The organism is Saccharothrix sp. AJ9571 (assembly GCF_021725495.1).
Classification (GTDB): Bacteria; Actinomycetota; Actinomycetes; order Mycobacteriales; family Pseudonocardiaceae; genus Amycolatopsis; species Amycolatopsis magusensis.
The window spans coordinates 5,002,781-5,448,914 of record NZ_CP091382.1; the positions used below are offsets into that span (position 1 = coordinate 5,002,781).

The window sequence follows — 446,134 nt, forward strand, 5'->3', positions numbered from 1 at the left end:
AGCGCCGGAAGCTGGCCGAGACCGGGCTGCTCACTCCACATTGGCCGGAGCCGTACGGCCTCGGTGCGTCCGCGGCCCGTCAACTGGTCATCGACGCCGAACTGGATCGCGCCGGGGTCACCCGGCCGGAGCTGATCGTCGGCGCGTGGGCGGCGCCGACCATCCTGGAACACGGCACGGACGCGCAGCGGGAAAAGTACGTCGGGCCGACCCTGCGCGGTGAGATCACGTGGTGCCAGTTGTTCAGCGAACCCGGCGCCGGATCGGACCTGGCTTCCTTGCGCACCAAGGCGATTCGGGTCGACGGCGGCTGGCGGATCTCCGGGCAGAAGGTGTGGACCTCGCTGGCCGACCGGGCGGACTGGGGAATCTGCCTGGCGCGCACCGATCCGGAAGCACCGCAGCACCGCGGCATCACCTATTTCCTGGTCGACATGCACGCGGAAGGCATCGAAATCCGGCCGTTGCGGGAGATCACCGGTGAGGCACGGTTCAACGAGGTGTTCCTCGAAGACGTCTTCGTGCCGGACGAACAGGTCGTCGGCGAGGTCAACGGCGGCTGGAGGCTCGCGCGCACCACGTTGGCCAACGAACGGGTCGCGATGGGCTCGGGCACGTTGGTGGGGGAGGGCGTCGAACGGCTCGTCCGGCAACTGCGCGGCAGGACCGCGGATCCGCTGTTGCTGGACCGCCTCGGCGCGTTGATCGCGGACGGTTCGGCCGGGTCGTTGCTGGGGCTGCGCGGTACGTTGCGGACGCTGGCGGGACAGGATCCCGGTCCGGAATCCAGCGTGCGCAAGCTGATCGGCGTGCGGCACCGGCAGGAGGTCGCCGAGACCGCGCTCGAAGTCGTTGGCCCGCAAGGGGAATCGGTGAAGGAAGCGCAGTACGAGTTCCTGGTCTCGCGCTGCCTGAGCATCGCCGGCGGCACCACCCAGGTGCTCCGGAACGTGGCCGCCGAGCGACTGCTGGGCCTCCCTCGCGCGTAATTGTCGGGGGCGCGTCCTACGGTGACCGCCATGGAGCTCGCTCCCGGAACCCAAGCCCTGTTCGTGCCGTCCGACCCACCTCGTGACGGTGTGCTCGCCCTGTGGGGCCACGGCGGCGGTGATACGCCGATCGACCTGGTCCTGCCCAGGGAACAGGCCTTCCGCCGCACCCAGGTGGACGCTTCGGTGCTGCCCGTCGCCGACGCGGTCCGTGTGCTGCTCGCCGCCGGGGAGCACGCCAGCGCCACCATCACGGCTTGGGCGGAGGTGGTGGCGGCCGGGCTGAGCCTGGTCGCCCGCGGCCGGGTCGAGCCGGACGGCGCGAGCTGGCGGGCCGGGCCGCTCGAAGTGGACGACGCGCTGCGCCTGACCGAACTGGCCGAGGCGCTGCCGCCGGAGGCGCTCGCGCTGCCGTTGTCCGGGTTGAAACGGGTGCGACTGCACTCGCCGGAGTCGCTGGTGCGGGCGTTGTGGGACGCGATCGCGGACCTGCTCGCCGAGGGCACCGCCGTCCGGCTGGTGCTTCGCGTGGACCTCGCCGAGGAGCGCTTCGCCGGGGTGCTCGCGGTCCGCAGCGCGGCCGATTCGGGATTGGTGCTGGACGTCGCCGAGTTCGGTGACGCGCCGGAGGTGGTGCGTTCGCTGTTCGGCGAGCACGTCCAGGTACGGCTGGCGCTGGCACTGCGACGCGGGGCGGAAGTGTGGCCGCCGCTCGCGCGGGTGGTCGGCGGCGTGGTCGAGCTGACCGACGACGAGGTCGCCGAGTTGCTGCGCGGCGGTTCGTCCCGGCTGGGTGCCGCGGGCATCGAGGTGCTGTGGCCGAAGGACCTGTTCGAGGGGCTGCCGCGCGTCAGGGCTTCGGTGCGCGTGCCTTCGGAGTCGCCGCCGCAGCTCACGCTGACCCGGTTGCTCGACTTCCGGTGGCAGGTCAGCGTGGGGGAGGAGGAACTCACCGACGCCGAGGTGACGGCGCTCGCCGAGGCGAAACGCCCGCTCGTGCGGTTGCGCGGGCGCTGGGTGCGGGCCGATTCGCTGCTGCTGGCGAAGCTGCGCGCGAGACGTGCCCCGGTGACCGAGGCGGCCGCGCTGGCCGCCGCGCTCACCGGGGAGCTCGAGGTGGACGGCGAATGCGAGGAGTTCATGACGCCGTCCGTGATCACCGGGCTGCTCGCCCGGCTCCGCTACACACCCGACGAGGTGGTGGTGCCGCCGGACGGGCTGCACGCCACGCTCCGCCCGTACCAGCTCAGCGGGCTCGCCTGGCTGTCGAAGATGGCCGCGCTCGGCGTGGGCGGGTGTCTGGCCGACGACATGGGCCTGGGCAAGACGATCCAGCTGATCGCGCTGCACCTGCACCGCCGGGCCTGGCGGGAGGGGCCCACGCTGGTGCTGTGCCCGGCCTCGCTGCTCGGCAACTGGGAACGCGAGTTCGCCCGGTTCGCGCCGTCGGTCCCGGTGCGGCGGTTCCACGGTGGCAGGCGCAGCCTCGACGAGCTCGCCGGGGACGAGGTGGTGCTGGCCACGTACGGGGTGCTGCTGCGTGACCGGGAGACGCTGGCCACAGTGGAATGGGGGCTGATCGCCGCCGACGAGGCGCAGCAGGTGAAGAACGCCTCGTCGAAGACCGCGCGGGAGCTGCGCAAGCTCTACGGGGTGGCGAGGATCGCGCTGACCGGCACGCCGATGGAGAACCGGCTGAGCGAACTGTGGTCCATCCTGAACTGGACCACGCCCGGCCTGCTGGGTACTCCCGAGGAGTTCCGGCGCCGGTTCGCCCGGCCGATCGAACGCCACGCCGACGAGGCCGTGACCGACCAGCTGGCCGCGGTCGTGCGCCCGTTCTTGTTGCGGCGCAAGAAAACCGACCCGGACATCGCACCGGAGCTGCCCGCGAAGACCGAGACCGACCGGTTCGTGCCGCTGACGCGCGAGCAGGTGACGCTGTACGAGGCGGTGGTGCGGGAGAACCTGGCCGCGATCAGGGGTACCGAGGGCATCCGGCGCAAGGCGCAGGTGCTCAAGCTGCTGACCGAGCTGAAGCAGATCTGCAACCACCCGGCGCAGTACCTGAAGGAGCCCGGTCCGCTGGACGGGCGTTCGGGCAAGCTCGCGGCCTTCGAGGAACTGCTGGAGGTGATGCTGGACGCCGGGGAGAGCGTGCTGGTGTTCAGCCAGTACGTGGGCATGTGCCGGTTGCTGGAGAGCTGGCTGGCCGAGCGGGGGCTGCCCGCGCAACTGCTGTCCGGCTCGGTGCCGCTGGGGGAGCGGGACCGCATGGTGCAGCGGTTCCAGGCCGGGGAAAGCCCGGTGTTCCTGCTTTCCTTGAAGGCCGGCGGGGTGGGCCTGAACCTCACGCGCGCCACCCAGGTCATCCACTACGACCGCTGGTGGAACCCGGCGGTCGAAGACCAGGCCACCGACCGCGCCTACCGCATCGGCCAGGACCGGCCCGTGCAGGTGCACCGGCTCATCACCGAAGGCACCGTCGAAGAACGCATCGGCACCCTGTTGGCCCGCAAACGCTCCCTCGCCGACACCATCGTCGGCACCGGCGAACACTGGCTGACCAACCTAACCGACGAGGACCTAACCACCCTAATAACCCTAAACCTCTAACCCCCACATTCCCACCCCACCACCAACCCCCACATTCCCGCCCCCGAACCCCACGCCCAGACACCCGAGTTCCACATTCGTGCACCCGAACCCCACGCCTGCGCAGCCCAGCCCGACGCCTCGCCGCCGAACCCCACGTTCAGACAGCCGAGTTCCAAGTTGGCGTAGCTGAGTTCCACCTTCAGGTAGCCGAACTCCACGTTCAGATACCGAGTCCCACACTCGCGCAACCGAACCCGCGTTCAGGCAGGCGAGTTCCACACTCGGGTACCCGAGTCCACACTCGTGCGCCCGAGTCCTACGCCCGCGCGGCCGAACCCCACGTTCAAGCACTCGAGTTCCACGCCCGCGCAGCCGAGTTCCACGTTCAGGCGGCCGAACCCCACACTCGGGAACTTGAGTTCCACGTTCGGGCACGCGAGTCCCGCGTTGGTGCGGCCGAGTTCCACGTTCGGGCACGCGAGTTCCACGTTGGTGCGGCCGAGTTCCACGTTCGGGCACTCGATTCCTGCGTTGGGAACAGGTGAGTTCCACGTCGGTGTAGCCGAGTTCCGCACTCGGGCGGTCGAGTCCTGCATTAGGGCAGGCGAGTTCCACATTCAAGCGTCCGCGCACCCGAATCCACAGTCAGGCAAGCAAAGGCCCAGTCCGGCAGCCGAGAGGTGAGTAGTCGAAGCCCGCAGGAAGGAACCACCCACATGCCTCCTCACCCCGGTCCAAAGCCCAAAACACGGCGGGGATGGTCTTGTTAAGGCAAGCGTTCCCGCCTTGACAAGACCATCCCCGACGTAGTCACAATCAGGCGCCGGGGTGGTAGTGCACGCCCAGTCCACTCGAACCCGGGGCCAAAGTACGCCGCAGCACCAAGTCCTCATCGTAGTCACCGCCGTTCTGAGAACGGTAAGGCAAAGGGGCATCGTGCTCAGCGGACAGCACCTTCGAACGCACCAAAGAAACAGCAGCGGCATGGTCCTGCGCGCTCACCCGGCCCGCACCATAAACGGCGACCGGCGGTAGTACCGACATGCCCGTGTACCAGAGCGTCCCGTGTAGCAGCGGGAAGAGCACCAGGTCCAGTTGTCCGTTGATCCCCCGCGGGCCGAGGGCCGGTTCCCGGCTGCCCGCGGTCAACACCACCAGCGCCCGCTTCCCGGCGAGCATTCCTTCTCCGTAGCGCAGGGTCCGGCCGTCCGACGGATCGGTGACCCCGTAAGCGAAGCCCTGCACGAAGACGCGGTCCACCCAGCCCTTGAGGATGGCCGGCATGCTGTACCACCACAGCGGGAACTGCAGCACCACCAAGTCCGCCCACGCCAGTTTTTCCTGCTCCCCACGGATGTCCGCGCTCAGCGTGCCCGTCTCGTAGGCCCGCCGCGAGGCCGAGGCGACCTGCAACCGAGGCGAGGTCTCCTCAGGAAAATCATCCCGGTCGACCACGGCCTTCCACTTCATCGCGTACAAGTCCGACATCCGCACCTCGTGCCCGGCCTCGGCGAGTGCCTGCACGCCCTCGTCCCGCAGTGAACCGCTGAGCGAGGCCTGTTCCGGATGCGCGAAAACCCACAGCACGTTCATGCCTCGACCCTGCACCGCGACCAGCACGCGGACCAGTGGCCCAAAGGACAACATGTGCCAGAATTGGGCCATGTCGCTCATCGCCGCGTTCGTGCGTCACGGGGTGATGCCGCTGGAGCTGGGCATCGTCCACCAGTTGTTCGGCAGCGCGGCCACCCCGGACGGCGAGCCCTTCTACGAGGTCGTCACCTGCGCGCTCACCCCCGGGGAGGTGCGCACCGATGCCGACTTCTCCCTCCACGTCGCCGCCGGGCCCGAGGTGCTGGGCCGGGCGGACACGGTGGTCGTGCTCGCCTCCCACGAGCTGGACGAAACCGAGACCGAGGGCCGCCTGCCCGCCGAGCTGGCTGAAGCGTTCGGGCGCATCCGGCCGGGTACGCGCATCGCGTCGATCTGCACCGGGGCCTTCGCGCTCGCGGCCGCCGGGCTGCTCGACGGCAGGCGGGCGACCACGCACTGGAAGTCCGCCGATCACTTCCGCCGCCTCTACCCGCGGGTCGACCTCGATCCGGACGTGCTCTACACCGACAACGGCGACGTGCTCACCTCGGCGGGCGAGGCCGCCGGTCTCGACCTCTGCCTGCACATGATCCGCTGCGACCACGGCGTCGCGGTGGCCAACGAGGTGGCCAGGACCACGGTCGTGCCACCCCACCGCGAGGGCGGCCAGGCCCAGTACATCCCGCGCCCGGTCCCGCCGCGGCGCGCCTCGTCCACCGGCGACGCCCGCGCCTGGGCGCTGGCCCACCTCGACCGCCCGCTCACCCGCCACGACCTGGCCGAGAAGGCCGCGATGAGCGTGCGCACCTTCACCCGGCGCTTCCGCGAGGAGGTCGGCATGTCCCCGGCGCGCTGGCTCACCCAGCAACGCGTGGAGCGGGCGCGCCAGCTGCTCGAGGAAACCGACCTCCCGGTGGACCGCGTCGCCGAGAAATCCGGGTTCGGCACGGCCTCCTCCCTGCGCCAGCACCTGCAGGCCGCGCTGGGTGTCTCGCCGAGCAGTTACCGGGTGACCTTCCGCGGGGGCTTGCCGTGATCGCCGATCCGGGCTAAAACTAGAACAGGTTTCAGTTTGGTCCGGCGTCAGGAGGCCTGAGTGGACTTCACCCCCGGGGCGCACGAGGCCGCGGTCACCGAGCTGGCAGCGCAGATCCTGCGTGGTGAAGCCGACTCGTGGCCCGCGCTGGCCAAAGCGGGGCTGCTCGCCCTGTCGCTGCCCGCCGACCTGGGCGGGGACGGGCTCGGCGTCGCCGAAGTCTGTGCCCTGTTGACCGAAGTCGGCCGGACCGCCGCCGACGTCCCCGCGTTGCCCGCGCTCGCTCTGGGCGCCTTGCCGGTCGACGCTTTCGGCAGTCCGGAGCAGCGCGCGGCTTTCCTGCCCGGCGTCGGCGACGGCACCGAGGTGCTCACGGCCGCGCTGCACGAACCGTCGGCGCCCTTCCCGCGGAAACCGGCCACCACCGCGCGGCAGGCGGACGGCGGCTGGCTGCTCAGCGGCGTGAAGACCGCGGTGCCGCGGGCCGCCGAAGCCACCCGCGTCCTGGTCCCGGCGTCCTTGCCGGTCGGCACCGGCGTCTTCCTGGTCGACCCGAACGCGCCCGGCGTCACCGTCGAGGATTCGTACTACTCCGGCACCACGCCCGAGCACCGGCTGACCTTGGCGGAAACGCCGGTGACCGAACGGGAGCTGCTCAGCGGCACGATCGACGGCGTGCACCGGTTCGCCCTCGCCGGCACGCTCGCGGTGCTCGACGGACTGCTCGCCGGGGCGCTGGAGCTGACCACCCGGCACGTGCGCGAGCGCATCCAGTTCGGCAGGCCGCTGGCCACCTTCCAGGCCGTCGCGCAGCAGATCGCCGACGTCTACACCGCCTCGCGGACCGTGCACCTCAGCACCACCTCGGCGATCTGGCAGCTGGCGACCGGCCGGGACGCCGACGAGGAACTCGACATCGCCGCGTACTGGGCGGCCGAGCAGGTGCCGCTCGCCATGGGCGTCTGCCACCACCTGCACGGCGGGCTCGGGGTGGACACCAGCTACCCGATGCACCGGTATTCGGCCGCCGCCAAGGACCTCGTGCGCTTCCTCGGCGGGCACGCGCACCGGCTCGGCGAGCTGGCGGGGAGGCCCTGATGCACCTCGAACTCACCGCGGACCAGCAGCGGCTCCGCGACGAACTGCGCGCGTACTTCGCCGAACTGGTCTCCCCGGAGGAACGCCGGGCCATGGTGCGCGAGCGCCACGGCGCGGTCTACCGGGAGATCGTGCGGCGCATGGGCCGCGACCGCTGGCTCGGCGTCGGCTGGCCGAAGGAGTACGGCGGACGTGGTTTCGGCGAACTGGAGCAGCACATCTTCGCCGACGAGGCGGCACGGGCCGAGGTGCAGCTGCCGTCGGTGACCCTGCAGACCGTCGGCCCCACGTTGCAGGCGTTCGGCACCGACGAGCAGAAAGCCTTTTTCCTCCCCAAGATCCTCGACGGCGAGCTGCACTTCGCGATCGGCTACACCGAACCCGAAGCGGGCACCGACCTCGCCTCGCTGCGCACGACCGCGGTGCGTGACGGTGAGGAGTACATCGTCAACGGCCAGAAGATCTTCACCACCGGCGGCCACGACGCCGACTACGTCTGGCTGGCGGTGCGCACCGATCCCGAGGCGCCCAAGCACAAGGGCATCTCGATCCTGATCGTCGACACCACCGATTTCGGTTACAGCTGGACGCCGATCATCACTTGCGACGGCGCCCACCACACCAACGCCACCTACTACTCCGACGTGCGCGTACCGGTGAACCGGTTGGTGGGTGAGGAAAACGCGGGCTGGCGGCTGATCACCACGCAGCTCAACCACGAGCGCGTGATGCTCGGCCCGGCCGGGCGCATCGGCGGCCTCCACGACCGCGTCCTGGCGTGGGCGGCGGCGAGGTCCACACCGGACGGTATCCCGTTGCTCGACCTGCCCGACGTGCGTGCGGTTCTGGCCGAGACCCGCGCGGTGACCAGGGTGAACGAACTGCTCAACTGGCAGGTGGCGAGCGTGGCCAAACCGTCCGGAGTGGACATAGCCGACGCCTCCGCGACCAAGGTGCTCGGTTCGGAGCGCGTGCAGCGGATCGGCAGGCTGGCCGAGGAGATCGTCGGACGGCACGGTGACTTCGCCGATCCGGAGACCGCCGAACTCGCCGAGCTGCTCGACCGCCTGGCCAAGCGCAATCTGGTGTTGACCTTCGGTGGTGGCGTGAACGAGATCCAGCGCGAGCTGATCGCCACCGCCGGGTTGAAACTGCCGAGGGTGCCGCGGTGACCGACGTGGAGATCAAGGCCGCGGCCGAGCGCATCGCGGCCGGCGGCGAGTCCGGCAGGCGGTTCGCCCGTGACCCGGTGAACCAGGCGGCGGTGCACAGCTGGGTCGACGCGATCGGGGACACCAACCCGGTCTACGTCGATCCGGAGTTCGCGGCGAAGTCGGTGCACGGCGAACTGGTGGCGCCACCGGCGATGGTGCAGGCGTGGACGATGAACGGCCTGCGCGGCACCCGGCCCGCCGACGACCCGCTGGGCGCGATGATGTCCGTCCTGGACGACGCGGGGTTCACCTCGGTGGTGGCGACCAACTCCGACCAGAACTACCACCGCTACCTGCGCCCCGGTGAGCAGGTCGCGGCCACGACGCTGCTCGAGGACGTCACCGGGCCGAAGAAGACCGCGCTGGGCGAAGGCTGGTTCGTCACCACCAGGACGAACTGGTACGTGGGCGAGGAACTGGTGGCGGACATGGTGTTCCGCGTGCTCAAGTTCCGCCCTCGTCCGGCGCCGGACATCGTCGAAGCCCCGGGTGCCGCCGTGCTGCGGCCGGTGATCAGCCCGGACACGGCGTTCTTCTGGGACGGGACCAAGGTCGGCGAACTGCGGATCCAGCGCTGGGGTGACGTGCTCCGGCACCCGCCGGGGCCGATGCCGCCGGATGGCGCGCTGGACGCCGTGCCCGATCACGTGGTCGCGTCCGGCCGCGGCACGGTGTACAGCTACGTGGTGCACCACCACCCGCCGGTGCCCGGCAAGGAGCTGCCGTTCGTGGTCGCGCTCGTCGAACTGGAGGAAGGCGTGCGGGTGCTCGGTGAACTGCTGGATGCCAAGCCCGAGGAGGTCCACATCGGACTGGAAGTCCGGGCGGCGTTCCTCCGGATCGACGACGAACTGACCCTGCCCGCCTGGCGGGTGGCCCGGTGACCGCGGCGGTGGGCACCGAGCTGCCCGGACTGAAGATCGAGATCACGCCGACGTTCGTGATCAGCTCCGCGATCGCCACCCGCGACTACCAGGACGTGCACCACGACCGGGACGCCGCGATCGCCCGCGGTTCGAAAGACATCTTTGTCAACATCCTCACCGACACCGGTCTGGTGCAGCGGTTCGTCTCCGAATGGGCCGGGCCCGAGGCGCTGATCCGCTCGATCAAGATCCGCCTCGGGGTGCCGTGCTACGCCTACGACACGCTCGTCTTCTCCGGACGGGTGTCCGAACAGGACGGTCCGGAGATCGAGGTCGAAGTGACCGCCCGTGGTGCGCTGGGTGAGCACCTCACCGGCACCGTGCGGGTCGTGCTGCCGGGAGGCGTGTCGTGAAGTTCACGGGTACCACCGCGATCGCCGGGATCGGCGCCACCGAGTTCTCCAAGGATTCCGGGCGCAGCGAACTGCGCTTGGCCGCCGAATGCGTGCGCGCCGCCGTGCTGGACGCCGGGCTGAAACTGTCCGATGTGGACGGCCTGGTCAGCTTCACCATGGACGCCAACAGCGAGATCTCGGTGGCCAGGGAGCTGGGTATCGGCGAGCTGACCTTCTTCAGCCGGATCCACTACGGCGGGGGAGCGGCGGCGGCGACCGTGCAGCAGGCCGCGATGGCGGTGGCCACCGGGATGGCCGACGTGGTGGTCGCCTACCGCGCGTTCAACGAGCGTTCGGGGCACCGCTTCGGCCGGGTGTCCGCGGCCGCCGCGCAGCAGGTGAACTCTTCGGGCGTGGACAACAGCTTCCACTACCCGATGGGCATCGCCACCCCCGCCGCGACGGTGGCCATGCTGGCCAGGCGCTACCAGCACGAGTACGGCGCCACCAGCGAGGACTTCGGCCGGGTGGCGGTGGTGGACCGCAAGCACGCGGCGCGCAACCCGCACGCCTGGTTCCACGGCAAGCCGATCACCCTGGAGCAGCACCAGGCGTCACGCTGGATCGCCGAACCGCTGCGGTTGCTCGACTGCTGCCAGGAGAGCGACGGCGGGGTGGCGCTGGTGATCACCAGCCTCGAGCGGGCGCGCGACCTGCCGCACCCGCCCGCGGTGATCGCCGCGGCAGCGCAGGGCAGCGGCACCGACCAGTACGTGATGACCAGCTACTACCGCGACGACCTGGCGGCCCTGCCGGAGATGGGCGTGGTGGCGCGCCAGTTGTGGGCGCAGTCCGGGCTGTTACCGTCCGATGTGGACGTCGGCGTGCTGTACGACCACTTCACCCCGTACGTGCTCATGCAGTTGGAGCAGCTGGGTTTCTGCGGCCGTGGCGAAGCGAAGGACTTCATCGCCGACGGGCACCTGGAACTCGACGGCTCGCTGCCGCTGAACCCGCACGGCGGCCAGCTGGGTGAGGCCTACATCCACGGCATGAACGGCATCGCGGAGGGCGTGCGCCAGCTCCGCGGCACCGCGGTCAACCAGGTCCCCGGTGCCGGCCGGGTCCTGGTGACAGCGGGCACTGGTGTGCCCACCAGTGCCCTCCTGCTCACCTCGTGATCAGGCGACGGTGATCCGCACCGACGAGATCCGGTTGTCCCAGCCGATCAGGCCCAGGTCGGGCACGCTGCCGGCGAGCGTGAGCCCCGCGCCGAAGCACCCGGGGCTGTCGAACACCTCGACCCGCACGTCCGACAGCCGGATCGACGACGCCCGGTTGTCCAGCGGGCCCAGTAGCAAGCAGAACGTGCCGGAGCCGTTGATCAGCTGCGTGTGGCTTTCGCCGCCGTAGCCGGGCAGGTCGTGCAGGGAAACCAGCCCCGGCGCCTCCGGTGCGGCCAGCGCGGGCGCTGCTCCGCCGACGGCCACCGCCGCCGCACCGGCCCCGATCGCGAGGGTCCTGGCGATCTTTCCGTTCATGTCCACCCCAGTTCGTCGTGCTTCCCGGTGGGTTCCGGAAAGCACTCCTGAAGTTACCGAGTGCGTGCGGACCGCGGTGGGAATTCACCATGACCTGAACTACCGGCCGGTCAGCAGCCCTTCGGACAGGACCACGGCGTTGTCCCGCTCGGGCACGGTGGCGACCACGACGAACCGGCCGTCTTCGCGCCAGATCGAGGTCCGCAGGGTTTCACCGGGGAAGACCACGCCCGCGAACTTGGCCGACCACGAGCCGACGGCCGCCGCGTCGCCGTCGAGGACGGTGTCGGTCACCGCCTTGGCCACGATGCCGTAGGTGCACAGGCCGTGCAGGATCGGCCGGTCGTACCCGGCCCGCGCGGCGAATTCCGGATCGGCGTGCAGCGGGTTCCGGTCGCCGCAGAGGCGGTACAGCAGCGCCTGCTGCGGCAGGGTCGGCGTGTCGGCGACGAGGTCGGGCTCCCGGTCCGGCGTCTCGACCTTCGCCGAACTGCCGCGGTGGCCGCCGAAGCCGCCCTCGCCCTTGGCGAAGATGCTCGACCGCGCTGTCCACAAGGGACTGCCGTGCTCGTCGAGGGTGACCGTCTCGCGGATGATCACCGCGGCCTTGCCCTTGTCCAGTACGTCGACCACCTTCGTCCGCGAAGTGGCCTTGCCCGCCACCGGCAGCGGCCGGTGCGCGACCACCTCCTGGGTGCCGTGCACCACCCTGGACAGGTCGATGGACACGCCGGGGAAGGACACCGTCGGCGGCTCGGTCCAGTGGAAGGACGCCGCGACCGTGGCGAAGGTGGGCAGCACCCGCAGGTCGTCCTCCAGCACGTACCGCAGCTCGCGCGGGTCACCCGGATCGGCGCCTGCCCCGAGCGCGAGGTGGTAGAGCTGCACGTCCGCCGCGGTCCAGGAGAACCGCTCCTCGCCGAGTTCCGCGCCGATCGCGACCGCTGGGTCGATGGGCATGTCCACCACTCTCCGTCGTCTGCACGGGGGAGGGCCCCCGGGCCCCCGACCTGCACTCTGTCGTTTGCACGGGGGAGGGCCCCCGGGCCCCCGACCTGCACTCTGTCGTTTGCACGGGGGACGACCCCCGGGCCCCCGACCTGCTCATTGGTAGGTGACCGAGACCTCGTCGGTGAGCGGCACCGACTGGCACGCCAGCACGATGCCTTCCTCGAGGTCGTCGGAATCGAGTACTTCGTTGTTCAGCATCTTCACCCGGCCCGACACCAGACGGCAAGCGCAGGCGCTGCACTGCCCGGCGCGGCACGAGTAGGGCGCCGAGAACCCGGCGTCGAGCAGCAGGTCGAGCAGCTTGCGCTCCCGCGGCCACGGCAGGGACCGCTGCTCGCCGTCGAGGTCGACGTGCACCGTCGCGGGTGGCTCGGCCGACTCCTCGGCGACCACTTCGGCCACTTCCTCGAACGGGTTCCCGTCCAGAGAGAGGAACTTCTCGATGTGGACCAGTTTCCGGTCCCAGTCGAGCGCCTTGAGCGCGGCCTGCGCGGCGGCCATGAACGGCTTGGGCCCGCACAGGAACGCGGGCCTGCCGGGGAAGGGGGCGGCGAGCGACTGGAGCTGCTCGACCGACGGCAACCCCTGCACGCTTTCCAGCCAGTGCACCACGGTCAGCCGGTCGGGCATCGAGGCGGACAGCTCACGCAGCTCCCGCGCGAAGATCACCGACTGCTCGTCGCGGTTGGCGTATACCAGCAGCAGTCGGCCGGTTCCCTTGGCCAGAACCGATTTCACGATGGACATCACCGGCGTGATACCGCTGCCCGCGGCGAACAGCAGCAGGTCCGCGTCGAGATCCGGCGGGCAGAACACCCCCGACGGCGGCAGCACCTCGATCTCCGTGCCCGCCCGGATGTTGTCGCAGATCCAGTTGGACGCGTACCCGGTGCGCTTCACCGTGACCGTCAGCGGATCGCCGGTGTGCGGGGAACTGGACAGCGAGTAGCAGCGCGCCACCGAGCCGCAGCGATCGCTCGGCACGCGCAGGGTGAGGAACTGGCCGGGCCGGTAGTCCATGCCGGGGGCCGGTTCGAACACCAGCGAATGCGCGTCGGCGGTCTCGGCGATCACGTCCGCCACCCGCAGGCGCCGGACCTCACTCACCGGCGACCCCCAGCGCACCGGCCCGCACGTCCTCGTCGATGCTGCGCTGCAGTTCGGGGCAGGTGTCCTGCAACGCGGGCGGACGATCCGAAGCGGCGTACACCGGGCACGCCGAGCTGTCCGCGGTCCACTGGATGCTGGTGTGCTTGGGGCTGTTCTTCTTCACCAGCACGCGCACCGAGCAGGTGCGGCAGCCCACCGGTGCCAGCCCGCCGCTGAGGAACTCGCGGGTTTCCTCGGCCGAGGGCAACGGCCTGCCGAAAGCGGTGTGAGCCACCTCAGACCTCCGCCTCGGCCGCCTGCCGGGCCAGGTTCTCCTGGACCTCCACCGCCCACACCTCGTTCGCCCGTGTGGTGTCCACTTCGAACTCGAAGCGTTGGGTCATTTCCGGGGTGACGTCGGCGGCGTCCACGTAGAACTGTTCGTACCAGCGCCGGAGCTGGTAGACGGGTCCGTCCTCTTCGCACAGCAGCGGGTTGTCGATCCGCGACTTGTTCCGCCAGATCTCCACGTCCTGCAGGAAACCCACGCCGATGCTCTTGGCGAACTTCCCGGCGATGCCGTCCGCCTGCTCGTCGCTCACCCCGGGCAGCTTCTTCACGCTGACGCCCCACTGCAGCATGAACGAGTTCTCCGTGACCGGGTAGTGGCAGTTGATCAGCACGTTCTCGATCTCGAAGCCCTTGTAGGTGTTGAGCAGGGTGTTGATCATGTAGGACGGGCCGTAGTAGGAGGCCTCCGAGCGGAGCAGGTTCTCCTCACCGCCGTAGTTCGAGGCCATGCCCATGTCCGGGCGGCCCTTGGTGTTCAGGTACTGGGTGGCGATGTGGCCCTCGAACACGTTCTTGAAGTAGGTCGGGAACGCGTAGTGGATGTAGAAGAAGTGGGCCATGTCGACCATGTTGTCGATGATCTCGCGGCAGTGCGAGTTCTCGATCAGCACCGAGTCCCAGGTCCAGTTGCTCCACTCACCGCTGAAGATGCCGTCGATGCGGGGGATCGCCAGCTCCGGCGGCGGCGGGTTGCCCTCGGGGTCGTGCCAGACGAACAGCTGCTTGTTCTCCTCCACCGTGGTCCACGCGCGGGTACGGGCCCGCAGCGGAACCCTTTTGGCGTAGGGGATCGCCTTGCACTTGCCGTCGCCGCCCCAGCGCCAGTCGTGGAACGGGCAGGCGATCTCCTCGCCCTTGACCGTGCCCTGGGTGAGGTCGCCGCCCATGTGCCTGCAGTACCCGTCGAGCACGTTCAGCTCGCCGTTCCCGGACTGGAAGACCACCAGCTTGGTGCCGAAGGCGTTGATGGCGTGCGGTTTCCCGTCGCGGAACGAGTCGGCGAGGCCGAGGCAGTGCCAGCCGCGGGCGAAGCGGGCCGGTGGTGCGCCGGCGTCGATCTCCCGGTAGTTCGGGGGTCCGGGGGCCGCCCCCCGAGCGGGCGCGGAGTGGGTCTCGGTCATCGCGTACCTCCGGTTCGATTCTTGGCCGCGAGGTCCTCGGCCGCAAGGTAGCCGAAGACCATCGCCGGTCCGATGGTCGCGCCCGGCCCCGCGTAGGTGTGGCCCATCACCGCGGCGCTGGTGTTGCCCGCCGCGTACAGCCCGTCGATCACCGAGCCGTCCGCGCGCAGCACCCTGGCGCGGGTGTCGGTCAGCAGGCCGCCCTTGGTGCCCAGGTCACCGGGCACCACGCGGACCGCGTAGAACGGCGCGCGGTCCACCGGGCCGAGGCTGGGGTTGGGCTTGTTGCGCGGGTCGCCGTAGTAGTGGTCGTAGGCGCTCTTGCCCCGGCCGAAGTCCTGGTCGACGCCGTCGCTGGCGAAGCCGTTGAAGCGGGACACCGTGGCTTCGAGGCGGTCGGGGGGCAGTCCGGTGGCCTCGGCCAGTCCGCGCAGGGTGGCGGCCTTGGCCGCGATGCCCGCCTTGAACCACCGGCCGGGCAGCGGCTGACGCGGGCCGAGCCCGGTGAACATGTACCGGTTGCGGTTGCGCTGGTCGAAGATCAGCCAGGCGGGCACGTTCTCGCCGGGACCGTCGCCCTGGCCGTACTTCCCGCCGTACATCGCGTGCACGGCTTCGACGTAGGGCGCGGATTCGTTGACGAACCGCTCGCCGCGTTCGTTGACCAGCAGGCAGCCGGGCCGGGAGCGCTCGGCGAGGGCGAACCACGGTCCGCCGGTCAGCGGGATGGACGGACCCCACCAGGCGTCGTCCATCAGTTCGGTGGTGGCGCCCAGTTTGAGCCCGGCGAGGATGCCGTCGCCGGTGTTCGCCTCGGCGCCGACCGTCCACTCGGTACTGATCGGCGCGCGCTGGTACTTGGCGCGCATTTCCGCGTTGCGCTCGAATCCACCGCACGCCAGCACCACGCCGAGCCGGGCGCGGATCTCGGTGCCGTCGGCCACCAGTACGCCGGTGACGCGGTTGCCCTCGGTGCACAGGTCGGTCAGCGGGGTGCTGAGGCGGACCGGGACGTCGGCGCGCAGCAGGCCCGCCCGCAGTCCGGCGGACAGCGCTTGGCCCATGGCGAGCAGGTGCTTGCCGGTGAACCGCCCGGCCAGCCAGCGCACACCGAGCCGGAGCACGCGTGTGAGACCGCGCGGGTGCCGGGCGAGCAGGCTCAACCAGCGGTAGTCGGCCTGCATCAGCGGCACTCCGGCGGGCGGGGCGCTGTAGGGCGGTTCGAGGTTCGCCAACTCGTCGCCGAGCACCTTGGCGTCCAGGGGCAGGGGTTCCGCCGAGCGCCCGCCGGCGCGGCCGCCGGGCGCTTCGGGGTGGTAGTCCGAATAGCCGGGCACCCAGCACAGTCGCAGCGGCGTCTCACGATGGAGGAACTCGACCACTTCGGGGCCGCGGTCGAGGTAGGCGTTCCGGCGTTCCGCGGGTACCACGTCACCGACGATGGCTTCGAGGTATTCGCGTGCTCGCTCGGGTGGCTCGTCGATACCGGCCGCGCGAAGTGCCTCGTTGCCGGGGATCCACACGCCGCCACCGGATCGGGCGGTCGAGCCGCCGTACTTGGCGGCCTTCTCCAGCACCACGACGCTGAGCCCGTGCCGGGCCGCGGCGAGTGCGGCGGTCATGCCCGCGGCACCGCTGCCGACCACGACGACGTCGAACTCGTCGGGCATCAAAGCCTCCCGTGCTACTGGAACGCGTTATAGAAACGCGAACAGCTGGTCGTTGCGCTATGGGTCACCATAGACGAGAACGTGTTTCAGTTCTAGGCTGCCGGAGGTGAGCGGAACCGTGCAAACCGGGGTCTTGGTCGTCGGGTTCGGGGCGGCAGGAGCGTGCGCCGCGCTGGAGGCCGCCGAGGCCGGAGCCGACGTGCTGGTGCTCGACCGCTTCGAGGGCGGCGGTGCCACCACGCTCAGCGGCGGCATCGTGTACGCGGGTGGCGGTACCGCGCAACAGCGGGACGCCGGCGTCACCGATTCGGTCGACGCCATGCACGCCTACCTCCGGCTCGAGGTCGGAGATGTGGTGAGCGAGCAGACGTTGCGCTCATTCTGCGAAGGCAGCGTCGAGATGATCCGCTGGCTGGAACGGCACGGCGTGCCGTTCGAAGGCAGCCTGTGCCCGGAGAAGACCTCGTACCCGGGCAACCGCCACTACCTGTACTACTCCGGCAGTGAGTCGTCCGGCGGCTTCCGCGACGCCGCCGAGCCCGCGCCGCGCGGGCATCGCGCGAAAGGACGCGGGACCTCGGGAAAGGCGCTGTTCAAGCCGCTCGCGGCGCAGGTTCGACGCCGGGCCACGGTGTTGCCGCAGACCCGGGTTCGCCGCCTGGTCCAGTCGGCCGATGGAACGGTGACCGGCGTGATCGCGTCGACGCTGCGTGACGCTCCGGCGTGGGCGCGAGCCCTGCACCGGCGACTCGGCCAGTGGTCCGCGAAGCCCGGTATCTACGTGCCCGCCCTGCGGAAGAAGCTGCATCGGCGCGTGGTGGCACTCGAGGAACGCTTCGCCCGCGAGCTCGAAATCTCGGCACACAGCGTGATCCTCACGGCCGGTGGCTTCATCGCCAACCGCGAGTGGATCCGGGAGCACGCGCCCGCCTACCGCCGTGGCCTGCAACTGGGCACGGTCGGTGACGACGGCTCGGGCATCGAGCTGGGCAGGTCGGCCGGTGGGGCGACCGCTGGGCTGGGCCGCGTCTCCGCGTGGCGCTTCCTGACCCCGCCGAGCGCGTTCCTCGGCGGATTGCTGGTCAACGAGCGGGGGCAGCGGGTCATCGACGAGTCCCGGTATGGCGCCGCGGTCGGGGAGGAGCTGATCGAGCGGCACGGCGGCAAGGGCTGGCTGCTGCTCGACGAAGAGCTGGTCCGGCGCGCCCGTGCGCAGGGCGATGTGCAGTGGTTCCAGCGGTTGCAGACGCTCTACCTGCTCAAACGCGGTCGCGTGCTCGGCGGCACGATCGCCGGAGTGGCCCGGCGAGCCGGGGTCGACCCGGACGGGCTGGCCGAGACCGTGGTGGCCGCGGACGCCGTGCCCGACCCGATGGGCAAGCCCGCCGCCTTCGTGCACCGCTTCGGCTCGCCGCCGTACTCGCTGGTGGACGTGTCGATCCGGCCGAGCCTGGCGTTCCCGTGCCCGATGCTCACCCTCGGCGGGCTGGTGGTGGACGAGGGCAGCGGCCGGGTGCTCGGCGGTGACGGCAGGCCGATCCCGGGACTGTATGCCGCCGGGCGGACCGCGGTAGGAATCTGTTCTCGTTCCTACGTGAGCGGGCTGTCGCTGGCCGATTGCGTGTTTTCCGGCCGTCGTGCCGGGAACCACAGTGGGCGGACGCTGCGGGAACTCGACAAAAACGAGAACGTGTTCTAGTCTTGGCGGTATGACAGAGCCGAGTGTCGGCGGTGTGCTCGCCGGGGTCTCCGAGCTGCTCCCCGTGTTGCGGGAACGGGCGCAGGAGACCGAGGACGCCCGCCGCATTCCCGAAGAGTCGATCAAGGCGTTGCAGGAGACCGGCTTCTTCAAGCTGCTGCAGCCCAAGCCGTACGGCGGCTACGAAGCCGACCCGGTTTCCTTCTACACCGCGGTGAAGCACATCGCGAGCGCCTGCGGGTCCACCGGCTGGGTGGCCTCCATCCTCGGCGTGCACCCCTGGCACCTGGCGTTGTTCGACGCGCAGGCCCAGGAGGACGTCTGGGGCGAAGACCACGAGGTCCGGCTGTCCTCTTCGTACGCGCCGATGGGCAAGGCGAAGGTGGTCGACGGCGGTTACCGGCTCAGCGGGCGCTGGAGCTTCTCCTCCGGCTGCGACCACGCGACCTGGGTGCTGCTGGGTGCGCCCGCCTTCGACGCGGACGGCAAGCCGGTCGACTTCTGCACCTACCTGCTGCCGATCGCCGACTACGCCATCGAAGACGTCTGGGACACCGTGGGGCTGCGGGGAACCGGCAGCAACGACGTCATCGTGGACGACGTTTTCGTGCCGTCGCACCGGGCGCTGAGCTTCATCGCCACCTCGAAGCTCAAAACTCCCGGTCAGGCGGTCAATCCGGGCCCGCTGTACCGGTTGCCCTACGGCTCGGTGCACCCGTCCACCATCACCGCGCCGATCATCGGCATGGCACAGGGCGCCTACGACGCGCACGTGGACTTCCAGCGCGGGCGCGTCCGGGCCGCCTACGCCGGTGAGCAGTCCAAAGAGGACCCGTTCGCCAAGGTGCGGATCGCCGAGGCGGCCAGCGAGATCGACGCGGCCTGGCTCCAGCTGACGCACAACATCGACGAGCTGTACCAGTTGGCGTGCGCGGGGGAGAAGCTGCCGTTCGCCACCCGGCTGCGCGTCCGCCGCGACCAGGTGCGCGGCACCGAGCGGGCGATCTCCGCGATCGACCGGCTCTTCGAGAACTCCGGCGGCCGCGCGCTGCGGACCGGCACGCCGATCCAGCGCTTCTGGCGGGACGCGCACGCCGGCCGGGTGCACGCGGCCAACGACCCGGAACGCGCCTACGTCATGTACGGCACCGGCGAGTTCGGGCTGCCGGTGGAGAACGGGATGGTGTGACGGTGACCGAAGGCCAGTACGCCCAGGTGACGCCGGAACTCCGGCTGCACTACCACGAAACCGGGGCCGAGCACGAGGAAACGGTGATCCTGCTGCACGGCGGCGGGCCGGGCGCCTCGGCCTGGAGCAACTTCGGCCGCAACCTGCCGGTGTTCGGCAAGTCCTTCCGCACCATCGCGGTGGACCAGCCGGGGTTCGGGCGGTCGGACAAGCCGGTCGAGCACCCGCAGTACTTCAAGCACAGCGCCACCGCGGTGATCGCGCTGATGGACAAGCTCGGCATCGAGCGGGCGCACCTGGTCGGCAATTCACTCGGCGGCGGCGCCGCTGTCCGGCTGGCTTTGGACCACAGTGGACGCGCCGGGCGGCTGGTGCTGATGGGCCCTGGTGGGGTCAGCGTGAACGTGTTCGCGCCGGACCCGACCGAGGGCGTCGGCAAGCTGGCGGCGTTCGGGGCGAAACCCACCCGGGAGAACATGGAAGCCTTCCTCCGGGTGATGGTGTTCGACCAGTCGCTGATCACCGACGAACTGGTCGACGAGCGGTTCGCGCTGGCGAACACCCCGGAGTCGCTGGCCGCGATGCGTGCGATGGGTGCGTCGTTCATGCGGCCGGACAGTTTCGAGCAGGGCATGCTCTGGCGTGAGGTGCACCGGCTGCGCCAGCGCGTGTTGTTGATCTGGGGCCGGGAGGACCGGGTGAACCCGCTCGACGGCGCGCTGGTGGCGTTGAAGAACATCCCGCGCGCGCAACTGCACGTGTTCGGACGCTGCGGGCACTGGGCACAACTGGAGAAGTTCGACGAATTCAACCGGCTCGCCATCGAATTCCTCGGCGGCCGCGGCGGAGGTGTGGGGTAAATGGGCATCCGATCGCTGGGGTATCTGCGCATCGAGGCCACGGACCTGGCTGCCTGGCGCGAATACGGGCTCAAGGTGCTCGGCATGGTCGAGGGCAAGGGCACCGACCCGGACGCGTTGTACCTGCGCATGGACGACTTCCCGGCTCGGCTGGTGATCGTGCCCGGTACCTCGGACCGGCTCGCGCAGGTGGGCTGGGAGGTGTCGAACGCCGCGGAACTGGAGGAAGTGCGCCAGAGCCTGGCCGCGCACGAGGTGCCGTTCAAGGAGGGCACCGCGGAGCAGCTGGCCGACCGGCACGTGGTCGAGATGATCACCTTCGAAGACCCGTCGGGCAACACGCTCGAGGTGTTCCACGGCATCGCGTTGCAGCACCGGCGGGTGGTCAGCCCGTACGGGCACCGGTTCGTCACCGAGGAGCAGGGGCTCGGGCACGTCGTACTGTCCACTCACGATGATGCCGCGGCCTTGCAGTTCTACCGTGACGTACTGGGTTTCCGGCTGCGTGACTCGATGCGGTTGCCCCCGCAGTTCGTCGGCAGGCCGGCCGACGGCGAACCGGCGTGGCTGCGGTTCTTCGGCTGCAACCCGCGGCACCACAGCCTGGCGTTCCTGCCGATGCCGGTGCCGAGCGGGATCGTGCACCTGATGGTCGAGGTGGAGAACACCGACGACGTCGGCCTGTGCCTGGACCGCGCGCTGCGGCGGAAGGTACCGATGTCGGCGACGCTGGGCAGGCACGTCAACGACCTGATGCTGTCGTTCTACATGAAGACGCCCGGCGGGTTCGACATCGAGTTCGGCTGCGAGGGCAGGCAGGTCGACGACGACAACTGGATGGCGCGCGAGAGCACCGCGGTTTCGTTGTGGGGGCACGACTTCTCGATCGGGGCGCAGCAGCCGTGACCGCGGCGGCGGCGATCGACGCGGCTCGCTTCCGCGCGGTGCTGGGGCACTTCTGCACCGGTGTCGCGGTGGTGACGGGTCACGACGGAACCGCTCCGGTGGGTTTCGCGTGCCAGTCCTTCGCCGCCCTTTCGCTCGACCCGCCTTTGGTCCTTTTTTGTCCTTCTCGCAATTCCGGTTCGTGGCCGGTGATCGAGCGGAGCGGTTCTTTCGCGGTGAATGTGCTTTCGGAGGGCCAGCAGGAACTCAGTGCTGTTTTCGGGGCGCGGGGCGTGGACAAATTCGCTTCGGTCCCCTGGCAACCGGGTCCTTCGGGTGCGCCTTTGCTGGAGGGTGCCCTCACCTGGCTCGACTGCTCGGTGGAAACCGTGCACCCGGCCGGTGACCATCACGTGGTGATCGGCCGAGTCCGCGCCCTGGGCGCCGAAGCCGCCGACCACGGCGCGCCCCTGTTGTTCTACCGAGGCCAATACGCGGCGACACGAGCCCGAACAGAACTCGACACCCTCTACGACTGGCCCCGCCCCGACGACTGGCTATAACCCACCCCACACTCACACACCCGACCCCCACGTTGGCGCACCCGAGTTCCACATTCGTGCAGCCGAACTCCACACTCAGGCAGCCGAACCCCGCGTTCGGGAAGCCGAAATCCACATTGGCGCGAGGCGATGTCATGAAAGCCACATTCGAGACATCCAACGTCCCGAAAGCCACATTCGTGACACGCGCTCCCGCCTATGCCGTGAAAGCCACATTCACGGCATCCACCCGGGCTCTACCGGCAACGTGAACGCGGCACTCGGCTACCCGAACGTAGAACTCGGGTCTATCCCGTGATCGGTGTTTCCGGCGTTGTTGATCAGTAGGTTTCGGCGGCCGGCCAGCGGTCACCGAAGGTGATGGCGAAGGCGTTGAGCACGGGTGTCCAGCGCATCGTCCATCGGGTGCGGCCTGTCCCGGTCGGGTCCAGGCTGCGGGTCACAAGGTACAGGCACTTCATCGCCGCTTGCTCGGTCGGGAAATGCCCGCGTGCGCGGATCGCCCGCCGATAGCGGGCATTGAGCGACTCGATCGCGTTCGTGGAACAGATCATGCGCCGGATCTCGACGTCGTAGTCGAGGAACGGAATGAACTCGTCCCAGGCGTTGCGCCAGAGCCGGATCATCGCCGCGTATTTTCTTCCCCAGGTTTCGTCGAGATCGTTCAGCGCGGCGAGCGCGGCGGCGGGATTAGGCGCGGTGTAGATGGGTTTGATCTCTCGTTTGACCGCGTCCCAGTCTTTGCGGGACACCAGCCGGAATGTGTTCCGGATCAGGTGAACAATGCAGGTTTGCACGACAGCCTGCGGCCACACATTCGCCACCACTTCGGGCAGGCCTTTCAGTCCGTCGCAGACGAGGAAGAACACGTCACCGATGCCACGGTTCTTCAGGTCGATCAGCACGCTCATCCAGAACTTCGCGCCCTCACCACCAGTGCCCATCCACAGACCCAGGACGTCCTTGCGCCCGTCCACCGTGACCCCGATAGCCGCGTAGACCGGACGGTTGGCGACCTGGCCGTCGCGGACCTTGACATGGATCGCGTCGATGAACACCGCCGCATACACCGCATCGAGGGGCCGGTTGGCCCACTCGTTCATCTCCGCCACGACCTTGTCGGTAATCCGCGACACCGTCTCCTTCGACACCGAGGCACCATAGATCTCGGCGAAATGCGCTGAGATCTCACCCGTGGTCATGCCTTTCGCATACAGCGACAACACGATCTCGTCCACATCCGTGAGCCGTCGCTGCCGCTTCTTCACGATCTGTGGCTCGAACGTGCCTTCCCGATCTCGGGGAACCTCGATGCCGACCTCGCCGGCGGCATCGGAGATCACCGTCTTCGGCCGTGCCCCATTCCGCACGTTCGTCGAGGCCCGGTCCGCCTCGGCACGATTCTTCTCGTGCCCGAGATGCTCGGTCATCTCCTCGTTGAGCGCGGTCTCCAGCACATTCTTGGTGAACAGCTTCAGCAAGCCGTCCGGGCCGGTCAGCGCCAGCCCCCGGGCCTTGGCCTCGGCCACCATCGCCGCCGCAGCGGCCTGCTCCGGCGACAGCTCCCGCGCCGGCTTGCCCTCACGCTTACGTGGACTCACAACCTCAGATGTCATCACTCACAGTGCCCATCCCGCCGGACCTCAGCCCGGCGTGTCGGGCCGGAAACACCGATCTTGGAACAGTCCCTAGAACTCGGGTTCCTGAACGTGGGACTCGGATGCTTGAGTGTGGGGTTCGGGTTCTTGGACGTGGGGATCGGGTGTGAGTGTGGGGTTCGGGTGTGTGAGTGTGGAAGTCGGGTGGGTGGACGTGGGTTAGGGGCGTAGGGGGGTGCCGGCGTCGTGGAGGTGACGTAGGGCTTGGGCGTAGGAGTCGATGAGGCCGGTTTCGTGGTACGAGACGCCCAGTTCGGCGCAGTACTCCCGCACGATGGGTTGTGCGCGTCGCAGGTGCGGGGTGGGCATGCTCGGGAACAGGTGGTGCTCGATCTGGTAGTTCAGCCCGCCCATGGCGGTGTCGACGAACCACCCGCCCCGCACGTTGCGCGAGGTGAGCACCTGGCGTCGCAGGAAGTCCGGGCGGTCGGCGCCGGTGAGGGTCGGCATGCCCTTGTGGTTCGGTGCGAAGATCGATCCCATGTAGACACCCCACAGCCCCTGGTGCACGGCGATGAACACGAGCGCCTTCAACGGCGACAGCACCAGGAACACCGCACCCAGGTACAGGGCGAAGTGCGCGAACAGCAGGCCCGCCTCGAGGCCGCGGCGTTTGAGCGTCGGCTTCAGCACCGCGCGCACGCCGGAGAAGTGCAGGTTCAGCCCTTCCAGCGTCAGCAGCGGGAAGAACAGGAAGGCCTGGTAGCGGCCGATGAACCGCGGGATGCCGCGTGCCGCGCGTGCCTGGTCCTTCGACCACACCAGCACGTCCGGGTCCACGTCGGGGTCGAGTTCTTCGTGGTTCGGATTGGCGTGGTGGCGGGTGTGCTTGTCCATCCACCAGCCGTAGCTCATGCCGATGCTGAGGTTGCCCGCGAGCCGCCCGGCGATCTCGCTCGGCCGCCGCGTGCGGAACACCTGCCGGTGCGCGAGGTCGTGGGACAGCAGCGCGATCTGGCCGAACAACACGGCCAGCAGCACGGCGACGAACAGCGTCGCCCAGGAGTCGCCGAGCCAGGCGAACAGCGTCCAGGCGGCGGCGAACAACGCGGTCACCACGCCGAAGCGCAGCGTGTAGTAGCCGGGGCGCCGGTCCAGCAGGCCGGCCTGGTTGATTCGTCGCGAGAGCCGGGCGAAATCGCTGCCGGTCTCCGTGGCGGTGATGGGCTGTGTGGTCACGTGTCGAGTCTGGTGACTCTGCGTCAGCACCGGTAGCCGGTGGACCACCCGGATCGCGGTAGGGCAGACCCCACCATCGTGCGCAGGTGCTCCCGCGGTGAGCCGAGGAGGAAGCTGCTGCCGTGCGCGCGCTTGAAGTACCGGTGCGCCGGGTGTTCCCAGGTGATGCCGATGCCGCCGTGCAGCTGGATCATCTCCGCGGCGATCGTGCTGAACGCCTCCGAGCAGTGCACCTTCGCCACCGCGGCCAGCGAAGGGTCGTCGGCGGCTGCCGCCACGCATGAGCCCGAGGTCTCCACCAGCACGTACAGGTCGGCGAGCCGGTGCTTGATCGCCTGGAAGCTGCCGATCGCCCGCCCGAACTGCCGCCGCTGCTTCGTGTACTCCAGCGTGATCTCGAAGGCCCGCGCCATCGCCCCGGTCTGTTCCGCGGCCACCAGCACGCACGCCTGGTCGTACACCGACGGATCGAGGTCGCCGACGAGCTCGGCCCTGGCGCCGCGGAGTTCCACGGTCGCCAGCCGCCGGGTCTCGTCCATGGTGGGGGAGTGGTCGCGCCGGACGCCCGGCTGATCGACCGGAACGGCGTACAAGCCGGAGCCCGCGGCCACGAGCAGCAGCTCCGCCGAATCACCGTCGAGCACGTACCGGTCCAGCCCGTCCACAGTGGATCCGGAGACCGCGAAGTCCGACCAGGCCACGGTGCCGGTGGTCAGTTTCCCCGACAGCGGCGAGTCCGCCAGTGCCAACGCGGCGATGGAGGTCGACAGGAACGGCAGCGGCGAGAGCACACGCCCGAACTCGGCGGCGACCACGGCCAGTTCGGGCAAGCCCGCGCCCAAGCCGCCGTGCTGCTCGGGCACGGCCAGTGCGGCGACACCGATCTGCTCGCACAGCACGTCCCAGGACGCACCACGCGACAGCGCGGTGCGCACCGAGGAACGCAGCGCGTCCAGTTCCTCCGCCGTGCTCACGCCAGCACCCGGCCGCGGTGGAAGGCCGGTGTACCCCAAACGCCCACGAGCGCGCGGACCTTCGTCAACCGCAAGCCCAATCCGTGTTCGGCGGTGTAGCCGATCGCGCCGTGCACCTGGAGGCCGGTGCGTGCCGCCAGCGAGGCGGCCTGCCCCGCCGCGACCTTCGCCGCTGAGACGTCCCGTGCCGACGCGGTCAACGCGGCGGCGTAGAGCAGCGGCCGCGCGAGTTCCAGTGCGGTCACGGTGTCCGCGAGCAGGTGCTTGATCGCCTGGTAGCTCCCGATCTCACGGCCGTACTGCTTGCGCTGCTTCGCATACGCCACCGAAGTCGCCAGCAGCCATTCCCCCGCGCCGAGCAACTGCGCGGCGGTGGCCAGCGCGCCGTGCTCGAAGGCGAGCGGCACGCCGTCGCCGATGCGGGCGCCGGGCTCCGGCCGGAACAACCGGCGTGCCCGGTCGACCGACTTCAGCCGCTCGCCCGGCTCGAACTCGTGCACACCGTCGTCCACGAGCAGCAGGCGGAGGTCGGCGACGTCGGCGTCCAGTCCGTACGGCACGTGTGGCGGCAGCGCCACCGACGCCAGCCGTCCGCCGGAGTCGATCGAAAGCGCGGGCAGCACCGCGGCCGTCTCGACCCACGGCCCCGGCACGGCGTGGTACCCGAGGCGTTCGAAGGCGACCACCAGGTCGACCAGCGAGCCACCGGAGTCGAGCAGATCGAGCAGGCCCAGCGCGCTGAGACCGTGCCACAGCTTCATGCCCGGGCCCAGATCGTCGTCCGCCCAGGCGCGAGCGGCGGCATCGCAGTCCGCTGTGGACAGGTAGTCGTCCAGCGCGGCCGAGAAGTCGGTTTGCTCGGCGGAAAGCGCGAACCTCATCGATCACCTCGCGGTAGTCCGAGCAGCCGCTCGGCGACGATGTTGCGCTGGATCTGGTCGGTACCGCCGTAAATGGGACCGGCCAGGGAGAACAGCCAGCCGTCCGGCCAGTCCCCGGATACCTCCGCCGACGGACCGAGCAGTTCCAGCGCGGTTTCGTGCATCGAAACGTCCAGCTGCGACCAGAAGAGCTTGTTCACACTGGACTCCGGACCCAGCGCGGCACCCTCGGCGAGCCGGGTGGCCGTGCCGAAGGTGTACAGCTGGTAGGCGCGGGCGCCGATCCACGCGTCGGCGACACGATCGGCCAGCGCGGGATCGCGCGTTTCGGACCACAGGCGGACCAGCCGGTCGGCCGTGGCCAGGAACCGGCCGGGGCTGCGCAACGACAGCCCGCGTTCGTTGTTCGCCGTGGTCATCGCGACACGCCAGCCGGCGCCGGGTTCGCCGATCACGTCCTCGTCCGGTACGAAGACCTCGTCGAAGAACAGCTCGGCGAAGCCCGACTCGCCGTCGAGCTGGGCGATCGGCCGCACCTGCACGCCATCGGCCCGCAGGTCGATCATGAAGTAGGTGAGCCCGCGATGTCGGACCCCGGCCGGATCACTGCGGAACAAGCCGAACGCCTTGTCCGCGAACGCGGCCCGTGAACTCCACGTCTTCTGCCCGGAGAGCAGCCAGCCGCCCGAGGTGCGGGTGGCCGTGCTGCGCAACGCGGCGATGTCGCTGCCCGCTTCGGGTTCGGACCACGCCTGTGCCCAGACCTCCTCCGAACGCGCCATCTTCGGCAAGATCCGGGCCTGCTGCTCGGGTGTGCCGTGGGAGAACAGGGTCGGCGCGAGCATGAACAGGCCGTTCTGGTTGACCCGCCCGGGTGCGCCCGCCGCGTAGTATTCTTCCTCGAACACCAGCCAGTCCACCAGGGACGCGTCCCGGCCACCGAACTCCTCCGGCCAGGAGACCACCGAAAGCCGGGCGTCGGCCAGTTTGGCCTCCCATTCCCGGTGCAGCGCGAAGCCTTCGGCGGTGTCGAACGACGGCAGCTCGACCACGTGTTCGGCGAGCCAGTCCCGTACTTCGGCCCGGAACGCCAGCGTGGATCCGGGCAGGTCCAGGTCCATCAGGGCTTCCCGGCGTCTCGCATCGAGCGGGCGTCCTGCCCGCCGAGTGAGTCCCCGCCGGCGACCTCGGCGTTGTGCGCGTGCGCGAAGTGGTGCAGGCCGAACACCGAGTCCATGCCCGCGCGCAGGCCCATCAGGTCCTCCGCCTGGTTGACCGCCTTCTTCGCCAGCGCGAGCCCGAACGACGGCATGGCGGCGATCTTCCCGGCGAGTTCGAGCGTCGCGGACTCGAGGTCTTCGCGCGGCACCACCCGGTTCAGCATGCCCCATTCCTTCGCCTGCGCGGCGGTGAAGCGTTCGCCGGTGAACAGCACTTCCTTGGCCGCGCGCGGCCCGAGCACCCACGGGTGCGCGAAGTACTCCACCCCGGGAATTCCCATGCGCACCACCGGATCGGCGAAGAAGGCGTCGTCGGAGGCGACGATCAGGTCGCACGACCATGCCAGCATCAGCCCGCCCGCGATGCACGCGCCCTGCACGCTGGCGATCATCGGCTTCGGTAGCTCACGCCAGCGGCGGCACATGCCCAGGTACACCTCGGATTCGCGGGCGAACCGCCGGTCACCGCCTTCGCGGGTGGTGTGGTCCCACCACAGCACCGACCGGCGGTCGAACGAGGTGTCCGCGTCCCGGCCGGGCGAGCCGATGTCGTGCCCGGCGGAGAAGTGCTTGCCCGCCCCGGCGAGCACGATCACCTTCACCGAGTCGTCGTCCACCGCCCGCGAGAACGCGTCGTCCAGCGCGTAGGTCATCGCCGAGTTCTGCGCGTTCCGGTAGTCGGGGCGATCCATCGTCACCACGGCGACCGCGTCCCGCTGCTCGTACCGCACGGTCATGGAGCCTCCTTGCCTTCGACGCGGAGCATTCGCTTGAGCACCTTCCCGGAAGCGTTGCGTGGCAGTGAATCGACGAAGAACACCCGGCGCGGCCGCTTGTAGTTGGCCAGGTTCGCCTCGCAGTGCGCCAGTACGTCCTCTTCGGACACTGCGGACACCGGGCCGGAGCGCACGACGTAGGCGGCGCCGACCTCGCCCAGCCGCTCGTCCGGCACCCCGACCACCGCCGATTCGGTCACCCCGGCCAGCCGGGCGAGCACCTGCTCCACCTCGGCGGGGTAGACGTTGAAGCCGCCGCAGATGTACATGTCCTTGATGCGGTCGGTGATCCGCAGGTAACCGCGTTCGTCGAGGGCGCCGGCGTCGCCGGTGTGCAGCCAGCCGTCGGCGTCGATGGCCTCGGCGGTGGCCTCCGGATCGTCGAGGTAGCCGAGCATGGTGTTCGGCCCGCGCAGCAGCACCTCGCCGGAGCCGTCGATCCGCACCTCGAAGCCCGCGGCCGCGGTGCCGCAGGTGGTGGCCACGGTGACCGGGTCGTCGCCCGCGCGGCACATCGTCGCCACCACGGCTTCGGTCAGCCCGTACGCGGTCAGCACCGTGTCGAAGCCCAGGTCGGTGCGCATGCGCTCGATCAGCGGGACCGGCACGGTGGCCGCGCCGGTGACGGCGATCCGCAGCGACGAGAGGTCGTGCGACGCGCGGTCCGGGTGGTTCAGCAGCACTTGGAAGATCGTCGGCGCCCCGGGCAGCACGGTGATCCGCTCGGCCTCGATCAGCTCCATCGTGCGCACGGGGTCGAAGGTGGCCTGCGGCACGATCGTGCTGCCGCGCCGGACCGCGGCGAGGATGCCCGCCTTGTACCCGAAGCTGTGGAAGAACGGGTTGACCACCAGGTACCGGTCGGCCGGGGTCAGCCCGGCGCGGTCGGCCCAGGCTTCGGCGACGCCGAGGGTGCGGCGGTGGCTGGTCATCGCGCCCTTGCTGCGGCCGGTGGTGCCCGAGGTGAACAGGATGTCGGCGAGATCGTCGGGCGCGACCGCGTCGGCGAACTTCGACGCCGTGACCTCGGTCCAGTCCGTCGGCACGCGGAGGACCACTCCTGGCCGGGCGTCACCGATCTCGGTGAGCCGGTCGACACCGAGGAAATCGTCGGCGACCACCAGTGCCTTGGCCGCGCTGCGGGTGAGCACGTCCCGCATTTCCGGGCCGGTGAACCGGGTGTTGATCGGTACCAGAGCCGCGCCTGCGGTCAGCGCGCCCAAGGCCGCGATGACCCAGTGGTGCGTGTTGGGCGCGCACATCGCCACCCGGTCCCCGGGACGGATCCCGCGCTCGGCGAACCACTCGGCCCGGCCGAGCACCTGCTCGCGCAGCTGGGTCCAGTCGAGCCGCACCGGGCCGTCCACGAGCGCTTCGCCGCGGGGCAGCCGGGCGGCGGTCGCGGCCAGTGCGGCGGGAATCGTGTCCGAGTCGTCCACAGTCTTCGCTCCCTAGCAAGTGCTTGGTAGGGTAGCAGCGTGACCGAGTTCCGGGAACGGGTGCGCGACTGGCTGGCCGAGAATCTGACCGGCGAGTTCGCCGCGCTGCGCGGCCTCGGCGGGCCGGGGCGTGAGCACGAGGCGTTCGAGGAACGGCTGGCCTGGGAACGGCACCTCGCCGCGGGCGGCTGGACCTGCCTCGGCTGGCCGGAGGAACACGGCGGCCGCGGGGCCACCCTCGATGAGCAGGTGATCTTCCACGAGGAGTACGCCAAGGCGAACGCGCCCGCCAAGGTCGGGCACCTCGGCGAGCAACTGCTCGGGCCGACGCTGATCGCCTTCGGCACGCCGGAGCAGCAGCGGCGCTTCCTGCCGAAGATCGCCGCCGTCGAGGAACTCTGGTGCCAGGGCTACTCCGAGCCGGGCGCCGGATCGGACCTGGCCGCGGTGTCGACCACCGCCACGCTCGACGGTGACGAATGGGTGCTGCACGGGCAGAAGGTGTGGACTTCGCTGGCGCAGCAGGCCGGCTGGTGCTTCGTGGTGGCACGCACCGAGCCCGGCTCGAAACGCCACAAAGGACTGTCCTACCTGCTGGTGCCGATGCGGCAACCCGGCGTCGAGATCCGGCCGATCGTGCAGCTGACCGGCACCTCGGAGTTCAACGAAGTGTTCTTCGACGGCGCCCGGACCGCCCGCGAGCTGGTGGTCGGCGAACCGGGCGACGGCTGGCGGGTCGCGATGGCCACGCTCGGTTTCGAACGCGGTGTCGCCACCCTCGGGCAGCAGGTCGGCTTCCGCCGTGAACTGCGATCGCTGACCGAACTCGCCCGGCGCAACGGCACCGCGGAAGACCCGTACGTCGCCGAACGACTGGCGCGCGCATGGGTCGGCCTCGAGGTGATGAACGCGCACGCGCGCCGCACGCTCGGTGACGGCTCGTCCGGCGTGGCCGAAGTGTCCAAACTGGTCTGGGCGAACTGGCACCGCTCGCTCGGTGAACTGGCGATGCTGGTGCGCGGCCAGGAATCCGTGCTCGCCGACGAGCTGGACGAATGGCAGCGCCTGTACCTGTTCACCCGCGCCGACACCATCTACGGCGGCTCCAACGAGATCCAGCGCAACGTGATCGCCGAGCGCGTGCTCGGCCTGCCGAGAGAGGCTCGCCCGTGATTCCTGTGCCGAAGTACCCGGCCGGTCGTGACCTGCTGCGGGACAAGGTCGTGGTGATCACCGCCGCGGCGGGCACCGGGATCGGTTCCGCGGTGGCCAAGCGCTGCCAGGAGGAGGGCGCGCGGGTGGTGCTCAGCGACCGGCACGAGCGCAGGCTGGCCGAGAAGGCGGCCGAACTCGGCGGGGTGACCGCGATCCCGTGCGACGTCACCGACGGTGCGCAGGTCCAGGCGCTGATCGACGGGGCCGTCGCGCACCACGGCCGGATCGACGTGCTGATCAACAACGCCGGGCTCGGCGGCAGCAAGTCCATTGTGGACATGACGGACGACGAGTGGTCCTCGGTGCTCGACGTGACGCTGAACAGCACGTTCCGGGTCACCAGGGCGGCGTTGCGGCGGTTCATCGAGCAGGGCGACGGGGGCGCGGTGGTGAACAATGCCTCCGTGCTCGGCTGGCGGGCGCAGGAGGGGCAGGCGCACTACGCCGCGGCGAAGGCCGGGGTGATGGCGCTGACCAGGTGCGCCGCGGTCGACGTGGCGCCGCACGGGATCCGGGTCAACGCGGTCGCGCCGAGCCTGGCCATGCACCCGTTCCTGGCCAAGGTGACCAGCGAAGAGGTGCTGGCCGAGCTGACCGCGCGCGAGGTTTCGGGCAGGGCGGCGGAGCCGTGGGAGGTGGCGAATGTGATGGTGTTCCTCGCCAGTGACTACGCCTCGTACCTGACCGGCGAGGTGGTCTCCGTCTCCAGTCAGCACGCGTGAGGGAAAGACGAATGAGCAAGCCAGGAACGAACTCGGGCCGCCGCGCGGAACTGCTGGGCATCGCCGCGGGCCTGTTCGCCGAGCGCGGGTTCGTCTCCACCACCGTGCGGGACATCGCCGACGCGGCGGGCATCCTCTCCGGCAGCCTGTACCACCACTTCGACTCCAAGGAGCAGATCGCCGACGAGATCCTCACCGGGTTCCTCGACGAGCTGTTCGGCACCTACGCCGAGATCGTCGAGTCACGACTCGGTCCGCGCAAGACGCTGGAAGCGGTGGTGGCGGCCTCGTTCGACTCCATCCACCGGCGGCCCGCCGAGGTCGAGATCTACCAGAACGAGGCCAAGCACCTGGCGAAGTTCGGCCGGTTCGCCTACATCGGCACGCGCAACGCCGAGTTCCGCAAGCTCTGGCACGACCTGCTCGCCGAAGGCATCGCCACCGGCGAGTTCCGCGCCGACCTGGACATCGAACTGGTCTACCGGTTCATCCGCGACACCGTCTGGGTGGCGGTGCGCTGGTACAACCCCGAGGGCACGCTGTCCGCGGCCGACGTGGCCGCCCAGTACCTCGGCATCCTGCTCGACGGCATCGCCAGCCGGCGGCGCCGGGCCAAGAAGGAGACCTGATGGCCGAGGCCTACGTGCTCGACGCCGTGCGCACCCCGGTGGGCAGGCGCGGTGGTGCGCTCAGCGGGACGCATTCCGCCGATCTCGGCGCCCACGTGATCGAGGCGGTGGTCGAGCGCGCCGGTGTGGATCCCGCCCTGGTCGACGACGTGATCCTGGGCTGCACGGACACGCTCGGACCGCAGGCGGGCAACATCGCCAGGACGGCGTGGCTGGCCGCCGGGTTCCCGCACCACGTGCCGGGTGTGACGGTGGACCGGCAGTGCGGGTCGAGCCAGCAGGCGGTGCACTTCGCCGCGCAGGCGGTGCTCAGCGGCACGATGGACCTGGTGCTGGCGGGCGGGGTGCAGAACATGAGCCAGATCCCGATCAGCGCGGCCATGCTGGCCGGCCGGGAGCACGGCTTCGAAGATCCGTACTCGGGATCGAAGGGCTGGCAGGAGCGTTACGGCGCCGCCGAGATCTCGCAGTTCCACGCCGCCGAGATGATCGCTTCGCATTGGGGCTTCCCGCGGGCGCAGCTGGAGGAGTACGCGTACTCGAGCCACCAGCGCGCCATCGCGGCGATCGACGAGGGCCGGTTCGACGCGGAGATCGCGCCGGTCGGCGAGTTCCGCCACGACGAAGGGCCGCGGCGGGACACCACGCTGGAGCGCATGGCCTCGTTGAAGCCCTTGAGCCCGGGTTCGGCGCTGACCGCGGCGATGGCCAGCCAGATCTCGGACGGTGCTTCGGCGACGCTGATCGCTTCGGCCGCTTTCGTCGAGGAACACGGTCTGCGCCCGCGCGCCCGCATCCACCACCTGTCGGTGCGTGCCGCCGACCCGGTGTGGATGCTGACGGGCCCGATCCCGGCGACCGCGCACGCGTTGCGCCGCACCGGGTTGTCGATCAGCGACATCGACCTGTTCGAGGTGAACGAGGCCTTCGCCAGCGTGGTGCTGGCGTGGCTCGACGAAACCGGCGCGGACCCGGCGCGGGTCAACGTCAACGGCGGTGGCATCGCACTCGGTCACCCCATCGGCGCGACCGGCACCAAGCTCTTCGCCACCCTGCTGCACGAACTGGAACGGCGGGAGGGGCGGTACGGCCTGCAGACCATGTGCGAAGGCGGCGGTACCGCGAACGTGACCATCATCGAACGCCTCTGAAACGGGCGTAGTCCCTCAACGCCTCCGGCGAGGGCCGCCACGCCCGCTCCTCCGCGGTACACCCGCAGCGCCCGGCTTCGTGTTCACCGAGGTCGCAGACCCGCACACGCCTCGGCGTCGTCGGCTTCGTCCCGGTGGTCGTGGTGCTCATCGCCCGTGCTCCATCCCAGTGGCCCACTCGCGGTCGAGGGGTGAGGCTAGGACCGCGCGGACGGAGGTTGTGCGCTCGGAGTGCACAACCCCGCCAATTCACCCCATAGGGCCAACGCCCCTGATGCCGTGAATGTGGCTTTCACGGCGGAATCGGCCGTGAAAGCCACATTCACGGCAGTTGATCTAGCCTCGGGGGCCATGGGTGAGCATAAGGGGCGCATGTTGCGCGGTGAGTTGTACCAGGACAACGATCCCGAGCTGGTCGCCGAGCGGTATCGGGCGCAGCGGTTGTGCGCCGAGTTCAACGCGACCGAGCCGGACGCGGGGGAGCACCGGGAGCGGCTGTTGCGCGATCTGCTCGGCGGCCTCGGTGAGGGCTCGTGGATCATGCCCCGCTTCCAGTGCGACTACGGCTACCTCATCGAGATCGGCAGCAACTCCTTCCTCAACTACGACGCGATCCTCCTGGACTGCGCCCCGATCCGGATCGGGGACGACGTGTCGATCGGGCCGCGGGCGCAGTTGCTCACCGCGCTGCACCCGATGGAGGACCACGAGGCGCGGCGCCGGCGGTGGGAGAGCGCGGCGCCGATCACCATCGGGAACAACGTGTGGTTCGGCGGCGGGGTGACGGTGTGCGCGGGGGTGACCGTCGGGGACGACACCGTGGTCGGCGCGGGGAGCGTGGTCACCAGGGACCTGCCGTCGAAGGTGTTCGCGGCGGGCAACCCGGCGAGGGTCATCCGCACGTTGTGACCCAGGCCGCCTGGTGCTCGGGAGGACGCCCGAGCACCAGGTCCGCCTCAGCGCTGCGCGTCCAGCCACTCCCGGAAGGTGGGACCGGCGAGCCGGGCGTGCGGGCCGGGCAGGAAGGCCCCGGCGGCGGCGAGTTCGGCGTCGGGTGCCTCGTCGACGCCGACGACCTTGACGTTCCGGCGGGCACCGAGGAGTTCGGCCGCTTCGGACATGATCTCCTTGCGCGGCCCGGCGATCTCCGGGATCGGTGCTCCGGGGCCCGGCGCGCCGGGCTCGACGGCCAGGTCGACCACCGCCTCGGCCACGGTACGGGCCGCCACGAGCTGGGTGGGCAAGCGCGGCACGTGGGCCAGACCGCCCTGCTGCCAGTCCAGGAGCTGACCGACGAACTCGTGGAACTGCGCGGCCCGCAGGATCCGAGCGGGCAGAGGACCGGTCAGGACGGCTTCTTCGTGCGCCTGCTGGGAAACGAGGAATCCGGCGGTGGCCTTGTCCGCGCCGATGATCGACACGGCGACGAGCAGTCCGGCTCCGGCCTCCCGGCCTGCCTCATGCAGGTTCCTGGCCGCCGTGCGGAAGAACTCCGTGGCCGCCTGCTGGTCGGAGGCGTGCCACGACGCGACGTCGATGATGACGTCCACCCCGGTGAGCGCCTCGGCGAGGCCCGAACCGGTGATGATGTCGACGCCGGTCGCCCGCGACATCGGCACGACCTCGTGCCCGCGCTCGACCAGGACGTCGACGACGTGGCTGCCCAACCGGCCGGTCGCCCCGGCCACGGCGAACCTGCGGGCGCTCATTCGCCGTGCCCTTCGCTGTAGTTCTGGCCCGGTGGCCTGCCCGGGATCGGCTTGGCGATGAGCGCGGCCGGGGTGAAGAAGCCGATGTGGCCGAGCACCATGACGAGCGTCCAGAGTGCCTTGTCGTCGTAGTGCGCGGACGCCCTCGCGTGCAGTTCGTCGGAGACGCGTTCCCCGGCCGGGTTCGGGGTGAGGACGGCTTCGGCGAGTTCCAGCGCGACCCGTTCGGCGTCGGTGAAGCAGGAGGCGGTCCGCCAGGTCGCCACGGCGGTGATGCGCTCCTCCGGCTCCCCGGCCGCGCGCAGGTTCGCGGTGTCCCGGATGGTGAAGTACGTGCTGCCGAGCAACTGCCCGGCCCGCAGTTGCACCAGGTTGGTGGTGGTCTCGGGGATCGAGCCGTTGTGGATGGCCTTGTGCACGACCTGGGCGATCTCGGCCAGGTCGGGGACGAAGGGCAGGGGATTGGGCATCCGCGACCGGGGGTTTCCCGGCTCGGTCGTCGTGGGTGCGGACATGAGGTGGGTCCTTTCCTCGAAGTGGCGTCTTGGCGACCACGAGACGGACCGGTGCCGATCCCCGTGACAACGCGACCTTGTGAGCTGGATCACCGGCCGAGGCGGTCACAGAATGGTGCGGACCGCCGTCTTGTGCGCGTGACAAGAACGAACGGGCCTGCCGACGTCTTCGTCGCCCACCGTGGACTGCTGTTCACCGTCGCCTACGAGCTGCTGGGTTCGGCGGTCGACGCCGAAGACGTGCTGCAGGAGGCCTGGCTGCGATGGGCGGGCGTGGACCACGACACCGTCCGGCAGCAGCGCGCCTACCTGGTGCGGATCGTCACCCGGCAGGCGCTGGACCGGCTGCGGGTGCTCGGCAGGCGCAAGGAGTCCTACGTCGGGCCGTGGCTGCCCGAGCCGTTGCTGACCGCGCCCGACGTGGCCGAGGACGTCGAACTCGCCGAGAGCGTCTCGATGGCGATGCTGCTGGTGCTCGAAACGCTCGCGCCGACCGAGCGGGCGGTGTTCGTGCTGCGCGAGGTCTTCGACCTGGACTACGGCGAGATCGCCGAAGCCGTCGGCAAGAACCCCGCCGCTGTGCGGCAGATCGCCCACCGGGCACGGGCGCACGTCGCCGCGCGCCGGCCACGTGGCACGGCTTCCCCGGCCGAGAACCGGGCCGCGCTCCAGGCGTTTCAGCGGGCCGTGGAAACCGGCGACCTTCAGGGCCTGCTCGACATCCTCGCGCCGGACGTCGTCGCGCTGAGTGACGGTGGCGGGGTCAAGCACGCGCTGCCGCGGCCCATCGTGGGAGCGAGCAAGGTGGCGCACCTGCTGGCCGCGGGCTGGTACCCGCGCGGCGTGGCGTGGTCGGCCGAACCGGCCGAGGTCAACGGCGGCCCGGGACTGCTCATCCGGATCGACGGGGAGATCGACGGCGTGCTGTCGGTGCAGGTGGAAAACGGCCTCATCGCCGGGCTCTTCCACGTGCGCAATCCCGAGAAGCTGTCGCAGGTGGGCCGGGAAGCCGTCGTGAGCCGCTGATCGTTTACGTCAGGTCGGCGAGCAGGTCCCGCAGCGCGGCTTCGAAGGCCTTCGGGTTGCGTTGCGGGGCCAGGTGCGCGCCAGGGACCTCGGCGAACGGCTGTCCCAGTTCCAGCGCGAGCGCCTTCGCCGGGCGGTAGTGGTAGTAGCCGCGGCTGTCCCGCCCGGCGGTCGGCGTGATCTCCACCCGCGAGCGCCGCAGCGCCACCAGGTCGGCCTCGTAGCTGTAGAACTGCCGGATCTCCCTGGTGAACAGGTAGACCCACTCCTGTTCGTTCGGCAGGCGGACCATTTTCAGCTCCGGCAGGCCCGCCCCGGCGAGCGAGCCGACGAACTGGGTGAACGCGCCGATCAGGTCGCCCTTCTCACACGCGTTGACCTGCGCTTCGGCGAACTCCAGCCACTCGTAGGCGTCCGGCAGCAGGGTGATCAGCGGTGGTTCGTGCGCGATCAGCCCGGTCAGCACGTCGGGGTGCCGCGCGGCCAGGTCCAGCCCGATCAGCGCGCCCGCGCTGGTGCCGAACACGGTCGCCTTGCCGAGCCCGGCGTGTTCGATGACCGCGCGCGCGTCGTCGGCCTGGGTGCTGACCGAGATCGGCCCGGTGGTGCGGTCGGTGCTGCGGAAGTGCCCGCGCCGGTCGTAGGTGAGCACGGTGTAGTCGCTGCCCAGCCGCTTGGCCAGCGCCCGGTAGCTGCCCGCGGACCCCAGCCCGCCCGCGATCATCAGCAGCGGGGGACCGTCACCGGTGGCTTCGACCTGTAGCTCACCGTCGACGACCGGGCACCGCTGAGCAATCATGACCCGAAGTCAAGCACATCAGCGCTCGCCGAGACGCCGAAGGATCCGCTCCGCGTCGGCCACGATCCGCTCGATCAACCCGGCCACCGCGGGCAGGTCGTCGAGCAGGCCGACCACCTGCCCGGACGCCAGCACACCCGCGTCCGGGTCGCCCCCGACGAGCCCGGCGCGCAGCAGCATCGGGGTGTTCGCGGCCATCAGCACCTGCGCCCAGTCGCGATCACCGCCGCGCTTCATCGCGACGCCATCGCGCACCATGGATCGCCAGGTCAGACCGGTGATCCGGCGGAAACGCGCGGCGTTGCCGACGGCCCTGGCGAGGCCGGTGAGCCGCCCGGAACGCTCCAGCGAATCGACCAGCCCGGTGCGCAGCACGCGGTGCGGCAGGCCGTCGACCTTGCGGGTCACCACGGTGTCGCCGAGGCCGCGGGCCAGGTAGGCGCGCTTGACCGCGTCCGGCACGGTGCTCTCGCGGGTCAGCAGGAAGCGGGTGCCCATCGCCACCCCGGCCGCGCCGTAGGCCAGCGCGGCGGCGAGCCCGCGCCCGTCGTAGAAGCCGCCCGCGGCCACCACCGGGATGTCCACCACGTCCAGCACGGACGGCAGGAGCAGCGTGGTGGCCACGCCGCCGGTGTGCCCGCCGCCCTCGCCGCCCTGCACGATCACCGCGTCGGCGCCCCAGCCCGCCACCTTCTCGGCGTGCCGCGCGGCCCCGACCGAGGGGATGACCACCACCCCGTGGTCCTTGAGCTTGGCGATCATGTCCGGTTTCGGGGCCAGCGCGAAGGAAGCGACCTTGACGCCTTCCGCGATGAGCAGGTCGACCCGGCGGCCCGCGTCCCCGGCGTCGGCCCGCAGGTTGACGCCGAACGGTTTCGCCGTGCGCAGCTTGGTTTCCTTGATCGCGGTGGCGAGTTCCTCGTAGGCCATCGTCGCCGACGCGAGGATGCCGAGCCCGCCGCCCTCGGCGGTGGCGGAGACCAGCCGCGGCCCGGCGACCCAGCCCATTCCGGTCTGCACCACCGGGTGCCGGATCCCGGTCAGTTCGGTCAGCGCGGTCTTCACGACGGCACCTCCCGTTCTCGATGGCCCTTCGGGTCCACGACCTCGCGCAGCAGCCGCAGCTCTTCGCCGGTGGGTTCCCGGGTTTCGGTGACACCCTCGGTGTGCAGTTCGAAGGAGGTGTTCGCGCACACCTCGTCCACCGAGACCCCGGGGTGCGTGGACACCAGCCGCATGGCGTGGCCCGGTCCGCCGAAGTCGAGCACGGCGAGGTTGGTCACCACGCGGTGGACGTCGTGGAACGGGAAGCCCTTGGCCTGCCGGTAACCCACGCCGGACACTATGTCCACTTCGGACACGAAAACGCGTTTGCCGTGCCGGGGCACCCAGTAGCTGGTGCGGTGGTTGACCGTGTTGCCGGGGCCGCCGCGCACGCCGAGCAGCTGCTTGACCGGCCGGTCGTGGTCGCCGATCGCCGAGATGTTCTGGTCGCCGTAGCGGCTGACCTGGTTCGCGCCCATCACCACGTGCCGTTTCCCGTGCGGCACCACGGTGTCGAGCACCTTGCGGAACGGCTGCCAGCCTTCGATCGTGCCGTCGACGTCGACGAGGTACGCCTCGCCGTTGGTGAGCAGCAGGTCGGGTTCGAAGGTGAGCCGGGCCAGCCGCGCGCCGATCGACGGCAGCAGGCCCATCGGGCTGACCAGGATCTCTCCGTCGCCGCGGAACAACTCCGCGCAGGCGACCGCGGCGACCTCGGCGCGGGTGATGCTCTGCGTTGTCTGCACGGGGGACGACCCCCGGACCCCCGAACTGCTCACGCGGCCTCCTTGAACTTGGCGACCTCGTCCTGGTACCGCTGTTCGTCGCCGCTGAGGAAGCGGTCGGCGAAGGCGGGCCACTTGTCGAGGTCCTTGGCGGATTCGGCGTAGTGCCGCTGGAACCGTTCGTCGCGGCCGTAGTCCGGCGCGGCCGTGGTGAAGTGCGCGCCGTTCGGCGTTTCCGCCACGCCGTCGACCGAACTCCGGTTCAGCAGCAGGCTTTGCACCGGTCCGCCCGCGGTGAGTTCGGCCGTGTCGACGATCTTCTCGACGCTGACGAAGGTGCGTGCGGCGGCCAGCGCGAACAGTTCGTCGAAGTACGGATCCGGGCCGAGGTACTGCGCGTTGCCACGGGCGTCGGCGCGGTTGAGGTGGATGAGCGCGGCGTCCAGTTTCAGCGCCGGCACGGCGAGCAGTTCCTCACCGTCGTCATACGGCGAGCGCACGCTGCGCAGGTGCGGGTTGAGGTCCATCACGGCCGAGCCGAGGCCCGCGCGAGTGGGGAGGAACGGAAGTCGTTGCGCGGCAGCGGAAAGCGCGGTGCCGAAGACGCCTTCGTCGTACTCGGTCACCTCGATCGCGCCCTGCTCGCGCACCCGGCTGAACCAGGGGTCGAACGGGATCGAGTCGAGCGTGACGAAGCCGAACACCAGCCGCCGGATCTTGCCCGCGGAGGCCAGCAGGCCCACGTCCGGGCCGCCGTAGGACACCACGGTCAGGTCCTTGACCGGCGACCGCAGCAACGCGCGGACCAGCGCCATCGGCTTGCGCCGCGACCCCCAGCCGCCGATGCCGATCGTCATGCCGTCGTGCAGTTCGGCGACGATCTCGTCCGGTGTCGTGCGCTTATCCGGCATTCTTCCCCCTGTCCAGGAACTGCTGCCGGGCCTCGTCCGAGACGCCCGCGAGGTTCAGCTCGAAGGTGAAGCCCTGTTCGAAGCGGTAGCTGCGGTGCACGTTCTGCGGGTCGATCCCGTTGATGGCCTGCTTCGCCGCGCGGATCACGCGGGTGTCCTTCGTCGCGATCGTGCGAGCCAGCTCCAGCGCGGTCTCGTCGAGCTTTTCGCGCGGCACCACGGAATGCACCGAACCGTGGTGGTGGAGCTGTTGCGCGTCGATGGTGCTCGCGGTGAAGTACAACGCGCGCATCAGGTGCTGCGGCACCAGACGCGCGAGGTGCGTGGCCGCGCCGAGTGCCCCACGGTCCACTTCGGGCAGTCCGAAACTGGCGTCCTCGCCGGCGACCACCACGTCCGCGTTGCCGACCAGGCCGATGCCACCGCCGAGGCAGAAACCCTGCACGGCGGCGATCACCGGGACCGCGCAGTCGTAGACCGCGGCGAACGCGGCCGCGCAGCCCTGGTTGGCGCCGATGAGTGCGGTGTAACCGGAGTCCGCCTGGATCTCCTTGATGTCGACCCCGGCGTTGAAGCCGCGGCCTTCGGCACGCAGCACCACGACGTGGCACTCGGGGTCCTCCCCGGCGGCGCGGACCGCGTCCGCCAGGTCGAACCAGCCCCGCACGGTGAGGGCGTTGACCGGGGGCGCGTTCACCGTGACCACGGTGATGCCCGGCTCGGGTCGTTCGGTGGTGATGGGCATGTCGGCCTCTCGCCAAACCTAGCACTTGCTTGGTACGTTAGCAGGGCAGCCGTCGGAAGGGCAGGCCATGACGAACTGGGATCTCGGCCTCGGCGGTGCCGTCGTGCTGGTCACCGGTGGCGCGCGAGGCGTGGGCGCGGGTATCAGCGCGGCCTTCGCCGAGGTCGGCGCGCGGGTGGTCGTCTGCGGGCGGTCCGAGCCGGATTCCCCGTCCGGCGCGGAATTCCTGCCGTGTGACGTGCGCGAGCCGGAGCAGGTCGAGCAGCTCGTCGACCGGATCACCGAGCGGCACGGACGGCTCGACGTGGTGGTCAACAACGCCGGTGGCGCGCCCTTCGCCGAGGCCGCGCGGGCGTCCGCGCGGTTCCACGAGAAGGTGGTCGCACTGAACCTGCTGGCGCCGCTGACCGTGGCGCGCTGCGCCAATTCCGTTATGCAGCAACAGGAATCCGGTGGGGTGATCGTGAACGTCGGCAGCGTGAGCGGCGGGCGCGCGTCCCCGGGCACGGCTTCCTACGGCGCGGCGAAGGCCGGGCTGGTCAACCTCACCGCCAGCCTCGCCGTGGAATGGGCGCCGAAGGTCCGGGTGGTCGCGATCGCGGCGGGCATGGTCCGCACCGAACAGGCCCACCTGCACTACGGCGACGAGGCGGGGATCGCGGCGGCCGGCCGCACGGTCCCGCTGGGGCGGCTCGCGGAACCAGCGGAAATCGGTGCCTGCGCGGTGTTCCTGGCGTCATCGAAGGCCGCCTACGTCAGCGGGAGCACGCTGACCGCGCACGGCGGCGGCGAGGTGCCCGCCTTCCTGGCGGCGAGCAACGCACAACACGAGGAGCGGGCATGATCGTGGACGGCCGGGTGGTCGTGGTGACCGGGGCCGGGCGGGGGATCGGGCGCGCGCACGCGCTGGCCTTCGCGCGGGAAGGCGCCTCGGTCGTGGTGAACGACGCCGGGGTGGCCGCCGACGGCAGTGGCACCTCGGCCGGGCCCGCCGGTGACGTCGTCGCCGAGATCGAGGCGCTGGGCGGCAAGGCGGTGGCGAACACCGACGACGTGGCCGACTGGGCGGGCGCCGAGCGGCTCATCGGCACCGCGCTCGACCGGTTCGGCCGGCTGGATGTGCTGGTGAACAACGCCGGATTTCTCCGCGACCGGATGCTGGTCACGCTCGGCGAGCAGGAGTGGGACGCGGTCATCCGGGTCCACCTCAAGGGCCACTTCGCGCCGCTGCACCACGCCGCGGCGCACTGGCGGGCCGAGGCGAAGGCGGGCCGGACGCCGTCGGCGCGGGTGATCAACACCAGTTCGGGGGCCGGGCTGCTCGGCAGCGTCGGGCAGGGCAACTACTCCGCGGCCAAGGCGGGCATCGCCGGGCTGACCGTGGTGGCGGCGGCCGAACTCGCCCGGTACGGCGTCACGGTGAACGCGATCGCCCCGGCGGCGCGGACCCGGATGACCGAGGAGGTGTTCGCCGAGATGATGGCGGCGGCCGACGGTTTCGACGCCATGGCGCCGGAGAACGTCTCACCGCTGGTGGTCTGGCTGGGCAGCGCGGAGTCGGCCGGGGTGACCGGGCGGGTGTTCGAAGTGGACGGTGGCAGGGTGTCGCTGGCCACCGGCTGGCGGCACGGCCCGGAGCGCGACAAGGGCGCCCGCTGGGAGCCGGGCGAGCTGGGGCCGGTGGTGGCCGAACTGCTGGCCGAGGCGCCCGAACCGGAGCCGGTCTACGGCACGTGAAAGACCCGCGTGGAAACCATGACAGGTTCTGTCGGTGTTCCGCGTGATGCTGGGTGCATGACAGGTTCCTGGAAGCAGTTCGAAACCGAGGCACCCGAGCTGGCGAAGCGGGTGCACGCGCGGTTCACCGCGGAGAAGACGCACGTGCTGGCCACGCTCCGGCGTGACGGTTCACCCCGGGTGAACGGCTCCGAGGTCGAATTCCGCGACGGTGAACTCCTGCTCGGCTCGATGCTGAACGCGGTCAAGGCCCGCGACCTGCGCCGCGACGGCCGGTGCGCCATCCACGCCTTCCCCGGCGACCCGGAAAACGGCTGCGACGCGAAGGTCTCGGGCGTGGCGGAGGAACTGCCCGGCGGGAAGGACTCGCACCTGTTCCGCCTGGCACTGACCGACGTCGTGGTCACCTGGGTGGAAGGCAGCTCGCTGTGGGTCGAAACCTGGTGGCCGGACCGCCCGCGAGCCCGCTACGAACGCCCCGAAAACGGCCCCGCCCTCCTCCACCCCCTCTAACCCAACCGCCCCCACACCCGAACCCCACGCCCCCACACCCGAACCCCACGCTCGGGCACCCGAGTCCCACGCTCGGGCAGCCGAAACCCGCACTCAGGCACCTGAATCCCACACTCAGGCACCCGAATCCCACACTCGGGCGCCCGAGTCCCACGCTCGGGCAGCCGAATCCCGCACTCAGGCGGCCGAGTCCCACACTCGGGCAGCCGAACCCCACACTCAGGCGGGCGAGTTCCACGTTCGGGCAGCCGAATCCCGCACTCAGGCGGCCGAGTCCCACGTTCGGGCGCCCGAGTCCCGCACTCGGGCGCCCGAGTCCCGCACTCGCCGCACCCGATCCCGGAGCTACCGGGACACGAATGTGGCTTTGGGGGCCGAATCCGCCCCCAAAGCCACATTCGTGTCCGATGGGGCTCCGCCGGGGAGGCACGCCGCGGAGGGTTACAGGCGTTCGATGATGGTGGCGGTGGACATGGCGCCGCCGGCGCACATGGTGATCAGGGCGGTGCCGGCGTCCCGGCGTTCCAGTTCGTGCAGGGCGCTGGTCAGCAGGCGGGCGCCGGTGCTGCCGACCGGGTGCCCGAGGGCGATCGCGCCGCCGTTGACGTTGACCCGGTCCGGATCGGGCTGGTGCACCTGCTGCCACGACAGCACCACCGACGCGAACGCCTCGTTGACCTCGAAGATGTCCGGGTCCCGGATGGTCATGCCCGCCTTCGAAAGCACACGTGAGGTGGCCTGGATCGGCCCATCGAGGTGGTAGTACGGTTCCGCGCCGACCAGTGCCTGCGCCCGGATCCGCGCCCGCGGGCGTAGGCCCAGCGCCCGCGCCCGGTCGGCGTCCATGATCAGCAACGCGGCCGCGCCGTCGGAGATCTGGGACGAGTTGCCCGCGGTGTGCACGCCGCCTTCGAGAACAGGTTTCAGTCCGGCGAGCGCTTCGGCGCTGGTCGCGCGCAGTCCTTCGTCCCTGGTGACCAGTTCCTCGGCCTTGACCGGCACCACTTCGCGCTCGAAGCGCCCTTCCGCCCACGCGGCGGCGGCCTTGCGCTGGGAGTCCGCGCCGAACCGGTCGACGTCCTCGCGCGTGACGCCCCGGCGCACGGCGATCCGCTCGGCCGCGCCGAACTGGTTCGGCATGTCGATCGACCACGACTCCGGTTTCGGCGTGCCGACGTCGGTGCCGCGGTTCGCGCCGAGTGGCACCCGCGACATCGACTCCACCCCGCACGCCACCCCGGCCTCGATCGCGCCCGCCGCCACCAGCCCGGCGATCAGGTGCGCCGCCTGCTGCGCCGACCCGCACTGCGCGTCGATCGTGGTGGCGCCACAACCCTGTGGCAGCCCGGCGTGCAGCCACGCCGTGCGCGTGACGTTGCCGGCCTGCTCGCCCGCCTGCGTCACCGCGCCGCCGATCACCTGCTCGACCAGGTCCGGGTCGAGCCCGGCGCGGTCGAGCACGGCCTGCTGGGCCACGCCGAGCAGTTCGGCCGCGTGCAGTCCGGACAGCAGGCCGCGGCGCCTGCCGATCGGGGTGCGCGCGGCCGCCACGATCACCGGTTCGGGCATGGACGGCTCCTTCGATCGGTTACCCCGAAACTAGAACACGTTCTCATTCAAGGCAAGCTGAAGCCGGGTCAACCGCCGTTCGGTGCTTCTTCGCCGGCGAGGCGGACGCCGGTGGTCCGTGGGTTTCCCTCCGCGAGTTAACAGGTTTCACTAGAAGCACTTCACCTGGCGGGAGAGCTGTGCTTCAATCGCGAAATAGAACGCGTTTCACCGCCGAGTTCGCGCTGGAGGCAACCGTGGCCGCTCCCGGGATCCCCGCTGGTTTCGACTTCACGGATCCGGATCTGTACGCCGAGAGAGTGCCGATGGAGGAGTTCGCCGCGCTCCGCCGGACCGCGCCGGTCTGGTGGAACGCGCAGCCGCACAACCTGGCAGGCTTCTCCGACGACGGCTACTGGGTGGTCAGCAGGCTGGAGGACGTGAAGGCGGTCTCGCGCAACGACAAGGTCTTCTCGTCACGGGAGAAGACCGCGATCATCCGCTTCGACGAGTCCATGACCCAGGAGACCATCGAGGCGAACCGCCTGGTGCTGCTGAACATGGACGCCCCGCAGCACACCAAGCTGCGGCGCATCGTGCAGAAGGGCTTCACCCCGCGGTCGATCTCGAAGCTGGAGGACGCGCTGCGCGAACGCGCCCAGCGGATCGTGGCCGAGGCCAAGAAGAAGGGCTCCGGCGACTTCGTCACCGACGTGGCCTGCGAGCTGCCGCTGCAGGCGATCGCCGAGCTGATCGGCATCCCGCAGCAGGACCGGCGCAAGATCTTCGACTGGTCCAACCAGATGGTCGCCTACGACGACCCCGAGTACGAGATCGAGCCGATCGCCGCCTCCGCCGAGCTGATCGGCTACGCGTGGCACATGGCCGAAGAGCGCCGCAAGTGCCCGATGGACGACATCGTCACCAAGCTCATCGACGCCGATGTCGACGGTGAGGCGCTGGCCTCGGACGAGTTCGGCTTCTTCGTGCTGCTGCTGGCAGTGGCGGGCAACGAAACCACGCGCAACGCCATCACCCACGGCATGAAGGCCTTCCTCGACCACCCCGACCAGTGGGAGATCTTCCGCGAGCGGCGGCCGAACACCGCGCCGGACGAGATCGTGCGCTGGGCGACACCGGTCACGGCCTTCCAGCGGACCGCGATGGAGGACACCGAACTCGGCGGCCAGCAGATCCGCAAGGGCGACCGGGTGGGCCTGTTCTACGGCTCGGCGAACTTCGACCCCGAGGCGTTCGAAAACCCCGAGAAGTTCGACATCCTGCGCGAGGACAACCCGCACGTCGGCTTCGGCGGCACGGGCGCCCACTACTGCATCGGCGCGAACCTGGCCCGCCTGGAGATCGACCTGATCTTCAAGGCGATCGCCGAGGAGATGCCGGGCATCCGCGAGCTGGCGCCCCCCGTGCGGCTGCGGTCGGGCTGGCTGAACGCCATCAAGCACTACGAGGTCGCGTACGGCTGACCGCGTTTGGTCAGGCGGAACGCGAGGAACGCGGGCGCCTCGTTCAGCTGCGCGTAGTTCTCCGGGTAGTGCCGCGCCATCTGCTCGGCGGGCCGTGGTTCGACCAGTTCGTCGATGACGAAACCGGCCGCGGAGAACTCCGCGCAGACCGCGGACAGGGGCTGGCGCCAGTAGCTCACGCGCCAGCCCTTGGTCCAGGTCTCGGTGATCAGCTCGGTTTCGAAGTAGTCGCCGCCGGTGCGCAGCCAGTCCCAGCTGGGGTGCCCGGTGGAGATCAGCAGCCTGCCCGACGGCTTGAGCACGCGGTGCAGTTCGCGCAGCGCGGGCACGCGGTCGTCCAGGTGGTGGATCGCGAGCGCGAGCAGTGCCACGTCGAAGGTGGCGCCGGGGAGCCAGTCGAACGGGTCGTGCAGATCGTGCACGCGGAACTCCGCCTCCGGAACGCGGGCCTTCGCCAGTTCCACCATGCGCGGGCTTTGGTCCATTCCGGTCACGCGCGCGCCGCGGGCGACCAGTTCCGCCGCGTAGAGCCCCGGACCGCAGGCCGCGTCGAGCACGTGGGCGCCGCGCACTTCACCGAGCAGGCCGAGCATGGCGGGCCGGTCGTAGAGCGCGTTGAACGCACCGTTCTCGGCGTGTTCGGCGAACGCGTCGGCGAACACCTCGTACTGGGGCTCCCGCCCGATCCGGCCGTCCCGGCCGCGCTCCTCGGTCACGCTCGCAGGTTAGTCACCCGGTTTGCGTGATCCCACCACCCACATGGAGAAATATTGCGAGCCGCCACCGTAGGCGTGCCCTAGCGCGATCCGCGCGCCGTCGACCTGGTGGTCCCCGGCGCGGCCCATCACCTGGCGGGCCGCTTCGGCGAAGCGGAGCATGCCGGACGCGCCGATCGGATTGGACGAAAGGACCCCACCGGAGGGGTTCACCGGCAACCGGCCACCGAGCGCGGTTTCCCCGGCCTCAGTCAGCTTCCAGCCCTCGCCCGCTTCGGCGAAGCCGAGGTTCTCCAGCCACATCGGCTCGAACCAGGAGAACGGCACGTAGATCTCCGCGGCGTCCACTTCGGACAGCGGGTCGGTGATGCCGGCGTCGCGCCACAGCGCCGCCGCGGCGTCCCGGCCCGCCTGCGGGCTGACCTGGTCGCGGCCGGCGAAGGTGGTCGGCTCGGTCCGCATCGCGGTGGCGTGGATCCACGCGGCCCCACCGGGCACCGCGTCCCCGGCCGCCTCGTCGCCGAGCACCATGGCGCAGGCGCCGTCGGAGGACGGGCAGGTTTCGTCGTAGCGGATCGGGTCCCAGAGCATCTTCGACGCCCGCACCGATTCCACGGTGATGTCCGGCTGGCGCAGGTGCGCGTGCGGGTTCAGCGCGCCGTTGCGCCGGTCCTTCGCCGCGACCACCGCGCCGATCTCCTCGGGCGCGCCGGAGCGCCGGATGTAGGACCGCACGTGTGGCGCGAAGTACCCGCCTGCCCCGGCACCCACCGGCATCTGGAACGGCGGCAGGATCGACAGGCCCCACATCGCGTTGGACTCGGACTGCTTCTCGAAGGCCACGGTGAGCACCCGCCGGTGCACACCGGCCTGCACCAGGCTGGCCGCCACCAGCGCGGTCGAGCCGCCGACCGAACCGGCGGTGTGCACGCGCAGCAGGGGTTTCCCGTTGGCGCCCAGCGCGTCGGCCAGGAACAGTTCGGGCATCATCACGCCCTCGAACAGGTCGGGGGCCTTGCCCAGCACCACCGCGTCGATGTCGGCCCAGCCGACCTCGGCGTCGGCCATCGCGCGGTCGATCGCTTCGCGCAGCAGGCCCGGCATGGACACGTCGGTGCGCTTGGCGCGGTGGTGCGTCTGCCCGGTGCCGAGCACCGCGGCCGGTCGCTTGGCCTGGGAGGTCATGTCAGTCCCGCCTTTCCAGCACGGCGACCAGGTTCTGTTGCAGGGCGGGGCCACTGGTGGCGTGCGCGAGCGTCCGCCGGGCGGTGCCGGCGAGGATGCGCTTGGCCGCCTCGCCGATCCGGGCCAGTCCGGCGGCGAACATCGGGTTCCCGGTGAGCACCCCGCCGGACGGGTTGATCCGGACGTCGGCACCCAGGCCGAGTTCCCGCCGGAGGATGAGTTCCTGGTGGGTGAACGGGGCGTGCAGTTCCGCGACCTCCACGCCGTCGGCACCCGCCGCTCTGCCCGCGGCCGCGGTGCTGGGGGAGCGGGTCAGGTCGCGGGCGCCGAGCACCGGTGAGTCGACCCGGTGCTCGATCCCGGTGATCACCGCGGGGCGCTCGACCAGGTCGCGGGCGCGGTCCTCGGCGGCCAGCACCACCACCGCGGCACCGTCGGTGACCGGCGCGATGTCGTGCCGCCGCAACGGATCGGCCACCATCGGCGTGTCCAGCAGCTCGGTCACCCCGGCCGAGCCGGAGAACTGGGCGAACGGGTTGCCCGCCGCGTCGGCCCGGCTGCGTGCGGCGACCTCGGCCAGGTCCTTTTCGGACCACAGGCCTGCGTCGATGCCGCACCGGGCCTGGAGCGCGGCGATGCTGATCGAATCCGGCCACAGCGGCGCGGTGAAGTACGGGTCGAGCTGGAGCGCGAGCACCCGGCGCAACTGGCCGGCCGAGGACTTGCCGAACCCGTAGACGAGCGCGGTGTCCACCTCGCCCATCCGGATCTTCAGCCAGGCTTCGTAGAACGCCCACGCGGCGTCCATCTCGACGTGCGATTCGTGGATCGGCGGGAAGGCACCGAGCGCGTCCACCGCGGCGATGAACGAGAAGGCGCGCCCGGCCAGGTAGTCCGACGAGCCGGAGCACCAGAAGCCGATGTCCCGTTTGGACAGCCCGGTCTGCTGGTAGGCCTCGGCGAGCAGCGGCACCAGCATCTCCACCCCGTTGGTGGTGCCCGGGGTCTCCCGCACGTTCGGCGCCTGGGCGAAGCCGATCACGGCGACATCTGGCATGTGTGCGTCCCTACAGGTGATGGGCGAAGGATTCGTACGGCGCGTCCGGTTCCCCGGTCGGCTCGAAGTGCGCGATGTTCTCCAGCGAGGTGGTCCACTCCTCGCGCGGGCGCCACGAGGCGCGCACGCGCATGCCCATCCGCACGTCCGCGGCGTCGCAGCCGAGGATCAGGTGCAGGAAGGCGATGTCGGCGCCGTCGATGAGGATGTAGGCGGTGACGTACGGCGGTTTGATGCGCTGGCCGAGGAACGGCACGTTCACCACGCAGAAGGTGGTGATGGTGCCGGTGTCCGGCAATTCGACCTCGTCGGTGGTCGGCACGCCGTCGGTCGGGCAGGCGCCGCGCGGTGGCAGGTAGACCTTGTGGCACACCGGGCATCGCTGGCCGAGCAGCTTGCCCTGGGCGAGTCCGCGCAGGTACCGGCTTTCCTCGGGAGACGCCGAATGCCGGTACTTCAGGTGCACGGGCGTGATCACCACGCCGACCGGGGCACCTTCCTCGCGCTCGGCGACCGGCGGGGGCGGCGAAGTCGGGCCTTCGTCGGGATCCTCGGTCTCCACGGGCCGGAAGTACGCGATGTCCCGGATGTGCCCGACGGTTTCGTCGGCCCAGCGGACCTTCACCCGCATCCCGGTGCGCATCCGCTCCGGGCCGGGGACGTCCACGGCGTGCAGCATCGCGGTGTCGGCGCCGTCGAGCCGGATCAGGGCCCAGGCGAACGCGCGTGTCAGCGGCTGCCCGTCCAGCGGTTCCGCCATCCAGGTCCACGACTGCACGGTGCCCTCGTCGCCGACTTCGACGAACTCCGTCAGCGCTTCGGCGGTGTGCGGGTCGTATTCGACCGGGGGCACGTGGACCCGGCCGTCGCTGCCGCGGACGCCTTCGATCCGGCGAGCCGCGAGGCCGTTGACGAACCTGCCCAGTACCGGGCCGACCGAACGGGTGTAGTCGAACCCGATGTTCATCGGGGCCGACAGGGGGGCTTCGCTCACGCTCACGAGCAGAAGTGAAACACGTTCTCGAAATCTCGGCAACGGGGCACTTGCCCGCAAGTGGAACACGTTCTAGATTCGGGCTATGAGCCTGGGTCTGTGGAACATCGCCGAAGCCGAGGGAAACCGCACGGCGGTGGTCGAGCCGGACGGCACCGAGGTCACCTACGGGGAGCTGGCGGCGAAGGCGAACGCCTACGCGAACGGCCTGCGCGAGCTGGGCCTGGACACCGGCGACGTGGTGGTGGTGCTGCAGCCCAACGGTGCCGAGCTGGTGGCCGCCTACTTCGCCGCGATCCAGACCGGGCTCTACATCGTCGTGGTCAACTGGCACCTGATCGGGCCCGAGATCGCCTACATCCTCACCGACAGCGGCGCGAAGGCGTTCCTCGCGCACGAGCGGTTCGCCGAGGTGGCCGTCGCGGCCGCCGACGAGGCGGGCATCCCGGCCGGCGCGCGGTTCGCGGTCGGGGCCGTCGACGGCTTCCGGCCGATCGAGGACCTCGCCGCTTCGCCCGACCGGCCCGAAGTGCGCACATCCGGGTCACCGATGCTCTACACCTCCGGCACCACCGGGCGGCCCAAGGGTGTCCGGCGGCCGCTGACCGGCGCCGACCCCGACGAGGTGCCCGCCGCGTCCACCTGGTTCTTCGGCATCTTCGGGCTCCAGCCCGGCGACGGGCACGTGCACCTGTGCGGTTCGCCGCTGTACCACACCGCCGTGCTCAACTTCGTGGCGATTTCCTTGCAGCTGAGCCATTCCGCGGTGCTGATGGACCGCTGGGACCCGGCCGAGATGCTGCGGCTGATCGAGCGGTACCGGGTGACGCACAGCCACATGGTGCCGACGCAGTTCCGGCGGCTGCTCGCCCTGCCGGACCGTGAACGCTACGACGTGTCCTCGCTGCGGTGCATGATCCACGGCGCCGCGCCGTGCCCGCCCGAGGTCAAGCGGCAGATGCTGGACTGGTGGGGCCCGGTGGTCACCGAGTACTACGCGGCCACCGAGGGCGGCGGCACCGCGATCAACGGCGAGGAGTGGCTGCGCAAACCGGGCTCGGTGGGCAAACCGTGGCCGGGCTCGACGATCAAGGTGCTCGACGAGGACGGCAAGGAGCTGCCCACCGGCGAGATCGGCACCGTCTACATGCGCATGGGCGACTCGAAGTTCGAGTACCACAAGGATCGTGAGAAGACCGAGCGCGCGCGGGTCGGTGACCTGTTCACCCTCGGCGACGTCGGTCACCTCGACGAGGACGGGTACCTGTACCTGCACGACCGCCGCAACGACATGATCATCTCGGGTGGGGTGAACATCTACCCGGCCGAAATCGAGGGTGAGCTGGTGATGCACCCGAAGGTGGCGGACGTGGCCGTGTTCGGCGTGCCGCACGACGACTGGGGCGAGGAGATCAAGGCCGTCGTGCAGCCCGCCGAAGGCGTCTCCGGCGACCCGGCGCTGACCGCCGAGCTGCTGGAGTTCGCCGCTTCCCGGCTGGCGAAGTTCAAGCTGCCGAAGAGCGTGGACTACCTGCCGGAGCTGCCGCGTGACCCGAACGGCAAGCTGTACAAGCGAAAGCTGCGTGATCCCTACTGGGCGGGCCGCGAACGCGCCATCTGAAGCCGCCAGAGCGAGGTGGTCTCGTCCTCGCGGGCCCGTCGGTGTCGTGGCCGGGTGTCCAGCCGGTCCACCACTTCGAGCCCGGCTCGGCCGATGCTCCGGAGCAGGCTTTCGCGGGTGCGCAGGCCCAGGAGTTCGGCCAGGTCGGAGAGGATGAGCCAGCCCTCGCCCGCCGGGGTCAGGTGTTGCGGTAACTGGTCCAGGAAGCGGTCGAGCATGTCGCTGTCGAAGACGCCGAGTTCCAGCGCGGAATGCGCTTGGCCGGGGACCCACGGCGGATTGCACACGACCAGATCAGCTCGTCCCTCGGGGAAGAGATCGCACTCCTGCACGTCGACGCGGTAGCCGAGCCTGCTCAGGTTCTCGTGGGCGCAGACGCAGGCGCGCGGGTTCACGTCGGTGGCGACCACGTTCCGGGCGCCGCGGCGGGCGAGGATCGCGGCGAGCACACCGGTCCCGGTGCCGATGTCGAACGCGGTGAACTCCTCCGGCACGGGTGCCTCGGCGACGAGGTCCAGGTACTCCTGGCGGATCGGCGCGAACACCCCGTAGTGCGGGTGGATCTTCGCACCGAGCACCGGCACGTCGACGCCCTTGACGCGCCATTCGTGCGCGCCGATGACGCCGAGCAGGTCACGCAGGGGGAGCACCTTCGGCCCGGTGGAGACGCCGAAGGCCTCGGTGCACGCCGCCCGCACGTCGGGGGCGCGGCGCAGGGGCACGGTGTAGTCGGCGTCCAGCGGGATGAGCAGCATCTTCAGCAGCGGCACGTCACGCGTGCGGCGGCCGATGGCGTGCAGCAGCTGGCGGGCGCCGTGGAAATCGCCCTGCCACAGCACCGGACGGCCACGGCGGAAGTGACGCAGGGCGGTGTCGGCGCGCAGGGCGTCATCCGCGCGGACGACCCGCGCGGGAAGCTCGGAAAGCACTTCGGCTCCTCGTGATCAGCCGGTTCGTCGAACGCGCAGATCACTTCGACGCGAGGAGCGGTGGGGGTTCAGCTGCTCCGGCGCCGAAGTGGGAGCCGGACGTCCCCGAGGACCATACCCAAGTTCATCCGGAGCCCTCGCACGGGGGACACCTGCGCGGCAACCGAGCTACCCGCTGACCGGTGTCACGAATGTGGCTTTGGGGGCCGAATCCGCCCCCAAAGCCACATTCGTGTCCCTGAACCGATCACGTAGGCCACCTTCGTGACATCCGCCACGGCTCACCGGCCCTTGAACTCCGGGCGGCGTTTTTCCGCGAAGGCCCGTGGGCCTTCCTTGGCGTCTTCGCTGGTGAAGACCGCGGCGCCCAGCTGCGACTCGATCTTGAACGCCTCTTCCTCCGGCATGCCCTCGGTGTCGCGGATCGTCCGCAGGATCGCCTGCACCGCCAGCGGGCCGTTCGCGGCGATCGTCGCGGCCGTCTCCAAGGCGGCGTCGAGGGCGGTGCCGTCCGGCACCACTCGCCCGATCAGCCCGATCTCCTTGGCTTCGGCCGCCTTCAGGTGCCGTCCGGTCAGCAGGATCTCGGCCGCCACGGTGTACGGGATCTGCCGCGGCAGCCGGACCGCCGAGCCGCCCATCGGGAACAGGCCCCAGCGTGCCTCGGAGACCCCGAACTTCGCGCTTTCCCCGGCGATCCGGATGTCGGTGGCCTGCAGGATCTCCGTGCCGCCGGCGATCGCGGGTCCCTCCACCGCGGCGATCAGCGGCTTGCGAAGCCGCCGCCCCTTCAGCAGGCCGGGGATGCGGCTGGGGTCCCAGGTGCCGCGTTCGTAGGCGTCGCCCGGCGAGTTCCGCGCCATCGACTTGAGGTCCGCGCCCGCGCAGAACGCGCCGCCCGCGCCGGTGAGCACGCAGCAGCGGATGCCGTCGTCCTCGTCGACCCGGTCCCACGCCTCGGTCATGATCGCCATCATTTCGCCGGTGATGGCGTTGCGCGCGGCCGGCCGGTTCATCGTGACGACCAGCGTGTGGTCCCGCTGCTCGACCAGTGCGTGGGGGGTCTCGGTCATGCGTCGTTCCTCCTCGGTACCATTGCCCAAAACGATAACATGTTCTAGTTTGGCCTGGTGGCACTCAACATCGCAGATCTGCTCGAGCACGCCGTCGACGCCGTGCCGGACCGCACCGCGGTCGTCTGCGGCGATCGGCAGGTCACGTTCGCCGAACTTGAGGAGCGCGCCAACCGGCTGGCGCACCACCTCGCGGGGCGCGGTGTGGGAGCGAATTCCCACGTCGGCGTCTATTCCCGGAACTCCATCGAGGCCCTCGAGGCGATGATCGCCGCGTACAAGCTGCGCGCCATCGCGATCAACGTCAACTACCGCTATGTCCACAGTGAACTGAAATACCTGTTCGGCAACGCCGATCTGGTCGCGCTCGTACACGAACGGCGGTATGCCGACAAGGTCGCGGCCGTACTGCCGGAATGTCCCGAACTGGAACACGTTGTCGTTGTCGAGGACGGTTCGGACGCCGATTTCTCCGCATACGGCGGCGTCCCGTACGAAACCGCGCTGGCGGAGAACTCCCCGGAGCGCGATTTCGGCGAGCGCAGCGACGACGACCTCTACATCCTCTACACCGGCGGCACCACCGGCTACCCCAAGGGCGTGCTGTGGCGCCACGAGGACATCTGGCGCGCGCTCGGCGGCGGCATCAACTTCGTCACCGGCGAGTACGTCAAGGACGAGTGGCAGCTCGCCGAAGAGGGCAAGGCGGGCAGCCTGGTGCGCCTCCCGGCCGCGCCGCTGATCCACGGCGCCGCGCAGTGGGCCGCGCTGGGCGCGTTGTTCACCGGCAGCCCGGTGGTCTTCGTGCCGCGGTTCGACGCGCACGAGATCTGGAAGGCCGTGCAGCGGCACCACGTCCAGGTGCTCACCATCGTCGGTGACGCGATGGCCCGGCCGCTGATCGAGGCGTACCGCGAGGGCGGCTACGACGCCTCCTCGCTGGTGGCGCTGTCCAGTCACGCGGCGTTGTTCTCCCAGAGCGTCAAGCAGGAGTTCCTGGAGACCTTCCCCAACCTGGTGGTCACCGACGCGATCGGCTCGTCGGAGAGCGGGTTCACCGGCATCGGCATGGTGGCCAAGGGCAGCGACCACAGCGCGGGGCCGCGGGTCAACTTCGGCACGCAGGCCGTCCTGCTCGACGAGGACAGCCAGGTGGTCGAACCGCGGCCGGGCGCGGTCGGCCGGATCGCCCGCCGCGCGCACGTGCCGCTCGGGTACTACAACGATCCCGAGAAGAGCCGCGCGATCTTCACCGAGATCGACGGCACGCGCTACGTCATCCCCGGCGACTACGCGCGCTACGAGGACGACGGCACGGTCACGCTGCTCGGCCGCGGGTCGCAGTGCGTCAACACCGGCGGTGAGAAGGTCTACCCGGAGGAGGTCGAGGGCGCGCTGAAATCGCACCCCGACGTCTTCGACGCGCTGGTCATCGGCGTGCCGGACGACCGGCTGGGTCAGCGGGTCGCCGCGGTGGTGCAGGCGCGCGCCGGGCGCACGCTGGACCTGGCCGCGCTGGACGCCCACGTCCGGCAGGAGGTCGCCGGGTACAAGGTGCCGCGCACGGTGTGGCTCGCCGAGGAGATCGGGCGCTCGCCGAGCGGCAAGCCCGACTACCCGTGGGCCCAGAAGTACGCGGCGGAACACGAACCCGAGAAGGCCACCGGCCCGGAAAGCACCACCGGCCCGGAAAGCACTCCCGGCCCGGAAAGCACAGTGGCAGGACAGGCGGGCTGATGCGCACGGATCTCTGCGATACCTTCGGCATCGAGTACCCGATCTTCGCGTTCACCCCGTCGGAGCACGTGGCCGCCGCGGTGACCAACGCGGGCGGGCTCGGGGTGCTGGGCTGCGTCCGGTTCAACGACGCCGACGAGCTCGACCGCGTGCTGGACTGGATGGACGAGAACACCGGCGGCCGCCCGTACGGGGTGGACATCGTGATGCCGGCGAAGATCCCGGACGAGGGCACTTCGATCGACCTCGGCAAGCTCATCCCGCCGGAGCACCGCGAGTTCGTCGACCGCACGCTGGCGCAGCTCGGGGTGCCCGAGCTGCCCGGTGGCGCGGACGAGCGCGAAGGCGTGCTCGGCTGGCTGCACTCGGTCGCGCGGTCGCACGTCGAGGTCTCGCTGCGGCACCCGATCAAGCTGATCGCCAACGCGCTCGGCTCGCCGCCGGTGGACGTGATCGAGCAGGTGCACCGGCACGGGGTGCCGGTGGCGGCGCTGGCTGGCAAGGCCGAACACGCCGTGCGGCACGTCGACAACGGCGTGGACCTGGTGGTGGCGCAGGGCTACGAGGCCGGTGGGCACACCGGGGAGATCGCCTCGATGGTGTTGCTGCCGGAGATCGCCGACGCGGTCGGTGACCGCGTGCCGGTGCTGGCCGCCGGCGGCATCGGCTCGGGCAGGCAGGTCGCCGCCGCGCTGGCGCTGGGCGCTTCCGGGGTGTGGATGGGCTCGATGTGGCTCACCACCGAGGAATACCTGCGGACCATGGCGGAATCCGAGGCCATGCAACGGGCGCTGGTGGCGGCGAAGTCCTCGGACACCGTGCGCACCCGCATCTACACCGGCAAACCGGCGCGCCTGCTGAAGACGCGCTGGACCGAGGCGTGGACGGCGCCGGACGCGCCCGACCCGCTGCCGATGCCGTTGCAGAACCTGCTGGTTTCCCACGCCCACAACCGGATCCACGCGGCGGGGGACCCGAGTGTGGTGTCCATGCCGGTCGGCCAGATCGTCGGCCGGATGAACCAGGTGCGCCCGGTGGCCGAGATCATCGAGGAACTGGTGCGCGACTACGCGGCCGCACTGTCCCGTTTGGACAAGACGAGGTAGGCGAGCGCGCCGAGGGCCAGCACGCCGGTCCCGGCGAGCACGGAGGTGAGCGGGAGGCTGAACGCGAGCACCACGCAACCGGCGAAGCCGAGGCCGGCGATCACGCGGCCGAGAGTGAACGCGCTCGCGTTCGCGATGGCGTAGTAGACGAGCACGGCGAACGACGAAAACCCGATCGCCGAGCGCAGGTCGGCGACCGCGGCGAGCGCGGCGACCACCACGCCGACGGCGATCTCGGCGCGGTGCGGAACGCCGAACTTCGGGTGCACGGCGGCGAGCCCGCGCGGCAGGTGGCCGTCGCGGGCCATCGCCAGCGTGGTCCGCGAGACGCCGAGTACCAGCGCGAGCAAGGCGCCGAGCGCGGCGATCGACGCGCTGACCCGCACCACCGGGGACAACCAGCCCGGCGAGGCTTGCGCGACGGGATCGGTGGACGCGGCGAGCGTGGCCGGTCCGAGCTGCAGGAGCAGCGCGACGGCCAGCACCGCGTAGACGACCAGCGTGATGCCCAGCGCCAGCGGGATGGCGCGCGGGAGCGTGCGCGCGGGGTCGCGGACCTCCTCGCCGAGCGTCGCGACCCGGGCGTACCCGGCGAAGGCGAAGAACAGCAGCCCGGCTGCTTCGAGCACCCCGCTGGTGCCCGGCCGCAGGTTCGCCGGTTGGGGGTCGCCCACCGCGAAAATCGTGATGACCACGGCCGCGAGCACGGTCAACGTGATCGACACGATGACCCGCATGGCCACAGTGGATCGTTGCACGCCGCGGTAGTTGAGCGCGGTCACCGCCAGCACGACCGCCGCCGCCAGCGCGCCCCGCCACGGCTGCCCGAGCTCAGGGGCGGCGTAGCTGACCACGGCGATCGCCATCGCCGCGCAGCTCGCCGTCTTGCCGACGATGAAACCCCAGCCGGCGAGGTAGCCCCAGAACTCGCCGAGGCGCTCGCGACCGTAGACGTAGGTGCCGCCGGAGGCGGGGTAACGCGCGGCCAGGCGGGCGGAAGAGGTCGCGTTGCAGTAGGCGACCACGGCGGCCAGTGCGAGCCCGAGCAGCAGGCCCGAGCCCGCGGCACCGGCCGCGGGGGCGAACGCCACGAACACTCCGGCACCGATCATCGAACCGAGCCCGATGACCACGGCGTCGCCGGTACCGAGCCGGCGCGTCAGGCTTTCGCTCACGCGGCACACCCTACGAGACCGGGGGAGCTGTTGTCCGAGGTCGGGGTGGGCGAACGAGGGGGCGTGCAACCCCATCGTGGATCCGTTCCGTCTACTGGGGCATGAGGTACTCAGCGAAGATGGTTGGTGTAGGTGTCCTGCTGTTCGCCGGTACGGCTTGCGCCAGCCCACAGAATGCCAGTCAGCCCGCCGCCGCGCCGCCGCCCGTGGCGAGCGCGCCCGCCGACCAGATCGCTCCGGGTGAGCCGCAGCCGGCGCCGCCGGTGAGCAAGGTGCCCGGCGGGGCCGAACCCGCGGAACCGGGCGACCCGGATGCCGGGACCAAGATCCCGGAGCAGAAGATCGACGCCGCCAAGCTCCCGGAGGGCTTCCCGAAGGAGGTCGCCATGGTGCAGAACGGGAAGGTGCTCTCGATCGGCGCGCAGGAGGGCGGCTGCGGCAAGGCCAGCCTGGAGCTGAAGGAGCAGAGCGCCGACAAGGTCGTGGTCAACGTCGTCGAGACCGAGCCCGGTGGCAATGTCGCGTGCACAATGGACATTCGATACCCGACGCTGACCGTCGAGCTGGAGCAGCCGCTCGGGGAGCGGACCGTGGTGCTGGAGCACGAGCAGCGCAAGAACTAGTTCTCTCGAAGACCACCTGGTGCGAGTGGCCGGGAACATGTCGGGGCGTGTTCCCGGCCACAACCCTGTCCAGGGCCGGGAACGGCCTTAGGCTACCGGCCATGGGACAACGACAGGTCTCGTCCACCCGGACGATCGCCACCACCCCGGAAAAGATCTTCGAACTGCTCGCGGACCCGGCCAAGCACCCGCTCATCGACGGGTCCGGCTCGGTGCTCGCCGCGCAGAACGGTGGCCCCGAACGGCTTTCCCTCGGCGCCGAGTTCGGGATGGACATGAAGATGGGACCCTCGTACAAGATCCTCAACACCGTGGTCGAGTTCGAGGAAGGGCGCCTGATCGCCTGGCGCCACTTCAACGGCCACCGCTGGCGCTGGGCGCTCACCCCGCTCGAGGACGGCCGCACGCAGGTCACCGAGACCTTCGACTGGTCGACCGCGCGCGTGCCGCTGCTCATTTCGCTCAGCCCGTTCCCGAAGCGCAACAAGGTGGGCATCGAAAAGTCGCTGGCCCGGCTCGCGGAGATGTTCCCTGGTTGATTGGTGATCGGGTGGGAGCCCGCCCCGGTTTCTGATGGTGACTACGGCGGGGGCACCGATGTCAAGGCGGGAATGATGCCTTGACATCGGTGCCCCCGCCGTGTTTTTGGCTGTGGACCGGGGTGGGGGGTCTGGGCGGGGCCTCTGGTGGGGTGCCCGGGTTTCGGTTGTGCGTGTGGTCGCTGGAGGTCAGCTCCGGAAGGAGATCTGCAGCACCGGTTCCGAGGTCTCGGCGAAGAAGTCGTTCCCCTTGTCGTCGATCACGATGAACGCGGGGAAGTCCTCCACCTCGATCTTCCACACGGCTTCCATGCCGAGCTCGGCGTATTCGAGTACTTCGACCTTCTTGATGCAGTCCTGCGCGAGCCGGGCCGCCGGGCCGCCGATCGAGCCGAGGTAGAAACCGCCGTGCGCCCGGCACGCGGCGGTCACCTTCGCCGACCGGTTGCCCTTGGCCAGCATCACCAGCGAACCGCCGGCGGCCTGGAACTGCTCGACGTAGGAATCCATCCGCCCGGCCGTGGTCGGGCCGAACGAACCCGAGGCGTAGCCGTCCGGTGTCTTGGCCGGACCGGCGTAGTACACCGGGTGGTCCCGCAGGTACTGGGGCATTTCCTCACCGGCGTCGAGCCGCTCGGCGATCTTGGCGTGGGCGATGTCCCGCGCCACCACCAGCGGCCCGGTCAGCGAGAGCCGCGTCTTCACCGGCAACGCGGACAGCTGCTCGCGGATCTCGGCCATCGGGCGGTTCAGGTCCACCTCGACCAGCTCACCGGACAGTTCGTCCTCGGTGACCTCCGGCAGGAACCGGGCCGGGTCGCGTTCGAGCTGCTCGATGAACACCCCGTCGGCGGTGATCTTCGCCTTGGCCTGGCGGTCGGCCGAGCAGGACACGGCCACGCCGACCGGGCAGGAGGCGCCGTGGCGCGGCAGCCGGATCACCCGCACGTCGTGGCAGAAGTACTTGCCGCCGAACTGCGCGCCGATGCCGAACTGGCGGGTCATCTCCAGCACCTGCTGCTCGAGGTCCACATCGCGGAACCCGTGGCCCAGCGGGGAACCCTCGGTCGGCAGGTGGTCCAGGTACCGCGCGGACGCGAGCTTGGCCACCTTGAGGTTGGACTCGGCGGAGGTGCCGCCGACCACGATCGCCAGGTGGTACGGCGGGCAGGCCGCGGTGCCCAGGCTGCGCAGCTTCTCGTCCAGGAACTTGGCCAGGCGCTTGGGGTTCAGCACCGCCTTCGTCTCCTGGTAGAGGAAGGTCTTGTTGGCGCTGCCGCCGCCCTTGGCCATGAAGAGGAACTCGTACTTCGGGTCGCCGTCGCCATCCTTGTGGTACAGCTCGACCTGCGCGGGCAGGTTCGTCCCGGTGTTGCGCTCTTCCCAGAAGTTCACCGGCGCCATCTGCGAATACCGCAGGTTCAGCTCCTGGTAGGCGTCGAAGATGCCGCGGGAAAGGGCTTCCTCGTCGTTGCCGCCGGTGAGCACGCGCTCGGTGCGCTTGCCGATCACGATGGCGGTGCCGGTGTCCTGGCACATCGGGAGCACCCCGCCGGCCGAGATGGCCGCGTTGCGCAGCAGGTCCATCGCGACGAAGCGGTCGTTGCCGCTGGCCTCGGGGTCGTCCACGATCGCCCGCAGCTGCGCCAGGTGTGAGGAGCGCAACAGGTGCTGGATGTCGGTGATCGCCGTGCGCGCGAGCTGGGTCAGCGCGGCCGGGTCCACCTCGAGGAACCGCTTCCCGGCGGCCTCGACGACCCGGACACCCTCAGCGGTGACCAGGCGGTACTCGGTTTCGGTGTCCTCGCCGAGCGGCAGGACCTCGGTGTGCTGAAAAGTGGTGGTGGCAGGCAGTTCGGGCACTGCGCGGGCTCCCTTGCACGCGGATTTTCGGTGCTGGAACCGTACCCCAGCCGCCAGGGCCGGATATGCGGAAGGCCGGGCCCACCCCGACGGACCCGACCTTCCGGGGAACGCGGTGCGATGCCGGAGCACCCACCACGAAGCTCATGTGTGGCTCGAACCGAGACGATCGGAAAAATCGTGCTCCCGACCGTCTCGTGACGCACGTCATAAGTCAACGCGGCCGAACGGGTGCTTCCCGGGGTGACACTCCGTGTTCTGCCTGGTGGATCAGCTGGCGTAGGCGCGCAGCCGGTCCGCCCGCTCGCCCTGGCGGAGCTTGGACATGACCTCGCGCTCGATCTGGCGCACGCGCTCGCGGGAGAGCCCGAAGTGCTTGCCGATCTGGTCGAGCGTGCGCGGCTGACCGTCGTCGAGGCCGTAGCGCAGGCGGATCACGTGCTGCTCGCGGTCGTCCAGGGTGGCCAGCACCCGGCGCATGTCGTCCTGCAGGAGACCGGAGATCACCGCGCTTTCCGCGTCGGTCGCCTCGGAGTCCTCGATGAAGTCGCCCAGCGGGGCGTCCTCCTCGGTACCCACCGGCATGTCCAGGCTTACCGGGTCACGCGCGTGGTCGAGCAGGTCGGAGATCTTGTGCTCGGCGATGCCGGACTCCGCGGCCAGCTCCTCGTTGGTCGCCTCGCGGCCGAGCTGCTGGTGCAGGTCGCGCTTGATCCTGGCCAGCTTGTTCACCTGCTCCACCAGGTGGACCGGGAGGCGGATGGTGCGGCCCTGATCGGCCATGCCCCTGGTGATGGCCTGGCGGATCCACCAGGTGGCGTAGGTGGAGAACTTGAAGCCCTTGGAGTAGTCGAACTTCTCCACCGCGCGGATCAGGCCCAGGTTGCCCTCCTGGATCAGGTCCAGCAGCGGCATGCCCCGACCGGTGTAGCGCTTGGCCAGCGACACCACCAGCCGCAGGTTCGCCTCCAGCAGGTGGTTCTTGGCCACGCCGCCGTCACGCACCAGCGCGCGCAGCTCGGCGCGCCGCTTGGGGGTGAGGTCCGTGGCGGTGTCCAGCATGTGCTGGGCGAACACGCCCGCTTCGATGCGCTTGGCGATCTCGACCTCGTCGGCCGCGGTGAGCAGCGCCGTCTTGCCGATCCCGTTCAGGTAGACCCGGACCAGGTCGGCGGCGGGGCTCTGGGCGTCGAGGTCGGCACCTTCGGCGGTGAACTGCCCCTGGGCGCCCGATATGCCCGACGAGGTGGCGCTCGAGGAGGAAGTGCCCGTATCGTCGGAAACGGACGTGGGAATCTTGCGCTGGCGAATGCCCCTGGCTTCGCGCTCAAGAGTCTGGACTGACATTTCTGCCTCCCCGGTCACGGGCTGACGTGTGTGTGGCTGGCGTCACACACGCCAACGCTGTGCGTCACGGGACGGGCCTGTGGGTTCCGTCTCGCGAGTCCGGCTGGCTGGCCGGACATTCGGTTCAACGCCTCGGTGTCTCGAAACGTTCCCGAGCCGTCGAAGAGAAGACGGCTCCCTGGCACCCGAAGTTGCTCCAGCAAGCCTGAGCTTTTCCTGAGAACGAACGAGTAGCTTTCGTGTGACAGTGGGGAGTCAGCCGCACCCAGTGGTCTAGACCTCTTGTCAGACCTCCACCAGAACCGTGAACGGACCGTCGTTCACGCTGTGCACGGACATCATCGCGCCGAAGCTGCCGGTGGCCACGGTGGCACCTCGCCCGCGTAGTCCGGACACCACCGAACCCACCAGTTTCTCCGCTATTTCCCCACGTGCGGCGTTGAGCCACGACGGGCGCCGCCCCTTGCGCGTCTCGCCGTAAAGGGTGAACTGGCTGACCACGAGCAGTGGCGCGCCGGTGTCCGCACAGGACCGTTCTTCGCGAAGTATGCGAAGTTCGTGCAGTTTCCTGGCCATCGTCGCGGCCTGTTCTTCGGTGTCGTCGGCGCGGATGCCGAGCAGCACCAGCAGGCCCGGTTCGTCGATGGCGCCGACGACCTCGCCCTCGACTGTGACGCTCGCCTCGGTCACCCTGGCGACGACCGCCCTCATCGCCCGGCTCCCGTTTCGGAGACGGGCTGGAGCATGCCGTGCCGGATCAGTTCACGGACGACCGGCAGCGCGGCCTCGGTCAGCGTCTCCACCGGCTGGTCGTGCGCGAAGGCGAGCAGGTCCAGCAGGTCCGCCAGCGGCAGCGCACCCCGGCAGCCGGCCAGCAGCGCGGTGGCCAGTTCGTCGACCTCGTGCTGCCAGCCGGGCCCGTCGGTGCGGTGCAGGCGGCGGACCGCGGTCTGCCAGCCCTCGTCCGTGGTGGTGTCCACGCGTTCGAGCACCACCGAATCCGGCACGGTGAACTGGGTCTCCAGCAATTCCGCATGGTGGTTTCGCAGCCAGTCCACCCGGTCGAGCCAGCCGGCCGCCTCCGGGCCGAGCGGGTCGTCGAACGCTTGGCGCAGGTCCTCGCAGACGACCGTGGGCGTGCCATCGGTCCGGCGCAGGGTGACGAAGCCGAAGCCGATGCCCTCGACCCGGTTCTCGGCGAACCAATCGAGCCAGGCGCCCGCCTTGGCGCGTCCCTCCGGCGACCTCGGGTCCAGCCCGGCGTCACGGAGCCAGGTGCCGACGTAGAGCTCGGGATCGGCCACATCGCGCTGCGCGAACCACGCGTCGGTGCCCGCGGGCAGCCAGCGGTGCACCCGATCGGCCCAGTCCTCGCCCTCGACGTGCAGCCAGGACGCGAGCAGCTGCCCCACGCCGCCCTCGGTCAGGAACGACGGCAGCTGGCGCACCACGAGCGCGCTGGCATCGTCCCCGCCGAGCCCGGAGTCGCGGTAGACGTAGTCCACCCGGGGCGGGCCGACCACGAACGGCGGATTGCAGACGATCTGGTCGAACCGGCGGCGGGCCACCGGCGCGAACCACTCACCGCGCGCCAGCTCGACCTCCACCTCGTTCAGTTCGAAAGTGGTCTTGGCCAGTGCCAGCGCGCGTTCGGAGACGTCGGTGGCGGTGATCCGGCTCGCGTGACGGCTCGCGTGCAGCGCCTGCACGCCGTTGCCGGTGCCGAGGTCGAGCAGGCTGCCCACCGGGCGGCGGCTGGTCGCGCGGATCAGGCTGAGCGAGGCGTGGCCGACGCCGAGCACGTGGTCTTCGGGAACCGGACCGCCCAGCACGTCGGAGTCGAGGTCGGAGAGCACCCACCAGGAGCTGTCTTCGTCGCCGTGCGGCCGGAGGTCGAGGGCCGCCCGAATGCCGTCCCGCGTCCGCCGGACGAGACCGGCTTCTACCGAACCGTCCAGCGGCAGCACGTCCGCGACGGCCTGCTCGGATTCGGTGGAGCCGAGCAGGAACAGCCGGATCAGCGTCCCGAGCGCACCCGCGTCCCGGCTCGCGCGGTAGGCCGGTTCTGGCTCACCGCGGCCGAGCGCGGCGTGCGCGGCACCGCCGAGCGCGTCCACCACGCCGTCGGCGTCGTACCGGGCTTCGCGCAGCGCGTCCCGCAGACGGGCGCGGAATTCGGGGGAGAACTCGGGAAGATCGCTCACGAGTCGGCATGATCCCACGGGCGGGATGACTATGTTGGGCGCCATGTCTTCGGCACAGGTACCACTTTGGGTGCCGATCCTGGTCGGCCTGCTCGGTGTCGCGGGTGTGGTCACCGCGCAGGTGATCACCACCCTGCGCGAGGAACGGCGCTGGCGTCGTGAACAGCAGCGCGAGGACCTGCGCTGGGAACGGCAACGGGAGGAACGCACCCACGAGGCCAGGTCGGAGGCCTACGCCGAGCTGATCGGCGTGCTCGAAGCCCTGGACATGATCACCTTCCGAGCCCGGCAGGCGGCCAAGTTCAACGATGAAGGGCTGACTTCGGACGAGAAGCTGGCCGAGGAGCTGCGAGCCATCACCTCGGAGGCGCAGCGCGCACTCGGACCGGTGAACCTGCACGCGCCGGAGCGGATCCGCGTGAGACTGCAGGAGGCGGTGCTGCCGCGGATGTCCCTGGCGGCCAGGTTGCTGCGGAACGAGGGCGACGACGCGGACAAGTGGACCAGGGGCCAGCGCGAGTACCGCTTGCTGCGTGCGGAGATGCGCCGCGACCTCGGCCTGGACGCCGAAGACCTGAGCCACCTGGAGGAAAAGGCGGAATGACCGGAGTACTGGACGGCCTGCCGGCGCTGCTGCCGGAACTCGAGGCGCTCTACGTCGATCTGCACCGCCACCCGGAACTGGCCTTCGCCGAGCACCGGACCGCCGGGATCCTGGCCGACCGCCTGGAAGCAGCCGGATTCGAAGTGCACCGCGGGATCGGGCAGACCGGCGTGCTGGGTGTCCTGCGCAACGGCCCGGGGCCGGTGGTCATGCTGCGCGCGGACATCGACGCGCTGCCGGTCGAGGAGAAGACCGGGCTTGACTACGCGAGCACCGTGCGCGTCACCGGGCCGGACGGGCAGGAGGTGCCCGTGATGCACGCCTGCGGGCACGACATGCACGCCACCTGGCTGACCGGCGCGTCCGCGTTGCTGGCCGGTGCCCCGGCGGCGTGGTCGGGCACGCTGCTGGTGGTGTTCCAGCCGGCTGAGGAAGCGGGCGGCGGGGCCAAGGGCATGGTCGAGGACGGGGTGTTCGACCTGGCCGGGCGCCCGGACGTGGTGCTCGGGCAGCACCTGGTCCCCGGGCCCGCCGGCTGGGTGCTCACCCGGCCAGGGGTGATCATGGCCGCCACCGACGCGCTGCGGATCGTGCTGCACGGGCGCGGCGGGCACGGCTCGCGGCCGGAGACCACGGTCGATCCGGCGGTGCTGGCCGCGTCGGTGGTGCTGCGGTTGCAGACGATCGTGTCGCGGGAGATCTCGGCGAACGAGGTCGCCGTGGTCACCGTCGGCTCGATGCACGTCGGGACCACGCACAACGTGATCGCCGACGACGCGGTCATCGAGGTCAACGTGCGGACGTTCGACGACACCGTGCGCACGAAGGTGCTCGCCGCGATCGAGCGGATCGTGCACGGCGAGGCCATGGCCGCCGGGGCGCCGAAGCCGCCGGAGCTCACCCCGATCGGCAGCTTCCCGGTCACCAGGAACGACGACGCCGCCAACGCGGGGCTCACCGAAGCCTTCCGCGCGCACTTCGGCGGTGACCGGGTGCACGAGGCACCGCTGGTGACCGGCAGCGAGGACTTCGGCGAGTTCGGCGTGGCGGCCGGGGTGCCGTCGGTGTACTGGCTGGTCGGCGGCATGGACACCGAGCGGGTGCTGACCGCGATGGCGGCGGGCCGCTTCGAAACCGACATCCCGTCCAACCACTCGCCGCGCTTCGCGCCGGTGCCGCACCCGACCCTGTCGGCCGGGGTGGAGACGCTCGTGGTGGGGGCGCTGCACCGGCTGGCGCCCCCGGCTACCGGCGGAGCGGCCGGAATGGGAGCATGATGGGGGTAGGAGGTGGTGTGGTGAGCGAACCGCGGGGCACTTCCGAGCCGGTCCTGATCACCGAGGCGCAGCTGTCGTACGAAGAGCAGCACGCCGCCCGGAAACGCAAGTACATGCTGATGATGGGGCTGCGCTTTCCCTGCCTGATCCTGGCCGGGATCTTCTACGAAACGTGGTGGCTGGCGCTGGCCTTCATCGCGCTGTCGGTCCCGCTGCCGTGGGTGGCGGTGCTGATCGCGAACGACCGCCCGCCGCGCAAGGCCGAGGAAGTCAGCCGGTACCAGCGGGAGGCCACAGCCATCGAACAACGGGAACACCGCGTCATCGATGGCTGACCCGCCCGCCCCTCTGTTCAGATGCTATGAGTGGGGCATTACTTGCATTGAATGCTAGTAATGCCCCATTCATAGCGTTCAAGGCTGGGCGCCGACCTTGCGCACGGCTCGGGCGCCCAGGCGGACACCGGCACGCAGGGCGTCCACTCGGGACTCCCCGGCCAGCCACGCCGCCAGCACACCGGCGTCGAAGGCGTCCCCGGCACCGGTCGAGTCGACGCACTCGGCGGGTTCGGCGGGCACCGAGACCACGCCGTCCGCGTTGACCCAGCTCGCGCCCTCCATGCCCGAGGTGACCACGACCTCGCCGACCGTGCCCAGCAGCGACTTCGCCGCCGTCGGTTCGCCGGAGCCGGTCAGCGCGGCCAGTTCGGCGGCGTTCGGCATGAGCAGGTCGACCCCGCGCACGTCTTCGAGGAACTGCGCGCCGTCGGACAGCAGCGGCGCCGACTGCGGGTCCACCGAGGTGCTCAGCCCGGCCCGCTTGGCCGCGGCGAGCGCCGCGAGACCGGCGGGCCGCGAGGTCTCGTCGAGCAGCACGTACCCGGACAGGTGCAGGTGCCGGGCACCGGCCAGCGCTTCGTCCGTGACGTCGCCGGGGCAGAACCGGGCGTTCGCGCCGCGGTCCGGCAGCATGCTGCGCTGACCCTCGTTGTCCACGAGCACGACCACGCAGCACGTGGTCGCCTCCGGGTCGACGGCCAGCGCGCACCGCACCCCGGCCGCCTCGAGCTCGGCGCGGATCAGCCGCCCGCCCGCGTCGTCGCCGATCCTGGCGACGAGCGTCGGCTCGGCACCGGCCGCCTTCAGCCACATCGCGGTGTTCGCGCCCGCGCCGCCACCGGCGAACCGCACTTTCGTGCGCACGTCACCACCGTGCAGGATGGGCCCGTCGTGCTGGGCGACCACATCCAGGCCCGCGTCCCCGACCACGACGATCATGCGCTCAGCTCCACGGCGACCTCGGCGGCGAGCCGCACGTTCGACACCACCAGCGCCTCGTTCGCGTCCAGGCTCACCCCGCCGCTGGCGGTGTGGAAGTGCTCCAGCAGCACCGGCGTCACGTCCGACCCGAGCACCTCGCGCTCACGCAGCAGGTCGAGCCCTTCGGCGAGCAGGCGGTCGTGCAGTTCGGCGTCCATTTCGAACTCCGCGGGGATCGGATTCGCCAGCAGTGCCGCGGAACCGGTCAGCTCCCGGTGCGCGGCGAAGGCCGCGGCGGCCCGCGCGGCGTCGTCCACCCGCCAGTTCACCTCGAAGCCGGAGGACCGGCGGTAGAACGCGGGGAAGTCGGTGGTGCGGTAGCCGAGCACCGGCACCGAGTTGGTCTCCAGCACCTCCAGCGTGGCCGCGATGTCCAAAATGGACTTCACCCCGGAGCAGACCACGAGCACCGGCAACCGGGACAGCGCCCCGAGGTCGGCGGAGACGTCCCAGGTGGCGGTGGCGCCGGGCAGTGGCAGGTGGACCCCGCCGAGGCCGCCGGTGCCGAACACGCCGATGCCCGCGGCGTGCGCCAGCGCCGAGGTGCTCGCGACCGTGGTCGCGCCCGAGCCGCCCAGCGCGAGCGCCGGGCCGAGGTCACGCCACGAGAGCTTGTCCAGCCCGGCGTCCTCGGCGCAGACCCGCTCCAGTTCGGCGGGGGAGAGGCCGATCACCGCCCGGCCGCCCAGCACGGCGATCGTGGCGGGCACCGCGCCTGCGTCGCGCACGGCCCGTTCCAGCTCGGCGGCCACCTTGAGGTTCCGGCCCGGCGGCAGGCCGTGCGAAAGGATCGTGCTCTCCAGCGCCACCACGGGCCGGCCGCCGTCGAGGGCGTCGGCCACCTCGGGGGCCACGGTCAGGTAATCGGTCACAGAGGGACATCCTCACCGATCGGGTGACGGCAGGTCAGCCCGGGGCTCCAGCCCGGCCAGTTCCCTGGTCAGGTTGTGCTTCGCCGCTGACTCCCAGCGGAGGCGGGCGGGTGCGGTCCGGTACAGCGGGTCACGGGCGAGCAACCGGGCGAGCACCTTCGCCCGGCCGGACAGCCAGTCCGGTTCGGACACCGCCGCGTACTCCGCGCGCACGTTCCGCGCGTACTCGTCGTAGGAAGCGGCCGAGCCGCCCAGCGTGGCGAGGTCGGCGTCGAGCAGGGCGGAGGCGGCCAGGTCCTCGGCCGGGGCGTCGTGCCCGAGCGTGGTCAGCACCAGCTCCTCCACCCGGAGGACGGCCGCGGCGGCGAGCCCGGCGGCTTCCAGCCAGCTGACCGCCCAGTCCGCGCTGTGCCGCTCGTCGTGCCCGGGACGGGCGTCGTAGACCACGTCGTGCGCGCACGCGGCGAGTGCGACCAGCGCCTTGTCCCGGGCGTTCAGCCCCAGCTCGGCGCCCAGTTCCGCGCTGTCCCGGACGACGGCCTCGAGGTGTGCGGTGGTGTGGTAGCGCCGGTGTGGCTGGGCGTACTGGGCGGCGAGCTCGGCCGCCGCGCGGGCACCGATCTCCAGATCACCCCCGAGGGTGACCAGCGCCTGCAGCCAGGCCTCCCGCGCGTTCAGTCGAAGATCCCGCGTGCCTTGGCCACCTCGTGCAGCCAGCCCTCCAGTTGCTTCTCCCACGGCACCCGCTCGAGGTTCGCGTGGTCGACCTTGAACGAGCCGAGGAACTCCTGGCCGCGCCCGCCGAAGCCACCGGTCTTGCTCACCCGGACGCGCTTGACCACTTCGAGCACCACGGTGGTCTCGGTGGGGTTCGACAGGAAGGTCAGCGCCACCGAGTCGAACACCGGCGCGAACCGCGGCGACGGGCTGAACCGGATCTCCTGGAAGAACGGCAGCTGCTGGGTGACGCCGTTGATCCGGCCCTTCTCCAGCGCCGCGCCCGAAAAGGTGAAGCCGATGCGGCTCATCGCGTCCAGGACGCGCTTCTGCGCGGGCAGCGGTTCGATCGAGGCGGCGTCCACGTCACGCGGGTCGGACACCGCGCCCGCCAGGTCGAGGTCGGTCTGCACGCCGACCGCGATCCCGGTCAGCGGCTTGCCGTACACGCTGCTGATCGGCGTCTCCCAGGGCAGCGCGATCTCGAACGGCAGCCGGACCTGCTGACCGGGGCGGATGACCTCGTTTCCGGCCAGGTGCTGGTCGCCGAACGGGAGGTCGCCGAACTCCGGCTCACCGCGGTCCGAAGGCAGCTCCACCCTGGCGATCAGCCGGATGCCGAGCGCGTTGATCTCCTGGTCGACCTCGCCGCCGAGCAGCAGGACCTCACCGCGGAGCGGGCGGCCAGGCTGGACCGCGCGATCGGTCAGCCGCGCGTCGAGCCGCGCGCCGCCGGAGCCGAAGCTGGCAAGCACCTTCTGGAACATGGCGCCGATACTGCCATTATGGAGGGGTGAGTACGCAGACCTTGCCGGAAGTCGACACCCGCCCAGAGGGCACCGACACCTCCGATGACGACACCCCGAAGATGTTCCACTACGTGAAGAAGAACAAGATCGCCGAGAGCGCGGTCATGGGCAGTCACGTGGTGGCGCTCTGCGGCGAGGTGTTCCCGGTGACGAAGTCGCCGAAGCCGGGTTCGCCGGTGTGCCCCGACTGCAAGAAGATCTACGAGGGCCTCCGCCCGGGGAGCGACTGAGCCCCCGCCGAGTGCCGTGAATGTGGCTTTCAGAAGCAAAATCGTGCTGTGAAAGCCACATTCACGGCAGCATCGCGCCCTAGTGGGCTCCGGCCAGTTCCGGGGTCTCGGTGCGCGGTGCCTTCTTCGCGCGCCGTCGCTCCTTGCGGCCCTCGACCACGGTGTAGAGCGTCGGCACCAGGATCAGCGTCAGCACCGTCGAGCTGACCAGCCCGCCGATCACCACGATCGCCAGCGGCTGCCCGATGAAGCCACCCTGCCCGGTCAGCCCGAGCGCCATCGGGACCAGCGCGAAGATGGTCGCCGCCGCGGTCATCAGGATCGGCCGCAGCCGCCGCCTGCCGCCTTCGACCACCGCGTCGCTCACGCTCATGCCCTCGGCCCGGTACTGGTTGACCAGGTCGATCAGCACGATCGCGTTGGTCACCACGATGCCGATCAGCATCAGCATGCCGATCAGCGCCGGCAGCCCCAGCGCGGTGCCGGTGAACAGCAGCAGGCCGATCGCGCCGGTCGCCGCGAACGGGATGGACACCAGCAGGATCAGCGGCTGCACCAGGCTGCGGAAGGTGGCCACCATGATCAGGAAGACGATCGCGATCGCCGCCAGCATGGCCAGCCCGAGGTCGGCGAAGGCCTCGTTCTGCTCCTGGCTCACCCCGCCGAGGGAGTAGGCCGCGCCCCCGGTCAGCGACAGCCCGTCCAGTTTGGTGGTGAGCTGCTGGGTGAGCGCCGACAGGTCACCGCCGGTGGTCTTCGCCGACACCGTGGTGCTCAGCTCGCCGTCGGTGCGCTTGACCTGCGTCGGCCCGTCCACCGTGCGCACGGTGGCCACCTGGTCCAGCCGGACGATCCCGGTGGCCGAGGGCAGCGGCAGCGCCGCCACGGCCGCGGCGTCGTCCGGGCGGTCCCCGGTGCGCAGCACGATGTCGGTGCGGGTGCCGTCGACCGGCAGCTGCGTGACCGTCTGCCCGGCGATGGCCTGGTTCGCCAGCTGCCCGATGGTGGTCGCGCTCAGCCCGCGCTCGGCCGCCTTGACCTGGTCGACCTCGATCTGCACCCGGGGCATGCCCGTGGCCAGGTCGTTGGTCACCCCGGTCAGCCCGGACACCTCGCCGAACGCCCGCTGCACCGCGTCCGCGGCCGGGCGCAGGGAGGCCTCGTCCGGCGCGGTGACGGTCACCGACACCTCGTCCGAGGCCGGACCGGCCGCCGCGCCACCGAACTCCAGCTCACCGAGACCCGGCTGCCCGCTCAGCGAGTCACGCAGGCGGTTCTCGAAGGCGTCGAGATCGGTGCCCTCCTTGACCGTGATGCTGATGCTCGTGGTGCTCGCCCCGCTCCCGCCGAAGAGCGCGGCGATCGGGTCGTTGCCCACGGTGACCTGGTACTTCTCCACCTCACCGGTGGCCGCCAGCGCCTGCTCGACGCGGATCGCGGCCTGCTCGCGGGTGTCGAGGCCGGTGCCCGGTTCGAAGGTCTGGCGCAGGCTCGTGGTGGTCGTGGCGCCGTCGTCGAGGAAATTGGTCTCCAGCTTCGTCGACAGTCCGATGGTGCCCGCGAAGACCAGCAGCGAGAGCAGCACCACGGTCAGCCGCCGCCGGGTGGCGAACCGGATCACCGGCACGTAGATCCGCTGCAGCAGCCCGCGTCGCTCCTTCTCCAGCGCGCGCTGGAGGTTCGCCTCGGCCTCTTCGGCGGTCGCCGCGGCCTTCGGCGGCTTGAGGAACCAGTAGGCCAGCACCGGCACCACGGTCAGCGAAACCAGCAGCGAAGCCAGCAACGCCACGGTGACGGTCAGGGAGAACGGGGAGAACAGCTCGCCAGCCATGCCGCCGACGAAGGCGATCGGCAGGAACACCGCGACCGTCGTCAGCGTGGACGCGGTGACCGCGCCCGCCACCTCGCGCACGCCGTTGAGCACCGCACGCTGCTTGCCTTCGCCGTAACCGAGGTGCCGCTTGATGTTCTCCAGCACCACGATCGAGTCGTCCACCACGCGGCCGACGGCGATGGTCAGCGCGCCGAGGGTGAGCAGGTTGAGCGAAAGGTCACCGGCCCACAGCGCGAGCAGCGCCACCACCACGGACAACGGGATGGACACCGCGGTGACCAGGGTGGAGCGCACCGAGAGCAGGAAGAGCAGGATCACCACGACGGCGAAAGCCAGGCCCAGCAGGCCTTCGGTGGTCAGGCCGCTGACCGCCTCGGCCACCTGCGGGCCCTGGTCGAAGGTGGGCGTCAGCTCGGCGCCCAGTTTCTGGCTCAGCTCGGGCAGTTTTCCGGCCACCGCGTCGGAAACCGCGACCGCGCTGCCGTCGGCGACCATGGTGACGTTGATGCCCAGGCTCGGTTTGCCGTTGGTACGGGTGATCGAACTCGCCGCCGCCAGCGTGGGCTCCACGCTCGCCACGTCACCGAGTTTGGCTCTGGGGGACAGTTGCAGGTTCCGCAGACTGTCCACTGTGACCGGTCCACCGCCGACCTCGACGGTGAGCGTGCGGTCGCCGTCCTCGACCGTGCCCGCCGGGATCGCCGCACCCGCGGTCTTGAGCGCGGTGGCCAGCGCGGTGGGATCGACCCCGGCCGCGCCGAGCTTGGCGTAGTCGACGTCGATGGTGACCGTCTTCTCCTGCGTGCCGGTCACCGTCGCCTCGCGCACGTCGTCGATCTTGCGCAGCTCCGGCACGACCTCCTTGGTCAGCCGCTCGGCGAACTGCTGCTGGTCGCCGGGGGCCGAGGCGGCCAGGATGACCACCGGGATGTCGTCGGTGCCGCCCGCGGTCACCGTGGACTCGGCGTTCTCCGGCAGTTGCGGGCGCAGCCGGTTGACCGCCTGCTGCAACTGGCTCACCGACGCGTCGATGTCGGTGCCGTAGGCGAACTGGACGACCACGGTCGACGAGCCTTCGCTGGAGGTCGAGGTGACCTCCTCGACCCCGGTGATGCCCTGGATGCCGCCTTCGATCGGCTGCGTGAGCTGCCGGTCCACCGCGTCGGGCGACGCGCCGGGGTACGGCGTCACCACGACCGCGCTCGGCAGTTGCAGTGACGGGTAGAGCTGTTGCTTCAGCTGCGGCAGCGCGAGCGCGCCGAAGCCGAGGACCAGGATGGCCAGCAGGCCGATCAGGCCTCTGTTCCGGAGGCTGAGCTTTGCCAGCGCGGACATGACGGGGGACCCCCTTGAGTACACGGACTCGCCACGCCATCGCGCGGCACGGCCAGAGCTTTTCAGCACCGGGTGTACCAGCGGCTCAACCCGGGAGTGGATTCACGTCCTACTGGGGGATGAGGGCGGGGTTTCGGCCGGTCGCTCCTCGTGGTCGTCCGGCTCTTCCCCGTCATCCTCGGGCTTTTTCGGCCGTCGCAGCGGCGTCGTGGTGCGCTCCCACAGCTTGCGGCCGTCCTCGGAGCGCAACCGCTCGCTGGCCCGCTCCATCTCCAGCCGCCGCCACTTGCGCCGCTGGCGCCGGGTCATCTTGGCGGGCCACAGCTCCTGGATGGCGCTGTTGAAGTAGGCGCCGCCGACCACCGCGAGCCCGATGAAGAAGGTGAACAGCAGGAAGGCGATCGGCGTGGCCAGCGCGCCGTAGGTGTAGCCGGTGGTGGTGATCCACGAGATGTAGATCCGCAGGCCGACACTGGAGAGCAGGAAGATCGCCATCGCCAGCACCGCGCCCGGCAGGCCGCGGTGCCACGGCAGCTTGCGCGGCAGCGCCAGCTTGTACAGCGTGGCCAGCGCGAGCACCAGCACCGCGCCGAGCACCGGGAAGTAGAGCGAGCCGATCCACTCGCGCACGGTCGGCTGCCAGGCGTCGGGGAAGAACTCCGGCAGCAGGTCCGGCCCGATCGCGATCACCGGCAGCCCGACCACCAGGAAGACCAGCATCACCAGGTAGAGCAGCAGCGCGAAGATCCGCTGCCAGACCTCGTTGCGCACGCCGTACTGGCCGTGCGCCACGGTGATCGCGTCGACGAACGAGGACATCGCCGACGAACCCGCCCACAGGGAGATCAGGAAGCCGATCGAGACGATCTCGCCCTTGCCGATGGTCAGGATGTCGTTGACCGTCGGCTCGATGATCCGGGTGACCACGTCGGAGCTGAAGATCTGCGAGCAGAAGGCGATGATCCGGTCGTGCACGGCGGTGACCAGGCCCTGGCCGAACCAGTCGCCCATGAAGCCGAGGCTGCCGAGCAGGCCGAGCAGCAGCGGCGGCAGCGAGAGCGTCTGCCAGAAGGCGGCTTCGGCGGACTCGGAGAAGATGTTCCCGTCCCACGCCTTGTTCAGCGTGCGGCCGACCAGCTGCACCGGTTTGCGGGCAGGTTTCGACCCCGGCGCGCGTTCGGCCGCCGGGGGAGCGCTGGGGTCGGGGTCGGCTGTGTTCATCTTCACCCTCAAGCATGGTGCATTCGGGGGATTTTGGCTCGTGGAGGCGTGAGGTGTCCCGTGGTGTTCGCCGGCCCGCCGCCCTCCGGCCGTGCCACGGCACGAAGATGTCGGGGGCGGCGGGTAAGCTCGTCGGAGCCTCCGCAGCACTGCCCGCGGGGGCGTTCGCATGTCGGACGGCTCGCCAGCCAACAGTGTCACCAGAGCCACCAGAGGGGAGTTGGACCTTCTTGTCGGAGACGGCCCAGCACGATCGGGCGGCTGCCGGTTTCAGCGCTCCACCGCCCGGCCAGGACACCACCGTCCGGCCGCTGCGCGCCTGGCAGCGCCGCGCGCTGACCAAGTACCTGACGACCAAGCCCCAGGACTTCCTCGCCGTGGCGACGCCCGGCGCCGGCAAGACCGTCTTCGGCCTGCGCATCGCCGCGGAGCTGCTGTCCGACCGCACCATCGAGGCGGTCACCATCGTCACGCCCACCGAGCACCTCAAGCACCAGTGGGCGTCCGCGGCCGCGGCGGCGGGCATCGCGATCGACTCGAACTTCCGCAACACCGTCGGCGTGACCTCGTCGGACTACCGCGGGGTCGCGGTCACCTACGCCCAGGTCGCCGCGCACCCGACGATGCACCGGGTGCGCACGGAGAACCGCAAGACGCTGGTGATCCTGGACGAGATCCACCACGGTGGCGACGCCAAGTCCTGGGGTGACGCGGTCCGCGAGGCGTTCACGCCAGCGGTGCGCCGGCTCGCGCTGACCGGGACGCCGTTCCGCAGCGACGACTCGCCCATCCCGTTCATCACCTACGAGCCCGACGGCGAAGGCGCCCTGCGCAGCCGCGCCGACCACGCCTACGGCTACTCCGACGCGCTCGCCGACGGCGTCGTGCGGCCGGTGGTCTTCCTCGCCTACTCGGGGGAGGCGTCGTGGCGCACCAGCGCGGGTGACGAGTTCACCGCGCGCCTGGGCGAGCCGCTGACCGCCGAGCAGAACGCCCGCGCCTGGCGGACCGCGCTGGACCCGAGCGGCGAGTGGGTGCCCGCGGTGCTGCAGGCCGCCGACACCCGGCTGAACCAGGTCCGCGCCACGATGCCCGACGCCGGTGGCCTGGTCATCGCCACGGATCAGGAGTCCGCCCGCGCGTACGCGAAGATCCTGCAGCGGCTCTCCGGGGAAGCGCCCGCGGTGGTGCTCTCGGACGACCCGAAGGCCTCCGCGCGCATCGGTGAGTTCTCCGAGTCCACCGATCGCTGGCTGGTCGCGGTCCGGATGGTGTCCGAAGGCGTCGACGTGCCGCGGCTGGCGGTCGGGGTGTACGCGACCAGTGCGTCGACCCCGCTGTTCTTCGCGCAGGCGATCGGGCGGTTCGTGCGTGCCCGGCGTCCGGGGGAGACGGCGAGCGTGTTCGTGCCGAGCGTGCCGGTGCTGCTGGAGCTGGCGAGCGAGCTGGAGGTCCAGCGGGACCACGTGCTCGGCAAGCCGCACCGGGAGAAGGACGGCTGGGACGACGAGCTGATGGTCGCCGCCAACCGCACCGAGGACGAGCCGGGCGAGGAGGAGAAGGCGTTCACCTCGCTGGGTGCCTCCGCCGAGCTGGACCAGGTGATCTACGACGGCAACTCGTTCGGCACCGCGGTGTTCTCGGGTTCGGACGAGGAGCAGGAGTACCTCGGCCTACCGGGCCTGCTGGAGCCGGACCAGGTGCGCGCGCTGCTGCGCAAGCGCCAGGAGGAACAGCTCGCCGACGACAAGCGCCGCAAGCCGAAGGCCGAAACCGCCCCGCCGGCCCCCAAGCCGCGCACGGTCGCCGAACGCCTGGGCGCGTTGCGCAAAGAACTGAACGCCCTGGTCGGCATGTACCACCACCGCACCGGGAAGTCCCACGGCCAGATCCACAACGAACTCCGCACCACCTGCGGCGGCCCGCCCACCGCCATGGCCACCCTGGAACAACTGGAAGAACGAGTAGCCACCCTCCGCTCCTGGTAACCCACCCCACCCCCACACTCGTACAGCCGCCCCCCACGTTGGCGCAGGCGACTTCCACGTCCAGGGAGCCGAGTTCCACCTTCAGGCACTCGAACCCCACATTCAGGCGCCTGAATCCCACACTCGGGCAGGCGAGTCCCACGTTGGGGCATCCGAGTTCCACACTCAGGCAGGCGAACTCCACGTTCGGAGCCTGAGTCTCGCCTTCGGACAGTCGAGCACCAGGCTGAGGCCGCTGAATCCGAGTCCCGCGTTCGTGCGCCCGAACCCCACGTTCAGACACCCGAGTTCAACGTTCGGGCAAGCGAATCCCGCGCTCGCGCACCTCAACTCCACACTCGGGCAGCTGGTTTCGCGGTCGAGCCGAGCGCGAGGTTCCGGTGGACGGGGCTTGCGTTCGGCGCTTGAGCCTGCGCTCAGGTTGTTGATCACCACGTTCGGACAGCCGAAGTCCACATTCGAGCGCTCCGGTTTTCGCACCCGCGGGTGTCGACACAGGCTCGGTCTCGACCCGAGCGCAGGACTCGCCTGCCTGAATGTGGAACTCGGATGCCTGAACGTGGGACTGGCTTGCCTGAGTGTGGAACTCGGGTGCCTGAACGTGGGACTCGCCTGCCCGGGTGTGGGGTTCGGATGCCTGAACGTGGGGTTCGCCTGCGCCAACGTGGGACTCGGATGCTCGAGTGTGGGGTTCGGCTGCCTGAGTGTGGATGTCGGGTGTCTGAACGTGGGGTCGCGCGGGAGTGTGGGGGGTGGGGGCGGTGACGTTGTGTGGGGGGTGGGTGTGCTTATCGGGTGAAGTTCGGGGGTTCATCTGGTGTGGGAGCGGTGTGCTGCGGATAGTGGGCGGGCACCCACCCAGGGCGATCGCGGACTGTCTCGTCACGCAGCGTCCGGAGTGGACGTCGATGGCCCTGTTGCCAAAACGTATCCGGACATCCTCTACTGGATCGATTCAGAATTCTTCCGTTCGCAACCTGCCGGGACATATGTTGTCGCCCACAACATTTGCGCGACGGGGCGCCGGTCCGGGCTGGATCGCCGCGCCGCTCGGGCGCAGAATCCGGAAGGACAACGGATGCGCAGGACAAAGACTCTTGCCCTCTTCGCTGCGGCGGCGAGCGTCACGGTCGCTCTCGCAGGGTGCGGGGCGAACAGCGAGGCGCCGCCCGCCAGCGGTTCGAGCGACACCGCCACCGCCGGGCAGCAGCCCGCCGCCGGCGGTGCCAAGGTCGGCGTGGTGCTGCCGGAGACGGCCACCTCGGCTCGCTGGGAAGGATTCGACAAGCCCTACATCGAGCAGGCGCTGCGCGCGGCGGGCCTCGACCCCGACGTGCAGAACGCCCAGGGTGACGTGCAGAAGTTCAGCACGCTGGCCGACGGCATGATCGCCCAGGGCGTCAAGGTGCTGATCATCGCCTCGATCAACAGCGAGGTCGGCAACGCGGTGGCGACCAAGGCGCGCAACGCCGGTATCCCCACCATCGACTACGACCGCCTCAACCTCGGCGGCAGCTCCGACTACTACGTCTCGTTCGACAACGAGAAGGTCGGCGAGCTGCAGGGCCAGGCGCTGGCCGACGCGCTCAAGGACAAGCCGGCCGCGCAGGTCATCGAGATCGAGGGCGCGCCGACGGACAACAACGCGACGCTGTTCTACAACGGCCAGCAGCGCGTCCTCGGCCCGCTCTACACCTCCGGCACGCTGAAGCTGGTGCAGAAGCAGGCCATCGACAACTGGGACAACCAGAAGGGTGGCTCGACCTTCGAGCAGATCCTGACCGGCAACGGCGGCAAGGTCGACGGCGTGGTCGCCGCGAACGACGGCCTGGCCGGCGCGATCATCACCGTGCTGAAGAAGAACGGCCTCAACGGCACCGTCCCGGTCACCGGCCAGGACGCCACCGCCGACGGCCTGAAGAACATCCTGCGCGGTGACCAGTACATGACCGTGTTCAAGCCGATCAAGGAAGAGGCCGAAGCCGCCGCCAAGCTGGCCGCCGCGCTGGCCAACGGCGACAAGGCCGCCGCCGACGCGATCGCCACCGCCTCCTCGCGCGACGACAAGGGCGGCCGTGACGTCAAGTCCGTGCTGCTGACCCCGCAGACCGTGCTCAAGGCCGACATCAAGAAGGTCGTCGACCAGGGTTACGTCAAGGCGTCGGAGATCTGCGCCGGCGACCTGCAGCCGGCCTGCGCCGAACTCGGCATCGCGTAGCCGAGCCCCCGCTCCGGGATGGGGGTGCGTGCCCCGAAGGCGTGCCCCCATCCCGGGCCCACCCGTGAAACCAGCAGCCCGGAGAAATTTCAGATGACAGTTCCGATTCTCGAACTCAAAGCGGTGAACAAGAGCTTCGGCCCGGTCCACGTCCTGCACGACGTGGACTTCTCGGTGCGGGCCGGCGAGGTCACCGCGCTGGTCGGCGACAACGGTGCCGGTAAGTCGACGCTGGTCAAGAGCATCGCCGGGATCCACCCGACCGACTCCGGGGAAGTGCTGTTCCAGGGTGAGCCGGTCAGCATCAAGGGCCCGAAGGACGCCGCCGACATCGGCATCGAGGTCGTCTACCAGGACCTGGCGCTGGCCGACAACCTCGACATCGTGCAGAACATGTTCCTCGGCCGGGAACGCGGCAGCGGCTGGCTGCTCGACGAGGCCAGCATGGAGAAGGCCGCCCGCGAGACGCTGGCGTCGCTGTCGGTGCGCACGGTGAAGTCCGTCCGCACCCCGGTCTCCGCGCTCTCCGGTGGGCAGCGCCAGACCGTGGCCATCGCGAAGTCGGTGCTGTGGGACAGCAAGGTGGTGCTGCTCGACGAGCCGACCGCCGCGCTCGGCGTCGCCCAGACCCGCCAGGTGCTCGACCTGGTCCGCCGCCTCGCCGAGCAGGGCCTCGGTGTGGTGCTGATCAGCCACAACATGGCGGACGTCTTCGAGGTCGCCGACCGCATCGCCGTGCTCTACCTCGGCCGCCTCGTCGCCGACGTGCACACCAAGAACGTCACCCACGGGCAGGTGGTCGAGCTGATCACCGCCGGTCGTTCCGGCGACCTCGGCCTGGCCCGTCCCGAAGCCGTAGTGCTGTAGCCGTTACTGGAGAAGTGAAGAACCATGACTGAGACCCCCGCCAAGCCGGCCGAGCCGGAGGCGACCGGCTCCGGCTCGGCGAAGGCCGCGATCTCCGACTTCGGGATCGACACCACCTCGATGTCCACCGCGGAAGCCGTCCGCGACTACCTTTCCCGGTTGCGCGCCGGGCAGCTCGGTTCGCTGCCCGCGCTGCTCGGGCTGATCGTCCTGGTCGTGGTGTTCGCCGGGATGTCGGACGTGTTCCTCTCGCTGAACAACATCGCGAACCTGCTGGCGCAGGGCGCCGGTCAGACGATCATCGCGATGGGCATCGTGTTCGTGCTGCTGATCGGCGAGATCGACCTGGCGGCGGGCACCGCCTCCGGCGTGACCGCCGCGGTGATGGCGATGCACTACGTGGAGAACGGCAATCTGCTCGGCGGCATGGGCTCCACGGTGTTCTACATCTTCGTGCTGGTGCTCGGCGTCGGTGCCGCGCTGGCGATCTTCCTGCGGCTCTGGGTCGGCGCCGTGCTCTCCGTGGTGGCCATCGCCATCGCGATGCTCGGCATCGCCGCCGACCCGTGGGTGGAGATGCTGCTCGCGCTGTGCGTCGGCGCGGCGATCGGCTCGATCACCGGCTTCCTGGTGTCCAAGATCGGCATGCCCTCGTTCGTGGTGACGCTGGCGCTGTTCCTCGCCTGGCAGGGCGTCATCCTGCAGTTCATCGGCGACGGCGGGGTGCTCGGCATCAGCTCGTCGAGCGTGCTGGACAAGGTGGCCAACGGCAACCTGTCCACCTTCGGCAGCTGGCTGCTGTTCGTCGTCGGCGCCGGTGGCTTCGCCGCGGTGACCCTGGGCAGGCACTTCACCCGCCTCAAGCGCGGGCTGGTCACCCAGCCCACCCCGCTGGTGCTGTTCAAGGTCGGCGGCATCGCCGTGCTCGGCGCGGTGGCCACCTACCTGCTCACGATCAACCGCGCGACCAGCGCGACCATCGTCATCTCGGGTGTGCCGTACGTGGTGCCGATCGTGCTGGTGCTGCTGACCATCGGCACCTACGTGCTCAACCGCACCCGCTACGGCCGCCACATCTACGCCGTCGGCGGCAACGCCGAGGCCGCGCGCCGCGCGGGCATCAACGTGACCAAGATCCGGGCCAGCGTGTTCGTGGTGTCCTCGGCGGTGGCCGCGGTCGGCGCGATCGTCTACTCGTCCAAGGTCGGTTCGGTGGACCCGCAGGCCGGTGGCCTGAACACGCTGCTGTTCGCGGTCGGCGCGGCGGTGATCGGCGGTACCTCGCTGTTCGGCGGCAAGGGCCGGGTCTTCGACGCGGTCATCGGTGGCACCGTGCTGGCCGTGGTGGCGAACGGCCTCGGCCTGCTCAAGCAGCCCGCCGCGGTGGTCTCCATCGTGACCGGGCTGGTCCTGCTGCTGGCGGCCACCGTGGACGCGCTTTCGCGGCGCCGCGCGGCGGCTTCCCCGCGCTGACCTCGCACATGGGACGATAACCATCGTGACCAGCACGCCCGTTGCACGACCCGACGAGGTGCGCAGGCACAATCGCACGACCCTGCTGCGTTTGCTGCACGTGGGCGGCCCGGTCACCCGGGCCGCCCTGGCCACTGAATTGGGCCTCAACCGCAGCACCATCAAGACGCTGGTGGACAGCCTCGCCGAGGCGGGAGTGGTCGAAGAGCGGGTGCCGCGACCTGGCCGGGGTGCCGGGCGACCCTCACTGCTCGTGCTGCCGCAGCCGCAGGCCGCGGTGGTGCTCGCGGTGGACATCCAGGTCGAGCACGTGGCGCTCGCGCTGGTCGGCTTCGGCGGGCAGATCCTCGGCCGCAACAGCTGGAACCTGCGCGGCCGTTCGCGGGAACCGGACGAGGTGATCACGCACGTCATCGAGTCGGCAGGCATGCTCGCCGCGGACCTCGGCGTGCAGCCGATCGGCACCGGTGTCTCGGTGCCCGGCGTGGTCCGGCGCTCCGACGGGTACGTGCACCAGGCGCCGAACCTGCGCTGGACCGACGTGGCGCTCGGCGAGCGGCTCGGCTCGGTGCTGCGCATGCCGGTGGTCGTGGGCAACGACGCCGAGCTGGGCGCGGTCGCGGAGCACCTGCGCGGGGTCGCCAAGGGCTCGTCGGACGCGGTGTACGTGTCGGCGGACGTCGGGGTCGGCGGCGGCGTGATCGCCGACGGCTCCTCGCTGCGTGGCGCGGCGGGCTACATCGGTGAACTCGGGCACATGGTCATCCGGCCCAATGGGCGTGACTGCTATTGCGGCAGCAGCGGCTGCTGGGAGACCGAGGTCGGCGAAGCGGCGCTTCGGCGGGCCCTGGACGTCTCCGAGGAGACCCCGCGCGGGGTGCTGCTGGTGGAGCTGCGAGAGCTGGAGAAGGACCCGGCCAAGGCGCTGGAGAAGCTCGCTGAGTTCGCCGAGTGGCTGACGCTGGGCCTGGTCAACGTGGTGAACCTGCTCGGCCCGCAGCTGGTGGTGCTGGGTGAGCTGTTCGGCATGCTGCCGGAAGAGGTCGTGCGCCAGGTCACCGCCGAGGTGCAGCGGCGCAGCATGGTCAGCCGTGCGGTCGGCGGCACCCGGATCGTGCCATCGGCGCTGGGCGTGGACGTCAAACTGCTCGGCGCCGCCGAAGTCGCCTTCGAAGGCGTCCTGGACACGGTGTAGTCGGCCGCGCCTCCGGCGCGGCGGCGAGGTCGCTTTCGAGCCGGTCCACGGGTGGTGACACGCCGTGCCGCCGGGCGGCCCGTCGCGCCACCACCCGTGGACCGGCGCGACCTCGCGGGGGTGCGGGTGAAAAAAGGGGCAGAGACCTCGCGTTGGAGGTCTCTGCCCGAGACGGATGGATGGCTCGCCGGGTTTGTCAGCCCCGCTCGATGTTCGCTTCGAGCTCCTTGAGCTTGTCCTCGTGGGCCCTGGCGTGGTGACCGCAGAAGAGCAACTCGCCACCGTTGCGAAGCACGGCACGAACCTGGGCCGCCGCGCCGCACCGGTCGCAACGGTCCGCAGCGGTCAGTTCGGGGCGGGTGAGCGTGGGTGAAGTCATGGGAGTCTCCCTCCGTCCCGGCATCGGCGGGGCCGATGCCATCGATCCAGCCGCGACCACTCCGGTACTTATCCGGCGACGGGGGTGTCTCCGGCTCCTCGGTGTTCGCTGCTTCTACTCTTGCAGACGTTTCGGAAGCCGCAAGTGTTCCCGAGTCCGTGGGAGGTGTGTCACGCCGATTTACCCCGGATGTCGCAAGAGGGCCCCGGCGATGCGAACAGCCGGTGATGGTGTATGGGGTTTCCGCAGGTCAGGGCCCCTATCGGGGGAGCTGCTCGGCGGCCGGTTCCGGCGCCTGAAACCGGGTTGCGAATCGGTGTTCGTTCAGAGCTGAATTTCGAACCGTTATCCGGCGGAAGGCGGGGCGTGACGAAAACGGGCGTTCCGGGTCCGCTCGAGGTTTACTCGGTTTCTCGTCGATTTCCCTGGTGGGGAACGAGAAAATGCGGTAAGCGACGAACCGGTGCCCGGCCGGGCACCGGGTGGGCCTGCCGCTGACCGGAGGGCTGCCGTGGTCTTCGTCACGCTGCGTGCCCGTCTTGGGAAGCTCGCAAAAAAAGAGAAGGATCGCGCGCTGTCACCGGAGCCGGACGCCGTAGCAGCGTTCGCCGTTGGACCGCCAGAACCCCTCCGCGTCGCCCAGCCCGGCCGCGGAGACGAGCTGCTCGGTGAAGCGGACCACGTCGCCGTATTCGGCACGCAGGCGGCAAACCGGCCAGTCGCTGCCGAACAGCACCCGGTCCTCGCCGAACCGTTCGAAGGCGAAGGCCGCGTACGGGACGAACCGGTCGATCGGCGTCCCGGTGTCCACTTCGGTGAGCAGCCCGGAGAGCTTGCACCAGGTGTTCGGCAGCTCGGCCAGCCTGCCCATCCACGCTCGCCAGCCGTCGTCCGCCTCCCAGGCGTACGACGGCTTGGACAGGTGGTCGAGCACGACGGTCAGCTCGGGCATGTCGTTCAGCACGGCGTACAACGCCGGGAGGTGCCGGGTGAAGGTCAGCGACTCGAAGCGGACCCCGGCCTCGGCCAGCGCCCGCAATCCGGGGCGGACCTCGGGCCTGCCGATCCAGTCGTCGTCCGGCAGGTCCTGGAGCATCGGGCGCACGCCGAGGAAGTACGGGTCGGCCGCCAGCTCGGCCAGTGCGTCCGGCTCCTCGAGCGGGAGCCAGCCGGTCACCCCGAGGACGAACTCGGTGCGCGCGGCCAGGTCGAGCAGGAAGCGGGTCTCGGCGACACTCGGCGCGGCCTGCACGACGATGGTCCCGGTCACGTCCGCGGCGGCCAGCTCGGGCGCCAGGCGGTCCGGCAGGTACTCCTCCGGCAATGGACCGCCGGATGGCATCCACGGGTAGTCACCGCGGTCGATACCGGCCTGGCTCCAGAGGTGGTGGTGCGCGTCGAGGCGGGGCACCTGGCGAACCTAGTGCTCAGCGCTGCTGTCCGGCCAGGCCCGATTCCTGCGCCAGGATCGCCGCCTGCACGCGCGAGCGGAGGTCCAGCTTGGTCAGCACGCGCGACACGTGCGTCTTCACCGTGGTCTCGCCGATGAACAACCTGCTCGCGATCTGCGCGTTCGACAGGCCTTCGCCGAGGCAGCCGAGCACCTCGCGCTCCCGCTCGGTCAGCTCGGCCAGCCCGGGCGGGGTGGCGGGCTTCGGCGGCTCGGCGGTGGCGAAGGCGCTGATCAGCTTGCGGGTGATCTGCGGCGCGAGCACGCCCTCCCCGGCGTGCACCAGGCGGACCGCCTCCACCAGCCGGGGCGCCTCGACCGACTTGAGCAGGAAGCCCGCCGCGCCCGCGCGCAGCGAGGCGTAGACGTACTCGTCGAGGTCGAAGGTGGTCAGCACGAGGACCTGGCCGAGTTGCTCGGCGACCAGTTCGCGGGTGGCCGCGATGCCGTCGACGCCGGGCATGCGGACGTCCATCAGCGTGACGTCCGGCCGCAGCGCCCTGGCCTGGCGGACCGCGGTGGCGCCGTTGGCCGCCTCGCCGACCACCTCGATGCCCTCGGCGTGGTTCAGGATCATCACCAGCCCGGCGCGGATGGCGCCGTGGTCGTCGGCGACGAGGACGCGGATGCTCACGAAGCCTGTCCTCCGATCGGCAGTGCGGCGAAGACCCGCCAGCCCGGTTCGGCCGGGCCCGCGGCGAAGGAGCCGCCGATGGCCTGCGCGCGCTCGCGCATGTTGAGCAGGCCGTGCCCGGTGTCCGAGCACCGCCCGGGGGTGGTCAGCTCGTTGGTCACTTCCACGGTGAGGATCTTGCCGTCGAGCCCCAAGCGAACCGCCGCCGAGGTGCCCGGCGCGTGCTTGACCGCGTTGGTCAGCGCCTCCTGGGCGATCCGGTAGGCGGTCAGGTCCACCGCCGCGGGCAACGCGACCCCGGGCTCGATCTCGTTGACCACGGTCACCGCCACACCGCTCGCGCGCGCCGATTCGATCAGTTTGGACAGTTCGCCGAGGCGGGCGGGCGCGGTGGTCTCGTCTTCGCCGACCCCGCCCGAGCGCAGCAGGCCGATCATCGTGCGCATCTCTTCGAGCGCGTCGACGCTGTTCCCGCGAACCGATTTCAGGACCTTGCGCATGGTGTCCGGGTTGGCGCCGTCCGCGATGGACAGTGCGGCCTCGGACTGGATCGCGATGGCGGACAGGTGCCCGGCGATCACGTCGTGCAGGTCGCGGGCCATCCTGGCGCGTTCACCGGCGACCGCGGCGTCGCGGTCCAGTTCGGCGATCCGGGCGAGTTGCTGGGCGTTGGCGCGTTCCCTGAGCGCGATCTCGCGGTGGGTGCGGATGTTGGACGCCCACCACACCGGCGTGATGATGAACGGCACCGCGGCCACCGCGGCGAGCACCGCGGTGCGCCAGTCGTCGGCGAGGATCAGCGCGATCACCACGGCGCCGGTCGTGGCCGTCGCGGCGAGCCCGATCATGGTGCGGCTCAGGCGCTGCGAGCCGTAGAGCGTGGCAGCGTAGAGGTGGTCGGAGAAGGCGATCAGGATCGGCGCGGACATGCCGAGCCAGATGTCTGCGCCGAACGGGACGGCCGCCAGCGCCAGGGCCAGCGCCGGTTTGCGGCGGCGCAGCAGCTGCAGGGAGCAGACGAGCGCCAGCAGCAGGAAGCGCGTCCAGATCAGGTGCGCCGGCTGGCCGAAGATCGGGTAGATGCCGGAGAAGTACAGCAGCGAGCCGCCGGCGAAGTAGAGCAGGGCGATGCCGATGTCCTGGGTGAACGGCGGCAGCCGGCGGTATTCCAGTCGCACGCGGACCATCACAGCACACCGTCCGCGGGCGGCTCGTCCTCCGAAGTGATGACCGCCCGGTCCTGCCGTTCACCGACGCGCGGGCGCGGGGCGGGCGCGCAGGCTGGGTGCCATGGACAAGGTGATCGGCTTCATCCGGGACAACCCGATGGCGGCGGTGGTCGCGGCGGGGGAGATCGGGTTCTGGGTGTGCATCGCCGCCGGGCTGGGGGCGCGGTACCTGCTGGGGTTGCGGCGGACCAGCGTGGTGCTGCTGGCGATGACGCCGCTGATCGACGTGGTGGTGCTGGTCGCCACGATGATCGATCTGGCCGGGGGCGGGCTGGCGTCGTGGACGCACGGGCTGGCCGCGGTCTACCTGGGCTTCAGCGTGGTGTTCGGGCCCAGCATGATCCGCTGGGCCGACGTGCGGTTCGCGCACCGGTTCGCCGGTGGCCCGGCGCCGGAGAAACGCGAGGGCGCCGAACGGCTGCGCCACGAATGGCGTGAGTGGGGCAAGTGCCTGCTCGCGTGCGCGATCGCCGCGGTGGTGCTGCTGGTGCTGGTCTTCGTGGTCGGCACGCCGTCGCAGACCACCGCGTTGTGGTCCGGCGGCAGCGCCTGGCTGCCGCGGCTGGGGTGGATCGCCGGTATCTGGCTGGTCACCGGACCGGTGTGGCGGCTGTTCTCTTCGGGATCTCGGGAAGGGGTACGACGATGATCGAGGTGCTCGGCATCATCCTGGTGGTGCAGGGAGTCGGGGGATTCATCAACCGGGTGGCGGAAAGTTCGTCGAAGAGCTGGTTCGTGCAGTTGCACCTGCTGCCGGATTGGTTGCACATCCCGGTGAGTGTGGTGATGGTGCTGGTGGGGGGTGGGGTGGTGCTGGGGGATATGGCGCGGAAGCGGCGGTCTCGGTAGGGGGTTGGGTTTTCATCCCGGTTTTTCAGTGTGACGACGGCGATGGCCTCCATGTCAAGGCGGGAAAGATGCCTTGACATGGAGGCCATCGCCGTGTTTTTGGCTTGGGACCGGGATGGGGGAGGTGGGGATGGGAGCGTGGTTGGCTGTCGTTGCCGGGTGGCGGTTTGGGGAGGCTGGTGCTCGGATTTGGTGGCGGTTGGGGGGCGGTGTCACGAATGTGGCTTTCGGGGCGGAATCGGCCCCCGAAGCCACATTCGTGACACCGGCTATACGGTGAAGACGACCTGCAGGATGCCCAGGACGATGGTGACCACGGTGAGGATGACGGTCACGACCGTGAGGCGGGTGACCCGGGCGCTGACGGTGCTTTCGTAGGCGTACCGGGTTTCTTCGTCCATGGCTTCCGCTTGGCGGTCCAGTTGGCGCACGATCCGTTCCACGCCCATGTTCGTGATCAGCCGCCGCTCCAGCGAGTCCACTTCGGGCGGGAGCACGGAGTTCAGCATCTGCAGGATGTCGTCCAGTGAACCGCAGCAGGCGGTTCCGGTTCACCGCGCGTGATTCGTCGGTGGCTTCGGCGAGTTCGCGTTGGGCTTGGTGCAGCCACTGGTGTGCCAGCGCCATCCGGATCAGGACCCGTTCCAGCACCAGTAGACCGCCGTGGTCCAGGCCGCCGATTTCGGAGTCCAGGCCGAAGTACGGCTCGGCCTTGCCGAAGTAACGCTGCGCGAGTTCCGCTTGGTGGGCCGAGTATTCGTCGCCCTTGTTGTTCAGGCAGACGATCCCGGCGGAAACCGGGTACATGGCGACGAAAGTCCGCGTGCCCCACGCCTCGCCGAGTGATTGCCGGGCGACTTCGTGGGGGACGAAGCGCCAGCCTTCGTCGCCGTGGGCCAGGCCGTAGAACGGGCGCGGGTCGGCGGCGACCGTGGCGTCCGGTGGGCGGCCGTCGTAGCCGCGGAGTTCGATGCACCAGCCGTTGCGGTCCAGGGGTTCGACCACGTCGCAGCCGTCGGTCAGTTCGGCGTAGGCCTGTGCGACGGCCGCCCGCAGCGACGGGTACCGGACATCGCGGTACCAGCCGTGGACGGCGGCGGGTGCCTCGCCGAGTTCGGCCGGGCGGCGGTTGAGGCTGTGCAGGACCGCGATCGTACGGTCCACATCGGACGTTTCCAGCACGCCGCCGCGGCCGGAAATGGTGGCGGTGATCAGCAGCGTGGTGGCGTGGTAGGCGGGGTGCCAGGTGGCGGTGAGTCCACAGGGGACTTTCGCGTCACCTTCACCGATGGCGAGTGGGGTGGTGAAGCGGTAGCGGCTCGGTTGTTCGGTGTGCGTGGTGAGGAAGCCTTCCGCGACCGACCAATCCGTGCCGGGCTTGCCGGTGAGCGGTTCGAGCAGCTCCCGGTTCGGCCGGAAGACGACTTCGGCCTCGCGCGTGGCCATCGGGACCGGCCAGGCGAACGAAAGCAGCAGCTTGTTGCGCGTCGCCCCGGCCGGCCATTCGGTCATGCTCTCGCCGTCCGCCGGAAGAGGCTCACCATGTCGCGGCCCGCTTCCCGGACCAGCAGCGGTGACTCGTTGACGAGTTCGTCGCGATCGCCGTGCGCGTCCAACCCAGCCAGGTCGTCGAGCACGTGGTAGGTCCACTCCCAGTCCAGCGTCCAGCCCGCCTCGGCTGCCTCCGCGTGCAGTTCCACCGGGTCGAGCAGGCGGACCGGCAGCGTGTCCGGCAGCCCGGGCCCGCTGACCACCTCGTCGAAGCGGGCGTGGTCGATCGGTTCGGAGTGGATTTCCCCGTCTTCGAGCACGTCGAGTGTGTAAGCACCGCGGCCGAAAGGGGAACGGCTGTAACACAGTACGAGCGCGGCACCCGGTGCCGCGAGGCCCGCGAGGTCACGCAGGATCGTGCCGACCACGCCGGTCGGCACGTGCTGGATCACGTGGCTGGACAGCAGCAGGTCGTACGGGCCGCCGCCGATGCTCGCGCTGTCGGCGTCGGAGAAGGTGATCTCGGTGCCCGGTTCCAGCGCGTCACGCTGCTCGCGCGCGGCGGCGAGCCGGCCGGGGTCGGGGTCCGCCGCGGTGATCGTCGAGGCCTGACGGCTCAGCCACGGCAGCAACCGCCCGAACCCGCAGCCCGCGTCCAGCGCGCGGACACGTTCGCGCGGGCCGGTGCCGAGCCGCTCGGTCAACCGCTCCAGTGCCAGGCGTTCGCTGGCCACCCAGTAGCCGGGATACGGCTCGTGGCGCTCGATGAACGAAGCCGTGACCCGGTCGCCGGCGTCGGGGTACCGGTAGCTGTCGGTGAACACCGCAGCACTATAGCCCGGCCACCGTGCCGAGCCGTCCCGCTCTCCCGGGGGCCGCACCCGATGTCACGAATGTGGCTTTGGGGGCCGATTACGCCCCCAAAGCCACATTCGGGGCACGTCAGAGGGGGTTGAACTCGCCCAGCGGGGCGGTGCAGAAGGGGCCGCCGATGTGGTCGGCGGCGATGCCCGTGGGGCCCGGCTTGCCTGCCAGTTGTTCCGCGTACGACTCGGCGTCGTCCTGGGGGTGGTAGCCGAGTTCGGCGGCTTCGGCCAGCGAGAACAGCCGTCGCTTGTTGTCCGAGACGCCCCAGATCAACCGGTAACCGGGCGAAGGCGCGGTGAGGCAGGCCTCGAACAAGCGTGCGCCATCGTCGGGGGAGAGCCAGGTCGTCAGCCCTCGCGGCCCCAGCACCACGGGGCTCTCGAAGCACGAACCGATCCGCACGCAGATGACGTCCATGCCGAACCGCGACGCGTACAGGCTGCCCAGCGCCTCCATCGCGGCCTTGCCCACGCCGTAGTACGTGTCCGGCCGCGTGCTCGAATCGGCGGGCAGCCCATCGGGGCCCGCCTCGTCGTTGCGGCGGAAGCCGACCGAGTGGTTGCTCGACGCCAGGATCACCCGCTTGATGCCCGCGGCCTGCGCGGCCGCCAGCGCGATCTGGGTGCCGTTGATGTTGACCTCGAGGATCTCTTCCCAGGAGTTCTCGCGGCTGTGCCCGCCGAGGTGGATCAGCGCGTCGGCGCCTTCGCAGGCCTTCGCCATCGCCTCGGGATCGGTCACCGAACCGGTGAGCACCTCGACCGCTTCACCCGGCTCCGCCGGGGCGGGCGGGCGCAGGTCGAGCAACCGCAGGATCCGGCCCGGTTTGGCCAGCCGCGGTCGCATCAGGGTGCCCACCACCCCGGACGCACCCGTGATCAGGACGCGCTCGTCTGCCATGACGCCTCTTTCTTTCCAACCAGGGACTTCAGCGGATACCGGCGCGTCGCAGGGTTTGCCCGAGTTCGGTGGTGATCTCGGCGATCAGCTCGCCCGCCCGCCGCGCCTCGGCCTCGGTGACCTGGTCGACCGGCATCGAGCAGCTGAGCGCGTCGGTGCCGGGGATGCGGTAGGGCACCACCGAGGCCACGCAGCGGATGCCCGGCGTGCCCTCCTCGATCTCGGAGGCGTAGCCGCGTTCCCTGGTCTCGGTGAACTGGCGGTGCAGTTCGTCGAGCGAGGTCACCGTGTTCGGCGTGAGCGCGGTGAGCGGGTTCGGCAGCAGCGCGTCGATCTCGTCGTGGGTGAGTTCGGCGAGCAGCACCTTGCCCAGCGCGGTCGCGTGCGCGGGCAGCGTGCGCCCGACCCGCGACACCAGGTGGATGGACTTCGCGGACTCCCGGGTCTCCAGGTACACCACCTCGGTGCCGTTGCGCCGCGCGTAGTGCGCGGTGAACCCGGTGCGCTCCCGCACCTGCTCCAGCGCCTCGGTGGCGAACGGCACCACCGGGTCCCGGTCGAGGTAGGCGGTGCCGCAGATCAGCGCGCGCACCCCCAGCCGGTACCGCGTGCCGCTGGAATCGGTCTCCAGCCAGCCGGCCTCGTGCAGGGTCCGCAGCAGCCCGTGCAGGCTGGACCGCGGGAACCCGGTACGGGCGTGCAGGTCCGACAACGACATCCAGACGTCGTTCGCGGCGAAGGTCTCCAGCAGGTCGATGGCGCGGCGCGCGGATTTCACGCCCGCCGGCTCCCCACCGTTCTCACCGGCTGAAACAACCGTCGGCTGAGCCATCGACCCCTCCTCCACCTGCGGGTTGACTTGTCCCCTGCGCCCATATTAACGTCCTGCGACAGTGTTCTTGTAGGTGAACGTGCGTCACACTAGCAGACTCAATTCATAAATGTGAACAGAAGGGTTCCGATGGGACAGCTGGAACAGCCCAAGACCGAATTGGACGGCCTGCTCGCGTTCCCGCTCACCCCGTTCACCGAAGACCTTCAAGTAGACCTCGGTGCCTTCGCGGACCACGTGGAGCGGCACCTCGAGGCGGGGGCGGGCGCGCTCTTCATCGCCTGCGGCACGGGGGAGTTCAGTTCGCTGGCGCCGGACGAGGTGCAGGCGCTGCTGAACCGCGCGCGCGAGGTCGTGGCCGACCGGGTGCCGATCTGGGTGGGTGCCGGTGGCGGGGCGGCGACGGCGCGGGCCGGGATCGCGGCGGCGGGGGCCGGGGGCGCGGACGGGGTGCTCCTGCTGCCGCCGTACCTGGTGGCCGGGCCGCCGGAGGGGCTCGTCGACCACGTCCGCCACGCCATCGGCGACAGCGGGGTGCCGGTGATCGTCTACCACCGCTCGCCCGGCGTGTTCACCGCGGGCGCGGCGGTCAAGCTGCTCGGTCTGCCGTCGGTGGCCGGGCTCAAGGACGGGGTCGGCGACGTCGACCTGATGACCCGGATCGTCACCGGTATCCGCGGTGCCGACGACCCGCGTGGCCGGGAGTTCTTGTTCTTCAACGGGTTGCCCACCGCCGAGGTCTCCGCGCGGGCCTACGCCGCCATCGGCGTGACCCGCTACTCCTCCGCGGTGCACTGCTTCGCCCCGGAAATCGCCCACGCCTTCCACCGTGCACTGTCCACTGGGGACGGTGCGACGATGGACGCGCTGCTGGCCGGGTTCTACCTGCCGCTGGTCGCGCTGCGCGACGAGACGCCCGGCTTCGCGGTCTCGCTGGTCAAGGCCGCCGCCCGGCTGCGCGGGGAGAAGGTCGGCTCCGTGCGGCCGCCGCTGCGTGAACCCAGCCCGGAGCAGCTCGAACGACTGGAACGCATCGTCGCCGAAGGCTTCGCGGTGCTCGGCCGGATCGGGGACGGCCGATGAGGGTGACGGGCTACGCCTACCCGTGGGACGTGCTGGACACCCCCGGCTTCACCGAGCGCGCGGCCGAACTCGAGGTGGACGAGGTCGCCGTCGCGGTCTCGTACCACAGCGCGCGAGCGGCGACGCCGTGGTCGGCCACGACCTCCTCCGTGATCGCCCGCCATGCCGCTTTCTACCGGCCCATCAAGGATTCCGCCTGGGGCCGGCTGCGTCCGGCCGCGCCGGACTGGACCACCGCCGAGGACAGCGCCGGTGACGCGGTGCGTGCGCTGGGCGAGGCCGGGATCCCGGCGGCGGCGTGGCTGGTGTTCACGCACAACTCGCTGCTGGGCACCGAACACCCCGAGGTCGCCGTGCGGAACTGCTTCGGCGAGGTGTACCCGTGGGCGTTGTGCCCGGCTCGCGAAGAGGTCCGGGAGTACGCCGCCAAGGTGGCCGCGGAAAGCGTGCGCGACCTGGACTTCCGCTCGGTGGTCCTGGAGGCCTGCGGACCGCTCGGCGCGGTGCACCAGCACCAGCACGAGAAGACCGACGGCGTGTGGTCGCCCGCGGCGGCCCGCGTGCTGTCGATCTGCTGCTGTGACGCCTGCGCGGCTCAGTGGGACGCCGACGCCGACGAGGTCCGGGCCGCGCTCGCCGCCGAAGCCCGCCGGTTGATCACGAGCGGGGACCTCGGCGCGGTCGACGACGAACTGGCCCCCGGGCTCAAGGCCACCGTGCTCGCCGGGCGGCAGCGGTCCACCGACGCGCTGCGCGCCGGTGTCCTTGCCGAGCTCGGCTCCGGTCCTAGACTGGTGTTGCACGGGGCGCTGGACCCCTGGGTGACGGGAGCGTTGCCCGGACTGACCCCGAGCGCGCCAGGGGACGTGCAGTCCGTGGTGCTCCAGTGCTGGGCACCGGGGGAGGCCAGCGTGGCCGCGGTGGCCGCCGCCCGTGCGGCGCTGCCGTCCACTGTGGACGTCGGCGCGTACATCACCGCGGTGGCGGCGAACCCGGTGCCGGGGATCGATCGCTACACCGCCGAACTGGCCGAAGCCGGCGCGGCCGAACTGCACCTGTACCACCTCGGCCTGGCCGGCGCCGGTCGCTGGGCCGACCTGCGGGCCGCCGTGCGCGGCGGCCGCACCGTTTGACGAGGAGCTTGCCGTTTTGTCTGCCGAATTCGCCCACGAGACCGAAGCCGCCGAACTGGACCGGGTGCTCGCCGCCGCCGCGCAGGCCGCGCCCGCGCTGGCCGAGAGCACGCCCGCCGAGCGCGCGGGCTGGCTGAACGCCGCCGCCGACGCGCTGGACGCGGCAGCCGACGAACTCGTCGTGCTCGCCGCCGAGGAGACCAACCTGCCCGAGTCGCCGCGCCTGCGCGGTGAACTGAAGCGCACCACCTTCCAGCTTCGGCTGTTCGGCCAGGTGCTGGCCGACGGCGCGTTCCTGCGCGCGACCGTGGACCACGCCGACCCGGACTGGCCGATGGGCCCGCGCCCGGACATCCGCCGGGTGCTGACACCGATCGGGCCGGTGCTGGTGTTCGCCGCCAGCAACTTCCCGTTCGCCTTCAGCACCGCGGGCGGCGACACCGCCTCCGCGCTGGCCGCGGGCTGCCCGGTGGTGCTCAAGGCGCACCCCGGCCACCCGCGCCTGTCCGACCTCACCGGCCGGATCCTGCTCGCCGCGCTGCTCGAAGCCGGTGCGCCGGAAGGCGTCTTCGCGGTGGTCCACGGTCGTGAGACCGGGGTGACCGCCCTGAAGGACCCGCGTATCTCGGCTGCCTCGTTCACCGGCTCGGTGCCCGGCGGGCGGGCGCTGTTCGACATCGCCAACGCGCGCCCGGTGCCCATCCCGTTCTACGGCGAGCTGGGCAGCGTCAACCCGGTGGTGGTCACCCCGGGCGCGGTGAAGGCACGCGGCGAGGAGATCGCGAAGGGCTACGCCGCTTCGTTCACCCTGGGGGCCGGTCAGTTCTGCACGAAGCCCGGCCTGGTGTTCCTGCCGGACGAGCACGGGCTGGACACCGCGCTGAAGTCCGCGCTGGACGGCGCCGCGACGCAGCAGATGCTCAACGACCGCATCGCCGGTGGGTACAGCGAAGGGGTCGCCGCGCTGCGATCCGCCCAGGGCGTCGAGGTGGTCTCCGAGTCGGAGGCCGCCGGTGCCGGGTTCACCCCGACCCTGCTCAAGACCACCGCCGAGAACTTCGCCCAGGGCACGGAAGTGCTGCGGCACGAGTGCTTCGGCCCCGCCTCGCTGGTGATCACCTACTCCAGCCAGGAGAAGCTGATCGGGCTGCTCGACGGGCTGGAGCCGGGGCTGACCGCCACCCTGCACGCCGAAGAGTCCGAAGTGGACGACGTGCGCCCGCTGCTGGCCCCGCTCGCCAGGATCGCCGGCCGGGTGCTGTTCAACGACTGGCCGACCGGGGTCACGGTCACCTGGGCGCAGCAGCACGGCGGCCCGTACCCGGCCACCACCGCCCCGACCACCACCTCGGTCGGCACCGCCGCGATCGACCGCTTCCTGCGCCCGGTGGCCTGGCAGGGCTTCCCCGACGCGCTGCTGCCGCCCGCCCTGCGCGAGGACAACCCGTGGCAGCTGCCGCGGCGGACGGACGGTTCACCGCAAATCCTCTGACTGGGAGACACGCATGCCCGAACTCACCCGCAGATCAGCGTTGCTCGGCGGGGCGGCGGTGGCCGCGTCCACCACCCTGCCCGGGGTGCTCGCCCCGGGCACGGCGGTGGCGCAGGCGCCGGGGAACGATCCGGCGAAGATCATCGCCGCCTACCGGTACCTGCAGGTGGGCGCCGGGCGCACCTCACCGGAGCGCACGCGGGCGGTCCAGGCGCTCGACGAGGTCGCGGTGGCCTACCACGCGGCGATGGACACCGGGATCGACCAGCTGTGGCCGGATCTGCCGGTGGGTCCGGGCAGCACCTACTTCCAGAAGATGTACTACCGGCTGCGCACGATCGCGGTGAACTGGGCGACCCCGGGCTCGGCGCTGTCGGGGAAGCCCGAGCTGCCGCAACGGATCCACACCGCGCTGGAGACGCTGTACCGGGTGCAGTACAACGAGCACACCGACGAGATCGGGAACTGGTACAGCTACGAGATCGGCACCCCGTTGTGGCTGGTGCAGACGCTTGCGTCCACTATGGACATCATTCCGGCGGCCGATCGCGAGCGGTACCTGCGGCCGGTGCTGCGGTTCATCGCCGACCCGAACCGGCGCACGAACAACCCGAGCGTGGTCGAGACCGGCGCGAACCGGGCCGACAAAGCCACCCTGACCGTGGTCTCCGGCGCGATGACGGCGGACGACGCCCGCATCCGGCTGGGGGTGGAGGCGGTGACCGATGTCGCCGGCGGTGGCGCGGCCAGCCTGATCGCGAAGGTGACCGCGGGCGACGGCTTCCACACCGACGGGTCGTTCCTCCAGCACGAGGTGGTCCCGTACCCCGGGCACTACGCGCTGGTGCTGGTGCAGGCGGTGGCCGGGCTGATGGAGGTCACCCGCGGCACGGCGTGGGAGCTGCCGGAGGACGTCCGCCGCGCGATGTGCGCGACCGTGCCGGATTCGCTGGCGCCCTTCATGTTCGACGGCTCCATGATGGAACCGGTGCGCGGCCGGTTCCTGTCCCGGCAGGGGGAGACCGGGCACGACGCCGGGCACCAGCTCACCTCGGCCACGGCGTTGCTGGCACGCAACGCGCCCGAGCCGGAACGCGCGCAGCTGACCGGCCTGGTCGCGGCGTGGATCCAGCGCGGCAGATGGGCGCCGTACCTGGAGGTGACCGACGTCGGGCGGTTCTCCGGCGGCCTGCAGCCGGTCGGCGTGCCCGAGGTCGAGTACGCGCAGGAGCTGCTGGCCGCGAACCCGGTACCGGCGCCGGTCGTGCCGCAGCACCGCGTTTTCGGGCAGCAGGACCGGATGCTGCACGTGACACCCGCGTGGTCGGCTTCGCTCGGCGTCAGCTCGACGCGGATCTGCCGCTACGAGGCGATCAACTCGATGAACCTGCGTGGCTGGTACACCGGCGACGGCGTGCTGTACGTGTTCCAGCCCGGCGCCGAGGGGCACTACAGCGACGCGTACTGGCCGACGGTCGACGCGACCCTGCTGCCGGGCACCACGGCGAAGGATTCGGCACCACCGAAGCTGGAGCAGATTCCCCTGTCCAGCAAGCCGTTCTCCGGCGGCGTGCGGTTCGACGCCCAGCACGGGGCCTACGGGGTCGACTTCATCTCGCAGGACGGCACGCTCACCGCGAAGAAGTCGTGGTTCTTCACGCCCGAGGGGGTGGTGTGCCTGGGCGCGGGCATCACCGACGCCTCCGGGGCGAAGGTGCGGACCACGGTGGAGAACCGCGGTCTGGGCACGAATCCGCGTAACGCGCTGCGGGCCGACGGCCGCCTGCTGCCGGTCGAACTCGGTAAATCGACATTGCTGCGTGAACCGCGCTGGGTACACCTGGACGGTGTCGGCGGGTACGTGCTCCTGTCCGATATGGACGTTTCGGTCCTGCGTGAGGACCGCACCGGGGCCTGGGCCGACGTCGACAAGGGCGCGAACACCGGCGGCACCACCACGCCGTACACGCGGCGGTACCAGAAGGTGGTGATCGAACACGGCGCCAACCCGTCCGGCGCCACCTACGGGTACGTGGTGCTGCCCGGTGCTTCCGCGGCGGCGACGGCGGCTTCGGCGTTGTCGTGGCGGGTGCGGTCGAACACCGCCGAGGTGCAGGCGATCCGGTTGTGGGAGGGCACGCTGCTGGCGAACTTCTTCACCGGCGGCACGATCGACGACCTGACCGTCTCGGGGCCCGCGTCGATCGCCGTGGAACGGGTGCGCGACGGCTGGCAGGTCGCGGTCGCGGATCCGACGCACCTGCAGCGGTCGATCCGCGTGACGATCCTGCGCAAGTCGGTGGACGTGGACGTGGCCGGCGCGCAGGGCGCGACCAGAACGGTCAAGATCGGCCGCTGACCCGGCGGGCTTCGATCAGGTACCGCCGCGAGTGCGCCACGAACGAGCCTTCCACCACGATCTTGCGGTGCAGCTCGGCCAGTCGCGGCCGGTACTTGGCCACGGTGAAGTCCGGCACCGTCCAGACCACCTTGCGCAGGAAGTAGACCACCGCGCCGATGTCGTGGAACACCACGCGCAGCCGCTCGTGACGCACGTCGAGCACTTCCAGCCCGGCCGCGCGGGCCTGGTCCGCCGCCCGGCCGGCCGCGGCGTCGTCCGAGCGGTCGTCGCCGCGCTGGGGGCCGAGGAAGAACTCGTACAACTCGCGGTTCGTGCCGCTGCCCACGCCCTGGGTGAGGAAGGTGCCGCCGGGCCGCAGCACCCGCGCGATCTCGGCCCACGGCTCCACGATCAGGTGCCTGCCGGTGACCAGGTCGAAGCTGCGGTCGCGGAACGGGAGCAGGCCGTCTTCGGCGGCGAGCACCACCGTGCCGCCGAGGCGGCGCAGGCGCTGGGCGGCGATCGCGGCGTTGGGCGGCCAGCCTTCCGTGGCGACCAGGCGCGTCCCGTTCCCCGCCGCGCCCGCGAGCACTTCACCACCGCCGGTTTGCAGGTCCAACGCGACTTCGACGGCGGAAAGGCGATCGGCGAGCAGGCGCGAATAGCCCCAGGACGGCCGTTCCTCGGTGGCGCGCCCGTCGAACCACGAGAAGTCCCAGCCTTCGACGGGTTCGGCTTCTCCTTCGGCGAGCAGGCGCTCGAACTCATCCAGATCCACGGCGGCCACGTCTTCCGACGCTAGGTGAGTGCCGCCCGGGCCGTCCAGCGGATTCGCTCGGTCAGAGCTTCCAGCGCTCGCCAGGGGGCGGCTCCGGCACCAGGCCGTCGTCGAACGCGGCGGCGATGTCCGCCACCTCCCACCGCGAGCTGGTCAGCACGGGCTCCTTCACCGCGTGCTGCCGCACGATGTGCAGCTTGTCCCCGCGCAGGCGGATCAGCTGCCCGGTGAGGCCCGCGGACAGGTCGCTGAGCAGGTAGGTGACCAGTGGCGCGGCCAGTCCGGGGGTGAGGTCGCGGCTCGTCCTGGCCCGCTCCACCTCGTCCGCTTCGACCATCCGGGTCCACGCCAGCGGGCTGATCGCGTTGACCCGGATCCCGCAGTCGGCGAGGTCCGCCGCCCACGAGTAGGTCAGTGACGCGACCGCGCCCTTGGACGCCGAGTACGCGGCACCGCCGCGCTTTCCCAGCAGCGAGCCGGAAGCCACGTTCACCAGCACACCGCTGCCGCGCTCGCGCATCACCCGCATCGCGGCCAGACCGGTGTACAGCACGCCCAGCACGTTGACCTCGATCAGTTCGCGGATGCGCGCGGGATCGTCGTCCCACGGCGGCACCTGGTAGTTCAGCCCGGCGTTGCCGACCAGGCCGTCGATCGTGCCGAACGCGCGCACGCACTGGCCGACCATCGCGGCGGCCTGCTCGGCGTCGGCCACGGAATGGGTGCTGGCCTCGGCCTTCCCGCCGTTGCCGGTGATCAGCGCGGCGACCTCCGCCGCCGGTTCGTGGTCCACGTCGTTGACCAGTACCGCGGCCCCCGCGGCGGCGGCGTGCAACGCGTACGCGCGACCGAGGCCGCGCCCGGCGCCGGTGATCACCACGGCCTTGCCTTCGAGAACTCCCATGGCGCCCAGTTTGGGCCATGGCCGCAAAGTGCCAACCCGGGACCACTCCCGGCGGCCGTGGCTAGGTTTTCTCGTGAGCGGAAGGGGCGGGGATGTCGAAGCTGGTGTGGGCGGCGCTGGGACTGGTGCTGGTGGCGAGTGGCTGCGCGGGGGAGGAGGCACCGCCACCGGCTGCCGCGCCGCCCCCACCTCCTCCTTCGCCGACGCAACCGACGCAGCCTTCCCCCGAGTTGATCACCTGGATGGGCGGCCTGTGCGAAGCCACGTCGTCCTTGGTGGACAAGCAGGCCGAGTTCGAGGGGCTCGACGTGGACGCTTCGCGGCCGGACACCTTCGCGGAGGTGAGCCTGTCCCAGTTCCTCAGCGGGGCCGACCGGTCGGTGGCGCAACTGGCCGGCCAGTTCACCGGACTGCCGTCCTCGGGGGTGCCCGCCGCCGACGAGCTGGCCAAGAGCCTCGGAGCCGGGCTCGAACGCATCGTGCCGGAGGTCCGGACCCTGGCCGGTGACTTCGGCAGCAACTTCGGCCAGGAGTTCGGGCCGCTCCACGATCGGGCGCGCAAGGTCAACGAACTCGTCGACTCGGTGAAACCGGCCGGACCGGAGCTGCCGGCCTTGCTGGCCGCCGAGCCCCGACTGGCCGCCGCCCACGACCTCGCGCCGAACTGCCGGCCGGACGCGGAGTCGAGCACCCCGGCGCCGGACGGTCCGCTGCCGCCCGCCGCCGACGGCACCGACTTCGGCGCCTGCGCGGACGGCACGTGTCAGATCCTGATCATCGCGGATTCGAGGGTGAAGGTGGGCGACATCCGGTTCACCATCTCCGTGACCGACAAAACGGTGACGCTCAAAGACTCCCGCGCCGGTGGCGGGTCGAGTGAGATGCGCATCGGCGCGGGTGGTGAGGCGAGCTGGGGCAAAGCCGGGGGGCAGCAGCTCATGATGACCGTCAGCGGGCTCAACGCCGAGGGCGCGGTGCTGGACTTCAAGACGCAGTAGTCCACTCGGCCCCGGCGCGACCGGTTCAGGGACACGAATGTGGCTTTCGGGGCGGATTCGGCCCCCAAAGCCACATTTGTGTCCTGAGCAACCCTCGAAGATCGTCAGGGGGACGCTTGGGTGATTTCGGCGATTTTCGCTTCCTGGCCTTCGACGATCTTCTGCGCCAGTGCCTTCGTTTCCGGGTGGGCGCCGGTGAGCTGGACGTTCTTCGCCATCGCGATGCCTTCGCGCAGGTGTTTCGCCAGCGTGGTCAGCCACATCTGGTCGAATTCCGCGCCTTTCGCGTTCTCCAGCGCCGCGATGTCCTGCAGCGTCAGCATTCCCGGCATGGTGTGGCCGGCGTGCGACCCGCCCGCCGGGATTTCGACGTTCCAGCTCCGCAGCCACCCGGCCATCTGCTCGATTTCTGCGGCTTCGGTGGCCGAGATCTCCTGGGCGGTCTCCTTGACCAGCGGCATCGTCCCGCGCTGCTCGGCGAGTGCGGCGATTTCCAGCGTTTGCTGGTGGTGCGGGATCATCTGCTGCGAGAAGCGGATGTCCGACTCGTTCCCGGCGCCCGTGGCCGGGGGGTTCTCCTCACCGGACGCCGAGCACCCGGCGAGGAGAACGGCGGCGAACAGACTGGCGAGCAAGGCAAACGACTTGGTGCGCATCGATCCTCCTGGTGCGGCGGCGTCAGGGGATACGGTCCGCGCACGGCGGTGGTTCACCGTGGACGGTGGATCAGTGGATTCCGGGCACCGCGCCGGGGCCTTCAGCAGGTGATGGTGAGGTCCGCCCAGTCGGCGTGGTCGCCCGCGGTGCCGTTGCCGCCGTCGGTGGCCACCAGGCGGACCGCCTTCGCGCCGGAGATGTCGGCGTTCAGCGGCGCGGCCGGGTCCGCCTGGGTGAGCACCCCGCTGTCGTGGATCCGTTCCCCGTCGGCCCACACTTCGAAGGTGACCGCGCCGGTGCGGCCGTCGTCGACGCCGACCACCGCCCGCACCTGCGAGCACGAGCCGCCGGTGAAGTACTCGACCGACGCGGGCGCGTGCGTGCCGAGGCCCTTGGCGTAGGTGACCCCGCGCAGGGTGAGCGGGCCGCCGTCACCGGCGATGCGCTGGCCGTTCGTGCGGTCCTTTTCGATCGGCCCCCACCCGTTCGACGAGCGCAGCCACAACACGTCGCTGAGGTACCGGGTGCCGAGCGACGGCAACTCGGGGACCACGGCTTCGGCCTGGTAGGTCGTCGTCGCCGGTGTGCCGTGCTGCGGGGTGAGGTAGGTGAAGGTGGCGGTCACCGGATAGCGCCCCGGCGGGGTGCCCGGCGGGGCCGACACCTGCCAGGTGGTGCGGAACTCCTCGGACTCGGGCAACAACGCCGTGCTCGAGTCCGAGGTCGCCCGGATCGACCAGTCCGGCGGTCCGGTCAGGTGCGCCCGCACCCCGTGGACCGGCGCGCCGCCGAGGTTGGCGAGGGTGGTGGTGTAGGCGGCCGGGGTGCCCGGCGCGACCACCGGCAGCGCCTGCGCGTAGGACAGTTCGACCTCCGCGGCGCCGTCGAGCGCGGGCGGCTGCTGGAACCAGTGCCGGTCCGCGCCGATCCGGTACATCGCGGTGCCGTGCCCGGGGACCAGCGCGCTGATCCGGCCCGCGGTGTGGCCGTCCGTGTGCGCCCAGAGGTCTCGCAGCTGGTACCCGCCCGCCTGCGGCAGGCCGATTTCCGCCGCGGTGGTCTCGATCCGCGCGGGCGTCTCGTTCTCGTTGAACAACGCGACCGCCTTGTCCCCGTCGGCCAGCGGTTTCACGAACACGGTCAGCCCGTTCCCGGACCGGATCGGCACGCCCTGCACGCCGAGCGGGTCCTGGTCGATCGCGATGACGTCCCGGTTGCCCAGGATCTCGAAGGTCTCCGGGGACACCTTCCGCAGGTCGGCGCCGATCAGCAGGGGCGCGGCCATCATCGACCACAGCGAGAAGTGCGAGCGGTACTCGGTGGCGGTCATGCCGCCGTTGCCGACCTCCAGCATGTCCGGGTCGTTCCAGTGCCCCGGCCCGGCGTGGGCGGCGTGCGCGGTGTTCTGCTTCATGATGCCGAGGACGCTGGCCCAGCTGTCGTTGATGTCGATCGTGGTGCGCCACAGGTGCCCGACGCCCTTGCCCCACTGCCACGGGTCGTTCGTGCCCCATTCGCAGATCGCGAACACGATGGGCCGCCCGGTGGCGCGCAGCGCGTCGCGCATCTTCGTGTACCGCTCGACCGCGCCGACACCCTGGTTGTTGCAGTTGTCGTACTTCAGGTAGTCGACACCCCATGAGGCGAACAGGTTCGCGTCCTGCTGTTCGTGGCCGAGCGCGCCGGGGAAACCGGCGGGGTTGCAGGTCTTGGTGCCCGCGCTGGAGTAGATGCCGAACTTGAGGCCCTTCGCGTGCACGTAGTCGGCGACCGCCTTGATGCCGTGGGGAAAACGCACGGGATCCGGGACGAGGTCGCCGTTGGGCGCGCGTTCGGGCAGGGCCCAGCAGTCGTCCAGGTTGACGTAGGTGTACCCGGCGTCCTTCAGCCCGCGGGAGACGAAGATGTCGGCGATGCCGCGGATCAGCGCGTCGTCGAAGTCGGCTTCGCAGTGGGTGCTGTTCCAGTTGTTGAAGCCCATCGGCGGGGTGAGGGCGAGGCCGTCGCCCAGGGGAGACGCCGCGGCCGTGACGGGTGGGGCGAGGACGGCGGTGGTGCCGAGCAGCAGCGACGCGGCCAGGACCCGGCCCCAGCGGCGCGCCGGCGTTCTTCGTTTCGCGGACACGGGAAATCCTCCTCGGTTCGGCGGAAAAAACCGGGCCGGACGCGGCGGAAAGCGCGAAAATCGCTTACCATGTAACCGCCCGGGCGCGGTGAGCGCGCCAATCCGAACACCCGCCACGCGGGCGGGCAACCCCCTGCGTTTTTCCTCCGGAATACCCCTCATTATCTGCACCACCCCTAGTCGAACGGATGAAGGAGAAAGCCGTGGGTGATTTCCCGGCCGCCTACCAGGGTCCGGCGCTCGCCGTGGACCGGGAGTTCTACACCGGACTGGCCGAGGGCGGGCGCGAGCTGGTGGAGCGGTTCGAGGTGCCGATCCGGTCGGGTCGCGCGTGGACGGTGCCGCGCGGGCACCTGTGCCGCCTGGTCACCGTGGACGGTCCACAGGTCGGCGACCTGAACCTGTGGAACGCCAACGATCCGCGCGAACGGCTGTGGGCCTCGCGCACCCGGCAGCTGCAGCGCGCGCACGTGAGCACCTTCGACCGGCTGTGGTCGACCCTGCCGTTCCTGCGGCCGCTGGTCACCGTCACCGCCGACACGCTGGCGGGCTACGGGCCCGACGAGCACGGCGGCCGGGTCCACGACCTGCTCGGCACGCGCTGCGATCCCTACGTGAACCGGATGCTCACCGGCGAGGACTTCGATTTCCACTGCCATTCGAACTTGGTGCGCGCGGTACTGCCGCACGGGCTCACCGAATTCGACGTGCACGACGTGCTCAACGTGTTCCAGTGCACCGGGCTCAACGACGAGGATCGCTATTTCATGAAAGCGTGCCCGGCGCGACCGGGCGATTTCTTCGAATTCTTCGCCGAACTGGATCTGCTCTGCGCGTTGTCCACCTGCCCCGGCGGTGATCTGTCGGTGCCGCTGTGGGGGCCGGACGCGCGCGACCCGCTCGACACCTGCCACCCGATCGGGGTGGAGGTGTACCGGCCCGCCGCCGGGCTGCTCGAGGGCTGGCGCCCACCGGAGCGGGCCGCCTACCGTAACCTGCACGGCCTGGGCGCACCCGTGGCAGCAGAAGGGAAAGATCGATGACCGCCCGGCAGTTCGCCGATTTCTGGTTCGACCCGTCCTGTCCGTACACCTGGCTCACCTCGCGCTGGATGACCGAAGTGGAGCGGGTGCGCCCGGTTCGGGTGCGGTGGCACGTGATGAGCCTGGCCGTGCTCAACGAACACGCCGAAGTGGACCCGGAGGGCGATACCGAGGGGTACCTCTGGCTGCCGGTCCGGCTGTTCACCGCGGTCGAGCAGCGATACGGGCAGGAGGTGCTCGCCAAGCTCTACACCGCATTCGGCACGCGTGTGCACCGCGACGGCCAATGGGGTTTCGACGGGGCGCTCGCGGACGCGGGATTACCGGCGGAATTGGCCGCGGTGGCCGAATCCGCCGACTACGACCAGGCCGTGCGGGCTTCGCACGCCGAGGGCATCGCCAAGGTGGGTGACCACGTCGGCACCCCGGTGATTTCCTCGGGTGGGGTGTCCTTCTTCGGGCCGGTGATCTCCCGGGTGCCGCGTGGGGAGGACGCCGGGCGGTTGTGGGACGGCGCGCTGCTGGTGGCCGCCGTGCCCGGCTTCCACGAGCTCAAGGGCCGTCGTCACGAGCAGCCGGAGTTCTGAACCCGGCCAGCTTGACCAGTGCGGCGACGGTGTGGTCGAAGCCGTCGCCGAGCAGGGCGTGCAGTTCGGCGTTGAACCGGTCCATCTCCGGCCGGATGCGCTCCAGCGCCGCGGCACCTTCGCCGGTCAGCGTGAGCACCACGGCCCGGTGCTGCTCGGGGTGGCGGTCCCGGGCGAGCAGGCCCGCGCCGGTCAGCCGCTGCACCATCGCGGTGATCCCCGACTCCCGCTGCCCCAGCGTGCGCGCCAGTTCCCGCTGGGTCAGCCCGGGCGTCTCCCGCACCGCGAACAAGGCGCCGAGCTGAGCGGTGGTGAGCCCGGCCGCGGCGAGGCAGCGGCGATCGGCGTCCACGCGCAGCTCGTGCGCGGCGCGCTGGAGCAGGAAGTACAGGCGCTGCTCGGGCATGGCCCGATCTTGACAGGCCGCCGGGCCACGCGCCATCCTCGCTTCACTAGTGAAGTGAGGTGGTCGCGATGGACCTGGCTTTCGCCCGCGCGGGGCTCGACGCGCAACCGTTCAGCAAGCTGCTCGGTGCCCGGCTCGCCGAGTTCGGCGACGGCGTCGCCGTGCTCGAGCTGGACATCCGCGACGAACTGCGGCAGCAGAACGGGTTCGTGCACGGCGGGGTGCTCAGCTACGCCGCCGACAACGCGCTGACCTTCGCGGCCGGCAGCGTGCTCGGACCGGAGGTGCTGACCAGCGGGTTCACCATCGACTACCTGCGCCCGGCGACCGGCCGCCTGCTGCGCGCGGAAGCGAGCGTGGTGCGCGCGGGCCGGTCCGGGGCGACCTGCCGGTGTGATCTGTACACAGTGGACGATCAGCGCCGGTTGTGCGCCATCGCGCAGGGTTCGATCGCGGTGGCCAGGGGTGCTCAGCCCGCTTTGAGCAGTTCGGTCACATAGGGACGCAGCCGGTCGGTGAGCCAGTCGTGCGCACCGGCTTCACGCTGTTGCGGCGGTTCCGGCAGGCCGGGTCGTCCGGCGAGCACGTTCGCGGCGAACCGGGCCACCTTGGCCGGGCGCGCCAGCAGGTCGTGCCCGAGGTAGGCGACCACCAGCAGGTCTTCGGCGGAGTGGGTCTCCACCGCCATCGCCCAGCCGAACCGCTCGTCCCAGATCAGGGCCACATCGCGGTCGGGGTAGCGGGGCAGCCGCCCGTCCAGTGCGATGTAGGCCGACGCGGGGGTGCCGGCGTCGACGGTGCAGGACTCCGGTCCGGCACCGCACGCCGAACCGACGGCGGCGGTGTACGCGCGCAGCGCGCGGGTCAGTTCGAAGTTGGTTTCCAGCAGGGGCACCACGGTCGTCGCGAGCCTTTCGCAGTCAGGGGGCCGCCGCCCCGGGCGGGGCGGCGGCAGCCGTCCGGGAATCAGGCCTGGATCTCCTTGCGGTCGGAACCGCGGCTGGAGATGGCGATCTTGCGGGGCTTCGCCTGTTCGGCGATCGGGATGCGCAGGGTCAGCACGCCGGCTTCGTAGTCGGCGTGGACGCGCTCGGTGTCCAGGGAGTCGCCGAGGAACAACTGGCGGGAGAACACGCCGAGGGGTCGCTCCGCGACCTGCATCTCGACGTCGCCGTCGGTCTTCGCGGGCCGCCGTTCCGCCTTCACGGTGAGCACGTTGCGCTCGATGCCGAGTTCGATGCCGTCGGGTTCGACCCCGGGCAGGTCGAACATGACCACGAACTCCTCGCCGGCGCGGTAGGCGTCCATCGGCATCGCGGCCGGCTTCGACCAGGTGCCCGCGGCGGTGCCGAGCATCTGCTGGGTCAGGCGGTCGAGGTCGCGGAACGGATCGGTGCGCATCAACATCGGGATCCACCTCCTGGGGTCGAGAACAAGGGGTGTCAACACGCACTGGATGTTCTACCATGTCGTCACAACGATGACAAGACAAATGTCGTCGAGAGGATGACACGTGGACCCAGAACAACGATTGCGGCAGGTCAGCGCCGCTTTGGCGGAGTCCGGCGCCACCCAGGAGACGCTGGTGGAGGCGCTCGTCGCGTTGCGAGAGCTGCGCGAGGAGATCTCGGGCTGGGAGCCCGAACTGATCTCGGCCGCCCGTGCGCAGGGCGTCAGCTGGGCGGCACTGGCGCCCGCTCTCGGCGTCGCGAGCCGCCAGGCGGCCGAACGCCGGTACCTCCGGCTCAAACCGTCGGCCTCGGGCGAAGCCACCGGGGAAGGCCGGGTGCGGGCCCAGCGAGACCGGCGCGCGGGCGAGCGCGCGGTCGCCACCTGGGCGCGGGAGAACTCCGGTTCACTCCGCCGGCTGGCGGGGCAGGTCAGCGCGGTCGGCGGGCTGGACTCGGAGAGCGCCGGCCGGGTGCGCCAGGCACTCGGCGACGACGACGCGGCGGCCCTGCTGTCCCCGCTGGCGGAGGCGAACCAGCAGCTCCAGGCCGGTCACCAGCAACTCGCCGCCGAGGTCGCCGCCGTCACCGAGCACACCGCGCGGCTGCGCCGGGACGCGATCGATTCGCGGCGGCCGGTCAGCGGATGACCACGACCTCCGGGCACCGGCTGAGCGGGCCGTCGAACAGCCGGGTGGGCCGCCGGCGCAGGTGCAGGTCGAAGAACGCCCGCAGGTGGGTCCGCGTCGCGGTGACCATCCTGCCCGGTGCCGTCGGGCCCAGCCTGGCCGGGTCGTGCGGGAGCAGCGGTTCGTGGTCGGTGAACGACAGGGCAGTGGTGCCGAGCACCTTCAGTTCCCGTTTCCAGCCGCGGTGGCGGACCCAGAACGCTTCCGGGGTCCGCGCTCCTTCGCTGCCGAGCAGCAGGATCGGGCGGTCGTGACCGCCCGTCGAAGGCAGTGGCGCGCCGTCGAGCACCACGCCCGCGCGCAGCCGGATGTCGCGGTACATCGCCTCGGCCGTGGTGCCGCCGCCCGCGCCGTGCCCGAACACGCCCAGCCGCCCCAGATCGAGGACCGAACCGAGCCACGGCGGGAGGACCCCGTCGCCGGGCATGCGGCCTTCGGCCAGTGAGGTCAGCTTGGCCAGCACGGTCTGCACGTCTTCGACCCGTGCCTCGATGTGGGCCTGAGCCGTCGCCCGCCGCCCGGTGATCCGGCCGCCGGGGAAGTCCACCGCCGTCTCGTAGGTGTGGTCGATGGTCACCACCACGTACCCGTGGCTGGTCAGGTCCTCGACCAGGCTCGTGTGGAAGTCGCGGGGTGAGCCGAGATCGGGCGAGAACAACAGCACGGGCCGCTTCTGCCCGCGGAGCACGTCCGCGCCCTCGACGCTGTGCAGGTCGACCGCGGTGAGGTCCAGGTCGTCCGTGCTCGCCGTGGCGGCGGCGCCCGGGCCCAGGTACCGCGCGGGCCTGCCACCGCCGGCCGACGGGTACCAGAGGCTCACCATCAGTTCGCGGAACGGCTGGTCCGGCACCCAGGGATCCGGCCGGGACCAGTCGACCAGCCGCAGCGCCACCCGGCTCGGGGTGTGCGGCCCGCTCGGCCGGGGCAGCACACTCTTCGTCACTACGCTCGTCATGACCGTTCCTCCTCGAACCCGCCTTGGGGCAGTTTCGAGGAGGAACGGGTCCACGGCTTCACCCGCAGGACGGAGATGCCTCCGTCTAAGGGAGGAGTTCCTGAGCCTTCGTCTTGAGGCCTTCCTTCGCCATGTGCCAGGCGTTCGGGTCCCCGCGGAGCACGGCCTGCGTGGTCGACTTGATCTGGTCGAAGGTGGCGTGCGGCGGGATCGGCGGCACGTCCGGGTCGCAGCGCACGTCCAGCACGGTCGGGCCGTCCGAGGCGAGTGCCTGCTCCCAGGCCGGGCCGACCTGGTCCGGGCGGTCCACGGTGATGCCGCCGAGGCCGATCCCGCGCGCGAAGTCCGCATAGGACACTTCGGGCAGGTTCTGCGACTCCTCGAACTTCGGCGCGCCACCCATCGCCCGCAGCTCCCAGGTGACCTGGTTCAGGTCGCCGTTGTGCAGCACGCAGACGATCAGCCGCTGGTCCGCCCACAATGACCGGTAACGCGCGATCGTCATCAGCTCGGCCAGCCCGTTCATTTGCATGGCGCCGTCACCGGCCAGCGCGATCACCGGCCGGTCCGGGTGGGCGAACTTCGCGCCGATGGCGTAGGGCACCGCGCAGCCCATGGTGGCCAGCGTGCCGGAGAGCGAGCCGCGCATCTCACCGCGCATGCGCAGGTTGCGCGCGTACCAGTTCGCGGCGGACCCGGAGTCCGCGGCGATGATCGCGTTTTCCGGGACCCGCGGGGAGAGTTCGTGCACCACGCGCATCGGGTTGACCGGATCGGCGTCGACCATGGCTTGCTTGCCGACGGTGTCCCACCACTGTTCGACGTTCTTCTCGATCTTGGCCCGCCAGCCCTCCGCGTTCTTGCGCGTGAGCAAGGGCAGCAGCGCCCGCAGCGTGCTGCGCGAATCGCCGAGCAGGTTGACCTCGGTGGGGTAGCGCAGGCCGAGGAACCGGCCGTCCAGGTCGATCTGCACCGCCCGCGCCTGCCCGAACTCCGGCAGGAACTGCGAGTACGGCAGGCTGGAGCCGACGATCAGCAGGGTGTCGCACCCCTGCATCAGCTCCCAGCTGGGCCGGGTGCCGAGCAGTCCGATCGAACCGGTCACAAAGGACAGTTCGTCGGAGAGCACGTCCTTGCCCAGCAGCGCTTTCGCGATCCCGGCGCCGGTCAGGTCGGCGAACTGCAGGAGTTCCTCGACCGCGGGCCGGGCGCCCTGGCCGGCCAGCACCGCCACCTTCTCCCCGGCGTTGATCACCTCGGCCGCGGCCGCGAGCTGGTCCGGCGGCGGCACCATGGTGGCCTGCGGCAGGTCGGGCGGGCTCGACGGCACGTGCTTGAACTCGTGCTGCGGCGGCGTGTACTTCAGCTCCTGCACGTCGGCCGGGATGATCAGGGCGGTCGGCGCGCGCTGGGTCAGCGCGGTCCGGATCGCGCGGTCGAGCGCGTTCGGCAACTGCTCCGGAACGTTGACCTCGACCAGGTATTCGCTGGCCACATCCTTGTACAGGGCCTGGAGGTCGACCTCCTGCTGGTAGCTGCCGCCCATCGCGCTGCGGGCGGTCTGCCCGACGATGGCGACCACCGGCACGTGGTCCAGCTTCGCGTCGTAGAGACCGTTGAGCAGGTGGATCGCGCCGGGACCCGAGGTCGCCATGCAGACACCGACCCGGCCGCTGAACTTGGCGTAGCCGACCGCGGCGAACGCGGCCATCTCCTCGTGCCGCGCCTGCACGAACTTCGGGTCGTCGTCCGCTCTGCCGAACGCGGCGAGGAGTCCGTTGATGCCGTCACCGGGATAGGCGAAGACCTGCTCCACGCCCCACTGCCGCAACCTGTCCAGCACGAAATCCGCGACCGTCTCAGCCATGCCTGTTCGGGTACCGCGTCCCTTCGGCGGTTAAACGGACGTTTGCCGAACGGGCCTGAGGGCACCCGGACGGGGAAGAAGGCTCACGTGGACGGAGGACGAGATGAAGGCGGTCACCTGGCACGGCAAGCGGGACGTGCGGGTCGACACGGTCGACGATCCGAAGCTGATCGAGCCCACGGACGCGATCATCCGGGTCACCTCGAGCGGGATCTGCGGTTCGGATCTGCACCTGTACGAGGTGCTCGGCCCGTTCATGGGCGAGGGAGATATCCTCGGGCACGAGCCGATGGGCATCGTCGAGGAGGTCGGCGCCCAGGCGGGCGGGCTGAAGCCGGGCGACCGGGTGGTGGTGCCGTTCAACATCTCCTGCGGCCACTGCTACATGTGCGACATGGGCCTGCAGTCGCAGTGCGAAACCACCCAGGTCCGCAGCCAGGGCAAGGGCGCGGCGTTGTTCGGCTACACCAAGCTCTACGGCCAGGTCCCCGGTGGCCAGGCGGAGTACCTGCGGGTCCCGCAGGCGCAGTACGGCCCGATCAAGGTGCCGGACGGCCCGCCGGACGAGCGGTTCGTCTACCTCTCCGACGTGCTGCCGACGTCCTGGCAGGCGGTCGAGTACGCGGCCGTGCCGAAGGGCGGCAGCGTGGTCGTGTTCGGCCTCGGCCCGATCGGGCAGATGTGCTGCCGGATCGCGCGGCACCGCGGGGCAGGCAAGGTGATCGGCGTCGACCTGGTCGACGAGCGGCTGGCGCTGGCCGAGCGGCACGGGGTGACCACCGTGGACCTGCGCAACCAGGCCGAAGTCGGCGGTGTGATCCGCGATCTGACCGGCGGGCGCGGCGCGGACTCGGTGATCGACGCGGTCGGCATGGAGGCCCACGGCGCACCGGCGGGCAAGGTGGCCCAGCAACTGGTGGGCCTGCTGCCGAAGCCGATCGCGGCGAAGGTGACCGAGAAGGCCGGGATCGACCGGCTGAGCGTGCTGTACGCGGCGATCGACGCGGTCCGGCGTGGCGGCACGATCTCGCTGAGCGGCGTCTACGGCGGCATGCTCGACCCGCTGCCGATGATGGAGCTGTTCGACAAGCAGATCCAGCTGCGCATGGGCCAGGCCAACGTCCGGCGCTGGATCGACGACCTGATGCCACTGGTCACCGACGACGCCGACCCGCTCGGCGTGGAGGACCTGGCCACCCACCGCCTGCCGCTGGAAGACGCGCCGCAGGCCTACAAGATGTTCCAGGAGAAGCGCAACGGGGCGATCAAGATCCTGCTCCAGCCTGCGTGACCCGAAGCAACGGCGCGCGCTGTACATGCCGATTTGGCTGTGCGGCGCGCGCCGTTTCCACGTTCTAGGACCGTTTCGGCTGTGCGGCGCGTGCGGTTTCCATGGCCAGCTGGAGTTCTTCGCGGGACTGCACGGTCAGCACCGGCACCCCGCCGCGGCTGATCACGGCGTCCTCGTCGCGGGCGGTGTCGAGCCCGCCCCGGAACCCGAGCACCCCGAGTCCGGCGGCGATGTCCTCGGCGACCTCCGGCTGGTCCCAGCCGATGTCGCCGGTGAGCACCAGCCCGTCGATCCGGTCCAGGCTCGCCGCGACCCCGGCCAGTTCACGCCGGGTGCGGTGGGTGAACACGTCCAGCGCGAGCTGAGCGCGGTCGTTACCGCCCTGAGCGGCGCGCACCAGTTCACGGGTGTCCTCGGACAGCCCACCGGACAACCCGAGCAGCCCGGATTCGTGCTGCAGCCCGTGTTCCAGCTCGTCCAGGGTCAGCTTTTCCTCCCGCAGCAACCACATCAGCATGCCGGGATCGACCGTGCCGGAGCGCTTGGCCATCGCCAGGCCCTCCAGCGGGGTGAAGCCCATGGACGTGTCGACGCTTCGGCCACCGCGGACCGCGCAGACCGACGAGCCACCGCTGAGGTGCGCGATCAGCAGGTTCAGTGACTCCGCGGGCTTGCCGAGCAGCTCACTGGCCCGAAGCAGCGCCCAGGCGAAGGAGATGCCGTGGAAGCCGTACCGGCGCAGGCCCCAGTCGTCCCGCCAGCGCTGCGGCAGTGCGTAGGTGCGCGCGACCTCGGATAGTCCATTGTGGAACGCGGTGTCCGGGCACAGTACGTGCGGGCGTTCCGGGATTTCCGTCCGCAGGAAGTCCAGCAACGCCACCGTGTTCGGCACGTGCAGCGGTGCCAGGGAGGTCAGCCCGCGCACCTTCTCGTAGAGTTCGTTGTCGACGGCCACCGCTTCGGTCAGCTCCGGGCCGCCGTGCACCAGCCGGTGCCCGACCGCGGAGATCGCGTCCGTCGGCATCCGGTCGAGCAGTTCGCGCAGCTCCTTGCGGGCTTCGCCGGAGTCGGCGGGGTGCCCGATCTCGGCGGCGTCCACCACGCGGTGGTCCGTGGTGTCGACCAGATGGGCCCGCAGGCTCGACGAGCCGGGATTGACGGTGAGGATCAACATCACGACCACCTCCACTGGGTGAATTCGGCCGGGTCTTCGCCATCCCGGTAGGCGCGGTGCCGCAGTTCGTCGCGCTCGCGGAGCAGGGCGTCGGCGAGGTCGCCGCCCCGCGAACTCCAGCCGACGGCGTGCGACAGCGCCGCGGCGGCCAGGTCGTACCGGCTCATCCGGTTGACCACCAGCAGGTCGAACGGCGTGGTGGTGGTGCCTTCTTCCAGGTAGCCGTGCACGTGGAAGCGGTTGGGCCCGGCCCGGCCGTGCAGCACCTCGTGCACGGCCGACGGGTAGCCGTGGAAGCCGAACACCACCGGCACGTCCTCGCCGAAGCAGGCGGCGAACTCCTCGTCGCTCATGCCGTGCGAGTGCCGGTCCCGTGGGGCGAGCGCGAGCAGGTCGACGACGTTGACCACGCGCACCCGCAGTTCCGGCGCCGACCGGCGCAGCAGCCACGCGGCTGCCAGCACCTCGGTCGTCGGCGTGGTTCCGGCGCAGGCCAGCACCACGTCCGGGCGCTCGCCGCCGCCGGTGCTCGCCCACGACCACACCCCGGCGCCCGCCTGGCAGTGCGCCCTGGCCTCGTCCAGGCCGAGCCACACCGGGCTCTGCTGCTTGCCCGACACCACCACGTTGATCAGCCCGGTGGTGTCCAGGCAGCGGTGCAGCGTGACCAGCAGGGTGTTCGCGTCCGGCGGCAGGTAGACCCGCGCCACCGAGGACTTCTTGTTCAGCATCGAGTTGATGAAGCCGGGGCCCTGGTGGCTGTAGCCGTTGTGCTCCTGGCGCCAGCCGTCGCTGCTGAGCAGGTAGTTCAGGCTCGGCACCGGGGTGCGCCAGCCGACTTCGGCGGAGATCTTGAGGAACTTGGCGTACTGGTTGGCCATGCCGTCCACCACGGAGGCGAAGGCTTCGTAGGTGGCCAGCAGCCCGTGCCGCCCGGTCAGCAGGTAACCCTGCAACCAGCCCTGGCACAGGTGTTCCGAAAGCACCTCCATGACCCGGCCGCCGCGCCCGAGGTGCTCGGCGTACCCGGGGGCCTCGCGGGCGAACGCGCGGGGTGTCGCGTCCAGCACCGCGCCGAGCTTGTTGGACTCCAGTTCGTCAGGGCACATGATGCGGAAGTCGCGGCGTTGTCCGGTCTCGCGCATCAGTTCGGCGAGCCAGACACCGAGCACGCTCGTCGGTCCGGCTTCGCTGCCGCCCGGTTCGTCCACGGGCTCGGCGAAGCGTTCCAGCTCGGGCAGCGGCAGGGGTTCCCGCAGCTGACCGCCGTTGGCCTGGGGCACCCGGCCGAGGCGCAGGTCGCCCTCCGGTGGCACGGCGAGCAGGTCATCGGCCGGGCGGCCGTGCTCGTCGAACAGTTCCTCCGGCCGGTAGGACCGCAGCCACCGCTCCAGCAGGGCCAGCTCGCGCGGGTCGTCGGCGGCACCGGTCAGCGGGACCTGGTGCGCGCGGAACGTCCCGGCCAGCGGCTTGCCGTCGGCGTCCTCCTCCGGGGCTCCGGCGCCCTTGGCGTTGCGCAGCACGATCATCGGCGGCCGCTCGTCCTCGAGGCCCGCGTACGCGGTGTCCAGCGCGTCGGCCAGCAGCTTGTCCGGGTCCGCCGACGTGGTCACGTCGACGATGAGCGGTGCCCAGCCGCAGCCGCGGAAGTAGTCGGTCAGCTCGTCGTCCGACATCGTGCCGTAGATCGTCGGCGACGCGATCTTGTAGCCGTTGAGGTGCAGGATCGGCAGCACCGCGCCGTCCACACCGGGGGTGCGGAACTTGACGCCGTGCCAGGACCCCGCGGTCGGCCCGGTCTCCGCCTCGCCGTCGCCGATCACGCAGGCGACCAGCAGGCCGGGGTCGTCCAGCGCGGCGCCGAACGCGGTAGCCAGCGCGTAACCCAGCTCGCCGCCCTCGTGGATCACCCCGGGCACGTCGGGGGAGAGGTGGCTGGGGAAGCCGCCCGGCCAGGAGAACCGGCGCACCAGCTCGGTCAGCCCGCGTTCGTCCACGCTCAGCCGCGGGTCGTACTCCGCGTGGGTGCCTTCGAGCCAGAGGTTCGCGTGGATGGCGGGCGCGCCGTGGCCGGGCCCGGTGACGAGCAGGGTGCGCCTGCCGGTCTCGCGCACCAGCCGGTTCAGTCCACTGTAGACAAGGGTGAGGCCGGGGCAGGTGCCCCAGTGGCCCAGCGGGCGGGGTTTGAGGTGCTCGGCCCGCAGCGGTTCGCGCAGCAGCACGTTGTCCCGCAGGTAGATCATCGCGGCGGCCAGGTAGTCGCAGGCCCGGCGGTACCGGGCCGGCGGCGTGGCGTCGGGCAACGGTTCAGCCTTTCCTCGGGTGCCCCCGCCGGTTACCCGCGGTGGAGCTGGGCAAACGCCGGCCGGGGATTGATCGGGCGCCCAGCGGGTAGTCCTGCGGGGTGACCGTGGCGGAGAAGGACCTGCTCGACACCCTCACGCGGGTGGCGAACACGTTGACGCACCAAGGGATCCGGTTCGCGGTGGCCGGCGGCTTCGCGGTCTACGCGCGGGGCGGGCCGCCCTCGGACCACGACGTCGACGTGCTGATCAAGGAGTCGGACGCGGAGAAGGCGAGCCGCGCGCTCACCGAGACCGGCATGGTCCCGGTGGACCCGCCGGAGGACTGGCTGACCAAGGTCTACGACGGCGACATCCTGGTCGACCTGATCTTCCGGCCGAACCACCGCGAGGTCACCGACGAGACGCTGGACCGCGCCGAGTCGATGCGCATCGGCGCGACGATGGCGCCGGTGGTGACCGGGACCGACCTGATGACCGACAAGCTGCTCGTGCTCGGCCCGCACCGGTGCGACTTCACCGGCCTGCTGCCGATCGCCAGGGAGCTGCGGGAACAGGTGGACTGGGCGCGGGTGGCCGAACAGACGCGCGAATCCGCGTACGCGCGCGCCTTTCTCATGCTGCTGCGCGAACTCGATGTGGTGGAGGGCGAGCGATGAGCACAGAACACCCCGAAGACGTGCCCCAGTACTGGGCGGCCCGGTTGCGCCGGGCGATCGCCGAGGACGAGCGCACCACGGAGATGGGCGTGCGGGTGGACATCCGCGCCGATCAGGTGCACCTGTCCGGCGAGGTCGCCTGCGACGCGCGCCGCGCCGAACTGGAGCAGGTCGTCCACGAACTCGCCCCGGACCTGCGGGTGCACAACGACCTGCGTGTCGCGGCGGTGGGCGAGCCGACGGCGAGGGAGGAACTGCGGTGATCCGGATCGCGGCCATCGGGGACGTGCACCTGGGCGAGGACGCCCGCGGGCGGCTCCGGCCGGCCTTGGAACAGGTGGGCGAGCACGCCGACGTGCTGCTGCTGGCGGGGGATCTGACCCGGCACGGCACGGTGGACGAGGCGAAGGTGGTCGCCGAGGAGTTCGCCGACCTGCCGGTGCCGGTGATCTCCGTGCTGGGCAACCACGACTACCACAGCGACGCCGAGCAGGAGATCACCGAACTGCTGGAGCAGCACGGGATCACCGTGCTCGAGGGCAACAGCGTGACCCTGGAGGTCGACGGGCAGACGCTCGGCGTGGCCGGGATCAAGGGTTTCGGCGGCGGGTTCGCCGGCAAGTGCGCGAGCGCGTTCGGCGAGCCGGAGATGAAGAACTTCGTCCGGCATTCGGTGGCGCTGGCCGACCGGCTGCGCGAGTCGCTGGCGGCGCTGCACACCGACGTGAAGGTCGCGCTGACGCACTACGCGCCCATCCCGGGCACACTGCGCGGTGAGCCGCCGGAGATCCACCCGTTCCTCGGTGCCTACCAGCTGGGTGAGGCGATCGACGCGACCGGCGTGGACCTGGCCGTGCACGGGCACGCGCACTTCGGCTGCGAACAGGGCGTGACCCCGGGCGGGGTGCGGGTGCGCAACGTGGCCCAGCCGATCATCCGGTCGGCCTACGCCATCTACTGCGTGGAAGGTGCCGCCCAGAGAGTGCCGAGTGGCTGATCACTGGCGCCGGACGGCGGTGCTCCAGGCGGTCAAGGCCGCCGTCGCGGCGGTGCTGGCGTGGTTGGTCGCCGCGCAGTGGTGGGGGCTTCCCCAGCCGTTCCTCGCTCCCTACGCGGCGGTGTTCCTGGTCGAAGCCACCGTGTACCGCTCGGTGTGGACGGCGTTGCAGCAGGTCGGGGCCGTGGTGCTCGGCGTGGTGCTGGCCGCGTTGGCCGTGCTCGTGGTGCCGTGGCAAGCGGTGGCGCTCGGGCTCGCGGTGGTGATCGGCCTGCTCGTCGGGCGTTGGCGTGGATTCGGCAGCAGTGGTGTCTGGGTCGGCGTGACCGCGTTGCTGCTGATCACCTACGGCAGCACGAACAACTTAGTGCTGAGCCTGGACCGGATCGGCGAAACCGTGCTCGGCGCGGTCATCGGGGTCTCGGTCAACGCGCTGATCTTCCCGCCCGTGTACACCCGGAGCACCGCCGCGGCCACGCGCGCGCTGGCCGAGGAACTGGCGGCCCTGCTGGACGACATCGCCGCGGGACTGCGTACCTCCGGCAAGCCCGATTCTTCGTCCTGGGTGGCCCGCGCACGCAACACCGAACAACTGCTCCGCCGCGCCGAAGAAGCCAGTGGCTGGGGCACGGAAAGCGTGCGCTTCAACCCGCGCTCGCGGTCGGGTGGGCGGGCGGCGCACGCCGCGCGCTGGCACGACTTGATGGTGCTCCTGCGCGCGGCGTGGCCCCACGTCCGCGAACTCACCGAGGCCCTCGACCACGCCGTGCGCGACGACGACGCCTACCGCTACCCGGACGAGGCCAGCCGCGCCCGGCTGGCGGCGCTCATCAAGGCGACCGCCCGCCTGGGCCGGGCCAGATCGGCGGGCGATCGCGAGGAACTCACCACCGCCACGGAAGCGGGCCGGACGGCGATGTCGGACCTCGAGAACGACCTGGTCTCCGGTCAAGCGCTCGACCTGACCATCGGCCTGGCCGGGGTGCTGCTCCCGGCCAAGAAGGCGTTCGACCAGTTCGCGGCTAGCTGATCGCGCGCTCGACCGCGGCCACCACGTCCGGGTGCCCCAGCGGCAGCGGCGGCGGGATGCGGTCGCGGGGACCGCCTTCGCTGCGGGCGATCACGCGGCCCAGGTCCGCGGCGTCCTCCGGCGGATCCACCAGCAGCAGGACTTCGGCGCGGTCCGGGTGCTCGGCCAGCAGCCGCTGGGCGGGGTGGGTCGCCCGCCCGCTGGCCAGCACGTACACCGGCGCGGTGGTGCCGCCGTCGTCGGAGAGCAGTTCGCTCGCTTCGGTCAGCGCGCCTTCGGCCGGGACCCGGCACCAGATGATCCGGTAGCGCTCGGTCAGCGGCCGCCAGGTGGCCGGGAGTTCACCGTGTTTGGCCAGTCCGTCCGGGTCGAACACGAGGATCGTGGACCGCCCGGGATCGCCGCCGGTGACGATCGGCGGGCCTTCCGTTTCGGGAGTTGCCGTCATGGTCCGCGAGTACCCCGCTCACCGGCGTGTCAATCGGCCCGCGCGTGGTGTTGGCGCCGGGCGGGAGGAGAACCACGTCGGCGGAAGGCTGAGGAGGTGTAGCCGGCTTCGCGCCGGGTATGCCGGGGGTGAGGGAACCGATCTGGAGGTGACTGATGACCAAGGCACGAGAGATCATGAGCGGCGGTGCCGAGTGCGTGCAGACCTCGGAGACCGCGCTGGACGCCGCGCGCAAGCTGGCGGATCTCAACGTGGGCGCGATGCCGATCTGCGGTGAGGACAACCGGCTCAAGGGCATGCTGACCGACCGGGACATCGTGGTGAAGGTGCTCGCCGAGGGCAAGGACCCGGGTGCGGTCAAGGTGGGGGAACTGGCGCAGGGTGAAGCCGTCACCATCGGCGCGGACGACGACGCCGAGGAGATCCTGCGGACGATGTCGGAGCACCAGGTGCGCCGCCTGCCGGTGATCGACGGCCACGACCTCATCGGTGTGGTGAGTCAGGCCGACGTGGCCCGCGCCCTGCCGAACCCGGCGACGGGTGAACTCGTGGAAGCCCTTTCGTACTAGAGCGCTGGGGCCCGCCCCGGTTTTCTAGTGTGACTACGGCGAAGACCCCGATGTCAGGCGGGAAAGATGCCTTGACATCGGGGTCTTCGCCGTGTTCTGGGGCGGGGTCTGGTGGGGGTGCCTGGGCGACGGTTGCGCGGGTGGTTTCTTGGGGAGGTGCCGTGAATGTGGCTTTCACGGCGGAATTCGCCGTGAAAGTGGCTTTCACGGCACTGCTTGCGGCCCTCGGGGATGCTCTGAGTCCGTGACTGGTTTTCCAGCCCGTCCGGGCGGGTAATCCCCGTGCCGTGGCTACCACGGCGAAATCCGCGGCCGAATTCGTGCCCGCGTCCCAGGATCTGGCCCGGCTCCGGGAAGCCGCCGCCGGCTGCCGGGGGTGCGACCTCTATCGCGACGCCACCCAGACCGTTTTCGGTGAGGGCACGCGTAAAGCCCGCACGATGATGATCGGCGAGCAGCCCGGTGACCAGGAAGACCGCCACGGGGAGCCGTTCGTCGGCCCCGCCGGGCGTCTCCTCGACCGCGCGCTCGGCGAGAGCGGGATCGACCGCGAAGGCGTGTACGTCACCAACGCCGTCAAGCACTTCAAGTTCCGCCGCGACGAGCGAGGCTCCCGGCGCATCCACAAGAAGCCCGGCCGCACGGAAATCGTCGCCTGCCGCCCGTGGCTGGACGCCGAACTCGCGTCGGTGCGACCCGATCTGGTCATCCTGCTCGGCGCCACGGCGGCCCAGGCGTTGTTCGGCCCCGGCTTCCGCGTCACCGAGCGCCGCGGCGAAGTCCTCGACCTGCCCGGTGACCACGAAGCCAAGGCCGTGGCCACGGTCCACCCGTCGTCGATCCTGCGCTCACGCGAACGGGACGAGGCCTACGCCGCCTTCGTCGCGGACCTCAAGGCCGCGGTCGCCGTGCTGTGACGTCGAATTCCAGGCTGAAGTTGTCGAAAGTGGACGGAAGCTGCCGACCGGGGTCCAGCCGCGGCCGTGAGACCATGGTGAAGTCGGCTCGTTGCAGCAGTGCCGAGAGCAGCGTGCTCGTCACCAGCAGCACCAGGTTCCGCCCCGGGCATTCGGCCGGGCCCGCGCTGAACGGCACGAGCGCCGGGTGCTGCTTCGCCCTGCCGTCGAGCCAGATCTCCGGGGCGAACCGGTTCGCGAACGGCAGTTCTTCCTCGTCGCGGTGGAAGAACGGCGCGAAGATCAACACGGTCGACCCCGCGGGCAGCGTGCCGCCGTCCCATTCTGTGTCCTTTGTGGAGTCGCGCAGGATCATCGGCGTGGTCGGCCACAACCGCACCGATTCCAGCTGGCAGCCACGCAGGTATGGCAGCAGCGGCCCCTGGTCCTGGCGCGCCTTCTCACGCTCGGCGGTATGGGTGGCGAGCAGGGCGAGCGCCCGGTACGAGCTGATGCCCGCCGCGTCGAAGGCGAACAGCCAGTGGGGAATCTGCCCGACCGGATCGGTCTCCGGCTGCGCGGGCGCCTGCGCCACCACGCCGGCGAGGCTGTCCTTCTCGGCGCGGGCCAGGTGCGCGCGCAGGCGCTGGCTGAGTTCCTCTCGCACCGCCTTGTTCTTCTTCATGCCGTAAGCGAGGTTCGCGCGCAGCCGCAGGCGCGCGAGCAGGTCGGTGGTGCGGTGGTCGTCGCGGGCGGCGTCGCCGAGCGTCACCCGGCGCACGATCCGCCACCACGCCAGGGTGAACGCGTCCCAGTCCAGCCGGCCGCCGACTTCCGCCAGCTCCAGCATCCGGCCCGCTTCCTCGTGCACCTTCTCCGCCACCGCGGGCGCGATGTGGTGCAGCGGTTCACCGGTCTCCAGTACGTTCTCGGTGAACTGACGTCGGACGTCCCGCTCGGCGCCCCGCGAGATGAGCACGCCGTGCGGCTGGAAATGCGAGAGCGCCGCGTTCTTCTCGAGGTTCGCCGGGGTGAACGGGGACGGGGATTCGTCGAGCACCCGCCCGGCGTCGGCGGAGGACAGCGGGAGCACGAAGGTCCGGCCGGGCGCCTTGATCACCAGCGGCCCGTCGCCGTGGCGGTCACGCAGGCGCCGGAGCACGCGGTCCGCGTTTTCGTCCACGCGCAGCTTCTCCGCGGCCGCCATCATCGGCGGCAGGCGCTTGATCACGCCACCGGCGATCGTCGGCAACGCGACCCCGCCGAGCACGCGCAGCGCTTCGGCCGTCGACAGGGTGCTGAGGCCGTGGTCTTCCGCGCTGGGGCGTGGCATCGTGTGGTCCTCCCTCGTGGCGTTTCCGCTGCTGGATCGACTACCCAGGTGGAGGCGGCCGAAAACTGTCGGTGGCCACTGGCATGATCCATCCGGGTCTTGAGGGGGAAGGTGGCGAGTGGGGTTGGGAGGCGTGGTGTCGGTGGGGTCTCGGGCGCGCTGGAGCACCGAGCGGGTGATCGGACTGGCGCCGGACGCGGCGTCGGCGCGAGCCGGGCGGGCTCAGGCCGCGCCGGTGCGCTGGTCCGGCGCTGGCTCGTCGCCGGTCGCGGTCTGGGGGTACTGCCAGGGCAGCGGCAAGAAGCCGTACCAGACCTGCGTGGAACTGGAAGGCCCGGCGTTCCGCTGTTCGTGCCCGAGCCGGAAGTTCCCGTGCAAGCACGCGCTGGGCCTGCTGCTGCGCTGGGCCGGTGGCGAGCTGGCCGAAGAAGGCGAGCCCGAATGGGTCACGGCGTGGCTGGCCGAACGCGCCGAGCGGGCGGACCGCGCGGAGCAACGGAAGGAAACCACCGGTCCACGCGATCCGGAGGCCGCGGCGAAACGCGCCGAGCGCCGGGCGGACCGGGTCACCGCCGGTTCGGCCGAGCTGCGCGAATGGTTGCTCGATCAGGTCCGTGCCGGGCTGGCCGGGCTGGAACGCGGCGGTGCCGAAGAATTGCGGCGGGTCGCCGCGCGCATGGTGGACGCCCAGGCGCCGGGCCTGGCCGGTGGGTTGCGCCGGGCCGCCGGGCTGGTCGGCCGTGGCCGGGATTGGCCCAGTCGTGTGCTGGCCGAGTTGTCGTTGCTGTACCTGCTCGCGGAGGCGGGCGCGCGGTTGGACGAGCTGCCGCACGCGCTGGCCGAAACGGTCCGCACCCGGCTGGGGTTCAACACCGAAACCGCCCGGGTGCTGGCTTCCGGTGAGCGCGTCTCGGACGACTGGCTGGTCGGCGGCGTGCTCGACGAGGAACGCGAGCAGTTGATCACCCGCCGGTCGTGGTTGTTCGGCGAGCGGACCGGCCGGGTGGCGCTGGTGCTGGCGTTCGCCCCGCCGGGGCAGCCGCTCAGTTCCGTACTGCCCGCCGGGCACGTGATCCCGGCGGAGCTGGCCTTCCACCCCAGCGCGCTGCCGTTGCGCGCGCTGGTGGCCGAGCACGGCTCCCCGGTGCCCGCGTCGCGGCCGGACGGCGACACGATCCCGGTCGCGCTCGCCGCGCACGCGAAGGCGCTGGCCGCCGATCCGTGGCTGGACCGCTGGCCCGTGCTGCTGTCCGGCCTGCGCCCGGCCCGGCACGGTGGCGAGCTGGTGTTGTCCGATGTAGACGGTCAGGTGCTGCCGCTGGTGACCGGTTTCGATCCGTGGCGGCTGCTCGCGGTGTCCGCGGGCGCGATGGTCACGCTGGCCGGGGAATGGGGCCCGGCCGGGTTGCGGCCGTTGCTGTGCTGGGACGGGGATCGGGCGGTGCGGTTGTGACGGCTTGGGCGGATCTGGTCGGAGTGGCACTGCTCGGCACCCGGCGGCGCGCGCCGGATCTCGGCGCGCTGCCACCGGCGGTGCGTGAGCTGGCCGGTACGCGCACCGAACCGGCGGACGCGCTGCTCACCGCGGGTGCCTTGCTCACCACGTACCGGCGGGCGGGCTGGGTGCCGGAGAGCGAGGCGGAACCGTTGCCGGTGGCCGAAACCGACGAGCGTCCCTCACTACCGGACGCGGCCAGGGAACGACTGGCCCGCCTGCTGACAGCGAGCCGTCCCGAGTTGCTCGCGGAATGGCTCGGTGTGGTGGCCGAAAAGGGCCTGCGAGTCCCGCCGGAACGGTTGCCCGCGCTGGCCGAGGCGGCCCGCGCGAAGCCGGTGTTGCGTGGTCCGGTCGCGTTGATCGCCGGTCCGGCCGGGCGCTGGCTGGCCGGGCTGAACCCGGAATGGCGCTTCCTCACCGCCGCCTCGCCCGAACCCGGCACCGACGCCTGGCGCTTCGGTTCACCGGCACAGCGGCGGTCCTGGCTGGCCGTCGCGCTGGTGGCCGATCCCGACGGCGCCCGCGCGGCGTTCACCGCCAGCTGGGACAGCGAACCCGCCGAGGTCCGGGCCACCGTGCTCGAACTGCTCGGCGAGCACCTGCGGGCCGAGGACGAACCGTTCCTCGAAGCCGCGCTCGGCGATCGGGCCGCCTCGGTCCGCCAGCAGGCGTCCGCCCTGCTCGCCAGGGTGCCCGGGTCCGCGCTCGGCCGCCGGATGGCCGAGCGGCTGCGGCCGCTGATCCGGGTCAGCGGGGATGTGCTCGAGGTCGAGGTGCCCGAGGGCGACACCCGCTGGCTGCGGCAGGTGGTCGCGGCGACCCCGCCGGAGTTCTGGGCCGAGTTCGGCTCACCGGCGGAACTCGTGCGCATGGCCGTCAGCGGCGCGCCGGAGTCGGTCCTTCACGAGGGCTGGACCGTCGTCGCGGTGCGGCACCGGGACACGCGCTGGGCGAAGGCGCTGTTCGACGCCGACCCCGGCCGGGCCGACGCGGGCACGCTGATCCAGGTCCTGTCCCCAGCCGAACGCGCGAAGGTGCTGGCCCGGCTGATCCGCCAGGCCCGGCCGGAGGCGGTCGCGCGGCTGGTGGTCGACCTGCCCGCGCCCTGGCCACCCGAGGTGGGCACGGTGCTGCTCGACTGGCTGGCCGGCCGCGAGGACACCCGCGCCGTGGCGCACGCCGCGGTCACCATCGCCCGCACGGTGCCCCCGCGGTGCCTCGGGCACCCGCTGGCCACCACCGCCCCCGAACCCGGCTCGGCGCCCTGGCGGCGGGCGCTGGCCGAAACCCTGAACTTCCGTCGTGAGATGTACGAGGAGCTGGCATGACTTCCACTGTGCTGCGGCCGCACGCCGAGCAGGACCACGCCGACGAGCTGGCGGCGCTGGCCGCGGCCGACGACCGGCCGCGCCCGCCGTCGTGGCGGCTTTCGCCGTGGGCGGTGGTGAAGTACCTGCTCGGCGGCACGCTGCCGGACGGCACCGAGATCACCCCGAAGTACGTCGGGCAGCGGCGGCTGATCGAGGTGGCCGTCTCCACCCTGGCCACCGATCGCGCGCTGCTGCTGCTCGGCGTGCCGGGCACGGCGAAGACCTGGGTGTCCGAGCACCTGGCGGCCGCCATCAGCGGTGACTCCACGCTGCTCGTGCAGGGCACCGCGGGCACCGCCGAGGAAGCCATCCGTTACGGCTGGAACTACGCGCGGCTGATCGCCGAGGGGCCGAGCGAGCGAGCGGTGGTGGAGAGCCCGGTGCTGCGGGCCATGCGTGAGGGCCGGATCGCGCGGCTGGAGGAACTGACCCGCATCCCGGCCGACGTGCAGGACTCGCTGATCACCCTGCTCTCGGAGAAGACGCTGCCGGTGCCGGAGCTGAACACCGAGGTGCAGGCCCGGCCGGGGTTCAACCTGATCGCCACCGCGAACAACCGCGACAAGGGCGTCAACGAGCTGTCCAGCGCGCTGCGGCGCCGGTTCAACACCGTGGTGCTGCCCTTGCCGGACTCCGCCGACGCGGAGGTCGAAATCGTCAGCAGGCGGGTGGCGCAGCTGGGCGCGTCGCTGGAACTGCCTGCCGAGGTCGCCGATCTGGCCGAGATCCGCCGGGTGGTCACCGTGTTCCGCGAGCTGCGCGAAGGCCGCACGGAGGACGGCCGCACAGCGGTGAAGTCGCCGTCGGGCACGCTGTCCACCGCCGAGGCGATCAGCGTGCTCACCGGGGGCCTGGCGCTGGCCGCGCACTTCGGCGACGGGGTGCTCCGCGCGCACGACGTGGCCGCGGGCATCCTCGGCGCGGTGGTCAAGGACCCGGTCGCCGATCGCGCGATCTGGGTGGAGTACCTGGAGACCGTGGTCCGCGAGCGCGAAGGCTGGGAAGACTTCTACCGCGCCGGGCAGGAGATCGCCGGGTGAGCGTGCATCTGCTCGGCATCCGGCACCACGGCCCCGGTTCGGCCAGGGCCGTGCGCACCGAGCTGGCCGAGCTGGCACCGGACGTGGTGCTGATCGAGGGCCCGCCGGAGGCCGACGCGCTGGTTCCGCTGGTCCACGACCTGCGACCGCCGGTGGCGCTGCTGGCCTACGCGACCGACGACGTCTCCCGCGCGGCGTTCTGGCCGTTCGCCCTGTTCAGCCCGGAATGGCAGGCGCTGCGATACGCGGTGGACCACGAGGTGCCCGTGCGGTTCTGCGACCTGCCCGCCGCCTTCCAGTTCGCCGAGCCGGACGACCGGGGCGGCGCGGGCCGGTCGGCCGATCCGCTGGCGCGCCTGGCCGCCCTCGCCGGATACGACGACCCGGAACGCTGGTGGGACGACAAGATCGAGCACTGGCGCACCGGCGTCTCGCCGTTCGAAGTGATCGCCGAGGCGATGACCGTCCTCCGGGAGCACGAGCCCGAGGCGCCCCTGCGGGAGCAGCGGCGCGAGGCGTACATGCGCACGGTCCTGCGCCGCACGATCAAGCAGGGCTACGAGCGGATCGCGGTGATCTGCGGTGCGTGGCACGTCCCGGCGCTGGCGAGCCCGCTGCCACCGGCGAACCGCGACCAGGCCGTGCTCAAGGGCCTGCCCAAGCGCAAGGTGGCGTGCACCTGGGTGCCGTGGACGCACGGGCGGCTGGCCGGGGCCAGCGGTTACGGCGCGGGCATCCAGTCGCCCGGCTGGTACCACCACCTGTTCACCACCGACGACGACGTCACCGCCCGCTGGATGACCGAGGCCGCCGGGGTGCTGCGTGCCCAGGACCTGCCGGTGTCCACCGCGCACGTGATCGAGGCCGTCCGGCTCGCCGACACGCTGGCCACCCTGCGCGACAGGTCCTCGGCCGGGCTGGCGGAGGTGTCGGAGTCGATCCAGGCGGTGCTCTGCGACGGGGACGAACTGCGCGGCAAGCTGGTCGTCGAAAAGCTGATGGTGGGGGAGCGCCTCGGGGCGGTCTCCGAACAGGTGCCGCAGGCGCCGCTGGCCGCGGACCTGACGGCCACCGCCCGGCGGCTGCGGCTGCGCCGGGATCCGGTGGTGCGCGAGCTGGACCTGGACCTGCGCAACGAGTCCGGGCTCGGCAAATCACGCCTGCTGCACCGCTTGCGGATCCTCGGCATCCATTGGGGCGTCAGGGAAATCTCCGCGGTCCGCAGCAAGGGCACGTTCCGCGAAACCTGGGAACTGGCCTGGGAACCCTCGTTCGAGGTGGACCTCATCGCCGCCGCGGTCTACGGCACCACGGTCCCGGCCGCGGCCACCGAGGTGGTCCGGAAGGTGGTCGCCGCGCGGCCACCGCTGCCGGAGATCACCACGGCGGTGGAGGACTGCCTGCTCGCCGACCTCACCGACGCGCTGCCCGAGGTGCTGGCCGCGCTGGACGAACGCGCCGCCGCGGACGCCGACGTGGCGCACCTGATGGCCGCGTTGCCCGCGCTCGCCAGGGTCACCCGCTACGGCGACGTGCGCGGCACCGACGTCGGCGCCTTGCGCGTGGTGGCCGATCGCATGCTGGCGCGGGTGTGCGCGGGCCTGCCGCCCGCGGCCCACGGTCTCGACGACGACGCGGCCGCGCGCCTCGGCGAACTGGTCGACGACGTGCACGAGGCGACCACCCTGCTCGAAGACAGCGCGAAGGAGCGCTGGATCGACGCGCTCGCCGGACTGGTCGACGCACCGGGCCTGCCCGCGCTGCTCGCCGGGAAGCTGGCGCGCCTGCTGCTCGACGCGGATCGCCTGGACACCGCCGAGGTGGAGGTCCGGCTCGCGCGGGTGCTCACCGCGGGCATCGAGCCGGTCAAGGGCGCGGCCTACGTGGAAGGTTTCTTCGCCGGTGGCGCCCTGCTGCTGGTGCACGACGACCGGCTGCTCCGGGTGATCGACACCTGGCTCGCCGCCATCCCCGCCGAGCAGTTCACCGAGGTGCTTCCGTTGCTGCGCCGCACTTTCGGTGCCTTCGCCGGGCCGGAGAAACGGGCCATCGGGGAACGCGCGGCCGGCCTGGCACGCGGTGGCGGCCTGCGGAAGGCCGTGGTGGCCGAGGAACTCGACGAGCGGCGGGCCGAAGCCGTGCTGCCGGTGCTGGCGACTTTGCTGGGGGTGGGCGCATGACCGAGGAACGGTTGCGGAAGTGGCGGCTGGTGCTCGGCGGGGAGGACGACGGCACCGGTGCCGGACTGTCCGATGAGGACAGTGGGGTGGACGGCGCGCTGGCCGCGTTGTACGACGCGCCACCGGACGAGGCCCGCGGCGGCCGCCGCACCGGCGGGCTGGCCGGTTCGTCGCCGCGGGTCGCGCGCTGGCTCGGCGACATCCGGCGGTACTTCCCCGGCACCGTGGTCCAGGTGATGCAACGCGACGCCGTGGACCGCCTCGGCCTGACGCGCATGCTGCTCGAACCGGAGCTGCTCGCGGCCGTCGAGCCGGACATCCACCTCGTCGGCACACTGCTCTCGCTGAACAGCGTGCTGCCGCAGGAGACCAAGGAGACCGCGCGTGGCGTGGTCCGCGAGGTGGTCGCCGAACTGGAAGACCGGCTGGCCGAACCGACCAGGGCCGCTGTGCGCGGCGCGCTCGACCGTGCCGCCCGCACGCACCGGCCGCGCCTGTCCGACGTCGACTGGTCGCGCACCATCCGGGCCAATCTCCGGCACTACTCACCCGACCTGGGCACGGTGATCCCGGAACGGCTGATCGGGTACGGCCGCCGGGCGCGGCAGGTGCGGCGCGAGGTGATCCTCTGCGTCGACCAGTCCGGTTCGATGGCCGAGTCGGTGGTGTACTCCGGCGTGTTCGGCGCGGTGCTGGCGTCAATGCACTCGCTCAGCACACGGTTCGTCGCCTTCGACACCGCGGTCGCGGATCTGACCGAGCACCTCGCCGATCCGGTCGACGTGCTGTTCGGCACCCAGCTCGGTGGCGGCACCGACATCAACCGCGCGCTGGCGTACTGCCAAAGCCTGATCACCAGCCCGGCGAACACGTTGCTGGTGCTGATCAGCGACCTGTACGAGGGCGGGGTCCGTGAGGACCTGCTGCGCCGGGCGGCCGAGCTGACCGCGTCGGGCGTGCAGATGGTGGCGTTGCTCGCCCTGTCGGATTCGGGTGCGCCCGCCTACGACCGGGAAAACGCCGCCGCACTGGCGGAACTGGGGGTGCCGGCGTTCGCCTGCACCCCGGACCTGTTCCCGGACCTGATGGCCGCCGCGATCCGCCGGGACGATCTGGGCCACTGGGCGGCTCGCATGACCGGATCGGAGCGCTAAGGTCGCGGATGTGAAATCCTCCGCCCGCCGCGTCCTTTCCAGTGTGTTGTCCACGTTGCTGCTGGGGGCACTGGTGACCAGCCCGGTCGCCCAGGCGGGGCCGGTCCCGATCGTCGAGGAGACCGGGTTCGAGCGCGTTCTCGGTCAGCGGATCGCCCGCGCGGAGTTGTACGCGCGCACCCGGCCCGGGTTCGCCGGGCTCGTGGTGCACGACCGGAAGACCGGTGCCGCCTGGCGCAACGCCCACTCGGACACGCTGATCTGGGCCTGCTCCACGCCGAAACTGGCGATGGCCGTCGACCTGCTGCTGCGCGACGACTCCGGCGCGATCGAGCTGACCGACGAGGATCGCGCGCTGATGCACGCGATGCTGAACACCAGCGACAACGACGCCGCCCACACCCTGTGGAACCGCTACGGCGGTGAGGACTTCGCCACCCGCTTCCCGTCGTACGGCATGACCGACATGCGGTTCACCGACGAGCACCCGCACCACTGGGGCTGGATCCTGACCACCGCCAACGACCTCGATCGGCTGATGAACTTCGTGCTGGAGAAGCTGCCCGCGCGGCACCGCGACTACCTCGTCGGCGAAATGCGCGCGGTCGACGCCAACCAGCAGTGGGGCGTGTGGGGCGCCGGCCCGGCGGCGAAGCCCGGCAACAAGAACGGCTGGTCCGACGACAACGACGACGGCTCCTGGCTGGTGAACACCGTCGGCTTCGTCGGCCCCGGCGAGCGCTACACCGTCGCCGTCATGAACAACACCCAGGTCGTCGGCGGCGGTTTCGAGACCGGCGTGGAGACCACCACCCGCATCAACCGGATCCTGTTCGAAGGCTACTTCGGCTAGGGCACGTTCAGCGTCGGGTTGCGGTCGAAGAAGCCGGTCGGCTTGAGGGTGAACTTCGCGTGGTCGACCGGCATGATCGGCCAGTCCTCCAGCCGCGGCACGTGCGTCGGGCCGAAGGTGTGCCACAGCACGATGTCCTGGCCGTCGATGTCCCGGCCGGCGGCGGTGTACGCGGGCAGTCCTTCACCACCCGGGCTCTGGTTCACGAAATCGCCGGCCGCATAACGCTCGCCGGGTGCGTACCGCGTGACCCACAGGTGCTTCGTGGCGAAGGCGGCCCGTGACGCGATCACCGACTCCGGATCGGCGAGCAGCGTCGGCGACTGCTGCACCGAGAGCGTGTAGCCGACGGGCTCGCCCATCCGGTTCAGCTTCTCCGGGTTGACGATGCGCCAGACCCGGTTCGGCGCGGCGTCGCGGGCGGTCTCGCTGGTCAACCGGGTGGTCTTCGTGGTGAACGCGTTGCCGTACGGATTGGCCTCGTCCATCGGCCGCGCCACCACGTCGATTTCGTCGACGGCGTTCGTGTCGCCGTCGATCGTGAGGTCGAGGCGCGCGCAGAACAGGTGCTGGTGGTACGGCGCCCCGAGTCCGGGCGCCACCTGCGTGGCGAATTCGGAACCTTCCTCGGGGTAGGCCGAGGTGAACAGGAAGCCGGTCAGCTTGACCTCGCATTCGATGGTGCCGTCGAGGTAGAGGTACCAGTAGAAGCCGTAGTCGTAATTTCCGACGGTGGTGAAGAAGCTGATCACCAGCCGCCGCTGCCTGCGCGTCTCGGCGATCCCGGTGAACAGGTCGGTGTGCTTCCACAACGTGCCGAAGTCCTCTTCGTGCACGCAGATGGCGTTCTCGATGACCCGCGGAGTGCCCAGTTCGTCGGACACGGTGACGTCGAGGTAGGTGATCTCGCCGAGGCAGTCGCAGCCGAGCTTCAGCGAGTTCGCGTACCGCCCGAACAGGTACTCACCGGTGTCGAAGTAGTTCTGCCAGAACCGCACCGGCGACGGGTCGGCGTACGGCACGACCATTTCGGCGATCGACGCGCGTTGCACGATCGGCCGTCCGCTGAACGCGATCTCCCGCAGGACCAGTCCTTCCCGGGTGTCGAAACCGACGTGCAGCGACCAGTTGGCCCACCGCAGCTCGTCGCCGTCGAACCGGAAGGACGGCCCCTCGGGCTGCCGGATTTCGATCGGCTTGAGTCCTTCGAGCGGCGGCCCGGCTACTTCGGGATCCTGGTAGTTGCCGGATTCCTCGGGAACTTCGTAGACGCGGTGGTCGATCAGCTTGTGCAGCGTGCGCGCGACCAGGTCGACATAGGCACAAAGGCCGTCCACCGGATGCGCCCAGCAGTGGTCCTGCGGGTGGTCCTGCCGGAAGGCGAGCACCCGCAGCAGGCGCTTGCCCTCCTCGTCCGGATAGCCGTAGTTGCCAGCCGACAACGGCGCGAAGATCACCGAGTCCGGCGCGACGCCGCGCTTCTCCAGCGCCGCCAGCCACTCCGGCGACTCGTTGAGGATCGGTCCGATGATGCCGAACTCCTCGTCGAGGATGGGCAACTGGCCGATCGCGCCGTCCACGGGCGTTATTTCGACGGCCTCGGTCGTCAGTGAAACGCGCGCGTCGTTCGCGGCCCCGCTTCCGAGGTCGAGCAGCAGCACGCGTGCCCGTCGTTCCGGTGCACGGTCCCGCTTGTCGGGTTCGTCCAGGCCGACGTAGGCGAACCGGGTCTCGGTGCCGACGTGCCCGGCATCGGTGAGCACGCGCCGGGCGACGGTGATCTCGTCGGCGGTGAGCGCGGAGAGTGGATGCGTCGTCATCGGCGTTCCCTTCGTCGGCTCTACCGTCGAACACGCCTGCCGCCGCTGTCACCACCGGCGCCGGGGATTTGACCCGAATGCCTGGCATGGACCGAACGTCCAAGTCATGGACAGTTTGTCTATAGTGGGCGTCATGGGCACTCCGTATCTCGCGCTCGACCGGGCCAAGCTCGAAGCGAACATCCACCGGCTGCGCGGCCGGCTCGGCGGCACCACGCTCCGCCCGCACCTCAAGACCGCGAAGTCGGTCGAGGTCGCGCGCCTGCTCTTCGACGGCGGTACCGGCCCGATCACCGTCTCCACCCTGGCCGAAGCGGAGGCCTTCGCCGACGCCGGTTTCACCGACATTCTCTACGCCGTCGGTTTCTCGCCCGACAAGCTCGACCGCGTACGCGCGCTGCGTGACCGCGGGGTCGACCTCGTCGTTCTGCTCGACAGCGTGGACCAGGTCGTGCCCGGCATCCCCGCGCTCATCGAGGTCGACTGCGACGGCCACCGCGGCGGCATCGTCCCGGGCGATCCCGTCGCCTTGGACATCGCGCGGGCACTCGGCGCCGATCTGCGCGGCGTGCTGACCCACGCCGGCGAGTCCTACTTCGCGGACAGCCCCGCCGCCCTCGCCGCCGCCGCGGAACAGGAGCGGCAAGCCGCGGTCACCGTGGCCGACGAACTGCGCCGCGCCGGACACGAAGTCCCGGTGGTGAGCGTCGGCTCGACACCGACCGCGCACTTCGCCGGCGACCTCACCGGCGTGACCGAGGTCCGCGCGGGCAACTTCGTCTTCTTCGACCTGGTGATGGCGGGCATCGGCGTCTGCCGGATCGACGACCTCGCGCTGAGCGTGGTCACCACGGTGATCGGCCACCGCCTCGACAAGGGATGGATCCTGACCGACGGCGGCTGGATGGCGACCTCCCGCGACCGCGGCACCGCCCGCCAGCGCGTCGACCAGCGGTACGGACTCGTCGCGAAAATCGACGGCGGGCTCTACCCCGATCTCCTGATGGCCGACGCCAGCCAGGAACACGGCATCCTCGCGCTTCGCGACGGCAGCACCGAAACCCTCCCGGACCTGCCGATCGGCACCCGGGTCCGCATCCTGCCGAACCACGCCTGCGCGACCGCAGCCCAGCACGACGAGTACCGGCTCGGCAACGGGGAACGGTGGCATCGCGTGCGCGGATGGTGAACCATGTCGCGGTGACCAGGTACCGGATCCTGCCCCTGCTGGCCGCCGCACTGCTCACCGCGACCGGCCTCGCCGCGCCGATCGCCCAGGCGGACCCCGCCCCGGCACGCCTCGCCACCCCGCCGATGGGCTGGAACCACTGGAACAAGTTCCGCTGCCAGATCGACGAGGGCATCGTCCGCGAAATCGCCGACGCGATGGTGTCGACCGGTCTGCGCGACGCCGGTTACCAGTACGTCAACGTGGACGACTGCTGGCAGGCCGCCGCCCGCGACGCCGACGGCCGGCTGACCTCGGACCCGATCACCTTCCCCGGAGGCATGGCCGCCCTCGCCGACTACATCCACGCCCGCGGGCTGAAGTTCGGCATCTACACCGCCGTCGGCGAAAAATCGTGCGAAGGACGCCCGGCCAGCGGCGGCCACTACGCCGAAGACGCGGCGACCTTCGCCGACTGGGGCGTCGACTACGTCAAACTCGACTGGTGCGGCGCGACCGGTGACCCGCACGCCCTCACCAGCGAATTCCGCGCGTCGCTGGATTCGACGGGCCGCTCCATGGCACTCGGCGTCTCCCGCCACGGCTCGCCGTGGTTGTGGCCGGACCGCCCGGCCGACCTCTGGCGCACCTCCGCCGACATCGACGACGAGTGGCACAGCATGCTGCGCAACGCCGAAGAGGAAGCCGGGCTGTCCGGCGCCGCCGGCGCGGGCAAGGGCTGGAACGACCCGGACATGCTGCAGATCGGCAACGGCAAGATGAGCCCGGTCGAGTACCGCGCGCACTTCAGCCTGTGGGCCGTGCTCGCCGCGCCCCTGCTGATGGGCAACGACCTGCGGCAGATGGACCCCGAAACGCTGAGCATCCTGGCCAACCGCGAGGTGATCGCCGTCGACCAGGACCCGCTCGGCGTGCCGGGGGAGCGGCTGCGGAGCAACGGCGGCGAGGAGGTCTGGGCGCGTCCGCTCGCGGGCGGCGATGTCGCCGTCGTTTTGTTCAACCGGGGCCCGCACTCCACGGAAATCCGCACGTCAGCCCACGAAATCGGCCTGCGTCCAGCCCATGGCTACCGGCTGCGCGACCTCTGGACCGGCCAAGAGGGCACCACGCCGGGCAGCATTTCGGCCGACGTGCCACCGCATGGCGCCGCGTTGTTCCGGGTGACGCCGAACGCGCACGGTCCCGCCTGGCAGACCCTCTCCGCCGAAGCGGATTACCTCGAGCCCGGCCGTCCCACGACGGTCCGGGTGTCGCGCGGCGCTTCGCTCGACGCGCCGGAAGGCTGGCAGGTGCGCCGGTTGTCACCCAGCCATTTCGAGGTCACGGCCCCGGCCGACGCCGCGGCTGGACCAGCCGCCCTGAAGCTGAGCGCGGGCCGTCGACAAATCGAACACGTCGTCGTGGTGCCGCCCGCGCCTCCGCGGGGCGCCGGCGCTTTGTCGAACCACCCCCGGCTGGAGACCGACAACGGCTGGTACCTGCCGATGAAGATCAACCAGTCCTTCGGCCCCGACGACTTCTGCGGCGACTGCCCCGGCGGCCCGCTGACCATCGGCGACAAAACCTACGAAACCGGCCTCGGCACCTACGCCTCGGCGCAGGTCAGCTACTACCTCGGCGCGTCGTGCCGCAGCGTCGACCTCGCCGCCGGCATCGACCGCGAGGTGCTGGCGATGAAGTGGCCGGGCGCACACAACGTGAAGGGCACCGCGAAGTTCGCCGTCTACGCCGACGGCAGACCGATCTTCGAGACCGGCCTGCTCAAGGCAGGCGAACCGGCGAAGCACGCGAAACTCGACACCCGTGGCGTGCGCGAGCTGAAACTCGTCAACCACAGCGGCGGCGACGGCAATTTCGCCGACCACGCCGACTGGGGCGGTCTCCAGTTCGACTGCCGAGCCTAGCCACACGAGAGTCGTGCCCGATCAACTCTCCGGACCAGCTCAGCGGATGCCCAACTTGCCCGCCAGCCTGCCCAGCCACGCGACGACCTCGCCGGGCTCGCGATCCGGCAGGCCGAAGATCAACTCGGTGACGCCGATCGAGGCGAGGTGCGCGATCCGGTCCGCGTCGGGCTTCCCGCTCAACGCGGCGACCTCCGGTGCGCCGGATCGCCCGGCCTCCCGCCAGATCCGCTGGAGCAGGGCCACCTTGTCGTCGATGTCCACATCGGACGGGGTGGTGAGCCAGCCGTCGGCCGACTTCGCGATCCACCGGAACGTCCGCTCGGTGCCCCCGGCGCCGACCAGCACCGGGATCTGCGACTGGACCGGCTTCGGCCAGGCCCAGCTCGCACCGAACGAGACATACTCACCGGCATAACTCGCTTCGTCGTCGGTCCACAGTGCACGCATCGCTTCGAGGTACTCGCGCAGCACCGTTCGCCGTTTCGACCCGGGCACGCCGTGGTCGGCGAGTTCGTCGACGTTCCAGCCGAACCCGGCGCCGATCGTGACCCGGCCGCCGGACAGGTGGTCCAGGCTGGCGATGGTCTTCGCGAGCGTGATCGGATCGCTCTCGACGGGCAGCGCCACCGCGGTCGCCAGCCGGATGCGTGTGGTCACCGAGGCGGCGGTCGCCAGCGCGACCCATGGATCGAGGGTGCGCAGGTACCGGTCGTCCGGCAACGCCGCGCCGCCGGTGCGCGGGTGCGGTGCTTCCCGTTTGACCGGGATGTGCGTGTGCTCGGGCACGTAGAACGTGTCGAAACCGGCTGCTTCGGCGGCCTGGGCCGCGGCAGCGGGCGTGATGCCCCGGTCGCTGGTGAACAGCACGATCCCGTGTCTCACCAGGCGAACGCTATTAGAACGTGTTTCAGTTTGCAACCTTGCCGCGGGTGCCGGCGACGGCGTGACCGGCGCCGAATCCGTCGGCTCGGGCGATGATCCGCCCACCCTCGACGCGGATCGCGACCTCCGTGTCGTCGCCGACCGCGCGCACCCCTGCCGCCGCGGCGAGCGTCCCCGAGGCGTCGCAAACGATCTTCAGCCGCGGCCAGGCCGACACCGGGAAGGCGGGCCGCAGGCAGTTGGCCAGTTCGGCGATGGTCAACCGAGCCAACGGCATCAGATCGTCGGGCGAACTGGTGACCAGCACGACGGTGACCTCGTCGCCGAAACGAACGGCCTGCTCCACGGCAGCCAGCCGATGCAGTCCGAGAACCGCCACGATCCCGTCGCCGTTGAGGGAGACGTCCTCGCGGTGCACGAGATCGACGGCATCCGGCGGCGCCCACGGCTGTTCCACCTTCTGAGCCGCCTTCGTCTCCGGATCCGCCCACCAATCGTTGAGTTCGAGCCCCGCCAGTCGCTCGCACGCGCTGACCACGTCGAACGGCTCGACGAAACCCGGCGCCGACGCGGCCAGGCGACTCGCGCCCTGCAAGGTCGTCCAAATCGTCTCGGCCACCCGGATCAACCGGGGCGGCGGCGCGCCCGCCGGTCGCTCCGGTGGCTGCAGTCGCTCCATCGCCAAGCCGAGCAGCAACGCGTTGAGCTTCGTCAATTGCGCGAACGGCTTGCGCAGCCGCTCGTCCGAACTCACCTCGGACACCAGGTCCATACCGAGCCGGGCCCCATCAAGGGTCGACCCGTCGTCCGCGAGCGGCAGCCGGGTCACCCAGGTCCGAGCGAACGACCCCACCGCCTCACGTAAATCGCGGCCGGGCTCGGCATGGGGCGGGGAGGTCGCCTGCTCGGCCAGATCCGCCAGCACCGCGAAGTACAGAGCCCGTTTGCCGGGGAAGTTCGAGTAGACCGCGCCCCGGGTCAGCTCGGCGCGCTCGGCGATCGCGTCGACCTTCGCGTCACGGAAGCCTCGCTCGGTGAACTCGTCGCGAGCCGCCGCGAGCACCTTCGCCCGGTTGCGTTCCTGCAATTCCGCCCTGCTGAGCCGGACCATCGTTCCCTCCCGACGACGCACCTCAGATGACGCTAACATCTGAAGCTTCTGGAAGTGCGCTCGCACTCGGCGGCGTGCCCAGGCGACGGCGAATGTGAAACGGGCTTTTCCAGCGGACGCCGAATGGGTATATCGATAGGTGTGGTGAACAAGCGCGCGAAGAAGAACGACCGGCTGGCCAAATACCAGTCGATGCGTGACTTCACGCGAACCGCCGAACCGGCTGGCGACGGCAAGGTCCAGTCCGAGGGCAACCGGTTCGTCGTCCAGCGGCACCGCGCCCGCCGCCGTCACTACGACGTGCGGCTGGAGATCGACGGCGTGCTGGTCAGCTGGGCGGTGCCGAAAGGCCCGACGCTCGACCCCAAGGCCCGCCGGATGGCCGTGCATGTCGAGGACCACCCCATCGAATACGCCGACTTCGAGGGCGTGATCCCGGCGGGCGAGTACGGCGGCGGTGACGTGATCGTCTGGGACCGCGGCACCTGGGAGCCGGTGGACACCGACGACCCGCTGAAGGCCATCGAGAACGGAAATCTGCACTTCAACCTCTACGGCGAAAAATTGCACGGCCTCTTCGTGCTGATCCGCCCCCGCCGCTCGGAATCCGAGAAGGACCAGTGGTTCCTGCTGCACAAGCAGGACGAACACGCGGAGCCGGGCTGGGACGCCGAGGACCACCCGAAGTCGGTGAAGACCGGCCGCACGAACGACGAAGTGGCGGCCAACCCCGACGCGCTGTGGCGCAGCGACCTGCCCGCCGCCGAGGCCGAAGTGCGGATGGGCACCCAGCAGTGGGAGCCGCCGACCGAGGACGAGATGGCCGCGCTCGAGGAACTGGGCGCGAAGGGCACCTGGGAACTGGCCGGTCGCACGCTCAACCTGACCAACCTGGACAAGGTGCTGGTGCCCGGCCGCGACGGCGAGGACCCACTGACCAAACGCGACCTGATCCGGTACTACACGCTGGTCGCGCCGGTGATGCTGCCGTACCTCGCCGGTCGTCCGCTGAACACGCACCGCTTCCCCAACGGCACCGACAAACCCGGCTTCTGGCACAAGGAAGTCCCCGGCCACGCGCCCGAGTGGCTCAAGCGCTGGCACCACGAGCAGGCCGAAGCCGGCGATGTGCAGTGCTACCTGGTCCCGGACAGCCTGCCCGCGATGGCCTGGCTGGCGAACTACGGCGCGATCGAACTGCACGCGTGGACCTCGCGCGTGCCCGACGTCGAAAAACCGACCTGGGCGCTGTTCGACATCGACCCCGGTCCGGAGACCTCGTTCGACGACCTGCTGGTGCTCGCCCGCCTGCACCGGACCGCGCTGCAGCACCTCGGGCTCGAAGGCCGCGCGAAGGTCACCGGCCAGCGCGGCATCCAGATCTGGGTGCCCGTCGAACCGCGTTACACCTTCGCCGAAACGCGGACCTGGACCGAAACCGTGTCGAGGACGATCGGCCGGGCCGTGCCCGACCTGGTCAGCTGGAAGTGGACCAAGGACAAGCGCAAGGGCCTGGCGCGGCTGGACTACACGCAGAACGTGATCAACAAGACGCTGGTCGCGCCCTACAGCGTGCGGCCCCAGCCGGGCGCGCCGGTTTCGGTGCCGATCGAGTGGGACGAGCTGGACGATCCCGAGTTGACCCCGGACCGCTGGACCGTGCGCACCCTGTTCGACCGGCTGAAGTCCGCCGGCGATCCGTTCGCCGCACTGCTCGGCGTCCAGCAGCGCCTGCCCAAGCTGTAGGTCGAACCACACCTCCTTCGCGGTCGCCGGGCGTTGTCCTGCGACCCCGTCGAAAACTCGCCGGCGCGCAGATCGCCCGGGCGCAGTCTCGACGACCCCACCTCACCCGTCACCTGACCCGCACCGACGGCGCCACCAAGGCTTGTAATGGCTCCGCAATGGTGCCATAGTGGCGCCATGGACCTGACGGCGCACGGCGGCTGCGGCCCGACTTCTCATTGACCCGGCGATCACTGCGTCCTTGGGCGGTGGACAGTGCCTCGCCGACTGGATCCGCTAACCGCCATCTCAAGCAGCACGACTATGCCCTGAGACCCGGGTCGACCCGTTCAGCGACGTCATCCACCGCACTTGGCCACAATGGCGCCATCGTGGCGCCACAGAAAGGGGAGCAGGAATGAGCACACTGGCGGACCGATGGGGAATCCACCCCAGCCAGTCCTGGTTGCACGGGCGCCGGCCCGAGCACCCGGTGTCCTTCGATGAGGAACACGGCACCTGGGACGTCTACGGCTACGCGGAAGCGGTCGAGATCCTCGGCGACCACAAGCGCTTCTCGTCGAACTTCTCGACGGTCTTCCCGGAGATGGCCGACGAATCCCAGTCCGCGGGCAACATCCTGCAGATGGACCCGCCCGACCACCGCAAGCTGCGCACCCTGGTCAGCCACGCCTTCACCCCGAAGATGGTGGCCGACCTCGAACCGCGGATCGCCGAACTGACCGGGGAACTGCTCGACAACGTCGCCGGTCGCGACGAGTTCGACCTGGTCACCGAACTCGCCTACCCGCTGCCGGTGATTGTCATCGCCGAACTGCTCGGCGTGCCCAGCAGCGATCGCGAGCTGTTTCGGAAGTGGGCGGACCTGCTCTTCACCGACCCGGATCCGCTGTCGCTCAACGATGAAGACGGCGAGCAGATGCGCAGGTTCGAAAAGCAGCAGGAAGAGCTGCAACCGATGCTCGACTACCTGAACGCCCATGCCGCCGAACGACGGCGGCACCCGCGGGAAGACCTGCTGAGCAAGCTGGTGCAGGCCGAAGTCGACGGCGAACAGCTGACCGACCTCCAGGTCGTCAACTTCGCGAACATCCTCCTGCTCGCCGGCCACATCACCACCACCATGCTGCTCGGCAACTCGGTGCTGTGCCTCGACGGGAACCCGGACCAGGCGGGCCGCGTGCGGGCCGACCGCACGCTGGTGCCGTCCGCGATCGAGGAGTCCCTGCGCCTGCTCAGCCCGTTCGCGCAACTCGCCAGGGTCACCACGACCGAGGTGGAGCTCGGTGGCCGGAAGATCCCGCCGAACCAGGTGCTCCTGGTGTGGCTGTCGGCGGCGAACCACGATGCGCGTCAGTTCGACCGGCCGGACGTGTTCGACCCCGCCCGCGACCCCAATCCGCACCTGGCGTTCGGCCGCGGCGTGCACTTCTGCCTCGGTGCCCCGCTCGCCCGGCTCGAAGGCCGCATCGCGATGAACATCCTGCTGGACCGGTTCCCGACGCTGCGGACCGATCCCGCGAACCCGCCGTCCTTCATGGTGGCGCCGAGCACGCTGGGCGTCCGGAACCTGCACCTGCGAACTCAGGCGTAGTAGGTCTGGATCTCCGTGGCCTTCAGCGCCGCCCACAGCCGGGCACCCGGCACGATCCGCAGTTCGGCGACCACCGCGGGGGTGATGTCGGCGTGCACGGCGGGGTCGCCGTCCAGATGGACGCGGATTGTGTGCGCGTGCTGTTCCAGCCCGAGCACAGTGACCGGCCAGGTGTTGCGGGGGCTCCCGGTCGGCCGGTCGGGGTGCAGGCTGACGGCGGAGGGGGAGAAGGCCACGTGCACGGCACCGGTGGCGGGCTCGGCGACGATCAGCTCGCCACCGGTGTCCAGCGCGACCGTCGTACCGTCGGCCTTGCCGCGGTGCAGGTTCAGTCCGACCAGCTGCGCGATGTAGTCGGTGCGCGGGCGCCGCGCGACCTCGGCAGGCGCGCCCTCCTGCACCACGTCGCCGTTTTCGACGATCACCAGCCGGTCGGCGAGCACCATCGCGTCGAGCGGGTCATGTGTGACCAGCAGCGTGCGGCCCGGATAGTCAGCGAGATGGCGGCCGAGTTCGGCGCGGATGTGCAGCCGGGTGCCGGCATCGAGCGCGGCGAGGGGTTCGTCCAGCAACAGCAGCTCGGGGTCGGTGACCAGCGCCCGGGCGAGCGCCACCCGCTGCGCCTGCCCACCGGACAGCGAACGCGGCCGGGTGTCGTGGTGGGCGTCCAAACCGACCTTGTCGAGCCAGCCCGCGGCGAGATGCCTCGCCGTGGCGCGATCGGTGCCGCGAGCACGTAGGCCGAACGCGACGTTCTCCAACGCGGACAGGTGATTGAAGAGCAGGTAGTCCTGGAAAACGACGCCGATCGGCCGATGCTCGGCGAGCATGAACTCCCGCGGTGGCTCGTCCCAGATGCGGTCGTCCAGACGCAAGGAGCCTTCGCTGATCGGCAGCAGGCCGGCGAGCACACGCAACGCGGTCGTCTTACCCGCGCCGTTCGGCCCCAATAGCGCGACCACCTCGCCAGGTGCGACGGTCAACCGCAGAGCGAGGCGGAACCCGTTGTCCCGGCTGACCCGGAAGTCGGCGTGCAGCGTCACGACACACCTCGGATCCAGCGGTCGCGCAAGCTCGCCAGCACCACGACCGACACGATGAGCAGCACCATGCTCAGCACGATCGCAGCATCCGGATCGGACTCGAGCGCCAGGTAGACCGCGAGCGGCATCGTGGTGGTCTCGCCGGGGAAGTTGCCGGCGAAGGTGATGGTGGCACCGAATTCGCCGAGCGCACGCGCCCAGCACAAGACCGTGCCCGCGACGATCCCCGGGGCGATCGACGGGAGCGTGACCCGCCGGAAAGTCAGCCAACGCGACGCCCCCAAGGTCGCCGCCGCCTCTTCATACCGGGGATCCGCGGCGCGAAGCGCGCCCTCGACCGAGATGACCAGGAACGGCATCGCGACGAAAGCCTCGGCGATCACGACGCCGGCCGTCGTGAAGGGCAAGGAGATGCCGAACCAGGAGTCGAGGTACTGACCGATCGGCCCCCGCCTGCCGAGCACGAGCAGCAGGGCGACGCCGCCGACGACCGGCGGCAGCACGAGCGGCACGGTCACCAGCGCACGCAGCACGCCGCGCCCCGGCAGATCGCCACGGGCCAGCACCCACGCCAGCGGCACGCCGAGCACGAGGCAGATGACCGTCGCCAGGCTGGCGCATACCAACGACAGCCGCAGCGCCTCACCGACTTCCGGGCTGAACAGCTGACTGGGCAGCGTGCTCCACGGCGCCCGGATGATCAACCCGGCCAGCGGCACCACCAGGAACGCCAGCCCGAGCAGTGCTGGGATGAGCAGGATGAGGGGCAGACGCCCGCGGGCCCTGCGGCGTGCCGTCATGGAGTGTCGAAACCTGCCTCACCGAGCACGGCCCGTCCACGCTCCGAGAGCACGAACTGCACGAACGCGCTGGCGGTCGTGGCGTTGGGCGCCTTCGCCAGGGTGGCGATCGGGTAGTCGTTGATCGCCTCGTCGGCCTCCGGGAACGCGATGCCGTCGACGTCGCCGCCCGCGGCTTTCACGTCGGTCCGGTAGACGAGTGCGGCGTCGACCTCGCCGAGCCGGACCTTGGTGAGCGCGGCTTTGACGTCCTGCTCGAGCGTGTCGGGCGCGGCCGTGAGCCCGGCTGCTTCGAAGACCTTCTTGGCAGCCGCACCACAGGGAACCTTCTCGTCGCACAGCGCGATTTTGCGCCCGGCGTTCGTGAAATCGACGAGACCGGTGACCCCGGCTGGATTGCCTTTCGGCACCGCGATCTCGAGCCGGTTGCGGACGAAGGTGACCGGCTCGCCGCTGACGCCGCCGGTGTCGCTGACCTGCTTCATGTTGGTTGGCGCGGCGGAGGCGAATACATCGGCCGGCGCTCCCCGGTCGATCTGCTGCGCGAGTGCGGAGCTGCCGGCGAAGTTGAAGGTGACCTTCGTGCCCGGGTTCGCGGCCTCGAACTCCGAGCCGAGCTTGGTGAACGACTCGGTGAGCGACGCCGCGGCGAACACGGTCACCGTGCCGCCGGCGTTCCCGCCATCACCTGACGGTGCCTCGCTGCCGCAACCGGCCAGCGCGAGTGCCGCGACCACCAGTGAGGCGTGAATCCGCAAGTTCGGCATGACTCGCAGTCTAGCTACGCGATCGCGGAAGAAAACTTGCGATGCGTTATCTATTGCGGATCGGCCGTGAGGCCACGCCCGAGGTCGCGTCGGGGCAACGGGCTCGAGTAGACGACGCTCGTGGTGACCGAGCCGAGCCCGGCGATGCGCCCGGTGACCGTCTCGAGATGCCGCATCGACCGGGCGAGCACCTTCAGCACGAAGCAGTCCTCGCCGGTCACGTGATGGGCTTCCAAGATCTCCGGCGTGGCCGCGAGCAGATCACGGAACGGCTTGTAGTTGCCGGTCGGATACCGCAGCCGCACCAGCGCGGTGATGGACAGGCCGAGCCGCTCCGGATCGACCACGGCGGAGTAGCCGGTGATGACCCCGGCCTCCTCGAGCCGTCGCACGCGCTCGGTCACCGCACTCGGCGACATCGAAACGGTCCTGGCGAGGTCTGCGTAACTGGCGCGGCCATCGGCCTGGAGTGCCTCCAGGATGCGTCAGTCGATGTCGTCCAGTGTTTCCACGGTCATTGCCCATAACTACCAGGGAAACCACGGCCTTCCCAAAAGAACGCCGTGGAACGCTGGTTCACTGACCTCCGTCGTCGACCTAGCGTTCTACCCATGACGATCACTTCCTCGGACGCTGTTTCGTACTTCACCGCCCAACTGGAATTCCGCACCGACGTCGCCGACGTGCACACTGCGCTGGAATCCGGCGCCCCCGGCTTCACCCTGCTGGACTCCCGGGGCGATGCGGCCTGGGCACAAGGACGCATCCCCGGCGCACTGCACCTGCCCACCATCGAAATCGCCCGCCGAGGTGCGGCACTACTGGACCCGGCACTGCCCGTGGTCACCTACTGCTGGGGGCCGGGTTGTGACGGTGCGACCCGGGCAGCGCTGGCCGTGGCGAAGCTCGGCTACCGGGTCAAGGAGATGATCGGCGGCATCGAGTACTGGATCAGGGAAGGTTTCGGCGTCGAAACCGCCGACGGCGTCGTGCGACGACCAGCCGACCCGCTGACCTCGCCCATCGCCGGGATCACCTGCGACTGCTGAGCCCACGGGAAAATGCGTGGACAGTGATCGGGGAGGCTGGCTAACCTGCCGGCATGTCCAGCCCCGAGGCGTCCAGACGGTAGCCATTCGCGATTTGTCCGATTCGGACATCGCTGAACGCTGCCGTTTTCCCGACGTCTTCCATGGGGTTCATTCATGCCTTTTGCTGTCTACCTGCTCGGGCTGGCCGTTTTCGCCCAGGGCACTTCCGAATTCATGTTGTCCGGGCTCATCCCGGAGATCGCCGGTGACCTGCGGGTCTCCGTGCCCACCGCGGGGCTGCTGACCTCGGGGTTCGCGGTGGGAATGATCGTCGGCGCGCCGTTGATGGCGGTGTTGAGCCTGCGCTGGCCGCGTCGCCGCACGCTGGCGATCTTTCTGTCCGCCTTCGTGGTGGTGCACATTCTCGGTGCGCTGACCTCGAGCTACGAAGTACTGCTGGCCACCCGTGTGACCGGCGCGCTCGCCAACGCCGGGTTCTGGGCTACCGCGCTGGCCACCGCCAACGCCATGGTGGCGCCGAACGCGAAAGCCCGCGCGACGTCCGTCGTGGTCGGCGGGGTCACCGTGGCCTGTGTCGCCGGCGTACCCGCCGGTGCCTGGCTGGGCCAGCAGTGGGGCTGGCGCGCGGCCTTCTGGGCGGTGGCGTTGATTTCGTTGCCGCCGCTCATCGCTATCCTGCGAACGATCCCGGCTGGCCGTCCGGAGAACGCCGACGCGGGCGTCCGCGGAGAACTGCGGTCGTTGCGTGATGCTCGTTTGCTGGTGATCCTGCTGGTCGCGGCGCTGGTCAACGGCGCGACGTTCTGCGCCTTCACCTATCTGGCGCCGTTGTTCACCACCGACACCGGGCTCGGCGAAGGCTGGGTGCCGGTGCTGCTCGCCCTGTTCGGCGTGGGTTCGTTCCTCGGCGTGACGATCGGTGGCCGGGTCGGCGACACCTACCCGGTCCAACTGCTGGCGACCGGAATGGTGGCACTGATCGTGGGCTGGTCGTTGTTCGCGATGACGGCGGGCAACGCGTTCGCCACCGTTGTGCTCGTGCTGATCCAGGGCACGCTCGCGTTCGCGACCGGCTCCACGCTGATCTCCCGCGTGTTCTACGTCGCCGATAAGGCGCCGACGCTGGCCGGTGGTCTTGCCACCGCCGCCTTCAACGTCGGCGCCGCCGCGGGACCGTGGCTCGGCGGCATCGCCATCGGCACCGGGACCGGCTTCCGCGCGCCGTTGTGGGTCAGTGCGGCGTTGATGGTCGTGGCGTTGCTGGTCGCCGTGGTCGCGCAGGTAGTCAGGAAGCGGGTTCTCCGCTGACCTGTCCTCGTTCGCTCGGTTCGGGAGTCGCCTTCTGTGTACGTCGTGGTTTCACCGCGGTGGCGGCGAACTCCCGCACCGAGGGACCGCCGAGCAGGCACCAGATCGCGATCACCGGATCGCAGATGGCGCAGCCGAAGGAGGAATGCTCCGCGAACGGCAGGATTGGTGTGCCTTTCCAGTGGTGCAGGGCATCCCAAGCGGTGTGAAGCAGCCAGCCGATGCCGATGAAGGTCCACGAATCGAGCCCTCGGTAAGCGACATAGGTGACCACGGCCGCGAACGCGAGTTCCCACGGGCCGAAGCCACCGCCGCTGAGGTAGGCGGCTCCGGCTCCGGCGATCATCACCGCGTTGAAGCGGCGGCGGTTCGGTTCGCGGATGAGTGAGTTGAGGCAAACGTAGGCGATCCCGATCAGGATCGGGGCGATGATGAGCACCCGTCGGACGTTATTCCGGCGGGTGCTTTCCCGACACCGGCCGGATTGCCAACTTCCTCCGGATTATCGCCAACAGTCCCGATGTGCTGCGGCGAACTCGGCGAAGGACCGCGCAGGTCGCCCGGTCACTTCTTCAACCGTCGTGGTGACACGGTCCTCAGAACCGTGGCGGATGTTCTCGTCGAGCCCGGCGAGGACGGCCGCGTACTCCGGTGGCTGGCCCGCTGCGGACAGCATCGCGGCGAAGTCGTCGACGCCGAGTGACCGATGGTGCACCGGCTTGCCGATGACCTCGGTGAGAATGGCGGCCGCGTCGGCGTAACTGAGTGCTTGCGGGCCGGTGATCACGTGATCCGTGTTGTGCGGGATCGGGTCGAGCAAGGCGCGAGCGGCGACCGCGGCGATGTCATCGGCGTCGACGAAAGCGACGCGACCCGCTCCGGTGGCGGTGACGATCTCGCCCGATGTCCGGATGCCCTGTGCCACAGTGTGTTCGCCGCTGAAGTTCTGCATGAACCAGGACGGCCGCAACACCGTCCATTCGGGGAACCGCTCTCGCACCAGCCGTTGTAGGCCGCCCAGCCCCGGCGTGTCCTCGGTGACCGCGGACGAACTCAACAGCACGACCCGGCGCACGTCGTGCTCGCGTGCCTCGACGAGGAAAGGTTCGACGATCGGCACCGGGTCGGCGACCCCGAGCGGCGCAACCAGATACACCCGGTCAGTGCCCGACAATGCCGGACCGTGAGTCTCCCGCCCTATCCAGTCGAAGCGGACCTGGTCCGCCGCAGCCGGCTTCCGCGTGGCCACTCGCGCATGCGCGCCGAGTAGGGCGGCTACGCGACTGCCAGTCGTGCCGGTACCGCCGATGACCAGCGTCTTCACGCTTTCGCCGCCGAGTTCGCGAACGACGTCAGTGCGTCGGTTCCGCCCATGGCCTCGGCTGCGGCCAAAGGGCTCCAGTAGTCGCGATAGTGGACGATTTCACCGTCCTTCGCGGTGATGACCGCGATGTAGCGCATGCTGTACGGCTTGCCGCTGGCCACGATCGTGCCGGCTACCTCGAACTCCACGATGACCTGCCCGGGGTCGGCGGTCTCGTGCACCTCCTGAGCCACGATTCGCTCCGGCGCTATGTAGTTGTTGTAGTCACGAAGGTAGTCCCGTACGGCGTCGCGACCGTCGAGGCGCGCCGGAGAGCCGGCCGAGGCGAAGGGGAACTCGAGGACTCCGTCGGTTGCCCACAACTCGGAAAAGCCGATCATGTCCTTGGCGAGGAGTCGGCGGAGACCTTCTTCTACCAGGTCAAGGGCGGATCTGGGCACAGTTGCTCCTGTCATCAGCGAGTGGACGATACGGAACCGTCCCGACGTAAACCCTACGCGGGACGGGTCCGTCCCGTCCAGCCGTATGCTGTGCACCATGACTTCACGTCGCACCCCGACCGGCGCCGCCGTCCTCCAGACGCGGATCACCTCCGCCATCACCGAAGCCGTCTGGAGCGAACTCGCCGCTCATGGCTACGGACGCCTGTCCATGGAAGCGGTGGCCAAGCGGGCCGGCGTCGGCAAAAGCGCGCTCTACCGACGCTGGCCGTCCAAGCAGGACATGGTGATCGCCGTGCTGTCGGAGTTCAGCGTGCCGCGTGCGGAAGTGATGGACACCGGCTCACTGCGTGGCGACCTGCTGACCACTGTGCATGCGCTGCGTGACTGGTTCACGCATCCGCGCTTCTCGGCGGTTTTGCCCGACCTTACCGCTGAAGCCGGTCGGAACACGGCTCTTGCGGCGGCCATCCAGGAAACCATCGGTGGGCCGCGGCGGGAACACGGCGCCGCAATGTTGCGGAGAGCGATCGCGCGCGGTGAGTTGCCGGACGACCTCAACATCGAACTCGCCCTTGATTTCGTTCCTGGGCCACTGTATTGGCGGCTGAACGTGCGAAAAATGGCTCTGGATCCAGGATATTCGGAAGATCTGGTGGAGTTTTTGTTGCGGGGACTGGGATACGTGCGCCCGCCTGGAGGGTGATCCAGAAACACCCATTCGTGTTGGGAACACCTGTTCGACTCGGATGTATCGTATCCTGCGTGAGGCAATCCAAGTTCTTTTCACTCAGTCCCGCTGTTGTCGGAAAATTCGATGACAGCTCCGTTGTCGAAGCCCTGTGCACCGCGAGGCGGTTGAGCGCTCAGTTGGAAGCGATCGAGCTGCGCGTGGTGCATCGGCTGACCGAACTGCGCAGTGACCTACGGTCGGTCGTCGACGAGGTGGCTCTCGAGCTGTGCTTGTCCAAACGTGCCGCAGAGGACCTGGTCCGCTTGGCGCGTGATGTGATGAACCGTCTGCCGAACGTGCTCGGGGCGATGGAGGAAGGCACGCTGAGCCGATTGTCTGCCACCAAGATCTCCGATGTGGTGGCGCCGCTGCCGGACGATCTGGTCAGCGAGGTGGACGTCGCACTGGTCGATCGAATCACTGACAAGAACGCCGGTCAGATCCGTCGGATCACCCGCGATCTGGTGCACAAAGTCGACCCGAAGGGCGCCGAGGCGAGAGCGCGAGCACGAAGATCGGAGCGAAGGATCGAAATCCGCCATCGTGAAGATGCGATGGCGCAGTTGCTTGCGGAGTTGCCCGTGGAGGTCGCTTCCTCGATCTATGCCCGCGTCAACCGCATCGCGCGAACGATGCGTTCCCGCAAAGAGAAGCGCACAGCGGACCAGCTCCGTGCTGATGTGTTCGCCGAACTACTGATGGGGGAGCGAACTGGCGCACCTAGGGCTGAGGTGTTCATTCACGTGGCGGCGGACGCGGCGCTGGGCATCACCGACCGCGCCGCCGAGCTGGTGGGGCACGGTCCGATCCCTGCCTCGGTCGCCCGCGACATCATGAAGCAGCCGGACAGCGTGTGGCGCAAGGTGATCACCGACCCGGGCAGTGGCGCGCCGCTGGACGTGGGACGTTCCCGCTACCGCCCACCCGCCCACCTGGCCGACTACGTGCGTGTGCGAGATCGGGTATGCCGAATGCCCGGTTGTCACCACCCTGCCCAGTGCGCTGACCTCGACCACCATCGCGCACGGGCAAAGGGCGGCGACACCAGCTGCCAGAACCTCTGCGTGCTCTGCCGTTCACATCATCGGCTCAAAGACGCTCCTGGCTGGAAGTTCGACCTCGACCGCAAGACCGGCGAGCTGACGATCACGACGCCGGCCGACCGCACCCGCACCACCAAACCGACTCCGCTCTTCCCGCCCGCTGAGCACGCCGACGCAGCCTGATTGGAGATGCTCACCCATGACGCCCCTTCATGAGTGGCTGCTTGGTCAGTGCACCGCCTGCGCTCGCTCACGAAGCTGCACCCGTTGTGGTCGATACGGGAGCCTGCCCCTTACGCGATCAATCGTCCGAACGCTACCTGTGGCGACGACTACCTCACTTCAAGTTCGTGACGCCGACCTGCGCAGTGGCCAGCTGACGGCGACCGTGAGCCGAATGCATCGCGACTACTGCTCGCAGCGTCGGGGAGTGGCCTGAAGCTCAGGCATCTCGACGGCGCACGAAAAGCGATGCGACTCCGAAGGCCACAGCCATGTACAACAGCATGACGACGGCCGCGGCTGGTTGTGACAGCTTCAATGGCGGGCTCATCCCCAGCGATTCGGCGCCGGTCAATTGCGCCGGCAGATGAGTGAGCATCAACGACGTTGCCCAGGAGGCCCATTCTCCCGGCAGCTTCTGTGCGATCAGTGGGGCGACGTACCAGTAAGCGACGAGCGCGGTGATCGCGCCAGCAGCGGAGCGCAAGAGGGCGCCGAGCCCTAGACCGAGTATCGCGTAGACGACCACGACCGTGCCAGAGGCCAGCATTGCGAGGGCTTCTTCCGCGAGAGAGCTCGTGTGTCCGACGATCGTACGGTCGCCCATCATCGCGCGACTGAGGAAGAACGAGCCAAACTCGACGAGTTGCCCTGACACGAAAGCAACGACGGTGAGCACGATGGCCTTTGCCGCGAGGACTTTCGTGCGTAGCGGCACCACAGTGTAGGTCGTGCGTATGAGACTGGTGGAGTGCTCGCTGGTCATCGTCAGCACGCCCAAGACCGCCAGGCCGACGCCGGCAAGCCATGAAGGGAACCCCGTGAATGGCGACAGGATAATCGAGCCCCGCCGCGAAGGCGTGGCGTCCCAGAAGTTCACCGTGGTCATGGTCAGCAATGCCACCAACCCGAAGATTGCCGGCACCAGGGCGAGCACGATGTAGGTGGAACGCACCGATCGCAGTTTGACCCATTCCGAACGAAGGACCCCGATCATCCGACATCCCGCCGCTGGATCAGGAAGAGCGCAACGCCCAGTGACGCCGCGGCGAGACAGAGGGCGCTGAGCGGGTTTGTCAGCAGTACCGACTCGAGTCGCTCCCGCCACGGTTCCGGTAAGAAGCCGCTGATCATCGGGAGGACGAACAGCAGCACGACAAGGAGGGAGATCGCTCCCGCAGTCGAACGCAGCACTGTGCCGGCGCTGAAGCCGATCAAAGCCACCAGCGCGACCGTGGTGCCCGCTCCAAGTAGGCCGGGTGCCTCGCTGGACAGGTCGGTGTAGCCGGGGAAGTCGCGGTTACCGAGCACGGCCCGGCTGGCCAGATGGATGGCGAAGGTCGCGGCGATTCCGGCGACGAGGGCAAGCGCGCCGATCGTGACCGCCTTGGCGATAAGGAGGGCGGGTCGGCGTGGCAACACGGTGAGGCTGGTACGTATCAGGCCGGTCGCGTATTCGGCGGTGATGGCCAGCGCACCGAGAATGCCCAGGCACAGCTGGAGCACCGGCAGCAGGATCTCTTCGATTGATCCGCCCGAGAGTGAGCTGCGGCGTTCGGCCGGCATGGAATCCCACGTTTGACCCCATGCCCACGCGAGTGCCGCACCGATGAGCAGGCTCGACAACACCATGCCCAGCACGTACTGGGTCGATCGGACCGAACGGAGTTTGTGCCATTCAGAAGTCAGTGCGGAGGTCATCGCACCGCCTGGTAGTCGACGCTGTCGGCGGTCAGTTCCAGGTAGGCCTCTTCCAGCGAGGCGCTCCTCGGAATGACCTCGTACACCGGAATGCCACGCGCCGCGGCCAGCTCGCCGATGCCGTCGACACCCATGCTGTGCACCGTCACCGCTTCATCGTTCTCCGCGATAACTTCGGCTCCGGCCTCCCGCAGTGCGTCAGACAGCTCGACGGCTCGCGGCGAGCGAACGAAGACGCCCCGTTGGAAACGTTCTTCGAGCTCGCGCACGGACGTGTCAGCGATCAGCCTTCCACGGCCGATCACGATGAGGCGGTCAGCGGTGAGGGCCATCTCGCTCATCAGATGACTCGACACCAGCACCGTCCGGCCCTCGGCGGCGAGCGACCGCAACAGTTCACGGATCCAGCGCACGCCGTCCGGGTCGAGGCCGTTCACCGGTTCGTCGAGCAGGAGGACGGCGGGATCGCCGAGCAGGGCGCTGGCCAGGCCCAGCCGTTGCTTCATACCCAGAGAGAACTTGCCTGCTCGTTTCCGTGCCACGTCTGCCAGGCCGACCTCTTCCAGCACCTTCCGCACTCGCGACCGGCCGAGGCCGTTCGTCAACGCGAGCGACAGGAGGTGGTCGTAGGCGCTGCGCCCGGGGTGCACCGCGTTGGCGTCGAGCAGGGCACCTACTTCGTGCATCGGCCGCTCGATGGTGGTGTACCGGCGCCCACCGACCAGTGCTTCACCGGCGTCGGGTGCGTCCAGCCCGAGCACGATCCGCATGGTGGTGGACTTCCCGGCACCGTTCGGACCGAGGAAGCCGGTGACTCCGCCCGGCCGCACGGTGAAGGACAGGTTGTCGACGGCCGTCGTCCGGCCGTAGCGTTTGCTCAGTTCGCGCACTTGGATCACGGTCGCAGGCTAGGAAGGCCGGGGCGGTCGGCGCTGTCCTCGAAGGTCGCTCCGCGCTGTTCACCAAAGTCGCTAGCCTCACCGCATGGGCCGAGTCGTGATAGCTGTCCTCGCGGTGCTGGTGGATGTGGTCTGGTTGGCGCCGGACCGGGTAGTCGACGCCGGTTGGTGGGCCGCCCCGGTGTTTGCCGCGGTGATCGCGTTGATCCTGCTGTGGCGGCGGGCGGTGCCGGGCTTCGCTGTGGCGACGGCGCTCGTGTGCGTCACCGGCGGCGGGTACGCGCTCATGCTGTGCACGAGCTACCGCGCCGGTCAGCGGGCCGGTTCGCGACGCGACTATTTGATCGCCGGCCTCGCGGCGGCGACTTACCTTGGTGTGCAGTTCGTGGGTGGGCCGCAGCTGGCGCCGAAGGTACTGCTGCTGGTCGGGTTGCCGTTGGTGGTCGGCCGGTACATGGCTCAGCACCGACAGCTCGTCGCCGCGCTCGACGAGCACAATCGCCGGTTGCGTGCCGAAAGGGACCTGCTGGCGGAGCGCGAGCGGCTCACCGAACGACTCCGGATCGCCAGGGACATGCACGACTCCCTCGGGCATCGTCTCGGGTTGTTATCGGTGCAGGCTGCCGCGCTCGAGGTCGGCGATGCACCGGACCGCGAGGCTGTGCGCCGGCTGGCCGGGATCGCGCGACAGGCTACCGCCGAACTCCACGAACTGGTGGGTACCTTGCGTAGCCCGGGGGAGGCCGAAGCGCGTGAACCGAGCCTCGAGCAGATCGGCGGGCTCGTTGACGAGTTCCGTGTGGCCGGGATGCGTGTCGATCTGTGCGACGAAGGCGAGCAGCGGCAGGTTGAACCGGAGGTTGAGCAGGCCGCGTACCGGGTGGTCGAGGAGGGGCTGACCAACGCGGCCAAGCACGCGCCCGCCGCCGACGTGTGGGTGTCGTTGCGCTGGGAGGAGGACGCGTTGCTGGTGACCGTACGCAATGCGCTGCCGATGTCCACCGGATCGCCCAGCGGGCACGGACTCGCTGGACTGGCTGAGCGAGTGGCGCTGGCCGGTGGGCTGGTGCACCACGACCGGTCGGCGTCGGAGTTCCGGTTGACGGCGATGCTGCCGGTCGTCACGCGGCAAGAGGCGGAACCACGTTCGCTGAGCCGGGTGCGCGTGGCGGCGCTGATGCTCGCTGTGGTGTCGATGGTGGCCGTGGTCGGTCCGGCGAGCGCGTTCGGCGGCGCGGGATGATCCGGGTTCTGATCGCCGACGACGAGCCGTTGATCACCGCCGGCATCCGGACCGTGCTCGAGTCCGATCCCGGCATCGAGGTCGTCGCCGAGGCGGCTGACGGGCGGACGGCGGTCGAACGAGCGCTCGCGCATCGGGTCGACGTCGCCGTGCTCGATCTGAACATGCCCGAGTTGGACGGGTTGTCAGCCGTGCGCGAACTGGCCGGGGTGCCGGTGGTCATCCTGACCGCGTTCGGCGTCGAACCGAACGTTCGCCGGGCGATCAGGCAGCAGGTCGCCGGGTTCGTGTTGAAGAATTGCACGCCTGACGAGCTGATCCGCGCTGTCCGTGCCGCGCACGCCGGTGAGGCCTACCTGTCGCCGCAGGTGACGCGGCTGGTGCTCGACATGGTCAGCCCCGATGACGCCGATCGCCGGGACACCGCCGCTGCGCGGTTGGCTGTGCTGTCCCCGCGCGAGGCGGAGGTGCTCCAGCTGATCGCCGAGGGGTTGTCGAATGCCGAGATCGGCACCCGGGTGCACATGAGCGAGGCCACCATCAAGACCTACGTCAGCCGGATTCTGTCCAAACTGGACTGTACGAACCGGGTGCAGGCGGCGCTACTGGCTCGCGACGGGCTCGGCTGAGCGCTTCAAGCGGCCGGTGCGAGTGGCCCAGCGCTCGAACAGCACGGTGCCGAAGGGCGGGATGCTGGCGATCAGCGCGAGCACGGTGGTGCGGCCGTCCCAGCGCAGCGGCCCGCGGACCAGCAGTGCGGCGATCACGTAGCCGACGAAGACCAGGCCGTGGATCGGGCCGAAGATCTTCACGCCGATCTCGTCGCCGACCACGACGTACTTGAAGAGCATGCCGATCAGCAGACCGGCCCAGGACACCGCCTCGGCCAGGGCGAGCAGGCGGAAACGTCCGGCGGGGCTGGTGAGCACGAGGCTCTCCCTTCGGTGGGGGATATGTCCCCATTGTGGAGATGGTGCTCCGGGCACCGCCGGGTGGGTCACCTCAGTGTCACCAAGATCATGGTGTTCCACCAGGTGTCGAGCTTCTCCAAGGCGTCGGGGCTGGTCGCGCCCGGGGCGATCAGTGCGCCGATGGTCAGCGTGCGGGTGTCGACCCACCACAGTTGGCCGGTGCCCTCCTCGGTGAAGCAGGTGGTGAACTCGCCGGGAATCGGCCCGCTGGTGTCCCGGTAGTACAGCGCGTAGTGCGTGTCCTGGGTTTTCGGGCGGCAGCCGCTGGAGTCGTCGCGGCGCGGGATGCGCCGGTCGGTGACCAGCTTCCGGAAGAAGGCGTCCTGGCTCGTGCGGTCGGTGAACAGGTGGAAGACGGCTTCACCGGGCGTCGGCAGGCGTGAGTCCTCGTCGTTCGGCTTGGTGCAGGTCATGGTCGACCGGGTGCCGTCGGCTGGTTCGGTTGCCCGGCACGAAGGGTTGCCGCGGTAGACGGTGGGCAGCAGTGCGGCGAGGCCGTTGTCCGAGGGTGGCTTGGGATCCACTGTGGAGGGACGATTCGGGTTGGGACTGGGCGGGGAATGGGGAGTGGAGGGGAGAGGAGAGGCGGAAGACGAGGTGGATGCGCCGGTGGAGGGGGAGCCGTACACCAGGCCGCCGCCGGGTTGGACGAGCAGGATGGTGGCTACCACGGCGGCGATCACGAGCAGGGCGAGGACGACCGGCAGCATGGGCAGGCTTGGCCGCCGGTCGGTGGCGGGATGTGCGGGAACCGGTGGGGGTTCGGCCTGGGTGGGTTGGACGGGTGAGGTGCTGGGTGAGAGGAAGGCGGGTGGAGAAGTGGTGGGTGAGGCCGGGGAAGGTGGAGAGGCGGTGGGGTGGGCGAGGGTGGTTCTGGGAGTTGCGGGTTGAGCGAGACCTGCCTTGGGGGCGGCGGATTGGGCACCGGCGTCGTGGGCACTGGCGGCGTAGGCGTCGGCGGGTTGGACGAGGGTTGCTTTGGGGGTGGGATGGACGAGGGTGGCTTTGGGGGCAGCCGGTGTGGTGAGGGCGGCTTTGGCTGCCTCGCCGAGGGCGGTGGCGGTGGGGTAGCGGTGGTCCGGCGCCTTCGCCATGCCGCGCGCGATGACTTCGTCGAGGGCCGCGGGGACTGCGGGGTTCCAGGTCGACGGGCGTGGTGGGGGTTCCTGCAGGTGCGCCCAGATCTGCGCCGCGGTGCCTTCGGCGGTGAAGGGGCGCCGGCCGGTGAGGCTGGTGTAGAGCACGCACGCCAGCGCGTAGACATCGGTGCGGCCATCGACCACCGTGCCGGTGCCGAAGCGTTCGGGGGCCATGTAGTCGAGCGTTCCGACGACGGCGCCCGAGGCGGTGATCGCGGTCGCCGTGGGGGAGGAGCTGCGGGCGATCCCGAAGTCGGCCAGGTAGACGAAGTCGCCGGGCGCGACCAGGATGTTCGACGGTTTGACGTCGCGGTGCACGAGACCGTCGGCGTGTGCGGCGTCCAGGGCGCTCGCCACCTGCTCGACGATCCGCACCGCCCGCTCCGGGGCCAGCGGCCCGGTGTCGGTGAGATCCTTCAGATCGCAGCCCTCGACCAGTCGCATGTCCAGGTACAGGCGCCCATCGATCTCCCCGTAGGCGTGGATCGGGATCACGTGCGGCTCGCGCAGCCGCGCGACGATCTGTGACTCGCGCCGGAAACGGGCCCGGAAACCGGGGTCGCCGGCGGCCGAAATGGACAGCCGCTTCAGCGCGACGATTCGGTCGTGCGTGGTGTCGTAGGCGCGATGCACCTCGCCCATGCCGCCGCGGCCGAGCAGTTCCTCGATGCGGTACGGCCCGAAGGTCTCACCTGCCATGCCCCATCGACGTTGGGTGCGGCCGCCGGGTTCCCAGGTCAGGCGGTGAAGCCGGCGGCGAACTCCGCCGACGGTTCGATCTCGGTGATCACGTCGACGAGCACGCCCGCCGGGTCGGTCAGGATGAAGTGCCGCTGCCCGAACTCCTCGCTGCGCAACGGCAGCGCCGGCGTCAGCCCGGCTTCTTCGACCAGCCGCCGGTGCTCGGCGTCCACGTCGTCGACCTCGAAGTTCAGGATCAGCCCGGCGACCGGTCTGCGGCTGCCCTCCGGCACCGATGGGTGCGTGTGGTCGACGATGCCGAGTTCGTAACCGCCTTCGCGGCGCAGGCTGACGTACCAGCCCGAGTCGAAGGTGACCTCGAAGCCGAAGTGGGTGACGTAGAAGTCGCGCGTGGCGGCCACGGCGTCGGTGCAGAGGACGGGGTAGAAGCTCGACAGTTTCATGAACGCTCCGAAGAAGATGCGTACCGGCGGTCGGTATGTAAGCACGACCATAGATACCGACCGCCGGTACGTCAACTAGACTCCCGGGCATGGCGACGAAGGCGCAGCAGCGTGAGGAGACCACCAGGACACTCGTCGCGGTGGCTCGTGAGCTGTTCGCCGCGAAGGGTTACGGCCAGGTCAGCCTGGCTGAGATCGTCACTGCCGCCGGGGTGTCCAAGGGCGCGCTCTACCACTACTTCACCGGCAAGGACCAGCTCTTCCGCGCGGTGCTGGAGCAGGTCCACGCCGAGGTGGCCGCCAGGGTGGACCGCGCCGCGCCGGACGCCGATGCCTGGACGCAGCTGGTCGCGGGCTGCACCGCGTTCCTGACCGTCACCACCGAGCCGGAGATCCAGCGCATCATGCTGGTCGACGCCCCCGCCGTACTCGGCTGGGAGACCTGGCGCGAGCTCGACGCGACCGCGTCGATGCGCCACCTCGTCGAGGCGCTCACGCAGTTGATCGACGAGGGCGTGCTGATCCGCCAGCCGGTGGCCCCGCTCGCGCACCTGCTTTCCGGTGCGATGAACGAGGCCGCCGCCTGGCTGGCCGGGTCCGCCGACTCGGGCCGCGATCTCGCGGACACCGTGGCCGCGCTGACCCGCATGCTCGAGTCGATGAGGGCCTAACGGCTCGTCGCGGCGCTCAGGCCGGTGCCTTCGTGGTGCGGCCAGCGCGGCGCCTCGCCCTCGGGCTTGTCGCCGAGCACGGTCACCCGCTGCCCGATCCGGCGGCCGGTGTAGTCGTTGACCGCGTAGTGCTGGGTGGCGCGGTTGTCCCACAGCGCGATCGCGCCCGGCACCCAGCGGTAGCGGCAAACCCGGTGGGGGCTCTCGGAAAGTCCGAACAGGTATGCCAGCAGGGCCTCGCTTTCGCCGGGGGCGAGCTGCGGGATGCGCCGGGTGAACATGCGGTTCACGTACAGCGAGCGGCGCCCGGTTTCCGGGTGGGTGCGCACGACCGGGTGTTCGGCTTCGCTGCGGAACGAGCCGTTCGGGTGCTCGAAAACGTGGATCGCGGTGAGGCCGTCGAGCATTTCCCGCAGCGGCGCGGAAAGGGATTCGTAGGCCAGGTACTGGTTACTCCACATCGTGTCACCGCCGGCTGACGGGCATTCCACCAATTGCAGGATCGACGCGATCGGCGGCGACGGGCTGAACGTGACGTCGGTGTGCCACACGTCGGCTTTCGCGCCCTGGTCGGAGTCGAGCACGACGAGTTCGTCGTGGCCTTCGAGCTTCGGCAGGAACGGGTGCACCTCCAGCTCCCCGAACCGGCGCCCGAAAGCCTTGTGTGACTCGGGATCAAGCCCGGCCGCGTCCGGGAAGAACAGCACCAGGTGCTCCAGCAGCAGTTCGCGGACGGCCGCGAAGTCCGCGTCGGACAGGGTGGCCAGCGGCACCCCGGTCACCTCCGCGCCGAGTGCGCCGGAAATGGGGTTAACCGTGAATCGTGCAGCCATTTGTGCCGCCTTTCGGGCAGGTCGGAAACGCGATCGACGAAAAGGGAAAATACTTGACCGGAATTGCCGGTGAATGCGACTCTCGGTGCGGACCGAGCACCGCGACCGGCGGTGCCCTGCCGACTGGAGGACCCGGATGGACCCCGCCCCAGACCCCGCCGCCGAGCTGGCCGGCCTGGTCGACCTCGCCACCCCGTTCGCCGTTCGCGCGGCGGTGACGCTGCGCCTGCCGGAGCTGATCGCGGACGGCACCACCGGGTCGGCCGCGCTCGCGAAGGCGGCCGGGGCGCACGAGGACTCGCTCGCCAGGCTGCTCCGTCACCTGGTCGCCATCGGCCTGTTCACCGAGACCGAGCCGGGAACCTACGGCCTCACCCCGGTTTCGCGGCAGCTGCTCGGCGAGGACCACCGCTGGCAGCGCGGCTGGCTGGACCTCGACGGCCCCGGCGCGAAGATGGACCTGGCCTACAGCGGCATGCTGCATTCGGTGCGCACCGGCGAATCCGCGTACGGCGCCGTGCACGGCGTGCCGTTCTGGGACGACTACCAGCGCGACGAGCGGTTGCGGGTGTTCTTCGGCGCCATCATGGCCGCGCACGCCTGGCAGACCGGACCGGCGGTGGCCGCCGAGTACGACTGGGCACCGGTCCGCCGCGTGCTCGACGTGGGCGGTGGCATCGGCGCACTGCTGTCCGAGGTGCTGCGCCAGCACGACCACCTCGAAGGCGCGGTGCTCGACCTGCCGCCGGTCGAACCGGAGGCCAAGCAGGCGCTGGCCGACGCCGGACTGGCCGAGCGCGCGCAGTTCATCGGCGGCAGCTTCTTCGACCCGCTGCCCGGCGGCTACGACGTGCTCATGGTTTCGCGGGTACTGACCGACTGGGGTGACGACGACGCCGTGCGCATCCTGCGTCGGTGTGCCGAGGCGGCGAGCACGGTGCTCGTCGTGGAGGTGCTCGCGGGCGAGGAGCACGCGAAGAACAACTCCTCGTTCGACCTCCAGTCGCTGACCCTGCTCGGCGGGCGCGAACGGTCCATTGAGGACTTCCGGGCACTGGCCGCGACCGCCGGGCTGGCCGTGCGCACCGAGCGGACCGCACCGGGCGGCCTGGTGCTGATCGAATGCGGGGTGGGCTGACGGGCTCATGCCCAGGCCGGGAGCCGCCGGGCCCTCGGGTCCGGCAGCAACCCGATCTGGTGCAGCCGGTCCAGCGGCGTCAGCGGGTGCGCGCCGAGGCCGGACATGTTGTGCATGACGGTGTAGCGCAGCCGGTCGTTCGCGCCGGTGTGCCGCAGTGCGCGGCGGCCGAGTGTGCGGCCGGTCCACGACAGGTCGGTGATCATGCGGGCCGCGTTGTGGCTGGTGCGGCCGATCTGCCCGAGTTCGGCCGCGCGCCGCCTGCCGTACTCGGCCAGGTCGCCGGAGCCGGTGACCACCTCGGCGAGGCAGTCGGCGTCGGCGATCGCGCTGTTCATGCCCTGCGCGGCCATCGGGTGCACGGCGTGCCCGGCCTCGCCGACCAGCGCCAGGCCGGGGATCCACAGGCGGGGAGCGAGGAACCGCGCGACCGGCAGCACCTGCCGCCGGGGCAGGCTCGCCAGGATGGCGTCTTCCAGCGGCGCGAGCGCGGGCGTTTCCCCGGCCAGCGCCCGTCCCCAGGTCGCCAGGTCCCCGCCGCGCAGCTCGTCGGGCTCGACCTGCGCGTACAACCGGACACGGCCGCCGGGGAGCGGATACCGCAACCGCAGGCCGCGTTCGGTGACATAGGCGGAAAAATCGGCTTCGATCTCGGGTACGTCGTGTAGTTCCAGTGCGACCAACCGGTGCGGGTACTCGGCTCGCTCGATCTCGATGCCCGCTTCCTTGCGCAGCCGGGAGGAAATGCCGTCGGCGGCGACCACCAGCGGTGCCTCGATCGTGCCGTCCGCCAGGCGCACGCCGGTGACCCGGCCGCCTGAGTCCCGCAGCAGCCCCTTCACCAGCACACCTCGCCGGAGTTCGACACCGGACGGCAGCGATTCGGTGAGCGCGGTGAGGATGGCGGGGTAGTCGTGCGCGAGCAGCCAGCGGTTGTCCCCGGGCAGTGTTCCGTAGTCCAGCGCCATTTGCGGCGTACCGGCGGCGTCGCGCGCGACCAGGCGTGCCAGGCGCAGCGCACCCGCCGAGTCCAGTCGTCGCGCTACGCCCCACGACTGCAGGACGCGCAGCGAACCCGGCTGGAACACTTCGCCCTTCGCGACCGGTTTCGGCGCGTCCTGCTTCTCCAGCAGCGTCACGCGCAGTCCGGCCTGACCCAGCGCGCAAGCCGCCGCGAGGCCGCCGACTCCGGCACCGCAGACCACCACGTCCGTCCTCATCGGACTGCCTTCCGGTAGCGAGCCAGTGCTCGCAAAGCCAGGCCGTTCGCCAGCGCCGGATTCGCGTACCGCGAGACGTGGCGGACGTATTCGTTGACGCGCGCGGCGGGCCAGCCGCCACCGGGCTCGCGTTCGGCCAGCAGCCAGCGCACGCCGGGCAGCACGGACTCGGCGGGCGCCCCGGCGGCGAGCAAAGCGCTTACCGCCCAGGCGGTTTCCTCGACGGTTCCGGCGTCGGCGGGCGCGCCGGTGCCCCACGAACCGTCCTCGTGCTGGGTGCGTTCGAGCCATGCACGTGCTCGTACCGCCGCCGGTTCGCCGGACAGTCCGGCCTTGGCGAAGGTCTGCAGGACGGCGGACGTGCCCGCGGTGTGCATCCGATACCACACGGATTCGAAGCTGCCGTCCGGTAGTTGTGCCGACGCCAGCCAGCGCAGGCCGCGGCGCACCCGCCGGTCGTCCACCGGCACGCCGGAATCGAGCAGCCCGTCGAGCGCCTGCGCGGTCATGTGCGGGCACGGTCCGCTGTTCGCCACCTTGGTGTTGCGCACGCACAGCCCCCAAGAGCCACGCGTGTCCTGCTGCAGCGTCAGCCAAGTGACGCCGCGCCGCACGCTTTCCGCCTGGTCCTCGCCAGGCAGGTGGCACAACGCGGAGACGATCTCGCCGGTCTCCAAGGTGGCGGGCCAGCCCTTCGTGCCCGACCAGCCCCAGAACCCGGGCGGGCAGCCGAACGCGACGAACGGCTGGTCCTGTTGCAACCGCAGGAAAAGCTCCTTGGTCAGGCCGAGGCGGGCATCCTCGCGGTAACCGGCTTCGAGCAGCCCGGCCGCCGCGTACATCGACCACGTCAGGTCGAGCGGACCGCTGTTCCACGAACCGTCCTCGTTGACGTTCTCGCGGAACCAGCCGACCGCGCGGGCGACCATGTCGTGCCCGAGGTCGGCGCGCGCGAGCCCGGCGACGATCAGCCCGGTCACCCACGCGTCCTCGCACCAGCCGCCCGTGCTGCCTTCGTGCTCGTAGACCTGCCGGATGACTTCGAGCGCCTTGGGTTCGGCGAGTTTCGAGAGCTTGCGGTGTACGCGGCTGAGCGGTTTGTGCCGGGTCTGCGCGAGCCCGAGCGCGGAGACCATCGGCGCGCGGAGGTCGAACAACTTCCGGTAGAGCCCGGGGAACAACGCCAGTTCCAGCGGGAACCGCCGCATCTCACGCGGGTCGAGCCAGTCCGCGAAGCCGTAGTACTGGCGGCACCAGGCGACCACTTCGGCGTGCGGGATCGCCTCCAGGCCGCCGAAGTCCTCCAACCAGCGTTGTCCCTTGTGGACAGCCGATTCGTGACCGCCGAGCAGGTGCAGCGTGGCCGTGGCCACCGCGGTCGGTCCCGCTTCGGACGCCTCGCCGGGCACCATGCTCCAGCCGCCGTCCTCGGCTTGCGTGCGTTCCAGCCAGGCCGCGCCGCGGGTGATCAGGTCCGCTGACCCGGCCGGATCGGCGAAGTGCAGCGCGCTCACCGCGCCGACCGTGCCGAGCGTCGAGATGAGCGCGTGCTCGCCGTAGTCGAACACGCCGTCCGGTCGCTGCGCCGAGAACAACGCCTCGGCCCCGCCGGCGATGGCTTCGGAGATCTCGTCGGCGCGCAAGGAGGTCATGCGACGGTGTCCTTTCGTCGGAGCAGGGCCGGAGCGGGCGGGATTTCGTGACGGGCGCGCATGACGGCCTGCGCGGCCAGGGAAAGCACGAGCACCGGAACCAGGACCGCGAGTGCGAACGCGAGCCCGGCACCACCGGCGACGACGGCCGCGGCGAGCACGAGCCGTTCGCCGACGAGGACCTCGTGCGCGCGCAACGCGGCCTGACGGCTGACGACCGAACCGGCACGCAGCAACGGCGCGAAGGCCGCCGCGCCCGCGACCGCGGCGATCGCGGTGAGCGCGAGGTGGGCGAACCCGTGGAGCGCAGCGGAAGCGACGAACAGCACGCCCACGAGGTAGAGGCCGAAGGCGAGCCGGACCGCGTGCCGGATGCCGTGACGCACCGGGACCGAGCGGTAGCCGCCCGCCCGATCGCCGTCCACGTCCCGGACCGTGCCGACCAGGTTGGACGCGGTGTCGTGCACCAGGAAACCGAGTGCGACGGGCACCACGGTCCACGGGGGCAAGGGCACGACGAGCATCGCGCCGATCACCACGGCGAGCGCGCTCAATGCACCGCGGACCACGTTGCCCGACGCACCGCGCTTCTTGAACACCTTGCTGTACCCGACGATGCCGAGCATCGCGAGCACGAACACGGGCAGGATGCGCCAATTGACCAGGGCCGCGAGCAACGCCGACGCCAGCGCGCAGGCGATTCCGCTGAACAGGGCGGCTTCGGCGGACAGGCGGCCGGACGGGATGGGCCGGTGCGGCTTGCCGATCGCGTCGAGGCCGCGGTCGAAGTAGTCGCCGAGGTAGTGCCCGGACAGCCAGCCGAGCGCGGGCACCAGCGCCGCCACCGGGGCCGCCGCGTCACCGGCCGCCGCCGCGCCCGCGAGCCCGAGCAGCGCGGGGTAGCAGAGCGTGTACGGGCGCCAGGTCTGCACGTGTGCCACGGCGGCCGGCCGCCACCGCCCGGCCGTGGTCAACCTGGTCACCGGTCCCGCCGCACGGCCGCTTCGGCGATCGCGCCGAGCAGTCCCGTCGCTTCGGTGGGCCGCAGCGTGCCGAGATCGGCCCGCGCCAGCGCGACTTCCTCCTCGGCGCGGGCGCGGGCGAGGTCCAGCGCGCCGGTCGTGGTGACCAGCTCGCGCAACTCGGCCAGTGTCCGTTCCGGGGTGAGCCCGCCGCCGAGGATCCGTTCGAGCCGCTGGGAACCGGCTTCACGCACGGCGAGCAGCACCGGGAAGGTCAGCCGCAGGTTGGCCGCGTCGCTCGTGCCCGGTTTGCCGGTGACCGACGGGTCGCCGAGGAACGGCAGCAGGTCGTCGTACATCTGGAAGGCCAGGCCGGCGTGCTCGGCGAAGCCGGTGATCGCGGCGACCTCGGCGGGTGAGCCCCCGCCGAGCAGCGCGCCCGCCCGGCAGGCACCCCGGAACAACGCGCCGGTCTTCAGCGAGGCCATCTCGAGGTACGCGGTGAGGCAGTGGTCGGGTCCGGCCGCGAGGACTTCCTTGTCCAGCAGGGCTTCCTGAACCTGACCGCGGCACAGGTCCTCGCCCGCCTCCGACAGCACGCGGACCGCGGCCAGCACCGCGGGCTCCGGCACTCCCCGGGTGGCGCATTCGGCGATGGCCGAGAAGAGCCCGAAGATGAGCGCGTCGCCCGTGACGATGGCGTCCGGCGTGCCGAAGCGCGCGTGCACCGCCGGACGGCCGCGCCGCAGGTCGTCGCCGTCGATGATGTCGTCGTGGATCAGCGAGGCCACGTGCAGGTATTCCACCGCGAGCGCGGCGGGCAGCACCTGCTCGCGCGATCCGCCGACGGCTTCGGCCGCGGTCACCAGCAGCAACGGCCGCAGCAGTTTGCCGGGGGCGAGCAGGGCGTAGCCGGAGATTTCCGCGACTCGGTGGCCCGCACCGGACCAGCGCTCGGTGAGGGCCCGCCGCACGTCCTCGACGGCGGGGGAGGAGGTCACCTCGTGGATGGCGGTCATGCGGCGAACTCCTTCGCCAGCGCCAGTACCAGGTCGTTCGCCTCGGGGGTGCCGGTGCTCACCCGCACCCCGGCCCCGGCGATCTCCCGCACCGCGACCCCACCGGCGGCCAGGTGGTCGACAAAGGACTGGTTCTCGCGGCCCAGGCGCAGCCAGAGGAAGTTGCCGCCGCTCGGTGGGACGTCCCAGCCGAGGTCCAGCAGGCCGGCGCGGACGCGGTCCCGTTCCGCCGCCACTTCCGCGCACTGTTCGCGCATTCGCGACTCGGCCTCCAGCGCGGCGAGCGCGGCGGCTTGCGCGAGGGTGCCCACGCGGAAGAACGGCAGCGTGGGGCGCAGGGCGGCGGCCACGGGTTCGTGCGCGACCAGGTAACCGACCCGGAGACCGAGCAGCCCGTGTGACTTCGAAAAGGTCCGGACCACCGCGACCCGGTCGTCGGCGGCGGCCAGCGCGAGGCCGTCGGTCGGCGCGCCCGGCTCGGCGAACTCGCGATAGGCCTCGTCGATCAGCACCAGCACGTCGGGCGGCAGCAGGTCGAGGAACTCGGCCACCGCGTCCTGCCCGAGCACTTCGCCGGTCGGGTTGTTCGGGTTGCACAGCAGCACCACGCGGGTTTCCGGGGTCACCGCGGCGGCCAGCGCCCGCAGGTCCTGCGGCTCGGCGGGCACCGCGATCGGGGTGGCGCCCGCGTTGCGGATGAGCAGCGGGTACAGCTCGAACGACGGCCAGCCGTGCACGACGGCCGTGCCGGGTCCACTGTGGGCGTTGAGGTACTGCTGCAGCAGCGCGCCCGAACCGGCGCCCGCGACGACCCGGGCACCGTCCACTTCGAGCCGTCGCGCCAGCTCCGCGGTCAGGCCCGTGGCCAGCGCGTCCTGGGTCAGGTGGACGCGCTGGGCGCCTTCCCGGACCGCCTCGCGGACGCCGGGCAGCACCGGTGAATGGTTTTCGTTCAATGCCAGCTGGTGAATGATCGGGACCATTTTTCTCCAGGCCCTCCCGGTGCGATTGTTCAACCGAACAGCCGTCGTCAGGCTCCGTGCCGTCCGGCGGGACTGTCAAGCGGGCGGGCGAGTTTGTCCTGCCTTGTCCGGTCGCCCGGCGAAACTAAGGGATCACCCACTCTTGCCGACCTGAACGGGGCAATTCCACCCGGTGGTTGGACCTGGTCGCTCCGGCTCGCTATTGTGCCGCGTTCGCCGGGTAAAAAGCCTGGTGGGCGGGAGGGGAACGACCTTCGGACGGAGTAACCGGGCGGTAGCGTCCGGTAGTGTGCTCCCACCGTGCACGCAGAACTTCGTTACGTCCGGTTGTCCGGCGAATTCGGGTGTTACGTCCCCGTAAACGATTCCGGCGATACCGCCGAGATCGGATTCATGTACCAGGAGATATTCCGCGACAACTGCTATCTCGGCGCCGGTATCCGATTGCCGGAGGCGCCGGTCGTGGTGGACGCCGGGGCGAATGTCGGGCTGTTCACCCTTTTCCTGAAAAGCCGCTACCCGCGTGCCAGGGTGCTCGCCGCCGAACCCGTGCCCAGCACGTTCGGCGCCTTGTGCGCGAACCTGGCCCACCACGGGCACGAAGACGTGCTCACGCGTGAAGTCGCGCTGGGCGCGCGCCGCGAGACCGGCGTGCCGTTCACCTACTACCGCGACCTCCCCGGCAACTCCACGCGCTACCCGGAACTGAAGACGAGCACGCGGGAACTGGTGCCCGCGGCCGGCCGGTTGCTCGCCGACAGCCGTTCGGTGGCCGTCGCGGTGGAGCGGCTTTCCGACCTCCTGCCCGCGCTGGACCCGGCCGAGTCGATCGACCTGGTCAAGATCGACGTCGAAGGCGCCGAACTCGACGTCCTCGCCGGGATCGGCGAAGCGGACTGGCCCCGGATCCGGCAGCTGGTGATCGAGGCCGAGGAGCCCGAACCGGTGCGCGCGCTGCTGGAGCGCCGAGGCTTCGACGTCACCGCGCGCGAGCCGTATGGGCCGCTCGCCGCGCTCGGCACGAGCACGATCACCGGACGGAGGACCTGAGATGCGCGTGGTCCTGACCTGCCTGCCCTTCTATTCGCACCTGGCGCCGGTGGTCCTGCCGGTGGCCCGCGCGCTGCGCCGGGCCGGGCACCGGGTGGCCGTCGCGACCGCTCCCGGCATGGCGGCCGAGCTGGCACGAGCCGGGATCGAACACCTGGCGCTGCCGAACGTGCTGACCTTGGCGCAGCTGCTCGAGCGGCCCGAGGTGCTCACCAGCCCCGGGATGCCCGGCGATCCGGAGGGCGGCGCGCGGGCGGCGTCGGCGCGGGCCGAGGCGGGACCGCTGACCGCCGCCTTCGCCGGGCCGCTGGCGGGGGTGTTCGCCCGTGACCTGATCCAGGCCTGCGAATCATGGCAGCCGGACCTGATCGTGCGGGAGTGCAACGAGTTCGGCGGGCACCTCGCGGCCGAACGGCTCGGCGTGCGGCAGGCCGTGGTGGACATCGCGCCGGGCTCGGCGTCGACCCTGCCTTCGGTGCGGGACGCGCTGAACGGCCAGCGTGCCGAACTGGGACTCGACGAGGTCGACGACCCGTGGTACCCGAATCGGTCGTTCGTCGCCGGTTTCGTGCCGCCCGAGTGGTATGGCGACGACGCGCCCCCGTGTTACCGGCTGGACGAACCGTCCGGTGTGCTGGACGTCTCGCTGCTGGGGCTGCCCGACGACCGCCCGCTCGTGCTCGCCGGGCTCGGCAGCGTCGCCGCGACCGTGGTGCCCGAGAGCCAGGCGCTGCTGGAGCTGATGATCACCGCGCTCGGGCGGCTGCCGTGCTCGGGGGTGGTCGCGCTGGGCAGCGATCCGCGGCGATGGCCGGGATCACGGCCGGAGAACGTGCGGCTGCTCGAGTTCACCCCGCAACGGCTGCTGCTCGAGTCCGCGGAGTTGTTCGTCTCGCACGGCGGTTTCGGCGGGGTCGCCGAGGCGGTGCGCACCGGCACGCCGATGGTGGTGCTGCCGCTGTTCTCGGATCAGCCCGGCAACGCCGACCGGGTCTGCGCGCTCGGCCTCGGCCGCCGTCTCGAACCGGGTGGGCTCGACGCGGACGTGCTCACGGAAACGTGCCGGGAAGTGCTCGGTGACAACGTTTACCGGCACCGTGCGTCAGCGATCTCGCGATCCGCGCTGGCCTGCCCGGGACTCGACGCGCTGGCGGCGGATCTGGCGCTGAGCCGAACGGAGCAGTTGCGGAGATGATATTCCGCTTGGGCAGACTGGACGGTTCGGCCCCGGGCAATTCGGCGTCAGGGTGAATCGTCGATCCTGCCTGAATTCCTCGGTATTCTCCGAGGATGGGTTCACGGAATGTCACGAGGCTCTTCGGCATGCTGGATCGGCCACTTGGCGAGCCCGAAGCCGTGGCGCTGGCCGAGCGGATGTACGGCGTCGACCTGATCGCCGTCGCGGTGCGTGAGCACCGCTTCGGCGTCGCCTCCCGGACCGACGACAACCCCTACCCGGCACTGGAACTGGCCGGGCAGGCGTTCGTCGAGGTGCTGGCCGAAGCCGGGTTCACGGTGAAATCCTGGGAGTCGGTCGAGTGGCTTTCCGCGGCCGAGGCGCGGTTGCGGGAGGACACCGACGATTTCGCCGAGTGGCTGCCCGCCCCGCTCGCCACGCCGTGAATAACACCGGTAATAACGCGAATGGCGGTCGCAATTCCACTGGGGCGTAGTATTCACCCCCATGCCGGGGGAGCGCACCGCACAACTGATCGCCGCCGCGCGGGCCGGGGAAGCGACTGCTTTCGGTGCGCTCGTCGAACCATTCCGTGACGAACTGCAAGCGCATTGTTACCGCATGCTCGGCTCGGTGCACGACGCCGAGGACGCGGTGCAGGAAACCCTGGTGCGGGCCTGGCGCGCGCTGGCGAAGTTCGACCAGGACCGCGGCACGCTGCGGTCCTGGTTGTACAAGATCGCCACGAACCGCTGCCTGACCACGATCGAGCACCGCGGCCGCCGCGAACTGCCTACCGGCTCCGGTGCACCGGAGACCGAAGTGGCCTGGCTGGAGCCCTATCCGGACGATCGCCTCGGGCCCGAGGCGCGGTACGCGGTCAAGGAGAGCGTGGAACTCGCCTTCATCGCCGCGGTGCAGCACCTCGGTGCCCGGCAGCGGGCCGTGCTGCTGCTGCGCGAGGTGCTGCAGTTCTCCGCGAACGAGGTCGCCGACCTGCTGGAGACCACCGTCGCCTCGGTCAACAGCGCGCTCCAGCGCGCCCGCCGGACTCTCGATCCACAACGGACCAGCCAGCAGGCCGAGCTGGCCGCCCTCGGTGACGATCGGGTCCGCGAGCTGGCGGGCCGGTACGCCGGCGCCTGGGAACGCGGTGATCTCCAGGCCATTGTGGACCTGCTGACCGAGGACGCCCGGTACAGCATGCCGCCGCTGCCCGAGTGGTACGCGGGCCGCGACGCCATCCGGGACTTCCTCGTCGCCGGGCCGATGACACGGCGCTGGCGCTTCCTGCCCGCACGCGCCAACGGGCAACTCGCCTTCGGCACGTACCTCTGGGACGAGGAGCGCGGCGGCTACCTGCCCGGCGGGCTGGACCTGCTCAGCCTGCGCGGGGACCGGATCGCCGAGGTGGTCTCGTTCCTCGACGCCGACTTCGGCGGGTTCGGCCTGCCTCAGCGGCTCAGCCGATGAGTTCGGCGGCGACCCACCGGGCGACGCCCTCGGGGTAGGGCGACGGCAGGCCGAGCACGACGTGCCCGAAACCGGCGTCCACCGCTTCGCCGATCGCCTTGCGGGTGTCCTCGGGCCGGTCGTAGGAGACCGGCAGGTGGATCGAGCGGGTGATCGACGCGGGGTCCCGGCCGATTTCGGTGCAGTAGCGGTCCAGCAGGGCGCTGCGGGCGATCACGTCCTCGATGTCGCCGCCGGGGATGTTCCACACGTCGGCGTGCTCGGCGACCACGCGCAGCGTCGCGGCCGACCGGCCGCCGATGACGAACGGCGGGTGCGAGCGCTGCACCGGCTTCGGATTGGCGAAGGCGCCGGTGAGCCGGTGGTGGGTGCCGTCGAAGTCGAACGGTTCGTTTTCTGTCCACAACCGCCGGATCACCGTGCACGCTTCGGCGAAACCGCGCACGGCGTCCGCGGTGTCGTGGAACGGCAGGCCGTGCGCGTCGTACTCGCGCCGGGCCAGTGGGTGGCTGGGACGGGAACCGACGCCGATGCCGAAGTCGAGCCGCCCGCCGGAGACGATGTCGACGGTGGTGGCGATCTTCGCCAGCATCGCCGGTGGCCGGAAGCGGTTGCTGGTCACCAGCAGGCCGAGTCGCACCCGGCTGGTCTGCGCGGCGAGGGCGGAGAGCAGCGTCCAGCCTTCGTGGATCGGGCCGTCCGGGTCGCCGCCGATCGGCATGAGGTGGTCGAACAACCACGCGTGCTCGATCTCCGGGACCGTGTCGGCTTCGCGCCAGACCCGCAGGATGTCGGCGTAGTCGACCTGCTGGGGCGCGGTCATGATCCCGAAGCTGGTTCCGGTGGTGCGTGGCATCAGCGACGCCTCCTCAAGGCGGGGTCGAGCAGGGCGGGTGGGGTGTCGAACTTCTCGTCGGGTGCCAGGTCGGTTCCGGGCGCGACGATGCTGTCGACCGCGTCGAGCACGTCGGCCGCGAGCACGGTGTCCGCGGCGGCGAGCTGGGAATTCAAGTGGTCCAGAGTGCGGGGCCCGATGAGCGCACTGGTGACGGCCGGGTGCGCGGTCACGAACCCCAGCGCGAGCTGGATCAGGGTGAGCCCGGCTTCGTCGGCGACCTTCACCAGCAGCTCGACGGCCTCGAGCCGCGCCTGGTTCGCGGGGATGGCGGGATCGAAGCGCTGCGGCAGCACCTTCGAGCGGTTCGTGGTGATCTCCCGGCCCGCGCGGACCGCGCCCGACAGCCAGCCCGACGCCAGCGGGCTCCACGCCAGCACGCCGAGCCCGTACTCCTCGGTCACCGGCAGCACGTGCGCTTCGATGCCGCGTTGCAGGATCGAGTAGCTGGGCTGCTCGGTGACGTACCGGCCGAGGTGGAGTTCGCGCGCGGCCCACTGGGCCTGCACGATCCGGTGGGCGGGGAAGGTCGACGAGCCGAAGTAGCGGATCTTGCCCGCCTGCCGCAGGTCGGTCAGTGCCGACAGGGTCTCCTCGTCGCTGGTCGTGGGGTCCCAGCGGTGGATCTGGTAGAGGTCGACGTGGTCGACCCCGAGGCGGCGCAGGCTGTGGTCCAGTTCGGCGACCAGCCAGCGGCGCGAGCTGCCCCGGTGGTTGCGCTCGTCGCCCATCGGCATCGTCGCCTTCGTGGCCAGCACGAGGTCGTCGCGGCGACCGGCGATCGCGCGGCCGACCATCTCCTCCGACTCGCCCTGGCCGTACATGTCGGCGGTGTCGACGAGGTTGATCCCGGCATCGAGCGCGGTGCCGACGATCGCGGTGGCCTCGTCCTGGGTGGTGCGCCCGATCGCGCCGAAGTTCATCGCGCCGAGCGCGAGGGTGCTCACCTGCACACCGGTGCGCCCCAAGGTGCGGTACTGCATAGCTGGGTGCCTCCTGGCATCATGGGAAACGGAACGTTGCTCCGTTAACGATACGGAACCTCGTTCCGCTTAGCAAGCGGTCGGCAAGGAGGCGAGCTGGTGAACGACGGCCCGGTGCGGTCCAAGCGGGCGGACGCCCGGCGCAACGAGAAGACGCTGCTCGACGCGGCGGCGGCGATCTTCGTCGAGTCGGGGGTGGACGCGCCGGTGCGCGACATCGCGGCCAGGGCGGGGGTCGGGGTGGGCACGATCTACCGCCACTTCCCGAAGCGGGCGGACCTGATCATCGCGGTGTACCGGCACCAGGTGGAGGCCTGTGCCGAGGCGGGGCCAGAGTTGTTGGCGTCCGGTGAAAGCCCGTATGCCGCGCTCGGGCGGTGGATCGACCTGTTCGTCGATTTCCTGGTCACGAAGCACGGCCTCGCCGGGGTGCTGCAGTCCGACCAGGCCGGCTTCGACACGCTGCACGCGTACTTCCTCGACCGCCTCGTGCCCGTGTGCACCCAGTTGCTCGACGCCGCGGCCGAGGCCGGCGAAATCCGGTCGGACCTGCAGGCGCTCGGGCTCATGCGCGGAGTCGGGAACCTCTGCATCGGCGCGGAAAGCGATCCCCGCTACGACGCGCGGCAGCTGGTCCGGATCCTCATCGCCGGACTCCGCCGCTGACGGCTCAGGTCGCGTCGTGGAAGACCAGGCCGAGCGTGTGGCGACGGCCGCTGCGCACCGGGGACACGCCGTGCCGGACCGGAGCTGCCGACCAGCCGCGTGCCGAGGCCACCGGCCGGTCGCGGGTGGTGAACACCAGGCCGTGGCCCTGCGGGATGAGCGTCGCCATGCCGCGTGACTGCGCGCGCGGGCGTTGTTCGACCAGCAGGAACTCACCGCCGGTGTGGTCGGTGCCCGGCTCGTCGAGGTTGAGCACGACCTGCAGCGGGAAGACCTTGTCGCCGTAGAGGTCGCGGTGCAACGCGTTCCACCCGCCGGTCTCGTAACGCAGCAGGATCGGTGTCGGCCGGGTCTGCCCGGCGTCGTGGCAGACGCGCAGCCATTCGCCCAGGGTGTCCGGCCATTCGGCCTCCCGGCCGAGCTTGGCGTACCAGTCGCGGGCGATCGGCAGCAGTCGCGGGTACAGCGCTTCGCGCAACGCGGCCACCGGTTCGGGGAACGGTTCGGCGAAGTAGCGGTAGTCGCCGTGGTCGCCGAATCGGTGCCGTCGCAGGTTGACCGTCGACCGGAACCGGCCGGTGTCGGACCACAGCCCGGCGATCCGGCGGCACTCGTCCGCGGTGAGCAGGCGCGGCAGCAGGGCGCAGCCGTAGCTGTCCAGCTCGGTGGCCACCGCGGCCCAGTCGGCGGCCGCCACTCGCTTCGCGTACTTGTCCATACCCGGTAGACGCGGGGGAGGCGTGGAACGTGAGATCGGCATTGCCATTGGTAGAACGTGTTATCGTTTTGCCATGATCCTCGACCGTTTCCGGCTGACCGGGCAGGTCGCCGTGGTGACCGGCGCGGGCCGGGGCATCGGCGCCGCGACGGCCGTGGCGCTGGCCGAAGCCGGTGCCGACGTGGTGCTCGCCGCCCGCACCGAAGAGCAACTGCGCGAGGTCGCGGCGAAGATCGAAGCCGTGGGACGCAAGGCGGAGGTCGTAACCGCAGACCTGAGCGACCCGTCGGCCGCCGCCGCGCTGGCCGAAGCGGCGACCGGCACCTTCGGGCGGCTCGACATCGTGGTGAACAACGTCGGCGGCACGATGCCGCGCCCGCTGCTGGACACCTCACCCCGCTACCTCGAAGAGGCGTTCCGGTTCAACGTCTCCACCGCGCACGCGCTGACCCGCGCCGCCGCTCCGGCGATGCTCGCCAACGGCGGTGGCGCGATCGTCAACATCTCGTCGGTGCTGGGCCGGGTCGCCGGTCGCGGTTATCTCGCCTACGGCACCGCGAAGGCCGCGGTCGCGCACTACACCCGGCTCGCCGCGGCGGATCTGGCGCCGAAGATCCGGGTGAACGCGATCTCGGTGGGCTCGGTGCTGACCTCCGCGCTCGACGTGGTCGCGGCCAATCCGGAACTCCGGGAAAAGATGGAGCGGGACACGCCGCTGCGCCGGCTCGGTGAGCCCGAGGACATCGCCGCCTCGGTGGTCTACCTCGCGTCACCGGCCGCCGCCTACGTCACCGGCAAACTGCTGGAGGTCGACGGCGGCATGCAGGCCCCCAACCTCGAGCTCGGCCTGCCGGATCTCTGAGGCTCAGGACTTCCAGTCCAGCGGGGAGCGGCCGGCCAGTGCCGGGTCGTGCTGGGTGACGGTGGCGAGGCTGACGCGCGGGGTGTTGTGGAAGGCATGGATCAGGCCGTCGCGCACGAGCTTGGTCTGGACCGCGTCGACCGTGCCCTCGCGCGGGCCCGCCGGGACCTGGAGCGTCGACTCGGTGTGCAGGAGCAGCAGGCCGTCGCCGACCTGCCGGACGCCGACCTGCCGGATCTCGAGCACGCTGCCCCGGTAGATGGTGTCGAAGATCTTCTGGTGCTCGTCCGCGATCACCGCCCGGCCGCGCTGGATCCGGCCCACCGCGTCGACGAAGTCGGCGTCCTCGGCGAAGTGCGCGCCCCACGCGGCGCCGTCGCCCGCGTTCCACGCCCGCTGCATTCCGGTGATGATCTCTTCGACGGTCATCGGCTATCCTCACTGGATCGATGCTCTAAAACTTGGAACGACGTTCTAATTCGGAGCATACATGGCAGCGGACCTGCCGGGCATCGTCCGGCTGCGGGACCGGCGTGAAGCGCTGACCCTGCGCACGATCCTCACCGCGGCACGCGGCCTGTTCGCCGAACGCGGATACGCGCGGACCCCGATCCGGCTGATCGCCCAGGAGGCGGGGGTCGCGCCGCAGACGATCTACGCGCACTTCGGGTCGAAGGCGGGGGTGCTCGGCGGGCTCGTCGACCTGCTCGACGACGAGGCCGGGCTGCCGGACCTGGTGACCTCGGCCGAGGGCATGACCGACCCGGCCGAACTGCTCGGGCTGCTGGCGAAGGCGAGCCGTCAGGTGCGGGAGCGCTGCGGTGACATCGTGGCGATCCTGAGTTCGGGCGCCGCGGTCGACCCGGACATCGCGGCGACCGAGGCCGAAGGCGCCCGCCGCAACCGGCTGGGCGTGGAGATGGTCATCGAGCGCATCCGGGCCGCCGGGCACCGGATCGACCCGAAGGCCACCGACATCGCCGTCGCCCTGATGACCGCCGGGGTCCACGACAGCCTGGTCGGCGCGGCGGGCTGGTCGCCGGGCGACTACGAGGACTGGCTGAAGCGAACCCTGGTCAGGGTGCTCCTGGACTGAGGTCCACGCGCACGGTCAGCAGGTCCGTGCCCATCGCGCGCACCGCGGCGCTGTTCAGGCGTGGCAACGACTTCAGCCGCGCGCGGGCGTCGTCGTCCGGCAGGAGGTGGGCGACGCCGCGGTACCAGTGCCCGCGCAGCCGGACCCGGACCGCCGGATCGGCCTGGATGTTGCGGATGTAGTGCGATTTCTCGCCGAACTCGGAGACGAACCAGAACTCGTCGCCGACCCGCCGTCCGCCGATCGGGGTGCGCCGCGGCTGCCCGGACGAACGGCCGGTCGTTTCCAGCAGCACCTGGAACGGCAGCCGCCGCAGGATCGGGTTGCCCACGCGCCGCTGGAACGCGGTCACCAGCTCGTGCTTGTTCATCGGTTCGGCACCTTGATCTCGTAGTGCGCCATCTTGCGGTAGATGGTCGCCCGGCTCATGCCCAGCTCGGCCGCCGCGCGCACCACGGTGGCGCCGGGATTCGGTCAGGCGGCGCGCCGGTCCAGCCAGGTTAGTCCTCTTCCGGGGGCGGGTCAGCGCCTTCGCGTGTCTGAAACTGAAGTCCGGGGTGCCGCGCCTGCCGCTCCGGTGAGGATGGCCGAGGATGTCCACTGTCCACAGTGGACATTCTCGCCCGTGAGGCGCCGCCGGGACTACCGCGGTTCCAGCAGCACCAACGGGATCTCGCGCGAGGTCTTGTCCTGGTAGGAGCCGTAGGTCCGGAAGTCGGCGGTGATCCGCGGCCACAGCTCGCTGCGTTCCTCGGCGGTGGCGATCCTGGCCTTCATCGGCTGGGCGGGGGCACCCTTCAGGGCCACTTCGACCTCGGGGTTGTCACGCAGGTTCAAAAACCACGCGGGGTGGTGGTCGTCGCCGCCGCGGGAAGCGACCACCACGAGGGTTTCCTTCTCCTGCACGGGAGCGGTGAGGATCACCGTCCGCTTCTGCCCGGATTTGCGGCCGACCGTGGTCAGTTCCAGCACCGGCATGCCCGCGACCTGCCAGCCCGCTCGCCCGCCGGTGGCCTTCATCAGGCCCCGGTGGACCCCGTTCATCAGCTTCAGCACGACGTCATGTGGCATGCCTGCGACCCTAGCCACATCGCCAGGAGCCTGCCGCGTAAACCGGGCCGTGTTATCGTGGAGGCAGCCGCATTCGCAGAGCGCTTCCCGATTCGCCTGGCAACTGGCCGGCCGGAAGCCCCGCGGCTCATTCAAAGGAGTTTCACCGTCAACACCATCACGGCGGGCAATCCGCTGTTCAGTCATCCCCTCGCCGACCAGGAAACCGACGGCTTCGCGGAGACCCCCGGCGCCGCCTACGAAAATCTCTTCCGCGAGCCCGGGCGCCCCGTCGAGGGCGAACTGCCCCGGCAGCGGCGCACTTCGTGACCGCGACCCTCGAGCGGCCGCGGGCCGAACCCATGCTGGACGGCGAGCAGAGCGGGACCGAGAACTTCCTGGTCAAGCTCTTCGCCGTGGTGCCGCTGCTGGCGCTGGCCGCGGCGGTGCCGCTCGCCTGGGGCTGGGGCCTCGGCTGGACCGATCTCGGCCTGGCGCTGGGCTTCTACCTGCTCACCGGGCTCGGGGTGACCATCGGCTTCCACCGGTACTTCACCCACGGCGCGTTCAAGGCCAACCGCGGCCTGCGGATCGCGCTCGCGGTGGCGGGCAGCATGGCGATGCAGGGCCCGGTCATCGGCTGGGTGGCCGACCACCGCAGGCACCACGCCTACGCCGACCGCGAGGGCGACCCGCATTCACCGTGGCGCTACGGCACCTCGGCCGGTGCGCTGGCCAAGGGTTTCTGGCACGCCCACATGGGCTGGTTGTTCGACCGCGAGAAGACCAACGCGAAGCGGTTCGCGCCGGATCTGCTCGACGACGCCGACCTCGCCAGGATCGACCGCCTGTTCCCGGTGCTGACCGTGCTCACCCTGCTCACCCCCGCCCTGCTCGGCGGCCTGCTCACCTTGTCGTGGACGGGTGCGCTGACCGCGTTCTTCTGGGCCGGGCTGGTCCGGGTCGCGGTGCTGCACCACGTCACCTGGTCGGTCAACTCGCTGTGCCACATGATCGGTGACCGGCCGTTCGCCGCGCGGGACAAGTCGGCGAACTTCTGGCCGCTGGCGCTCGCCTCGATGGGTGAGTCCTGGCACAACTCCCACCACGCCGACCCCACCGGTGCCCGGCACGGCGTCCGGCGCGGTCAGCTGGACATCTCCGCCCGGGTGATCTGGGTGTTCGAGAAGCTGGGCTGGGCCACCGACGTGCGCTGGCCCCGGCCCGAGCGCCTCGCCCGCAAGCTAGCGCGCCAGTAGCTCCCGCAGCTGTTCGACCACGGTCGCGGGATCCTCCTCGGCCATGAAGTGCCCGCTCGTGACCGTCCGGTGCTCGAGGTCCGGCGCCCACGCCCGCCAGCGGGCCTCGGCGTCGAAACCGAGCGCGGCACCCCAGTCCTGCTGGAGCACGGTCACCGGCATCCGCAGCTGCCGCCCCGCCCGCCGATCGGCCTCGTCGTGCTCGACGTCGATGGTGGCCGAGGCCCGGTAGTCGGCGACGATCGACGGCACCGCCTCCCGGCTCGCCTTCAGGTAGACCGCGCGGACCTCCGGCGGGATGGCCGCCGGGTCGTTCGCCCACAGGTCGAGGAAGTGGCCGAAGAAGGCGTCCGCCGAATTGCCGATCAGCTGCTCGGCCAGGCCCGGCGGCTGCGCCATCAAGTACAGGTGGAAGCCGACCGCGGCCGACGTGCCGTGCATGACGTCCCACATGTCCAGCGTGGGCAGCACGTCCAGGGAAGCCAGGTGGGTGATCACCTCGGGGTGATCCAGCCCGGCGCGGATGGCCACCAGCGCGCCCCGGTCGTGCCCGGCCAGCGCGAACCGTTCGTGCCCCAGCTCGCGGGCCAGCGCGACCACGTCGGCGGCCATCGTCCGTTTGGCGTAGACGGCCGGGTTCCCGGTGCCGTCCGGCTTGTCGCTGTCGCCGTAACCCCGCAGGTCGGGGCAGATGACCGTGTGGTCGGCGGCGAGGTCGGCGGCCACGTGCCGCCACATCAGGTGTGTCTGGGGAAAGCCGTGCAGCAGCACGATCGGGCTGCCCGAGCCGCCGATCGCGGCGTTGAGCGCCACGCCGTCGGCGACGGGCACGCGTCGTTCGGTGAAGGAAGGGATCATGCCCCCGATCGTGAGCGCCCCCGATCAGCAGCCGATCAGCGCCCGATCACCACGGGCGGTTAGGTTGAGGTCGTGGTGGGGTTCCGGGTGCTGGGCCCGCTGACGGCCGAGACCGCGGCCGGTCCGGTCAACCTGAAGGGCCCGCGGCACCAGGCCGTGCTGGCGCGGCTGCTGATCGCGAAGGGCCGGGTCGTCCCGGTGACCTGGCTGATCGGCGATCTCTGGGAGGGCGATCCACCGGACGGCGCGCTCGGCGCGGTGCAGACCTTCGTCGGCGCGCTGCGCAAGGCCCTGGAGCCGGACCGCCCGCCACGCACCCCGTCCCAGCTGCTGGTCACCGTGCCACCCGGCTACGCCCTGCGGGCCGAACCCGGCGCCGTGGACGCGTGGCGCTTCGAGGCCGCGGTCGCCGAATCCGCCCGGCTGCTCGCCGGTGGGCAGGCCGAAAAGGCGCGGGTTCTGCTCGACGACGCGCTCGCGCTCTGGCGCGGGCCCGCGTACGCGGAATTCGCCGAACTGGACTGGGCGCGTGCCGAGGCCGACCGGCTCACCGAACTGCGGTTGCTCGCCGTCGAACGCCGTGCCGAAGCGGCGACCGCCTCCGGGCAGGCCGCCGAATCGGTGCCCGGCCTGCGGGCACACGTCGCCGAACACCCGTTGCGCGAGGACGGCTGGCGACTGCTCGCGCTGGCGCTCTACCGGACCGGACGGCAGGGCGACGCGCTGATCACGCTGCGCCGCGCCCGCGAAGTGCTGCGGACCGAACTCGGCGTGGACCCCGGCACGGAACTGCGGCAGCTGGAAGCGGACATCCTCGCCCAGGAACCACGCCTCAGCGAACCGGCGCCACCGCCCGTCGACGAGCCATTCGTCGGCCGGGACAGCGAACTGGCCGAGCTGGTGCGGACCGCGGTGGCCACCGCGTCGGCGGGACGGCCAGGGCTCGTGCTGCTGGCGGGCGCGGCCGGGGCGGGCAAGACCGCGCTGGTCAGGGCACTGACCCGCCGGCTCGCCGCGATGGGCTGGACCACGGCGTGGGGCGCCAGCCCCGACCTGCCGTCCGTGCCCGGTGAGGACCTCGCCGCGGCGCGATTCCGTCGGCAGCGCGCGATGGGGGAGTACCTGGCGAAACTCGGCGGACGCGGCCCGGCCCTGCTGGTCTTCGACGATCTGCACTGGGCTGACGAGGAGACGCTCGCCCTGCTCACCGGGCTGGCCACCGATCCGGGTGCCGGGCCGGTGCTGCTCGTCGGCACCTACCGGTCGACGGAAATCTCCGCGGAGCTGGCCGGTGCGCTGGGCCGCGCGGCCCGTGCCGAACCGGTCCGGCTCTACCTCGGCGGGTTGAGCGAATCGCAGGTCGCGGCTCTGGTGCGGGCGGTCAGCCATCGCGAACCGACGGCCGAAGGCCTGCGGGTGATCCACCGGCGCAGCGCCGGGAACCCCTTCTTCGTCCGGGAACTCGCCCGGCTCTGGGAGGCCGAGGGGAGTCTGCACGCGGTTCCGGCCGGGGTTCGCGATGTCATCCGGCATCGGTTGTCCGGCCTGCCCGGCACGACGCACCTGCGTCAGGCCGCGGTGCTCGGCGAAGAGGTCGACCTCGAAGTGCTGATCGCCTTGGCCGGGGACGAGGACGCCGTGCTGGCGTCGGTCGAGTCGGGCCTGCTCGCCGGGTTCCTGGTCGAACAGGACGCCGACCGGGTGCGTTTCGAGCACGCGCTGGTGCGGGAGACGCTCTACGAGGACATCGCGCGGGCGCGCCGGGCACGCTGGCACGCCGCCGTGGCCGAGATCATCGAACAACGCCGGCCGGACGACGTGGCCGCGATCGCGCACCACTTCCTGCGCGCGGACAGCGCGGCCACGGCTGAACGCGCCGCGCACTACGCCCGTGCCGCGGCCGAACTCGCCGAACGCCGCTCGGCGCCGCACGAAGCGGCTCGGCTGTGGCGGGAGGTCGTCACGCGTTCGCAGGGCCGGGCCCGGCTGGAAGCGACGATGGGCTTGGTGCGGGCGCTGGCGGTGACCGGGGATTTGCCGCAGGCGCGGCGATTGCGCGCGGAAGCGGTCACCGCGGCGACGGGTGACCCGTTGCTGGCCGCCCGGGTGATCGGCTCGTTCGACGTGCCCGCGATCTGGACGGCGAACGACGACGAAGCGCACTCGGCCGGGCTCGTGGCGGCCGCGGAACGCGTGCTGGCGGAACTGCCCGACGGCCAGCCGGTCTGGCGTGCCCGTCTGCTGATCACCATCGCGATGGAGCGGCGGGCGGACACCGGCGGCCGGGGCGGCGAGGCGGCTACGGAAGCCGTGCGAATCGCCCGTACGCAAGGGGATCCGGCCCTTCTTGCCTTGGCGCTCAACGGACTTTTCCTGCAAACCTTCCACCGCGCGGGGCTCGCTCCGGAACGGGCGCGGATCGGCGCGGAACTGGTCGAGCTGAGCGCGCGGCACGGCCTGGTCACCTTCGAGGTGCTGGGTCACCTGATCCAGCTCCAGGCACACGCCGCACTGGCCGGCCTGGCCACCGCCGACGAACACGCCGCCGCGGCCGATGCCCTGGCGGAGCGGTACGAACTGCCCTTGGTCGGCGTGTTCACCGAGTGGTACGCCGCGCTCCGGCTCGCCATCACCGGGCACGTCGCGGAAGCACGCTCCGCCTACCGCGCCGCCGCCTCGAAGCTCACCGGCACCGGGATGTCCGGCCTGGAACGGGGAATCCTGCCGCTCGCTCTGCTCGGCCTGGACCCCGCCACCCCGTTCGACGCGGACTGGGGCCCGTACGAACCCTGGGCGCGGCCTCACGGACCGTCCATTCCGGACTCACCACGGGACCTCCTGTTCGAAGCCCGCACCTGCCTGCACGCCCGCTTCGCCATCCACAACGGACAGACGGCGGTGATGGAACACCTGTACGCCGAACTACTGCCCGCCGCGGGTGAACTCGCCGGCGCGGGGAGCGGACTGCTCACCTTCGGCCCAGTTGCCCGATACCTGGGCGACCTGGCCACGGCACTGGACCGCCCGACCGATGCCGCCCACCACTACGAGCAGGCCGAAGCCCTCCGTCGTTCGTAGCGGTGTCAGGCGTCCTGGAAAGCGGCGATGACGGCGTGGGCGCATTGGCTCGGCAGGTCGTCGTCCGGGGTGAGGATGTTGCCGGTGATGGTGATGGGCGGGTTCAGCGGGAGGGACCGCACGCGCGTGGAGCCGATCGTGGTGATTTCACCGGCGGGCATCAGGGCCCAGCTTCGCGGGTCCGCGCCGACTTCGACGATGGTGTCCTGGGCGGTGCCCGCCGGGCGGCCGAAGCGGGCGCCGCTGGTGCCCAGTGCGGTGGTGACGGCCTCGTGCAGCGGGGGATCGGAAGGCGCCCGCAGTACGTGATCGGCCAGTTCGGCGACGGTGACGCTGTCGCGCCCGGCGGCCGGGTGACGGGTGGAAACCACCGCGTGCAGCGGTTCCGACCACACCGGCAGCACCCGCAACCCCGGCGCCGAGACCGGGCCGCGCACCAGCGCCAGGTCCAGTTCACCCCGGCGCAGGGCGTTGACGCGTTCGGTCACCGGCAGGTCCACGAGCACCAGTTCGAACGTCGGGTTCAGCTCGCGCAGCGCTTCGATGCCGCGTTCGAGGCGGGCGGTGAGGCCCGCCGCCGTGCCGATCCGGACGACGGAAATCGGTTCGTGCACCACGGTTCGCACGCGTTCGGCCGCCGCGAGGGTTTCCTGCGCGGCGGCGAGCACGCGGCGCCCGGACTCGGTCAGCCGGACCGTGCGCGAGGTGCGGTCCAGCAACCGCGTGCCCAATTCGCGCTCGAGCCGGGCGATCTGCTGGCTGACCGCGGGCTGCACGATGTTCAGCCGCTCCGCCGCACGCCCGAAGTGCAGTTCCTCGGCGACGGTGACGAAGTACCGCAGCGCCCGCAGCTCCATCCACCCCTCCGATCGATCACCCCATGTTATCGCTGCACGGGCGAACTGGATCTCGCTCCACCACGCGAACCGCGCTGGACTGGGGGCATGCGGATCGGACAACACATCATCACCGCCGGTGCGGCCACCGTCGCCGAATTCGGCGCGCACGCGGCCGAGGCGAAGGCCCGCGGCTACGACAGCGGCTGGACCAACCAGCAGCCCGGCGGCTGGGACCCCATCGCCGTGCTCGCCGCGATGCCGGACTCCCCACCGGAACTGGGCACCGCGATCGTGCCGACCTACCCGCGCCACCCGGTGGTGATGGCCACCGAGGCGCTGACCGCGCAGGCGCTCACCGGCGGCAAGCTGACCCTCGGCATCGGCCCGAGCCACGAATGGGCGATGACCGGCCAGTTCGGCCTGCCCTACGAGTCGCCGGCGCGCCACACCCGCGAGTACCTCGAAGTGCTGCGCCCGCTGCTGCGCGGGGAGCACGTCAAGTACGCCGGGCGGTTCTTCACCGTCGACACCCGGCTGGCGATCAGCGCGCCGGAACCGCCGGTGCTCATCTCCGCGCTCGGGCCGCGCATGCTCGAAGTCGCCCGTGAGCTGGCCGACGGCACCATCGCGCTGTGGGTCCAGCCCGGTCTCATCGCCGACTACCTGGTGCCGCGGCTCGGGGAGGACGCGCGGGTGGTGGTGATGGTGACCGTCTCGATCACCACGGACCCCGACGGCGTGCGCGAGACCTTCGCCCGCGAACTCGCCATCGTCAATGAGTTGCCCGCCTACCGCGCGATCCTCGACCGCGGCGGGCTGTCCGGCGCGGCCGATACGGTCATCGCCGGCAATGACGAAGAGGTGGCCGCCGAACTGCGGCGGTTCGCCGACGCGGGCGCCACCGATCTGGTCGTCAACGCCATCGGCGACCCGCGTGAACGGGCCCGCGCGCTGGACCTCGTACCCCAGGTGTTCGCGGGGTAGCGGACCGCCACGGGGGTGTCGCGCAGACCACAGTGGACATCGAACAGGTGTGCGAATCACATGGTAGGTTGCCGGGCATGGAACCGCCGACGACCCCCGACCGGCCGTGATCGTCAGCCCGCACACCCGCTGGCGGGGTGACGACCTGCACGGCCGCGTTCCGGTGATCACCCCGGTGTGGGTGCGGCTGGACGCGCTCTACACCCGGGTGCCCGGCGCGCCGGCGCACGTGGTGGAAACCGGGCTGGACCTGAGCGGGGAGGTGCCCGGCAGGCTGCACGGCTGGTTTTCCTCGGTGAAAGGGGAATGGCTGGGCGTGGTCAATTTCGAACTCGCCTACGCCGACGGGCGCCAGGACAAGCTGCAACTGCCCGATCAGCTCGTGCCCGCATACGCGCTTCGCCCCCGCCGCACCTGAGTGCGCGGCGGGGGCGAAAAAGCGGACCCGGTGTCAGAACCAGTGGCTGCGGCCACCGACCTTGGTACCTGCCCGCCCGAGTACTGCGAGGACCACGCCGATGATCACCAGCGCGATACCGATCGAATAAAGCACGGGAATGCTCGCGATGATACCGATGACAATCAGGATAACGCCGAGAACGATCATCTAACTGGCCTCCAGGTGGGGAAATTCTGCGCCGCCCTGTGGTGGCGCGGGCAAATCCTGGGTATCCCGTTCCGCTCGCGGGTAAACCCCTCCTGATCAACTCGGGTTCGGTGAACTAAAAAGGGTGTTGTGGGTTATTCACCGAAATAGGCGGACATCCTGCCGAACGGGCTAATCGAAGCAGCCGAACGTATGATCAGCCGGGCGGATCGCCGACCTCGCCGGGTGGCAGGAAGTGCACGTCGTGCTCGGCGGAGACCCGGACGGCCTCGGTCATGTCCGTGAGGTCGTGCAGCCGGTCGAACAACCGCGCCAGCCGCCCGGCCGGGCTCACCCAGAACAACGCGCGCGTGGGCGCCTCGCCGCGGTTGTAGTAGGCGTGCGGCAGGTTCCGCGGCATCCGGACGGTGTCGCCGGGGCCCGCGGTCAGCCATTCGCCGTCGAGGTAGAGGGTGAACACCCCGTCGAGCACGTAGATGTGCTCGTCCTGCGTGGGGTGCACGTGCGGGGGCACCCCGGTGCCCGGCGGATCGTAGGTCTCGAAGGCGAAACCGCTCTCGGCGGCGGACTTCATCGCGTACCGGTGCCCCAGCACGTTCCAGACCCGGCTGCCCATGCCCTCACCGGCCAGGGTGATCCCCTTCGGCAGCGGGCCCAGCACGATCTCTTCGCTCATGCCCTCATCCAAGCGCACTCACGGCGCCCAGCGCAGGACCGTGACGGTGGTTCCTTCGCCGGGCGCGGTCTCGATGGCGAACTCGTCGACCAGGCGCCGGGCGCCGCCGAGACCGTGGCCGAGCCCGGCTCCGGTGCTGTAGCCGTCGGCCAGCGCGGCGGCCACGTCGGCGATGCCGGGGCCGTGGTCGCGGATGGTCACCCGCAGCCCGGTGCGCGCGCCGGCGACCTGCTCGATCCGGAGCGTGCCGCCACCGCCGTGGACGTAGGCGTTGCGCACCAGTTCGCTCACCGCGGTGACGATCTTCGTCTGGCCGATCAGCCCGAACCCGGCCCGCAGCGCCGCCGCGCGGACGGCGTGCCGGGCCCCAGGCAGGTCGTGGTCGGTGCGGAACTCGTACGGCGCGAGTTCCCGGACCGGGGCGTTCCGGTCATCCGGTGGCATGGGACCTCGCCCTGACCTGGCGAGGCGGGCCGGAACCGGGCTCCAGCAGGCGGATCGCGTCGGCCAGCGCCCCGGCGAGGGTGGCGCGGGTGGTGATCGTGGACAGGTCGATCCCGAGTCTGGTGATGGTCTGCGCGATCGGCGGCCGGATCCCGCTGAGCAGGCATTCGGCGCCCATCAGCCGCACCGCGTCCGCGGTCTGCAGCAGGTGCTGGGCCACCGCGGTGTCCACCGTGGGCACCCCGGTGATGTCGATGATCGCCACCCGCGCCTCCTGCGCCTGGATGGCTTCGAGCAGGCCGTTCATCACGACCTGGGTGCGCGTGGTGTCCAGCGTGCCGATCAGCGGGACGCCGACCACGTGGCGCCACAGCCGCAGCACCGGCGTGGACAGTTCGAGCATCTGGTCGTGCTGGGCGCGGATGATCTCCTCGCGGCCCTGCACGTAGGTGCTTAAGCTGAGCACGCCCGCCGCGTCGAGCAGGCGATTGAGCAGGACGGCGGCGTCATAGTGCACCTGGGATTCGGTGCTCTGGCGCATGACCGCGGAGAGCAGCGCCTCCTTCAGTGCCAGCGTGGACATCGCCGTCGCGGTCGGCGTCGCGCCGCCACGTGCCCGCCGCAGCGACAGCTCGACCAGCGCCTCGCGCAGCGGCGGGTGACCGGAGACCACCTTTTCGGGGGGCAGGTCGGTGCGCAGCCCGTCGGCGAGCGCGGCCAGCACGGTTTCGGCCTCGTCGCGCAGGTCCTCGCCGGTGGTGACGTCGGCGTACCGCCGCTGCAGCGCGAGCCATTCGCCCGCCAGCCGCGGGCCGCCTTCGACCAGGATGGCGAACAGGAAGTTCCGCACGGTCGCGGCGTCTTGAGTCACGGGCACCCTTCCCCGGCCGGCGAGGTGATCGTTATCGAACAGCGACACCCGGGCACCCGCACCACTCGGCCGGCGTGCAACTGTTGTCGCATGACAAACGTTAGCCTACGGGGTGCCGTCCGCTGGTGTTCCGTGCGGCGCGCGGTCGCGGGCGGCCGCCTGGAATTCCGTCAGGCCGTCGACCAGTGCCGACCGCGCGGCGGGGGAGAGTTGGTCCACCACCTCCCGCAGCACCGCCACCCGGCGGCCGCGCAGCTCGTGCAGGTACTCCCGGCCGCGGGCGCTCAGGCGGAGTTCGACCTCCCGGCGGCTGGCCGCGCTGGCACCGCGTTCGACCAGGCCAACGGCCTCCAGGCGGTCGTAGAGGCGGCTGACCGACGGCGGGGTCGAACCCAGCATGGCGACCAGCGTGCGCAGGTTCGCGCCCTCGGCCCGCTCCAGCGCGAACATCGCCCGTAGCTGGGAGGCCGACAGCGGCGCGGTGGTCACCTCGCGGCTGTGCTCCCACAGCACGTCCAGCAACTCGGCGATCTCGGCGGCCAAGCGCGCGGCCTGATCCGGTTCGTCGGACGGGGGCGGCCTGGTCACGCCTGCCACTGTGGCAGCCATAGGGTGAACTGTCAGCGCAAGCCCTACCCCTTGCATCCCCTGCCCGAGGCGGGAACCACCTTGCACAGATCCCTCCCGGTGGAACGGGCGCTTCGCGCTTCGGCTCCCCACGAACTGATCGACACCGTCCGCGGCGCACTGGCCGAGCACTTCGGCGTGCGCACGGTCGACCTGCTGATGGCCGACTACGGCCTGACCATGCTGCAACCGGTCGCCGTGCTGCCGTACACGAGCAGACCCGTGCCGGTGCGCGGTAGCGCGCCCGGCGAAGTGTTCAGCACCCAGCGCATCACCTCCGGGCCCGGCAGCACCGGCGTGCTCGTCCTGCTCCCGGTCACCGTGCGCGGGGACCGGCTCGGCGTGCTGAGCGTCGGGCTGGCCGAGGAACCCGGCGAGGAGCTGCTCGCGGAACTCGCGCAGGTCGCCGAGGCACTGGGCCACGAGATCCTGGTCGCCGAACGCGACACCGACCTGTACCTGCAGGCGCGCCGCGCGCAGCGCCTGACCCTGGCCGCCGAGATGCAGTGGCAGCTGCTGCCCGGCCGGGCCTGCACCCGGCCCGAGTACCAGCTCGGCGCCCAGCTCGAACCCGCCTACGCGATCTTCGGCGACAACTTCGACTGGTCCACCTCGGCCGATCACCTCACGCTGACCGTGTCCAACGGCATGGGCGACGGCATCCAGGCCGCGCTGCTGACCAACCTCGCGGTCAACGCGATGCGCAACGCCCGCCGTGCCGGCATCGGGATCGCCGATCAGGCCATGCTCGCCGACCAGGCCGTCTACGCCCAGCACCGCGGCGACTGCCACGTCGCCACCCTGCTGCTCCGCTTCGACCTGGCCACCGGGGAGGCCGACGTGGTCGACGCCGGTTCACCGCGGCTGTGGCGGCTGCGCGACGAGGTGGCCGAGCCGATCACCTTCGACGAGCAACTGCCGCTGGGCATGTTCGAGGACACCCACTACACCGCCGAGCGGTTCCACGTGCGACCGGGTGACCGGCTGGTCCTGGTCAGCGACGGGGTCTACGACGTGGCTTCCCCAGCGGGTGAACGCTATGGCGAACACGCGCTCGCCCGTGCCATCGTGGACACGCGGAAGTACCCGTCCGCGCACGTCCCACGGGAGATCCTGCGTCAACTCGCCGGCCACCGTGATGGCGGGCAATCGGAAGACGACGCCATGATCCTCTGCCTGGACTGGCGCGGCCGCTGATCGCGGGGTTTGCTCTTCCCCTGAACGGGGTAACAAAGCGTTACCGACGTTGACCCCTAGCGGAGGTGGCGTTCATGTCGATCCCGGACGGGAACGAGCTGCAGTCATCGCACTTGCTGAACGACGTCAACGACCTGTCCGGTATCCGCGCCGCGATCCGGGACCTGGTCCGGCCCTACGGCCGCGAATCGGTGATCGACACCATGCTGGTGGCGGACGAGCTGGCGGTCATCGCACTGGGAAACGGCAGGCTGCCGGGTGAAGTGCACGCGGTGATCAGCCCGTTCGCCGCGGCCGAGCCGCAGTTGCGGGTGGAGGTGCGCACCGGGCGCGAAGCGCTGCCCCCCGGCACGGCGCCGAGCCGGGAGAGCTGGAAGGTGCTCAACAGCTGCACGCTGGCGTGGGGCATCAGCCGCGACGGCGAGCGGACCACCTTCTGGGCGAACGTCCGGCTGCGCTCCGAAGATCCGCACGAGCAGGCCGCCGAGGTGCACGTGTTGCGCCCTCGACGGCCGCAGTCGTGACTCAGATCACAGTCTGATTAACCCGGTTTGGTGAATCGATCACCGGGTATCAACTCCGCGGGCCGGTTGGGGCGGACCCGCGGACTTCATCGCAGGGAGGGAACGCCGGCGGCCACGGGCCGTCGGCGTTTCTGTTCCCGCGACCTTGCCATGATCGGCGTGGACCGCCGAGGGAGAAGGAGCACCGCCCATGCGAGACGCCGTCATCTGCGAGCCGCTGCGCACCCCCGTCGGCGGGTTCGGGGGTTCGCTGCGGGACGTGCCGGCCCACGAGCTGGCCGCCACGGTGATCCGCGGCCTGCTGGAGCGGACCGGACTGCCGCCGGACGCGGTGGACGACGTGCTGCTCGGGCACTGCTACCCGTCGATGGACGCACCGGCGATCGGCCGGGTCGCCGCGCTGGACGCCGGGCTGCCGGTCACCGTCACCGGACTGCAGATCGACCGCCGCTGCGGCTCGGGGTTGCAAGCCGTGCTGTACGCGGCGATGCAGGTCCAGGCCGGAACCTCGGAGGTGGTGCTGGCCGGGGGTGCGGAGTCGATGTCGAACGCGTCGTTCTATTCGACGTCGATGCGCTGGGGCGCCAAGGCCGGTGCCGGGGTGATGCTGCACGACTCGCTGGCGCGCGGCCGGGTGACCGCGGGCGGGCTCAACTTCCCGGTGCCCGGCGGCATGCTGGAAACCGCCGAGAACCTGCGGCGGCAGTACGGCATTCCGCGTGCCGAGCAGGACGAGTTCGCGGTGCGCAGCCACCAGCGCGCCGCCGCCGCGCGTGACGCGGGCCGGTTCGACGAGGAGATCGTGCCGGTCACCATCCGCGGCCGGAAGGGTGACACGGTGGTGGACACCGACGAGCACATCCGCCCGGATTCCTCGGTCGAGAAGCTGGCGGGCCTGCGCCCGATCCTCGGCCGCGACGACCCCGAAGCCACGGTCACCGCGGGCAACGCGAGCGGGCAGAACGACGGTGCGTCGATCTGCGTGGTGACGCACCCCGCGCGAGCCGCCGAACTGGGGCTCCGGCCGCTCGCGCGGCTCGTTTCGTGGGGCATCGGCGGGGTGCCGCCCGCGACCATGGGCATCGGCCCGGTCCCCGCGGTGGCCAAGGCGCTCGACGTCGCTTCGCTGCGCCTCGCCGACATGGACCTGATCGAGCTGAACGAGGCGTTCGCCGCGCAGGTGCTGGCTTGCACGCGCGAGTGGGGGCTGAGCCCGGCGGACTTCGAGCGGGTCAACGTGAACGGCTCGGGCATCTCACTGGGACACCCGGTCGGCGCCACCGGCGGGCGGATCCTGGCCACGCTGACCAGGGAGCTGACCCGCCGGTCGGCCCGCTACGGGCTGGAGACCATGTGCATCGGCGGTGGTCAGGGCTTGGCGGCGGTGTTCGAGCGGGTGGCCTGAAACGGGCAGGAGGCGGTTGCCGGCGCCGGTAGGCTGGTGCGTCGTGGCCTGATCGGCTCCTGGGGAGACTTCGATGCGCAACGCACTGCTCGCCCTTGTCCTCGTCGCCACCGGACTGCTCGTCCCGTCCGCTCATGCTTCGCCGCCCCCGGTTCCGGTGATCTACGACAGCGATCTCGACGTCGACGACGCCTCGACGCTGGCGTACCTGTGCGTCCAGCACCAGGAGAAACGGATCGACCTGCGTGCGGTCACCGTGACGAACAACGGCTTCGGCACGCCCGGTCGCGCCCGGCAGCACGCGATCAGCGTGCTGGAGCAGTGCGGACTGCCCGGTGTCCCGGTGGCCGAAGGCTCGGACACCGGGGCGCACCCGGCGCCCGCATCCACCGTGCGGGACATGGAGGAGGTGCTGACCGGCGCGCTGGGCGACGCCGGACGCACCCCGCCGCCGTCGGACCTGACCGCCGCGCAACTGATCTCGCAAACGCTTGCCCATGCCAGGGGCAAGGTGTCCGTGCTGGTCACCGGCCCGCTGAGCAACCTCGCCAAGGCGGTGCCGCCGGGCAGCCCGCTCGCGCGGAAGGTGGCCGTCGCGCACGTGATGGGCGGGGCGGTGCACGTGCCGGGCAACCTGTTCGGGGAAGCGCTGCCGGGCTTCGACAACAGCCAGGAACTCAACATCTGGCTGGACCCGCCGTCGGCCAGGCGCGTCTTCGGCACCGTGCCGGTCCGCCTGACGCCGCTCGACGCGACGAACCACGTGCTGATCACGCAGGCCTACGTGGACCGCGTCGGCGCCGAGGGCACCACGCCGAGCGCGCGGCTCGTGCACGCGATCATGACCCAGCCGATCATGCGGGACGGGATCGCGCTGCAGTACTTCTACTGGTGGGACGCGCTGGCCGCGGTGTGGGCGTTCGACAACGAGGGTGTGGTGTCGGACGCCCGGCGGACCCCGATCGTCGTGGTGCAGCACGGCGAGCAGTCCGGCCGGACGGCGCCACGGGCCGGGGGCGACCGCCTGACCGTCGCTTTCGACGCCGATCCGGCGCGGTTCGAGCAGGTGTTCCTCGACGGGCTGAACGGGAAGTGAGCGGTAGGGCATCATGGGGCGGTGGAGTCCACCCGAGTGGACCGCTGGCTGTGGGCGGTCCGGCTGACCAAGACCCGACCGGATGCCGCGGCGGCCTGCCGCGGCGGGCACGTGCGGGTGAACGACAAGCCCGCGAAGCCCGCCACCACCGTCTCGCCGGGTGACGAGGTACGCGCCCGCGTCGGCGACCGGACCCGCGTCGTCGAGGTGGTGCGGGTGATCCAGAAACGGGTCGGCGCGGTGGACGCCGCCACGTGCTTCATCGACCGGACACCGGCGCCACCGCCGGAAGCAGCCAACCCGGTGGCGCGGCGGGATCGAGGAGCCGGAAGGCCGACGAAACGGGAACGGCGGGTGCTGGACCGGTTCCGGTCTGGAATGTGAGGGACCGGGGCTTTAGGGGGATACCCCGCTTATCTGGTGAGCCGTTCCGGTTCTCTGGTGGCCACGTCGGTTCTCTGGTGAGTCGCTTCGGTTCTGTGGTGGTCACGTCGGTTCTTTGGTGAGCTGTTTCGGTTCTGTGGTGGCCCACGTCGGTTCTGTGGTGGTCGCTTCGGTTCTGTGGTGAGCGACGGTTCTTCTGGGCGGTCTGGCTGGTTCTTTCGGGTAGGGCCCTTCGGTTCCTGGCGGCTACGTCGGTATCTCGGGGCCACCCCGGTTTTTCATTGTGACTACGGCGGGGATTCCGTTGTCAAGGCGGGAAAGCGTGCCTTGACAACGGAATCCCCGCCGTGTTTTGGGCTGTGGACCGGGATGGGGGAGGTGTAGGCGGCCACTCGGCTGTGCTGTTCGGGTCGCGGTTGCTGGGGCTCGTTTTGCCTGGCCTGGGTGGCCTGGGTGGGCTGGGCGGGGGTTCGCTGGGCTCGGTGGGCTGGGCGGTGTCACGAATGTGGCTTTGGGGGCGAATCCGCCCCCAAAGCCACATTCGTGTCGCGGGGCGCGCTTCCGGGGGCGGCGGGCCGGTGGGACGTTGGAGCGTGGGTGTTCCGGGATGGCGAGAGTGTTTGTCGGGTCACGCTGGGGCATCGGCGGGCGCGAACGTGGGGTTCGGCTGCACGAGTGTGTGGGACTCGGCTGCACGAGTGTGGGACTCGGCGGCCTGAGTGTGGGCCTCGGCTGCGCGAGCGTGGGACTTGGCTGTGTGAGTGTGAGGTTCGGGTGCACGAGTGTGGGGTTCGGCTGCATGAACGTGGGGTTCGGGTTCGGGTGCGTGAGTGTGGGGTTCGGGTGCGTGAGTGTGGGGGTCGGGGGTGAGGGTGCTGGGGGTGTGGCTTTACGGCGTGGGAGTGTCACGAAGGTGGCGTTCGGGGCGTTGGGCGTCTCGAAAGCCACCTTCGTGACAGGGGTGGGGTCAGGCGGCCATGGGGTGCCATTGCAGGTGGTGGTCTCCGGCGCGGCGTAGTTCGGCTTCGGCGCCGGACAGCCATTCGATCGAGCGCCACGAGCGCACGGTGAAGCCCGCATCGGCCAGACCGTCCACAAAGGCCTCGCCCGCCAGCTCCAGTGCGGGGTAGGGGGTGAGGTCGGTGCGGTTGGCGATCCCCAGGATGGCGCCGCGCACGGCGATGGCTATCAGGTCGGGTCCGTGCATCTTCCGAGCGATCACGACGGCCTCCCGGTGGTCGATCTCCCGGTCCAGGCAGGCCGAAAGCATGGTGGTGTTCCGCGATTTCATCAGGCATCCACTCCCGTCGGCAGTCCATTCGCGACACTGCCGGGCGCGCTCAGCGTAGCCCGCGGATCGAGCCACGTCGTGGTGCGAACGGACCCGCCCGTTCGGGTTAACCCGCGAGCCATTCACGAGAAGCGCGTATCGGCGGAAAGTTCTGCACGTGCGGTGATTCGGTGATCGTGCTCACGGCGGGTGATCGCGTTGTTAACGTTCTGACCGCTTTCGGCGACTTACGCAGCCGAGGACCGAGGAGTGCGTGATGTGGGCAGAGACCGTGGTGGACCGGCTGCTGGCGCAGTGGTGCGCGGACATCGACAGCGTGCCGGTGCCGGAACTGGTGTCCCTCGAAGTGGCGCTGGCCATCGTCGACCGCGCCCGGCAGCGGGGGCCGGCCTGAGCCACCGCGGCTGAGGTGCACATCACTCTCGGTGACGGAACACCAGGAGCGGCCGGGCGTTGTACTGGGTGCCGGTCCGCGTGGTGTCCCCGGGCCTCACCCACCGCCTTCGTGGAATACCAGTTCGGCTGGAGCCACGTCGTGCCACTCGCCGAGAGGCGACCCCCGGGCCGGCCCTACAACTTCCGCTTCGCCTCGGAGCTCCCCCGATCCTGGAGGCGAAGCGGGACTACTTTTTTCGCGCACCGTCGATGGTTGAACCCTTCCCTGATGGGTATCCGGGGGCACCCCCACCCGCACTCCGAAGGGAACCTCCGTGGAGTTCGCCGTCGAAATGCGCGTGCACACCGCCGGTCTCGATGATCTCCTGAAGACGATCGTGGTCACCGGACCGGTCCTCGCGCGCACCGCGGCTTCGCTGCGCGAGTCGATCGAGGCGGCGTGGCTGGATCCGGTGCCGCGCCTGGTGTTGCTGGACCTGTCCGGCGTCACCGCGCTCGATCCGGCGGGCATCCGCGAACTGCTCCGCGCCGACAGCCAGGGAGAACTGGTGGTGTGCCGGGTGTCACCGCTGGTGCGGGCCGCGCTCGCGGCGACCACGGCCGCCGAACTGCTGCGCGTGCCGGAAGCCGGTGAAGTGCTCCGCAACGATCCCGCCGACAGTGCCATAACCGTCCACAGAGGATCCTGAAGTAACCAGTACGACATTTCGAGGTCACTGTTCCCCCATTTTTCGGAAGGTGGTCCCATGCTGTCGATCCCCCATTCGGAGCCCGCCAGAGCAGGCGATTGGCCGATGCGGCAACTGCGCGCCGCCAAGGGCGGCACCACGGTCAGCGTGGTGCTGCCCGCGTTCAACGAAGCAGCCACGGTCGGGGCCATCGTTTCGATGGTGCGACAGCACGAACTGGTGGACGAGGTCGTGGTGGTGGACTCGTGCTCGCACGACGCCACCGCCGAGGTCGCCGCGGCCGCCGGTGCGCGGGTGGTCCACCAGACCGACGTGCTGGGGCACCTGCCACCGCTGACCGGCAAGGGCGAAGCGCTGTGGAAAGGGCTCTACGCCACCGAAGGCGAACTGGTCGCGTTCATCGACGCCGATCTCGTCGGCTGCCCGCCGGAGTTCGTCACCGGCCTGCTCGGCCCGCTGCTGACCGACCCGGGAACCGCGTTCGTCAAGGGTTTCTACCGCCGTCCGCTGGTGCGCGGCGGCCACAGCGAACCCGACGGTGGCGGCCGCGTCACCGAACTCGTGGCCCGCCCGCTGCTCAACCTCTGCTGGCCGGAGCTGTCCGGCTTCGTCCAGCCGCTGGCGGGGGAGTACGCCGGACGGCGGTCCGCGCTCGAAGCCGTGCCGTTCGTCTCCCACTACGGCGTGGACATCGCGCTGCTGATCGACCTGCTCGACGTGGTCGGCCTCGACGCGATGACGCAGGTCGACCTCGGGCAGCGCCGCCACCGCCACCAGGACCTCGAAGCGCTGGGCCGGATGTCGGCGCAGATCATGCTGACCGTCTTCGACCGCCTGGAGCGCGCCGGCCGGGGCGTGGCCCCCACGGCGCGGCCCGCCCGGCTCAACCAGTTCCGGCACCGGGCCGGGGCGCACGGCGACGTGCGCGACGTCGTGACCACCGAGATCAACCTGCCGGAGAGACCACCGCTGGCGTCCCTGCGCGCCGGCACCACGGGGAGCCGGGCATGAGCATCCGAGTGCTGATCAACGCCGGGCCGTGGCTGCCGGTACCGCCGGACGGGTACGGCGGCATCGAGAACATCGTCGCCGCGCTGGTCCCCGAACTGCGGCGGCGCGGGGTGCACGTGGTGCTCGCCTCCATCGCCGCGAGCCCGCTGGAGACCGACGAACTCGTCTCCGCCTACGACGAACCCCAGTTCGGCCAGCTGCTCCGGCCGTACAACCGCGCGATGGGCACCGGCATGACGCACATGCGCCGCGTGGTGGAGGAACTCCGCGGCCGTGACGACCTCGACCTGGTGCACGACCACGTCGAAGTGGTCGGGCCCGCGATGCTGGGCTCCCTCGGCGAAGCCGGGCCGCCGGTGCTGCACACGCTGCACTGGGACCTCGCCAAGCACCCGGCCTTCTACGGCGATTTCAACGGCTACGGCCGGATCCACGTCAACGGCGTGTCCGCGGCGCAGCTTTCGGGTGCGCCGCCCGCCTTGCGCGCGCACAGCCTCGGCCACGTCCACTTGTCGACACCGCTGGCCGAAGGCGCCGATCGCCGGGAAACCCCGCCCAAGCAGGACTATGTGGTGGTGCTCGGCCGGATCACCCCGGGCAAGGGGCAGCACGTGGCCGCGCGCCTGGCGAAGCGGATCAGCGACGACGTGGTGCTGGCCGGGCCGATCGGGCCCTTCCACACCGTGGCGGCGCTCGAACAGGCGCTCGCCACCGATCCGGAAGCCGCCCGCAACCCCGATGTCCGCTACTGGTGCGACGAAGTGCGCCCGCACGTGGACGGGCACCGGGTGCGCTGGATCGGTTCGCTGCGCGCGACCGAGCGCGACGTGCTGCTCGCCCGGGCCCGAGCGTGTGTTTTCCCGCTGCACTGGGAAGAACCGGGTGGCACGGCCGTGGTGGAGTCACTGGCGCTGGGCACGCCGGTGATCGGCTACCGCCGCGGCTGCCTGCCCGAGCTGATCGACGAGGGCAGCACCGGCTTCCTGGTCGAACCCGGCGACGAGGACGCGCTGGCCGACGCGCTGGCACGCGCGGGCGAGCTCGATCCCGCGGCCTGCCGTCGCGCCGCCGCCACCCGGTTCACGCCGGGCGTCATGGCCGAGCAGTACCTTTCGCTGTACCGGACGGTGCTCGGCCTGGACTCGGTGGCACACCGCACGAACGGGCTCACGCAGACGCTGAGAACGTGAACACCGCCTGAAGCACGTGCCGCCGCCGGTCGGCCAGATCCGCGAACAGCTCCGGTGCCTTCTCGAACGGCACCAGATCGCTGACGAGGTGTTCGCGGATCGCCGGCCCTTCGGCCCGCAGCAACGCGATCGTCTCGGCGGACAGGCGTTCGCGGTCCCAGAGGTGCGCGAGCCCGCGCGGCATCCGGCCGATCTGGGCGCAGCGCAGGCCGAGTCCGTTGTGGTGGAACTCCTCGCCGAGCCGCAGCGCGTCCGCCCCGCTCTGGTAGAACGCGAGATCGATGACGGTGCCCTGCGGTCGCAGCAAGCGCAGTGCCAGGCCCAAGGTGTCCGCCTGACCCCGGCACTGGAACACCAGATCGGCGCCCCGGTCGCCGGGCCGGTGGCGCCAGCGGGTCTTCATCCGCGTGGGGGTGTCCCCATCGGACGGGTCGAGCGTGGCGAAGCCGAGGTTTTCCGCGGCCTGCCGCCGTTGCGGGGTCGGATCGACGACCACCACTTCGGCGGCGCCGTGGTGCCGGGCGAACAACGCGGTCAGCAGGCCGACCACGCCGGCGCCGGTGACCGCGACGCGCAGGCCGGCCACGCCGTCACCGAGCGAACGGGCGCCGGTGCCGTGCAGTTCGGCCGCCGCGTGGAGCAGTCCGTTGGCGCAGATGGGCCCCATGTGGGCCACGTAGATGCCGAGCAGCGGATCCAGTCCGGCGGGCAAGGGGACCACGCGCTCGGCGAGCGGATCGGCGCGGTGGTGCGACCGGTGGCCGTAGGTCATCGCCACCAAGGTACCTTCCGCGAACGCCGGGACGCGGCTCGCCACGATCCGGCCCACCTGCATGTAACCCCACTGCCGCACCGGGAATCCGGTGTGCGCCGGCCCTTCGCCGAACAGGCCCAGTTCGCCGTCCCAGCCGTTCTTCAGGTGCGGGTGGGTACCCTTGACGAACGACAGCTCGGTCCCCGCGGAAAGTCCACTGTAGACCGCCTCGACGTCGAAAGTGCCTTCCTCCGGCCGATCCGGCTGCTCCATCGGCTGGAGGCTGACCTCGCCCGGCCGCTCGATCACCAGAAGTCGTTCAGACGGCATGGTTTCGCGCTCCCAGCTCCACCGGCACGCCTCTGGCCGCCGAGTCGGCGACAGCGCACGCGAGCCGGTGGGTGCGCAGCGCGTCTTCGTACGGAGTCCGGATGTCGTCGCCGCGGCCCAGCACGGCGTCGACGAAAGCGCGGTCGGCGGCTCGTTTGGCCGCATCGGGGTCGAGCAACCGTGTTTGCGGCTCGTCCCGCCCTTGCCGCAGCCGGAGTTCGCCTTCGGTCACCGAGATCGCCAGATCGCCGGCGTAGACCTCCAGCCCGGCCCGGTGTTTCCAGCCGAGCAGGCAGGTCGCCGCGAGCGTGCCGATCGCGCCACCGGCGAACCGCAGGTTCGCCACCGTGGCGCCGTCGATGTCGGCTCCCGGCACGCCCGGCGGATCGACGTCGGCGATCGCGTGCACTTCGGTCACTTCGCCGACCAGCATCCGGGCGAGGTCGAGCACGTGGATGGCTTGCTCGATGACCTGGCCGCCGGAGTGCGCGCGCTGCGCCCACCACGGCACGGGCGGGACCTTGTCGAGCCAGGCGCCCATGGCCAGCCGCACGGGCCGCTCCCGCAACGCGTGCTGGGCCAGCGCCACACCTTGCGAATACCGCCAGTGGTGGCCGACCGCGGTGATCAGCCCGGCATCGGCGATCAGCCGCCCGATCCGGTCGGCCTCCTCCGCGTCCAGGCCGACCGGTTTTTCCACGAACAGCGGCAATCCCGCGGCCGCCACCGCTTCTTCCGGGGGACCGTGGCACCAGGGCGGCACGCAGACGTACACTGCGTCGAGCCCCGAATCGAGTAGTTCGTTCACCCCGGGCACCGCGCGGGCGCCGAAATCCGTGGCGAATCCGGTCGCCCGATCGTGGTCGACATCGGTCACCGCGGCCACGGTCACATCGCTGAACCCCCCCAGTGTTTCCGCGTGACGCCGGGCGACTCCGCCCGCTCCGACAAACCCGATCCGGCATGCGGTCATGTTGGCTGGATACCCCTCGGACGAGTGGTGGAAACAGCATTCCGGGTGTCACCCGGTTGACCCGATTGGCCCTCGCGCCACCGGGTAGCCATTCTGCTGGCAGGTCCGCCAGTACGAAGGTGAGAACGATGACGAGCATTCAGGAGCGGGAGACGGTCAGCGAGGAGCTGGACGCCGCGGCCGGTGGTGCGACCGAAGTCCCCCGGCAGCGCTCCCGCGGGGAAGAACTGGAATACGACCTCGAGCCGACGATCGTGCTCGGCCGCGAGTGATCACCGGGTGAGCCGCGCCGGGAGGTGTTCGTAGCCGCGCAGGATGCGGGTCGCCCGCCGTTGCGCGCCGGGGGTCAGGCGCAGCGACGGGAAGCGGTCGAACAGCACCCGGAGGCCGACCTCGCCCTCCATCCGCGCCAGCGCGGCGCCGAGGCAGTAGTGCCGCCCGGCGGAGAACGACAGGTGTTCGCGGGCGTTCTCCCTGGTGGTGTCGAACCGAGCCGGGTCGGTGAACACGGCCGGATCCCGGTTCGCCCCGGCGAGGATCGTGGTGACCACGGCGCCTTCCGGCACCCGGACGCCGGACACTTCGGTGTCGCGCAGGCAGGTCCGCCCGGTCAGCAGCACGGGCGGATCGACCCGCAGGATCTCCTCGACCGCGTTCGGCCAGCCGCCGGGATCGGCGCGGAGCGCTTCGAGCTGCTCCGGGTGGTCGTGCAGCAGCGCGATGCCGTTGCCGAGCAGGTTCACCGTGGTTTCGAACCCGGCCGCGAGCACCAGCCCGGCGGTGGCCTTGAGCTCACGGCCGGTGAGACCGACACCGTCCTCACGCGCGGCGATGAGCTTGCTCAGCAGGTTGTCGCCGGGGTTCTCGCGCAGGTGGTCCAGGTGCCGGGTGAGCCAGCCGTCGAAGGCTTCGAGCGCCGCCTCCACCGCGCGGAACTGCCGCCACGGCAAGCCCATGTCCAGGCTGGGCGCGGCCGCGGTCCCCAGTTCGAGCACGCGTTGCCGCTCGTGGGCGGGCACGCCGAGGATTTCCGCGATGACGGTGACCGGGAGCAGTCCGCAGTAGGCGCCGACCAGGTCGACGGGATCGGCGGGGGCGAGCTGGTCGAGCAGTTCCCCGGCGATCTGCTCGGTGCGCTCGCGCAGGTTCTCCACCGCACGCACGGTGAACACTCTGGTCACGAGCTTGCGGTAACGCGTGTGGTCCGGCGGCTCGGTGGCCAGCAGGGACGGCGGCGCCACCGGGTGCAGCAGGTCGGTGGCGGACCACTCGGTCAGCCGCGCGAGCACGCCGTCACCGGCCGCGCCGACCCCGCTGCGGAAGTCGTTGCCGGTGAGAATCTCCTTCACCGTCGCGTGCGAGGTCGTGGCGTAGACGAACCGGGACTTGAGCAGCGGACCGCGGGCGCGGATGCCGTCGAACACCTCGGCCAGCTGGGCTGTCGGCGTCCCGGAGGCCTCGACGAAGAGGCGCGCCTGCAGATCACCTCGCCGGGCGGCGGCGCGCAGGGCGGTGCGGGGGAGCGCGTGGCCGAGGCCCCAGCGCACCATCGGCTTGATCCTGGCTTCTGCGGTCGTCGGCACCTTACTTACGGTAGGAAAGCCGGGAGCCGCTGGTCAAGTAGCGGTCCGCGCTGAACAGACCGGACGGTTTGTCCGGGTGGTTACTTTCCGGCTACCTTCGGTGCCTCCCCGTCGGAAGGTGGACCCCCATGCGTTTCCGAAGCCCGATGGCCGGTGCCGCCGCCGCTCTGCTGGCCGCCGCGTTGCTGGTCCCCGCGGCACAGGCGTTTCCGGCCACTTCGAAGCAGCAGTTGCTCGACCACCTGCGGGCGACCGCGGGCAGCGGCGTGATCTCCGGGCAGCACAACAAGGAACCGGCTTCGCTGCCGTCGCAGTACACCGCGCAGGTGCACGCGATCACCGGCCAGTACCCGGGGCTGTGGGGCGGGGACCTGATGTTCCGCGCGCCGGACGTCGCCGACCGGCAGCGCGTGATCGACCAGGCCAAGACCGAATGGGCCAACGGTTCGCTCGTCGCCCTCACCTGGCACGTGTGCACGCCGACCGGGCCGGGCACCTGCGAGTTCGACGGCGGGGTGAAGACGCGGATCAGCGACGAGCAGTTCGGCCAGATCGTCACCGAGGGCACCGCGCTGAACCAGGCGTGGAAGCGGCGCCTCGACGAGGTCGTGCCGTACCTGCGGCAGTTGAAGGACGCCGGGGTCCCCGCGTTGTTCCGGCCGCTGCACGAGATGAACGAATCCTGGAACTGGTGGGGGAACCGCCCCGGCCCCGACGGCGGGGCCAAGCTCTACCGCATCACGCGCGACCACCTTTCGGGCAAGGGGCTCGACAACCTGATCTGGGTGTGGAACGTCCAGGACAACCCGGCCGGCGGCTGGGCGGACTACTACCCGGGCGACGACTACGCCGACGTGGTCTCCCTGGACGTCTGGTACAAGGACCGCCCGAACGCGGGTGACTACCAGCAGATGCTCGGGATCGCCGGGCAGAAGCCGCTGGCCGTGGCCGAGATGGGCAAGATCCCGGACGCGGGGATGCTGACCGGGCAGCCGCGCTGGAGCTACTTCATGGTCTGGTCGGAACAACTGCGCGGCAACAACTCCAACGCCGAGATCCAAGCGGGCTACTTCCACCCCCGGGTCCTGAACCAGGGCGAGATCCACCTCGGCTGACAACCCTGCGCCCAGACCAATCCGCCGGTCGCCGGGCTCCGAATGACCGGCATGAGCAGCCCGGAGGAACCCCCAGGACCGGCCACCGCGCGACCGCCGGCGCTGGTGTCGGCCTCACTGGGCGTGCTCGCCCTGCTGGCGGCGCTGGCGGCCGGGCACCTGGTCGCCGGGTTCATCAGCGGCAACGCCTCGCCCTACCTCGCCGTCGGCAACGGCGCCATCGACCTCACCCCGGTCGGGCTGAAGGACTTCGCGATCCGGACCTTCGGCACCTACGACAAGCTCGTGCTCCTGCTGAGCATGGCCGTGGTGATGGTGCTCGTGTCGGCGGCGGCGGGTCTCGCGTCGCGGCGTTCCGCGGTGCCGGGGGCGGTGGTGATCGGGCTGTTCGGCGTGGTCGGCATCGTCGCGGTGGCCGCGCGTCCCGACCTGAGCGGCGTCGCGGTGCTCGCGCCGGTGGCCAGCCTGCTCGCCGGAGTCGGGGTTTTCCTGTGGCTACACGGGAAACTACGTGCCTCGCGGGTCGGATCGACGGACGGGCCATCGCGGCGTTCGGTGTTGTTCGCCGGTGCCGGAGTGGTGGTCGGGGCGGGGGTGGCCGGGGCCGCGGGCCAGGCGCTCGCCGGAACGCGCGACGCCGCGTCCTCACGGGCGGACGTCGGCGCTCTGGTGCCTGCACGGACCGCGCCCGCCATCCCCGCCGACGCAGACTTCGCGAAGCTCGGCACCCCGCCGTTCCTCACGCCCAACAAGGACTTCTACCGGGTGGACACCGCGTTGTCGGTGCCGCAGCTGCGGACCGAGGACTGGCGCCTGCGCGTCCACGGCATGGTCGAGGACGAGCGGACCTTCAGCTACGCCGACATCCGCGACCGGCCGCTGGTCGAACGCACCATCACCATGACCTGCGTGTCCAATGAGGTCGGTGGCCCGTATGTCTCCACGGCGAACTTCGTCGGCGTGGACCTGGCGGACCTGCTGACCGAGGCGGGCGTCCGGCCCGGGGCCGAGCAGGTGTTCTCGACCAGTGTGGACGGCTGGACGGCGGGCACCCCGGTGGCCGCCGCGCTGGACCGCGGCCGGGGCGCGATGCTGGCGATCGGGATGAACGGCGAACCGCTGCCGGTCGAACACGGTTTTCCCGCCCGCCTGGTCGTTCCGGGACTCTACGGTTATGTTTCGGCCACCAAATGGGTGGTCGACCTGGAAATCACCACGTGGGCGGCGCGGCGCGCGTATTGGCTCGACCGCGATTGGGCCGAGCAGGCGCCGATCAAAACGCAGTCGCGCATCGATTTCCCGAAGGGTTTCGAAACGGTGCCCGCCGGCAGGGTCCGCCTCGGCGGGGTCGCCTGGGCGCAGCACCGGGATCGAGCGGATCGAGGTCCGGCTGGACCGTGGCCCGTGGCAGGAAGCCCTGCTGTCCCGGGAAGTCAACCTCGACACCTGGCGCATGTGGTGGCACGAGTTCGACGTGCCCCAGGGCAGTCATCAGGTGTTCTGCCGAGCCGTCGACAAAACCGGCTACGTGCAGACCGAGGACCGCATGGGCACCGTTCCGGACGGTGCCACCGGCTGGCACACCATCTCCTTTTCGGCGAAGTGAGCCGTATCACCCGATCGGACGCAATCCGGTTCACCGGGCAGTTCCGAATCACCGTCGAGAAGGAAAACAAGTCGCAGGAAAATGGAGTGATCGCAGTGAAGAACCTTCGCCTCGCCGGAACCGGTCTCGCCGCGGTGGCCATGCTTTCCCTGGCTGCTTGCAGCGGGGGCGAGTCCGCGTCGCCCGGCAACACCGCCGCTCCGGCTCCCGCGCCGTCGAGTGAGATGGCTCCGTCGATGCCCGCCCCCGCCGCAGGGGGTGCCGGGGTGACGACCAACGCGGACGTGTTCGGTCCGGCGTGTTCGCAGCTGCCGCAGGGCAACGAGCCCGGTTCGCTGGACTCGATGGGCCCGCAGCCGGTGGCCAGCGCCGCCTCGACGAACCCGCTGCTGACCAAGCTGGTGGCCGCGGTGAAGGCGACCAATCTGGTGGACACGCTGAACAGCCAGGAGGCGATCACCGTGTTCGCCCCGGCCGACCCGGCGTTCGCCGAGCTGGGCGACGCCAAGTTCACCGAGCTGGCGGGCAAGCCGGATGAGCTGGCGCCGATCCTGCAGTACCACGTCGTGGCCAAGCGCTACGACGCCAAGGGCCTCGAAGCCGCCGGTGGTTCGCTGGACAGCCTGAACACCGCCGGTGGGCCGCTGAAGATCGTGGGCAGCGGCGAGAACATGACGGTGAACGGCGCGAAGGTGCTGTGCGGCAACATCCCCACCAAGAACGCCACCGTCTTCGTGATCGACAAGGTCATGATGCCCGGCACCAACCAGTAGTCACCACCCCGATCGTCGATCGGGCACGGACACGAATGTGGCTTTCGGAGCGGAATCCGCCCCGGAAGCCACATTCGTGTCCGGTGTGTGGAGGGGTCAGGATGGGGGGAGCGCGAACTCCGCCCACACGATCTTCCCGCCGTCGCGCGCGGTCTGGCCCCAGGTGTCCACGTAGGCCTCGATCATGCGCAGGCCGCGCCCGCCATCGGTGCTCGGGGCGCGGTATTCGGCCCGTACCGGCGAACCGTCACTGACCTCGACGCGCAGCGAGCCGTTCGCGTGCCGCAGGAGGACCCGGCGTGGGGCGGCGCCGTGCCGGATGGCGTTCGAGGCCAGTTCGTCCAGCGCGCCGACGATGTCGGCCAGCAGCGCCGGGTCGACGCCGGGGACGCCTTCGAGGGCGGCTCGTGCCCAGCCGCGGACCCGGCCCAGTTCGGTGGGATCACCGGCGAGATCCAGTGCGTGCTGTCCTGGATCTTTGTCCACCACGGTCGCGGCCCTTTCCCCCGATCGGAAGAACGCTGTCCCCTCGGATAGCTGATCGGTGAGTACCCCAGCGTAAACCTCTCCGGCGACGCGGCGAGCTTACGCGAGGGCTCTCGGCGTGGTGTGTAGCCTTCCCCAGACGGCCCGCCCGGCGCGGGCGGCGAACGGTGGATACGGCGGATTCGGAGGGTGGATGGGCTCGGCTCACTCGCCTGAACAGGCAGGTCCACTGCCGCGGCTGTCCGTGGGTTACCGGATGAGCGTGCTGTTGATCGAAGACGACGACGGCGACGCGCTGCTGGTGGAGGAGATGCTCGCCGACGCGCTGGAGCCGACCACCCTGCAACGGGTGGTCACCCTCGCCGAGGCGCTGGCCACCCCGATCCGCGCGGACTGCGTGCTGCTCGACCTCGCCCTGCCCGACGCGATGGGCCTCGACTCGGTGGCCCGGATCCGCCGGGCCGCGCCCGGCACCGCGGTGGTGGTGCTGACCGGCCGCGCCGACGAGCGCACCGGCCAGGCCGCGGTCGCCGCCGGTGCCCAGGACTACCTGGTCAAGAACCAGGTCGACGGGCCCCTGCTGAGCAAGGCGCTGCGGTACGCCTGGGAGCGCAAGCGCGCCGAGCAGGTCGAACAGTCCCTTCGCGAACAGCAGTTGCTGGCCAGCGAGTACACGCGCCTGGAGCGCGGCCTGCTGCCCACCCCGCTGCTGGCCTCCGACGAACTCTCGCTGGTCGCCCGCTACCGGCCCGGCCGGGACGGCGCACTGCTCGGCGGCGACTTCTACGACGCGGTCGAACTGACCGACGGCACCCTGCACGTGCTCATCGGCGACGTCTCCGGCCACGGCCCCGACGAGGCGGCGCTCGGTGTCGCGCTGCGCATCGCCTGGCGTTCACTGGTGCTCGCCGGGCTCCCGCAGGACGAGGTGCTGGCCACCGTCCAGCAGGTGCTGATGCACGAACGGATCCACAACCACTTCGCCACCGTGTGCGCGCTTTCGGTGGCCCCGGACCGCCGGTCGGTGCGGATGCGCCTCGCCGGTCACCCGCCCCCGCTGCTGCTCAGCGGCGCCGGCGCGGACCTGCTGCCGGTCGACCGGCTCGGCGTACCGCTCGGCGTGCTGCCCGACGCCCGCTGGGAAGCCGCCGAGATCGACCTCGAACCCGGCTGGACCCTGTTGCTGTGCACCGACGGCATCTTCGAGGGCCGCAGCGGGAACGGGGTGGAACTGCTCGGGCAGGAGGACATGACCGCGCTGTTCGTCGACCTGCTCCGCGCGCGGCCGGACTGGCGGGACGACCCGGCCGAGGTGCTCGACACGTTGATCGCCGAGGTCGAAAGCCGCAACAGCGGCCCGCTCGACGACGACGTGGCGGTGGTGCTGCTCACCCACCAGGAGGCGGCATGAGCACGGAAACCACGGAACAACTGCGCCGCCGGGCCGCGACCAGCTGGCCGATCCGCCGCTGGCTGACCCTGCTGGCCTCGATCACCACCGCTCTGCTGGTCGGCGTGATCGTCGCCGGGGTCCTGGCGCTGGGCAACCTGGACCAGGCCCGCGTCCGCCTGGTCGACGAGATCGACCCGGGGCTGACCGGGGCGCAGATGCTGACCTCGGCCCTGCTGAACCAGGAGACCGGCGTCCGGGGCTACCTGCTCACCGGCGACCGGCGCTTCTACGCGCCCTACACGCAGGGCCAGGCCGAGCAGGCGCGTGCGGTGACGCAGCTGCGCGACGCCGGTGCCCAGCCCGGCACGGTGGCCGGCGCGGACCTCGACGCCGTGCTGGAGCGGGCGGGGGAGTGGCAGCGGATGGCCGAGTCCTGGACCGCGCCCGGCGCCCCGCAGATCGGCGCGCAGCAGGTGGAGCTGAGCAAGGCCTACTTCGACGGCGTCCGCCAGGTCCTCGACGTGCAGCGCGGCCACTACACCACCGCGCGGGCCGAGGCACGGGCCGATCTGAACACCACGGCCACCTTCCTGCAGTCGGTGCTGGCCGTGGTGGCGGTCCTGCTGATCGCCCTGTTCACCGCGCTCTACCTGGGTTTCCGCCGGGCGATCGCGCGCCCGCTGCAGACGCTGGCCACCGAGGTCAGGGCGGTCACCGAGGACGACCTGCACCGCCAGGTCAGCGTCAGCGGGCCGCGTGAACTGGTCCAGCTGGGCGCCGACGTGGAGGACATGCGCCGGCGGATCGTCGCCGAACTGGCCGAGCTGCAGCGCGCCAGGGACGAGCTGCAGCGGTCCAATTCGGACCTCGAGCAGTTCGCCTACGTCGCCTCGCACGACCTGCAGGAGCCGCTGCGCAAGGTGGCCAGCTTCTGCCAGCTGCTGCAGCGCCGCTACCAGGGGCAGCTCGACGAGCGCGGCGACCAGTACATCGAGTTCGCGGTGGACGGCGCGCGCCGGATGCAGGCGCTGATCAACGACCTGCTGGCGTTCTCCAGGGTCGGCCGCAAAACCGGTGAGAGCGCCGAGATCGACGCCGAGAAGCTGGTCAAGCAGGCGGTGCGCAACCTGGAGACGGTCGTCGAGGAGACCGGCGCGACGATCACCCACGGCGAGCTGCCGGTGGTGCACGGCGAGACCAGCCTGCTCACCGGGGTCTTCCAGAACCTGCTCAGCAACGCGCTGAAGTTCCGCGGCGAGCAGCCGCCGGAGATCCGGATCGAGGCAGAGCGGACCGGGGACGACTGGACGTTCTCGGTCACCGACAACGGGATCGGCATCGAACCGGAGTACGCCGACCGGATCTTCGCGATCTTCCAGCGGCTGCACCCGAAGAGCGCCTACCCGGGCACCGGCATCGGGCTGGCGATGTGCCGCAAGATCGTCGATCACCACGGTGGCCGCATCTGGCTGGACACCGAGGCGCCCGCCGGGCACACCCGCTTCCGCTTCACCCTGCCGGTCGAACCGGTCCCGGCACCCGGGGAAGAGCCCGCGGCGACGACCGCAGAAAGTGAGACACCGTGACCGAATCACTGGCGCCGATCGACATCCTGCTGGTCGAGGACGACCCCGGCGATGTGCTGATGACGCAGGAAGCCTTCGAGCACCACAAGATCCGCAACACGCTGCACGTGGTCAGCGACGGGGTCGAGGCGCTGGACTTCCTGCGCCGCACCGGCACCCACCCCGACGCCCCGCGTCCCGGCCTGATCCTGCTCGACCTCAACCTGCCGAAGAAGGACGGGCGCGAGGTGCTCGCCGAGATCAAGGCCCAGCCGGAACTGCGCAGCATCCCGGTGGTGGTGCTGACCACTTCCGAGGCCGAAGAGGACATCCTGCGCAGCTACGACCTGCACGCCAACGCCTACGTCACCAAGCCGGTCGACTTCGAGCGCTTCGTCGAGGTCGTCCGCCAAATCGACGACTTCTTCGTCACCGTGGTGAAGCTGCCGCGCTAGGTTCCTCCCGCACCCGCTGTCCGTGTCGTCCCTGGGTCGCCGGCCTCATGCAGGGGAATCGCCGAGCGCTTCCAGGAAGGCGCTCGCCGCCGGGCTGAGGCCGGATCGGCTCCACACCAGGTATTCGACACGGCCTGGGGCGTCGCGCACCGGAATGGTCGCGACTCCGGCGAGCTGGGCCGCGTAGGCCGGGGGCAGCATGCACACCGCCAGGCCCTGGCGGATGATCTTGGCCATGAAGTCCGGCGCGGCCGTGACCTCGAAGGCGACTTCGCGGACCAGTCCGGCCGCGGCGAAGGCCTGGTCGGACTGCAGGCGGCCCGCCGTCCCGGCCGGGAAGTCCACGAAGGTCTCCTCGGTCAGGCGGCGCAGGTCCACTTCGGACTCGCCGGCGAGCGGGTGGTCCGGCGAGGTCACGGCGACGAGGCGGTCCCTGGCCAGTTCACGGGCGTGCACACCCTCCGGCCGGGCGGTGGTGGGCAGCCCGAGGAAGGCGATCTCGATGACGCCCTCCTTCACCTGCTCGACGAGTTCTTCGCTGGCACCGGACCGCAGGCCGACGCGCACCTGCGGGTAGCGCTGGTGGAACTCGTGCAGTGCCAGGGGGATGTCCACCGCGGCGACGGTGGGGATGGCGCCGACCGTCAGCCGCCCGCGCACTTCGCCGATGGCCGCGGCGACTTCGGCGACCGCGCGTTCGGCGGCGTCGAGGCACTGCCGCGCGGCGGGCAGGAACGCCGCCCCGGCCGCGGTCAACCGCACGCGGCGGCTCGTGCGGTCGAACAACTTCGCGCCCAGTTCCCGTTCCAGGCGGGCGATCTGGTGGCTGAGCGCGGACTGCGCGACGAAGCAGCGCTCGGCGCCGCGGGTGAAGCTGTTCGTCTCGGCGACGGCGACCACGTACCTCAGGTGCTGGAGTTCCACGGATCTATCTTGGTTCACGATCGATCCGTTGACAAACATGTATTGGACTCATGGTTGCTGGTCAGCCGACACTGATCCGGTGACTACTTGGACATCCACCAGCACGTTCTCCCGCACGGCGGCGACCGCCTTCGCTCCCGCGGTCTGGGGCACCACCTATGTCGTCACCACGGAACTGCTGCCCAGCGGCCACCCGTTGTTCGCGAGCCTGATGCGCGCGCTGCCCGCCGGGCTGATCGCGCTGGCCATCGCCCGGACGCTGCCGCGCGGTGAATGGTGGTGGCGGGCGGCGGTGCTCGGAGTGCTCAACATGGGCTTGTTCTTCCCGTTGCTCTTCCTCGCCGCGGAACGATTACCCGGCGGCGTCGCGGCCACCCTCGGTGCGGCGCAACCACTCGTGGTCGCGGCGCTGGCGGTCGGGGTGCTGCACGAGCGCCCGTCCGCGGTCAGGTTCGCCTGGGGACTGGCCGGGGTGGCCGGGGTCGGCATGGTGGTGCTCGGCCCCGCCGCGGGGTTCGACCTGGTCGGCGTGCTCGCCGGGCTCACCGGGGCGCTCGGCATGGCGCTCGGCGTCACGCTGACCAAGCGCTGGGGCAGGCCCACCGGGGTCGGCCCGGCCACGCTCGCGGGCTGGCAACTGACCGCGGGCGGGGTGTTCCTGGTGCCCGTCACGTTGGTCTTCGAAGGCGCGCCACCGGTGATCGACCTGCCCGCGGTGGCCGGGTACCTCTGGCTCGGACTGGTCGGCGGCCTGCTGGCGTACGTGCTGTGGTTCCGCGGCATCGGCCTGCTGCCGGTCACCTCGGTCGCGGTGCTGGGCCTGCTCTCCCCGATGGTCGCCGCGGTGCTCGGCGTGCTCGTGCTCGGCCAGGACCTCGGTCCGGTGCAACTCGCCGGCTTCGCGCTGGCACTCGCCGCGATGGTGGCGGGGCAACTCCCCGCAGGAAGGATCGTCCGATGAAGATCGCCGTTGTCGGTGCGGCGGGCATGGCCGGTTCGCGGGTCGTCGCGGAGGCGGTGCGGCGCGGGCACGAGGTGACCGCGGTCCACCGCGGAACGGTGCCGCCGTTGCCTTCCGGGGTGCTGCCGGTGCGGGCGGACGCCGTCGACCGCGACCGGATCACCGGGTTGTTCCGTGCGGTGGACGCGGTCGTCGGGGCGACCCGCCCGCGCGAAGGGCACGAGGACACGGTCGGTCCCACCACCATCGCGTTGCTCGACGCCGCCGTGGCCGCGGGCAGGCGCATCCTGTTCGTCGGCGGTGCGGGTCCACTGAGGACAGATACGGACGGGCTCGTGGTCGACGATCCGCGGTACGTCCCGGCGCGGTACCGGACCATCGCCGCCGCGAGCGTCGCGCAACTCCGGGTCTGCGAGGCGCATGCGGCCGACTGGGTCTACCTGAGCCCGCCCGCGTTGCTCGAACCCGGTTCGCGCCTGGGCGTGTATCGCCGTGGTGGCACCGTCCTCGTCACCGCGCCGGACGGCTCGTCCCGCATCTCCGCCGAAGACCTCGCTGTCGCGGTGCTCGACGAACTCGAGGAACCGGGGAACGAACGGCACTTCGGCGTCGGTTACTGAGCTCCCGGCCAGATGCCGTCGAACTGGGCGTGGACCGGTGGTTCGCCACCGGCGGCGGCGAAGGCGGTCAGCGCGTCGACCAGGCCCTGGCGGTGGGTGGCGGGCATCTCGGCGACGATCTCCGCGATCTCCGCCCGGCGGCGGGCGGTGACCCGGCGGACCACCCGGGTGCCGGACGCGGTCAGCGAGAGCACGATTTCGCGGCGCGACTCCGGGCTCGTCCGCCGGTCCACCATGCCGGCCGTGACCAGCCGGTTGACCATGCGGTTGGCGGTCGACGGGTTCACCCCGAGGTGCTCGGCGAGCGTGGCGTGCTTGAGCGGGCCGCGGGTGTCCAGCACCACCAGGAGGCGGAACTGGGGCAGCGTGACGGCTTCGTCGATGGCGGCCAGTGAGCGCACGGAGACCGCGACCAGCAGGCGGGACGCGGTCAGCACGGCATCGGTGACGGCGTCGGCCGCCGGTGGACTCCCCATGGTGTCCAGTTTGTCGGGAAAGCGTTGCACAGTGCAACTGTGTACCGTGGCGGGGTGACCCTGACCGCCCGGCCGCCTCGTGGCCTTCTGCGAGCCCTGCTCCGCGCGCCCCTGCTCGCTTACCGGGCGCACCTGGGTTTCCTCTTCGGGCACCGCCTGGTGCACCTGGTCCACATCGGACGGAAGTCGGGGCGGCTGCGGGAAGTGGTGCTGGAGGTCGTCCGGTACGGGCCGGGGGAGATCGTGGTCGTCGCGGGCTGGGGTGCGCGGGCGGACTGGCTGCGCAACCTGCGCGTCGCCCCGGCCTACCTGATCGAGAGCGGGCGAACCCGCTGGCCTGCCCCGCGGCACCGCTACCTCGACGCGGACGAAACGCTGCGGTTGCTGGTGGACTACCGGGCGCGGCACCCGCGGGCGTGGCGGCGCCTGGCGCCGACGCTCGGCATGCCCGCGGACCCGCGGGATGCCGAAGGTCCGCTGCCGCAAGCGGTCGCCTTCGGTCCTGGGTGAGGATTGTCGGTGGGCGGGGCTAGGGTCGGCGCATGACCACACTCTCGAACCGCCCGAACACCGCGCTCGTGGTGATCGACGTGCAGAACGTCGTCGTGGCGAAGGCGCACGAGCGCGATGCCGTCGTGGCGAACATCGGCGAGCTGGTCGAGCGGGCGCGGGCCGCGCGGGTGCCCGTCGTCTGGGTGCAGCACTCCGATGAGGAGATCGAGCGGGGCAGCGAGGGCTGGCGGATCGTGCCGGAGCTGGTGCCGGGGGAGCGGGAGCCGGTGGTGCAGAAGCACTACCCCGATTCGTTCGAAGAGACCGAGCTGGAGACCGTGCTGGGAGGCCTGCGTGCCGGACACCTCGTGGTCGCGGGCGCTTCGACCGATGTCTGCATCCGGTCCACGCTGCACGGCGCCGTCGTCCGGGGTTATGACGCCACCCTCGTCGCCGATGGTCACACCACGGAAGACCTGACCGCGTACGGCGCCCCGCCGCCGGCGCAGGTCATCGCCCACACGAACCTGTACTGGGGCTACCACGCCGCTCCGGGTCGTAAGGCTGCTGCTGTGGCCGCGAAGGAGATCACCTTCGCCTCCTGACTCCTGCCGCTCGGCTTCCGCTTGCCGGGGTCCATCCCGGTTGTCCCGCTGAGCGCCGGGATGCCTGCCCTTCGGCTACGCGCGGCTTCGGGCTGCCTGCCGCCTCGGCTGCCTCAATGCGGAACTCGGCCGCGCGAACGTGGGTTTCGGCTGCGCGAACGCGGGGTTCGGGTGCGTGAGCGCGGGACTCGCCTGCACGAGTGTGGGTCTCGCTTGCGGGAGTGCGGAACTCGCCTGCGCGAACGTGGGGTTCAGCTGCCTGGGTGCGGGACTCGTCTGCGGGAGTGCGGGTCTCGGCTGCACGAGTGTGGGGTTCGGCTGCGCGAACGTGGGGTTCGGGTGTCTGAGCGTGGGGTTCGGGTGTGGGGGTCGGGGGCTGAACGTGGGGATCTGTTTATGGGGCTTACCGGATGGGGGTGGTGGGGGATTCAAGGGGTCGGGAAACTGCTGGTATCTGCCGATTTGCGCAATGTTCAACGAGGGTTGGTGGTACGGGGACATGGCGGCGAGGCTGGGGAGAAAGTGGTCTGAAACACCTTGACATTCACCCACTCGGCCCAGTCATTTTCGGGGTGGTTGCCATCCGGCGCCGTAACCTCGGGAAATGGGTGTGAGGGCGGCATGGCGCTCGGTGATCATGGGTGGACCTGGGGAAGGTCTCCCGTCGCACGGTGGAGGCGCATGAACACGCCGGGGTGATTCATGGTAAAAAACGGACCCTGTCTGTTCCGCGGTAGTCGACTGTCATTTCAGGAGTTCGTGAATCCCCGTGCAGAGCAAAGAAGAGTCCGACAAACCGTATGACAAGTCGATCCGGAAAAGGCTGACCAGGACCGTTCTCATTCCGAGCGTCACCCTGCTGGTCCTCTGGACCGCGGTGTCCTCGTACTTCTTCATCAACGGTCTTTACGTCCGCCTGGTCGCGGCGTCGGTGCGCGAGGTGTCCATCCCCGCGGCCACCACGCTCGCCGCGGTCCAGAAGGAACGCCAGACCGCGCTGCAGTACCTGGACGACCCGGTGGTGGGCCAGACCCGGCTGCTGGAGCAGCAGAAGGCCACCGACGAGAAGCTCGTGGTGCTGCAGGCCGCGTTCGCGTCGACGATCTCCAGCGCCCCGGACGAGGTCGCGGCCAAGGTCAACGCGCTGAAGGGCCAGTTCGACCAGCTGCCCGTGCTGCGCTCGCAGATCAACTTCCGCAGCATCGACCGCGCGCAGGTCAACGACTACTACAACGGCGTGCTGGACTCCGCGTCGAACCTGTTCGACACCCAGGCCCGGATCGTGCCGGACGCCGAGGCCGCGCACGGCGGTGTCACGGCGACCACGGTCTTCCGCGCCAGCGACCTGATGTCGCGGGAGACCTCGCTCGTCTCCACCGCGTTCGCCGCCGGTTCCTTCGCGCCGGACGACTTCGTCCAGTTCACCCGGCTGTCCGGTTCGTACCGGATGCAGCTCGCCCAGGTCGAGCCCTTCCTCGACCCCGAGGTCCGCGGCAAGTACCAGGCGCTGGTCACGAGCCCGGCGTGGAAGCAGCTCATCGAAGCGGAGGATGCGCTGGTCAAGCGCGGTCCGTGGGCCGGATCCGGGCAGAACACCGTGCCGGTGACCGAAAGCGACTGGCAGAGCGCGACCGAGCAGGTCGCCCAGCGCCTCAACGACCTCGCCATCGAACAGGCCGACAAGGTCTCCGGTGCGGCGATCGACTCCGGTGACGCCCAGCTGCGCAACGCGATCATCGGCAGTGTCCTGGCGCTGTTCGCCTCGCTCGCGGCGATCATCGTCGCGGTGCGGGTGTCCCGCTCGCTCGTCGACCGCGCGCTGATGACGCGCCTCGCGCGGCTGCGCAACGACTCGCTCGACCTCGCCCGCAACCGCCTGCCCCGCATCGTGGAGCGGCTGAAGAACGGCGAACCCGTCGACGTCGAGCAGGAGCTGCCGCAGCTCGACCACGGCCGGGACGAGATCGGCCAGGTGGCCGAGGCGTTCAACGCCGCGCAGCTCACCGCCGTCAACGCCGCGGCCAGCGAGGCGAAGGCACGCAGCGGTGTGCACAACGTGTTCCTCGGCATCGCCCACCGCAACCAGGTCCTGGTCCACCAGCAGCTGCAGATCCTCGACGAGATGGAAAACCGCGAGGAGAACTCGACGCAGCTGGCCTCGCTGTTCCAGCTCGACCACCTCGCCGCCCGCGCCCGCCGCACCACCGAGAACCTGATCATCCTCGGCGGCAAGCAGCCCGGCAGGCGCTGGCGCAAGCCCGTGGCGCTGATGGAGGTGCTGCGCGCGGCGGTCTCGGAAACCGAGCAGTACTCCCGGGTCCAGGTCGAGCAGGTGGCCGACGTGGCCATCATCGGCGCCGCGGTGGCCGACACCATCCACCTGATCGCCGAGCTGGTCGACAACGCGACCTCGTTCTCACCGCCCGGTTCGCCGGTCGAGGTGACCAGCCGCGTGGTCGCCCGCGGCGTCGTGGTCGACGTGTCGGACCAGGGCCTCGGCATGAAGGAAAGCGTTCGCCAGTGGGCCAACGAGATGATGGCGGAGGCACCCGAGTTCGACGCGATGGCGCTGCGCGCGGACTCCAGCCTCGGCCTGTTCGTGGTCGCGCGCCTGGCCGCCAAGCTCGGCATCACCGTCACCTTCGACCCGTCGCGCTACGGCGGCCTGCGCGCCACCGTGCTCATCCCGACCCAGTACCTGGCAGGCAAGCAGGACGCCGACCAGAACGGGGAGGGCGAGGCCGCCGCGCTCCAGCACGCCCCGGTGCTTGCGCAGGTGGGCGCTTCGTCTTCGCACGCAGGGTCCTCACACACGACGGCCTCGCACGCGACGTCTTCGCACGCAGGGTCCTCACACGCGGCGTCCTCACACACGACGGCCTCGCACGCGACGGAAACCCACGTCCCCGCCCCGTCCAAGCCGGCGGTGCCGCCCGCCGACCCGCCCAGCTCGTTCACCGGTCAGATCCCCATGAAGCGAGATGCCAAGCCGCGGCCGTACCCGGCCCGCGCGCTCACCCCACCCGATTCCCTGTTCACCCCGCCACCGGCGGCGGAGGCACCCCGTGCCGCCGCCCCGCCCGAGCCACCACCCGGGCAGCCGGACGACCGGCCGCGGCTGCCGCGGCGTGAACCCCAGCAGAACCTCGTCGCCCAGCTCGAGGACGAGCCCGCCGAGGACGGCCGGAACGACGTTGTTCCGGGGGAAAGCACCGCGCGTTCGCTGGCGGCGTTCCACAAGGGAACCCGCCGCGGCCGCGACGTGGCCGACGACCAGTAGTCCCCGACAGCACACGGCAACGTCCACTTGAGGAAAGTCAAGGTCTATCCGCATGAACGAGTACGGGAACGGCAAACCCGATCTCAACTGGCTGCTCGACGACGTGGTGAACCGCGTCGTCGGCGCGCAGAACGCCATCGTGCTGTCCGCCGACGGGCTGTTGATCGGCAAGTCGGCCGGGATGAGCAAGGACGACTCGGACCAGCTTTCGGCCATCGCGTCCAGCCTCCAGAGCCTGGCCAAGGGGGTGAGCAGGCAGTTCGCCCGCGGCGCGGTGCTGCAGAACATGATCGAGATGGAGCTGGGCTACCTCTTCGTCTCGGCGGCGGGCCAGGGCGCCTGCCTCGCCGTGCTGGCCGGGGAGAACGTGGACGTCGAGATGATCGCCTACGAGATGAACCGGCTGGTCAAGCGCGTCGGTGACTACCTGGCGGCCGCGCCGCGCGAAACCGCGCACGCGTTCCGGGAGGGTACGTGAGCGAGGGCGAAAGCTGGTACGACGAGGCCGCGGGGCCGCTGGTCCGGCCGTACACGATCACCAGCGGCCGGACCCCCGACGAGAACGGCAGGCTCGACCTCTCCACCCAGGTGATGACCCTGCGCACGGAGCAGGAACCGGCCGGGCTGGGCCCGGAGCACCAGGAGATCCTGCGCCTGTGCCGCCATCCGGTGTCACTGGCCGAGATCGCGGTCTACGTCAAGGTCCCGCTCGGGGTCGTGCGCGTGCTCTGCGGCGACCTGATCGAACGCGGCCTGGTGATCATGCGGGCCCCCACCCATAACGCGGCGCAGGCGCCGAACCTCGAAACACTCCAGGCGGTTCTCGATGGCCTCATCAAATACTGACAACGCCGGGGATTCGGTCCCCACCCCGGTCAAGATCATCATCGCCGGCGGGTTCGGGGCGGGGAAGACCACGATGGTCGGCTCGGTCAGCGAAATCCCGCCGCTGACCACCGAGGAGGTGCTGACCGAGGCGAGCGCGGGCGTGGACGACCTGTCCGGTGTGGAGCGCAAGCACACCACCACCGTCGCGCTCGACTTCGGCCGGATCTCCATCTCGCCGCGCCACGTGCTGTACCTGTTCGGCACGCCGGGGCAGTCGCGCTTCTGGTTCATGTGGGACGACCTGGCGCGCGGCGCGATCGGCACCATCGTGCTCGTCGACACCCGGCGGCTGGAGACCAGCTTCGCCGCCATCGACTTCTTCGAGCGGCGGAAGATCCCGTTCATCGTGGCGGTGAACTGCTTCGACAACGCCCCGCGCTACACCGCCGAGGAGATCCGTGAGGCAGTGGTCGTACCGGACCGCGTGCCGATCGTCATGTGTGACGCACGCGACCGCGACTCCAGCAAGCTCGCGCTCATCCGCCTGGTCAAGCACGCGATGACCGCGGCGGTGCCCGCCTCGGTCTGACCTGCGGCGCAACGGTTTCCGCGGCACCGGCAGCCGTCCCCCGGCTGCCGGTGACGGTGGGTGCCCGGCTTCCCCGGGTCGAGTCTTGATCAACCCACATGGCCCAATTGACTAGTCCACCCGGGTTCAGGAATACAGTTGAACTCTCACCTAAGTGCTAGCATCGGCCGCGTGATCACTGGCTCTCCGTGGATGTCCGATCAGGTAAGGGAAAACGGGAGCTATCCCTCGAACGACCAGCTGTTCGGCGAGTTCCTGTGTGGACTGTGGGCCACCGCCTGCACCGCGCTCGGCGTACCGGCGGCGGAGACCGCCCGGAGCGCGGCCGTGCTCCGTGAGTCGCTGCCCGGCTGGGCGGACAAGCGCATCGGTTTCGCCCCTGAACCGCCGTCCTACGTTGCGGGGGACGGGTTTCCGGCCGAGATGTCGGTGAACTGGTCCGGAACGCACCCTGAACTGCGGGTGCTGTTCGACTGCCTCGGCGACGAGGCATGGTTCCGCCGGGAGCTGATTTCCGTTGCGGGGTCGCAGGTGTCACTGTCCGGTTCGTCGGCGGTGAACCGCCGGTGGGGGCGGATCCACGACGTCTTCACCACGCACGCAGGCCGTCCGTCGTCCGCGCCGCTGTGGCATTCGCTCGCCTGGCGTCCGCCCGCGCCGATCGTCCACAAGACATACTTCGGCCTGTACACCTGGCCGCACGAGGAACGCTATGCCGCGGTGGACGCGGCCATGCGCCAGCTGGGTATGGCGGCCGCGTGGGAGCACGCCCGTGCGCGGGTGGAAGGCGCCGAGGGGCAGCGCGAGATCGAGTTCTTCGCCGTGGACCTGGCCGACGGCGCCGACGCCAGGGTGAAGCTGTACTACCGCAACCACAACGCCGACCTCGCCGAGGTGAACCGCGTCGCTTCGGTGGCGCGGCGCCATGATCCGGCGAGCGCGCTGGCCGCCTACCGTACGCTCGCCGGCGTGCGGACCGATGCGGGCGAAGCGGCGTTGAGCTGCCTGGCTTTCCGTGCTGGTCTGGACCAACCGGACGAATGCACCACCTATCTCCGGATGGCCGACCTGGCCGCCGACGACCGCGAAGCCGCGGACCGCACCGCCGCGCTGCTTCGCCGTGAGGGCGTGGATCCGGCCGGGTTCCGGGCGCTGACCAGCGCGTTGGCGGCCGGGCCGCTGGAGGGCAGCCGGGGGCTGCTGGAACTGGTGAGCTACCGGGCCGCCGGCAGGCGGGCCGACGTCACCACCTACTTCCGGTTCCCCGTCTACGACCGGCCCGTTCCCGGCCGTTGATCCTGAGCCGCTTCCACGGAAAGATGATCTCGCGCACCGCCACCAGAAGGAGCCGATCGTGAGCCAGGACGTCGATCGCATCGCCCGTTACAACGAGCAGCGGCAACAGGAATACGCGGCCTCGCCGCTGATCCGCCTGCTGGCCGACGAGAACACCCCCGAGTCGACCAAACGGGCCGTGCTGACCTACCTGCAGCCGTGGTCCAACGCCTTCCAGCGGATGATCAGCGCCCGGGTCACCTTCGAGACCGACCCGGAGCAGCGGGCCCTCGCTTTGGAGCACCAGCAGGAAGAAGTCGGCCACGACGCCATCCTGGCCAGGACCCGCGCCGAGGACACGCGCGTGGTCTGGGACCCGGTCATCGAAGCCGGTGCCTCGTGGTTCGTCGACCAGTTCGCCGTGCTGCCGAGCATCCAGCGCACCGTGCTCGCGCACCTCGCGCTCGAGGCGGGAAGCCTGGTGCTGAGCCAGGCGGGCACCCGCGCGTTCCCCGACGACCCGTACTTCGAACTGCACGACGAAGCCGATGTCGAGCACCTCGAAATGGGGTACCGGGTGCTGCGCCGGCGCAGCGACTGGAACGCCGAAGACCTGATCGCCGTGCTGGACCGCGCGTGGCAGGTCATCGGCGTGGTGTCCGATCGCATCGCCGAATGCGCCCGGCAGGACAGCGGTCTCGTCGCCGTATGACCACCCCGGAACAGGCGGCGAGGGCCGTCGCGCTGGAAAGCGCCCGTGCCTACGCCGAAACCTTCGACGGACGGCTGGCTGCCGCCTACCTGCTCGGCAGCCTGTCGTACGGCGGTTATTCCGCGGCCGTCAGCGACATCGACCTCGCCCTCGTCCTCACCGACAGCCGGGAGGGTGACGCGACGGCCTTCCAGGCCACGAGCGAGTCCCTGCGTGAGCGAGGAGCCTTGCAGCGCAAGGTTTCCGTGTTCTGGGGTTCGCTGCCGGCGTTGCGCGGGGGTCGCGACGACGGCCGGTTCCCCGCCATCGACCGGCTGGAGCTGGCCGTCCACAGTGAACTCCTGTTCGGCGAAGATGTCGCCGCACAGGTGGCACGACCCTCCACAGAGGAGGTACTGCTGGAGGGCGCCGAGTTCGCCGTCGGCGTGCTGGCGACGGACGAGGTGGTCGCGGAGTTCCACGAGCCGCGCCGGTTGCTGAAGGACCTCGTGTGGTTCACCAAAGCCGTGTTGTTCCCGGTGCGTTTCCTTTACACGAACCGGGAAACCACCGGCCGTGCCGCCCGCAACGACGAGGCGATCGCCTGGTACCTCGCCCAGCCGGAGGCGCCCGCGGCGGCGCTGGTCCGGCTGGCCGAGCAGGTCCGGGCGGGACACCCGCTGGACCCCGCCGAGGCGGATCCCTTGCTGGCGGCGGGTTTGCTCCCGCTCTACCGGTACTACATCGACGACCAGGTGCCCCGGCTGCGTGAAGCCGGAGCACCCGCCGAACTCGTCACCGCGTTCGTCCGGTGGCGCGAACGCCTCGCTACTCGTAGTTGAGGTCGTCGGGGGAGTAGAGGCAGTGGGTGCTGTCCGGCCCGCTGCCCACCTCCTCCGGCTCGTCGCCGTCGTCGTTGCCGAGGTACTTCTGGCAGATCACCATGTCCCGCCCGGGATCGCCGACGATGGTGATGTCGTCGAACCGGGCGGTGTCGCCGTAGTTCGTGTTGACCCCGGCGATCCGGTTGCCCGGCCGCGTCAGCGTGAGGTCGCGGAACACCACGTCGCGCTGGTACTGGGTCGAGCAGTTGCCGCAGGACCGGTAGAACGTGCTGAAGCCGCTCGCCTGGAAGCCCTGCACGGTGAGCGTGCCGGAACCGTTGTGCTGGAACACCTTGTCGCTCGCCGACCGGGCGCCGCCGCCGTCGACCAGGAAGGCGGGGTCACCGCTGCCGCGGAAGGTGGCCGCGTCCTCGCCCACGTCCTCCCACCACACGTTGCGCAGCGTGCACGCGCCCGAGCAGTGCACGCCGTCCCCGGCGGGACCGCCGATGATCACGTTCTGCAGCGTCGCGCCCGGCGCGAGCAGGAACATCGGGTCCTGGTCCTCTTCCTGGCCGCCGTCGCCGATGCAGCAGTACCGGCGCATACCGCCGTCGAGGCCACTGGACGGCACCGAGATCGTGCCGTCCACGCTGACCTGCCCGGTGGGGGCCGGCCAGGTGGGCGCGGCTCCCGCCGTGGCCACCGGCCACAGGAGACCGGTGGTCAGAAAGATGCCGGTGAACAGTGCTGTCAGTTTCTTTCCGAATCCTCGCACGGGATCAGACTAGGAAGACCGGCGTGGACGATGGTGGACGGTGTGTGGACTTTCCCGCGCGCTCAGAACAACTTGCCGACCTGTTCGATGATGGTCAGCACGCTCAGCACCCCGAACAACGCCACCGACCAGCCGAGCACCGCGGTGCGCCCGGCGCGGATGCGGATCGGCTCCGGCAGCACCCTGCGGTTGAGCACGATGAGCAGTCCGGAGTAGAGGAACATCATCAGCCCGCCCACGCAGGCGGAGATCACCAGCAGGATCAGCGGCTGCGCGAACCCGGCCAGCACGATCACGCACCCCGCGAGCACCAGCACCCACACCACGGCGAAGTAGAGCGTGCTTTCCTTGGCGTCCTTGACATACGCGGTCTTGAGCACGTCCGCGGTGAGCCGGCTCGAATAGTCCACGATGCCCAGTGCCGCGGCGAACAACGCGAACGCGCCGACCACCCAGAACAGCGTGCCGAACCAGGCGCCGACGGTCTCCTTCAGCACCTCGCCCTCGATCCGCAGGAACCCGATGTTGTTCGGCAGGCCCGGCCTGCCGTAGACGGTCGAGTAGGCCAGCAGCGAGGTGAACATGATCGACAGGAAGGTGATCAGCACGAAGGTGTAGAGCTGCTCGCGGTTGGCGAACCGCCACCACGAGCGCCACCGCGACAGGTTCTCGTCGGTCGGCTCGAAGATGAACCCGGTGCTCGGCGCGGCCTCCGGCTTGCCGGTGACCGGGCTCTTGATGCGCGGCACGTACTTGCCCATGCCGAAGCCCTTGTCGCGGATCCAGTTGCTCTGCACCAGGTTCTGCCCGCCACCGGCGCCGGCGAAGGCGAGCGCGCCCATCAGGAACGCCAGCCCGAGGTCGACCGGCACGCTCGCGTCGGTGATGATCTTGGGCACGTCCGCCCAGGCGCTCGCGGTGATCGCGACCACCGCGCCGACCGCGAGCAGCACGAGCACCGCCGCGACCTTCAGCATCTCCGCGCGCTCCAGCGCCACGTAGACGACCGGGGCCAGGGTGAGGATCAGGCCGATGGCCAGCAGCAGCCCGACCGAGATCCACTGGACGCTCCCGCCCCACAGGTAGGTGATCAGCGTCGCCGAACTGGTCGCCCAGCCGGGCCACAGGTTCGCGAGCATGGTGAGGATGGCGAACACCAGGCCCCAGTGCCGCCAGTAGCGGCTGAAGCCGGTGAGCGCGGTCTCCCCGGTGGCGAGGGTGTACCGCTCGATCTCCATGTTCAGGAAGAACTGCGTGGCCAGGCCGACCAGCGCGGCCCAGACGAACACCAGCCCGACCTGGGAGGCGATGTAGGGGAAGAGGATGAACTCGCCGGAAGCCAGTCCGACGCCCGCGGCGACGATGCCCGGCCCGATGATCCGCCAGGTGGAGGCGGGTGGCGCCGGAAGCGGTCTGATCTCGGGCGGTGCCAGGTGCCTGCTCCGGGGGAACCGGGCGGTCACGTCGTTGTGTTGCCTGGTCATCGGGTGATCCCTTCGCCGGAACAAGGAGATCTTGGAGGGAGATCGTACTAGGGAACCCACCCGGATGGGGGAGGAATTTCCCGGCGTGCACCGGCCCGGCTACCGGCCGCGAGCAGGCCGATTCATAGCGCTGACGTCATGGGTTTATGGCGAATCTGGTCTTGGACGGCATGGAAACCCGGCCCTAACTTCGAGGGGGAAGCGAACGGGAAAGGACTGGGGATGAGTGCGGTGCTGGGGGTGGTGCGCGGGTTCGTCACGGTGCACGCCGTGGCGGTGTTCGGGCAGCCGGTGTTCGCCGGTGGTTATCTCGTCGGCGACTACGACATGCTGGCGCTGCACGCGCTCGGCGCCGATCTGGTGTCCTACCTCGGATTGGCGCAACTGGTGCCGGCCGCGCTGCTGTGGCGGCGTACCGGGACGCGCTGGCCGTTCTGGGCGAGCCTGCTGCTCGTCCTCGGGGAGACCGGGCAGTACTTCGCCGGTCTGGCCGGGGCGCTGGACCTGCACCTCCCGCTGGGCGTCGCGCTGGTCACGCTGGCCTCGATCATGCTGGTCGCCATCTGGCGGACCGGGGCGCGGCAGTGAGCGCGCTGTCCCGGCGCCGGTTCCTCGGCCTGACCGGCGGTGCGGGTGTGCTGCTCGCCGCCGGGCTCACCGGGCCGCGGCTGTTCGGTTCCGCCGCCACGGGTGAACTGCTGACGAGTGAAATCCCGTTGCCTGAGCCGTTCCAGGTGCCGTTGCCGATTCCCGCCGTGCTGGAACCGGTCGCGCGGGACGCGGACGCCGATCGCTACGAGATCGTCCAGCGACCGGCCATCGTGGAGATCCTGCCGGGCGTGCGCACGCCGATCTGGGGCTACCAGGGCACCTTCCCGGGCCCCACCCTCGAATCCCGCAGCGGCCGCACGACGATCGTGCGGCATCGCAACGAACTCCCGGTGCCGACCGTGGTGCACCTGCACGGTGGTCGCACGCCGCCGGAGCACGACGGGTACGCCACGGACCTGGTGCTGCCCGCAGGCGGCCGGTACACCGCCCACGCGGGGATGCACGACCCGGACGCGCGGATCAGCCACGGCGAGCGGGACTACGTGTATCCGTTGCAGCAGAAGGCATCTCTGCTTTGGTACCACGACCACCGGATGGACTTCACCGGTCCGGCGGTCTACCGCGGCCTGGCCGGGTTGCACGTGGTGCGCGACGACGAAGAGGACGCGCTGCCCTTGCCGCGCGGTGACCGGGAACTGCCGCTGGTGCTCACCGATCGGGCGTTCGCGGCGGACGGTTCCCTGCGCTACCCGTCGGTCGACCAGTCGCTGAGTTCGGTGCCCGGGGTCGAAGAGCCCTACATCGAGGGCGTGTTCGGGGACGTGCTCCTGGTGAACGGCGCGCCGTGGCCGGTGGCGGAGGTGTCCGCGACCAGGCACCGGCTGCGGGTGCTCAACGCCTCCAACGCCCGCCGCTACGACCTCGCGCTCGACCCGCCGCCGCCCGGGGGCGGGGCGTTCACGCAGATCGGCTCGGATCAGGGGCTGCTCGCCGCGCCGGTGGTGCACGACCACGTGCCGATCGCCCCGGCCGAGCGGTACGACCTGGTCGTCGACTTCGGCCGCTACCCGGTGGGCACCGAGCTCACCCTGGTCAACCGGCTCGGCACCGGGCCGATGGCGCACGTGATGCGGTTCCGGATCGCCCGCAGCGGTGTCGAGGACAGCCACATCCCGGACCGGCTCGGCGAAATCGAGCCGCTGGACCGCGCGCGGGCGACCGTGGTCCGGGACTTTTCGTTCCGCGGCGGGAAAGTCGGCGGCAGGCACGGCTGGACCATCGGCGGTCAGCCCTACTCGCCGACCCGCATGGACGCGCGGCCCCGGCTCGGCGACGTGGAGATCTGGCGTTTCGTGGCGGATCTGCACCACCCGATCCACCTGCACCTGGTGCACTTCCACGTGCTTTCCCGCGGTGGACGCGAGCCGGGACCCCACGACGCGGGCCGCAAGGACACCGTCGACCTCCGGCCCGGCGAGGCGGTCGAGGTGATCGCGCGGTTCGACGGCTACCGCGGCCGGTACGCGTTCCACTGCCACAACGCCGAACACGAGGACATGGGCATGATGGCCAACTTCGAGACGACGTGACCCCGGTCATGCCCGGCCGTCCGCACCCGTTCCGGCGGGTGCCGGGGCGTACGGTGGTAAGTGGTAGCCGACCACAATGGGCGAATTTCTGCTTTGCCGGACGGGAGTTGTCGGATCAACCGAACCGGCGGTGACGAGCACCTGCGCCTCGACCTCGAAGAGCGCGCCGGTTGCCGCGTGATCCACGTTTCCGGGGACCTCGGGGTCCGCGAGTACCCGAAGCTCCGTGACACGCTCCTGAAGTGCGCGGTCGAGCAGCCTTCGGCGGTGATCGTGGTCGTCGACGAACTCGATGTGACGGACAAGAACCTGCTCAGTGTGTTCTCCCAGGTGGACAATCGGCTTTCCGACTGGCCGGGGGTGCCGCTCTTCCTCGTCGCGCGGCGCGAAGCGGCTCGCCGGATGCTGGTGGACGCCGTGGTGCCCCGGTTCGTCCCGGTCTTCCCGTCGATCGGCGACGCGGTGCGCGGTGTGGCGACCCAGCCCCGGCGGCGGCACGCGAAGATCACCCTGCCGCGGTCGTCGGACACTTCCCGGCACGCCAGGCAGTTCACCACGCAGGTCTGCCACCACTGGCTGCCGGACAGCCCGATCCTGACCGACGCGCTGCTGGTGGTGAACGCACTGGTGGAAAACGCCGTCGTGCACACCGATTCGGAGCCGGTCCTGCGACTGGAACTGCGGTCGCGTCACTTCAGCATCGCGGTCGGCGACCTCTCACCCGTGCCGGCCCGGCTGCGGGAAGGTGCGGCCGGCGAGATCGGCGGGGTCGGCCTGCTGATGGTCGCCCAGGTGACCAAGGCATGGGGCTGCACCCCGGCGATGTCGGGCGGCAAAGTGGTGTGGGGCGTACTGGCCACCGGTTCCCGCGTGAGAACAGCCGAATTCGTCGTCCACTCCGGTCACTGAGGCGTGTTCCGCCCGGATTGACGAGGCGGGTGATCGGCGGTTAGCGTCCGCCGGGACCTTGGACGCCACGGATCACGCGGGTGCGCCCGTGGGGCGGGAGTTTGGTGGGGAAATCCTCGGCGACCGGATTCTTCGGCCATCCGAGTGGGCTCGCCACGCTGTTCTTCACCGAAGCGTGGGAGCGGTTTTCGTACTACGGGATGAAAGCCATCCTGCTGTACTACATGTACGACCGGGTGAGCGAAGGCGGACTGGGCATCCCGGCCGAAACGGCCCGCTCGCTCGTGGCGGTCTACGGGGCGTCGATCTACCTCGCCGCCATCGGGGGCGGCTGGCTCAGCGACCGCGTGCTCGGCGCGCGCCGGAGCACGCTCTACGGCGGCATTCTCATCATGTGCGGGCACATCTGCCTGGCCCTGCCCGCCGGCGCGACCGCGTTGTACCTGTCGATGCTGTTCATCGTGGCGGGTACCGGATTGCTGAAGCCCAGCATCTCCACCTCGGTCGGGCAGTTGTACCCCGATCAGGACGAGCGCCGTGATTCCGGGTTCACCATCTACTACATGGGCATCAGCGTCGGTGCGCTGGTCGCGCCGCTCGCGGTGGGCACGCTGGGCGAAAAGTACGACTACCACCTCGGATTCGGCCTGGCGGCCGCCGGCATGGCTGTCGGACTGGTGGTTTTCGTGCTGGGCCGGCGGCATCTCGGTGACGAGAGCAAGCGGCCGGCGAATCCGATCCGCCTGGCCGAAATCCCGCGGGGATGGGCGGCCGGGGTGCTCGCGGGCATCGGCCTGCTCGTGCTCCTGGTCGTCCTCACCGGCTCCTTCAGCGCCGGGCTGGTGATCGACCTGATCAGCCTGCTGGCGATCGCGCTGCCCGTCGCCTACTTCACCGTGATGCTGCGCAGCCCGCGCGTGACCAGCGCCGAACGTTCCCGGGTGCTGTCCTACATCCCGCTCTTCCTCGCCGCGGTGTGCTTCTGGGTGATCCAGGAGCAGGGCGCGATCGTGCTCGCCCAGTACGCGCAGGAGAGCACGGACCTCGACGCGTTCGGCTTCGGGATCCCGGCTTCGTGGTTCCAGTCGGTCGGCTCGCTGGTGCTCATCCTGATCGCACCGGCGTTCGCGGTGCTGTGGATCCGGCTCGCGCGCCGGGAACGGCAACCGTCCACGCCCGCGAAGTTCAGCTTCGGCCTGGTGGTCGCGGGCTTGTCGTACGCCATGCTGGTGATCCCCACGCTGTCCGGCGGCGAGACGAATCCACTGTGGCTGATCGGCAGTTTCACCCTGGTGACCATCGGGGAGATCTGCCTGTCGCCGATCGGCATGTCGGTGACCACGCAGCTGGCGCCCGCCGCCTTCGCCACCCAGACCATGGGCCTGTGGATCGCCTCCAGCGCGGCGGGGCAGGGCATCTCCGCGCAGATCGTCGGGTTCTACGACCGCGAGTCGGCACCGCTGTACTTCGGGGTCATCGGGCTGTCCGCGGTGGCGCTCGGGGTGCTGCTCGTGGTCTTCGCGCCGGTCATCCGCCGCAAGATGGCCGGCGTGGGCGCTTGAGGGGTCGTGGCAGGGGACGGCCTGGAACCCTGCCACGAGGTGGTTCAGTATGGCCCGCCCCCGCCCGGCCGCTTTGCGCGGGGGCGCTCAACGCGGGGAACGAGGAGTCTTTTCGTAGTGCGGGCGGAGGCCGGCCACGAGGACGCGGTCGAGCACCCGGTCGGGCAGGACCCGCGTCAGGCGGGTGATCAGCGCCGCGTCGCGGCCGACGGTGTAGCGGGTGCGGGGTTTCGCGGCGGTCACCGCTTTCGCGATCACCCGGGCCGCGTCCTCGGGCGGCCTGCCGTTCGGGGCGTGGGCGGCGGAGTGCGCGTTGGTGGCCTGGATCAGCTTTCCGTAGCGGTCCCGCTGTTCCGGTGACATGGCGGCGGCGAGCTCGTTCGCGGTGGCGGCCACCCGGCTCGCCATCTGCGTGCGGACAGCGCCGGGCTCGATGACGACCACGTGCACGCCCAGCGGCGCCAGTTCCCGGCGCAACGAGTCGCTGACCGCTTCGAGGGCGAACTTCGTGCCCGCGTAGGGCCCGTACGCGGGCATGGCGATCCGCCCGCCGACCGAGCTGATGTTGATCACCCGGCCCGAGTGGCGCAGCAGCGCGGGCAGCAGCGCCTGGGTGACGGCGATCTGGCCGAACAGGTTGACCTCGAACTGCCGCCGCCACTGGCTCAACGGCAGGGTCTCGACCGGCGCGTTGAGCTGGATCGCGGCGTTGTTCACCAGCGCCCGCAGCGCACCAGTCCGCGAGCCGTCGTCGAAGCGGGCGGCCAGCCGGGCGATGTGGTCCGGTTCGGTGACATCGAGGATGACCGGTTCGATGCCGTCGGCCCGGAGCGCGTCGGCGTCACGGTCGCGGCGGACTCCGGCTAGGACGTGGAACCCGCGCCGGGCCAGTTCGCGCGCGGTCGCCGCGCCGATGCCGGTCGAGGCTCCGGTGACGACGACGTACTCCGGCATTCTAGCTGACATTGTCATCTGAGCGAGACTAGGCAGTTCAGCTGACAGTGTCAACCGGTAGGGTGCTCGGCATGGTCAGCCGTACCGAATCCGCCGCCGCGACCCGGCGGGCCCTGCTGGACGCCGCCGCCGAGCTGCTGGACAGCGGCGGCCCGGACGCGGTGACGTTGCGCGCGGTCGGGGCGCGCGCGGGCGTCAGCCGCGGGGCGCCGTACGGGCACTTCCCCGACAAGGACAGCCTGCTGACCACCATCGCCGCCGAAGCGCTGGACCGGCTCGCGGACCAGGTGCAGGCCGTGCGCGCCGACGCACGGGTGTCCTCGGCCGACACGCTGCACCGCGGCCTGGCCGCGCTGATGACGATCGGCCGCCGTCAGCCACACCTGTACCGGCTGATGTTCGCCTCCCCGGCCGGCGCCCCGGCCGCGATCCAAGCGGCGGTGCAGGCGGCCGACCGCGCCATGGCCGAGTTCCTCGCCATCGTCGGCGACCTCGTCGGCGGCCCGGACGCGCAGCGGTTCGCCGCGCTGCTGCTGACCAGCGCGCACGGGATCACCGACATGGAGGTCAACGGGCACCTGTCCGCGGACAAGTGGCAGGTCTCGGCCGAGGAACTCGTCTCGATGCTGGTGTCCATGGTCGACGGGCAGGCGCCGGGATAGCTCAGCGGTAGTCGCGGGACGGGGCGGCGCCGCGGGCGTCGAGGGGTTCGAGGTGGTCCGCGATCACGTTCAGGGCGCCGGACTGCGCTTCGAGGAGGCCGCGCACGAGCAGGGCGGTGCTGGTTCGGATGAGGGTGCGGTACCGGCGGTCCAGCCCGCGCGAGACGGTGACGTTGACGATGCCGGTCTCGTCCTCCAGCGACAGGAAGGTGACGCCGCCTGCCGTGGGCGGGCGTTGCCGGTGGGTGACGACGCCGCCGACGAGGATGCGCGTGCCGTTGAGCACCGTGGACAGTCGCGCGACGCTGTGGGCACCGCGATCGTCGAGCCGCGCGCGCAGGAGGTCGACGGGGTGCTGGTCCGCGGACAGGCCGGTGGTGTGGACGTCGGCGGTGAGCAGTTCGAGCGCGGTCATCCCGGGCAGCGCGGGCGGCGGGGTGGGGGTGGTGGTCCCCGGGAGCAGGCCGGCCTTGTCGCGGGCGGCGGCTCCCGCGGTCCACAGGGCACGACGGCGTGACGGCTCCCAAGGACGCAAAGCTCCCGCAGTGGCCAGGTTCTCCAGGTGCGCGGTGGTGAGGCCGGTGCGGCGGGCGAGGTCGTCGATGCCGGTGAACGGGCCGTTCGCGCGTTCGTCGACGATGCGCTGGGCGACTTCCTCCCCGAGGCCGCGGATCTCCCCGAGCCCGAGCCGGACCGCGACGCCACCGCGGCTGGCGGGGTCGGGTTCCGTGGTGGTGTGGGCGAGGCTGCGGACGATGTCGGGGTGGTGGATGAGCACCCCATGCCGCCGGGCGTCGGCGGTCAGCGATTGCGCGGAGTAGAAGCCCATCGGCTGGGCGCGCAGGAGCCCGGCGCAGAACGCGGCCGGGTGGTAGAGCTTCAGGTACGCCGAGGCGTAGACCAGGTGCGCGAAGGACATCGAGTGCGCTTCGGGGAAGCCGTAGCCGGCGAACGCTTCGACCTGCGTGAAGATCTGGTCGGCCAGCGCGCCGGTGATGCCGTTGGCCGCGGCGCCCTCGTAGAAGCGTTGCCGCAGTTGCGCCATCTTGCGGTGGGACCGCTTGGCGCCCATGGCGCGGCGGAGCTGGTCGGCTTCGGCGGCGGTGAACGAAGCGACGTCGACGGCCATCTGCATCACCTGCTCCTGGAACAGCGGCACGCCGAGCGTGCGGTCCAGCGAGTGCGCCAGCAGCGGGTGCGCGTGCTCCCATTCCCCGCCGTTGCGGCGCCGGATGTACGGGTGCACCGAGCCGCCCTGGATCGGGCCGGGCCGGATGAGCGCGACTTCGACGACCAGGTCGTAGAACTCGCGCGGCCGCAGCCGTGGCAGCGTGGCGAGCTGGGCCCGTGACTCCACCTGGAACACGCCGATGGCGTCTGCGGCACACAGCATTTCGTACACCTTGGGGTCAGCCAGATCGAGGTGCGCCAGGTCGACCACGGTGTTCTCGTGCTCGGCGACCAGGTCGATCGTGTAGTGGAGCGCCGAGAGCATGCCCAGGCCGAGCAGGTCGAACTTGACCAGGCCGATCTCGGCGCAGTCGTCCTTGTCCCACTGCAGCACGGTCCGGTCGGCCATGCGCGCGTTCTCCACCGGCACGACCTCCGAGACCGGCTGGTCGGTGATCACCATGCCGCCGGGGTGGATGCCCAGGTGCCGGGGCGTGCCCTGCAGCCCGGACGCCAGGTCGAGCACGTCGGCGGGGATGTCCTGCTCCGGGTCGGCGCGGGCGGAGGCCAGCGTGCCCCAGGCGTCGAGGGTCTTGGCCCAGCGGTCGATCTGGCCGGGGGAGTAGCCCAGCGCTCTGGCTGCGTCGCGGACCGCGGACCGGTTGCGGTAGGTGATCACGTTCGCGACCAGTGCGGCGCGGTGACGGCCGTGCCGTTCGTAGACGTACTGGATGACCTCTTCGCGGCGGTCGGATTCGATGTCGATGTCGATGTCCGGCGGGCCGTCGCGTTCGGGGGCGAGGAAGCGTTCGAACAGCAGGCCCCAGCGCACCGGGTCGGCCTTGGTGATGCCCAGGGCGTAGCAGACCGCGGAGTTCGCAGCCGAGCCCCGGCCCTGGCAGAGGATGTCGTTTTCGCCGCAGAACCGGACGATGTCCCACACCACCAGGAAGTAGCCGGGGAAGCCGAGGCCGGAGATGATCTCCAGCTCGTGTTCCAGCTGGAGGTAGGCCTCTTCGTTGCCCGCGCGGGGGCCGTAGTGGCGGGCCGCGCCCTGCCAGGTCAACTCCCGGAGGTAGCTGTCCTCGGTGTGGCCCTCTTCGACCGGGAACGGCGGCAGCCGGGGAGCGACGAGGCTGAGGTCGAAGGCGCATTCGACGCCGAGCAGCGCGGCGTTCTGCACCACCCCCTCGTAGCGGGTGAAGATCTCAGCCATCTCCGCGCCCGAGCGCAGGAACGCGTCGTCACCGGCACGCAACCAGCCCTCCATCTCGTCCACCGTCCGGCGGGCGCGCAACGCGGCGACCGCCGGAGCGAGCGCCCGGCCGCGTCGCGGGGAGTGGTAGCGGACGCCCTTGGAGGCGATCATTGTGAGGCCGTGGTCCTCGGCGAGCTCGGCCAGGCAACCGTTGTGCACGTCGTCCAGCGGCTCGCCGTACGCGATCAGCTCGACCACCACGTGCTCGCGCCCGAACTGGCCGATCAGCTTCTTCAGCTCCCGGTCGGCGGCGGGCAGCCCGCCGGTGAGGTAGGCGCGGCGGACCGCGCCGTGGTCACCGCCGGTCAGGACCTTGACGTGCCCGGCCAGCTCGCGGACCACCTCCGCGCGGTCGTACTGCGGCAACCCCTTCTCCGCGTCGGCGCGCAGGTGCGCGGCGGAGATGACCCGGCACAGCCGCCGGTACCCCTCCGGGCCGCGCGCCAGCACCAGCAGGTGCTCGCCTTCGGGATAGGCGACGCCGGTCTGCTGACGCGGCAGGTCCAGGCTCAGCTCGGCGCCGTAGACCGTGCGCACCCCGAGTTCACGGGCGGCCTGCGCGAACCGGACCGCGCCGTAGAGGCCGTCGGTGTCGGTCAGCGCGAGCGCGTCCAGCTCCAGGCGAGCGGCTTCCTCGACCAGTTCCTCCGGCGAGGACACGCCGTCGAGGAAGCTGAAGTAGGAATGGCAGTGCAGTTCGGCGAACGGCGTCCGCCGGGGTGCGCCGCTGTGGTCGGGCATCCGCCGGGCCCGCAGGTCGGCCGGCGGCACGTACAGGTCGCGCCGCCGGTTCGAGGTGGGGCTGTCCCGCTCGATGCCCTCGCCGACGGCCCGGCCGTCGAACCGCGCGGCCAGATCGGTCCAGCGCGAGCCCTGACCACCGTTGAACGACACCCGCCGACACCTTCCCCGGATGCTGTCGTGGGGAAGCCGACCGCGTTGGAACAGATGAGCGAATCCTGCGACGGCGGCCGGGCCGGTGTCAAAGTGGCCACGCAGAACCACCCACCTGGGGGATAAGTGTCCTTCGTGGACAGAATGGGCCGGTAACCGGTCACACAGTTCCGGCGAGATTGCCGTAACACCAACGCAAACACACGCGACTATCTGACCATTGGGGACGGACGGGTGAGGGCGTCATGGAACAGGACATCGTGGTCGACTGGTTACTCCTGGCTTGGCGGGCCGAGATCGACAGCGTGCCGCAGCCCGCGGGCGTGCCGGTCGACCAGGCACTGGCGATCGTGGCGGCGGCGAGTGCTGCGTGTGCCCGACGCCGATGTCCGCCAAGCGATGCCGAGTGCACGCGTCGACGGCAAAGTCCTGGCCGGTCGAGAGCCCCCGGCACGGCAGGTCGTGGCGCGCTTGCTGGCTGACCGCCTCGTGCGCGATCTCCCGTCGGTACGGTCGAGTTCGAGAAAGACGACTTGCACGGATTTCACCTGCGGATCGCCGTACTGCTCGTCGTGCGCACCAGTGACGGGCACGAGGTCCTGCCTTGTTTCCCAGCCGGTGTCCACCCCGCACGCCCCGTGAACACGAGCCTGGTCACGGTTCCACCTGGCGTTGCAGGCGGAGGCGGATCTCGTCGGCGGCTTGGACGAGGAGCCGGGCGATGTCCTGGAAGTCGTCGGTATGAAGGTGTTCCGCGGCCGCCGAGACGCTCAGCGCTCCCGCGATGCGCCCGCCCGGCCCGCGCACCGGGACGGCGACGGAGTTCAGGTCGGCCTCCAGTTCGCCGATCGTGGCGGCCCAGCCGCGGTCGCGGACGCGGTTCAGGTCGGCCAGCAGGGCGCCGCCGGCGGTGATGGTCCCCGCGGTGAACCGCTGCCGCGGGCGTTCCAGCGCGGCGCTCAGTTCCTCGAACCCCAGGCCGGCCAGCAGCACCTTGCCGGTCGCGGTCGCGTGCAGTGGCATCCGGACGCCGATCCAGTTCCGTTCCGTGCTCGGCTCCTGCGCCACGGCGGTCGTCCCGCCGCCTTCGAGGACGCTCAGGCTGACCGTGCCACGCAGTTCCGCCGCCAGCCGGGCGCACGTCGGCCGTGCCTCCTTCGCGATGTCCAGTTGCGCGGCCGTCGCCCCCGCCAGCCGGACGATGCCGAAGCCGAGCCGGTACTTGCCGCGGTTGCCCACCTGCTCCACGAACCGGAACTTCTCCAGCGCCGCCAGCAACCGCGTCGTCGTCGACTTGTGGACCCCGAGTTCGCGGGCCAGTTCGGTGACGCCCGACGGCCCGCGCTGGGCCAGCAGGGTGAGGATCGACAACGCGCGATCCACCGTCTGACTGGGCGATCTCGGCTCGCGGGCGGCGGCGGATTCGCTGTTGTTGTGCATGTTGCAACTCCGAGGCGCTCAGTGGTGGGTTCTGGCTCCGGACGATTGACAGACGGCGGGAAGCTGTTTGACGCTGTTGCGCAGAGCACGGCGTGTTCCGCGATACGCAACAGGAGCAATCATGATCTCAGTTGGCGCGGCGTCCGAGATTCCCGTCGGAGAGTCTGTACGCGTGCAGGGCCGGGTGGCAATCGCCGTTTTCCACGTCGACGGCGGGTTCTACGCGATCGACGACACCTGCACCCACCAGGACGCGTCGTTGTCCGACGGCTGGCTGGAGGGGTGCGTGGTCGAGTGCCCCCTGCACGCCGCCTGCTTCGACCTGCGCACCGGGCGCCCGAGCGGCCCGCCCGCCCGGAAACCGGTCCGCACGCACGAAGTGGTCCTCGTCGACGGCCAGGTCTATGTGCACGAAACCATCGAGGCCGAGGTGGGCACGCTCGCGAAAGAAGTGGCCTGATGCGCGCGGTCACCGTCGTCGGGGCTTCCCTCGCCGGCCTGACCGCGGTCCGCGCCCTGCGGGACCAGGGGTACGACGGCCGCGTCACCGTGGTGGGTGAGGAGGCCTACGCCCCGTACGACCGGCCACCGCTGTCCAAGGAATACCTCGCCGGCACGGTCTCCGAGGACGACCTCAAGCTCGAAACCCCCGAGGACGCCATGCTCGATGTCGATTGGCGCCTCGGCCGGACCGCCGCCGCGCTCGACACCGGCGAACGAGCCGTCGTGCTGGACGACGGCGAGCGGATCGTGTCCGACGGCGTGGTCCTGGCGACCGGCGCCCGAGCCCGCTGCCTGCCGGGCCGGACCTTCGAAGGGGTGCACACGCTGCGCACCCTCGACGACGCGATCGCCCTGCGCAAAGCGCTCGTGCCCGGCTCGCGCCTGGTGGTGATCGGCGCCGGGTTCATCGGCTCCGAAATCGCCTCGACGGCCACGGGCCTGGGTGTGGAGGTCGACGTGGTCGAGGCCGAACCCGCGCCCCTGAGCAGGCCGCTCGGGCTGGAGATGGGCCGGGTCTGCGCCCGGCTGCACGCCAACAGGGACGTCCGGATGCACGTCGGTGCCGGACTCGCCGGGCTGGTCGGCAACGGCCGGGTGAAGGCGGTCCGGCTGACGAACGGCCGGGAGCTGCCCGCGGACGTGGTGGTGCTGGGCATCGGCGCGTCGCCGTGCGTGGAGTGGCTGATCGGCTCCGGCGTCGACCTCGCCAACGGGGTGCGGACCGACACGCGCGGTGCCACGAACGTGCCCGGCGTGGTCGCGGCCGGTGACTGCGCCAACGCCGATCAGCCGTACGCCACCGCGCCGCTCCGCCTGGAGCACTGGACCAACGCCGTGCAGCAGCCGGTCGCCGCGGTCTCCGCCCTGCTGGGCCACGACCACACCCCGCCCGCCCACCACGCGCTGCCGTACTTCTGGTCGGACCAGTACGGCCACCGCATCCAGTTCGCCGGGCACCGCACCGAGGACAGCACGGTGGAGGTGCTCGAGGGCGAGGTCGCGGCCTTCGACTTCCTCGCGCTCTACCGCGACCGCGCCGGTGATCCGGTGGCCGTGCTCGCGGTCGACCGCGCCCGCTCGTTCGGGCGCTGGCGCCGCAGGCTGGCCGCGCTCCTGTCCACCTCGAACCGACCGCAGGAAGGACCGCCGTGAGTTCCGTCGAAGTCCGGGGCAGGCAGCCGGAATCCGCCACCAGCCTCATCCCGACCCTGCCCGGTGCCCACTACACCGACCCCGCGATCTTCGAGCGCGAGCAGCAGCGCATCTTCGGGCGCACCTGGTTCGCCGCCGCCCGCGGCAGCGACCTGCCCGAGCCCGGCGGCTTCCGCACGGTCGAGGTCGGCGGGGAAAGCGTGCTGATCGTCCGCGGCCGGGATCGCGCCCTGCGTGCCTTCCTCAACGTCTGCCGCCACCGTGGTGCGCGGTTGTGCACGGACGGCGCCGGTTCGGTGCGGCGATCGCTTCAGTGCCCGTACCACGCCTGGACCTACGGCCTCGACGGCTCACTCATCGCGGCCCCGAACCTGAACTCGATGGCCGACGTCGATCGCCGCGAGTACGGCCTCATCGGCGTCGCCCTGCGGGAATGGCTCGGCACGGTCTGGGTGTGCTTGGCCGACGAGCCGCCGTCCTTCGCCGACACCGTGCAGGCCGTGGTCGCGGCCCGCCTCGGGGACGAGGAGACGATCGAGCGGTGGGGCCTCGACGAGCTGGTCGTCGGCCGCCGGATCACCTACGAGGTCAAGGCGAACTGGAAGCTGATCGTCGAGAACTTCATGGAGTGCTACCACTGCGCGACCATCCACCCGGAGCTCACCGAGGTGCTGCCGGAGTTCGCCGACGGGTACGCCGCCCAGTACTTCGTCGGCCACGGCGCGGAGTTCGGCGAGGAGGTCACCGGGTTCACCGTCGACGGGCAGGGCGGATTCGGCAAGCTCGCCGGGCTCGACGAAAGCCACGACCGGCGCTACTACGCGATCACGGTCAACCCGCAGGTCTTCCTCAATCTGGTGCCCGACCACGTCATCTTCCACCGCTTGTACCCGATGGCGGTGGACCGGACGGTGGTCGAATGCGACTGGCTCTACCCGCGGTCGGTCATCGACAGCGGCGCGGACCTGAGCCGGTCGGTGGAGCTGTTCCACCGGGTGAACCAGCAGGACTTCGACGCCTGCGAGCGCTGCCAGCCCGGGATGTCGTCGAAGGCCTACGCCGCCGGCGGGGTGCTGGTGCCCAGCGAACACCACATCGCCGAGTTCCGGGACTGGGTCGCGGACGCGATTGGCTGATTGCACTCGGTAGCCGCGTTGTCACGCGCGACCACCTGATTGCCTGGTTGACCGTCGTGGACCAGCGGTCTAGCGTGACACTTGACTGATATATCAGACGTCCGACAGAGATATGACGGGAGTGCCGGATGACCACGAACCCGCCGGGCGCGGACCTGCCCGAGCACCCCGATTTCCTCTGGCGCGACCCGGAGCCGAAGAAGACCTACGACGTGGTGATCGTGGGCGGCGGCGGGCACGGCCTGGCCACCGCGCACTACCTGGCGAAGAACCACGGCATCACCAACGTCGCGGTGCTGGAGAAGGGCTGGCTGGCCGGCGGCAACATGGCCCGCAACACCACACTGATCCGGTCGAACTACCTGTGGGACGAGTCCGCGGCGATCTACGAGCACTCGCTGAAGCTGTGGGAGGGCCTGGAAGACGACCTCGGCTACCCGATCCTGTTCTCCCAGCGCGGGGTGCTCAACCTCGCGCACACCGAGCAGGACGTCCGCGACTCCGTCCGCCGCGTCGAGGCCAACAAGCTCAACGGCATCGACGCGGAGTGGCTCGAGCCGGACGAGGTCGAACGGATCTGCCCGATCATCAACATCTCGGAAGACATCCGCTATCCCGTCCAGGGCGCGACCTACCAGCCGCGCGCGGGCATCGCCAAACACGATTACGTCGCCTGGGGGTTCGCGCGCCGGGCCGACGAAGCCGGGGTCGACCTGATCCAGGACTGCGAGGTACTCGGGTTCACCGTGGACGGTGACAGGGTGACCGGCGTGCGCACCAGCCGGGGCGACATCGGCTGCGGCACGGTCGCGCTCTGCGCCGCCGGGCACACCTCGGTGCTGCTGGACCACCTCGGCGTGCGTGCTCCGCTGCAGTCGCATCCGTTGCAGGCACTGGTTTCCGAGCTGCTGGAGCCGGTGCACCCGACCATCGTCATGTCCAACGCCGTGCACGTGTACGTCTCCCAGGCGCACAAGGGTGAGTTGGTGATGGGCGCGGGCGTGGACGCCTACAACGGTTACGGGCAGCGAGGCGCCTTCCACATCATCGAGCGGCAGATGGCCGCGGCGGTGGAACTGTTCCCCGTGTTCGCCCGCGCGCACCTGCTCCGGTCGTGGGCGGGCATCGTCGACGTCACGCCGGACGCGAGCCCGATCATCGGGCACACGCCGTACGAGAACGTCTTCGTCAACGCGGGCTGGGGGACCGGCGGGTTCAAGGCCACGCCGGGCATCGGCTGGTGCTACGCGCACACCATCGCCCACGGCGAGCCGCACCCGTACGTCGCGCCGTTCGGCCTCGGCCGGTTCACCACCGGCGCACTCGTCGACGAGCACGGCGCCGCCGCCGTGGCCCACTGAAAACGCGAGGACTGCCATGCAACTCATCCACTGCCCCTGGTGCGGCCCCCGCGAGGAGGTCGAGTTCCACTACGGCGGCCAGGCCGGGGTCGCCTATCCCGAGCGCCCCGCCGAACTGTCCGATCAGGACTGGGCCGAGTACGTCTTCTACCGGGACAACCCGAAGGGCACCTTCGCCGAGCGGTGGAGCCACAGCGCCGGGTGCCGCCGCTGGTTCGACGCCGTGCGGGACACGCACACCTACCGGTTCCTGAGCACCACCAAGCCGCGGCCGAAGGAGGTGCGGGTGTGAGCCGGGTCCACGGGTACGGCCGCGTCGACCGCGGCCGCACGCTCTCCTTCACCTTCGACGGCCGCGAGTACACCGGTCATCCGGGCGACACACTGGCCTCGGCGTTGCTGGCCAACGGGGTGCACCTGGTCGGCTCCAGCGTCAAACTCGGGCGCCCGCACGGCATCAGCGCGGCGTGGACCGAGGACGCGACCGCGCTGGTGCAGGTCGAACGGCCGTTCCCCGAGCCGATGCTGCAAGCCACCACCGTCGAACTCGTCGACGGGCTGGTCGCGCGCGGCGTCAACGGACAGGGACGGTTGGCCGACACCCCCGATCCGGCCCGGTACGACCGCCGGCACACGCACACCGACACCCTGGTCATCGGCGCCGGTCCGGCAGGGCTGCTCGCCGCGCTTTCGGCGGCTCGCGCGGGCGAGGACGTGGTTCTGCTCGACGACCGGCCCATCGCGGGCGGGAGCCTGACCGGTACCGAGGTGATCGACGGCCGTCCCGCGCTCGGATTCGTCGATGACGTCGTGGCGGAGCTGGCGCGGCTGGGCGTCCGGCACCTGCAGCGCACCACCGCTTTCGGCCAGTACGACGACGGTTTCGTGCTCGCGCTCGAACGGCGAACCGACCACCTCGGCGCCGGCGCGCCCGCGCATCGCAGCCGTCAGCGAGTGCACCGCATCCGGGCGCTGAAGGTCGTGGTCGCCACCGGCGCGCAGGAACGGCCGATCGTGTTCGAGGACAACGACCGGCCCGGGATCATGCTGGCCGCGTCGGCACGCGACTACCTGCACCGCTACGGCGTGCTCGCCGGACGCGAGATCGTGGTGTTCACCGCTGACGACGCCGCTTACGCCGCGGCGGTCGACCTCGCGGCTGCCGGCGCGCGGGTGACCGTGCTCGACGTGCGTGCCAACCCGCCACGCGACTGGGAAAGCCGGGCGAACGACGCCGGTGTCACCGTGCACCCGTCCGCGGTGGTCACCGGGACAGAAGGCAAGGAGCGGGTGTCGGCCGTGCTCGCCCGCACCACCGACGGCGGCGTGCGGTTGCCCGCGGACCTGCTGCTGGTCTCGGGCGGCTGGAACCCGGTCGTGCACCTGTTCAGCCACGTTCGCGGGGCGCTGGCCTACGACCCGTCGCTCGGCTCGTTCCGCCCGTCCGGCTCGCTGCCGGGGGTCACCGTGATCGGTGCGGCCAACGGGACCCTGGACCTGGCCGGGGTGCTGCGCGAAGGCGGCGGCCCGGACGCGCCGGAAGCCGGTCCGGAACCGGCCCGTGGTCCGGCGGCGGTGGTGTGGCGCACGGACGGCGACCCGGAACGTCAGTTCGTCGACCTCCAGCGTGACGCCACGGTGGCCGACCTCGGCCGCGCGGTGGGTGCCGGTCTGCGCTCGGCCGAGCACATCAAGCGGTACACCACCATCGGTACCGCGCACGACCAGGGCAAGACGTCCGGGGTGCTCGCCTCGGGTATCACCGCGGAACTGCTGGGCGTGGGTATCGAGGACCTCGGCACCACCACGTTCCGGCCGCCGTACACGCCGGTCGCCTTCGCGGCGCTGGCCGGGCGGGCGAAGGGCAGGCTGTTCGACCCCGTGCGCACCACGCCGCTGCACGACTGGCACGTCGAAGCGGGCGCGGTGTTCGAGGACGTCGGGCAGTGGAAGCGTGCGCGGTACTACCCGCGGCCCGGCGAGGACATGGACGCCGCGGTCCTGCGGGAGTGCGCGGCGACCCGGTCGAGCGTCGGCATTCTCGACGGCTCCACGCTGGGCAAGATCGACGTGCAAGGGCCCGATGCCGGGGTGCTGCTCGATCGCCTCTACACCAACATGATGAGCACGCTGAAGGTCGGCCGCGTCCGGTACGGGGTGCTGTGCGGCAACGACGGCATGGTGCTCGACGACGGCACCGTGCTGCGCATCGACGAGGACCGCTACCTGCTCACCACGACCACCGGCGGTGCCGCCACCGTCCTGGACTGGATGGAGGAGTGGCTGCAGACCGAGTGGCCGGAGCTGCGGGTGCACCTGACCTCGGTGACCGAGCAGTGGTCGGTGTTCCCGGTCGTCGGCCCCCGTTCGCGCGAGGTGATCGGGGAGGTCTTCGCCGAACTGGACGTCTCCAACGACGCGTTTCCGTTCATGTCCTGGCGCGGCACCACGCTCGACGGCGTCCCGGTGCGCGTCGCCCGCATCTCGTTCTCCGGTGAACTGGCCTACGAAGTCAACGTCAATTCCTGGTACGCGCTCGCGCTGTGGGAACGACTGCTCGCGGCGGGCCGGCGGTCCGGGATCACCCCGTACGGCACGGAAACCATGCACGTCCTGCGCGCGGAGAAGGGTTATCCGATCATCGGGCAGGACACCGATGGCACGGTCACCCCGCAGGACCTCGGCATGAACTGGGTGGTGTCGAAGAAGAAGGAAGACTTCATCGGCAAGCGCTCGTTCGCCCGTCCGGAGAACAACGATCCGCAACGCAAGCAGTTCGTTTCGCTGCTGCCCACCGATGGCCGCACGAAGCTGCCGGAAGGTTCGCAGATCGTCGAGCTGTACGAGGACGGCGAATTGCCGGAACCACCGGTGCCGATGCTCGGGCACGTCACTTCCAGTTACCACAGCGCGGAACTGGCTCGCCCGTTCGCGCTCGCGTTGGTGAAGAACGGCCGCGCGCGGATCGGCGAACTGGTGCACGTGCCGGTGGCCGGCGTGCTGGTGCCCGCCGTGATCGGGGAAACCGTGCTGGTGGACCCGGAAGGAGCCCGTCGCGATGGCTGACACCCTGTACCGCACGCACCCGCTGGAAAACCGGCGGGCGGCGCTGGCCGGGCTGTCCGGCGGGCTGACCGTGTCCGTCGAGGAACCGGTCGCCGCGGTGGACCTGAGGATCGACCCGGACGGACCGGGTGCCGCGGCGCTCGGCCGCACGCTCGGCACGGCGCTGCCGGTCGAACCGAACACCTGGACCCACACCTGCGAGGGCCAGCTCATCTGGCTCGGTCCCGACGAGTGGCTGGTCACCAGTTCGACCGCGCAGCCGCAGGAGTTCGAACAGGAACTGGGGTGGGTGGTCTCGGCGTTCGACGGCGCCGCGATCGACGTCTCCGCGCAGCGAACGAGCATCCGGCTGCGCGGCCCACTGGTCCGTGAGCTGCTTTCACTGGGCTGCTCGCTGGATCTGAGGCCGTCGGCGTTCCCGGCGGGTGCCTGCGCGCAGACCCAGGTCGGCCACACCGGGGTGCTGCTGCTCGCGCTCGGTGCCAAGGACTTCCGCCTGTTCGTCCGCCAGTCCTTCGCGGCCTACCTCGCCGACTGGGTGCTCGACGCCGCCGAGGAATTCCGCGACCAGTGAGGAGTACCGACATGAGCACCACGCCCCGCGTCGTCATCATCGGAGCCGGGATCGTCGGCGCGAACCTGGCCGACGAACTGACCGGGCGCGGCTGGTCCCGGGTCACCGTGCTCGACCAGGGACCGCTACCGCTGACCGGTGGCTCCACCTCGCACGCGCCCGGCCTGGTCTTCCAGACGAACCCGTCGAAGACGATGACCGAGTTCGCCGCCTACACCGTGGAGAAGCTGCAGGGGCTCGACGGTGACTGGTGCTTCAACCAGGTCGGCGGCCTGGAGGTGGCGACCACCCCGGAGCGGCTGGCCGATCTGCACCGCAAGCAGGGCTGGGCCCTGTCGTGGGGAGTGCCCGCCGAAGTGGTCGACCCCGCTCGGTGCGTGGAGCTGCATCCGTTGCTGGATCGGGAAAAGGTGCTCGGCGGGCTGCACACACCCACCGACGGACTGGCCAAGGCTTCGCGCGCGGTGGTCGCGCTGGCCCGGCGTGCCGAGTCGCGTGGCGCGGTGTTCCGCGGCTCGACCCGGGTTACCGAGGTGCTTCAGCAGGGTGGCCGGGTGACGGGCGTGCGCACCGGTGCGGGGGAGGAGATCCCGGCCGACATCGTGGTGTCGTGCGCCGGCTTCTGGGGTCGTGCCGTCGGTGAACTGGTCGGGATGAAGGTGCCATTGCTGCCGCTGGCGCACCAATACGCCCGCACCGGGCAACTCGCCGAACTCGCGGGCCGCAACGATGAGCTGATCGAAGCGCGGCTGCCGATCCTGCGGCACCAGGATCACGACCTGTATTACCGCGAACACAACGACTGCCTCGGCATCGGCACCTACGCCCACCGCCCGATGCCGGCGCGGCTGGCTGATCTGCCCGAGGTCGACCAGGCGACCGAACAGGCGATGCCGTCGATGCTGCCGTTCACCGAGACGGATTTCGCGCCTTCGTGGGAGCACAGCAAGGAACTGCTGCCCGCGCTGCGCGAGGCGAAGGTGGAAACCGGGTTCAACGGGGTGTTCTCGTTCACGCCGGACAACGGGCCGCTGATCGGGGAATCGCCGGACGTGGCGGGGTTCTGGGTGGCGGAGGCGGTGTGGGTCACGCATTCGTCCGGGGTGGCGAAGGCGGTCGCGCAGCTGTTGGTGGACGGGCGGAGCGAGGTCGAACTGCACGGGTGTGACGTCAACCGGTTCGACGAGGTCCAGACAACGGATTCCTATGTGGAGGAGACGGCGCAGCGCAACTTCGCGGAGATCTACGATGTGCTGCACCCGCTGCAGCCCAGGATGTCGCCGCGTGAACTGAAGGTCAGTCCGTTCTACGCACAGCAGAAGGAGCTGGGCGCGTACTTCCTGGAGGCGCACACCTGGGAACGGCCGCACTGGTACGAGTCGAATGCCAGGCTGGTCGAAGAACTGCCGCCGGAGTGGCAGCCGCCACCGCGGGACGCGTGGTCGGCGATGTTCCACTCACCGATCGCCGCGGCTGAGGCCTGGAAAACGCGCACCGGTGTCGCGATGTACGACATGACCCCGTTGAAACGGATCGAGGTCGCCGGACCGGGCGCCACCGCGTTCCTGCAACGACTCACCACCGGCAAAATGGACAAGTCGGTCGGTTCGGTGACCTACACCCTGATGCTCGACGCGGCGGGCGGCATCCGCTCGGACCTGACCGTGGCCCGGCTCGCGGTGGACCGGTACCAGGTGGGAGCCAACGGGAACCTGGACCTGGACTACTTCCGGCGTGAGGCGCCAGGCGACGTGCAGATCCGCGACATCACCGGCGGCACCTGCTGCGTAGGTGTATGGGGCCCGCTGGCACGAGACCTGGTGCAGCCATTGAGCGATGAGGACTTCTCACACGAGGCACTGAAGTACTTCCGCCTGCACCATGCTTCCGTCGCCGGCATCCCGGTCGTCGCCATGCGACTGTCCTATGTAGGCGAACTGGGCTGGGAACTCTACACCAGCGCCGAACACGGCCGACGACTCTGGGCCGCGCTGTGGGAGGCAGGGCAACCGTTGGGCGTGATCGCCGCGGGCCGTGCCGCATTCAACAGCTTGCGCCTGGAAAAAGGCTACCGCGCCTGGGGCACTGACATGACCACCGAGCACACCCCTCACGACGCAGGCCTGAATTTCGCGATCCAGAAAGGAAAGACGAACTACGTCGGCCACCAAGCCCTTGTCGATGCCAAGCCCCCAACACGACGCCTAACCTGCCTCACCATCGACGACGGCCAAAGCGTCGTGCTCGGCCACGAACCAGTCTTCCTGAACGGAAAAGCAGCAGGCTACGTAACCTCGGCGGCCTACGGCCACACCATCCAAAAGCCAATCGCCTACGCCTGGCTCCCCTCATTCGCAACACACGGCACCTCAGTCGACATCCAATACTTCGACCGACGAATACGAGCCACCGTCACCCCCGAACCCCTATACGACCCCACCATGACCAAAATCCGCCGATGACTTCCCCGATACAAACACACCAACCCGCCCACAAACCCCGCCCGCGGAAACTGCCCGCAAAACCCGCCCGCGAAACCCGGCCGCGGAATCCGCCCGCGCGAACGAGGGGTTCGCCCGCCCAAGTCGATGGCGGCTACGCAAGCGCGAACCTAACCTATCCAGGCGTGGCCCCCACTACGCGAACGCGGGATTCCGCACTCAGGCAGCCGAGTTCCACACTCAGGCAGCCGAGCTCCACGTTCGGGCAGCCGAGTTCCGCATTCGGGCAGCCGAGTTCCACGTTCGGGTAGGCGAGTTCCACACTGCGGTAGCCGAGTTCCTCGCTCGGACAGCCGTGTTCTACGTTCGGGCGGCGAACTCGGCTGCCGCAAAGCGGAACTCGCCTACCTGAGTGCGCAGGTCTCGGCTACGTGAATGTGGAGTTCGCTTGCTCAGACGTGGGTCCCGGCTGCGCGAACGTGGGGTTCGCCTGCCCGAGTGTGAGGTTCGGCTACGCGAGTGTGGGGTTGGGCTGCAGCGGTGTGGAACTGGCCTACCTGGGTGGGATTCGGGTACGCCGAGCGCGAACCTCGCTTGCCCAGGCGCGAGCCCCCGCTACGCGAATGCCGGGTTCGCCCGCTCGAAGGTGGGAAGCGGCTGTCCGAGCGAGGAACTCGGCTGCCGCAAAGTGGAACTGGCCTACCTGAGTGTGGGACTCCGGTACGCGAGTGCGGAACTTGCTTGTCTAGGTGGGTGCTCGGCTGCACGAGTGTGGGATCGGGGTCGCGAGCGCGGAACCCGCTTGCCCATACGTGGGCCCCGGTTACGCGAACGCGGGGTTCGCTTGCACGAGTGTGGGATTTGGCTGCGCGAGTGTGGGACTTGCCTGCGTGAGTGTGGGATTCGGGTTCGCGAGCGCGGAACCTGCTTGCCCAGGCGCGGGCCCCCGTTACGCGAACGCGGGGTTCGCTTGCACGAGTGTGGAATTCGCCTGACCGAGTGTGGGACTCGGCTGCGCGAGTGTGGAGTTTGGGGGCGGGAGTGTGGGGTTCGGTGGTCTGGGTGTGGGGTTCGGGTGGGGGAGCGAGGGGAGAGGGGTCAGATTAGGGCTCGGATGGCGGTTTCGAAGTTGGTGACGTGCGTGCGTGCCAGGTGTTCCGCTTCCCCATCGCCGCCGGTGGAGATGGCGCGTAGGAGGCCGACGTGTTCCCCGATGTGGCTGTCGAAGTGGGTGATGCGGTCGAGGAAGAGGCAGAAGATGCGGGTGGCCAGGTTGTGGTAGCGCACCAGCGTGTCTTCGAGGTGCGGGTTGCCCGCCGCGCGGTAGATGGCGCGGTGCACCCGCAGGTCCCAGTGCATCAGGTCGTGGCGTGCCATGGAACGCACGTCCAACTGCTCGATCTCGTTGGCCAGGTCCGCCAGTTTGACGCGGACCGCTTCGCTGGAGGTTTCGGCGGCGCGCCGGGCGGCCAGTGGTTCCAGTTGGACGCGGATTTCGGAGATGTAGGCGAGGTCGGTGATGTCCACTCCCGTGGCGAAGGTGCCCCGCCGCGGGTACGAGATCACCAGCCGGTCGACTTCCAGCCGTTTCAAGGCTTCCCGCACGGGGGTGCGGCCCATGCCGAGCGACTCGGCCACCGCGAGGTCGTCGATCGGGGCCATGGGCGGGATGTCGAGCATGATCAGCCGGTCCTGCAGTGCGACGTAGGCGAGGTCGGCCAGTGAGGCGGGCGGCTGCTCGAGGTCGTCGGCGATGGTCACCTGCTCATTCTAGGGGACCCGGCAGATTGATATATGAGTCCGCTGAGAAGGGTCCTGCCCAGCGATCACAGCACGGTCGTGTTCCCCTGAGCGCCCGTGACCTCATCGGACGGCCGGTCGGCCTTCGCGGCGGCGCGCCGCCGGTCCAGCCGGTCCCACAGGGACAGCATCGGCGTGGCCATCACCGTGGTGACGATCGCGACCAGCACCAGCACGCTGAACAGCTCGCGGGTCACGATCCCGGCCGCCAGCCCGACGTTGATCGCGATCAACTGCATCAGCCCGCGCGCGTTCATCAGCGTGCCGACCCGCAGCGACACGTCCTGCGGCTCACCGGCGAGGCGCGCCGCGCCCCAGCAGGCGCCCAGCTTCCCGGCGACCGCGGCGGCGATCGCGGCGACGGCGAACAGCAGCAGCGCGGGGTCGACCAGCAGCCCGAAATCGGTGTTCAGCCCGGAATAGGTGAAAAACAGCGGCAGGAACACCGCGCCGACCGGCGCGATCTTCGCCACCACCCGGTCCACCGCCGCCGACCGCGGGAACACCACGCCGAGGCTGAACGCGCCGAACACCGCGTAGAGCCCGATCACGTCGGTGTACCAGGCCGCCAGGAACAACACGACCACCAGCGCCAGCAGCAGGTGCTCGGCCGGGAGCCGGGCGGCGAGCGAGCGCGCCCTGTCGTTCGCCCGCACGATGATCACCAGCAACAGCACCAGGATCGCGCTGCCGCCCGCGGTCAGTGCGACCGGTCCCGCGCTGCCGGCGGCGATGCTCAGCACCCCGGCGAGCAGTACCCAGGCCACGGCGTCGTCGACCGCGCCGCAGGCGAGCGCGACCGAGCCGAACCGGGTCTCGGTGAGCCCGCGTTCGGTGATGATCCGCGCCAGCATGGGAAAGGCGGTGATCGCCAGCGCCACGCCGACGAACAGCATGGACACCACCAGCGAGACCCCGTCCGGGAACAGGTTGACCTTGCCGTGCGCGAACCAGGTGAGCGCGGCACCGAGCGCCAGCGGCACCAGCATGCCCGCGGTGGAGATCACCGCGGCGGGCCGCGCGACCCGCCGCAGCCGCTCCACCCGGAACTCGTAGCCGGTCTGGAACATGAACACCACCAGCCCGATCTGCCCCACCACGTAGAGCACCGGCCGGAGCTCCTCGGGGAACAACGCGGCTTCCACGTCGGGCGCGAGCAGGCCGAGCACCGAGGGGCCCAGCACCACCCCGGCGACCATCTCACCGACCACCGGTGGCTGGCCGAGCCCGCGCAGCAGCCACCCGACGGCCCGGCAGACGAGCAGGATGACCACCACCGCCAGGAAGAAGGCAGGGGCCAGCAGCGTGTTGGACATGGTCGGGTCCTCCCGTGCTCAGTGGCTCGCCCGGTGAACCGGGCAGCCCTGGGTGTCGTGGGTGTCGAAGTAGCGCCCGGCCAGCCGCCGGTGCCGGGCGTCGAGCACCATCCAGGTGCCGAGCACCAGCTGGACCACGCTGCGCCACAGGCTTTCGGTGTGGTCGCGCCAGCGCAGGAACACCCCGGCCGCGCGGATCCACCGCATCGGCGGGGAAGCCGTGCGGCGGCTCAGCAGGCAGGGCGCCCGGTGGGGCAGGGGCCGGGTGTGCGAAACGGTGGAGTCCAGCCGGAACCGGCGGAGCACCTCGGTGGTCGCGGCCCGCATCGCCAGCGGCGACACCCGCCATGCCGGGCACGGCCGGTTCGCCGCCACGCCGAACGGGATGTGGTGCGCGTTCCGCGGGGAAAGGCCGTCCCAGCGCGAGGGATCGAAGGTTTCCGGGTCCTGGTAACCGGTCGAGTGGTAGCCGGGGTAGGAGAAGCAGAGCACCGAACCTTCGGGCAGGGTGCTGCCGCCGACCTCGATGTCGGCGGTGGCGATCCGGTGCGCGATTCCGAACAGCGGGAACAGGCGCAGGGTTTCGTCGAGCACCTGGGCGAAGTACCGCTCGTCCGCTGGATCGTCCACGAGCCGCTGTTGCACACCGGGGTGCTGGGCGAGCGCGAGCAGCAGGTGCGCCATCCCCTCGGACATCTGCACCACGGCGGTGTTGAAGAAGGTGCCCTGCAGGTAGTGGACCTGTTCCTCGCGGGACAACGACCCCGGCAGTTCGTGCGGGACGTCGGGCAGGCGCCGGGCGAGGTAGCGCGTCAGCTTCGCCCGGCGGCGCGGGTGCCGCAGGCCGGTGCACTTCAGCGCGGTCACCACGTCGTCCGCGTGCCCGACGATCAGCTTCCGCGCCTCGGGCGGGCACGGCTCGCGGAACACCAGCTCGTAGAAGAAGTCCGCCCACACCGGCATCATGAGGTCACGCAACCGCACCAGTGCCGTGTCACCGGGCACCGCGGCGTCCAGCACGGCGGCCGTGCACCGCGCCGCCGTCTCGACGAGCTTTTCGCTGGGGCCCGCCAGGATGCGCAGGGTGGTCCGCGCGACGTCGTCGTAGCGCGGACCGGCTTCGAGGTGTTCCTGGTGGACCTCGGGTCCCGGCGAAAGCCAGTACCAGAACAGGTCCGACAGTTCGGCGCCGCGGCTGCGGCCGTTCGCCGCCGGGTGCGAGTAGACCTCCAGGAACCGGCCGCCGGAGTCCGGCAGGGTGATCACCTGGTCCCGGTTGACCGCCTCGAACACCTTGACCCGCAGGGAGACCACCAGCTCGGGCAGGCTCAGCACCGGCTCACCACCTGGTCTCCGGCGAGCACACCACCGCACAGGGTCCGCACGTGCTCGTACTCGTCACGCAGGGTTTCGAGGACCTGCCGCACGCCCGCTTCCCCGTCCGCGGCGAGCCCCCACAGCACCGGCCTGCCGACACCGACCGCGGTCGCGCCCAGCGCCAGCGCGATCGCCACGTCGCTGCCCCGCCGGATCCCGCCGTCGACCAGCACCGGGATCCGGCCGCCGACCGCCTCGGCGACGCGGGGGAGCGCGTCGATCGCGGCGGGGGCCACGTCGAGCTGGCGGCCGCCGTGGTTGGAGACCACGAGGCCGGCCATGCCACCGTCCACCGCGATCTTCGCGTCCTCGGGGTGCAGGACCCCCTTGAGCAGCAGCGGCAACCCGGTCATCCGCCGCAGCGCCTCGACGTACCGCCAGGAGATCTCCTGGCACATCTCGATGTCGCGGACGCCGGGGGAGCCGGGGAGGTCGCGCATGTTCTCGGCGGCGAAACCCGGTGGCAGGTCGTGGAAACCGTGGCGGTGGTCGCGGCCGTGCCGTCCGAACACCGGGGAGTCCACGGTGACCACCAGCGCCGAGCAGCCCGCGTCCTCGGCCCGGCGCACCAGGCATTCGGTGATCTTGGCGTCCGGCTGGAGGTAGAGCTGGAACCACACCGCGGCGCCCCGGTCCACCTCCCGCGCGGCCTCGGCCACCTCGCCGATCGCCACCGTGGCGGCCATGCCGGAGACCAGCACGGTGCCCGCCGCCGCGGCGGCCCTGGCCGTGGCCAGCTCGCCGTCCGGGTGCGCGAGCCGGTGGAAGGCCGTCGGCGCCACCAGGATCGGCATCGACGCGCGTCCGCCGGGGAGCTGGACCGGGGCGGCCGGGCGTGGTTGCCCACGCAGGACCCTCGGGAGCAGCGCGAGCCGCTGGAACGCGCGCTCGTTCTCCGCGAGCGCCGTCTCCTCGCCCGCGCCACCGGCGAAGTAGTCGTAGTGCACGGGGTCGAGCAGTTCCCTGGCCCGGTCGTGCAGCTCGGCCAGGGCGCCACCCGTCACAGGCTCACCCGCGGCCGCTCGAACTGCGCACGCAGGAACTCGCGCAGCGGGGCCCGGTGCACCCGCTCACTGTCCCACTCGTTCTCCAGGTTCTCGGTGATGTGGTGCTCGGCGTCGAGGTCCCCGGCGCGGAACAGGCGCACCACCGGGTGCAGGTACCGCCCGTCGAGCCCGCTGGTGTCCTCCTGCGACGTCCGGCCCGCCGAGATGTCGAACGGGTTGATCAGGTCGTGGCCCTCGCCGTATTCGAGGGTGATGGTCAGGTAGGACTCGACCTCGCCGAACTCGCCGGCGGCCACCGCTTCGTGCAGGTAGTCGACCGGCACTTCCTCGAGGTAGCGCGGTGTGTCCCCGAGCAGTACGGCGTCACCGAGGTACCCGAACACCTGCCACAGTGCCGAAGTGCGGTTGACCCGCTCGATCACCGCGTCGGTGATCTCGGTGATCTCGCCAGGGGCCAGTTCGTGGCTGGGCCACGGCACGCCGTGGTGGCGCTGCTCGAGGATCCGGTGCAGCGCCTTCACCCCGTACCGGAAGCCGTGGATGAAGCCGCTGGTGGACCGCTTGAAGTCGCGGGCCTGCGTGATCGTGCCCGCGAAGTGCAGGCCCGGCACGTTCACCGACTCCCAGGCGGCCGTCTGCGCCGGGAAGCGGTCCTTGATGGTCAGCTCCGGCCGGCAGTCCTCGTCGAAGATCGAGGCGTCGAAGCGGAACCCGGTGGCCGCGATGACCCGGTCGTAGCGCAGCTCCTTGACCACCTCGGCCACCCGCGAGAAGCTCACCCGCACCAGGTAGCCGCCGTCCCCGTCGGGCCGGATGTCCAGCACGTGGCCGTCGAGCAGCGCGTTCTGCGATTTCAGCTGGTAGGTGTCGAGGAAGTTGTTGTTCACCGCGCGCAAATGGCCGACGAAGTGCGTTTGCCACGCCAGCCGCAACGATCCGGGGCCCGCCACGTGAATGACCGCCGCGGTTTCGATGAGATTGTCCGCTGTTTCGAAGGCGGAGTTCCCCCGGCCGATGATGAGTACTCTCTTGTCGATGAACTCCGCCGGGTCGACCGGTACCTCGGTATAGAGTTCCGCGTGCTGAATACCGTCGATGTCCGGAATATACGGTTTGCTCACACCGGTCGCCACGATCAGCCGCCGCGCGCGGAACACGGTGCCGTTCTCGTCGACCGCTTCGAATTCGTCCGGACGGCTGATCCGGATGATCCGCGTGCCATAGCGGACGTGCAGCCCGTGGACCTCGGCGAAATCGCCCAGGTAGCGCACCATGTCCTCGGCCGCGGGGAAGTAGCGCGGGGTGTAGCTGGTGAACAGCGGCTCGTTCTCCGCCGAGAGCAGGGAGTTCCAGTCGTTGCGCAGCCGCAGTTCGGGGTCGCTCCAGCCGGTGTGGACCTTGTTGATCGAGATCAACTGGCGGTGCCGGGGGAATCGGGTGAAGAACGTGCCCGCCGATTCGCCGGCTTCGAGGATCAGGTGACTGCGGCCCGCCTGCTTCAGGTAGTAGCCGGCCTGCAGTCCGGCCGGTCCGGCGCCGAGCACCAGGTATTCGACGGAAATTGCGTCAGACAAGGGAATCTCCCTCGGGGTCCGGTGGGGATTCCGAGGTTAGTTGAAACCTCAAACATCGGGCCATCCGCTATCGGGGTGAGCCCACCTGTCGGTTTCCTATCGGTTTTCCCGGAAATCGGAAATGGTGGTAAGCACTGAAGGCATGACGGCTCTTTACCCGCAGGCAATGCTCGACTCGTTCGCCGCCGATCCGGATTCCCCGGCTTTCGAACACGGCACCCGGGTGGTGTCGCGGCTCGAAGTGCTGGACCTGGTCGCGCGATTCACCGGTGGGCTGTCCGCGGCGGGGCTGGGCCGGGGTGACGGGGTCGCCATCGCGACCGCGGTCACCCCGGAAGGCTTCGCCGCGCAACTCGCCGCCGCCGCGCTCGGCTGCCGGGTGGTCGGTGTCCGGCCGGGGCTGACCGAGGCGCAGCTGCCGCACGTGGTCGGGCGTGACGTGGCCGCGCTGGTGGCCGACGACCCCGGCCCGGACCTGCTCGCCGCGGCGGACGGGGTGCGGGTGCTGAGGATCGGGCCCGGGCTGCTGTCCACTCCGGAAACACCGGTCGCACGCGGTCGCGCGGACGACATCGCCTCGGTGACCTTCACCAGTGGCAGCACCGGCGCGCCCAAGGGGGTCGCGCTGACCTACGCGGCGATGACCGAGCACTGGTCGTGGCAGCCGGCGAAGTGGAGCGCGGACACCGCGGAACTGGCCGCCGGGTACGGCCGGTTCCTCCTCTTCGGCACGCTGACCAGCGCGGTGGTGCAGGAGCACCTGGGACTGTGCCTGCTCTCCGGTGGCACCGCGGTGATCCCGGAGGGACCGCCGGACTTCCCGGAGGTGCTCGAACGGCTGCGGATCACCGCGAGCCTGCTGACCGTGCCGCGCCTGCACCACCTGCTGGACGTGCTGCCCACCACCGAAGTGGACCTGAGCGCGCTGCGCGTGCTGCTGGTCGCGGGGTCACCGCTGGCACCGCACCGGATGGCCGAGGCGTTCGACCGCTTCGGCCCGGCCGTGCGGCAGGGCTACGGGCTGACCGAAGTCGGGTTCCTCACCTCGCTGACCGCCGGCGACGTCGCCGCGTGGCCACCGGCCCTGCGCTCGGTCGGCCGCCCGCGGCCCGAAGTGGACCTGGAGGTCCGCGACGCCGACGGGAATGCCGTGCCCACGGGAACGACCGGGGAGATCTGGGTGCGCACCGCGTACGTGCTCGCCGGGTACTGGCGGAACGAGGAGGAGACCGCCGACCTGATCCGCGACGGCTGGGTGCGCACCCGCGACCTGGGCCACCTGGACGAGCGCGGGTACCTGCACCTGACCGGCCGGGCGCGCGACGTGATCATCGTGAACGCGATCGTGCACTACGCGGGGGCGATCGAACGCGCGCTGGCCGGGCACCCCGGCGTGCGGGAGGCCTATGTGGCCGGTGCGCCGGACGAACGCACCGGCGAGGCCGCCCACGCCTTCGTCGTGGTGGACGGCGAGCCGGACATCGACGGACTGCGTGCCAGGGTGGCCCGCGAACTGGGCGAAGCGGCGGTCCCGGCGACGATCACCGTGGTCGACGGGGTCCCGACGCTGCCCAGCGGCAAACCCGACAAACGCGCCCTGCTCACCTCGCGGTGACCGACTCCAGCGCGGAGTCGAGGATCGACAGGCCCCGGTCGATCTCGGCTTCAGTGGCGGTCAGCGGGGGAGCGATGCGGAACGTGCCGCCCAGGCCGGGCAACTGCACGATGTTCATGTGCAGGCCGAGTTCGGCGCAGCGCCGGGTGACCGCGGCGCCGAGTTCGTCGGTGTCACCCTCGCTGCTCAGTTCCAGGCCCACCAGCAAGCCGCGGCCCCGGACGTCGCCGATCACCGGGTGCCGCCGCGCCAGTTCGTCCAGCCCGCCACGCAGCCGCTCGCCGAGTTCGCGGGCACGCAGGTCGAGGCGGTCGCGGGTGAGCACGTCCAGCACGGTGTTGCCGACGGCGGCCGGGAGCGGGTCGTTGACGTGGGTGGTGAAGAACAGGAACCCGCGTTCGTGGGCCTCCCGCTCGATCTCCGCGCTGGTCAGCACCGCGGCCAGCGGCAGCCCGGCGCCGAGGGTCTTGGACAGGGTGAGGATGTCGGGGACCACGCCGTCGCGTTCGAAGGCGTACCAGTCGCCGGTGCGGCACAACCCGGTCTGGGCCTCGTCGAGGATGAGCAGCATGCCGCGCTCGCGGCACTTGTCCCGCAGCGCGGCCAGGTAACCCGGCGGCAGGTCGACCACGCCGCCGGAGCTGAGGATCGGCTCGACCAGGCAGGCGGCGAGGCTGCCGACCGACTGGGCGTCGATCAGGTCGAAGCCGAGGTCGAGCTGGCGCCGCCAGTCCAGGGCGCCGCCGGCGTCGACGAGGCCGGGCCGGTACCGGTCGGGCACCGGCAGGGCGAAGTTGCCGGGCGCGGCGGGGCCGTACCCGTGGCGGCCGGCGCTGTAGGTGGCGTTCGCGGCGGCCAGGGTCATGCCGTGCCAGGACCGGGCGAACGAGACGACCTCGTGCTTGCCGGTGACGAGTTTCGCCAGCCGCAGCGCGGCTTCGTTCGCCTCGGCGCCGGTGGTCAGCAGCATGGCCTTGTCCAGCGGCGCCGGCAGCGACTCCGCGAGCCGCCGGGCGAGGTCGAGCACCGGGCGGCTCAGCATCCCGCTGTAGAGGTGGTCGAGCTTCTCGACCTGCTCGCGGACCGTGGCGACGATTTCGGGGTGCGCGTGGCCGAGGATCGCGCTCATCTGCCCCGAGGTGAAGTCGAGCAGTTCCCGTCCGTCTTCGGTGAACACCGAGGTGCCCTTGGCGCGGTCGATGATCCAGGGGCTGAAGCTCCCGCGGCCGGAGTAGCGGAGAAGATGGCGTTCGAGGGCTGGGGTTTCGTCGGGCATGACCCCGACGCTACGAACGAAGACCGCGGTGCGTCCAGCACAGGATCATGGCCCTGCTGTTCGACAGAACCGCACAATGGCACCGCACAATGACACCGCACAATGGCGGGGTGCTGAACCCGTGGCGGCTGCGCCTGCTCGTCCTGCTCGACAACCTCGGCACCGTGCGCGCCGTGGCCGAGTCGCTGCACCTGAGCCCGTCGACGGTGTCCCAGCAACTCGCGGTGCTCGAAACCGAGACCCGCACCCGGTTGCTGGAGCGTTCGGGCCGGCGGGTGCGGTTGACGCGCACCGGCGTGCTCCTGGCGCGGCGGGGCCGGGAAATCCTGGACCGGATGACCGAGACCGAGGCCGAACTGCGTGCGCTGAACGACGAGCCGATCGGCACCGTGCGGCTCGGCGTGTTCCAGAGCGCGATCCACCCGCTCGCCGTGCCCGCCGCGTCCCGGCTGGCGGACTCGCACCCGCAACTGCACGTCGAACTGGTCGAATCCGAACCGCACGAGAGCGGGTCCGCGCTGCGGGCCGGCGAAGTGGACGTGATCGTCACGACCACCGACTACGTGGAGTTCCCGTGGGGCGGCGACCTCGAAATCACCCCGCTCGGCACCGACCAGGTCGTGCTGCTCCTGCCCCCGGACCACCCGCTCACCCGCCGCGAGGTGGTGGACCTGGCCGAGTGCGCGGGGGAGACCTGGGCGTGCGACCGGGCGGGGTCGTACATGGCCGGCCTGACCCTGCGGCTGTGCCGCGAGTCCGGGTTCGAACCGAAGGTGGCGTGCCGCTTCGGCAACTACCTGCTGCTGGTCGAACACGTCGAAGCCGGGCGGTCGGTGGCGTTGCTGCCCGCGCTGGCCGTCGCCCCGCACCACGCGGTCGTCACCCGCGGACTCACCACGCCGGTGCACCGGAACGTGGCGATCGTGGTGCGCCGGGGCACCGCGCCGCGCGCGGCGGTCGACGCGGTCGTCGAGGCACTGCTGGACCACCCGGAGATCCCGGCACTGAAGCCGTGACCGTCCTCAATGGACGCTCATCGAGGGCCGGGCCCCGGTCGCCGCCCCTCCTTGTCCATTGTGGACAGAGGACGGCGGTGCCGAGCCGCCTGGCCCTCGCGGACCGGCCCGTCTAGAGTTGTCCGGCAGAGGTTCGACGAAGGGCGGGGTGGTGGGCGCACAGCGGCGCGAACACCTGCGGGCTCGGCTCGGCGGGTCGCGCGACGCCGCCGAGGTCCTCGGCGGCGTCTGCGACCTGTGCGTCACGGAGCTCGCGGTCACCGGCGCGCGGATCCGGGTGCTCGGCCCGACCACGGCCGACGGTGGCGGGGCGACGATCCACACCACCGACGCGCTGGGCGCCCTGCTGGACGACCTGGTCACCACCACCGGCGCCGGGCCGTGCCTGGACGCCTACCTGCTGGCGCGCCCGGTGCTGGTGCCGGATCTGAACGCGGACGGGGGCTCCCGGTGGCCGGGCTTCGTGCAGGAAGCGCTGGTCGCCGGGGTCTTCGCGGTGTTCTCCTTCCCGCTCCAGTTCGGCGGGGTGCGGCTGGGTGTGCTCGAACTGCACCGGGCCGCGGCGGGCTCACTGACCCCCGTGCAGCTGACGGACGCCTTCCTGCTGGCGGACGTGGCCACCGACGCGATCTTCCACGACTCGCACGGGCTGGGGTCGATGACGCTGCCCGCGCTGGCCGACATCCAGGCCGAAGTGCACCAGGCCACGGGCATGGTCGCGGTGGACCTCCAGGTGGGCCTGGCCGAGGCGCTGCTGCGCATCCGCGGGCACGCCTTCGCGTACCAGTTGCCACTGACCCAGGTCGCGAAAGAGATCATCGAACGCCGATTGCGGCTGGACAGCGGGGAGTGACGCGGTGAGAACAGAGACACCGGGCCAGGAACACCAGGACACCACGGCCGGCCTGCGGGAGGAGCGGGTGGCGCGGGCGTTCGTCAGCCTGGCGGACACCCTGGTCGACGAGTTCGACCTCACCGAGTTCCTGCACCTGCTGGTGGACCACTGCGTGGACCTGCTGGAGGTGGACGCGGCCGGGGTGCTGCTGACCGACCAGCGCGGCGGGATCCGGATGGCGGCGGCGTCCTCGGAGAAGGCCGAACTGCTGGAGCTGTTCGCCGCCGAGACCGACGGCGGCCCGTGCGTGGAGTGCGTGCGCAGCGGGCAGGCGGTCTCCAGCACCGACCTGGCCGCCGAAAGCGGCCGGTGGTCGCGCTACGCCGCCGCCGCCGAACTCTGCGGCTTCCGTGCCGTGCACGCGCTGCCGATGCGGTTGCGCCAGAACGTGATCGGCGCGCTGTCGCTGCTCAACGCCGAGCCGGACGGGGTGCGGGTGGTGTCGAGCCACCTCGGCCAGGCACTGGCCGACGTGGCCACGATCGGCATCCTCCAGCAGCGCACCGTCGGGCACGCCGAGATCCTCACCGAGCAGTTGCAGACCGCCCTCAACACGCGCGTGGTGATCGAGCAGGCCAAGGGCATACTGGCCGCGCGCAGCGGCAAGCTCTCCCCGGAAGACGCCTTCACCGCCCTGCGCGGCTACGCCCGCGAGAACCGCCTCCCCCTGTCCGACCTCGCGCGGGAGGTCATCGACGGCGCGGCCGACGCCGACGCCATCCTCGCCCACCCGGCGGGCTGAGCACCGAGGCGGCGAACCCGGGGGTTTCGCCTTTCCTCCGTTCGGGAACTCCATGGGAAAGCACGTTGCCCCAGACCTCGGCGACGCAGGAACTTCCGGAAAAGGAGGACGAGCATGCCTGCGCTCTCCGCATCGGTGGCCAATCACCCGGAAACGGGTGACTACACCGAGCTTTCCCGCCGGATCAGGCTGGCCGGTCTGCTGGACCGCCACCCCCGGTACTACACCGTCAAGATCGGCCTCACCCTGCTGGCCTTCGCCGGCCTGTGCGTGGTGTTCGCCGCGCTCGGCGACTCGTGGTGGCAGCTGCTCACCGCGTTCGGCTTCGCCGTGCTGTTCGCCCAGCTGGCCTTCCTCGGCCACGACGCGGGACACAAGCAGATCTTCCGCGGCCGCCACGCCAACGACCGGCTCGGCCGGGCGCTCGGCGGGCTGGTCGGCATCAGCTACGGGTGGTGGATGGGCAAGCACACCCGCCACCACGCCAACCCGAACCACGAGGACGACGACCCCGACCTCGACATCCCGCTGCTGGCCTTCACCCGCGGGCAGACCGGCGGCAGGCGGGGGTTCCTGCGGTGGACCGCCGGTCACCAGGCCGGGCTGTTCTTCCCGCTCCTGCTGCTGGAAGGCCTCAGCCTGCACTGGACCAGCATCCAGGCGGTGTGGAAGGGCGAGCTCTCCCACCGCCGCACGGAAGCGGCCCTGCTGCTGGCGCACTTCGCGATCTACGGCACGGCGGTGTTCACCGTGCTGTCCCCCGGTCTCGCCGTCGCGTTCATCGCGGTCCACCAGGGGCTGTGGGGCGTATACATGGGCTGCTCGTTCGCCCCGGGGCACAAGGGCATGCCCACCTACGCCGACGGGACCGAGCTGGACTTCCTGCGCAAGCAGGTGCTGACCAGCCGCAACGTCCGCGGTGGGCGCGGGGTGGACTTCCTGCTCGGCGGGCTGAACTACCAGATCGAGCACCACCTGTTCCCGACCATGCCGCGGATCAACCTGCGCCGCGCCCAGCCGCTGGTCCGCGAGTACTGCGCCACCCACGGCATCGACTACGCCGAGTGCGGGTTGCTGCGGTCCTACCGCTACGTCCTGGCGCACCTGCACGAGGTGGGCGAACCACTGCGACGATCCGGTGAAGCGCACGCGCGCTAGAGGTGGCGCCGTTGCCCGGCGCCGCAGCGCGATCGTAGGGTTACAAGCGAAGTTTTCCGCCCCAGACCTCGGCGGTCGCGCCACTTCGGCATGAGCGGCGGGCAGTCATGGGTTCTTCCGGAGCACACGGGCCTTTCGTGCCACCGGTGCGGGTCTTCCTGATCGACCGGCAGGGAATGCTGGCCGAGGCGCTGGCGGCCAGGCTGGCCGCCGCGCGGCCCCTGGCGCTGGTGGGCTGTGCGCCACCCACCGCGCCCGAGCTGTTCGCCACGGTGGACGCCGCCCGGCCGGAGGTGATCGTCGTCGACCTCGTGCCGGTGGCGTCCACCACCCCGGCCTTCCTCACCCGCCTGGCCGCCGCCGCACCCGACGCCCGCGTCGTCGTGCTGACCGACGACCAGGACCCGGCCCGGATCGCGGTCGCCGCCCGCTGGGGTGTCGCCGCCTGGGTCGCCAAGCAGGACTGCTCCGCCGACCACCTCATCACCGTCGTGTGCGGCGTCCGCGACGGCATGGCGTACTTCCGGCCCGAGCAGATCGGTTTCGTCCTCGAGGCACTGCGCACCGAGATCGACCGCGCCGGCGTCACCAGCACCCCGCTCGACGTCCTTTCCGAGCGCGAGCACGACGTCCTGCGCGGCATCGTGGACGGGAAGCCGGCCGGCCAGATCGCCGATGAACTGTTCCTGTCGGTCAACACCGTGCGCACCCACACGCACAACCTCTTCGGCAAACTGAAGGTGCACAGCAGGATCGAAGCCGCGGCCGTCGCGCGGGCCGCCGGTATGGCACCGCGGGTGGCCCCGGCCGAGCGGGCCCTCGCGAAAAGACTGCGCCACGCGAAGCCGTGGCGGAACGGTTCGGGAGAACACACCGCGCTCAACGACTCCACGCCGTACCGCTGATCGTGGGCGCCGACCTGGCTGTGCGACCGGCTTTCGTCACTCTTCGTGTACACTTGGCCTGGTCCGAGAGCATTTCGTGCGCAGGTGGTCAAACCGGCGCCGTCCTCGGACGCTCATCCGGTCGTTCGCGGCCGGGGACGGGAGTACCGACATGACGTCGGGCCCGCACGTCACCGCCCACACCGCCACCGACGGCCTTCACCCCGCCACCCGCCTGCGACTCAAGCCGAAGGCACCCGCCACCGGGTATGTCGACGGCGCGTGGTGGCCCGAATCCCGTGACCTCGGCCGGGAACTGCCCGCGCTGCTCACGGTGCTGGGGGTCCGGTTGCACGGGGTCGAGCGGTTCACCTACCACCTCGAAACCTGGCCCGGTACACCGCGGAGGATCCGCGTCGGAGACGAAGTCGTGCGGACCGAAGGGTTCCGCACGCAGCCCGCGGACACCGTCACCGCCATCGGTTCCAGTGGCGAGCGCGTGACCCTGCTCGTCGTGCCGCCGGACACCGAGGCGGAGTTCGCCCACGACGTGCTGATGACCGCCGCGCACCGGGGCAACGACGACAGCATCGCCGGCCTGCTCGCCGCTCCCGGCGGCGACCCCGCGGAGATCGCCGGCGAGTTGCCGCGACCGCGACCCGGCGGCCACACCGAACCCGGGAACTAGTTCTTCCAGCCGCCCACAACAAGAAAGGGCCGTCAGTGCCGTCAGTGCCATCACAGCCGTCCGAATCGCCGTCCACCCTCGGGATCTTCGCCCACTCCCGCAAGGAGAACGAGCACCGGCTGCCGATCCACCCACGGCACTTCGAGCGCATCGACGCCGATCTGCGGGCCCGGATCTACCTCGAACACGGCTATGGCGAACGCTTCGGCGTCAGCGACGCCGAACTCGGCTTCTCCGTGGCCGGACTGCGCACCAGCGCCGAACTCGTCGCCGGGTGCGACGTGCTCCTGCTGCCCAAGCCCGGCGCGGCGGACCTCACCGGGATGCGGCCGGGTCAGGTGCTCTGGGGCTGGCCGCACTGCGTGCAGGACAGTGAAATCACGCAGGTCGCCATCGACCGCGGGCTGACGCTGATCGCCTTCGAAGCGATGAACCACTGGAACCCCGACGGTTCCTTCGCGCTGCACGTGTTCCACAAGAACAACGAACTGGCCGGCTACTGCTCGGTGCTGCACGGGCTGGAGAGCATCGGCTCGACCGGGGACTACGGCAGGCGGCTCACCGCCGCGGTGATCGGCTTCGGCGCCACCGCGCGCGGTGCGGTGACCGCGCTCAACGCCCACGGGGTGCACGAGGTGCACGTGCTGACCAACCGCGGCGTCACCGCGGTCGGCTCGCCGATCCACTCCGCGCGCATGGTCCACTTCGACCACAACCAGGCGAACCCGCGCCGCAGCCACGCGACGACGGTGGACGGGCGGGTCCCGCTCGCCGGTTTCCTCGCCGGGTTCGACGTCGTGGTGAACTGCGTGCTGCAGGACCCCACCGCCCCGCTGACCTTCCTGATCGAAGAGGACCTCGCCGCCTTCGAACCGGGCAGCCTGATCGTCGACGTCTCCTGCGACGAGGGCATGGGTTTCAGCTGGGCCCGGCCCACCACCTTCACCGAACCCACCTTCGTGGTCGGGGACAACGTCACCTACTACGGGGTCGACCACAGCCCGTCCCGCCTGTGGAACTCGGCGAGCTGGGAGATCAGCGAAGCGCTCATCCCGTACCTCCGCACGGTGCTCGGCGGCCCGCGGGCGTGGGACGCCGACGGCGAGACCATCCGGCGGGCCATCGAAATCCGCGACGGCACCATCCAGAACGCCGACATCCTCGCCTTCCAGCACCGCTCGGCGGAGTTCCCGCACGCACGGTTGCCGCAGGCGGCACCGGCGCACTAGGCGCTCCTCCGGTGGGTCTGGTCGATGGGCTTCGTGATCCAGGTGGTTCCTGGCGGTGCGGGCGATTCGGCCTCGTACTGGCCGTACTCGGCCGAACTCGCCCGTGCCGCCAGGGGCCGCCTGGGCGCGGAGAGCGCGACCTTGACTCGCCGGACAGCGCCTAGGCTCGGTACACGCCCTCGACCGGCCGAAGGAGGTGGGACCATGGTCACGACGATCATGCGCTCCCATCCCGCCCGGAGGGCGTCGCGGATCTGACCAGGGAGCGCTCACCCGCTTCCTGGAAGGAATCCCGCATGACCGAACTGGTCATCCGCTCGCTGAACCCCGGCGAGGAACCACTTTTCGAAGCACTGCCCGATCCCGGCCTGGTCGGGTTCGCCGCTTTCGGTGAGAGCTACACCGCCTTGGCCGCGAAGGGCGGCTACCGTCCGGAATGGACCTGGGTGGCCCTGCGCGGCGGTACCGTCGTGGCCAGGGCCGCGTGGTTCGCCGGTCCCGGCGACGAAAAGCCGCTCGCGCTGGACTGGTTCGACTTCACCGACGCCGGCGCGGCCGTGGAACTGCTGCGCACGGCGCCACTGCGCGCCGAGTACTCGCTCCTGCTCCCGGTGGGCTGGCGCGACGACCCGGCCGTCACCGCGGCCGCGAACGCCCGCATCGAAGCAGCCATCGAGGCCGGTCTCACTCCGCTGGTCGAGCGGTACCGCTACCGCTGGACCCCGGAGTGCGGCCTGCCCGATCGCCCCGGCCGTCTCGAATTCCGCGCTGAACCGGACGACGCGGTGATCCTGGACGTCTTCCGCCGAGTGCACCAAGGCAGCCTGGACGCCCATGTCCGCCGCACCATCGCCGGATCCGGCCTCGAAGCCGCCGCCCAGGAACAGTTGGACTACCTGCGCTGGATGCCCAGCCCGCGCGAGTGGTGGCGCCTGGCGTACACACCCGGCGGCGAACTCGTCGGTCTCGCCGCGCCCTGTCACCACTACAACGACCCGGTGATCGGCTACATCGCCGTCCTGCCGAAACACCGCGGCCACGGGTACGCCTACGACCTGCTCGCCGAAGCCACCCACCTGCTCGCCGCCGAAGGCGCCGACCGGATCGTGGCGGGCACCGACGTCACCAACACGCCGATGGCCGCCGCTTTCGCCCGAGCCCGTTACCCCGTCGAGAAACAGCGGATCGACCTGGTCTGACCTTTCCCGGCAGGCCGCGGGCGGGCGGCGGCACCGCCCGCGGCCTGGCAGGATGTCTCTGGTGGAGACGCCCGGCCACCCGGAGGACAGCATCGAGGACCTCTTCGAGAACGCACCCTGCGGCTACCTCTCGACGCTGCCGGACGGCACCATCACGAAGATCAACGCCACCCTGCTCGGCTGGCTGGGCCTGGAGCGCGACCAGGTGGTCGGGCGGCGCCGGTTCGCCGACCTGCTCACCATCGGCGGGCGGATCTACCACGAAACCCACATCGCGCCGCTGCTGGCGATGCACGGCGAAGCCGGTGGACTGGCGCTGGAACTGCGGGGAGCGGGCGGCAAGCGGCTGCCGGTGCTGGTGACCTCGGTGGTGAAGACCGGCGACGACGGCTCGCCGCGGCTGATCCGCACGGCGATCTTCGACGCCCGCGACCGCCGCGCCTACGAGCGGGAGCTGCTCCACGCCCGGCGGCAGGCCGGCGAAGAACGCGACCGGGCCCGCAAGCTCGCCGCCACCCTGCAGCGGACCCTGCTGCCGCCGGTCCTGCCGAAGGTGCCCGGCATGGAGGTCGCGGCGTACTACCACCCCGCCTCGGTCGACGAGGTCGGCGGCGACTTCTACGACCTGTTCCCGCTCACCGGCGAGACCTGGGGTTTCTTCCTCGGCGACGTCACCGGCAAGGGCGCCGTCGCGGCTACGGTGACCTCGCTGGCCCGCTACACCCTGCGGGCCGCCGCGGTCTACGACCCGGACCCGGTCGCGGTGCTCGACAACCTCAACACCGTGCTCTACCAGGAGTACAACGGCTCCGACCCGCGGTTCTGCACGGTCATCTACGGCTCACTGGTGCCCGGCCCCGGCGGCTGCGCGATCACCCTGGCCGCGGGCGGGCACCCACCGGCGGTGCTGATCCACGCGGACGGCACCACGGAGTTCGTCGAGTTGCCCGGCGGCATGGTCGTCGGCGCGCTGGCCGAAGCCCGGTTCACCCGGCTCACCGTGCACCTCGCCCCCGGCGACACCCTGCTGCTCTACACCGACGGCATCACCGAAGCGCGGCCCTCCGGCGACCGCACCCGCTACAGCGAAGAGCAGTTGCTGCGCCACCTCACCGACCGCGCCCCGGCCACCGCACCGGAGACGATCGACGTGCTCACCGAACTGCTCACCGGCTTCGGTGCCGGCGTCGAGGACGACACCGCGTTGCTCGCGCTGAGCATTCCCCGCTGACCAGCGGGCCCACCCCGGGCGTGCCCTGGTCCGCGATGCGGCCACCGGCCGGGCGGAGGCCGCACCGCGGAAGTCACCTCACCGGGGGAGCGGGTACGGGGGCCGTGGTGGTGAAAGCGCCAGCCGCGGATTCCGGTGACGAGACCATTCAGGCCGGCCTGAATTCGGTCTCCCGGACGTTGGGAAGCGAATTCGGATTCGGCTCGTCAGCTGGTGCTTTCTTCGATCGCGGTCCGGACGAAGCGGGCCAGCCACGGCGAGCGGCTGCCCGCCGGCCACAGCAGCAGCGTCCGGTACGGCATCGCGTCGGGAACGGGGCGGTAGGTCACGTCGGGCCGGACGTTCTTCGCGGCCAGCGACGCGGGCACCAGCGCTACGGCCTGCCCCAGCGCGATCACCTCCAGCAACTGCGCGCTGTCGCGCACCACCGGACCGGCCGGCCGGTCCGGGTGCCCGAGCCAGTACTCGCGGTCGACGACCGCCGGATCGCTCCACCGGGGTGCCGGTTCGGCGGCCAGGTCCGCGGTGCCGAGGACCGCGCGCCCGGCCAGTTCGTGCCCCGGGTGCAGCGCGGCGACGCGGGGTTCGGTCGCCAGCAGTTCGGTGTCGAGCCCGTGACCGTCGACGCAGGCGGCGATCGCCACGTCCGCGCGGCCGTCGCGGACCATGTCGGCCTGCTCGCCGAAGCCGCTCACCACCACGCGCAGGTCCGGCGCTTCCCGCTCCGCCCGGAACTGCGCGCAGACCCGCCGCAGCAGTTCCGTGGCCACGCCCGGTTTGGCGGTGACCACCAGTCCGCGATCAGCCGCACGCCGCGTCCGGCGCACCGCGGAGTCCAGCGCGCCGAGCACCACCGCGCTCTCCTCGAGCAGCACCTCCCCGGCCTCGGTCAAGGCCAGCCGGTGCCCGCCGCGGTCGAAGAGTTCGACACCGAGCCGCCGCTCCAGCAGGCGCACGGCCCGGGACAGCGGCGGCTGGGCGATGCCGAGCCGCTCGGCCGCGCGGGTGATGTTGAGTTCCTCGGCGACGGCGCGGAAGTACCGCAGTTCCCGGATTTCCGGCATACCGCCAGGGTAGGGGAGGGCACCCGATCGGTATTTCCGTTCCGGGCCGCGGACGGCTGGACTGGGCGCATGAACGACGTAGCCCTGGTCACGGGCGCCAACAAAGGCATCGGCCGGGAAATCGCCCGGCAACTCGCCGAGCGGGGACTCACCGTGTACCTCGGTGCCCGCGATCTCTCACGAGGCCGAGCCGCCGCACCGGCCACAGGGGCCACTGTGGACATCCGTCCCGTGCGGATCGACGTGACCGAGCCGGAGTCCGTCGAGGCGGCCGTGCGCACGATCGAGGACGAGACGGGACGGCTGGACGTGCTGGTCAACAACGCCGGGATCATGACCGAGTGGGGTGTCCCGGCCACCGGCGTCACCGCCGCGCACCTGCGTGAGGTGTACGAGGTCAACGTGTTCGGCGTCGTCACGGTGACCGCGGCCTGCGTGCCGCTGCTCCGGCGGTCGCCCAATCCCCGCATCGTGAACATCTCCAGCGGGCTCGGCTCGTTGACCGTGCTCAGCGATTCAGCGAGCCGGGCCTTCCTCGCCTACAGCTCGTCGAAGGCCGCGCTCAACGCGCTGACCCTCATCTACGCCGACGCCCTGCGCGCCGACGGCATCAAGGTCAACGCCGCCGGGCCCGGGCTGGTGCCGACCGACCAGAACGCCGCCGCGCCGTTCCACCGCGGCGAGCGCACCACGGCCGATGGCGCCGCCGTCGCGGTCCAGCTCGCTACCCTGCCCGCCGACGGCCCGACCGGCGTCTTCCGCGGCCCGGACTCCCTGGACCAGGTCATCCCGTGGTGAGCCCGCCCCGGTACTCCTCGGCCAGCCGCCGGGTGCGCTCGTCGAGTGCCCGCCAGGCGGGGGCGTCGCCCTGGTAGGCGGTGACGATGTCCACGATCTCGGGCGGCAGCTCGCGGATCGCGGCGGTGTCGCCGGGCATCGTGACCCGCATGCCTTCGGTGAGCGTCGCCCGCGCGAGTTCGTCGATGCGGGGGTCGTCGGGAGCCCAGTCGAGCGCTTCGTCGTAGACGCGCAGCACGCGGACGTACTCCTCGTCGTCGAGCAGGGCGAGTTTGGTCGGGAGGTACTCGTCGATGATCGCGGGCATGACGGCGGTGGCGAGGATCCAGGTGTCGCGCTCGATGGTCACGTAGCGCTCGGAGAACCCGAGTTCGCGGAGCCGGTCGAGCAGGCCGGTCGCGATTTCGGGCAGGCACAGGCGGTCGGGGGTGCGCAGCAGGGTGAGCCGGGCGCGGCGGTGGCGGAGTTCGTCGATGCGGCCGGCCAGGTCGGCGTCGATGCGTTCGACGGCTTCGCGGTGCTCTTCGTCGCCGGCGGCGAGCATCGCGGGGATGTCGGCGAGCGGCACACCGGCTTTCGAGAGCGTCACGATCCGGCTGAGGTCGATGACGTCCTGGGCGCCGTAGCGCCGGTAGCCCGACGCGTCGCGGCCGGGTTCGGGCAGGAGGCCGCGGGCGTGGTAGACGCGCACGGCCTTGACGGTGCAGCCGGCGTGCTCAGCGAGTTGGCTGATCGTCAGCAATGGCCTGCTCCTTCGCTTCCCGAGCACCATCCTCGTCCCCCGGCCCGGCGGAAGGCGACTCCAGGTCGCGCAGCCCGCGGCCGGACAACGCGAATGCCGCCATGAGCACCCAGACACCGGCGATCCCCCAGGCGAGCGCGCCGAGGCTGCCCGCGCCGACGACCAGGCCGGTCGCGGCGAGGCCGATCGGGCCGGCCGCGAGCGACAGGGCGTTCGAAAAGCCCATCACCCGGCCGAGTTGCGTGCCGGGCACCCGCTCGCTGATGACCACGCCGAAGAGCGGGCTGACGACCCCGCTGCCGAGGCCGACGACGATCGCCCCGGCCGCGACCACCCAGAACCCGTCGAGCGTCGCGATGAGCACCAGCCCGGCGGTCGACGCGGCGATCGAGACGACCCACGCCAGACGGCGTGAGGAGCGGACGAGCAGCGCGTAGAGCGCCGAGCCCGCGATGACGCCCACCGCGAACGAGGACATCGTGAAGCCGAGGAAGTCGGGGCGGCCCAACGCGGCGAAGTGCGCCGGGAGCAGCACGGAGAGCAGGGGAGTGGAGACGAGCGAGCCCATGGTGGCGACCACGAGCAGCTTGACGATGACCGCGTGGCGCCGCACGGTCCGCCAAGCTCCGCGGAACCCCGGCTCGGCGCCGTCGCCGCCCACGGGAGGGACGCGAATGGCCAGTGTCGCCAGCGCTGCCAGCCCCGAACAAGCCGAAGTAAGCCAAAGCACGGTTCCCGGAGTCAGCACCGCTAGCAAAACTCCGGCCACCGCGGGTCCGGCGAGGAAAGACAACCCGAAGATGCCCTGGCGCAGCCCCGCCACGGTGTCGAGCGAGATGCCCCCACGCTCCGCGACGCGGGGCATGAGGGTCTGGCGAGCGGTCATGCCGGGAATGTCGAAGAGCCCACCGGCTGCCGCGAGCAGCACCAGCGCGAGGAGGGAAAGCCCGCCGAGGGTGTCGAGGAGTGCGAGCGCCGCCACCGACGCCGCACTGCAGACATCGGCGAGGACAGCCATCCGCCGCGCCCCGAACCGATCGATCAACGGCCCGACGGCGACCGTCGCGAGGATCTGGGCCACCCCGGTGGCCGCCGCCACCCCCGCCGCGGCGGCCGGGTCGCCGGTGCGCAGGAGCACCAGCCAGGGAAGCACCAGCTGGATGGCCGAATTGCCGAAGAAGGAGAAGGCCTCCGCCAAGGCGTAGAGGGGGAGGACCAGACGAGAGCGCGGCATGCGGTGACCGAAACACCCCGCCCCGGGTCAAGGTCAAGCCCGCTCCGCCACCCGGCGAGTCCCGGCGGGACACAGGACCGCCGAGGGTGGGGTCAGGGGACGGTGGTGGCCAGGAGGGAGCGGGCGGACCAGCGGCCGTGCTCGTGGTGGACCCCGATGGGGTGGTCGAAGGCGGCGGTGACGTTCGCGGTGGTGATGGTGTCGCGAGCCGGGCCCGCGGCTACGACGTAGCCGTGGGCCAGCAGGGCGGCGTGCGTGGTGGTGGCCGGCAGCTCTTCGAGGTGGTGGGTCACCAGGATCGACGCGACGCCGGGGTGGGTCCGGTCGAGCAGGTCGATGGTTTCGAGCAACTGTTCCCGCGCGGCCAGGTCCAGGCCGGTGGAGGGCTCGTCCAGCAACAGCAGCCGCGGGTGGCTGACCAGGGCGCGGGCCAGCAGCGTCCGGCCCCGTTCGCCTTGGGAGAGGGTGGGCCAGTGCTGCGCGGCTTTCCCTTGCAGACCCAGGACATCCAGAAGTGCGTCGGCGTCGGACAGGTGGGTGGGCGCCGGGCGCCAGCGGGGTGGGAGATCGACGGACCCGGTGATCCCGGTCAGCACGACCTCCCGGACGGTCAGCGGCGAACGCAGAGGATGCCGCGGGTTGACGTGCCCGATCGTGCGGCGCAGCGCCTGGAGCTCCACCCGCCCCAGTTGCTCGCCCAGCACGTGCACGGTGCCCGTCGTGGGATGGGTCACCGCGCCGCACAGGCCGAGCACGGTGCTCTTCCCGGCACCGTTCGGCCCGAGCAGCGCCCAGTGCTCACCCCCGCGCACGGTGAGGTTCACGTCGTGCAGGATCTGCTTGCCCTGACGGCGGAAGGTGACGTCGCGCAGTTCCAGTACCGGGGTCATGCGAAAGCCTGCTTCAACTCGGTCAGATGGGAACGGCTGGCCTCGGCCGCGGCCCGCGGATCACGTGCGGCGATCGCGTCGGCCAGGGCCGTGTGCGCCTCGTGGTCGGCGTCGGGCGAGTCCAGCGGGCGGGCTCGGAGCATGTCGACCATCGCCTTGCGCACCCGCGGGACGAAGCTGTCGAACAGTTCCGTCAGCACGTCGTTGTGCGCCGCGACCACCACGGCCCGGTGGAAGTCCATGTCCGCGTCGACGTGGTCCTCGATGCCGCGATCCTGCCGGCGGCGGTGCACCAGTGCGCGCTTGATCGCCCGGACGTCCACCGGCGTGCGGCGCACGGCCGCGAGCGACGCCGCTTCCGCTTCGATGGCCACCCGCGCTTCGAGCACGGACACCACCGAGGCGCGCTGGAGCACCGCGTCCCAGTCCTCGGTCACGTCGAGCGCGGTCACGAAGACGCCCGCGCCCTGCCGCGAATCGAGGACCCCCTTGCCTGCCAGTTCCCGGATCGCCTCACGCAGGGTCGACCGCCCGACGCCCAGCTGCGCCGCGAGCGTCGCCTCGCCGGGGAGTTTGTGCCCGAGGGGCCACTGCCCGGAACGGATGTTCTCCAGCAGGGCCTCCGCCGCCTGCGCGGCCAGTGGACGCCGTCGTACCGATGCCGCCATGGGCGAACTCTAGCAGTCTTGTCTGCTTGTCTGAGGAGTGGTCCGCAGGCCGAAGGTGACGGCGGTGCCCGCGACGGCCACCGCGGTGGTGACGAGCATGCCCAGCGCGAGGTCCGGCGGCACGGCGGCCAGCGCCACCGCGCCGATCACCGCGGTGCCCAGGGCCGACCCCAGTTGCGGCGCGGTGTTGAGCAGTCCGGAGGCGATGCCGTGGTCGCGCTCTTCGACGACGGCGGTGCCCGCGTGCGTGGCGGCGACCGAAGCCGCGCCGAGACCGATCCCGCAGATCCCCAGTGACACGGCGAAGAGCGCGGTCGAGCCGGTGTGCACGGCCAAGGTGCCCAGCACCAGCCCGAGCACCACCCCGCCGAACCCGGTGGCCGCGGTGAACCGGCGGCCGAGGCGGTCGAGCAGCCGGACGCCCGCCGCGCTGCCCAGCACGACGCCCACGCTGAACGGCGCGAACAGCACACCGGTCAGCACGGGCGGCAGGTGCTTGGTGGTCTGGAAGAACGCCGTCGCCACCACGCTGGCCGGAGTGGTGGCGAAGGTCAGCGCGAAAGCCACCACCAGCGCCGAATCGAACTGCAGCGAACCGACCAATCGACCCGGTACCAACGGATTCGGCGCCCGCCGTTCGACGAAGACGAACGCCACCAGCAGGAGCACCGCCACCGGCAGGGTCACCGGCCGCGCGATCCCGGTGACCCCGGCGATCCCGGCCAGCAATCCGCCGGTGACGAGCAGAGCGCCCGGCAGGTCCAGCGGTTCACGCCGCCGCACGCCGACAGGACCCGCGGCCAGCAGGCGCGGGGCGAGCACCAGCACCACAACGCAGATGGGCACGTTCAGCAGGAACATCGACCGCCAGCCGAAGACCTGCACGAGCACCCCGCCGAACAGGAAGCCCGCGGCCCCACCGGCGGCCGCGGTGGCCGTCCACCAGCCCACCGCCCTCACCCGCTCGCCGCCCTCGGCCGTCAGCCCCAGCAACAGCGAAAAGGCCGACGGGACAACAAAAGCCGCGGCCAGCCCCTGCACCGCCCTGGCGATGATCACCATCAGCAGGCTCGTCGCGAGCCCGGCGGCCAGACTCGCGGCGGTGAACGCCAGCACCCCGCCGAGGAAGACCCGGCGGTGCCCGAACCGGTCCCCGATCCGGCCCGCGGGGACGAGGAAACCGCCGAACAGCAAGGCGTAGCCGCTGACCACCCACTGCGTGGCCGCCCCGGAACCGCCGAGCCCGGCGCCGATCTCCGGCAGGCCGACCACGGCGATCGTCACGCCCAGCACGTCGACGAACTGCGCCAGGCACAACACCAGCACGGCCCCGCGGTGCGGCATCGACTCCACCACCCTCAGCTGGTGGCGGCCAAGGTGGCGCCGAGGCCGACGAGTGCTGTGCCGGTCACGCGGTCGAGCACCTTCCGCGGTCCGGATCGCCGCATCAGCCCGGACAGCCGCGCGGTGAGCAGGACGAAGGCCAGCCACCACAGCACGCCGAGACCGATGTCCAGTAAACCGAGCACCAGTACCTGCGCGGCGGCGGAGCCCGCGGGGTCGAGGAACTGCGGCAGCACGCTGACGAAGAACAGCGCGGCCTTGGGGTTCAGGACGTTGGAGACGAAGGCCTGCCGGAACACCCGGCCCGCTCCGGCGTCGACGGTGGTGCCGTCGGCCTGTTCGTCCGCCGCGGGCGTCTCACCCCGGCGCTTGCGCCACGACTGCCACAGCGCTTGGACCCCCAGGAAGACCAGGTAGGCGGCACCGGCGAGCTTGAGCACGGTGAAGGCCGCCGGACTGTGCAAAAGCGCGGTCGACACCCCCAGCGCGGCCGCGGCCATGTGTACGCAGAGCCCGCACTGCACACCGGCGGCGGCGAGGAAGCCGTAGCGGCGGCTGCGGGCGGAGTAGCGGAGGATGACCATCCAATCCGGTCCCGGCACCACGTAGGCCAGCATCACCACGCCCACGAAGGCGATCAGCGTTCCCAGGGTCATCCGGCGTCCTCCCCGCGTCCTTCCGGCACTCGCTGGGACCGGCTTCCCGATCCGGCGGCGGTTCAATCCCGCGGTTCGCCCAGCGGGTCAGCCTTCGGCGTCGCGGACCACGAGGGCGATCTGCACCCGGTTCTCCACCGCCAGCTTGGCGAACAGGTTGCCGGTGTGCGCCTTGACGGTCGCGACGCTGATGCGCAGCCGCTCGGCGATCTCCGGATTGCCCAGCCCGTCCGCGATGGCCCGGGCGGTGTCGAGTTCCCGTTCGGTCAATGTGGACAGTCGTTCCCGCGCGGCTTCGCGGGACGAGCCGCGCGAACCGGAGGTGGCCGCGGCGATCACCCGTGCCGTGGCCACCGGGGACAGCGCGGGGTTCCCCTCGGCGACGGTCCGCACCGCCTCGACGATCTTCGCCGGAGGGGTGTCCTTGAGGACGAACCCGAGCGCTCCGGCACGCAGGGCGCCGAGCACCAGGTCGTCGGAGTCGAAGGTGGTCAGCATGAGCACCCGCGGCGGCGACGGCCGGGTGAGCAGCTCCCTGGTCGTGCTGAGCCCGTCGCGGCCGGGCATCCGCACGTCCATCAGCACCACGTCCGGCCGCTGCCCGGCCACCACGGTGAGCGCGGAGTCGCCGTCGGCCGCCTCCGCGACCACGGTCAGGTCCGGTTCGCCGTCGAGGACGAGCCGCAGCGCCATCCGCACCAGCTGGTCGTCGTCGACGATGACCACCCGCACCGGCTTCCGCTCGCTGTCCACTCATCCGCTCCTGTCGTGGTGGTCCGGCCAGGGTAGTTCCGCGCTGAGGACGTACCCGTGCCCGGGTTCCGGGTGGTGCTCGAGCTTCCCGCCGGCGAGGGCGACGCGTTCGGTGAGGCCGAGGAGGCCGAACCCGGAGGCCGGTGGCCGGGTGGTCGTGGTGGTGGCCGCGCGGTTGTGGACGCGGACGCGCAGCCCGTCCCCGGACCGTCCACTGAGGACGATATCCACCGGTGCGCCGGGCGCGTGCTTCGCGGCGTTGGTCAGTCCTTCCTGGACGATCCGGTAGCAGGTCCGCCCGGCGGCACCGGCGGGGTCGCCCGTCACGGTGCTGGTGAACGTGACGTCCAGTCCGGAGGCGCGGGCGTCGGCCACCAGTTCGGGGATCCGGTCCAGGGAAGGCTGTGGTGGTTCCGGGAGGCCAGGGTCGGCCCGGAGCACACCGAGCACGCCACGCAGTTCTTCCAGTGCTTGATGGGAAGCGTCGGCGATGCCGCGGACCAGCACGCGGTTCTCCTCGGCGGTGAGGTCGCGGCGGTGGTCCAGCACCCCGGCCTGCATGGCGACCAGGGAGATCCGGTGCGCGAGCACGTCGTGCATCTCGCGGGCGATCCGGTTGCGTTCCAGCGCCCGTGCCTGTGCCGCCCGCGCGCTCTGTTCCCGTTCCGCGCTTTCCGCCCTGGCCCGCAAGGACCGGACTTCGGCCCGCCGCGCTTCGATGGCCAGGCCGGTGGCCACCGCGATGCCCGCGCTCATCACCGGGAGCGCGAGCCGCAACCACAGCGGTCCGGGCAGGGCCTCGATCGGGTAGAGCCCGGCGGCGAACTGCGACCCGGCCACGTAGGCCGCCACGACGACCCCGATCTCCACCGGGCGGCGGCGAGCGGCGATCGAGCACAGGGCCAGCAGCGCGGCACCGGCGGCCAGCGTCGACGCGGTCGAGGCGACCACGACCGCCATGGCGACGGTGAACGGGAACCGCCGCCGCCACAGGAGCGCCACCAGGCAGGCGAGCGCGAGCAGCGGATCGCCGGTGACGAACCAGGAACACGTGTCGGCCGCGCACCCCCGCGGCAGCAACGTACCGGTGGAAAGCCAGAAGGGGATGCCCAGCGCCGCGGCCGCCAGCAACCGCCAGGTCTGCTGCCACCCGCCGGGCCGTGGCGCGACGTCCGTGTTCACCCGGCCAGTATCGCGAAGCCGGGCGGGACGGTGCAGCCGCCCCGAGGACCGTCGTGCCCCCGACCGGAGTCGCATACCCACCCCGACCCGGGTCGAAGACGGGCCGGGTCGCCGGGTCGATGTGCCGGTGGTGCGGAATGGACAGACTCCTTCCCGTACCGGAACAACCGGGCGGAACGGAGGAACGCGATGAGCGAAGGTGACTGTGTGGCGAACGGATTGAGGGGGCAGCCGTGAAGAAGAAGGCATTGTCCTTCGTCCTCGCCGTCGGCGCGGTGGCGGCGACCGTGATCCCGGGCTCGTCGGTGGCGGCGACGCCGGACACCGTGCGGTGGGGCCCGTGCTCGGAGAACGGGACCGCGCCCCGGCTCGAATGCGCGACGCTCGAAGTCCCGCTGGACTACCGGGACCCCGGCGGCAGGCAGATCGAGATCGCGATCTCCCGGATGGCGAGCGAAAAACCCGCGCAGCGTCGCGGCGTGTTGCTGACCAATCCGGGTGGTCCGGGGATTTCGGGACTCGGCTACCCGGCAGTGCTGGCCAGTGCGGGCATGCTGCCGCAGGAAGTGCTGGACACCTACGACGTGATCGGCTTCGACCCGCGCGGTGTCGGCCGTAGCACGCCGGTGACCTGCGATCTGACACTGGAACAGCAAAGCCGCGGCAACTTCCCGCCGTACGCGCACACCGCGGCCGATGTCACGAAGGAGGCGAAGAACGCGCGGGCCATCGCCGAGCAGTGCGCCACCTCCGAGACGGCGTGGATGCTGCCGCACACCACGACGGCGAACACCGCGCGAGACCTGGACCGGATCCGGGAGGCGCTGGGGGAGCCGAAGATCTCGTACCTCGGAGCTTCCTACGGCACCTACCTCGGTGCGGTGTACACGACGCTGTTCCCGGAGCGCAGCGACCGGATCCTGCTCGACAGCAACCTCGGCCCGGGCGGGTACGACGCCACGGCCATGCGGTTGTTCGCCCGGGGCATGGAGGACCGGTTCCCGGACTTCGCGGCGTTCGTGGCCGCGCACCCCGAGTACGGCCTGGGCACCACACCCGAACAGGTGAGGGCGAAGTACTTCGACCTCGCGAGGCGGCTGCAGGCGAACCCGGTCCACGGCATCGACGGGACGTTGTTCCGCGGGCACACCTTCGACCGCCTCTACAGCGACGCCCTGCTGCCCACGCTGGCCGAGATCTGGAAGGCGCTCGACAACGGGCAGCAGCCGCCGCCGCTGGAGCCGCCGATGGACATGAGGAACTTCATGGCCGCCCGGTTCCTGGTGATCTGCGGTGATTCGCGCTGGCCGGACGAAATCCGGGACTACCAGCGCGCTACCGCGGTCGACCGGCTGCGGTACCCGTTGGTGGGCGGTACCACGGCCAACATCGGGCCGTGCGCGTTCTGGCCGGACGAGCGGCCCGAGCCGCCGGTGCGCATCGGTGACCGCGGCCCGGCGAACGTGCTCATGGTGCAGAACGAACGCGACCCCGGCACGCCGCTGGCGGGTGCCCAGATGCTGCGGCGGGCGTTCGGCGAGCGGGCCAGGATGGTGACCACCGACCAGGGCGGGCACGGCGTCTACCCGTACGGCGGCAACAAGTGCGCCAACGACGTGGCGACGGTGTTCCTGACCACCGGGCAGCGCCCGTCGCGGGACCTCACCTGCGCGGTGGGATCCGGCCAGTAGTCAGGGAAGACCCGATGGGCAGCGCCTAGAGTCGGCCGGGTGGAGATGCTGCACCTGCGTTACTTCGTCGCCGTCGCCGAGGAGTTGAACTTCTCGGCGGCGGCGCGGCGCTTGCACATGGCGGCGTCCCCGCTGAGCCAGCGGATCAAGGACCTCGAGCACGAACTCGGGCAGCGGCTGTTCGACCGCAGCACGCACCACGTCACGCTCACCCCGGCCGGGACCGCGCTGCTGCCGATCGCGCGGGACGTGCTGGACCAGGTCAACGCCATTCCGTGGCGGCTGCGCGAGGCGACCGGGGCCCGGCGCGCCACGGTGTTCCTCGGCATGCCCGCCGGAGTGCACCCCGAGTTGCGGGCCCGGGTCAACACCCTCGCCGAGCGGGTCCGCGAGCGGTTCGAACTCAAACGGTGGCCCGGGACCACCCCGGCGCTGGTCAGCGCGGTACGCGAGGGCAAACTGGCGCTCGCGCTGGCCCGGTTGCCCGTCGGCGATCCGGCGCTGGACCAGCTGACCGTCATGTCGGAACGGCTCGGCGCGGTGGTGCCGGCGGACCAGTTCGCCGGGCGGGACGCCGTCTCGCTGGCCGAGCTGACCGAGCTCTCCTACGTCGCCACCCCGGCCGAGATCACCCCGGCCTATTTCGACCAGCTCGACCGTGAACTCTTCGAGCGGGGGATCCGCAAACGCATCAAACTGGCCGACACCGGCTATGGTGGCGTCTCCGAAATCATTTCCACCGGAATGGCGTTCTCGATTTCCATGCTGGACCCGGGAAGTCCGATGAGCGGCTATCGGCTGGACAACGTGACCGTGCTGCCGTTCACCGATTTCCGGCCTCGGCTGGACACCGGGCTGGTCTGGCAGCATGACCGGGCTCACGGCGGTGACCTGGACGAACTCGTCGCCGCGGCCCGCGAGGTCTTCGCCGGACCGCTCGACAGGTGACAAAACGGAAAGAATGGTATGACCGCTGTGGTCATACCATTCTTCGTGACATGATCATTCCCATTCCGGTCCGACGCGACTAGCTTTGCAGGTAAGGGAAACAAAGCAAAAGGCGCGAAAGGACCAAGTGATGGTGCACACAACCGACTCCGCCGGTCCGCTGGCCGGGGTGCGCGTGATCGACCTCTCCACCGTGGTGATGGGCCCCTACGCCGCCCAGATCCTCGGTGACCTGGGCGCCGACGTGATCAAGATCGAATCGCCTGCCGACACCGTGCGCGTGGGCCAGTACCGGACCACGCCGGGCATGACCCCGCTGAACCTCAACGTCAACCGCAACAAGCGCAGCGTGGCCCTCAACCTGAAGGATCCCGGCGAGCGGGAGCGGGCGCTCGAGCTGATCGGCACCGCGGACGTGCTGATCACCAACATGCGCCCCGGCGCGCTCAAGCGCCTCGGCATGACCTACGAGGACCTCGCCGAAGCCAACCCCGGCCTGGTCTACGCCCACGCCCAGGGCTTCCGCGGCGACTCCGACCGGGCGGGCAACGCCGCCTACGACGAGACCGTGCAGGCCGCCTCCGGCCTGGTCGACATCGCCAACCGCGCGCTCGGCACCCCGGTCTACCTGCCGACCATCCTCGGCGACAAGGTCTCCTCGCTGACCATCGTCTACGGCGTGCTCGCCGCGCTGGTGCACCGGAACCGGACCCGGCAGGGGCAGCGGATCGAGATCCCGATGACCGACACGCTGATCGCGTTCAACCTGGTGGAGCACCTGTCGGGGCACGTGTTCGAGCCCGCCCAGGGCCCGACCGGCTTCCCGCTGTCGATGAACAAGGGCCACCGGGCGGTGCGCACGCGCGATGGGCTCGCCTGCGTCATCCCCTACAACCCGCAGAACTTCCGCGACTTCTTCACTGCGGCCGGGCGGCCCGACCTCGCCGAGGACCCGCGCGTCAACGGGGAAGCCATCGACGGCGCCGACCACGAAGCGCTGGCCGAGCTGATCGACGAATGCGCCCCGGCGCTGACCACCGCCGAATGGACCGAGGTCTGCGCCGAGCACAGCATCCCGATGGCCCCGGTGCTGGAACTGGACCACGCCGAGGACGACGAGTACGTCCGAGAGGGCCACCTGCTCGACACCGTCGAGCACCCGACCGAGGGCCCGATCCGCACGGTCGGCATCCCGATCAAGTTCTCCGCCACCCCCGGCTCGATCCGCCGCCTGGCCCCGGTCGCGGGGCAGGACACCGACGAGGTCCTCGCCGAGCTGGCCACCCGGTAAGGAGAGAAGAAACATGAGCACAGTGCGTGCCGAGCGAATCGGCTCGACCCTGCTGATCACCATCGACCGCCCGGATGCGCGCAACGCGGTGAACGCCGCGGTCGCCACCGAGCTGGCTGCCGCGCTGGACGAGCTGGAAACCGATCCGGCGCTGCGGGCCGGTGTGCTGACCGGCGCCGAGAGCACCTTCAGCGCCGGAATGGACCTCAAGGCCGCGTTGCGTGGCGAGTCGCCCGAGGTGGCCGGCCGAGGGTTCGGCGGCTTGACCGAGGCCGAACTCACCAAACCGGTGATCGCAGCCGTGGAGGGCTGGGCCATGGGCGGCGGGTTCGAACTGGCGCTGGGCTGCGACCTGATCGTCGCCGCCGAGGACGCGAAGTTCGGCCTGCCCGAGGTCAAGCGCGGGCTGATCGCCGCGGGCGGTGGCGTGCTCCGGCTCCCGAAGCGGATCCCGCACCACCTCGCGATGGAGTTCCTGCTCACCGGCGAGCCGGTCACCGGCCGCCGAGCCGGTGAACTGGGCCTGGTCAACCGGGTCACCGCGCCCGGTGACACCGCCGCCGTGGCGTTGCAGCTGGCCGAGCAGCTGGCGCTGAACGCGCCGCTCGCGCTCGCCGCGGTCAAGAAGATCGTGCGTGCCGCCGACGGCGTGCCGGAGCCCGAAGCCTTCGCCGCGCAACGCGAGGTGATGGGCGAACTGATGGCCTCGGCCGACGTCCGCGAGGGCATGACCGCCTTCGCCGAGCGCCGCGCCCCGGAATGGACGGGGAAGTGAAATGAAGATCGACGAAGTCCGCCGCCACGTGACCACCCCGCTGACCAGCCCGGCCTTCGCGCCGGTGGTCCCCAGGTTCACCGACCGCGAATACCTCAACATCGTCTACCGCACGGACGCCGGCGCCCTGCGTGCCGTGGTCCCCGAGCCACTGGAGATCGACGAGCCGCTCGTCCGCTTCGAGGTGATGAAGATGGGCGACGTCAGCGGCTACGGCCCCTACACCGAGGCCGGCCAGGCGATCGAGGTCAGCTTCGACGGCGAGCGGGGCGAGTACCTGCACGCGATGTACCTCGACAACTTCCCGGCGACCGCCTCCGGGCGTGAGGTCAGCGCGTACCCGAAGACGGTCGGCGCGCCCAGCCTCTACGCCGACCACGGCGTCCTGGTGGGCACCCTGGACTACGGCACGCTGCGGGTCGCCACCGCGACCATGGGCTACAAGCACCACGAACTCGGCCACGACGAGGCCGCGGCCCAGATCACCGTGCCGACGTTCATGCTCAAGACCATCCCCGGCTACGACGGCTCGCCGCGCGTGCAGGAGCTGGTCCGCACCGAGATCACCGACGTGGTGATCAAGGAGGCCTACACCGGCCCCGCCCGGCTGCAGCTGTTCCAGCACGTCCTCGCCCCGCTGGCCGATCTGCCGGTGCTCGAGGTCGTCAGCGCCAGCCACCTGCGCACCGACCTGACGCTCGCTCCGGTCAAGCCGGTCTTCGACTACCTGGAAGGAGCACGCTCATGAGCCAGGAACCCCGCACCGCCGCGGTGATCGGCGCCGGCACCATCGGGTTGTCGTGGACGGCGTTGTTCGCCGGGCACGGCCTGACCGTCCGGGTCAGCGACCCGCGGCCGGACCTCGCCGAGGCCGTCGCCGCCGCGCTGGCCGAGTTCACCCCGCACCTGGCCGCGCAGGGCTTGGACGTCGACGGCCTGGCCGGCCGGGTGCACCTCGCCGGTACCGTCACCGAAGCCGTCCGGGACGCGGATTTCGTGCAGGAGAACGGACCCGAGGACGTCGAGTTCAAAAAGGACCTGTTCGCCACGCTGGTCCGCGAAGCACCGCGGCACGCGTTGCTGCTGAGTTCGTCGTCGGCCATCCCCTCGTCCGCCTTCACCGGTGACCTGGACGACGCGAGCCGGGTCCTGATCGGGCACCCGTTCAACCCGCCGCACCTGATCCCGCTGGTCGAGGTGGTGCCGGGGGAGCGCACGAGCGAGGACTCGGTGCGGGCCGCGGTGGACTTCTACACCGCCCTCGGGCGCACACCGGTGGTGGAGCGCAAAGAGATCCCGGGCTTCGTCGGCAACCGCCTGCAGAACGCGCTCAGCCGGGAGGCGATCTACCTCGTCGAACAGGGCGTGGTGACCCCCGAGGAACTCGACCGGGTGATGACGAACTCGCTCGGCATCCGCTGGGCCACGGTCGGGCCGTTCCTCGGCTCGCACCTGGGTGGCGGGCCCGGTGGCTACCGGCACATGGCCGAGCACATCGGCAAGTCGATGAAGCAGATGTGGGCCGGTCTGGGCCGGCCATCGCAGAACGAAGAAGAACAGGAACGGCTCATCGAAGCCGTCGAGAAGGCTTATGGCTCGGCCACGTACTCGCAACTCACCGAGGCGCGCGACCGCAGGCAACTCGCCGTCCTGTCCGCACTGGCCGAAGGGAAGAACTGAGATGCTGACCGCCGATTTCTACGACTACGAAGCACTGCTGCCGGAAGACGAGCGCGAAATCCTCGTCCAGGCAAGGGAATTCATGCGCACCGAGGTCAAGCCGCTGGTGAACGAGAACTGGGCCAAGGGCGAGTTCCCGAAGGAACTCATCGGCCTGTTCCGGGAGAGCGGGCTGGCCGGACTGCCCTACGAAGGCTACGGCGAGCACCGCGGCGCGGCGAGCCACCTGCTCACCGGCATGCTCGCGATGGAGATGACGCGCACCGACGCCTCGGTGGCCACCTTCTTCGGTGTCCACAACGGACTGGCGATGTACTCGATCCACTCCGGTGGCAGCCAGGAACAACGGGACCGGTGGCTGCCCGCGATGGCCGCGATGGACAAGATCGGCGCGTTCGCGATGACCGAACCGCTCGGCGGTTCCGACGTGGCGGGCGGTATGCGGACCACCGCCCGGCGCGACGGCGGCACCTGGATCCTCAACGGCGCCAAGAAGTGGATCGGCAACGCGACCTTCGCCGACTACGTCGTGGTGTGGGCACGCGACCTCGACGACAACCACGTCAAGGGTTTCGTCGTCGAGCGGGGCACGCCCGGCTTCACCCCGGTGAAGATCGAGGGCAAGACCGCGTTCCGGATCGTGGAGAACGCCGAGATCACCCTGACCGAGGTCCGCGTGCCCGAGGCGAACCGCCTGCAGAACATCAACTCCTTCCGCGACGTCGCGGAGATCCTGCGCGCCACCCGCGGCGGGGTCGCCTGGCAGGCGCTCGGCGTGATGGTCGGGGCCTACGAACTCGCGCTGGACTACGCCAAACAGCGCCGGCAGTTCGGCCGCCCGATCGCCGGTTTCCAGCTGGTGCAGGACCTGCTGGTGAAGAGCCTGGGCAACATCACCGCGTCGTGGGGCATGCTGATCCAGCTCGCCCGCCTGCAGGACAACGGCGTCTTCCGGGACGAGCACTCGTCACTGGCCAAGGCGTTCGTCACCGCGCGCATGCGTGAGGTGGTCGCCTGGAGCCGGGAGATCTTCGGCGGCAACGGCATCCTGCTGGAGCACGACGTGGCCCGCTTCTTCGCCGACGCCGAGGCGATCTACTCCTTCGAAGGCACGCGCGAGATGAACACCCTGATCGTCGGCAAGGCGATCACCGGGCAGAGCGCCTTCCTCTAAAAGGCTCCGCGAACCGATTCGCCCGCCGGTGCTTCCGGCGGGCGAATCCGTGGTTCAGACGCGCGGGCGGTTCCGGCGCCCGCTCACCTTGTTGTAGATGAGCAGGACGATGACCGCGCCGATGATCGACCCGATCCACCCGGCCGGCTGGAACCCGCGCAGGCCGACGGTGAGCAGGCCGAACAGCAGCCCGCCGACCACCGAGCCGATCACGCCCAGCACGATCGTGCGCAGCAGGCCGATGTCGTCCTTGCCCGGGACCAGCGCTCGCGCGATGAAACCGGCGATCAGTCCGAACAGGATCCAGCCGAGAATGGTCCACAGCATCGCTTCACCTCGTTCTTCTCCGTCGGAGGTTCTGCCCGTCGGGCGAAGACACCGACGATACGGGAGCGGGACACCCGGTGGCCGATCGCCGGCACACCCGATCGGGCGGATCAGCCGAGGCCGATCCCGTGCCACAGCGCCGGATCGGCCTCCCGCGCCACCCTGGCGAAGCGGGTGCCGCCCAGGTCCGCGTCGATCGGGCGGTCCAGTTCCAGCGTGGGCGGATCGCCGGTGATCCGGTAAGCCGCGGTCAGGCCGGTGCCGAGCGGCTCCCGGTCCTCCACCTGGTGGCGCGTCACCCCGTCGAGCACCGACCACGTGCCGGACAGCGCCCACTCCCGCGTCACCTCGAGACCCACCAGGTTTGCGTCCGGCACGGGGAGGATGGTGCCAGAGGCGAATCAAGTGACAATGCCTCCGCGAGCGTCACATTCCCTCTAGGGTCAGCGGTATGAGGATCATGCCCGACACGTCGGGGTTCCAGCCGGACGGCGACGCGTCCTGGGTCGACCCGGCCACCGGGGACCGCATGTCCGCGCACTTCTTCGACCTGGTGCCGAGCCTGCCCGCGGGTCTCGACGACGTGCCCCGCCTGCGGTACGAGCTGGCCGTGCAGACCGCGGAGGCCGGTGGGCTGGTGGAGGCGTTCGTGGTGACCCTGGACGGGGTGCCCGCGTTGCTGCAGGTGGTGAAGCTGCCCCTGCCGGACCGGCCGGGCCAGGTGTTCATCGCCTCGGTCACGGTGCCCAAGGCGGAATCCAGCGTGATGCTGAAGCTGATCGCCTTCGAGGGTTCGATGACCGGCGCCCGCGAGGCGGCGCTGCTCTCGGACACGATCAGCGAGACCGGGAGCCCCGACGCGTTCTACTCGCCGCACCCGTACGCGCCGGGGACCCAGCCGAAGCTGCCCTGGCACCGCGGCGACGACCCGCGGTTCGACCAGCGCTTCCCGGACCATCCGCTCAGCCGCGCCCGGCGCTGGCTCCGGCACGTGCTGGCCACCGCGAAGCTGGACCCGGCATTCGGCGCGCTGCCGCCGTTCGGCTCGCCGGTGTCGGTGGCGATCGGGCTGCCGATCGGGCCGTTCCTGCCGCTGTGGACGGTGAACGAGCAGATGACCTTCTGGCGGTTGCAGGACGCCGACGCGGTGCGCGCCCTGCTGGGCCGCGGCGGCACCGACCGGCGGCCGGTGACCGACACCGAAGGCTGCGAGGCGGGCTGGCTGTACCCGGCGAACGGGGTGCTCGTGTTGTCGCCGGGCCTGCCGCCCGTGCCGGTCGCGCCGGTCAGCGACGAGACCGCGTACACGAGCATCACCTCCGAGGAGATCGTCGCGGCGTTCGACTGGATCGGTGAGCTGTCCGTGGCCGCGGGCGACCGGGCCGAAATGCTGCTGGTGCGCACCGCTTCCACCGCCGACGGCGCGGACAAGCACGTGCTGATGGCGCTGCAGGTGCACGATGGCGACCGGGCGAACCCGTCGTGCGTGGTGGAGACCTCGCCGATCCCGGTGGGCGCCCAGTTCTGGGACACCCTGCCGCCGCTGTCCACCCCGGACACGGCGGGTTTCGCCCGCGTCCGCGACGAGGACCACGCCCGCAGCGACGGCAGGCTGACCATGTGGGCGGTGCAGACCTGGGACGTGCACCCGTTCCGCCTGATGCTGTCGTACAAGCCGAACCCGGATCTGCGTTAGCTCGCCGGTGCGCGGCGGCGGCCCGGGTTGTCCAGACTCACCGGACAGCACCTAGGGTGGGCCCATGCGTGTGTCGCTGGATGCTGTGAAGACCCGGGCCGCGCTGCGCACCTCGGCGCGTGTTTCGCTGCAGTCGCTGCTGGTCCTGCTCTTCGCCGGGGTGCTGCTGTGGCTGCTCGGCTGGATGTGGTCCGTGGTCTGGCCGGTGGTAATCGCGCTGCTGCTCACCACGCTGACCTGGCCGGTGACCCGGTTCCTGCGCCGCCGCCGGTGGCCCGCGGCGCTGGCCGCCGCGACGGTCACCGTGTCGTTCCTGCTGCTCATCACCGGGATCGTCCTGCTCATCGCGCTCCCGGTGGCGGGGCAGTCCGGCGCGCTGGTCGACGGCGTGGTCGACGGCATCGAGGAACTGCGGCGCTGGGCCGCCGGACCGCCGCTGAACATCGGTGAGGAACAGATCAGCGGCGCCATGGACACCGCGGTCACCCGCATCCAGGACAGCGTCGGCAGCATCCTCACCGCCACCGTCACCGGGCTCGGCACCGTGGCCAACGGGCTGGTCACCGCGGTGCTGGCGGTGTTCCTGATGTTCTTCTTCCTCAAGGACGGCCCGCGCTTCCTGCCGTGGCTGGGCAGGCAGCTGCCCGGCCGCCTCGCCACCGACGTCCCCGCGGTGGCCGAGCGCTGCTGGACCACCCTCGGTTCCTTCGTGCGGTCCCAGGCGTTCGTGGGCCTGCTCGACGCGGTGTTCATCGGCATCGGGCTGTGGATCGTCGGCGTCCCGCTGGTGCTGCCGCTGGCCGTGCTGACCTTCGTCGCGGCCTTCGTGCCGATCGTCGGCGCCCTGTTCGCCGGTGCCGTCGCGGTGCTCATCGCACTGGTGTCCAACGGACTCGTCGACGCGCTGATCGTGCTGGGCATCATCATCGTGGTGCAGCAACTGGAGGGCAACGTCTTCCAGCCCATGCTGCAGAGCCGCGGTCTCGGCCTGCACGCCGGGGTCGTGCTACTGGCGGTCACCCTCGGCGGCAGCCTGGCGGGCATCACCGGCAGCCTGCTCGCCGTCCCGGTGGCCGCGATGGTCGCGGTGATCTGGAACTACCTGCGGGAGCAGCTCAGCACCGAGCCGGAACCGGCGCCCGAAGAGCCGAGCCCGGAGCCTTCCTGACGCGGCCACGGCCAGGGCGCACACCGCGAACCCGGCACCGAGCAGGCTGGAACCCGCCCATCCGTGCGCGGTGAACACGGCGGTGGTGGTGGCCGCGCCGAGGGCGGAGCCGAGCGAGTAGAAGACCATGTAGCCGCCGATGACACCGCTGGTGCGGTTCGGGTGCGCGCTGGTGAGCAGGTGCTGGTTGCTCACGTGCACCGCCTGGACCGCGAAGTCGAGCACCACGATCCCGGCGGCGAGCAGCCACAGTGACCACGGCAGTTGCCCGATCGCCGCCCACGACGCGATGAGCAGCGCGAGCGCGAGGGCGGTGACCGGGCCCGCTCGTCCCGCGTCCGCCCAGCGGCCCGCGCGGGCCGCGCCGAGGGCGCCGGCGAGTCCGGCGATGCCGAACAGCCCGATCTGGCTTTCGCTCAGCTGCCACGGCATTTGCGCCAGTGGCAGGGACAATCCGCTCCACAGCGTGCCGAACGAGGCGAACAGGAAGAACGCGATGAGCCCGCGCGTGAGGAAGAGGCGCTCGCCGAACAGTCCACCGAGTGCGCCCACCGCCTGCCGGTATCCCGCGAGCCGGGGACGCTGCTCCGACGGAAGTACCACGAGGACGAGGGCCGCGAGCCCGAGCGAGAGCACCGCGAGCACGGCGTAGACGCTCCGCCAGCCCCACGCCTCGGCCAGCGTGCCGGTGACGATCCGGGCGCCCAGGATGCCGGCGACCACGCCCGACGTGACGACACCGATGGTGAGCCCGCGTTCGGCGGGCGGCGAGACCGACGCGGCGTAGGCGACCGCGGTCTGCACCACGACCGCGAACACCCCCGCCGCCGCGAGCCCCGCGAACGCCACCCAGGCGGCGGGCGCCGACGCCGTCAGGACCAGGCCCACCGCGGTGAGCGCCAGGTGGGCGGCGATGAGCCGCCGCCGGTCGACCACATCGCCCAGCGGCACCAGCAGGACCAGCCCGGCCAGGTAACCGAACTGGCCGATCGCGACGAGCCACCCGGTGAGCTCCGGCGGCACGCCGAGATCGCGGCCCATCGGCTCCAGCACCGGCTGAGCGGCGTAGATGCCCGCCACCGCGACCCCGCACACCACCGCGAGCAGCAACCGCCGCCAGCCGTCCATGGCACTCCAATCAGTAGCAAATTGCAACCAATCGGACCGTACGGCATGATGGTTTCATTCCGCAACTCATTCGGGAGGTGTCATGGCGCGTGCCCCGGACCCCGGCTGGACCGACGCCGGCTGCCCGGTCGCCCGCACGGTCGACCTCGTCGGCGACCGGTGGAGCCTGCTCGTCATCCGCGACGCGATGGACGGGGCGCGCTCGTTCACCGAATTCCAGCGGCGCACCGGCATCGCCCGCAACATCCTCACCGACCGCCTGCGCAAGCTCACCGCGCACGGACTGCTCGAGCAGCGCACCGCGCCCTCGGGCCGCCGCCAGGAATACGCGCTCACCGACAGCGGCCGCGACCTGTTCCCGGTCATCCTCACCCTGCGGCAGTGGGGGGAACGCCACGCGTTCGAGCCCGGCGAGCCCCATTCCACGCTGGTCGACCAGCACGGCACCCCGGTCCCGGAACTCGTGCCCGCGGGTACTGACGGCACTCCTCTCGACGCCGTCAACACCAGCGTCCGGAAGCTCGGGTGAGGTGGCTTGACCATGCCCCAGGGGCACGGTGTGGGGTGTGCCTACCGGAACGCGACAGGAAGGCGGTCGAAGTGGCGTGGAGCACGAACCAGCTGGCGGAACTCGCCGGTACGACGCTGAAAACCGTCCGCCACTACCACAAGATCGGCCTGCTGGAGGAGCCGGAACGGTCGGCGAACGGCTACAAGCAGTACCGGGTCCGCCACCTCATCCGGCTCCTGCGGATCCGCAGGCTGGTCGACCTCGGCGTGCCGCTGGCGGGAATCGCGGCGATGGAGGAGTCGGACGAGAACGCGGAACAGACGCTGCGCGAGCTGGACGCGGAGCTGGCGGCGAGCATCGAACGCCAGCAGCGGATGCGGAAGGACCTGGCCGCGGTCCTCGGCCACCGGGCCATGGCCGATCTGCCTGCGGGGTTCGAGGCGGACGTCGCAGGCGTGTCCGAGGCCAACCGCGCCCTCCTGCTGCTCTGTTCCCGGATCTTCGGGCCCCCGATCATGGCCGCGTTGCAGGAACTGCACTCGGTGCCGCCCACTTCGGTCGATGTGGACTTCGACGCGCTGACCGAGGAGGCGGGTGAAGCCGAGCGGCAGCGGCTGGCTGAACGCATGGTCCCCGAAGCCCACCGGCACCAGCGTGATTTCCCGTCGCTGACAGACCTGGCGGCGCAGTCCCCGCATGGAGCGGCCTCCGCCATGTCGGTGGTCGTCCAGGGGCTGGTGGAGTTGTACAACCCGGCCCAGGTCGACGTCCTCAAGCGCGTCGCCGCATTCCTCAAGGAAAAGGGCACCCCCGCGGATGTTTAACTGTGACAAAATGGGGAAGCACCCCATTTTTCTCGTGTCGTCACGCTGATTCCCGGTGGCGTAACCCTTACGTGCCCGGCGGTCGCTCGACGGGTTAACCCCGAGACGGAATGTTTGGGAATCCGCCACGGGATGATCATCCGCGAATTCCGTCCGGGTGGCACTACTCCACCTGGGGCTTGTCTCCCGTTCCCGATCTTCACCGCGCCGCTGTCCGGTTGTTAATTTCCGAACGGCGAAAACCCGTGCGAGGCGGAAATTGGTGACTGATGGGAACAGCTCGGTGGTCCGGAGAAGTGTGGGACGTCGTGGTCGTCGGCGCCGGGCCCGCGGGGGCGAGCGCGGCGCGGGTGGCGGCCGAGGCCGGTTCCCGGGTGCTGCTGCTGGAACGTGCCGCGATACCCCGCTACAAGACCTGCGGTGGCGGGCTGATCGGCTGCTCGCAGGAGTTCCTGCCGCCGAACCTGGGTGTCACCGTCCGTGACGAGATCGAGGCGGTGACCTTCGGCCTTCGCGGACGCTGGCAGCGCACGCTGAAATCCGGCGGGAACCTGCCGTGCCGGATGGTGTTCCGCGACGAGCTCGATGCCGCGTTGACCCGTGCGGCGGCCGAAGCGGGCGCGGTGGTGCGGGACCGCACGCCGGTCATGGCGGTCGAAGACGGCGAAGGCGTGGTCACCGTCCGCACCGGTACCGGCGACCTCGTGCACGCCCGCGCGCTGGTGGGGGCGGACGGGAGCGCCAGCAGGGTCGGCCGGCACGTCGGCGTGCACTGCGAGCAGGTGGACCTGGCCCTCGAGGTGGAGGTGCCGGTCGACCGGCGGGTAGCGGCGAACTGGCGCGGCCGCATGCTGATGGAATGGGGCCCGTTGCCGGGTTCCTTCGGCTGGGTGTTCCCCAAGGACGACGTCTGCACCGCGGGTGTGGTTGCCGCCAAGGGAAACGGGGAAGCGACCCGCTCCTACCTGCGTGAGTTCCTCGACCGGCACGGCCTCGCCCACCTGACCCCGCTGCACGACACCGGGCACCTGACGCGCTGCCGCCACCCGGATTCACCGCTGGCGCGGCACCGCGTCCTGCTGGCCGGGGACGCCGCCGGGTTGTGCGACCCCTGGTCGCGCGAGGGCATTTCGTTCGCGCTGCGTTCCGGTGTGTGGTCCGGGCGCGCGGCCGCCCGGGTCGCCCAGGCCGAGGGCGAGGCGGAACTGGAGCGCGCGCGGGACGACTACGTCACCGCGGTGCGCACCACGCTGGGCGGCGAAATGCGTGCCTCGCGGCAGATCATGGACATCTTCCGGCGGCGGCCCGCGGTGGTGCACACCGCGCTGACCGCCGTCCCCCCGGTGTGGCGGCGGGTCGACGCCTACCTCACCGGCACCACCACGATTCCCGAACTGCTCGGCACCCGCACGGCCCGCGCCGCGCTGAAGGTCGCCGGCCTCGTCCCGTGACGCGCAACGAGAAAGGTACGCCGACCATGGCAGGAGAAAGCCCGGCCGCCCGGACGCAGACCCCGGTGGCGATCATCGGAACGGGGTGCCGGGCGCCCGGCGGGATCACCTCCGCGAGCGGACTGTGGCAGGTGCTGCTGGACCGCCGGGACGTGGTGACCGGCTCGGATCCCGGTACGCGCTGGCCGGAGGAGGAACGGGTGACGCCCGCCGACCTCGCCGGTTCGGGGATGCTGCGCGGCGGTTCGTTCCTCGACGACGTGGACCTGTTCGACCCCGGCTTCTTCGGGGTGCCCGCCCAGGAGGCGGGCAGCGTCGACCCGCAGCACCGGCTGCTGATGGAGACGACCTGGGAAGCGCTGGAGGACGCGGGCGTGCCGCCGCGCTCGCTGGCCGGGTCGCGGACCGGGATGTTCATCGGCATCTCGGGCGCCGACTACGCCAAGCGGTTCACCCTGGCGGAATTCAACATCTACCACGGGATTTCGGCGATTCCGTCCGGGGCGCCGGGGCGGATCTCCTACATCCTCGACGTCAACGGGCCGTCTCTGGCCGTCGACGGGGCCTGCGCGTCCTCGCTGATCGCGGTCCACCTGGCGTGTCGTTCGCTGCACGACGGGGAGACCGATCTCGCGCTGGCGGGCGGGGTGACCGTGCAGCTGGAATGGGGCGGCCTCATCGGTTTCGCCCGTGCCGGTGCGTTGTCCGCGCGTGGTCGCTGCGCCTCCTTCGACGAGAGCGCGGACGGCTTCGTGCGTGGCGAGGGCTGCGGCATGATCGCGCTCAAGCGGCTGGCCGACGCCCAGCGCGACGGTGACCGGGTGCTGGCGGTCATCGCCGGGATCGCGATCAACCACGCCGGGCGGGTGCAGGGGGTCACCCAGCCTTCGCGCTCGGCGCAGCGCGACGTGATGACCTCCGCGATGCGTGCCGCCGGGGTCACGCCCGGCGACATCGGGTACGTCGAATCGCACGGCACCGGCACTCCCGTCGGCGATCCGATCGAATTCGGTGCCCTGTCGGACGTCCACGGCTCGGCGACCGCGCCCTGTGCGCTGGGGGCGCTGAAGACGAACATCGGCCACCCGGAGAGCGCGGCCGGTGTGCTGGGGCTGATCAAGGCCGCGCTCGCGGTCCGCCACGGGGTTATTCCGGCGAACCTGCACTTCACCCGGTGGAACCCGGAAATCGAGGCGGAAGGCACGAGGTTCTTCGTGCCCACGCAGACCACCGCGTGGGACGCAGGTGGCGGACCGCGCCGCGCCGCGGTGTCGGCGTTCGGCGTGACCGGCTCGAACGCGCACGCCATCGTGGAGCAGGCACCCGCCGCACCGGCACGGGAGCACAGCCGCCAGGTTCGTAAGCGGGCACTGGTCCACGCGGTGTCGGCGGCTTCGCCGGGCGGGCTGGCGGCCACCGCCGGGCGGCTCGCCGACCACCTCGATCCGGCGCGTCCCCGGCCGGAGGATGTGGCGCGCACGCTGGCCGTGCACCGGAGCCACCTGACCACGCGCGCCTGCGTTCTGGCCGAAGATGGGGCCGAACTCGGCGACGGGCTGCGCGCGCTCGCGGAAGGACGGGAGCACCCGGCGGTCGTCCGGGGCGCCACCGGTGATCCCGGCATGCCGGTGTGGGTGTTCTCCGGGCACGGTTCGCAGTGGCCGGGCATGGCGAGGGACCTGCTCGACGAGGACCCGGCGTTCACCCGCATGGTCGACCGCCTGGACGCCGTGGCCGGGCAGGACGGCGTGCCGGTGCGGCGGCTGATCGAAACCGGCGCGCACCTCGAACGCATGGACGTGGTGCAGCCGGTGGTCTTCGCCGTGCAGACCGCGCTCGCCGAGATGTGGCGTGCCTGGGGCTTGCGCCCGGCGGCCGTGGTGGGGCATTCGATGGGCGAGGCCGCGGCCGCGGTGGCGGCCGGGATCCTGTCGCCCGAAGAGGGCATGCGCATCACCCTGGCGCGGTCCTCGTTGCTGCAGCGGGTGGCCGGTGGCTGCATGGCCACCGTCGCGCTGCCCGTGGAGCGGGTCGAGCAGGAGATCGCCGGGATCGACGGCGTGTCGGTGGCGGTGGTGACCGCTCCCGCGTCGACCGTGGTGGCCGGGCACCAGCACGTGGTCGAGGAACTGCTGCGGCGCTGGCAGGACCGGGGTGTGTTCGGCAAACGGCTCGCCGTGGTGGTCGCGGCCCATTCACCCCAGGTCGATCCCATCCTCGGCGACATCGCCGCGCGGACGTCCTGGCTGGCGGGCGCGGCGCCGGAGGTGCCGTTCTACTCCACCGCCGGGGATCCGCGGGAGCCGGTCGTCTTCGATTCGGCGTACTGGGCCAGGAACCTGCGCGCGCCCGTCCGGTTCGACCTGGCGAGCCGGGCACTGGTGGAGGACGGGTACCGGGTGTTCCTGGAGCTGTCGCCGCACCCGCTGCTGACCCACGCGGTCGAAGAGACGGCCTCGGCGCTGCGCACCGGGGTGACGACGGTGCCTTCGCTCGTGCGCGACCGGCCCGGCCGCGAGGCGCTGTGCCGGGCAGCCGCGACGCTGCACGTGACGGGTGTGCCGGTGGACCTCGGGGCGGTCAACGGCGATGGCGCGCCGGTGTCGTTGCCGCCCACGGCGTTCGACCGGTCCCGCTACTGGCTGGAGAGCAAGCGCGGGACCAGCGGCGCGGGGAACCACCTGTGGCTGGGTGAGCGCGCGGTCGTGCCCGACCCCGACGCCGAGGACCGGACGCGGCACGTGTGGAGCGCGGACCTCGGTGCCGACCGCATCGAGTGGCTGGAGCAGCACACCCTGCGCGGCACCCCGCTCGTGCCGGGCGCCGCGTACGTCGAGCTGGTGCTGGCCGCGTCCACCGAACTGCTGGGTTGCGCGCTCGACGAGGTCTGCCTGACCGGCGTGTGCTTCGACCGGATGCTGCCGCTGGCCGGTTCGGTGCCGTTGCAGGTCACCGCGACCCGGACGGGCCTGCGGGCGGAGGTGGAGATCCTGCAGCACAGCGGCAGCGGGTGGGACCGGGTCGCCGCCGCGACCGCCACCCGCTGCGAAGAGGCCGCCGACGCCCGTGCCGACCTGCCCGTGCCCGAGCACACCCGCACCCCGGAGGAGCTGTACGAAGGCTTCCGCCGGATCGGGCTGGACACCGGCCCGGCGTTCCACTCCATCGCCGCCGTCACCGACGACGGCATCGTCCGGCTGCTCGTTCCCTTCGAGGCGCCCATCCTCAGCGGCGCGCCGAAGGTGCACCCGGTGCTCCTGGACGGCTGCTTGCTTTCGGTGGCCGCGCTCCTGGTCAGCGAACGGGATTTCGTCACGGAGAACGTGGACGCCCCCTGGCTGCCCACCCGGATCGCCGAGGTCGTGCTGCCCGGTGACCCGGCGCGCATCGCCTGGGTGCGGCCCGAGGTGCACCGCGACGGCCCCCACAGCGCGACCGGGCGGGCCGACCTCCACGACGAGGACGGGGTCTGGATCGGCGCGCTGGAAGGCGTGGAACTGGTCCGGAGCACCAGTGTCTCCCCGGCCCAGGCGCTGATGAACTCCCGGTTGTTCGAGATCTCCTGGCAGCCCCAGCCACTTCCGGCCGCGAGCGAGCCGGTGGACGCCGGGAAGTGGGTGCTGGTGGCGGAACCGGGCGACGGCACGGCCGGGCGGCTCGCCGCGGCACTGGCCGGGCTGGGCGGCCGTCCGGTGGTCCGGGAAGACGTGCCGCTGGACGAGACCGGCGGGAACGTGGTCTGGTGCGCGACCGGCGAACTCGACGAGCTCGACCGGGTGACCCGGCTCGCGACCCTGGTGCGCGAGTCCGCGCACCGGGCCGACCCACCGCGGATCTGGGTGATCAGCGGGAACGCCCGGCCGGTGCTGGACGGCGATCCCGTGGTGCCGGGGGTGTGCGCGGTGCGCGGCCTGCTCCGCGTGGCCTCCATCGAACAGCCCGAGTCGGTCATGACGTGGATCGACACCGACGACACCGAAGCAGACGCCCACGAACTCGCCGCCGAGTTGCTCGCCGGGACACCGGAGACCGAGGTGGCGTGGCGGTCGGGTCAGCGGTACGTGGCCCGGATGACCCGCGCCCCGCTGGCCCACCGTCCTCCCCGCACCGCCGGTGAGCTGGACGTGGTCGCGGGCGCGGACGAGTACGTGCTGGAGGCGGACGCGGACGGCGGCCTCGAACGGATCCGGATGATCGCCACCGGCGAGCCGCTGCCCGTCCCGGGGCCGGGGCAGGTGCTCGTGCGGTCGGAGGCGGTCACCGTCCACTTCCGGGACGTCCTGATCGCACTCGGCATCTACCCCACCGACGACGGCTCGGTGCCGCGGCTGGGCTCCGACGTCGGTGGCGTGGTCCTCGCCGTGGGGGAGGGCGTCCGGGAGTTCCGCGAGGGCGACCGCGTCGTCAGCGTGGTGCCCGACGGGACCGGGACGATGACCTCGGCCGCACTGGTCGCGGCCGACCTGACGGTGCACCTGCCGGACGGCCTGCCGATGCTCGAGGTCACCGCTTCCGTGCTGACCTACCTCACCGCCTGGCACGCCCTGCACGACCTCGCGCGCCTCCACGAAGGCGAGACCGTGCTGGTGCACTCGGCCGCGGGTGGTACCGGGCTGGCCGCGATCGAGGTGGCCCGGCTGCTCGGCGCCACCGTGATCGGCACGGCGGGCACCGAAGCCAAACGCCGCTACCTGCGTGAGCACGGCGTCGAGCACGTCTTCGACTCCCGCACCCTGGATTTCGCCTGCCAGGTCAGGGAAGTGACCGGCGGGCGGGGCGTCGACGTGGTGCTCAACTCGCTCACCGGCGCGGCCATGCGGGCCTCTCTCGACCTGCTCGCCCCCACCGGCCGGTTCGTCGAGATCGGCAAGCGCGACCTGTACGACGGCGCCCGGATCGGCCTCGGCGCGTTCCGGCACGGCGTCACCTACGCCGCGCTGGACCTCGTGCTCACCGCCACCGAACAACGCGCGGTGTTCCGGGCGGCGCTGCACAAGGTCATCACCGAACTCGAAGCGGCTCGCCTGCCGCTTCTGCCCAGTTCCACCGTGCCGCTGCCGGAGGCGGTGGAAGCGTTCAAGCAACTCGCTTCCGGGGAGCACATCGGGCGGCTGGTGCTGGAATTCCCGCCGAAGGGACACTGTCTGCGGGTGCACGCCCCGAACCGGGACGACGTGGTGCGCCCCGGCGGCGCCTACATCGTCACCGGCGGCACCCGCGGTCTGGGGCTGGAAGCCATTCGCTGGCTGGCCGCGCACGGAGCCGGTCGCGTGGTCGTCGGCGGCCGCGGTGAGCTTTCCCCGGAAGCCACCGAAGTCGTGCGCGCCACCACCGAAGCCGGGTGCGCGGTGGAGGTGGTCCGGGGCGACATCACCGCTGCGGACACCGCGCGGCGGCTGGTCGCCGCGGCGGGTGAAGACCTGCGCGGCATCCTGCACACCGCCGTGGTGCTCGACGACACCCCGATCTCCGGCCTCACCGCGGCCAAGCTCGAGCGCGTCTGGCACCCGAAGGTGACCGGCCTGCGGAACCTGCACGAGGCGAGCGAGGGGCACCCGCTCGACTGGTTCGTCGTGTTCTCGTCCATGTCGGCGATGCTGGGCAACGCCGGGCAGGCGAACTACGCCGCGGCCGGAGCCTGGGTGGACGCCTTCGCCCAGTGGCGGCGCGACCGGGGCAGGCCGGCGCTGTCGGTCGACTGGGGTGCCTGGGGTGAGGCCGGGCGGGCCACCCACTTCGCCGCACGCGGGTTCGACACCATCACCACCGCCGACGGATTCGCCACCCTGGAAGCACTCCTGCGCCACCAGCGCGTCAACACCGGGGTGTTCGACTACCAGCCGGACACGCTCTTCCACGCCTTCCCGCACGCCGCCGAGAACCCGCTGCTCGCCGAACTGGACAGCGGAACGGCCGCCGCGGGCGACGAAGCCCCGGCGTTCAAGGTGCACGCCGAAAAGCCCGGCCCGGCGCGGACGCAACTGGTGCAGGACGCCGTCGTGCACGCACTGGCCGCGCTGCTGGGCACCCAGCCCGCCGCCGTGCCCGCGCACGCCAAGTTCACCGACCTCGGCCTGGATTCGCTCCTCGCGGTGGCCCTGACCCGGAGGTTGCAGGCCGACCTGGACATCGCCCTCACCGCCGCCGACGTGTGGGCCCATCCCTCGCCCGCCGAACTGGCCGCCCACCTCGATTCCACCATCGGCGGGTGAACCCGGGCATGATGGGCGTGCTGGTGACGCCGATGACCCGGGGGTGCCGTGGTGAGGGTGTGCGTGGTCGGAGCGGGACCGGCGGGGATCGCCGCGGCGAAGGTGTTGCTGGAGCGGGGATTCGAGGTCACGGTTTTCGACAAGTACCCGCGGGTGGGCGGGATCTGGGCGCGAGGGGGCTGCTACGACGGGCTGGCCAACCAGTCCGCGCTGCGCATCTTCGAGTTCGCGGACCTGCCCAGCCGGCTGCACTTCGCCAGTGCCGTGGACACGCAGCGGTACCTGGAGCACTACGCCCGGACTTTCGGTGTGCTCGGCCGCCTCCGGCCGCGCACCGAGGTGACCGCCGTCCGGGCGGTGGACGGTCCGGGACGGCTGGGGGCCGCAGGCTGGACGGTGGACTTCCGTTCGGCGGAAAGCGAAGGGGTGCAACGAGAATCGTTCGACCAGGTGGTGATCGCCAGCGGTGCGCACCACCACGTCCACGTGCCCGACCTGCCCGGGCGTGCGTCGTTCGGCGGCACCGTGCTGCACTCCAACGAGGTGCGGTACGGGACGTTCACCGGCCGCCGAGTTGTCCTCGTCGGCGGCGGCAAGTCCGCACTGGACCTGGCCACCCGCGCCGCACGCGAGGCGAGTTCGGCCACTTTGGTGCAGCGCAAGGTGAACTGGATGGTGCCCGAGCGCTTCCTGCTCGGCTTGGTCGGCTACAAGTGGATCCTGTTCACCCGCTTCGGAGAGGCGCTCCTGCCGCGCTACCACGATCCGGCCTGCGTGCGTCCCCTCGACCGCATCGACGAACGGGTCAAGCGCGTGCTGTGGTGGCTCATCATCCGCGACATCATGATCAGCACGGGCCTGGCCCGGCTGCCGAAGGAACTGCGGCCCGTGCAGGCGCTGCCCTTCCACCTGGCGCACGCCGGGGTGATGCCGCGCGGCTACACCCGGGCCGTCCGCCGCGGCCGGCTCACCGCCAAGGTCAGCGCGGTCGAGGCGTACACGAGCGAAGGCCTGCGGCTGGCGACGGGGGAGGAGGTGGCGGCGGACGTGATCGTGTTCGCCACCGGCCACCGCCGGGTCTTCCCGTTCCTCGACCCGCGGGTGCGGGTCCACGACACCGCCGGGCGCCTGCGCCTCTACCGGGGCATCGTGCCGCCCGGCGCCGACGGACTGGGGTTTGTGGGATTCCGGCAGGTGTTCAACAACATCATGGGCGTGGAACTCACCGCGCACTGGCTGGCCCGCCACCTCCAGGGGACGCTGCGCACCACCCCGACCGAGCAGGCCGTCGACGAGCGCCTGGCCTGGCAGGAGCAGGTGCTGCCCGGTTCCGGCGGCTACGACTTCGGCCCCTACGACATCCACTGCGCCGACGAACTCATGCACGACATGGGCCTGCCCGCCCACCGCGCCGGCAACCCACTGGCCGAATACCTGCTGCCCGGCGGGCTCGCCTGCCGCTACGCCAACCTGACCGGCCGGTGATCAGGCCCGCCGGTCGCCGATCCGGTCCCAGACGTCCTGCAGTGGGCGGGCGGTGTGCCCGCGCCCGGTCGTCGCGGCCACCGGCGCCGTGGCCCGTTCGAGGAGTTCACGGACCAGGGGGTCGAGCCGGTCCACCGGCGTGCGCCGATACCGGCGGCCGAGCCGGCGTTCGGTCATCTTCTCACCCCTTCGCCCAAACGATCGTGTTGGATTCGAGGCCGTCGGCGGTCACCCACACGGTTTCGTCGATCTGGTCGAAGTGGAACGCTTCGAAGGTGATGCCGCCGTCGGCTTTCGCTGTCTTGGTAGCTGAACCGCCCTGGTAGGAAGTCGCGGTGGCGTGGGGCACGAAGGTGTAGGACTGGCCGGGGTTGAAGCCTTTCGCGACGACACGCAGGTAGGCGCACTCGGGAATCGAGCAGTCGTCGATGGTGGTCACCGCCGAGCCCCGGGACAGGGTGATCGAGCGTTCCGGGGCGATCGGCGTACCGGTGGCGCGGGCGCCTGGGCCGCGGCCCGCCACGTTCTCCGCGGTCACGGTGATGGTGTACGAGGTGCCGTTCGACAGCCCGCTGAGCGCGGTGGAGCGGGTACCTCCGGCGACGGTTTTCGAGCCGCTTCCGGCGCTGGAGGACCACGACACGTGGTACTCGCGCACCGCGCCGCCGTTCGGGGCGGCGGCGCCCCAGTTCACCGTGATGGCCGCGTTCCCGGCGGTGGCCTTGACCCCGGGTGGTGCTCCCGGTGGGCCGGCCGGGTTCGCCGGTGGCTGCTGGGGTGGTGCCGGTGGGGATTTCGGTTGCTGCTGCTGGGTTTTGGCGGGCGGCGGCTTCTGCGACTGGCCCGGCGGCGGTTGGGCGGGCGGTGCTACCGGCTGGGTGGGCGGGGGTACCGGCTGCGGAGGCGGCGGCTGGCTGGGCTGGGTCGGCGGGCCGCCCACCGGCACCGGCCGCACATCGCCGTCATTGCCGACCACGAGGACGTGCCCGCCGTCGTGGCTGTCGACGTAGACCCGGGAGTCCTCGCCCTTGGCCAGGCGTGGTTCGCCGGGTGGCATCGGCACGTTCTTCTTCAGCGCGCCCCGCGAGTCGTAGGTGAGCACCGAGTTCTTCGCGCGGTCGAGCAGCACCACCGCCTCCCCCGCGGAGGCGAGTTCGGCGTAGTCCCCGGCGGGCAGGTCGACCGAGACCGGCGCCGCCCTGGCCGGGCCGGTGTCCACCAGGTGCACCCGGCGCCGCGGCGGGTCGAGCACGGCGATCCGGCCCGCCACGTCGGTGGCGGCGAACCGGGCGTCCGGCGGGGCGTCGACGCCGAGCGCGGTGCCCGTGCCGAGGCCGTCCGCGCCGATCGGGTGCGCGGTGTCGGTGGTGGTGTCGACGAACACGGGCCGGCCGGCCACCACGGTCAGCCCACCGGTGTGTCCGCCGGGCGCACCGGTGGGGCAGGCCAGCCGGTCCGCGTCGCGGGCCAGTTCGCAGATCGAGCCGCTGGCGGGCTGGTGCACCCACAGCGACCCCGCGGTGGTCGCCACCGGTTCGCCCAGCCCGCCCCCGGCGGGCACGGTGGTGACCCGGTCGCCGAGGCGGACGATCCGCCCGGCCTGGCGGTACACCAGGTACGGCCCACCGGCGACCTCGATGGCCACCGGCCGCTCATCGGTTCCGGTGGCGATCGACTTCTTCGCCTCGAGATCGGACTTGCCGAATTCGACGATGCGGTTGCCGCCGACCACATAGCCGCCGGTTTCGCCCTGGACCACCTGACTGCCCGGCTCCGCGCCGGGCATGGCCGCCTGTGCGTCCAGGGTGCCGCCGGCGCCGTCGAGGTGGAAAACCACCTGTAGCACCGAATTGAACACCCAGTGCCCGGACTGGAGGAAGTCCACTTCGGACCCCGGTTCGGTGGCACCGGACAACGCCACCCCGAGCACCGCCGCCAGCGCGGTCACCGTGCACCACAACGGCACGCGCCGCCGCCATCGAACCGGTTCCACCACGGACGGAGCCTAGGCAGCCCGCCAGGGGACCGGTCCCCTGGCGGCAACAACCGGCCACACCGCCGAGGAGGGGGCGTCAGCAGAACAGGCCCACCCGGCAGCCGGTGATCTGACCGAGGAAGGGAACGTTGACGTCGGGTTCCGGTTCGCCGGCCTCCCGGCCGAAATTGCGCCACCGCCCGTAGTCCATGCCGTACTTGATGGTGCCGGGGAGGTTGAACGCGGCGTTGTCGGCGAAGTTCCAGGCCAGCGAGGTGACGAAGGTCGACACCCGGTGGATGCCGCTGCGGACCGGGTCCAGCGGCGGCAGCCTGGGGTACTCCGCGTTCAGCTTGTCCACCGCCTGGCTCTGCTCCTGCCAGGCCTTCTCGGTGGAGACGATGGCGTTGGACACCGGGAAGACCTTGACCTTGAGGAGGTGCTTCAGGCCGATCTCGGCCAACTGGTCCACTTTGACCTCGGCCGCCTTGCGTGCGACGGCCTTCACCCAGCCGGCGATCCCGCTCTCCTCCTTGCAGTTCCCGCCGCCGTCCTTGCCGGAGCCGGACTTCTGGCACTCCAGGCCGGTGGTGTCCCGGTTGTTGACCGGGTTGTTGGCGGCGTAGGCGTAGCGGTTGAGCCCGATGTTGGCCTCGCCGTCGACGATGGCGTCGGGGGAGAGGAAGCGGCCGAGTTCGGGGTCGTAGTAGCGGGCGTGCAGGTAGAGCAGCCCGGTCGAATCGTGGCGCTGGGCGGCGAAACCGCGGGGCTCGTACGACAGCGGCCCGGCCGTGCGCAGGACCTCGCCCTGGGGGCGGTACTGCTTGCGGTGCACCTCGGCGCCCGTGGCGTCGGTCATCGCCTGGACCGAGCCGAGGTGGTCGGTGTGCACCCACAGCCGTGTGGGCCCGTCGGTACGGGCGACCAGCGTGCCCGCGAGCGAGATGTACTTGGTCGCCGGTCCGCCCGCGGTCGCCTCGAAGTCGTCACCGGCGTAGTGGCGGGTGATCGTGCCTTCGACCTGTCGGACGCGCTCGCCGTCGGCGTCGTAGGCGAAGGTCGTGGTGACCCCGGCCCGGGTGACCGAGGTCAGGCGGTTGTCGCCGTCCCAGGCCAGGGTGCGGCCCGCGCCGGAGGTCATCAGGCCCGCCGCGTCGTAGGTGTAGGCGTTCGGGCCCGCGGTGCTCACCGCGTGCGGGCGAACGGTGTCCATCGCGTACTCGCCGAGCCGGGAGTTCGACGTGGGGTTGCCCGCGGCGTCGTAGGCGAGACTCTGGTTCAGCGCGGGGTCCGTGCCGCTGGTGGCGGAGACGAGCTGGTCCGCGTCGTCGTAGGCGTAGGTCCAGGACTCGTCCGGGAACGGGCTGGTGATGCCGGTGATCAGGCCCTTGCCGTCGCGCGTGTACGAGTTGTCCTGCACGGCAGTGGTGCCGTGCAGCGTCGACACGTCGTCGAGCCAGCCGCGGTCCGGGTCGTGGGTGCGGGTGGTCACCGTGCCGTTGGCGTTCTCGATCCGGGTCGGCTTGCCGTCGGCGGTGTAACGCGCGGCGGTGACGTAACCGGGGATCGACGACAGCCGCCCGGCGCCGTCGTACCGCAGGGGATCCGCCGGCGTGCCCTGCGCGTCACCGTCCGGATAGGTCGTCCACAGTGGACGGTCTTCGGGGTCGAAGCCGTGGTGGAAGGCATAGGTCGTGCCGCCGGTGGTGCGCACGGTCCGCACCACGCGGCCGAGCGCGTCGTGGTCGGTGGTCTTCGAGCCCGCGGGGTCCGCGGTCGTGGTGATTCTGCCGGTGTTGAAGAACCCGTCCCGGGGCTCGTCGTAGGCCCAGGTCACGGTGACGGCGTCCGCGGTGCCCGCACGGCTGGTCTTGCCGGTCTTGCGGTCGAGCGCGTCGTAGCCGAACGTCGTCCGCTGGCCCTTGCCGTCGGTGTGTGCGGTGAGCCGCCCGGCGAGGTCGTATTCGTAGGTCCACGTGCCCGCGTCGGGGTCGGTCATCCGGGTCCGGCGGCCGAGTGAGTCGGTGGTGTAGGTGATGCTGTGACCCAGCGGATCGGTCGACCGCTCCAGGTTCCCGCGTGAGTCGTAGGCGTAGACGGCGGTCCCGGCGCCTTCGTCGCGGGCCACGCGCTTGCCGTGGGCGTCGAAGCGGTCGGTGTGGGTGCGCCCGAGTTCGTCGGTGCTGGTCACCGACCACAGCCCGTAGCTCTTGGTCTGCTGTGCGCCGTCGGGGAAGGTGGTGCGGGACGGCCGGTCGAGCGGGTCGTAGCCGTAGGTCGTCTGGTGGGTCGCCGGTTGCGGCTGGCCCGCCACCCGGTAGTAGGCGGCCGTCTTCGAGGCGATCCGCCCGCGGGCGGTGTAGGCGGTGTCGAGGTGGATGTCGCCGGTGGCGGCGTCCGGTCCCCGGTCGACGGTGCGCCAGACGCGCTGGAAGCCGTCCAGGTGCCGTCTGCTCCACCGCGGGTTCGCCGTGCCGTCCGCCGCGGGCCGCTCGATCAGTTCGTGTTGCACGGCGGCGTTGCCGACGTCGACCCACGCGTGCCGTTCGAACCGGCCGCCCGGTTCGGCCTTCTCCACGAGCCGGCACAGCGCGTCGTAGGTCAGGGTCGTGGCCTGGCCGTTGAGGTCGGTGGTGCGCGTGGGAACTCCGCACACCGGGTCCCATTCCTTGGCCGTGGTCTGGGAAAGCGCGTTGGTCTCCGAGACGGCGAACCGGTGGTGGGCCTCGTCGTAGGTGGTGGTCTTGCGGGCACCTACCGCGTTGATCTCGGCGGTGACGTTGCCCCAGGCGTCGCGTTCCTTGCCGGTCACCGCGAACGCGCCGGTGCCGGACAGCCAGTGGGCCGTCGCGGTGTCCAGCCCGGCGGACGGTGGCTGGTCCGCGGTCGCCGCGCCGTCGTAGTGCGTGCGGGTCTCGGCGAGCCGGGTGCCGGTGGCGCCGATGCCTTGGAACACCGTAGCCGAGGCGGGTTCGCCGACGATGTAGGCGGAGGTGTTGGGCACGAACGCGGTCACCGTCGTGCGCTCGTCACCGGGCACGTCGCTGTCGCCGTGCTCGGTTTCCTGCGTGAGCTCGCCATAGGTGTTGTACTGCCGGGTCGTGTGCCTGCGCTTGCAGTCCGCGCCGGGGCAGGCCGGGCCGGTGTGGACCTGCTCCCAGGTGGCGGTGCGGACCGCGGTCCTGGGCAGCGTGCCGGTGGTGGCGTACTCGTGGACCGTCGAGGTGAGCAGCGCGCCGTCACCGCCGCGGCGTTCGACGCGCTCGGGCTCGAACAACGCGGCCAGGTCCTGGCGGTACTGCCGTTCGGTGGTCGGGCAGGCCGTCTCACCCGCGATGCAGGGCTGGATCTCCTTCCGCGAGCGGAAACCCAGCGACCGCCGTTCCACCCGGTCGTACCGGCCGTCCGCGTAGGTGTAGCCGGTGGTCGCCGTGCCGCCCCGGCCGTCGTCGGTGGTCACGGCGGTCGCGGTCTGCGTGATCGGCGGGTTGCCGGTGTTCGGCCACGCCGTGGACGGCGTGTAGGCGACCGAAGTCGTGCCGCCCCACCCGTTGGCCCGCGAGGTCAGCACGTCGGGCACCGCCGCGCCGGCACTCCAGACCCGCCTGCCGCGGTTGAAGCCGAACGGGATCGAGTACAGCTCCACCACCTCGGAGAGCCCGTCGCCGTTGACGTCCAGGTCGAGGAAGTCGGTGCCGCAGTGGCCCTTGTCGGAGCAGGTGAAGCTGCCCATCGCGGTGTCGGTCGCGCCGGCGGTGAAACCGGTGCCGGTGGACAGCCAGATCCGGCGCCGCGAGGACAACCCGTACGGGGAGACCTCGACCAGGTCCACGCGGTCGTCGCCGTTGACGTCGACGGGCAGGTGCTTGGCCGAACTGGCGGACGGCATGGCCGTGTCGGTCGAGGTGAGCGTGTAGCCGTAGCCGGTGGAGAGCCACACCCGGCGGGTGTAGGTGGTGAAGAGCGGGTAGAGCTCGACCATGTCGGCCTTGGTGTCGCCGTTGACGTCCATCACGGTGAACCGGCTGCCCGCGCCGTCGGCCTTCGGGGCGCTCCAGGAGATGCCCGAGTCCACGGCACCGGCGGTGAAGCCGGTCCCGTTCGACAGCCAGATGCGCCGCCCGCCCGCGGAGCCCCACGCCGAGTACAGCTCGACGAAGTCGTCCTTGCCGTCCCCGTTGACGTCGGCGGCGTGGAACTGGCGGTCCGCGGAGAACGGGATGCCCGTCTCGTGCGAGGCCAGCGTGAATCCGGTGCCGTCCGACAGCCAGGTGGCGCGGCAGAAGTGCACCGGGAAGAAGCCGCAGGAATACAGCTCCAGCAGGTCCGACCGGCCGTCGCCGTCGACGTCCAGCGGCAGGAACCGCGAGTTGTCGCTCTTGGGGCCGTGGGCCGAGCCGGTCGAGGCGAGCGTGAAGCCGGTGCCGGTGGAGGTCCACACCCGCCTGCCCCAGCCCAGGCCGTTGGGGTAGATCTCGATCAGATCGGTCCTGCCGTCAGCGTTGACGTCACCGGGCAGGAGCTTCGAGTCCGCGCTCATCGCCATGCCGCCCTCGTCGGCGGCCAGGGTGAAGCCGGTGCCGTCGGAGACCCAGCTGCGGCGGTGGTAGGCGAGACCGTTCGGGTAGACCTCCAGCATGTCGCCGCGGCCGTCCCCGTTGATGTCCATCGGCAGGTACCTGATGTTGGCGTTCGACCCCAGCGCGGCGTCGTGGTGCCCGGCGGCGAGCACCGGATCGCCCGGCCGGTAGGCGGCGGTGAGCGCGGGCAGCGCGGTGCCACCGGTGACGGTGCCCGAGGCGTCCAGCACGGCGTCGCGGCCGAACTGGCGCACACTCGTCAGCAGCGACCGGGCCGTGGCGCCGCTGACCGTGTAACCGAGCTGGTAGGCACGCAGGCGCTGGCCGCCGACGGTCACGTCGATGGTCTTGACCCGGGTGGGCACGGCGAGCAGGCCGCCGTTGCCGGTGGCGCTCTGGTCGACGTCCGGGCGGGCCTCGTAGTGGAACTCGACCGCGGTGCCGTTGTAGGTGACAGAGTCGAGCTGGGCCGCGTTCCAGTGGTAGGTGACGGTGTTGTGCGAGGTGTCGGCGACTTCGCTGAGCCCCCACCGGAACACCTCGGTGCCTGCGGAGAACACCGGGGCGAACACGCGCCGGACGCCGTCCTTGCTGGTCACCGTCCACCGGCTGGCCGCCCCGGTGCCGGTCAGCGCGATCCGCAGGTACCGCTCGGTCTTGGTGGAGTGCGTGCCGCCGGTCGTGCAACTCGGGCTGGCGCTGCCCGCGGCGCACGGCACCAGCTCGACCCCGTCGACGAGGAAGACGTCCGACGCGTCGTACCGAGGCGCGCCCCGGTTCGCTCCCGCGCGCTCGACCCGGCTGACCCCGGTCGGTTCCCACCCGACGCCGAACCAGCCGTTGCCGCCCGAGGACTCGTAGGACAGTGACAGCCGCGGGGTGATCTCCCGGAATTCGGGCACCTCGATGTCGATCTCGTCGCTGAACACCCCGCGGCCGTCCACCGCCCACGGTTGTTCCGGCGGCTCGGGGATCTCCGGGCTGGTCGGCTTCGGCGTCTCGGCCAGTGGTGCCTGCTGCTTCGGCCGGTCACCGCCACCGACCGGCGGCGGTGCCGCGTCGACCGCGGTCGCGCTGCTGAGCAGGACGAGCACTGCCAAACCCAGGCCGCGCAGCGCGCGACCGGCCCTTACCGCCGTCATCGACCAGCCACCCCAGTACTAGAAGAGCCGACGGCCGTCTGCGCTCACGCGGTCGCGGCCTTGCCGGGGTGATCGTAGGCCGAGCCCGGTTTCCACCGGAAGACTTCGTGGGAGAGCAACGAGAACTCCCGTGCGGGTGGTGATTCCCTTGGCGACCTGAATGTCCTTTGTGGACTTCGTTCGAGGCGGTCGGAAGATCCTCGTTTCGCCGATGCGCCGCGTTCGACGGACGGGCGGGCGACCGCTTCCGCGTGCGACGTCCCACCGGACGTGGCTCCGCTGCTCAACTGTGGTCGGCCGCGCGAACCCGGAACTCAGCCACACCATCGGAGACCTCGCCCGCTCCAACGTGGGATCCGGCTACCCGAACGTCGCACTCAGCTGCGCGAACGTGGAACTCGGTGGCCCGAATGTCGAACTCGGGTGCCTGAGTGTGGAACTCGGGTGCGTGAGTGTGGGGTTCGGGGGTGGCGGCTTGACTGTGCCCCGAGGGCAGCGTTTCTACTGGACCGCATGGTCAAAGAGCTCAAGCGGCGCTGGCAACTGGGCAGGGTCAGGCCCGGCGACGGGAGCGCGCTCGGCGATTACCGCCTTTGGCAGGTCTTCTCCCGCTCGCTGTTCTTCCTCGATCTCACCGAACCCTCGGGGAACAGCCACGCCTACGCGGTCGACGTCCGGTACCTCATCGACGCGAAAACCAAGAGACAGCACGAAAGTGCGAGCGGGAAGAGCCCGGCCGCGCTGTACCGGGACGGTGTGCAGCTCTACCGCTCCAACCTCCCGGCGACCTTCCCCGTACCCGGTGGCGTCATCGAGGTCGCCACCAGCCCGTTCGGGCTGAAGCGCATGCACTTCGTTTCCGAAGACGGCGATGAGCACACGCTGCGCCCGCATCGGCGTTCACAGGAAGGACTCCGGGCGCGGTTCGGACAGCGATTTCCCCGCACCAGCACCGTTGTCGGCGTGGTGGCTGTCGCCATCCTGCTGGTAGTGCTCTCCGTCGGCCTCCTCAAAGGCATGGAGGGCGTCACGCGGATCCCTGAGGTGCCCGAGCACATCGGCACTTTCACCTCACCGATCCGCCTTCCCGTCTGGGCGAACATCGCGATGGTCGTCGCCGGTGTTCTTTCCGCCGTGGAACGGGCCTTGCGTCTCCGTTACCACTGGCTGCTCGACTCCGTGGCATCCTGATCGGCCTCTGCGGCGAACACGAGCGGACACGAGCGGGCACCCTGACCCCGCGGGCACAAAAAAAGAGGGCGCACACGCCCTCCCACATCCAACTTATAGCGCACCCCGGGGCTTGCGGCAAGCCCCCGGTCGTGCCTGAGAATCAGCCGGTCCGCGAAACGGTGGTTTCGCCGGAGAGCCCGGCAAGGGTGGACGGGACGAAAACGGCGCGCAGTGAGGGGCTTGTGTCAACTCAGGGGTACGAAGACGAATTGCGGTCCGAACGCGACTACGTGGCCGGGCTCTACACGCGGCTCGACGCCGAGCGCGCACGGGTGAAGGCGGAGTACACCGCCGCCGTGCGGGGCACCGGCGAGACGGCCATGGAACGCGACGTCGCGGTGCGCGCGCGGGCCAAGGAAGCGAAGCGGCTGGACGTGGCGGACAACGGGCTGTGCTTCGGCCGGTTGGACAGCGTGTCCGGGGAACCGTCCTACATCGGCCGGATCGGCCTGTTCGACGAGGACGACGCGTACGAACCGGTGCTGCTCGACTGGCGGGCACCGGCCGCGCGCGCGTTCTACGTCGCCACCGGCGCGCGCCCGGAGAACATGCGAAGGCGTCGCCAGTTCCACACCCGCGGCCGTCAGGTGACCGGCTTCACCGACGAGGTGTTCGGCCGCCCCGGCGGGGCCGAGGGCGGGGACGCCGCCCTGCTCGCGGCGGTCAACGCGCCACGCGGCGAGGGCATGCGCGACATCGTGGCGACCATCCAGGGTGAGCAGGACGAGATCATCCGCCACGAGCACCCGGGGGTGCTGGTGATCGAAGGTGGCCCGGGTACCGGGAAGACCGTGGTGGCGCTGCACCGGGTCGCCTACCTGCTCTACACCCAGCGGGAGCGGATGGAACGCCACGGCGTGCTCGTCGTCGGGCCCAGCCCGGCGTTCCTGCACCACATCGGGCGGGTGCTCCCGTCGCTGGGCGAGTCCGACGTGGTGTTCATGACGCCCGGCGACTACGTGCCCGGCAGGCACGTCACCGCCGAGGACACGCCGGAGGCCGCGCGGCTCAAGGGGTCGCTGAAGGTGCTGGACGTGCTCGCGGCGGCGGTCGCGGACCGCCGGCGGTTGCCGTCGGAGCCGGTGTCGATCCAGCTCAGGGACGTCACGGTGCGGATCGACGCCGAGACCGCGGAGTGGGCGAGGGAGGAGGCGCGCGCGAGCGGGCTGCCGCACAACCAGGCCCGCGCGGTGTTCACCGACACCATCACCTACGTGCTCACCGAACGGGCGATCGCGCGGATCGGCCGGGGCTGGCTCACCCGCGACGACCGCCAGGAGTGGGAGTCGCTGCGGTCGGGCCTGCTGCTGGAACTGGCCGACGACGCGAAGTTCACCGCCACGCTCGCCGAACTGTGGCCGGTGCTGACACCGGACTCCCTGCTGGCGTCGCTGTACGAGTCGCCGGAACGGCTCCGCGCGGCCGGTGCCGACCAGGCGCTCTGGCGGGCCCGGGGGGACGCGTGGACGGTGTCGGACGTGCCGCTGCTCGACGAATTGGCCGACCTGCTCGGCGAGGACAAACCGGTCGACAAGACCGCCGAGCGGGAGCGGAAGGCCGAGGCCGAGTACGCCGCCAAGGTGCTGGACACGATGACACTGGACCGGGAGGAGATGGACGAGGACGTCCTGCTGGCGGCCAAGGACCTGCTCTACGCCGAGGACCTGGCGGAGCGCTTCGTCGAGCGCGACACCCGTGACCTCGCCGAGCGCGCCGCCGCGGACCGGGGCTGGACCTACCGGCACGTCGTGGTCGACGAGGCGCAGGAACTGTCCGAAATGGACTGGCGGGTGCTGATGCGCCGCTGCCCCAACCGGTCCTTCACCGTGGTCGGCGACCTCGCCCAGCGCCGCTCGGCCGCCGGGGCGACCTCGTGGGGCGCGATGCTGGAGCGGTACGTGCCCGGCCGCTGGGTCTACCGGGCGCTGACGGTGAACTACCGCACGCCGGCGGAGATCATGGGCATCGCGGCGGCGGTGCTCGCCGAGTTCGCACCGGAGGTGAAGCCGCCGGACTCGGTGCGCGCGTGCGGCGTGCAGCCGTGGTCCCGGCGGGTCACCGAGCACGAACTGCCCGCCGCCATCGAGGAGTTCGTCCGTGACGAGGCGGGCCGTGAAGGCACCAGCGTGGTGATCGGGCCGCCGGGCGTGCCGGGCGCGGTGCTGCCGTCGGAGACGAAGGGCCTGGAATACGACGCCGTGCTGGTGGTCGACCCGGACCTCATCCTCGCCGACGGCCCGCGCGGCGCGGCCGAGCTGTACGTGGCGCTCACTCGCGCCACCCAGCGCCTCGGCGTGCTGCACCAGGGCCCGTTGCCGCCGGTTCTGGCCGGGTTGCAGGAGATCGGCAGCGAAGCGGCGTAAGGCTTAGCGGGTCGCCGTGTCCGAGGCGGCGGTGAGGTGGTCGAGGGCGGTGGTGGTGGCCTCGTCGGAAGCGAGGTACACCACCAGCCGCTGCTCGTCGGGGTCAGGCAGCCCCAGGCTTTCGTAGGCCAGCCGCAGTTCCCCCGCCTCCGGGTGCGCCCACCGTTCGACGCCGGTGCGCGTGGGCAGCGTGGCCGAGTCTTCGAAGCGGTCGCGGAAGCGGTCTCCGGCGGTGGCCGTCAGCTCCTCGGCGAGCAGGGCCGCGTGCGGGTCGCCGAGCGCGGCGGCGGCTCGCAGCGCGGCGGCCCGCTCGTCGGCGACGGCGTTCCAGTCCGGGTGGGTTTCGCGTGCTCGCGGGTCGGTGAACACGTACCGGACCAGGTTCGGCGGGTCGGCCTTCAGCAGCCCGGCCGGTCCGGCGAGCCGCGCGAACCCGGCCGTCCACGCGAGCAGGTCGCCGGGCGGGTTGGTGACCAGTGCCGGTGCGGGTTCGAGCCGGTCCAGCAACGCCCGCACGGTCGGGCGCACCGTCCGGGGCGGTGGCGTGACGGCCCCGCTGCACGCGCCGCCGCCGGTGGTCTTCGCCAGCCGGTACAGGTGGATCCGCTCGTCGCGGGAGAGTCCCAGCACATCGGAAAGCGCGGTGAGCACCTGGCTGGACGGGCTGCGGTCGCGCCCCTGCTCCAGCCGGGTGAGGTAGTCGACGCTGAGGTCGGCGAGCATGGCCAGTTCGGAGCGGCGCAGCCCGGGGGTGCGGCGCCGGTTCCCCTCCGGGAGCCCGACCGCGGCCGGCGCGACCGCTTCCCGGCGCGCCCGCAGGAACGCGCCCAGCTCTGTCTCGCTCATCGACGGCGAGTGTATTCCGCGACTGCCTGGCCCTGCCAGGACCAGGGAAACCGCGGCCTGGTTCCGGCACGCCCAACCCCGCGACGCTTATCGGCATGAACACCTTCACCGATCGCGAAAGCGCGTCGATCCGGATCTCGGTCTACGACGACATCGCCTGCCCGTGGTGCCGCCTCGGCACGCACCAGTTCCACCGCGCGGCGGCTGGTACGGACGTCGATCTCGTCCACCTCCCGTACCAGCTCGCGCCCGACGCGCCCGGGGAACCCCGGCCGCTGGTGGACACGGTCGTCGAGATGTTCGGTGCGGAACAAGCCGAGGCGATGCTCGCGAACATGACCGAACTCGGCGCCCGTGAAGGGATCGAGTACCGCTTCGACCGCGGGATCGCGGTCAACACCTGGACCGCGCACCGGCTGCGGTGGTTCGCCTTGCACGAGCACGGTCCCGCGGTGCAAGCCGCGTTGGCGACCGCCCTCTACGACGCGCTTTCCGCGACGGCGTGAACATCGCCGACCACGCGCAGCTCGCCGAGTTGGCCGAGCGAGTCGGCTTGGCCGGTGGCCGGGTGCGGGACTTCCTGACCTCCGACGAGGGGAGCGCCGAAGTACGTGCGCAATTGGCCGCGGCGCGGCGGGAAGGCGTCACCACCGTGCCGAGGTTCGTCTTCGACGATGGCCGGGAGATCGTCGGCATCACCAGCACCGAGGCCCTCGGGGACGCACTCCGGCAAGTCGGCGCTCAACCCGTCGGGGAGGCAGCGCGGAGCCGGGCGGCCGAGCGGACGAGTGAGGCGACCGCGGGGGAGTGACTACCCGGCGGCCAAGCGAGCACGGTGGTGACGTCCGGCGCGTCGGTGACAGGCACCGCGACGTGGTCGGGCCACTGCCAGGCACGGCTGGAGGCCGGGATGACGAGCAGCGTCCTGCCGAGCGCCACGAGCTGGGCGAGCTGGGACTGGGTGCGCACCTCGGGCCCCGGACCGTCCGGATAGGACCCGTCGAGCCGGGGCCAGCGGGCGATCGGCAGGCCCGGCACGTCGCGGACCTCCGCCAGCGTGAGCTGATCGCGCGAGGCGAGCGGATGCCCCGCCGGGAGGAGCGCGACCTGGCCTTCGACGTGGAGGTCTTCGGTGTCGAACCCGGCGAGGTCGTCGAACGGCCGGTGCATGAGGGCCACGTCGGCTCGTCCGTTCCGGAGCGATCCGGCCTGTTCGCCGACCTCGCACAGCAGCACTTCGACCGGTGTCGCACCGGGTTCGCGCTCGGAGGTGTCGAGAAGCCGTTGCAGCAACTCGTGGGACGCGCCGGCTTTCGTGACGAGAACCAGCGGGCGCTTCGAATCCCCGGCTCGCCGCGTCCGGCGCGCGGCGGCCGCGACCGCGTCGAGCGCCGCTGTGGCCTCGCGGAGCAGCACCCGGCCCGCGTCGGTGAGCGCCGCTCCGCGCCGGTCACGCTCGAAGAGCTGGACGCCGAGCCGCTGTTCCAGCTGGCGGATCGCGCGGGAAAGCGGTGGCTGGGCGATCCCGAGCCGGACGGCGGCCCGGCCGAAGTGCAGTTCCTCGGCGACGGCGACGAAGTACCGGAGCTCGCGCGTCTCGAGATCGGTCATCTGTCGAGGCTACTCGCCTGATACCTGACGAGTATCACGGCGTACTGGATCGGTCTTGGACACCAGGAGGGCGGCTCGCCGAGCATGGATGGGGTGAACGACACGAAAACCGCGCTGATCACCGGCGCCAACAAGGGAATCGGCTTCGCTATCGCGCAGGGCCTGGGAGCGATCGGCTTCACGGTCGCGGTGGGCGCGCGCGACGACATCAGGCGGAAGGAAGCCGTCGAGCGTCTGCTCGCTGACGGTGTCGACGCGTTCGGCGTGGCCCTCGACGTCACCTCCGGCGAAAGCGTCACCGCGGCGGCGGCGCACCTCGAACAGACGGCGGGACGGCTCGACGTGCTCGTCAACAACGCGGGCGTTTCCGGCCGGATGGACGGTGACGCGCAGGACCCGACGACGCTCGACCTCGATGTCGTCCGCACCGTCCTGGACACGAACGTGTTCGGGGTCGTGCGGGTGACGAACGCGATGCTGCCGCTGCTCCGCCGCGCGGCCTCGCCGCGCATCGTCAACATGTCCAGCAACATGGGCTCGCTGACGTTGCAGACCGGCCCGATCATGGCCGCGTACGCGCCGTCGAAGTCGATGCTCAACAGCGTGACGGCGCAGTACGCCCGCCGGCTCGCCGACACGGACGTCATCGTGAACGCGGCCTGCCCCGGCTATGTCGCGACCGACTTCACCGGGTTCGACGCGCCGCGGACGGCCGAACAGGGCGCCGCGATCGCGATCCGGCTCGCCACCCTCCCCGACGACGGCCCACGCGGCGGCTTCTTCGACGACGAGGGCGTCGTCCCCTGGTGACCCCGCCCGCCGCCCCCGGCCGGGAAGTCGGGGGCGGCGGCTCACGTGGCTACCAGCGCAGTTCCCCGGTTTCGTCCCGGAAGGTCCCGGTCAGGCCAACCGCGTCGAGCGTCGCTCGTGGCCCGGTTCCAGTAGTTGTCCGGCTCAGATCTGGTTCAGGCCACCGTCGACGTACAGGCTCGAACCGGTGGTGAAGCTGCTCTGGTCCGAGGCGAGGAAGACCACGGCGGCGGCGACCTCCTCCGGGCGCCCGAGCCTGCCCATCGGCACGCGCGCCGACAGGTGCTGGTGGAAGGCGGCCGGGTCGGGGGTGAGCGCGGCCAGGGCCGGGGTGTCGGTCGGGCCGGGTGTGACGGTGTTGACCCGGATGCCGCGGCCCTTCAGCTCGTTGGCCCAGGTGCGGGCGAACGATCGGGTGGCGGCCTTGGTCGCCGCGTACACGCCGAGCCCCTCGTCGCCGACGTCCACGTTGGTGGAGCCGTTCAGGATCACCGAGGCGCCGTCGTTGAGCAGTGGCAACGCCTTCTGCACGGTGAACAGCGTGCCGCGGGCGTTGATGCCGAAGAGCCGGTCGAAGTGCTCTTCGGTGACCTGCTCGAGCGTCCCGAGCGAGGCGACGGAGGCGTTGGCGAACAGGACGTCCAGGCCGCGTCCCCGGTCGCGGATCGTTTCGTAGAGCCGGTCCAGGTCGGCCAGGTCCGAGATGTCGCCGACGACTGCGGTGGCCGCGGAGCCGATCGCCTCGACGGCCTCGTCGAGTTCGGCCTTGCGGCGGCCGGTGATGAACACGTGCGCGCCCTCGGCCGCCAGCCGTACGGCACTGGCCAGGCCGATCCCGGTGCTGCCCCCGGTGACGAGCGCGGTCTTGCCCTCGAGTAGTCCCACGATCCGCTGACCTCCTGCGATTTTGAAACGACCGGTACAGATCTGGACCGTAGCACGTTCTGAATCGATCGGTACAAAACCGCCGTCCCGCCCTTTAGGGGGAGGCGGCCTTCGTGGCGACTACGCCCTCGGTCAGCTCCCGGTGCGCGGGGCCTCCGGTTCGTCCGGCTTCTCCGGCTCGTCGGGCTTTTCGGAGGTGTCCGGTTGCTCGGGCCCGGTCGACTGGTCACCTTCGACGCCGAAGCCGGGTTCGGGCTCGGGAGCGCCCCTCCCGGCGTCGCCAGCGGGGATCGATCGCTCGCCGGAGTGCGCACCCGGCCCGAAAGGCGTTGCTGTCATGGCGACCGGATACCCAGCGGCTTCGCGGAAACACCTCCCGTGGAGCCGCGAATGATCATTCCTCGGCGGAGCCGGGCTTGGACATGCGCCGGTGCTGCGCGGCGATCGCCGGGTCCGGCAGCACGTTGCCCGCGGCGGCCTGCACCTTGTTCTTCGCCGTGGCGGCGACCACGTGGTCCTTACCGGCCATCAGCGCGTCGTAGCCCTGCTTCGCGACCACCGCGGCGTCGTCCTTGCTGCTCGCGGCGAGCTTGGTGTCCTGCATACCGGCGCGATCGAAGAACTCGGTTTCCGTGGGCCCGGGCATCAGGATGGTCACCGTGACCCCGGTGTCCTTCAACTCGTCCCGCAGCGCCTCGCCGAACGACTTCACGAAGGCCTTGGACGCGTTGTAGACGGACTGGTACGGGCCCGGTGAAGTGGCGGCGATCGACGAGGTGAACAGCACCCGCCCGGCACCGCGGCCGGCCATCGGCGGTAGCAGGCGGTAGGCCAGGTGCACCGTCGAGCGAACGTTGAGGTCCACCACGGCCAGGTGGTCCTCGAGCGGGGTGTCCCCGACGAAGGCCCCACCGGCGCCGACCCCGGCGTTGAGCGCGAGCGCGGCGACCGGCCTGCCGGTGCCTGCCACCTCGTCGGCGAGCTTCTCCACGCCTTCCGGGGTGGCGAGGTCGGCGCGCACGGCGTCGACCCGCGTCCCGAACTCGCGCACCTGCTCGGCGGCGCCGCTCAGTTCGTCGTCTTCCGCGGTGACCAGCACGTCGTAGCCGTTCTTCGCGAACTGCTTCGCCAGCTCCAGCCCGATCCCGCTGGACGCGCCGGTGACCACGGCGAACGGCTTCCCTGCTGTCGTGTCTGTCGTGTTCATGCCATCGGGCTACCCGCGATCGTGGCTAGGACACGGAGAACGGCTGGAAAGCCCGCCTCCGCGGATTGGTGACCAGTACCCCCCACACCACCTTGCCGCCGGAGAGCGCCGGGGTGCAGCCCCAGGTCGTCGTCAGCTTCGCGACCAGCAGCAGGCCGAGCCCGCCGTTCGCGCCATCGGTGACCTCGCGCAGCCGGGCCGGGGCGGACGACGAATCGCCGACCGCGATGCTGAAGTGGTTGGCCCGCAGTTCGAGGCGCAGGGTCGGTTCGGAGTCGGTGTGCACGAGCACGTTGTCGACCAGCTCGTTGACCACCAGCAGCGCGTCGGGGGTGATCGGGGCTTTCGGCAGCCACTGGAGGCACACCTGCCGGGTGAAGTCCCTGGCGAGCCGGGCCGTGCCCGGCAGCCGGCGGAAAGCGATCTTGGTGTAGCGGCGCCGGGGCTCCGTCGCCACCGCGCGCGCCGCTTCGTCGAGTGAGTCGAAGATCGGGACGAATCGGGCCACTGAGGCCTCGTGGAGCACCCGGCGCATCGGTTCGCCGGTGGCGACGAGGAAGACCGGCACGTTCGGCCAGTCGGACAGCCGGTTCCAGGCCTGGGCGAACACGCTCAGCAGGCTGGGGGTCGTCGCGATGAGCCCGTCGACCACCACGAGCACCGCCGGTGGCTGCTCGACCGCGCACTTGAGCAGCGTGTCCCGCAACCGCGGGTATTCGAGCAGGTCGAGTTCCCCGGCGACCCGGACCACGCTGCACCCACCGTGGTCGCCGAAGTCGAAGGACAAACCCGCACGGCCGCCGGTCTGGATGGTCCGGCTCTCCCGCCTGGCGAATCGGATCCGCCGATCAGCCCGCGTGGGGCTCCCTGGTTGTGCTCGCCCCGGCCTCCAGGGTACGCCCCGGCCAGGTCACCCGCCGAAGTTTCGCCGAACCCCGGCCGGCGGATGCGCAAGAAATTCCCGCCGCCACCAAGCCGGGGCGGCGACGGCTTCGAATCCCCATCGAGGGCAGCGGCGAGAACATGACCGTGAACGGCGCGAAGGTGCTGTCCGGCAACATCCCCACCAAGAACGCCACCGTCTTCGTCATCGACGAGGTCCTGACGCCCGGCACCGACCAGTAGCCGCGGGCTGGGTGCCCCGGCGTGGGGGGTGGGGCACCCGTCGAGTCGCCGCTGTGGCCACCCCTCACTCCATGGTCACAGCGGCGGCGCCGGTCATCCCGGAAAGCTCCCACCGGCTCGGTGCATCACGGCCTCGATCACCGGGCCGGTGGGTCCACACGGTCCGTAGTCCATGGAGACACGCGGCAGCGGGTCAGGACGGGCGCTCGATGTCGCCCCGCCAGGCGCCGGTCTCACGCTGGCGCTGCTCGATGAAGGTCTTGAACCGGTCCAGGTCGCCCTGGACCCGGCGGTCGAGGATCCCCAGCTTGTCGGCCGCCTGCTCGACGAAGCCTTCGGGATCGATGTCCATCTGCGCGGTGACCCGGGTGGTGTCGTCCGCGATGCGGTGGAAGGTCACCACACCGGCGTGGTTCGGGCCGGAGTCCGAGGTCCACGCCACCCGCTCTTCCGGGTGCTGCTCGGTGATCGTCGCCTCGAACTGCCTGCTCACCCCGGCCACGGACACCTCCCAGCGGGTGTGCTTGTCGTCGAGTTGCTCGATGCGGTCCACGCCCTCCATGAACTGCGGGAAGTCCTCGAACTGCGTCCACTGGTTGTAGACGGTCCCGATCGGCACCTCGACGTCGACCGACTTGGTGATCGAACCCACTGCGGCTCACGCTCCTCTTCGATGTTGCAACGGTTGTGCATCACTGTTGGCAGAGGAGTGCCCGGCCCGGCACGGCTTTACACATCCGTCGCCGGAACGGGCGTTCACCGGCCGGTGATCTCCCGCCAGGTGCGCCGGGCCACGTCGCGGGTGACGTCGTCGGGACGGATGGACGGCAATCCGGCGGGCTGCTCGGCCGGTGCCTGCCCGATGTGCTCGATCAGGGCCACGGCGATGTCGCGGAGTTTGATGTTGAAGTTCTGGCTGGCCGTCCGCAGCCTGAGCCAGGCGCTGTGCGCGTCGCAGCCCGTCGCGGCCACGATCGCGCCCTTGGCCTGTTCGATGACCGCCCGCGACCGCAGCATGCGCAGCGAGTCTTCGGCACCGTCGACAGTGGACGCGTGCACGACGGTCAACGAAGCCGCCACCAGCGGTTCGTAGCGGTTGAGCACCTCGAGGATCGGGTCCGCCGCCGGGCCGGGCACGCAGCAGGACAACGCGGCGCCGCCCCCGTGGTGCCAGCCGCTGGGGACCACCACCATGCCGGTGATGCCCGCCCAGACCTCGCGCCGGCCGGGAGCCTGTCCGGCGAGCAGTGACTGGGCCAGGGCGCGCCAGCGCGGTTCGGCCCACACGTTGTCGGTGCTCATCGGGTCCCCGGACACCATGGCATCGACGACCGGGCCCCCGTGCTCGAGCTGCGCGTCGATGAAGCTCGCACCGGCGCCCAGTGCGGCCAGCTTGACCGGGACGGCGGGGCCGGACTCGCCGGTGTGCCCGGCGGTGACCGCGACGCACACGGGGTCCCAGCGCTCGAGTTCTTCCCACACGCGGCCGAGAATGGTCTCCAGCAAGGTGATCAGCGGTTTCCACTCCGGTGAGACAGCCCCGTGATCGACCATGGAATCTCCCTGCGGTGCCGGTGTGGTGCGTGCTGGGACCAGTGTCGCCGTATCGCATCGCTTCTGCAACGCTTGACGGATCCGTCGCCGCCCGGTCACGCCGCGCCGGCCGGCGGGTGCCGGAGTCTATGCTCAGGCCGTGACCTGGACCGACCGCGCCGATCGGTGGATGCGGGCGCGGCCGGTCGTGCCGGACGCCCTGCTCGCGCTGGCTGTCGCGGTGGTCATGGTGCCGCCGTCGCTCGCCATCCTCGAGGTGGCCAGGTCGCAGTCCTGGGTGCGGTGGGTGGCAGGCGGCTGCGGGTGCGTGCTGCTCGCTACCGTCGCGCTTCGGCGGATCGCCACCGAAGCCGCGTTCCTCCTCGCCAGCCTGGCGATGCTGGTGACCGTCGCGCTGCCGAACACGGTGGTCCGGCCCTCGGCGCTGGGCCTGGCGGCAGCGACCGACGACATGGAGATCCCGCTGTTCTTCCTCCCGTCGTCGGCGGTCTACCTGCTGCTCCTCTACACCGTCGCCGCGCAGCGTCCCTGGCGCCAGAGCCTGCTCGCCCTCGGCATCAGTGTGGCCGGAGCGTTGCTGTGCACCGCGAGGACGGCGACGGGTTTCGGTGCGCTGCCCGCAGGGGTGCTCACGCTGCTGCTGGCGCTGCTCGCCCTGGTCGCGGCCGTGGCGGGCACCTGGACGGTGGGCCGGTTCCACTTCGACTGGCGGCGGCGCATGGTCGTGGAGACCGCCGAGGCCGCCGAACGGGCCGCGACCGGTGAACGCCAGCGCATCGCCCGCGACATGCACGACATCGTCGCCCACTCGCTGGCGGTCATCGTGCGCCAGGCCGAAGGCGGCTCCGCCATCGCCGCCAAGTCGCCGGACCGCGCGGCCCAGGCGTTGTCCGTCATCGCCGACACCGCCCGGGAGGCGCTGACCGATATGCGCGGCACGCTGCAGGTGTTGCGGGAGGCCGCGCCCCGGGAAGCCGTGCAGCCCTCGCTCGCCGGGATCCCGGCCCTGGTGGACCGGGTGCGCGCGACGGGTGTCGATGTCCGCCTGGCCGAGCGGGGGGCGGCGGAGGTGATGACGCCGGGTGCGGCCGTGGCCGCGTACCGCCTGGTCCAGGAGGCGTTGACCAACAGCGTCAAGCACGCGGGCCCGCACCCCGCGGTCACCGTCACCATCACGCACACCCCGCAGGCGTCGGTGATCACCGTCGAGGACGACGGCGGGGACACCGAGGACCGGCGGGCGGTCCCCGGCGCCGGTGTCGGCCTGCGGGGAGTCCGGGAACGGGTGCGAGCGGCGGGCGGTACGTTCGAGGCCGGTCCCGCCGACGGCGGCTTCAGGGTGCGCGCGGAGTTCCGCGTCGGTGAGCAGGGAGCTTCGGAATGACGATCAGCGTCGCACTGGTCGACGACCAGCAGCTGGTCCGCGTCGGCCTGGCCATGGTGGTCGACGCCACCGACGACATCCGGATCGTCGTGCAGGCGGCCGACGGCGTGGAGGCGGTGGCGAAGCTCGCCGAGACACCGGTCGACGTGGTGCTGATGGACGTGCAGATGCCGCGCATGAACGGCGTCGAGGCCACCGCACTGGTGACCGCCCGCGAGAACGCGCCCAAGGTGATCTTGCTGACGACGTTCGACCTCGACGAGTACGCCTTCGCCGGACTGCGTGCCGGGGCGAGCGGATTCCTGCTCAAGGACGCCTCGGCCGACGAGGTGCTCCACGCGATCCGCGCCGTCCACGCCGGTGACGCGGTGATCGCGACCTCCACGACCCGCCGCATGCTGGACCACCTCGCGACCGCGCAGGTCGCCCGCGACGCTTCTCCACTGCTGAAACGGCTCACCGCACGGGAACGCGACGTCCTGCTGGAGATCGCCCAGGGGCACTCCAACGCGGAGGCCGCGCAGCGGCTCTTCCTCTCCGAGGCCACCGTGAAAACGCACGTCGGTCACCTCCTGGCCAAGCTGGAGATCCGCGACCGGGTGCAGGCGGTGATCTTCGCCTACGAGAACGGCCTCGTCCGTCCGGGCTAGGCCGATCTCATCACTTCGGCGGAGCGGCTTTCGACCCGCGGCCGAAGATCCGCGCCCGCGCGAGGCGCAGCCTGGTGCACATGGCAATCACCGATACCCGTTCCGAACCGGCCACTTCGCGCACCTGGTGGCGCAGCCCCACCGCGTGGGGCGGGATCCTCGCGATGTGCGGCGGCGTCTTCCACACCGTGGTCTCCGCCTTGATGCGCCAGGACGTCTGGGCACAGATCGCCGACGAAGGCTTCTTCTACGTGATCCCGCTGATCCCCTCGGCCGACCGGCTCGCCGTGGCGGAGGCGTTCTGGTTCAGCGTGGGCAGTTTCGGCGTGCCGCTGCTCCTGCTCGGCTCGCTGGTCACCTGGCTGACCCGCCGCGGCGAACGCGTACCCGGCTGGCTGGGCGGGGGTGTGATCGCGTGGTCCGTCCTCATCGGACTCCTCAGCGGCTTCGACGGGGGAACGCTGATCCTGCTGCTCATCGGCACGCTGCTCGCGGCGGGCGCCTGGACCACCCGCCGGGAACCAGGCCGCCGCTGAGGCCGCGGCCTGCGAGGCGTCGAGTCCGCCATGCCGGATCAACTCGGCCAGCCCGGGGTCCCGGCACGATCCGGGACCCCGCCGGTACCGCTGTGGTCAGCTGGTGACCGAGGCCGAGAAGTTGTCGACGGCCAGGCCGACGCCGCCGTTCCACGGTTCGAAACCGGCTTGGATGCTGGTCAGGTACCAGGAACTGGTGATGGCGCCGCGGGCGATGGTGTCGTTGACGAAGTCCATGACGCTGAACGACCACGACGTGATGGCCGACGGCGCGACGTAGGAGATGACGTTGTTGGCGCCGTTGCTGCCGCGCCAGACCTCCCAGCTGCGCCCGCCGATCGTGGTGGTGCCCACGACGCTGCCGATCGGCTGGATGGGGCCCTGGCGGTTGAACCAGATCATGATCTCCATCTGGTTCACCCCGTTGGTCTTCGGCGTGGGGTCGAGCCAGATGTCGTAGGAGGCGTTGTAGGTGCCGCCTGCGTAGCGGTAGTTGATCGAGGAGGTCGCGTTGCGGATGCGGCTGACCTGCATCGGCAGCGTGGAGCCGGGGGAGCAGTTGCTGTAGTGGCAGCCGAGGAAGACCGACGGGTAGGACAGCGGCGCGCCGTTGGTCGGCGCCGAGCCCTGCTGGGTGGTGAGCTGGAAACCGTTCGAGGTGACGTTGATGCACTGGGTCGCCGAGCTGCCCCAGCGGTTGTTCTGCACCACGTAGCGGCCCTGGATCGTGGTGGAGCCGTACTGGTCGCAGATCGTCACGTCGGCCTGAGCGGGCCCGGCCGTGGCGACGACCGCGCCGGCGGCCAGCAGGCACGCGGACAGCAGGGTTCTGAAGGCCTTGCGCATGGGACTCCTTTCGCGGTGTCCGGCGCACCGGACAGGCAACGTTATGGGAGCGCTCCCACAACTACGGTGACGTTCGGGGGTCGCCGTGTCAAGCGGGCTGGGCGCTTGCCTCGAGCCCGGCTGGCCGCCGAGCCCGCAGCGACAAGGCCAGGGCGAACAGGTGGGTGCCGTGAATGTGGGGTGGTCTCAATCGATGGTTGCAACTTAGGTTGGTTGGGATAGTAGTTCACGTAGGCATCGGGCTGGTGTGTGCCAGCCCAGTGTCTGGCGTGGGCGGTTGTTGAGTTCGGCGGCGACGTGGGCGAGGTCGTCGGCGGTGTGGGTCGTCAGGTTGGTGTGTTTGGGGAAGTACTGGCGCAGCAGGCCGTTGGTGTTCTCGTTGGAGCCGCGTTGCCAGGGGCTGGAGGGGTCGGCGAAGTAGATGGGCATCCGGGTGGCCAGGGTGATGTCGGGGTGGCGGGCCATTTCGTTGCCGCGGTCCCAGGTCAGCGAGCGGCGTAGATGCTGGGGCAGGGCGGTGATGGCGGGGATCATCGCGTCACGGACCTGTTCGGCGCTGTGACCATCCGGTAGGTGCAGCAGGATGACGAAACGGGTGGAGCGCTCGACCAGGGTCCCGATCGCTGAGGCGTTGTTTGTGCCGAGGATGAGGTCGCCTTCCCAGTGTCCGGGTACTGCGCGGTCAGCGGCTTCGGCGGGGCGCTGGGAGATCGGGATCGGGTGGCCCAGTTTCGAGGTTTGCGCGCGGGCGCGGGCCCGGTTACGCGGGACCCGCAGTGCCCGCCCGGTGCGCAAACAGGCGGCCAGTTCCCGCCGCAGCGCACCCCGGGCCTGGACGAACAGTGATTGGTAGATCGCTTCCGGGCTGATGCGCATGCCGGGGTCGTCGGGGAACTGCTCGGGCAGGGTGGCGCTGATCTGCGCGGGGGACCATTTCTGGTTCAGCCCGGCCTGGACCTGCTCACGCAGTTGCCGGTGCACGGCCAGTTTCGCCGGTTTCGGCCGTTTGCCGCGTTCGCGGGCCAGTTCGTGCGCGACCGAGGCCCGGTAGTGTTCTCGCACATCGGTGCCGGCGTGTTCGGTGCCCAGCACCCGGCCCACGGTGCGGTCGATCTCCCGGCCGATGGTGGACTTGTCCCGCCCCAGCCGGGCGGCGATCTGCGTGTTGGACTCACCCCGGGCGATCCCCACCGCGATCTCCTCCCGCTCGGCCAGGCTCAAAAACCGGCCCGACCCCGGCCGGGGAATCCTCGCGTTCGCGCTCACCCCACCAGCCTGAGCGAACCACCGCCGCCCTGTCTCGTGCGACACGCCCACCACCCGCGACGCCGCCCGCACCGACAACCCCGCACGCACCCCCTCCCAAAACCCCGCCACCACACCCACCGGCAACAACCGACGACCCATCACAACCCCTCCTCACTCAGGAGTTGCAACCACCGCTAGACACCGCGCCACATTCGTGGCAAAGCGAAGCCGTCCGGCTGCACGGTGCCGAAGTTCCGGCCGGGAGCTAGCTCGGGTCGCGGTCCAGGCCGTGCACGGTGGTCATGGTGGCGAGGCCGGAGTAGGTGACCACGGAGGCCAGGAGCGGGTTGATCACGATCTCCAGGCGCTCGGCCCTGGCGAAGAGCACACTCAGCCCGGCGCTGTCGAGGTAGCCGACCTCGGCGAGGTCGACCACGAGCCGCCCCGGCAGGTCGTCGAGGGCGGCGGCGAGGGCGTCGCTGTTGCTCATGTCGATCTCACCCGCGGCTTTGAGCACCGTGGCGCCGTCCGGGGTCCGGTCGGGGGTGAGGGTGAGCGGTGTGGTCATCGGGGGATCCTCAGGTGCATGTCGACGGTGGTGCCTGCCGGGCCCGGGGTGATGGTCACCTGCCGCATCACGGCGCGCATCAGGGCGATCCCGCGACCGCGATGGGGGTGGGCCTCCGGTTCGGGCGGTTTCCAGTGGCCGGTGTCGGTGACGGTCAGGTACAGGTCGTTGACCAGTGTCTCGATCCGCAGCCGGACGGTGTTGCCCGTCGTGTCGTGGTAGCCGTGTTCGATGGCGTTGGCGCAGGCCTCACCGGCGGCGAGCAGCACGTCCTGGGTGGTCATCGGGGAGAGCCCGCACTGGCGCAGCCAGCCTCGCAGCGTTCTGCGCAGGGGCGCCAGCTGGGCGGATTCGGCGGGGAAGGTCACCTCCAGCGGGGCCGGGTGCCGGTAGAGCAGGAGCGCGACGTCGTCGTCGTAGCCCCCGGCGGGGGAGAGCCGCTCCATCACCTGGGTGGCGAGGTCCTCCAGCGAGGTGTCCCGGCCGTCCTGCACGGCTCGGCCCGCCTCTTCGATACCGGCGAACAGCGAGCGGCGGCGTCGCTCGACGAGCCCGTCGCTGTACATCAGCAGGGTGGCGCGGGCGGGCAGGGCGCACTCCGCTTCGGGGCGCTGCGCACCGGGCCGCACGGCCAGCGGGGTGGAGCCTGCCTGGTCGAGCAGGGTGGTGGTGCCGTCCGGGTGGGCGAGGATGGCAGGCGGGTGCCCGGCGCTGGCGTAGGTCAGGTGGCCGCTTCCCGGGTCGAGGATGCCGCAGAAGACGGTGGTGCACAGGGCGCCGGGCACGCCGGCGGCGAAGTGGTCCAGTGCCATCAGGGTGCGGGCGGGACCGGCCTCCTGCAGCAGGAGGGCACGGCAGGCGCTGCGCAACTGCCCCATGACGGCGGCGGCTTCCAGCCCGCGGCCGACGCAGTCGCCGACGACGATGCCGATGCGGCCGTCGGCCAGCGGGACGGCGTCGTACCAGTCACCGCCGATCCCCAGCGGCCGGGCGGCGGGTTCGTAGCGGACGGCGAACCCCTTGGGGAGCCGGGACGGGCCGAGGATCGCCTGTTGCAGGGCCAGTGCGGTTTCGCGTTGCTGATCCCGCTGGTGGGCGCGGCTCAGCCCTTGGGCGAGGTGCCCGGCCAGCAGGGACAGCAGCAGTTCGTCCTGGTCGGTGAAGGGCCGGCGGCTGTCCAGGTCGAGCCAGAGCACCATGAGCCCCCGCGGGTGCTCCAGCGTGACCCCGGTGCCGGTGCGGTCCTGCGCGGACGGGCTCAGCGTGGGGCGCTCGCGCAGCGCGGTCAGCTTCGCGCGCTGCTTCGCGGTCAGACCCGCCCAGGACGCGCCGGGGTCGGTACTGGTCAGCGACGGCTCGTCCCGGTCGGTGAAGATCGCGGCCGACACGCGCTGGGCGCGCCAGAGGTCGCGGAGTTCCTCGAGCGCTCCGGCCAGGGCTTCGGCGAGGCTGGCCGCCTCGGACAGGCGCATGCTCAGCGCCGCCAGCGCGGTCTCGCGCTGGATGGCGTAGTGCTCGGCGGTGGCGTCGCGGAAGGTGCCCACCACCACGGTGCGCCCGGTGTCGGGGTCCTTGGCGGAGTTGACCATGACGCTGACCCAGAGCCGGTGGCCGTCTCGGTGGCTCACCGGCACGGTGCCGCTGCCGCGGGACTGGCCGAGCAGGCCCGCGAAGGCGTCGGCCACCTGCTGGTGCGCCTCGGGGTCGGCGTCCGCGTCCGGCCACCAGGGGTGGGCCGGGGCGTAGGGCAGGCCTTCGGGGCCGTAGCCGAGGATGTCGGTGAACGCGCTGTTGATCTCCACCACGGCGCCGTGCCGGTCGCAGACGAAGAAGGCCTCCTGCAACGAGTCGATCAGCGCCGAACGCCAGCGGGCGTGGTGGTTGCGCAGGCGGGACAGCTCCACGTTCGCCCGCACCCTGGCCAGCAGTTCGGCCGCGGCGAACGGCTTGACGAGGTAGTCGTCGGCGCCCGCCTCCAGGCCTTCGATCGACGCTTCCTGCCCGGCTCTGGCGGACAACAGCAGAGCCGGGACCGCCACCGTGCGTGGATCGGCCCGCAACGCGGCCACCAGCGACAAGCCGTCCAGGCGGGGCATCATCACGTCGCTGACCACCAGATCGGGGACGTGGGTGCGCATCGCCGCCAGGGCTTCCTCGCCGTTGGCCACGGCGCGGACCTGGTAGCCGGCCCCCGCGAGCAACCGGGTGAGGTATTCGCGCATGTCGGCGTTGTCGTCGGCGACCAGCACCGTCGCGGGTGCCTTCGGACCGGCCGCGTTCGTGGCCCCGGCGACCAGCTCCTGGCTCTCCGTTTTCGTGCCGGGCAGCCAGCGCAGCGCTTCCTGCACGTACGGATTGGCGGTTCCCGCGGCCACCGCCGGGGGTGACGGGGCGTCGGCGGGCAGGTGGGCGGCCCCGAACGGCAGGCGGATGGTGAAGCGCGTGCCTTCGCCCTCGGTGCTGTGGGCGGTGATGGTCCCGCCCTGCAGGCCCACCAGTTCCTGCACCAGCGCGAGCCCGATGCCGCTGCCCTCGTTGGACCGGGCGCGGAGGTTTTCGATGCGGTGGAACCGTTCGAACAACCGCGGCATCTCCCCGGACGGTACGCCGACACCGGTGTCCGCGACCGTGACCACCGCTTCGCCGTCGGCGGCGTGCACGGAGATGGTGACCGAGCCGTCGAAGGTGAACTTCAGCGCGTTGCTGAGCAGGTTGAGGACCACCTTCTCCCACATGCCGCGATCGATGTGCACCGGCTCCGGCAAGGGCGGGCAGTCGACCTCGAAGCGCAGCCCGGCCCGGTCCATCGCGGAGCGGAAGACGCTGGCCAGTTCGGCGGTCACGGCGGCCAGGTCGACCGGCTCGTAGCTCGCCTGCATCCGGCCCGCTTCGATGCGCGAGAAGTCCAGGAGCGCGTTGACCAGCTTGCCCAGCCGCAACCCGTTGCGGTGCACCGCGTCCAGTTCCGCGCGGGCCTGCGGGTCCGATTCGGCCAGCCGGTCGCGCAGGTCCTGCACCGGCCCCATGATCAGGGTCAGCGGGGTGCGGAACTCGTGGCTGATGTTGGAGAAGAACGCCGTCTTCGCCCGGTCCAGCTCCGCCAGTTCCTCCGCGCGCCGCTGCTGGGCCTGGTAGCTGCGGGCGCCGGCGATCCCCGCGGCGAGGTGCCCGGCGACCAGTTCGACGAAGCCGCGGTACCCCTCGTCCAGCGGCCGGTAGCGGTTCAGCCCGGCCACCACGAACCCGTAGGGCGCGCCGCCCTGCTGCTGCAGCGGAACCACCAGCGCCTGCAAGGGTGGCTCCGGCCAGTCGCCGGGAGGCAGCCCGGTGAACGGAGGCGTGCCGAGTTCCACCACCGCGGTCTCGCTCCGGGCAGGCGCCGTCACGGGCCAGATGGCCGGCGGATCGTCCGCGGGCAGCGTCGCCGGAGCGGCCGGGTCCCCGTCGGGCATCCCGGTCCGGGCGGCCAGGCGCGCGCCGCCGTCCTCCTCGAACAGGTAGGTCAGGGTGAAGGGGAAGTCCCGCGAGTTGCGGGCCACCTGACGGCTGGAGAACGCCAGCGTCTCGTGTTCGGTGCGCACCACACTGGGGTCGGAACCCAGGTCGCGCAGCGTGGCCATGCGCCGCTCGCCGATGACCCGCTCGGTGTCCTCGCTGACCACGCACAGCATGCCGACCACGGCGCCGGTGTCGTCGCGCAGTGGGCTGTAGGAAAACGTGTGATAGGTCTCTTCGGGATAGCCCGAGCGTTCCAGGAACAGCAGCAGCGCCTCGTCCCAGGTGGCCTGCCCGGTGGTCAGCACGGTCTCGATCCGCGGGCCGATGTCGGTCCAGATCTCGGCCCAGACGTCGGCGGCGGGCCTGCCCAGCGCCCAGGGGTACTTGCGCCCCAGGGTGTCGCGCCGGTAGGCGGCGTTGCAGAAGAAGGTCAGCTCCGGACCCCACGCCATCCACATGGGGAACCGGGAGGGCAGCAGGATGCTCACCGCGGTGCGCAGGCTCTGCGGCCAGGTTTCCGGCAGGCCGAGCGGGGTGGCCGTCCAGTCCACCGCGGCCAGGTCGCGGCCGACCTCGTCGCCGGCGGCGAACAGGCCGGCCCCGGACCCGGCCGGTGCGGCCTCACCAGATCGTGTCACTGGCATCCCCTCGTCCGTGCTGGCCACCCGGAGCGGCACTCCGTCGCCCGTGGCCGCCTGCCCCTGCCGCGGCGGGAACCCGGTGACGCGATCCGAAGCATAGGTCAGCCCTCGGCAGGCACGCGGAAGATGCGACGCGGCGTGGCGCGTCGGCTAGATTCGGACCCAGCCCACCGCACAGGAGACCTGGTGAACGATCACAACCTCAGCATCGAGTCCGACCCGCCCTCGACGGGTCCTGCCGTGCTGCGGGTCATCGGGGAACTCGACCACCACACCGCCCCCCGGCTGCGCGCGGCCCTGGACTCGGTGTCACTGGGCCCCGGCGACGGCTACGTGCTGGACCTGAGCTGCCTCGAGTACTGCGATTCCACCGGCGTCACCGTGCTCGTCACCGCACTGAGGAAAGCCGAATCCGCCGAAGGCCGCCTCTGCCTCGCCGGGCTCAGCCAGGAACTGACCCGCGTCTTCCACCTCATCGGCCTCGGCGACGTCTTCTCCTTGCACGACACCGTCGAACAAGCCGTCGAGTGCCAGCGGTCCTGAGCCCGTCCCCGCTGCGCGCGGTCCTTTGTGGAGTCGATCGGCCGGTGGCGTGAGTGCGGAATCGATCGTGGTGCTCCACCCGGCCGCGAGGTGGGCACGGTGATTAGACCGGTCAGCGCAAAGGCTTGATGCATGCGGCGGTACTTCGCCCGCCGGGAAGCGCCCGGGTTTCGGAGCGGACGATCTTGGGCAATCGTCGGCCAGCCTACGCCTTCGCTTCACCGGACAGGAGTGAGTGGATGTCGTCCTTCAAAGTCAAGCCATCCAAGCCCGCGGCGATCTTCGGGGCGATCTTCGGCGTGGCCATCCTCGTTTTCGGACTCGTCAGCGGCCTGGGGAAATCCGGTGGGTTCATCTGGCTCTGGGTGGTGGCCGGCGTGGCCATCATCGCGTTCAACCTGTGGGCGGCCTTCAGCAAGAACGGTGCCACCGAAGTGGTCGAACGACGGGATCGGTGAACCGAGCCACCGATGAGGTCGTGTGTTCTGGGGCCGTGATCCCGGTGCCGCGGTTCACGTCCCGGGCGGGGTCACCAGCACGGCGTCGGTGTAGTCGCGGATGAGCCACCGCCCGTCCTTGCGGGTCAGCGTCATGAAATCCCCGCTCATCCGGACGACGCCCTGCGCGTCGGCGTTCCACTTCTTGCCGTCGATGGTGACGGCGTCCATCGGGATGACCGCCGTGTCGCCCTCGGCCTTGCTCAGCTCCGGATCGACCTTCGCGGTGGCCAGACTGTCCAAAAAGGACTTTCCGTGGTCGTTGTCCTTGGCGAACCGGCCGGTGCAGCCCTCGACGCCGCCGAGTGCGGAGAAGACCTCGCCCGCCGGGTCGTAGAGTGCGCACGCTCTGGCGAAATCGCCGGAAGCGACGGAATGCAGCCATTCTTCGGACACGCTCTGAGGACTTGAACCCTGGTCCGGCTTCGCCGCGGCGGCCGAGGAGGGCGCGGCGGCCGGAATCGCCGTGCCGGGCGCGGACACCGGCGAGGACTGGTCACAGGCCGTCAATCCGGTGATCGCGAACAGCGACACGGCCAGCAGCGCGGGCCGGGCCGAGCGGTGAGCAAGCATGGGATTCTCCGTAACGTGAAGGATTTTGCGCAAACGTAGCGCACCCTCCCGCGGGCACCTCGGCCGCGGTGATGATCACCATGGGCTCCCGTCGACTGGGCCGTGGACGGAATTTCCGCTCGCCGGATTGACCTCGCCGTCGAGGAGGCCCTACGATGAGTTCCGGCCGCGGTGTCCACTTCTGCCCGCGCCCGACACTTCCCCCTTGGCTTCGGCCGCGTCGAGTCGCGGCCTCTTCGCCGACCACCCGCAAAGAACGGAGCGAACACCCATGGGCACGAACAGGATCACCGACGGCACCGAACGAGAGATCATCGAGAACATGCTCGATCGCAACCGCGAGGCCTTGATCGAGACCGTACGCGGCCTTTCCGAGACCGACGCCCGCCGACGGCTCGTCGCTTCACTGACGACGCCGATCTCCCTGATCAAGCACGCCGCGGGCGCCGAACGCATTTGGTTCCAGCGATTCTGGGCGGGCCTGGAGGAGTCCGAATGCGACGGCTACTCGAACCGCGACGAGGGCACCTTCACCGTCACCGACGACGAGTCCCTGGCCGAGGTGATCGCCGAGTTCGAACGCGCCAGCCGCCGATCACGGGAGATCGCGGCCTGCTTCGACCTCGACGACACCAAGGCCAACCCCCTCGAAGGAACGGTCAGCATGCGCTGGACCCTGCTCGCCATGATCGAGGAATTCGCCCGGCACGCCGGGCACGGCGACATCCTTCGCGAGCAGCTCAGCGATCCGGTGGTGCCGGCAGCCGCGAACGGATGAGGAAGCGCACACCTTCGAGAGTTTCCAGGGAATGCCGCTGTCCCGCACCGGAACCACGTCGGCTACCCATCGGCCACAGTGGACGGTCGGAAAGCGTCGATCGCCTCGCGGCACGAGAAAATCCTGATCCGGCAGCGCACTCGCGCAGGACGACCCGCGCCGCTCACTCGTGCACACCCACCGCGCCCGGCTCAGCTGGGGTTCGCCGCTCACGAGGAGCGGATTCGGGTCGCCGCTCCGCCGCCGGCGCCCGTTTGGCGAGCACGGCGATCCCGGCCGCCGTGAGGCCCAGAGCGAAGATCTCACCGGCGAGCGCACCGGGACCGACGTTGACGCGTTCGCCCAGCCACACCGCACCGACCGCGATCCCGGCCAGCGGGTTGAGCACCACCATCACGCCGAGCGCCGGAGCGACCGCCACGCCCGCCCGGAACGCGTACTGGCTGAGCACGAAAGCGCAGGTGGCGCAGACGATGACCGCGTACACGGGCCAGCGGGTGAGCAAGGTGGCGATGCCGCCGTTCAGATCGTCCGTCGCGAGCTTGGCGATCCCCGCGGTGACGCCGAACAGCACGCCGGTCGCCGATGCCAGGCTCAAGGTCCGCGCTGTGCCGGGGAACCGGGCCGCCACCGCCAGGCAGGCGGCCACCACAGCCAGCACACAGCCACCCACCAGCAGGGTTTCGCCGGTGCCGGGCACCGACTGACCGGGGACGGGCTCGGCCAGCAGCAGGAAGGCCGCCAGCCCACCGGCGCAGAGCAGCGCGCCGAGGACGACGATCCGATCGGGCCAGTGCCGTCGCAGCATGCTCGCGCCCAGGACGGCGAACAGCAGGTCGAGCACCAGCACCGGCTGCACGAGGGCCACCGAGGCGCGGCTGAGCGCGACCCAGTGCAGCACGACCCCGGTTCCGTTCAGCACCAGCGAAGCCAGCCACACCGGCTCCCGCGCCAAGGACCGGACCACGCCGAACCGGCTTCCGGGGCGGCGGGCGGTGCGGCGGGCGACCCGGTGCTGCAACGCGCCACTCGTGCCGAACGCCGCCGCGGCGCACACGGCCATCGCCATCGCCTGCCACACCGCCGTCATGCGCCACCACCACGGCGGTGAGCCGGGAACGAAGGCAGCCGCCGGCTCGGACGGACTGTTCGCGACGAACCGGGCATCCGGCGTTCCTCTTTCCTCGCCGCCACTGGCAGGTGCGCGGTGTGGTTTTCGCTCCCGGCTACCCGGCGGACCGCTCCGGAAACCGCTGCGCGGCGCGAGCGGCGTCCACTGTGGCCCTTCCGTGAGGGAGGATTGGTGTGGCGCGCGAGTGGGTACTCTCCGGTTTCGTCAAGCAGGTGGCGACTCTCCGATCGTAGTGAGGGGTGGCCACGCCATGAACATCGAATTCGATCTGACCGCCGCTCGCGGGTTGCCCCGGTACGTGCGCGCGGTGGCGGCCGAACTCGGGCTGGGCAGCAGCAGCTTCTTCGTCCAGCTGGATTCGCCCGCGCACGCCTACCTGGCCATCGACGGGCGGCTTCCCCACTCCCCGGACCGTGATCTCGCCCTGCTGTGGGACGAGGAGCACGGCTGGGCGCTGGCCGAGGAGACCGCCTCCGCCGAGAACCTCAACGTGCTGGCCTACCTGGGTGGTGACGTGCTGCCCTCACCCGCTGTGGTCGCGCGGTTCGCCTGCCTGCCCCTGAGCACGGTGCGGTCGAATCCCCCGGTGCCGGCCGTGTTGCGCCGGGCGGGGGACGACGATGACCTGGTCCAGCGGCTGGGCCGGTACACCCCGCCGGGTGACGCCCCCGGTTCGCCGGTCAGCGCCGGACCGCCTGGGGCCGCTCCGGTGGGGTAGCGCGCGCGGTGATCAGCTGATCGATACCCCTTGTCGCCGCGGTGCCCGGGTAATCCCGGTGCATGATCGAACGCGAGCAGGAACCGTTGAGCCCCGAGCAGCCCCGATCTCCGGGTACGCCGCCGCTTTCGGCGAAACTCGAGGTGGCATTGTCGGCCGAGCACCCCGAGGCAGCGGGCGGACGCCGGGCCGGCGAGGACCCGGTGACCGAACCACCTGACTGAGGACCTGCCCGCCGCGCCAGAGGTATGGACCGCGCGCGGCGGGCGTCACGTGAGCAGGCGGCGGCGGTAGCCCTCGGCCACCGCCGAGGCACGATCCCGAACGCCGAATTTGTCGTAGATGTGCTGCAGGTGGGTCTTGATGCTCGCTTCGCCGATGAACAACGCGGTAGCGGCCTCCCGGTTCGAACTGCCGTTCGCGACCAGTTGCAGCACCTGTTTCTCCCGATCGGTCAGTGTGCCGGCGCCGGATCGCCGAACCTGCCCCATGAGGTGCTGCGTCACCGACGGCGCGAGCACCGACTCCCCACGCGCGGCCGCACGGACGGCTCGCATCAGTTCGTCGGGCAGCGCGTCCTTCAGCAGATAACTGATCGCACCCGCCTCGATCGCCGGCAGCACGTCGCTCTCGCTGTCGAAGGTGGTCAGGACCAGCACTCGGGCACCCGGGACCCGCTCACGCAGGGCCGCGGTCGCGGCGACACCGTCCATCCCGGGCATCCGGAGGTCCATGAGCACGACATCCGCTGCCAGCCGCTTCGCCCGCTCGATGCCCTCGGCGCCGTCACCGGCCTCACCGACCACGACGATGTCCTCGGCGTCCGCGAACATGTCGCGAAGACCGCCCCTCACGATCGGATGGTCGTCGACGATCACCAGTCGGATCATCGGCCGGTCTCCCCCTTCGGTCCCGCATCCCCGGGGGCGATCGCCGGAACGCGCGCACTCACGGATGTCCCTTCACCCGGTGCGCTCTGCACCTCCAGGTGACCGCCGACCCCTCTGATGCGCTGGCGCATGCTCGTCAGGCCGAAGCCGGTACCGGCCCCTTTCGCGAACCCGCGTCCATCATCCCGCACGTCCAGCAGCACCTCGGCGCCCGTGTACGACAGCGTGACACCGACACGCGAGGCCTCCGCGTGCTTCGCCACGTTGGTCAGCGACTCCTGAGCGACCCGGAAGAGCGACACCTCGATCGCCGGGCTCAGTGGCTCCCGGGCGCCGGTGACCTCCACCTGCACCCGCATCCCCTGGTCCTCCGACCAGCGCTCGGTCAACGTGCGCAGCGCGTCGGGCAGGTGCGCTCGCCCGAGTTCCTGGGGAGCGAGCGCCCGCACGGACCGTCTGGCCTCGGTCAGGCTGCTGCGCGCGAGCCGAAGCGCACGCGCGACATGCTCTTCCGTCTCGCCGCGCACAGTCGCGGAACGCTCCGCTGCCTGGAGCTGCGTGATGATGCCGGCGAGCCCCTGGGCCAGCGTGTCGTGGATTTCGCCTGCCAACCGCTGCCGCTCATCCTGCGCCCCGGATTCACGGGCCTGGGCGACCAGTTGCGCGTGCAGCCCGGCGTTCTCGTGCAGAGCCGCCTCGAGTCGCTCGACGAGCTCCTCCCGCTTGCGCTCCTCCGGCTCGCTTCGCGCCGTCAGCGGGATGCCGACCCCGATCGCCGCGGTCTGCACGGCGACGATCAGGAGGAACTCCGCGAGCACCTCCGGGCTCGGGTCGGTCCACAGACGCATCGCCGAGCCGTTGAGGGCCACGGAGGTGGCCAGTACCCCGAGCACCCCCAACGGCCACGGCCTGAGCAAGTACGCCTGGAAGAAGCCCGCGACGGTGAAGACGAGGAACACGTCGGAGTAAGTCATGAGGGTGACGCACAGCGCCAGCAGCCCGGCGGAGTAGACGCCCGACGGCACCGGCCGGAGCGTCCTCCTCTTGATGGGCAGCGTTTGCCCGAACAGCACCCACAGCGACGAGACCGCGACCAGCCCGAGGACGGAGGCCCCCTCGGGCCAGAAGCGTTCACCGGATGCCGGGAGCACCCGCGAAAAATAGATCACCGCCGAGATCGTCAGCAGCAGCCACGGTGTGCACAACTGCAGAAGGTCCCAGACCCGCAGCTGCTCCTGTCTCCAGGCCAAGCGGGAGCGGTTCGCGATCTCCGCCTCGTCCGTGATGGCGGATTCGAGCGTCCCGGAACTCGGGCGCGCACCGGCCCGGACTTCCCCCATCATCGACTCCTACTCCCAGCGGAAGAGCTTCGCGGCGATCGCGCTCGCGATCACCGCGATACCCGCCAGTATGGCGATCTGCAACCAGAAGGGCTGCCCACCGGCGGTGGCGGTGAGCTCGCCCGCTTCGGCGGACCACGCCGCGGTGAGAGCCTGCAGCCCTGGCGGGACGAACTCGCCGACCTCGCGCAGCACGTCGGGCATGAGGACACGGGGCAGGAAGGCCCCGCCGAAGAACATCAGCGCGACGAACAGGAGGGTGCCGATCTGGTTCGCGGCACTGCTCGTGCGGACCACGGCCGCGGAGATCATGCCGATCCCGAGCAGTGCCGCATAGCCGACGAGGAAGGCGACGGCGAACTCCAGGGGTCGTCCGGGCGGGGCGATGTCCAGGACCGCCCACGCGAGGAAGACCATGAGCGCCGCGGAGACGACCACGGAGGCGAACGCGACGATCATCTGCGCGAGCAGGACGTTCCGCGGATGCGCGGGAGTGGTCGACATCCTGCGCAGGATGCCGCGCTCACGGTACGTCGCGATCACCGCCGGGACGTGCTGCACGGCGATCATCACCATCCCGAACACCAGTGCGGTCGGCGCCCAGATGTCGATGGACCGGAGCCCGCCGGTCTCCGGTGTCGACTCCCTGAGCGCCGGGATGGCAGCCAGCCCGAGCAGGAGTGCCGTCGGGAACAGCACGCCGAAGCCGACGGTGGCGGAGTCCCGGAGGAAGAGGCGCGTCTCGACCTTGATCATCTTCTGGAGCGCGCGCATCAGCCGGCCTTCCTCTCGGAAGCTTCCGGGGCGCGTCCCGTGAAAGCCACGAACGCGTCGTCGAGGCTGCGATGGTCGACGCGGAGATCCTGCGCCACGACCTGCACCTTGCCGAGAGCCCTGGCGACGCTGCTCAAAAGCTGTCCTCTGCCGGTGACCAGCCAGCGGCCTTCGGTGACCTCGACCTCGGTCACCTCGGGAAGCTCGGTCAGGACACTCCTGTCCAGCGGCTGACTCACGCGGAACCGGACCTGCTGCACCGCGCTCGCCCGCGCGATCAGCCCCACCGGCGTATCCACCGCGGCGACCCGGCCACCGTCGATCACGGCGATCCGGTCGCTGAGGCGCTCCGCTTCGTCCATGAAGTGCGTGACCAGGAGGATCGTGACGCCCGTGTCACGAACCCGCTCGATGAGGCTCCAGGTGTCGCGCCTCGCCTGCGGGTCCAGTCCCGTCGTGAGTTCGTCGAGAATCGCGACCTTCGGATCGCCGACCAGCGCGAGCGCGATCGAAAGCCGCTGCTTCTGCCCGCCGGAGAGAGCCTTGTAGCGCGTGTCGCGCTTCTCGGTGAGACCCAGGAGCTCCATGAGCTCGCGCCAATCGGTGGGCTTCCGGTAGAAGGAGCTGTAGAGTTCGAGCGCTTCGGCGACCTTGATCGCGTCCGGGAAGCTGCTCTCCTGCAGTTGCACGCCGAGTCGCTCACGCACCTCCGCCCGGTCCTCGATCGGGTCGAGCCCCAGCACGGAGATCGAGCCCGAGTCGGGCGTCCGCAGCCCGGCGATGCTCTCGACGGTGGTCGTCTTGCCGGCGCCGTTGGGCCCGATGATGCCGAAGATCTCCCCCTCTTCGACGGTGAAGGAGACGTCATCGACGGCGACGTGCGGCCCGTAGCGTTTGTGCAGATTTCGTACTTCCAATGCCGTCATGCGGCGAAGTTACGGGCGCACCGCACCCCGCCACGTCGACCGTGGCGGCGGAACTCGGGTTGATTCGCGCATCCACCGTTCGGTGGATCCACCGCACCTCGCCCGGCCTCCCACGCCGGAACAGGCCGTATAACGCCCTATTCGGCGCCGCTCTTATTCGTACAGGTCGTCCGCGGCTTGGCGATTCGCGTTCTCCCGCTGCTGACCGGGTAGGGCACCGTCGTTCTCGGCCAGTCGTTCGTCCTGCTCGGTGCCGGACTCGTCGGCTTCGGGCTTGCGATGGGGTGCCTGCTGCTCTGTCCTGCGTTCCATGCCCGAAGCGGTACCCGGCGAAGAGCGGTGAAAACCGGTGATCCGGATCAGCGGCGGCCGGTGGCCAGGATGACGAGGAACTGGCCGCCGCCCGCCTCGATGCCGGCGGTCACCGGCAGCCCTGGCACCAGGCGGGAGAACCGGTCCACCAGCCAATCCGCCGCTTCCTGGGCGTCCTGCTTGGTCGGGCAACGCGCCACCATCTCGCGGCCGCCCTTGCGCTCCAGCCGCCCGGCCACGGTGATCAGCGGCGCGGGGTCGGCCACGTGCAGGCGGTCCGGCCAGGCGATGACCACCTTGACCGCGCCCTTGCGGGTGTTGCACCCGCGGTGCGCGAGCCGCTCGGCGACCTTGGCTTTCCGGTCGGCGGTCCGGCTGTCGACGCTGGGCCCGCGCGGGTCGTTCACCGACATGTCCGGATCGACCGGTTCATCGCACACCCAGCAGCGCCAGCCGTCGCGCTCGGCCACATCATCGAGGAGGCTCACCGTGGCAAAACTAGCCTGCCCGCGCCGCGCTGCGGAACTGGCCTGGTGCCTGCGACCGCGACCGGCGGAAGGCCCGGCTGAACGCGTACACGGAGGTGTAGCCGACGGAACGGGCGATGTTGTCGAGGGTGTCGCCGGTGTCGCGCAGGCGGATCGCCGCCAGTCCATCCGGTGTCGTCCAGGCAGGTGCCGCCGTTGTCGGCCCTGATGCGCAGGTCAAGGTCGCGACCGAGTTCCGGGCCGGCCCCGCGCACCCGGCGTGGTTCCACGACCTGGTGGCCAACCCGGACACCGAGGTCGAGAACGGCACCGAGCGCTGAGGAACCCGGTCAGGGGTGGGCCAAGGCGTGGTCGATCGCGCGGCGCGCCCGGCCGGCGGCGGCCCGGTCGTGCTGGAGCTGCATGGCCGCGTTCAGTGCCAGCCCGGCGGCGATGATCTCGAACAGCGCCTGGTCGACGTCGAACCCGGCGGGCAGTTCGCCGTTGTCCACCGCCGCGGCCAGGTCCGTCCGCAGTTGCTCCCGCCACCGTGACCACACTTCGGCCACCGCGTCGCGGATCCGGCCGGGGCGGCCGTCGTACTCGGTGAGCGCCGCGGTCATCAGGCAGCCGCCGGGCAGCAGTGGCGCTTCGAGGTAGTCCACGGAGTTGGCGCACACCGCACGCAGCCGCCGCAGGCCCGGCGGCTCGGCCAGCGCGGGTTCGACCACCCGGTGCCAGAAATCCACGAACGCCTTGTCCAATGTGGAGAGTTGCAGCGCCTCCTTGGTGCCGAAGTGCTTGTGCACGCCGGACTTGCTCATCTCCAGTTCCTCGGCGAGCCGGCCGATGGTGATGCCGTCCAGCCCCTCCTCGGAGGCGATCTCGGCGGCACGGCCGAGGATCCGGCCCCGGGTGAACAGCGCTTCGGCCGCTGAGCGTCGCGGTGACATGCGACGAGGATAGCGTACGCGCGTTCGCTATTAATTTAGTGAACGTGCGTACGCTAAGTTCGCCGCATCACCGGGACGAGGGAGTGCGAGATGCGGGTACGGCGGCTGGGCTGGGCCGGGCTGGAGCTCGAAGCGGGGGAGGAGCGGCTGGTGATCGACTACGTGCGGGACCTCTCGCCGCTGTTCACCGGGTGGAAGCCCGGCGACGGGCTGGCGGTGCCGAGCGGGACGGTCACCGCCGCGCTGGTCACCCACCTGCACCGGGACCACACCGACGCGGCCGCGCTCGCGGCGGTGCTGGCGCCGGGGACGCCGGTGCTCCGGCCGGCGCCCGGCCACGGCGACGACGTGGACAACGTGACTACCCTGCCGGCCGAGCGCGAGCTGACCTCGCACGGGTTGGCTGCCGAGATCGTGGATGCCTGGGAGACCCGGGAAATCGGGCCGTTCCGCGTCACCGCGGTTCCGGCCGTCGACGGGCTGGGCGACCCGCAGCTGAACTGGGTGGTGGAGGGCGGCGGGCAGCGGATCTTCCACGGCGGCGACACGATGTTCCACGGCTACTGGTGGCTCATCGCGCGCCGGTTCAGCCCGTTCGACGCGGTGTTCCTGCCCGCCAACGGCGCGGTGGTCGACGCGCCGCACCTCCAGCCGCCGAGCCCGCTGCCCGCCGCGATGGACCCGGAGCAGGCCGCCGCGGCCGCGGAAATCCTCGACGCCCGATACGCGGTGCCGATGCACTACGAGATGGAGCAGCCGGACAAGATCGCGGGCTACGTCGAGGTTTCCGACCCGGAGAACGAATTCCGCACGCACGCCGGACGCCGCGCGCACGTGCTGCCCATCGGGGAGTGGCTGGACTTGGCTGCCTGAGACGCCTGGTCCAGTCAGTCCGCCGGCTGAGCCTGTTCGGACGATCTCTCCACGACGGCGATCTCTTCGGCGAACGCCTGTGCCGCACCGGTGTGGTGTTCGGTGCGCCAGACGACGCCGAGCACCGACTCCGGCAAGCCGGTGACCGGCACGAAAACCACCGAAGCCCGCTGTCCCTGGTGCTCGGCCGTGGAGCGGCACAGCAGCATCGCTCCCCGGCCCGCGGCGGCGAGGCCCATGCCTTCCTGCAGGGTGCCGGCGGTCGGCCCGCGCGGGATCCGCCGGCCGCCGGGGGTGGTGTCGGGGGCCTGGGCTCGGCGCCAGTACTCCGGCGCCGAGCCGTGGACCCCGATCAGCGGGCACCTCGCCAGCTCCTCGGCCGTGACGAACTCCCTGTCAGCAAAGGGATGCCGCGGTGAAACAGCGAGCATTTGCGGCTGTCGCGAGAAAATCGGGCCCAGCGTGAGATCCGGTTCCTCCACCGGCAGCAGCACCACCGCGGCGTCCACCTCGCGGCGGCGGAGTGCGCCGAACGGGTCGGCGAGCGGGATTTCGGTGAGGTCCACCGCGCAGCCGGGGTGCCGCTCCTCGAACCCGGCGATGGCCGTCGCGAGGTGATCGTCGATGACGCCCTGGAATCCGACGCGGAGCACCCCGGCGACGCCCCGCACGGTGGCGCGCGCGTGGTCGACGGCGGCCTGCAGCGCACCGTAGGCGGGGCGCAGTTCGGCGAGGAACTTCTCGCCGAGCGGCGTCAGCTCGGCCCGGCGGCTCGTGCGTTCGAGCAACGGCGCGCCGATCCGCCCTTCCAGCGACCGGAGCAGCTGGCTGACCCGGCTCTGGGACACGTAGAGCCGTTCCCCGGCGCGCCCGAAGTGCAGTTCCTCGGCGAGCACCAGGAACGCCTCCAGCTCGCGAAACTCCATCGGTTCCCCTCACCCGGATCCAGTAGTCCTGCTCATAGAAGGATGAGACATCGGCCGTTGTTCCCCGCCGCGGGCGGCGGTTGCCTGGAACCCATGACGCAGAAAGCACCAACCCGCCGGAAAGGCGGCTGGCCCGCGGTGGCCTCGGTCGCCGCGGCGACCTTCACCGTGGTCACCTCGGAGATGCTCCCGGTGGGGCTGCTGACCCCGATCAGCCGCGACCTGGCGGTCACCGAAGGCACGGCGGGCTTGACGCTGACCGTCACCGGCCTGGTCGCGGCGATCTCCGCGCCCCTGCTGATCCCGGTGCTCGGGCGGTTCGACCGGCGGACCGTCCTGTGTGCACTCCTTTCGGTGCTGGCGGCGGGGAATCTGCTGGCGGCCTGGTCACCCGCGATCGGCGTCCTGCTCCTCGCCAGGGTGCTGGTGGGCGTCGGCATGGGCGGGGTGTGGGCGGTCGCGGCGAGCCTGGCCGGGCGGCTGGTCCCGCCGCGGTCCGCCGCCGCCGCGACCTCGCTGATCTTCAGCGGTATCGCCGTGGCATCCGTGCTGGGCGTCCCCGCGGGCGCCTACCTCGGCGAACTGGCGGGCTGGCGAGCCGCTTTCGCCGGTGCCGGTGGGCTGTCGCTGCTGGTGCTGGCCGCGCTGGCGCTGTCACTGCCGCCCTTGCCCGCCGAAGGGGACGTCCGGCTGGGCGCGGTGCTGCGGCTGGCCGGTGCGCCGCGGGTGCGCACCGGGCTGATCGTGGTGGCACTGCTGGTCACCGGGCACTTCGCCGCCTACACCTACGTCCGGCCGGTGCTCGAGGAACTGTCCGGAGTGGACGCCGGGCTGATCGGCACGCTCCTGCTGGTCTACGGGCTGGCCGGGGTCGCTGGCAACTTCGCCGCGGGCGCCGCGGCGGCCCGATCGCCGCGGATGACGTTGCTGGTGCTCGGAGGGACGTTGGCGGCCACGATGGCGCTGGTGCCGATCCTGGGGTTGACCGCGCTGGCCGCGGCCGGGTTGCTGGTGGTCTGGGGCCTGGCTTACGGCGGTGTGTCGGTGGCCGCCCAGTCCTGGATGCTCGCGTCCGCACCCCGGGCGCGCGAAGCGGCCTCCGCGCTGTTCGCCGGGGTGTTCAACGCGGCGATCGCCCTCGGCGCGCTGGTCGGTGGGCTGACCGCCGACGCCGCCGGTCCCAGCGCGGTGATGTGGCTGGCCGCTTTGCTCGCGGCAGGGGCGGCACTCGTGCTGGGCGCCGGTGGCCGCTCGAGTCGTCCTCCCGTGAAGAACGATGCGGCGTCTCCGGCCGTCGAATCCGCTACGGTTGCCGGTCGATGCCGTGGGCGGGACCGGAGGTCGCATGTTCGGCGCTGAACACCAGGAGGCCCTGGAGCGGCGGATCGCCGAGTTGGAGCGCATGGTCCAAGCGCTGACCGCGCGGGCCGACGCTTCGGAAGCCAGGACCGTGCCGCGCGGTGAAGGTTTCGAGGGCCGGCTCGACACCCTGTACCGGGCCGAAGTCAGTGGGTTCGTGGCGGTCTACTTCGTCACCGGCCGGACGGCCAAGGTGCAGCTCCTGGTGGGCCCGCACAACCCGCCGACCCGGGTGGTGGGCGTCGTGGACTCCCGCGGTTCGCAGCACTCCTACGCGGGCGGGATCGTGCGGGCGGGGGAGTACTGGATGGCGGCTTCCGCGAGCAGGCGGCCGAACCTGAACTTCCGGGTCCACTTCACGCCCCTGTTCTGACGTGCGCCGGGTGCTGGGGAACCGGCTCTTGCCACGCGGCATGCCACGTTGCAAGCTGGGGGCGCACAGCCGCCGTCCTGGAGGAGTTCCGCAAATGATGCCGAGGCCGACCGCGTCGAGCACCTCGGACCGGGCGACGGTGAACGCTCCGCGGTGACCGCGGCGTGCTCGGGCACGCCGGCCCCGCGGCTCCCCTGAAATCCCCCTACCGGAGGTCAACGTGAGCGAGCACGGAATCGACCGGCGCAACGTCCTGCGCGGTTTGTCGCTGCTGGGGGTGACCGGTGCGGCGACGAGCCTGCTCGGCGCCACCGGCGCCGGCGCGTCCACCGAGCACCACGCCGCCAGCCCGTTCGACCTGCACTTCTCCGTCACCGAGCAGTTCCGGCCCTTCGACCTCATCGCGCCGAAGTTCGTCCAGTACGACTCGGCGGTGACGCCGCAGAACGCCCGCGGCACCCTGGTCACCACCGGTGTGCGGCCCAGAGCGCCGTTCGGCACGGTCACCGTCGAGGTCCGGCGACTCGATGGTGATGCCGGGGTCGTCGCCGGGTTCGCCGGGGACAACGGATCCGTGCTCGGCGCCTACGACGCCGGTACCGGCACGGTCAGCATCGAGGTCACCACGGGCGGGACGACCAGCGTGGTCAAGACCGCTCCCGCCGCGCTCAAGGCGCCGTTCGGCTTCGCCGTGGTGGTCAACGAGAACGCGGTGACCGTGCTGGCGGACACGACCGGGACCGGCACCGGGTGGCAGCCCCTGCTCACCGAACGGGACCAGGTCCGCGCCCGCATCGACCTGCGCGACCCGCAGGTGCTGGGGAACCTGAGCTACGCCTACGGCGGGCGAGGCGGCGGTTCCGCGCTGCTCGGCCGGGTGCGGGCAGGCTACTTCGGCCAGGCCGGGGTGCGCGACCCGCACGTCGTCCAGCACGCCGACGGCAGGCCCTACATCAAGAACGGCAAGCTGTACCTGACGATGACCAACGCGGGGCTGGGCTTCTTCCAGCAGGCGCACTGGGCGGTGTGGACCCTCGACCTGGCCGACCCGACGAAGCTCGAACAGGTCGCGACGCTGTTCTTCGCCCGCGACGGAGTCGTGCTCGGCGACCACGCCGGTCAGATCGTCTACGACGACGAGCGGCGCCGGTTCATCCTCCTGATGAGCTCGTGGGGGGACTTCGCGTTCAACGGGGTGCACATCCGCCACGCCACCACCCGCGCCGACGTGCTCTCCGGTGTCCACGTCCTGCCCACCGAGCGGCTGCCCCTGCCCACCGAGGTCAGTTCCTGGGACCCCGCGCTGACCAGGATCGACGGCCGCTGGCACCTCGGCTTCGTGGAAAGCCCCGCCCAGCAGCCCGCGTTCGTGTTCCACCCCGCGCTCGCGGCGGGTCCCCGCGGCGCCGACTACACCGAGGGCCTCCGGCTGGTCGGCGCCGACCTGACGGTCGACCAGACCGAAGGCACCATCCTCCAGAAGATCGGCGGCCGCTGGTACCTGCTCGCCAGCGACGGGGACGCCCGCCAGTACCCGGTCTACGACCTGAAGATGCGCAAGCTCGGCACCCTCGACGCCCCGTACGGCACCAACATCCCGCACCCGATGCTGGTCCGGGTCAACGGTTCCTGGTGGATGCCGACGTTCAACGGCACCCAGTACGCCGAACCGGTCCTGGGCTACGGCGGCCACGGCGACTTCATCCTGATGAAGGCGTAGCGACCGTCACGGGCAGAGCGCGTCCGCGGGTGGCAGTTCGCGGTCGACGACGTAACGGCTGACGTGGTCGATCACGCAGGCGTTCGCCATGCCCGCGAACAGATTGTGCCCCGGGCCGTCGTGGCGGAGGGTGCGGCTGCCGGGAACCTGGTCGGTCACCCGTTTCGTGGGTGCGTGGTCCTGCCAGGTTCCCGCACCCAGCAACGGCGGCAGCGTCGCGGGCAGCGGCGCCGGCGGGTTGGTGACCGGTGCGGGCCAGCCCGCGCAGGCGAGCGGCAGGTGCCAGGCGAGAGGGAACGACGCGCCGGTGTTCGGGGCGATCCGGCGCAGCCGTTCGGCGGTCCGCGCGCTCTGCCGGTGGTCGGCTCGGGGGAAGTCCAGGCACTCCTTCACCCCGCCGCCGGGCACGCCCGGGTTCGGATCACCGGAGGAAGGGGCGAAACCGGAGGCGTCACCGGCCTCGGCCGCGGTGATGGCGCTCAGCAGCGGGGCCCACTGGACGGGGCCTCGCCGGAGTTTGAGGAACGCGAGCGCCTGGAGCTGGGTGCCGTCGTAGGTGGTGTTCGCGCCCGGGATCGGTTCCCGCGCGGCCTTGGCGATCAACGCCTGCCAGCGCTGCTCGGTGCCGGGCCCGGCCCAGTCGAGGAACCGCCGGACGAAGGTTTCGTTGTCCCTGGCGATGGCGTCGAGTTCGCGGTCCCAGTCGCGGGCGCTGTGGTTGCCGGTGCCGTCGACGTAGAGGGTGCGCACCCGGTGCGGGTACTGCCGCGCGTAGGCCTGCCCGAGCACACCGCCGTACGAGGTGCCGATGAAGTTCACCCGCCGCTCGCCGAGCGCGACCCGGATGGCCTCGATGTCACGGGCGTCGCTGGCGGAATCCATGTGGTCGAAGAGCGCGGGACCGGTGGCGCGGCACCGATCGGCCCTCGTGCGGTTGGCGGCGGCGAGCTGGTCGAATCCGGCCTGGCCGGCGGGGAAGCGCGGGGTGCGGACGACGCCCCAGTCGCAGTCCAGCGCCGGGCCGCTCAGGCCGGGGTAGCCGCGCGGATCCCAGGTGATCACGTCCATGGAGGCGCGGATCTGCTCGAAGATCTGCGGCCGGGACCGCATGATGGCGATCTGCCGGCCCTGGGGACCGCCGAAGTTGACCAGGACGGAGCCCTTCCGGGGGCCGGTGGCTTTCAGGCGGGCGACCTTCAGCGTGACGGTCCGGCCGCTGTGCGGGGTGATCGGCACGGCGAGGTCCGCGCAGTCCGCCGCGACGATGCCGTCACCGGGACACGGTTGCCAGTCAAGGGAATTCGCGGGCTCGGCCGCGGGTGGGGGAGTGAGCAGCAGCAGCGGTAACAGGAGTTTCAGCACGGGCCGACGCTAAGGACGGCCGGGTCGGCGACGCTGCTTGCGATCGTCGTCGGCCTTGTTCACCAAAGTCGTTTTCGGTCACGCGTCGGGTTCGAGCACGACCACGGGGATCTTCCGCTCGGTGTAGGTCGCGTAGGTCGCGTAGGCCGGGTAGATCGCCACCGCTCGCTCCCACAGGCGGGCCCGTTCCGCGCCTTCGGCCACGCGCGGGCGGACTCGCCGTCGTGTGCCGCCGGGCAGTTCCACCTCGGTGGTGGCCATCGCCATCAGGTTGTGGAACCACGCCGGATGGGCGTCCACGCCGCCCTTCGAGGCGATGACGACCAGCCGTGGTGGGTCGTCGAGGTAGATCAGCGGGCTGGTCCTGGCCTGCCCGGACTTGCGGCCGACGTGGTGGAGCAGCAGCACGGGCGCGCCGAAGTACGTGCCGCCCACCTTGCCGCGGGATCTGCGGAACAGGAACGTGTTGAGCCGCGCCAGCTGCCGGTGCAGCTTCCAGTAGCGAGACGTCGGTGCGGGCGGTTTCGGCATGACCGTCATCGTGTCAGTAGGTGACACTTGTCGTCAACTGCCAAAGGCTGCGCCATGACACGACTGGCCTATGCTGACCGGCATGGACAAGCTCGGCCTGCGTGCACGGAAGAAGCAGCGGACGCGGGAGGCACTGATCGACGCGGCCCACGAGTTGTTCTGCGTCAACGGCTTCGAGGGCACGACCATCGACCAGATCGCCGAAGCGGTGGAGGTCTCGTCGCGGACGTTCTTCCGGTACTTCACCTCGAAGGAGGATGTCGCGCTGGCACTCGCGGACGAGCAGATCACCGCGGTGCTCGAGGCGTTCGCCGCGCAACCGGCCGGCCTGCCGGTGCTGACCGCGATGCGGACGGCCGCGGTCGAAGTCGTGCGGACTTACGAAGCCGAAGCGCGCTTCCACAGCCTGCAGAACTTGATTTCGCTCAGCCCGGCGCTGGCGGCCGCGCGGGTCGAGCGGGGGGCCGCCCGGATCGACGCGGTGGCGCGGCTGGTCGGTGACCGGATGGGGGTCGACCCGGCCGTGGACCGCCGGCCGCACCTGGTCGCCTCGGTGGCGCTGTGCGCGGTGCAGACGACGGTCGCCGCCTGGCGGGCCGCGGGCGCTCAGGCGCCGGAATCCGAGCTGCTCGGGCAGGCGTTCGACCTGCTGTCCACCGGCCTCGACTACCCCGCCGGGTAGTCGGTGGTACCGAACATCCGGCCGAGGTCCGCGCTCGACGACACGACCAGGTTTTCCGCCAGCCGCAGTGTTTCCCGGTCCCTGGCGGCGAGCGCGACGCCGAGGGTGGGGTCTTCGGTGAAACCGGACGACGGGATGGTCGGCACCAGTACCGCGCCCAGCCCGGCGCACGCCTGGGTGAGGCCGCGGACGTGGTCGTAGAGCAGGTCTTCCGGCAGCCGGGCGCCCAGCCGGAGCCGGTCGCAGGTCCGGACCAGCCACGGTGCGCCGTGTACCCGGTTCAGCCGGGCCCGCAGGCAGAAGGCGATGGCCGGGCCGGTGACCCGGCAGTTGATCTCGGTCGGCGCGAGCCTGCCCGCCGGGGCCGGGACGAAGTCGACGTCGAACCAGCCGCGATAGCCGGAGGCCGCGAGCGCCTCGCCCACCCGCAGGCCGAACCGGGCGGCCACCCGGCCGGTGGGCGCGGGCAGCACGCCCTCTCCGATGAGGACACCCGCGTACCGCGTGCCGTCGACGTCCATCACCCCGGCGCCGACCAGGTGCACGCCACCGTCCGCCGCCACCACGCCGTCGACCGTGACATCGCGGCACGGGCCCGTGGCGGCGACGAACTGCTCGACCACCACTTCACCGGCCACCCGCGACCGCCGCATCCGCCGCCGGAAGGCCCGCACGCCACCCCAGCCGGCCACCAGTTCGGGGGTGACCACCAGCGTGCCGGAGCCCCCGACCCCGTGCACCGCCTTGAGCACCACGCTGACGCCGTCACCGGCGCTGCGAGCCGCCACCGCGGCGGCTTCGCCCAGCGAGGCGAACCGCTGCTGGCCGGGCACCAGGATCCCGTCGTCGGCGAGTTCGCCGAACAACTCGTTGGACGCCGCCTTGGACTCCCACCGCCGCCCGGCCGCCAGCGCCGTGGCACCGATCCCGGGACGGCCGGTGGCATTCAGCAGCCGGTCGGCGCCGGTCGTGTGCCCCCACGCCAGCATCGGACCGTCCGCGTGGGTGAGCCGCTGGACCAGCCCCGGCCGGTCGAGCACCGCGCCGGTCAGCTCCGGCCCGCCGCTCACTCCACTGTGGACTTCGACCGGATCCCAGTGCAGGGCTCGGCGTTGCAGCTCCACCCAGGACGGGTCCAGCGGGCCCGGCAGCACCACGACCTCCGGGTGCGGGCTGTAGAACATCGCCAGGTCGGCGTAGGAATGCCCGCCCCGCACCGAAACGGCGTCCAGCTCGGTGAAACGTGCCTGGTACTCGGCCACGTTGCCGACGTGCACCGCGCGGAGTCCGCCGGTCCACGCCGCCTCCCAGTCACCGGTCACCGCGGCCTTCCGGGCGCACGAACCGGACGAGCACGGCACCGGCCACCATCAGCGTGATGTTGAAGGTGAACACCAGCACGGCCTGGCGTGGCCAATCCTGCTGCGAGCTGAGCCGGTAGAAGTTGTCCTGCGGCCACCAGGCCAGCAGCAGCCAGGCCAGCGACAGGTGCGCCGCCACGGTCAGCGACCGGCCCCGGCCCAGCGAGGCGATCCAGCGGTAACCGCGGAAGAGGTAGGCGGCACCGAGCCCGAACGACGCGGATTCGGCGGCGTAGAGCACGTGGAAGAAGGCCGCCCACGGTTGCGGCACCCGATCGGTGTTCCGGGAACCGGGCCAGAACAGGTCCGTCAGCAGGTAGGTCGCCAGCGCCGCGGTGACGGCGATCGCCAGGCCGTAGCCGATGCCGGTGAGCGAGTCCTCCCCGAACCACCGTGGCCCGCCTTTGGCCGTCAGCCCGGCTGCGCCCTGCCGTGCGCGCGGCACGACGGCACGGGGCAGGCGCTCGCGGTCGACCGCACCGGAACCGTCGCGCGGCAGCGACGGGACCACGACGACCCGCGCCGGATGTCCACTGTGGATCCGGGCGAGCCGTCCCGGTTCGACCTCCCGGCCCGGCGCGGGCACCACGTAACCGACGGCTGTCCGCCGGACGCGCCCGGCGCGCTCGTCCCAGAAGTCCGGATCGTCGGCCACCACGGCCTCCCGGACCTCGGGTAAGGCCCGCAACGCCGCTTCGACCTCGGCGACGGCGACCGCGTCGAGGCCGGTGGCCCGCACATCGGCCCGGCCGAGGTGGTCGAGCAGGCCGTCGGGCCGGTACCGGGCCAGATCGCGCGTGCGGCGCAGCAGGCTTTCCCCGACCCTCACCGCGACCTCACCGATCTCGCCGATGCTCTGCCAGGTTCCCGGCGCGACCACCTGGACCTCGACCCCCGGCACCGGCCGGCCGAGCAGCGCCTGGTCGTCCCGGACCCGCTGGGCGCCCAGCATGGACAGCTCCAGGCGCCGCAGGTCGGCCACCACTTCGGGCACCCGGTGGACGTGCACCAGCCGCACCCGCGGGCCGAGGATCCGCGCCAGCTCACGGTGTTCCCCGAGGAACCACTGCTCCCCGCTGACCGCGAACAACCGGAGCGATCCGGGCCGCCGCTCCCGCAGTTCGTCACCGAGCCTGCGGGCCAGGTGCGTCTCGCACTCCAGCACGGTGATCCACTGCTCGTCGAGCAGCCCGGCCAGCTCGGCGATCGCGGCGGTCCGGTCGGTGCCGAAGTCGCGGGCGGCGAGCACCAGGGTGGCACCGGAGCACAGCGCGCGGATCCAGTCGGCGGTGAACACGACGGACTCGGCGGGCGCCGTCTGCAGGACCCGGTCCGCGGGCATCAGCTCGTAGTGCCCGGCCCAGTCGCGCTGGGCGAGCGTCAGCTGGCGGTGTTCGATCGCGACGGTACCGCCGTGCACCAGGCAGGCCGGGCTGGTGCCGAAGACCTCGGGCGCCGGGCCCGCCTCCGGCTCGGCGGCGATCGCGCTCGCGTCGGTGTCCACGCAGACGATCGCGGCCTCGACCACGTCCGCCAGCCGGATCCGGTGGCTCTCCTGGGTGAGCACCAGCGCCGGATCCAGTTCGCGGAGCACCTCGCGCAGCCTGCGGTCCGGCGCCGAGGGTTCGAGCAGCACGTACACCGCGCCCGCCCGCAACACCGCGAGCACGGCCACAGGCAGCTCGACGGATCGGTCGAGGCAGACCACCACCACCTCGCGCTGACCGGCCCCGTGCCGCCTCAGATACCCGGCGAGTCGCGCCGAGGCGGTGTCCAGTTCGCCGTAGGACAGCGTGCGCCCGCCGCACACCACGGCCACGGACTCCGGCGCCCGCCGGGCGTGCCCCTCGACCAGACGATGCACCTGATCCTCGTCCACCACGGTCCCCCTCCTGTCACCCTCACCGGAATACAACACGGCGAACGGTGCGCGCGTGGGCACTTCTGCCCATGGAACAGTTCGCCGCTGGTCCGGGGTAGCGGATCACCCGATCACTGGGCCGTTTTCCTGCGTCGCCGCGGCTCCGCCGACCGCGGCGGCGTCTGACGCATGTGGTCGCGCGCGCGGGCGAGGATGTCGGCGAGTGTCTCGATGTCGGAGCGGGACAGTGGGGCGAACAGCAGGTCGTCGAGGATCGCGATGTGGCCCGGGAAAACCCTCGCGAGCACGGCACGTCCCTCGTCGGTGATGGTGACGGTGATGCCGCGCTCGTCGTCGGCGGACGGCGTCCGGGTCACCAGGCCCCGCTTCTCCAGCGTCTGGGCCTGGTAGGTCAGTCCACTGCGGCTGTAGACGACACCGTCGGCCAGATCGGTCATCCGACGGCTGCCCGTGGGGGAGTCGCCGAGGGTGGCCAGGAGCTGGAACTGCACGTAGCTGAGATCCCCGGCCTCGCGCAACTGCTGCTCGACGGAGTGCTTGAGCAGGCTGCTCGCCTCGATGAGGGCGAAGTAGGCGCCCAGCTGCGTGGCATCCAGAGGAGGCGGCGAGGAGGTCATGCGCCGAGTCTATCGTGCTTCCAATTCGAAGTACTTGCTTCTAATTCGAAGCAGTGCTACCGTCATCCTCAGTTGCTTCGAGTTCGAAGCACGACAGTGAAGGGAAGACGCGATGAAGGCAGTACGGTTCCACGAAACGGGCGGCTCCGAGGTTCTGCGCTACGAAGACATCGACCGGCCGGTCCCCGGCGCGGGTGAGGTGCGCGTCCAGGTCGCCGGGTCGGCGTTCAACCCGGCCGACGGCGGCATCCGCGGCGGCTTCCTGCCGATTCCGGTGACCCTGCCGCACGTTCCGGGCTACGACGTGTCCGGCACGATCGACGCGCTCGGCGAGGGGGTGGACGGCTTCAACGTGGGCGAGAACGTCGTCGGGTTCATCCCCATGACCGCTGACGGCTCGGCGGCGCAGTACGTCGTCGCCCCGGCGAACGCGCTGGTGAAGGCTCCGGTGCGCATCCCGCTCGCCGATGCCGCCGGGTTGCCCTCGGTCGGGCTCACCGCCTCGCAGGCCCTGTTCGAGGCCGGCGAGCTCAAGGCCGGTCAGCGGGTGCTGATCAACGGTGCCGGTGGCCCCGTGGGCGGGTACGCCGTGCAGTTGGCCAAGCGCGCAGGTGCCCACGTCATCGCCACGGCGAGCCCGCGCAGCAGCGAGATCGTCAAGGCGGCCGGTGCGGACGAGATCATCGACCACACCGCCACCGCTGTCCTCGACGCGGTGACCGAGCCCGTCGATGTGCTGCTCAACCTGGCCCCGATCAGCCCGGACGGGTTCACTGCCCTGGCCACCCGGGTCCGTGATGGTGGCGTGGTCGTCTCCACGACACCGACCGTGACCACGCCCGGCGACGAGGAGCGGAACGTGCGCGCGGCCACGATCTTCGTCCACCCCGACGCGGAGGTGCTCTCGCACCTCGTCGCCCTCGTCGACAGCGGCGACCTCCACGTCGAGATCGCCCGGCGCGTGCCGCTGAGCGAGCTGCCCGCGATCCACCGGCAGGCCGACGCGGGAGAGATCCACGGCAAGGTCGTAGCCGTCCCGCCCGCCGTCTGACGATCCGGCCTCGACCCGTCGAAGCACCCGGTACGCGGCGAACGCAATGGCGCGCAGCCGCGAGGTGCTCTTGCTGACCCCGGGCATGACTGTTACTTTTGGGTAGCTGTGACTTTGGGTAACACCATCGACGGCGAGGCTTGGGAGCACACATGAGCACCGAATCGACGGCCCCCCACCGGGGCGGGGAAGACGTCTCCCGGCGTCTGCTCGACTCGGCCGCGACCCTGTCGTACGACCCGGCCGACGAGGTGGACTGGGACGCTCCGCTGGAGCCGGACCTCTACGGCCTGAACCCCGAGTGGAGCACCCTCTTCGGCACGCCCCTGTGGCGGGAGATGACCGAACGGCAGCGGATCACGCTGACCCGGCACGAGGTGTGCTCGATCATGAGCACCGGCATCTGGTTCGAGATGATCCTGCAGCAGATGGTGCTGCGCGACCAGTACGCCGCGGACCCCGGGCGCGCGGACTTCCAGTTCGCGCTGACCGAGATCGCCGACGAGTGCCGCCACTCGATCATGTTCGCCAGGGCGTGCGAGAAGATGGGCGCCTCCGGCTACTTCCCGACCAGGGCCAGCATCGAACTGGGCCGCGGCTTCAAGACCCTGGCCGCCGCCGAGACGGCCTACGGCGGCATCCTGGTCGCCGAAGAGGTCCTCGACGTGATGCAGCGGGACTGGATGCGCGGGGAGAACGTGCTGCCGCTGGTGCGCACCACCAGCAAGATCCACGTGGTCGAAGAGTCCCGGCACATGAAGTTCGCCCGCCAGGAGATCCGCGAGAAGATGCGCGACGCCGGGCCGGTGCGCCGGCGCACCAGCAGCCTGGTGATCGCGATCGCCGCCTACGTCATCGTGTCCAACATGGTCAACAAGGGCGTGTACGCCGCGGCGGGGCTGGACACCGAGCGGGCGGTGAAGGAGGCCGCCGGCAACACCTACCACCACGCGCTGATGCGCTCGAGCTGCGCGCACCTGATGGACTTCCTCGGCCGCGCCGGCCTGCTGACCCGCCCGGCCATGGCGATCTACCAGCGCGCCCACATGCTCTGACCGGACAGGACCGCCATGGCCTACGCGATCACCCAGAACTGCTGCAACGACGCGTCGTGCGTGTCGGTGTGCCCGGTCAACTGCATCCACCCGACGCCCGGCGAGCCCGGTTTCGCGACCGCCGAGATGCTCTACATCGATCCGCGGGCATGCATCGACTGCGGGGCCTGCGCGGACGCGTGCCCGGTGGACGCCATCGCGCCGGTCGACCTGCTGAGCGGGCCGGACACCGTCTACACCGAACTGACGCGGCAGTACTTCGCCGAACACCCGGCGGACAACGAGTGGAGCGCGCCGCGCTTCCCGCGGCCGGTGCCCGCCGAGCTGCGGGTCGCGGTGGTCGGGACCGGGCCCGCCGCGTGCTACACCGCGGAATCGTTGCTGCGCCTCGGCGCGGAGGTCAGCATGATCGAGCGGCAGCCCGTGCCCGGTGGCCTGCTGCGGTTCGGCGTCGCTCCCGATCACCCGTCGACGAAGCAGATCGGGGACACCTTCGCCGGGCTGTTCCGGCACCCTCGGCTGAGGTTGCACCTCAACGTCGAGGTCGGTGCGGACGTCAGCCACGCCGACCTCGCCGCGCACCACCACGCCGTGGTCTACGCGACCGGGGCGGCTGCCGACAAACCGCTGGGCGTGCCCGGCGAAGACCTGACCGGCGTCCTGTCGGCGACGGCGTTCGTCGCCTGGTACAGCGCACATCCCGAGGCCCCGGCCGGCGATGTCGACTTGTCCGCCGAGCGAGCGGTGATCATCGGCAACGGCAACGTCGCGCTGGACGTCGCGAGGATCCTGATGGCGGACCCCGGCGACCTCGCCCGCACCGACATCGCCGATCACGCGCTGGAAGCCTTGCGGGACAGCAAGATCCGGGAGGTGGTCCTGCTCGGGCGACGCGGACCGGAGCACGCCGCGTTCACCCGGCCGGAGTTCCTGGCGCTGCGCCACCTTCCGGGCGTGCGGGTGGTGGTGGACGGTGCGGCCGTCCGGGACGCCGACCCGGGCAGCAAGGCGGCGGTCTTCGCGGAGGTCGATGCCGAAGAGATCGACTGGAGTGCTTCGCCTCCGCCGGGCAAGCGCATCGTTTTTCGTTTCATGGCCTCTCCGGTCGGTTTCGAGGGTGGTGGCAGCGTCGAATCCGTTGCCCTGCGGGGCGGGGATTCCTTGCCCGCGAAGCTCGTGTTGCGCGCGACCGGCTACCGGGGCCGGCCGCTCTCCGGATTGCCTTTCGACGAGGAAAGCGCGACGGTGCCGCACGTCGGGGGTCGCGTCGCGGAGATGCCGGGCACCTACGTCGTCGGGTGGATCAAACGCGGTTCGAGTGGTGGTATCGGAGCGAACCGGGTCTGTGCCGCGGAAACCGTGGACGCGCTACTGGAAGACGCCGACGCGGGACGCCTGCTCCGGCCTGGTGGCAGCCGGGCGCAGTTCGGGAAACTGATCCGCCGGCGCAAGCCCGAGAGCCTGGGTGGGCGCGCCGCGTTGGCCATTGATCGAGCGGAACGCGCTTTGGGGAGTCTTGCGGGCAGGCCACGGGTGAAGTTCGCCACCGTGCAGGAGCTGGTGGCGGCGGGGAAGTCACGCTTCCGTTCTTGACGCGGTACCGGGGGAGCGGGGAGAACGATGGGCGAGCACTACAAGTGGCGGAAGTACTCGCTCGTGAAGTCGGTCAACCGCTGCGCCGCGGCGGAGAAGTAGGTGTCCGTGCGCCAGACGAGGGTCAGGACGCGGTGGCAGTCCGGGACGTCGAGGTGCGCCCAGGCGCCCGGGAGGTAGGTGCCGGCGCTGCGGGAGTACGCGGGTACCAGGCCGACGCCGAGGCCCGAGCTGATCAGGTGGCCGGTGGCGCCGGGCTCGTCGCTTTCGCAGACGTAGTGGGGTTGTAGTCCGGCCGCCGCGAACAGCCGGTCGGTCAGCTCGCGTGGCCAGTAGCCGGGGCGGGTGGTGACGAACGGTTCACCCGCGACGTCTTCCAGTCGCACGTGTTCCCGTCCGGCGAGCCGGTGTCCTTGCGGAACACCGAGGAGGACGTCCTCGCGCAGCAGTTCCCGCGTCTGCAGGTTCGGTCCCGGTAGCGGCTGGGAGGCAAGGCAGAGATCGACCTCACCGGTGTGCAGTTGTCTGGCCATGGTCGCGGCGTCGGACTGGTGGAGCCGGATGTCGACACCGGGGTGTGCGGCTCGGAAGTCGGTGATCAGCCCGGTCACGGTGAGCAGGGTTTCCGCGGCGATGGCGACGCTGCCGTGGTCGAGACCGGCGGCGTCAGCCAGTTCGCGGCGGGCGTCGTCCAGTTCGCGCAGTACCCGGTCGACTCGGCGCAGGAACCCGGCGCCGAATCGGTTGAGTCGTAGCCCTCGCCCCACCCGGTCGAACAGCGGAACGCCGAGATCGTCCTCCAGCCGGGCGATCGCGCGGCTGAGCGAGGGCTGGGCGATGCGAAGCTCGGAAGCGGCCTGGCTGAGGTGTTCGCGGCGGGCCACCGCCTGGAAGTAGCGCAGCTGGAGCAGGTCCACGGTTCATAGCCCCAACGTCATGAACAGAGGCGAACTTCGGTCCGGGACAGCATAGATCGAGGTCGGGGCTCCTGGTGACCTTGATATGGCCATCACCGGTGGCACGGGTGCCTACCGCGCCTTCATCAGCTAGGGCTGGAAGCGGCGCGCCGGGTGGGGAGGCACGCACGGCAGATCCGCTGTGAGCTGACTTCTGCCGGTGAAGTCGGATTCGGCTGGGCGAGGCGGTGAGGGCTGGGCGGGGAAACTCAGTGCCGCCAGGTGGGGTGCCAGAGCCGTGGGGCTGAGGCTGGGTCTGCCGCCTGACCGGACCATGGTCGTGGCGGAAGCGGCCACCGCCAGTGCGGCGGCTTTGCGTGGGTCGGCCCCGCGGGCGAGTGCGAAGGTCAGGCCGGCGACCAGGGCGTCCTCCCCGCCGGTGGTGTCCACCGGGGCGCGAACGGCCAGGGGCAGGATCACGTGCTCGTCTTCCCAGAGGAAAACGTTGCCGTCCTCGCCCGCGGCCAGCGCGACCAGGCCGGGACCCCTGCCGAGGAGCTCCCGGCCGGCCCGCAGGGCTGCTTCGGCGGAGTCCAGCCGCTGGCCGGTCAGCTGTTCGCCGTCGTGCTGGTCGAGCCGGAGCACGTCGGTGAGGGCCAGTAGTTCCGTCGTCGGTGACTGTCCGCCAGGGATCCCGTCGAGCACCACCCGCCGTCGTGCGGCCTTGGCCGTCCGGGCGGCTGCCAGCACCGTGTCGATCGGTTGCCGCGAGTGCAGGAGCACCGAGGGCGCGCTGGTCAGCACGAGTGTGGCGGCGAGGATGTCGGCTTCGGTGAGCAGGAGGATGTCGGGCAGGTGTTCGAGGTGGTGCCATCGCCCGCCGTCGGTGTGCAACTCCACGATGAGCCCGGTGCCACTGCCGGGACGGCGGACCACCGCTGTGGTGTCGATGCCCTCGGCGTGGGCGTGATCGAGGGCCGCGTCGGCTACGCAGTCGTCGCCGACCACCCCGATCAGGCTCACCGCCGCACCGAGCTGGGCCAGTGCCACCGCGAGGTTCGCGCCCTTGCCGCCCAGCGTTTCGCGCCGGATCCGCATCGCCGCCGCGTCACCGGGTGGTGGCAGGTCAGGCAGTTCCAGCACCAGGGAGCGGGCGATCTGCCCGGCCACCGCCACCTCGGTCGTTTCCATCGGCTCAGCCTCGATTCCCATCCGCTCTTGCCATACCCGGGAAGTGACGGCGGAAACCGGGAAGATCGAGATCGACCCTGTCGGGGTCGGCAGCTTCGCCGCTTCGTGACCTAAAGGTGGTGGTCGTCGAGTTGCAGGCGGTGGGAGAGGGTGTCGCGGGCGACGTCGGTCAGGGAACGGTCGTGGTGGAAGGCGTGCGCGCGGAGCCGGGCCAGTGCCTGATCGGGCGGGATGGCCAGGGAGCCGGCGAGGAAACCGGCGGCTTGCTGGACTTCCTCCCGGTAGCGGCGCAGGCCGTCGCCGCGGCCGGAGTCGCTGACCAGCAGACTCTGCACGCTCTGCAGCAGCAAGGGCAGCAGCCCTTGCCGGACGCGATGGAAATCGCGGAACTGCCCCGGGGTCATGGCACCGGGCGTGGTCCGGTAGCCGGTGAGGGCGCCGGAAATTCCGCCGTGGACCCGTAGTGGGGCGGCGATGACGGCTCGGGCCGAGGCCTGCGCCGCGGCGGGCAGGAACAAGGGCCAGCGGGCCTGGTCGGTGGTGGTCAGATCGGGCTCGAACACCGTGTAGTCCACCTGGGCGGCTTCCAGCGTGGGACCGTCACCGAGGGTGTACTGCAGGTTGTCCAGTTCGGGCGCCGGCCCGTCGGCGGGGTCGCACCACACCAGGTCCAAGGTTCCGGCGGCGGTGATCACGTCGATGGCGAGGGCATCCAGGCCGAGGCGCTCGGCGATGCGCAGAGAGGTCGCGGCGCCGAGATGCTGCCCGTTCAGTGCCGCGTGGTGCAGGCGAGCCAGGATGGTTTCGAGGTCTTCGGGCGGTGTCACACCGCCACCGCGGAGCCCGCCATCCCAGGTGCCGCCTGGGCGGCGGCGGAACAACGTTCGGGGTTGTGCATCGGAGTCGCCTGTCGAGTGGGTCCCGCCGCCGCGGTGACGAGGATCCGGTCACCAGCGAGCGCAGGAGCAGTTCAACCCGCAAAGGGGCGCGTCATGCCCGCTGGCAGGTGCTCGGCTCGCCTCGTTTTCGGTAGCCCGCCCAAGGCCACATTCCGACAGGTTCCACACAGTCTGAACGACCTCACGATACTTCACCCAGTGTAGCGTTACGCCGGAGACCGAACGCGGCTGGTACACGGGGTCGAGGCGGACCGCGCGAGCAGACCATGACGCTGTCCAAAGTGGAGGGACGCTCACCGTCGTGGATGCCCAGCCGTCCAACGGGCCGGCGGGTCGGGCACAGCCTGGTCGGCAGGTCCGTCGTCCGCTACTGCGATCGCCGTCGAGTGCCCCGCACGCCCTAGCATGGCAGCGGACGCGATCGGTCGGAGGTGCGGACGTGCGGGCGAGACCTGGTGATCACCACTGTGCCCTGGACGCGGTGCTGGGCATGCTGAGCGGGAAGTGGAAGGTCCTCCTGCTGTGGGAACTGTCCGAGCGGCCACGCCGTTTCGGTGACCTCCGCCGTGCGCTGGACGGGATCAGCGAGAAGGTGCTGAGCGCGCATTTGCGGGAATTGGAAAATGACGGCCTGTGCCTGCGGACGGAACGTCCGGGTGCGGTGTTGCACGTCGAGTATTCGCTGACCGGCGCCGGCGCGGGGCTGCTGGGCGCGCTGGGGCCGCTCACCGAATGGAGCCTGACCCACCTCCGGGCCTGAGTGCTTACTTTTTTGTGCGTACTTGCCGGCTTTCCCGTTCTCCGCCGAAGATCGGTGCGACGGAATGGGGGTACTTCGATGACGGTGACGGTTCTCGGGCTGGGCGCGATGGGACAGGCGCTCGCCTCGGCTTTCGTGAAGGCGGGCCTGCCGACCACGGTGTGGAACCGGTCGGCGGGCAAGGCGGAGGCGTTGGCCGGACTGGGCGCCGTGCGCGCCGCGACGGTGGCCGACGCGGTGCTCGCGGCGGATCTGGTCGTGGTGTGCGTGCTCGACTACGCCGCGGTGCGTGAGGTGCTGGAGCCGGTGGCGGAACAGTTGTTCGGGCGGGTCCTGCTCAATGTCACCAACGGGATCGCCGCGGACGCACGCCGGCTCGCCGGGTGGGCCGCCGCGCACGGGGTGTCCTATGTGGATGGTGGGATCATGGCGATCCCGCAGGGGATCGGGCGCCCCGAGTCGGTCATCCTCTACAGCGGCTCGCGTGAGGCGTTCGACCGGTGGGCCGTCCCGCTCGGTGCCTGGGGCACCGGCAAGTTCCTGGGCACGGACCCGGGTCTCGCGGCACTGCACGATCTCGCCCTGCTCGGCGCCATGTACGGCATGTTCGCCGGTGCCTTCCACGCGACCGCGATGGCGGGCACGGAAGGCGTGCCCGCCGAGCGGTTCACCGAGGACCTGCTGGTGCCCTGGCTGCACTCGATGGTGGACGTGCTGCCGATGCTGGCCGGGGACACCTCGGTTTCCGAGGAGCGGCTGCTCGTCGAGCGGGTCGCGCTGACGAACATCGTCGGCACGTCGGCCGCGCAGGGCGTGCCGGAGCGGCTGGTCGCGCCCCTGCGCTCCCTCCTGGACGCCCACGCGCGTCCGGCACTCGGTGAGTCATCGCCTGGGGCGTAACGATTCCAGGAAGCACCGGCCTGTGTGCCGATCTTGGTGGTGGTGAACTACCGCGCTCCTTCTCCTTGGAGGAAGGCGGGGACGTCGGTGCGGGCTGGGTAGTTCGGCAAGGGCGCCGCCTTGTCCTGCAGGAACGCGTCGACGACCGCGCCGGCCGTTTCGTCGTTGTCGTCGAGGCCGTTCCACATGTGGTGCCCGACGCCGGGCAGGTACTGGGTTCGTTCGACCGCCGGGTTGCCGTCGAGGATCGCGGTGGCCCATTGACGGGTCTGCGACGAGCATTCGGCGATCATCACCATCGCGGGCACGGTGGACCGCGCCAGCTGCGGGGCGATCGAGGGCGAGTCCTTGATCGTCTCCTGGATCCGCAGGCTCGCGGCGGCGCTGAAGGAGAAATTGCCGGCGGTGTCCTCGGCGGGAATGCGGTGCGCGTCCTGTGCGCAGTAGGCGGATGCGGTGTCGCTGCCCAGATCGGCGGCCGCGAAGGCGTTGGCGCCTTCGGCCTGGCCGATCAGGCCGGTGCCGGGCGAGAGCAGGCCCAGCCGCATGAGGCTGAACGCGACGGCATACCTCGGGATGCGGGTGGCTCGGGGGCCGTTCATCGCCGGGGCGAGGTCGCGGGCGTTCGGCCGTCCTTGCTGCCCGGTGACCTGCGTGGTGGGGCCGTCCATCGGACCGGGCTCGGCGATGACCGCCCTGTGCACGCGGGTGGCGACGTCGGGCTCGGCCAGCGCCCGGGTGAGGACGACCGCTCCCGCGGAGAAGCCGAGAACGTCGACCTGCCCTTGGTTCAGGCGGTCGATGAACGCCGCGAGGTCGCGGACCGACCTGGAAATGTCGTACTGGTCGATGGGCAGCAGATCGCTCCGGCCGCCGCCGGCTTGTTCGTAGGCGTAGACGTCGTAGCCCTGCCGTGCCAGTAGTTGCAGGAAACGGTGGTCGAGTACCGAAATGCCGCGGACGGGACCGCCGTGGAGGTAGACGAGGGGAGTCGCGCGGCGAGCGCTGCCCGTGGGCGGGTAGTGGTAGACCGCGACCCGGCTGCCCGTGGCCAGGCTCCATTGCTGCGTGGTCACGAACGGCAGGGCGGCCGGTTTGACCCGGTCGGTCGGTGCGCTCGGAACGCAGACCACGGCGGCCAGCGCGACGGCGAGGATCACCGGCAGGAACGGCATCCACCGTCGTGACCCGGCACGGCGGCGGGCGCGCCACACCGCGACAGCGGCTCCCACTCCCAGGGTCGCCAGCCACGCCGGCAGTCCGGAGGCCGCCCCGTCGGTCAGGACGAGCAGCGCCAGGAACAGGGCGACCAGTCCGAGGACGGCCACGGCGGCGAGGCACAGGCGAGCGGTGAAACGGGCGAAACGGCGGACGGATTTCGGCACCACGCCTCCAGCAAGAGTTTCCGAACTTAGTTTCAAAACTAAGTTAGCACGCCGGTTAGACTGGTCGGCGTGGGCAGGCCGAAGACGAACGACGACACCGTGAAGGAGCGTCTTGTCGAGTCGGCCACCGAACTGCTGGCCACCCGCCCGCTCGAATCGATCACGGTCCGCGCGCTGGCGACCGGGGCCGGGGCCGCGACAGCGGCGGTGTACACGCTGTTCGGCAGCAAGGACGCGCTGATCGCCGAGGTGCGCGGCAGGGCTGTCGCGGGATTGTTCCGCGAACTGTCGGCGGTGCCGGCCACCGACGACCCACTCGCCGACCTCTACGCCCTCGCCTGCGCCTACCGGCGCTGGGGGCGTGTGCACGCCCATCTCTACGCCGCGTTGTTCGGCGGCGTGCAGACCTTCAATCCGGCGGGCGCGGTCGGCACCCGCGATCCCGTCGCCCCGCTCCTGAACGCCATCGACCGCGCCCTGGCGGCGGCCAAGCTCACCGGCGACGCCACCACGATCGCGCTCTCCCTCTGGGTGACCCTGCACGGGATCGTCACCCTCGAACTGGCCGGGGCGCTCAACACCGGCACAGCCGAGAAAACCTTCCAAACGGCCATCCCCGCGGCTATTCGCGGGTGGACGGCCTGACCGGCCGTCCACCCGGGACGGTGCGCGGTCGTTGCCGGGCGTTGACCAGTTGACCGATTTCACCCGCTGGGCCAGCTCGTCTGTCCAGGAGTGAACGCGGCATCGCTGAATGTGGTGACGAGGGGTCGGCGCTACCTTTCGCCGGTGACGCGCGCGCGAGGGGCCCGGCTGGACACCACCACGACACCGGAACTGCGGAGGTCGTATCGGTTGTGCGAGCGGGTCGCCCAGTCCCTCCCGGCGATGTGGACCGCGAGCGAAGCACTGCCGGACAGCGTCCGGCCGCATGTGCGGGCGTTGAACGCTTTCGCCGTGTGGACCGATCGCCTGGCCGACGACCACCCGTCGGCGGACCGGCGGCAGCGGCTGATCCGCTGGTGCGCGGACACGCTCGCCGAGGTGCGTGCCGGTCGCACCGAGCACCCGCTGCGCCGGGCGCTGGTGCACACAATGCGCGGCTGGGACCTCGACATCGAGCTGTTGCGGGAACTGCTGGAGACCACCCTCGCCGACAACGCCGCCCCACCCCGGTTCGCCACTGTCGCCGACCAGCGCCGCTTTCTGCGCGGGGTGGCCGGAACGGTCACCGAACTGTGGACACCGATGCTGGACCCACACGACACACGGGCGCCCTCGTTGATGTCACTGCTGGGCGAGGCGTGCCAGCTGGTCGACATCCTGCAGGACCTCCCGGTCGACCTGGCCGCCGGACGGTGCTACCTGCCCGGTGACGACCTGACCCGGCTCGGCCTGGAAGCCGAAGATCTGCACCGTGGCGAGGGAAGCGAGGCGCTCGGCGAGCTGGTCGAGGCGCAGGTCGGCCGGACACGGGAACTGCTGCGGCAGGCGGCGCCGGTGGCGGGCATGGTGCGCGTCGACTGCCAGCCGTTCCTGCACACGATCCTCCTCGGCGTGGAGTTCGCGCTCGAGGAGGCAGGCAACCTGGGGGCGCGGGTGCTGACGGAGGGCATCGACACCGCGGTGGCCACCGGCACACGTTTACCCGGCGATCCCGAGCCGGTGGTCGCGGCGCCCGCGCACGTGGCGGTGATCCTCGACGGGAACCGCCGGTGGGCCGCCGACCACGGCCTGCCCGCCATCGAAGGGTACAGCGCAGGGATGCGTGCCGTGCTCCGGTTGGCGCATTCCGCGCTGCGGCTGCGGATCACCGAGGTGAGCTTGTTCGCGTTCTCGACCGAGAACTGGAACCGTTCGCCCGAGGAAGTGGCCGGTTTGTTCGAAGTGATGGCCGAGGGCATCGCCAGGGGGATGCGGTGGCTGCACGGGCACGGTGTCCGGGTGTGCTGGCGCGGCCGCCGCGACCGGCTGGAGCGGTCGCTGGCGTCCGCGCTGGCGGTGGTGGAGAGCATGACGTCGAACAACCGGGGCATGGTGCTGAACATCTTCGCCGACTACGGCGGCCACGACGAGATCGTCGGCGCCGCCCGCGCGCTCGCCGCCGAGGCGGTCGCCGGGCGGATCCTGCCGCAGGACATCAGCGCGCACGCGGTCGCCGGGCACCTGGCCGCGCCGGGCCTGCCCGCGGTCGACCTGCTCATCCGCACCTCGGGCGAACAGCGTCTGAGCAACTTCCTGCCCTGGCACGCCGCCTACGCCGAATTCGTGTTCGACCCGGTGCCCTGGCCCGATTTCACCCACGCCCACCTGCGCTCGGCGATCACCGAGTACGCCGGGCGCCGGCGCCGCTTCGGCAGCGACGTCCAGGACGCCGGTCAGGGCATCGGCGCTGCCGCGGGCGGGGTGTAGACGCCGGCGGCGTTCAGGCGTGCCACCACGGTGTCCGGGGTGAACACCTTCGAACCCAGCAGTGCCTCCAATGCGTCCAATGCCTCGGGGGTCGGGCGGCAGGGCACCTCGGTCAGCCAGATCTCCAGCGGCTGACCAGGCGGCGCGGGTTCGGCCAGCAGCGTGCCTTCCGCCAGTGCGCACCGGAACAGGGGCAACACCCCGGCTTCCACGTCGTCGAGCCGGTACCTCGCCGACACCACACCGTTTTCCAGACCGGCATCGAGCTCGGCGAGCCGGAACTCGCCCTTCGGGGTCCGCAGGATCAGACCGCCGTCGACCTGGCTGTAGCCCTGCGCTCGCGACAGATCCGTCAGCGACGGATCACCGGTCGCCGCACGCGCGGGGAACCGCACCGCCTTGCCCGCGTCGCTGACCACCAGCGTGGCCGGCGCGACGGGCTCGATCGAGGCACCCACCCGTTCGAGGGCGTCGTGGCTTTCCTTCGTTTTCCGGAGCTCGGCCCATCCTTCCGAGACCGTGCCCCACCCGGCCTGCGCCGATTCCCCCGACGCCGTCTTCGCCAGCGCCGCGAGCATCGGCGCGGCCAGCAGCCCGCCCAGCAGAGTTCGCCTTGTCGTGCTCATTCCCGCGTGTCCCCCCTTTTTCCGGGGCCGTGGTGGCCCGGCCTCCATCGTGCGGCCGGACCGAGCGTCACGCCTGCCGTGTAAGGCAACCCCACTCGAACGAACGAGACACGCTCCCGCGAATCCGCAGGGGCGCGGACGCGGCTCGTTCCCGCGATCGCAATCAACCAGTACGTGGAACTGCTGATGAGGGAGTCAGGGGGCAGCTATGGCGAAGCGCGTAGTAGGGGAGATGGCGGGCTGAATCACCCGGAAAGCCAGTGGGAACACCAAGACCGAGGCAAAGAGCAAGCTACTCGGTTCGGGACGCGGTTGAGGACTGGCTGAAATACGGCTTGAACGGCCGGACGGACAGCACGAAGAAGAACCGTCGGTTGCTTGCCGAGGGTCACGTTATTTCCGCTCTTGGCGCCCGGAAACTTCGGGATCTGACTCCCGAGGACGTCGACAAGTGCTCAGGGACGCCGGGATCGAAGCAGGGGAGTGGACGCCGCGAGAACTTCGCCACAGCTTCGTCTCGCTGCTCTCTGACAGCGGTGTGCCAATCGAGCAGATCTCCCGGCAAGGGCAAGACCGTTACGGAAGCTGATCTACCGGCACCAGCTCAATCCGATGATGGAGGCTCAGGACTGGTAGTCACTCAGTTAGTCACCCGGACGTAAATCAGCCCCCATCCGAAGCGTCCGGATGGGGGCTGACCTGGTGCGCGATACTGGGATTGAACCAGTGACCTCTTCCGTGTCAGGGAAGCGCTCTCCCGCTGAGCTAATCGCGCGAGGTGGAGACGGGATTCGAACCCGTGTACACGGCTTTGCAGGCCGTTGCCTCGCCTCTCGGCCACTCCACCGTGTCAGGCCCGAGTAGGCCTTCCGAGCGGACGACGGGACTCGAACCCGCGACCCTCACCTTGGCAAGGTGATGCGCTACCAGCTGCGCTACGTCCGCATTTTTGCCGCTCGCCCGGGGTTTCCCTCGCTCGCGGTGTGTGAAGAACTTTAGCCGATCCCCCGAACCCCGGTTGCAGGGGGGTGGCCATTGGCTCGCGCGGCCCGCTGAGCAGGCCGGATCAGCTCAAGTCGTTCGGGATCAGGTGGGTCAGCGCATCGTCGACGTCGACCCACAGGTGCTCGTTGCCGGGCAGCACCACGTCGTAGGTCCGGTCGAGGAAGTCGGCGAGCTCCTGTGCCGAGGCTTCGAACATCGCGTGCCCCGACGGCGAGTTCAGCTCGATCAGCACGGACTCGGGATCCTCCACCGAGGGCCGGATGCGAACGTCCCCGTCGCCGGCGTCGGCGAGCAGGCCGTCGGCGAGCAGGTCACGTGCGTACACCCATTCGACCCAGCCGGCGCGGCCGGTGCGGAACGCGGCGACGACCGCGTACGGGTCGCGAGTGTCGTAGCGCAGCTCCACCTTCACGGGGACTGCGGGCGTCCGCGGGGCCAGCAGGTCGAAGACCGCGGTCGAGCGGAGCGTCACGTGATCGTTGCGCATCGTCCTACCCTTCACTCCTCTCCCGGTCCAGGTTGACCGAGTCGCGACGTTGAGACGTACGGAGGCGTCGTGTCGCTCGCGGAATCCCCGAAGATCACCCATACGGGGTCATCTCGCGCGGCCGCTCGCTCCATCATCACCCCTGGCCTCCGGGCCGCCGCACGCGCCCTGGCTGATCTCCCACGGGTCCATACTGCTCGGTTTGATCCCGCCGCGATAGCGCTGTCGCGCGAATGTCGGTAGTCCCCTAGTGCGCCGAGCGCGTCCGAGGCCATCGCTACCACGATGTTGTTCGCTCCGTATCGGACGATGAGCGGAACGTGGCCACCCGTTTGGACGGCCCCGTTTCCGCTTAACGGGACCCCGGTGTGCGGGCCCGTCGCGGGGGTGCGCTACTGTGTTCACACACCGCAAGCGGGGCGATTAGCTCAGCGGGAGAGCGCTTCGTTCACACCGAAGAGGTCACTGGTTCGATCCCAGTATCGCCCACGTCCCGTACTTGCAGGTCAACGGCCTATCGACGTAGTCAGTCGATGGGCCGTTCTGCTGTCTGCGGGAACAAACGGCGGCAGGCGATCTTGACCACAGTCAGGTCGAGCAAGCGCTGGACGTGGGAGTAGATGCAGGACCTCGGGTAGCTCGTCCTCGATGAACCAAGTTTTGTGGGTGTGACGCAGGTCATGGAATGCATGCCCGGCTTGATGGGTGTCCAGCCCAGTTCCAGGCGACCGCCGAGTTCGTGCAGGGCCCCGTCGGTCCGGGTGATGGGGATCCGGGCCTGGTTCAGGTCCACTCGGGACCATTGCAGGCCGACCAGTGTGGCGTGGGCGGGGGACAGGCGGCGGGTGGTCCGGTCCACTTCCTCGGCGGTGGCGAAGGGTCGCTCAAGTTGCGGCGCAGTGATTCGACCCAGCCCTTGATGACCATTCTGGACAGTTCGCCGGGTGAATGTGCTGGAATCGCGATGGATCACGCCCGGGCGCGGTGGTAAGGCCACGCCGCCCGGCGCCCCCCTCGGTTCCCGGATCCGTCACGGGGTGTTCTGCAATTGATCAACGGTTCTTCTTGCCGTCGAGCCTCAGGGTGTCGGCATCGTCGCGATGCGTTCCGGTGGAGCCGACGTGCTTGTCCTCGATCCGGGCGCCGTTCTTGATGACGTGCACCAGTGCCATACCGTGTCCGCGGCCGAGGTCGTAATCCTCTTTCAGCCAGCTCAGGATGACGCCGGCTTTTGTGTGCCCGGTGCGTTTCCGGTCATGAATTCCCGGCGAGGACTTCGCGCAGCTTGCCGGCGAAAGCGTCGGGCTCGCCGGTCATGCCGTACTCGCCGCCGAGGAATCCGTCGTGACCGCCGGGGAACACCACGGGCGTGGCGTCGAGCCGTTCGGCGACGGCAACGGCCGCCCGGCCGGGCAGGATACTGCCGGACTCGGTTCCCACCCCGATGACGACCCGGGTCGATGCCGAGCGAAGCGCGTCGAAGTCGTGCCGGTAGTGGTTCGACGTCACCATGTTCTGCCCGACGAGCGGGTCATCGCGTGAGCCGTCGTCCGCAGTCGGCAATCCGAAGAGGGCGGGATCCGCCGGCTGGTCCGCGAATCCGGCAGGGATAGGACCTTCGTGGCTGACCAGCATGATGAACTTCGCCATCGCCGCGCCGAACCCATCGCGCCGGTAGGTCCGGTTGATCTCCAGTGCCGCGGCCAGTGCCGCGTCGCGGTCCGGCAACTCCGGTCGGCGGGTCGGTCGTCACCGGCATCGGGTTGGCACCTGCCCTGCTCGCCTGCGGCGCGGTCTACCTGGTGACCACGACGGTGCTCGCGCTGCTGCCCTCGATGCGACATGAATGGTCCACAAAGGATAAAGTCGAACGGGGCTCGGCGGTGGACTGAACCCTCCGGTGCGCGCGACGACATCGTCGGGCCGGGTCCGGCTATCACCCCCGGCCTGCGCAACCGATCGCGGTCACGGGCGTACCACCGCGCTGGCGCAACCCGAGCACCGGAGCGTTCGTGTCATTCCGTCACGATGCGGCCGCGTGGTTTCGCGGCCCGCCCTCCTGTGTCGAAGCTGTTCAGCGGCCTCGGCGCAGGAGGGGGCGGGTGGCGGGCTTGCGCAGCCGGGTTCGGGGGTCAGGGGACGGCCGGGCAGAACTTCGCTTCGAGCACGGATTTGACCGTGGTGAGGTCGGGGGTCATCTGGTCGGTGTTCATGCCGAGTCCGACCAGGTGCTTCCCGTCACGGGTGCCGAAGGAGAAGGTCATCGCGCCGCTGATGGCGCCGCCGACGCCCCAGACCTCCGTCCCGCACCCCAGCGTCCAGGACCAGGCGCCGAGACCGTAGGTGGTGCCGGAGATCCAGGGTTCGATCTCCTTGCCGGTGGCGGGATCCTTGACCACGGTCCGGACCATGGTGAACATTTCCCGCTGCTGGGCGGGCCGGAGGATCCGTCCCTGGAGCAGGGCCCGGGTGAACTTGTTGACGTCCTCGACCGTGGAGACCATGCCACCGGCCGCCCAGCCGTAGGACACGTTCTGCTCGGTCACGTCGTAGACCTTGGCGCCGGGCTCGTTCACGAACAACGTCGAGTAGTGCCGCGGGTGGGGCCCGCGTATCTCCACTTCGTCGCCCGGCAGGTAGGTCCCTTCCAGGTGGAGCGGCAGGACGATCCGCTGCCTGATCTCGTCGGCGAGCGTATTCCCGGTCACCTTCTCGATGATCATCCCGGCGAGGATGTAGCCGGTGTTGGAGTAGACGAAGCCGTCCCCGGGCTCGGCGAAGTAGCGCGGGTTGCGCAGGCCGACCTCCACCAGCTGCTCGGGGGTGTAGCTGTCGAAGCGGTGTTCGAAGAAGGCTTGCCCGGTCTTCGCGATTTCCGCGTCGTTGCCGTAGTTGAAGATCCCGCTGGTGTGGTTGAGCAGGTGCCGGATGGTGATCTCGCGGCCGTCGTTGCGGTTGCCGCGGACCAGGCCGGGAAGCCACTTCTCCACTTTGTCGTCGAGGTCCAGCTCGCCGGTGGCTTCCAGTTGCAGCACGACCGTGGCGGTGAACGCCTTGGCGGCGCTCCCGATGCGGATCCGCTCGTGCGGGCCTTGCCGGCGACCGGTCACGGTGTCGGCCACCCCTGCTCTGCCGAACCAGCTCTGGTGGCCTTCGAGGACCTCGGCGACCATGCCGGGCACCCCGTTTTCGGCCACGGCCCGGTTCATGGCGCGCTGCACCACGGCATTGCCGGGACGGACGGTCGCCGGGTTCGCTGCCAAGACCGCCGCCGGGGCCACCTCCGCGTCCGTCGTAACAGCTACTTCTCCGACGTTTTCGGTGCACCCCGTCATCACCATCCCCGCAACGAGCACGGTGATGCCCGCCAGGGTCGATCGGGTACGGAACTTCCTGGGCGGCCTGATCGGAATAGGCGGGATTCTGGTCACTTCTTCTCCTTGTGCGCGAGGGGAAACGGGCACCGGCTGCCTGCCGCCCCTTCATGACGAAGCGAAAGCTAAATTGCATTCATTGTTCCGTCAAGTACGCGGCACTGGGTTACCGCAGTAAGAGAACGTTGAACTGGCTATTTGCAATGGACCTGCCACTGAATGCAAGTGGTACCGGTGAGGGAATATTTGCAATGATGTGCGGGCGAATGAGATAGGTGGCCGAGCGGGGGAAGGTGCGCAGGATGCCGGGTAGCAGGATGACCCACGAGGACCGCCGGGACATCGAGGAGGGGCTGAGCGGGGGACTCACCTACTCCGAGATCGCCGAGCGACTGTCGCGGCCGGTGTCCACCATCGGCCGCGAGGTGGCTCGCAACGGCGGACGCGATGCCTACCGGGCCGACCAGGCCCATCGAGCGACCGAAGGGCGGGCGCGCCGGAGCGGGCCTGCCGCGGTCAGGGCGGCCCCGGCCGGCGCCGCCGCCTACGGCCGTGATCTCCAGGTGGTGCACCAGTTCGAGGAGCGGTTCACCGCGCTGATGGTCGGGACGGGCCTCCCGCGGATGACGGCCAGGGTGCTCGCCTGCCTGTACGCCACCGACACCGGCAGTCTCACCGCCGCCGAACTCGTTCACCGGCTCCGGGTCAGCCCGGCGTCGGTCTCCAAGGCCATCGGAGACCTCGAAGCGCAGGATCTGATCAAGCGCGAACGTGACGCCCGGGGACGGCGTGACCGCTACGTCATCGACGACCACGTCTGGTACCGGGCGTGGCTGAACAGCGTCCGTGCCAACCTCGCCCTGGCCGACACCGTCCGCCAGGGATCCGACAGCTTCGGTGCCGCCACCCCCGCCGGTGCCCGCCTCCAGGACATGAGCCAGTTCCTCCAGCACGTCAGCCGTGTGCTGATCCAGGCGGCCGAGGACTGGCGCCGAACCTCCGCCGCCCGCCCCAGAAGATCCACCCACTGGCCGGAAGGCGGCTGAACCTGGTCAGGTGAGGCGGGGGCCGATGATGTTCGTGTCGTTCAGCCCCGGCTCATGCGCAGGATCAAGGCGACCGTGTCCTCCGAGTGGACTCCTGGAGTCAGAACTTCCTGCAAGAGCAGGCCGCGAATCGCGGCGATGGTGACGGTGGCCAGGCTCAGCGCTTCCTCGGTGCCGAACCCTTCGCGTTCCGCGAGTGAGGCCAGGATCTTGGTCAGGTCGTCGAGCGAGTCGATGAACTCACGGAAGTTCTCCGGGTCGTACGCGGCCAGACCTACGACGTGGAAGAAGCCGCGGACACGCGACAGCTGCTCCGGGCGGGTGTAGGTCCGCCAGATCGCCATGACGAGGTCGTCGAAGGTGCCTTGCCGGGCGGCCTCGAAAAGCGCCTCGTTGTCGAGGGATCGCTGCGCCTTGAGCATGGCCGCCAACACGCCCGGAAGCGACCCGAAGTGGTAGCGCAGGAGGGCGTGACTGGTCCCGGCCCGGGTGGCGATCTCGCGCAGTGACACCTCCGGTGCGGGAAGGGCCTCGCCGAAGGCGTCGAGGAGCCGAGCCAGGAGGCGCTCGCGGGCGTCGCCGGTGCCTTGCGTGCTTGACAGGATCACTCCCGCAGTTTATCCATTGGAAAAGACTGACGGTGCCGTGGCGCTTCGACCATGGTCGCAGTCAGCCCACCGACGGCGGAGGACATCACTTGTGGGACCTTTCCAGATAACCGGCGCGGCGGTCGTCGACGGGTCGGGCCGCGACCCCGCCGACGTCGGCGTCACCGTCGAAGACGGGCGTATCACCCAGCTGGGTGCCTCCGGCGCATTCGGCGAGCGCCTTGATGCCGGGGGACTGACGATGACGCCCGGCCTGATCGACGCTCACGTTCACCTGGGCCTGTCGAGCCCGATCCAGTCGCAGTTCTCGTTCCGGATCAGTGCCGCGGAGATCGCAGCGGACATCTTCGCCACGGCCGGCGCGACGCTCGACGCCGGCTTCACGACCGTTCGGGACACCGGCGGGATCGACGGCGGCGTCGTCACCACGATCGCCAAGGGCAAGGTCAGGGGGCCACGCGTCCTGTCGTGCGGACCTGTTCAATGCCAGACCGGCGGGCACGGCTACTACGGAGCCGAGTGGGAACCCACCGAGCTGTGGGACAGCCATCACGTTCCGGGCCTGTGCGCCCTGTCGATGATGTCGGGCAACGCGGACGAGCTGCGCGGCAACGTGCGCGAGGCCTTCCGCCGCGGAGCCTCCTTCCTGAAGCTCTGTGTGACCGGCGGAGTGGTCGGCGCGCACGACCGGCTGACCGACACCCAGTTCACCGTGGAAGAGATCGCCGTCGCTGTGCAGGAAGCCGCGGCACGGGGCACCTATGTGACGGTTCACGCACACAACAACGAAGGCATCCGGAACGCGGTCGAGGCCGGGGCGCGCTGTGTCGAACACGGCACCGACCTCGACGAGTCCACGGCCACCCTGATGGCCACGCGCGAGGTCGCCCTTGTGCCCACGTTCGCTGTCGTCGAGCAACTGCTGCATGACACCGCTGGCGCCGGCCTCGGCGAGTCGACCCGCGACCGTGTGCTGGGTGTCCGTGAGCGGATGACCGAGGCGCTTGCCGTCGCGAAGGAGGCCGGAGTGCGGATCGGGCTGGGGTCCGACCTCATCGGTCCGGTTCAGGGCCGTCGAGGCGAAGAACTCACGTTGCGCGCAGAACTGGAGACACCGATGGAAGCACTCGTGGCGGCCACGAAGACCAACGCCGAGATCCTCGGCCTGTCCGGCGAGGTGGGGGTCATCGCTCCCGGTATGCAGGCAGATCTCGTGCTCTGGAACGGCAATCCGCTCGAAGATCCGAAGCTCTTCGCCGACCCCGCCAACGCCGTACTCGTCGTCCAAGCCGGACGTGTTGTGAAGGACCTCCGATGAGCACCATGTGGCACGGCTGCCTCGCCGACACCGACTACTTCGAGATGCGCTCCAGTGGTGGGCACGACTACGGCGTCTGGGTCACCACGCCACCGGGCTACGACCCCGCCACGACGCGAGCGCCTGCCGTGTATGTGCTCGACGGCAACTGGGCCGTGGGCATGACGGCTCCGCTCATCGTCACCCAGCTGGACCCCATGCAGCGGATCCAGCCCTACATCCAGGTCAGCGTCGGCTACGCGGGCGAAGACGCACAGCACTGGGACCGGCTGCGCAACAGGGATCTCGTGCCACCCGGTGAACCCGTCGCCCAGGAACTCATCGACGCGGTGGAGATGGGGGTCCGAGCGGGCGGGCGGACCCGCGAGGAAGCCGACGCCTACCTCGCCGGACTGCGCGACACCCACGCCGATGCGTTCCTGAGCTTCCTCACCGCGGAACTGCACCCGCGCATCGAACGCGACTACGGCACGGCCACGAGCGGTCACGGCCTTTTCGGCTACTCCTACGGCGGCCTTTTCAGCCTCTACACCTGGCTCACCGGCAGCACGCTCTTCGAAACCATCGGAGCGGGCAGCCCCGGCGTCACCGGTGCGGACAGCCAGATCTTCGCCCAGCTCCAAGCGATGGGTGACAGCCGGCATGCCGCCAAGCTGCACGTGACCCTCAACGAGCAAGAACTGCTCGGAGACCTGGCCATCTACCAGAACCTCACGAAGAACACCGCCACCGTCCTGCACCACCTCACCGCCCGCGGCGAAGCCGTCACCAGCGCGATCCTGCGCGAAACGCACGTGACCGGCCTGCAGGCCTCGTTCCTCAGCTACCTCAGGACCTGCCGTGCCCAGGTGTGCTCCAGGGGAGAGGGCGGCGAATGAGTACCGACGTGGTCGTGATCGGGGCAGGGGTGATCGGTTCGTCGATCGCTCTCGAGCTTGCGCGGGCGGGGCACCGGGTGCTCGTGCTCGATCGGGCCCCGGGGGCCGGACAGGGGTCGACCTCGGCATCGAGTGCGATCGTCCGGTTCAACTTCTCCACCACCGCCGGGGTGGCGACGGCGTGGGAGGCGCATTCCGGCTGGCTCGACTGGGCAGGCCACCTCGGGCACGAGGTCGGCGACCTCGCGATGTTCCGCAAGAGCGGGCTGGTCGTGCTGGACGTCGAGGCGGCTCCGCGTTCGTCATGGCTTCCGTTGTTCGATGAAATCGGTGTTCCCTATGAGGAATGGGACAGCGCGACATTGGCCAAGCGCGTTCCAGGTATCGACATCGGCCGCTATTGGCCGCCGAAACGGCTCGACGACGAGGGATTCTGGGAGGACGCGAAAGACTCGCTCGGTGGCGTGTACACCCCGGATGCCGGTTACGTTTCGGACCCGAGCCTCGCCGCCGTGAACCTCGCCTGCGCGGCTTCGGCGTGCGGGGCGGAGTTCCGCTTTCGCAGCACGGTGACAGCGGTGGAGAAGGCCGGCGGGCGCGTGAGGTCGGTGCGGCTGTCGGACGGCAGCCGGATTCCCTGTGCCGTCGTGGTCAACGCGGCCGGTCCGTGGTCGGGCGCGGTGAATCGGCTGGCCGGCGTGGGTTCCGACTTCACGGTCGGTCTGCGCCCGATGAGGCAGGAAGTAGCGCACGTGCCCGTCGGGGAGGGCTATGGCGGGCCCATGGTGGCGGACATGGATCTGGGCACCTATTTCCGCGGTGAAACAGGAGGGGGCCTGCTCGTCGGCGGAACGGAACCGGAGTGTGATCCGATGCAGTGGACCGACGACCCGGACGCCGTCGACATCCACCCGACGGCCGCGGTCTTCGAGGCTCAGGTGACGCGGGCCGCGCGGCGGTTGCCCGACCTGGCGGTGCCCAACCGGGCGCGCGGCGTGGTGGGCGTTTACGACGTCGCCGATGATTGGACGCCGATCTACGACCGCACCGAACTCGAGGGCTTCTACCTGGCGATCGGGACGAGCGGCAACCAGTTCAAGAACGCGCCGGTCGTGGGGCAGTTGATGACGGAGCTGATCGGCCAGGTGGAGAACGGCGTCGACCACGACGCGTCGCCCGTGCGGTTCCGGGCCCCGCGCACCGGCCTGGAGATCGACCTGGGTGCGTTCTCCCGTAAGCGCAACCGGAACACCGCGAGCTCGGGCACGGTGATGGGCTGAGCCGGAACTCGGGCGCAGCCGCGAATCCCAGGCGGCGCGGGGTGCGGAACCGCTGAGAAGAGTGCCGCCCGCACCCCGTGCCGTCTGGCTCGGTTCAGTGGAACGGCTTGACGTCCCGTGACGGAGGCGGGACGGCGGCCCACTCCGCGTTCTTCACGAACTCCCCGAAATCGATGGCTTCCCGGCCGAGTACGCGGACCACGCCGTCCGACACCCGGGTGTCCAGTCCTTTGCGGATCGACTCGACCAGGTCCGCGAAGCCGATGGCGTCTTCGACCGGCCAGCCCTGCGCGGTCTGTTCGGTGACGAACTCCTCGTGGGTGACCGGGACGTAGCGGAGCTCGCGGCCGGTCACCGCGGAGATCTCCGCGGCCACCTCGGCCATGGTCAGCGCCCGCGGTCCGGAAAGTTCGTAGATCTGCCCCGCGTGCCCGTCCTGGGTGAGCGCGGCGACGGCGACTTGGGCGATGTCCTCGGCGTCGACGAAGGTGGCCGCGCCATCGCCGGCGGGCAGGCGGAGTTCACCGGCCCGGACCCAGTCGGAGAAGAACCCTTCGCTGAAGTTCTGGGAGAACCAGCCTGGCCGCAGGATGGTCCACGCGATGTCGAGTTCTCGCACGGCCGCCTCGGCGTCGAGGAACACCCCGCCCACGGCTTCGTTCCCATTGCCATAACCGGGTACATCGACGCCCCGCCCGGAAACCAGGACGATCCGCTCGACGCCCAGTTCGACCGCACGCTGGGTGAACGGTCGTGTCAGCATTTCACCGTCGTACGGGACGAGGTACACCGCTTCGCTGCCTGCCAGTGCGGTGTCCCAGGTGTCGCGGTCGGTCCAGTCGAAGCCGTGGGAACGCGCGCCCACGCGCACGTTCTTTCCCTGTCGTCGAAGTCGCGGGATTATGCGCCTGCCGGTCTTGCCCGTCCCGCCGAGCACCAAGGTTTCAGTCATGCCGCCAGTCAAACGCGGTGAAGGGGGACCGACCATGGCTGATCGACTCGGGAGCATGTGTCAGCGTCTAGTCTTGATCGCGTGGACCTGCTCGCGGACTTGCTGGACGGGGTGCACGCGCGTGGCGCGTTGTTCCGGCAGACGATGATGGATCCGCCGTGGTCGCTGCGGTTTTCCGTGGTCGGCGCCGAGTTGACCCTCGCGACGATGGTGCAGGGCCGGGCCTGGGTGGTGAGCGATTCGATGCCGCCTGCCGAGATCGGCCCCGGGGACGTCGCGCTCGTCAAGGGGCCGTACACGGTCGCCGACGATCCGGGCACGCGCCCGCAGTACCTCGTGACCAGGGACGACTACTGCACGCAGATCGACGGCGGCGACCTCGGCGACTGCTATACCGCCGGTGACGGCGAGGCGGTGCTGCTCAGCGGAGGGTATGCGGGTTCGTTCAGCCAACGGCTGCTGGACGCGCTGCCCGCGGTGATCGTGGTCCAGGCGGCCGGGTCGATCCTGGGCCTGGTGACCGAGGAGATGAGCAAGGACGACCCCGGTCAGCAGGTCGTGGTCGACCGGCTGCTGGATCTGCTGCTGGTCTCGGCGCTGCGCAGCTGGTTCGACCGCCCGGACGCCGGCACACCGGCCTGGTACCGCACCTCGGACGACCCGATCGTGGCTGACGCGCTGCGGCTGATCCACCAGCGCCCCGCCGAACCTTGGACGGTGAGCGGCCTCGCGGCCAAGATCGGCACGTCGCGTGCCGCGCTGTCCCGGCGGTTCACCACGCAAGTCGGGGAACCACCGATCACCTACCTCACCGGCTGGCGCATCGCCATCGCGGCGGACCTGCTCCGCGACACCGAGGACACCATCGGCTCGATCGCCCGGAAAGTCGGCTACGCCAACGCTTTCGCCCTGAGCGTGGCGTTCAAGCGTCTGCGCGGCATCACCCCCGCCGACTTCAGAACCCCCAGGGGAATGGCGAAGCCCGGCGTGCGTCTCACCTTCCCGGCCGACTGAAACACCACCGGCACCGCCAGCACCACTGTCCACTGGACCACCGCAGCGGGCAGGTCACCGGCGTCCGCCATGGCTCCCTCAAGCCACGTCGAACCGCTTGCGATCAGGCCCAGACGGTGCAGTGGTACTGATTGCTGCCCACGTTCACACAGGATCGCCATGCCGTGGCCTGGCGGTTCAGGATGTCAGTCGAGCCGTTGCCCGCGCCGAGCGGGCCGTCCCAGCCGCCCGGCTTTGCCCGGTCGAGGTGGACGCGACGGCCCAGACTGTCCGTACCCTGCATCCGGTAATCAGCACCCGCGCTCGCCGGCGGGTACGTGTAGAGGCGGAGTTCCCCACCGCTACCGGGATACGCCGTGCAGATCCGGGTGCCGTTCGGCTGCGTCCAGCATTCGTCGGCGAATGCCCCGGGCGTGGCGACGAACATCCCGGTGATCGTCGCCGCTCCGATCACGGCCGCCGAAACCTTCGTGCGTAAGGACATTCTTCGCTCCTCAGCTCTCAAGCCCGCTGTACCAGGACGGCAGGGACGATAACGGAGACGGCCTCCCGAAACAGCGTTTTCACAATTTCCGGTACCGGTTTCACGCCTGCCTTAAACCGCCACGGAATACTCGCGACGAGTCTGGTCGAAACTGTCTCGCTCGTTTTTGGTGGATGCCCGGACGAGCCGCCCTGTGTTGTCGCTACAGTCCCCCGGGTCCGAACGAACTGGGGGTTCGAATGAGGAGATTCCTCACCATCGGCCTGACCGCGCTGCTCGCCATGGGCACCGCGGCGGCCGTCAGTACACCGGCTCACGCCGCTTCGCAGCTCGACTTCGGGGCCTGCCCGGCGGATGTCGCCCAGGTGTACCCGGCACTGAAATGTGCGACGGTCAACGTCCCGCTCGACTATTCGCGGCCGTTCGGCGCGCGGATGGACGTGCTCGTTTCGAAACACGCCAGCACCAATCCGGCGAAACGGCGCGGCGTGCTGTTCGTCAACCCCGGCGGGCCGTCGGGTTCCGCGGTGATGCAGGCGGGCAAGCTGTCCGCTCCGAACGCGACCGGGTACACCCGGCTGCCCAAGGAAGTGCTCGAAACCTACGACATCGTCGGCCTCGATTCCCGCGGCACCGGCCACAGCCAGCCGCTCAGCTGCGTCGGCGAGGACTACTGGCGCCAGCTGCAGCCCGATCCGGACCGGCCCGAGGAGCGGGACAAGAGCTGGGAGCGCTGGAAGGCCTTCGCCCGCTCGTGCGCGGAGAAGAACGGTGAGAAGCTGAAGCACACCGGCAGCCGCAACGTGATCCAGGACATGGACCGCGTGCGCACGCTGCTCGGCGAGGAGAAGATCAGCTACCTGGGGTATTCCTACGGCACCTACCTCGGCAGCGCGTATGCCGAGCGGTACCCGGACCGGGTGGACCGGATGGTCCTCGACAGCTCGATGAATCCGGTGGAACCGCAGATGTGGTACCACAACTCGACCGGTCAGGTCAGCGCGGGAGTCGCCCGCGAACACGCCTACCTGAGCTGGATCGCCAAGTACGACAACGTGTTCCACCTCGGCAAAACCCACGAGGAGGTGAACGCGGCCTGGCAGAAGCTGCTCGGCGACTTCCGGAAGGCGCCGCGCGGTCCGTCGAAGAACGTCGGCGCGGTGGAACTGATGGACGTCTACATCGCCAACCTGTCCCACGAGCTCTACTGGGAACCCCTGGCGAAGGCGATGGCCGACTACGTGCTGCGCGGTGACGATCGTGCCGTACTGGACTGGGCGACTCCATCGGGTGGCGCGCAGGGAGAAAGCTCCATCGCGGGAATGATCTCGATCGCCTGCGTCGACTCCGACGCGCCGACGGACCGGACCAAGATCGAGCGCGACTTCGGCGAGCTGGCCAAGACCAGCGATTTCGCCTGGTACAACGTGTCGATCCCGTCGGCCTGCGCCAACTGGCCGGTGCACGATCAGCGCGTCGTGCCGTCGGGGAAGAACCTGCCGCCGATCCTGCTCTTCGGCGTCGAAGGAGACTCCGCGACGCCGTACGCGAACACCGTCGCGATGCACCAGCAGTTGCCGAGTTCGGTGCTGGTGACCGAGCGTGGCGCGGGCACCCACTGCTTGTTCGGCAGCCACCCGGCGATGGTCAACTGGGAAGCCCAGCGGATCGGCAAGGAGTACCTCGTCGACGGCGTGCTCCCGAACGCCGACCTCGACATCGCGCCACACCCCCTGCCGGTGCCCACGGCGGGAACCGCGGCGGCCGCGCGTCCGGCCGTGCTTTCGCAGCACTCGTGACACCCGCTGACCCGTCCCGTTCCCACCGGGGCGGGTCAGCCTCGCGAAGGCGCCGAGCAGCCCCGGTGGGCGGTTCTTTACCGTGACTGGCCGTGCTGTGGGGGTCAGGGGGTCGGGGAGGTCCAGTCGGCGGGGATGTGGGCCAGGCGGACGCGCTGGGGGTGGTCGCCGACCGGGACGGAGATGACCTTCCGGCCGGTGGCGAAGTCGATGGCGGTGACCTGGTCGGCGTCGCTTTCGGAGATGACGCAGGCGGTGCCGTCGCCGCTGACGGTGGCCCAGTAGGGCTTGGCGGCGGGGACGAGCGGGCCCTCCTGGAGGGTCGTGCGGTTGACGATGGTGGCGTAGTCGTCCATGGTTCCGGCCACGCACAGCTTGCTGCCGTCGGGGCTCATGGACAGGCCGTGGTGGCGGGAGTCGTTGACGTAGGTGGTGCGGTCATCGCTGGTGTCGGGGTTTTCGGGGAGGGTCTTCACCCGGGTGATCCGGTCGGTGGCGACGTCGTACTCGGCGAGGCCGTTGAAGAAGGAGACCTGGAAGTACAGTTTGGACTCGTCCGGGGTGAGGGCGGCGGGGCGGACGGCGTCCGAGAGGTCCTTGCGGCCGGCGGCGTCGAGGCGAGGACGCATGTCGATGGTCTTGACGACCTTGAAGGTGGCGGTGTCGGCGATGGTGACCTTGCGGTCGCCCTTGAGGAAGTCCTGCCACGGGGCGTCGAAGTCGTTGTTGACCTCGCCGATCGACATGTTCCAGATGTGCTTGCCGTCCTTGGAGAAGATGTTCTCGTGCGGCTTGTCGCCCGTGGCGAACTTCCCGAGCTCCCGGCCGGTGGTGATGTCGAGGACGTGGACGGTGTTCGACGTCGAGGCCGACACCGCGACGCGGGTGCCGTCGGGGGAGACGGCCATGTGGTCGGAGCGGAAGCCGGAGACGGGGAAGCGCCATTTGACCTGGCCGGTGGCCACGTCGATGGAGACCACATCGGCGAAGCTGGGCCGCGAGGCGACCAGGGCGGTGCCGTCGGGCGTGGCGTACATGTCGTCGACGAACTGGTCGTGGCCCTCGCCCGCGGTTTCGCGGATGCCGAGGAAGAAGATCAGCCTGATCGGGTCCAGGTAGATCTCACGCAGCCGCTCCTCCTTGTCGGGGATGACGTTGATCCGGCCGATCCTGGCGAAGTCGCCGCGAGCCTTGATGACGGTCGCGGTCCCCTCCCAGTTGTTGCCGACGAACATCACCTCCTGCAGGGCCGGAGCGGCGTGGACGGGGGCGGGGATCGAGGCGCCGGTCGCCAGGACCGCGACGGCGGCGCCGAGGGCGAGCAGAGTTCGGCGCCTGGCGATGCGGGGCAGGATGTGCATGAGAGCTCCACAGGGGTGAGAGGTGCGTCGTTGCAAGATCTCGTGGGCTGTGCGACAGCTCAGGCCGAACTCCGAAACTGGCTGAGTTCAGACTAGTTACTGGATAGTAGGAGTCGGGAGCGACGGCCACAACCCCGGATGGGGGAAAATGCGTCATCACTGATCGGAGGCGTGGTGGCGGGCAGATCAACCCCGGCGGAGGGCCGGTACGGCGGCAAGGACGCGGCTCAGCGGCAGGCGGAGCGGCGCGCTCGGTTCCTGGAGGCGGGCCTGGAGCTGTTCGGCGGGGAGCTGGGCTACCGGGGGACGCGCCTGGCCGCGTTGTGCAAGGAGGCGGGGCTGTCGAGCCGCCAGTTCTACGAGGAGTTCCACAGCCTCGAAGACCTGCTCGCCGAGCTGCACCTGATGGTCAACGACGTGGCGCAGCAAGCCGTCAACGAGATCCTGCCCGAGGTCGGTGACCTCACGCTGGCCGAGCGGGTCCCCCGGTTGCTCCACGCCTACGTCAAAGGCGCGGCCTCCGATCGGCGGCACGCCCGGATCGCCTACGTGGAGATCATCGGCGTGAGCCCCCGCATGGACCTGCAACGCCTGGAACGTCGCGCAGTCTGGGTCGACTTCCTCCGCGGCATGGGCGACGACGCCGTCAAGCGCGGCGAGCTCCCGCCCGGTGATCACACGATCGCCGCCGCGGCCTTCATCGGCGCCGTCAACGGCCTCATGCACGACTGGGTCATCGGCTGGGTCGACGCCTCCTTGGACGAAATCGCCGAAGAACTCCTCCAGCTCCTCCTGGGCCGCTACCGGATCACCCCCTGAAACGGCCCGCGAGTGGTGGCACACGAATCAGCCCTCGTACGCGGGTACCTCCACGTACGAGGGCTTCGAATCGACGGCTGTCTCACCGGTCCTGACGCTGCGCGCGACCGCGGCTCGCGTCAGCGGCCCCGGCGCCCTGCCGGGTGGACGTTCGATCGGTGGCGGCGTGGTGTGCTCATGCGGGTGCGGTGATCCTCCAGTGGTGGCCGTCGGGGTCGGCGAAGTGTCCGATGTGGTCACCGCGGTCGTTCCGGGTCACGGGAACGGTGATCCGGCCCCCCGCGGCACCCGCGGTTTCGAGCAGGGTGCCGAGGTCCTGCCGGGAGGCAGCGGTGTGGGTCAGGACAACGCCGGAAAAGCCGTCGCCGCGCTCGTCGACGCCGGCGTCCTTGGCGAGGGATTTGCGTGGGAGCAGGCCGAGCCGGCTGACGCCCGGGGTGATGGTGAAGTCGATGAACTTGTCACCGTAGTCGCGGTCGGTGGTCATGCCCAGCGCCTGGTAGAACGCCTTGGCAGCACTGGGTTCGGCGACGCCGAGATAGACGGCCGTCTCGACGGGCGCCACCGGCGAAGTGACGGGAGCGGTGTTCTTCTTGGTGGCCGCGGCCAGCTTCCACACCGCACCGTCCGGTGCCCGGTACACGGCGGTGAACTCGCCGAAGAGTTGCTTCTTCGCCGGTTTGACGACCGCCGCACCGTGGGTGGTGGCGGCGTCGAGGAGGAACTCGACTTCATCGGGCTGCTTGACGATGACGGACAGGACACAGCCGCGGAATCCGGACGTCGCCGGATCCGTCCCGGCTTCGCCGGCGAGGACGCCGGTCTGGTGGACGGCCAGCTTCCCGGTGCCGTGCAGGTCCAGGTCGGTGGTCTGGCCGTCACCGGCTGCCGCGGGCGGGAGCACGGAGGTGTAGAAACCTCGTGCTGCCTGCGGATCCGGTACACCGACGGTGATGAGGTCGATCGAGAGTGCCATGCGGGTTTCCTCGTGGGGCGTGGGGGCGATGAACCGGCTGGTTTCAGGCGAGCTGGTTGATGCGGATGAGGTTGCCCGCGGGGTCGCGGAACGCGCAGTCGCGGACTCCGTAGTCCTGGTCGGTGGGTTCCTGGACGACGTCCGCGCCGGTGGCTTCGAGGCGTTCGAAAAGGCCGTCGAGGTCGTCGGTGGCCAGCGTGATGGCGGTGTAGGTGCCCTTGGCGATGAGTTCCAGGATGGTGCGGCGCTCGTCCTCGCTGATGCCGGGATCGACGGCAGGCGGGTGCAACACGATCGACGTGCCCGGTTGACCGGGCGGGCCGACGGTGATCCAGCGCAGGCCCTCGTAGCCGACGTCCTTGCGGACCTCGAAACCGAGGGCGTCCCGGTAGAAGCCGAGCGCGGCTTCGGCGCCGGTGTGCGGGAGGAACGCGTGGTGGATGGTGATTGCCATGCCCGTCAACCTAAAGCCGCTCACCGCGACCGTGCTTCTTGATTCCTGATCGGTTGCCGGGCGCCGCGGGTTTCCGGCTATCCGGAGAGTCCCGCCCTCAGCGCGGTGGTGACTTCCACCGCGCGCCTGGCTTGGAACGACATGGCATCGAGTTCGACCTGGCCGGGGGGAACCTGGCCGTTGTCGGAAGTGTGGCTCGTACCGTACGGGTTGCCCGCCTGGAACTGGATCGGATCGGCGTAGCCGGGCGGGACGATGAGGCAGCCCCAGTGGTAGAAGGTGTTGTTCAGCGCGGTGATCGTGGTCTCGTGCCCGCCGTGCGCGGTGGCCGCCGAGGTGAACGACGTCGCGACCTTGTTCACGAGCTTGCCCTCCGCCCACAGTGGACCCGTGGTGTCGATGAACTGCTTGAGCTGCGCCGCGGGTATCCCGAACCGGGTCGGTGCCCCCATGATCAGCAGGTCGGCCCACTCCAGGTCGGCCAAGGTCGCTTCGGGGACGTCCTGCGTCTGCCGGGCGTGGGCGGCCCACCCCTCGTTGCTGGCGACCGCCTCCTCCGGCGCCAGTTCGCGCACCTTCCTCAGGCGCACCTCCGACCCCGCGAGCTCGGCGGCCTTCGCCGCGGCCTGCGCCAGTGCGTACACACTGCCCGTGGCCGAGTAGTAGACAACAGCGGTCTTGACCTTCGCCATCAGTGGTTCTCCCCGGGTCGACGTTGCAAAGCCAAGTCGAGGCCTACCCGCCGGGGGCGTCGCCAAAGCGTGCTGTCACCCACTCCGGGCACGTTCCGGACGGGGCGCCGGACTCCCGGCTACCGGGCCGGTCACCCGGTATCGGTTCGCACCGCGGTGAGCCCGACCAGCAGCTCGCGCGCCCGGACAGATTTCCCGGATCGGGCGATGTCGTCGAAGACAACGCTGAGATTGCTCTGCGCCGCGTCCGGTGGCACCAGCATGAACAGCACGTTGCCCCGCGACCGGGCGATGGTGGACCAGTGCGCCAGCGGAGCCGGTATGCGCGTGTCCATGGAGATGGCGCAGCCCGCGGCGTGCACGGTGGCGGTGAGCGGGTCGTCGTGGAATTCCACGACGCAGTCCACGGTGAGCGGCCACAGCCCCCGTTCCCACTCCCACGGCAGGCAGTGGGCCATGCCGGTGCGGGCGAGCAGGCCGCTCAAGCGCCGGTACCCCCGCGGGGTGCTCGGTTGCAGGGACAACACCGGATAGGGCGCGCTTTCGTCGTAGGCGAGCAGATCGAGTTGCCAGCGCACCGGCAGCGGGTGTGGCATGACGGATTCCCTTCTCGACGGTGGGGTGCTGTTTCAGGTGCCGGAAGCCGGGCCGTCCTCGGCCGGGTTGCCGCCGGGTTCCCCCGGTGCGGCGCTCCCGTTCCCGGCCGGCCCCAGCCGGGCGGTACCGGAATCGACGGCCCGGCGCAGCGCGGCGGTCTCCTCCGCCGGGAAGGGCTGCAGCAGGCCACCGGGAACCGCGCGCCCCGCGGCGCCGAGCTTGTTGGGCTTCTTGGGCACCGCCGCACCCTGGTAGGTCAGGGAGGTGGCCCGTCCGCCGTCCGCGGCGGGCACGAGCGGCTGGTGGATCTCCGTGTAGCTGCCTTCCGGGCCGCGGGTGACGATGCCGGTTTCGATCCCGTGCTCGAGCACTTCCCGGTCGGATCGCTGCAGGGCCAGGCAGACCCGGTAGGTGACGAGGTAGGCCAGCGGCGGGGCCAGCAGCAGGCCGATCCGGCCCGCCCAGATCGTCGCGTTCAGGGACACGTCGAATTCCAGCGCCAGGATGTCGTTGACCGAGGACACGGTCAGCACCCCGTAGAAGGTCAGTGCCATCATGCCCAGGCCGGTGCGCACCGGCACGTCCCTGGCCCGCTGGACCAGGTTGTGGTGGGCGGTGTCCCCGGACAGCTTGCGTTCTATCCACGGGTAGGCGACCAGCAGGGCGATCATCAGCGTGATGCCGATGGCACCGGCGAAGAAGACCGGTGGCACGGTGTGGTCGCCGGGATAGAGCTCCCAGGGCGGGAAGACCCGCAGCAGCCCGTCGGCCCAGCCCATGTACCAGTCCGGTTGTGAACCCGCCGAGACCTTGGGCGGGTCGTAGGGGCCGATGTGCCAGATCGGGTTGATCTGGAACAGCCCCGAGATGGCGACGAGGATGGCGGTGACCAGGCCGAAGAAGGCGCCGCTCTTGAGGGCGAACACCGGCATGATCCGCACCCCGACGACGTTGCTCTCCTTGCGGCGCACCCCGGGGAACTGGGTGTGCTTCTGGTACCAGACCAGGGCGAGGTGCGCCGCGACCAGCGCCAGCATGATGCCCGGCACGATCAGGACGTGCAGGGTGTAGAGCCGCGAGATGATGATCGAGCCGGGGAACTCCCCGCCGAACAGGGCCCAGTGGATCCAGGTGCCGATCACCGGCACGGACAGCACGATGCCGGACAGGGTGGCCCGGATGCCGGTCCCCGAGAGCAGGTCGTCGGGCAGTGAATAGCCGAAGAAGCCCTCGAACATGCCCAGCACCAGCAGCAGCGCGCCGATCACCCAGTTCGCTTCGCGTGGCCTGCGGAACGCTCCGGTGAAGAACACCCGGAACATGTGCACCATCATCGCCGCCACGAAGATCAGTGCCGCCCAGTGGTGCAGCTGGCGCACCAGCAGCCCACCGCGGACTTCGAACGAGATGCCGAGGGTGGTCGCGAACGCCCGGGACATTTCGGTGCCGCGCAGGTTCTCATACGCCCCGTCGTAGACGACCTCCTGCATGGAGGGGTCGAAGAACAGGGTGAGGTAGACCCCGGACAGCACCAGGATCACGAAGCAGTACAGGGCGATTTCACCCAGCAGGAAGGACCAGTGGGTGGGGAAGACCTTGTTCAGCTGGCGCCGCACCCCGCCCGCCAGGTGCAGGCGGTCATCGGCGGCACCGGCGGCGCGCGCGGCGAGCCGCTGGGCGAAAGGCGTACCCCGGGTCGGCTTCGGCGCGGGAGAGGAATCCATCAGACCTCACGATCAAGTGGTCGCATCGGCGGGCACCACGGCGATCCACGGCAGTGGCCTCGAGATCGCGAGCAACAGCGGTGCCGGCCAAGGGATCGGCCAGGAGCAGGCACGGGGAGGCGGCAAGCCGGCAGCTCGGCTCACGACGTCAGGATTCCGGCGCCGGTGAACCGCCCCAGCCGCTGGATCAGGTCGTCGTCGTCCCCCGCCCGGCGCAGCACGGGCGGCTCCGGGGAGGTCAACCGCAACGCGCCCAGTGGGCGGCAGGCGAACCGCGCGACCACGGCGGGCGGTGGCACCACGTCGCCACCCAGGTAGGCCAGCACGATCAGGTCCTCCGCCGAGGCGGTTTCCACGGCCAGCGCCCAGCCGTGCTCCTCGTCCCACAGCAGGGCGAGATCGCGGTCCGGATAGCGGGGAAGCCGCTCGTCGATGGCCAGGTAGGCGTGCGCGGGCGAATCCAGCTGGACGAAGAAGCTGCCGCTGCCGAGCCCGAGTTCGGCCGCCACCTCACGCACGTACTGGGGCAGGCCGCGAGCCGCGGCGAAATCGAATTCGATGGTCATGGCGTGACCGCCTCTCACCAGAACCGGAGAGTCGCCGCCTGCTTGACGAAACGCCGGTATACCCGCCCCGCGGCGCCCCAACCCTTCCTGTTGCCCAGAATTCGAAGAGGGCGGCCCCGAGGCCGAAGTGGACGCACCGCCGGACGCGCCCGGCTTCCCGCCGCCGCCCGGCGGCCGAAAATCATGGGTGGACCACGCCGAGCCGGGTAACCGGCCCCCATCGGAACGGTGCCGGTGTTCCGGCCCACCGTTCCCGCGCGGGGTGGCTCGTCGGGTGCGACCCGAGGTCGCGCGAGCCTGGCGAGCCACCTCCCGCGTGTCGGTGCCGCCCACATCTACCGCCCGGCGGAGGGAGAACGAAGTGCACCTCGATCCACTCGCGCAGCAGTTCACCACGCTGACCCACGCACTGCTCGGCGCCACCACCACCGGTGAGGTACTGCAGCGGATCACCGACACCACGCTGCGGGTCGTTCCAGGGGCCGACCTGGTCAGCATCACGCTGTGCGCCCCGGACGGCACCTTCCACACCCCCGTGACGACCCACCCCGTCGCCGCCCGCCTCGACCAGCTGCAGTACGAACTCGGCGAAGGCCCGTGCGTGGACGCCGCCAAGCCCACCGGACCCGCCGCCGCGATCAGTGCCGACCTGGCCACCGAACCCTCCTGGCCGGAGTTCGGCCCCGCCGCGGCCGGCCACGGGCTCGGTGCCGTGATGTCCACCGCCCTGATCCCCAGCGGGACACCGGCACTGTCCGGAGCGCTCAACATCTACTCCCACCGGTCCCACGGGCTGGGTGACGCCGACCAGACCGCGGCGCTGCTGCTGGCCACCCACGCCTCCCTGGCACTGGCGCAGGTCACGGCGGTGACCCAGGAACAGCTGCGAAACCACCAGCTGCGCCGGGCGATCGACTCCCGCGACGTCATCGGCCAGGCCAAAGGCATCCTCATGGCCCGCCGCGGCCTCACCCCGGAAGAGGCGTTCGACCTGCTCCGGCGCACCTCGCAGGACCTCAACGTCAAACTCGCCGAACTCGCCGACACCCTCGTCCGGCACCACACCGAAGTCGTCCAGCGCGTCGAGCCGCCCTCGCGCTGAACCGCGCTTTCTTCCCTTGTGGACAAGGGTTTACCCGGGGTCCACAAGGGAAGACGGGCGGATCAGACGCCGCGAGGAGGTGGCGGCGGTCCGTGAGGAAACAGCCCGGCTGACCGAGGTCGACGGACTGGAGTCGGGCCGCGGGTCATCCGGGAGAAGCGGTCCGGGGCGCACGCAGAAGACGGCATGCCCGCGCCGCGGGCGGTCAGCATGTCACTGGCGCTGTGCGAAAACCATCCCTGCAACGGCGTTTGATGCTGATCCCGGCTTCACACCGTACATTCTTGCCGTGCGTCGGGAAAACACCATCCCGTTCCCGCGTTCGAACGTGTTCGTGGTCCACAACAGCGTCGAGAACACTTTGGACGAACCCTACGCCGACGCCCGCACCTTTCGTAGTCACGCTGGCTCGGGGTCACCCGGGGATGTTCCGCGGATCGTGGCCATAGGTATTGCGCTCGGCGATCTTGCCATCCATGGTGCGGATGAAATGCTCCACCTTGCGCTCCCGCGCCGCCTCGCGGCCACGCGCTGTCGCTTCCTGCTTTGCCGCGTGGGTGCTGAAAGTCCGGGAATCGCCCTCGACCTTGTTCTTCCACTCGCCGTTTTCGGCCACCGTGGTTACGCGGACTTTCGCGGGGTTCGCGGCCAACCGCGCGACGCGGGGCTACCTCGGTGACCCGGGGGGCACGGATCACCTTTTCCGGGAGAATCCACGACCGGCGTTTGAGGTGGTGCGCGCGGGGAACTCGCGCCTGCATGAGCGGCCAGCTGCCTTTCGTCCCGCCGGACCGGCGACTCGACCTCGACGAACTGCGCGAAATCGCGGCCAAGGTGGCGGAACAGTCGTCGTTGTGGAGAGACGGCCTGGTCCAGACCAGTCGGGAACGCACCTATGTCGACGTGTTCACCAACGACTACTTGGGTGTTTGGGCGATTTCCTGGGTGGAGCACGCGCACGACACCGGCTTCCACGACCACGACGTGTCCGGCGGGGCGGTGCACGTCGTGGAGGGCGCGATCCGGCACGAGCACCTCCGGCTCGGGGACCGGCCGGTCGGCAAAGCGGTTCACGCGGGCGAGGGATTCTGCTTCGACAACACCTTCATCCACCGGATGCGCCCGGAACCGGGGGCCGGCGCGACCGTCACCATCCACGCCTACTCGCCACCGCTGATCGAGACCGGTCAATACGGCGAAGGCCACGACGGGCTGCTCCACCGGATTCCCAGCCCGGCCGAGGAACAGCTCAAACCCCATGGCGACCAGGGCACGCCGAGCGACGCGGAGGACAGCTTGAGCTCGTCGCGTCCCTGATCGATCCAGCAGCGGGTTGGACGCGCGGAGTCTTCGAGAGCTATAAGCGCTTCCTTCCTTTCGCGCGCCGCACTGCGCCGGGCCGCGACTTCGGCCCCTGCCGGGGTTGAGTCCTCGGCGGACTAGGCTGTTACTGGTCGGTAACTTATGGTGCGCGTATCGAAAACCGGATACGGGACGGCAACGCCGTGGCGTCTTGACTGCTGTCATGACCTACCGCGAACCGGCACGAACGGCGGCCCGCCGCACTCGGGCGCCGGCGTCCTGGTCCTTCGCCACCGCTCCGGGGACGGGCATCACGGTCTACGGGTGCGAACCGGACGAGGCCGCCCTGTTCCGGCAGTTGGCGCCCCGCTTCGGGGTGGCGCCGACCCTCGTCGAGGACGCGGTGTCCGAAGCCAATGTCGCACTGGTGGCCGGAAACCGGTGCATCAGCGTCGGCCACAAAGCCCGGATCACCGAGCGCACCCTGCTCGCACTCAGCCAGGCCGGTGTGCGGTACGTCTCCACGAGGAGCGTGGGGTGCAACCACATCGATGTGGACTACGCGAAGAGCGTCGGCATTTCGGTGGGGAACGTCGCCTATTCGCCGGACAGCGTGGCCGACTACACGCTGATGCTGATGTTGATGGCGGTGCGCAACGCCCAGTCCACCCTCAGGCGCACCGATGCCCATGACTACCGGCTGAACGAGCAGCGCGGGAAAGAGTTGCGCGATCTGACCGTCGGCACGGTGGGAACGGGACGCATCGGTGCGGCGGTCATGGACCGGCTGCGCGGCTTCGGTTGTCGCCTGCTGGCTCACGACATCCGCCCCGGAACCAATGCCGAATACGTTCCTCTCGACGATCTGGTGCGGCAGAGCGACTTGGTGACACTCCACACGCCACTCAACGCCGAAACCCACCACCTCCTCGATGGGCGGCGCATCGACATGATGAAGCGCGGCGCGTACGTCATCAACGCCGGACGCGGTGCCCTCATCGACACCGAGGCCCTGGTTTCCGCGCTGGAAAGCGGCGCGCTGGGCGGGGCGGCGCTGGACGTCCTGGAAGGCGAAGACGGGATCTTCTACGCCGACCGCCGCGACGCCCCCATCGAAAGCGAACTGCTGCCGCGGTTGCAGAAACTGCCGAACGTGCTCATCACCCCGCACACCGCCTACTACACCGACCACGCGCTGGCGGACATGGTCGAAAGCTCCCTCGTCAACTGCCTGGACTTCGAAAGCAGAAAGCAGCACTGGATATGAGAATCGGCATCATCTTCGGGGGGAGTTCCGAGGAACACCCCGTCTCGGTCAAATCAGCCAGGGAGATCGCCAAGAACCTCGACACCGACAAGTACGAACCGTTCTGGATCGGGATCACCCAGGGTGGGGCCTGGCTGCTCTGCGACGGCCCGGACACGGACTGGGAGGACGACGGCCGCCCGGTCGTGCTGTCGCCGGATCGGACCGTCCGCGGGCTCCTCGCCCTGGGCCACGGCAGGTTCGAAGCGATCAGCCTGGACCTCGTGCTGCCCGTGCTGCACGGCAAGTTCGGCGAGGACGGCGCGGTGCAGGGATTGCTGGAACTGTCCGGCATCCCCTACGTCGGCTGCGACATCCAGAGTTCCGCGCTGTGCATGGACAAGTCGCTCGCGTATGTGGTCACCAGCGCCGCGGGGATCCCGACGCCGAAGTTCCGGACCGTTCCGGCGAACGAGGGCGTCGACCCCGGATCGCTCACCTACCCCGTCTACGTCAAGCCTGCCCGCTCGGGGTCGTCCTTCGGCGTCAGCAAGGTGACCCGCGAAGAGGAACTGGCGGACGCGCTGGAGACCGCGAGGCAGTACGACTCGAAGGTGCTGATCGAGGAGGCTGTCGTCGGCACCGAGGTCGGGTGCGCCGTCCTGGGCAACGAGCTGGAATTGATCACGGGCGAGGTCGACCAGATCACCCTGTCCCACGGGTTCTTCAAGATCCACCAGGAAGACAATCCGGAAAGCGGTTCCGAGAACTCGACGATCACCGTGCCCGCGGACATCCCCGAGGAGACCCGGACGCTCGTCCAGGAGACGGCGAAGGCCGTCTACCGCACCCTGGGCTGCTCCGGGCTGGCGCGGGTGGACCTGTTCCTGACCGAAGACGGCACGGTGGTCCTCAACGAGGTCAACACCTTCCCCGGGATGACCTCCTACAGCCGGTACCCGGGGATGATGGCGGCCGCAGGCATGCCGCTCGCCGAAGTGATCGACCGGCTGGTGTCGTTGAGCCTGACGGGGAAATTGCGATGAACGACGATTTCGCCTTCGTGGACGAGTCGGCTCCCGGAATACGCTGGGACGCCAAGTACGCCACCTGGGACAATTTCACCGGCAAACCCGTGGACGGGTACCAGGCGAACCGGATTGTCGGCACGAAGGCGTTGTGCACGGCGCTGGAGGGCGTGCGGGAGAAGGCCGAGTCCCTCGGCTTCGGCCTGCTGCTCTGGGACGGTTACCGCCCGCAACGGGCCGTGGACCGCTTCATCGACTGGTCGCGGCAGCCCGAGGACTGGCGGACGAAGCTGCGGCACTACCCGCACATCGACAAAGCCGAGATGTTCGAAAAGGGTTACGTGGCGAGGAAATCGGGCCACACCCGGGGCAGTACCGTCGACCTGACCCTGTTCCACCTGGCCACCGGTGAACTCGCGGAAATGGGTGGCGGCCACGACCTGATGGATTCGATCTCGCACCACGGTGCAGCGGGGATCACGCCGGTCGAGGCGGAGAACCGGGAGCACCTGCGCTCGATCATGGAGACCTGCGGGTTCCGCGCCTACGAGTGCGAATGGTGGCACTACACGCTGGCGGACGAGCCCTACCCGGCCACTTATTTCGATTTTCCCATCGCGTAGCCGAATTCCTGGGGGAGAGCATGAAGACAAGACCGGCACGCCCGGCCGACGCCGATGCCGTCACCGAGTTGCTGGGCCAGCTGGGCTACCCCGGGAACAGCGTCGCCGCCACGGCGGCCCGGATCCGGGCCTGGGGCGGCGATCCGGCCGGAGCGGTCTACGTGGCCGACGCCGGGGGTGACGTCCTCGGCGTGATCGCGGTGCACACCTGCCCGTTCTTCGAACGCGCCGGCTCCTGGGGGCGGATCGTGGCGCTGGTCGTCGCCGAGCGGGTACGCGGCCGGGGCGTCGGCGGTCAGCTCATGACGGCGGCGGAGCTGTTCGCCGCGAGTCGCGGGTGCCTGCGCGTGGAGGTCACCAGCGCGGACCGCCGGGAGGACGCGCACGAGTTCTACCGGCGCCGCGGCTACCTCGACCAGCGGGGGACCTCGTCCCGGTTCCTGCGCGAACTGACCGCCACCGGGTCCCACGCCGCTGAGACCGTGCGACGAGGGGGACGGGCGTGACGGCACCGCGCGTGGTCGTCGCCGGTGGTCATTCGGCCGGGCACATCGAGCCCACGATGAACTTCGCCGACGCGCTCCGGCGGGTGGAACCCACGGCCGAGATCACCGCGCTCGGCACCGTCCGCGGTCTGGACACCACGCTCGTCCCGGCTCGCGGTTACCCGCTCGAACTCATCCCGCCGGTGCCGCTGCCCCGCGGCCTGAGCCGGGCCCTGCTGGAGACGCCGGGCAGGCTGCGCGACTCGGTGCTGGCGGCCGGGGCCGTGCTCGACCGCGTGCGCGCCGAGGTCGTGGTCGGCTTCGGCGGCTACGTGGCCGCCCCGGCCTACCTCGCCGCCCGCAGGCGGGGCCTGCCCATCGTCGTCCACGAGGCGAACGCCCTGCCCGGGATGGCCAACCGGCTGGCCGCCCGGCTGACCAGGCGCGTGTTCACCGCCGCGCCGGGGGTCCGGCTCCCGCACGCCACCGCCATCGGGATCCCGCTGCGGCGGGCGATCACCGGGCTCGACCGGTCCGCGCTGCGGGCCACCGCCCGGCAGCGGTTCGGCCTGCGACCCGGCGGGCCGGTACTGGTGGTCACCGGCGGTTCGCAGGGCGCGGGCACGATCAACGCCGCGGTGTCCGGCGCGGCCGCGGCGTTGCGGGCGGCCGGCGTGCAGGTGCTGCACATCACCGGGCCGCGGCACGTGGTCGAGGTGCCGGACGGCGACCCGCCCTACGTCGTCGTCCCCTACGTCGGCGAAATGCAGTACGCCTACGCCGCGGCCGACTTCGTCCTCTGCCGCTCGGGGGCGATGACCTGCGCCGAACTGGCCGCCGTCGGCCTTCCGGCCGCGTTCGTCCCCCTGCCGCTGCGCGGTGGTGAGCAGCGGCTGAACGCCGAGCCGATCGTCGCGGCCGGTGGGGCGCTGCTCGTCGACGACGCCGACCTCAGCCCCGCCTGGGTCGAGACCACCCTGATCCCGGTGCTGACCGAGCCCGGGCGCATCGACGAGATGTCGGCACGCGCGTCGGCGGCCGGCGGGCCCGACGCGGGAGCCGTCCTGGCCCGGCAGGTGCTCACCGTGGTCGCCGAACACCGTGCTCGGCGCCGCTGACCGTCGTCGGCTGGGGTGGTGGCGCGCCGGGCAGCCGCACCGTGACGCAGAGCCCGCCGGCGGCCCGGCGGGTGAGGGACAGCGTGCCGTCGTGCGCCTGGGCGATGCTCTTGACGATCGCCAGGCCGAGCCCGGCCCCCGCGTGGTCGTCGCGGATGCGCCGGGTGCCGCGCTGGAACGGCTCGACGAGCGTGGAAACCAGGTACGGACTGAGCTTCTGGCCGGTGTTCTCGACGGTGAGCACCACGGCCTGGGGGTGGACCCGGGTGGTCACCCACACGGTGCCCTGTTCGGGAAGGTTGTGCACGATCGCGTTGTGCATCAGGTTCGTCGTCATCTGCAGCAGGAGCGCGTGGGAGCCGACGGCGGGCGTGATGTCGCCGGAGGTCTCGATGGTGACGCCGCGTTTCTCGGCGAGCGGGAGCAGCGTTTCCGCGGCCTCTTCCGCGATGAGGGACAGGTCGACGTGGTCCCGGTCGAACGACCGCTGGTCGGCGCGGCTGAGCAGCAGCAACGCCTCGGTGAGGTCGATCGCCCTGGTGTTGACGAAGTGGAGGCGGTCGACGAGTTCCCTGGGGTCCCGGTCCGGGTCGCTGCGAGCCAGTTCGAGCAGCGTCTGCGTGATCGCCAGCGGGGTGCGCAGTTCGTGGGAGGCGTTGGCCGCGAACCGCTGCTGTTCGGCGTTGTGCGAGTCGATCCGCGCCAGCATGGTGTCGAAGGCGTCGGCGAGTTCGCGGAACTCGTCCTGGCGGCCTTCCAGCTGGATCCGGTGGGACAGGGAGCCGTTCGCGGCCAGGCGGGTGGCGTTGGTGATGCGCTGCAGCGGCGCGAGCATGCTGCCCGCCAGGATCCACCCGCCCAAGAGGCCGAACAGCAGCAGGAGCACCAGCACCGCGGCGACCTTCGGGCCGAAGGCATCCACCAGATCGGAGCGGTCGGGTATGTGCGGGCCGGGCGTACCCGGCCACCCGGGCTCGTTGCGCTCCGGGAAGTAGATCTCCTCGGGCACGTAACGCAGCAGGAACACCCACACCACGGCGAGCAGCAGGCCACCCGCGACCATGAGGAACCCGGCGTAGCTGAGGGTGAGTTTGAGGCGGACGCTCAGCCCGGGCGCCCTATCCACGGTCCCCGCCGCCGGTGTCGATGCGGTAGCCGACGCCGGGCACGGTGGCGATGAGCCACGGTGTCCCGAGGCGTTTGCGCAACGCCGAGACGGTGATGCGCACGGCGTTGGTGAACGGGTCGGCGTTCTCGTCCCACGCGCGCGCCAGCAGTTCTTCGGCGCTGATCACCCCGCCCTCGGCGGCGACGAGGACTTCGAGCACGGCGAACTGCTTCCGGGTGAGCGCGACGTAGCGGCCGTCGCGGAAGACCTCGCGGCGGAACGGGTCCAGCCGCAGGCCCGCGATCTCCCGCACGGGTGGCCTGCTGTGGGCGCGCCTGCGGTCGAGCGCCCGGAGCCGGAGCACCAGCTCGCGGAGTTCGAACGGCTTGGTGAGGTAGTCGTCGGCGCCGAGCCCGAACCCGGACGCCTTGTCGTCGAGCCGGTCGGCGGCGGTGAGCATCAGGATCGGCATGCCGTCGCCGGAGGCGACGATGCTTTCGGCGATCTCGTCCCCGGACGGCCCGGGGATGTCCCGGTCGAGCACGGCGATGTCGTAGGCGTTGACGCTCAACAGCTCCAGCGCGGTGTCGCCGTCACCGGCGATGTCGGCCGCGATCGCTTCCAGGCGCAGGCCATCGCGGATGGCCTCGGCCATGTAGGGCTCGTCCTCGACCACCAGCACACGCATGAGCCGATGCTACGAGCGCAGGCATATCGGCGGCATATCGAAAAGCACGTACGGGACGGCAACACCGCACCGTCTTGAGTGGAGACATGCTCTCCAGCGAACGAATCCGGGTCCTCGGCAAGGTAGACGGCGCTGTTCCCGAGCCCGTGCCGGTTTTCGACGACGAGACCCCGGCCGTGGCCAACCTCGATCCCGCGCTGCTCGGTGCACTGCGCGCGGCCGCCGCCGACGCCGCGGCCGACGGGGTGCGGATCTTCGTCAACGGCGGCTGGCGCTCGCCGGAGTACCAGGAACAACTGCTGCGCCAGGCGGTCTCGAAGTACGGCTCGGCGGAGGAAGCCGCCCGGTGGGTGGCCACCCCCGGCACGTCCGCCCACGTGTCGGGCGACGCGGTCGACATCGGCCGCGCCGAGGCCAGGGCGTGGCTGTCCGAGCACGGCGCCCGGTACGGGCTGTGCCAGATCTACCGCAACGAACCCTGGCACTACGAACTGCGCCCCGAAGCCGTCGACCACGGGTGCCCGCCGATGTACGCCGACCCCTCGCAGGATCCGCGGACGGCGCCCGGCGACCACCGTTTCGGCCTGCCACGGAGTGGGGCCACCGCCGGGTAGGACGGGGCCTCACTGGTCCGGTGTGGAGCCGCACGGGATGGGGGCTCGCCGGACGCGTTGACCGGCACACCGAGCGCCCGGCGAGTCCTTCCCCACGCGGGAACCGCCGATGCACCTGGAGGCTGACCACTGGCATCGTCCCGACACCGGGCCGAATACCCGCCGCGATCGCCTTCCACCCAAGCCGGTCCCGATTCACCCGTCAGAGTCGCGGTGCGCCGTGATGCGCACGAAGTCCGGCGGTACCACGCGTGCACGTCGGCGCCGGGCGACAGCTCTTCACCCCCACGACCCAGGTGCGCTCGTGTGGGTGAACACAACTCTCCGTTCCCGCTCCCCGAAGCCCTCATCCCCGGGCGGTCGAGATGAACGAGCGGTACCAGTGGTAGCTCGCGCGCGGGGTGCGGCGCTGGGTCGGGTAGTCGATGTGGACCAGGCCGAACCGGTGCTTGTAGCCGTGCGCCCACTCGAAGTTGTCGAGCAGGGACCAGCAGAAGTAGCCGCGCAGGGGTACTCCGGCGGTCACCGCCGCTTCGGCCGCGGCGAGGTGGTCCTGCAGGTAGGCGATGCGGTCGTGGTCTTCGAAGGTGCTCGAATCGGGGTAGACGCAGCCGTTTTCCGTGACGTAGATCGGCGGCAGCCGGGGGTAGCGTGCGGTCAGGTCGGTCAGCGCGGCGGTGAGACCGGCTGGTTCCACCGGCCAGCCCATGCCGGTGCGGGGGACGTCCGGCAACCGCGTCGTGTCCACGCCGATGTCGTGGGCGGTCCGCTTGGCCGCATCCGGCTCCCGGTGGGGCGCGTCGGCGACGTGCAGCCGGTAGTAGTAGTTGATGCCGACGTAGTCCAGTGGTTCGCCGATGATCGCCAGGTCCTCGTCACGGCGGAACGAGAAGTCGGTGATCGCGCCGAACATCGACGTCAGCTCGCCCGGGTACGCCGAACCGAACAGGGGATCGGTGAACTGCCGGCGCAGCAGGCAGTCCTGACGGTCGGCCGCGGCGATGTCCGCGGGGTCCCCGGTCACGGGCACCGCCGGGGACTGGTTGAGCACGATGCCGAATTCCTGCCCTGGACGGGCGTTGGCGCGCATCGCCTGCACGGCCAGGCCGTGGCCCAGCAGCAGGTGGTGCGCGGCGGCCAGCGCGCCGTGCCCTTCCCGTGCGCCTGGTGCGTGCCGTCCTTCGCCGTAGCCGACGATCGAGGAACAGTACGGCTCGTTCAGGGTCGTCCACTTGCTCACGACGTCACCGAGTGCGTCGTGCACGATCGCGGCGTACTCGGCGAAACACCCCGAGGTGTCGCGGTTGCGCCACCCGCCGTCGTCCTCCAGTGCCTGCGGCAGGTCCCAGTGGTACAACGTGGCGAACGGTTCGATCCCCCTGGCCAGCAACGTGTCGACGAGCCGCCGGTAGAAGTCGATGCCGCGCTGCTCGATCCGGCCGCGTCCGTCCGGCTGGATCCTGGACCAGGAGACGGAGAACCGGTACGCGTCGACCCCGAGGCCGTCGAGCAGTTCGACGTCCTCGGCCCAGCGGTTGTAGTGGTCGGCGGCCACGTCACCGGTGTCACCGGAGGCGATCGCACCGGGAACCGTCGAGAAGGTGTCCCAAATGGAGGCACCACGGCCGTCCTGCCGCGCGGCCCCTTCGATCTGGTACGCCGAAGTCGCCACACCCCAGCGGAACCCTGGCGGAAAAGCGATGGTCACGACAAGTCTCCTTTTCAGCCCTTGACGGCGCCCGACATGATGCCGCCGACGATCTGGCGGCCGAACAGCAGGAAGACCGCGAGCACCGGCACCGTGCCGATCGTCGCGGCGGTCAGCACCAGGGTGTAGTCGGTGGTGTAGCCACTGGCCAAAGTGGACAGCGCGGTCTGCACGGTCGGGTTCTCCGGCACCAGCACCACGAGCGGCCAGAAGAAGTCGTTCCACGCCTGCATGAAGGTGAACAACCCGAGCACCGCGGCCGCCGGGCGGGCCGCGGGCATGGCCACGTGCCAGAACAACCGCAACGAGCCGCAACCGTCCATCCGGCCCGCTTCGAGCAACTCGTCCGGGATCGCCCGCTCGAAGTACTGCCGCATGAAGAACACCCCGAACGCGGTCACCAGCCCGGGCACGATCACCGCGTGGATCTGGCCCGCCCAGCCGAACTCGCTCATCATCATGTAGAGCGGGATCACGCCGAGTTCGGTCGGGATCGCCTGGGTCGCGATGATCACCAGCAGCAGCACGTTGCGGCCGCGGAACCGCAGCTTGGCGAAGGCGAACCCGGCCAGCGTGGAGAACAGCACCACCGACACGGTGATCGTGCCCGACACCACGATCGAGTTGGTCAGCGCCAGCGCGAAATCGGTGGTGTCGAAGACCCGGGCGATGTTCTCGAAGAGGTGGCCACCCGGCACCAGCACCGGGGGCACGGAGTCGATCGCGTCCGGCGTCTGCGAGGACACCACGAGCGACCAGTACACCGGGAAGGCCGAGCCGGCCAGCACGGCGATGAGCCCGGCGTAGACCCACGGCCCCGCGACCCGTCCGGCCAGCCGGCGCACCCGGCTTCGCGAACCGGCGGGCGGCGCCGGGGCGGGTGGGTCCAGCACAGCAGTCATGGCTTCCTCAATCCGTCTGGATCCGCTTGGTCACCAGGTAGCCGAGACCGGCGACGAGGATCGTGGCGACCGCCAGCACGACCGCGATCGTCGAGCTGTAGCCGAAGTCGTAGTTGGTGAAGCCCTGCTCGTACAGGTACAGCGCGGCGGTCTGGAACTGCCGGTCCGAGCCACCGGTCGCGGCCGCGGTGCCGGGGTTGAACAGCAGCGGCTCGGCGAGCAGCCGCATGTTGCCGGTGGTCGCGATGATCGTGGAGAAGATGATCTGCGGCCGCAGCAACGGCACGGTGATCCGCCAGAACTGCTGCCAGCCCCTGGCCCCGTCCAGGGTGGCCGCCTCGTACAGGCTCGACGGGATCGCCTGCATGGACGCCAGGAAGATCAGGGCGTGGTAGCCGGTCCAGCGCCACACCACCATGGTGGCGATCGCGACGTGCGAGGAGGCGGTGCCGGCCTGCCAGTCGATGTGCCCGGCGCCGAACAGCTCCAGCACCCAGTTGATCAGGCCGAAGTCCCGGCCGAAGAGCTGGGCGAAGATGATCGTCACCGCGGCCACCGAAGTGACGTTCGGCAGGATCACGCCCATCCTGAACAGCGTGCGGGTCCGCACCTTGCGGTTGAGCAACTGGGCGATGCCGAGGGCGAACAGGATCTGGGGGACCGTGGTCAGCAGCCACAGGCTCAGCGTGTTGCCCATGGCGTTCCAGAAGTACGGATCGGCGAGCAACTGCTGGTAGTTGTCCACCCCGGTGAAGGACGCGCCTTCGGCGTCGAGCAGGTTGCGGTGCTGCAGCGACACCCAGATCGTGTAGAGCAGGGGGAACAGCCCGAAGACACCGAAGATCAGGAAGTACGGCGCCACGTAGGCGTACGGCGCGAACCTGGTGTCCCACCGGTGCCTCCGGGTTGCCCGATCCAAGAACTCCACTGACTCCACGGTCAGCTCGTGAGGTTCTGGACATCACCGACGAACTGGTTCCACGAGTCGTCGCCGCTTTGCTTGCCCTGCTCGACCCGCTGCATCGCGTTGCCGATGGCGGTCTGCACGTCACCGGCCTTCGGGCCCTGGTACTGGGGCTGGAGCTGCTTGGCCGCGTCGGTGAACAGCTTGCCGACAGGAGCGTTGTTGAAGAACGGGTTCTGCAGGCCCACGACGGCCGGGTCCTCGTACAACTGGGGCGTCGACGGCAGCAGTCCGGCGGTGGCGAACACCTTGGCCTGCTGCTCGGGCGCGGTCAGCCACGCCACCAGTTCGACGGCCTTGTCGACGTTCTTGCCCTGCTTGGGGATGGTGAGGTACGAGCCGCCCCAGTTCCCGCCGCCGCCGGGCACCGACGTGACGTCCCACTTGCCCGCGGTGTCCGGTGCCTGGTCCTTGATCTTGGCCATCTGCCAGGCCGGGCAGGTGACGGTGGCGAACTGGCCCTGCTTGAACCCCGTGTTCCAGACCGGTGTCGAGTAGAGCAGCTTCGCCGACAGGCCGGAGTTGACGGCGTCCGCCACGAGGTCCCAGCCCTGCTTGAGCTCCGGGTTGCTGCCCACGGTGATCCGGTCGGACTGGTCGTAGTAACCGGTCGCGGCCTGGCCGACGATGGCGTTGAGCACGGTCGGGCCACCGTCGAACCACTTCACGCCCTCGGGTGCGCCGGCCTGGAACCGCTTGCCCGCGGCCATGAAGTCCGCCCACGTCGGCCACAGCGCGGCGACCTGCGTGCGCTCCGACGGGAGACCGGCGGCTTCGAGCAGGTCCCGGCGGTAGCAGATGGCCAGGCCGCCGACGTCGGTGCCGTAGCCGATCTGCTGGCCGTCCTTGCTCAGCGAGGCGGCCCACTTCCACGGCAGCCAGCGGTCCTTGAGCTGGTCGCCGCCCTTGGTGTTCAGGTCGACGAACTTGTCGGAGGTGGCCTTGAACTGGGCGACGTAGCCGGTGTCGACCGCCTCGATGTCCGCGGCGCCGTTGTTGGTGGCCAGGTGGGCGGCCAGGTTCTTGTGGTGGTCGGAGTAGGAGGCGGTGCGGTCCTGGATCTCGATGTCCGGGTGGGTGCTCGCGTACTCCTTGAGCAGTTCGGTGTAGCCGAAGTTGCCGAACAGGCCGATGGTGAGTTTCGTCTTGCCACCGGCTCCGGATTCACTGCCGCAGCCGCTGACCACCGCGCCGGCCACCAGCGCGGCGCAGACGATCGCCATTGTTTTGGAGCGCATCGAAGGCCTCCGTTTGTTTTTTTGCGCGCTTGAAGAGGAAACGCGACCTCGAGCGACGGGCGGGGCAGCCGATAAGCGGTTCCTGCACCGGCCGGCCCGGGATGTGTGGCGTCCATGACAGCGGGGCCGACCGAGATCCGTCAAGTAACAACACGGTAACGTGCCAAGCTCGGCCACGGGCTTGACTGGGGAAAGTGCGCCTGCCTAGGGTGATGTAACCGCTTACGGTGGACAGGAGGCCGAATGGCGACCGGGCGCGAGATCGCCGAGTTGTGCGGCGTGTCCGTGGCCACGGTGTCGCGGGTCTTCAACCAGCCGGAAACGGTCAACGAGGAGACCAGGGAACGTGTTCTCCGGGTGGCCGGGGAACTGGGTTATCGGCCCAACGAATCCGCGCGAGCGCTCTCGACGAAACAATCCACGATGATCGGCCTGGTCTGGGACACCGACCACCGCAGGCCGGGCTGGCGGCACCCGTATCTGCAGGATCTGCTGATCGGGTTGAAATCCGCGCTCAGCGCGCACGGGTACCACCTGCTCATGCTGGCCACCAGTGGCGACTCGCGGGAGGTCGGCGCGTCGCTGGCCGATCCGGTCGGCTACGTGAACCTGGCGCGCCGACACCACCTCGGCGGGCTGGTGCTGATCGACAGCGGTTCCGACGCGGAGGCGTTCGAAGCCTTCGCGCAGTCGGGGCTGCCGTGTGTCGCGGTCGACGTCGCCGTCGACGGGCCGAACGCCACGTACGTGATGTCGGACAACGCCGCCGGTGCGGGGTCGGCCGTCCGCCACCTCGCCCGGCTCGGCCATTCGCGGATCGCCACGATCACCGGCCCGCCGGGCAACCAGCCCGCCGAGGCGCGGATCTCCGGTTACCGCACGGCGATGCGGGAATCCGGTCTGCGGTCGCGTGAGGACTACGTGGTGACCGGGGACTTCTACCGGGCCAGCGGAACGGCCGCGATGCGACGACTCCTCGCACTGGACGAGCCGCCCACGGCCGTGTTCGCGGCCAGCGACGAGATGGCGGTCGGCGCGTTGCTCGCCGCCAGGGCCGAGGGGCTGCGCGTTCCGCGAGACCTGGCGCTCGTCGGTTTCGACGACATCGAGATCGCGTCCGTGGTCGATCCGGCACTGACCACCGTGGCGCAGGACAAGCCGGGATTCGGGGTGGCCGCGGCCAAGGCGGTCATGGCCATGATCACCGGCGCCGGCCGCGAGGGCCCGGTGATCCTGCCGACCCAGCTGGTCATCCGGGATTCCTGCGGCTCGACCGCGGCGCACGACGTGCGGTAGGAAGCACGCGCAACGAGCGGGCTTGGCGGCGTCGCGGTACTGATCAATGATCGCGCCGGTGAGCGGCATACTCGGGTCGCATGTGGACTGAACTGGTCGCGGCGATCCCGTGGTTGCGGCAGGTCGACCCCCGGGGGCTGGATCTGGACGAGTTCGTGGTGCCTGCCGGTGAGGTGGCCGGAATCCGGGAGCGGCTCGAACGGGAACTCGGGGCGCACGTCATGACCTATCGAGTTTCCGTGCCCCGGCCGGGCGCGAGGCAGTTGTGCCGGATGCTGGTCACCGCGGACCTTTCCGCCGCTGCCATCGGCACGCTGCGAGAAGCCGAAGAACGGACCGGCGTCGTGTTCTGCGCGTATGCGCGGCCGTTGCGACTCCGCGTCACTCCTGGACACCGTCGCCCGTGGCGGGTGTGAGGGGTTCGGTCGATCGCTGGGTGACGAGCTCGGCGACCTGCTCGATCCACCGCACCAGCTGATCGGCGTACGGCCCGCCGGGCAGGGATGAGACCAGGTCGCCGGCTGCCGACACGTGCACCCTCGCGGTGTCGAACGAGCCGAGACGCCGGTGGTTGTCGGCGAGGTTCAGGTGCAGCGACGGGTAGAAGCCGGCCACCTGAGGCGCGGCCTCCGCGGCTCGATCGGCGGCTTCGAGGGCTCGTTCGTCCCAGAGGATCGCCTCGGCCGGGCCGTAGAGGTCCGCGAGGTAGTGGGCGAGCACGCACTGGTGGAAGGAATCGGCGCTCCCGGCGATGCTCTCCCAGATGGTCAGCAGCTCGTCGCGGGCGCCATCGGTGTCACCCTCACGTCCTCGGGTGACCGCCTTCCCGATGGAGGCCATCAGTGTGTCTGTGGTGCCGCTCATGGGCGGTGCTCGGGTGCCGCGATGGGCATGACGAGGGTGCTCAGCGCGCCGTTGTCGGCGGAGCGCACGGTGACGGGCTGGTCCGGGCCGCGTAGATCGAGCATCACGTCCGGGCCGACCGCCTGGAGGATGGCCGGGTAGAGCGTGGTGAGCTGGAACCAGATCACCAGGTCCTCGCCGTCTACCCGAGCCGGAAGGTCGCGTGCGGGGGCGTCCGGGGTGCGCAACTCGACGCTGTTCGGATCGCGACTGAGACGAAGCCCGACGGAGTCGGCCGTGATTTGCTCGAGGGTGGTGACCAGCTGCTGCCTGGCGGCGGTGACGCGATGAGTCACCGCCGCCAGGGAATCGAGCATCAGCCGGTAGTCAGGGAACTCCATCGGGAGGATGGCTATCCGATGGGACACGCCGTTGCCCAGCTCGATCTCGAGTGCTCCCGGCAGCGCTTTGAGCACGATCCGGGCGCTGCGGCGAATCCGGGCCACCGTGGCCCGGAGGTCATCGCCGGACAGTGCCGCGGCCCACGGGTCACCGGCGAACTCCTCGGGCAAGGCGAGCGTGCGGGTGGTCAGCCGATACCGGTCCGTCGCCGTGAGGGTCGCTGATCCAGACGAAATTTCGAGGTACACGGCGTTCAGCACGGGCACGGCCGCCTCCTGGACGGTGGCAGCCAGTACCCGGTCGATCGCGTCGGCCATCGCCGGTCCGGAAAGGACACCCAGCCGGGTCCCGGCTTCCGTGCTCAAGGCGGCCTTCAGCTCCGCCGCTATCCCTTGGGCGAAACGGCTTTCGTTGCCGATGTCCGCGATCCGCTCGTCGATCAGCCTGGCCGCCTCCAGCGGATCGGCGTCGAGCACTTCGTTGACCCGGGGGAGCGGCATCCCGAGCTCACGGAGCTGCCGCAGCCGCACGGCGCGATCGATCTGGGCCTCGCTGTAGTACCGGTACCCGCTGACCGGATCGACCGACTCCGGGGGGAGCAGGCCGGCATCACCGTAGAACCTCAGCGCACTGGGCGTCAGGGCGGTCCGCTGCGAGAACGCACCGATGGACATCAAATGGGGGCTGTTCACCCGTCCATCGTCGGGCTTCGACCAACCTGAAGGTCAAGCAGGCGGCGGCTTCCGGCACTTGACCTCGACTCGAATGGAGGTTCTAGGGTGCTGACCGACCACTACCCAGGGAGAACTCCGGCATGGCTGTCACGACCCCGCGGGCCCGCGTATTCAGCTCGGCGATCGGTGACGACGCCGTCCGCTTCGGCGACCGGATCCTCATCGCGCCCGCTCTCGGCAAAGAGGCAGGCAGGTCGATGAGCGCCTACACGTCGTTCCTCTCCGCGGGGGCGCGTGCCGACCTGCCTGCCTCCTACGCGGAGGTCTGGGTGGTGCTCGACGGCGTGCTGCGGGTGGGTGCCCAGAGCGATGCCGTGACGGTGCACGCAGGCGAGTTCGTGCACGTTCCGGAGCAGACGCCCGGGGTCGTCGAAGCCATCGAGGACACCACCATGGTCTGCGTGTCGGTACCCGCTCATTGACGAGGGCGGCCCCGCAGCACTTCGTAGCGCAGCACCACGTTGTCCGAGCCGTCCCCGCGCCGGGTGTCCAGCAGGCGCAGCGGCGGGGCACCGGCGTCGAAGGCGGGCACGCCCGCTCCCAGCGCCACCGGGCCGACCATCAGGTGCACCTCGTCGACCAGTCCGGCGGTCAGCAGGTGGTTCCACACCGTGCGGCTGCCGAAGACCACGACGTCCCCGCCGCCCTCCGCCTTCAACGCGGCCACCGCCTCCCGGGCCGCCGACCGGGCCACGATCGTCGTGGTGGCCGTCCAGGGGGCGGTGTCCGCTTCGGTGAGCGAGTCGGACACGACGAGCTTGCGCAGCCGCTCGTTGCGGCGGGCGATGTCCTGGTGCATCGGCGCGGAGGCCGGATTCGCCAGCACGTCCGGGCTGCGCGAGGGGTCTTCGGCGATCGCAGGCCAGTAGTCCCTGAGCATCAGGTAGGTGGTGCGCCCGAGCACGAGCGCCTCCGCGGACCGCTGGCGCTCGTGGTTGTACTCGTCGAAGAACCCGCCCATCGGCAGCGGGGCCGGGTCACCGCCCGGACCGGCGACGAACCCGTCGAGCGAGACGAGGTTGGTGACGATGAGCTTGCGCATGGTGTCCTCCTGGATCGACGACCGTCACCCGGGTAGAGACAGCGAGCACGCCGGATTCATCGGTCTTCGGCAGGAAATTCGCGCGGCACGGGGAAGCGGGCCACGACTTCGGGGTCGATGAAGGTGGCGAGCCAGCAGATCCGGCCGTCGCGCAGCTGCGGTACGACGATCCCGCTGAGCTGGAAGCCCGCCCCGGCGTTCCGGTAGCAGGCCAGTGCGGGCTGTGCGTTCGCGGTCACCGGCAGCAGGCGCCACGGCGTGGCGAACAGGCGGTCCACCAGGAACTTCCGCACGTCGTCGCGGCCGTCGAACCACGCGGGCAGCGGCGGCATGGTGAACCGGACGTCCTCGGTGAGGAGGCCGAGCAGGCCCTCGACGTCGGCCTTTTCCCACGCGGTGACCAAGGCGCCGACCAGGTCGCGGACGCCGTCCTCGCCGAGCGCGGTCAGTTCGTCCTGCTGCGAGCGGGCCGGAACGCGTTGCCGGACGGCCGCCTTCGCGCGCTGCAGGGCGCTGTTCACCGAAGCGGTGCTGGTGTCCAGTATCCCGGCCACTTCGGCGGCGCTGAAGCCGAGCACGTCCCGCAGGATGAGCACGGCGCGCTGGTTCCCGGGCAGGTGCTGCAGCGCGGCGACGAACGCCAGCTCGACGCTTTCCCGTCGCAGGTAGACCGCTTCCGGGCACGGCTCCACCCACACCGGCCCGGTGACCGGCTCTCCGAGATCGGTGGTCTGCGTGAACGACGGCCCGTGGTCGGAGCTGAGTGACCGGCGTTGCGTGGACAAGCGCAAGCAGGCGTTCGTGGTCACGCGGTACAGCCAGGTCCGCAGTGAACTGCGCCCTTGGAAACCAGCCAGTCCACGCCACGCGGCGAGCAGCGCTTCCTGCACCGCGTCCTCCGCGTCCTGCGCGGAGCCGAGCATCCGGTAGCAGTGCGCATACAGCTCCGCGCGGTGCGAGGCGACCAGCTCGTCGAACGAGATCATGCCGCCATCATGTGCGGCGGAAGGCCGCCGGGGAAGCGGATCATCGAGCAGGCGCTCAGTGTTGCCGGCGTGCGAGCCAGTCGGTGGCCAGTTCGGTGAGTTGCGCGGCGCCGCGGTCGTTGAGGTGGATGTGGTCGATGAGCAGTTCGCGGCCCGCGCCGCGGGTCACGTCATCCCAGCTCTGCCCGAACACGTAGTACTCGGTGGCCGCCCAGAGCGCCAACGGAAAGCTGAAGTCGTAGGGCTGGAGGCCGGTGCGCTGGGCGAGGATGCCGGTCATCCGCTCGTGCACGGGCAGGTAGTCGACTCCGGCACGGGCGGCTGTTTCCTTGATGGCGGCGTTGAACCCGGAGAGCGTGCGGTTCACTCCGGTGTCCGGGTCCTCGCCCAGCGGCGGCAACGACATCAGCGCGATCCGGGCGTTGGTCCCGGATTTCAGCCGGTCGACGATCCCGGTGAGGTTGGCGCGGTAGTCCGCCAGTGGCACGCCGTTGCGGACATCGTTGGTGCCGACCAGGACCGTCACCGCCGCGGGACGGCACGCCATGACGTCGGTGTCGACGCGGGCGAGCAGGTCCGCGCTGGTGTCGCCGTTGACGCCCGCGTTGACGAATTCGTAGGCCGCGAATTCGGGCTTCTCGCGCAGCGCGCCGACCCAGTCACCACCGAGCGTGCCCTGCGTCATGCTGGCGCCCGCGTTGACCACCACCGGCCGGGCCTGCTCGCCGGCACACGCCTCGGCCGGTGTGCCGTCCGGTGCCCGCACGAACGCGAGGTACCCGGCGGTGCCGAAGACCCCGAGCGTGGCGACCAGCACCAGGCAGGCCGCCAGGAGGACGCGCTTCTTCGTGAGGACCTGGTATTTCATGCTCCACCCCAGTCGGTTGGTGAGTGCTCACTAACTAGTTTAGTTAGTGAGCACTCACCAGCGTCAACGTGACCGCGGTCACCAGGAGGGGGTGCCGACGGGAGCACTTCTATGACGCTTCGCGGGGCTCCGGGGTCATCGCCCCGATGCGCGAGCACCTGGCCACGATGCTCGATCGCGCGGCCGCACGGGGAGAGGTCGGCGAGGAAGCCACCGCCGACACCGCGGCCCGCCTGCTCGAAGGGCTCGTGCTCGCCCGAGCCGCGTTCGGCGGATCAGCAGCCGGTGGCGGCACGGCACCGGCTGACATCGACGAGGACGCGACCCTGATCCTTCGCGCGCTCGGCTACCGCCGGGACCGCCCTGAGCGGTGAGTGCCGGTGCCCGCTCACGACACGCGAGCGGGCACCGCCGACGGCCCGGATCAGCGTTGTCGCTGGGCCATCCACTGCCAGATGTGAGTGCCGTCGATGCTGGGATCGTTGCGGGCCACGTAGATCCACGACCAGTGCCCGGGGAACTGGTGGCCGTTCCAGACGACGTTGTCGTAGAGGGTCATCGAGGAGCCGGGGATGAGGTCGTGCGCGTGGACGGTGTTGGCCTCCGGGTCCACCGTGGTGTCGTCGCGGGAGGTGACCAGCCAGGTGGGGGTGCTGATGGCGGCCAGTTCGGCGTCGGGGATCAGCGTCGGGCCGCCGCCCAGGGAGGTGACGACGCCGCAGATCGGCACGGACGCGGCGAACGTGGTGGGGTAGACGGTGGTCATCTTCATGCTCATATAGCCGCCGTTGCTGCACCCGGCCACGTAGATGCGCTTGGGATCGACGGAATGCCCGCGGACGACATCGCGGACGATCTCGTGGATGAGCGGGGCGAAGCGGGGGCCGTCCTGCATCCAGGCGGAGGTGCTTTGCGGGGCGACGACGTAGGCGCCGCCGAAGATCTGCTGGGCCTCCCGGGTGGCGAAGCCCAGCGCGCCGCGGTTGGCGCGCAGCGTGGTTTCGTTGTCGTAGTAGTTGTCCGGCAGGGAAGCGCCTTCGCCGCCGCCGTGCAGCCAGACGATCAGGGGCCGCCTGCCGTGCCGGGGTGACCGGGTCGGTGAGTAGAGCCGATACTTCATGCCCGACCCGGAGACGTGGTGGCTGAAGGCGTCGACCTCGGGGTTGGCCAACCGGCCCTGCACGAAGCGCTTGATGGTGACCGGCCGGCCGTGGCGCAGGGTGATCGGAGCGTTCTGGGTGATGGTGTAGACCAGATCGAGCCGGAAGTTGCGGCCCTTGCTCCCGACGTAGCCGAGGGTGGCGCCGCCGGGCTGCCCCTCGGCGTGGCTCAGCGTGAGCACGATGTTCCCGCGGCGGTCGAGCTGGGCGGCGGTCACCGGCCGGTCCAGGTCGTACGCGGGTTCGCCGGAGATCGGGAAAGTGGCCTTGGCGTGCACGCTGAACGTGCCGGCCGTCAGGCTGGCCGGGTCGATCGGTCCGAGCCGGGAGGTGCCGAGGGTGACCGCGGTGACCTGCTCGCCACCGTCGAGCGTCACCGCGTCGAGGACGAAACCCACGCTCGGCTGGTGAAGGCTGTCGGCGTGGGCGAGGCCGGGCAACGCCAAGCCGGCGGCCGCACCCGCGCCCACGGCCAACACGGCGCGACGATTGATCAACATAGCCATGCGAACTCCTTCGTCCGGTTCCGTTCCGATGATGGCAGCTGGAGAAGCCGAGCTGAACGGATCGGCGAAGGCGGACCGGGAGGAGATCGGTGGAGCGCACCGATCTCCTCCCCGATCCGGGCTCAGTGGGCGAGCACGCCGCTGAGTTCGTTCGGCACGCCGGGCAGCGAGCCGGTCGCCGTTTTGGTGCCGGACGCGAGATCCACCGCGTGGATCTCCTTCTTGCCGGGGTCGGTGACGTAGGCGGTCGCGCCCCGGACGAAGATCGCGGGCCGCGGCTGCTGCCACTCCAGCGGCTCCTGCCATGAACCGAGCACCGCGATCTTGCGCACCACCGAACCGCTCACCGGGTCGATCACGTGGATCTGGCCGTCGGTGCCCAGCACCAGCGCTTCGCCCTGCGGGCCGCGGGCCAGCGACCGGAAGGTGTAGCTGGTGCCGAGGTCGACGTGCCGGAGCGTGGCGTTCTCGGTGTCGATCAGCGAAATCCGGGTCGGGCGCTCCAGTTCGGCGGCTTCGTCGACCTTGTAGTCGCCGAGGGTGATCGGCGAGACGTCCGAACCGGCCTGGTTGCCGATCCGCCCGTACGGGTCGGGACTGGTGACCTTCGTGATGGTGCCGTTCCGGTAGATCAGCGCGCCGGTTTCGCAGCCGATCACCACGGCTTCCCCGCGCGCGGCCGCTTCCCCGTGCACGCCGGGGCACTGGTCGTTGCGCGCGATCTCCTTGCGGTCCTTGTCCAGTACCGCGATGCCGGGCCGCTCGTCCTCGTTGCCGATGGTGGTGACCAGTTCGCCGTTGGCGAGTTCGACCGCGACACCGTGGTGCGCTTCCGGTGTCTTGTACTGCGGCGCGGGCAGCGGCCCGGTGCCGAGCGTCTTCGGGTCGAACACGGTCACTTCGCCGGTGCCGTCGGCGAAGAGCACGGTCTTGCCGGCGTGCCGGACGACGTGCCCCGGCTTCGGTGCCGCCACCTCGGTGCCGGTCAGCACGGCACCGGCGGCGTCGAGCACCCGGAACCCGGTGGAGGTCGAGACCATCAGGTGCCGGTCGTCCCCGGCGGCGTTGAGGCGGTTGAAGCCGTCCAGCGGGATGTCCTTGGCCACCTGCAGGGTTTTCCCGTCGAGCAGGTAGATCCCGCCGTCGTAGGTGACGGCGACGGGCTCGGCGACGGTGGCGCTCTGCTGGGCTTGCGGGGTTGGCTGGGCTTGCGGGGACGGCTCGGAACCGCATGCCGTCAGCACCAGCGCGCTCACCGCGGTGAGCGCGGTGTACCCGGCGGATCGCCGCCGGGTGAACAGGGATGTTGCCATTTCTCTCGTACCTTTCGGTTGTGCCCGGTGCTCAGGGGCGGTTCAGGCTGGTGGCGATCGATTCGGTGTTGGCGCGCATCATTTCCAGGTAGGTGGCCGCGCCCTGGCCCGGTTCGCTCAGCGATTCGGAGAACAACGGCGTGACCTCCACGTGCAACCCCGCCTGCTCAGCCAGCACGCGCGCGAGCCGGTCCGGCTGCGAGGAATCGGCGAAGATCGCCGGCACACCGGCCGCGCGGACGGCGTCGGCCAGCGACTTGAGGTCGGCCGCGCTGGGCGAGGCGAGCGTGGTGCCACCCGGGATGACGGCACCGATGACCTCGAAGCCGAACCGCTGGGCGAGGTAGCCGAAGACGTGGTGGTTGGTGACCAGTTTCCGGCGCTCCGGCGGGATTTCCGCGAACCGCGTGCTCATCGTGGTGTCGAGCGAGCCGAGCTCACCGCGGTACCGGTCGGCGTTGGCCCGGATCGCCGCCGCGTCCACCCCTGGCACCTGTGCGGTGACCTGGTCGGCGATCAGCGTCACCGCGTCACGCACCCGCCCGGGGTCGGTCCAGAAGTGCGGATCCGGGCGCCCGGCGGCGTCTTCCCCGGTGTAGCTGATCGGGTTCACCCGTTCCCCCACCGCCAAGGTGGGCACCCCGCTCTCCGCGGCCGCGGAAACGTTGCGCAGCATGCCCTCTTCCAGGCCCAGTCCGTTGTAGACGATCAGCCCGGCGCGCTCGACTTCGGCCGCCTGCTGGGCGGAGATGCCGAAGGAGTGCGGATCGGCGTTCGGTTTCATCAGCACGGTCACCTCGGCCTGGTCACCGACGATGGCGCGGGTGACGTCCCCGAGGATGTTCGTGGTCACCACCACCGAGCCGCGGCCTTCGCCCGCCGCCGTGCACCCCGCGGCGACCAGCAACACCGCGATGACCAGCGCGAGCCGCCTCATCGGCCGGTCTCCACCAGGAAGCTGGCCTTGCCTTCGACGGTCAGCGTCCTGGCGCGGCGGAGGTTGTCGTTGTAGTCGATTTCGAAGACCTCTCCGGACGCGGGATTGTTGACATAGGCGCGAGTGGTGTCGACGTGGATCGACGGCGTGCCGCCGGCCGCGTCAGCCGTCATCAGCGGGGCCTGCGCCTGCTCCTTGCCGGTGGCCGCGTCGAAGGCGTGCAAGATCCCGTCCCGGGTCAGCACCAGCAACGGCGCGCCTTCGCCCACCGCGTTCACCGCGGCGACCGGACCGGTCTCGACGTGGCTCCACGTCCGGCGGCTGACGTCCAGCGACCACACCGCGTCCGGCCCCGCCGTCGCCGCCAGCGTGGTGCTGCCCGGCCGATGGGTGAACCGGGTGGCCCGCTCCTGCGCCCCGGCTTCGCGCGGATACGGGATCTTCTCCCCGGCGAACACCCCGTCCTTCCCGGTGACCAGCAAAGCTCCGTCCGCGCAACCGAAAACGACCCCGCGCCGGGTGACCGCCTGCCCCTGGACCTCCGGGCACGGCTGCTCGATCGCGGTAACCGGCCCGCCCTGCCGGTCGTGGACCCGCACTCCGCTGGGACTCCCGACCAGGACGTGTTCCTCGTAGGGGATCGCGATGCCGGACTGCGGTATCGACCCGAGTTCGGCGATCGAGCCCTTGTCCGACTGCGCCCGGTCGAGCAACTTCGCCGTACCGTCCGCAAAGGACAGTGCGGTCACCACGGGATCGCTGTACGCGGCCAGCAGTTGCTTGCCAGGGGTCACACCCAGTTCGCGGACCGACGCGCGGTAGTAGTGCACGTGGTCGCCGTGGTCGACCATCCAGGACCCGCTGTCCACCACGTGCACCGAACCGTCCCCGCCCGTCAGGTAGCCGAAGCGCCCGTCACCGGCGAGGTCGCGCACGCCGTCGACGTGCCCGGCCGGGTGGACCTGCTCGGTGATCAGGTCCACCACGCGCACGGCGCCGGTTCCGGCGTCCGCCACCACCAGCCGCGACTGCGCCTCGGCGGTCTCCTCCGCGCCTTCGACGTAGCCGTGCGGTGCCTGCACGGGTGGTTCTTCGGTGCCGCAAGCGGTGGCCAGCAGCACCACGGCCGCGAGCAGGCCGCGGCGGCCGAGTTTCCTCATGAGTGCTCGATTTCCGTTGTGGTGGGCAGGAATCGCCGCCGCGCGGCGGCGAGCAGCGCGGAGACGAAGAACAACAGGACGGAGGTGGCCGCGATGGTCGCGCCCGCGGCCGTGCCCCAGTGCCACGAAACGACCAGGCCCGCGAGGGTGGCGAGGCCGCCGAGCAGGGCGGCGACCAGCATGATCGTGGTGATCCGCCGCGCCCAGAACGTCGCCGCCGCGGCGGGCGCGACGAGCAGGCCGAACACCAGGAGCGTGCCGACCACGCGGAACGACGCGACGATGGTCAGCGTCACCAGCATGAGCAGCAGCGCGTTCGCCACTCCGGGACGCAGCCCCAGCGTGTGCGCCTTCCTGGCGTCGAAGGTGAGCGCGGTGAACGAGCGGTAGCCCAGCAGCGAAACCACCGCCACCACGGCCAGCGTGATCGCGAGGCCGATCAGGTCACCGGAACCGACCGCGAGCACGTCGCCGAAGAGGAACCCGGTGAGGTCGACGGCGAACGACTGCGAATGCGAAACGATGATGACGCCGGTCGCGAGCATGCCGGCGAACAGGAGCCCGATGGTGGTGTCCTGGGACAACCGCCGGGACCGGCTCAAGGCGGTGACCCCGAGCGCCATCGCGCCCGCGCTGAGCGCGGCGCCGAGCAGCGGGTTCACGCCGGCCAGTGAGGCGATCGCGACCCCGGGCAGCATGCCGTGCGACATCGCGTCACCGATGAAGGCCATGCCCCGCAGCACCACCCAGGTGCCCACCAGCGCGCACACCGCCGACACGAGCAGGCCGGCGACCAGCGCGCGCTGCACGAACGACACCTCGAAGGGGATGACCAACCAGTCCACACCGGACACTATAGTGGTAACGATTGTCATTACCATGGGTGGAGTCGAATGAACGAGGTCACAGTGCGTGACGTGCATGCGAGCTACGGACCGCGGAAGGTGGTGCACGGGATCACCGCGGTGGTACCGGGTGCCCGGCTCACCGCGGTCGTCGGAGCGAACGGCGCGGGGAAGTCGTCGCTGCTCAACGTGATCGCCGGGGTGCTCACACCGACCGCGGGTTCGGTGACGAATCCATGCCGTCCGGCTTATGTGACCCAGCACAGCGAGGTGTCCGGCGCACTGCCGGTCACCGTGCGCGCCACGGTCGCCATGGGCCGCTGGGCCCACCGCGGGCCGTGGCGTCGCCTGTCCACAAAGGACAAGTCAGTGATCGACGACTGCCTGGAACGGCTGGACATCACGTCGATCGCCCACCGCCGCCTGGGCGACCTCTCCGGCGGTCAGCGGCAGCGGGCGCTGGTGGCCCAGGGCCTGGCGCAGCAATCCGGCTTGCTGTTGCTGGACGAACCCGCGGCCGGACTGGACCTGCGAGCCCGGACCCTGATCGACGAAGCGCTGGACGCCGTGCGCGGTGAGGGCGTGACGATCCTGCGCGTCACGCACGACCTCGCCGTCGCCGACCAGGCGGACCACTGCCTGCTGCTGCGGAACGGTCACCTCGTCGCCGAAGGACCGCCGCGCTCGGTCCTGACCCCGGACCGGGTGGCCGAGGCTTGGGGCGTGCCCCGGGTCGGCTGAGGCCGGTCTGGAGCCGGGTGTCCTCTTCGTGCCACCCTCGTGCAGGTCCACGGGAGCGGTGGTGCAGCGCCTGGACGAGTACCTGACCCGGATGGCAGGCGAAACGCTGGACACCGACGCGCAGGCCGCCCCGATCACCCTGACCCAGGCCACCGGCTGCACCGGACTGGACGTCAGCGGACCGAGCTGGGGTGTGGTGCCACAGGCGGAACGCGTGATCACGGCAGGTGCCAACACCGGCAAGTACGTCGACGACCTGGGCGCCTGGCTGCTGAACGACTGGTTCTCGCAGGGCGTGGGTCGCGACGGCGTGCAGGTGACCGTCCGGTGGCACCGGGACGAGCCCCAGCTCACCATCACGGCGACCGGCCCGTGCTCCTGGCCGGCCGACCGCGACGGCGGGCCGCCGGGCGGACGGCTGCCGCCCCTTCCGCCGCCCGAGGGGCCGACCGCGGTCGCCTTCCCGGGAGACTCCGCACTCTGCACCTCACCCAAGCGCAAGGTGCTCGACCCGGACGCGCCCGCGTTCGCCGGTCCCGGTCCGCACCCGGTGGCGATGCTCACCTACGCCGAGGAGAAGGACTTCAACCACGGCCAGGTGTCCATCGCGGCGGACTGGGCACCGTTGACCGGCACCCCGAAGCACGCGAACGCCCAGCTGGCCGTGTGCGTGCGCGTGCAGCCCACCACGGACACCGGCACCGACGTCGCCTGCGACTACAAAGACCCAGCGGACCCGGCGGGCTACGGCACCCCGTTCGAATTCGACCTGTTCGAGACGACTTACCACGTGACGGTGCGGCAGGCCAGGGACGGCGCTTTGGTCGAGGCGTTCACCTTGCCCGGCACCCGGGGCGGGGAATCCCAGTGTCCGTCCCAATTCCTCGGTTACCACCGGAAACTCGCGCTGGGCCTCGATTTCGCCGTGTTGAAGGACAAACTGCGCCCGCTCGCCGAGTCACCCCGCTGAAGGCGGAGCCGCTCCTGACGAGCGCCGGGCTCGCACCGGAGTGCGGTGGTTCCGGCGGTCGACGAGGTCGCGCGTGACGGCGGAGCCACCCCAGCCACCGAGGACGAAGGCGAGCAGGCTGACCATCTGCCGAGCGTTGTCCTCGAGGTGCGGCAGCACCAGGAGGGTGACGCCCACCGCGGCGAAGGCACCGCACAGGCCCAGGGCCACAGTGAGCGAGACCTCCGCGGCCTTGCCGACGGCACGCGGCGGCACCGGCCGGTCGACCCAGTTCTCCCCGCGCCGGTGCAGCCAGGTCTGCCGCAACGTGTGCAGCTCGGCGTCGAAGATCCCCACGTTGTCATTGTGCAGCTGCGGCAGCACGTACCGGTACCCGTGGCTGTCCTCGACCACGGCGACCCGCATCCTGGTGCCGCCGCGGGTCATCAACTGGCCCGGCTTCTCGGTGATGTCACGGACTTCCGGCCACGGGATGGTCCAGCTGCCCGACAGCCGCGAGATCCGGATGCCGGTGGCGTCCACCCGCGTGCGGCGAGCCAGGACCAGCCAGTGGAAGGCCCCGCCCCAGAACATGAGCAGCACCAGGGCCCCGATCTGCTCGGCCGGGGGCGACCGCAGGAAGGCGGCTGTCACGAACGCGGCCACGGCCAGGTTGGCCAGCCCGAGCGTCACCGCCCGCCCCCTCGACACCCGGAACTCCTGGCGGTAGTCGTCGTCCAGTGGATCAAATCTCCCCATGCGGTCGAGATTACGAGAGGGCGATAACGGAATCGCTTCTTTCGGTGGGGCCTGCCCCAGTGCGAGTGCGGTGGCTGGCTTCAGTGCGCTGTCACCGGCGGGTCGGCAGGCTCGTCCTGAGTCAGGGGGATCTCAGGACCGGGGGGACTGGCATGGTGATGGACGTCGGACGACGGCAGAGCGCCCTCGTGGCGGTGGGCGCGTTGGTGTCCTCGGCGGTGCTGCTCTACCTGGGCACCGGGCCGGCACCGATCCCCGCGCTGACGTGGCTGGCGCCGCTGCCGCTGCTGTGGCTGGCGCCGCGGGTCAGCGCCCGGGTGACGCTGGCTGTCGCGTTCACCGCCGCACTGGCGGGCACCGGTAACAGCTGGGCGTATTTCCTCGGTTCGGACTCGGTGCCGCTGCTGATGGTGCCCGTGCTCCTCCTCTGCCTCTCCTTGCTGCTGATGCTCGCCGTCGGCCTGTTCCGGGCGCTGGTGGTGCGGGACCGTCCGCTGGCGGCGGCGTGCGCCGCGCCGGCCGTGTGGGTCGGCGGGCTGTACCTGATGTCGCTGGCCAGCCCGGTGGGCGTCATGGGAACGCTGGCCACCACCCAGGGCGACCTGCCGATCCTGCTCCAGACCGCCGCCGTGACCGGGTGGTGGGGAGTGGAGTTCCTGGTGTTGCTGGTGCCCGCCGCGGTCGCGGCCGTGCTCGCACCCGGGATCGCCACCGCGGCGCGGCTGCGCACCGGCATCGCGGTGGCGCTGGTACTGGTGGCCGCACTGGGCTACGGAGTGGCGCGGCAGCCGGGCTCGACGGAGGCCAGGTGGCGTGTCGCGGCCATCGCCCAGACCGACAACAAGTGGGCGACCGAGATCACCGACCCCGCCGGAGCGGAAATCCTACGGTCCTATGTGGACCAGATCGCGGCGCTGCCCGACGGGGTGCGGCTGGTGGTGTTGCCGGAGGCGGTGTTCACGGTCGACGAGGCGAACACGGAGGCACTGCTGGGACCGTTCCAGCGGGCCGCCGAGGCCAAGGGCGCTGATGTCGCGGTCGGCGCGCTCGTGCGGTCGGCGCAGGGGAGCAAGTACAACACCGTGCTGGGCGTCCCGGCCGACGGCGGTCCGCCCGCGGTGTACCGCAAGTGGCACGTGGGCGTTTCCCCCCACACGCTGCCGGGCGACGAGGTGGCGCAGCTGCCCGGCGGTGTGGGCCTGCAGAACTGCGGGGACGTCAACTTTCCCTCGCCGAGCCGGGAATACGCGCTGGCAGGCACGTCCTTGGTGGCCGTCCCCGGCGACGACGAAGACGTCGACGGCTGGCAGCACAGCAGGACCGCCGTGTTGCGCGGCGTGGAGAACGGCATGGCGATGGCCTGGGCCGCCACCGACGGCAAGACCATGATCAGCGACGCCTGGGGCCGGGTGCTCGCCGAGGACACCACCGGCGGCAAGCCGTTCGCCGTCGCGATCGCCGACGTGCCCAGCGGCGTCGGCCCCACGTTCTACAGCGAGTGGGGCGACTGGTTCGCCTGGCTGTGCCTGGCGATGGCGCTGGCCGGGACCGCGTTCGCGTTCCGCCGGACCTCCGCACCCCGAGCCTGAGCGGCACAGGCGCGGGGCCACCGATCCTGCCGAATCCGGCGCATGCCACGGTTACCGCCATGACGGCAGCCGCACCGATCAGCTCACCGGCCGCGACCTCGCCCGGCCCCCTGGAAATGGTCGCCCGCCGGGCGGCTCAGCACGTGGTGGACTGGTCGCTCGCCGTCGGCGCCGGTTGCCTCGGCGGGTTGCTGGCCGGACTCGTGGTCGTGCCACTGGTGAAGTGGGGTGCGGTGGCGCCCGTGGCGATCATCTGGGTTCCGGTGGTGACCTTCGCCGCGATCACCTTCGTCGCCGACCTGCTGAACCAGGTGTGGGTGCCGCTGCGCCGTGGCGGGGTCACCCCGGGGATGCTGGTCATGGGACTGCGGGTGGAAACCCTTCGCGGCGGTGCGCCGAGGGCCCGTGACTACCTCCTCCGCTGGCTCCTGTTCACCGTGGACGGTCTGCTGCTCGGGCTGGTGGCGGCGGTCAGCATCGCGGTGACCCAGCGGCGCCAGCGGATCGGTGACCTGGTGGCGCGGACCGTGGTGGTCCGGACCATCTAGGTCACTACACCTGGGCACCGGCCCTGGCCGAAAGTACTACTCGCCGTGGACGTCGCGGTGTGCGTCCTGCTGGGATGGGCCCCTCCCGGAACCCCCAGTCAGGAAAGGACCGCTGTGCGCAGACCTTCCGTCGCCGCGGTGCTCGCCGCCACCGCGGCGCTCGTGCTCACCGCGACCGCCGTCCCCGCCGTCGCCAAGCCCGATCCGTTCGCCGGGTTCACCGGCCAGCAACTGTCCTGGGGACCTTGCGCGTTCACCCCGGAACCGGACGCGGTGCCCGCCGAGTGCGCGCTGGTCACCGTGGCCCGTGACTGGGCCGAGCCCGGCAACGGGCGAACCCTGCAGGTGTCCATCAGCCGGGTCGCCGCGAGCGGTGACCACCTCGGCTCGCTGCTGATCAACCCGGGCGGTCCCGGCGGGCAGGGCACCTCGCTGCCCGGCTCGCTGGCCGCGGTCCAGCCGCAACTGCACGAGCGCTACGCCCTGATCGGCATGGATCCGCGCGGGACGGGCCAGGAAGGCGGTACCGCACCCGAAACGTGCGAGGTGCCGCTGGACCGGTTGTCCCCGCGCACCGACCTCGACGCCAGGGACCGCTCGGCCGACAGCATCGCCGAACACCTCAAGCAGCCGCGCGCGGTCGCCGAGGCGTGCCAGAGCGAAGCACTCGCGCCGTTCCTCACCACCTGGCAGACCGCCCACGACATGGAGCTGATCCGCCTCCTGCTCGGCGAGTCCACGCTGAACTACGTGGGCTACTCCTACGGGACCTGGCTCGGCGCCAAGTACGCGGCGCTGTTCCCGCACAGCGCCGGCAAGCTGGTGCTGGACTCCAGCACGAACTTCCAGGGCAGGCTCCAGGCCGCCTTCGAAGCCTGGCCGCCGATCAACCAGCGGCTGTTCGAAGACGTTTTCCTGCCGTGGATGACCCGCCAGTTCCCCGAAGAGGTCGGGGCCACGGTCGAGGAAGCCGCGGCGAACTGGGAGCGGGGGCGCGAGTTCTTCGCGAGCTTGGGTGCTGGCCCGGACAACTACGACACGATCTTCACCGGCATGGGCTCGGAGCTGCGCTGGGTCCTCGGCGCGGGGATATTCGTGCTCGGGGTGGGCGGAGCGGATGGCGAGGACCCCGTCGCCGCGCTGCGTGGCTCGGAACTGGCGCCCGCGCTGGACGAGCTGTCCCGCGAGCGGTTCGCGGTGCCGCTGGCCGAGCTGACCCCGGCCGTGGTCGCCAAGGCGCTCGCCGACGACCCCGCGGACTACCGGCAGTTCCCGGCGACCCGTTACGCGGTGGCCTGCGGTGATCAGGTGACCCGTTCGGAGGGGTGGTACCGGCGGCTCAGTGACCGGCAGGGCCCGCAGTACCCGCTCTACGGCTGGCTCTACGGCCTGAGCGAGCCCTGTTCGTTCTGGTCCGACGAGCCGCGTCAGGAACTGCCCGCACTGCCGGCGGAGGTGGCGGATCGCGTGCTGGTGGTGCAGGGCGAATTCGACCCGCAGACCGGGTACGAGCAGGCCAAGGCAGCGGTGCGCGCCGCCCCCGGGCTGAGCCTGGTCTCGGTGGACGACAGCCCCTTCCACGGCCAGTACGCCTTCGACGGCAACCCGTGCGTCGACGGCATGGTCAACGTGTTCCTGCTGCACGATTCACGCCCGGGCACCACGACCTGCCCGGGGATCCCGCTCCCGGGCGAGACCGGGGTGCACCCCGTGCCCGGCCCGGTCCGCACCCCGGCCGCGCAGACGGCACAGATGGCCGCCGACGTGCCGCTGCCCGGACTTCGCGCCTCGGTGCAGGAAATGATCAGCGAAGTGAACACGCCGGGCCACTGACCGGCTGGACACCGTGGGCGGGACTTGCCCCGCCCACGGTGTCCATTCCGGAATTGCTGGGGTTACTCCGCGGCCGGCCGGTCGTCGCTCCGGACGCTGCAGCCCACGCGCCAGATGTAGCCGTCCAGGTCGGCGAAGGTGCCGCCGTAACCACCCCACGGCAGGGCGTCGGCGGGCTTGAGGATGGTGGCCTCGGCTTTCTCGGCCCGCGCCATCATCTCGTCCACTTGCGCCTCGTCATCGAACTCGCAGGTGAGGACCAGCCCGCTGAAGCCGTTGCCGTCCGGGTTCGTGCCCACCACCTCGGCCAGGCCTTCGCGGCCGTAGAGGCCGATGGGCGAGGCGCTGCCGGACTCGAAGAACACGGAGGCGCCGTAGTCGTTCTTGATCTTCCAGCCGAGCCCGTCGGTGTAGAACCGCTTGGCGGCCTTCATGTCCCGGACGCCGATCAGCGTCGGGATCACGTGCGCAGTCATGTCGCTCTTCCTTCTGTTCGGTGTTCGTGGTCTGCCGGGTGTCACATCGGCGTGGGTTCGCCGGTCAAGTGGTATGACAGGCCGAGACGAAGGAACGTGACCGATGGTCGAGCAGGAGTGGCTGAGCGAGCGGTTCGCCGAGCACCAGGGCCGTTTGCACGCGGTGGCCCATCGGATGCTCGGCTCGCCGGGTGAGGCCGAGGACGCGGTGCAGGAGGCGTGGCTGCGGGTCAGCCGCGCCGGCACCGGGCAGGTGGAGAACCTGGCCGGGTGGCTGACCACGATCACCGCCCGGGTCTGCCTGAACATGCTCGAAGCCCGGCGGGCCCGGCGTGAGGATTCGGCCGGGGCGCTGCCCCCCGAGCCAGCTCCCGAGATCCGCTCGACCGGCCCCGAGGACGAGGCGCTGCTCGCCGATTCGGTCGGTGTCGCACTGATGGTGGTGCTGGACACGCTGACCCCCGCCGAACGGCTCGCGTTCGTCCTGCACGACGTCTTCGCGGTGTCGTTCGGCGAGATCGGCGCCGTCATCGACCGTTCCCCGGCCGCCGCCCGGCAACTGGCCAGCCGGGCCCGGCGCCGGGTGCGGGGCGCGGCGGAGGCGTCCGAGGCCGCCCGATCGGCGGAGCGGGACATCGTCGAGGCCTTCCTCGCCGCCTCCCGGAGCGGGGACTTCGCCGCCCTGCTCGAACTGCTCGACCCGGACGCCGTGGCACTGGAGGTCCGCGGCGCCCCCGCGGTGGCGTCGTTCTTCGCCGGACGGGCGCAGGCCGCCCGGCTCGCGTTGGTCGACGGCGTCCCGGCGGCCGTCTGGCTGCACCGCGGTCAGCCGAAGGCCGTCTTCACCTTCACCATCGACGACGGGAAGATCACCCACATCGCCATCGACACCGACCCGGGCCGCCTCCAGCGCCGGGAATTGGTCCTGCTCCACACCAGCGACCAGGAACGGCGGTGAACCGGCCTTCCGCGTCGTGCGTCCTGGCCGTCCACGATCTGACCGAGGCACTCGGCTTCTACCGTGACGTGCTCGGCTTCGAGGTACACGCCGATTCCGCGGCGACGCGGCGGGTGAGCGTCAGCCCGCCGTCGCAGCCGGATGTGCGGATTTTCCTGCGAGCGCATGATCTTTCGCCAGCCGACGGCCGACGGCTCGTCTTCCTGACCGAGGACTGCGACACCACCTTCGAGCGCATCGAGGCCGCGGGCGCCGAAGTGATGCAGGAACCGATCAACCAGCCCGACGGCACCCGCGACTGCGCCTTCCTCGACCCTTCCGGCAACCTCCTGCGCTTCACCCAGCCGCGCCGGTCATGCGGGGAGGGTGTCGCCGGGGAAACCGTGGCACGGGTGGACTTCGCAGCGGATCATCCCGGCCTGCACGCAGGGGTCCCCGGCCATGATCTCCGCGGCTTCCTCGGCCGGGACGGTCATGATCGCGACGCCGGACACGGTGTCGGAGGCGACCGGGCACAGGACCGCGATCACCCCTTCGGCGCGCAGTGACACCATGCGCCGCTGGTGTTCGAGTTCGATGGCGTCCGCGCCGTCCATGGCCCGCTCCGGCCCCCAGTGGAGGAGCGCCAGGCTGTAGGGCTTCGCGGTCGCGACCAATGCCTGGATCTGCTCGTCTGTCACGGTGGGACTCATGGTGTCTCCCTGTCTCGAGGCGCTCGGCCAACGACACGATGATTCCTTCGGACCCGCGAACGTAGCAGGCCGGCGCCAGAGAAGCCGAGCTGTCGGACGACATCCGGCGAACCGTGGGAGCACCTGGAGCCGGCCCTGCCGGATGCGGCGCCTCCGCCCTACGGCCGGGAAGGGAAAATGTTAGCTTCACTCGTGATCGAAGGGAGCTGACGCCGGTGGCACGTCTTCATGTCGGCTGCGCGATGTGGACCCACAAGGCGTGGCCAGGGCGGTTCCTGCCGCAGTCACTGCCGCCCAGGGAGCGCCTGCGGGCCTACGCCGGCTGGTGCAACGCGGTCGAAGGCAACACCACCTTCTACGCGACCCCCGCCCGGGACACCGTCGCCACCTGGGCGCAGCAAACCGATCCCGATTTCCGGTTCGTGGTCAAACTGCCCAAGGTCGTCACGCACGAGCGCCGGTTCGCCGGGGTCGAGGCCGAGATGCGGGCGTTCCTGGACGCGATCGAACCCCTCGGCGACCGGGCGGTCCTGTGGACCCAGTTGCCCGGCTCGTTCGGCCCTTCGGACGTCGATGCCCTCGGCCGCTTCCTGCGCCGGCTCCCCGCCGACCGCAGGCGTGCCGTGGAGGTGCGCCACCCCGGGTTCTTCGCCGACGCCGGCTCGACATCGGTGCTGGAAGGGACGCTCGCCGCCGCGGACGCCGAGTGGGTGCCGTTCGACACCACGGTCTTCTTCCAGAGCCCGCCGGTCAGTGAGGCCGAACAGGAGACCTGGACCAGGAAACCGCGGCTGCCGCGGCGGACGCGGGCACTGACCGACCAGCCGATCGTCCGCTACCTGGGCCGGGACTCGGTCGAGGAGACGGTCGAGGGTTGGCGGCCGTGGACCGAGGTGGTCGCCGCCTGGCTGCGCGAGGACCGATCGCCCACGGTTTTCGTGCACACCCCCGCCAACGACGACGCACCGGCACTAGCCCGCCGCTTCCACGACGACGTACGAGCACTGGTGCCCGACCTCGACGCCCTACCCGAGCCGGAGCCGATCGAACCCGCCACCCTGTTCTGAGCGCCCGGTCCAAACTGCTTTTCGAGTGATGATCCGTCCGCCCGTCGTGGGTTTCACGTGCGGACTCACGATGGCCCGCGTGAAGCGCCGGGTTCGCCGCCTGCATCGGTGATCACGGATCGGCTCACGAGGTCGGCGAGCATGGCGGCCGTCGTCTCGTCGGCGGGCAGGAACGCTTCGAGGCGGAGTTCGGCGATCGTCACGTCGACGGCGGTGCCGAAGTGGGTCAGCGTGGTGATGAGCCGCAGTTCGCCGCCGCCTGTGCGCAGCCGCAGCGGGACGGCGAAACCGAGGTAGTCCGGTGCCGGGTGGCGTGGGCGGTCCGGCGCCAGTTCGGTGAGTTCGGCGACCAGGTCCTGGAGCCGGGGGTGCGGGTTGCGCACCGCCTCGGCGTGGAGGCCGTCGATGATGTGCCAGGCCCACTCGTCGAGGTTGACGATCCGGGGCGCGAGGCCGAGCGGGTGCAGCAGCACCCGGGGGACGCTGACCGGCGGCACGAGCAGCCGCGGTGCCGCGGTGCTGGTCAGCGCGTGGAAGCCGGCGTTGGCCATGACCAGCTCACCGCACCGGTCGACGACCACCGCCGGGTACGGCAGGTGGCCCGCCAGGATGCGCTCCAGGGCCATGCGGACCGGTTCGAGGCCGGGATCGTCCAGGTCGGTCTGCGGGTAGGCCGGCGCGAAGCCCGCGGTGAGGAGCAGGACGTTGCGCTCCCGGACCGGCACCTGCAGCGATTCGGCCAGCCGGATGACCATGGACCGGCCCGGCACCGAGCGCCCGCTCTCGAGGAAGCTGACGTACCGCTGCGTCGTCCCGGCGCGTGCGGCGAGTTCCAGTTGGCTCACGCGCCGCCGGGTGCGCCACACGCGCAGCGCGCCGGCGAACCCGCTCTCCGTTCCGGTGATCATCGTCCTTGTCTACCCCCGCGGACGCTGCTCGACCATTCCCTGCCGGGAATTGCCCGGCCGCAGGCCTCGACCGCAGAGTCGTGCTCGATCCCGACCATGCCGACCGAAGGACCCGTCGTGAACGACATCGACACGCAGGAACTGACCGACCGCTACGTCTCGGTCTGGAACGAGCCGGACGCCACCGTGCGCCGCGACACCATCCGCGAGCTCTGGGCCGAAGACGCCGCGCACGTCCTTCAACCCCCGCAGGACATCCGGCAGGCCGCCGAAGGGCTCGGCTTCGCCGCCACCACCCTCGAAGCCCGCGGGCACGCCGCACTGGAGTTCCGGGTGACCCGGGCCCACGAAGAATTCGTCGCGCCGGGTGCCTTCGTCTTCCGCTCCCGCCACAACGCCGACAGGCTGCACGACCTCGTCAAGTTCAACTGGGAAATGGTTTCCCCGGACGGTGAGGTGGCCGGCGTCGGCCTGGAAATCCTCGTCCTGGACCGCGACGGCCGTATCCGCACCGACTACCAGTTCATCGAACGCTGAGCACGACCGGCGTCCCGGGAACTTCGCGGAATCCGGCAGGCGATGTCGGATCGGGGTGGAGGTGTTCGTAGCAGGGGTGAGGCCGCCCGCAAGGGGCGGTGCGCCATCAACGCAGGCGCCGGCGTGCTCCCGAGTCCGGCCGGCGGGTCGCGGCATACGTGATCGGCAAGTGGGAGAAGGACTTCGACCACGACCGGGCCAAAACCGTGCTGGGCGCCCGCGGCGAGCAAGCCGAAGCCCTCGAAGCCGAATACGAGGCCGCGCAGCGACCGCCGGGCACCGGCGACCTTCCCCTCGCGGGGCCACCAGCCACACGGTGAGCCCGCCGTTCAGGCAGTGCCGATCGTGGCGGGAACGAAAATAGTCCACTGTGGATCGTAGTGCGTCATGCTTGCTTCCTTCGTCGATCGGTCCGGGCCCAGGCGCTGACCACCACCGTGTCGCCGACCGCGAGTGGTCCCGGCCGGATCACGGCGAACTTGCTGCCGAAGACCACGCCACCTCCGGCTACGTGGCGATAGGTGGCCAAGGTGCGCAACGGTTCGCGCGCCGAGCGCACGCCGGTGCGCTGGTCGACGCCGACCACCACGCACCGGGTGGCGAGCTTGGCGTAACCCAGTTCGGCACCACCCGCGGTCATCCGGCGGACCTGGTCCTCGGTGTGCGGCGAGGACCAGCCGTCGATGACGATGTTCGGGCGGAACCGGTTCATCGGTACGGCTTCCACACCACGTTCGGCGGCTGCTTCGTGCAGTCGTGCCAGGGAAGCCCGGGAGACGACCAGCAGCGCACTGCTGTCCGCGTAACCGGACGTGCCCGGTGTCAGCCCATCGGTGACGCGGTGGTGCTCCGGCGGCACCCGGACGAGGCGGCTGCGTTCACCGAGCACCTCGCTCAGCCATGCGGCGACGGTGTCACCCTGGTCGATGCCGGTGAAAGGCTGGCCGAACAACGTCACCGGGCGCCGCTCACCATCGACGCGTACCGGTGTCGCCAGGTCCTCCACATCGGGGGCTGCCAGGTCCAGCCGGATGCCGTCGTCGCCGAGGCGAGGACGTATGACCGCGAGCCGCGGACTCCGCCGCTGGCTCCGGAACACGCCTGCCTCATCGATGACCATGAAGCCGCGGTCCGCCACGATGCCTGCCGGGGTGAGGTCCGCGGCAGCCAGCCGGGTGCCCGCGCAGCCCTTGATCGGGTAGCGGTACAGCTCGACGATTTCGGCCACCGGCACAAGATGCACCAGGTCCGCCGCGGTCCGAATCCGTGCCGACCACGGAAAACGCCACGGAGAAACGCGAGGACCTCAGTGGCCCGGCGCGGCGGCACCCAGTGCCGCCATGGCCTTCTCCCCGTCGGCGTCACCGGCCAGCACCAGGGTGCGTGCCCACTGGTAGCGGCAGGCCGTCAACCCCTCCGCCACCCGGCGGATCCGCTCGCGGTCGCCCGCGGCGAGGGCGGCGGCGCGCTCGAGCAAGGCGGTCGCGATCGGGTTGCCGGTGACCCAGCGCCTGGCCTCGTCCCAGCGCTGCTGGGCGTCAGGGCTTCCGGACAGCACCGCTGCCTCGGCCCGCAGCGCGGCGTACCAGGGGCGCCAGATCGCGGTGTACCAGCCGTGCAGGTCCGCCGGGCCGGTGGCGAGCAGGCGCGCGGCCTGGTCCGGCCGGTCGGCGTGGAGCAGCAGCAGCGCGTCGAACAGGGCGCGGGGGATGTCGGCGCCGACATCGTCCGGGCCCAGCGCCTCGGCGGTGCGCAGCCACCGCTGCCGCTGCTCGCTGTCCGCTCGCAGGCCGTACACGGTGGCCGCGGCGTGGGCGGCCTGCCGCAGCGTCGGGATCGTGGGACGCCCCGCCTGTTCCCAGCCCGTGTGGAACCGCTCGGCGTGCTGGATGCTCTCGTCCCACTCCCCGGTCAACGCGGTCACCAGGATCAGCCTGGCCGTGGCGAGGTGCCCGAGTTCGTGGTGGGACGGCAGGTCGTGCAGTCGCATCGCCACCTGCTTGGCCGTGGCGAGATCACCCGCCGCGATCGCGGTTTCCGTGGCCATCACGTAGGCGTCGGAGATCTCCAGACCCAGATCGGTGCGGGTGGCCAGCAGTTCGGTGCGGCGCATTGCGCAGGCGAACGCGGCGCCCACTTCACCGGCGACCAGGTGGATGGTGGTGAGCCGGTCCAGCGCGGCGCTTTCCGCCAGCGGCTCGCCACAGCGCTGCGCCAATTCCAGGGCGTGCTCGGCGGCCGGTCGGGCGGCGGCATCGGTCTCCGGGGTGGCGAAGGCTTCCGCGATGGCTACCCGAGCGCGCGCCAGCGGATCTTCGCCTGCCCGGTCCCGGGCCTCGGTCAGCAGCGCCCGGGCGACTTCGGGACCGGGCGGTTCGGCGAACGCGCCGGCGTATCGGTTCACGGCCTCGCTGGCCTGGGCGAGATCGAGAGCGGCCAGCTCACCCCGCCCGGCACGCAGCGCCGCATCCGCCGCGGCCCGGTACAGGCTCAGCGCTTCCTGGCCGGCCAGCCGGGTCGCCGCGGATCCGGCGGCGCAGCGCAGCAGGCGGGCGGCCTCCTCGGCGTCGTCCGCGAATCGGGCAGCCGTTTCGAAGTACCTTTGCGCCTCACCGAGCATCCCGCGCCGGTGAGCCGACACCGCCAGCTGCGACGCCGTCGCTCGAGCGTCGTCACGTCTCGAATCCTGTCCGGCACACCAGTCGAGAGCGGCGCGAAGTTCGGCTGAGAGTGCGGTTTCCCGCGCCCAGCGCAGGTGGCGTGCCCGGTAGTGCTCGTCCTCTTCCGCGTCGGCGAGCAGCTCCGCGCCGAACTGGCGAACGGTCTCCAGCAGGCGGTAGCGGGTCTCGCCGGACACGGCGACCGGCGTGAGCAGACTCCAGTCCGCCAGCTCGGCCACCAGGGCGCGGACCGCGCGAGGAGCCACGACACCGCCGTCGATCACCGACACCGCCGCGTCCACGGTGAACGGTCCGGCGAACACGCAGATCCGGCGCAGCACCGCCCTCGCGGCCTCGTCGAGCAGCTCGTGACTCCAGTCCAGGGCCGACCGCAGCGACCGGTGCCGTTCGTCGGCCCGGCCCCGGCCGGTGAGCAGCGTCAACCGGTCGGACAGACCCGCCACCAGTCCGTCGAGCCCGGTCGCGGGCAGCCGGGCGGCCGCCAGCTCCAGCGCCAGCGGGAGCCCGTCCAGGTCGCGGCAGATCCGGGCGGCCCGCTCGTCGTCGTCCGGCACGGTCGCCCCCGCTTGCGCCGCGCGCGTCCTGAACAACGCGAGCGCGTCCCCGCCGGTCTCACCGGTCCCGCCGCCGCCTAGCGAGAGCCCGGGCACCACGTACACGTTCTCGAACGGCAGCCGCAGCGGTGTCCTGCTGGTCGCCAGGATCCGCAGGTCGCCGCTGTGCGCCAGGAGCCGTTCCACCAGGACCGCGACACCACCGATGACGTGCTCGCAGTTGTCCAGCACCAGCAACGTCCGCTTGACCTCGGCCCACCGGAGTACGGCGTCGGCCACCGTGCGGCCCGCGAGCTCGGCCAGCCCGGCCGCGGCGGCGATCGCCCCCGCCACCCCGGCGTCCTCGCGCACCGGCACCAGATCGACGTGACACACCCCGTCGGCGAACGAACCGGCCGAGGCCGCGGCCACCGCCTGGGCCAGCCGCGTCTTGCCGACACCACCGGGACCGACCGCGGTGACCAACCGGCTCGACCGCAGCGCCGCTGCCAGATCCGCACGTTCCCGCTCCCGTCCCACGAACGAGGACAGGCCGGGCGGCACCGGTCCGGCCGGCACCGCCGCGGCGGGCGTGACCGCCATCAGCTCCTTGCGGTCCTTCACCCCGTACTTGCGCAGCAGCGAGGAAATGTGGCTCTCCACGGTGCGCACCGAGATGAACAGCCGCTCGGCGATCTCGGCGTTGGCCAGGTGCTCGCGGAGAGCAGCCAGGACCTCTCGCTCCCGTCGCGAGGCCCGGATCTCCCGCTCACCGCTCATGCGGCTCATTGTCACGGATTCCGTGGTGATCGCCGTGGCCGGCACGAATCCGGCCGGGCGGGGGAGCCCGGATCACCAACCCCCGCGGCGTCAGCGGGCCTGCCGTGCCCGGTCGAGCAGGATGAGCGGGATGGCGGCCGCGGCGAGGGCGGCCCCGATCAGGCAGACCGACGTGAGACCGGCCCCTTGCGTGAGCGTGACGGCCGCGAGGACGGGGGTGATGCTGATGCCCAGTTGGAACGCCGACACGGTGGTGGCCCCGGCGAGGGTCGGCGCGTCTCCCGCGAGGGCGAACACGCGCCCGTAGATGGCGGGGTTGAGCACGAACGCGGCGACGCCGATCAGGAACACCGTCGGCACCACCGCCCAGACCTGCCGGATCGCGAACGCCAGGACGACCGACAGGAGCATGATCGCCACCGCGCCGGTGAGCAGCGCGAGGTGGGGGCGCTTGTCGGAGATGCGGCCGCCGATGGACAGGCCGAGGAAGGCACCGACGCCGAAGAGCGCGAGGACCGCCGGGATCCAGACTCCGGGCATGGCGGTGAGGTCGGCGAGCATGGCGGCCAGGTAGTTGAACGAGATCATGTAGGCCGCGGTGGTCAGGAGCGTGATCGCGTAGACGCCCCAGAGCATCGGCTTCCGCATCGTGGCGAGTTCCCGCGAGACGCTCGGCTCCTGCAACCGGCTGGTGGCCGCGGGCAGTTTGAGCAGGCAGCCGATGATCCCGGCGACCGTGAGGGCCACCACCGCGTAGAAGCCGCCGCGCCACTCGGTGAAGTGGCTGAGCAGCGTGCCCGCGGGGCCGCCGGCGACCATGGCCATGCTCAGGCCGCTGACCACCACTCCGGACGCGCGGGCGTTGCGGTCCGGCGTCACCAGGCTGATCGCGGTCACCGACGCGACCGCGAAGAAGCCCGCGTAGGCGACGCCCGAAATCACCCTCGTCAGCAGCAGGACCTCGTAGCCACCCAGGAGCCCGGCGGCGATGCCTGCGGCGAAGACGACCTGGGTCACCACCAGCGCGGTGCGGCGCGGCCAGCGCAGGCTGAGCACCGCGAACGGCGGGCCGCCGAGCACGACCCCCAGTGCGAACGCGGTGATCAGGAACCCGGCCGAGGGCAGCGTGACGTCCAGGTCGGTGGCCACCGCGGGGAGCACCCCGGCCAGCAGGAACTCGGCGGTGCCCATCGCGAACAGGCTGAACCCCAGCAGGTACACGCCGATGGGCAGCCGCCCACCGCGTCGGGTCTCGTCACTGGTCATGGATCCGCCGGTTACCTGGTTTGTCGTGTCCATTCGGATCACCTCCGCCACGAGCATCGGGACGTCCTCCCGGTTTCGACAACTTCCGTTGCCGATTCCGGGACGCATTGGTTGGATGCGCCCCATGGACGAGCAACCGAGTGTCGACGCCGTGATCGAGCAGATCGCGCCCAGGCTGCGGCGCGCCCGCGAGAAGAAGGGCGTCAGCCTGGCCGACCTGGCGCGAGCCACCGGCATCTCGACCAGCACGCTCTCCCGCCTGGAATCAGCGCAGCGCAAGCCCAGCCTCGAACTCCTCCTGCCGATCACCGCGGCGCTCGGCCTCGCCTTCGACGAGATCATCGCCGCACCCCGGATCGTCGATCCGCGCGTACCGCAGCAGGCCACCAAGAAGGACGGCCGCGTGCTCATCCCGCTGTCCCGGCACCAGGGCGAACCCCGCGCCTACAAGATGACCATCCCCGCGCACGACGAAGAGCCCCACCTGCGGGTCCACGCGGGTTATGAATGGCTGTACGTCCTGCGCGGCCGGCTCCGCGTCCAGCTCGGCGACCAGGACTTCACCATGGGAGCCGGGGAAGCGGCCGAGTTCGACTGCCAGATCCCGCACTGGTTCGGTGCCGCCGGCCGCGGCAGCGTCGAAGTGCTCAGCCTCTTCGGCAGGCAGGGTGAACGCATCCACCTGCGCACCCCACGACGCTGACGCGGGTGGCCCGGCGGGTCCTCCGAAGTGATGACGCGATTCCGCGCGGAGTCGACGATTCTTCTCCGGTGACAAATGGGACTCCCACCCGCTCTGCCGCCCGGGGAATCCTCGTCGGCGGGCTCGTGGTCTTCGTGGCCGCGCCCGCTCTGCTGCTGGTGACCGGGCACGACACGATCAAGCCGTCCACGGACTCGGACAAGCAGCTTTCCCTTTGGGGTGCCGTGCTTCCCGCGCTGGCGGGGATCGTGCTGGTCCGCGCGATCCCGCTCCGTGCGCCGGCGTTGCTCCCCGGCGTGGACGACCGGCGCGTACTGAGTCGTCAGGCGAGTGCGCTGGCGCTCGTCGCTTTTCTGTGGCCACTGACGCTTTTCGTCGCCGCCGCCGTGGGCGACCTGGCGCAGCTGGCCCGCGACATCTGGGGGCTCACGAAGCCGATCGTGTACCTGGTGGTGCCACTGGTGCTCGTGAAGGTGTTGCGGCCTCGGGAAGAACCGGATCCGTTCCGGCTGCGATCCACCTGGTGGCCGCGGGAAGGCTGGCGATGGCTCGCCCCGATCCCGGCGGTACTGGTGTTCGGGTGGCTCCACGTGCTGGGCCCGTTCTCCCCGGCTCTCCCCAGCGCCGCTGACTACCCGGACCCGGTCTACCTCATCGTCATCGCGACGCTGACGTTCTTCACCGCGAACGTGCTCGAAGAGGTCTTCTTCCGCGGAATGCTGCAAACCCGGCTGGAAGCGCTTTTCGGTCGCTGGCCAGGGATCGTGCTGACCTCGCTGCTGTTCGCCTGGCTGCACCTGCCCACGCACGGCCAAGCGGGATCACTGTGGGCCGGGCTCCCGCTGACGCTGGGCGCGATCATCGCCTTCCAGGGCGTGCACGGGTTGTTCCTCGGCTACCTGTGGTCGCGCTACCGCAACCTCTGGGCCCAGGTCGCCGCGCACACCGCCGTCAACACCCTCCCGCTGCTGCTGATGTGAGGGGGGCGGCCGTCCGCTCCGCCACCGGCCGCAGCGCCGCGATGAACTGCTGGGCGTGGGAATCTCCGGCGACCAGACCGGGCACCGGATCAGCTTCTGGCAGTTCACCGAGTACGGCATCGTGGTGACGCTGCTGAGCACGCTGATGGCCTGGATCTACGGTTATTTCCCGTAGCGGCGCCGGAGCCCGGAAGCGGTACTGATCCGGATCGGCGATCGCTGTGGTGAAGGACGTGTATTGGACGGGCCCCGGTACGTCGCGGGAAGGTCGTGGCCATGCGAATCACCAGATCCAGCGTCGCCGCACTCGTGTTCGGGCTCATCGTCACGATGAATCCGCCTGCCGGGGCCGCTCCCGCGGCGTTTCCGGCCACGATCCGGTTGCCGGACGGGTTCCAGGCCGAGGGCATCGCCACCGGCCCCGGACCGTTCGCCTACTTCGGTTCCATGGCCGACGGTTCCGTCTACCGCGCCGACCTGCGCAGCGGACGCGGGGAAATCTTCAGCCCTGGGCCGGGAACCCCGGCCCTGGGCCTGAAGACCGACCGGCACGGGCACCTGTTCGTGGCCGGTGGCACCGGTGGTGACGTGCGCGTCCTCGACACCCGCACCGGCCGCACACTCGCCTCCTACCGCGTGACCACCGGCCCGGCGTTCGTCAACGACGTCATCCTCACCGAGGACGCCGCCTGGTTCACCGACTCCACCAACCCGGTGCTGTACAAGCTGCCGCTGCGGGCCGGGCGACTGCCCGCCGTCGCGGTGCGCGTCCCGCTCACCGGGGCGCTCACCTATGGCGAAGGGTTCAACGCCAACGGAATCACCTCGACGCCGGACGGCCGGGGCCTGCTCGTCGTGCAGTCGAACACCGGCGGGTTGTTCCGCGTCGAGGAGTCCGGGGTGACCCACCGCGTGGACCTGCACGGCGAGTCGCTGCTCGACGGCGATGGCTTGCTTTTGCGCGGGCGGACGTTGTTCGCGGTGCAGAACCGGAGCAACACCGTGGCCGTGGTGCGCCTGAACGCCGAGGGGACCGAAGGCCGCGTGGTGCGCCGGGTGACCGATCCCCGTTTCGACGTGCCCGCGACGGTGGCCGAGTTCGGATCCCGGCTCTACCTGCCCAACGCGCGCTTCCGCTTCACCACGCCACCGACCCCGCCGACGCCGGACATGCGGTACGACGCCGTGGCCATTCCTATTCCGGCGGGCTGACCGTGTTCGCCAAGTATCAGCGAGAGCCGATCGAGCGGTCGTCGCGCCAACGGGTTCCACTCCTTCTGGACTACTACCCATAGGCTCCATCCTATGCATGCTAGGATGGGTGCATGGAGCGAGGACAGCTCAGCCAGCACGCGGTGATCCTGCGAGGCGCGCAGATCGCGGACGCGACCGGATTCGACTCGGTGAGCCTCGCGGAGGTCGCCCGGTCCTTCGGGGTGCGAACGCCCAGTTTGTACGGGCACGTCCGTGATCTCGCGGCGCTGAGGGACGGGATCACGGTGCTGGCGCTCGGCGAGCTTTCCGCGCGGATCGGGGAGGCCATCGCCGGACGGTCGAACCGGGAGGCGTTGGCGGGATTCGTCGCCGCGCACCGGGCCTACGCGGCAGAGCACCCTGGCCGATGGGAGTCCTTGCAGCGCCGGGCCGGGAAGGAGGCGGTGAACGCCCCCGAGGCCCGGAAGGTGGTGCAAGCCACCGACGCGGTCCTCCATGGCTACGGGATCACCGGCGACGACCGGACGCACGCCATCCGGATAGTCGGCGCGGCGATCAGCGGATTCCTGAACCTGGAACGCATCGGCAGTTTCGCCCACAGCCCTCCCGGGACCGAGCGGTCCTGGGAAGAACTGTCGGACAGCCTGCACTTCCTCCTCACCCACTGGCACCACCGCGAGGAACCACTCGAGAAAGACCCAGCATGATCACCACGCCCCTGACCGCGGAATTCGTCCACGGAGCGATGAACCTCGAACTCGTCGACCGTGGCGTGCGTCCGCACCGCCTTCCGCGACTCGTCCGCGAACGGTTCGCGGATCAGCAGCTCAAGCTCATGGAGGCTCAGCCTTCGGGCGTGCGAGTCGCTTTCGTCACCACCGCCCGCAGCGTCTCCCTCGAAGTCCACGCCACTCGCGTGACGTATCGGGGGATGAAGCGCGCTCGCGGTGCTCTCGACTTCGTCCTCGACGGTGCTTTCCATGGCTCCCACGTCCTCACGCACGGGGACTTCACCGAACTGAACCTGGACACCGGCACGAGCACGTTCACCCCCGGCGAGAGCGACCACGTGCTCGTCGAGGATCTGGCGTCCGGTGAGAAGACGATCGAGATCTGGCTGCCCCACAACGAACAGGTCGACCTGATCGCCCTGCACACCGACGAACCCGTGCGACCCGCCCCGCAGATGGGTCCGGTGTGGCTGCACCACGGCAGTTCCGTGAGCCACGGCTCGAACGCGACGAGCCCCACCCGGACCTGGCCCGTCGTGGCGGCGCGGCGTGCCGGAGTGCAACTGCGCAACCTGGGTTTCGGCGGAAGCGCTCTCGTGGACCCGTTCATGGCTCGCGTCATGCGGGACACCGAGGCGGACGTCATCAGCGTGAAGCTCGGCATCAACGTGGTGAACCTCGACGCCATGCGACTGCGTAGTTTCGTCCCGGCGGTCCACGGCTTCCTCGACACCATCCGCGACGGTCACCCCTCAACACCGCTCCTGCTCATCTCGCCTCTTTATTGTGCGATCCACGAAAACACCCCCGGCCCGGGCGCGTTCGACCCGGCCACCCTCGGTGCCGACACGGTGAAGTTCATCGCCACCGGCGACCCGGACGACGTCAAGAACGGTCGTCTCACGCTGGAGGTGGTCCGGCAGGCTCTCGACGAGGTGTTCGCCAGTCGTTCCAGCGACCTGAACCTCCACTACCTCGATGGCCGGACGCTCTACAGCGCCACTGACGCCCAGCAGCACCCGCTCCCGGACAACCTGCACCCCGACACGGACACCCACCTCCTCATCGGCGAACGCTTCTGCGAATTCGCCTTCGGCGCGCAGGGAGTGGTGAGCGGGCTCGCGAATCGGCACAACGCTTAGGAGACCAGCGCGTCACACCGAACCACCCCGCGGCGACTCAGGTACTGACGCAGCGGGAAGATCGCTGCCGGGCACGAGGACGAACCATGACTGATACGGCCAAGAAGTTCACCGATCTCGGGTTGCTGACGCCTTCCGTCTGGAGCAACACCACTACCGTGGCGAGAAGCCAGGAGAGCATCCTGGCGGCCGGCGGCCCGTCGGACGCGGCCAGGCAGATCGCGCTGGAGCAGCTCGGCGTCCTGCACTCCATCCGGCGCATCCTGATGTGGGTGCTGATCATCATTCCCGTGGTCGCGATCGGCCTCGCGATCGTGGGCGCGGCGATTTCCGCGTCTTCGGACGACAGTTCGTCTTCGACGCGCTGCACTTCGCTCTACTACTGCTGATCCGTCCCCACCACCGTCCACGGGTCTGTAGGTCACTGTGGCCGGGGCGTGCCGGGGGCAGGCGCGGGCCCCGGCCCAAGCTCTCCGTGGAGCAGATCGCGCAGGTCGCGATCCGGGTCGCCGACGCCGACGGCCTGGGGGCGCTGTCGATGCAGCGGATCGCCGCGGAGCTGGGCTGTTCGACGATGTCGATCTACCACCACATCCCGAGCAAGGACCTGCTGCTGGAGGTGGCGGCCGACATCGGCGCGGGGCGGCCGCCCGAAATCGACGGCACGGCGGACTTCCGGGACGCGGTCCGCCAGTGGGTCGCGCCGTGGTGGGCCGGTTTCCAAACCCGGCCGTGGATCTTGCGCGTCCCGATCGGCCACTCGCCGATCGGGCCCAATCACCTGACCGCGGTCGTCCGCGGCACCGCCAGATCAGCATCGACCTGGCCAAGTCGCCCCAGGCCGGCGCGGCCGGGCTCGGGCGGGCTGCTCGACGAGGTGATCGACGAACGTGCTTATCCCGCACTGGCCGCCGTGCACGCCGCCGAAGCCACCGAAACCGCCGAACACCAAGGGCACGGACCGCCCGTCGAACTCGGCTTCGGGGTGAACCGGTTCCTCGACGGCGTGGAGGCCTGGGTGGCGTCCCACGGCAAGGTGAGATCACCGGGCGCGGTGTAGCGTGCGTGCCGCGGTCCGAAGTACGCTCGGCGGGTTCCGCTCTGACTGCTCAGGGCAAGAACGCCAGATCGGTCCTGGCCCCGGGACCAGGACCGATCGCCTCCTCGTTCGAGGGCGGCCCTGGCCTGGACTGCTCAAGCCAGGGCCTGAGCGAGTCACGATCCCGGGATCATGGCTCGCCCTGATCCGGCGGTACCCCGCAGCCCCGGCGCTAAACCGGATCCCGGCACCGCCGGCCGGCTGGAGGCGCCCCCTTCCGGGCCACGGAACTGGTGCGGAACACCAGCGGAACCCCGGCGTCAGGCTGTTACCGGCTCCGTTCGCCGGTGCCCGGCCGGGGTGCGAGGATGCGCGTATGGACATCCGCCGGAGGAACAACGTCACGGTCACCGGGCCCGCGGACGGGCCGGTGCTGGTGCTCGCGCACGGGTTCGGCTGCGACCAGAACTTGTGGCGCCTCGTGGTCCCGGCGCTGGCCGAGCGCCACCGGGTGGTCCTGTTCGACTACGTGGGCTCCGGCCGTTCGGAACTGTCCGCCTGGGACGAACAGCGGTACGCGACCCTGGACGGCTACGCGCGTGACGTGCTGGACATCTGCGAGGAACTCGACCTGCGCGACGTGACGTTCGTGGGGCATTCGGTGAGCGCGATGATCGGTGTGCTGGCGGTGAAGGAGGCCCGTGAGCGGTTCGCGTCGCTGGTGCTGCTCGTGCCGTCGCCGCGCTACATCGACGACGAGGGCTACCGCGGTGGCTTCAGCGCCGAGGACATCGACGAACTGCTGGAATCTCTGGAGTCCAACTACCTCGGCTGGTCCTCGGCCATGGCCCCGGTGATCATGGGCAACCCAGACCGGCCGGAACTGGGGGAGGAGCTGACGGCCAGCTTCTGCGCCACCGACCCGGACATCGCCAGGGTGTTCGCCCGCACCACCTTCCTCTCGGACTCCCGCGCCGACCTGGCCGGCGTGCCCGTGCCGACGCTGATCCTGGACTGCACGCAGGACGTGATCTCCCCGCCGGAGGTGGGCGCGTTCGTGCAAGCCTCGATCCCGGGGAGCGAACTGCGCACCCTGAACGCGGTCGGTCACTGCCCGCAGCTGAGCGCCCCGGAGGCGACCGCCGGCGCGATCCTGGAGTTCCTGGGAAGCACGCGGTGATGTCCCACCGCAGGCACTGCCCGCCACAGCACCCCCGAGGACGCGGGTACCCGACGCCACGTTCACCGCGCTGCTGGAAGACAGCGCCGAGCGCTGTCCGTGCTACGACCTCAGGCCTGACGAATCAGGCAGCGGCCTGCGGGTCGGGGAGCCGGGGCACGCCCATCAGGCGGCTGACGGCGAACGCCGCGACGTCACGGGGTGCGGGCCGGATCCCGTCGGGGCACCGCGAGATCACCACGGGGTCCTCGTTGCCTTCGGTCTCCAGTGCCAGCGCCCAGCCGTGCTGCTCGTCCCAGATCAACGCGACATCGCGATCCGGGAAGGCCGCCAGCCGCCCGTCCAGGGCGAGGTAGGCGGCCAGCGGGCTGGCCTGCACGTAGAAGCTGTCTCCCTGCTGCCCGAGCGCGCTTGCCACCATGCGCACGTACCGGCGAAGCTCATTGACCTCGGTTTCGGCGAAATCCACACCCAGCACAGCGACCACCTCATTACCCGGAGAGCTACAGAAACGGCGAAAGGCCCCTTTGCCCCGCCCCATCGAGATACCCGCGCGTGGTGGCGACAAACATCCCCAACGCCACGGGTGTCCGATCTGTTCAAGACCGGTTTCCGCCCGCACTGCCATCCTTTTCCCATGAGCGTTGACCTGTCCCGTGCCGAATCCTTCCTCGCCGGGCACGCCCGGCTGCTCGATCGCCGCCGGTTCGAGTTGCTTTCCGGCCGGACCGGGCCGGACGCCGTGCTCGCCGCGCTGGACGGCTACCGCAATGACGACGGCGGTTACGGCTGGGGCCTGGAGCCGGATCTGCGCGCACCGGAAAGCCAGCCCGGTGGTGCGCTGCACGCTTTCGAGGTCTTCGAGGACATCGCACCGGTCACCACCCCGCGGGCGGCCGGATTGTGCGACTGGCTGAACTCGGTGACGTTGCCGGACGGTGGCCTGCCGTTCGCGCTGCCGGTGGCCGACCCCAGTGCCTGCGCGCCGTTCTGGGCCGACGCCGACCCCACCGTGTCCACGTTGCAGAGCACCGCCTTCGCCGCGGGCGTCGCGTTGCGGGTCGCCGCGCACGATCCCGCGGTGGCGGCGCACCCCTGGCTGGCCCGCGCCACGGAGTACTGCTTCGCGGCGATCGACGCGCTGGATTCGGCGCCGCACGCGATCGCCTTGTCGTTCGCCGTCCGCTTCCTGGACGCCGCCTACGAGCGTTATCCGGCCGCGGCGTCGCTGCTCGAGCGACTCGGCCGATTCGTCCCGGACACCGGGCTGGTCCCGGTCGAAGGCGGCAGCGAAGGCGAAACGATGCGAGCGCTCAACTTCGCGTCGGTGCCCGGCAGCCCGGCGAGCACGCTGCTGGGTCCGGGGGTGCTGGAGGCCGAACTGGACGGACTGGCCGCGCGACAGCAGGAGGACGGCGGCTGGACCGTCGACTTCGCCAGTTACTCGCCGGTGGCATCGCTGGAATGGCGTGGGTACGTGACCGTGGGCGCCCTGCTGACCCTCAAGCGCGCCGGACGCCTCAGCTGAGCCATAGGCGCTAGCGTGGGCCGGTGACCGACAACGTGACCCGGACGCGAGCCGCCTACGACACCGTCGCCGAGTCCTACGCGGAATCCTTGCGCGACGATCTGGCCGCCAGCCCGTGGGATCGGGCGATGTTGACCACCTTCGCCGAACTGGTCGGCACCACGGGCCCGGTCGGGGATCTGGGGTGCGGGCCGGGGCGGTTGACCGGGTACCTGGCTTCGCTGGGGCTCGACGTGTTCGGCGTGGACCTCTCATCCGGCATGGTCGCCGTGGCGAAGCGGTCGCATCCGGCACTGCGGTTCGAGGTCGGTTCGCTGCTCGCGCTGGACCTGGACGACGGTTCGCTGGCGGGTGCGCTGGCGTGGTACTCGCTGATCCACACGCCACCGGAGCAGTTGCCGCGCGTGGCGGCGGAACTGGCGCGGGTGCTGGTACCGGGCGGGGTCCTGCTGACCGCGTTCCAGGTCGGCGACGAGCCGCGCCACCTCTCGCGGGCCTATGGTCACGACATCTCGCTGGAGGCCTACCGGTTGCCACCGGATGGTGTCGAGGAGTTGCTGACCGAAGCGGGTTTCGAGGTCGAAGCGCGGTTGGTGCGCCGGCCCCAGCCGTCGGAGAAGACCCCGCAGGCGTATCTGCTGGCGCGCAAGCTCGCCGGCTAACTCGCGGATCGCCTACGGACGGACAAGTGCCGTCGTGAGGGTCTCGGACAGATGTCGCTGAGCGGCATTGGCGGTCAGGCGGCCGAGCCGGACGCGTGCCCTGCCTGCTGCTGCTCATCGCGGGACTGCTGTGGCGCAGCCGCGTTCACCTGTGACTCGCGGACACATCCTAGCTAGCGGCGGTTCTACCAGGCCTTTTCGGTTCGTCCCGGCGCCGGGACGGGTGCCAGTCCTTGCGCTTCGGCAGCGGCTTGCCACGTGCCACGCTCACCCACAGCAACGCGGACACCAGGAGGCTGGGCGCCACCGTCAGGTAGACCGGCCAGTCGTGGAACCCCGAGAGCCACAACATCACCGCCACGCCGACGGACACCAGCGTCCACGTCATGGCCAGCGTGCTGCCGTTCTCCCGGCAGCGCACCATCCAGCTCCGTCTGTGCGCCCGATCGCCCCGCATCGCCACTCCTGGCACCACTACCACCACCACCTCGGTCTCGCTGGGTGAATACCCGTTCGGCGGCGCTTCAACCCTGCCGACCCGTCTACCCTATAGTTCCGCAAAATTCCCTATGAAAGGTTGGATAGCGAACGTTAGGGTAGGAGCATGTCGATCTTCAAGACGGAAGCGGGCGGCCGCGAGATCCTGAGCCGCTACGAGAAAATGCTCGAGAGCTGGCCGGTTCCGGCCGAGCGGGTCCGTGTACCGACCCGTGAGGGCGAGACGTTCGTGCTCGTGTGCGGCCCCGAGGACGCGCCACCGCTGGTGCTGCTCCACGGATCCGGGTCGAACGCGGCGATGTGGGCGGGGGACGTCACGGCCTGGGCGCAGCACTTCCGCGTCCACGCCGTCGACATGATCGGCGAGCCGGGATTGTCCGCGCCCTCGCGTCCACCGCTGGCTTCCGAGGCTCACGCGTGGTGGCTGGACGACGTCCTCGGCCACTTCGGCATCCAGCGGACCGCCATCGCCGGCGCGTCACTCGGCGGCTGGCTGGCGCTCGACTACGCGACCCGGCGACCGGACCGCGTCGAGCGGCTCGCCCTGCTGTGCCCGGGCGGTATCGGGCGGCAGAAAGTCGGGTTCCTGTTCAAAGCCTTGCTGTACAAGCCGTTCGGGCGCTGGGGGATGCACCGCTCGATCAAGGCGATCGCGGGCGTCGATCCCCGCAGCGAACCGGAAGTCGCCGAGTACCTCACGCTGACGTTCACGCACTTCCTGCCGCGCAAGGACCGGCTGCCCGTCTTCCCCGACGAATCCCTGCGACGACTGGACATGCCGATGCTGGTGATCATCGGCGCGCGCGACGCGATGTTCGACTCCCTGGACACGGCGAACCGCATCGGGAACACCGCGCCGCACGCGACCGTGACCCTCCTGCCCGAAGTCGCGCACTCCATCCTCGGCCAGACCACGCCGATCCTGGACTTCCTGCGCGAAAAGAACTAGTCGAGCAGATCCTCGATGGTGATGGGGATGTGGCGTACCCGGACGCCCGTGGCGTTGTGGATGGCGTTGGCCACGGCCGCCGCCATGCCGACGGTGCCGATCTCGCCGAGGCCCTTCGCGCCGACGGCGTTGTGCAGGGTGTCCGGGTATTCGACGAAGTGCACGCCGACCTCCTGGATGTCGGCGTTGACCGGCAGGAGGTAGCCGGCGAAGTCGGCGTTGGCCAGGCGGCCGTTCGCTTCGATGTCCAGTCCCTCGTGCAAGGCCGCCGAAACACCCCAGATCATGCCGCCGATGATCTGGCTGCGGGCGGCCTTCTCGTTGATGATGCGACCGGCGTCGAACACGCCGAGCATCCGCGAAACCCTGGCCTCCCGGGTCCACCGGTGTACGCGTACCTCGCAGAACTGCGCGCCGAACGAGCTGAACGAGTGCTTGGTCAGCTCCTCGCCGGGAGCCGACGAACCCGTGACCGACAACGACGAGCGCCCGGCCGCCCGCAGCACCTCGCCGAACGGCATGGTCCGGTCACCGGCGAACACCCGCCCGTCGGCGTAGGTGACCTCCTGGCCGTCGAACGGACCGCCCGGGCCCGAGGCCAGTGCGAGCAGTTCGTCGATCGCCTGGGTCGCGGCCGCCATGACGGCCGTCCCGGCGCTGGCCGTGGCGGTCGAACCCCCCGACAGGCCACCGGAGGGCAGCGACGAGTCACCGAGCTTCGGCACGATCCGCTCCGGGGTGATGTCCAGCGACTCCGCGCCGATCAGCGAAAGCACGGTCAGCAGGCCGGTGCCCGGGTCCGCGCCGCTGGTCGCGACCACGGCCGTGCCGTCCTGCTGCAGGGTGACCTCGACCGAAGCGGGGAACCGCAGCGCGGGGAACATCGCGGTGGCCACGCCGAGGCCCACCAGCCACTCGCCGTCGCGGTGGCCGCCGGGGGAGCGGTCCGCCCAGCCGAACCGGTCGGCGCCGATGCGGAAGCACTCGTCGAGGTGCTTGCTCGACCACTGCAGGTCCTTGCCGGGCGGCGCGCTGGAGTTGTTCCGCAGGCGCAGCTCGATCGGGTCCATGCGCAACGCGACCGCCAATTCGTCGATCGCGCTCTCCAGCGCGAAGGAGCCGGGTGCCTCACCCGGCGCGCGCATGAAGGTGGTCGGCGGGACGTGCAGCGGCACCATCTTCTGGCTGATCGCCAGGTTCTGCGTGGCGTACCACTCGCGCGAGGTGCCGTGCGAGGTCGGCTCGACGAAGGAGCGGGCCGCGTCCGTGCTGCACCACGAGTCGTGGCGGATCGCGATCAGCGTGCCGTCGGTGTCCGCGCCGAGGGCGATCTTCTGCACCGTCGCGGCACGGGTGGCCGTCGCGGTGAACACCTGCTCCCTGGTCAGCGCCGCCTTGACCGGCCTGCCGAGCGCCCTGGCAGCGGCCGCGGCGAGGAACGCGGGCGCGGAGGTCCGGCCCTTGCCGCCGAACGCACCGCCGACGAACGGGTTGACCGCGTGGACCTCCGACGGCTTCAGCTCCAGCGCACTGGCCAGTTCCGCGGCCTGCAGATCACTGGCCTGATTCCCGCTGTGCACCGTGAGGCCTTCCGCGGTCCAGTAGGCGACCGCGGAATGCGGCTCCATCGCGGCGTGGTTCTGCGTCGCGGTGCGGTAAGTCGCGTCGAGGACCACGGGGCTCGCCGCCAATGCGTCCTCAATGGACTCCACGCCGGGGGCCAGCACGGACAGCGAAGGCGGGGCGCCGTCCATGGCCGCGGGAGCGTCTTCCGCGGTGGCCAGGCCGTCTTCCAGCGAGGTCAGCGCGGGCCGGGCGTGGTAGGTGACCTGGACGAGCAGTGCCGCGTCCCTGGCCTTCTCGAAGGTTTCCGCGACCACGAAACCGATCGGCTGGCCGTAGTAGGTGACCTCGCGGTTCTGCAGCGGCACCCACGTCTCACCGAAGAGCGGGGTGGTCGGGGTGCGCAGGTCCAGCGGGTCGAAGGGGGTGTACACGCCGAGCACGCCGGGTGCGCCCTTCGCCGCCGTGACGTCCATGGCTTCGATCTCGCCGTGCGCGAGGGTGCTGAGCACGAGGTAGCCGTACACCGTGCCCGGCGGGGTGTGGTCCATCCCGTACCGGGCCTGGCCGGTGACCTTCTGCGGTCCGTCCAGCCTGCTGGGCATCAGCGGCTCCCCTCGGTGAGTTCGAGCAGCGCGCGGACGAGGGTCCGGCGCAGCAGCGGCACCTTGAACCCGTTGCCGGACAACGGCCTGGCCCCTTCGCCGGCCACGGAAGCGGCCTTCTCGAAGGTCTCCAGCGTCACCGGCTCACCGCGCAAGGTCGCCTCGACCGCGGGCAGGCGCCACGGCACGGTGGCCACCCCGCCGACCGCCACCCGGGCGTCGACGATGCGGGAGTCGTGGATCTCCAGCGCGACGGCCGCCGAACACAACGCGAACTCGTAGGACTGCCGGTCGCGCACCTTCACGTAGGTGGAATTCGCGGCCCAGTCCAGGCGCGGGACGACCACCTCGGTGATCAGTTCGCCGGGGCGCAGGTCGTTCTCGGTGGCGGGGGTGTCGCCGGGCAGCCGGTAGAAGTCGGCCAGTTTGACCGTCCGGTTCCCGTCGGCGCCGGCCAGCCGGACCTCGGCGTCGAGCGCGACCAGGGCGACCGCCACGTCACTGGCGTGCGTCGCCACGCAGGCGTCGCTCGTGCCCAGCACCGCGTGCATGCGGTTGGCGCCTTCGAGCGCCGGGCAGCCGCTGCCGGGTTCCCGCTTGTTGCACGGGGTGGCGACATCGCGGAAGTAGGTGCACCGCGTGCGCTGCAACAGGTTCCCGCCGATGCTGGCCATGTTCCGCAGTTGCTGCGACGCGCTCAGGGACAGGGCGCGGGAGATCATCGGGTACACGCCGGGGTGCGCGGCGATGTCGCTCATCCGCTCCAGCGCGCCGATCCGCAGGCCGTCACCGGCGTCGATCCCGCGCAGGGGCAGGTCGTTGATGTCCAGCACCCGTCGCGGGGTCAGGACGTTCAGCTTCATCAGGTCGACGAGGGTGGTGCCCCCGGCGAGGAAGGTGCCGTCCGAACCGGCGGCGGCTTCGAGCGTGGTGGGTGCGGTCAGTTCAAAGGGTCGCATCGGCCTGCCTCGCCTGCTCGACCGCCGCGACGATGTTCGGGTAGGCCGCGCAGCGGCAGAGGTTGCCCGACATGAACTCGCGCACGTCGGTGACCTCCTGCTCGATCGCGGCGACCGCCGACATGATCTGGCCGGAGGTGCAGAAGCCGCACTGCAGCGCGTCCTGGTCGACGAAGGCGCGCTGGACCGGGTGCAGTTCGTCCGATGTGGACAGTCCTTCCACGGTGGTGACCGGCTCGCGCACCGTGGCGGCCAGGGTGAGGCAGGCGAGCACGGGCCTGCCGCCGACGTGCACCGTGCAGGCACCGCACTGGCCCCGGTCGCAGCCCTTCTTCGGGCCGGTGACGCCGAGGCGCTCGCGCAGCGCGTCGAGCAGGGTCACGCCGGGGTCGGCCTCCAGGGATTCGGTGCTGCCGTTGACTTCGAGTGAGAGGTTCACTGGATCTCTTTCCCGCAGATCGTCGGGTACCGGAGCAGTGAAGCGGATAGTCATCCGGTTCCTTCGCAGGCTAGCGGATGAGAATCCGCTTCGCAACGAGGCCCGTCACCCGGAGTTGCTCCAGCTCACGCGCGGTGGTGCATTACATTCAGCTCGAACGCAGGTGAGAGGAGGGAGGCAGGATGACGACGGGCTCGGTCAACCCGCGGCGCGCGGACACGCGGCGCAACCACGAGCGCATCCTGATCGCCGCCACGGCGTCGCTGGCCGCCACGGGCGAGGTCTCCTTCAATGCCATCGCGAAGCAGGCGGAGGTCGGCGTCGGCACGGTGTACCGCCACTTCCCGACGCCGGAGGCGCTCATCCTGGCGGTCTACCAGCGGGAGGTGCGCCACCTCGTCGAGGTCGTGCCGAGCCTGCTCGAAGCGCACCCCCCGGAGCAGGCCTTCCGGGTGTGGACCACCGATCACCTGGCGCACTACATGATGACCAAGCGCGGGCTGGCCAACGCCCTGCGCTCCGCGACGACCTCCGGTGGCGGGGAGCTGCCCGTCAGTGCCTACGAATCCATGAAGGGCGCGGTCGGCACGTTGCTGAAGGCCAACGTCGAAGCCGGGACCGTGCGGGCCGATCTGGACCCGGAGACGGTGATGCGCGGACTGGGCGGGCTGCTGTACCTCGACGCGAGCGCCGAGTGGCGCAGCCACGCGGCGGCCCTCGCCGACCTGCTGTGGCGGGGCATGTGCTCCCGTGACTGCGCCTCTCGGAACGACCAGGGCTGAACTCAGGCGAACGGCAGCATCGGCTCGTCCAGTTCGGCGCGGGTGAGCCGGTTCGCGAGCGTCGACATCGTGTAGGCGCCGATGCCGAGCACGACTTCGAGTGCCTGCCTTTGGGTGAACCCGGCGTCGAAGAAGGCGGTCAACTCCGCCTCCGGTACCTCGCCGGAGGTGGCGAGCACGGTGAGCGTGTACTGCCGGAGCGCCGCGAGCCGGGCATCCGGCAACGGCTGTCCTTCCCGCAGCGCGGTGACCAGGCCGGGGTCCGCTTCGAGCCGCCGCAGTTTCGCGGTGTGCATGGCGACGCAGACGTGGCACTGGTTCCTGGTCGCCAGCGTCATGACCACGGTCTCACGGGCGAGCGGATCGAGGCTGGTTTTCTCGAACAAGGCCGACAGCTTCAGGAAACCGTCCAGCAGCAGCGGCGCTTCGGCGAGCCTGGCCACCGCGGAGGGCAGGTAGCCGAATCTCTTCTCGGTGGCGGCCAGCGCGGGGCGCGCGGCCTCGGGAGCGGACTCGGTGGTGTGGTCGATGAACATGGCGTTCCCCCCATAAGGTCAACTCGGTTGTCGATATAGTAAACCAAGTTGTCCAAGTCCACAATGATCGCATGACGCCCGGCTACGAGCTGCCCCTGCTGCTCTTCAGCGGCTTCCGCACGCTCATCGACCGCCTGCACGAGGAACTGGCCCGTCAGGGGCATCCGGAGGTGCGGCCCGCGTACGGGTTCGCGTTGCAGGCGATCGGGGCCGGCGGCGCGACCGCGTCCGAGCTGGGGCGACGGCTGGGTGTGTCGAAGCAGGCCGCGGGCAAGACCGTGGATCGGTTGTCCCGCCTCGGTTACGTCGAGCGCGCCGCCTCGATCGCCGACGCCCGCGCGAAGGTGGTGCGCCTGACCCCGCTCGGCCTCGACCTGCTCACCCGCTCCGCGGAAATCTTCGACGAGCTGCGGGCCGAATGGGTGCGCGAACTGGGCGAAGAGGGGGTCGCGGGGATCGAGGCCGGCCTGCGCACCGTCACCCCGCCCGGCACGCGCGTCGACGCCGCCGCCTGGTTCGGCGCCTGGGTCTAGCGCGGCGCCTGACTCGAAGATGCTTTCGGTTGACCGCGCGCCACCCTCGGCGACTAGATGAAACGATTCATTACGTAGAGCTTCCTCGGTTCCGAAGCCTTGAGTCGGCTGGTCGCCTTCGCTACCCTCCCGCTTGATACGTTTCAAAGTGTGACCTACGTCAACGAGGACGAGGAGACTCACTTGACTTCCTCCGAAGCCGTCGGCACCTCGCCGGCGGAAGAGTCCGGGACCGTTACGCGCCAGCAGTGGAAGTGGTCGACCCTGGCCGCGATGGCGTCCTATTTGGACGCGGGCTCGATCGTCGCGCTGGGCTCGGGGCTGGCCCTGTTCCAGGCGTACCTGGGGTTGAGCGACGGCGCGGTGGGCGCGCTGGCGGCCATCGGGCCGAACGCGATCGGCTGCGCCATCGGCGCGCTGATCGGCGGGCGGCTGGGCGACAAACTGGGGCGCAAGCGCATCTACAAGTACGACCTGCTGGTCTACGCGGCGGGTATCCTGTGCGTCGCGCTCGCGGTCAACGCGCCGATGCTGTTCATCGGCACCTTCGTCGTCGGCGTCGCGGTCGGCGCGGACGTGCCCACCTCGCTCGCGCTGGTCGGCGAGTTCTCCCCGGCGAAGGCCAGGGGCAAACTGCTCGCCTTCACACAGATCGCCTGGAACGCCGGGCCGGTGGTCGTGCTGCTGCTGGCGCTGGTCCTGTCACCGCTGGACTTGCTCGGCATCAGGATCGTCTTCCTGCACCTGTTCGTGGTCGCGCTCGTCACTTGGGCACTGCGGCGGGGGCTCGCCGAATCGGCCAGGTGGACCGCGGCGTCGACCAGCGTTGCGTCGGCCGCGGCCAAGTTCGGCGCGCTCTTCCGCGGCGCGAACCTGCGCGCACTGGTCTGGACCGGCACGATCTACCTGTTCTGGAACGTGGCCGCCGGGACCAACGGCATCTTCACCCCGTACATCATCACCACGCTGAACGCGGGCAGTCAGGCCGCGGGAGTCGCGCTGTCCTGCGCCGGCTTCGTCATCGGCATCCTGGGCACGCTGGTGTTCATGCGCCTGGTCGACCGGGGGCACGCCATGCGCAAGCGGATGTGGGCGCTCGGCTCGCTGGCGCAGGTGCTCGCCTTCGTGCTGTACCTGGTGTTCCCGTTCAACATCCCGGTGATCATCGGCAACATCGTGTTGTTCGGCGTCGGCGCGGCCTTCGCCGGTGAAGCGGTGTACAAGATCGTCAGCCAGGAGCTGTTCCCGACCATGCTCCGGGGCACCGCCCAGGGCATGACCTTCGGGGTGGCGCGGATCTTCCTCGGCATCTGGAGCTTCTTCGTGCCGACGCTGGCGAACGCCGGGATCACCACGGTGGCCGCGTTGCTGGCGGCCAGCCTGGTGATCAGCGGGGTGGTCGGCTACTTCTTCATGCCCGACACCTCCGGGAAGTCGCTCGAGCAGATCGAAGCGGAGCGGGCGTGATCGCGGGCGGGCCGAGCTGGGCGCCGCCGCCGAACTTCCCGGTCAGGAACTCGTCACCGTCACCCAGGAGGCCCTCCGTTGACAGCCACCACGCCCGTTCGCTTCGAGCACCGCGACTCCCCGCTGGGACTGGGCACCGCGACCCCGCGGTTGTCCTGGCAGGTGCGCACGGACGACCCGGGATGGGCGCAGACCGCCTGCGAACTGGATCGCGACGGCACCGTGGTGCGGGTGGAGTCGGCCGAACAGGTGCTCGTGCCGTGGCCGTTCGAACCGCTGCGGTCCCGGGAACGGGCCGCGGTCCGGGTTCGGGTCGCTTCGGGGGACGACTGGTCCGAGTGGAGTGAACCGTCCACTGTGGAAGCGGGGTTGCTGTCCGCGCGGGACTGGAGCGCGCGGTTCGTCAGCCCGGTGAAGCTCGGCGGGATCGGTGCGCCCGCACCGATCCTGAGCCGGACCGTGCACCTGCGGGCGGGCATCACGTCGGCCCGGCTCTACGCCACCGCGCACGGGGTGTACGAGGCGCAACTGAACGGCCGGCGCGTGGGTGACGAGGCGCTCGCCCCCGGCTGGACCAGCTACCAGCACCGCCTGCGGTACCAGACCCACGACGTGACCGCGCTGCTGCACGAGGGCGCGAACGAGCTCGACGTGCTGCTGGGCAACGGCTGGTTCCGCGGCAGGCTCGCCTGGGCGGGCCGGCGCGCGCACTACGGTGACCGGCTGGCGTTGCTGGCGCAGCTGGAAGTCACCTACGCCGACGGTTCCACCGAGGTCATCGGGACCGACGAGCAGTGGACCGCGCGGAACAGCGGGGTGCTCGCCGACGACCTGTACGACGGCCAGCACACCGATCTCCGGTCCACGGAGTCCGAAGTGGACCGGGTGGAGGTCCTCGAAGCGAACCTGGGCCGCCTGGTCGCGCCGGAGGGGCCGCCGGTGCGGGCCACCGAGGTACTGCCCGCGATCGAGGTGTGGCGTTCGCCGTCGGGCAGGACGCTGGTGGACTTCGGGCAGAACGTGGTCGGCTGGGTCCGCCTGCGCCTGCGGAACACCCGCGTGGGGCAGGAGGTCGTGCTGCGGCACGCGGAGGTGCTGGAGCACGACGAACTCGGCGTCCGCCCGCTGCGCTCGGCCGCGGCCACCGACACCTACGTGCTCGACGACGCCCAGGAAGTGGTGCTGGAGCCGAACCTGACCTTCCACGGCTTCCGGTACGCCGAGGTCACCGGCGCGGACGTGGTGGCCGAGGACCTGGCGGCGGTCGTGGTCGGCACCGACCTGCGGCGGACCGGCTGGTTCTCCTGCTCCGACCCCGACCTGGAGCAGTTCCACCGCAACGTGGTCTGGGGCATGCGCGGCAACTTCCTCGACGTGCCGACGGACTGCCCGCAGCGCGACGAGCGGCTCGGCTGGACCGGGGACATCCAGGTCTTCTCGCCGACCGCCGGTTTCCTCTTCGACACCGCGGGGTTCCTGAGCACCTGGCTCGCGGACCTCGCCGCCGACCAGCAGGACGACGGCTCGGTGCCCTACGTCGTCCCGGACGTGCTCTACGGGACGTCGCCGACCGCCGCGGCCTGGGGGGACGCGGCGGCGGTCGTGCCATGGGTGCAGTACCGGCGCTACGGCGACACCGGCGTGCTCGCGCGGCAGTTCGACAGCATGTGCGCCTGGGTGGACCGGATCGCCTCGCTGACCTCGGACGGGGTGTGGGCGGGCGGGTTCCAGTTCGGTGACTGGCTCGACCCGACCGCCCCGCCGGACAACCCGTTCGCCGCGCAGGCCGACCCCGATGTGGTGGCCACGGCGCACCTGGTGCGTTCGGCGCAGATCGTCGCCGAGGCCGCGCGGGTGCTCGGCCGCGACGGCAGCCGGTACGAAAAGCTGGCCGCCGACTCCCGGGACGCGTTCGTCCGGCACTACGTCACCGGCGCCGGCCGGGTGCTCAGCGACGCCCCGACCACGTACGCGCTGGCTCTTGAATGGGACCTGCTGCCGAACGAGGAGCAACGGACGCACGCGGCCGAGAGGCTCGCGGATCTGGTGCGCGCCAACGGTTTCCGGATCGGCACCGGGTTCGTCGGCACGCCGCTGGTCACCGACGCGCTGACTTCGGCGGGCCGCCCGGACCTGGCCTACCGGCTGCTGCTCGAACGAGGCTGCCCGTCCTGGCTGTACCCGGTGTCCATGGGCGCCACCACCATCTGGGAACGCTGGGACAGCATGCTTCCCGACGGTTCGATCAACCCGGGTGAGATGACCTCGTTCAACCACTACGCGCTGGGAGCCGTCGCCGACTGGATGCACTGGTCGATCGCGGGACTGGCTCCGGCCGCGCCGGGGTACCGGCGGATCACCGTCCGGCCGGTCCCGGACGCCGCGCTGACGCACGCTTCCGCTCGGCACCACACCCCGTACGGCGAGGCTTCGGTGGCGTGGCGGCGGGAAGGCGGGGAGTTCACGCTGGAGGTGGAGATGCCGCCGGGCACGACCGCGCAGGTGCACGTGCCCGGTCAGGCCGCGGTGGAGGTGGGGCACGGGCGGCACCGGTGGACGGTGGCCGACCCGGTGACGCCACGGTCCACTCCGGCCACCGTGCGGGAGCTGCTCGACCACGCCGAACTGTGGCCGAAGGCGGTGGCCCTGCTCGCCGAGCACGGTTTGGGCGGGGATTCCGCGCAGCTCGCCAGGGAGGCCGCGCCGTTCCTGCACCGGCCCGCGACCGAACTCGCGACCCTGCTCGCGATGAAAGACCCGGCGGGTGGCGGCACCGCGGCCGAAGCGGCGTGGGCGGACCTGCTCGGCTGACACCCGAACTCAGCCGGCCCGCGTCGAGACCGTCGGCGTGGGCCGGCCCCGGGAGTCACCGCGGCCGAGGTGCCGTGCAGGAGGCCTGAAGCCAGGTCAGCGCGGCGAGCACGAGCGCGAAGACCGGCAGCCAGTACAGCCGGTGCAGCGGCCAGTCGCCGGTGGGCTCGTCCAGCAGGCCGGGCAGCCGTCCCGCGAGCAGGCCGATGAAGCTGACCAGCAGCAACGCGGTCTGGTGCCAGCAGTAGACGGCCATCGCGTGCCGGTTGAGCGCCGAGATCGGCGCCCACACGGCCCGGCGCCGGAGCACCCCGGCGAGCCACGGGCGCAGCAGCAGGAACACGCCGACCTGCGCGGCGGCCAGCGCCAGCGTGAACAGCGACGGCGGTGCCAGGTTGGACCAGCGGTCGCCGGGCACACCGACCGCGCTCGCCGGATACCGCGCCGCCCACAGCAACGCGACGCCGGTGAGCACGCCCAGAAGCAGGAGGACCGCACCGGCCCGGCGATGCAGCCGCTGCTCGGCCAGCGCCAGCCCGAGCAGGTACGGCACGGCCCAGGCCACCGGTGTGGCCACCACGCCCAGCCAGTCCGGCAGGCCGTGCGGCCGGATCAGGTCGACCACCCCGGCCAGTGCCACCGGGACCACCGCCACCCATGGTCCACATCGGACGACCAGCGGCCGCAGCACCGGGGTGAGCGCGACCAGCACCAGGTAGACGAGCAGGAACCACAACGGTTGCGTCACCAGCGCCAGGACCAGGTCACGGGTGCCGTCGGGGGCGTCGACGGCGGCGAGCAGGAGCATGGCGGGCAGCCACACCGCGGCGAGCGCCAGCACGGGCACGAGCAATCGCCCGCGCCGCAACGGCTTCCCGTGCCGTGCCCGGCTGGCCGCGGCGTACCCGGCGGCGAAGAAGAACGGGCCGAGGGTTTGCAGGAACCAGGTCACCGGGGCGAATTCCGGGGTGTGCGCCAGCGGGCTTTCGCCGTGCAGCGCGGTGGGCCGGTACGGATCGCTCACCACCGCGCTCACCAGCCAGTGCCCGAGCACGACCCCGGCGATCGCGAGACCCCGCAGCGCGTCCACCGTCCGGTCCCGCGTGGTCACGGCCGGACCACCGGATCGCTCCCGGACAGGGCTATCCCGGTCAGCGCCGCCAGCGAATCGGTGCCCGGGCTGAGGTAGTGGTCGTGATCGGCGACGTCGCCGGTGGCGAACACCCGGGCGCCGAAGGCCGGATCGGCGGGCTTGGTGCCGTGGCCGAGGCCGAAGAACCGCACGCCGGGCACCCAGCGGATCCAGTCGCCCCGGGACTGCCCGGCCCAGACGCGGGCGGTGGTGCCCAGTCGTGCCACGTGGTCCACGCCCATTCCCGGACTGCCGAACGCCGCGAGGTCGGTCACCTGCCGGGGGAGCCGGGCGGCCGCCGCCCCGATCACCGTGGACCCGTAGCTGTGGCCGAGCAGCGCGATCGTCGCTTGTGGACGGACCGCGACCAGCCCGGCGACGAACCGCTCCAGCGCCACGGCGCCCGCCCGCGCCAGGTCCCCGCGGGCCGCGTCGGGCCCCACCCCGCCGGGGGTGTCGTAACCGAGCCAGGATATCACCGCGAACCGGGCACCAGGAGCTTCCCGGACGGCCGCCCGGTGCAGGTCGGCCGCCTGCGTGGCCGGTGCCCGGTAAGGCACGCCGCCCACCCCGGTCCAGAAGTTCTCCGCCCGGTTGGCCGCGCCGGGCACCAGCACGGCGATCCGGTCGGCGGTGGCCAGATCACCGGACACCTGCGCCACCCGGCCGTTGCCACGCGGGTCGAACAGCAGGAACTGCCCGGCCCGGTCCACCCCGGCCGCACGCAGCTGCCGCCGGTTCGCCGCGTACCGCATCGCCGGTGGGGCGCCGTCGAGCGCGCCCACCACGTCCGGGTACGCGACCGCCAGACCGTGCTGCTCGGCGGTGCCGAGGCGCAGCAGGAAGTCGTGGATCTCGGCCGGCTCGGCGCGCTGGGGATCCGGCAGGTGGTGGCCGTCGGCGAGCCAGGCGGGCAGGCCGGGCGGTGGTACCGAGCGCACCAGACCGGGTGCGTACAGCAGCGCGGCGGCCGCGGGTGCCACCGTCATGGTGACGGCGGCGAGCACGGTCAGCAGCGTGCGGGGAGCGAGGTTTCCGATCACCCGCCAAACGGTGCTGAACCCCCGAGTCCAGGACATCGGCCCGGCGATCACTTTCCGGGTAGCCGCCGGGCGTACACCCCTGAGCCGATGCCCGGCCGGCGACCGGCTGGCTACCATCGCCGCATGTCGGTGCCGGTCGCTCGTTCGCCGTTCAGCCGGATCCCGGCGAGGACGCGCACCACGCTGGCCTGGACCGGGCTCGCGTTGTCGCCGGTGCTCCTGCACGTCTGGATCGCCTGGGAAGGCCCGTACTTCGTGGCTTTTCTGGCCGTGTTCCTGCCGTTCGGGATGCTCAAGCGCCGGCCGCTGCCGGCGCTGGGTGTGCTGCTCCTCGAACTGGTGACCGCGGAGCTGGTGCACCTGCCGCCGTCGACCGAGTCCGGGCTGCCCAGCTTCCTCCGGGACCTGCAGACCGTCACCCTCGACCTGGCTGTCGCCTACATCGCGACCACGAGCCGCTTCCGGCTCTCGGCCTTCGCTGCGGTTCTCGCGCTGGTGGTGCAGCTCGTGGTGGCCGCCATCTCCGAACTCCGGCCCCGCGACTTCGAGAACGCCTTCATCCCGTACGCGGTCGCGGTCCTCGCCGCCTGGCTGCTGGGCTGCCTCCTGCGCCGGCTCAAGCGGTACCGCGAGACCCGGCAGGCACAGGCCGAACTCCAGGCCGCGCAGACCGAGCGGCTGCGCATCGCCAGGGAACTGCACGACATGATCGCGCACAGCATCGGGGTCATCGCGTTCCAGGCGGGGATGGGTGGCCGGGTCATCGACACCCAGCCGGAGGAGGCACGCAAAGCCTTGCACGCGATCGAAACCACCAGCCGCGACACGCTGACCGGACTGCGTCAGGTGCTCGGCGCGCTCCGGCGGCCCGACGCGGGGGAGCCCGGCAAACCGCCGGGTCTCGCCGATCTGGGCGACCTGGCCGCGCGGACCCTCGACGCCGGTGTGCGGGTGGACGTGCGCCGGCGTGGCCACCGGCGGCCACTGCCGCCCGAGGTGGACCTGGCGGCGTTCCGCATCATCCAGGAGGCGGTCACCAACGTGGTGCGCCACGCCGGGGTCGCCCGGTGCGAGGTGGTCGTCGAACAACGGGCGAAGGAGCTGGTCCTCGAAGTGACCGACGAAGGACGGGGTGGTGCCGCGGAAACCGGGTACGGCATCCCCGGGATGCACGAGCGGGTCGCGCCGCTGCGGGGTGAGGTCACCGCCGGGCCGCGGCCGGACGGCGGTTTCCGGGTCAGCGCGAGGATCCCGCTGCGATGACGATCCGCGTCGTGCTCGCCGACGACCAGCCGCTCATCCGCAGCGGCCTGCGGGTCCTCATCGCGGACACCCCCGACCTGGCCGTGGCCGGGGAAGCGGGGACCGGCACCGAAGCGGTCCGGGTGGCCGGGGAAACCCGGCCGGACGTGGTGGTGATGGACATCCGGATGCCGGACATGGACGGCATCGAGGCCACCCGGCGGCTCACCGCGGGCGCCGAGCCGCCGCACGTGCTCGTGCTCACCACCTTCGACGACGACGAGTACGTCTACGGCGCCCTGCGGGCCGGGGCGAGCGGGTTCCTGGTCAAGGACATGGCGCTGGACGACATCCTGACCGCGATCCGCGTGGTCGCCGCCGGTGACGCGCTCCTCGCGCCGAGCGTGACCCGCCGCCTGATCGCCGACTTCGCCGGGCGCCCGGCACCGGCGTCACCGCGGCGGCAGGCCGACGGGATCACCGACCGGGAGCGCGAGGTGCTGACCCTGGTCGGGCTCGGCCGGTCCAACGGCGAAATCGCCGCCGAGCTGTACATCAGCGTGGCCACCGCGAAGGCCCACGTGGCGCGGCTGTTCACCAAGCTCGACGCGCGCGACCGCGTCCACCTGGTCATCATCGCCTACGAGCTGGGGCTGGTAGGCCCACGGGTGTAAGCCCGGCGGCCGATGTGACGGGCGGGGGCCGACCGGCATCGTGGCGGGCACCCGAGGAGAGGAACCCGATGCCCCGCCTGGACCGCCCGAGCCTGACCGCCGCCACGGCGAACCTGCTCGCCCGCCGTACGTCCTTCGTGGACACCGAACTGCACGCGCTGACCGAGGTGGTGCGCCCCGGTGACGTCTGCGTCGACGTGGGTTCGGCGGCCGGGCTGTACAGCCAGGCGCTGTCCCACCTGGCCGGGCCCACCGGGGTGGTGCACAGCGTGGAACCGGTGTCGTTCTCCCACCCGGTGTGGTCCCGCGTCCTGGGGGCGTGGGAGCGCACGAACGTGGTGCGGCACCCCGTCGCGCTGGGTGCCGAGCCCGGACGCGCGGCGATGCGGGTCCCGTTCCGCACCTACGGACCGGACACCAGTCGCTCCTATTTGGACTGGAACACCCGCGGCCTCGGCTCCAACGCCGAGTTCTCCCACCACGCCGACGTCCTCGTGGAGGTCGACACCCTCGACGGCCTGCACGCCGCCACCGGCCTGGTCCGGCTCGACTTCGTCAAGATCGACGTGGAAGGCGGGGAACTGCACGTGCTGCGGGGCGGCACGCGGACCATCGAGCGGTACCGGCCCACCTTGCTGGTCGAGATCGAAGCCCGCCACACCGCGCGTTACGACTACACGCCGGAGGACGTGGTCGAATGGCTTACCAGCCGTGGCTACGCGATGTACGCGTGGCGCCACGGCTGGCAGGCCACCGGCCAGGTGTGCGTGCACACCAACAACTACCTGTTCAGGTCCCGAACGGGCGATCCAGGTAGTCCTTGAACTGCACCGTCACCGAATGCCGGTCCGACGGCCAGTTGAGCGCCGCCACCGTGCGCGACTGGCCGCCGGAGCCCCGGACCACCTCCGTCACCCGGATCGTCTTCCCGGCGTCGGGCTGGGCCGGCAGGTAGTCGTCCACGGCGGTGAGGAACGGCAGCGCGTTGAACGGCGGCAACGCGGCGCCCAGCGTGGAGGTCAGGTCGCAGTGGTCGTCGAAGGCGAACGCGGCGAGCACCTGCCGGAGCTTGGGTGAGACGGCCGGGGCGAGCACGTTGACGCCGTTGAGTTCCAGCCGGTCGCTCTCGGGCTGGTCCGACCACCACTCGCGGCCACGCAGCACGGTGAGCGCGGTGTGGGTGGCGCATTTGTCGACGTAGTCCCCGATCCCGCCCGGCGGGGAGACCTGCAACCGGAGGAACCGGTCGCTGCGCTCGAACGGTTCGAAGTAGTAGTGGTAGGACTGCTGGCCCTCGCGCAGGAGCACCAGTTCGTAGTGCTTGTAGCCGTTGACCTTCAGCGGCCCGAACGCGCCGTCCGGCGCGGTCTGCACGTCGTGCGCGGGCGTGGCGCGGCGGGCGCCGGTGGTTTTGTCGACCTCCCAGACCTGGAGGCGTCCGGCGATCCCGGTGTTCTGCGGGAAGAACACCGCGCGCCCGGCGATCTCGACCAGCCCCGGCAGCTCGGGCGTCACCTCGGTGGTGATCGCCGGCCTGCCGCGCAGGAACTGGTGCATGTGCGTGAAACTCTCCGCGGCGGTGGCGGTTTCGGTGTGCCCGAGGTGGAGCAGGTGGACGTTGGTCGCCCCGCCGATGCTGCCCTGCGGTTGCAGGCTGCCCCACAGCGCGAGCGTCGGGACGCCGCCGGGTTGCGTGGCGCTGGAGCGGCCGTCGACGTTGACGTACCGGCGCACCTGGGCGGCCCGTTCCGGCGTGGCCAGGTAGGCGTGCATCACGGTGGTGCCACGGGAATGCGCGACTATGTCCACTGTGGACGCACCGGTGCGGGCCCGTACGTCGGCGATGAACGCGTCGAGCCCGGTGAGGGCGTGGTCGTTGGTGGGGATGCTGGTGTCGTACTCGAAGGCGTACAGGAGCTTGTCGGGATAACCGTTGGCGGAGAAGCGTTTCGCGTTGGACTGCCACTGGTGGGCCGAACCCTGCTGGCCGTGCACGAAGATCACCGGCGTGGTGCCGCCCGCGGCTTCCTCCCGGTTCCGCTTCGCGTCGGCGGCGAGCAGGTACCCGGCGCGGACGTTCTTCGCGTCCGCGACGACGACCTTGCCGAGGTAGTCGTCCACCCCGGGGTAGAGCTTCGCCAGGGTCGCCTGGTCGAACGGCACGTGGGTGCCGAACAGCTGGCAGAAGGTCTCGCCGCTGTTGTCCCCGGTGTTCAGCGCGGTCGGCACCGCGACCTGCGACAGGCGGATCCCGCCCACGGCCAGGCCCAGCCCGTCGCGCTTCTTGGTCACGCCGTCGGCTTCGAACTCCAGCACCGGGGCGGTCGGCGGCGGGGAACCGCGCTCGGCCCAGCGGCGCAGGTGCTCGTAGGCGGCCGCGGTGACGTGGTGCATGGGCACGCGGCTGAACGGCGGCTTGTCGCAGTCGTACTGGGGTGCGGCGCCGAGGTCGCGTTCGGAGATCGGCGCGCGGTAGACCTGGCCCTCGTGTCCGGAGTGCGCCCCGCCCGCGACTTCCCAGCGGCGGAACTTGTCGGAGTCGGCGCGGCGGTTGGTGTTGCGCACGTCGGTCTCGGACTGGATCTGGAAGACGGGTTCGGTGCCTGCCCGCGTCGGCGCGGAACCGACCACGAACGCGTAGCCGTCGAATACCGGCTGCTGCTGCGGCAGGACCTTGTCGTAGAGCACGGTCATCCGGCCCGCGGACTGGGAAGCACCGATCGCCAGAACCGTGCGCGGGCGCGTCCCGCCCAGCACGGCGCCGGATTCCACGGCACGGCCTGCCTGGGTGAAGATGTCGTAGGACAGTTCGTCGGCGTTGTGCTTGCCCCCGCCGGTCACGTCGAGACCGCCGTAACGGGCCGGGCTCCACGCGCGGAGCTGGTCGACGCCGACGCGCTGGGCCGAGACGCCGATCCACGCGTGCCCGGCGCGGATGACCGAGTCCGCGTTCCACAACGCGTCCAGGTCGTAGCCCGCCGTCACGTTCTGCCATTCGACGAGCGTCGTGCCGCTGAAATCACGAGCCTGCGCGGGCCGCCGCACCACCACTCGCGTGGTGTACGGGACGTCGGTGGCCACTCCGGTGCCGTCGGCGGCCCAGCCGTCGGCCAGGCCGGAGAGGTGGAACTCCTGCTCGACGTAACCGCGGGCGGCCAGGTCGACCGGGGTGGCGAAGAACGGGTAGGTGTCTTCGATCCGCTCGGCCAGCCGGTCACCGGGCCAGGCGCCGGGCAGCGGCCCGGTCACCTGCGGGGACCCGGCGGGCGGCGCGGGTGGTGCGGAGGCGGAGGCGGGAAGGGCGTTCGGGAGGAGGAGGCCGAGCACTACGGCGATCAGCCCGGCACGACCCCACACGGAGATCGACATGGTGGCTCCCACGCGACGATGGGCAGGACCTGGCGAACGTAGCCGGGTCGCCACTGTGCGTGCCAGGGCCCGCGAACACCGTGAGACCGCTGTCTCAGCCGGCTTGCAGCACCGCCCGCGCCGCCCGTTCCACCAGTTCGGGATCGGGCGCGGCCGCGCCGAGGAGTTCGGCGTAGACGGCGGATTCGATGATGCGCACGTAGAGGTAGGCCATCTGGTCGAGCGAGCCCGCCGACCACGGCCGATCGCCGTGGACCTCGCGCAGGATGTCGAGCTGCAACGAAACCACGCGCCGGTGCACCACGCCCGAGGTGGTGAACAGCACCCGTGCGGCCGTATCCGGTTCGGTGCGCAGGAAAGCGCGGAAGGGCGCGGCCGCGTGCAACTGGCCGACGAACGACCGGGTCACCTCCAGCACCCCGTCGACGCCCGCGTGCCTGCGCCGCTGCCTGGCCCGCGTGAGCAATCGTTCGGTGAACCGCCACAGCACCTCGCCCAGCAGGCCGTCGCGGCTGTGCGCCACCCGGTAGAGCGTGGCGCGGCTGACGGCCAGGCTCGCCGCCAGCCGGTCCATGTCGACCATGCCGTGCTGGAGGAAGAACCGGCACGCGCCCAGCACCACCTGCTCGTGGCTGACCACCCGCCGGACGCGATCCGGGCCCGCCATCGCCGACCTCCCGTTCCCGCCGGGCACCCGCCCGGACCCACCCCGGCATCATCGCCCGCCCGCGGCGACAGCCGCTAGGCGCAGTCCGGTAAGTCAAGGTCGCGCTCTTCGCGCCCAGGCGGCCCCTGGCGGCACGGGCGGGCGCGGCCGAGTACGGCCAGTACGAGGCCGACCCGCCCGCACCGCCAGGAACCACCTGGATCACGAAGCCCATCGACCAGACTCACCGGAGGAGCGCCTAGCCTGGGTGGATGGACGATCCGCACATCCACGTCGAGCGGAAGGTCCTGCAGGCCGGCGCCGACTACCGCAACGTGGTGGCTTCGACCCTGGGCCTGGTGGCCGACGCACCGGCCGTGGTCACCACCGGCTGCGGCGTCGAAGTGCCCTACGCCATGACCTCCGCCCGCCCGGAAAGCGTCACCTGCCTGGCCTGCCGGGAACACGGGCACCGGGAACACCTGGCGATGGCCGGGCAGATCGACCGGCTGAGCCGGATGCCCGGCATGACCGTGATGACCGCCGAGGAAGCGGCCGAAGCCGTTCGCCGGCTCCAGGAGCGCGCGGCGCGGTACCGCTCAGGCGGTGGCCCGCAGGACCAGCTCGGATGAGTACCGGGTGACCGGCCGGGCCAGGCGCTGCTCCAGCACCGCGGTGGCGCAGGCGGTGGCGATCGTCTCGACCGGGTGCGTGGACGTGGTCAGCGCCGGACTGCTCAGCGCGGCGAACTGGAGGTCGTCGAAACCGGCGACCGCCACGTCTCCCGGCACATCGGCACCCGTGCGCTGAAGCGCCCCGAGCGCACCCAGCGCCGCGAGGTCGCCCAGCGCGAACACGGCGTCGGTGTCCGGCCAGCGCGCCAGGATTTCCGTTGCGGCGCAAGCACCACGCGCGGCGGTGAAGTCGCCGGGCAGCACTCGGGCCGGGAAGCCCGCGGCCTCGACGGTCTCCCGGTAGGCGGTCACCGTGCGGTGCGTGCACGGCAGCCAGTCCGCGCCGGTGATCATGGCCACCCGGCGGCGGCCGCCGTCGAGCAGGTGGGCCACCAGCCGGGCGGTCGCCGGGCCGTTGTCGACGTCGAACGAGGGCACGTGCCGGGAGCCGACGCCGATGGCCGCGAGCCGCCCGCGCACCGACTTCGGGGCCGCGCGCAGAGCGGATTCGGTCGGGTTGACCAGGACCATGCCGCCGATGCCCCGGTTCTCCGCCAGCCGGGCCAGTTCGGCGGGTGCGTGCAACGGCAGCCAGTGCATCGAGACACCGACTTCGCGGGCCGCCGCCACCTTCGCCGCGGCGGCGACCACGCGGCCGACATACGCGTCCTCCAGCACCTGTTCGGTGCGGCCGTTCACCACCACGGCGAGCCGGGTGCCGCGGCCGGTCGCCAGCGCGCGCCCGGCCGCGTGCGGGAGGTAGCCGAGTTCGCTCGCCGCCGCGGCGACCCGGCGGCGCGCGGTCGCCGAGGCCGGGCCGCGGCCGCTGAGCACGCGGGA

At 70.6% G+C, this 446,134-nt stretch carries 430 protein-coding genes, 4 tRNA genes and 8 pseudogenes (2 of these 442 cut by a window edge); 227 read left to right on the forward strand and 215 right to left on the reverse strand.

The genetic code is table 11. The features are described from left to right. Together L3Q67_RS23065 and L3Q67_RS23070 are read left to right on the forward strand one after the other, a co-directional pair. Window positions 1–989 carry the final stretch of an acyl-CoA dehydrogenase family protein gene (locus tag L3Q67_RS23065; RefSeq protein WP_499183549.1) on the forward strand. The gene continues 1,132 nt to the left of window position 1, outside the view, so only the last 989 of its 2,121 coding nucleotides appear in the window; its start codon lies off the left edge, out of view; the stop codon is at window positions 987–989. Between the two features lie 30 nt (window positions 990–1,019). After that, on the forward strand, window positions 1,020–3,605 hold the full coding sequence (locus tag L3Q67_RS23070; RefSeq protein WP_499183550.1) for a DEAD/DEAH box helicase: 2,586 nt from the start codon (window positions 1,020–1,022) through the stop codon (window positions 3,603–3,605). Window positions 3,606–4,403: 798 nt separating this feature from the next. On the opposite strand, the gene L3Q67_RS23075 is transcribed toward L3Q67_RS23070, so the two are convergent. Further along, on the reverse strand, window positions 4,404–5,180 hold the full coding sequence (locus L3Q67_RS23075) for an NAD(P)H-dependent oxidoreductase (protein WP_499191622.1): 777 nt from the start codon (window positions 5,178–5,180) through the stop codon (window positions 4,404–4,406). Window positions 5,181–5,250: 70 nt separating this feature from the next. Between L3Q67_RS23075 and L3Q67_RS23080 the strand changes: the two genes are divergently transcribed. From L3Q67_RS23080 to L3Q67_RS23105, 6 genes are read left to right on the forward strand one after another with little or no spacing between them, the layout of a single operon-like run. Beyond that, window positions 5,251–6,216 (forward strand): GlxA family transcriptional regulator, encoded by a 966-nt coding sequence (locus tag L3Q67_RS23080; protein WP_499183551.1) that lies wholly within the window; start codon window positions 5,251–5,253, stop codon window positions 6,214–6,216. A 60-nt stretch (window positions 6,217–6,276) separates the two neighbouring features. Next, window positions 6,277–7,314, forward strand: coding sequence for an acyl-CoA dehydrogenase family protein (locus L3Q67_RS23085; protein ID WP_499183552.1), 1,038 nt, complete (start codon window positions 6,277–6,279; stop codon window positions 7,312–7,314). Next, window positions 7,314–8,486 (forward strand): acyl-CoA dehydrogenase family protein, encoded by a 1,173-nt coding sequence (locus L3Q67_RS23090; protein ID WP_499183553.1) that lies wholly within the window; start codon window positions 7,314–7,316, stop codon window positions 8,484–8,486. Before L3Q67_RS23085 ends, L3Q67_RS23090 begins: the two co-directional genes overlap by 1 nt. 5 nt (window positions 8,487–8,491) lie before the next feature. Then, window positions 8,492–9,412 carry a bifunctional MaoC family dehydratase N-terminal/OB-fold nucleic acid binding domain-containing protein gene (locus tag L3Q67_RS23095; RefSeq protein ID WP_499191623.1) on the forward strand — a complete coding sequence of 307 codons (921 nt, stop codon included), beginning with the start codon at window positions 8,492–8,494 and terminating at the stop codon, window positions 9,410–9,412. Then, on the forward strand, window positions 9,409–9,807 hold the full coding sequence (locus L3Q67_RS23100) for a MaoC family dehydratase (RefSeq protein ID WP_499183554.1): 399 nt from the start codon (window positions 9,409–9,411) through the stop codon (window positions 9,805–9,807). The genes L3Q67_RS23095 and L3Q67_RS23100 overlap by 4 nt, the downstream gene beginning before the upstream one ends. Beyond that, on the forward strand, window positions 9,804–10,970 hold the full coding sequence (locus tag L3Q67_RS23105; protein WP_499183555.1) for a lipid-transfer protein: 1,167 nt from the start codon (window positions 9,804–9,806) through the stop codon (window positions 10,968–10,970). The genes L3Q67_RS23100 and L3Q67_RS23105 overlap by 4 nt, the downstream gene beginning before the upstream one ends. Here the strand turns inward: L3Q67_RS23105 and L3Q67_RS23110 are convergent, their stop codons facing one another. The 6 genes from L3Q67_RS23110 to kstD all read right to left on the reverse strand — a co-directional run bounded on the left by L3Q67_RS23110 (window position 10,971) and on the right by kstD (window position 16,572). After that, window positions 10,971–11,330 carry a hypothetical protein gene (locus L3Q67_RS23110; protein ID WP_499183556.1) on the reverse strand — a complete coding sequence of 120 codons (360 nt, stop codon included), beginning with the start codon at window positions 11,328–11,330 and terminating at the stop codon, window positions 10,971–10,973. A gap of 99 nt (window positions 11,331–11,429) precedes the next feature. Continuing rightward, window positions 11,430–12,290 (reverse strand): MaoC family protein, encoded by an 861-nt coding sequence (gene chsH3, locus L3Q67_RS23115; protein WP_499183557.1) that lies wholly within the window; start codon window positions 12,288–12,290, stop codon window positions 11,430–11,432. Between the two features lie 144 nt (window positions 12,291–12,434). Beyond that, window positions 12,435–13,448, reverse strand: a complete 1,014-nt coding sequence (locus tag L3Q67_RS23120) for a ferredoxin--NADP reductase (protein WP_499183558.1) — start codon at window positions 13,446–13,448, stop codon at window positions 12,435–12,437. Next, entirely contained in the window at window positions 13,441–13,725 is a 285-nt protein-coding gene (locus L3Q67_RS23125) for a hypothetical protein (protein WP_282770131.1), read from the reverse strand. Before L3Q67_RS23125 ends, L3Q67_RS23120 begins: the two co-directional genes overlap by 8 nt. A gap of 1 nt (window position 13,726) precedes the next feature. After that, the gene (locus L3Q67_RS23130; protein ID WP_499183559.1) at window positions 13,727–14,902 is read right to left on the reverse strand and encodes a 3-ketosteroid-9-alpha-monooxygenase, oxygenase component; all 1,176 of its coding nucleotides are present in this window, start codon (window positions 14,900–14,902) and stop codon (window positions 13,727–13,729) included. After that, window positions 14,899–16,572, reverse strand: a complete 1,674-nt coding sequence (gene kstD, locus L3Q67_RS23135) for a 3-oxosteroid 1-dehydrogenase (protein WP_499183560.1) — start codon at window positions 16,570–16,572, stop codon at window positions 14,899–14,901. Before kstD ends, L3Q67_RS23130 begins: the two co-directional genes overlap by 4 nt. Before the next feature lie 106 nt (window positions 16,573–16,678). On the opposite strand from kstD, the gene L3Q67_RS23140 reads away from it, so the two are divergent. Genes L3Q67_RS23140 through hsaB form a run of 5 tightly spaced genes read left to right on the forward strand, consistent with a single transcriptional unit; the run spans window position 16,679 to window position 21,768 of the window. Continuing rightward, window positions 16,679–18,271: an FAD-binding protein gene (locus tag L3Q67_RS23140; RefSeq protein ID WP_499183561.1), complete on the forward strand. Its 1,593-nt coding sequence runs from the start codon at window positions 16,679–16,681 to the stop codon at window positions 18,269–18,271. Window positions 18,272–18,281: 10 nt separating this feature from the next. After that, window positions 18,282–19,460 carry a flavin-dependent monooxygenase gene (gene hsaA / locus L3Q67_RS23145; protein WP_499183562.1) on the forward strand — a complete coding sequence of 393 codons (1,179 nt, stop codon included), beginning with the start codon at window positions 18,282–18,284 and terminating at the stop codon, window positions 19,458–19,460. Window positions 19,461–19,462: 2 nt separating this feature from the next. Further along, window positions 19,463–20,320 (forward strand): 4,5:9,10-diseco-3-hydroxy-5,9,17-trioxoandrosta-1(10),2-diene-4-oate hydrolase, encoded by an 858-nt coding sequence (hsaD, locus tag L3Q67_RS23150; protein ID WP_499183563.1) that lies wholly within the window; start codon window positions 19,463–19,465, stop codon window positions 20,318–20,320. Beyond that, window positions 20,321–21,226 carry a VOC family protein gene (gene hsaC, locus L3Q67_RS23155; protein WP_499183564.1) on the forward strand — a complete coding sequence of 302 codons (906 nt, stop codon included), beginning with the start codon at window positions 20,321–20,323 and terminating at the stop codon, window positions 21,224–21,226. After that, window positions 21,223–21,768 (forward strand): flavin reductase family protein, encoded by a 546-nt coding sequence (gene hsaB, locus L3Q67_RS23160; protein ID WP_499183565.1) that lies wholly within the window; start codon window positions 21,223–21,225, stop codon window positions 21,766–21,768. The genes hsaC and hsaB overlap by 4 nt, the downstream gene beginning before the upstream one ends. Before the next feature lie 320 nt (window positions 21,769–22,088). On the opposite strand, the gene L3Q67_RS23165 is transcribed toward hsaB, so the two are convergent. The 7 genes from L3Q67_RS23165 to L3Q67_RS23195 form a co-directional block, all read right to left on the reverse strand. Further along, a complete protein-coding gene (locus tag L3Q67_RS23165; RefSeq protein WP_499183566.1) occupies window positions 22,089–23,384 on the reverse strand; it encodes an IS256 family transposase in 1,296 nt (431 codons plus the stop codon). Window positions 23,385–23,585: 201 nt separating this feature from the next. Continuing rightward, window positions 23,586–24,590, reverse strand: coding sequence for a fatty acid desaturase family protein (locus L3Q67_RS23170; RefSeq protein ID WP_499191624.1), 1,005 nt, complete (start codon window positions 24,588–24,590; stop codon window positions 23,586–23,588). Window positions 24,591–24,628: 38 nt separating this feature from the next. Further along, complete coding sequence (locus L3Q67_RS23175) at window positions 24,629–25,579, reverse strand: acyl-CoA dehydrogenase family protein (RefSeq protein ID WP_499183567.1); 951 nt, start codon at window positions 25,577–25,579, stop codon at window positions 24,629–24,631. Then, the gene (locus L3Q67_RS23180) at window positions 25,576–26,460 is read right to left on the reverse strand and encodes an acyl-CoA dehydrogenase family protein (RefSeq protein ID WP_499183568.1); all 885 of its coding nucleotides are present in this window, start codon (window positions 26,458–26,460) and stop codon (window positions 25,576–25,578) included. The genes L3Q67_RS23175 and L3Q67_RS23180 overlap by 4 nt, the downstream gene beginning before the upstream one ends. Continuing rightward, the gene (locus tag L3Q67_RS23185; protein WP_499183569.1) at window positions 26,457–27,581 is read right to left on the reverse strand and encodes an acyl-CoA dehydrogenase family protein; all 1,125 of its coding nucleotides are present in this window, start codon (window positions 27,579–27,581) and stop codon (window positions 26,457–26,459) included. Before L3Q67_RS23185 ends, L3Q67_RS23180 begins: the two co-directional genes overlap by 4 nt. Then, on the reverse strand, window positions 27,581–28,417 hold the full coding sequence (locus tag L3Q67_RS23190; protein WP_499183570.1) for an enoyl-CoA hydratase: 837 nt from the start codon (window positions 28,415–28,417) through the stop codon (window positions 27,581–27,583). Before L3Q67_RS23190 ends, L3Q67_RS23185 begins: the two co-directional genes overlap by 1 nt. After that, window positions 28,414–29,895: a FadD3 family acyl-CoA ligase gene (locus tag L3Q67_RS23195; RefSeq protein WP_499183571.1), complete on the reverse strand. Its 1,482-nt coding sequence runs from the start codon at window positions 29,893–29,895 to the stop codon at window positions 28,414–28,416. The genes L3Q67_RS23190 and L3Q67_RS23195 overlap by 4 nt, the downstream gene beginning before the upstream one ends. A 39-nt stretch (window positions 29,896–29,934) precedes the next feature. Between L3Q67_RS23195 and L3Q67_RS23200 the strand changes: the two genes are divergently transcribed. The 5 genes from L3Q67_RS23200 to L3Q67_RS23220 all read left to right on the forward strand — a co-directional run bounded on the left by L3Q67_RS23200 (window position 29,935) and on the right by L3Q67_RS23220 (window position 34,521). Further along, a complete protein-coding gene (locus L3Q67_RS23200) occupies window positions 29,935–31,068 on the forward strand; it encodes an acyl-CoA dehydrogenase family protein (protein WP_499183572.1) in 1,134 nt (377 codons plus the stop codon). Continuing rightward, the gene (locus tag L3Q67_RS23205) at window positions 31,065–31,832 is read left to right on the forward strand and encodes an SDR family oxidoreductase (RefSeq protein ID WP_395901547.1); all 768 of its coding nucleotides are present in this window, start codon (window positions 31,065–31,067) and stop codon (window positions 31,830–31,832) included. The genes L3Q67_RS23200 and L3Q67_RS23205 overlap by 4 nt, the downstream gene beginning before the upstream one ends. An 11-nt stretch (window positions 31,833–31,843) precedes the next feature. Further along, a complete protein-coding gene (locus L3Q67_RS23210; protein WP_499183573.1) occupies window positions 31,844–32,461 on the forward strand; it encodes a TetR/AcrR family transcriptional regulator in 618 nt (205 codons plus the stop codon). Then, entirely contained in the window at window positions 32,461–33,612 is a 1,152-nt protein-coding gene (locus L3Q67_RS23215; protein WP_499183574.1) for an acetyl-CoA C-acetyltransferase, read from the forward strand. Before L3Q67_RS23210 ends, L3Q67_RS23215 begins: the two co-directional genes overlap by 1 nt. A gap of 351 nt (window positions 33,613–33,963) precedes the next feature. Further along, the gene (locus tag L3Q67_RS23220; RefSeq protein ID WP_499183575.1) at window positions 33,964–34,521 is read left to right on the forward strand and encodes a sugar O-acetyltransferase; all 558 of its coding nucleotides are present in this window, start codon (window positions 33,964–33,966) and stop codon (window positions 34,519–34,521) included. A gap of 47 nt (window positions 34,522–34,568) precedes the next feature. Here L3Q67_RS23220 and L3Q67_RS23225 read toward each other — a convergent pair whose 3' ends face one another. After that, window positions 34,569–35,321, reverse strand: coding sequence for an SDR family oxidoreductase (locus tag L3Q67_RS23225; RefSeq protein WP_499183576.1), 753 nt, complete (start codon window positions 35,319–35,321; stop codon window positions 34,569–34,571). Continuing rightward, window positions 35,318–35,836, reverse strand: a complete 519-nt coding sequence (locus L3Q67_RS23230; RefSeq protein ID WP_499183577.1) for a carboxymuconolactone decarboxylase family protein — start codon at window positions 35,834–35,836, stop codon at window positions 35,318–35,320. The genes L3Q67_RS23225 and L3Q67_RS23230 overlap by 4 nt, the downstream gene beginning before the upstream one ends. Window positions 35,837–35,974: 138 nt before the next feature. Here L3Q67_RS23230 and L3Q67_RS23235 point away from each other — a divergent pair, with 138 nt between their 5' ends. Next, a complete protein-coding gene (locus L3Q67_RS23235; protein WP_499183578.1) occupies window positions 35,975–36,862 on the forward strand; it encodes a sigma-70 family RNA polymerase sigma factor family protein in 888 nt (295 codons plus the stop codon). 4 nt (window positions 36,863–36,866) lie between these two features. Here L3Q67_RS23235 and L3Q67_RS23240 read toward each other — a convergent pair whose 3' ends face one another. The 5 genes from L3Q67_RS23240 to L3Q67_RS23260 are packed head-to-tail and all read right to left on the reverse strand — an operon-like array spanning window position 36,867 to window position 41,086. Then, on the reverse strand, window positions 36,867–37,661 hold the full coding sequence (locus L3Q67_RS23240; protein ID WP_499183579.1) for an alpha/beta fold hydrolase: 795 nt from the start codon (window positions 37,659–37,661) through the stop codon (window positions 36,867–36,869). An 18-nt stretch (window positions 37,662–37,679) separates the two neighbouring features. After that, window positions 37,680–38,726 (reverse strand): NAD(P)H-dependent flavin oxidoreductase, encoded by a 1,047-nt coding sequence (locus tag L3Q67_RS23245; protein ID WP_499183580.1) that lies wholly within the window; start codon window positions 38,724–38,726, stop codon window positions 37,680–37,682. Further along, on the reverse strand, window positions 38,723–39,484 hold the full coding sequence (locus L3Q67_RS23250; RefSeq protein ID WP_499183581.1) for a CoA-transferase subunit beta: 762 nt from the start codon (window positions 39,482–39,484) through the stop codon (window positions 38,723–38,725). The genes L3Q67_RS23245 and L3Q67_RS23250 overlap by 4 nt, the downstream gene beginning before the upstream one ends. Then, a complete protein-coding gene (locus L3Q67_RS23255) occupies window positions 39,481–40,341 on the reverse strand; it encodes a CoA transferase subunit A (RefSeq protein ID WP_499183582.1) in 861 nt (286 codons plus the stop codon). Before L3Q67_RS23255 ends, L3Q67_RS23250 begins: the two co-directional genes overlap by 4 nt. Continuing rightward, a complete protein-coding gene (locus tag L3Q67_RS23260) occupies window positions 40,331–41,086 on the reverse strand; it encodes an enoyl-CoA hydratase/isomerase family protein (protein WP_499183583.1) in 756 nt (251 codons plus the stop codon). The genes L3Q67_RS23255 and L3Q67_RS23260 overlap by 11 nt, the downstream gene beginning before the upstream one ends. Window positions 41,087–41,153: 67 nt before the next feature. Between L3Q67_RS23260 and L3Q67_RS23265 the strand changes: the two genes are divergently transcribed. The 3 genes from L3Q67_RS23265 to L3Q67_RS23275 are packed head-to-tail and all read left to right on the forward strand — an operon-like array spanning window position 41,154 to window position 43,336. Continuing rightward, window positions 41,154–41,930 carry an SDR family oxidoreductase gene (locus tag L3Q67_RS23265; RefSeq protein WP_499183584.1) on the forward strand — a complete coding sequence of 259 codons (777 nt, stop codon included), beginning with the start codon at window positions 41,154–41,156 and terminating at the stop codon, window positions 41,928–41,930. Then, window positions 41,927–42,823 carry an SDR family oxidoreductase gene (locus L3Q67_RS23270; protein WP_499183585.1) on the forward strand — a complete coding sequence of 299 codons (897 nt, stop codon included), beginning with the start codon at window positions 41,927–41,929 and terminating at the stop codon, window positions 42,821–42,823. Before L3Q67_RS23265 ends, L3Q67_RS23270 begins: the two co-directional genes overlap by 4 nt. A 57-nt stretch (window positions 42,824–42,880) precedes the next feature. After that, a complete protein-coding gene (locus L3Q67_RS23275) occupies window positions 42,881–43,336 on the forward strand; it encodes a pyridoxamine 5'-phosphate oxidase family protein (RefSeq protein WP_499183586.1) in 456 nt (151 codons plus the stop codon). 441 nt (window positions 43,337–43,777) lie between these two features. Here L3Q67_RS23275 and L3Q67_RS23280 read toward each other — a convergent pair whose 3' ends face one another. After that, window positions 43,778–44,905 carry a steroid 3-ketoacyl-CoA thiolase gene (locus tag L3Q67_RS23280; protein ID WP_499183587.1) on the reverse strand — a complete coding sequence of 376 codons (1,128 nt, stop codon included), beginning with the start codon at window positions 44,903–44,905 and terminating at the stop codon, window positions 43,778–43,780. A 236-nt stretch (window positions 44,906–45,141) separates the two neighbouring features. On the opposite strand from L3Q67_RS23280, the gene L3Q67_RS23285 reads away from it, so the two are divergent. After that, window positions 45,142–46,368, forward strand: a complete 1,227-nt coding sequence (locus L3Q67_RS23285; RefSeq protein WP_499183588.1) for a cytochrome P450 — start codon at window positions 45,142–45,144, stop codon at window positions 46,366–46,368. Here the strand turns inward: L3Q67_RS23285 and L3Q67_RS23290 are convergent. Genes L3Q67_RS23290 through L3Q67_RS23305 form a run of 4 tightly spaced genes read right to left on the reverse strand, consistent with a single transcriptional unit; the run spans window position 46,347 to window position 50,293 of the window. Next, a complete protein-coding gene (locus L3Q67_RS23290; RefSeq protein WP_499183589.1) occupies window positions 46,347–47,084 on the reverse strand; it encodes a class I SAM-dependent methyltransferase in 738 nt (245 codons plus the stop codon). The genes L3Q67_RS23285 and L3Q67_RS23290 overlap by 22 nt on opposite strands. 9 nt (window positions 47,085–47,093) lie before the next feature. Next, window positions 47,094–48,269 (reverse strand): thiolase family protein, encoded by a 1,176-nt coding sequence (locus L3Q67_RS23295; RefSeq protein ID WP_499183590.1) that lies wholly within the window; start codon window positions 48,267–48,269, stop codon window positions 47,094–47,096. 1 nt (window position 48,270) lies between these two features. Further along, window positions 48,271–49,326, reverse strand: coding sequence for a thiolase family protein (locus L3Q67_RS23300; protein ID WP_499183591.1), 1,056 nt, complete (start codon window positions 49,324–49,326; stop codon window positions 48,271–48,273). Between the two features lie 10 nt (window positions 49,327–49,336). Then, window positions 49,337–50,293, reverse strand: coding sequence for a Zn-ribbon domain-containing OB-fold protein (locus L3Q67_RS23305; protein WP_499191625.1), 957 nt, complete (start codon window positions 50,291–50,293; stop codon window positions 49,337–49,339). Between the two features lie 112 nt (window positions 50,294–50,405). On the opposite strand from L3Q67_RS23305, the gene L3Q67_RS23310 reads away from it, so the two are divergent. Next, window positions 50,406–51,941, forward strand: coding sequence for an acyl-CoA synthetase (locus tag L3Q67_RS23310; protein ID WP_499183592.1), 1,536 nt, complete (start codon window positions 50,406–50,408; stop codon window positions 51,939–51,941). On the opposite strand, the gene L3Q67_RS23315 is transcribed toward L3Q67_RS23310, so the two are convergent. Then, window positions 51,911–52,870, reverse strand: a complete 960-nt coding sequence (locus tag L3Q67_RS23315) for a class I SAM-dependent methyltransferase (protein WP_499183593.1) — start codon at window positions 52,868–52,870, stop codon at window positions 51,911–51,913. The two genes, L3Q67_RS23310 and L3Q67_RS23315, sit on opposite strands and share 31 nt — an antisense overlap. A 281-nt stretch (window positions 52,871–53,151) precedes the next feature. Continuing rightward, entirely contained in the window at window positions 53,152–53,943 is a 792-nt protein-coding gene (locus L3Q67_RS23320; RefSeq protein ID WP_499183594.1) for a crotonase/enoyl-CoA hydratase family protein, read from the reverse strand. A gap of 57 nt (window positions 53,944–54,000) precedes the next feature. On the opposite strand from L3Q67_RS23320, the gene L3Q67_RS23325 reads away from it, so the two are divergent. Together L3Q67_RS23325 and L3Q67_RS23330 are read left to right on the forward strand one after the other, a co-directional pair. Next, entirely contained in the window at window positions 54,001–55,680 is a 1,680-nt protein-coding gene (locus L3Q67_RS23325) for an acyl-CoA synthetase (protein WP_499183595.1), read from the forward strand. After that, window positions 55,680–56,786 carry an NAD(P)H-dependent flavin oxidoreductase gene (locus L3Q67_RS23330; protein WP_499183596.1) on the forward strand — a complete coding sequence of 369 codons (1,107 nt, stop codon included), beginning with the start codon at window positions 55,680–55,682 and terminating at the stop codon, window positions 56,784–56,786. The genes L3Q67_RS23325 and L3Q67_RS23330 overlap by 1 nt, the downstream gene beginning before the upstream one ends. Here L3Q67_RS23330 and L3Q67_RS23335 read toward each other — a convergent pair. Further along, the gene (locus tag L3Q67_RS23335) at window positions 56,747–57,898 is read right to left on the reverse strand and encodes an APC family permease (RefSeq protein WP_499191626.1); all 1,152 of its coding nucleotides are present in this window, start codon (window positions 57,896–57,898) and stop codon (window positions 56,747–56,749) included. The two genes, L3Q67_RS23330 and L3Q67_RS23335, sit on opposite strands and share 40 nt — an antisense overlap. A 182-nt stretch (window positions 57,899–58,080) precedes the next feature. Here L3Q67_RS23335 and L3Q67_RS23340 point away from each other — a divergent pair, with 182 nt between their 5' ends. Further along, window positions 58,081–58,584 carry a hypothetical protein gene (locus tag L3Q67_RS23340; RefSeq protein WP_499183597.1) on the forward strand — a complete coding sequence of 168 codons (504 nt, stop codon included), beginning with the start codon at window positions 58,081–58,083 and terminating at the stop codon, window positions 58,582–58,584. Between the two features lie 101 nt (window positions 58,585–58,685). Then, window positions 58,686–59,123 (forward strand): SRPBCC family protein, encoded by a 438-nt coding sequence (locus tag L3Q67_RS23345; RefSeq protein WP_499183598.1) that lies wholly within the window; start codon window positions 58,686–58,688, stop codon window positions 59,121–59,123. Window positions 59,124–59,312: 189 nt separating this feature from the next. On the opposite strand, the gene L3Q67_RS23350 is transcribed toward L3Q67_RS23345, so the two are convergent. The 4 genes from L3Q67_RS23350 to L3Q67_RS23365 form a co-directional block, all read right to left on the reverse strand. Then, window positions 59,313–60,986 (reverse strand): fumarate hydratase, encoded by a 1,674-nt coding sequence (locus L3Q67_RS23350; RefSeq protein ID WP_499183599.1) that lies wholly within the window; start codon window positions 60,984–60,986, stop codon window positions 59,313–59,315. A 270-nt stretch (window positions 60,987–61,256) separates the two neighbouring features. After that, complete coding sequence (locus L3Q67_RS23355; protein ID WP_499183600.1) at window positions 61,257–62,333, reverse strand: sigma-70 family RNA polymerase sigma factor; 1,077 nt, start codon at window positions 62,331–62,333, stop codon at window positions 61,257–61,259. Window positions 62,334–62,618: 285 nt separating this feature from the next. Continuing rightward, window positions 62,619–63,044 carry a D-aminoacyl-tRNA deacylase gene (gene dtd / locus L3Q67_RS23360; RefSeq protein ID WP_499183601.1) on the reverse strand — a complete coding sequence of 142 codons (426 nt, stop codon included), beginning with the start codon at window positions 63,042–63,044 and terminating at the stop codon, window positions 62,619–62,621. Next, window positions 63,041–64,582 carry a class I SAM-dependent methyltransferase gene (locus L3Q67_RS23365; protein WP_499183602.1) on the reverse strand — a complete coding sequence of 514 codons (1,542 nt, stop codon included), beginning with the start codon at window positions 64,580–64,582 and terminating at the stop codon, window positions 63,041–63,043. Before L3Q67_RS23365 ends, dtd begins: the two co-directional genes overlap by 4 nt. Between L3Q67_RS23365 and L3Q67_RS23370 the strand changes: the two genes are divergently transcribed. The 3 genes from L3Q67_RS23370 to L3Q67_RS23380 are packed head-to-tail and all read left to right on the forward strand — an operon-like array spanning window position 64,581 to window position 66,753. Further along, complete coding sequence (locus L3Q67_RS23370) at window positions 64,581–65,141, forward strand: hypothetical protein (protein WP_499183603.1); 561 nt, start codon at window positions 64,581–64,583, stop codon at window positions 65,139–65,141. The genes L3Q67_RS23365 and L3Q67_RS23370 overlap by 2 nt on opposite strands. Beyond that, complete coding sequence (locus tag L3Q67_RS23375; protein ID WP_499183604.1) at window positions 65,138–66,418, forward strand: zinc-binding metallopeptidase family protein; 1,281 nt, start codon at window positions 65,138–65,140, stop codon at window positions 66,416–66,418. The genes L3Q67_RS23370 and L3Q67_RS23375 overlap by 4 nt, the downstream gene beginning before the upstream one ends. Further along, on the forward strand, window positions 66,418–66,753 hold the full coding sequence (locus tag L3Q67_RS23380; protein WP_499191627.1) for a DUF3099 domain-containing protein: 336 nt from the start codon (window positions 66,418–66,420) through the stop codon (window positions 66,751–66,753). The genes L3Q67_RS23375 and L3Q67_RS23380 overlap by 1 nt, the downstream gene beginning before the upstream one ends. A 78-nt stretch (window positions 66,754–66,831) precedes the next feature. Here the strand turns inward: L3Q67_RS23380 and L3Q67_RS23385 are convergent, their stop codons facing one another. From L3Q67_RS23385 to L3Q67_RS23400, 4 genes are read right to left on the reverse strand one after another with little or no spacing between them, the layout of a single operon-like run. Then, window positions 66,832–67,695 carry a carbohydrate kinase family protein gene (locus L3Q67_RS23385; RefSeq protein WP_499183605.1) on the reverse strand — a complete coding sequence of 288 codons (864 nt, stop codon included), beginning with the start codon at window positions 67,693–67,695 and terminating at the stop codon, window positions 66,832–66,834. Next, window positions 67,692–68,609, reverse strand: coding sequence for a pseudouridine-5'-phosphate glycosidase (locus tag L3Q67_RS23390; RefSeq protein WP_499183606.1), 918 nt, complete (start codon window positions 68,607–68,609; stop codon window positions 67,692–67,694). The genes L3Q67_RS23385 and L3Q67_RS23390 overlap by 4 nt, the downstream gene beginning before the upstream one ends. A gap of 12 nt (window positions 68,610–68,621) precedes the next feature. Then, complete coding sequence (locus L3Q67_RS23395; protein ID WP_499183607.1) at window positions 68,622–69,347, reverse strand: HD domain-containing protein; 726 nt, start codon at window positions 69,345–69,347, stop codon at window positions 68,622–68,624. Next, window positions 69,284–70,093, reverse strand: coding sequence for a sporulation protein (locus L3Q67_RS23400; RefSeq protein WP_499183608.1), 810 nt, complete (start codon window positions 70,091–70,093; stop codon window positions 69,284–69,286). The genes L3Q67_RS23395 and L3Q67_RS23400 overlap by 64 nt, the downstream gene beginning before the upstream one ends. Window positions 70,094–70,119: 26 nt before the next feature. Here L3Q67_RS23400 and L3Q67_RS23405 point away from each other — a divergent pair, with 26 nt between their 5' ends. Beyond that, complete coding sequence (locus tag L3Q67_RS23405; RefSeq protein WP_499183609.1) at window positions 70,120–70,365, forward strand: DUF3039 domain-containing protein; 246 nt, start codon at window positions 70,120–70,122, stop codon at window positions 70,363–70,365. Window positions 70,366–70,444: 79 nt separating this feature from the next. On the opposite strand, the gene L3Q67_RS23410 is transcribed toward L3Q67_RS23405, so the two are convergent. Together L3Q67_RS23410 and L3Q67_RS23415 are read right to left on the reverse strand one after the other, a co-directional pair. Then, complete coding sequence (locus tag L3Q67_RS23410) at window positions 70,445–73,534, reverse strand: efflux RND transporter permease subunit (protein ID WP_499183610.1); 3,090 nt, start codon at window positions 73,532–73,534, stop codon at window positions 70,445–70,447. A gap of 102 nt (window positions 73,535–73,636) precedes the next feature. Further along, window positions 73,637–74,755, reverse strand: coding sequence for a YihY/virulence factor BrkB family protein (locus L3Q67_RS23415; RefSeq protein WP_499191628.1), 1,119 nt, complete (start codon window positions 74,753–74,755; stop codon window positions 73,637–73,639). A 230-nt stretch (window positions 74,756–74,985) separates the two neighbouring features. Here L3Q67_RS23415 and L3Q67_RS23420 point away from each other — a divergent pair, with 230 nt between their 5' ends. The 5 genes from L3Q67_RS23420 (at window position 74,986) to L3Q67_RS23440 (ending at window position 82,496) form a co-directional block, all read left to right on the forward strand. Then, the gene (locus tag L3Q67_RS23420; protein ID WP_499183611.1) at window positions 74,986–76,743 is read left to right on the forward strand and encodes a DEAD/DEAH box helicase; all 1,758 of its coding nucleotides are present in this window, start codon (window positions 74,986–74,988) and stop codon (window positions 76,741–76,743) included. A gap of 1,078 nt (window positions 76,744–77,821) precedes the next feature. Continuing rightward, window positions 77,822–78,961: a sugar ABC transporter substrate-binding protein gene (locus tag L3Q67_RS23425; RefSeq protein WP_499183612.1), complete on the forward strand. Its 1,140-nt coding sequence runs from the start codon at window positions 77,822–77,824 to the stop codon at window positions 78,959–78,961. A gap of 93 nt (window positions 78,962–79,054) precedes the next feature. Further along, a complete protein-coding gene (locus L3Q67_RS23430; RefSeq protein ID WP_209668707.1) occupies window positions 79,055–79,828 on the forward strand; it encodes an ATP-binding cassette domain-containing protein in 774 nt (257 codons plus the stop codon). A 24-nt stretch (window positions 79,829–79,852) separates the two neighbouring features. Continuing rightward, window positions 79,853–81,301, forward strand: coding sequence for a sugar ABC transporter permease (locus L3Q67_RS23435; RefSeq protein WP_499183613.1), 1,449 nt, complete (start codon window positions 79,853–79,855; stop codon window positions 81,299–81,301). Window positions 81,302–81,326: 25 nt separating this feature from the next. Beyond that, window positions 81,327–82,496, forward strand: a complete 1,170-nt coding sequence (locus tag L3Q67_RS23440; RefSeq protein WP_499183614.1) for an ROK family transcriptional regulator — start codon at window positions 81,327–81,329, stop codon at window positions 82,494–82,496. 196 nt (window positions 82,497–82,692) lie between these two features. On the opposite strand, the gene L3Q67_RS23445 is transcribed toward L3Q67_RS23440, so the two are convergent. The 4 genes from L3Q67_RS23445 to L3Q67_RS23460 form a co-directional block, all read right to left on the reverse strand. After that, the gene (locus L3Q67_RS23445; RefSeq protein ID WP_209668704.1) at window positions 82,693–82,875 is read right to left on the reverse strand and encodes a DUF7455 domain-containing protein; all 183 of its coding nucleotides are present in this window, start codon (window positions 82,873–82,875) and stop codon (window positions 82,693–82,695) included. Between the two features lie 577 nt (window positions 82,876–83,452). After that, window positions 83,453–84,286, reverse strand: coding sequence for an amidohydrolase family protein (locus L3Q67_RS23450; protein WP_499183615.1), 834 nt, complete (start codon window positions 84,284–84,286; stop codon window positions 83,453–83,455). Window positions 84,287–84,302: 16 nt separating this feature from the next. After that, window positions 84,303–84,959 (reverse strand): transcriptional regulator, encoded by a 657-nt coding sequence (locus tag L3Q67_RS23455; RefSeq protein WP_499183616.1) that lies wholly within the window; start codon window positions 84,957–84,959, stop codon window positions 84,303–84,305. Continuing rightward, on the reverse strand, window positions 84,956–86,146 hold the full coding sequence (locus tag L3Q67_RS23460) for a sensor histidine kinase (protein WP_499183617.1): 1,191 nt from the start codon (window positions 86,144–86,146) through the stop codon (window positions 84,956–84,958). Before L3Q67_RS23460 ends, L3Q67_RS23455 begins: the two co-directional genes overlap by 4 nt. Window positions 86,147–86,249: 103 nt before the next feature. On the opposite strand from L3Q67_RS23460, the gene L3Q67_RS23465 reads away from it, so the two are divergent. Further along, the gene (locus L3Q67_RS23465; protein ID WP_499183618.1) at window positions 86,250–86,837 is read left to right on the forward strand and encodes a hypothetical protein; all 588 of its coding nucleotides are present in this window, start codon (window positions 86,250–86,252) and stop codon (window positions 86,835–86,837) included. Then, complete coding sequence (locus tag L3Q67_RS23470) at window positions 86,834–87,037, forward strand: hypothetical protein (RefSeq protein ID WP_499183619.1); 204 nt, start codon at window positions 86,834–86,836, stop codon at window positions 87,035–87,037. Before L3Q67_RS23465 ends, L3Q67_RS23470 begins: the two co-directional genes overlap by 4 nt. 54 nt (window positions 87,038–87,091) lie before the next feature. Here the strand turns inward: L3Q67_RS23470 and L3Q67_RS23475 are convergent, their stop codons facing one another. The 4 genes from L3Q67_RS23475 to L3Q67_RS23490 form a co-directional block, all read right to left on the reverse strand. Beyond that, window positions 87,092–88,549 (reverse strand): hypothetical protein, encoded by a 1,458-nt coding sequence (locus L3Q67_RS23475; RefSeq protein ID WP_499183620.1) that lies wholly within the window; start codon window positions 88,547–88,549, stop codon window positions 87,092–87,094. Beyond that, window positions 88,546–89,352 carry a class I SAM-dependent methyltransferase gene (locus L3Q67_RS23480; RefSeq protein WP_499183621.1) on the reverse strand — a complete coding sequence of 269 codons (807 nt, stop codon included), beginning with the start codon at window positions 89,350–89,352 and terminating at the stop codon, window positions 88,546–88,548. Before L3Q67_RS23480 ends, L3Q67_RS23475 begins: the two co-directional genes overlap by 4 nt. Before the next feature lie 118 nt (window positions 89,353–89,470). Then, on the reverse strand, window positions 89,471–90,295 hold the full coding sequence (locus L3Q67_RS23485) for an NAD-dependent epimerase/dehydratase family protein (RefSeq protein WP_499183622.1): 825 nt from the start codon (window positions 90,293–90,295) through the stop codon (window positions 89,471–89,473). 28 nt (window positions 90,296–90,323) lie between these two features. Then, entirely contained in the window at window positions 90,324–91,127 is an 804-nt protein-coding gene (locus L3Q67_RS23490) for an IclR family transcriptional regulator (RefSeq protein WP_499183623.1), read from the reverse strand. 129 nt (window positions 91,128–91,256) lie between these two features. Between L3Q67_RS23490 and L3Q67_RS23495 the strand changes: the two genes are divergently transcribed. From L3Q67_RS23495 to L3Q67_RS23510, 4 genes are read left to right on the forward strand one after another with little or no spacing between them, the layout of a single operon-like run. Continuing rightward, the gene (locus L3Q67_RS23495) at window positions 91,257–92,210 is read left to right on the forward strand and encodes a 5-dehydro-4-deoxyglucarate dehydratase (protein ID WP_499183624.1); all 954 of its coding nucleotides are present in this window, start codon (window positions 91,257–91,259) and stop codon (window positions 92,208–92,210) included. Further along, window positions 92,207–93,343, forward strand: a complete 1,137-nt coding sequence (locus L3Q67_RS23500; protein WP_499183625.1) for a hypothetical protein — start codon at window positions 92,207–92,209, stop codon at window positions 93,341–93,343. Before L3Q67_RS23495 ends, L3Q67_RS23500 begins: the two co-directional genes overlap by 4 nt. A 16-nt stretch (window positions 93,344–93,359) precedes the next feature. After that, window positions 93,360–94,835 (forward strand): aldehyde dehydrogenase (NADP(+)), encoded by a 1,476-nt coding sequence (locus L3Q67_RS23505; protein WP_499183626.1) that lies wholly within the window; start codon window positions 93,360–93,362, stop codon window positions 94,833–94,835. A 13-nt stretch (window positions 94,836–94,848) separates the two neighbouring features. Then, a complete protein-coding gene (locus L3Q67_RS23510; protein ID WP_499183627.1) occupies window positions 94,849–97,194 on the forward strand; it encodes a polysaccharide lyase 8 family protein in 2,346 nt (781 codons plus the stop codon). Here L3Q67_RS23510 and L3Q67_RS23515 read toward each other — a convergent pair. After that, window positions 97,178–97,963 (reverse strand): class I SAM-dependent methyltransferase, encoded by a 786-nt coding sequence (locus L3Q67_RS23515; RefSeq protein WP_499183628.1) that lies wholly within the window; start codon window positions 97,961–97,963, stop codon window positions 97,178–97,180. The genes L3Q67_RS23510 and L3Q67_RS23515 overlap by 17 nt on opposite strands. Before the next feature lie 52 nt (window positions 97,964–98,015). Further along, the gene (locus L3Q67_RS23520) at window positions 98,016–98,858 is read right to left on the reverse strand and encodes an SDR family NAD(P)-dependent oxidoreductase (protein ID WP_499183629.1); all 843 of its coding nucleotides are present in this window, start codon (window positions 98,856–98,858) and stop codon (window positions 98,016–98,018) included. Between the two features lie 92 nt (window positions 98,859–98,950). Between L3Q67_RS23520 and L3Q67_RS23525 the strand changes: the two genes are divergently transcribed. Then, on the forward strand, window positions 98,951–99,856 hold the full coding sequence (locus L3Q67_RS23525) for a hypothetical protein (protein ID WP_499183630.1): 906 nt from the start codon (window positions 98,951–98,953) through the stop codon (window positions 99,854–99,856). Window positions 99,857–99,960: 104 nt separating this feature from the next. Here L3Q67_RS23525 and L3Q67_RS23530 read toward each other — a convergent pair whose 3' ends face one another. Continuing rightward, window positions 99,961–100,512, reverse strand: a complete 552-nt coding sequence (locus L3Q67_RS23530) for a DUF305 domain-containing protein (protein ID WP_499183631.1) — start codon at window positions 100,510–100,512, stop codon at window positions 99,961–99,963. A gap of 101 nt (window positions 100,513–100,613) precedes the next feature. Beyond that, window positions 100,614–102,638, reverse strand: coding sequence for an NPCBM/NEW2 domain-containing protein (locus tag L3Q67_RS23535; protein WP_499183632.1), 2,025 nt, complete (start codon window positions 102,636–102,638; stop codon window positions 100,614–100,616). 203 nt (window positions 102,639–102,841) lie between these two features. Between L3Q67_RS23535 and L3Q67_RS23540 the strand changes: the two genes are divergently transcribed. Both L3Q67_RS23540 and L3Q67_RS23545 read left to right on the forward strand, forming a co-directional pair. After that, window positions 102,842–103,681, forward strand: coding sequence for an urea carboxylase-associated family protein (locus tag L3Q67_RS23540; RefSeq protein ID WP_499183633.1), 840 nt, complete (start codon window positions 102,842–102,844; stop codon window positions 103,679–103,681). Beyond that, a complete protein-coding gene (locus L3Q67_RS23545) occupies window positions 103,678–104,268 on the forward strand; it encodes a mycothiol-dependent nitroreductase Rv2466c family protein (RefSeq protein ID WP_499183634.1) in 591 nt (196 codons plus the stop codon). Before L3Q67_RS23540 ends, L3Q67_RS23545 begins: the two co-directional genes overlap by 4 nt. Here L3Q67_RS23545 and L3Q67_RS23550 read toward each other — a convergent pair. Continuing rightward, window positions 104,234–104,674 carry a MarR family winged helix-turn-helix transcriptional regulator gene (locus L3Q67_RS23550; RefSeq protein WP_499183635.1) on the reverse strand — a complete coding sequence of 147 codons (441 nt, stop codon included), beginning with the start codon at window positions 104,672–104,674 and terminating at the stop codon, window positions 104,234–104,236. The genes L3Q67_RS23545 and L3Q67_RS23550 overlap by 35 nt on opposite strands. Window positions 104,675–104,742: 68 nt before the next feature. Between L3Q67_RS23550 and L3Q67_RS23555 the strand changes: the two genes are divergently transcribed. Then, complete coding sequence (locus L3Q67_RS23555; protein WP_499183636.1) at window positions 104,743–105,174, forward strand: PaaI family thioesterase; 432 nt, start codon at window positions 104,743–104,745, stop codon at window positions 105,172–105,174. On the opposite strand, the gene L3Q67_RS23560 is transcribed toward L3Q67_RS23555, so the two are convergent. Both L3Q67_RS23560 and L3Q67_RS23565 read right to left on the reverse strand, forming a co-directional pair. Then, window positions 105,144–105,569, reverse strand: coding sequence for a DUF6292 family protein (locus tag L3Q67_RS23560; protein WP_499183637.1), 426 nt, complete (start codon window positions 105,567–105,569; stop codon window positions 105,144–105,146). The two genes, L3Q67_RS23555 and L3Q67_RS23560, sit on opposite strands and share 31 nt — an antisense overlap. 71 nt (window positions 105,570–105,640) lie before the next feature. Continuing rightward, window positions 105,641–106,081, reverse strand: coding sequence for an Hsp20/alpha crystallin family protein (locus L3Q67_RS23565; RefSeq protein ID WP_499183638.1), 441 nt, complete (start codon window positions 106,079–106,081; stop codon window positions 105,641–105,643). A 106-nt stretch (window positions 106,082–106,187) separates the two neighbouring features. Here L3Q67_RS23565 and L3Q67_RS23570 point away from each other — a divergent pair, with 106 nt between their 5' ends. Then, window positions 106,188–106,772 (forward strand): HSP18 transcriptional regulator, encoded by a 585-nt coding sequence (locus L3Q67_RS23570; RefSeq protein WP_499183639.1) that lies wholly within the window; start codon window positions 106,188–106,190, stop codon window positions 106,770–106,772. On the opposite strand, the gene L3Q67_RS23575 is transcribed toward L3Q67_RS23570, so the two are convergent. Together L3Q67_RS23575 and L3Q67_RS23580 are read right to left on the reverse strand one after the other, a co-directional pair. Then, entirely contained in the window at window positions 106,762–107,766 is a 1,005-nt protein-coding gene (locus tag L3Q67_RS23575) for an alpha/beta hydrolase (RefSeq protein WP_499183640.1), read from the reverse strand. The genes L3Q67_RS23570 and L3Q67_RS23575 overlap by 11 nt on opposite strands. A gap of 85 nt (window positions 107,767–107,851) precedes the next feature. After that, window positions 107,852–109,633: a pyruvate oxidase gene (locus tag L3Q67_RS23580; protein WP_499183641.1), complete on the reverse strand. Its 1,782-nt coding sequence runs from the start codon at window positions 109,631–109,633 to the stop codon at window positions 107,852–107,854. A 103-nt stretch (window positions 109,634–109,736) separates the two neighbouring features. Here L3Q67_RS23580 and L3Q67_RS23585 point away from each other — a divergent pair, with 103 nt between their 5' ends. Next, the gene (locus L3Q67_RS23585; RefSeq protein ID WP_499183642.1) at window positions 109,737–110,924 is read left to right on the forward strand and encodes a zinc-dependent alcohol dehydrogenase; all 1,188 of its coding nucleotides are present in this window, start codon (window positions 109,737–109,739) and stop codon (window positions 110,922–110,924) included. A gap of 64 nt (window positions 110,925–110,988) precedes the next feature. Here the strand turns inward: L3Q67_RS23585 and L3Q67_RS23590 are convergent, their stop codons facing one another. Together L3Q67_RS23590 and L3Q67_RS23595 are read right to left on the reverse strand one after the other, a co-directional pair. After that, window positions 110,989–112,098, reverse strand: coding sequence for an acetate/propionate family kinase (locus L3Q67_RS23590; protein ID WP_499183643.1), 1,110 nt, complete (start codon window positions 112,096–112,098; stop codon window positions 110,989–110,991). After that, the gene (locus L3Q67_RS23595; RefSeq protein ID WP_499191629.1) at window positions 112,098–114,341 is read right to left on the reverse strand and encodes a phosphoketolase family protein; all 2,244 of its coding nucleotides are present in this window, start codon (window positions 114,339–114,341) and stop codon (window positions 112,098–112,100) included. The genes L3Q67_RS23590 and L3Q67_RS23595 overlap by 1 nt, the downstream gene beginning before the upstream one ends. A gap of 161 nt (window positions 114,342–114,502) precedes the next feature. Here L3Q67_RS23595 and L3Q67_RS23600 point away from each other — a divergent pair, with 161 nt between their 5' ends. The 4 genes from L3Q67_RS23600 to L3Q67_RS23615 are packed head-to-tail and all read left to right on the forward strand — an operon-like array spanning window position 114,503 to window position 117,087. Next, entirely contained in the window at window positions 114,503–115,060 is a 558-nt protein-coding gene (locus L3Q67_RS23600; protein WP_499183644.1) for a nucleotidyltransferase family protein, read from the forward strand. Continuing rightward, on the forward strand, window positions 115,057–115,323 hold the full coding sequence (locus L3Q67_RS23605) for a BON domain-containing protein (RefSeq protein WP_499183645.1): 267 nt from the start codon (window positions 115,057–115,059) through the stop codon (window positions 115,321–115,323). Before L3Q67_RS23600 ends, L3Q67_RS23605 begins: the two co-directional genes overlap by 4 nt. Next, window positions 115,320–116,057: a metallophosphoesterase family protein gene (locus tag L3Q67_RS23610; RefSeq protein ID WP_499183646.1), complete on the forward strand. Its 738-nt coding sequence runs from the start codon at window positions 115,320–115,322 to the stop codon at window positions 116,055–116,057. Before L3Q67_RS23605 ends, L3Q67_RS23610 begins: the two co-directional genes overlap by 4 nt. Then, window positions 116,050–117,087 (forward strand): FUSC family protein, encoded by a 1,038-nt coding sequence (locus L3Q67_RS23615; RefSeq protein WP_499183647.1) that lies wholly within the window; start codon window positions 116,050–116,052, stop codon window positions 117,085–117,087. Before L3Q67_RS23610 ends, L3Q67_RS23615 begins: the two co-directional genes overlap by 8 nt. On the opposite strand, the gene L3Q67_RS23620 is transcribed toward L3Q67_RS23615, so the two are convergent. Continuing rightward, window positions 117,080–117,535 carry a hypothetical protein gene (locus tag L3Q67_RS23620; RefSeq protein WP_499183648.1) on the reverse strand — a complete coding sequence of 152 codons (456 nt, stop codon included), beginning with the start codon at window positions 117,533–117,535 and terminating at the stop codon, window positions 117,080–117,082. The two genes, L3Q67_RS23615 and L3Q67_RS23620, sit on opposite strands and share 8 nt — an antisense overlap. A 155-nt stretch (window positions 117,536–117,690) precedes the next feature. Here L3Q67_RS23620 and L3Q67_RS23625 point away from each other — a divergent pair, with 155 nt between their 5' ends. Continuing rightward, window positions 117,691–118,104, forward strand: coding sequence for a CBS domain-containing protein (locus tag L3Q67_RS23625; protein ID WP_499183649.1), 414 nt, complete (start codon window positions 117,691–117,693; stop codon window positions 118,102–118,104). A gap of 287 nt (window positions 118,105–118,391) precedes the next feature. Next, window positions 118,392–119,021: a uracil-DNA glycosylase family protein gene (locus L3Q67_RS23630; RefSeq protein WP_499183650.1), complete on the forward strand. Its 630-nt coding sequence runs from the start codon at window positions 118,392–118,394 to the stop codon at window positions 119,019–119,021. On the opposite strand, the gene L3Q67_RS23635 is transcribed toward L3Q67_RS23630, so the two are convergent. Beyond that, the gene (locus tag L3Q67_RS23635; protein ID WP_499183651.1) at window positions 118,996–120,333 is read right to left on the reverse strand and encodes a cytochrome P450 family protein; all 1,338 of its coding nucleotides are present in this window, start codon (window positions 120,331–120,333) and stop codon (window positions 118,996–118,998) included. The genes L3Q67_RS23630 and L3Q67_RS23635 overlap by 26 nt on opposite strands. 136 nt (window positions 120,334–120,469) lie before the next feature. On the opposite strand from L3Q67_RS23635, the gene L3Q67_RS23640 reads away from it, so the two are divergent. From L3Q67_RS23640 to L3Q67_RS23665, 6 genes are read left to right on the forward strand one after another with little or no spacing between them, the layout of a single operon-like run. Continuing rightward, window positions 120,470–121,786 (forward strand): SWIM zinc finger family protein, encoded by a 1,317-nt coding sequence (locus tag L3Q67_RS23640; protein ID WP_499183652.1) that lies wholly within the window; start codon window positions 120,470–120,472, stop codon window positions 121,784–121,786. After that, window positions 121,783–123,159 (forward strand): DUF5691 domain-containing protein, encoded by a 1,377-nt coding sequence (locus L3Q67_RS23645; protein ID WP_499183653.1) that lies wholly within the window; start codon window positions 121,783–121,785, stop codon window positions 123,157–123,159. The genes L3Q67_RS23640 and L3Q67_RS23645 overlap by 4 nt, the downstream gene beginning before the upstream one ends. Then, the gene (locus L3Q67_RS23650; protein WP_499183654.1) at window positions 123,156–124,241 is read left to right on the forward strand and encodes an ATP-binding protein; all 1,086 of its coding nucleotides are present in this window, start codon (window positions 123,156–123,158) and stop codon (window positions 124,239–124,241) included. The genes L3Q67_RS23645 and L3Q67_RS23650 overlap by 4 nt, the downstream gene beginning before the upstream one ends. Then, a complete protein-coding gene (locus L3Q67_RS23655; protein WP_499183655.1) occupies window positions 124,238–126,421 on the forward strand; it encodes a DUF5682 family protein in 2,184 nt (727 codons plus the stop codon). The genes L3Q67_RS23650 and L3Q67_RS23655 overlap by 4 nt, the downstream gene beginning before the upstream one ends. Next, complete coding sequence (locus L3Q67_RS23660; RefSeq protein WP_499183656.1) at window positions 126,418–127,575, forward strand: vWA domain-containing protein; 1,158 nt, start codon at window positions 126,418–126,420, stop codon at window positions 127,573–127,575. Before L3Q67_RS23655 ends, L3Q67_RS23660 begins: the two co-directional genes overlap by 4 nt. Before the next feature lie 10 nt (window positions 127,576–127,585). Further along, complete coding sequence (locus L3Q67_RS23665; protein WP_499183657.1) at window positions 127,586–128,428, forward strand: serine hydrolase family protein; 843 nt, start codon at window positions 127,586–127,588, stop codon at window positions 128,426–128,428. On the opposite strand, the gene L3Q67_RS23670 is transcribed toward L3Q67_RS23665, so the two are convergent. Continuing rightward, entirely contained in the window at window positions 128,425–130,248 is a 1,824-nt protein-coding gene (locus L3Q67_RS23670) for a primary-amine oxidase (protein ID WP_499183658.1), read from the reverse strand. The genes L3Q67_RS23665 and L3Q67_RS23670 overlap by 4 nt on opposite strands. A gap of 133 nt (window positions 130,249–130,381) precedes the next feature. On the opposite strand from L3Q67_RS23670, the gene L3Q67_RS23675 reads away from it, so the two are divergent. Together L3Q67_RS23675 and L3Q67_RS23680 are read left to right on the forward strand one after the other, a co-directional pair. After that, window positions 130,382–131,437, forward strand: a complete 1,056-nt coding sequence (locus L3Q67_RS23675; protein WP_499183659.1) for a type III PLP-dependent enzyme domain-containing protein — start codon at window positions 130,382–130,384, stop codon at window positions 131,435–131,437. A gap of 11 nt (window positions 131,438–131,448) precedes the next feature. Further along, entirely contained in the window at window positions 131,449–133,341 is a 1,893-nt protein-coding gene (locus L3Q67_RS23680) for an NPCBM/NEW2 domain-containing protein (RefSeq protein ID WP_499183660.1), read from the forward strand. A gap of 39 nt (window positions 133,342–133,380) precedes the next feature. Here L3Q67_RS23680 and L3Q67_RS23685 read toward each other — a convergent pair whose 3' ends face one another. Together L3Q67_RS23685 and L3Q67_RS23690 are read right to left on the reverse strand one after the other, a co-directional pair. After that, the gene (locus L3Q67_RS23685; protein ID WP_499183661.1) at window positions 133,381–134,226 is read right to left on the reverse strand and encodes an LLM class F420-dependent oxidoreductase; all 846 of its coding nucleotides are present in this window, start codon (window positions 134,224–134,226) and stop codon (window positions 133,381–133,383) included. A 25-nt stretch (window positions 134,227–134,251) separates the two neighbouring features. Further along, window positions 134,252–135,337, reverse strand: a complete 1,086-nt coding sequence (locus L3Q67_RS23690; RefSeq protein WP_499183662.1) for a TetR/AcrR family transcriptional regulator — start codon at window positions 135,335–135,337, stop codon at window positions 134,252–134,254. Window positions 135,338–135,481: 144 nt separating this feature from the next. On the opposite strand from L3Q67_RS23690, the gene L3Q67_RS23695 reads away from it, so the two are divergent. Together L3Q67_RS23695 and L3Q67_RS23700 are read left to right on the forward strand one after the other, a co-directional pair. After that, window positions 135,482–137,083, forward strand: coding sequence for a DNA polymerase domain-containing protein (locus L3Q67_RS23695; protein WP_499183663.1), 1,602 nt, complete (start codon window positions 135,482–135,484; stop codon window positions 137,081–137,083). Between the two features lie 397 nt (window positions 137,084–137,480). Further along, window positions 137,481–138,677, forward strand: coding sequence for a cytochrome P450 family protein (locus L3Q67_RS23700; RefSeq protein ID WP_499183664.1), 1,197 nt, complete (start codon window positions 137,481–137,483; stop codon window positions 138,675–138,677). On the opposite strand, the gene L3Q67_RS23705 is transcribed toward L3Q67_RS23700, so the two are convergent. Genes L3Q67_RS23705 through L3Q67_RS23720 form a run of 4 tightly spaced genes read right to left on the reverse strand, consistent with a single transcriptional unit; the run spans window position 138,668 to window position 141,769 of the window. After that, window positions 138,668–139,720, reverse strand: coding sequence for an ABC transporter ATP-binding protein (locus L3Q67_RS23705; RefSeq protein WP_499183665.1), 1,053 nt, complete (start codon window positions 139,718–139,720; stop codon window positions 138,668–138,670). The two genes, L3Q67_RS23700 and L3Q67_RS23705, sit on opposite strands and share 10 nt — an antisense overlap. Further along, window positions 139,717–140,520 carry a molybdate ABC transporter permease subunit gene (gene modB / locus L3Q67_RS23710; protein ID WP_499183666.1) on the reverse strand — a complete coding sequence of 268 codons (804 nt, stop codon included), beginning with the start codon at window positions 140,518–140,520 and terminating at the stop codon, window positions 139,717–139,719. Before modB ends, L3Q67_RS23705 begins: the two co-directional genes overlap by 4 nt. Further along, window positions 140,517–141,287, reverse strand: coding sequence for a molybdate ABC transporter substrate-binding protein (gene modA, locus L3Q67_RS23715; protein WP_499183667.1), 771 nt, complete (start codon window positions 141,285–141,287; stop codon window positions 140,517–140,519). Before modA ends, modB begins: the two co-directional genes overlap by 4 nt. Window positions 141,288–141,337: 50 nt before the next feature. After that, window positions 141,338–141,769, reverse strand: coding sequence for an Lrp/AsnC family transcriptional regulator (locus L3Q67_RS23720; protein WP_499191630.1), 432 nt, complete (start codon window positions 141,767–141,769; stop codon window positions 141,338–141,340). Between the two features lie 129 nt (window positions 141,770–141,898). Here L3Q67_RS23720 and L3Q67_RS23725 point away from each other — a divergent pair, with 129 nt between their 5' ends. Continuing rightward, complete coding sequence (locus L3Q67_RS23725; RefSeq protein ID WP_499183668.1) at window positions 141,899–142,336, forward strand: rhodanese-like domain-containing protein; 438 nt, start codon at window positions 141,899–141,901, stop codon at window positions 142,334–142,336. A gap of 156 nt (window positions 142,337–142,492) precedes the next feature. Continuing rightward, entirely contained in the window at window positions 142,493–143,647 is a 1,155-nt protein-coding gene (locus L3Q67_RS23730; protein ID WP_499183669.1) for an MFS transporter, read from the forward strand. On the opposite strand, the gene L3Q67_RS23735 is transcribed toward L3Q67_RS23730, so the two are convergent. The 3 genes from L3Q67_RS23735 to L3Q67_RS23745 form a co-directional block, all read right to left on the reverse strand. Then, window positions 143,625–144,086 (reverse strand): DUF6010 family protein, encoded by a 462-nt coding sequence (locus tag L3Q67_RS23735; RefSeq protein WP_499183670.1) that lies wholly within the window; start codon window positions 144,084–144,086, stop codon window positions 143,625–143,627. The two genes, L3Q67_RS23730 and L3Q67_RS23735, sit on opposite strands and share 23 nt — an antisense overlap. Before the next feature lie 63 nt (window positions 144,087–144,149). Further along, window positions 144,150–144,971, reverse strand: coding sequence for a Rossmann-fold NAD(P)-binding domain-containing protein (locus L3Q67_RS23740; RefSeq protein ID WP_499183671.1), 822 nt, complete (start codon window positions 144,969–144,971; stop codon window positions 144,150–144,152). After that, entirely contained in the window at window positions 144,968–145,411 is a 444-nt protein-coding gene (locus L3Q67_RS23745; RefSeq protein WP_499183672.1) for a nuclear transport factor 2 family protein, read from the reverse strand. The genes L3Q67_RS23740 and L3Q67_RS23745 overlap by 4 nt, the downstream gene beginning before the upstream one ends. Before the next feature lie 97 nt (window positions 145,412–145,508). On the opposite strand from L3Q67_RS23745, the gene L3Q67_RS23750 reads away from it, so the two are divergent. Then, complete coding sequence (locus tag L3Q67_RS23750; protein WP_499183673.1) at window positions 145,509–146,117, forward strand: TetR/AcrR family transcriptional regulator; 609 nt, start codon at window positions 145,509–145,511, stop codon at window positions 146,115–146,117. Between the two features lie 59 nt (window positions 146,118–146,176). Continuing rightward, window positions 146,177–147,370 (forward strand): HNH endonuclease signature motif containing protein, encoded by a 1,194-nt coding sequence (locus tag L3Q67_RS23755; protein WP_499183674.1) that lies wholly within the window; start codon window positions 146,177–146,179, stop codon window positions 147,368–147,370. Between the two features lie 259 nt (window positions 147,371–147,629). Here the strand turns inward: L3Q67_RS23755 and L3Q67_RS23760 are convergent, their stop codons facing one another. Genes L3Q67_RS23760 through L3Q67_RS23770 form a run of 3 tightly spaced genes read right to left on the reverse strand, consistent with a single transcriptional unit; the run spans window position 147,630 to window position 150,009 of the window. Beyond that, window positions 147,630–148,364, reverse strand: coding sequence for a hypothetical protein (locus tag L3Q67_RS23760; RefSeq protein ID WP_499183675.1), 735 nt, complete (start codon window positions 148,362–148,364; stop codon window positions 147,630–147,632). A gap of 38 nt (window positions 148,365–148,402) precedes the next feature. Then, window positions 148,403–149,110 (reverse strand): hypothetical protein, encoded by a 708-nt coding sequence (locus L3Q67_RS23765; RefSeq protein WP_499183676.1) that lies wholly within the window; start codon window positions 149,108–149,110, stop codon window positions 148,403–148,405. Next, on the reverse strand, window positions 149,107–150,009 hold the full coding sequence (locus L3Q67_RS23770; RefSeq protein ID WP_499183677.1) for an ABC transporter ATP-binding protein: 903 nt from the start codon (window positions 150,007–150,009) through the stop codon (window positions 149,107–149,109). Before L3Q67_RS23770 ends, L3Q67_RS23765 begins: the two co-directional genes overlap by 4 nt. A 115-nt stretch (window positions 150,010–150,124) precedes the next feature. Here L3Q67_RS23770 and L3Q67_RS23775 point away from each other — a divergent pair, with 115 nt between their 5' ends. Together L3Q67_RS23775 and L3Q67_RS23780 are read left to right on the forward strand one after the other, a co-directional pair. Continuing rightward, window positions 150,125–151,252: a sensor histidine kinase gene (locus tag L3Q67_RS23775; protein ID WP_499183678.1), complete on the forward strand. Its 1,128-nt coding sequence runs from the start codon at window positions 150,125–150,127 to the stop codon at window positions 151,250–151,252. Continuing rightward, window positions 151,249–151,881, forward strand: coding sequence for a transcriptional regulator (locus tag L3Q67_RS23780; RefSeq protein ID WP_499183679.1), 633 nt, complete (start codon window positions 151,249–151,251; stop codon window positions 151,879–151,881). The genes L3Q67_RS23775 and L3Q67_RS23780 overlap by 4 nt, the downstream gene beginning before the upstream one ends. On the opposite strand, the gene L3Q67_RS23785 is transcribed toward L3Q67_RS23780, so the two are convergent. From L3Q67_RS23785 to L3Q67_RS23795, 3 genes are all read right to left on the reverse strand, one after another. Then, window positions 151,855–152,181 (reverse strand): DUF3817 domain-containing protein, encoded by a 327-nt coding sequence (locus tag L3Q67_RS23785; protein WP_499183680.1) that lies wholly within the window; start codon window positions 152,179–152,181, stop codon window positions 151,855–151,857. The genes L3Q67_RS23780 and L3Q67_RS23785 overlap by 27 nt on opposite strands. Before the next feature lie 68 nt (window positions 152,182–152,249). Then, window positions 152,250–154,061, reverse strand: coding sequence for a serine/threonine-protein kinase (locus L3Q67_RS23790; protein ID WP_499183681.1), 1,812 nt, complete (start codon window positions 154,059–154,061; stop codon window positions 152,250–152,252). A gap of 38 nt (window positions 154,062–154,099) precedes the next feature. Next, a complete protein-coding gene (locus L3Q67_RS23795; protein WP_499183682.1) occupies window positions 154,100–154,507 on the reverse strand; it encodes a VOC family protein in 408 nt (135 codons plus the stop codon). Window positions 154,508–154,596: 89 nt separating this feature from the next. On the opposite strand from L3Q67_RS23795, the gene L3Q67_RS23800 reads away from it, so the two are divergent. Beyond that, window positions 154,597–155,178, forward strand: a complete 582-nt coding sequence (locus L3Q67_RS23800) for a TetR/AcrR family transcriptional regulator (protein ID WP_499183683.1) — start codon at window positions 154,597–154,599, stop codon at window positions 155,176–155,178. Here the strand turns inward: L3Q67_RS23800 and L3Q67_RS23805 are convergent. Further along, complete coding sequence (locus L3Q67_RS23805) at window positions 155,175–156,011, reverse strand: TauD/TfdA dioxygenase family protein (protein ID WP_499183684.1); 837 nt, start codon at window positions 156,009–156,011, stop codon at window positions 155,175–155,177. The genes L3Q67_RS23800 and L3Q67_RS23805 overlap by 4 nt on opposite strands. Before the next feature lie 136 nt (window positions 156,012–156,147). On the opposite strand from L3Q67_RS23805, the gene L3Q67_RS23810 reads away from it, so the two are divergent. Continuing rightward, window positions 156,148–157,149: a class I SAM-dependent methyltransferase gene (locus L3Q67_RS23810; protein ID WP_499183685.1), complete on the forward strand. Its 1,002-nt coding sequence runs from the start codon at window positions 156,148–156,150 to the stop codon at window positions 157,147–157,149. Window positions 157,150–157,154: 5 nt separating this feature from the next. Here the strand turns inward: L3Q67_RS23810 and L3Q67_RS23815 are convergent, their stop codons facing one another. From L3Q67_RS23815 to L3Q67_RS23835, 5 genes are read right to left on the reverse strand one after another with little or no spacing between them, the layout of a single operon-like run. Beyond that, window positions 157,155–158,369 (reverse strand): FAD-dependent oxidoreductase, encoded by a 1,215-nt coding sequence (locus L3Q67_RS23815; protein ID WP_499183686.1) that lies wholly within the window; start codon window positions 158,367–158,369, stop codon window positions 157,155–157,157. Beyond that, window positions 158,366–160,021, reverse strand: a complete 1,656-nt coding sequence (locus L3Q67_RS23820) for a prenyltransferase/squalene oxidase repeat-containing protein (RefSeq protein ID WP_499183687.1) — start codon at window positions 160,019–160,021, stop codon at window positions 158,366–158,368. Before L3Q67_RS23820 ends, L3Q67_RS23815 begins: the two co-directional genes overlap by 4 nt. Next, on the reverse strand, window positions 160,018–161,004 hold the full coding sequence (locus L3Q67_RS23825) for a UbiA prenyltransferase family protein (protein WP_499183688.1): 987 nt from the start codon (window positions 161,002–161,004) through the stop codon (window positions 160,018–160,020). Before L3Q67_RS23825 ends, L3Q67_RS23820 begins: the two co-directional genes overlap by 4 nt. Continuing rightward, window positions 161,001–162,002 carry a polyprenyl synthetase family protein gene (locus L3Q67_RS23830; RefSeq protein ID WP_499183689.1) on the reverse strand — a complete coding sequence of 334 codons (1,002 nt, stop codon included), beginning with the start codon at window positions 162,000–162,002 and terminating at the stop codon, window positions 161,001–161,003. The genes L3Q67_RS23825 and L3Q67_RS23830 overlap by 4 nt, the downstream gene beginning before the upstream one ends. Further along, complete coding sequence (locus L3Q67_RS23835) at window positions 161,999–162,958, reverse strand: aminotransferase class I/II-fold pyridoxal phosphate-dependent enzyme (protein ID WP_499183690.1); 960 nt, start codon at window positions 162,956–162,958, stop codon at window positions 161,999–162,001. Before L3Q67_RS23835 ends, L3Q67_RS23830 begins: the two co-directional genes overlap by 4 nt. 420 nt (window positions 162,959–163,378) lie before the next feature. Here L3Q67_RS23835 and L3Q67_RS23840 point away from each other — a divergent pair, with 420 nt between their 5' ends. The 4 genes from L3Q67_RS23840 (at window position 163,379) to L3Q67_RS23855 (ending at window position 166,685) form a co-directional block, all read left to right on the forward strand. After that, the gene (locus L3Q67_RS23840) at window positions 163,379–164,035 is read left to right on the forward strand and encodes a class I SAM-dependent methyltransferase (RefSeq protein ID WP_499183691.1); all 657 of its coding nucleotides are present in this window, start codon (window positions 163,379–163,381) and stop codon (window positions 164,033–164,035) included. Window position 164,036: 1 nt separating this feature from the next. Next, the gene (locus L3Q67_RS23845) at window positions 164,037–165,230 is read left to right on the forward strand and encodes a glycosyltransferase (protein ID WP_499183692.1); all 1,194 of its coding nucleotides are present in this window, start codon (window positions 164,037–164,039) and stop codon (window positions 165,228–165,230) included. 95 nt (window positions 165,231–165,325) lie between these two features. Next, a complete protein-coding gene (locus L3Q67_RS23850; protein ID WP_499183693.1) occupies window positions 165,326–165,658 on the forward strand; it encodes a hypothetical protein in 333 nt (110 codons plus the stop codon). Window positions 165,659–165,719: 61 nt separating this feature from the next. Beyond that, entirely contained in the window at window positions 165,720–166,685 is a 966-nt protein-coding gene (locus L3Q67_RS23855) for a sigma-70 family RNA polymerase sigma factor (protein ID WP_499183694.1), read from the forward strand. Here L3Q67_RS23855 and L3Q67_RS23860 read toward each other — a convergent pair. Then, window positions 166,675–167,541, reverse strand: a complete 867-nt coding sequence (locus L3Q67_RS23860; protein WP_499183695.1) for an LLM class oxidoreductase — start codon at window positions 167,539–167,541, stop codon at window positions 166,675–166,677. The two genes, L3Q67_RS23855 and L3Q67_RS23860, sit on opposite strands and share 11 nt — an antisense overlap. After that, window positions 167,541–168,563: an aldo-keto reductase family protein gene (locus L3Q67_RS23865; RefSeq protein ID WP_499183696.1), complete on the reverse strand. Its 1,023-nt coding sequence runs from the start codon at window positions 168,561–168,563 to the stop codon at window positions 167,541–167,543. Before L3Q67_RS23865 ends, L3Q67_RS23860 begins: the two co-directional genes overlap by 1 nt. A 99-nt stretch (window positions 168,564–168,662) precedes the next feature. On the opposite strand from L3Q67_RS23865, the gene L3Q67_RS23870 reads away from it, so the two are divergent. Continuing rightward, window positions 168,663–169,229 carry a TetR/AcrR family transcriptional regulator gene (locus tag L3Q67_RS23870; RefSeq protein ID WP_499183697.1) on the forward strand — a complete coding sequence of 189 codons (567 nt, stop codon included), beginning with the start codon at window positions 168,663–168,665 and terminating at the stop codon, window positions 169,227–169,229. A 4-nt stretch (window positions 169,230–169,233) separates the two neighbouring features. Here L3Q67_RS23870 and L3Q67_RS23875 read toward each other — a convergent pair whose 3' ends face one another. After that, on the reverse strand, window positions 169,234–169,947 hold the full coding sequence (locus tag L3Q67_RS23875; RefSeq protein ID WP_499183698.1) for a 2OG-Fe(II) oxygenase: 714 nt from the start codon (window positions 169,945–169,947) through the stop codon (window positions 169,234–169,236). 73 nt (window positions 169,948–170,020) lie between these two features. Between L3Q67_RS23875 and L3Q67_RS23880 the strand changes: the two genes are divergently transcribed. Beyond that, entirely contained in the window at window positions 170,021–170,809 is a 789-nt protein-coding gene (locus L3Q67_RS23880) for an SDR family oxidoreductase (RefSeq protein ID WP_499183699.1), read from the forward strand. A 3-nt stretch (window positions 170,810–170,812) separates the two neighbouring features. Here L3Q67_RS23880 and L3Q67_RS23885 read toward each other — a convergent pair whose 3' ends face one another. Further along, complete coding sequence (locus L3Q67_RS23885; RefSeq protein WP_499183700.1) at window positions 170,813–171,238, reverse strand: nuclear transport factor 2 family protein; 426 nt, start codon at window positions 171,236–171,238, stop codon at window positions 170,813–170,815. Window positions 171,239–171,299: 61 nt separating this feature from the next. Between L3Q67_RS23885 and L3Q67_RS23890 the strand changes: the two genes are divergently transcribed. Continuing rightward, window positions 171,300–171,905 carry a TetR/AcrR family transcriptional regulator gene (locus tag L3Q67_RS23890; protein WP_499183701.1) on the forward strand — a complete coding sequence of 202 codons (606 nt, stop codon included), beginning with the start codon at window positions 171,300–171,302 and terminating at the stop codon, window positions 171,903–171,905. Here L3Q67_RS23890 and L3Q67_RS23895 read toward each other — a convergent pair. From L3Q67_RS23895 to L3Q67_RS23905, 3 genes are all read right to left on the reverse strand, one after another. Further along, window positions 171,886–172,275 (reverse strand): nitroreductase family deazaflavin-dependent oxidoreductase, encoded by a 390-nt coding sequence (locus tag L3Q67_RS23895; RefSeq protein ID WP_499183702.1) that lies wholly within the window; start codon window positions 172,273–172,275, stop codon window positions 171,886–171,888. The genes L3Q67_RS23890 and L3Q67_RS23895 overlap by 20 nt on opposite strands. Beyond that, complete coding sequence (locus tag L3Q67_RS23900) at window positions 172,272–172,361, reverse strand: helix-turn-helix domain-containing protein (RefSeq protein ID WP_499183703.1); 90 nt, start codon at window positions 172,359–172,361, stop codon at window positions 172,272–172,274. Before L3Q67_RS23900 ends, L3Q67_RS23895 begins: the two co-directional genes overlap by 4 nt. Before the next feature lie 186 nt (window positions 172,362–172,547). Further along, window positions 172,548–172,976, reverse strand: a complete 429-nt coding sequence (locus L3Q67_RS23905; RefSeq protein WP_499183704.1) for a PNPOx family protein — start codon at window positions 172,974–172,976, stop codon at window positions 172,548–172,550. A gap of 57 nt (window positions 172,977–173,033) precedes the next feature. Here L3Q67_RS23905 and L3Q67_RS23910 point away from each other — a divergent pair, with 57 nt between their 5' ends. Both L3Q67_RS23910 and L3Q67_RS23915 read left to right on the forward strand, forming a co-directional pair. Then, window positions 173,034–173,285 (forward strand): hypothetical protein, encoded by a 252-nt coding sequence (locus L3Q67_RS23910; protein WP_499183705.1) that lies wholly within the window; start codon window positions 173,034–173,036, stop codon window positions 173,283–173,285. Between the two features lie 32 nt (window positions 173,286–173,317). Next, window positions 173,318–174,214, forward strand: a complete 897-nt coding sequence (locus L3Q67_RS23915; protein WP_499191631.1) for an acyl-CoA desaturase — start codon at window positions 173,318–173,320, stop codon at window positions 174,212–174,214. Here L3Q67_RS23915 and L3Q67_RS23920 read toward each other — a convergent pair. Continuing rightward, entirely contained in the window at window positions 174,200–175,072 is an 873-nt protein-coding gene (locus L3Q67_RS23920) for an alpha/beta fold hydrolase (protein ID WP_499183706.1), read from the reverse strand. The two genes, L3Q67_RS23915 and L3Q67_RS23920, sit on opposite strands and share 15 nt — an antisense overlap. A 72-nt stretch (window positions 175,073–175,144) precedes the next feature. Here L3Q67_RS23920 and L3Q67_RS23925 point away from each other — a divergent pair, with 72 nt between their 5' ends. After that, on the forward strand, window positions 175,145–178,150 hold the full coding sequence (locus L3Q67_RS23925) for an ATP-binding protein (RefSeq protein WP_499183707.1): 3,006 nt from the start codon (window positions 175,145–175,147) through the stop codon (window positions 178,148–178,150). 5 nt (window positions 178,151–178,155) lie between these two features. On the opposite strand, the gene L3Q67_RS23930 is transcribed toward L3Q67_RS23925, so the two are convergent. Then, the gene (locus L3Q67_RS23930; protein WP_499183708.1) at window positions 178,156–179,007 is read right to left on the reverse strand and encodes a LysR family transcriptional regulator; all 852 of its coding nucleotides are present in this window, start codon (window positions 179,005–179,007) and stop codon (window positions 178,156–178,158) included. 87 nt (window positions 179,008–179,094) lie between these two features. Between L3Q67_RS23930 and L3Q67_RS23935 the strand changes: the two genes are divergently transcribed. Both L3Q67_RS23935 and L3Q67_RS23940 read left to right on the forward strand, forming a co-directional pair. Then, on the forward strand, window positions 179,095–179,973 hold the full coding sequence (locus L3Q67_RS23935; protein WP_499183709.1) for an LLM class oxidoreductase: 879 nt from the start codon (window positions 179,095–179,097) through the stop codon (window positions 179,971–179,973). A 106-nt stretch (window positions 179,974–180,079) separates the two neighbouring features. Continuing rightward, a complete protein-coding gene (locus L3Q67_RS23940; RefSeq protein WP_499183710.1) occupies window positions 180,080–180,391 on the forward strand; it encodes a hypothetical protein in 312 nt (103 codons plus the stop codon). 33 nt (window positions 180,392–180,424) lie between these two features. Here the strand turns inward: L3Q67_RS23940 and L3Q67_RS23945 are convergent, their stop codons facing one another. The 5 genes from L3Q67_RS23945 to L3Q67_RS23965 all read right to left on the reverse strand — a co-directional run bounded on the left by L3Q67_RS23945 (window position 180,425) and on the right by L3Q67_RS23965 (window position 183,159). Continuing rightward, on the reverse strand, window positions 180,425–180,580 hold the full coding sequence (locus tag L3Q67_RS23945) for a DUF6131 family protein (protein WP_194240158.1): 156 nt from the start codon (window positions 180,578–180,580) through the stop codon (window positions 180,425–180,427). Window positions 180,581–180,776: 196 nt separating this feature from the next. After that, window positions 180,777–181,256: a cupin domain-containing protein gene (locus L3Q67_RS23950; protein WP_499183711.1), complete on the reverse strand. Its 480-nt coding sequence runs from the start codon at window positions 181,254–181,256 to the stop codon at window positions 180,777–180,779. Window positions 181,257–181,274: 18 nt separating this feature from the next. Continuing rightward, complete coding sequence (locus L3Q67_RS23955; RefSeq protein WP_499183712.1) at window positions 181,275–181,700, reverse strand: anti-sigma regulatory factor; 426 nt, start codon at window positions 181,698–181,700, stop codon at window positions 181,275–181,277. Beyond that, window positions 181,687–182,571, reverse strand: a complete 885-nt coding sequence (locus L3Q67_RS23960) for an STAS domain-containing protein (protein WP_499183713.1) — start codon at window positions 182,569–182,571, stop codon at window positions 181,687–181,689. Before L3Q67_RS23960 ends, L3Q67_RS23955 begins: the two co-directional genes overlap by 14 nt. Before the next feature lie 105 nt (window positions 182,572–182,676). Continuing rightward, the gene (locus tag L3Q67_RS23965) at window positions 182,677–183,159 is read right to left on the reverse strand and encodes a MarR family winged helix-turn-helix transcriptional regulator (RefSeq protein WP_499183714.1); all 483 of its coding nucleotides are present in this window, start codon (window positions 183,157–183,159) and stop codon (window positions 182,677–182,679) included. Between the two features lie 81 nt (window positions 183,160–183,240). Here L3Q67_RS23965 and L3Q67_RS23970 point away from each other — a divergent pair, with 81 nt between their 5' ends. The 5 genes from L3Q67_RS23970 to L3Q67_RS23990 all read left to right on the forward strand — a co-directional run bounded on the left by L3Q67_RS23970 (window position 183,241) and on the right by L3Q67_RS23990 (window position 187,804). After that, window positions 183,241–184,395, forward strand: a complete 1,155-nt coding sequence (locus tag L3Q67_RS23970; RefSeq protein WP_499183715.1) for a PP2C family protein-serine/threonine phosphatase — start codon at window positions 183,241–183,243, stop codon at window positions 184,393–184,395. Between the two features lie 74 nt (window positions 184,396–184,469). Continuing rightward, the gene (locus L3Q67_RS23975) at window positions 184,470–184,919 is read left to right on the forward strand and encodes a hypothetical protein (RefSeq protein ID WP_499183716.1); all 450 of its coding nucleotides are present in this window, start codon (window positions 184,470–184,472) and stop codon (window positions 184,917–184,919) included. 190 nt (window positions 184,920–185,109) lie between these two features. Next, window positions 185,110–186,324 carry an acetyl-CoA C-acetyltransferase gene (locus L3Q67_RS23980; protein ID WP_499183717.1) on the forward strand — a complete coding sequence of 405 codons (1,215 nt, stop codon included), beginning with the start codon at window positions 185,110–185,112 and terminating at the stop codon, window positions 186,322–186,324. Between the two features lie 73 nt (window positions 186,325–186,397). Further along, the gene (locus tag L3Q67_RS23985; protein ID WP_499183718.1) at window positions 186,398–187,420 is read left to right on the forward strand and encodes a nucleoside hydrolase; all 1,023 of its coding nucleotides are present in this window, start codon (window positions 186,398–186,400) and stop codon (window positions 187,418–187,420) included. Between the two features lie 21 nt (window positions 187,421–187,441). Continuing rightward, complete coding sequence (locus L3Q67_RS23990; RefSeq protein ID WP_499183719.1) at window positions 187,442–187,804, forward strand: RNA-binding S4 domain-containing protein; 363 nt, start codon at window positions 187,442–187,444, stop codon at window positions 187,802–187,804. 967 nt (window positions 187,805–188,771) lie between these two features. On the opposite strand, the gene L3Q67_RS23995 is transcribed toward L3Q67_RS23990, so the two are convergent. Continuing rightward, a complete protein-coding gene (locus L3Q67_RS23995) occupies window positions 188,772–189,095 on the reverse strand; it encodes a hypothetical protein (protein WP_499183720.1) in 324 nt (107 codons plus the stop codon). Between the two features lie 256 nt (window positions 189,096–189,351). Between L3Q67_RS23995 and L3Q67_RS24000 the strand changes: the two genes are divergently transcribed. The 4 genes from L3Q67_RS24000 (at window position 189,352) to L3Q67_RS24015 (ending at window position 192,381) form a co-directional block, all read left to right on the forward strand. Continuing rightward, window positions 189,352–189,489: a hypothetical protein gene (locus tag L3Q67_RS24000; protein ID WP_499183721.1), complete on the forward strand. Its 138-nt coding sequence runs from the start codon at window positions 189,352–189,354 to the stop codon at window positions 189,487–189,489. A gap of 316 nt (window positions 189,490–189,805) precedes the next feature. Beyond that, entirely contained in the window at window positions 189,806–190,180 is a 375-nt protein-coding gene (locus L3Q67_RS24005; RefSeq protein WP_499183722.1) for an STAS domain-containing protein, read from the forward strand. Window positions 190,181–190,237: 57 nt separating this feature from the next. Next, window positions 190,238–191,191, forward strand: coding sequence for a glucosyl-3-phosphoglycerate synthase (locus L3Q67_RS24010; protein WP_499183723.1), 954 nt, complete (start codon window positions 190,238–190,240; stop codon window positions 191,189–191,191). Then, window positions 191,188–192,381, forward strand: coding sequence for a glycosyltransferase family protein (locus L3Q67_RS24015; protein ID WP_499183724.1), 1,194 nt, complete (start codon window positions 191,188–191,190; stop codon window positions 192,379–192,381). Before L3Q67_RS24010 ends, L3Q67_RS24015 begins: the two co-directional genes overlap by 4 nt. Here the strand turns inward: L3Q67_RS24015 and L3Q67_RS24020 are convergent. Together L3Q67_RS24020 and L3Q67_RS24025 are read right to left on the reverse strand one after the other, a co-directional pair. Then, window positions 192,359–193,465, reverse strand: a complete 1,107-nt coding sequence (locus L3Q67_RS24020) for a zinc-dependent alcohol dehydrogenase (protein WP_499183725.1) — start codon at window positions 193,463–193,465, stop codon at window positions 192,359–192,361. The two genes, L3Q67_RS24015 and L3Q67_RS24020, sit on opposite strands and share 23 nt — an antisense overlap. After that, on the reverse strand, window positions 193,455–194,438 hold the full coding sequence (locus L3Q67_RS24025) for a Gfo/Idh/MocA family protein (RefSeq protein WP_499183726.1): 984 nt from the start codon (window positions 194,436–194,438) through the stop codon (window positions 193,455–193,457). The genes L3Q67_RS24020 and L3Q67_RS24025 overlap by 11 nt, the downstream gene beginning before the upstream one ends. A 128-nt stretch (window positions 194,439–194,566) precedes the next feature. Here L3Q67_RS24025 and L3Q67_RS24030 point away from each other — a divergent pair, with 128 nt between their 5' ends. Next, window positions 194,567–194,710 carry a hypothetical protein gene (locus tag L3Q67_RS24030; RefSeq protein ID WP_395898565.1) on the forward strand — a complete coding sequence of 48 codons (144 nt, stop codon included), beginning with the start codon at window positions 194,567–194,569 and terminating at the stop codon, window positions 194,708–194,710. Here the strand turns inward: L3Q67_RS24030 and L3Q67_RS24035 are convergent, their stop codons facing one another. Then, the gene (locus L3Q67_RS24035) at window positions 194,711–195,988 is read right to left on the reverse strand and encodes a cytochrome P450 (protein WP_499191632.1); all 1,278 of its coding nucleotides are present in this window, start codon (window positions 195,986–195,988) and stop codon (window positions 194,711–194,713) included. It abuts the gene before it with no gap. A 161-nt stretch (window positions 195,989–196,149) separates the two neighbouring features. Here L3Q67_RS24035 and L3Q67_RS24040 point away from each other — a divergent pair, with 161 nt between their 5' ends. From L3Q67_RS24040 to L3Q67_RS24050, 3 genes and pseudogenes are all read left to right on the forward strand, one after another. After that, the gene (locus L3Q67_RS24040) at window positions 196,150–197,136 is read left to right on the forward strand and encodes a glycoside hydrolase family 26 protein (RefSeq protein WP_499183727.1); all 987 of its coding nucleotides are present in this window, start codon (window positions 196,150–196,152) and stop codon (window positions 197,134–197,136) included. A 51-nt stretch (window positions 197,137–197,187) separates the two neighbouring features. Continuing rightward, window positions 197,188–198,742 (forward strand): annotated as a pseudogene (locus L3Q67_RS24045) (molybdopterin-dependent oxidoreductase). A 95-nt stretch (window positions 198,743–198,837) separates the two neighbouring features. Then, entirely contained in the window at window positions 198,838–199,515 is a 678-nt protein-coding gene (locus tag L3Q67_RS24050; RefSeq protein WP_499183728.1) for a fasciclin domain-containing protein, read from the forward strand. A 96-nt stretch (window positions 199,516–199,611) separates the two neighbouring features. On the opposite strand, the gene L3Q67_RS24055 is transcribed toward L3Q67_RS24050, so the two are convergent. Continuing rightward, a complete protein-coding gene (locus tag L3Q67_RS24055; RefSeq protein WP_499183729.1) occupies window positions 199,612–200,004 on the reverse strand; it encodes an ATP-binding protein in 393 nt (130 codons plus the stop codon). Window positions 200,005–200,257: 253 nt separating this feature from the next. On the opposite strand from L3Q67_RS24055, the gene L3Q67_RS24060 reads away from it, so the two are divergent. Genes L3Q67_RS24060 through L3Q67_RS24070 form a run of 3 tightly spaced genes read left to right on the forward strand, consistent with a single transcriptional unit; the run spans window position 200,258 to window position 203,414 of the window. Beyond that, window positions 200,258–201,412, forward strand: coding sequence for a PP2C family protein-serine/threonine phosphatase (locus tag L3Q67_RS24060; RefSeq protein WP_499183730.1), 1,155 nt, complete (start codon window positions 200,258–200,260; stop codon window positions 201,410–201,412). Then, window positions 201,409–202,980 carry a sensor histidine kinase gene (locus tag L3Q67_RS24065; RefSeq protein ID WP_499183731.1) on the forward strand — a complete coding sequence of 524 codons (1,572 nt, stop codon included), beginning with the start codon at window positions 201,409–201,411 and terminating at the stop codon, window positions 202,978–202,980. The genes L3Q67_RS24060 and L3Q67_RS24065 overlap by 4 nt, the downstream gene beginning before the upstream one ends. Continuing rightward, the gene (locus L3Q67_RS24070) at window positions 202,977–203,414 is read left to right on the forward strand and encodes a response regulator (protein WP_499183732.1); all 438 of its coding nucleotides are present in this window, start codon (window positions 202,977–202,979) and stop codon (window positions 203,412–203,414) included. The genes L3Q67_RS24065 and L3Q67_RS24070 overlap by 4 nt, the downstream gene beginning before the upstream one ends. Window positions 203,415–203,459: 45 nt before the next feature. Here L3Q67_RS24070 and L3Q67_RS24075 read toward each other — a convergent pair whose 3' ends face one another. Then, window positions 203,460–204,338, reverse strand: a complete 879-nt coding sequence (locus L3Q67_RS24075) for a LysR family transcriptional regulator (RefSeq protein WP_499183733.1) — start codon at window positions 204,336–204,338, stop codon at window positions 203,460–203,462. A 79-nt stretch (window positions 204,339–204,417) separates the two neighbouring features. Here L3Q67_RS24075 and L3Q67_RS24080 point away from each other — a divergent pair, with 79 nt between their 5' ends. Together L3Q67_RS24080 and L3Q67_RS24085 are read left to right on the forward strand one after the other, a co-directional pair. Further along, on the forward strand, window positions 204,418–205,299 hold the full coding sequence (locus L3Q67_RS24080) for an EamA/DMT transporter family protein (protein ID WP_499183734.1): 882 nt from the start codon (window positions 204,418–204,420) through the stop codon (window positions 205,297–205,299). Continuing rightward, a complete protein-coding gene (locus tag L3Q67_RS24085; RefSeq protein WP_499183735.1) occupies window positions 205,296–205,919 on the forward strand; it encodes an NAD(P)-dependent oxidoreductase in 624 nt (207 codons plus the stop codon). The genes L3Q67_RS24080 and L3Q67_RS24085 overlap by 4 nt, the downstream gene beginning before the upstream one ends. Here the strand turns inward: L3Q67_RS24085 and L3Q67_RS24090 are convergent. Further along, window positions 205,913–206,395: a MarR family winged helix-turn-helix transcriptional regulator gene (locus tag L3Q67_RS24090; RefSeq protein WP_499183736.1), complete on the reverse strand. Its 483-nt coding sequence runs from the start codon at window positions 206,393–206,395 to the stop codon at window positions 205,913–205,915. The two genes, L3Q67_RS24085 and L3Q67_RS24090, sit on opposite strands and share 7 nt — an antisense overlap. 54 nt (window positions 206,396–206,449) lie before the next feature. Between L3Q67_RS24090 and L3Q67_RS24095 the strand changes: the two genes are divergently transcribed. The 9 genes from L3Q67_RS24095 (at window position 206,450) to L3Q67_RS24135 (ending at window position 214,997) form a co-directional block, all read left to right on the forward strand. Continuing rightward, entirely contained in the window at window positions 206,450–206,905 is a 456-nt protein-coding gene (locus L3Q67_RS24095; RefSeq protein ID WP_499183737.1) for a PNPOx family protein, read from the forward strand. Window positions 206,906–206,937: 32 nt separating this feature from the next. Beyond that, window positions 206,938–207,492 carry a cysteine hydrolase family protein gene (locus L3Q67_RS24100; RefSeq protein WP_499183738.1) on the forward strand — a complete coding sequence of 185 codons (555 nt, stop codon included), beginning with the start codon at window positions 206,938–206,940 and terminating at the stop codon, window positions 207,490–207,492. A gap of 769 nt (window positions 207,493–208,261) precedes the next feature. Next, window positions 208,262–210,772, forward strand: coding sequence for a sensor histidine kinase (locus L3Q67_RS24105; RefSeq protein WP_499183739.1), 2,511 nt, complete (start codon window positions 208,262–208,264; stop codon window positions 210,770–210,772). Between the two features lie 52 nt (window positions 210,773–210,824). After that, on the forward strand, window positions 210,825–211,250 hold the full coding sequence (locus L3Q67_RS24110) for a roadblock/LC7 domain-containing protein (protein ID WP_209668578.1): 426 nt from the start codon (window positions 210,825–210,827) through the stop codon (window positions 211,248–211,250). Next, complete coding sequence (locus L3Q67_RS24115) at window positions 211,247–211,618, forward strand: DUF742 domain-containing protein (protein WP_499183740.1); 372 nt, start codon at window positions 211,247–211,249, stop codon at window positions 211,616–211,618. Before L3Q67_RS24110 ends, L3Q67_RS24115 begins: the two co-directional genes overlap by 4 nt. Beyond that, window positions 211,599–212,189: a GTP-binding protein gene (locus tag L3Q67_RS24120; protein WP_499183741.1), complete on the forward strand. Its 591-nt coding sequence runs from the start codon at window positions 211,599–211,601 to the stop codon at window positions 212,187–212,189. Before L3Q67_RS24115 ends, L3Q67_RS24120 begins: the two co-directional genes overlap by 20 nt. A gap of 171 nt (window positions 212,190–212,360) precedes the next feature. Continuing rightward, a complete protein-coding gene (locus tag L3Q67_RS24125; RefSeq protein WP_499183742.1) occupies window positions 212,361–213,485 on the forward strand; it encodes a hypothetical protein in 1,125 nt (374 codons plus the stop codon). A gap of 58 nt (window positions 213,486–213,543) precedes the next feature. Further along, entirely contained in the window at window positions 213,544–214,176 is a 633-nt protein-coding gene (locus tag L3Q67_RS24130; protein ID WP_499183743.1) for a hypothetical protein, read from the forward strand. Continuing rightward, entirely contained in the window at window positions 214,173–214,997 is an 825-nt protein-coding gene (locus tag L3Q67_RS24135; protein ID WP_499183744.1) for a hypothetical protein, read from the forward strand. The genes L3Q67_RS24130 and L3Q67_RS24135 overlap by 4 nt, the downstream gene beginning before the upstream one ends. Here the strand turns inward: L3Q67_RS24135 and L3Q67_RS24140 are convergent. Together L3Q67_RS24140 and L3Q67_RS24145 are read right to left on the reverse strand one after the other, a co-directional pair. Continuing rightward, window positions 214,984–215,757, reverse strand: a complete 774-nt coding sequence (locus L3Q67_RS24140) for a pectate lyase (protein ID WP_499183745.1) — start codon at window positions 215,755–215,757, stop codon at window positions 214,984–214,986. The two genes, L3Q67_RS24135 and L3Q67_RS24140, sit on opposite strands and share 14 nt — an antisense overlap. A 62-nt stretch (window positions 215,758–215,819) precedes the next feature. Then, entirely contained in the window at window positions 215,820–217,241 is a 1,422-nt protein-coding gene (locus L3Q67_RS24145; RefSeq protein ID WP_499183746.1) for an Nramp family divalent metal transporter, read from the reverse strand. Window positions 217,242–217,463: 222 nt separating this feature from the next. On the opposite strand from L3Q67_RS24145, the gene L3Q67_RS24150 reads away from it, so the two are divergent. The 4 genes from L3Q67_RS24150 (at window position 217,464) to L3Q67_RS24165 (ending at window position 221,853) form a co-directional block, all read left to right on the forward strand. Further along, a complete protein-coding gene (locus L3Q67_RS24150) occupies window positions 217,464–217,829 on the forward strand; it encodes a hypothetical protein (RefSeq protein WP_499183747.1) in 366 nt (121 codons plus the stop codon). Beyond that, window positions 217,826–219,382, forward strand: a complete 1,557-nt coding sequence (locus L3Q67_RS24155) for a multicopper oxidase family protein (RefSeq protein ID WP_499183748.1) — start codon at window positions 217,826–217,828, stop codon at window positions 219,380–219,382. The genes L3Q67_RS24150 and L3Q67_RS24155 overlap by 4 nt, the downstream gene beginning before the upstream one ends. A 177-nt stretch (window positions 219,383–219,559) precedes the next feature. Then, window positions 219,560–220,291, forward strand: a complete 732-nt coding sequence (locus L3Q67_RS24160; protein WP_499183749.1) for an ATP-binding protein — start codon at window positions 219,560–219,562, stop codon at window positions 220,289–220,291. Between the two features lie 104 nt (window positions 220,292–220,395). Beyond that, the gene (locus L3Q67_RS24165) at window positions 220,396–221,853 is read left to right on the forward strand and encodes a peptide MFS transporter (protein ID WP_499183750.1); all 1,458 of its coding nucleotides are present in this window, start codon (window positions 220,396–220,398) and stop codon (window positions 221,851–221,853) included. Between the two features lie 87 nt (window positions 221,854–221,940). Here L3Q67_RS24165 and L3Q67_RS24170 read toward each other — a convergent pair whose 3' ends face one another. Further along, window positions 221,941–222,825, reverse strand: a complete 885-nt coding sequence (locus tag L3Q67_RS24170) for an SDR family oxidoreductase (protein ID WP_499183751.1) — start codon at window positions 222,823–222,825, stop codon at window positions 221,941–221,943. A 53-nt stretch (window positions 222,826–222,878) separates the two neighbouring features. Here L3Q67_RS24170 and L3Q67_RS24175 point away from each other — a divergent pair, with 53 nt between their 5' ends. After that, window positions 222,879–223,469: a TetR/AcrR family transcriptional regulator gene (locus L3Q67_RS24175; protein WP_499183752.1), complete on the forward strand. Its 591-nt coding sequence runs from the start codon at window positions 222,879–222,881 to the stop codon at window positions 223,467–223,469. Between the two features lies 1 nt (window position 223,470). Here L3Q67_RS24175 and L3Q67_RS24180 read toward each other — a convergent pair whose 3' ends face one another. After that, complete coding sequence (locus L3Q67_RS24180) at window positions 223,471–226,791, reverse strand: error-prone DNA polymerase (protein ID WP_499183753.1); 3,321 nt, start codon at window positions 226,789–226,791, stop codon at window positions 223,471–223,473. 654 nt (window positions 226,792–227,445) lie between these two features. Next, window positions 227,446–228,231: an IclR family transcriptional regulator gene (locus L3Q67_RS24185; protein ID WP_499183754.1), complete on the reverse strand. Its 786-nt coding sequence runs from the start codon at window positions 228,229–228,231 to the stop codon at window positions 227,446–227,448. A gap of 121 nt (window positions 228,232–228,352) precedes the next feature. Between L3Q67_RS24185 and L3Q67_RS24190 the strand changes: the two genes are divergently transcribed. The 8 genes from L3Q67_RS24190 to L3Q67_RS24225 all read left to right on the forward strand — a co-directional run bounded on the left by L3Q67_RS24190 (window position 228,353) and on the right by L3Q67_RS24225 (window position 238,486). Beyond that, a complete protein-coding gene (locus L3Q67_RS24190; RefSeq protein WP_499183755.1) occupies window positions 228,353–228,691 on the forward strand; it encodes a bifunctional 3-phenylpropionate/cinnamic acid dioxygenase ferredoxin subunit in 339 nt (112 codons plus the stop codon). Next, window positions 228,691–229,887 (forward strand): NAD(P)/FAD-dependent oxidoreductase, encoded by a 1,197-nt coding sequence (locus L3Q67_RS24195; RefSeq protein WP_499183756.1) that lies wholly within the window; start codon window positions 228,691–228,693, stop codon window positions 229,885–229,887. Before L3Q67_RS24190 ends, L3Q67_RS24195 begins: the two co-directional genes overlap by 1 nt. Further along, a complete protein-coding gene (locus tag L3Q67_RS24200) occupies window positions 229,884–231,023 on the forward strand; it encodes an aromatic ring-hydroxylating oxygenase subunit alpha (RefSeq protein WP_499183757.1) in 1,140 nt (379 codons plus the stop codon). The genes L3Q67_RS24195 and L3Q67_RS24200 overlap by 4 nt, the downstream gene beginning before the upstream one ends. Before the next feature lie 128 nt (window positions 231,024–231,151). Next, window positions 231,152–232,384, forward strand: coding sequence for a sarcosine oxidase subunit beta family protein (locus L3Q67_RS24205; protein ID WP_499183758.1), 1,233 nt, complete (start codon window positions 231,152–231,154; stop codon window positions 232,382–232,384). Window positions 232,385–232,400: 16 nt separating this feature from the next. Then, window positions 232,401–232,676 (forward strand): sarcosine oxidase subunit delta, encoded by a 276-nt coding sequence (locus L3Q67_RS24210; RefSeq protein WP_209668558.1) that lies wholly within the window; start codon window positions 232,401–232,403, stop codon window positions 232,674–232,676. Further along, the gene (locus L3Q67_RS24215; RefSeq protein WP_499183759.1) at window positions 232,673–235,450 is read left to right on the forward strand and encodes an aminomethyltransferase family protein; all 2,778 of its coding nucleotides are present in this window, start codon (window positions 232,673–232,675) and stop codon (window positions 235,448–235,450) included. The genes L3Q67_RS24210 and L3Q67_RS24215 overlap by 4 nt, the downstream gene beginning before the upstream one ends. Next, window positions 235,443–236,024 (forward strand): sarcosine oxidase subunit gamma, encoded by a 582-nt coding sequence (locus tag L3Q67_RS24220; protein ID WP_499183760.1) that lies wholly within the window; start codon window positions 235,443–235,445, stop codon window positions 236,022–236,024. Before L3Q67_RS24215 ends, L3Q67_RS24220 begins: the two co-directional genes overlap by 8 nt. Before the next feature lie 11 nt (window positions 236,025–236,035). Continuing rightward, window positions 236,036–238,486, forward strand: coding sequence for a GcvT family protein (locus L3Q67_RS24225; protein WP_499183761.1), 2,451 nt, complete (start codon window positions 236,036–236,038; stop codon window positions 238,484–238,486). Window positions 238,487–239,563: 1,077 nt separating this feature from the next. On the opposite strand, the gene L3Q67_RS24230 is transcribed toward L3Q67_RS24225, so the two are convergent. The 5 genes from L3Q67_RS24230 to L3Q67_RS24250 form a co-directional block, all read right to left on the reverse strand. Continuing rightward, window positions 239,564–240,226 (reverse strand): GntR family transcriptional regulator, encoded by a 663-nt coding sequence (locus L3Q67_RS24230; RefSeq protein WP_499183762.1) that lies wholly within the window; start codon window positions 240,224–240,226, stop codon window positions 239,564–239,566. 65 nt (window positions 240,227–240,291) lie between these two features. Continuing rightward, window positions 240,292–241,581, reverse strand: a complete 1,290-nt coding sequence (locus L3Q67_RS24235) for a cation:proton antiporter (protein WP_499183763.1) — start codon at window positions 241,579–241,581, stop codon at window positions 240,292–240,294. A gap of 18 nt (window positions 241,582–241,599) precedes the next feature. Next, the gene (locus L3Q67_RS24240; protein WP_499183764.1) at window positions 241,600–242,916 is read right to left on the reverse strand and encodes a cytochrome P450; all 1,317 of its coding nucleotides are present in this window, start codon (window positions 242,914–242,916) and stop codon (window positions 241,600–241,602) included. After that, window positions 242,910–243,962, reverse strand: coding sequence for an alpha-hydroxy acid oxidase (locus tag L3Q67_RS24245; protein WP_499183765.1), 1,053 nt, complete (start codon window positions 243,960–243,962; stop codon window positions 242,910–242,912). Before L3Q67_RS24245 ends, L3Q67_RS24240 begins: the two co-directional genes overlap by 7 nt. Then, window positions 243,959–245,539, reverse strand: coding sequence for a Rossmann-fold NAD(P)-binding domain-containing protein (locus L3Q67_RS24250; RefSeq protein ID WP_499183766.1), 1,581 nt, complete (start codon window positions 245,537–245,539; stop codon window positions 243,959–243,961). Before L3Q67_RS24250 ends, L3Q67_RS24245 begins: the two co-directional genes overlap by 4 nt. 142 nt (window positions 245,540–245,681) lie before the next feature. Between L3Q67_RS24250 and L3Q67_RS24255 the strand changes: the two genes are divergently transcribed. After that, complete coding sequence (locus tag L3Q67_RS24255) at window positions 245,682–247,154, forward strand: class I adenylate-forming enzyme family protein (protein WP_499183767.1); 1,473 nt, start codon at window positions 245,682–245,684, stop codon at window positions 247,152–247,154. Here L3Q67_RS24255 and L3Q67_RS24260 read toward each other — a convergent pair. Beyond that, window positions 247,141–248,430: an aspartate aminotransferase family protein gene (locus L3Q67_RS24260; protein ID WP_499183768.1), complete on the reverse strand. Its 1,290-nt coding sequence runs from the start codon at window positions 248,428–248,430 to the stop codon at window positions 247,141–247,143. The genes L3Q67_RS24255 and L3Q67_RS24260 overlap by 14 nt on opposite strands. Before the next feature lie 110 nt (window positions 248,431–248,540). Here L3Q67_RS24260 and L3Q67_RS24265 point away from each other — a divergent pair, with 110 nt between their 5' ends. The 9 genes from L3Q67_RS24265 (at window position 248,541) to L3Q67_RS24305 (ending at window position 257,472) form a co-directional block, all read left to right on the forward strand. Continuing rightward, window positions 248,541–249,446: a LysR family transcriptional regulator gene (locus L3Q67_RS24265; protein WP_499183769.1), complete on the forward strand. Its 906-nt coding sequence runs from the start codon at window positions 248,541–248,543 to the stop codon at window positions 249,444–249,446. Between the two features lie 151 nt (window positions 249,447–249,597). Continuing rightward, a complete protein-coding gene (locus tag L3Q67_RS24270; RefSeq protein WP_499183770.1) occupies window positions 249,598–250,299 on the forward strand; it encodes a GAF domain-containing protein in 702 nt (233 codons plus the stop codon). Between the two features lie 4 nt (window positions 250,300–250,303). Beyond that, window positions 250,304–251,083 (forward strand): GAF and ANTAR domain-containing protein, encoded by a 780-nt coding sequence (locus L3Q67_RS24275; RefSeq protein WP_499183771.1) that lies wholly within the window; start codon window positions 250,304–250,306, stop codon window positions 251,081–251,083. Window positions 251,084–251,197: 114 nt separating this feature from the next. Beyond that, a complete protein-coding gene (locus L3Q67_RS24280; RefSeq protein WP_499183772.1) occupies window positions 251,198–252,241 on the forward strand; it encodes a fatty acid desaturase family protein in 1,044 nt (347 codons plus the stop codon). Window positions 252,242–252,387: 146 nt separating this feature from the next. Continuing rightward, a complete protein-coding gene (locus tag L3Q67_RS24285) occupies window positions 252,388–253,146 on the forward strand; it encodes a response regulator transcription factor (RefSeq protein WP_499183773.1) in 759 nt (252 codons plus the stop codon). A gap of 151 nt (window positions 253,147–253,297) precedes the next feature. Then, on the forward strand, window positions 253,298–253,813 hold the full coding sequence (locus L3Q67_RS24290; RefSeq protein WP_499183774.1) for a DUF5994 family protein: 516 nt from the start codon (window positions 253,298–253,300) through the stop codon (window positions 253,811–253,813). Between the two features lie 44 nt (window positions 253,814–253,857). Then, window positions 253,858–255,042, forward strand: a complete 1,185-nt coding sequence (locus L3Q67_RS24295; RefSeq protein WP_499183775.1) for a N(5)-(carboxyethyl)ornithine synthase — start codon at window positions 253,858–253,860, stop codon at window positions 255,040–255,042. Between the two features lie 296 nt (window positions 255,043–255,338). Then, the gene (locus tag L3Q67_RS24300) at window positions 255,339–256,241 is read left to right on the forward strand and encodes a GNAT family N-acetyltransferase (RefSeq protein ID WP_499183776.1); all 903 of its coding nucleotides are present in this window, start codon (window positions 255,339–255,341) and stop codon (window positions 256,239–256,241) included. A 61-nt stretch (window positions 256,242–256,302) separates the two neighbouring features. Continuing rightward, window positions 256,303–257,472 carry a SpoIIE family protein phosphatase gene (locus L3Q67_RS24305; RefSeq protein WP_499183777.1) on the forward strand — a complete coding sequence of 390 codons (1,170 nt, stop codon included), beginning with the start codon at window positions 256,303–256,305 and terminating at the stop codon, window positions 257,470–257,472. 206 nt (window positions 257,473–257,678) lie between these two features. Here L3Q67_RS24305 and L3Q67_RS24310 read toward each other — a convergent pair whose 3' ends face one another. Further along, window positions 257,679–258,536 carry a LysR family transcriptional regulator gene (locus tag L3Q67_RS24310; RefSeq protein ID WP_499183778.1) on the reverse strand — a complete coding sequence of 286 codons (858 nt, stop codon included), beginning with the start codon at window positions 258,534–258,536 and terminating at the stop codon, window positions 257,679–257,681. A gap of 69 nt (window positions 258,537–258,605) precedes the next feature. On the opposite strand from L3Q67_RS24310, the gene L3Q67_RS24315 reads away from it, so the two are divergent. After that, a complete protein-coding gene (locus L3Q67_RS24315; protein ID WP_499183779.1) occupies window positions 258,606–259,334 on the forward strand; it encodes a Rossmann-fold NAD(P)-binding domain-containing protein in 729 nt (242 codons plus the stop codon). Here the strand turns inward: L3Q67_RS24315 and L3Q67_RS24320 are convergent. The 8 genes from L3Q67_RS24320 to L3Q67_RS24355 form a co-directional block, all read right to left on the reverse strand. Further along, window positions 259,321–260,076, reverse strand: a complete 756-nt coding sequence (locus L3Q67_RS24320; protein ID WP_499183780.1) for a MerR family transcriptional regulator — start codon at window positions 260,074–260,076, stop codon at window positions 259,321–259,323. The two genes, L3Q67_RS24315 and L3Q67_RS24320, sit on opposite strands and share 14 nt — an antisense overlap. Continuing rightward, a complete protein-coding gene (locus L3Q67_RS24325) occupies window positions 260,051–261,310 on the reverse strand; it encodes an MFS transporter (RefSeq protein ID WP_499183781.1) in 1,260 nt (419 codons plus the stop codon). The genes L3Q67_RS24320 and L3Q67_RS24325 overlap by 26 nt, the downstream gene beginning before the upstream one ends. Window positions 261,311–261,402: 92 nt before the next feature. Further along, complete coding sequence (locus tag L3Q67_RS24330; protein WP_499183782.1) at window positions 261,403–262,200, reverse strand: ABC transporter ATP-binding protein; 798 nt, start codon at window positions 262,198–262,200, stop codon at window positions 261,403–261,405. Beyond that, complete coding sequence (locus L3Q67_RS24335; protein ID WP_499183783.1) at window positions 262,197–262,868, reverse strand: FadR/GntR family transcriptional regulator; 672 nt, start codon at window positions 262,866–262,868, stop codon at window positions 262,197–262,199. Before L3Q67_RS24335 ends, L3Q67_RS24330 begins: the two co-directional genes overlap by 4 nt. Before the next feature lie 9 nt (window positions 262,869–262,877). After that, on the reverse strand, window positions 262,878–264,212 hold the full coding sequence (locus L3Q67_RS24340; protein ID WP_499183784.1) for an MFS transporter: 1,335 nt from the start codon (window positions 264,210–264,212) through the stop codon (window positions 262,878–262,880). A 14-nt stretch (window positions 264,213–264,226) separates the two neighbouring features. Then, complete coding sequence (locus tag L3Q67_RS24345) at window positions 264,227–264,868, reverse strand: LysE family translocator (RefSeq protein WP_499183785.1); 642 nt, start codon at window positions 264,866–264,868, stop codon at window positions 264,227–264,229. An 87-nt stretch (window positions 264,869–264,955) separates the two neighbouring features. After that, a complete protein-coding gene (locus tag L3Q67_RS24350; RefSeq protein WP_499183786.1) occupies window positions 264,956–265,621 on the reverse strand; it encodes a response regulator transcription factor in 666 nt (221 codons plus the stop codon). Next, window positions 265,622–266,803: a sensor histidine kinase gene (locus L3Q67_RS24355; RefSeq protein ID WP_499183787.1), complete on the reverse strand. Its 1,182-nt coding sequence runs from the start codon at window positions 266,801–266,803 to the stop codon at window positions 265,622–265,624. 233 nt (window positions 266,804–267,036) lie between these two features. Here L3Q67_RS24355 and L3Q67_RS24360 point away from each other — a divergent pair, with 233 nt between their 5' ends. From L3Q67_RS24360 to L3Q67_RS24390, 7 genes are all read left to right on the forward strand, one after another. Then, window positions 267,037–268,494, forward strand: coding sequence for an alpha/beta hydrolase (locus tag L3Q67_RS24360; protein WP_499183788.1), 1,458 nt, complete (start codon window positions 267,037–267,039; stop codon window positions 268,492–268,494). A 39-nt stretch (window positions 268,495–268,533) separates the two neighbouring features. Continuing rightward, a complete protein-coding gene (locus L3Q67_RS24365; protein ID WP_499183789.1) occupies window positions 268,534–269,442 on the forward strand; it encodes a LysR family transcriptional regulator in 909 nt (302 codons plus the stop codon). 130 nt (window positions 269,443–269,572) lie between these two features. Next, complete coding sequence (locus L3Q67_RS24370) at window positions 269,573–270,733, forward strand: CaiB/BaiF CoA transferase family protein (protein WP_499183790.1); 1,161 nt, start codon at window positions 269,573–269,575, stop codon at window positions 270,731–270,733. Window positions 270,734–270,746: 13 nt separating this feature from the next. After that, a complete protein-coding gene (locus L3Q67_RS24375) occupies window positions 270,747–271,508 on the forward strand; it encodes a Clp protease/crotonase-like domain-containing protein (protein ID WP_499183791.1) in 762 nt (253 codons plus the stop codon). 1 nt (window position 271,509) lies between these two features. Further along, window positions 271,510–272,256 (forward strand): acetoacetate decarboxylase, encoded by a 747-nt coding sequence (locus tag L3Q67_RS24380; protein WP_499183792.1) that lies wholly within the window; start codon window positions 271,510–271,512, stop codon window positions 272,254–272,256. After that, window positions 272,253–273,188 carry a 3-hydroxyacyl-CoA dehydrogenase family protein gene (locus L3Q67_RS24385; protein ID WP_499183793.1) on the forward strand — a complete coding sequence of 312 codons (936 nt, stop codon included), beginning with the start codon at window positions 272,253–272,255 and terminating at the stop codon, window positions 273,186–273,188. Before L3Q67_RS24380 ends, L3Q67_RS24385 begins: the two co-directional genes overlap by 4 nt. A 1-nt stretch (window position 273,189) precedes the next feature. After that, complete coding sequence (locus tag L3Q67_RS24390) at window positions 273,190–274,362, forward strand: acyl-CoA dehydrogenase family protein (protein ID WP_499183794.1); 1,173 nt, start codon at window positions 273,190–273,192, stop codon at window positions 274,360–274,362. 54 nt (window positions 274,363–274,416) lie between these two features. On the opposite strand, the gene L3Q67_RS24395 is transcribed toward L3Q67_RS24390, so the two are convergent. Further along, window positions 274,417–274,689: a GlsB/YeaQ/YmgE family stress response membrane protein gene (locus tag L3Q67_RS24395; RefSeq protein ID WP_499183795.1), complete on the reverse strand. Its 273-nt coding sequence runs from the start codon at window positions 274,687–274,689 to the stop codon at window positions 274,417–274,419. A 110-nt stretch (window positions 274,690–274,799) separates the two neighbouring features. Next, the gene (locus L3Q67_RS24400; protein WP_499183796.1) at window positions 274,800–275,066 is read right to left on the reverse strand and encodes a hypothetical protein; all 267 of its coding nucleotides are present in this window, start codon (window positions 275,064–275,066) and stop codon (window positions 274,800–274,802) included. Window positions 275,067–275,140: 74 nt separating this feature from the next. On the opposite strand from L3Q67_RS24400, the gene L3Q67_RS24405 reads away from it, so the two are divergent. Both L3Q67_RS24405 and L3Q67_RS24410 read left to right on the forward strand, forming a co-directional pair. Further along, window positions 275,141–276,385 carry a hypothetical protein gene (locus L3Q67_RS24405; RefSeq protein ID WP_499183797.1) on the forward strand — a complete coding sequence of 415 codons (1,245 nt, stop codon included), beginning with the start codon at window positions 275,141–275,143 and terminating at the stop codon, window positions 276,383–276,385. Between the two features lie 184 nt (window positions 276,386–276,569). Beyond that, a pseudogene (locus L3Q67_RS24410) lies at window positions 276,570–277,430 on the forward strand (AI-2E family transporter); the annotation flags it as partial. Here the strand turns inward: L3Q67_RS24410 and L3Q67_RS24415 are convergent. Next, window positions 277,392–278,681, reverse strand: coding sequence for an MFS transporter (locus tag L3Q67_RS24415; RefSeq protein ID WP_499183798.1), 1,290 nt, complete (start codon window positions 278,679–278,681; stop codon window positions 277,392–277,394). The pseudogene L3Q67_RS24410 and the gene L3Q67_RS24415 sit on opposite strands and share 39 nt — an antisense overlap. A gap of 82 nt (window positions 278,682–278,763) precedes the next feature. Here L3Q67_RS24415 and L3Q67_RS24420 point away from each other — a divergent pair, with 82 nt between their 5' ends. The 5 genes from L3Q67_RS24420 to L3Q67_RS24440 all read left to right on the forward strand — a co-directional run bounded on the left by L3Q67_RS24420 (window position 278,764) and on the right by L3Q67_RS24440 (window position 289,164). Then, a complete protein-coding gene (locus tag L3Q67_RS24420; RefSeq protein ID WP_499183799.1) occupies window positions 278,764–279,210 on the forward strand; it encodes a winged helix-turn-helix transcriptional regulator in 447 nt (148 codons plus the stop codon). A gap of 71 nt (window positions 279,211–279,281) precedes the next feature. Further along, window positions 279,282–280,016 carry a MerR family transcriptional regulator gene (locus L3Q67_RS24425; RefSeq protein WP_499183800.1) on the forward strand — a complete coding sequence of 245 codons (735 nt, stop codon included), beginning with the start codon at window positions 279,282–279,284 and terminating at the stop codon, window positions 280,014–280,016. A gap of 269 nt (window positions 280,017–280,285) precedes the next feature. After that, window positions 280,286–281,467, forward strand: a complete 1,182-nt coding sequence (locus tag L3Q67_RS24430; protein ID WP_499183801.1) for a geranylgeranyl reductase family protein — start codon at window positions 280,286–280,288, stop codon at window positions 281,465–281,467. 26 nt (window positions 281,468–281,493) lie between these two features. Beyond that, window positions 281,494–287,679 carry a type I polyketide synthase gene (locus L3Q67_RS24435; RefSeq protein ID WP_499183802.1) on the forward strand — a complete coding sequence of 2,062 codons (6,186 nt, stop codon included), beginning with the start codon at window positions 281,494–281,496 and terminating at the stop codon, window positions 287,677–287,679. A 51-nt stretch (window positions 287,680–287,730) separates the two neighbouring features. Then, complete coding sequence (locus L3Q67_RS24440) at window positions 287,731–289,164, forward strand: flavin-containing monooxygenase (RefSeq protein ID WP_499183803.1); 1,434 nt, start codon at window positions 287,731–287,733, stop codon at window positions 289,162–289,164. On the opposite strand, the gene L3Q67_RS24445 is transcribed toward L3Q67_RS24440, so the two are convergent. The 3 genes from L3Q67_RS24445 to L3Q67_RS24455 form a co-directional block, all read right to left on the reverse strand. Continuing rightward, window positions 289,165–289,341 (reverse strand): hypothetical protein, encoded by a 177-nt coding sequence (locus L3Q67_RS24445; RefSeq protein WP_499183804.1) that lies wholly within the window; start codon window positions 289,339–289,341, stop codon window positions 289,165–289,167. It lies immediately after the preceding gene. Between the two features lie 4 nt (window positions 289,342–289,345). Next, window positions 289,346–291,160: a fibronectin type III domain-containing protein gene (locus L3Q67_RS24450; protein ID WP_499183805.1), complete on the reverse strand. Its 1,815-nt coding sequence runs from the start codon at window positions 291,158–291,160 to the stop codon at window positions 289,346–289,348. 76 nt (window positions 291,161–291,236) lie between these two features. Further along, on the reverse strand, window positions 291,237–296,861 hold the full coding sequence (locus L3Q67_RS24455; protein ID WP_499183806.1) for an RHS repeat-associated core domain-containing protein: 5,625 nt from the start codon (window positions 296,859–296,861) through the stop codon (window positions 291,237–291,239). Between the two features lie 513 nt (window positions 296,862–297,374). Between L3Q67_RS24455 and L3Q67_RS24460 the strand changes: the two genes are divergently transcribed. Next, window positions 297,375–298,052 (forward strand): hypothetical protein, encoded by a 678-nt coding sequence (locus tag L3Q67_RS24460; RefSeq protein ID WP_499183807.1) that lies wholly within the window; start codon window positions 297,375–297,377, stop codon window positions 298,050–298,052. Window positions 298,053–298,276: 224 nt separating this feature from the next. After that, the gene (gene helR, locus L3Q67_RS24465; protein WP_499183808.1) at window positions 298,277–300,457 is read left to right on the forward strand and encodes a helicase domain-containing protein; all 2,181 of its coding nucleotides are present in this window, start codon (window positions 298,277–298,279) and stop codon (window positions 300,455–300,457) included. 3 nt (window positions 300,458–300,460) lie between these two features. Here the strand turns inward: helR and L3Q67_RS24470 are convergent, their stop codons facing one another. Next, window positions 300,461–301,303, reverse strand: coding sequence for a helix-turn-helix transcriptional regulator (locus L3Q67_RS24470; RefSeq protein ID WP_499183809.1), 843 nt, complete (start codon window positions 301,301–301,303; stop codon window positions 300,461–300,463). A gap of 95 nt (window positions 301,304–301,398) precedes the next feature. Here L3Q67_RS24470 and L3Q67_RS24475 point away from each other — a divergent pair. Beyond that, window positions 301,399–302,114 (forward strand): annotated as a pseudogene (locus L3Q67_RS24475) (DsbA family oxidoreductase). Here L3Q67_RS24475 and L3Q67_RS24480 read toward each other — a convergent pair. Further along, the gene (locus L3Q67_RS24480) at window positions 302,045–302,914 is read right to left on the reverse strand and encodes a LysR family transcriptional regulator (protein WP_499183810.1); all 870 of its coding nucleotides are present in this window, start codon (window positions 302,912–302,914) and stop codon (window positions 302,045–302,047) included. The pseudogene L3Q67_RS24475 and the gene L3Q67_RS24480 overlap by 70 nt on opposite strands. 84 nt (window positions 302,915–302,998) lie before the next feature. Between L3Q67_RS24480 and L3Q67_RS24485 the strand changes: the two genes are divergently transcribed. Next, complete coding sequence (locus L3Q67_RS24485) at window positions 302,999–303,724, forward strand: SDR family oxidoreductase (RefSeq protein WP_499183811.1); 726 nt, start codon at window positions 302,999–303,001, stop codon at window positions 303,722–303,724. A gap of 144 nt (window positions 303,725–303,868) precedes the next feature. Here L3Q67_RS24485 and L3Q67_RS24490 read toward each other — a convergent pair whose 3' ends face one another. The 4 genes from L3Q67_RS24490 to L3Q67_RS24505 all read right to left on the reverse strand — a co-directional run bounded on the left by L3Q67_RS24490 (window position 303,869) and on the right by L3Q67_RS24505 (window position 306,603). After that, window positions 303,869–304,609, reverse strand: a complete 741-nt coding sequence (locus L3Q67_RS24490; protein ID WP_499183812.1) for an SDR family NAD(P)-dependent oxidoreductase — start codon at window positions 304,607–304,609, stop codon at window positions 303,869–303,871. A 132-nt stretch (window positions 304,610–304,741) separates the two neighbouring features. Further along, window positions 304,742–304,948, reverse strand: a complete 207-nt coding sequence (locus L3Q67_RS24495) for a hypothetical protein (RefSeq protein ID WP_499183813.1) — start codon at window positions 304,946–304,948, stop codon at window positions 304,742–304,744. A gap of 55 nt (window positions 304,949–305,003) precedes the next feature. Further along, window positions 305,004–305,816 carry an SDR family NAD(P)-dependent oxidoreductase gene (locus tag L3Q67_RS24500; protein ID WP_499183814.1) on the reverse strand — a complete coding sequence of 271 codons (813 nt, stop codon included), beginning with the start codon at window positions 305,814–305,816 and terminating at the stop codon, window positions 305,004–305,006. A 25-nt stretch (window positions 305,817–305,841) separates the two neighbouring features. Continuing rightward, window positions 305,842–306,603 (reverse strand): ATP-binding protein, encoded by a 762-nt coding sequence (locus L3Q67_RS24505; protein WP_499183815.1) that lies wholly within the window; start codon window positions 306,601–306,603, stop codon window positions 305,842–305,844. A 209-nt stretch (window positions 306,604–306,812) separates the two neighbouring features. On the opposite strand from L3Q67_RS24505, the pseudogene L3Q67_RS24510 reads away from it, so the two are divergent. After that, a pseudogene (locus L3Q67_RS24510) lies at window positions 306,813–306,941 on the forward strand (fasciclin domain-containing protein); the annotation flags it as partial. A 193-nt stretch (window positions 306,942–307,134) separates the two neighbouring features. On the opposite strand, the gene L3Q67_RS24515 reads toward L3Q67_RS24510, so the two are convergent. Together L3Q67_RS24515 and L3Q67_RS24520 are read right to left on the reverse strand one after the other, a co-directional pair. Further along, window positions 307,135–307,593, reverse strand: a complete 459-nt coding sequence (locus L3Q67_RS24515; protein ID WP_499183816.1) for an SRPBCC family protein — start codon at window positions 307,591–307,593, stop codon at window positions 307,135–307,137. Window positions 307,594–307,697: 104 nt separating this feature from the next. Then, window positions 307,698–308,495, reverse strand: coding sequence for an ANTAR domain-containing protein (locus L3Q67_RS24520; RefSeq protein WP_499183817.1), 798 nt, complete (start codon window positions 308,493–308,495; stop codon window positions 307,698–307,700). A gap of 139 nt (window positions 308,496–308,634) precedes the next feature. On the opposite strand from L3Q67_RS24520, the gene L3Q67_RS24525 reads away from it, so the two are divergent. The 3 genes from L3Q67_RS24525 to L3Q67_RS24535 all read left to right on the forward strand — a co-directional run bounded on the left by L3Q67_RS24525 (window position 308,635) and on the right by L3Q67_RS24535 (window position 311,065). Then, the gene (locus L3Q67_RS24525) at window positions 308,635–309,879 is read left to right on the forward strand and encodes a sensor histidine kinase (protein ID WP_499183818.1); all 1,245 of its coding nucleotides are present in this window, start codon (window positions 308,635–308,637) and stop codon (window positions 309,877–309,879) included. Beyond that, a complete protein-coding gene (locus L3Q67_RS24530) occupies window positions 309,876–310,529 on the forward strand; it encodes a transcriptional regulator (RefSeq protein WP_499183819.1) in 654 nt (217 codons plus the stop codon). Before L3Q67_RS24525 ends, L3Q67_RS24530 begins: the two co-directional genes overlap by 4 nt. 80 nt (window positions 310,530–310,609) lie before the next feature. After that, on the forward strand, window positions 310,610–311,065 hold the full coding sequence (locus tag L3Q67_RS24535; RefSeq protein ID WP_499183820.1) for a DUF6463 family protein: 456 nt from the start codon (window positions 310,610–310,612) through the stop codon (window positions 311,063–311,065). A 96-nt stretch (window positions 311,066–311,161) separates the two neighbouring features. Here the strand turns inward: L3Q67_RS24535 and L3Q67_RS24540 are convergent, their stop codons facing one another. The 4 genes from L3Q67_RS24540 to L3Q67_RS24555 all read right to left on the reverse strand — a co-directional run bounded on the left by L3Q67_RS24540 (window position 311,162) and on the right by L3Q67_RS24555 (window position 317,863). Next, a complete protein-coding gene (locus L3Q67_RS24540) occupies window positions 311,162–311,911 on the reverse strand; it encodes a glycoside hydrolase family 12 protein (protein ID WP_499183821.1) in 750 nt (249 codons plus the stop codon). A gap of 204 nt (window positions 311,912–312,115) precedes the next feature. Continuing rightward, complete coding sequence (locus tag L3Q67_RS24545) at window positions 312,116–313,318, reverse strand: IS30 family transposase (RefSeq protein WP_499183822.1); 1,203 nt, start codon at window positions 313,316–313,318, stop codon at window positions 312,116–312,118. A 106-nt stretch (window positions 313,319–313,424) separates the two neighbouring features. Next, window positions 313,425–313,727 (reverse strand): STAS domain-containing protein, encoded by a 303-nt coding sequence (locus L3Q67_RS24550; protein WP_499183823.1) that lies wholly within the window; start codon window positions 313,725–313,727, stop codon window positions 313,425–313,427. Beyond that, window positions 313,724–317,863, reverse strand: a complete 4,140-nt coding sequence (locus tag L3Q67_RS24555; RefSeq protein ID WP_499183824.1) for a SpoIIE family protein phosphatase — start codon at window positions 317,861–317,863, stop codon at window positions 313,724–313,726. Before L3Q67_RS24555 ends, L3Q67_RS24550 begins: the two co-directional genes overlap by 4 nt. 189 nt (window positions 317,864–318,052) lie before the next feature. On the opposite strand from L3Q67_RS24555, the gene L3Q67_RS24560 reads away from it, so the two are divergent. Beyond that, the gene (locus tag L3Q67_RS24560) at window positions 318,053–318,409 is read left to right on the forward strand and encodes an STAS domain-containing protein (protein ID WP_499183825.1); all 357 of its coding nucleotides are present in this window, start codon (window positions 318,053–318,055) and stop codon (window positions 318,407–318,409) included. Window positions 318,410–318,648: 239 nt separating this feature from the next. After that, window positions 318,649–318,867 carry a hypothetical protein gene (locus L3Q67_RS24565; protein ID WP_499183826.1) on the forward strand — a complete coding sequence of 73 codons (219 nt, stop codon included), beginning with the start codon at window positions 318,649–318,651 and terminating at the stop codon, window positions 318,865–318,867. 54 nt (window positions 318,868–318,921) lie between these two features. On the opposite strand, the gene L3Q67_RS24570 is transcribed toward L3Q67_RS24565, so the two are convergent. Beyond that, window positions 318,922–319,479 carry a nuclear transport factor 2 family protein gene (locus tag L3Q67_RS24570; protein WP_499183827.1) on the reverse strand — a complete coding sequence of 186 codons (558 nt, stop codon included), beginning with the start codon at window positions 319,477–319,479 and terminating at the stop codon, window positions 318,922–318,924. A gap of 271 nt (window positions 319,480–319,750) precedes the next feature. Between L3Q67_RS24570 and L3Q67_RS24575 the strand changes: the two genes are divergently transcribed. Then, window positions 319,751–320,257, forward strand: coding sequence for a DinB family protein (locus L3Q67_RS24575; RefSeq protein WP_499183828.1), 507 nt, complete (start codon window positions 319,751–319,753; stop codon window positions 320,255–320,257). Window positions 320,258–320,420: 163 nt separating this feature from the next. Here the strand turns inward: L3Q67_RS24575 and L3Q67_RS24580 are convergent, their stop codons facing one another. Then, entirely contained in the window at window positions 320,421–321,347 is a 927-nt protein-coding gene (locus tag L3Q67_RS24580) for a DMT family protein (protein ID WP_499183829.1), read from the reverse strand. A gap of 292 nt (window positions 321,348–321,639) precedes the next feature. Between L3Q67_RS24580 and L3Q67_RS24585 the strand changes: the two genes are divergently transcribed. Then, entirely contained in the window at window positions 321,640–322,107 is a 468-nt protein-coding gene (locus L3Q67_RS24585) for a DUF6292 family protein (protein ID WP_499183830.1), read from the forward strand. Between the two features lie 62 nt (window positions 322,108–322,169). Next, window positions 322,170–322,331: a hypothetical protein gene (locus L3Q67_RS24590; protein ID WP_499183831.1), complete on the forward strand. Its 162-nt coding sequence runs from the start codon at window positions 322,170–322,172 to the stop codon at window positions 322,329–322,331. A gap of 45 nt (window positions 322,332–322,376) precedes the next feature. Here L3Q67_RS24590 and L3Q67_RS24595 read toward each other — a convergent pair whose 3' ends face one another. From L3Q67_RS24595 to L3Q67_RS24625, 7 genes and pseudogenes are all read right to left on the reverse strand, one after another. After that, entirely contained in the window at window positions 322,377–322,997 is a 621-nt protein-coding gene (locus tag L3Q67_RS24595) for a transcriptional regulator (RefSeq protein WP_499183832.1), read from the reverse strand. Then, on the reverse strand, window positions 322,994–324,340 hold the full coding sequence (locus tag L3Q67_RS24600; protein ID WP_499183833.1) for a sensor histidine kinase: 1,347 nt from the start codon (window positions 324,338–324,340) through the stop codon (window positions 322,994–322,996). The genes L3Q67_RS24595 and L3Q67_RS24600 overlap by 4 nt, the downstream gene beginning before the upstream one ends. 6 nt (window positions 324,341–324,346) lie before the next feature. Continuing rightward, window positions 324,347–325,111, reverse strand: coding sequence for an ABC transporter permease (locus L3Q67_RS24605; protein WP_499183834.1), 765 nt, complete (start codon window positions 325,109–325,111; stop codon window positions 324,347–324,349). Continuing rightward, window positions 325,111–326,037, reverse strand: coding sequence for an ABC transporter ATP-binding protein (locus tag L3Q67_RS24610; protein ID WP_499183835.1), 927 nt, complete (start codon window positions 326,035–326,037; stop codon window positions 325,111–325,113). The genes L3Q67_RS24605 and L3Q67_RS24610 overlap by 1 nt, the downstream gene beginning before the upstream one ends. 153 nt (window positions 326,038–326,190) lie before the next feature. After that, window positions 326,191–326,349 carry a hypothetical protein gene (locus L3Q67_RS24615; RefSeq protein ID WP_499183836.1) on the reverse strand — a complete coding sequence of 53 codons (159 nt, stop codon included), beginning with the start codon at window positions 326,347–326,349 and terminating at the stop codon, window positions 326,191–326,193. A 47-nt stretch (window positions 326,350–326,396) separates the two neighbouring features. Next, a complete protein-coding gene (locus tag L3Q67_RS24620) occupies window positions 326,397–326,837 on the reverse strand; it encodes a hypothetical protein (RefSeq protein ID WP_499183837.1) in 441 nt (146 codons plus the stop codon). A gap of 10 nt (window positions 326,838–326,847) precedes the next feature. Beyond that, a pseudogene (locus tag L3Q67_RS24625) lies at window positions 326,848–327,000 on the reverse strand (helix-turn-helix domain-containing protein); the annotation flags it as partial. On the opposite strand from L3Q67_RS24625, the gene L3Q67_RS24630 reads away from it, so the two are divergent. Continuing rightward, complete coding sequence (locus L3Q67_RS24630; RefSeq protein WP_499191797.1) at window positions 326,975–327,157, forward strand: PNPOx family protein; 183 nt, start codon at window positions 326,975–326,977, stop codon at window positions 327,155–327,157. The pseudogene L3Q67_RS24625 and the gene L3Q67_RS24630 overlap by 26 nt on opposite strands. Before the next feature lie 9 nt (window positions 327,158–327,166). Here the strand turns inward: L3Q67_RS24630 and L3Q67_RS24635 are convergent, their stop codons facing one another. Further along, window positions 327,167–327,769, reverse strand: a complete 603-nt coding sequence (locus L3Q67_RS24635) for a TetR/AcrR family transcriptional regulator (protein WP_499183838.1) — start codon at window positions 327,767–327,769, stop codon at window positions 327,167–327,169. A 90-nt stretch (window positions 327,770–327,859) separates the two neighbouring features. On the opposite strand from L3Q67_RS24635, the gene L3Q67_RS24640 reads away from it, so the two are divergent. Continuing rightward, window positions 327,860–328,642 carry an MBL fold metallo-hydrolase gene (locus L3Q67_RS24640; RefSeq protein ID WP_499183839.1) on the forward strand — a complete coding sequence of 261 codons (783 nt, stop codon included), beginning with the start codon at window positions 327,860–327,862 and terminating at the stop codon, window positions 328,640–328,642. 14 nt (window positions 328,643–328,656) lie between these two features. On the opposite strand, the gene L3Q67_RS24645 is transcribed toward L3Q67_RS24640, so the two are convergent. Continuing rightward, window positions 328,657–329,568 carry a LysR family transcriptional regulator gene (locus tag L3Q67_RS24645; protein ID WP_499183840.1) on the reverse strand — a complete coding sequence of 304 codons (912 nt, stop codon included), beginning with the start codon at window positions 329,566–329,568 and terminating at the stop codon, window positions 328,657–328,659. 93 nt (window positions 329,569–329,661) lie between these two features. Between L3Q67_RS24645 and L3Q67_RS24650 the strand changes: the two genes are divergently transcribed. The 3 genes from L3Q67_RS24650 (at window position 329,662) to L3Q67_RS24660 (ending at window position 333,020) form a co-directional block, all read left to right on the forward strand. Then, a complete protein-coding gene (locus L3Q67_RS24650) occupies window positions 329,662–330,927 on the forward strand; it encodes an MFS transporter (RefSeq protein ID WP_499183841.1) in 1,266 nt (421 codons plus the stop codon). Then, complete coding sequence (locus L3Q67_RS24655) at window positions 330,914–331,300, forward strand: hypothetical protein (RefSeq protein WP_499183842.1); 387 nt, start codon at window positions 330,914–330,916, stop codon at window positions 331,298–331,300. Before L3Q67_RS24650 ends, L3Q67_RS24655 begins: the two co-directional genes overlap by 14 nt. Window positions 331,301–331,520: 220 nt before the next feature. Beyond that, window positions 331,521–333,020, forward strand: a complete 1,500-nt coding sequence (locus L3Q67_RS24660) for a hypothetical protein (protein WP_499183843.1) — start codon at window positions 331,521–331,523, stop codon at window positions 333,018–333,020. Window positions 333,021–333,026: 6 nt separating this feature from the next. Here the strand turns inward: L3Q67_RS24660 and L3Q67_RS24665 are convergent, their stop codons facing one another. Continuing rightward, window positions 333,027–334,382, reverse strand: coding sequence for an alpha/beta hydrolase family protein (locus L3Q67_RS24665; RefSeq protein ID WP_499183844.1), 1,356 nt, complete (start codon window positions 334,380–334,382; stop codon window positions 333,027–333,029). A gap of 78 nt (window positions 334,383–334,460) precedes the next feature. Beyond that, on the reverse strand, window positions 334,461–334,913 hold the full coding sequence (locus tag L3Q67_RS24670) for a nitroreductase family deazaflavin-dependent oxidoreductase (RefSeq protein ID WP_499183845.1): 453 nt from the start codon (window positions 334,911–334,913) through the stop codon (window positions 334,461–334,463). A gap of 82 nt (window positions 334,914–334,995) precedes the next feature. Here L3Q67_RS24670 and L3Q67_RS24675 point away from each other — a divergent pair, with 82 nt between their 5' ends. Continuing rightward, window positions 334,996–335,595: a TetR/AcrR family transcriptional regulator gene (locus tag L3Q67_RS24675; RefSeq protein ID WP_499183846.1), complete on the forward strand. Its 600-nt coding sequence runs from the start codon at window positions 334,996–334,998 to the stop codon at window positions 335,593–335,595. Here L3Q67_RS24675 and L3Q67_RS24680 read toward each other — a convergent pair. From L3Q67_RS24680 to L3Q67_RS24690, 3 genes are all read right to left on the reverse strand, one after another. Continuing rightward, window positions 335,580–336,917 (reverse strand): ATP-grasp domain-containing protein, encoded by a 1,338-nt coding sequence (locus L3Q67_RS24680; protein ID WP_499183847.1) that lies wholly within the window; start codon window positions 336,915–336,917, stop codon window positions 335,580–335,582. The genes L3Q67_RS24675 and L3Q67_RS24680 overlap by 16 nt on opposite strands. Further along, a complete protein-coding gene (locus L3Q67_RS24685; protein ID WP_499183848.1) occupies window positions 336,907–338,838 on the reverse strand; it encodes an acyl-CoA synthetase family protein in 1,932 nt (643 codons plus the stop codon). Before L3Q67_RS24685 ends, L3Q67_RS24680 begins: the two co-directional genes overlap by 11 nt. A 110-nt stretch (window positions 338,839–338,948) precedes the next feature. Then, on the reverse strand, window positions 338,949–339,455 hold the full coding sequence (locus tag L3Q67_RS24690; protein WP_499183849.1) for a MarR family winged helix-turn-helix transcriptional regulator: 507 nt from the start codon (window positions 339,453–339,455) through the stop codon (window positions 338,949–338,951). A gap of 112 nt (window positions 339,456–339,567) precedes the next feature. Between L3Q67_RS24690 and L3Q67_RS24695 the strand changes: the two genes are divergently transcribed. The 3 genes from L3Q67_RS24695 to L3Q67_RS24705 all read left to right on the forward strand — a co-directional run bounded on the left by L3Q67_RS24695 (window position 339,568) and on the right by L3Q67_RS24705 (window position 343,154). Continuing rightward, a complete protein-coding gene (locus tag L3Q67_RS24695; RefSeq protein ID WP_499183850.1) occupies window positions 339,568–340,506 on the forward strand; it encodes an NADP-dependent oxidoreductase in 939 nt (312 codons plus the stop codon). A 152-nt stretch (window positions 340,507–340,658) separates the two neighbouring features. After that, complete coding sequence (locus L3Q67_RS24700) at window positions 340,659–341,561, forward strand: AurF N-oxygenase family protein (protein WP_499183851.1); 903 nt, start codon at window positions 340,659–340,661, stop codon at window positions 341,559–341,561. A 15-nt stretch (window positions 341,562–341,576) separates the two neighbouring features. Then, complete coding sequence (locus L3Q67_RS24705) at window positions 341,577–343,154, forward strand: FAD-dependent oxidoreductase (RefSeq protein ID WP_499183852.1); 1,578 nt, start codon at window positions 341,577–341,579, stop codon at window positions 343,152–343,154. 38 nt (window positions 343,155–343,192) lie between these two features. On the opposite strand, the gene L3Q67_RS24710 is transcribed toward L3Q67_RS24705, so the two are convergent. From L3Q67_RS24710 to L3Q67_RS24720, 3 genes are all read right to left on the reverse strand, one after another. Continuing rightward, entirely contained in the window at window positions 343,193–344,071 is an 879-nt protein-coding gene (locus L3Q67_RS24710) for a LysR family transcriptional regulator (RefSeq protein ID WP_499183853.1), read from the reverse strand. A 129-nt stretch (window positions 344,072–344,200) separates the two neighbouring features. Next, window positions 344,201–345,241 (reverse strand): carbohydrate kinase family protein, encoded by a 1,041-nt coding sequence (locus L3Q67_RS24715; RefSeq protein ID WP_499183854.1) that lies wholly within the window; start codon window positions 345,239–345,241, stop codon window positions 344,201–344,203. 110 nt (window positions 345,242–345,351) lie between these two features. Beyond that, complete coding sequence (locus L3Q67_RS24720; RefSeq protein ID WP_499183855.1) at window positions 345,352–346,068, reverse strand: ANTAR domain-containing protein; 717 nt, start codon at window positions 346,066–346,068, stop codon at window positions 345,352–345,354. 511 nt (window positions 346,069–346,579) lie between these two features. Between L3Q67_RS24720 and L3Q67_RS24725 the strand changes: the two genes are divergently transcribed. Continuing rightward, the gene (locus L3Q67_RS24725) at window positions 346,580–346,900 is read left to right on the forward strand and encodes a winged helix-turn-helix transcriptional regulator (RefSeq protein ID WP_499183856.1); all 321 of its coding nucleotides are present in this window, start codon (window positions 346,580–346,582) and stop codon (window positions 346,898–346,900) included. Window positions 346,901–346,978: 78 nt separating this feature from the next. Next, window positions 346,979–347,800: an NAD(P)-dependent oxidoreductase gene (locus tag L3Q67_RS24730; protein WP_499183857.1), complete on the forward strand. Its 822-nt coding sequence runs from the start codon at window positions 346,979–346,981 to the stop codon at window positions 347,798–347,800. A 47-nt stretch (window positions 347,801–347,847) separates the two neighbouring features. On the opposite strand, the gene L3Q67_RS24735 is transcribed toward L3Q67_RS24730, so the two are convergent. Beyond that, window positions 347,848–349,185: an alpha/beta hydrolase gene (locus tag L3Q67_RS24735; protein ID WP_499183858.1), complete on the reverse strand. Its 1,338-nt coding sequence runs from the start codon at window positions 349,183–349,185 to the stop codon at window positions 347,848–347,850. A gap of 69 nt (window positions 349,186–349,254) precedes the next feature. Between L3Q67_RS24735 and L3Q67_RS24740 the strand changes: the two genes are divergently transcribed. Together L3Q67_RS24740 and uppS are read left to right on the forward strand one after the other, a co-directional pair. Then, complete coding sequence (locus L3Q67_RS24740) at window positions 349,255–349,830, forward strand: TetR-like C-terminal domain-containing protein (protein ID WP_499183859.1); 576 nt, start codon at window positions 349,255–349,257, stop codon at window positions 349,828–349,830. 144 nt (window positions 349,831–349,974) lie between these two features. Next, window positions 349,975–351,597 carry an undecaprenyl diphosphate synthase family protein gene (gene uppS / locus L3Q67_RS24745; RefSeq protein WP_499183860.1) on the forward strand — a complete coding sequence of 541 codons (1,623 nt, stop codon included), beginning with the start codon at window positions 349,975–349,977 and terminating at the stop codon, window positions 351,595–351,597. Here the strand turns inward: uppS and L3Q67_RS24750 are convergent. The 5 genes from L3Q67_RS24750 to L3Q67_RS24770 form a co-directional block, all read right to left on the reverse strand. Beyond that, complete coding sequence (locus L3Q67_RS24750; RefSeq protein ID WP_499183861.1) at window positions 351,564–352,223, reverse strand: hypothetical protein; 660 nt, start codon at window positions 352,221–352,223, stop codon at window positions 351,564–351,566. The two genes, uppS and L3Q67_RS24750, sit on opposite strands and share 34 nt — an antisense overlap. 700 nt (window positions 352,224–352,923) lie before the next feature. Continuing rightward, a tRNA-Val gene (locus tag L3Q67_RS24755) sits at window positions 352,924–352,998 on the reverse strand. Between the two features lies 1 nt (window position 352,999). Next, window positions 353,000–353,070: transfer RNA gene (locus L3Q67_RS24760), tRNA-Cys, on the reverse strand. A 25-nt stretch (window positions 353,071–353,095) separates the two neighbouring features. After that, window positions 353,096–353,168: transfer RNA gene (locus tag L3Q67_RS24765), tRNA-Gly, on the reverse strand. Window positions 353,169–353,289: 121 nt separating this feature from the next. After that, window positions 353,290–353,715, reverse strand: coding sequence for an SsgA family sporulation/cell division regulator (locus tag L3Q67_RS24770; RefSeq protein WP_020672550.1), 426 nt, complete (start codon window positions 353,713–353,715; stop codon window positions 353,290–353,292). Window positions 353,716–354,132: 417 nt separating this feature from the next. On the opposite strand from L3Q67_RS24770, the gene L3Q67_RS24775 reads away from it, so the two are divergent. After that, a tRNA-Val gene (locus L3Q67_RS24775) sits at window positions 354,133–354,204 on the forward strand. A 37-nt stretch (window positions 354,205–354,241) separates the two neighbouring features. On the opposite strand, the gene L3Q67_RS24780 is transcribed toward L3Q67_RS24775, so the two are convergent. The 3 genes and pseudogenes from L3Q67_RS24780 to L3Q67_RS24790 all read right to left on the reverse strand — a co-directional run bounded on the left by L3Q67_RS24780 (window position 354,242) and on the right by L3Q67_RS24790 (window position 355,443). After that, window positions 354,242–354,688: a hypothetical protein gene (locus L3Q67_RS24780; protein WP_499183862.1), complete on the reverse strand. Its 447-nt coding sequence runs from the start codon at window positions 354,686–354,688 to the stop codon at window positions 354,242–354,244. A 220-nt stretch (window positions 354,689–354,908) separates the two neighbouring features. After that, window positions 354,909–354,977, reverse strand: a pseudogene (locus L3Q67_RS24785) (hypothetical protein); the annotation flags it as partial. After that, window positions 354,970–355,443, reverse strand: a complete 474-nt coding sequence (locus L3Q67_RS24790; protein ID WP_499183863.1) for a hypothetical protein — start codon at window positions 355,441–355,443, stop codon at window positions 354,970–354,972. The pseudogene L3Q67_RS24785 and the gene L3Q67_RS24790, both read right to left, overlap by 8 nt. 35 nt (window positions 355,444–355,478) lie before the next feature. On the opposite strand from L3Q67_RS24790, the gene L3Q67_RS24795 reads away from it, so the two are divergent. After that, window positions 355,479–355,607, forward strand: coding sequence for a hypothetical protein (locus tag L3Q67_RS24795; protein ID WP_499183864.1), 129 nt, complete (start codon window positions 355,479–355,481; stop codon window positions 355,605–355,607). A 240-nt stretch (window positions 355,608–355,847) separates the two neighbouring features. On the opposite strand, the gene L3Q67_RS24800 is transcribed toward L3Q67_RS24795, so the two are convergent. After that, window positions 355,848–356,924, reverse strand: coding sequence for a serine hydrolase domain-containing protein (locus L3Q67_RS24800; RefSeq protein WP_499183865.1), 1,077 nt, complete (start codon window positions 356,922–356,924; stop codon window positions 355,848–355,850). A 467-nt stretch (window positions 356,925–357,391) separates the two neighbouring features. Between L3Q67_RS24800 and L3Q67_RS24805 the strand changes: the two genes are divergently transcribed. Then, entirely contained in the window at window positions 357,392–358,135 is a 744-nt protein-coding gene (locus L3Q67_RS24805; protein ID WP_499183866.1) for a GbsR/MarR family transcriptional regulator, read from the forward strand. Between the two features lie 41 nt (window positions 358,136–358,176). Here the strand turns inward: L3Q67_RS24805 and L3Q67_RS24810 are convergent, their stop codons facing one another. Continuing rightward, window positions 358,177–358,743 (reverse strand): TetR/AcrR family transcriptional regulator, encoded by a 567-nt coding sequence (locus L3Q67_RS24810; protein ID WP_499183867.1) that lies wholly within the window; start codon window positions 358,741–358,743, stop codon window positions 358,177–358,179. Window positions 358,744–358,834: 91 nt separating this feature from the next. On the opposite strand from L3Q67_RS24810, the gene L3Q67_RS24815 reads away from it, so the two are divergent. Genes L3Q67_RS24815 through L3Q67_RS24825 form a run of 3 tightly spaced genes read left to right on the forward strand, consistent with a single transcriptional unit; the run spans window position 358,835 to window position 362,219 of the window. Next, on the forward strand, window positions 358,835–360,061 hold the full coding sequence (locus tag L3Q67_RS24815) for a metal-dependent hydrolase family protein (protein WP_499183868.1): 1,227 nt from the start codon (window positions 358,835–358,837) through the stop codon (window positions 360,059–360,061). Next, window positions 360,058–360,939 (forward strand): alpha/beta hydrolase, encoded by an 882-nt coding sequence (locus L3Q67_RS24820; RefSeq protein WP_499183869.1) that lies wholly within the window; start codon window positions 360,058–360,060, stop codon window positions 360,937–360,939. The genes L3Q67_RS24815 and L3Q67_RS24820 overlap by 4 nt, the downstream gene beginning before the upstream one ends. After that, window positions 360,936–362,219 carry an NAD(P)/FAD-dependent oxidoreductase gene (locus L3Q67_RS24825; RefSeq protein ID WP_499183870.1) on the forward strand — a complete coding sequence of 428 codons (1,284 nt, stop codon included), beginning with the start codon at window positions 360,936–360,938 and terminating at the stop codon, window positions 362,217–362,219. Before L3Q67_RS24820 ends, L3Q67_RS24825 begins: the two co-directional genes overlap by 4 nt. Before the next feature lie 94 nt (window positions 362,220–362,313). On the opposite strand, the gene L3Q67_RS24830 is transcribed toward L3Q67_RS24825, so the two are convergent. Continuing rightward, complete coding sequence (locus L3Q67_RS24830) at window positions 362,314–363,171, reverse strand: Rossmann-fold NAD(P)-binding domain-containing protein (protein ID WP_499183871.1); 858 nt, start codon at window positions 363,169–363,171, stop codon at window positions 362,314–362,316. 81 nt (window positions 363,172–363,252) lie between these two features. Here L3Q67_RS24830 and L3Q67_RS24835 point away from each other — a divergent pair, with 81 nt between their 5' ends. Beyond that, window positions 363,253–364,185, forward strand: coding sequence for an AraC family transcriptional regulator (locus L3Q67_RS24835; protein WP_499183872.1), 933 nt, complete (start codon window positions 363,253–363,255; stop codon window positions 364,183–364,185). A gap of 103 nt (window positions 364,186–364,288) precedes the next feature. On the opposite strand, the gene L3Q67_RS24840 is transcribed toward L3Q67_RS24835, so the two are convergent. Beyond that, complete coding sequence (locus tag L3Q67_RS24840; RefSeq protein ID WP_499183873.1) at window positions 364,289–364,669, reverse strand: hypothetical protein; 381 nt, start codon at window positions 364,667–364,669, stop codon at window positions 364,289–364,291. 239 nt (window positions 364,670–364,908) lie between these two features. Between L3Q67_RS24840 and L3Q67_RS24845 the strand changes: the two genes are divergently transcribed. Next, on the forward strand, window positions 364,909–366,468 hold the full coding sequence (locus tag L3Q67_RS24845) for an alpha/beta hydrolase (protein WP_499183874.1): 1,560 nt from the start codon (window positions 364,909–364,911) through the stop codon (window positions 366,466–366,468). Window positions 366,469–366,572: 104 nt separating this feature from the next. Here L3Q67_RS24845 and L3Q67_RS24850 read toward each other — a convergent pair whose 3' ends face one another. Then, window positions 366,573–367,829 carry a YncE family protein gene (locus tag L3Q67_RS24850; RefSeq protein WP_499183875.1) on the reverse strand — a complete coding sequence of 419 codons (1,257 nt, stop codon included), beginning with the start codon at window positions 367,827–367,829 and terminating at the stop codon, window positions 366,573–366,575. 174 nt (window positions 367,830–368,003) lie between these two features. Here L3Q67_RS24850 and L3Q67_RS24855 point away from each other — a divergent pair, with 174 nt between their 5' ends. After that, the gene (locus tag L3Q67_RS24855) at window positions 368,004–368,648 is read left to right on the forward strand and encodes a TetR/AcrR family transcriptional regulator (protein ID WP_499183876.1); all 645 of its coding nucleotides are present in this window, start codon (window positions 368,004–368,006) and stop codon (window positions 368,646–368,648) included. Between the two features lie 175 nt (window positions 368,649–368,823). Here L3Q67_RS24855 and L3Q67_RS24860 read toward each other — a convergent pair whose 3' ends face one another. From L3Q67_RS24860 to L3Q67_RS24885, 6 genes are all read right to left on the reverse strand, one after another. Next, window positions 368,824–369,624 carry a VOC family protein gene (locus tag L3Q67_RS24860; protein ID WP_499183877.1) on the reverse strand — a complete coding sequence of 267 codons (801 nt, stop codon included), beginning with the start codon at window positions 369,622–369,624 and terminating at the stop codon, window positions 368,824–368,826. 43 nt (window positions 369,625–369,667) lie between these two features. Then, a complete protein-coding gene (locus L3Q67_RS24865) occupies window positions 369,668–370,078 on the reverse strand; it encodes a VOC family protein (RefSeq protein WP_499183878.1) in 411 nt (136 codons plus the stop codon). Between the two features lie 77 nt (window positions 370,079–370,155). After that, window positions 370,156–370,770, reverse strand: coding sequence for an NADPH-dependent FMN reductase family protein (gene wrbA, locus L3Q67_RS24870; protein ID WP_499183879.1), 615 nt, complete (start codon window positions 370,768–370,770; stop codon window positions 370,156–370,158). Between the two features lie 131 nt (window positions 370,771–370,901). Then, the gene (locus tag L3Q67_RS24875; protein WP_499183880.1) at window positions 370,902–371,366 is read right to left on the reverse strand and encodes a hypothetical protein; all 465 of its coding nucleotides are present in this window, start codon (window positions 371,364–371,366) and stop codon (window positions 370,902–370,904) included. Between the two features lie 33 nt (window positions 371,367–371,399). Beyond that, the gene (qcrB, locus tag L3Q67_RS24880) at window positions 371,400–373,091 is read right to left on the reverse strand and encodes a cytochrome b (protein ID WP_499183881.1); all 1,692 of its coding nucleotides are present in this window, start codon (window positions 373,089–373,091) and stop codon (window positions 371,400–371,402) included. Between the two features lie 140 nt (window positions 373,092–373,231). Beyond that, window positions 373,232–373,657: a DUF6292 family protein gene (locus tag L3Q67_RS24885; RefSeq protein WP_499183882.1), complete on the reverse strand. Its 426-nt coding sequence runs from the start codon at window positions 373,655–373,657 to the stop codon at window positions 373,232–373,234. Between the two features lie 361 nt (window positions 373,658–374,018). On the opposite strand from L3Q67_RS24885, the gene L3Q67_RS24890 reads away from it, so the two are divergent. Beyond that, window positions 374,019–374,759 (forward strand): GAF and ANTAR domain-containing protein, encoded by a 741-nt coding sequence (locus tag L3Q67_RS24890; RefSeq protein ID WP_499183883.1) that lies wholly within the window; start codon window positions 374,019–374,021, stop codon window positions 374,757–374,759. A 171-nt stretch (window positions 374,760–374,930) separates the two neighbouring features. Continuing rightward, a pseudogene (locus tag L3Q67_RS24895) lies at window positions 374,931–375,138 on the forward strand (hypothetical protein); the annotation flags it as partial. Window positions 375,139–375,174: 36 nt separating this feature from the next. Here the strand turns inward: L3Q67_RS24895 and L3Q67_RS24900 are convergent. Continuing rightward, window positions 375,175–375,411: a DUF2188 domain-containing protein gene (locus L3Q67_RS24900; RefSeq protein WP_499183884.1), complete on the reverse strand. Its 237-nt coding sequence runs from the start codon at window positions 375,409–375,411 to the stop codon at window positions 375,175–375,177. 107 nt (window positions 375,412–375,518) lie between these two features. Between L3Q67_RS24900 and L3Q67_RS24905 the strand changes: the two genes are divergently transcribed. The 6 genes from L3Q67_RS24905 (at window position 375,519) to L3Q67_RS24930 (ending at window position 380,561) form a co-directional block, all read left to right on the forward strand. After that, window positions 375,519–376,076 (forward strand): cupin domain-containing protein, encoded by a 558-nt coding sequence (locus L3Q67_RS24905; protein ID WP_499183885.1) that lies wholly within the window; start codon window positions 375,519–375,521, stop codon window positions 376,074–376,076. 295 nt (window positions 376,077–376,371) lie between these two features. Next, window positions 376,372–377,328 (forward strand): D-isomer specific 2-hydroxyacid dehydrogenase family protein, encoded by a 957-nt coding sequence (locus L3Q67_RS24910; protein WP_499191633.1) that lies wholly within the window; start codon window positions 376,372–376,374, stop codon window positions 377,326–377,328. Continuing rightward, window positions 377,325–378,353: a D-alanine--D-alanine ligase family protein gene (gene vanA / locus L3Q67_RS24915; RefSeq protein ID WP_499183886.1), complete on the forward strand. Its 1,029-nt coding sequence runs from the start codon at window positions 377,325–377,327 to the stop codon at window positions 378,351–378,353. The genes L3Q67_RS24910 and vanA overlap by 4 nt, the downstream gene beginning before the upstream one ends. Next, entirely contained in the window at window positions 378,350–378,958 is a 609-nt protein-coding gene (gene vanX / locus L3Q67_RS24920; RefSeq protein ID WP_499183887.1) for a M15 family metallopeptidase, read from the forward strand. Before vanA ends, vanX begins: the two co-directional genes overlap by 4 nt. A gap of 20 nt (window positions 378,959–378,978) precedes the next feature. Then, complete coding sequence (locus tag L3Q67_RS24925; RefSeq protein WP_499183888.1) at window positions 378,979–379,464, forward strand: GNAT family N-acetyltransferase; 486 nt, start codon at window positions 378,979–378,981, stop codon at window positions 379,462–379,464. Continuing rightward, on the forward strand, window positions 379,461–380,561 hold the full coding sequence (locus tag L3Q67_RS24930; RefSeq protein WP_499183889.1) for a UDP-N-acetylglucosamine--N-acetylmuramyl-(pentapeptide) pyrophosphoryl-undecaprenol N-acetylglucosamine transferase: 1,101 nt from the start codon (window positions 379,461–379,463) through the stop codon (window positions 380,559–380,561). Before L3Q67_RS24925 ends, L3Q67_RS24930 begins: the two co-directional genes overlap by 4 nt. On the opposite strand, the gene L3Q67_RS24935 is transcribed toward L3Q67_RS24930, so the two are convergent. Together L3Q67_RS24935 and L3Q67_RS24940 are read right to left on the reverse strand one after the other, a co-directional pair. Then, window positions 380,524–381,687, reverse strand: coding sequence for a sensor histidine kinase (locus tag L3Q67_RS24935; protein ID WP_499183890.1), 1,164 nt, complete (start codon window positions 381,685–381,687; stop codon window positions 380,524–380,526). The genes L3Q67_RS24930 and L3Q67_RS24935 overlap by 38 nt on opposite strands. Beyond that, entirely contained in the window at window positions 381,680–382,357 is a 678-nt protein-coding gene (locus tag L3Q67_RS24940; RefSeq protein WP_499183891.1) for a response regulator transcription factor, read from the reverse strand. Before L3Q67_RS24940 ends, L3Q67_RS24935 begins: the two co-directional genes overlap by 8 nt. An 86-nt stretch (window positions 382,358–382,443) precedes the next feature. On the opposite strand from L3Q67_RS24940, the gene L3Q67_RS24945 reads away from it, so the two are divergent. Beyond that, window positions 382,444–382,971, forward strand: coding sequence for a M15 family metallopeptidase (locus tag L3Q67_RS24945; RefSeq protein ID WP_499183892.1), 528 nt, complete (start codon window positions 382,444–382,446; stop codon window positions 382,969–382,971). 346 nt (window positions 382,972–383,317) lie between these two features. Here L3Q67_RS24945 and L3Q67_RS24950 read toward each other — a convergent pair whose 3' ends face one another. The 4 genes from L3Q67_RS24950 to L3Q67_RS24965 are packed head-to-tail and all read right to left on the reverse strand — an operon-like array spanning window position 383,318 to window position 387,783. Next, entirely contained in the window at window positions 383,318–384,679 is a 1,362-nt protein-coding gene (locus L3Q67_RS24950) for a glycoside hydrolase family protein (protein ID WP_499183893.1), read from the reverse strand. Window positions 384,680–384,693: 14 nt separating this feature from the next. Next, the gene (locus tag L3Q67_RS24955; RefSeq protein ID WP_499183894.1) at window positions 384,694–385,581 is read right to left on the reverse strand and encodes a carbohydrate ABC transporter permease; all 888 of its coding nucleotides are present in this window, start codon (window positions 385,579–385,581) and stop codon (window positions 384,694–384,696) included. 7 nt (window positions 385,582–385,588) lie between these two features. After that, window positions 385,589–386,509 carry a carbohydrate ABC transporter permease gene (locus L3Q67_RS24960; RefSeq protein WP_499183895.1) on the reverse strand — a complete coding sequence of 307 codons (921 nt, stop codon included), beginning with the start codon at window positions 386,507–386,509 and terminating at the stop codon, window positions 385,589–385,591. An 11-nt stretch (window positions 386,510–386,520) separates the two neighbouring features. After that, entirely contained in the window at window positions 386,521–387,783 is a 1,263-nt protein-coding gene (locus L3Q67_RS24965) for an ABC transporter substrate-binding protein (protein ID WP_499183896.1), read from the reverse strand. 243 nt (window positions 387,784–388,026) lie between these two features. Between L3Q67_RS24965 and L3Q67_RS24970 the strand changes: the two genes are divergently transcribed. Beyond that, window positions 388,027–389,079 (forward strand): LacI family DNA-binding transcriptional regulator, encoded by a 1,053-nt coding sequence (locus L3Q67_RS24970; protein ID WP_499183897.1) that lies wholly within the window; start codon window positions 388,027–388,029, stop codon window positions 389,077–389,079. A gap of 80 nt (window positions 389,080–389,159) precedes the next feature. Next, complete coding sequence (locus tag L3Q67_RS24975) at window positions 389,160–389,495, forward strand: hypothetical protein (RefSeq protein WP_499183898.1); 336 nt, start codon at window positions 389,160–389,162, stop codon at window positions 389,493–389,495. Here the strand turns inward: L3Q67_RS24975 and L3Q67_RS24980 are convergent. Further along, entirely contained in the window at window positions 389,461–389,943 is a 483-nt protein-coding gene (locus tag L3Q67_RS24980) for a hypothetical protein (protein WP_499183899.1), read from the reverse strand. The genes L3Q67_RS24975 and L3Q67_RS24980 overlap by 35 nt on opposite strands. Next, entirely contained in the window at window positions 389,940–391,016 is a 1,077-nt protein-coding gene (locus L3Q67_RS24985) for a DNA polymerase III subunit beta family protein (protein WP_499183900.1), read from the reverse strand. Before L3Q67_RS24985 ends, L3Q67_RS24980 begins: the two co-directional genes overlap by 4 nt. A 122-nt stretch (window positions 391,017–391,138) precedes the next feature. Here L3Q67_RS24985 and L3Q67_RS24990 point away from each other — a divergent pair, with 122 nt between their 5' ends. Further along, window positions 391,139–391,480, forward strand: a complete 342-nt coding sequence (locus L3Q67_RS24990; protein WP_499183901.1) for a cupin domain-containing protein — start codon at window positions 391,139–391,141, stop codon at window positions 391,478–391,480. Here L3Q67_RS24990 and L3Q67_RS24995 read toward each other — a convergent pair. Genes L3Q67_RS24995 through L3Q67_RS25005 form a run of 3 tightly spaced genes read right to left on the reverse strand, consistent with a single transcriptional unit; the run spans window position 391,474 to window position 393,954 of the window. After that, complete coding sequence (locus tag L3Q67_RS24995) at window positions 391,474–392,100, reverse strand: dihydrofolate reductase family protein (RefSeq protein WP_499183902.1); 627 nt, start codon at window positions 392,098–392,100, stop codon at window positions 391,474–391,476. The genes L3Q67_RS24990 and L3Q67_RS24995 overlap by 7 nt on opposite strands. A gap of 56 nt (window positions 392,101–392,156) precedes the next feature. After that, complete coding sequence (locus tag L3Q67_RS25000; protein WP_499183903.1) at window positions 392,157–393,086, reverse strand: sigma-70 family RNA polymerase sigma factor family protein; 930 nt, start codon at window positions 393,084–393,086, stop codon at window positions 392,157–392,159. Window positions 393,087–393,141: 55 nt separating this feature from the next. Then, window positions 393,142–393,954, reverse strand: coding sequence for an SGNH/GDSL hydrolase family protein (locus L3Q67_RS25005; protein ID WP_499183904.1), 813 nt, complete (start codon window positions 393,952–393,954; stop codon window positions 393,142–393,144). A gap of 146 nt (window positions 393,955–394,100) precedes the next feature. Here L3Q67_RS25005 and L3Q67_RS25010 point away from each other — a divergent pair, with 146 nt between their 5' ends. Then, a complete protein-coding gene (locus L3Q67_RS25010) occupies window positions 394,101–394,328 on the forward strand; it encodes a hypothetical protein (RefSeq protein WP_499183905.1) in 228 nt (75 codons plus the stop codon). A gap of 50 nt (window positions 394,329–394,378) precedes the next feature. Here L3Q67_RS25010 and L3Q67_RS25015 read toward each other — a convergent pair whose 3' ends face one another. From L3Q67_RS25015 to aztB, 5 genes are all read right to left on the reverse strand, one after another. After that, window positions 394,379–395,620, reverse strand: a complete 1,242-nt coding sequence (locus L3Q67_RS25015) for a prolyl oligopeptidase family serine peptidase (RefSeq protein ID WP_499183906.1) — start codon at window positions 395,618–395,620, stop codon at window positions 394,379–394,381. A gap of 122 nt (window positions 395,621–395,742) precedes the next feature. Continuing rightward, window positions 395,743–396,933 carry a zinc metallochaperone AztD gene (gene aztD / locus L3Q67_RS25020; RefSeq protein WP_499183907.1) on the reverse strand — a complete coding sequence of 397 codons (1,191 nt, stop codon included), beginning with the start codon at window positions 396,931–396,933 and terminating at the stop codon, window positions 395,743–395,745. A 31-nt stretch (window positions 396,934–396,964) separates the two neighbouring features. Further along, window positions 396,965–397,870, reverse strand: a complete 906-nt coding sequence (gene aztC, locus L3Q67_RS25025) for a metal ABC transporter substrate-binding protein (RefSeq protein WP_499183908.1) — start codon at window positions 397,868–397,870, stop codon at window positions 396,965–396,967. Beyond that, window positions 397,867–399,030 (reverse strand): WD40 repeat domain-containing protein, encoded by a 1,164-nt coding sequence (locus L3Q67_RS25030; RefSeq protein WP_499183909.1) that lies wholly within the window; start codon window positions 399,028–399,030, stop codon window positions 397,867–397,869. The genes aztC and L3Q67_RS25030 overlap by 4 nt, the downstream gene beginning before the upstream one ends. Next, entirely contained in the window at window positions 399,027–399,875 is an 849-nt protein-coding gene (gene aztB, locus L3Q67_RS25035; protein ID WP_499183910.1) for an ABC transporter permease family protein, read from the reverse strand. The genes L3Q67_RS25030 and aztB overlap by 4 nt, the downstream gene beginning before the upstream one ends. 48 nt (window positions 399,876–399,923) lie before the next feature. Here aztB and aztA point away from each other — a divergent pair, with 48 nt between their 5' ends. Beyond that, the gene (gene aztA / locus L3Q67_RS25040) at window positions 399,924–400,616 is read left to right on the forward strand and encodes a metal ABC transporter ATP-binding protein (protein WP_499183911.1); all 693 of its coding nucleotides are present in this window, start codon (window positions 399,924–399,926) and stop codon (window positions 400,614–400,616) included. 61 nt (window positions 400,617–400,677) lie between these two features. Further along, window positions 400,678–401,586, forward strand: coding sequence for a hypothetical protein (locus tag L3Q67_RS25045; protein WP_499183912.1), 909 nt, complete (start codon window positions 400,678–400,680; stop codon window positions 401,584–401,586). On the opposite strand, the gene L3Q67_RS25050 is transcribed toward L3Q67_RS25045, so the two are convergent. Beyond that, window positions 401,575–402,324 (reverse strand): hypothetical protein, encoded by a 750-nt coding sequence (locus L3Q67_RS25050; RefSeq protein ID WP_499183913.1) that lies wholly within the window; start codon window positions 402,322–402,324, stop codon window positions 401,575–401,577. The two genes, L3Q67_RS25045 and L3Q67_RS25050, sit on opposite strands and share 12 nt — an antisense overlap. Window positions 402,325–402,476: 152 nt before the next feature. Here L3Q67_RS25050 and L3Q67_RS25055 point away from each other — a divergent pair, with 152 nt between their 5' ends. The 3 genes from L3Q67_RS25055 to L3Q67_RS25065 all read left to right on the forward strand — a co-directional run bounded on the left by L3Q67_RS25055 (window position 402,477) and on the right by L3Q67_RS25065 (window position 406,294). Next, entirely contained in the window at window positions 402,477–403,913 is a 1,437-nt protein-coding gene (locus L3Q67_RS25055) for a carbon-nitrogen hydrolase family protein (protein WP_499183914.1), read from the forward strand. Window positions 403,914–403,972: 59 nt separating this feature from the next. Continuing rightward, entirely contained in the window at window positions 403,973–404,461 is a 489-nt protein-coding gene (locus L3Q67_RS25060; protein ID WP_499183915.1) for an RDD family protein, read from the forward strand. A gap of 114 nt (window positions 404,462–404,575) precedes the next feature. After that, window positions 404,576–406,294, forward strand: a complete 1,719-nt coding sequence (locus L3Q67_RS25065) for an alpha/beta hydrolase family protein (RefSeq protein WP_499183916.1) — start codon at window positions 404,576–404,578, stop codon at window positions 406,292–406,294. Between the two features lie 62 nt (window positions 406,295–406,356). Here L3Q67_RS25065 and L3Q67_RS25070 read toward each other — a convergent pair whose 3' ends face one another. Beyond that, complete coding sequence (locus L3Q67_RS25070; protein WP_499183917.1) at window positions 406,357–406,770, reverse strand: VOC family protein; 414 nt, start codon at window positions 406,768–406,770, stop codon at window positions 406,357–406,359. A 103-nt stretch (window positions 406,771–406,873) separates the two neighbouring features. On the opposite strand from L3Q67_RS25070, the gene L3Q67_RS25075 reads away from it, so the two are divergent. Beyond that, window positions 406,874–407,728, forward strand: coding sequence for a sigma-70 family RNA polymerase sigma factor family protein (locus L3Q67_RS25075; RefSeq protein WP_499183918.1), 855 nt, complete (start codon window positions 406,874–406,876; stop codon window positions 407,726–407,728). Between the two features lie 68 nt (window positions 407,729–407,796). Further along, window positions 407,797–408,006: pseudogene (locus tag L3Q67_RS25080) on the forward strand (VOC family protein); the annotation flags it as partial. Window positions 408,007–408,081: 75 nt separating this feature from the next. Here L3Q67_RS25080 and L3Q67_RS25085 read toward each other — a convergent pair. Beyond that, entirely contained in the window at window positions 408,082–408,420 is a 339-nt protein-coding gene (locus L3Q67_RS25085; protein WP_499191798.1) for a YciI family protein, read from the reverse strand. Between the two features lie 242 nt (window positions 408,421–408,662). Here L3Q67_RS25085 and L3Q67_RS25090 point away from each other — a divergent pair, with 242 nt between their 5' ends. Continuing rightward, window positions 408,663–409,487: a DUF72 domain-containing protein gene (locus L3Q67_RS25090; protein WP_499191634.1), complete on the forward strand. Its 825-nt coding sequence runs from the start codon at window positions 408,663–408,665 to the stop codon at window positions 409,485–409,487. 65 nt (window positions 409,488–409,552) lie between these two features. On the opposite strand, the gene L3Q67_RS25095 is transcribed toward L3Q67_RS25090, so the two are convergent. Next, window positions 409,553–410,395 (reverse strand): helix-turn-helix domain-containing protein, encoded by an 843-nt coding sequence (locus L3Q67_RS25095; RefSeq protein ID WP_499183919.1) that lies wholly within the window; start codon window positions 410,393–410,395, stop codon window positions 409,553–409,555. A 117-nt stretch (window positions 410,396–410,512) separates the two neighbouring features. Between L3Q67_RS25095 and L3Q67_RS25100 the strand changes: the two genes are divergently transcribed. Together L3Q67_RS25100 and L3Q67_RS25105 are read left to right on the forward strand one after the other, a co-directional pair. Next, window positions 410,513–410,932, forward strand: coding sequence for a hypothetical protein (locus tag L3Q67_RS25100; protein ID WP_499183920.1), 420 nt, complete (start codon window positions 410,513–410,515; stop codon window positions 410,930–410,932). A gap of 158 nt (window positions 410,933–411,090) precedes the next feature. Then, a complete protein-coding gene (locus tag L3Q67_RS25105; protein WP_499183921.1) occupies window positions 411,091–411,252 on the forward strand; it encodes a hypothetical protein in 162 nt (53 codons plus the stop codon). A 65-nt stretch (window positions 411,253–411,317) separates the two neighbouring features. Here L3Q67_RS25105 and L3Q67_RS25110 read toward each other — a convergent pair whose 3' ends face one another. The 3 genes from L3Q67_RS25110 to L3Q67_RS25120 all read right to left on the reverse strand — a co-directional run bounded on the left by L3Q67_RS25110 (window position 411,318) and on the right by L3Q67_RS25120 (window position 416,225). Further along, window positions 411,318–412,160 carry an MOSC domain-containing protein gene (locus tag L3Q67_RS25110; RefSeq protein ID WP_499183922.1) on the reverse strand — a complete coding sequence of 281 codons (843 nt, stop codon included), beginning with the start codon at window positions 412,158–412,160 and terminating at the stop codon, window positions 411,318–411,320. A 78-nt stretch (window positions 412,161–412,238) separates the two neighbouring features. Continuing rightward, window positions 412,239–414,926: an ATP-binding protein gene (locus L3Q67_RS25115; protein ID WP_499183923.1), complete on the reverse strand. Its 2,688-nt coding sequence runs from the start codon at window positions 414,924–414,926 to the stop codon at window positions 412,239–412,241. A 90-nt stretch (window positions 414,927–415,016) separates the two neighbouring features. Beyond that, window positions 415,017–416,225 (reverse strand): MFS transporter, encoded by a 1,209-nt coding sequence (locus L3Q67_RS25120; RefSeq protein ID WP_499183924.1) that lies wholly within the window; start codon window positions 416,223–416,225, stop codon window positions 415,017–415,019. Window positions 416,226–416,316: 91 nt separating this feature from the next. Here L3Q67_RS25120 and L3Q67_RS25125 point away from each other — a divergent pair, with 91 nt between their 5' ends. The 8 genes from L3Q67_RS25125 to L3Q67_RS25160 all read left to right on the forward strand — a co-directional run bounded on the left by L3Q67_RS25125 (window position 416,317) and on the right by L3Q67_RS25160 (window position 423,182). After that, window positions 416,317–416,895 (forward strand): helix-turn-helix domain-containing protein, encoded by a 579-nt coding sequence (locus L3Q67_RS25125; protein WP_423576499.1) that lies wholly within the window; start codon window positions 416,317–416,319, stop codon window positions 416,893–416,895. 68 nt (window positions 416,896–416,963) lie between these two features. Further along, a complete protein-coding gene (locus L3Q67_RS25130; protein ID WP_499183925.1) occupies window positions 416,964–417,875 on the forward strand; it encodes a CPBP family intramembrane glutamic endopeptidase in 912 nt (303 codons plus the stop codon). A gap of 276 nt (window positions 417,876–418,151) precedes the next feature. Beyond that, complete coding sequence (locus L3Q67_RS25135; protein ID WP_499183926.1) at window positions 418,152–419,087, forward strand: NHL repeat-containing protein; 936 nt, start codon at window positions 418,152–418,154, stop codon at window positions 419,085–419,087. A 113-nt stretch (window positions 419,088–419,200) separates the two neighbouring features. Continuing rightward, a complete protein-coding gene (locus tag L3Q67_RS25140) occupies window positions 419,201–419,797 on the forward strand; it encodes a TetR/AcrR family transcriptional regulator (protein ID WP_499183927.1) in 597 nt (198 codons plus the stop codon). Then, complete coding sequence (locus L3Q67_RS25145; RefSeq protein ID WP_499183928.1) at window positions 419,794–420,963, forward strand: SGNH/GDSL hydrolase family protein; 1,170 nt, start codon at window positions 419,794–419,796, stop codon at window positions 420,961–420,963. The genes L3Q67_RS25140 and L3Q67_RS25145 overlap by 4 nt, the downstream gene beginning before the upstream one ends. Before the next feature lie 86 nt (window positions 420,964–421,049). Next, complete coding sequence (locus L3Q67_RS25150; protein WP_499183929.1) at window positions 421,050–421,352, forward strand: hypothetical protein; 303 nt, start codon at window positions 421,050–421,052, stop codon at window positions 421,350–421,352. Between the two features lie 86 nt (window positions 421,353–421,438). Then, on the forward strand, window positions 421,439–422,023 hold the full coding sequence (locus tag L3Q67_RS25155) for a TetR/AcrR family transcriptional regulator (RefSeq protein WP_499183930.1): 585 nt from the start codon (window positions 421,439–421,441) through the stop codon (window positions 422,021–422,023). Between the two features lie 355 nt (window positions 422,024–422,378). After that, window positions 422,379–423,182 (forward strand): alpha/beta fold hydrolase, encoded by an 804-nt coding sequence (locus L3Q67_RS25160; protein ID WP_499183931.1) that lies wholly within the window; start codon window positions 422,379–422,381, stop codon window positions 423,180–423,182. Window positions 423,183–423,306: 124 nt separating this feature from the next. On the opposite strand, the gene L3Q67_RS25165 is transcribed toward L3Q67_RS25160, so the two are convergent. Beyond that, complete coding sequence (locus L3Q67_RS25165) at window positions 423,307–423,660, reverse strand: DUF6292 family protein (protein WP_499183932.1); 354 nt, start codon at window positions 423,658–423,660, stop codon at window positions 423,307–423,309. Between the two features lie 159 nt (window positions 423,661–423,819). Here L3Q67_RS25165 and L3Q67_RS25170 point away from each other — a divergent pair, with 159 nt between their 5' ends. Both L3Q67_RS25170 and L3Q67_RS25175 read left to right on the forward strand, forming a co-directional pair. Further along, entirely contained in the window at window positions 423,820–424,710 is an 891-nt protein-coding gene (locus L3Q67_RS25170) for a hypothetical protein (protein WP_499183933.1), read from the forward strand. Window positions 424,711–424,733: 23 nt separating this feature from the next. Beyond that, entirely contained in the window at window positions 424,734–425,372 is a 639-nt protein-coding gene (locus tag L3Q67_RS25175) for a class I SAM-dependent DNA methyltransferase (RefSeq protein WP_499183934.1), read from the forward strand. Window positions 425,373–425,541: 169 nt separating this feature from the next. On the opposite strand, the gene L3Q67_RS25180 is transcribed toward L3Q67_RS25175, so the two are convergent. Continuing rightward, the gene (locus L3Q67_RS25180) at window positions 425,542–425,829 is read right to left on the reverse strand and encodes a hypothetical protein (RefSeq protein ID WP_499183935.1); all 288 of its coding nucleotides are present in this window, start codon (window positions 425,827–425,829) and stop codon (window positions 425,542–425,544) included. 147 nt (window positions 425,830–425,976) lie between these two features. Here L3Q67_RS25180 and L3Q67_RS25185 point away from each other — a divergent pair, with 147 nt between their 5' ends. Then, entirely contained in the window at window positions 425,977–426,819 is an 843-nt protein-coding gene (locus L3Q67_RS25185; RefSeq protein WP_499183936.1) for an alpha/beta fold hydrolase, read from the forward strand. Here L3Q67_RS25185 and L3Q67_RS25190 read toward each other — a convergent pair. The 3 genes from L3Q67_RS25190 to L3Q67_RS25200 are packed head-to-tail and all read right to left on the reverse strand — an operon-like array spanning window position 426,816 to window position 430,385. After that, window positions 426,816–428,987 carry a xanthine dehydrogenase family protein molybdopterin-binding subunit gene (locus L3Q67_RS25190; RefSeq protein ID WP_499183937.1) on the reverse strand — a complete coding sequence of 724 codons (2,172 nt, stop codon included), beginning with the start codon at window positions 428,985–428,987 and terminating at the stop codon, window positions 426,816–426,818. The two genes, L3Q67_RS25185 and L3Q67_RS25190, sit on opposite strands and share 4 nt — an antisense overlap. Beyond that, on the reverse strand, window positions 428,987–429,946 hold the full coding sequence (locus L3Q67_RS25195) for an FAD binding domain-containing protein (protein WP_499183938.1): 960 nt from the start codon (window positions 429,944–429,946) through the stop codon (window positions 428,987–428,989). The genes L3Q67_RS25190 and L3Q67_RS25195 overlap by 1 nt, the downstream gene beginning before the upstream one ends. Next, window positions 429,933–430,385 carry a (2Fe-2S)-binding protein gene (locus L3Q67_RS25200; RefSeq protein ID WP_499183939.1) on the reverse strand — a complete coding sequence of 151 codons (453 nt, stop codon included), beginning with the start codon at window positions 430,383–430,385 and terminating at the stop codon, window positions 429,933–429,935. The genes L3Q67_RS25195 and L3Q67_RS25200 overlap by 14 nt, the downstream gene beginning before the upstream one ends. 182 nt (window positions 430,386–430,567) lie before the next feature. Here L3Q67_RS25200 and L3Q67_RS25205 point away from each other — a divergent pair, with 182 nt between their 5' ends. Continuing rightward, window positions 430,568–431,167, forward strand: coding sequence for a TetR/AcrR family transcriptional regulator (locus tag L3Q67_RS25205; RefSeq protein ID WP_499183940.1), 600 nt, complete (start codon window positions 430,568–430,570; stop codon window positions 431,165–431,167). A 2-nt stretch (window positions 431,168–431,169) separates the two neighbouring features. On the opposite strand, the gene L3Q67_RS25210 is transcribed toward L3Q67_RS25205, so the two are convergent. Further along, entirely contained in the window at window positions 431,170–431,703 is a 534-nt protein-coding gene (locus L3Q67_RS25210; protein WP_499183941.1) for a carboxymuconolactone decarboxylase family protein, read from the reverse strand. A gap of 71 nt (window positions 431,704–431,774) precedes the next feature. Between L3Q67_RS25210 and L3Q67_RS25215 the strand changes: the two genes are divergently transcribed. The 3 genes from L3Q67_RS25215 (at window position 431,775) to L3Q67_RS25225 (ending at window position 436,514) form a co-directional block, all read left to right on the forward strand. Next, on the forward strand, window positions 431,775–432,236 hold the full coding sequence (locus tag L3Q67_RS25215) for a MarR family winged helix-turn-helix transcriptional regulator (RefSeq protein WP_499183942.1): 462 nt from the start codon (window positions 431,775–431,777) through the stop codon (window positions 432,234–432,236). A gap of 183 nt (window positions 432,237–432,419) precedes the next feature. Continuing rightward, a complete protein-coding gene (locus L3Q67_RS25220) occupies window positions 432,420–433,703 on the forward strand; it encodes an MFS transporter (RefSeq protein WP_499183943.1) in 1,284 nt (427 codons plus the stop codon). A gap of 78 nt (window positions 433,704–433,781) precedes the next feature. Beyond that, entirely contained in the window at window positions 433,782–436,514 is a 2,733-nt protein-coding gene (locus tag L3Q67_RS25225) for a glycoside hydrolase family 78 protein (RefSeq protein WP_499183944.1), read from the forward strand. Between the two features lie 55 nt (window positions 436,515–436,569). Here L3Q67_RS25225 and L3Q67_RS25230 read toward each other — a convergent pair whose 3' ends face one another. Beyond that, window positions 436,570–437,625: an acyltransferase family protein gene (locus tag L3Q67_RS25230; protein WP_499183945.1), complete on the reverse strand. Its 1,056-nt coding sequence runs from the start codon at window positions 437,623–437,625 to the stop codon at window positions 436,570–436,572. After that, window positions 437,622–438,689 (reverse strand): alpha/beta hydrolase family protein, encoded by a 1,068-nt coding sequence (locus tag L3Q67_RS25235; RefSeq protein WP_499183946.1) that lies wholly within the window; start codon window positions 438,687–438,689, stop codon window positions 437,622–437,624. Before L3Q67_RS25235 ends, L3Q67_RS25230 begins: the two co-directional genes overlap by 4 nt. A gap of 123 nt (window positions 438,690–438,812) precedes the next feature. Between L3Q67_RS25235 and L3Q67_RS25240 the strand changes: the two genes are divergently transcribed. The 3 genes from L3Q67_RS25240 to L3Q67_RS25250 all read left to right on the forward strand — a co-directional run bounded on the left by L3Q67_RS25240 (window position 438,813) and on the right by L3Q67_RS25250 (window position 441,429). After that, on the forward strand, window positions 438,813–439,952 hold the full coding sequence (locus L3Q67_RS25240; protein WP_499183947.1) for a sensor histidine kinase: 1,140 nt from the start codon (window positions 438,813–438,815) through the stop codon (window positions 439,950–439,952). Then, a complete protein-coding gene (locus tag L3Q67_RS25245; protein WP_499183948.1) occupies window positions 439,949–440,605 on the forward strand; it encodes a transcriptional regulator in 657 nt (218 codons plus the stop codon). Before L3Q67_RS25240 ends, L3Q67_RS25245 begins: the two co-directional genes overlap by 4 nt. Before the next feature lie 68 nt (window positions 440,606–440,673). Next, complete coding sequence (locus tag L3Q67_RS25250; RefSeq protein ID WP_499183949.1) at window positions 440,674–441,429, forward strand: class I SAM-dependent methyltransferase; 756 nt, start codon at window positions 440,674–440,676, stop codon at window positions 441,427–441,429. Here the strand turns inward: L3Q67_RS25250 and L3Q67_RS25255 are convergent. After that, window positions 441,395–443,974, reverse strand: coding sequence for an alpha/beta hydrolase domain-containing protein (locus tag L3Q67_RS25255; RefSeq protein ID WP_499183950.1), 2,580 nt, complete (start codon window positions 443,972–443,974; stop codon window positions 441,395–441,397). The genes L3Q67_RS25250 and L3Q67_RS25255 overlap by 35 nt on opposite strands. 94 nt (window positions 443,975–444,068) lie before the next feature. Continuing rightward, window positions 444,069–444,641, reverse strand: a complete 573-nt coding sequence (locus L3Q67_RS25260; protein WP_499183951.1) for a QsdR family transcriptional regulator — start codon at window positions 444,639–444,641, stop codon at window positions 444,069–444,071. Window positions 444,642–444,892: 251 nt separating this feature from the next. Here L3Q67_RS25260 and L3Q67_RS25265 point away from each other — a divergent pair, with 251 nt between their 5' ends. Beyond that, window positions 444,893–445,252, forward strand: coding sequence for a hypothetical protein (locus L3Q67_RS25265; protein ID WP_499183952.1), 360 nt, complete (start codon window positions 444,893–444,895; stop codon window positions 445,250–445,252). On the opposite strand, the gene L3Q67_RS25270 is transcribed toward L3Q67_RS25265, so the two are convergent. Then, window positions 445,220–446,134 carry the 3' portion of a LacI family DNA-binding transcriptional regulator gene (locus L3Q67_RS25270; protein WP_499183953.1) on the reverse strand. 57 nt of this gene lie beyond the right edge of the window, so 915 of the gene's 972 nt are visible here — the last part of the coding sequence; its start codon lies off the right edge, out of view — the gene reads right to left on this strand; it ends in the stop codon at window positions 445,220–445,222. The genes L3Q67_RS25265 and L3Q67_RS25270 overlap by 33 nt on opposite strands.

What these genes read in the sequence shown, in the direction of transcription:
- wrbA (WP_499183879.1), bottom strand. Translation starts at nt 370,770, where the DNA reads ATGGCGAAGGTCAAGACCGCTGTTGTCTACTACTCGGCCACGGGCAGT.
- L3Q67_RS25005 (WP_499183904.1), bottom strand. Translation starts at nt 393,954, where the DNA reads ATGAAATACCAGGTCCTCACGAAGAAGCGCGTCCTCCTGGCGGCCTGC.
- L3Q67_RS23855 (WP_499183694.1), top strand. Translation starts at nt 165,720, where the DNA reads ATGCCGGGGGAGCGCACCGCACAACTGATCGCCGCCGCGCGGGCCGGG.
- L3Q67_RS24705 (WP_499183852.1), top strand. Translation starts at nt 341,577, where the DNA reads ATGGCCTACGCGATCACCCAGAACTGCTGCAACGACGCGTCGTGCGTG.
- L3Q67_RS23945 (WP_194240158.1), bottom strand. Translation starts at nt 180,580, where the DNA reads ATGATCGTTCTCGGCGTTATCCTGATTGTCATCGGTATCATCGCGAGC.
- L3Q67_RS23955 (WP_499183712.1), bottom strand. Translation starts at nt 181,700, where the DNA reads ATGCCACCGGATGACCGGAACGCCCCGGTCCGGGAACTCGCGCCGTAC.
- L3Q67_RS23845 (WP_499183692.1), top strand. Translation starts at nt 164,037, where the DNA reads ATGCGCGTGGTCCTGACCTGCCTGCCCTTCTATTCGCACCTGGCGCCG.
- L3Q67_RS25075 (WP_499183918.1), top strand. Translation starts at nt 406,874, where the DNA reads ATGGTCGAGCAGGAGTGGCTGAGCGAGCGGTTCGCCGAGCACCAGGGC.
- L3Q67_RS24990 (WP_499183901.1), top strand. Translation starts at nt 391,139, where the DNA reads ATGGCTGTCACGACCCCGCGGGCCCGCGTATTCAGCTCGGCGATCGGT.
- aztC (WP_499183908.1), bottom strand. Translation starts at nt 397,870, where the DNA reads ATGAGGCGGCTCGCGCTGGTCATCGCGGTGTTGCTGGTCGCCGCGGGG.
- hsaC (WP_499183564.1), top strand. Translation starts at nt 20,321, where the DNA reads ATGGGCATCCGATCGCTGGGGTATCTGCGCATCGAGGCCACGGACCTG.
- L3Q67_RS23780 (WP_499183679.1), top strand. Translation starts at nt 151,249, where the DNA reads ATGATCCGGGTTCTGATCGCCGACGACGAGCCGTTGATCACCGCCGGC.
- L3Q67_RS23075 (WP_499191622.1), bottom strand. Translation starts at nt 5,180, where the DNA reads ATGAACGTGCTGTGGGTTTTCGCGCATCCGGAACAGGCCTCGCTCAGC.
- L3Q67_RS24640 (WP_499183839.1), top strand. Translation starts at nt 327,860, where the DNA reads ATGCGGGTACGGCGGCTGGGCTGGGCCGGGCTGGAGCTCGAAGCGGGG.
- L3Q67_RS23565 (WP_499183638.1), bottom strand. Translation starts at nt 106,081, where the DNA reads ATGTTGATGCGCACCGATCCGTTCCGCGACCTCGACCGCCTGACCCAG.
- L3Q67_RS24605 (WP_499183834.1), bottom strand. Translation starts at nt 325,111, where the DNA reads ATGCGCGCGCTCCAGAAGATGATCAAGGTCGAGACGCGCCTCTTCCTC.
- L3Q67_RS24335 (WP_499183783.1), bottom strand. Translation starts at nt 262,868, where the DNA reads ATGGCGGCATCGGTACGACGGCGTCCACTGGCCGCGCAGGCGGCGGAG.
- L3Q67_RS25055 (WP_499183914.1), top strand. Translation starts at nt 402,477, where the DNA reads ATGGTGATGGACGTCGGACGACGGCAGAGCGCCCTCGTGGCGGTGGGC.
- L3Q67_RS24300 (WP_499183776.1), top strand. Translation starts at nt 255,339, where the DNA reads ATGACCGAACTGGTCATCCGCTCGCTGAACCCCGGCGAGGAACCACTT.
- L3Q67_RS23625 (WP_499183649.1), top strand. Translation starts at nt 117,691, where the DNA reads ATGACCAAGGCACGAGAGATCATGAGCGGCGGTGCCGAGTGCGTGCAG.
- L3Q67_RS24535 (WP_499183820.1), top strand. Translation starts at nt 310,610, where the DNA reads ATGGCAATCACCGATACCCGTTCCGAACCGGCCACTTCGCGCACCTGG.
- L3Q67_RS24670 (WP_499183845.1), bottom strand. Translation starts at nt 334,913, where the DNA reads ATGCCGAAACCGCCCGCACCGACGTCTCGCTACTGGAAGCTGCACCGG.
- L3Q67_RS23980 (WP_499183717.1), top strand. Translation starts at nt 185,110, where the DNA reads ATGCGAGACGCCGTCATCTGCGAGCCGCTGCGCACCCCCGTCGGCGGG.
- L3Q67_RS23185 (WP_499183569.1), bottom strand. Translation starts at nt 27,581, where the DNA reads ATGGACCTGGACCTGCCCGGATCCACGCTGGCGTTCCGGGCCGAAGTA.
- aztD (WP_499183907.1), bottom strand. Translation starts at nt 396,933, where the DNA reads ATGGCAACATCCCTGTTCACCCGGCGGCGATCCGCCGGGTACACCGCG.
- L3Q67_RS23080 (WP_499183551.1), top strand. Translation starts at nt 5,251, where the DNA reads ATGTCGCTCATCGCCGCGTTCGTGCGTCACGGGGTGATGCCGCTGGAG.
- L3Q67_RS23930 (WP_499183708.1), bottom strand. Translation starts at nt 179,007, where the DNA reads ATGGAGCTGCGGGCGCTGCGGTACTTCGTCACCGTCGCCGAGGAACTG.
- L3Q67_RS23660 (WP_499183656.1), top strand. Translation starts at nt 126,418, where the DNA reads ATGACCGAGGAACGGTTGCGGAAGTGGCGGCTGGTGCTCGGCGGGGAG.
- L3Q67_RS25125 (WP_423576499.1), top strand. Translation starts at nt 416,317, where the DNA reads ATGGACGAGCAACCGAGTGTCGACGCCGTGATCGAGCAGATCGCGCCC.
- L3Q67_RS24500 (WP_499183814.1), bottom strand. Translation starts at nt 305,816, where the DNA reads ATGAACACGACAGACACGACAGCAGGGAAGCCGTTCGCCGTGGTCACC.
- L3Q67_RS23790 (WP_499183681.1), bottom strand. Translation starts at nt 154,061, where the DNA reads ATGGCAGGTGAGACCTTCGGGCCGTACCGCATCGAGGAACTGCTCGGC.
- L3Q67_RS24800 (WP_499183865.1), bottom strand. Translation starts at nt 356,924, where the DNA reads ATGAACCGGGCCGTGGCCGAAAACGGGGTGCCCGGCATGGTCGCCGAG.
- L3Q67_RS25090 (WP_499191634.1), top strand. Translation starts at nt 408,663, where the DNA reads ATGTGGACCCACAAGGCGTGGCCAGGGCGGTTCCTGCCGCAGTCACTG.
- L3Q67_RS24995 (WP_499183902.1), bottom strand. Translation starts at nt 392,100, where the DNA reads ATGCGCAAGCTCATCGTCACCAACCTCGTCTCGCTCGACGGGTTCGTC.
- L3Q67_RS24340 (WP_499183784.1), bottom strand. Translation starts at nt 264,212, where the DNA reads ATGCCGCACCGCGGGGCCGTGCTGGTGTTGTGCCTGGCGCAGTTCGTC.
- L3Q67_RS23725 (WP_499183668.1), top strand. Translation starts at nt 141,899, where the DNA reads ATGACGATCACTTCCTCGGACGCTGTTTCGTACTTCACCGCCCAACTG.
- L3Q67_RS24260 (WP_499183768.1), bottom strand. Translation starts at nt 248,430, where the DNA reads ATGCCCGACGAAACCCCAGCCCTCGAACGCCATCTTCTCCGCTACTCC.
- L3Q67_RS23520 (WP_499183629.1), bottom strand. Translation starts at nt 98,858, where the DNA reads ATGGGAGTTCTCGAAGGCAAGGCCGTGGTGATCACCGGCGCCGGGCGC.
- L3Q67_RS23295 (WP_499183590.1), bottom strand. Translation starts at nt 48,269, where the DNA reads ATGACCTCCCAGGCCAAGCGACCGGCCGCGGTGCTCGGCACCGGGCAG.
- L3Q67_RS23485 (WP_499183622.1), bottom strand. Translation starts at nt 90,295, where the DNA reads ATGGCAGACGAGCGCGTCCTGATCACGGGTGCGTCCGGGGTGGTGGGC.
- L3Q67_RS24840 (WP_499183873.1), bottom strand. Translation starts at nt 364,669, where the DNA reads ATGTCCTTACGCACGAAGGTTTCGGCGGCCGTGATCGGAGCGGCGACG.
- L3Q67_RS23860 (WP_499183695.1), bottom strand. Translation starts at nt 167,541, where the DNA reads ATGCCACGCACCACCGGAACCAGCTTCGGGATCATGACCGCGCCCCAG.
- L3Q67_RS23915 (WP_499191631.1), top strand. Translation starts at nt 173,318, where the DNA reads ATGCTGGACGGCGAGCAGAGCGGGACCGAGAACTTCCTGGTCAAGCTC.
- L3Q67_RS23830 (WP_499183689.1), bottom strand. Translation starts at nt 162,002, where the DNA reads ATGACCGCCATCCACGAGGTGACCTCCTCCCCCGCCGTCGAGGACGTG.
- L3Q67_RS24015 (WP_499183724.1), top strand. Translation starts at nt 191,188, where the DNA reads ATGAGCATCCGAGTGCTGATCAACGCCGGGCCGTGGCTGCCGGTACCG.
- L3Q67_RS23805 (WP_499183684.1), bottom strand. Translation starts at nt 156,011, where the DNA reads ATGGCTGCACGATTCACGGTTAACCCCATTTCCGGCGCACTCGGCGCG.
- L3Q67_RS25015 (WP_499183906.1), bottom strand. Translation starts at nt 395,620, where the DNA reads ATGGCTATGTTGATCAATCGTCGCGCCGTGTTGGCCGTGGGCGCGGGT.
- L3Q67_RS25260 (WP_499183951.1), bottom strand. Translation starts at nt 444,641, where the DNA reads ATGGCGGGCCCGGATCGCGTCCGGCGGGTGGTCAGCCACGAGCAGGTG.
- L3Q67_RS24715 (WP_499183854.1), bottom strand. Translation starts at nt 345,241, where the DNA reads ATGGAAACGACCGAGGTGGCGGTGGCCGGGCAGATCGCCCGCTCCCTG.
- L3Q67_RS25115 (WP_499183923.1), bottom strand. Translation starts at nt 414,926, where the DNA reads ATGAGCGGTGAGCGGGAGATCCGGGCCTCGCGACGGGAGCGAGAGGTC.
- L3Q67_RS23875 (WP_499183698.1), bottom strand. Translation starts at nt 169,947, where the DNA reads ATGGACAAGTACGCGAAGCGAGTGGCGGCCGCCGACTGGGCCGCGGTG.
- L3Q67_RS24965 (WP_499183896.1), bottom strand. Translation starts at nt 387,783, where the DNA reads ATGCGCTCCAAAACAATGGCGATCGTCTGCGCCGCGCTGGTGGCCGGC.
- L3Q67_RS24615 (WP_499183836.1), bottom strand. Translation starts at nt 326,349, where the DNA reads ATGGAACGCAGGACAGAGCAGCAGGCACCCCATCGCAAGCCCGAAGCC.
- L3Q67_RS25215 (WP_499183942.1), top strand. Translation starts at nt 431,775, where the DNA reads ATGACGCCCGGCTACGAGCTGCCCCTGCTGCTCTTCAGCGGCTTCCGC.
- L3Q67_RS25085 (WP_499191798.1), bottom strand. Translation starts at nt 408,420, where the DNA reads ATGAGTCCCACCGTGACAGACGAGCAGATCCAGGCATTGGTCGCGACC.
- L3Q67_RS23880 (WP_499183699.1), top strand. Translation starts at nt 170,021, where the DNA reads ATGATCCTCGACCGTTTCCGGCTGACCGGGCAGGTCGCCGTGGTGACC.
- L3Q67_RS23275 (WP_499183586.1), top strand. Translation starts at nt 42,881, where the DNA reads ATGACAGGTTCCTGGAAGCAGTTCGAAACCGAGGCACCCGAGCTGGCG.
- L3Q67_RS23070 (WP_499183550.1), top strand. Translation starts at nt 1,020, where the DNA reads ATGGAGCTCGCTCCCGGAACCCAAGCCCTGTTCGTGCCGTCCGACCCA.
- L3Q67_RS23305 (WP_499191625.1), bottom strand. Translation starts at nt 50,293, where the DNA reads ATGAACATCGGGTTCGACTACACCCGTTCGGTCGGCCCGGTACTGGGC.
- L3Q67_RS23355 (WP_499183600.1), bottom strand. Translation starts at nt 62,333, where the DNA reads ATGTCAGTCCAGACTCTTGAGCGCGAAGCCAGGGGCATTCGCCAGCGC.
- L3Q67_RS23840 (WP_499183691.1), top strand. Translation starts at nt 163,379, where the DNA reads ATGTACCAGGAGATATTCCGCGACAACTGCTATCTCGGCGCCGGTATC.
- L3Q67_RS24170 (WP_499183751.1), bottom strand. Translation starts at nt 222,825, where the DNA reads ATGACAATGTCAGCTAGAATGCCGGAGTACGTCGTCGTCACCGGAGCC.
- L3Q67_RS25010 (WP_499183905.1), top strand. Translation starts at nt 394,101, where the DNA reads ATGCGCGAGCACCTGGCCACGATGCTCGATCGCGCGGCCGCACGGGGA.
- L3Q67_RS25240 (WP_499183947.1), top strand. Translation starts at nt 438,813, where the DNA reads ATGTCGGTGCCGGTCGCTCGTTCGCCGTTCAGCCGGATCCCGGCGAGG.
- L3Q67_RS24225 (WP_499183761.1), top strand. Translation starts at nt 236,036, where the DNA reads ATGAGCACCACGCCCCGCGTCGTCATCATCGGAGCCGGGATCGTCGGC.
- L3Q67_RS24315 (WP_499183779.1), top strand. Translation starts at nt 258,606, where the DNA reads ATGAACGACGTAGCCCTGGTCACGGGCGCCAACAAAGGCATCGGCCGG.
- L3Q67_RS24030 (WP_395898565.1), top strand. Translation starts at nt 194,567, where the DNA reads ATGACGAGCATTCAGGAGCGGGAGACGGTCAGCGAGGAGCTGGACGCC.
- L3Q67_RS24610 (WP_499183835.1), bottom strand. Translation starts at nt 326,037, where the DNA reads ATGACGGCATTGGAAGTACGAAATCTGCACAAACGCTACGGGCCGCAC.
- L3Q67_RS25030 (WP_499183909.1), bottom strand. Translation starts at nt 399,030, where the DNA reads ATGAGGAAACTCGGCCGCCGCGGCCTGCTCGCGGCCGTGGTGCTGCTG.
- L3Q67_RS24145 (WP_499183746.1), bottom strand. Translation starts at nt 217,241, where the DNA reads ATGACCAGGCAACACAACGACGTGACCGCCCGGTTCCCCCGGAGCAGG.
- L3Q67_RS23400 (WP_499183608.1), bottom strand. Translation starts at nt 70,093, where the DNA reads ATGTTCCAGAAGGTGCTTGCCAGCTTCGGCTCCGGCGGCGCGCGGCTC.
- L3Q67_RS23385 (WP_499183605.1), bottom strand. Translation starts at nt 67,695, where the DNA reads ATGATCGTCGTGGTCGGGGACGCGGGCCTGGATGTGGTCGCCCAGCAC.
- L3Q67_RS23340 (WP_499183597.1), top strand. Translation starts at nt 58,081, where the DNA reads ATGGTTGGTGTAGGTGTCCTGCTGTTCGCCGGTACGGCTTGCGCCAGC.
- L3Q67_RS24595 (WP_499183832.1), bottom strand. Translation starts at nt 322,997, where the DNA reads ATGATCCGACTGGTGATCGTCGACGACCATCCGATCGTGAGGGGCGGT.
- L3Q67_RS23470 (WP_499183619.1), top strand. Translation starts at nt 86,834, where the DNA reads ATGATCGAGGTGCTCGGCATCATCCTGGTGGTGCAGGGAGTCGGGGGA.
- L3Q67_RS23890 (WP_499183701.1), top strand. Translation starts at nt 171,300, where the DNA reads ATGGCAGCGGACCTGCCGGGCATCGTCCGGCTGCGGGACCGGCGTGAA.
- L3Q67_RS24090 (WP_499183736.1), bottom strand. Translation starts at nt 206,395, where the DNA reads ATGGGGAGTCCACCGGCGGCCGACGCCGTCACCGATGCCGTGCTGACC.
- L3Q67_RS23525 (WP_499183630.1), top strand. Translation starts at nt 98,951, where the DNA reads ATGTCGAAGCTGGTGTGGGCGGCGCTGGGACTGGTGCTGGTGGCGAGT.
- L3Q67_RS23130 (WP_499183559.1), bottom strand. Translation starts at nt 14,902, where the DNA reads ATGACCGAGACCCACTCCGCGCCCGCTCGGGGGGCGGCCCCCGGACCC.
- L3Q67_RS23950 (WP_499183711.1), bottom strand. Translation starts at nt 181,256, where the DNA reads ATGAGCGAAGAGATCGTGCTGGGCCCGCTGCCGAAGGGGATCACCCTG.
- L3Q67_RS24540 (WP_499183821.1), bottom strand. Translation starts at nt 311,911, where the DNA reads ATGCGCAAGGCCTTCAGAACCCTGCTGTCCGCGTGCCTGCTGGCCGCC.
- L3Q67_RS24805 (WP_499183866.1), top strand. Translation starts at nt 357,392, where the DNA reads ATGCCGGGTAGCAGGATGACCCACGAGGACCGCCGGGACATCGAGGAG.
- L3Q67_RS24100 (WP_499183738.1), top strand. Translation starts at nt 206,938, where the DNA reads ATGACCACACTCTCGAACCGCCCGAACACCGCGCTCGTGGTGATCGAC.
- L3Q67_RS23500 (WP_499183625.1), top strand. Translation starts at nt 92,207, where the DNA reads ATGAGGGTGACGGGCTACGCCTACCCGTGGGACGTGCTGGACACCCCC.
- L3Q67_RS25180 (WP_499183935.1), bottom strand. Translation starts at nt 425,829, where the DNA reads ATGCGGGGCGATCGGGCGCACAGACGGAGCTGGATGGTGCGCTGCCGG.
- L3Q67_RS23605 (WP_499183645.1), top strand. Translation starts at nt 115,057, where the DNA reads ATGAGCACAGAACACCCCGAAGACGTGCCCCAGTACTGGGCGGCCCGG.
- L3Q67_RS24380 (WP_499183792.1), top strand. Translation starts at nt 271,510, where the DNA reads ATGAAGATCGACGAAGTCCGCCGCCACGTGACCACCCCGCTGACCAGC.
- L3Q67_RS23765 (WP_499183676.1), bottom strand. Translation starts at nt 149,110, where the DNA reads ATGACCTCCGCACTGACTTCTGAATGGCACAAACTCCGTTCGGTCCGA.
- L3Q67_RS24565 (WP_499183826.1), top strand. Translation starts at nt 318,649, where the DNA reads ATGTCGTCCTTCAAAGTCAAGCCATCCAAGCCCGCGGCGATCTTCGGG.
- L3Q67_RS23280 (WP_499183587.1), bottom strand. Translation starts at nt 44,905, where the DNA reads ATGCCCGAACCGGTGATCGTGGCGGCCGCGCGCACCCCGATCGGCAGG.
- L3Q67_RS24955 (WP_499183894.1), bottom strand. Translation starts at nt 385,581, where the DNA reads ATGACTGCTGTGCTGGACCCACCCGCCCCGGCGCCGCCCGCCGGTTCG.
- L3Q67_RS24905 (WP_499183885.1), top strand. Translation starts at nt 375,519, where the DNA reads ATGAGCGGCCAGCTGCCTTTCGTCCCGCCGGACCGGCGACTCGACCTC.
- L3Q67_RS24370 (WP_499183790.1), top strand. Translation starts at nt 269,573, where the DNA reads ATGGTGCACACAACCGACTCCGCCGGTCCGCTGGCCGGGGTGCGCGTG.
- L3Q67_RS23580 (WP_499183641.1), bottom strand. Translation starts at nt 109,633, where the DNA reads ATGGCTGAGACGGTCGCGGATTTCGTGCTGGACAGGTTGCGGCAGTGG.
- L3Q67_RS23810 (WP_499183685.1), top strand. Translation starts at nt 156,148, where the DNA reads ATGGACCCCGCCCCAGACCCCGCCGCCGAGCTGGCCGGCCTGGTCGAC.
- L3Q67_RS23555 (WP_499183636.1), top strand. Translation starts at nt 104,743, where the DNA reads ATGGACCTGGCTTTCGCCCGCGCGGGGCTCGACGCGCAACCGTTCAGC.
- L3Q67_RS23885 (WP_499183700.1), bottom strand. Translation starts at nt 171,238, where the DNA reads ATGACCGTCGAAGAGATCATCACCGGAATGCAGCGGGCGTGGAACGCG.
- L3Q67_RS25070 (WP_499183917.1), bottom strand. Translation starts at nt 406,770, where the DNA reads ATGACTGCGCACGTGATCCCGACGCTGATCGGCGTCCGGGACATGAAG.
- L3Q67_RS23225 (WP_499183576.1), bottom strand. Translation starts at nt 35,321, where the DNA reads ATGAGCGCCCGCAGGTTCGCCGTGGCCGGGGCGACCGGCCGGTTGGGC.
- hsaA (WP_499183562.1), top strand. Translation starts at nt 18,282, where the DNA reads ATGACAGAGCCGAGTGTCGGCGGTGTGCTCGCCGGGGTCTCCGAGCTG.
- L3Q67_RS25245 (WP_499183948.1), top strand. Translation starts at nt 439,949, where the DNA reads ATGACGATCCGCGTCGTGCTCGCCGACGACCAGCCGCTCATCCGCAGC.
- L3Q67_RS24460 (WP_499183807.1), top strand. Translation starts at nt 297,375, where the DNA reads ATGGTCAAAGAGCTCAAGCGGCGCTGGCAACTGGGCAGGGTCAGGCCC.
- L3Q67_RS24040 (WP_499183727.1), top strand. Translation starts at nt 196,150, where the DNA reads ATGCGTTTCCGAAGCCCGATGGCCGGTGCCGCCGCCGCTCTGCTGGCC.
- L3Q67_RS24865 (WP_499183878.1), bottom strand. Translation starts at nt 370,078, where the DNA reads ATGGCAATCACCATCCACCACGCGTTCCTCCCGCACACCGGCGCCGAA.
- L3Q67_RS24750 (WP_499183861.1), bottom strand. Translation starts at nt 352,223, where the DNA reads ATGAGCACGACAAGGCGAACTCTGCTGGGCGGGCTGCTGGCCGCGCCG.
- L3Q67_RS23865 (WP_499183696.1), bottom strand. Translation starts at nt 168,563, where the DNA reads ATGCAGTACCGCACCTTGGGGCGCACCGGTGTGCAGGTGAGCACCCTC.
- L3Q67_RS23905 (WP_499183704.1), bottom strand. Translation starts at nt 172,976, where the DNA reads ATGCCACATGACGTCGTGCTGAAGCTGATGAACGGGGTCCACCGGGGC.
- L3Q67_RS25150 (WP_499183929.1), top strand. Translation starts at nt 421,050, where the DNA reads ATGACTGATACGGCCAAGAAGTTCACCGATCTCGGGTTGCTGACGCCT.
- L3Q67_RS23590 (WP_499183643.1), bottom strand. Translation starts at nt 112,098, where the DNA reads ATGTTGATCCTCACCGTCAATCCCGGCTCGTCGAGCCTGCGGGCCCAT.
- L3Q67_RS24000 (WP_499183721.1), top strand. Translation starts at nt 189,352, where the DNA reads ATGTGGGCAGAGACCGTGGTGGACCGGCTGCTGGCGCAGTGGTGCGCG.
- L3Q67_RS25210 (WP_499183941.1), bottom strand. Translation starts at nt 431,703, where the DNA reads ATGTTCATCGACCACACCACCGAGTCCGCTCCCGAGGCCGCGCGCCCC.
- L3Q67_RS24830 (WP_499183871.1), bottom strand. Translation starts at nt 363,171, where the DNA reads ATGACTGAAACCTTGGTGCTCGGCGGGACGGGCAAGACCGGCAGGCGC.
- L3Q67_RS23530 (WP_499183631.1), bottom strand. Translation starts at nt 100,512, where the DNA reads ATGCGCACCAAGTCGTTTGCCTTGCTCGCCAGTCTGTTCGCCGCCGTT.
- L3Q67_RS23465 (WP_499183618.1), top strand. Translation starts at nt 86,250, where the DNA reads ATGGACAAGGTGATCGGCTTCATCCGGGACAACCCGATGGCGGCGGTG.
- L3Q67_RS24945 (WP_499183892.1), top strand. Translation starts at nt 382,444, where the DNA reads ATGCTCTCCAGCGAACGAATCCGGGTCCTCGGCAAGGTAGACGGCGCT.
- L3Q67_RS24290 (WP_499183774.1), top strand. Translation starts at nt 253,298, where the DNA reads ATGACGTCGGGCCCGCACGTCACCGCCCACACCGCCACCGACGGCCTT.
- L3Q67_RS24585 (WP_499183830.1), top strand. Translation starts at nt 321,640, where the DNA reads ATGAACATCGAATTCGATCTGACCGCCGCTCGCGGGTTGCCCCGGTAC.
- L3Q67_RS23495 (WP_499183624.1), top strand. Translation starts at nt 91,257, where the DNA reads ATGGGACAGCTGGAACAGCCCAAGACCGAATTGGACGGCCTGCTCGCG.
- L3Q67_RS25140 (WP_499183927.1), top strand. Translation starts at nt 419,201, where the DNA reads ATGGAGCGAGGACAGCTCAGCCAGCACGCGGTGATCCTGCGAGGCGCG.
- L3Q67_RS24470 (WP_499183809.1), bottom strand. Translation starts at nt 301,303, where the DNA reads ATGAGCGAGACAGAGCTGGGCGCGTTCCTGCGGGCGCGCCGGGAAGCG.
- L3Q67_RS25095 (WP_499183919.1), bottom strand. Translation starts at nt 410,395, where the DNA reads ATGATCACCGGAACGGAGAGCGGGTTCGCCGGCGCGCTGCGCGTGTGG.
- L3Q67_RS24110 (WP_209668578.1), top strand. Translation starts at nt 210,825, where the DNA reads ATGAACGAGTACGGGAACGGCAAACCCGATCTCAACTGGCTGCTCGAC.
- L3Q67_RS23585 (WP_499183642.1), top strand. Translation starts at nt 109,737, where the DNA reads ATGAAGGCGGTCACCTGGCACGGCAAGCGGGACGTGCGGGTCGACACG.
- L3Q67_RS24060 (WP_499183730.1), top strand. Translation starts at nt 200,258, where the DNA reads ATGAGCGTGCTGTTGATCGAAGACGACGACGGCGACGCGCTGCTGGTG.
- L3Q67_RS24875 (WP_499183880.1), bottom strand. Translation starts at nt 371,366, where the DNA reads ATGCCACACCCGCTGCCGGTGCGCTGGCAACTCGATCTGCTCGCCTAC.
- L3Q67_RS23490 (WP_499183623.1), bottom strand. Translation starts at nt 91,127, where the DNA reads ATGGCTCAGCCGACGGTTGTTTCAGCCGGTGAGAACGGTGGGGAGCCG.
- L3Q67_RS25250 (WP_499183949.1), top strand. Translation starts at nt 440,674, where the DNA reads ATGCCCCGCCTGGACCGCCCGAGCCTGACCGCCGCCACGGCGAACCTG.
- L3Q67_RS25000 (WP_499183903.1), bottom strand. Translation starts at nt 393,086, where the DNA reads ATGATCTCGTTCGACGAGCTGGTCGCCTCGCACCGCGCGGAGCTGTAT.
- L3Q67_RS23475 (WP_499183620.1), bottom strand. Translation starts at nt 88,549, where the DNA reads ATGACCGAATGGCCGGCCGGGGCGACGCGCAACAAGCTGCTGCTTTCG.
- L3Q67_RS23410 (WP_499183610.1), bottom strand. Translation starts at nt 73,534, where the DNA reads ATGTCCGCGCTGGCAAAGCTCAGCCTCCGGAACAGAGGCCTGATCGGC.
- L3Q67_RS24395 (WP_499183795.1), bottom strand. Translation starts at nt 274,689, where the DNA reads ATGCTGTGGACCATTCTCGGCTGGATCCTGTTCGGACTGATCGCCGGT.
- L3Q67_RS24570 (WP_499183827.1), bottom strand. Translation starts at nt 319,479, where the DNA reads ATGCTTGCTCACCGCTCGGCCCGGCCCGCGCTGCTGGCCGTGTCGCTG.
- L3Q67_RS23550 (WP_499183635.1), bottom strand. Translation starts at nt 104,674, where the DNA reads ATGCCCGAGCAGCGCCTGTACTTCCTGCTCCAGCGCGCCGCGCACGAG.
- L3Q67_RS23510 (WP_499183627.1), top strand. Translation starts at nt 94,849, where the DNA reads ATGCCCGAACTCACCCGCAGATCAGCGTTGCTCGGCGGGGCGGCGGTG.
- L3Q67_RS24210 (WP_209668558.1), top strand. Translation starts at nt 232,401, where the DNA reads ATGCAACTCATCCACTGCCCCTGGTGCGGCCCCCGCGAGGAGGTCGAG.
- L3Q67_RS24825 (WP_499183870.1), top strand. Translation starts at nt 360,936, where the DNA reads ATGAGTACCGACGTGGTCGTGATCGGGGCAGGGGTGATCGGTTCGTCG.
- L3Q67_RS23635 (WP_499183651.1), bottom strand. Translation starts at nt 120,333, where the DNA reads ATGCCACGCCCCAGCGCGGAAGACCACGGCCTCAGCACCCTGTCGACG.
- L3Q67_RS23270 (WP_499183585.1), top strand. Translation starts at nt 41,927, where the DNA reads ATGATCGTGGACGGCCGGGTGGTCGTGGTGACCGGGGCCGGGCGGGGG.
- L3Q67_RS23300 (WP_499183591.1), bottom strand. Translation starts at nt 49,326, where the DNA reads ATGCCAGATGTCGCCGTGATCGGCTTCGCCCAGGCGCCGAACGTGCGG.
- L3Q67_RS23575 (WP_499183640.1), bottom strand. Translation starts at nt 107,766, where the DNA reads ATGACGAGCGTAGTGACGAAGAGTGTGCTGCCCCGGCCGAGCGGGCCG.
- L3Q67_RS24255 (WP_499183767.1), top strand. Translation starts at nt 245,682, where the DNA reads ATGACGGCTCTTTACCCGCAGGCAATGCTCGACTCGTTCGCCGCCGAT.
- L3Q67_RS23985 (WP_499183718.1), top strand. Translation starts at nt 186,398, where the DNA reads ATGCGCAACGCACTGCTCGCCCTTGTCCTCGTCGCCACCGGACTGCTC.
- L3Q67_RS24065 (WP_499183731.1), top strand. Translation starts at nt 201,409, where the DNA reads ATGAGCACGGAAACCACGGAACAACTGCGCCGCCGGGCCGCGACCAGC.
- L3Q67_RS25265 (WP_499183952.1), top strand. Translation starts at nt 444,893, where the DNA reads ATGGACGATCCGCACATCCACGTCGAGCGGAAGGTCCTGCAGGCCGGC.
- L3Q67_RS25205 (WP_499183940.1), top strand. Translation starts at nt 430,568, where the DNA reads ATGACGACGGGCTCGGTCAACCCGCGGCGCGCGGACACGCGGCGCAAC.
- L3Q67_RS24430 (WP_499183801.1), top strand. Translation starts at nt 280,286, where the DNA reads ATGGGAACAGCTCGGTGGTCCGGAGAAGTGTGGGACGTCGTGGTCGTC.
- L3Q67_RS23180 (WP_499183568.1), bottom strand. Translation starts at nt 26,460, where the DNA reads ATGAGGTTCGCGCTTTCCGCCGAGCAAACCGACTTCTCGGCCGCGCTG.
- L3Q67_RS24085 (WP_499183735.1), top strand. Translation starts at nt 205,296, where the DNA reads ATGAAGATCGCCGTTGTCGGTGCGGCGGGCATGGCCGGTTCGCGGGTC.
- L3Q67_RS24280 (WP_499183772.1), top strand. Translation starts at nt 251,198, where the DNA reads ATGCCTGCGCTCTCCGCATCGGTGGCCAATCACCCGGAAACGGGTGAC.
- L3Q67_RS24445 (WP_499183804.1), bottom strand. Translation starts at nt 289,341, where the DNA reads ATGACCGAACGCCGGCTCGGCCGCCGGTATCGGCGCACGCCGGTGGAC.
- L3Q67_RS25190 (WP_499183937.1), bottom strand. Translation starts at nt 428,987, where the DNA reads ATGCCCAGCAGGCTGGACGGACCGCAGAAGGTCACCGGCCAGGCCCGG.
- L3Q67_RS25185 (WP_499183936.1), top strand. Translation starts at nt 425,977, where the DNA reads ATGTCGATCTTCAAGACGGAAGCGGGCGGCCGCGAGATCCTGAGCCGC.
- L3Q67_RS23690 (WP_499183662.1), bottom strand. Translation starts at nt 135,337, where the DNA reads ATGGTCCGGCTCAGCAGGGCGGAATTGCAGGAACGCAACCGGGCGAAG.
- L3Q67_RS24850 (WP_499183875.1), bottom strand. Translation starts at nt 367,829, where the DNA reads ATGCACATCCTGCCCCGCATCGCCAGGCGCCGAACTCTGCTCGCCCTC.
- L3Q67_RS24820 (WP_499183869.1), top strand. Translation starts at nt 360,058, where the DNA reads ATGAGCACCATGTGGCACGGCTGCCTCGCCGACACCGACTACTTCGAG.
- L3Q67_RS23375 (WP_499183604.1), top strand. Translation starts at nt 65,138, where the DNA reads ATGACCGGAGTACTGGACGGCCTGCCGGCGCTGCTGCCGGAACTCGAG.
- L3Q67_RS24675 (WP_499183846.1), top strand. Translation starts at nt 334,996, where the DNA reads ATGGACAAGCTCGGCCTGCGTGCACGGAAGAAGCAGCGGACGCGGGAG.
- L3Q67_RS24650 (WP_499183841.1), top strand. Translation starts at nt 329,662, where the DNA reads ATGACGCAGAAAGCACCAACCCGCCGGAAAGGCGGCTGGCCCGCGGTG.
- L3Q67_RS24185 (WP_499183754.1), bottom strand. Translation starts at nt 228,231, where the DNA reads ATGCACAACAACAGCGAATCCGCCGCCGCCCGCGAGCCGAGATCGCCC.
- L3Q67_RS23975 (WP_499183716.1), top strand. Translation starts at nt 184,470, where the DNA reads ATGTCGATCCCGGACGGGAACGAGCTGCAGTCATCGCACTTGCTGAAC.
- L3Q67_RS24940 (WP_499183891.1), bottom strand. Translation starts at nt 382,357, where the DNA reads ATGCGTGTGCTGGTGGTCGAGGACGAGCCCTACATGGCCGAGGCCATC.
- L3Q67_RS24195 (WP_499183756.1), top strand. Translation starts at nt 228,691, where the DNA reads ATGCGCGCGGTCACCGTCGTCGGGGCTTCCCTCGCCGGCCTGACCGCG.
- L3Q67_RS24885 (WP_499183882.1), bottom strand. Translation starts at nt 373,657, where the DNA reads ATGACCATCGAATTCGATTTCGCCGCGGCTCGCGGCCTGCCCCAGTAC.
- L3Q67_RS24025 (WP_499183726.1), bottom strand. Translation starts at nt 194,438, where the DNA reads ATGACCGCATGCCGGATCGGGTTTGTCGGAGCGGGCGGAGTCGCCCGG.
- L3Q67_RS23935 (WP_499183709.1), top strand. Translation starts at nt 179,095, where the DNA reads ATGCGGATCGGACAACACATCATCACCGCCGGTGCGGCCACCGTCGCC.
- L3Q67_RS24690 (WP_499183849.1), bottom strand. Translation starts at nt 339,455, where the DNA reads ATGACCTCCTCGCCGCCTCCTCTGGATGCCACGCAGCTGGGCGCCTAC.
- L3Q67_RS24545 (WP_499183822.1), bottom strand. Translation starts at nt 313,318, where the DNA reads ATGGGTCGTCGGTTGTTGCCGGTGGGTGTGGTGGCGGGGTTTTGGGAG.
- L3Q67_RS23435 (WP_499183613.1), top strand. Translation starts at nt 79,853, where the DNA reads ATGACTGAGACCCCCGCCAAGCCGGCCGAGCCGGAGGCGACCGGCTCC.
- L3Q67_RS24325 (WP_499183781.1), bottom strand. Translation starts at nt 261,310, where the DNA reads ATGCCGCGCTCTCGTCTGGTCCTCCCCCTCTACGCCTTGGCGGAGGCC.
- L3Q67_RS23345 (WP_499183598.1), top strand. Translation starts at nt 58,686, where the DNA reads ATGGGACAACGACAGGTCTCGTCCACCCGGACGATCGCCACCACCCCG.
- L3Q67_RS24175 (WP_499183752.1), top strand. Translation starts at nt 222,879, where the DNA reads ATGGTCAGCCGTACCGAATCCGCCGCCGCGACCCGGCGGGCCCTGCTG.
- L3Q67_RS24310 (WP_499183778.1), bottom strand. Translation starts at nt 258,536, where the DNA reads ATGCCGGAAATCCGGGAACTGCGGTACTTCCGCGCCGTCGCCGAGGAA.
- L3Q67_RS23215 (WP_499183574.1), top strand. Translation starts at nt 32,461, where the DNA reads ATGGCCGAGGCCTACGTGCTCGACGCCGTGCGCACCCCGGTGGGCAGG.
- L3Q67_RS23995 (WP_499183720.1), bottom strand. Translation starts at nt 189,095, where the DNA reads ATGAAATCGCGGAACACCACCATGCTTTCGGCCTGCCTGGACCGGGAG.
- dtd (WP_499183601.1), bottom strand. Translation starts at nt 63,044, where the DNA reads ATGAGGGCGGTCGTCGCCAGGGTGACCGAGGCGAGCGTCACAGTCGAG.
- L3Q67_RS23310 (WP_499183592.1), top strand. Translation starts at nt 50,406, where the DNA reads ATGAGCCTGGGTCTGTGGAACATCGCCGAAGCCGAGGGAAACCGCACG.
- L3Q67_RS23730 (WP_499183669.1), top strand. Translation starts at nt 142,493, where the DNA reads ATGCCTTTTGCTGTCTACCTGCTCGGGCTGGCCGTTTTCGCCCAGGGC.
- L3Q67_RS24580 (WP_499183829.1), bottom strand. Translation starts at nt 321,347, where the DNA reads ATGACGGCGGTGTGGCAGGCGATGGCGATGGCCGTGTGCGCCGCGGCG.
- L3Q67_RS23230 (WP_499183577.1), bottom strand. Translation starts at nt 35,836, where the DNA reads ATGTCCGCACCCACGACGACCGAGCCGGGAAACCCCCGGTCGCGGATG.
- L3Q67_RS23850 (WP_499183693.1), top strand. Translation starts at nt 165,326, where the DNA reads ATGGGTTCACGGAATGTCACGAGGCTCTTCGGCATGCTGGATCGGCCA.
- L3Q67_RS24575 (WP_499183828.1), top strand. Translation starts at nt 319,751, where the DNA reads ATGGGCACGAACAGGATCACCGACGGCACCGAACGAGAGATCATCGAG.
- L3Q67_RS23750 (WP_499183673.1), top strand. Translation starts at nt 145,509, where the DNA reads ATGACTTCACGTCGCACCCCGACCGGCGCCGCCGTCCTCCAGACGCGG.
- L3Q67_RS23255 (WP_499183582.1), bottom strand. Translation starts at nt 40,341, where the DNA reads ATGCCGGATAAGCGCACGACACCGGACGAGATCGTCGCCGAACTGCAC.
- L3Q67_RS23370 (WP_499183603.1), top strand. Translation starts at nt 64,581, where the DNA reads ATGTCTTCGGCACAGGTACCACTTTGGGTGCCGATCCTGGTCGGCCTG.
- L3Q67_RS24860 (WP_499183877.1), bottom strand. Translation starts at nt 369,624, where the DNA reads ATGGCACTCTCGATCGACCTCATCACCGTCGGTGTACCGGATCCGCAG.
- L3Q67_RS23260 (WP_499183583.1), bottom strand. Translation starts at nt 41,086, where the DNA reads ATGCCCATCACCACCGAACGACCCGAGCCGGGCATCACCGTGGTCACG.
- L3Q67_RS24390 (WP_499183794.1), top strand. Translation starts at nt 273,190, where the DNA reads ATGCTGACCGCCGATTTCTACGACTACGAAGCACTGCTGCCGGAAGAC.
- L3Q67_RS23920 (WP_499183706.1), bottom strand. Translation starts at nt 175,072, where the DNA reads ATGATCCCTTCCTTCACCGAACGACGCGTGCCCGTCGCCGACGGCGTG.
- L3Q67_RS24975 (WP_499183898.1), top strand. Translation starts at nt 389,160, where the DNA reads ATGTGGACTGAACTGGTCGCGGCGATCCCGTGGTTGCGGCAGGTCGAC.
- L3Q67_RS23330 (WP_499183596.1), top strand. Translation starts at nt 55,680, where the DNA reads ATGCGCACGGATCTCTGCGATACCTTCGGCATCGAGTACCCGATCTTC.
- L3Q67_RS23650 (WP_499183654.1), top strand. Translation starts at nt 123,156, where the DNA reads ATGACTTCCACTGTGCTGCGGCCGCACGCCGAGCAGGACCACGCCGAC.
- L3Q67_RS23675 (WP_499183659.1), top strand. Translation starts at nt 130,382, where the DNA reads ATGGGCACTCCGTATCTCGCGCTCGACCGGGCCAAGCTCGAAGCGAAC.
- vanA (WP_499183886.1), top strand. Translation starts at nt 377,325, where the DNA reads ATGAGAATCGGCATCATCTTCGGGGGGAGTTCCGAGGAACACCCCGTC.
- L3Q67_RS24655 (WP_499183842.1), top strand. Translation starts at nt 330,914, where the DNA reads ATGTTCGGCGCTGAACACCAGGAGGCCCTGGAGCGGCGGATCGCCGAG.
- L3Q67_RS23800 (WP_499183683.1), top strand. Translation starts at nt 154,597, where the DNA reads ATGGCGACGAAGGCGCAGCAGCGTGAGGAGACCACCAGGACACTCGTC.
- L3Q67_RS23240 (WP_499183579.1), bottom strand. Translation starts at nt 37,661, where the DNA reads ATGATTGCTCAGCGGTGCCCGGTCGTCGACGGTGAGCTACAGGTCGAA.
- L3Q67_RS24010 (WP_499183723.1), top strand. Translation starts at nt 190,238, where the DNA reads ATGCTGTCGATCCCCCATTCGGAGCCCGCCAGAGCAGGCGATTGGCCG.
- L3Q67_RS24635 (WP_499183838.1), bottom strand. Translation starts at nt 327,769, where the DNA reads ATGTCACCGCGACGCTCAGCGGCCGAAGCGCTGTTCACCCGGGGCCGG.
- L3Q67_RS23700 (WP_499183664.1), top strand. Translation starts at nt 137,481, where the DNA reads ATGAGCACACTGGCGGACCGATGGGGAATCCACCCCAGCCAGTCCTGG.
- L3Q67_RS24925 (WP_499183888.1), top strand. Translation starts at nt 378,979, where the DNA reads ATGAAGACAAGACCGGCACGCCCGGCCGACGCCGATGCCGTCACCGAG.
- L3Q67_RS25060 (WP_499183915.1), top strand. Translation starts at nt 403,973, where the DNA reads ATGACGGCAGCCGCACCGATCAGCTCACCGGCCGCGACCTCGCCCGGC.
- L3Q67_RS24330 (WP_499183782.1), bottom strand. Translation starts at nt 262,200, where the DNA reads ATGACCCCGGTACTGGAACTGCGCGACGTCACCTTCCGCCGTCAGGGC.
- L3Q67_RS24190 (WP_499183755.1), top strand. Translation starts at nt 228,353, where the DNA reads ATGATCTCAGTTGGCGCGGCGTCCGAGATTCCCGTCGGAGAGTCTGTA.
- L3Q67_RS24695 (WP_499183850.1), top strand. Translation starts at nt 339,568, where the DNA reads ATGAAGGCAGTACGGTTCCACGAAACGGGCGGCTCCGAGGTTCTGCGC.
- L3Q67_RS24845 (WP_499183874.1), top strand. Translation starts at nt 364,909, where the DNA reads ATGAGGAGATTCCTCACCATCGGCCTGACCGCGCTGCTCGCCATGGGC.
- L3Q67_RS23190 (WP_499183570.1), bottom strand. Translation starts at nt 28,417, where the DNA reads ATGACCGTGCGGTACGAGCAGCGGGACGCGGTCGCCGTGGTGACGATG.
- L3Q67_RS24730 (WP_499183857.1), top strand. Translation starts at nt 346,979, where the DNA reads ATGACGGTGACGGTTCTCGGGCTGGGCGCGATGGGACAGGCGCTCGCC.
- L3Q67_RS24600 (WP_499183833.1), bottom strand. Translation starts at nt 324,340, where the DNA reads ATGATGGGGGAAGTCCGGGCCGGTGCGCGCCCGAGTTCCGGGACGCTC.
- vanX (WP_499183887.1), top strand. Translation starts at nt 378,350, where the DNA reads ATGAACGACGATTTCGCCTTCGTGGACGAGTCGGCTCCCGGAATACGC.
- L3Q67_RS24485 (WP_499183811.1), top strand. Translation starts at nt 302,999, where the DNA reads ATGGATGGGGTGAACGACACGAAAACCGCGCTGATCACCGGCGCCAAC.
- L3Q67_RS23425 (WP_499183612.1), top strand. Translation starts at nt 77,822, where the DNA reads ATGCGCAGGACAAAGACTCTTGCCCTCTTCGCTGCGGCGGCGAGCGTC.
- L3Q67_RS24455 (WP_499183806.1), bottom strand. Translation starts at nt 296,861, where the DNA reads ATGACGGCGGTAAGGGCCGGTCGCGCGCTGCGCGGCCTGGGTTTGGCA.
- L3Q67_RS23090 (WP_499183553.1), top strand. Translation starts at nt 7,314, where the DNA reads ATGCACCTCGAACTCACCGCGGACCAGCAGCGGCTCCGCGACGAACTG.
- L3Q67_RS23365 (WP_499183602.1), bottom strand. Translation starts at nt 64,582, where the DNA reads ATGGCGCCCAACATAGTCATCCCGCCCGTGGGATCATGCCGACTCGTG.
- L3Q67_RS23670 (WP_499183658.1), bottom strand. Translation starts at nt 130,248, where the DNA reads ATGACGACGCATCCACTCTCCGCGCTCACCGCCGACGAGATCACCGTC.
- L3Q67_RS25050 (WP_499183913.1), bottom strand. Translation starts at nt 402,324, where the DNA reads ATGGGGAGATTTGATCCACTGGACGACGACTACCGCCAGGAGTTCCGG.
- L3Q67_RS24220 (WP_499183760.1), top strand. Translation starts at nt 235,443, where the DNA reads ATGGCTGACACCCTGTACCGCACGCACCCGCTGGAAAACCGGCGGGCG.
- L3Q67_RS25145 (WP_499183928.1), top strand. Translation starts at nt 419,794, where the DNA reads ATGATCACCACGCCCCTGACCGCGGAATTCGTCCACGGAGCGATGAAC.
- L3Q67_RS23620 (WP_499183648.1), bottom strand. Translation starts at nt 117,535, where the DNA reads ATGACGGCAACTCCCGAAACGGAAGGCCCGCCGATCGTCACCGGCGGC.
- aztA (WP_499183911.1), top strand. Translation starts at nt 399,924, where the DNA reads ATGAACGAGGTCACAGTGCGTGACGTGCATGCGAGCTACGGACCGCGG.
- L3Q67_RS23210 (WP_499183573.1), top strand. Translation starts at nt 31,844, where the DNA reads ATGAGCAAGCCAGGAACGAACTCGGGCCGCCGCGCGGAACTGCTGGGC.
- L3Q67_RS25195 (WP_499183938.1), bottom strand. Translation starts at nt 429,946, where the DNA reads ATGCGACCCTTTGAACTGACCGCACCCACCACGCTCGAAGCCGCCGCC.
- L3Q67_RS23545 (WP_499183634.1), top strand. Translation starts at nt 103,678, where the DNA reads ATGACCGCCCGGCAGTTCGCCGATTTCTGGTTCGACCCGTCCTGTCCG.
- L3Q67_RS24420 (WP_499183799.1), top strand. Translation starts at nt 278,764, where the DNA reads ATGGCGCGTGCCCCGGACCCCGGCTGGACCGACGCCGGCTGCCCGGTC.
- L3Q67_RS24035 (WP_499191632.1), bottom strand. Translation starts at nt 195,988, where the DNA reads ATGGTGCGCTGGGGCCTCGGCCACGCGCTCCCCCGCACCGCCCTGCGC.
- L3Q67_RS24205 (WP_499183758.1), top strand. Translation starts at nt 231,152, where the DNA reads ATGACCACGAACCCGCCGGGCGCGGACCTGCCCGAGCACCCCGATTTC.
- L3Q67_RS25255 (WP_499183950.1), bottom strand. Translation starts at nt 443,974, where the DNA reads ATGTCGATCTCCGTGTGGGGTCGTGCCGGGCTGATCGCCGTAGTGCTC.
- L3Q67_RS24135 (WP_499183744.1), top strand. Translation starts at nt 214,173, where the DNA reads ATGACCACCCCGGAACAGGCGGCGAGGGCCGTCGCGCTGGAAAGCGCC.
- L3Q67_RS24405 (WP_499183797.1), top strand. Translation starts at nt 275,141, where the DNA reads ATGAGGATCATGCCCGACACGTCGGGGTTCCAGCCGGACGGCGACGCG.
- L3Q67_RS24435 (WP_499183802.1), top strand. Translation starts at nt 281,494, where the DNA reads ATGGCAGGAGAAAGCCCGGCCGCCCGGACGCAGACCCCGGTGGCGATC.
- L3Q67_RS24345 (WP_499183785.1), bottom strand. Translation starts at nt 264,868, where the DNA reads ATGACCCTGGGAACGCTGATCGCCTTCGTGGGCGTGGTGATGCTGGCC.
- L3Q67_RS24980 (WP_499183899.1), bottom strand. Translation starts at nt 389,943, where the DNA reads ATGAGCGGCACCACAGACACACTGATGGCCTCCATCGGGAAGGCGGTC.
- L3Q67_RS24150 (WP_499183747.1), top strand. Translation starts at nt 217,464, where the DNA reads ATGAGTGCGGTGCTGGGGGTGGTGCGCGGGTTCGTCACGGTGCACGCC.
- L3Q67_RS23595 (WP_499191629.1), bottom strand. Translation starts at nt 114,341, where the DNA reads ATGATCTACCTGCGGGACAACGTGCTGCTGCGCGAACCGCTGCGGGCC.
- L3Q67_RS23320 (WP_499183594.1), bottom strand. Translation starts at nt 53,943, where the DNA reads ATGACCGAGACCCCCCACGCACTGGTCGAGCAGCGGGACCACACGCTG.
- L3Q67_RS24530 (WP_499183819.1), top strand. Translation starts at nt 309,876, where the DNA reads ATGACGATCAGCGTCGCACTGGTCGACGACCAGCAGCTGGTCCGCGTC.
- L3Q67_RS23380 (WP_499191627.1), top strand. Translation starts at nt 66,418, where the DNA reads ATGGGGGTAGGAGGTGGTGTGGTGAGCGAACCGCGGGGCACTTCCGAG.
- L3Q67_RS25135 (WP_499183926.1), top strand. Translation starts at nt 418,152, where the DNA reads ATGCGAATCACCAGATCCAGCGTCGCCGCACTCGTGTTCGGGCTCATC.
- L3Q67_RS24645 (WP_499183840.1), bottom strand. Translation starts at nt 329,568, where the DNA reads ATGGAGTTTCGCGAGCTGGAGGCGTTCCTGGTGCTCGCCGAGGAACTG.
- L3Q67_RS24700 (WP_499183851.1), top strand. Translation starts at nt 340,659, where the DNA reads ATGAGCACCGAATCGACGGCCCCCCACCGGGGCGGGGAAGACGTCTCC.
- L3Q67_RS24020 (WP_499183725.1), bottom strand. Translation starts at nt 193,465, where the DNA reads ATGCCGTCTGAACGACTTCTGGTGATCGAGCGGCCGGGCGAGGTCAGC.
- L3Q67_RS23265 (WP_499183584.1), top strand. Translation starts at nt 41,154, where the DNA reads ATGACGAACTGGGATCTCGGCCTCGGCGGTGCCGTCGTGCTGGTCACC.
- L3Q67_RS23460 (WP_499183617.1), bottom strand. Translation starts at nt 86,146, where the DNA reads ATGGTCCGCGTGCGACTGGAATACCGCCGGCTGCCGCCGTTCACCCAG.
- L3Q67_RS23220 (WP_499183575.1), top strand. Translation starts at nt 33,964, where the DNA reads ATGGGTGAGCATAAGGGGCGCATGTTGCGCGGTGAGTTGTACCAGGAC.
- L3Q67_RS23165 (WP_499183566.1), bottom strand. Translation starts at nt 23,384, where the DNA reads ATGACATCTGAGGTTGTGAGTCCACGTAAGCGTGAGGGCAAGCCGGCG.
- L3Q67_RS24235 (WP_499183763.1), bottom strand. Translation starts at nt 241,581, where the DNA reads ATGTCCAACACGCTGCTGGCCCCTGCCTTCTTCCTGGCGGTGGTGGTC.
- L3Q67_RS23335 (WP_499191626.1), bottom strand. Translation starts at nt 57,898, where the DNA reads ATGATCGGTGCCGGAGTGTTCGTGGCGTTCGCCCCCGCGGCCGGTGCC.
- chsH3 (WP_499183557.1), bottom strand. Translation starts at nt 12,290, where the DNA reads ATGCCCATCGACCCAGCGGTCGCGATCGGCGCGGAACTCGGCGAGGAG.
- L3Q67_RS24970 (WP_499183897.1), top strand. Translation starts at nt 388,027, where the DNA reads ATGGCGACCGGGCGCGAGATCGCCGAGTTGTGCGGCGTGTCCGTGGCC.
- modA (WP_499183667.1), bottom strand. Translation starts at nt 141,287, where the DNA reads ATGCCGAACTTGCGGATTCACGCCTCACTGGTGGTCGCGGCACTCGCG.
- L3Q67_RS24520 (WP_499183817.1), bottom strand. Translation starts at nt 308,495, where the DNA reads ATGGTCGATCACGGGGCTGTCTCACCGGAGTGGAAACCGCTGATCACC.
- L3Q67_RS24120 (WP_499183741.1), top strand. Translation starts at nt 211,599, where the DNA reads ATGGCCTCATCAAATACTGACAACGCCGGGGATTCGGTCCCCACCCCG.
- L3Q67_RS23895 (WP_499183702.1), bottom strand. Translation starts at nt 172,275, where the DNA reads ATGAACAAGCACGAGCTGGTGACCGCGTTCCAGCGGCGCGTGGGCAAC.
- L3Q67_RS23110 (WP_499183556.1), bottom strand. Translation starts at nt 11,330, where the DNA reads ATGAACGGAAAGATCGCCAGGACCCTCGCGATCGGGGCCGGTGCGGCG.
- L3Q67_RS24375 (WP_499183791.1), top strand. Translation starts at nt 270,747, where the DNA reads ATGAGCACAGTGCGTGCCGAGCGAATCGGCTCGACCCTGCTGATCACC.
- L3Q67_RS23445 (WP_209668704.1), bottom strand. Translation starts at nt 82,875, where the DNA reads ATGACTTCACCCACGCTCACCCGCCCCGAACTGACCGCTGCGGACCGT.
- L3Q67_RS24590 (WP_499183831.1), top strand. Translation starts at nt 322,170, where the DNA reads ATGATCGAACGCGAGCAGGAACCGTTGAGCCCCGAGCAGCCCCGATCT.
- L3Q67_RS24495 (WP_499183813.1), bottom strand. Translation starts at nt 304,948, where the DNA reads ATGACAGCAACGCCTTTCGGGCCGGGTGCGCACTCCGGCGAGCGATCG.
- L3Q67_RS24415 (WP_499183798.1), bottom strand. Translation starts at nt 278,681, where the DNA reads ATGGACGGCTGGCGGCGGTTGCTGCTCGCGGTGGTGTGCGGGGTCGCG.
- L3Q67_RS23815 (WP_499183686.1), bottom strand. Translation starts at nt 158,369, where the DNA reads ATGAGGACGGACGTGGTGGTCTGCGGTGCCGGAGTCGGCGGCCTCGCG.
- L3Q67_RS24480 (WP_499183810.1), bottom strand. Translation starts at nt 302,914, where the DNA reads ATGACCGATCTCGAGACGCGCGAGCTCCGGTACTTCGTCGCCGTCGCC.
- qcrB (WP_499183881.1), bottom strand. Translation starts at nt 373,091, where the DNA reads ATGGATTCCTCTCCCGCGCCGAAGCCGACCCGGGGTACGCCTTTCGCC.
- L3Q67_RS24550 (WP_499183823.1), bottom strand. Translation starts at nt 313,727, where the DNA reads ATGACCACACCGCTCACCCTCACCCCCGACCGGACCCCGGACGGCGCC.
- L3Q67_RS25170 (WP_499183933.1), top strand. Translation starts at nt 423,820, where the DNA reads ATGAGCGTTGACCTGTCCCGTGCCGAATCCTTCCTCGCCGGGCACGCC.
- L3Q67_RS25120 (WP_499183924.1), bottom strand. Translation starts at nt 416,225, where the DNA reads ATGGACACGACAAACCAGGTAACCGGCGGATCCATGACCAGTGACGAG.
- L3Q67_RS24770 (WP_020672550.1), bottom strand. Translation starts at nt 353,715, where the DNA reads ATGCGCAACGATCACGTGACGCTCCGCTCGACCGCGGTCTTCGACCTG.
- L3Q67_RS24385 (WP_499183793.1), top strand. Translation starts at nt 272,253, where the DNA reads ATGAGCCAGGAACCCCGCACCGCCGCGGTGATCGGCGCCGGCACCATC.
- L3Q67_RS23795 (WP_499183682.1), bottom strand. Translation starts at nt 154,507, where the DNA reads ATGAAACTGTCGAGCTTCTACCCCGTCCTCTGCACCGACGCCGTGGCC.
- L3Q67_RS23415 (WP_499191628.1), bottom strand. Translation starts at nt 74,755, where the DNA reads ATGAACACAGCCGACCCCGACCCCAGCGCTCCCCCGGCGGCCGAACGC.
- L3Q67_RS23820 (WP_499183687.1), bottom strand. Translation starts at nt 160,021, where the DNA reads ATGACCTCCTTGCGCGCCGACGAGATCTCCGAAGCCATCGCCGGCGGG.
- L3Q67_RS25160 (WP_499183931.1), top strand. Translation starts at nt 422,379, where the DNA reads ATGGACATCCGCCGGAGGAACAACGTCACGGTCACCGGGCCCGCGGAC.
- modB (WP_499183666.1), bottom strand. Translation starts at nt 140,520, where the DNA reads ATGACGGCACGCCGCAGGGCCCGCGGGCGTCTGCCCCTCATCCTGCTC.
- L3Q67_RS23430 (WP_209668707.1), top strand. Translation starts at nt 79,055, where the DNA reads ATGACAGTTCCGATTCTCGAACTCAAAGCGGTGAACAAGAGCTTCGGC.
- kstD (WP_499183560.1), bottom strand. Translation starts at nt 16,572, where the DNA reads ATGCCCGACGAGTTCGACGTCGTCGTGGTCGGCAGCGGTGCCGCGGGC.